Origin of the sequence: Afipia sp. DC4300-2b1, from assembly GCF_049895725.1 — a bacterium.
GTDB classification, from domain to species: domain Bacteria; phylum Pseudomonadota; class Alphaproteobacteria; order Rhizobiales; family Xanthobacteraceae; genus Afipia; species Afipia broomeae.
Map to the genome: position 1 here is coordinate 224,895 of NZ_JAFCSX010000001.1, position 449,397 is coordinate 674,291.

440 protein-coding genes, 3 tRNA genes, 1 other RNA gene and 11 pseudogenes (2 of these 455 running past the window's edge) are annotated in these 449,397 nt (G+C 62.3%); 183 read left to right on the forward strand and 272 right to left on the reverse strand.

Annotation, left to right across the window (positions count from 1 at the left end; all coding sequences use genetic code 11):
- Positions 1 to 213 carry the 3' portion of a hypothetical protein gene (locus ACP7AL_RS01105; protein WP_006022064.1) on the forward strand. Its footprint begins 180 nt before the window's first position, so only the last 213 of its 393 coding nucleotides appear in the window; its start codon lies beyond the left edge, outside the window; it ends in the stop codon at positions 211 to 213.
- 332 nt (positions 214 to 545) lie between these two features.
- The gene (locus ACP7AL_RS01110; protein WP_024919947.1) at positions 546 to 839 is read left to right on the forward strand and encodes a hypothetical protein; all 294 of its coding nucleotides are present in this window, start codon (positions 546 to 548) and stop codon (positions 837 to 839) included.
- A 111-nt stretch (positions 840 to 950) separates the two neighbouring features.
- Here the strand turns inward: ACP7AL_RS01110 and ACP7AL_RS01115 are convergent, their stop codons facing one another.
- From ACP7AL_RS01115 to ACP7AL_RS01155, 9 genes and pseudogenes are all read right to left on the reverse strand, one after another.
- Entirely contained in the window at positions 951 to 1,484 is a 534-nt protein-coding gene (locus ACP7AL_RS01115; protein WP_425987972.1) for a DUF4112 domain-containing protein, read from the reverse strand.
- Positions 1,485 to 1,639: 155 nt separating this feature from the next.
- Positions 1,640 to 1,843, reverse strand: a complete 204-nt coding sequence (locus ACP7AL_RS01120) for a hypothetical protein (protein WP_425987974.1) — start codon at positions 1,841 to 1,843, stop codon at positions 1,640 to 1,642.
- Between the two features lie 93 nt (positions 1,844 to 1,936).
- Positions 1,937 to 2,716, reverse strand: a complete 780-nt coding sequence (gene mddA, locus ACP7AL_RS01125) for a methanethiol S-methyltransferase (protein ID WP_425987976.1) — start codon at positions 2,714 to 2,716, stop codon at positions 1,937 to 1,939.
- 189 nt (positions 2,717 to 2,905) lie between these two features.
- Positions 2,906 to 3,238 (reverse strand): hypothetical protein, encoded by a 333-nt coding sequence (locus tag ACP7AL_RS01130; protein WP_425987978.1) that lies wholly within the window; start codon positions 3,236 to 3,238, stop codon positions 2,906 to 2,908.
- Positions 3,239 to 3,884: 646 nt separating this feature from the next.
- Positions 3,885 to 4,508 (reverse strand): hypothetical protein, encoded by a 624-nt coding sequence (locus tag ACP7AL_RS01135; protein WP_425987980.1) that lies wholly within the window; start codon positions 4,506 to 4,508, stop codon positions 3,885 to 3,887.
- A 110-nt stretch (positions 4,509 to 4,618) separates the two neighbouring features.
- Positions 4,619 to 5,254 carry an NYN domain-containing protein gene (locus tag ACP7AL_RS01140; RefSeq protein WP_425987982.1) on the reverse strand — a complete coding sequence of 212 codons (636 nt, stop codon included), beginning with the start codon at positions 5,252 to 5,254 and terminating at the stop codon, positions 4,619 to 4,621.
- Positions 5,255 to 5,425: 171 nt separating this feature from the next.
- Positions 5,426 to 5,677: pseudogene (locus ACP7AL_RS01145) on the reverse strand (transposase); the annotation flags it as partial.
- An 85-nt stretch (positions 5,678 to 5,762) separates the two neighbouring features.
- A complete protein-coding gene (locus tag ACP7AL_RS01150; RefSeq protein WP_425987984.1) occupies positions 5,763 to 6,446 on the reverse strand; it encodes a hypothetical protein in 684 nt (227 codons plus the stop codon).
- Positions 6,447 to 6,560: 114 nt separating this feature from the next.
- A complete protein-coding gene (locus tag ACP7AL_RS01155) occupies positions 6,561 to 6,818 on the reverse strand; it encodes a hypothetical protein (protein ID WP_425987986.1) in 258 nt (85 codons plus the stop codon).
- A gap of 339 nt (positions 6,819 to 7,157) precedes the next feature.
- On the opposite strand from ACP7AL_RS01155, the gene ACP7AL_RS01160 reads away from it, so the two are divergent.
- The gene (locus ACP7AL_RS01160; protein ID WP_425987988.1) at positions 7,158 to 7,466 is read left to right on the forward strand and encodes a hypothetical protein; all 309 of its coding nucleotides are present in this window, start codon (positions 7,158 to 7,160) and stop codon (positions 7,464 to 7,466) included.
- A gap of 37 nt (positions 7,467 to 7,503) precedes the next feature.
- Here the strand turns inward: ACP7AL_RS01160 and ACP7AL_RS01165 are convergent, their stop codons facing one another.
- Positions 7,504 to 7,719 (reverse strand): DUF6894 family protein, encoded by a 216-nt coding sequence (locus tag ACP7AL_RS01165; protein ID WP_425987990.1) that lies wholly within the window; start codon positions 7,717 to 7,719, stop codon positions 7,504 to 7,506.
- Between the two features lie 253 nt (positions 7,720 to 7,972).
- Between ACP7AL_RS01165 and ACP7AL_RS01170 the strand changes: the two genes are divergently transcribed.
- Positions 7,973 to 8,311 carry a hypothetical protein gene (locus ACP7AL_RS01170; RefSeq protein ID WP_006022076.1) on the forward strand — a complete coding sequence of 113 codons (339 nt, stop codon included), beginning with the start codon at positions 7,973 to 7,975 and terminating at the stop codon, positions 8,309 to 8,311.
- A 199-nt stretch (positions 8,312 to 8,510) separates the two neighbouring features.
- Complete coding sequence (locus ACP7AL_RS01175; RefSeq protein ID WP_006022077.1) at positions 8,511 to 8,729, forward strand: hypothetical protein; 219 nt, start codon at positions 8,511 to 8,513, stop codon at positions 8,727 to 8,729.
- A gap of 338 nt (positions 8,730 to 9,067) precedes the next feature.
- Here ACP7AL_RS01175 and ACP7AL_RS01180 read toward each other — a convergent pair whose 3' ends face one another.
- On the reverse strand, positions 9,068 to 10,282 hold the full coding sequence (locus ACP7AL_RS01180) for a GGDEF domain-containing protein (protein WP_425987992.1): 1,215 nt from the start codon (positions 10,280 to 10,282) through the stop codon (positions 9,068 to 9,070).
- An 893-nt stretch (positions 10,283 to 11,175) separates the two neighbouring features.
- Between ACP7AL_RS01180 and ACP7AL_RS01185 the strand changes: the two genes are divergently transcribed.
- From ACP7AL_RS01185 to ACP7AL_RS01200, 4 genes are all read left to right on the forward strand, one after another.
- The gene (locus ACP7AL_RS01185; RefSeq protein ID WP_425987994.1) at positions 11,176 to 11,445 is read left to right on the forward strand and encodes a DUF2798 domain-containing protein; all 270 of its coding nucleotides are present in this window, start codon (positions 11,176 to 11,178) and stop codon (positions 11,443 to 11,445) included.
- 141 nt (positions 11,446 to 11,586) lie between these two features.
- Positions 11,587 to 11,931: an ArsR/SmtB family transcription factor gene (locus tag ACP7AL_RS01190; protein ID WP_425987996.1), complete on the forward strand. Its 345-nt coding sequence runs from the start codon at positions 11,587 to 11,589 to the stop codon at positions 11,929 to 11,931.
- A complete protein-coding gene (locus ACP7AL_RS01195) occupies positions 11,928 to 12,401 on the forward strand; it encodes an SRPBCC family protein (RefSeq protein WP_425987998.1) in 474 nt (157 codons plus the stop codon). The genes ACP7AL_RS01190 and ACP7AL_RS01195 overlap by 4 nt, the downstream gene beginning before the upstream one ends.
- Before the next feature lie 187 nt (positions 12,402 to 12,588).
- Positions 12,589 to 13,044 (forward strand): DUF6647 family protein, encoded by a 456-nt coding sequence (locus ACP7AL_RS01200; protein WP_425988000.1) that lies wholly within the window; start codon positions 12,589 to 12,591, stop codon positions 13,042 to 13,044.
- 4 nt (positions 13,045 to 13,048) lie between these two features.
- On the opposite strand, the gene ACP7AL_RS01205 is transcribed toward ACP7AL_RS01200, so the two are convergent.
- A complete protein-coding gene (locus ACP7AL_RS01205; protein ID WP_425988002.1) occupies positions 13,049 to 13,855 on the reverse strand; it encodes a lytic murein transglycosylase in 807 nt (268 codons plus the stop codon).
- Between the two features lie 117 nt (positions 13,856 to 13,972).
- Entirely contained in the window at positions 13,973 to 14,884 is a 912-nt protein-coding gene (locus ACP7AL_RS01210) for a 5'-methylthioadenosine/S-adenosylhomocysteine nucleosidase (protein WP_425988004.1), read from the reverse strand.
- Between the two features lie 181 nt (positions 14,885 to 15,065).
- On the opposite strand from ACP7AL_RS01210, the gene ACP7AL_RS01215 reads away from it, so the two are divergent.
- Complete coding sequence (locus tag ACP7AL_RS01215) at positions 15,066 to 15,920, forward strand: SDR family NAD(P)-dependent oxidoreductase (RefSeq protein ID WP_425988006.1); 855 nt, start codon at positions 15,066 to 15,068, stop codon at positions 15,918 to 15,920.
- A 193-nt stretch (positions 15,921 to 16,113) separates the two neighbouring features.
- On the opposite strand, the gene mbfA is transcribed toward ACP7AL_RS01215, so the two are convergent.
- Complete coding sequence (gene mbfA, locus ACP7AL_RS01220) at positions 16,114 to 17,091, reverse strand: iron exporter MbfA (protein WP_425988008.1); 978 nt, start codon at positions 17,089 to 17,091, stop codon at positions 16,114 to 16,116.
- Between the two features lie 205 nt (positions 17,092 to 17,296).
- On the opposite strand from mbfA, the gene ACP7AL_RS01225 reads away from it, so the two are divergent.
- Entirely contained in the window at positions 17,297 to 17,617 is a 321-nt protein-coding gene (locus tag ACP7AL_RS01225) for a DUF6968 family protein (protein WP_425989985.1), read from the forward strand.
- Positions 17,618 to 17,675: 58 nt separating this feature from the next.
- Here ACP7AL_RS01225 and ACP7AL_RS01230 read toward each other — a convergent pair whose 3' ends face one another.
- The 3 genes from ACP7AL_RS01230 to dnaG form a co-directional block, all read right to left on the reverse strand.
- A complete protein-coding gene (locus ACP7AL_RS01230) occupies positions 17,676 to 18,212 on the reverse strand; it encodes a very short patch repair endonuclease (RefSeq protein WP_425988010.1) in 537 nt (178 codons plus the stop codon).
- Positions 18,209 to 20,356: an RNA polymerase sigma factor RpoD gene (rpoD, locus tag ACP7AL_RS01235; RefSeq protein ID WP_006022092.1), complete on the reverse strand. Its 2,148-nt coding sequence runs from the start codon at positions 20,354 to 20,356 to the stop codon at positions 18,209 to 18,211. Before rpoD ends, ACP7AL_RS01230 begins: the two co-directional genes overlap by 4 nt.
- Before the next feature lie 242 nt (positions 20,357 to 20,598).
- On the reverse strand, positions 20,599 to 22,632 hold the full coding sequence (dnaG, locus tag ACP7AL_RS01240; protein ID WP_425988012.1) for a DNA primase: 2,034 nt from the start codon (positions 22,630 to 22,632) through the stop codon (positions 20,599 to 20,601).
- A gap of 139 nt (positions 22,633 to 22,771) precedes the next feature.
- Between dnaG and ACP7AL_RS01245 the strand changes: the two genes are divergently transcribed.
- From ACP7AL_RS01245 to ACP7AL_RS01255, 3 genes are all read left to right on the forward strand, one after another.
- Positions 22,772 to 23,392 carry a cysteine hydrolase family protein gene (locus ACP7AL_RS01245; RefSeq protein WP_425988014.1) on the forward strand — a complete coding sequence of 207 codons (621 nt, stop codon included), beginning with the start codon at positions 22,772 to 22,774 and terminating at the stop codon, positions 23,390 to 23,392.
- A gap of 139 nt (positions 23,393 to 23,531) precedes the next feature.
- A complete protein-coding gene (locus ACP7AL_RS01250; protein WP_006022096.1) occupies positions 23,532 to 23,834 on the forward strand; it encodes a BrnT family toxin in 303 nt (100 codons plus the stop codon).
- Positions 23,776 to 24,093: a BrnA antitoxin family protein gene (locus tag ACP7AL_RS01255; protein ID WP_006022097.1), complete on the forward strand. Its 318-nt coding sequence runs from the start codon at positions 23,776 to 23,778 to the stop codon at positions 24,091 to 24,093. Before ACP7AL_RS01250 ends, ACP7AL_RS01255 begins: the two co-directional genes overlap by 59 nt.
- Before the next feature lie 37 nt (positions 24,094 to 24,130).
- On the opposite strand, the gene ACP7AL_RS01260 is transcribed toward ACP7AL_RS01255, so the two are convergent.
- Genes ACP7AL_RS01260 through ACP7AL_RS01270 form a run of 3 tightly spaced genes read right to left on the reverse strand, consistent with a single transcriptional unit; the run spans position 24,131 to position 26,309 of the window.
- A complete protein-coding gene (locus ACP7AL_RS01260) occupies positions 24,131 to 24,529 on the reverse strand; it encodes a gamma-glutamylcyclotransferase family protein (protein WP_006022098.1) in 399 nt (132 codons plus the stop codon).
- A 20-nt stretch (positions 24,530 to 24,549) separates the two neighbouring features.
- Positions 24,550 to 25,371 carry a transglutaminase-like domain-containing protein gene (locus ACP7AL_RS01265; RefSeq protein WP_425988017.1) on the reverse strand — a complete coding sequence of 274 codons (822 nt, stop codon included), beginning with the start codon at positions 25,369 to 25,371 and terminating at the stop codon, positions 24,550 to 24,552.
- On the reverse strand, positions 25,365 to 26,309 hold the full coding sequence (locus tag ACP7AL_RS01270) for a transglutaminase family protein (protein WP_425988019.1): 945 nt from the start codon (positions 26,307 to 26,309) through the stop codon (positions 25,365 to 25,367). Before ACP7AL_RS01270 ends, ACP7AL_RS01265 begins: the two co-directional genes overlap by 7 nt.
- A 68-nt stretch (positions 26,310 to 26,377) precedes the next feature.
- On the opposite strand from ACP7AL_RS01270, the gene ACP7AL_RS01275 reads away from it, so the two are divergent.
- The gene (locus ACP7AL_RS01275) at positions 26,378 to 27,190 is read left to right on the forward strand and encodes an N-formylglutamate amidohydrolase (protein WP_425988021.1); all 813 of its coding nucleotides are present in this window, start codon (positions 26,378 to 26,380) and stop codon (positions 27,188 to 27,190) included.
- Positions 27,191 to 27,198: 8 nt separating this feature from the next.
- Here the strand turns inward: ACP7AL_RS01275 and ACP7AL_RS01280 are convergent, their stop codons facing one another.
- Positions 27,199 to 27,813 (reverse strand): LysE family translocator, encoded by a 615-nt coding sequence (locus ACP7AL_RS01280; RefSeq protein ID WP_425988023.1) that lies wholly within the window; start codon positions 27,811 to 27,813, stop codon positions 27,199 to 27,201.
- 129 nt (positions 27,814 to 27,942) lie between these two features.
- Here ACP7AL_RS01280 and ACP7AL_RS01285 point away from each other — a divergent pair, with 129 nt between their 5' ends.
- From ACP7AL_RS01285 to ACP7AL_RS01295, 3 genes are read left to right on the forward strand one after another with little or no spacing between them, the layout of a single operon-like run.
- A complete protein-coding gene (locus tag ACP7AL_RS01285; RefSeq protein WP_006022104.1) occupies positions 27,943 to 28,257 on the forward strand; it encodes an ArsR/SmtB family transcription factor in 315 nt (104 codons plus the stop codon).
- On the forward strand, positions 28,250 to 28,711 hold the full coding sequence (locus tag ACP7AL_RS01290) for an SRPBCC family protein (protein WP_425988025.1): 462 nt from the start codon (positions 28,250 to 28,252) through the stop codon (positions 28,709 to 28,711). Before ACP7AL_RS01285 ends, ACP7AL_RS01290 begins: the two co-directional genes overlap by 8 nt.
- Entirely contained in the window at positions 28,711 to 29,229 is a 519-nt protein-coding gene (locus tag ACP7AL_RS01295) for an SRPBCC family protein (protein WP_425988027.1), read from the forward strand. The genes ACP7AL_RS01290 and ACP7AL_RS01295 overlap by 1 nt, the downstream gene beginning before the upstream one ends.
- Before the next feature lie 135 nt (positions 29,230 to 29,364).
- Here the strand turns inward: ACP7AL_RS01295 and ACP7AL_RS01300 are convergent, their stop codons facing one another.
- From ACP7AL_RS01300 to ACP7AL_RS01315, 4 genes are all read right to left on the reverse strand, one after another.
- Positions 29,365 to 30,975: an acyl-CoA synthetase gene (locus tag ACP7AL_RS01300; protein WP_425988030.1), complete on the reverse strand. Its 1,611-nt coding sequence runs from the start codon at positions 30,973 to 30,975 to the stop codon at positions 29,365 to 29,367.
- Between the two features lie 169 nt (positions 30,976 to 31,144).
- Positions 31,145 to 31,600 carry a GatB/YqeY domain-containing protein gene (locus ACP7AL_RS01305; protein WP_425988032.1) on the reverse strand — a complete coding sequence of 152 codons (456 nt, stop codon included), beginning with the start codon at positions 31,598 to 31,600 and terminating at the stop codon, positions 31,145 to 31,147.
- 72 nt (positions 31,601 to 31,672) lie between these two features.
- Positions 31,673 to 32,374 (reverse strand): alpha/beta fold hydrolase, encoded by a 702-nt coding sequence (locus tag ACP7AL_RS01310; protein ID WP_425988034.1) that lies wholly within the window; start codon positions 32,372 to 32,374, stop codon positions 31,673 to 31,675.
- A gap of 78 nt (positions 32,375 to 32,452) precedes the next feature.
- Entirely contained in the window at positions 32,453 to 34,045 is a 1,593-nt protein-coding gene (locus ACP7AL_RS01315; RefSeq protein WP_425988035.1) for an AMP-binding protein, read from the reverse strand.
- 174 nt (positions 34,046 to 34,219) lie between these two features.
- Here ACP7AL_RS01315 and carA point away from each other — a divergent pair, with 174 nt between their 5' ends.
- A complete protein-coding gene (gene carA / locus ACP7AL_RS01320; protein ID WP_425988036.1) occupies positions 34,220 to 35,410 on the forward strand; it encodes a glutamine-hydrolyzing carbamoyl-phosphate synthase small subunit in 1,191 nt (396 codons plus the stop codon).
- 19 nt (positions 35,411 to 35,429) lie between these two features.
- On the opposite strand, the gene ACP7AL_RS01325 is transcribed toward carA, so the two are convergent.
- Positions 35,430 to 36,977: a cation:proton antiporter gene (locus ACP7AL_RS01325; protein ID WP_425988038.1), complete on the reverse strand. Its 1,548-nt coding sequence runs from the start codon at positions 36,975 to 36,977 to the stop codon at positions 35,430 to 35,432.
- A 125-nt stretch (positions 36,978 to 37,102) separates the two neighbouring features.
- On the reverse strand, positions 37,103 to 37,627 hold the full coding sequence (locus ACP7AL_RS01330) for a Dps family protein (RefSeq protein WP_425988040.1): 525 nt from the start codon (positions 37,625 to 37,627) through the stop codon (positions 37,103 to 37,105).
- A gap of 171 nt (positions 37,628 to 37,798) precedes the next feature.
- Between ACP7AL_RS01330 and ACP7AL_RS01335 the strand changes: the two genes are divergently transcribed.
- A complete protein-coding gene (locus tag ACP7AL_RS01335; RefSeq protein ID WP_425988042.1) occupies positions 37,799 to 38,521 on the forward strand; it encodes a class I SAM-dependent methyltransferase in 723 nt (240 codons plus the stop codon).
- Between the two features lie 194 nt (positions 38,522 to 38,715).
- Here the strand turns inward: ACP7AL_RS01335 and ACP7AL_RS01340 are convergent, their stop codons facing one another.
- Complete coding sequence (locus tag ACP7AL_RS01340; protein WP_425988044.1) at positions 38,716 to 39,015, reverse strand: endonuclease domain-containing protein; 300 nt, start codon at positions 39,013 to 39,015, stop codon at positions 38,716 to 38,718.
- Positions 39,016 to 39,153: 138 nt separating this feature from the next.
- Here ACP7AL_RS01340 and carB point away from each other — a divergent pair, with 138 nt between their 5' ends.
- The 4 genes from carB (at position 39,154) to ACP7AL_RS01360 (ending at position 44,224) form a co-directional block, all read left to right on the forward strand.
- Complete coding sequence (carB, locus tag ACP7AL_RS01345; RefSeq protein ID WP_425988046.1) at positions 39,154 to 42,618, forward strand: carbamoyl-phosphate synthase large subunit; 3,465 nt, start codon at positions 39,154 to 39,156, stop codon at positions 42,616 to 42,618.
- Between the two features lie 171 nt (positions 42,619 to 42,789).
- A complete protein-coding gene (greA, locus tag ACP7AL_RS01350) occupies positions 42,790 to 43,266 on the forward strand; it encodes a transcription elongation factor GreA (protein WP_006022116.1) in 477 nt (158 codons plus the stop codon).
- A gap of 106 nt (positions 43,267 to 43,372) precedes the next feature.
- Entirely contained in the window at positions 43,373 to 43,654 is a 282-nt protein-coding gene (locus ACP7AL_RS01355; RefSeq protein WP_425988048.1) for a hypothetical protein, read from the forward strand.
- A 159-nt stretch (positions 43,655 to 43,813) separates the two neighbouring features.
- Complete coding sequence (locus ACP7AL_RS01360) at positions 43,814 to 44,224, forward strand: DoxX family protein (protein WP_425988051.1); 411 nt, start codon at positions 43,814 to 43,816, stop codon at positions 44,222 to 44,224.
- Between the two features lie 3 nt (positions 44,225 to 44,227).
- Here ACP7AL_RS01360 and ACP7AL_RS01365 read toward each other — a convergent pair whose 3' ends face one another.
- Together ACP7AL_RS01365 and ACP7AL_RS01370 are read right to left on the reverse strand one after the other, a co-directional pair.
- The gene (locus ACP7AL_RS01365; RefSeq protein WP_425988053.1) at positions 44,228 to 44,983 is read right to left on the reverse strand and encodes a sulfite exporter TauE/SafE family protein; all 756 of its coding nucleotides are present in this window, start codon (positions 44,981 to 44,983) and stop codon (positions 44,228 to 44,230) included.
- Between the two features lie 126 nt (positions 44,984 to 45,109).
- Positions 45,110 to 45,592, reverse strand: coding sequence for an Lrp/AsnC family transcriptional regulator (locus ACP7AL_RS01370; RefSeq protein ID WP_024919922.1), 483 nt, complete (start codon positions 45,590 to 45,592; stop codon positions 45,110 to 45,112).
- A 269-nt stretch (positions 45,593 to 45,861) separates the two neighbouring features.
- Between ACP7AL_RS01370 and trxB the strand changes: the two genes are divergently transcribed.
- A complete protein-coding gene (gene trxB, locus ACP7AL_RS01375) occupies positions 45,862 to 46,827 on the forward strand; it encodes a thioredoxin-disulfide reductase (RefSeq protein ID WP_024574329.1) in 966 nt (321 codons plus the stop codon).
- Positions 46,828 to 46,829: 2 nt separating this feature from the next.
- Positions 46,830 to 47,753: a LysR family transcriptional regulator gene (locus ACP7AL_RS01380; protein WP_006022122.1), complete on the forward strand. Its 924-nt coding sequence runs from the start codon at positions 46,830 to 46,832 to the stop codon at positions 47,751 to 47,753.
- 301 nt (positions 47,754 to 48,054) lie between these two features.
- Here the strand turns inward: ACP7AL_RS01380 and ACP7AL_RS01385 are convergent, their stop codons facing one another.
- A complete protein-coding gene (locus ACP7AL_RS01385; protein ID WP_425988056.1) occupies positions 48,055 to 50,499 on the reverse strand; it encodes a heavy metal translocating P-type ATPase in 2,445 nt (814 codons plus the stop codon).
- Positions 50,500 to 50,551: 52 nt separating this feature from the next.
- Between ACP7AL_RS01385 and ACP7AL_RS01390 the strand changes: the two genes are divergently transcribed.
- Positions 50,552 to 50,827 carry a metal-sensitive transcriptional regulator gene (locus ACP7AL_RS01390; RefSeq protein ID WP_425988058.1) on the forward strand — a complete coding sequence of 92 codons (276 nt, stop codon included), beginning with the start codon at positions 50,552 to 50,554 and terminating at the stop codon, positions 50,825 to 50,827.
- Positions 50,828 to 51,093: 266 nt separating this feature from the next.
- On the forward strand, positions 51,094 to 53,505 hold the full coding sequence (locus ACP7AL_RS01395) for an EAL domain-containing protein (RefSeq protein ID WP_425988060.1): 2,412 nt from the start codon (positions 51,094 to 51,096) through the stop codon (positions 53,503 to 53,505).
- Positions 53,506 to 53,532: 27 nt separating this feature from the next.
- Here ACP7AL_RS01395 and ACP7AL_RS01400 read toward each other — a convergent pair.
- The 3 genes from ACP7AL_RS01400 to ACP7AL_RS01410 all read right to left on the reverse strand — a co-directional run bounded on the left by ACP7AL_RS01400 (position 53,533) and on the right by ACP7AL_RS01410 (position 54,811).
- A tRNA-His gene (locus ACP7AL_RS01400) sits at positions 53,533 to 53,609 on the reverse strand.
- A gap of 196 nt (positions 53,610 to 53,805) precedes the next feature.
- Entirely contained in the window at positions 53,806 to 54,231 is a 426-nt protein-coding gene (locus ACP7AL_RS01405; RefSeq protein WP_006022126.1) for a phasin family protein, read from the reverse strand.
- 205 nt (positions 54,232 to 54,436) lie between these two features.
- The gene (locus ACP7AL_RS01410) at positions 54,437 to 54,811 is read right to left on the reverse strand and encodes a phasin family protein (RefSeq protein ID WP_006022127.1); all 375 of its coding nucleotides are present in this window, start codon (positions 54,809 to 54,811) and stop codon (positions 54,437 to 54,439) included.
- Positions 54,812 to 55,132: 321 nt separating this feature from the next.
- Between ACP7AL_RS01410 and ACP7AL_RS01415 the strand changes: the two genes are divergently transcribed.
- From ACP7AL_RS01415 to ACP7AL_RS01425, 3 genes are all read left to right on the forward strand, one after another.
- Positions 55,133 to 58,600, forward strand: coding sequence for a histidine kinase dimerization/phospho-acceptor domain-containing protein (locus ACP7AL_RS01415; RefSeq protein ID WP_425988062.1), 3,468 nt, complete (start codon positions 55,133 to 55,135; stop codon positions 58,598 to 58,600).
- Positions 58,601 to 58,742: 142 nt separating this feature from the next.
- Complete coding sequence (locus ACP7AL_RS01420; RefSeq protein ID WP_425988065.1) at positions 58,743 to 59,768, forward strand: Fe(3+) ABC transporter substrate-binding protein; 1,026 nt, start codon at positions 58,743 to 58,745, stop codon at positions 59,766 to 59,768.
- A 28-nt stretch (positions 59,769 to 59,796) separates the two neighbouring features.
- The gene (locus ACP7AL_RS01425; protein ID WP_425988067.1) at positions 59,797 to 61,440 is read left to right on the forward strand and encodes an ABC transporter permease; all 1,644 of its coding nucleotides are present in this window, start codon (positions 59,797 to 59,799) and stop codon (positions 61,438 to 61,440) included.
- On the opposite strand, the gene ACP7AL_RS01430 is transcribed toward ACP7AL_RS01425, so the two are convergent.
- Positions 61,437 to 62,510 carry an AI-2E family transporter gene (locus ACP7AL_RS01430; protein ID WP_425989987.1) on the reverse strand — a complete coding sequence of 358 codons (1,074 nt, stop codon included), beginning with the start codon at positions 62,508 to 62,510 and terminating at the stop codon, positions 61,437 to 61,439. The two genes, ACP7AL_RS01425 and ACP7AL_RS01430, sit on opposite strands and share 4 nt — an antisense overlap.
- A gap of 292 nt (positions 62,511 to 62,802) precedes the next feature.
- Between ACP7AL_RS01430 and ACP7AL_RS01435 the strand changes: the two genes are divergently transcribed.
- Positions 62,803 to 63,375 (forward strand): hypothetical protein, encoded by a 573-nt coding sequence (locus ACP7AL_RS01435; RefSeq protein WP_425988069.1) that lies wholly within the window; start codon positions 62,803 to 62,805, stop codon positions 63,373 to 63,375.
- 55 nt (positions 63,376 to 63,430) lie between these two features.
- Here ACP7AL_RS01435 and ACP7AL_RS01440 read toward each other — a convergent pair whose 3' ends face one another.
- Together ACP7AL_RS01440 and ACP7AL_RS01445 are read right to left on the reverse strand one after the other, a co-directional pair.
- Positions 63,431 to 64,081 carry a 3-oxoacid CoA-transferase subunit B gene (locus tag ACP7AL_RS01440; protein WP_006022133.1) on the reverse strand — a complete coding sequence of 217 codons (651 nt, stop codon included), beginning with the start codon at positions 64,079 to 64,081 and terminating at the stop codon, positions 63,431 to 63,433.
- Between the two features lie 23 nt (positions 64,082 to 64,104).
- Positions 64,105 to 64,806 (reverse strand): CoA transferase subunit A, encoded by a 702-nt coding sequence (locus tag ACP7AL_RS01445; protein WP_006022134.1) that lies wholly within the window; start codon positions 64,804 to 64,806, stop codon positions 64,105 to 64,107.
- Between the two features lie 294 nt (positions 64,807 to 65,100).
- Between ACP7AL_RS01445 and ACP7AL_RS01450 the strand changes: the two genes are divergently transcribed.
- Positions 65,101 to 67,194 carry an AsmA family protein gene (locus tag ACP7AL_RS01450; RefSeq protein WP_425988072.1) on the forward strand — a complete coding sequence of 698 codons (2,094 nt, stop codon included), beginning with the start codon at positions 65,101 to 65,103 and terminating at the stop codon, positions 67,192 to 67,194.
- Here the strand turns inward: ACP7AL_RS01450 and ACP7AL_RS01455 are convergent.
- The gene (locus ACP7AL_RS01455; RefSeq protein WP_425988073.1) at positions 67,191 to 68,126 is read right to left on the reverse strand and encodes a DMT family transporter; all 936 of its coding nucleotides are present in this window, start codon (positions 68,124 to 68,126) and stop codon (positions 67,191 to 67,193) included. The two genes, ACP7AL_RS01450 and ACP7AL_RS01455, sit on opposite strands and share 4 nt — an antisense overlap.
- Before the next feature lie 167 nt (positions 68,127 to 68,293).
- On the opposite strand from ACP7AL_RS01455, the gene ACP7AL_RS01460 reads away from it, so the two are divergent.
- Entirely contained in the window at positions 68,294 to 68,746 is a 453-nt protein-coding gene (locus tag ACP7AL_RS01460; RefSeq protein WP_425988075.1) for a MarR family winged helix-turn-helix transcriptional regulator, read from the forward strand.
- A 2-nt stretch (positions 68,747 to 68,748) separates the two neighbouring features.
- Here ACP7AL_RS01460 and ACP7AL_RS01465 read toward each other — a convergent pair whose 3' ends face one another.
- From ACP7AL_RS01465 to ACP7AL_RS01485, 5 genes are all read right to left on the reverse strand, one after another.
- Complete coding sequence (locus ACP7AL_RS01465; protein WP_425988077.1) at positions 68,749 to 69,564, reverse strand: ABC transporter permease; 816 nt, start codon at positions 69,562 to 69,564, stop codon at positions 68,749 to 68,751.
- The gene (locus ACP7AL_RS01470) at positions 69,564 to 70,475 is read right to left on the reverse strand and encodes an ABC transporter permease (RefSeq protein WP_425988080.1); all 912 of its coding nucleotides are present in this window, start codon (positions 70,473 to 70,475) and stop codon (positions 69,564 to 69,566) included. Before ACP7AL_RS01470 ends, ACP7AL_RS01465 begins: the two co-directional genes overlap by 1 nt.
- On the reverse strand, positions 70,472 to 71,575 hold the full coding sequence (locus tag ACP7AL_RS01475; RefSeq protein WP_425988082.1) for an ABC transporter ATP-binding protein: 1,104 nt from the start codon (positions 71,573 to 71,575) through the stop codon (positions 70,472 to 70,474). Before ACP7AL_RS01475 ends, ACP7AL_RS01470 begins: the two co-directional genes overlap by 4 nt.
- A complete protein-coding gene (locus tag ACP7AL_RS01480; protein ID WP_425988084.1) occupies positions 71,572 to 73,017 on the reverse strand; it encodes a glycerol-3-phosphate dehydrogenase in 1,446 nt (481 codons plus the stop codon). The genes ACP7AL_RS01475 and ACP7AL_RS01480 overlap by 4 nt, the downstream gene beginning before the upstream one ends.
- A 63-nt stretch (positions 73,018 to 73,080) precedes the next feature.
- Complete coding sequence (locus tag ACP7AL_RS01485; protein ID WP_425988086.1) at positions 73,081 to 75,789, reverse strand: EAL domain-containing protein; 2,709 nt, start codon at positions 75,787 to 75,789, stop codon at positions 73,081 to 73,083.
- 210 nt (positions 75,790 to 75,999) lie between these two features.
- Between ACP7AL_RS01485 and ACP7AL_RS01490 the strand changes: the two genes are divergently transcribed.
- Positions 76,000 to 77,106, forward strand: coding sequence for an NAD(P)/FAD-dependent oxidoreductase (locus tag ACP7AL_RS01490; protein WP_425988087.1), 1,107 nt, complete (start codon positions 76,000 to 76,002; stop codon positions 77,104 to 77,106).
- A 94-nt stretch (positions 77,107 to 77,200) separates the two neighbouring features.
- Here the strand turns inward: ACP7AL_RS01490 and ACP7AL_RS01495 are convergent, their stop codons facing one another.
- Positions 77,201 to 77,377 carry a YdcH family protein gene (locus ACP7AL_RS01495; RefSeq protein WP_006022144.1) on the reverse strand — a complete coding sequence of 59 codons (177 nt, stop codon included), beginning with the start codon at positions 77,375 to 77,377 and terminating at the stop codon, positions 77,201 to 77,203.
- A 262-nt stretch (positions 77,378 to 77,639) separates the two neighbouring features.
- Here ACP7AL_RS01495 and ACP7AL_RS01500 point away from each other — a divergent pair, with 262 nt between their 5' ends.
- A complete protein-coding gene (locus tag ACP7AL_RS01500) occupies positions 77,640 to 77,846 on the forward strand; it encodes a YdcH family protein (protein WP_024574308.1) in 207 nt (68 codons plus the stop codon).
- Between the two features lie 28 nt (positions 77,847 to 77,874).
- On the opposite strand, the gene ACP7AL_RS01505 is transcribed toward ACP7AL_RS01500, so the two are convergent.
- Entirely contained in the window at positions 77,875 to 78,549 is a 675-nt protein-coding gene (locus ACP7AL_RS01505) for a GGDEF domain-containing protein (protein WP_425988090.1), read from the reverse strand.
- Between the two features lie 153 nt (positions 78,550 to 78,702).
- On the opposite strand from ACP7AL_RS01505, the gene purE reads away from it, so the two are divergent.
- A complete protein-coding gene (gene purE, locus ACP7AL_RS01510; protein ID WP_425988093.1) occupies positions 78,703 to 79,194 on the forward strand; it encodes a 5-(carboxyamino)imidazole ribonucleotide mutase in 492 nt (163 codons plus the stop codon).
- Positions 79,191 to 80,297 carry a 5-(carboxyamino)imidazole ribonucleotide synthase gene (locus ACP7AL_RS01515; RefSeq protein WP_425988095.1) on the forward strand — a complete coding sequence of 369 codons (1,107 nt, stop codon included), beginning with the start codon at positions 79,191 to 79,193 and terminating at the stop codon, positions 80,295 to 80,297. The genes purE and ACP7AL_RS01515 overlap by 4 nt, the downstream gene beginning before the upstream one ends.
- Positions 80,298 to 80,351: 54 nt before the next feature.
- Here ACP7AL_RS01515 and aqpZ read toward each other — a convergent pair whose 3' ends face one another.
- On the reverse strand, positions 80,352 to 81,065 hold the full coding sequence (gene aqpZ, locus ACP7AL_RS01520) for an aquaporin Z (protein WP_425988097.1): 714 nt from the start codon (positions 81,063 to 81,065) through the stop codon (positions 80,352 to 80,354).
- A gap of 279 nt (positions 81,066 to 81,344) precedes the next feature.
- Between aqpZ and rpsU the strand changes: the two genes are divergently transcribed.
- Positions 81,345 to 81,650, forward strand: a complete 306-nt coding sequence (rpsU, locus tag ACP7AL_RS01525) for a 30S ribosomal protein S21 (RefSeq protein ID WP_006022150.1) — start codon at positions 81,345 to 81,347, stop codon at positions 81,648 to 81,650.
- A gap of 185 nt (positions 81,651 to 81,835) precedes the next feature.
- Here the strand turns inward: rpsU and ACP7AL_RS01530 are convergent, their stop codons facing one another.
- Complete coding sequence (locus ACP7AL_RS01530) at positions 81,836 to 83,323, reverse strand: aldehyde dehydrogenase family protein (RefSeq protein ID WP_425988099.1); 1,488 nt, start codon at positions 83,321 to 83,323, stop codon at positions 81,836 to 81,838.
- A 115-nt stretch (positions 83,324 to 83,438) separates the two neighbouring features.
- On the opposite strand from ACP7AL_RS01530, the gene ACP7AL_RS01535 reads away from it, so the two are divergent.
- Together ACP7AL_RS01535 and ACP7AL_RS01540 are read left to right on the forward strand one after the other, a co-directional pair.
- The gene (locus ACP7AL_RS01535) at positions 83,439 to 84,548 is read left to right on the forward strand and encodes a substrate-binding domain-containing protein (protein WP_425988102.1); all 1,110 of its coding nucleotides are present in this window, start codon (positions 83,439 to 83,441) and stop codon (positions 84,546 to 84,548) included.
- Between the two features lie 85 nt (positions 84,549 to 84,633).
- A complete protein-coding gene (locus tag ACP7AL_RS01540) occupies positions 84,634 to 85,080 on the forward strand; it encodes a hypothetical protein (RefSeq protein WP_425988104.1) in 447 nt (148 codons plus the stop codon).
- A 97-nt stretch (positions 85,081 to 85,177) separates the two neighbouring features.
- Here ACP7AL_RS01540 and ACP7AL_RS01545 read toward each other — a convergent pair whose 3' ends face one another.
- Together ACP7AL_RS01545 and ACP7AL_RS01550 are read right to left on the reverse strand one after the other, a co-directional pair.
- A complete protein-coding gene (locus tag ACP7AL_RS01545) occupies positions 85,178 to 86,104 on the reverse strand; it encodes a cell envelope biogenesis protein TolA (protein ID WP_425988107.1) in 927 nt (308 codons plus the stop codon).
- Between the two features lie 157 nt (positions 86,105 to 86,261).
- Positions 86,262 to 87,359 (reverse strand): calcium:proton antiporter, encoded by a 1,098-nt coding sequence (locus ACP7AL_RS01550; protein ID WP_425988109.1) that lies wholly within the window; start codon positions 87,357 to 87,359, stop codon positions 86,262 to 86,264.
- 113 nt (positions 87,360 to 87,472) lie between these two features.
- On the opposite strand from ACP7AL_RS01550, the gene ACP7AL_RS01555 reads away from it, so the two are divergent.
- Positions 87,473 to 87,856, forward strand: a complete 384-nt coding sequence (locus tag ACP7AL_RS01555) for a VOC family protein (RefSeq protein ID WP_024919896.1) — start codon at positions 87,473 to 87,475, stop codon at positions 87,854 to 87,856.
- Positions 87,857 to 87,919: 63 nt separating this feature from the next.
- Here the strand turns inward: ACP7AL_RS01555 and ACP7AL_RS01560 are convergent, their stop codons facing one another.
- The 5 genes from ACP7AL_RS01560 to ACP7AL_RS01580 form a co-directional block, all read right to left on the reverse strand.
- The gene (locus ACP7AL_RS01560) at positions 87,920 to 89,320 is read right to left on the reverse strand and encodes an NAD(P)(+) transhydrogenase (Re/Si-specific) subunit beta (protein ID WP_006022157.1); all 1,401 of its coding nucleotides are present in this window, start codon (positions 89,318 to 89,320) and stop codon (positions 87,920 to 87,922) included.
- Positions 89,321 to 89,333: 13 nt separating this feature from the next.
- Positions 89,334 to 89,654 (reverse strand): proton-translocating transhydrogenase family protein, encoded by a 321-nt coding sequence (locus ACP7AL_RS01565; RefSeq protein WP_006022158.1) that lies wholly within the window; start codon positions 89,652 to 89,654, stop codon positions 89,334 to 89,336.
- An 11-nt stretch (positions 89,655 to 89,665) separates the two neighbouring features.
- Positions 89,666 to 90,793 (reverse strand): Re/Si-specific NAD(P)(+) transhydrogenase subunit alpha, encoded by a 1,128-nt coding sequence (locus ACP7AL_RS01570; RefSeq protein ID WP_425988112.1) that lies wholly within the window; start codon positions 90,791 to 90,793, stop codon positions 89,666 to 89,668.
- A gap of 70 nt (positions 90,794 to 90,863) precedes the next feature.
- On the reverse strand, positions 90,864 to 91,016 hold the full coding sequence (locus ACP7AL_RS01575) for an aa3-type cytochrome c oxidase subunit IV (RefSeq protein WP_006022160.1): 153 nt from the start codon (positions 91,014 to 91,016) through the stop codon (positions 90,864 to 90,866).
- Positions 91,017 to 91,207: 191 nt separating this feature from the next.
- Positions 91,208 to 93,097, reverse strand: coding sequence for a M3 family oligoendopeptidase (locus ACP7AL_RS01580; protein WP_425988115.1), 1,890 nt, complete (start codon positions 93,095 to 93,097; stop codon positions 91,208 to 91,210).
- Positions 93,098 to 93,250: 153 nt separating this feature from the next.
- On the opposite strand from ACP7AL_RS01580, the gene ACP7AL_RS01585 reads away from it, so the two are divergent.
- The 3 genes from ACP7AL_RS01585 to ACP7AL_RS01595 all read left to right on the forward strand — a co-directional run bounded on the left by ACP7AL_RS01585 (position 93,251) and on the right by ACP7AL_RS01595 (position 99,247).
- A complete protein-coding gene (locus ACP7AL_RS01585; protein ID WP_425988117.1) occupies positions 93,251 to 94,762 on the forward strand; it encodes a sigma-54-dependent transcriptional regulator in 1,512 nt (503 codons plus the stop codon).
- A gap of 332 nt (positions 94,763 to 95,094) precedes the next feature.
- Positions 95,095 to 97,194: a L,D-transpeptidase family protein gene (locus ACP7AL_RS01590; RefSeq protein ID WP_425988119.1), complete on the forward strand. Its 2,100-nt coding sequence runs from the start codon at positions 95,095 to 95,097 to the stop codon at positions 97,192 to 97,194.
- A gap of 406 nt (positions 97,195 to 97,600) precedes the next feature.
- The gene (locus ACP7AL_RS01595) at positions 97,601 to 99,247 is read left to right on the forward strand and encodes a DUF882 domain-containing protein (protein ID WP_425988121.1); all 1,647 of its coding nucleotides are present in this window, start codon (positions 97,601 to 97,603) and stop codon (positions 99,245 to 99,247) included.
- Between the two features lie 139 nt (positions 99,248 to 99,386).
- Here ACP7AL_RS01595 and ACP7AL_RS01600 read toward each other — a convergent pair whose 3' ends face one another.
- Positions 99,387 to 99,659 (reverse strand): DUF2312 domain-containing protein, encoded by a 273-nt coding sequence (locus ACP7AL_RS01600; protein WP_006022165.1) that lies wholly within the window; start codon positions 99,657 to 99,659, stop codon positions 99,387 to 99,389.
- A gap of 175 nt (positions 99,660 to 99,834) precedes the next feature.
- Positions 99,835 to 100,137: a DUF1244 domain-containing protein gene (locus ACP7AL_RS01605; protein WP_425988123.1), complete on the reverse strand. Its 303-nt coding sequence runs from the start codon at positions 100,135 to 100,137 to the stop codon at positions 99,835 to 99,837.
- A 271-nt stretch (positions 100,138 to 100,408) separates the two neighbouring features.
- Here ACP7AL_RS01605 and ACP7AL_RS01610 point away from each other — a divergent pair, with 271 nt between their 5' ends.
- Both ACP7AL_RS01610 and pyk read left to right on the forward strand, forming a co-directional pair.
- The gene (locus tag ACP7AL_RS01610) at positions 100,409 to 100,960 is read left to right on the forward strand and encodes a DUF1036 domain-containing protein (RefSeq protein WP_041712611.1); all 552 of its coding nucleotides are present in this window, start codon (positions 100,409 to 100,411) and stop codon (positions 100,958 to 100,960) included.
- Positions 100,957 to 102,393 carry a pyruvate kinase gene (gene pyk / locus ACP7AL_RS01615; protein ID WP_425988125.1) on the forward strand — a complete coding sequence of 479 codons (1,437 nt, stop codon included), beginning with the start codon at positions 100,957 to 100,959 and terminating at the stop codon, positions 102,391 to 102,393. Before ACP7AL_RS01610 ends, pyk begins: the two co-directional genes overlap by 4 nt.
- 243 nt (positions 102,394 to 102,636) lie before the next feature.
- Here the strand turns inward: pyk and ACP7AL_RS01620 are convergent, their stop codons facing one another.
- The 5 genes from ACP7AL_RS01620 to ykgO all read right to left on the reverse strand — a co-directional run bounded on the left by ACP7AL_RS01620 (position 102,637) and on the right by ykgO (position 105,764).
- The gene (locus tag ACP7AL_RS01620) at positions 102,637 to 103,038 is read right to left on the reverse strand and encodes a phasin family protein (protein ID WP_006022169.1); all 402 of its coding nucleotides are present in this window, start codon (positions 103,036 to 103,038) and stop codon (positions 102,637 to 102,639) included.
- 160 nt (positions 103,039 to 103,198) lie between these two features.
- Complete coding sequence (locus tag ACP7AL_RS01625; RefSeq protein WP_006022170.1) at positions 103,199 to 103,588, reverse strand: hypothetical protein; 390 nt, start codon at positions 103,586 to 103,588, stop codon at positions 103,199 to 103,201.
- 176 nt (positions 103,589 to 103,764) lie between these two features.
- On the reverse strand, positions 103,765 to 104,733 hold the full coding sequence (locus tag ACP7AL_RS01630; protein ID WP_425988128.1) for an alpha/beta fold hydrolase: 969 nt from the start codon (positions 104,731 to 104,733) through the stop codon (positions 103,765 to 103,767).
- Positions 104,734 to 104,845: 112 nt separating this feature from the next.
- On the reverse strand, positions 104,846 to 105,502 hold the full coding sequence (locus ACP7AL_RS01635) for a tetratricopeptide repeat protein (protein WP_425988130.1): 657 nt from the start codon (positions 105,500 to 105,502) through the stop codon (positions 104,846 to 104,848).
- Positions 105,503 to 105,638: 136 nt separating this feature from the next.
- The gene (gene ykgO, locus ACP7AL_RS01640; RefSeq protein ID WP_002713372.1) at positions 105,639 to 105,764 is read right to left on the reverse strand and encodes a type B 50S ribosomal protein L36; all 126 of its coding nucleotides are present in this window, start codon (positions 105,762 to 105,764) and stop codon (positions 105,639 to 105,641) included.
- 329 nt (positions 105,765 to 106,093) lie between these two features.
- On the opposite strand from ykgO, the gene ACP7AL_RS01645 reads away from it, so the two are divergent.
- Entirely contained in the window at positions 106,094 to 107,122 is a 1,029-nt protein-coding gene (locus ACP7AL_RS01645; RefSeq protein WP_425988132.1) for an acyl-CoA desaturase, read from the forward strand.
- An 86-nt stretch (positions 107,123 to 107,208) separates the two neighbouring features.
- Here ACP7AL_RS01645 and ACP7AL_RS01650 read toward each other — a convergent pair whose 3' ends face one another.
- The 5 genes from ACP7AL_RS01650 to ACP7AL_RS01670 form a co-directional block, all read right to left on the reverse strand.
- Positions 107,209 to 108,174 (reverse strand): tripartite tricarboxylate transporter substrate binding protein, encoded by a 966-nt coding sequence (locus tag ACP7AL_RS01650; RefSeq protein ID WP_425988134.1) that lies wholly within the window; start codon positions 108,172 to 108,174, stop codon positions 107,209 to 107,211.
- Between the two features lie 65 nt (positions 108,175 to 108,239).
- On the reverse strand, positions 108,240 to 109,220 hold the full coding sequence (locus ACP7AL_RS01655; RefSeq protein WP_425988136.1) for a tripartite tricarboxylate transporter substrate binding protein: 981 nt from the start codon (positions 109,218 to 109,220) through the stop codon (positions 108,240 to 108,242).
- Positions 109,221 to 109,267: 47 nt separating this feature from the next.
- The gene (locus ACP7AL_RS01660; protein ID WP_425988139.1) at positions 109,268 to 110,506 is read right to left on the reverse strand and encodes an FAD-dependent monooxygenase; all 1,239 of its coding nucleotides are present in this window, start codon (positions 110,504 to 110,506) and stop codon (positions 109,268 to 109,270) included.
- 17 nt (positions 110,507 to 110,523) lie between these two features.
- Entirely contained in the window at positions 110,524 to 110,973 is a 450-nt protein-coding gene (locus tag ACP7AL_RS01665) for a MaoC family dehydratase (RefSeq protein WP_006022178.1), read from the reverse strand.
- A 16-nt stretch (positions 110,974 to 110,989) separates the two neighbouring features.
- On the reverse strand, positions 110,990 to 111,466 hold the full coding sequence (locus tag ACP7AL_RS01670; protein WP_006022179.1) for a MaoC family dehydratase: 477 nt from the start codon (positions 111,464 to 111,466) through the stop codon (positions 110,990 to 110,992).
- A 105-nt stretch (positions 111,467 to 111,571) separates the two neighbouring features.
- On the opposite strand from ACP7AL_RS01670, the gene ACP7AL_RS01675 reads away from it, so the two are divergent.
- Positions 111,572 to 112,342: an IclR family transcriptional regulator domain-containing protein gene (locus ACP7AL_RS01675; protein WP_425988141.1), complete on the forward strand. Its 771-nt coding sequence runs from the start codon at positions 111,572 to 111,574 to the stop codon at positions 112,340 to 112,342.
- Between the two features lie 7 nt (positions 112,343 to 112,349).
- Here the strand turns inward: ACP7AL_RS01675 and ACP7AL_RS01680 are convergent, their stop codons facing one another.
- Positions 112,350 to 112,649: a DUF3175 domain-containing protein gene (locus ACP7AL_RS01680; RefSeq protein WP_425988143.1), complete on the reverse strand. Its 300-nt coding sequence runs from the start codon at positions 112,647 to 112,649 to the stop codon at positions 112,350 to 112,352.
- 131 nt (positions 112,650 to 112,780) lie between these two features.
- Here ACP7AL_RS01680 and ACP7AL_RS01685 point away from each other — a divergent pair, with 131 nt between their 5' ends.
- The gene (locus ACP7AL_RS01685; RefSeq protein ID WP_024919882.1) at positions 112,781 to 113,263 is read left to right on the forward strand and encodes a YbaK/EbsC family protein; all 483 of its coding nucleotides are present in this window, start codon (positions 112,781 to 112,783) and stop codon (positions 113,261 to 113,263) included.
- Between the two features lie 15 nt (positions 113,264 to 113,278).
- On the opposite strand, the gene ACP7AL_RS01690 is transcribed toward ACP7AL_RS01685, so the two are convergent.
- Positions 113,279 to 114,277 carry a tripartite tricarboxylate transporter substrate binding protein gene (locus ACP7AL_RS01690; protein WP_006022185.1) on the reverse strand — a complete coding sequence of 333 codons (999 nt, stop codon included), beginning with the start codon at positions 114,275 to 114,277 and terminating at the stop codon, positions 113,279 to 113,281.
- Positions 114,278 to 114,335: 58 nt separating this feature from the next.
- Here ACP7AL_RS01690 and ACP7AL_RS01695 point away from each other — a divergent pair, with 58 nt between their 5' ends.
- A complete protein-coding gene (locus ACP7AL_RS01695; protein ID WP_425988146.1) occupies positions 114,336 to 115,079 on the forward strand; it encodes a haloacid dehalogenase type II in 744 nt (247 codons plus the stop codon).
- Between the two features lie 134 nt (positions 115,080 to 115,213).
- Positions 115,214 to 115,537: a hypothetical protein gene (locus ACP7AL_RS01700; RefSeq protein ID WP_006022187.1), complete on the forward strand. Its 324-nt coding sequence runs from the start codon at positions 115,214 to 115,216 to the stop codon at positions 115,535 to 115,537.
- 78 nt (positions 115,538 to 115,615) lie between these two features.
- Here ACP7AL_RS01700 and ACP7AL_RS01705 read toward each other — a convergent pair whose 3' ends face one another.
- Both ACP7AL_RS01705 and ACP7AL_RS01710 read right to left on the reverse strand, forming a co-directional pair.
- On the reverse strand, positions 115,616 to 117,193 hold the full coding sequence (locus ACP7AL_RS01705; protein WP_425988149.1) for a gamma-glutamyltransferase family protein: 1,578 nt from the start codon (positions 117,191 to 117,193) through the stop codon (positions 115,616 to 115,618).
- Positions 117,194 to 117,275: 82 nt separating this feature from the next.
- Positions 117,276 to 118,190, reverse strand: coding sequence for a LysR substrate-binding domain-containing protein (locus ACP7AL_RS01710; protein WP_425988151.1), 915 nt, complete (start codon positions 118,188 to 118,190; stop codon positions 117,276 to 117,278).
- Between the two features lie 164 nt (positions 118,191 to 118,354).
- Between ACP7AL_RS01710 and ACP7AL_RS01715 the strand changes: the two genes are divergently transcribed.
- The 3 genes from ACP7AL_RS01715 (at position 118,355) to ACP7AL_RS01725 (ending at position 120,835) form a co-directional block, all read left to right on the forward strand.
- Positions 118,355 to 119,053, forward strand: a complete 699-nt coding sequence (locus tag ACP7AL_RS01715; protein ID WP_425988153.1) for a pirin family protein — start codon at positions 118,355 to 118,357, stop codon at positions 119,051 to 119,053.
- A 59-nt stretch (positions 119,054 to 119,112) separates the two neighbouring features.
- A complete protein-coding gene (gene wrbA / locus ACP7AL_RS01720) occupies positions 119,113 to 119,712 on the forward strand; it encodes an NAD(P)H:quinone oxidoreductase (protein ID WP_006022191.1) in 600 nt (199 codons plus the stop codon).
- Between the two features lie 298 nt (positions 119,713 to 120,010).
- The gene (locus ACP7AL_RS01725; RefSeq protein ID WP_425988155.1) at positions 120,011 to 120,835 is read left to right on the forward strand and encodes an alpha/beta fold hydrolase; all 825 of its coding nucleotides are present in this window, start codon (positions 120,011 to 120,013) and stop codon (positions 120,833 to 120,835) included.
- Positions 120,836 to 120,897: 62 nt separating this feature from the next.
- Here ACP7AL_RS01725 and ACP7AL_RS01730 read toward each other — a convergent pair whose 3' ends face one another.
- On the reverse strand, positions 120,898 to 121,128 hold the full coding sequence (locus tag ACP7AL_RS01730; protein ID WP_425988157.1) for a DUF2171 domain-containing protein: 231 nt from the start codon (positions 121,126 to 121,128) through the stop codon (positions 120,898 to 120,900).
- A gap of 133 nt (positions 121,129 to 121,261) precedes the next feature.
- Here ACP7AL_RS01730 and ACP7AL_RS01735 point away from each other — a divergent pair, with 133 nt between their 5' ends.
- Together ACP7AL_RS01735 and ACP7AL_RS01740 are read left to right on the forward strand one after the other, a co-directional pair.
- Positions 121,262 to 121,630 (forward strand): CsbD family protein, encoded by a 369-nt coding sequence (locus ACP7AL_RS01735; RefSeq protein ID WP_425988159.1) that lies wholly within the window; start codon positions 121,262 to 121,264, stop codon positions 121,628 to 121,630.
- A 213-nt stretch (positions 121,631 to 121,843) separates the two neighbouring features.
- Complete coding sequence (locus ACP7AL_RS01740; protein WP_425988161.1) at positions 121,844 to 122,326, forward strand: tetratricopeptide repeat protein; 483 nt, start codon at positions 121,844 to 121,846, stop codon at positions 122,324 to 122,326.
- A 78-nt stretch (positions 122,327 to 122,404) separates the two neighbouring features.
- On the opposite strand, the gene ACP7AL_RS01745 is transcribed toward ACP7AL_RS01740, so the two are convergent.
- Positions 122,405 to 122,602 (reverse strand): DUF3606 domain-containing protein, encoded by a 198-nt coding sequence (locus tag ACP7AL_RS01745; RefSeq protein WP_425988163.1) that lies wholly within the window; start codon positions 122,600 to 122,602, stop codon positions 122,405 to 122,407.
- Positions 122,603 to 122,738: 136 nt separating this feature from the next.
- Here ACP7AL_RS01745 and ACP7AL_RS01750 point away from each other — a divergent pair, with 136 nt between their 5' ends.
- Positions 122,739 to 123,062, forward strand: a complete 324-nt coding sequence (locus ACP7AL_RS01750; RefSeq protein WP_425988166.1) for a polyhydroxyalkanoic acid system family protein — start codon at positions 122,739 to 122,741, stop codon at positions 123,060 to 123,062.
- 69 nt (positions 123,063 to 123,131) lie between these two features.
- Here the strand turns inward: ACP7AL_RS01750 and ACP7AL_RS01755 are convergent, their stop codons facing one another.
- The 4 genes from ACP7AL_RS01755 to cpdR all read right to left on the reverse strand — a co-directional run bounded on the left by ACP7AL_RS01755 (position 123,132) and on the right by cpdR (position 125,944).
- Positions 123,132 to 123,344 (reverse strand): hypothetical protein, encoded by a 213-nt coding sequence (locus tag ACP7AL_RS01755; protein ID WP_425988168.1) that lies wholly within the window; start codon positions 123,342 to 123,344, stop codon positions 123,132 to 123,134.
- 106 nt (positions 123,345 to 123,450) lie between these two features.
- Entirely contained in the window at positions 123,451 to 125,271 is a 1,821-nt protein-coding gene (locus ACP7AL_RS01760) for an outer membrane protein (protein ID WP_425988171.1), read from the reverse strand.
- Positions 125,272 to 125,399: 128 nt separating this feature from the next.
- A tRNA-Val gene (locus tag ACP7AL_RS01765) sits at positions 125,400 to 125,474 on the reverse strand.
- A 107-nt stretch (positions 125,475 to 125,581) separates the two neighbouring features.
- A complete protein-coding gene (gene cpdR, locus ACP7AL_RS01770; RefSeq protein WP_002713397.1) occupies positions 125,582 to 125,944 on the reverse strand; it encodes a cell cycle two-component system response regulator CpdR in 363 nt (120 codons plus the stop codon).
- A 231-nt stretch (positions 125,945 to 126,175) separates the two neighbouring features.
- Between cpdR and ACP7AL_RS01775 the strand changes: the two genes are divergently transcribed.
- Entirely contained in the window at positions 126,176 to 127,063 is an 888-nt protein-coding gene (locus ACP7AL_RS01775) for an N-formylglutamate amidohydrolase (protein WP_425988175.1), read from the forward strand.
- Between the two features lie 536 nt (positions 127,064 to 127,599).
- Complete coding sequence (gene hisN, locus ACP7AL_RS01780; protein ID WP_425988178.1) at positions 127,600 to 128,382, forward strand: histidinol-phosphatase; 783 nt, start codon at positions 127,600 to 127,602, stop codon at positions 128,380 to 128,382.
- A gap of 19 nt (positions 128,383 to 128,401) precedes the next feature.
- Here the strand turns inward: hisN and ACP7AL_RS01785 are convergent, their stop codons facing one another.
- The gene (locus ACP7AL_RS01785; protein WP_425988180.1) at positions 128,402 to 129,295 is read right to left on the reverse strand and encodes a LysR substrate-binding domain-containing protein; all 894 of its coding nucleotides are present in this window, start codon (positions 129,293 to 129,295) and stop codon (positions 128,402 to 128,404) included.
- A gap of 95 nt (positions 129,296 to 129,390) precedes the next feature.
- Here ACP7AL_RS01785 and ACP7AL_RS01790 point away from each other — a divergent pair, with 95 nt between their 5' ends.
- The 3 genes from ACP7AL_RS01790 (at position 129,391) to mutL (ending at position 132,558) form a co-directional block, all read left to right on the forward strand.
- On the forward strand, positions 129,391 to 130,182 hold the full coding sequence (locus ACP7AL_RS01790; RefSeq protein WP_425988183.1) for a sulfite exporter TauE/SafE family protein: 792 nt from the start codon (positions 129,391 to 129,393) through the stop codon (positions 130,180 to 130,182).
- A gap of 46 nt (positions 130,183 to 130,228) precedes the next feature.
- Complete coding sequence (gene arfB / locus ACP7AL_RS01795) at positions 130,229 to 130,648, forward strand: alternative ribosome rescue aminoacyl-tRNA hydrolase ArfB (RefSeq protein WP_425988185.1); 420 nt, start codon at positions 130,229 to 130,231, stop codon at positions 130,646 to 130,648.
- Positions 130,649 to 130,740: 92 nt separating this feature from the next.
- Positions 130,741 to 132,558, forward strand: coding sequence for a DNA mismatch repair endonuclease MutL (gene mutL, locus ACP7AL_RS01800; RefSeq protein ID WP_425988188.1), 1,818 nt, complete (start codon positions 130,741 to 130,743; stop codon positions 132,556 to 132,558).
- Positions 132,559 to 132,708: 150 nt separating this feature from the next.
- Here the strand turns inward: mutL and rsmD are convergent, their stop codons facing one another.
- Complete coding sequence (rsmD, locus tag ACP7AL_RS01805) at positions 132,709 to 133,272, reverse strand: 16S rRNA (guanine(966)-N(2))-methyltransferase RsmD (RefSeq protein ID WP_425988190.1); 564 nt, start codon at positions 133,270 to 133,272, stop codon at positions 132,709 to 132,711.
- Positions 133,273 to 133,330: 58 nt separating this feature from the next.
- The gene (locus ACP7AL_RS01810) at positions 133,331 to 135,460 is read right to left on the reverse strand and encodes a pseudouridine synthase (protein WP_425988192.1); all 2,130 of its coding nucleotides are present in this window, start codon (positions 135,458 to 135,460) and stop codon (positions 133,331 to 133,333) included.
- A 162-nt stretch (positions 135,461 to 135,622) separates the two neighbouring features.
- Between ACP7AL_RS01810 and ACP7AL_RS01815 the strand changes: the two genes are divergently transcribed.
- On the forward strand, positions 135,623 to 136,069 hold the full coding sequence (locus ACP7AL_RS01815; protein WP_006022210.1) for a nucleoside deaminase: 447 nt from the start codon (positions 135,623 to 135,625) through the stop codon (positions 136,067 to 136,069).
- Positions 136,070 to 136,189: 120 nt separating this feature from the next.
- Here ACP7AL_RS01815 and ACP7AL_RS01820 read toward each other — a convergent pair whose 3' ends face one another.
- The 3 genes from ACP7AL_RS01820 to purD form a co-directional block, all read right to left on the reverse strand.
- Positions 136,190 to 136,639 (reverse strand): GNAT family N-acetyltransferase, encoded by a 450-nt coding sequence (locus ACP7AL_RS01820; protein ID WP_425988194.1) that lies wholly within the window; start codon positions 136,637 to 136,639, stop codon positions 136,190 to 136,192.
- Positions 136,639 to 137,547, reverse strand: a complete 909-nt coding sequence (locus ACP7AL_RS01825; RefSeq protein WP_425988196.1) for an alpha/beta fold hydrolase — start codon at positions 137,545 to 137,547, stop codon at positions 136,639 to 136,641. Before ACP7AL_RS01825 ends, ACP7AL_RS01820 begins: the two co-directional genes overlap by 1 nt.
- A 161-nt stretch (positions 137,548 to 137,708) precedes the next feature.
- Complete coding sequence (gene purD / locus ACP7AL_RS01830) at positions 137,709 to 138,977, reverse strand: phosphoribosylamine--glycine ligase (RefSeq protein ID WP_425988198.1); 1,269 nt, start codon at positions 138,975 to 138,977, stop codon at positions 137,709 to 137,711.
- An 81-nt stretch (positions 138,978 to 139,058) separates the two neighbouring features.
- Here purD and xseA point away from each other — a divergent pair, with 81 nt between their 5' ends.
- On the forward strand, positions 139,059 to 140,519 hold the full coding sequence (gene xseA, locus ACP7AL_RS01835; RefSeq protein ID WP_425988201.1) for an exodeoxyribonuclease VII large subunit: 1,461 nt from the start codon (positions 139,059 to 139,061) through the stop codon (positions 140,517 to 140,519).
- Between the two features lie 144 nt (positions 140,520 to 140,663).
- Complete coding sequence (locus ACP7AL_RS01840; protein WP_002713413.1) at positions 140,664 to 140,888, forward strand: DUF2093 domain-containing protein; 225 nt, start codon at positions 140,664 to 140,666, stop codon at positions 140,886 to 140,888.
- Here ACP7AL_RS01840 and lpxK read toward each other — a convergent pair.
- The 6 genes from lpxK to ACP7AL_RS01870 all read right to left on the reverse strand — a co-directional run bounded on the left by lpxK (position 140,885) and on the right by ACP7AL_RS01870 (position 146,416).
- Positions 140,885 to 141,901 (reverse strand): tetraacyldisaccharide 4'-kinase, encoded by a 1,017-nt coding sequence (lpxK, locus tag ACP7AL_RS01845; RefSeq protein WP_425988204.1) that lies wholly within the window; start codon positions 141,899 to 141,901, stop codon positions 140,885 to 140,887. The genes ACP7AL_RS01840 and lpxK overlap by 4 nt on opposite strands.
- On the reverse strand, positions 141,894 to 143,198 hold the full coding sequence (locus ACP7AL_RS01850) for a 3-deoxy-D-manno-octulosonic acid transferase (RefSeq protein ID WP_425988206.1): 1,305 nt from the start codon (positions 143,196 to 143,198) through the stop codon (positions 141,894 to 141,896). Before ACP7AL_RS01850 ends, lpxK begins: the two co-directional genes overlap by 8 nt.
- Entirely contained in the window at positions 143,191 to 143,904 is a 714-nt protein-coding gene (locus ACP7AL_RS01855) for a lysophospholipid acyltransferase family protein (protein WP_006022218.1), read from the reverse strand. Before ACP7AL_RS01855 ends, ACP7AL_RS01850 begins: the two co-directional genes overlap by 8 nt.
- Entirely contained in the window at positions 143,901 to 144,149 is a 249-nt protein-coding gene (locus ACP7AL_RS01860) for a DUF4170 domain-containing protein (RefSeq protein ID WP_006022219.1), read from the reverse strand. Before ACP7AL_RS01860 ends, ACP7AL_RS01855 begins: the two co-directional genes overlap by 4 nt.
- A gap of 61 nt (positions 144,150 to 144,210) precedes the next feature.
- Positions 144,211 to 145,032 (reverse strand): 3'(2'),5'-bisphosphate nucleotidase CysQ, encoded by an 822-nt coding sequence (locus ACP7AL_RS01865; protein WP_006022220.1) that lies wholly within the window; start codon positions 145,030 to 145,032, stop codon positions 144,211 to 144,213.
- Positions 145,019 to 146,416: a TldD/PmbA family protein gene (locus tag ACP7AL_RS01870; RefSeq protein ID WP_425988210.1), complete on the reverse strand. Its 1,398-nt coding sequence runs from the start codon at positions 146,414 to 146,416 to the stop codon at positions 145,019 to 145,021. Before ACP7AL_RS01870 ends, ACP7AL_RS01865 begins: the two co-directional genes overlap by 14 nt.
- A 295-nt stretch (positions 146,417 to 146,711) precedes the next feature.
- Here ACP7AL_RS01870 and ACP7AL_RS01875 point away from each other — a divergent pair, with 295 nt between their 5' ends.
- On the forward strand, positions 146,712 to 147,242 hold the full coding sequence (locus ACP7AL_RS01875) for a DUF6101 family protein (RefSeq protein ID WP_006022222.1): 531 nt from the start codon (positions 146,712 to 146,714) through the stop codon (positions 147,240 to 147,242).
- A gap of 3 nt (positions 147,243 to 147,245) precedes the next feature.
- Here the strand turns inward: ACP7AL_RS01875 and ubiA are convergent, their stop codons facing one another.
- Both ubiA and ACP7AL_RS01885 read right to left on the reverse strand, forming a co-directional pair.
- On the reverse strand, positions 147,246 to 148,178 hold the full coding sequence (ubiA, locus tag ACP7AL_RS01880; protein ID WP_425988214.1) for a 4-hydroxybenzoate octaprenyltransferase: 933 nt from the start codon (positions 148,176 to 148,178) through the stop codon (positions 147,246 to 147,248).
- A 16-nt stretch (positions 148,179 to 148,194) separates the two neighbouring features.
- Positions 148,195 to 148,905, reverse strand: a complete 711-nt coding sequence (locus ACP7AL_RS01885; RefSeq protein WP_006022225.1) for a hypothetical protein — start codon at positions 148,903 to 148,905, stop codon at positions 148,195 to 148,197.
- Between the two features lie 179 nt (positions 148,906 to 149,084).
- Here ACP7AL_RS01885 and ACP7AL_RS01890 point away from each other — a divergent pair, with 179 nt between their 5' ends.
- The 6 genes from ACP7AL_RS01890 to ACP7AL_RS01915 all read left to right on the forward strand — a co-directional run bounded on the left by ACP7AL_RS01890 (position 149,085) and on the right by ACP7AL_RS01915 (position 155,152).
- Positions 149,085 to 149,831, forward strand: a complete 747-nt coding sequence (locus tag ACP7AL_RS01890) for a 16S rRNA (uracil(1498)-N(3))-methyltransferase (protein ID WP_425988217.1) — start codon at positions 149,085 to 149,087, stop codon at positions 149,829 to 149,831.
- A gap of 133 nt (positions 149,832 to 149,964) precedes the next feature.
- Complete coding sequence (locus ACP7AL_RS01895; protein WP_425988220.1) at positions 149,965 to 151,107, forward strand: ATP phosphoribosyltransferase regulatory subunit; 1,143 nt, start codon at positions 149,965 to 149,967, stop codon at positions 151,105 to 151,107.
- Positions 151,104 to 152,081, forward strand: a complete 978-nt coding sequence (gene hisG, locus ACP7AL_RS01900) for an ATP phosphoribosyltransferase (protein ID WP_425988222.1) — start codon at positions 151,104 to 151,106, stop codon at positions 152,079 to 152,081. Before ACP7AL_RS01895 ends, hisG begins: the two co-directional genes overlap by 4 nt.
- Before the next feature lie 133 nt (positions 152,082 to 152,214).
- Positions 152,215 to 153,261, forward strand: coding sequence for a glycosyltransferase family 2 protein (locus tag ACP7AL_RS01905; protein ID WP_041712864.1), 1,047 nt, complete (start codon positions 152,215 to 152,217; stop codon positions 153,259 to 153,261).
- A complete protein-coding gene (locus ACP7AL_RS01910; RefSeq protein ID WP_425988225.1) occupies positions 153,258 to 154,115 on the forward strand; it encodes a ChbG/HpnK family deacetylase in 858 nt (285 codons plus the stop codon). The genes ACP7AL_RS01905 and ACP7AL_RS01910 overlap by 4 nt, the downstream gene beginning before the upstream one ends.
- A gap of 242 nt (positions 154,116 to 154,357) precedes the next feature.
- On the forward strand, positions 154,358 to 155,152 hold the full coding sequence (locus ACP7AL_RS01915) for a DUF2076 domain-containing protein (protein WP_425988227.1): 795 nt from the start codon (positions 154,358 to 154,360) through the stop codon (positions 155,150 to 155,152).
- Positions 155,153 to 155,223: 71 nt separating this feature from the next.
- On the opposite strand, the gene ACP7AL_RS01920 is transcribed toward ACP7AL_RS01915, so the two are convergent.
- Entirely contained in the window at positions 155,224 to 156,039 is an 816-nt protein-coding gene (locus ACP7AL_RS01920) for a L,D-transpeptidase (protein WP_425988229.1), read from the reverse strand.
- Positions 156,040 to 156,326: 287 nt separating this feature from the next.
- Between ACP7AL_RS01920 and ACP7AL_RS01925 the strand changes: the two genes are divergently transcribed.
- Positions 156,327 to 157,097 (forward strand): protein phosphatase CheZ, encoded by a 771-nt coding sequence (locus ACP7AL_RS01925; RefSeq protein ID WP_425988232.1) that lies wholly within the window; start codon positions 156,327 to 156,329, stop codon positions 157,095 to 157,097.
- A gap of 54 nt (positions 157,098 to 157,151) precedes the next feature.
- On the opposite strand, the gene ACP7AL_RS01930 is transcribed toward ACP7AL_RS01925, so the two are convergent.
- Together ACP7AL_RS01930 and ACP7AL_RS01935 are read right to left on the reverse strand one after the other, a co-directional pair.
- Complete coding sequence (locus ACP7AL_RS01930; protein ID WP_425988234.1) at positions 157,152 to 158,348, reverse strand: MFS transporter; 1,197 nt, start codon at positions 158,346 to 158,348, stop codon at positions 157,152 to 157,154.
- A gap of 59 nt (positions 158,349 to 158,407) precedes the next feature.
- On the reverse strand, positions 158,408 to 158,944 hold the full coding sequence (locus ACP7AL_RS01935; RefSeq protein WP_425988237.1) for a hypothetical protein: 537 nt from the start codon (positions 158,942 to 158,944) through the stop codon (positions 158,408 to 158,410).
- A gap of 320 nt (positions 158,945 to 159,264) precedes the next feature.
- On the opposite strand from ACP7AL_RS01935, the gene groES reads away from it, so the two are divergent.
- The 4 genes from groES (at position 159,265) to ACP7AL_RS01955 (ending at position 164,320) form a co-directional block, all read left to right on the forward strand.
- Complete coding sequence (groES, locus tag ACP7AL_RS01940; protein WP_006022237.1) at positions 159,265 to 159,561, forward strand: co-chaperone GroES; 297 nt, start codon at positions 159,265 to 159,267, stop codon at positions 159,559 to 159,561.
- 171 nt (positions 159,562 to 159,732) lie between these two features.
- A complete protein-coding gene (gene groL, locus ACP7AL_RS01945; RefSeq protein ID WP_024919853.1) occupies positions 159,733 to 161,385 on the forward strand; it encodes a chaperonin GroEL in 1,653 nt (550 codons plus the stop codon).
- A 152-nt stretch (positions 161,386 to 161,537) separates the two neighbouring features.
- Positions 161,538 to 162,740, forward strand: a complete 1,203-nt coding sequence (locus tag ACP7AL_RS01950; RefSeq protein ID WP_425988240.1) for a hypothetical protein — start codon at positions 161,538 to 161,540, stop codon at positions 162,738 to 162,740.
- Between the two features lie 35 nt (positions 162,741 to 162,775).
- Positions 162,776 to 164,320: a phytoene desaturase family protein gene (locus ACP7AL_RS01955; RefSeq protein ID WP_425988243.1), complete on the forward strand. Its 1,545-nt coding sequence runs from the start codon at positions 162,776 to 162,778 to the stop codon at positions 164,318 to 164,320.
- A gap of 7 nt (positions 164,321 to 164,327) precedes the next feature.
- Here the strand turns inward: ACP7AL_RS01955 and ACP7AL_RS01960 are convergent, their stop codons facing one another.
- Together ACP7AL_RS01960 and ACP7AL_RS01965 are read right to left on the reverse strand one after the other, a co-directional pair.
- Positions 164,328 to 164,726: an META domain-containing protein gene (locus tag ACP7AL_RS01960; protein WP_006022241.1), complete on the reverse strand. Its 399-nt coding sequence runs from the start codon at positions 164,724 to 164,726 to the stop codon at positions 164,328 to 164,330.
- A gap of 167 nt (positions 164,727 to 164,893) precedes the next feature.
- Positions 164,894 to 166,558: an L-lactate permease gene (locus ACP7AL_RS01965; protein ID WP_425988246.1), complete on the reverse strand. Its 1,665-nt coding sequence runs from the start codon at positions 166,556 to 166,558 to the stop codon at positions 164,894 to 164,896.
- A gap of 301 nt (positions 166,559 to 166,859) precedes the next feature.
- On the opposite strand from ACP7AL_RS01965, the gene ACP7AL_RS01970 reads away from it, so the two are divergent.
- Complete coding sequence (locus tag ACP7AL_RS01970) at positions 166,860 to 168,605, forward strand: ABC transporter ATP-binding protein/permease (RefSeq protein WP_425988248.1); 1,746 nt, start codon at positions 166,860 to 166,862, stop codon at positions 168,603 to 168,605.
- Here ACP7AL_RS01970 and ACP7AL_RS01975 read toward each other — a convergent pair.
- From ACP7AL_RS01975 to ACP7AL_RS02070, 20 genes are all read right to left on the reverse strand, one after another.
- Positions 168,602 to 169,114 (reverse strand): HPP family protein, encoded by a 513-nt coding sequence (locus ACP7AL_RS01975; RefSeq protein ID WP_425988250.1) that lies wholly within the window; start codon positions 169,112 to 169,114, stop codon positions 168,602 to 168,604. The two genes, ACP7AL_RS01970 and ACP7AL_RS01975, sit on opposite strands and share 4 nt — an antisense overlap.
- A gap of 97 nt (positions 169,115 to 169,211) precedes the next feature.
- On the reverse strand, positions 169,212 to 170,228 hold the full coding sequence (locus ACP7AL_RS01980; protein WP_425988252.1) for a TorF family putative porin: 1,017 nt from the start codon (positions 170,226 to 170,228) through the stop codon (positions 169,212 to 169,214).
- 397 nt (positions 170,229 to 170,625) lie between these two features.
- A complete protein-coding gene (locus tag ACP7AL_RS01985) occupies positions 170,626 to 171,009 on the reverse strand; it encodes a histone (RefSeq protein WP_425988254.1) in 384 nt (127 codons plus the stop codon).
- A 41-nt stretch (positions 171,010 to 171,050) separates the two neighbouring features.
- Positions 171,051 to 172,418, reverse strand: a complete 1,368-nt coding sequence (gene glcF / locus ACP7AL_RS01990; protein WP_006022249.1) for a glycolate oxidase subunit GlcF — start codon at positions 172,416 to 172,418, stop codon at positions 171,051 to 171,053.
- A gap of 16 nt (positions 172,419 to 172,434) precedes the next feature.
- Positions 172,435 to 173,667, reverse strand: coding sequence for an FAD-binding protein (locus ACP7AL_RS01995; protein ID WP_425988256.1), 1,233 nt, complete (start codon positions 173,665 to 173,667; stop codon positions 172,435 to 172,437).
- 69 nt (positions 173,668 to 173,736) lie between these two features.
- On the reverse strand, positions 173,737 to 175,230 hold the full coding sequence (locus ACP7AL_RS02000; RefSeq protein WP_006022251.1) for an FAD-linked oxidase C-terminal domain-containing protein: 1,494 nt from the start codon (positions 175,228 to 175,230) through the stop codon (positions 173,737 to 173,739).
- Positions 175,231 to 175,402: 172 nt separating this feature from the next.
- The gene (locus ACP7AL_RS02005) at positions 175,403 to 176,095 is read right to left on the reverse strand and encodes a TetR/AcrR family transcriptional regulator (RefSeq protein WP_006022252.1); all 693 of its coding nucleotides are present in this window, start codon (positions 176,093 to 176,095) and stop codon (positions 175,403 to 175,405) included.
- Between the two features lie 152 nt (positions 176,096 to 176,247).
- Complete coding sequence (locus ACP7AL_RS02010) at positions 176,248 to 176,565, reverse strand: AzlD family protein (protein ID WP_006022253.1); 318 nt, start codon at positions 176,563 to 176,565, stop codon at positions 176,248 to 176,250.
- A complete protein-coding gene (locus ACP7AL_RS02015) occupies positions 176,562 to 177,329 on the reverse strand; it encodes an AzlC family ABC transporter permease (protein ID WP_425988259.1) in 768 nt (255 codons plus the stop codon). The genes ACP7AL_RS02010 and ACP7AL_RS02015 overlap by 4 nt, the downstream gene beginning before the upstream one ends.
- Positions 177,330 to 177,486: 157 nt before the next feature.
- Positions 177,487 to 179,403: an ATP-dependent zinc metalloprotease FtsH gene (gene ftsH / locus ACP7AL_RS02020; protein WP_006022255.1), complete on the reverse strand. Its 1,917-nt coding sequence runs from the start codon at positions 179,401 to 179,403 to the stop codon at positions 177,487 to 177,489.
- A 192-nt stretch (positions 179,404 to 179,595) separates the two neighbouring features.
- A complete protein-coding gene (gene tilS / locus ACP7AL_RS02025) occupies positions 179,596 to 180,639 on the reverse strand; it encodes a tRNA lysidine(34) synthetase TilS (protein WP_425989990.1) in 1,044 nt (347 codons plus the stop codon).
- Between the two features lie 148 nt (positions 180,640 to 180,787).
- Complete coding sequence (gene ybgF, locus ACP7AL_RS02030) at positions 180,788 to 181,795, reverse strand: tol-pal system protein YbgF (RefSeq protein ID WP_425988262.1); 1,008 nt, start codon at positions 181,793 to 181,795, stop codon at positions 180,788 to 180,790.
- 191 nt (positions 181,796 to 181,986) lie between these two features.
- Positions 181,987 to 182,478 (reverse strand): peptidoglycan-associated lipoprotein Pal, encoded by a 492-nt coding sequence (gene pal / locus ACP7AL_RS02035; RefSeq protein ID WP_006022258.1) that lies wholly within the window; start codon positions 182,476 to 182,478, stop codon positions 181,987 to 181,989.
- A 253-nt stretch (positions 182,479 to 182,731) separates the two neighbouring features.
- On the reverse strand, positions 182,732 to 183,481 hold the full coding sequence (locus ACP7AL_RS02040; RefSeq protein WP_425988264.1) for an N-acyl amino acid synthase FeeM domain-containing protein: 750 nt from the start codon (positions 183,479 to 183,481) through the stop codon (positions 182,732 to 182,734).
- A gap of 178 nt (positions 183,482 to 183,659) precedes the next feature.
- Positions 183,660 to 185,978 carry a putative bifunctional diguanylate cyclase/phosphodiesterase gene (locus ACP7AL_RS02045; protein ID WP_425988267.1) on the reverse strand — a complete coding sequence of 773 codons (2,319 nt, stop codon included), beginning with the start codon at positions 185,976 to 185,978 and terminating at the stop codon, positions 183,660 to 183,662.
- 187 nt (positions 185,979 to 186,165) lie between these two features.
- Entirely contained in the window at positions 186,166 to 187,464 is a 1,299-nt protein-coding gene (gene tolB / locus ACP7AL_RS02050) for a Tol-Pal system beta propeller repeat protein TolB (protein ID WP_051055025.1), read from the reverse strand.
- 177 nt (positions 187,465 to 187,641) lie between these two features.
- On the reverse strand, positions 187,642 to 188,577 hold the full coding sequence (locus ACP7AL_RS02055) for a cell envelope integrity protein TolA (RefSeq protein WP_425988269.1): 936 nt from the start codon (positions 188,575 to 188,577) through the stop codon (positions 187,642 to 187,644).
- 1 nt (position 188,578) lies between these two features.
- Complete coding sequence (gene tolR / locus ACP7AL_RS02060) at positions 188,579 to 189,031, reverse strand: protein TolR (RefSeq protein ID WP_006022264.1); 453 nt, start codon at positions 189,029 to 189,031, stop codon at positions 188,579 to 188,581.
- Positions 189,032 to 189,068: 37 nt separating this feature from the next.
- On the reverse strand, positions 189,069 to 189,782 hold the full coding sequence (tolQ, locus tag ACP7AL_RS02065; protein ID WP_006022265.1) for a protein TolQ: 714 nt from the start codon (positions 189,780 to 189,782) through the stop codon (positions 189,069 to 189,071).
- Between the two features lie 316 nt (positions 189,783 to 190,098).
- Entirely contained in the window at positions 190,099 to 191,082 is a 984-nt protein-coding gene (locus tag ACP7AL_RS02070; protein ID WP_425988273.1) for a Na+-dependent transporter, read from the reverse strand.
- 304 nt (positions 191,083 to 191,386) lie between these two features.
- Here ACP7AL_RS02070 and ACP7AL_RS02075 point away from each other — a divergent pair, with 304 nt between their 5' ends.
- Together ACP7AL_RS02075 and ACP7AL_RS02080 are read left to right on the forward strand one after the other, a co-directional pair.
- Positions 191,387 to 192,091: a DUF6498-containing protein gene (locus ACP7AL_RS02075; protein WP_425988275.1), complete on the forward strand. Its 705-nt coding sequence runs from the start codon at positions 191,387 to 191,389 to the stop codon at positions 192,089 to 192,091.
- A gap of 225 nt (positions 192,092 to 192,316) precedes the next feature.
- A complete protein-coding gene (locus ACP7AL_RS02080; RefSeq protein WP_425989993.1) occupies positions 192,317 to 193,087 on the forward strand; it encodes a phytanoyl-CoA dioxygenase family protein in 771 nt (256 codons plus the stop codon).
- 75 nt (positions 193,088 to 193,162) lie between these two features.
- On the opposite strand, the gene ACP7AL_RS02085 is transcribed toward ACP7AL_RS02080, so the two are convergent.
- From ACP7AL_RS02085 to ACP7AL_RS02095, 3 genes are all read right to left on the reverse strand, one after another.
- On the reverse strand, positions 193,163 to 193,672 hold the full coding sequence (locus ACP7AL_RS02085; RefSeq protein ID WP_425988278.1) for a DUF2852 domain-containing protein: 510 nt from the start codon (positions 193,670 to 193,672) through the stop codon (positions 193,163 to 193,165).
- A gap of 102 nt (positions 193,673 to 193,774) precedes the next feature.
- Entirely contained in the window at positions 193,775 to 194,434 is a 660-nt protein-coding gene (locus ACP7AL_RS02090) for a TetR/AcrR family transcriptional regulator (protein ID WP_006022271.1), read from the reverse strand.
- A gap of 53 nt (positions 194,435 to 194,487) precedes the next feature.
- Positions 194,488 to 195,153, reverse strand: coding sequence for a TetR/AcrR family transcriptional regulator (locus ACP7AL_RS02095; RefSeq protein WP_425988281.1), 666 nt, complete (start codon positions 195,151 to 195,153; stop codon positions 194,488 to 194,490).
- Between the two features lie 87 nt (positions 195,154 to 195,240).
- Between ACP7AL_RS02095 and ACP7AL_RS02100 the strand changes: the two genes are divergently transcribed.
- A complete protein-coding gene (locus tag ACP7AL_RS02100) occupies positions 195,241 to 195,885 on the forward strand; it encodes a glutathione S-transferase C-terminal domain-containing protein (protein WP_425988284.1) in 645 nt (214 codons plus the stop codon).
- Between the two features lie 94 nt (positions 195,886 to 195,979).
- Here ACP7AL_RS02100 and ACP7AL_RS02105 read toward each other — a convergent pair whose 3' ends face one another.
- The 9 genes from ACP7AL_RS02105 to ACP7AL_RS02145 form a co-directional block, all read right to left on the reverse strand.
- Positions 195,980 to 196,537: a TetR/AcrR family transcriptional regulator gene (locus ACP7AL_RS02105; RefSeq protein WP_425988286.1), complete on the reverse strand. Its 558-nt coding sequence runs from the start codon at positions 196,535 to 196,537 to the stop codon at positions 195,980 to 195,982.
- Between the two features lie 22 nt (positions 196,538 to 196,559).
- Positions 196,560 to 197,027, reverse strand: a complete 468-nt coding sequence (locus ACP7AL_RS02110) for a DUF1348 family protein (protein WP_425988289.1) — start codon at positions 197,025 to 197,027, stop codon at positions 196,560 to 196,562.
- 96 nt (positions 197,028 to 197,123) lie between these two features.
- Positions 197,124 to 197,513, reverse strand: a complete 390-nt coding sequence (locus ACP7AL_RS02115) for a YbgC/FadM family acyl-CoA thioesterase (RefSeq protein WP_051472496.1) — start codon at positions 197,511 to 197,513, stop codon at positions 197,124 to 197,126.
- Positions 197,514 to 197,584: 71 nt separating this feature from the next.
- On the reverse strand, positions 197,585 to 198,028 hold the full coding sequence (gene ybgC / locus ACP7AL_RS02120; RefSeq protein ID WP_425988291.1) for a tol-pal system-associated acyl-CoA thioesterase: 444 nt from the start codon (positions 198,026 to 198,028) through the stop codon (positions 197,585 to 197,587).
- A gap of 418 nt (positions 198,029 to 198,446) precedes the next feature.
- Positions 198,447 to 200,900, reverse strand: coding sequence for an AAA family ATPase (locus ACP7AL_RS02125; RefSeq protein ID WP_425988292.1), 2,454 nt, complete (start codon positions 200,898 to 200,900; stop codon positions 198,447 to 198,449).
- The gene (locus ACP7AL_RS02130; protein WP_425988295.1) at positions 200,897 to 201,073 is read right to left on the reverse strand and encodes a hypothetical protein; all 177 of its coding nucleotides are present in this window, start codon (positions 201,071 to 201,073) and stop codon (positions 200,897 to 200,899) included. The genes ACP7AL_RS02125 and ACP7AL_RS02130 overlap by 4 nt, the downstream gene beginning before the upstream one ends.
- Positions 201,074 to 201,669: 596 nt before the next feature.
- Positions 201,670 to 202,299 (reverse strand): DsbA family protein, encoded by a 630-nt coding sequence (locus ACP7AL_RS02135; RefSeq protein WP_425988297.1) that lies wholly within the window; start codon positions 202,297 to 202,299, stop codon positions 201,670 to 201,672.
- A 10-nt stretch (positions 202,300 to 202,309) separates the two neighbouring features.
- Positions 202,310 to 204,394, reverse strand: a complete 2,085-nt coding sequence (locus ACP7AL_RS02140; protein ID WP_425988300.1) for a protein-disulfide reductase DsbD family protein — start codon at positions 204,392 to 204,394, stop codon at positions 202,310 to 202,312.
- Positions 204,394 to 205,125 (reverse strand): L,D-transpeptidase, encoded by a 732-nt coding sequence (locus tag ACP7AL_RS02145; protein WP_425988303.1) that lies wholly within the window; start codon positions 205,123 to 205,125, stop codon positions 204,394 to 204,396. Before ACP7AL_RS02145 ends, ACP7AL_RS02140 begins: the two co-directional genes overlap by 1 nt.
- A gap of 568 nt (positions 205,126 to 205,693) precedes the next feature.
- Here ACP7AL_RS02145 and ACP7AL_RS02150 point away from each other — a divergent pair.
- Genes ACP7AL_RS02150 through ACP7AL_RS02175 form a run of 6 tightly spaced genes read left to right on the forward strand, consistent with a single transcriptional unit; the run spans position 205,694 to position 209,060 of the window.
- The gene (locus tag ACP7AL_RS02150) at positions 205,694 to 206,044 is read left to right on the forward strand and encodes an ArsR/SmtB family transcription factor (protein ID WP_425988306.1); all 351 of its coding nucleotides are present in this window, start codon (positions 205,694 to 205,696) and stop codon (positions 206,042 to 206,044) included.
- On the forward strand, positions 206,041 to 206,466 hold the full coding sequence (locus ACP7AL_RS02155; protein ID WP_425988309.1) for a YeeE/YedE family protein: 426 nt from the start codon (positions 206,041 to 206,043) through the stop codon (positions 206,464 to 206,466). Before ACP7AL_RS02150 ends, ACP7AL_RS02155 begins: the two co-directional genes overlap by 4 nt.
- Before the next feature lie 2 nt (positions 206,467 to 206,468).
- The gene (locus ACP7AL_RS02160; RefSeq protein WP_425988312.1) at positions 206,469 to 206,912 is read left to right on the forward strand and encodes a DUF6691 family protein; all 444 of its coding nucleotides are present in this window, start codon (positions 206,469 to 206,471) and stop codon (positions 206,910 to 206,912) included.
- On the forward strand, positions 206,912 to 207,715 hold the full coding sequence (locus tag ACP7AL_RS02165) for a sulfite exporter TauE/SafE family protein (RefSeq protein WP_425988315.1): 804 nt from the start codon (positions 206,912 to 206,914) through the stop codon (positions 207,713 to 207,715). The genes ACP7AL_RS02160 and ACP7AL_RS02165 overlap by 1 nt, the downstream gene beginning before the upstream one ends.
- Before the next feature lie 14 nt (positions 207,716 to 207,729).
- A complete protein-coding gene (locus tag ACP7AL_RS02170) occupies positions 207,730 to 208,644 on the forward strand; it encodes an MBL fold metallo-hydrolase (RefSeq protein ID WP_425988317.1) in 915 nt (304 codons plus the stop codon).
- A 38-nt stretch (positions 208,645 to 208,682) separates the two neighbouring features.
- Positions 208,683 to 209,060: a rhodanese-like domain-containing protein gene (locus ACP7AL_RS02175; protein ID WP_425988319.1), complete on the forward strand. Its 378-nt coding sequence runs from the start codon at positions 208,683 to 208,685 to the stop codon at positions 209,058 to 209,060.
- Between the two features lie 22 nt (positions 209,061 to 209,082).
- Here ACP7AL_RS02175 and ACP7AL_RS02180 read toward each other — a convergent pair.
- Positions 209,083 to 209,692 (reverse strand): annotated as a pseudogene (locus ACP7AL_RS02180) (class I SAM-dependent methyltransferase).
- An 89-nt stretch (positions 209,693 to 209,781) separates the two neighbouring features.
- Between ACP7AL_RS02180 and ACP7AL_RS02185 the strand changes: the two are divergent.
- The gene (locus ACP7AL_RS02185; protein ID WP_425988321.1) at positions 209,782 to 210,501 is read left to right on the forward strand and encodes a nucleoside phosphorylase; all 720 of its coding nucleotides are present in this window, start codon (positions 209,782 to 209,784) and stop codon (positions 210,499 to 210,501) included.
- 767 nt (positions 210,502 to 211,268) lie between these two features.
- Here ACP7AL_RS02185 and ACP7AL_RS02190 read toward each other — a convergent pair.
- The 5 genes and pseudogenes from ACP7AL_RS02190 to ACP7AL_RS02210 all read right to left on the reverse strand — a co-directional run bounded on the left by ACP7AL_RS02190 (position 211,269) and on the right by ACP7AL_RS02210 (position 214,091).
- Complete coding sequence (locus ACP7AL_RS02190; protein ID WP_425988323.1) at positions 211,269 to 211,529, reverse strand: hypothetical protein; 261 nt, start codon at positions 211,527 to 211,529, stop codon at positions 211,269 to 211,271.
- Positions 211,530 to 211,636: 107 nt separating this feature from the next.
- Positions 211,637 to 212,278, reverse strand: coding sequence for an NrsF family protein (locus ACP7AL_RS02195; RefSeq protein WP_425988325.1), 642 nt, complete (start codon positions 212,276 to 212,278; stop codon positions 211,637 to 211,639).
- Entirely contained in the window at positions 212,275 to 212,832 is a 558-nt protein-coding gene (locus ACP7AL_RS02200; RefSeq protein WP_425988327.1) for a sigma-70 family RNA polymerase sigma factor, read from the reverse strand. The genes ACP7AL_RS02195 and ACP7AL_RS02200 overlap by 4 nt, the downstream gene beginning before the upstream one ends.
- A 257-nt stretch (positions 212,833 to 213,089) precedes the next feature.
- A pseudogene (locus ACP7AL_RS02205) lies at positions 213,090 to 213,428 on the reverse strand (YkvA family protein); the annotation flags it as partial.
- A gap of 384 nt (positions 213,429 to 213,812) precedes the next feature.
- Positions 213,813 to 214,091 carry a metal/formaldehyde-sensitive transcriptional repressor gene (locus tag ACP7AL_RS02210; RefSeq protein WP_425988329.1) on the reverse strand — a complete coding sequence of 93 codons (279 nt, stop codon included), beginning with the start codon at positions 214,089 to 214,091 and terminating at the stop codon, positions 213,813 to 213,815.
- Positions 214,092 to 214,167: 76 nt separating this feature from the next.
- On the opposite strand from ACP7AL_RS02210, the gene ACP7AL_RS02215 reads away from it, so the two are divergent.
- Genes ACP7AL_RS02215 through ACP7AL_RS02230 form a run of 4 tightly spaced genes read left to right on the forward strand, consistent with a single transcriptional unit; the run spans position 214,168 to position 220,323 of the window.
- Entirely contained in the window at positions 214,168 to 214,449 is a 282-nt protein-coding gene (locus tag ACP7AL_RS02215) for a metal-sensing transcriptional repressor (RefSeq protein WP_425988331.1), read from the forward strand.
- 44 nt (positions 214,450 to 214,493) lie between these two features.
- Complete coding sequence (locus ACP7AL_RS02220; RefSeq protein WP_425988334.1) at positions 214,494 to 215,699, forward strand: efflux RND transporter periplasmic adaptor subunit; 1,206 nt, start codon at positions 214,494 to 214,496, stop codon at positions 215,697 to 215,699.
- A gap of 3 nt (positions 215,700 to 215,702) precedes the next feature.
- A complete protein-coding gene (locus tag ACP7AL_RS02225; RefSeq protein WP_425988337.1) occupies positions 215,703 to 218,942 on the forward strand; it encodes an efflux RND transporter permease subunit in 3,240 nt (1,079 codons plus the stop codon).
- Positions 218,943 to 218,958: 16 nt separating this feature from the next.
- Positions 218,959 to 220,323 carry a cation diffusion facilitator family transporter gene (locus ACP7AL_RS02230; protein ID WP_425988340.1) on the forward strand — a complete coding sequence of 455 codons (1,365 nt, stop codon included), beginning with the start codon at positions 218,959 to 218,961 and terminating at the stop codon, positions 220,321 to 220,323.
- A gap of 618 nt (positions 220,324 to 220,941) precedes the next feature.
- Here ACP7AL_RS02230 and ACP7AL_RS02235 read toward each other — a convergent pair.
- The 5 genes from ACP7AL_RS02235 to ACP7AL_RS02255 form a co-directional block, all read right to left on the reverse strand.
- A complete protein-coding gene (locus tag ACP7AL_RS02235) occupies positions 220,942 to 221,415 on the reverse strand; it encodes a hypothetical protein (RefSeq protein WP_425988343.1) in 474 nt (157 codons plus the stop codon).
- A gap of 163 nt (positions 221,416 to 221,578) precedes the next feature.
- Entirely contained in the window at positions 221,579 to 222,154 is a 576-nt protein-coding gene (locus tag ACP7AL_RS02240) for an NYN domain-containing protein (RefSeq protein WP_425988346.1), read from the reverse strand.
- 247 nt (positions 222,155 to 222,401) lie between these two features.
- Positions 222,402 to 222,752, reverse strand: a complete 351-nt coding sequence (locus ACP7AL_RS02245; protein ID WP_425988349.1) for a DUF3240 family protein — start codon at positions 222,750 to 222,752, stop codon at positions 222,402 to 222,404.
- Positions 222,677 to 225,847 carry an efflux RND transporter permease subunit gene (locus tag ACP7AL_RS02250; RefSeq protein WP_425988352.1) on the reverse strand — a complete coding sequence of 1,057 codons (3,171 nt, stop codon included), beginning with the start codon at positions 225,845 to 225,847 and terminating at the stop codon, positions 222,677 to 222,679. The genes ACP7AL_RS02245 and ACP7AL_RS02250 overlap by 76 nt, the downstream gene beginning before the upstream one ends.
- Positions 225,848 to 225,849: 2 nt before the next feature.
- Entirely contained in the window at positions 225,850 to 227,016 is a 1,167-nt protein-coding gene (locus tag ACP7AL_RS02255; protein WP_425988355.1) for an efflux RND transporter periplasmic adaptor subunit, read from the reverse strand.
- Between the two features lie 49 nt (positions 227,017 to 227,065).
- Here ACP7AL_RS02255 and ACP7AL_RS02260 point away from each other — a divergent pair, with 49 nt between their 5' ends.
- Together ACP7AL_RS02260 and ACP7AL_RS02265 are read left to right on the forward strand one after the other, a co-directional pair.
- Positions 227,066 to 227,719 (forward strand): response regulator transcription factor, encoded by a 654-nt coding sequence (locus tag ACP7AL_RS02260; protein WP_425989995.1) that lies wholly within the window; start codon positions 227,066 to 227,068, stop codon positions 227,717 to 227,719.
- Between the two features lie 9 nt (positions 227,720 to 227,728).
- Complete coding sequence (locus ACP7AL_RS02265; RefSeq protein ID WP_425988358.1) at positions 227,729 to 229,099, forward strand: ATP-binding protein; 1,371 nt, start codon at positions 227,729 to 227,731, stop codon at positions 229,097 to 229,099.
- Positions 229,100 to 230,012: 913 nt separating this feature from the next.
- Here the strand turns inward: ACP7AL_RS02265 and ACP7AL_RS02270 are convergent.
- From ACP7AL_RS02270 to ACP7AL_RS02305, 8 genes are all read right to left on the reverse strand, one after another.
- On the reverse strand, positions 230,013 to 231,251 hold the full coding sequence (locus ACP7AL_RS02270; protein ID WP_425988361.1) for an OpgC domain-containing protein: 1,239 nt from the start codon (positions 231,249 to 231,251) through the stop codon (positions 230,013 to 230,015).
- Between the two features lie 1,228 nt (positions 231,252 to 232,479).
- On the reverse strand, positions 232,480 to 232,785 hold the full coding sequence (locus ACP7AL_RS02275) for a copper-binding protein (RefSeq protein WP_425988364.1): 306 nt from the start codon (positions 232,783 to 232,785) through the stop codon (positions 232,480 to 232,482).
- Between the two features lie 90 nt (positions 232,786 to 232,875).
- Complete coding sequence (locus ACP7AL_RS02280) at positions 232,876 to 233,166, reverse strand: copper-binding protein (RefSeq protein WP_425988367.1); 291 nt, start codon at positions 233,164 to 233,166, stop codon at positions 232,876 to 232,878.
- 37 nt (positions 233,167 to 233,203) lie between these two features.
- Entirely contained in the window at positions 233,204 to 233,689 is a 486-nt protein-coding gene (locus ACP7AL_RS02285; protein ID WP_425988370.1) for a cupredoxin domain-containing protein, read from the reverse strand.
- A gap of 47 nt (positions 233,690 to 233,736) precedes the next feature.
- Positions 233,737 to 235,110, reverse strand: coding sequence for a multicopper oxidase family protein (locus ACP7AL_RS02290; protein WP_425988373.1), 1,374 nt, complete (start codon positions 235,108 to 235,110; stop codon positions 233,737 to 233,739).
- 19 nt (positions 235,111 to 235,129) lie between these two features.
- Positions 235,130 to 236,578 (reverse strand): TolC family protein, encoded by a 1,449-nt coding sequence (locus tag ACP7AL_RS02295; protein WP_425988376.1) that lies wholly within the window; start codon positions 236,576 to 236,578, stop codon positions 235,130 to 235,132.
- 9 nt (positions 236,579 to 236,587) lie between these two features.
- Positions 236,588 to 236,881: a hypothetical protein gene (locus ACP7AL_RS02300; RefSeq protein ID WP_425988379.1), complete on the reverse strand. Its 294-nt coding sequence runs from the start codon at positions 236,879 to 236,881 to the stop codon at positions 236,588 to 236,590.
- 629 nt (positions 236,882 to 237,510) lie between these two features.
- Positions 237,511 to 237,786 (reverse strand): metal-sensitive transcriptional regulator, encoded by a 276-nt coding sequence (locus tag ACP7AL_RS02305; protein WP_425988382.1) that lies wholly within the window; start codon positions 237,784 to 237,786, stop codon positions 237,511 to 237,513.
- Positions 237,787 to 237,839: 53 nt separating this feature from the next.
- Here ACP7AL_RS02305 and ACP7AL_RS02310 point away from each other — a divergent pair, with 53 nt between their 5' ends.
- Entirely contained in the window at positions 237,840 to 240,272 is a 2,433-nt protein-coding gene (locus ACP7AL_RS02310; RefSeq protein ID WP_425988385.1) for a heavy metal translocating P-type ATPase, read from the forward strand.
- Between the two features lie 74 nt (positions 240,273 to 240,346).
- Here the strand turns inward: ACP7AL_RS02310 and ACP7AL_RS02315 are convergent, their stop codons facing one another.
- From ACP7AL_RS02315 to ACP7AL_RS02335, 5 genes are all read right to left on the reverse strand, one after another.
- Positions 240,347 to 240,880, reverse strand: a complete 534-nt coding sequence (locus tag ACP7AL_RS02315) for a cytochrome b (RefSeq protein ID WP_425988388.1) — start codon at positions 240,878 to 240,880, stop codon at positions 240,347 to 240,349.
- Positions 240,881 to 240,920: 40 nt separating this feature from the next.
- Complete coding sequence (locus tag ACP7AL_RS02320) at positions 240,921 to 241,235, reverse strand: hypothetical protein (RefSeq protein WP_425988391.1); 315 nt, start codon at positions 241,233 to 241,235, stop codon at positions 240,921 to 240,923.
- Positions 241,236 to 241,304: 69 nt separating this feature from the next.
- Positions 241,305 to 242,063, reverse strand: a complete 759-nt coding sequence (locus ACP7AL_RS02325) for a hypothetical protein (protein ID WP_425988394.1) — start codon at positions 242,061 to 242,063, stop codon at positions 241,305 to 241,307.
- Positions 242,064 to 242,113: 50 nt separating this feature from the next.
- Entirely contained in the window at positions 242,114 to 242,530 is a 417-nt protein-coding gene (locus ACP7AL_RS02330) for a histidine kinase (RefSeq protein WP_425988397.1), read from the reverse strand.
- A 39-nt stretch (positions 242,531 to 242,569) separates the two neighbouring features.
- Entirely contained in the window at positions 242,570 to 243,346 is a 777-nt protein-coding gene (locus ACP7AL_RS02335) for a hypothetical protein (protein ID WP_425988400.1), read from the reverse strand.
- A 184-nt stretch (positions 243,347 to 243,530) separates the two neighbouring features.
- Here ACP7AL_RS02335 and ACP7AL_RS02340 point away from each other — a divergent pair, with 184 nt between their 5' ends.
- From ACP7AL_RS02340 to ACP7AL_RS02350, 3 genes are all read left to right on the forward strand, one after another.
- Positions 243,531 to 243,866 (forward strand): PepSY domain-containing protein, encoded by a 336-nt coding sequence (locus ACP7AL_RS02340; protein ID WP_425988403.1) that lies wholly within the window; start codon positions 243,531 to 243,533, stop codon positions 243,864 to 243,866.
- A 64-nt stretch (positions 243,867 to 243,930) separates the two neighbouring features.
- On the forward strand, positions 243,931 to 244,593 hold the full coding sequence (locus ACP7AL_RS02345) for a response regulator transcription factor (protein WP_425988406.1): 663 nt from the start codon (positions 243,931 to 243,933) through the stop codon (positions 244,591 to 244,593).
- Complete coding sequence (locus ACP7AL_RS02350) at positions 244,587 to 245,921, forward strand: ATP-binding protein (RefSeq protein ID WP_425988409.1); 1,335 nt, start codon at positions 244,587 to 244,589, stop codon at positions 245,919 to 245,921. Before ACP7AL_RS02345 ends, ACP7AL_RS02350 begins: the two co-directional genes overlap by 7 nt.
- A gap of 136 nt (positions 245,922 to 246,057) precedes the next feature.
- On the opposite strand, the gene ACP7AL_RS02355 is transcribed toward ACP7AL_RS02350, so the two are convergent.
- The 5 genes and pseudogenes from ACP7AL_RS02355 to ACP7AL_RS02375 form a co-directional block, all read right to left on the reverse strand.
- Entirely contained in the window at positions 246,058 to 246,759 is a 702-nt protein-coding gene (locus ACP7AL_RS02355) for a VIT1/CCC1 transporter family protein (protein ID WP_425988412.1), read from the reverse strand.
- Positions 246,760 to 246,974: 215 nt separating this feature from the next.
- Positions 246,975 to 247,225, reverse strand: a pseudogene (locus ACP7AL_RS02360) (PilZ domain-containing protein).
- Between the two features lie 108 nt (positions 247,226 to 247,333).
- Positions 247,334 to 247,870: a phosphatase PAP2 family protein gene (locus ACP7AL_RS02365; protein WP_425988415.1), complete on the reverse strand. Its 537-nt coding sequence runs from the start codon at positions 247,868 to 247,870 to the stop codon at positions 247,334 to 247,336.
- Positions 247,871 to 248,024: 154 nt separating this feature from the next.
- A complete protein-coding gene (locus tag ACP7AL_RS02370; RefSeq protein ID WP_425988417.1) occupies positions 248,025 to 248,246 on the reverse strand; it encodes an HlyD family efflux transporter periplasmic adaptor subunit in 222 nt (73 codons plus the stop codon).
- 11 nt (positions 248,247 to 248,257) lie between these two features.
- Positions 248,258 to 248,521 (reverse strand): hypothetical protein, encoded by a 264-nt coding sequence (locus tag ACP7AL_RS02375; protein WP_425988420.1) that lies wholly within the window; start codon positions 248,519 to 248,521, stop codon positions 248,258 to 248,260.
- A gap of 241 nt (positions 248,522 to 248,762) precedes the next feature.
- Between ACP7AL_RS02375 and ACP7AL_RS02380 the strand changes: the two genes are divergently transcribed.
- Positions 248,763 to 249,566 carry an alpha/beta hydrolase gene (locus ACP7AL_RS02380; protein WP_425988423.1) on the forward strand — a complete coding sequence of 268 codons (804 nt, stop codon included), beginning with the start codon at positions 248,763 to 248,765 and terminating at the stop codon, positions 249,564 to 249,566.
- Between the two features lie 546 nt (positions 249,567 to 250,112).
- On the opposite strand, the pseudogene feoB reads toward ACP7AL_RS02380, so the two are convergent.
- Together feoB and ACP7AL_RS02390 are read right to left on the reverse strand one after the other, a co-directional pair.
- Positions 250,113 to 251,988 (reverse strand): annotated as a pseudogene (feoB, locus tag ACP7AL_RS02385) (ferrous iron transporter B).
- Positions 251,989 to 252,005: 17 nt separating this feature from the next.
- Positions 252,006 to 252,290, reverse strand: coding sequence for a FeoA family protein (locus ACP7AL_RS02390; RefSeq protein ID WP_425988426.1), 285 nt, complete (start codon positions 252,288 to 252,290; stop codon positions 252,006 to 252,008).
- Positions 252,291 to 252,611: 321 nt separating this feature from the next.
- On the opposite strand from ACP7AL_RS02390, the gene ACP7AL_RS02395 reads away from it, so the two are divergent.
- Complete coding sequence (locus ACP7AL_RS02395) at positions 252,612 to 252,896, forward strand: hypothetical protein (protein WP_425988429.1); 285 nt, start codon at positions 252,612 to 252,614, stop codon at positions 252,894 to 252,896.
- Between the two features lie 1,311 nt (positions 252,897 to 254,207).
- Here ACP7AL_RS02395 and ACP7AL_RS02400 read toward each other — a convergent pair.
- From ACP7AL_RS02400 to ACP7AL_RS02410, 3 genes are all read right to left on the reverse strand, one after another.
- Entirely contained in the window at positions 254,208 to 255,005 is a 798-nt protein-coding gene (locus tag ACP7AL_RS02400; protein ID WP_425988432.1) for a hypothetical protein, read from the reverse strand.
- Between the two features lie 395 nt (positions 255,006 to 255,400).
- Positions 255,401 to 255,661: a hypothetical protein gene (locus ACP7AL_RS02405; protein ID WP_425988435.1), complete on the reverse strand. Its 261-nt coding sequence runs from the start codon at positions 255,659 to 255,661 to the stop codon at positions 255,401 to 255,403.
- Positions 255,662 to 255,757: 96 nt separating this feature from the next.
- Positions 255,758 to 256,543: a hypothetical protein gene (locus ACP7AL_RS02410; RefSeq protein ID WP_425988438.1), complete on the reverse strand. Its 786-nt coding sequence runs from the start codon at positions 256,541 to 256,543 to the stop codon at positions 255,758 to 255,760.
- A 490-nt stretch (positions 256,544 to 257,033) separates the two neighbouring features.
- Between ACP7AL_RS02410 and ACP7AL_RS02415 the strand changes: the two genes are divergently transcribed.
- Positions 257,034 to 257,216 (forward strand): hypothetical protein, encoded by a 183-nt coding sequence (locus tag ACP7AL_RS02415; protein ID WP_425988440.1) that lies wholly within the window; start codon positions 257,034 to 257,036, stop codon positions 257,214 to 257,216.
- Positions 257,217 to 257,380: 164 nt separating this feature from the next.
- Here the strand turns inward: ACP7AL_RS02415 and ACP7AL_RS02420 are convergent, their stop codons facing one another.
- The gene (locus ACP7AL_RS02420; RefSeq protein ID WP_425988443.1) at positions 257,381 to 258,700 is read right to left on the reverse strand and encodes an ATP-binding protein; all 1,320 of its coding nucleotides are present in this window, start codon (positions 258,698 to 258,700) and stop codon (positions 257,381 to 257,383) included.
- A complete protein-coding gene (locus ACP7AL_RS02425) occupies positions 258,697 to 259,362 on the reverse strand; it encodes a response regulator (protein WP_425988446.1) in 666 nt (221 codons plus the stop codon). The genes ACP7AL_RS02420 and ACP7AL_RS02425 overlap by 4 nt, the downstream gene beginning before the upstream one ends.
- A 780-nt stretch (positions 259,363 to 260,142) precedes the next feature.
- On the opposite strand from ACP7AL_RS02425, the gene ACP7AL_RS02430 reads away from it, so the two are divergent.
- From ACP7AL_RS02430 to ACP7AL_RS02470, 9 genes are all read left to right on the forward strand, one after another.
- Positions 260,143 to 260,433: a hypothetical protein gene (locus ACP7AL_RS02430; protein ID WP_425988449.1), complete on the forward strand. Its 291-nt coding sequence runs from the start codon at positions 260,143 to 260,145 to the stop codon at positions 260,431 to 260,433.
- A 19-nt stretch (positions 260,434 to 260,452) separates the two neighbouring features.
- A complete protein-coding gene (locus ACP7AL_RS02435) occupies positions 260,453 to 262,048 on the forward strand; it encodes a glycosyltransferase family 39 protein (RefSeq protein ID WP_425988452.1) in 1,596 nt (531 codons plus the stop codon).
- A gap of 244 nt (positions 262,049 to 262,292) precedes the next feature.
- A complete protein-coding gene (locus tag ACP7AL_RS02440) occupies positions 262,293 to 262,874 on the forward strand; it encodes an undecaprenyl-diphosphatase (RefSeq protein WP_425988455.1) in 582 nt (193 codons plus the stop codon).
- 85 nt (positions 262,875 to 262,959) lie between these two features.
- The gene (locus tag ACP7AL_RS02445; RefSeq protein WP_425988458.1) at positions 262,960 to 263,205 is read left to right on the forward strand and encodes a PilZ domain-containing protein; all 246 of its coding nucleotides are present in this window, start codon (positions 262,960 to 262,962) and stop codon (positions 263,203 to 263,205) included.
- Between the two features lie 148 nt (positions 263,206 to 263,353).
- Complete coding sequence (locus tag ACP7AL_RS02450; RefSeq protein WP_425988461.1) at positions 263,354 to 263,665, forward strand: PepSY domain-containing protein; 312 nt, start codon at positions 263,354 to 263,356, stop codon at positions 263,663 to 263,665.
- A 32-nt stretch (positions 263,666 to 263,697) separates the two neighbouring features.
- On the forward strand, positions 263,698 to 264,297 hold the full coding sequence (locus ACP7AL_RS02455; RefSeq protein WP_425988464.1) for a hypothetical protein: 600 nt from the start codon (positions 263,698 to 263,700) through the stop codon (positions 264,295 to 264,297).
- A 1-nt stretch (position 264,298) separates the two neighbouring features.
- Complete coding sequence (locus ACP7AL_RS02460; protein ID WP_425988467.1) at positions 264,299 to 265,717, forward strand: ABC transporter ATP-binding protein; 1,419 nt, start codon at positions 264,299 to 264,301, stop codon at positions 265,715 to 265,717.
- Positions 265,714 to 268,344 (forward strand): ABC transporter permease, encoded by a 2,631-nt coding sequence (locus tag ACP7AL_RS02465; RefSeq protein WP_425988470.1) that lies wholly within the window; start codon positions 265,714 to 265,716, stop codon positions 268,342 to 268,344. Before ACP7AL_RS02460 ends, ACP7AL_RS02465 begins: the two co-directional genes overlap by 4 nt.
- A 112-nt stretch (positions 268,345 to 268,456) precedes the next feature.
- Positions 268,457 to 269,017, forward strand: coding sequence for an NYN domain-containing protein (locus ACP7AL_RS02470; RefSeq protein WP_425988473.1), 561 nt, complete (start codon positions 268,457 to 268,459; stop codon positions 269,015 to 269,017).
- A 673-nt stretch (positions 269,018 to 269,690) separates the two neighbouring features.
- On the opposite strand, the pseudogene ACP7AL_RS02475 reads toward ACP7AL_RS02470, so the two are convergent.
- Positions 269,691 to 270,149: pseudogene (locus tag ACP7AL_RS02475) on the reverse strand (DUF2147 domain-containing protein).
- 29 nt (positions 270,150 to 270,178) lie between these two features.
- Positions 270,179 to 270,508 (reverse strand): hypothetical protein, encoded by a 330-nt coding sequence (locus ACP7AL_RS02480; protein WP_425990046.1) that lies wholly within the window; start codon positions 270,506 to 270,508, stop codon positions 270,179 to 270,181.
- On the opposite strand from ACP7AL_RS02480, the pseudogene ACP7AL_RS02485 reads away from it, so the two are divergent.
- Positions 270,500 to 270,661 (forward strand): annotated as a pseudogene (locus tag ACP7AL_RS02485) (transposase); the annotation flags it as partial. The gene ACP7AL_RS02480 and the pseudogene ACP7AL_RS02485 overlap by 9 nt on opposite strands.
- 103 nt (positions 270,662 to 270,764) lie before the next feature.
- A complete protein-coding gene (locus ACP7AL_RS02490; protein WP_425988476.1) occupies positions 270,765 to 271,148 on the forward strand; it encodes a hypothetical protein in 384 nt (127 codons plus the stop codon).
- Here the strand turns inward: ACP7AL_RS02490 and ACP7AL_RS02495 are convergent.
- From ACP7AL_RS02495 to trbB (ACP7AL_RS02550), 12 genes and pseudogenes are all read right to left on the reverse strand, one after another.
- On the reverse strand, positions 271,140 to 271,436 hold the full coding sequence (locus tag ACP7AL_RS02495) for a DUF2274 domain-containing protein (protein ID WP_425988479.1): 297 nt from the start codon (positions 271,434 to 271,436) through the stop codon (positions 271,140 to 271,142). The two genes, ACP7AL_RS02490 and ACP7AL_RS02495, sit on opposite strands and share 9 nt — an antisense overlap.
- Before the next feature lie 35 nt (positions 271,437 to 271,471).
- Positions 271,472 to 271,588 (reverse strand): annotated as a pseudogene (locus tag ACP7AL_RS02500) (DUF2274 domain-containing protein); the annotation flags it as partial.
- Between the two features lie 5 nt (positions 271,589 to 271,593).
- The gene (locus tag ACP7AL_RS02505; protein WP_425988482.1) at positions 271,594 to 272,793 is read right to left on the reverse strand and encodes a TrbI/VirB10 family protein; all 1,200 of its coding nucleotides are present in this window, start codon (positions 272,791 to 272,793) and stop codon (positions 271,594 to 271,596) included.
- The gene (gene trbG, locus ACP7AL_RS02510) at positions 272,790 to 273,728 is read right to left on the reverse strand and encodes a P-type conjugative transfer protein TrbG (protein WP_425988485.1); all 939 of its coding nucleotides are present in this window, start codon (positions 273,726 to 273,728) and stop codon (positions 272,790 to 272,792) included. Before trbG (ACP7AL_RS02510) ends, ACP7AL_RS02505 begins: the two co-directional genes overlap by 4 nt.
- A 44-nt stretch (positions 273,729 to 273,772) precedes the next feature.
- Positions 273,773 to 274,453: a conjugal transfer protein TrbF gene (gene trbF, locus ACP7AL_RS02515; RefSeq protein WP_425988488.1), complete on the reverse strand. Its 681-nt coding sequence runs from the start codon at positions 274,451 to 274,453 to the stop codon at positions 273,773 to 273,775.
- The gene (trbL, locus tag ACP7AL_RS02520) at positions 274,453 to 275,658 is read right to left on the reverse strand and encodes a P-type conjugative transfer protein TrbL (RefSeq protein ID WP_425988491.1); all 1,206 of its coding nucleotides are present in this window, start codon (positions 275,656 to 275,658) and stop codon (positions 274,453 to 274,455) included. Before trbL (ACP7AL_RS02520) ends, trbF (ACP7AL_RS02515) begins: the two co-directional genes overlap by 1 nt.
- A 4-nt stretch (positions 275,659 to 275,662) precedes the next feature.
- Positions 275,663 to 276,040, reverse strand: a complete 378-nt coding sequence (gene trbK-alt, locus ACP7AL_RS02525; RefSeq protein WP_425988494.1) for a putative entry exclusion protein TrbK-alt — start codon at positions 276,038 to 276,040, stop codon at positions 275,663 to 275,665.
- Entirely contained in the window at positions 276,040 to 276,783 is a 744-nt protein-coding gene (trbJ, locus tag ACP7AL_RS02530) for a P-type conjugative transfer protein TrbJ (protein ID WP_425988497.1), read from the reverse strand. Before trbJ (ACP7AL_RS02530) ends, trbK-alt (ACP7AL_RS02525) begins: the two co-directional genes overlap by 1 nt.
- On the reverse strand, positions 276,780 to 279,221 hold the full coding sequence (gene trbE, locus ACP7AL_RS02535) for a conjugal transfer protein TrbE (RefSeq protein ID WP_425988500.1): 2,442 nt from the start codon (positions 279,219 to 279,221) through the stop codon (positions 276,780 to 276,782). Before trbE (ACP7AL_RS02535) ends, trbJ (ACP7AL_RS02530) begins: the two co-directional genes overlap by 4 nt.
- A gap of 8 nt (positions 279,222 to 279,229) precedes the next feature.
- A complete protein-coding gene (locus ACP7AL_RS02540) occupies positions 279,230 to 279,493 on the reverse strand; it encodes a VirB3 family type IV secretion system protein (protein WP_425988503.1) in 264 nt (87 codons plus the stop codon).
- Positions 279,493 to 279,813 carry a TrbC/VirB2 family protein gene (locus ACP7AL_RS02545; RefSeq protein ID WP_425989997.1) on the reverse strand — a complete coding sequence of 107 codons (321 nt, stop codon included), beginning with the start codon at positions 279,811 to 279,813 and terminating at the stop codon, positions 279,493 to 279,495. Before ACP7AL_RS02545 ends, ACP7AL_RS02540 begins: the two co-directional genes overlap by 1 nt.
- Before the next feature lie 2 nt (positions 279,814 to 279,815).
- Complete coding sequence (gene trbB, locus ACP7AL_RS02550) at positions 279,816 to 280,784, reverse strand: P-type conjugative transfer ATPase TrbB (RefSeq protein WP_425988506.1); 969 nt, start codon at positions 280,782 to 280,784, stop codon at positions 279,816 to 279,818.
- Positions 280,785 to 281,117: 333 nt separating this feature from the next.
- Here trbB (ACP7AL_RS02550) and ACP7AL_RS02555 point away from each other — a divergent pair, with 333 nt between their 5' ends.
- Entirely contained in the window at positions 281,118 to 281,735 is a 618-nt protein-coding gene (locus tag ACP7AL_RS02555; protein ID WP_425988509.1) for an HD domain-containing protein, read from the forward strand.
- Positions 281,736 to 281,986: 251 nt separating this feature from the next.
- Here the strand turns inward: ACP7AL_RS02555 and ACP7AL_RS02560 are convergent, their stop codons facing one another.
- The 5 genes from ACP7AL_RS02560 to ACP7AL_RS02580 form a co-directional block, all read right to left on the reverse strand.
- Complete coding sequence (locus tag ACP7AL_RS02560) at positions 281,987 to 283,354, reverse strand: MFS transporter (RefSeq protein ID WP_425988512.1); 1,368 nt, start codon at positions 283,352 to 283,354, stop codon at positions 281,987 to 281,989.
- A 58-nt stretch (positions 283,355 to 283,412) separates the two neighbouring features.
- Positions 283,413 to 284,060, reverse strand: a complete 648-nt coding sequence (locus ACP7AL_RS02565; RefSeq protein ID WP_425988515.1) for a hypothetical protein — start codon at positions 284,058 to 284,060, stop codon at positions 283,413 to 283,415.
- 175 nt (positions 284,061 to 284,235) lie between these two features.
- Entirely contained in the window at positions 284,236 to 284,673 is a 438-nt protein-coding gene (locus tag ACP7AL_RS02570) for a CopG family transcriptional regulator (RefSeq protein ID WP_425988518.1), read from the reverse strand.
- A gap of 8 nt (positions 284,674 to 284,681) precedes the next feature.
- A complete protein-coding gene (locus tag ACP7AL_RS02575) occupies positions 284,682 to 286,688 on the reverse strand; it encodes a conjugal transfer protein TraG (protein ID WP_425988521.1) in 2,007 nt (668 codons plus the stop codon).
- Positions 286,689 to 286,932: 244 nt separating this feature from the next.
- Complete coding sequence (locus ACP7AL_RS02580) at positions 286,933 to 287,361, reverse strand: response regulator (RefSeq protein ID WP_425988524.1); 429 nt, start codon at positions 287,359 to 287,361, stop codon at positions 286,933 to 286,935.
- 139 nt (positions 287,362 to 287,500) lie between these two features.
- On the opposite strand from ACP7AL_RS02580, the gene ACP7AL_RS02585 reads away from it, so the two are divergent.
- Both ACP7AL_RS02585 and ACP7AL_RS02590 read left to right on the forward strand, forming a co-directional pair.
- Entirely contained in the window at positions 287,501 to 288,265 is a 765-nt protein-coding gene (locus ACP7AL_RS02585; protein WP_425988527.1) for a Crp/Fnr family transcriptional regulator, read from the forward strand.
- Between the two features lie 3 nt (positions 288,266 to 288,268).
- Positions 288,269 to 288,830 (forward strand): annotated as a pseudogene (locus ACP7AL_RS02590) (IS5 family transposase); the annotation flags it as partial.
- Between the two features lie 138 nt (positions 288,831 to 288,968).
- Here ACP7AL_RS02590 and ACP7AL_RS02595 read toward each other — a convergent pair.
- The 7 genes from ACP7AL_RS02595 to ACP7AL_RS02625 all read right to left on the reverse strand — a co-directional run bounded on the left by ACP7AL_RS02595 (position 288,969) and on the right by ACP7AL_RS02625 (position 294,650).
- Positions 288,969 to 291,107, reverse strand: coding sequence for a DUF3363 domain-containing protein (locus tag ACP7AL_RS02595; protein ID WP_425988530.1), 2,139 nt, complete (start codon positions 291,105 to 291,107; stop codon positions 288,969 to 288,971).
- 805 nt (positions 291,108 to 291,912) lie between these two features.
- The gene (locus ACP7AL_RS02600) at positions 291,913 to 292,422 is read right to left on the reverse strand and encodes a S26 family signal peptidase (protein WP_425988533.1); all 510 of its coding nucleotides are present in this window, start codon (positions 292,420 to 292,422) and stop codon (positions 291,913 to 291,915) included.
- Positions 292,419 to 292,883, reverse strand: a complete 465-nt coding sequence (locus tag ACP7AL_RS02605) for a DUF2840 domain-containing protein (protein WP_425988536.1) — start codon at positions 292,881 to 292,883, stop codon at positions 292,419 to 292,421. Before ACP7AL_RS02605 ends, ACP7AL_RS02600 begins: the two co-directional genes overlap by 4 nt.
- 152 nt (positions 292,884 to 293,035) lie before the next feature.
- Positions 293,036 to 293,314: a helix-turn-helix transcriptional regulator gene (locus ACP7AL_RS02610; RefSeq protein ID WP_425988539.1), complete on the reverse strand. Its 279-nt coding sequence runs from the start codon at positions 293,312 to 293,314 to the stop codon at positions 293,036 to 293,038.
- 133 nt (positions 293,315 to 293,447) lie between these two features.
- Complete coding sequence (locus tag ACP7AL_RS02615; protein ID WP_425988542.1) at positions 293,448 to 294,080, reverse strand: DUF2285 domain-containing protein; 633 nt, start codon at positions 294,078 to 294,080, stop codon at positions 293,448 to 293,450.
- Positions 294,028 to 294,222 (reverse strand): transcriptional regulator domain-containing protein, encoded by a 195-nt coding sequence (locus ACP7AL_RS02620; RefSeq protein ID WP_425988545.1) that lies wholly within the window; start codon positions 294,220 to 294,222, stop codon positions 294,028 to 294,030. The genes ACP7AL_RS02615 and ACP7AL_RS02620 overlap by 53 nt, the downstream gene beginning before the upstream one ends.
- Before the next feature lie 149 nt (positions 294,223 to 294,371).
- A complete protein-coding gene (locus ACP7AL_RS02625) occupies positions 294,372 to 294,650 on the reverse strand; it encodes a DNA -binding domain-containing protein (protein ID WP_425988548.1) in 279 nt (92 codons plus the stop codon).
- A 215-nt stretch (positions 294,651 to 294,865) separates the two neighbouring features.
- Between ACP7AL_RS02625 and ACP7AL_RS02630 the strand changes: the two genes are divergently transcribed.
- Positions 294,866 to 295,123 carry a helix-turn-helix domain-containing protein gene (locus tag ACP7AL_RS02630; protein WP_057902094.1) on the forward strand — a complete coding sequence of 86 codons (258 nt, stop codon included), beginning with the start codon at positions 294,866 to 294,868 and terminating at the stop codon, positions 295,121 to 295,123.
- A gap of 250 nt (positions 295,124 to 295,373) precedes the next feature.
- On the opposite strand, the gene ACP7AL_RS02635 is transcribed toward ACP7AL_RS02630, so the two are convergent.
- The 9 genes from ACP7AL_RS02635 to ACP7AL_RS02675 form a co-directional block, all read right to left on the reverse strand.
- Positions 295,374 to 295,694 (reverse strand): DUF736 domain-containing protein, encoded by a 321-nt coding sequence (locus ACP7AL_RS02635; protein ID WP_425988552.1) that lies wholly within the window; start codon positions 295,692 to 295,694, stop codon positions 295,374 to 295,376.
- Positions 295,695 to 296,236: 542 nt separating this feature from the next.
- Positions 296,237 to 296,719, reverse strand: coding sequence for a hypothetical protein (locus ACP7AL_RS02640; protein ID WP_425988555.1), 483 nt, complete (start codon positions 296,717 to 296,719; stop codon positions 296,237 to 296,239).
- A 140-nt stretch (positions 296,720 to 296,859) separates the two neighbouring features.
- On the reverse strand, positions 296,860 to 297,783 hold the full coding sequence (locus ACP7AL_RS02645; RefSeq protein WP_425988558.1) for a DUF2493 domain-containing protein: 924 nt from the start codon (positions 297,781 to 297,783) through the stop codon (positions 296,860 to 296,862).
- Positions 297,784 to 298,124: 341 nt separating this feature from the next.
- Positions 298,125 to 299,186 (reverse strand): DUF7146 domain-containing protein, encoded by a 1,062-nt coding sequence (locus ACP7AL_RS02650; protein ID WP_425988561.1) that lies wholly within the window; start codon positions 299,184 to 299,186, stop codon positions 298,125 to 298,127.
- Entirely contained in the window at positions 299,186 to 303,517 is a 4,332-nt protein-coding gene (locus ACP7AL_RS02655) for a strawberry notch-like NTP hydrolase domain-containing protein (RefSeq protein ID WP_425988564.1), read from the reverse strand. The genes ACP7AL_RS02650 and ACP7AL_RS02655 overlap by 1 nt, the downstream gene beginning before the upstream one ends.
- 175 nt (positions 303,518 to 303,692) lie before the next feature.
- Positions 303,693 to 305,819 (reverse strand): ParB/RepB/Spo0J family partition protein, encoded by a 2,127-nt coding sequence (locus ACP7AL_RS02660; protein ID WP_425988567.1) that lies wholly within the window; start codon positions 305,817 to 305,819, stop codon positions 303,693 to 303,695.
- Between the two features lie 162 nt (positions 305,820 to 305,981).
- Positions 305,982 to 307,175 (reverse strand): DUF932 domain-containing protein, encoded by a 1,194-nt coding sequence (locus ACP7AL_RS02665; RefSeq protein ID WP_425988570.1) that lies wholly within the window; start codon positions 307,173 to 307,175, stop codon positions 305,982 to 305,984.
- A 277-nt stretch (positions 307,176 to 307,452) separates the two neighbouring features.
- Positions 307,453 to 307,644, reverse strand: coding sequence for a hypothetical protein (locus ACP7AL_RS02670; RefSeq protein ID WP_425988572.1), 192 nt, complete (start codon positions 307,642 to 307,644; stop codon positions 307,453 to 307,455).
- Position 307,645: 1 nt separating this feature from the next.
- Positions 307,646 to 307,954, reverse strand: coding sequence for a hypothetical protein (locus ACP7AL_RS02675; protein WP_425988574.1), 309 nt, complete (start codon positions 307,952 to 307,954; stop codon positions 307,646 to 307,648).
- Between the two features lie 143 nt (positions 307,955 to 308,097).
- Here ACP7AL_RS02675 and ACP7AL_RS02680 point away from each other — a divergent pair.
- Positions 308,098 to 308,379: pseudogene (locus ACP7AL_RS02680) on the forward strand (DUF3750 domain-containing protein); the annotation flags it as partial.
- 101 nt (positions 308,380 to 308,480) lie between these two features.
- Positions 308,481 to 308,948, forward strand: a complete 468-nt coding sequence (locus ACP7AL_RS02685; RefSeq protein WP_425988577.1) for a very short patch repair endonuclease — start codon at positions 308,481 to 308,483, stop codon at positions 308,946 to 308,948.
- On the opposite strand, the gene ACP7AL_RS02690 is transcribed toward ACP7AL_RS02685, so the two are convergent.
- The 6 genes from ACP7AL_RS02690 to ACP7AL_RS02715 all read right to left on the reverse strand — a co-directional run bounded on the left by ACP7AL_RS02690 (position 308,945) and on the right by ACP7AL_RS02715 (position 322,705).
- Entirely contained in the window at positions 308,945 to 314,806 is a 5,862-nt protein-coding gene (locus ACP7AL_RS02690; RefSeq protein WP_425988579.1) for a DEAD/DEAH box helicase, read from the reverse strand. The two genes, ACP7AL_RS02685 and ACP7AL_RS02690, sit on opposite strands and share 4 nt — an antisense overlap.
- Positions 314,799 to 316,895: a hypothetical protein gene (locus tag ACP7AL_RS02695; RefSeq protein WP_425988581.1), complete on the reverse strand. Its 2,097-nt coding sequence runs from the start codon at positions 316,893 to 316,895 to the stop codon at positions 314,799 to 314,801. Before ACP7AL_RS02695 ends, ACP7AL_RS02690 begins: the two co-directional genes overlap by 8 nt.
- On the reverse strand, positions 316,892 to 319,456 hold the full coding sequence (locus ACP7AL_RS02700; protein WP_425988583.1) for a hypothetical protein: 2,565 nt from the start codon (positions 319,454 to 319,456) through the stop codon (positions 316,892 to 316,894). Before ACP7AL_RS02700 ends, ACP7AL_RS02695 begins: the two co-directional genes overlap by 4 nt.
- Position 319,457: 1 nt before the next feature.
- Positions 319,458 to 320,687 (reverse strand): DNA cytosine methyltransferase, encoded by a 1,230-nt coding sequence (locus ACP7AL_RS02705; protein WP_425988585.1) that lies wholly within the window; start codon positions 320,685 to 320,687, stop codon positions 319,458 to 319,460.
- 457 nt (positions 320,688 to 321,144) lie between these two features.
- Positions 321,145 to 321,666 (reverse strand): hypothetical protein, encoded by a 522-nt coding sequence (locus tag ACP7AL_RS02710; RefSeq protein ID WP_425988587.1) that lies wholly within the window; start codon positions 321,664 to 321,666, stop codon positions 321,145 to 321,147.
- Positions 321,632 to 322,705, reverse strand: coding sequence for a helix-turn-helix domain-containing protein (locus tag ACP7AL_RS02715; protein WP_425988589.1), 1,074 nt, complete (start codon positions 322,703 to 322,705; stop codon positions 321,632 to 321,634). The genes ACP7AL_RS02710 and ACP7AL_RS02715 overlap by 35 nt, the downstream gene beginning before the upstream one ends.
- 246 nt (positions 322,706 to 322,951) lie before the next feature.
- On the opposite strand from ACP7AL_RS02715, the gene ACP7AL_RS02720 reads away from it, so the two are divergent.
- From ACP7AL_RS02720 to ACP7AL_RS02750, 7 genes and pseudogenes are all read left to right on the forward strand, one after another.
- Complete coding sequence (locus ACP7AL_RS02720) at positions 322,952 to 323,734, forward strand: multiubiquitin domain-containing protein (protein ID WP_425988591.1); 783 nt, start codon at positions 322,952 to 322,954, stop codon at positions 323,732 to 323,734.
- Positions 323,731 to 325,110 (forward strand): ThiF family adenylyltransferase, encoded by a 1,380-nt coding sequence (locus ACP7AL_RS02725; protein WP_425988594.1) that lies wholly within the window; start codon positions 323,731 to 323,733, stop codon positions 325,108 to 325,110. Before ACP7AL_RS02720 ends, ACP7AL_RS02725 begins: the two co-directional genes overlap by 4 nt.
- Positions 325,107 to 325,451, forward strand: coding sequence for a DUF6527 family protein (locus tag ACP7AL_RS02730; RefSeq protein ID WP_425988597.1), 345 nt, complete (start codon positions 325,107 to 325,109; stop codon positions 325,449 to 325,451). Before ACP7AL_RS02725 ends, ACP7AL_RS02730 begins: the two co-directional genes overlap by 4 nt.
- A gap of 258 nt (positions 325,452 to 325,709) precedes the next feature.
- Positions 325,710 to 325,811: pseudogene (locus ACP7AL_RS02735) on the forward strand (hypothetical protein); the annotation flags it as partial.
- A 54-nt stretch (positions 325,812 to 325,865) separates the two neighbouring features.
- Positions 325,866 to 326,351: a hypothetical protein gene (locus tag ACP7AL_RS02740; protein WP_425988599.1), complete on the forward strand. Its 486-nt coding sequence runs from the start codon at positions 325,866 to 325,868 to the stop codon at positions 326,349 to 326,351.
- Between the two features lie 121 nt (positions 326,352 to 326,472).
- On the forward strand, positions 326,473 to 326,892 hold the full coding sequence (locus tag ACP7AL_RS02745) for a hypothetical protein (RefSeq protein ID WP_425988602.1): 420 nt from the start codon (positions 326,473 to 326,475) through the stop codon (positions 326,890 to 326,892).
- A gap of 227 nt (positions 326,893 to 327,119) precedes the next feature.
- Complete coding sequence (locus ACP7AL_RS02750) at positions 327,120 to 328,724, forward strand: Fic family protein (protein WP_425988605.1); 1,605 nt, start codon at positions 327,120 to 327,122, stop codon at positions 328,722 to 328,724.
- 25 nt (positions 328,725 to 328,749) lie between these two features.
- Here the strand turns inward: ACP7AL_RS02750 and ACP7AL_RS02755 are convergent, their stop codons facing one another.
- The gene (locus tag ACP7AL_RS02755) at positions 328,750 to 328,989 is read right to left on the reverse strand and encodes a hypothetical protein (protein WP_425988607.1); all 240 of its coding nucleotides are present in this window, start codon (positions 328,987 to 328,989) and stop codon (positions 328,750 to 328,752) included.
- An 89-nt stretch (positions 328,990 to 329,078) separates the two neighbouring features.
- Positions 329,079 to 329,468 (reverse strand): DUF5677 domain-containing protein, encoded by a 390-nt coding sequence (locus tag ACP7AL_RS02760; RefSeq protein ID WP_425988610.1) that lies wholly within the window; start codon positions 329,466 to 329,468, stop codon positions 329,079 to 329,081.
- A gap of 812 nt (positions 329,469 to 330,280) precedes the next feature.
- On the opposite strand from ACP7AL_RS02760, the gene ACP7AL_RS02765 reads away from it, so the two are divergent.
- Positions 330,281 to 331,981 carry a recombinase family protein gene (locus ACP7AL_RS02765; RefSeq protein WP_425988613.1) on the forward strand — a complete coding sequence of 567 codons (1,701 nt, stop codon included), beginning with the start codon at positions 330,281 to 330,283 and terminating at the stop codon, positions 331,979 to 331,981.
- Positions 331,982 to 332,091: 110 nt separating this feature from the next.
- Here ACP7AL_RS02765 and ACP7AL_RS02770 read toward each other — a convergent pair whose 3' ends face one another.
- The 6 genes from ACP7AL_RS02770 to ACP7AL_RS02795 form a co-directional block, all read right to left on the reverse strand.
- The gene (locus ACP7AL_RS02770) at positions 332,092 to 332,235 is read right to left on the reverse strand and encodes a hypothetical protein (RefSeq protein WP_425988615.1); all 144 of its coding nucleotides are present in this window, start codon (positions 332,233 to 332,235) and stop codon (positions 332,092 to 332,094) included.
- 50 nt (positions 332,236 to 332,285) lie between these two features.
- Positions 332,286 to 333,338, reverse strand: coding sequence for a Holliday junction branch migration DNA helicase RuvB (ruvB, locus tag ACP7AL_RS02775; protein ID WP_425988618.1), 1,053 nt, complete (start codon positions 333,336 to 333,338; stop codon positions 332,286 to 332,288).
- A gap of 7 nt (positions 333,339 to 333,345) precedes the next feature.
- Entirely contained in the window at positions 333,346 to 333,963 is a 618-nt protein-coding gene (ruvA, locus tag ACP7AL_RS02780; protein WP_006022278.1) for a Holliday junction branch migration protein RuvA, read from the reverse strand.
- A complete protein-coding gene (ruvC, locus tag ACP7AL_RS02785) occupies positions 333,960 to 334,475 on the reverse strand; it encodes a crossover junction endodeoxyribonuclease RuvC (RefSeq protein ID WP_006022279.1) in 516 nt (171 codons plus the stop codon). The genes ruvA and ruvC overlap by 4 nt, the downstream gene beginning before the upstream one ends.
- A gap of 39 nt (positions 334,476 to 334,514) precedes the next feature.
- Positions 334,515 to 335,888, reverse strand: coding sequence for a magnesium transporter (gene mgtE / locus ACP7AL_RS02790; protein WP_425988621.1), 1,374 nt, complete (start codon positions 335,886 to 335,888; stop codon positions 334,515 to 334,517).
- A 216-nt stretch (positions 335,889 to 336,104) separates the two neighbouring features.
- Positions 336,105 to 336,851, reverse strand: a complete 747-nt coding sequence (locus tag ACP7AL_RS02795) for a YebC/PmpR family DNA-binding transcriptional regulator (RefSeq protein WP_006022281.1) — start codon at positions 336,849 to 336,851, stop codon at positions 336,105 to 336,107.
- 216 nt (positions 336,852 to 337,067) lie between these two features.
- Here ACP7AL_RS02795 and ACP7AL_RS02800 point away from each other — a divergent pair, with 216 nt between their 5' ends.
- The gene (locus ACP7AL_RS02800; protein WP_425988624.1) at positions 337,068 to 338,819 is read left to right on the forward strand and encodes a methyl-accepting chemotaxis protein; all 1,752 of its coding nucleotides are present in this window, start codon (positions 337,068 to 337,070) and stop codon (positions 338,817 to 338,819) included.
- Between the two features lie 111 nt (positions 338,820 to 338,930).
- Here ACP7AL_RS02800 and ACP7AL_RS02805 read toward each other — a convergent pair whose 3' ends face one another.
- The 5 genes from ACP7AL_RS02805 to ACP7AL_RS02825 all read right to left on the reverse strand — a co-directional run bounded on the left by ACP7AL_RS02805 (position 338,931) and on the right by ACP7AL_RS02825 (position 341,333).
- A complete protein-coding gene (locus ACP7AL_RS02805; RefSeq protein ID WP_425988627.1) occupies positions 338,931 to 339,749 on the reverse strand; it encodes a TIGR00282 family metallophosphoesterase in 819 nt (272 codons plus the stop codon).
- A 2-nt stretch (positions 339,750 to 339,751) separates the two neighbouring features.
- Positions 339,752 to 340,342, reverse strand: coding sequence for a 5-formyltetrahydrofolate cyclo-ligase (locus ACP7AL_RS02810; RefSeq protein ID WP_425988629.1), 591 nt, complete (start codon positions 340,340 to 340,342; stop codon positions 339,752 to 339,754).
- A 57-nt stretch (positions 340,343 to 340,399) separates the two neighbouring features.
- Positions 340,400 to 340,560: non-coding RNA, 6S RNA (gene ssrS / locus ACP7AL_RS02815), on the reverse strand.
- 63 nt (positions 340,561 to 340,623) lie between these two features.
- On the reverse strand, positions 340,624 to 341,007 hold the full coding sequence (locus ACP7AL_RS02820; RefSeq protein ID WP_425988632.1) for a cell division protein ZapA: 384 nt from the start codon (positions 341,005 to 341,007) through the stop codon (positions 340,624 to 340,626).
- Positions 341,004 to 341,333 (reverse strand): DUF4164 domain-containing protein, encoded by a 330-nt coding sequence (locus ACP7AL_RS02825; protein WP_024920455.1) that lies wholly within the window; start codon positions 341,331 to 341,333, stop codon positions 341,004 to 341,006. The genes ACP7AL_RS02820 and ACP7AL_RS02825 overlap by 4 nt, the downstream gene beginning before the upstream one ends.
- A 268-nt stretch (positions 341,334 to 341,601) precedes the next feature.
- On the opposite strand from ACP7AL_RS02825, the gene tkt reads away from it, so the two are divergent.
- From tkt to ACP7AL_RS02875, 10 genes are all read left to right on the forward strand, one after another.
- Positions 341,602 to 343,587 carry a transketolase gene (tkt, locus tag ACP7AL_RS02830; protein ID WP_425988635.1) on the forward strand — a complete coding sequence of 662 codons (1,986 nt, stop codon included), beginning with the start codon at positions 341,602 to 341,604 and terminating at the stop codon, positions 343,585 to 343,587.
- 191 nt (positions 343,588 to 343,778) lie between these two features.
- Positions 343,779 to 344,786 carry a type I glyceraldehyde-3-phosphate dehydrogenase gene (gene gap / locus ACP7AL_RS02835; RefSeq protein WP_006022288.1) on the forward strand — a complete coding sequence of 336 codons (1,008 nt, stop codon included), beginning with the start codon at positions 343,779 to 343,781 and terminating at the stop codon, positions 344,784 to 344,786.
- 41 nt (positions 344,787 to 344,827) lie between these two features.
- Positions 344,828 to 346,024, forward strand: coding sequence for a phosphoglycerate kinase (locus tag ACP7AL_RS02840; RefSeq protein ID WP_425989999.1), 1,197 nt, complete (start codon positions 344,828 to 344,830; stop codon positions 346,022 to 346,024).
- Between the two features lie 59 nt (positions 346,025 to 346,083).
- Complete coding sequence (fba, locus tag ACP7AL_RS02845; RefSeq protein ID WP_006022290.1) at positions 346,084 to 347,151, forward strand: class II fructose-bisphosphate aldolase; 1,068 nt, start codon at positions 346,084 to 346,086, stop codon at positions 347,149 to 347,151.
- Between the two features lie 92 nt (positions 347,152 to 347,243).
- Positions 347,244 to 347,924: a thiamine phosphate synthase gene (locus ACP7AL_RS02850; RefSeq protein WP_425988640.1), complete on the forward strand. Its 681-nt coding sequence runs from the start codon at positions 347,244 to 347,246 to the stop codon at positions 347,922 to 347,924.
- A 6-nt stretch (positions 347,925 to 347,930) separates the two neighbouring features.
- Entirely contained in the window at positions 347,931 to 349,055 is a 1,125-nt protein-coding gene (locus ACP7AL_RS02855; protein WP_425988643.1) for a tetratricopeptide repeat protein, read from the forward strand.
- 82 nt (positions 349,056 to 349,137) lie between these two features.
- Positions 349,138 to 349,926 carry an inositol monophosphatase family protein gene (locus ACP7AL_RS02860; RefSeq protein ID WP_425988646.1) on the forward strand — a complete coding sequence of 263 codons (789 nt, stop codon included), beginning with the start codon at positions 349,138 to 349,140 and terminating at the stop codon, positions 349,924 to 349,926.
- A 334-nt stretch (positions 349,927 to 350,260) separates the two neighbouring features.
- Entirely contained in the window at positions 350,261 to 351,256 is a 996-nt protein-coding gene (locus ACP7AL_RS02865) for a flagellar motor protein MotA (protein WP_425988649.1), read from the forward strand.
- 13 nt (positions 351,257 to 351,269) lie between these two features.
- A complete protein-coding gene (locus ACP7AL_RS02870) occupies positions 351,270 to 352,298 on the forward strand; it encodes a peptidoglycan -binding protein (RefSeq protein ID WP_425988652.1) in 1,029 nt (342 codons plus the stop codon).
- 16 nt (positions 352,299 to 352,314) lie between these two features.
- Positions 352,315 to 352,764 carry a GNAT family N-acetyltransferase gene (locus ACP7AL_RS02875; RefSeq protein ID WP_425988654.1) on the forward strand — a complete coding sequence of 150 codons (450 nt, stop codon included), beginning with the start codon at positions 352,315 to 352,317 and terminating at the stop codon, positions 352,762 to 352,764.
- A gap of 3 nt (positions 352,765 to 352,767) precedes the next feature.
- Here the strand turns inward: ACP7AL_RS02875 and ACP7AL_RS02880 are convergent, their stop codons facing one another.
- The 3 genes from ACP7AL_RS02880 to ACP7AL_RS02890 form a co-directional block, all read right to left on the reverse strand.
- Positions 352,768 to 354,051: an acetyl-CoA C-acyltransferase gene (locus ACP7AL_RS02880; protein WP_425988657.1), complete on the reverse strand. Its 1,284-nt coding sequence runs from the start codon at positions 354,049 to 354,051 to the stop codon at positions 352,768 to 352,770.
- Positions 354,052 to 354,165: 114 nt separating this feature from the next.
- Positions 354,166 to 354,807: a GNAT family N-acetyltransferase gene (locus tag ACP7AL_RS02885; RefSeq protein WP_425988660.1), complete on the reverse strand. Its 642-nt coding sequence runs from the start codon at positions 354,805 to 354,807 to the stop codon at positions 354,166 to 354,168.
- An 87-nt stretch (positions 354,808 to 354,894) separates the two neighbouring features.
- Positions 354,895 to 355,107, reverse strand: coding sequence for a DUF1127 domain-containing protein (locus ACP7AL_RS02890; protein WP_425988663.1), 213 nt, complete (start codon positions 355,105 to 355,107; stop codon positions 354,895 to 354,897).
- Positions 355,108 to 355,219: 112 nt separating this feature from the next.
- Here ACP7AL_RS02890 and ACP7AL_RS02895 point away from each other — a divergent pair, with 112 nt between their 5' ends.
- The 3 genes from ACP7AL_RS02895 to ACP7AL_RS02905 all read left to right on the forward strand — a co-directional run bounded on the left by ACP7AL_RS02895 (position 355,220) and on the right by ACP7AL_RS02905 (position 358,497).
- Positions 355,220 to 356,107: a transcriptional regulator GcvA gene (locus ACP7AL_RS02895; protein ID WP_006022300.1), complete on the forward strand. Its 888-nt coding sequence runs from the start codon at positions 355,220 to 355,222 to the stop codon at positions 356,105 to 356,107.
- A gap of 238 nt (positions 356,108 to 356,345) precedes the next feature.
- On the forward strand, positions 356,346 to 357,665 hold the full coding sequence (locus ACP7AL_RS02900) for an alpha-hydroxy acid oxidase (protein ID WP_425988666.1): 1,320 nt from the start codon (positions 356,346 to 356,348) through the stop codon (positions 357,663 to 357,665).
- A 313-nt stretch (positions 357,666 to 357,978) separates the two neighbouring features.
- Positions 357,979 to 358,497: a helix-turn-helix domain-containing protein gene (locus tag ACP7AL_RS02905; protein ID WP_425988667.1), complete on the forward strand. Its 519-nt coding sequence runs from the start codon at positions 357,979 to 357,981 to the stop codon at positions 358,495 to 358,497.
- A 170-nt stretch (positions 358,498 to 358,667) separates the two neighbouring features.
- Here the strand turns inward: ACP7AL_RS02905 and ACP7AL_RS02910 are convergent, their stop codons facing one another.
- From ACP7AL_RS02910 to ACP7AL_RS02920, 3 genes are all read right to left on the reverse strand, one after another.
- On the reverse strand, positions 358,668 to 359,051 hold the full coding sequence (locus ACP7AL_RS02910; RefSeq protein ID WP_425988669.1) for a response regulator transcription factor: 384 nt from the start codon (positions 359,049 to 359,051) through the stop codon (positions 358,668 to 358,670).
- A gap of 103 nt (positions 359,052 to 359,154) precedes the next feature.
- A complete protein-coding gene (locus ACP7AL_RS02915; protein ID WP_425988672.1) occupies positions 359,155 to 359,829 on the reverse strand; it encodes a response regulator transcription factor in 675 nt (224 codons plus the stop codon).
- The gene (locus ACP7AL_RS02920) at positions 359,829 to 361,706 is read right to left on the reverse strand and encodes a PAS domain-containing sensor histidine kinase (protein WP_425988675.1); all 1,878 of its coding nucleotides are present in this window, start codon (positions 361,704 to 361,706) and stop codon (positions 359,829 to 359,831) included. The genes ACP7AL_RS02915 and ACP7AL_RS02920 overlap by 1 nt, the downstream gene beginning before the upstream one ends.
- Before the next feature lie 243 nt (positions 361,707 to 361,949).
- On the opposite strand from ACP7AL_RS02920, the gene ACP7AL_RS02925 reads away from it, so the two are divergent.
- Entirely contained in the window at positions 361,950 to 362,687 is a 738-nt protein-coding gene (locus tag ACP7AL_RS02925) for a helix-turn-helix domain-containing protein (protein ID WP_425988678.1), read from the forward strand.
- A gap of 282 nt (positions 362,688 to 362,969) precedes the next feature.
- Here ACP7AL_RS02925 and ACP7AL_RS02930 read toward each other — a convergent pair whose 3' ends face one another.
- Together ACP7AL_RS02930 and ACP7AL_RS02935 are read right to left on the reverse strand one after the other, a co-directional pair.
- Complete coding sequence (locus ACP7AL_RS02930; protein WP_425988681.1) at positions 362,970 to 364,157, reverse strand: cupin domain-containing protein; 1,188 nt, start codon at positions 364,155 to 364,157, stop codon at positions 362,970 to 362,972.
- A gap of 300 nt (positions 364,158 to 364,457) precedes the next feature.
- Positions 364,458 to 364,760, reverse strand: coding sequence for a hypothetical protein (locus ACP7AL_RS02935; RefSeq protein ID WP_425988684.1), 303 nt, complete (start codon positions 364,758 to 364,760; stop codon positions 364,458 to 364,460).
- Between ACP7AL_RS02935 and ACP7AL_RS02940 the strand changes: the two genes are divergently transcribed.
- The 5 genes from ACP7AL_RS02940 to poxB all read left to right on the forward strand — a co-directional run bounded on the left by ACP7AL_RS02940 (position 364,759) and on the right by poxB (position 371,212).
- Positions 364,759 to 366,090, forward strand: coding sequence for an epoxide hydrolase family protein (locus ACP7AL_RS02940; RefSeq protein WP_425988687.1), 1,332 nt, complete (start codon positions 364,759 to 364,761; stop codon positions 366,088 to 366,090). The two genes, ACP7AL_RS02935 and ACP7AL_RS02940, sit on opposite strands and share 2 nt — an antisense overlap.
- Positions 366,091 to 366,143: 53 nt before the next feature.
- Positions 366,144 to 368,198, forward strand: coding sequence for an FUSC family protein (locus ACP7AL_RS02945; RefSeq protein ID WP_425988689.1), 2,055 nt, complete (start codon positions 366,144 to 366,146; stop codon positions 368,196 to 368,198).
- Entirely contained in the window at positions 368,195 to 368,404 is a 210-nt protein-coding gene (locus tag ACP7AL_RS02950) for a DUF1656 domain-containing protein (protein WP_425988692.1), read from the forward strand. The genes ACP7AL_RS02945 and ACP7AL_RS02950 overlap by 4 nt, the downstream gene beginning before the upstream one ends.
- Complete coding sequence (locus tag ACP7AL_RS02955; protein WP_425988695.1) at positions 368,401 to 369,387, forward strand: efflux RND transporter periplasmic adaptor subunit; 987 nt, start codon at positions 368,401 to 368,403, stop codon at positions 369,385 to 369,387. Before ACP7AL_RS02950 ends, ACP7AL_RS02955 begins: the two co-directional genes overlap by 4 nt.
- Positions 369,388 to 369,475: 88 nt before the next feature.
- Positions 369,476 to 371,212 (forward strand): ubiquinone-dependent pyruvate dehydrogenase, encoded by a 1,737-nt coding sequence (poxB, locus tag ACP7AL_RS02960; RefSeq protein ID WP_425988698.1) that lies wholly within the window; start codon positions 369,476 to 369,478, stop codon positions 371,210 to 371,212.
- 354 nt (positions 371,213 to 371,566) lie between these two features.
- Here poxB and ACP7AL_RS02965 read toward each other — a convergent pair whose 3' ends face one another.
- Positions 371,567 to 372,904 (reverse strand): PLP-dependent aminotransferase family protein, encoded by a 1,338-nt coding sequence (locus ACP7AL_RS02965; RefSeq protein WP_425988700.1) that lies wholly within the window; start codon positions 372,902 to 372,904, stop codon positions 371,567 to 371,569.
- Between the two features lie 189 nt (positions 372,905 to 373,093).
- Here ACP7AL_RS02965 and ACP7AL_RS02970 point away from each other — a divergent pair, with 189 nt between their 5' ends.
- Complete coding sequence (locus tag ACP7AL_RS02970; protein ID WP_425988703.1) at positions 373,094 to 373,852, forward strand: sulfite exporter TauE/SafE family protein; 759 nt, start codon at positions 373,094 to 373,096, stop codon at positions 373,850 to 373,852.
- A gap of 238 nt (positions 373,853 to 374,090) precedes the next feature.
- On the opposite strand, the gene ACP7AL_RS02975 is transcribed toward ACP7AL_RS02970, so the two are convergent.
- The 6 genes from ACP7AL_RS02975 to ACP7AL_RS03000 are packed head-to-tail and all read right to left on the reverse strand — an operon-like array spanning position 374,091 to position 381,296.
- Positions 374,091 to 374,597, reverse strand: coding sequence for a hypothetical protein (locus ACP7AL_RS02975; RefSeq protein WP_425988706.1), 507 nt, complete (start codon positions 374,595 to 374,597; stop codon positions 374,091 to 374,093).
- A complete protein-coding gene (locus ACP7AL_RS02980; RefSeq protein ID WP_425988709.1) occupies positions 374,540 to 375,121 on the reverse strand; it encodes a hypothetical protein in 582 nt (193 codons plus the stop codon). The genes ACP7AL_RS02975 and ACP7AL_RS02980 overlap by 58 nt, the downstream gene beginning before the upstream one ends.
- Positions 375,118 to 376,308: a GIY-YIG nuclease family protein gene (locus ACP7AL_RS02985; protein WP_425990001.1), complete on the reverse strand. Its 1,191-nt coding sequence runs from the start codon at positions 376,306 to 376,308 to the stop codon at positions 375,118 to 375,120. Before ACP7AL_RS02985 ends, ACP7AL_RS02980 begins: the two co-directional genes overlap by 4 nt.
- Positions 376,301 to 378,346: a DEAD/DEAH box helicase gene (locus ACP7AL_RS02990; RefSeq protein ID WP_425988711.1), complete on the reverse strand. Its 2,046-nt coding sequence runs from the start codon at positions 378,344 to 378,346 to the stop codon at positions 376,301 to 376,303. The genes ACP7AL_RS02985 and ACP7AL_RS02990 overlap by 8 nt, the downstream gene beginning before the upstream one ends.
- Complete coding sequence (locus ACP7AL_RS02995) at positions 378,343 to 381,123, reverse strand: class I SAM-dependent DNA methyltransferase (protein WP_425988714.1); 2,781 nt, start codon at positions 381,121 to 381,123, stop codon at positions 378,343 to 378,345. The genes ACP7AL_RS02990 and ACP7AL_RS02995 overlap by 4 nt, the downstream gene beginning before the upstream one ends.
- Positions 381,120 to 381,296 (reverse strand): hypothetical protein, encoded by a 177-nt coding sequence (locus ACP7AL_RS03000; RefSeq protein WP_203310733.1) that lies wholly within the window; start codon positions 381,294 to 381,296, stop codon positions 381,120 to 381,122. The genes ACP7AL_RS02995 and ACP7AL_RS03000 overlap by 4 nt, the downstream gene beginning before the upstream one ends.
- A gap of 27 nt (positions 381,297 to 381,323) precedes the next feature.
- Here ACP7AL_RS03000 and ACP7AL_RS03005 point away from each other — a divergent pair, with 27 nt between their 5' ends.
- The 6 genes from ACP7AL_RS03005 (at position 381,324) to ACP7AL_RS03030 (ending at position 388,459) form a co-directional block, all read left to right on the forward strand.
- Positions 381,324 to 382,091, forward strand: a complete 768-nt coding sequence (locus ACP7AL_RS03005) for a hypothetical protein (RefSeq protein WP_425988717.1) — start codon at positions 381,324 to 381,326, stop codon at positions 382,089 to 382,091.
- Between the two features lie 38 nt (positions 382,092 to 382,129).
- The gene (locus ACP7AL_RS03010) at positions 382,130 to 383,479 is read left to right on the forward strand and encodes a 7-cyano-7-deazaguanine synthase (protein WP_425988719.1); all 1,350 of its coding nucleotides are present in this window, start codon (positions 382,130 to 382,132) and stop codon (positions 383,477 to 383,479) included.
- Complete coding sequence (locus tag ACP7AL_RS03015; RefSeq protein WP_425988721.1) at positions 383,476 to 384,648, forward strand: helix-turn-helix domain-containing protein; 1,173 nt, start codon at positions 383,476 to 383,478, stop codon at positions 384,646 to 384,648. The genes ACP7AL_RS03010 and ACP7AL_RS03015 overlap by 4 nt, the downstream gene beginning before the upstream one ends.
- Positions 384,599 to 385,255 carry a hypothetical protein gene (locus tag ACP7AL_RS03020; protein WP_425988723.1) on the forward strand — a complete coding sequence of 219 codons (657 nt, stop codon included), beginning with the start codon at positions 384,599 to 384,601 and terminating at the stop codon, positions 385,253 to 385,255. The genes ACP7AL_RS03015 and ACP7AL_RS03020 overlap by 50 nt, the downstream gene beginning before the upstream one ends.
- Before the next feature lie 136 nt (positions 385,256 to 385,391).
- On the forward strand, positions 385,392 to 387,047 hold the full coding sequence (locus tag ACP7AL_RS03025; protein WP_425988726.1) for an SIR2 family protein: 1,656 nt from the start codon (positions 385,392 to 385,394) through the stop codon (positions 387,045 to 387,047).
- The gene (locus ACP7AL_RS03030; RefSeq protein WP_425988728.1) at positions 387,044 to 388,459 is read left to right on the forward strand and encodes an argonaute/piwi family protein; all 1,416 of its coding nucleotides are present in this window, start codon (positions 387,044 to 387,046) and stop codon (positions 388,457 to 388,459) included. The genes ACP7AL_RS03025 and ACP7AL_RS03030 overlap by 4 nt, the downstream gene beginning before the upstream one ends.
- A gap of 7 nt (positions 388,460 to 388,466) precedes the next feature.
- On the opposite strand, the gene ACP7AL_RS03035 is transcribed toward ACP7AL_RS03030, so the two are convergent.
- On the reverse strand, positions 388,467 to 388,727 hold the full coding sequence (locus ACP7AL_RS03035) for a hypothetical protein (protein WP_425988731.1): 261 nt from the start codon (positions 388,725 to 388,727) through the stop codon (positions 388,467 to 388,469).
- A 65-nt stretch (positions 388,728 to 388,792) separates the two neighbouring features.
- On the opposite strand from ACP7AL_RS03035, the gene ACP7AL_RS03040 reads away from it, so the two are divergent.
- The 6 genes from ACP7AL_RS03040 to ACP7AL_RS03065 all read left to right on the forward strand — a co-directional run bounded on the left by ACP7AL_RS03040 (position 388,793) and on the right by ACP7AL_RS03065 (position 394,657).
- Entirely contained in the window at positions 388,793 to 389,068 is a 276-nt protein-coding gene (locus tag ACP7AL_RS03040) for a metal/formaldehyde-sensitive transcriptional repressor (RefSeq protein WP_425988733.1), read from the forward strand.
- A gap of 8 nt (positions 389,069 to 389,076) precedes the next feature.
- Positions 389,077 to 390,066 carry a CDF family Co(II)/Ni(II) efflux transporter DmeF gene (gene dmeF / locus ACP7AL_RS03045; RefSeq protein WP_425988735.1) on the forward strand — a complete coding sequence of 330 codons (990 nt, stop codon included), beginning with the start codon at positions 389,077 to 389,079 and terminating at the stop codon, positions 390,064 to 390,066.
- A 396-nt stretch (positions 390,067 to 390,462) separates the two neighbouring features.
- Entirely contained in the window at positions 390,463 to 391,416 is a 954-nt protein-coding gene (locus ACP7AL_RS03050; protein ID WP_425988737.1) for a chromate resistance protein ChrB domain-containing protein, read from the forward strand.
- A 125-nt stretch (positions 391,417 to 391,541) separates the two neighbouring features.
- A complete protein-coding gene (chrA, locus tag ACP7AL_RS03055) occupies positions 391,542 to 392,735 on the forward strand; it encodes a chromate efflux transporter (RefSeq protein WP_425988739.1) in 1,194 nt (397 codons plus the stop codon).
- Positions 392,736 to 392,855: 120 nt separating this feature from the next.
- Positions 392,856 to 393,527: a superoxide dismutase gene (locus tag ACP7AL_RS03060; RefSeq protein ID WP_425988742.1), complete on the forward strand. Its 672-nt coding sequence runs from the start codon at positions 392,856 to 392,858 to the stop codon at positions 393,525 to 393,527.
- A gap of 14 nt (positions 393,528 to 393,541) precedes the next feature.
- Complete coding sequence (locus tag ACP7AL_RS03065; RefSeq protein WP_425988745.1) at positions 393,542 to 394,657, forward strand: Cj0069 family protein; 1,116 nt, start codon at positions 393,542 to 393,544, stop codon at positions 394,655 to 394,657.
- Between the two features lie 63 nt (positions 394,658 to 394,720).
- Here ACP7AL_RS03065 and ACP7AL_RS03070 read toward each other — a convergent pair whose 3' ends face one another.
- Both ACP7AL_RS03070 and ACP7AL_RS03075 read right to left on the reverse strand, forming a co-directional pair.
- Complete coding sequence (locus ACP7AL_RS03070; protein ID WP_425988747.1) at positions 394,721 to 396,121, reverse strand: ATP-binding protein; 1,401 nt, start codon at positions 396,119 to 396,121, stop codon at positions 394,721 to 394,723.
- Complete coding sequence (locus tag ACP7AL_RS03075; RefSeq protein ID WP_425988750.1) at positions 396,102 to 396,770, reverse strand: response regulator transcription factor; 669 nt, start codon at positions 396,768 to 396,770, stop codon at positions 396,102 to 396,104. The genes ACP7AL_RS03070 and ACP7AL_RS03075 overlap by 20 nt, the downstream gene beginning before the upstream one ends.
- Before the next feature lie 260 nt (positions 396,771 to 397,030).
- Here ACP7AL_RS03075 and ACP7AL_RS03080 point away from each other — a divergent pair, with 260 nt between their 5' ends.
- From ACP7AL_RS03080 to ACP7AL_RS03100, 5 genes are all read left to right on the forward strand, one after another.
- Positions 397,031 to 397,912 carry a DUF1259 domain-containing protein gene (locus tag ACP7AL_RS03080; RefSeq protein WP_425988753.1) on the forward strand — a complete coding sequence of 294 codons (882 nt, stop codon included), beginning with the start codon at positions 397,031 to 397,033 and terminating at the stop codon, positions 397,910 to 397,912.
- Positions 397,913 to 397,986: 74 nt separating this feature from the next.
- The gene (locus ACP7AL_RS03085) at positions 397,987 to 398,334 is read left to right on the forward strand and encodes a hypothetical protein (protein WP_072598068.1); all 348 of its coding nucleotides are present in this window, start codon (positions 397,987 to 397,989) and stop codon (positions 398,332 to 398,334) included.
- A 73-nt stretch (positions 398,335 to 398,407) separates the two neighbouring features.
- Positions 398,408 to 398,749, forward strand: coding sequence for a Rap1a/Tai family immunity protein (locus ACP7AL_RS03090; protein ID WP_224199557.1), 342 nt, complete (start codon positions 398,408 to 398,410; stop codon positions 398,747 to 398,749).
- A gap of 98 nt (positions 398,750 to 398,847) precedes the next feature.
- Complete coding sequence (locus ACP7AL_RS03095) at positions 398,848 to 399,771, forward strand: LysR family transcriptional regulator (protein ID WP_072598069.1); 924 nt, start codon at positions 398,848 to 398,850, stop codon at positions 399,769 to 399,771.
- Positions 399,772 to 399,803: 32 nt separating this feature from the next.
- Positions 399,804 to 400,112 carry a hypothetical protein gene (locus ACP7AL_RS03100; protein WP_425988757.1) on the forward strand — a complete coding sequence of 103 codons (309 nt, stop codon included), beginning with the start codon at positions 399,804 to 399,806 and terminating at the stop codon, positions 400,110 to 400,112.
- Between the two features lie 15 nt (positions 400,113 to 400,127).
- On the opposite strand, the gene ACP7AL_RS03105 is transcribed toward ACP7AL_RS03100, so the two are convergent.
- From ACP7AL_RS03105 to ACP7AL_RS03215, 23 genes are all read right to left on the reverse strand, one after another.
- Positions 400,128 to 400,349, reverse strand: a complete 222-nt coding sequence (locus ACP7AL_RS03105) for a DUF2274 domain-containing protein (RefSeq protein WP_066961341.1) — start codon at positions 400,347 to 400,349, stop codon at positions 400,128 to 400,130.
- A complete protein-coding gene (locus ACP7AL_RS03110; protein ID WP_425988759.1) occupies positions 400,346 to 401,578 on the reverse strand; it encodes a TrbI/VirB10 family protein in 1,233 nt (410 codons plus the stop codon). The genes ACP7AL_RS03105 and ACP7AL_RS03110 overlap by 4 nt, the downstream gene beginning before the upstream one ends.
- On the reverse strand, positions 401,575 to 402,591 hold the full coding sequence (trbG, locus tag ACP7AL_RS03115) for a P-type conjugative transfer protein TrbG (RefSeq protein WP_425988762.1): 1,017 nt from the start codon (positions 402,589 to 402,591) through the stop codon (positions 401,575 to 401,577). Before trbG (ACP7AL_RS03115) ends, ACP7AL_RS03110 begins: the two co-directional genes overlap by 4 nt.
- On the reverse strand, positions 402,588 to 403,271 hold the full coding sequence (gene trbF, locus ACP7AL_RS03120; protein ID WP_054725827.1) for a conjugal transfer protein TrbF: 684 nt from the start codon (positions 403,269 to 403,271) through the stop codon (positions 402,588 to 402,590). Before trbF (ACP7AL_RS03120) ends, trbG (ACP7AL_RS03115) begins: the two co-directional genes overlap by 4 nt.
- A gap of 5 nt (positions 403,272 to 403,276) precedes the next feature.
- A complete protein-coding gene (trbL, locus tag ACP7AL_RS03125) occupies positions 403,277 to 404,581 on the reverse strand; it encodes a P-type conjugative transfer protein TrbL (RefSeq protein WP_425988766.1) in 1,305 nt (434 codons plus the stop codon).
- Positions 404,578 to 404,829, reverse strand: a complete 252-nt coding sequence (gene trbK-alt / locus ACP7AL_RS03130) for a putative entry exclusion protein TrbK-alt (RefSeq protein WP_425988768.1) — start codon at positions 404,827 to 404,829, stop codon at positions 404,578 to 404,580. Before trbK-alt (ACP7AL_RS03130) ends, trbL (ACP7AL_RS03125) begins: the two co-directional genes overlap by 4 nt.
- 4 nt (positions 404,830 to 404,833) lie before the next feature.
- The gene (gene trbJ, locus ACP7AL_RS03135; protein ID WP_328275002.1) at positions 404,834 to 405,550 is read right to left on the reverse strand and encodes a P-type conjugative transfer protein TrbJ; all 717 of its coding nucleotides are present in this window, start codon (positions 405,548 to 405,550) and stop codon (positions 404,834 to 404,836) included.
- On the reverse strand, positions 405,547 to 407,982 hold the full coding sequence (trbE, locus tag ACP7AL_RS03140; RefSeq protein WP_425988772.1) for a conjugal transfer protein TrbE: 2,436 nt from the start codon (positions 407,980 to 407,982) through the stop codon (positions 405,547 to 405,549). The genes trbJ (ACP7AL_RS03135) and trbE (ACP7AL_RS03140) overlap by 4 nt, the downstream gene beginning before the upstream one ends.
- Positions 407,979 to 408,251, reverse strand: a complete 273-nt coding sequence (locus tag ACP7AL_RS03145) for a VirB3 family type IV secretion system protein (protein WP_054725812.1) — start codon at positions 408,249 to 408,251, stop codon at positions 407,979 to 407,981. Before ACP7AL_RS03145 ends, trbE (ACP7AL_RS03140) begins: the two co-directional genes overlap by 4 nt.
- Entirely contained in the window at positions 408,251 to 408,583 is a 333-nt protein-coding gene (locus ACP7AL_RS03150; protein WP_054725809.1) for a TrbC/VirB2 family protein, read from the reverse strand. The genes ACP7AL_RS03145 and ACP7AL_RS03150 overlap by 1 nt, the downstream gene beginning before the upstream one ends.
- Complete coding sequence (gene trbB / locus ACP7AL_RS03155; RefSeq protein WP_425990003.1) at positions 408,580 to 409,518, reverse strand: P-type conjugative transfer ATPase TrbB; 939 nt, start codon at positions 409,516 to 409,518, stop codon at positions 408,580 to 408,582. The genes ACP7AL_RS03150 and trbB (ACP7AL_RS03155) overlap by 4 nt, the downstream gene beginning before the upstream one ends.
- A 221-nt stretch (positions 409,519 to 409,739) precedes the next feature.
- The gene (locus tag ACP7AL_RS03160) at positions 409,740 to 410,168 is read right to left on the reverse strand and encodes a CopG family transcriptional regulator (protein ID WP_425988776.1); all 429 of its coding nucleotides are present in this window, start codon (positions 410,166 to 410,168) and stop codon (positions 409,740 to 409,742) included.
- Between the two features lie 8 nt (positions 410,169 to 410,176).
- On the reverse strand, positions 410,177 to 412,150 hold the full coding sequence (locus tag ACP7AL_RS03165) for a conjugal transfer protein TraG (protein ID WP_425988778.1): 1,974 nt from the start codon (positions 412,148 to 412,150) through the stop codon (positions 410,177 to 410,179).
- A 13-nt stretch (positions 412,151 to 412,163) separates the two neighbouring features.
- On the reverse strand, positions 412,164 to 413,921 hold the full coding sequence (locus ACP7AL_RS03170; RefSeq protein WP_425988780.1) for a relaxase/mobilization nuclease domain-containing protein: 1,758 nt from the start codon (positions 413,919 to 413,921) through the stop codon (positions 412,164 to 412,166).
- Positions 413,922 to 414,159: 238 nt separating this feature from the next.
- Positions 414,160 to 414,942, reverse strand: coding sequence for a lytic transglycosylase domain-containing protein (locus ACP7AL_RS03175; RefSeq protein WP_425988783.1), 783 nt, complete (start codon positions 414,940 to 414,942; stop codon positions 414,160 to 414,162).
- A gap of 133 nt (positions 414,943 to 415,075) precedes the next feature.
- A complete protein-coding gene (locus ACP7AL_RS03180; protein WP_425988786.1) occupies positions 415,076 to 415,411 on the reverse strand; it encodes a DUF736 domain-containing protein in 336 nt (111 codons plus the stop codon).
- 35 nt (positions 415,412 to 415,446) lie between these two features.
- Positions 415,447 to 415,992, reverse strand: a complete 546-nt coding sequence (locus tag ACP7AL_RS03185) for a S26 family signal peptidase (RefSeq protein WP_088712616.1) — start codon at positions 415,990 to 415,992, stop codon at positions 415,447 to 415,449.
- Positions 415,989 to 416,495 (reverse strand): DUF2840 domain-containing protein, encoded by a 507-nt coding sequence (locus ACP7AL_RS03190; protein WP_425988788.1) that lies wholly within the window; start codon positions 416,493 to 416,495, stop codon positions 415,989 to 415,991. Before ACP7AL_RS03190 ends, ACP7AL_RS03185 begins: the two co-directional genes overlap by 4 nt.
- Complete coding sequence (locus ACP7AL_RS03195) at positions 416,492 to 416,758, reverse strand: helix-turn-helix transcriptional regulator (RefSeq protein ID WP_015459426.1); 267 nt, start codon at positions 416,756 to 416,758, stop codon at positions 416,492 to 416,494. The genes ACP7AL_RS03190 and ACP7AL_RS03195 overlap by 4 nt, the downstream gene beginning before the upstream one ends.
- Before the next feature lie 130 nt (positions 416,759 to 416,888).
- Positions 416,889 to 417,512, reverse strand: a complete 624-nt coding sequence (locus tag ACP7AL_RS03200) for a DUF2285 domain-containing protein (RefSeq protein WP_210308524.1) — start codon at positions 417,510 to 417,512, stop codon at positions 416,889 to 416,891.
- The gene (locus ACP7AL_RS03205) at positions 417,451 to 417,672 is read right to left on the reverse strand and encodes a transcriptional regulator domain-containing protein (RefSeq protein ID WP_088712614.1); all 222 of its coding nucleotides are present in this window, start codon (positions 417,670 to 417,672) and stop codon (positions 417,451 to 417,453) included. Before ACP7AL_RS03205 ends, ACP7AL_RS03200 begins: the two co-directional genes overlap by 62 nt.
- 133 nt (positions 417,673 to 417,805) lie before the next feature.
- A complete protein-coding gene (locus ACP7AL_RS03210) occupies positions 417,806 to 418,078 on the reverse strand; it encodes a DNA -binding domain-containing protein (protein WP_088713447.1) in 273 nt (90 codons plus the stop codon).
- A gap of 521 nt (positions 418,079 to 418,599) precedes the next feature.
- Complete coding sequence (locus ACP7AL_RS03215) at positions 418,600 to 419,442, reverse strand: DUF932 domain-containing protein (protein ID WP_425988791.1); 843 nt, start codon at positions 419,440 to 419,442, stop codon at positions 418,600 to 418,602.
- Between the two features lie 257 nt (positions 419,443 to 419,699).
- Between ACP7AL_RS03215 and ACP7AL_RS03220 the strand changes: the two genes are divergently transcribed.
- Positions 419,700 to 420,029, forward strand: coding sequence for a hypothetical protein (locus ACP7AL_RS03220; RefSeq protein ID WP_425988794.1), 330 nt, complete (start codon positions 419,700 to 419,702; stop codon positions 420,027 to 420,029).
- A 55-nt stretch (positions 420,030 to 420,084) separates the two neighbouring features.
- Here the strand turns inward: ACP7AL_RS03220 and ACP7AL_RS03225 are convergent, their stop codons facing one another.
- From ACP7AL_RS03225 to ACP7AL_RS03240, 4 genes are all read right to left on the reverse strand, one after another.
- Positions 420,085 to 420,384, reverse strand: a complete 300-nt coding sequence (locus ACP7AL_RS03225) for a DUF736 domain-containing protein (RefSeq protein WP_088713446.1) — start codon at positions 420,382 to 420,384, stop codon at positions 420,085 to 420,087.
- Positions 420,385 to 420,733: 349 nt separating this feature from the next.
- Positions 420,734 to 423,031, reverse strand: a complete 2,298-nt coding sequence (locus ACP7AL_RS03230; RefSeq protein ID WP_425988797.1) for an AAA family ATPase — start codon at positions 423,029 to 423,031, stop codon at positions 420,734 to 420,736.
- A 79-nt stretch (positions 423,032 to 423,110) separates the two neighbouring features.
- Complete coding sequence (locus ACP7AL_RS03235; RefSeq protein WP_425988799.1) at positions 423,111 to 423,854, reverse strand: DCL family protein; 744 nt, start codon at positions 423,852 to 423,854, stop codon at positions 423,111 to 423,113.
- A gap of 162 nt (positions 423,855 to 424,016) precedes the next feature.
- Entirely contained in the window at positions 424,017 to 426,077 is a 2,061-nt protein-coding gene (locus ACP7AL_RS03240; protein WP_425988802.1) for a ParB/RepB/Spo0J family partition protein, read from the reverse strand.
- A 456-nt stretch (positions 426,078 to 426,533) separates the two neighbouring features.
- Between ACP7AL_RS03240 and ACP7AL_RS03245 the strand changes: the two genes are divergently transcribed.
- The 4 genes from ACP7AL_RS03245 to ACP7AL_RS03260 all read left to right on the forward strand — a co-directional run bounded on the left by ACP7AL_RS03245 (position 426,534) and on the right by ACP7AL_RS03260 (position 429,230).
- Positions 426,534 to 426,779: a FitA-like ribbon-helix-helix domain-containing protein gene (locus ACP7AL_RS03245; RefSeq protein ID WP_088712608.1), complete on the forward strand. Its 246-nt coding sequence runs from the start codon at positions 426,534 to 426,536 to the stop codon at positions 426,777 to 426,779.
- Entirely contained in the window at positions 426,776 to 427,198 is a 423-nt protein-coding gene (locus tag ACP7AL_RS03250; protein ID WP_425988804.1) for a type II toxin-antitoxin system VapC family toxin, read from the forward strand. Before ACP7AL_RS03245 ends, ACP7AL_RS03250 begins: the two co-directional genes overlap by 4 nt.
- A gap of 193 nt (positions 427,199 to 427,391) precedes the next feature.
- On the forward strand, positions 427,392 to 427,526 hold the full coding sequence (locus tag ACP7AL_RS03255; protein ID WP_281380167.1) for a hypothetical protein: 135 nt from the start codon (positions 427,392 to 427,394) through the stop codon (positions 427,524 to 427,526).
- Positions 427,527 to 427,544: 18 nt separating this feature from the next.
- Positions 427,545 to 429,230 carry a recombinase family protein gene (locus ACP7AL_RS03260; RefSeq protein ID WP_183857038.1) on the forward strand — a complete coding sequence of 562 codons (1,686 nt, stop codon included), beginning with the start codon at positions 427,545 to 427,547 and terminating at the stop codon, positions 429,228 to 429,230.
- Here the strand turns inward: ACP7AL_RS03260 and ACP7AL_RS03265 are convergent.
- A tRNA-Arg gene (locus tag ACP7AL_RS03265) sits at positions 429,201 to 429,277 on the reverse strand. The two genes, ACP7AL_RS03260 and ACP7AL_RS03265, sit on opposite strands and share 30 nt — an antisense overlap.
- Positions 429,278 to 429,397: 120 nt before the next feature.
- Complete coding sequence (locus tag ACP7AL_RS03270) at positions 429,398 to 430,876, reverse strand: sensor histidine kinase (RefSeq protein WP_425988808.1); 1,479 nt, start codon at positions 430,874 to 430,876, stop codon at positions 429,398 to 429,400.
- Between the two features lie 326 nt (positions 430,877 to 431,202).
- On the opposite strand from ACP7AL_RS03270, the gene rpmH reads away from it, so the two are divergent.
- The 11 genes from rpmH (at position 431,203) to ACP7AL_RS03325 (ending at position 440,358) form a co-directional block, all read left to right on the forward strand.
- The gene (rpmH, locus tag ACP7AL_RS03275) at positions 431,203 to 431,337 is read left to right on the forward strand and encodes a 50S ribosomal protein L34 (RefSeq protein ID WP_008542748.1); all 135 of its coding nucleotides are present in this window, start codon (positions 431,203 to 431,205) and stop codon (positions 431,335 to 431,337) included.
- 42 nt (positions 431,338 to 431,379) lie between these two features.
- Positions 431,380 to 431,727: a ribonuclease P protein component gene (gene rnpA / locus ACP7AL_RS03280; RefSeq protein WP_006022316.1), complete on the forward strand. Its 348-nt coding sequence runs from the start codon at positions 431,380 to 431,382 to the stop codon at positions 431,725 to 431,727.
- Between the two features lie 53 nt (positions 431,728 to 431,780).
- Positions 431,781 to 433,613, forward strand: coding sequence for a membrane protein insertase YidC (yidC, locus tag ACP7AL_RS03285; protein WP_006022317.1), 1,833 nt, complete (start codon positions 431,781 to 431,783; stop codon positions 433,611 to 433,613).
- Between the two features lie 64 nt (positions 433,614 to 433,677).
- A complete protein-coding gene (yihA, locus tag ACP7AL_RS03290; RefSeq protein WP_024920484.1) occupies positions 433,678 to 434,343 on the forward strand; it encodes a ribosome biogenesis GTP-binding protein YihA/YsxC in 666 nt (221 codons plus the stop codon).
- On the forward strand, positions 434,343 to 434,723 hold the full coding sequence (locus ACP7AL_RS03295) for a DUF423 domain-containing protein (RefSeq protein ID WP_425988823.1): 381 nt from the start codon (positions 434,343 to 434,345) through the stop codon (positions 434,721 to 434,723). Before yihA ends, ACP7AL_RS03295 begins: the two co-directional genes overlap by 1 nt.
- 78 nt (positions 434,724 to 434,801) lie before the next feature.
- Positions 434,802 to 435,701, forward strand: coding sequence for an acetylglutamate kinase (gene argB / locus ACP7AL_RS03300; RefSeq protein ID WP_006022320.1), 900 nt, complete (start codon positions 434,802 to 434,804; stop codon positions 435,699 to 435,701).
- A 53-nt stretch (positions 435,702 to 435,754) separates the two neighbouring features.
- Entirely contained in the window at positions 435,755 to 436,750 is a 996-nt protein-coding gene (locus tag ACP7AL_RS03305; protein ID WP_425988826.1) for a DUF1036 domain-containing protein, read from the forward strand.
- An 84-nt stretch (positions 436,751 to 436,834) separates the two neighbouring features.
- A complete protein-coding gene (locus ACP7AL_RS03310; protein WP_425988829.1) occupies positions 436,835 to 437,548 on the forward strand; it encodes a pyrimidine 5'-nucleotidase in 714 nt (237 codons plus the stop codon).
- 77 nt (positions 437,549 to 437,625) lie between these two features.
- Positions 437,626 to 438,471 (forward strand): 2,3,4,5-tetrahydropyridine-2,6-dicarboxylate N-succinyltransferase, encoded by an 846-nt coding sequence (gene dapD / locus ACP7AL_RS03315; protein ID WP_425988832.1) that lies wholly within the window; start codon positions 437,626 to 437,628, stop codon positions 438,469 to 438,471.
- Positions 438,472 to 438,628: 157 nt separating this feature from the next.
- Positions 438,629 to 439,786, forward strand: coding sequence for a succinyl-diaminopimelate desuccinylase (gene dapE, locus ACP7AL_RS03320; protein ID WP_425988835.1), 1,158 nt, complete (start codon positions 438,629 to 438,631; stop codon positions 439,784 to 439,786).
- Positions 439,783 to 440,358, forward strand: coding sequence for a 5'-methylthioadenosine nucleosidase (locus tag ACP7AL_RS03325; protein WP_425988838.1), 576 nt, complete (start codon positions 439,783 to 439,785; stop codon positions 440,356 to 440,358). Before dapE ends, ACP7AL_RS03325 begins: the two co-directional genes overlap by 4 nt.
- Positions 440,359 to 440,468: 110 nt before the next feature.
- Here ACP7AL_RS03325 and truA read toward each other — a convergent pair whose 3' ends face one another.
- Genes truA through def form a run of 3 tightly spaced genes read right to left on the reverse strand, consistent with a single transcriptional unit; the run spans position 440,469 to position 442,667 of the window.
- The gene (gene truA, locus ACP7AL_RS03330) at positions 440,469 to 441,206 is read right to left on the reverse strand and encodes a tRNA pseudouridine(38-40) synthase TruA (RefSeq protein WP_425988840.1); all 738 of its coding nucleotides are present in this window, start codon (positions 441,204 to 441,206) and stop codon (positions 440,469 to 440,471) included.
- Positions 441,206 to 442,138, reverse strand: coding sequence for a methionyl-tRNA formyltransferase (fmt, locus tag ACP7AL_RS03335; protein WP_425988842.1), 933 nt, complete (start codon positions 442,136 to 442,138; stop codon positions 441,206 to 441,208). Before fmt ends, truA begins: the two co-directional genes overlap by 1 nt.
- A gap of 13 nt (positions 442,139 to 442,151) precedes the next feature.
- Positions 442,152 to 442,667: a peptide deformylase gene (def, locus tag ACP7AL_RS03340; RefSeq protein WP_024920492.1), complete on the reverse strand. Its 516-nt coding sequence runs from the start codon at positions 442,665 to 442,667 to the stop codon at positions 442,152 to 442,154.
- A gap of 172 nt (positions 442,668 to 442,839) precedes the next feature.
- Between def and ACP7AL_RS03345 the strand changes: the two genes are divergently transcribed.
- Together ACP7AL_RS03345 and ACP7AL_RS03350 are read left to right on the forward strand one after the other, a co-directional pair.
- On the forward strand, positions 442,840 to 444,048 hold the full coding sequence (locus ACP7AL_RS03345) for a DNA recombination protein RmuC (RefSeq protein WP_024920493.1): 1,209 nt from the start codon (positions 442,840 to 442,842) through the stop codon (positions 444,046 to 444,048).
- Between the two features lie 175 nt (positions 444,049 to 444,223).
- Positions 444,224 to 445,591, forward strand: a complete 1,368-nt coding sequence (locus ACP7AL_RS03350) for an AmpG family muropeptide MFS transporter (RefSeq protein WP_425988846.1) — start codon at positions 444,224 to 444,226, stop codon at positions 445,589 to 445,591.
- 18 nt (positions 445,592 to 445,609) lie between these two features.
- Here the strand turns inward: ACP7AL_RS03350 and ACP7AL_RS03355 are convergent, their stop codons facing one another.
- From ACP7AL_RS03355 to ACP7AL_RS03375, 5 genes are all read right to left on the reverse strand, one after another.
- Positions 445,610 to 446,179, reverse strand: a complete 570-nt coding sequence (locus ACP7AL_RS03355) for a GDSL-type esterase/lipase family protein (protein WP_425988849.1) — start codon at positions 446,177 to 446,179, stop codon at positions 445,610 to 445,612.
- Between the two features lie 69 nt (positions 446,180 to 446,248).
- Positions 446,249 to 446,671 carry a hypothetical protein gene (locus ACP7AL_RS03360; RefSeq protein WP_425988852.1) on the reverse strand — a complete coding sequence of 141 codons (423 nt, stop codon included), beginning with the start codon at positions 446,669 to 446,671 and terminating at the stop codon, positions 446,249 to 446,251.
- A gap of 18 nt (positions 446,672 to 446,689) precedes the next feature.
- Positions 446,690 to 447,295, reverse strand: coding sequence for a recombination mediator RecR (gene recR / locus ACP7AL_RS03365; protein WP_006022333.1), 606 nt, complete (start codon positions 447,293 to 447,295; stop codon positions 446,690 to 446,692).
- A 36-nt stretch (positions 447,296 to 447,331) separates the two neighbouring features.
- Positions 447,332 to 447,652 carry a YbaB/EbfC family nucleoid-associated protein gene (locus ACP7AL_RS03370; RefSeq protein WP_006022334.1) on the reverse strand — a complete coding sequence of 107 codons (321 nt, stop codon included), beginning with the start codon at positions 447,650 to 447,652 and terminating at the stop codon, positions 447,332 to 447,334.
- A gap of 25 nt (positions 447,653 to 447,677) precedes the next feature.
- Positions 447,678 to 449,397: the 3' portion of a DNA polymerase III subunit gamma/tau gene (locus ACP7AL_RS03375; RefSeq protein WP_425988856.1), read on the reverse strand. It continues 146 nt past the right edge of the window; 1,720 of the gene's 1,866 nt are visible here — the last part of the coding sequence; its start codon lies beyond the right edge, outside the window; it ends in the stop codon at positions 447,678 to 447,680.

The following is a 449,397-nucleotide window of genomic DNA, read 5'->3' on the forward strand; positions in this document are numbered from 1 at the left end:
ACGCCTGAGGTCGTTGAAACAGCGCTGCGCGGCGCGGGCACGCTTCAGGTCTGGCAATATGGCGTCCGCCGCGGCGTCAGCGGCGTGCCGGAGCACGCGCCGGTTCGCAAGATCGAGATTTCCGCCGACCCCGCCACCCACATCGAGCACTACACCTCGTCGCTCAAGGTTGTGTCGATCACCGATGAAATCATGACGGAAGCGATCCAGTAGCGCCGTCTGCCGGCCCTGATGATCCGGCTTTTGCGGTTGAAAATCCGGCAAAAGCGCGCTCTGCAAAATGTTCAAGCCGCCATGCGAACCCGCGCCCCCTGCGGCGCGGATTTCATCGTCCAGTAATTCATTGAAATTCAAGAGATTATTCGGCCCCGCCCGCGGGCCCGCCATGCCATTCATCATAGGCCGCATGACGGGTCGCAATTGGCGAAAAAAGGCCTATATTGGAGTTTCTTCTGGAATGAATGACTCTAGGCCGCGCGGCTCTCCCGATGGACCCGCCTCCGGCCGTCCGTTTCCATCGAATCCCAATCGAGAAGGCCGAGATCATGGCTGCGTTCAATTACAACACCGAAGCCGAACTCTTTCCTGCGGCGATCCGCAAGAAAAAGCGCGCCGGCTTTGCTTACCGCCGGTTTCCGACCGCAGCCGAGGCCGTGCAGTTCGCGATCGAACAGCTTCCCGCAGACAGCCTGAACGGGGCGTACCTCCAGGTGGACGAGGCCCGCTTCGACCAGAGCGGCATCCGCACGCTGTACGAGAGCGAATTGTTTCCGCTGGAGCGCAACCGGCCGGAGCCGGTGGCCGCGCCTGAGGACGAGAAGCAGACCGCGACGGGCTGATCCCGCGCCGCCGCTTTAACGCTCCATCGTTACAACGTGACGACATCGGCGCATTCAGGCTTACCTTTGCGCGCATGATCCGATCCGAAAACCGGTTCCCGCTTTTCGGGGTCATGCGCCTCTCGGCTGCCTGTCCATCCAGCGCTTGAGGATTCGCATGTTGCGCATATTGGCGCGGAACATAACGTCGAACGCGTCGCCGGCGAACGGGACCAGGCCCACCACACCGTCCAGCGCGACATTGCCGAGCATCCGCGCCACCACATGCTTCGGCGCGCCGAGCGCCCTCGCCTCGCGCACGATCCACAATGAGATCGCCGTGGTGAGAAGATCGCCGACCACCGGCACCAGACCAATCAGGCCGTCGATGCCGTAGCGGATGTTGGTGCCCGGCAGCACGAAGGCGACATCGAGCAGCTTCGACAATGCATCGATCCGCGCGAAACGCTGCTCGCGCGTGAGCGGGCCGAACGAGATGCCGCCGAGCGCGCCGCCCAGATTCTGGAAATCGACGCCGGGGCCGAACGGCCCCGCCGCGCCGGAGCCGCCGGGATGAACTTCATTGCCATCCTGATCGATGATCGGCGGACGCGTCCGGGGGCCACTGCGGCGGGAGGCCGTGCGGTCGAAGATGTCGTCGGTCATTCTGGCGCTCGTCATTGTTGGTGGCACCCCGTTTGGCACAGGCCTGCGCGGCGTTCGCACAGGCAGCAGCCCTACATAGGAACGCGCGATTGCGGCGCAAGTTGCGGCAAGATAGCGCGGCCTGAAAGGAACTGTGCGCCGGAGCGCGCCACCAACTATGAATCGCCGGGCGCGCGGGGGCTTTTCGCCTGACCGGACGGGCCGGGCTGCCGACGATCGCCACTGCCGGCGCGGCCGTTCGCGGCGCGATAAATTTCAAGGCTTAAATGCGCCTGAGCGCGCCGCCGTTGTGCGTCCTGTCCGGCGCGCAGGGTGTTGGCCAGTCCCTGCGGCAGGGCGTCGGGATCTTTGGATGACATTGTATCCTCCGGATGGTGTTTGCGCAGGCATCAGAAGCGGATCGTACGGCACGTCACGCGACGGTATTGCGACCTCCTCGTAAACAAGGGTCATTATCTGATGCCGGGAATCAGCATCGCCACGCGCGCGCGATAGCGGCGGTATTCGTCGCCGAACAGGGCGACCAGATCGCGCTCTTCGAGATAGATGCCGACGAAGATGTAGGCCGTGGTGACGGCTGCGAACAGCAGATGTCCCGCGGTCATGGTCGGCGTCGACCAGAACGCAATGATGAAGCCGAGATAGATCGGATGCCGGATCAGGCGGTAGAGTCCCGGCGTCTTGAACTTCATCGGCGCGACCACGCGTCCGGCGAAGTGGCTGACCACCTGCGTCAGGCCGAACAGCTCGAAATGGCTGATCAGGAACGAGCTGTAGAGAACGATCAGCCAGCCGAGCATCATGCCGCCGATGGCGAGGTTGGCCAGCAGCGGGGTCTCGATGTCCCAGACGACGGCCGGCATCGGCCGCCACTGCCAGAACAGCAGCGCCAGCGCGAGACTCGCCAGCAGCACATAGGTGCTGCGCTCGATCACCGGCGAGGCGAACCGCGCGAACAGCCGCTTGAAGCCCTGCCGCGCCATGCCGCTGTGCTGAACGGCGAACAGCGTCAGCAATGCGAGATTGATGACCACCGCGCTCAGCACCGAAGTCTCGGCGCCGGTGTCGATCGTCTTCGGCACCATGAGGCCCGAGACGAAACCGATGGCATAGAGAAACGTGCCGAAGAAAATCATGTAGGACAGGCCGCCGTAACACAGCGCCAGTGTCCTTCCGACGAAAGTGGCGAATGCCTTGTGGGAGCCCTGCTCCCGTTCGATGGCCGTCGACATGGTGTTGCTCCTCCTGAAAATGTCCGGTCCTGAAATCGGCCCCTGTCTCGCTCAGCCCGCACCTCGCATTTACCCATGGCCGCCCGTGAGCGTGTGTGAGGTAGCTCACAGTTCCCGGCCCGGCCTTCATCACTGCGCCGTGAGCGTTTCGCGCGCGTGGTGCGAGCCGCGCGCATCGTGCCGCCGCGTTCACCAGACACCGATCCGCTCCAGCCGCTGCAAAACGATCTGCCGCATCCGGGCGTTGACGCGATCAAGCTCCTCGCGCGGCGCAGCGCGGCTCAACTCCTTGAGCTGGCACACCATGTCGGGGCCCTGGCAGCGCCGCGCGCGGCGGCAACGCTTCACGGGACAGTCGAGCCAGTTCTGGCAAGCATCCGACAGCTTGCGCATCATGTTCTCGATGCCTGCGTCGGACAGAAGATAGGCGCGCGTCTCGTCGGAGAATTCGGGAAACGCCTCCTGCGCATCGCCGCCCTCCTTCGTCGTCCTTCTCGCCGTATGGTGTCTCGTCTTTTGCATGGGAGTCCCTTTCCTGTGAGCAGATGTGCTTGCGGGCACGCGTGAGCGTTTTCCCGCGCGAAAACGCGGATGTCCGATCAGCGATGTCGTCAGACCGTGCGCCTCTCCTGGAAAGAGAGGGAGGAGGAGCGCCGAAAGACGCGCCTTCAATTCAAGTACGCGGCCGGCATCGTGTCGCCACGAGAGGCTGACCGCGAAACGCCTTTCGACGCTCCGCCGCGGCGATTTCTGTCCTCGGGACCGCACTTCCGGGTGAGGATGGGGGAGAAACTCGACCCCTGATCCGGCCGGCTTTCGCCGCCTTCGTCCTCACCGCGTCCAGCCGGCGAACGGCAGAGCCCCATAGTGAGCCCGGACGGTGACCCGAGGCCTCCCGGGAGCGGAGAAGGACGTCCCTTCTCGCGCGCGCAGGCGCCACATCCCGCCCCGCGCTATCAAGCGTCCCTGGCAACGCCCCTCAAGTGAGGCGGGATGGATAGGAATATGGATCAAACACAAAAAGGTGTCAAGGAATATATTCTCATTTATATACTTGGGTCATTAGCTTCGGCTGATTGGCGCGCCCGTATTTGCTGAGTGTGTGAATGCACTGTGAGGAACAGTGCAACAGGAAGAAGAGTCATTTCTAAGGGAAGTCGAAGAGCTTCTAGCTCTTTGGGAGGCCAATGGTGGGAAAACCTACCGTGAGTTGGCCTGTCACATTCTCGAACTTGCCAGAGCGAAGGATTTCCAAAAGAAATTCGACTAGGTCGCCGGTGAGGTCCGCTATTTCCTCCACCTTCACGGTCATCTGATCGAGGGTGTAGTTTTTCGGCATTTGTATAAGGCTTTTGCCTTTGTAATCATGCCTGATGAATTGGCGGATGCCCTTGGTTACCTCCTTGACGGCAACGCCGTGGATAATGTCGTGACGGGTTTCCTTTAGGTTGTTTATTCGTTCGACTAATTTCAGGGCGCGTTCGCGGTACTCTTCTAGTTCTGGTATTTCTTTGAAGTGTTTTTTGAAGAAGGCGATTTTTGGCTTGAGAGAAATTGGAAGCTGAGTTTCGCTAGTATCGAACGCAGTAATAATGAAGAGGTTGGAGTAATCGAGGACGACTTCAATCTGCGCCCAGCAGATGCTGAGTAGCGCAATCGTCTTGTAGAAAAAGTTCTGCTCTTCCTTGGCTAGCTTCTTCTCCTCGTGAGCGATAAATTCGTCTAGCGTTAGGTAGCGCTTCGCCTCCATGGTGGCGCGCCAGACTTTGCCCATTAGGCGGAAATAATTCATGACTAAAACCAGGTCCGAGTTGGATGAAACCAAGCGTCTTATGGGTGCGCTCGTGCGCATGAAGCCTAAGCCGCACGAGGAGTTGAAAAAGAAGACTCGTGCCAAGAAGGCTATGCAGTCGCGTAAGTCTCCGGCATCGAAATAGATGCGCCGTTATCAAGAAAAATCGTCTGGGGCAGAAGGCACGCCTTAATTCGTCCGGGGGTTATTTCAGTAGGGCTGAAATTGAAAAGTTCGCCAAGATCGCGGGCTTCATTTTTTCTACCTGGTGGGATCGCAAGGGTCAGTTCGATATTCGGAAAGTCGGCTATGAGATACTTCACCGCCGGGATTTGATCCGTGTCGGCAGTGACAAGAACAATGCGCTTTGTTCGCTTCGCGAAAGCATCTGCCAACATCGTCACGGTAATCGCTACGTCGTTTTCCTTTTCTTCCCAGAACTTGCACCGCCTGTTTTCGGTGCGGCAATGGCGTCTGTTCTTCTTAAATTTAGCTTCCTTCACTTGGACCCCCATCGCCTTTTGAGCGGCGATGAACGTCTGGTGCCGGGCGCGCTTCCCCGAATCCCATGGGGTTAGGGAAGTGAAGAGATGGACCGCTTGGAGGAACTCACTAGCCCTGAGGAAGCTCTCGCTGAGCTTCCAGTAATTAATCCACTTGATGCTGGAATCTCCAATCTTATCAAGGGCATGATACATATTGAATCCGTCGATATAGACGGAAACTGGCACTTTTTTACTTGACATTAAGCCCCCTCAGGACAATCTGTCTCGTATCCATCGGGCGTACAGCGGTTGCTGTACGCGCCGAAAAAGGGGTCTAGCCGGGAAACCGGGTGGACCCTTTACTTTTTGAGGGGGAATCGGCGGCTTCGCCAAGCGCTAAATCGCTTAGCAAGCTGCTTCTTGCTCACAATTCTAGTTAGGCGGACGATACGTCAGGCGCTTACCCTCAATACCTTGGAGAGCAAGTGCCGTCCGTTCCCCATCGGTTACGCCGAGGCCAGCGCGGTTTGAATAGCGGAATGAGAACTCCGCGAGATAGCGCTTCAAGTGCTACTCGCTGCAAAACACGTAAGTGCCGCGCATGGCGAGCTTGAATACGCCAAAGAAGTTTTCGGCATTGTTGGTTGTCTGACCATCCTTGCCGACGTACTCACCGCGACCGTTCCAGCAGTGGTTGCCTTCGACCTTGGCGAGTTTAAATGCGAATATGATTTCGTTCTTTGAGCACACGGTCCCATTTTCAAGTGCCTCACATCGCCACCTTGATCTCTATCCCCTCACCCACGCCACTCGCTGCGCCTTCGACGCCGTCGGGCTTCTGCCAGTCGCCCTCGAATGAATATCTTTTCGGGCGCGCGGGCGCTTTCAGCTTGAACACATAGGTCGGGCCGTCGCCGATGGTCACCGCCAGCGTGCGGTTGTCCGTCGCGCGATAGATCTCGACGCTGGACGTGGCCTGCATGCGGCCGTTCGTGAGCGTCCAGTCCGGCACATCGTAGGGCGACGACCTGCGCGTTTCCTTGTCGCTGCGCAGCTCCATCACGATTGTCTTGTCCTTGCCGGGTGCGGCGACGCCCGGCGGCAGGCGAATCTGCGCGCTGAGCGACATCGCGCTCTGATTGCTGGTGTCGATATAGTCGCTGGTGCGGATCATCTCGAAGATGACGCCGCCCGCGATCAGCGCCGCGATGCCGCCGAGCGTGATGAGAAAGAAGCGTTTGCGCTTCGCGATGTCCTCGCCGTAGCCCTTCGACATCCGATAGCCGAAGAACCCGCCGCAGAGCAGCCCGAGCGGCGCGCCCACAAAGGCGCCGAAGATGGCGGACGAGCCTTCCATGTTGCGGAAGCCGAACAGCGGACCAAGCTCGCCGAAGATCACCGATCCGGCGGCCATGCCGATGATGCACCAAAGCGCGACAATCAAAAACGTCATGCGTCCCCGGGACTTTCAAACCGGAGCAGACTACACCACGCGCGGGACTTTTCGCCACGCGGCGATCCTCGCGTCAGATGGCGATATGCGGAATTTGTGCGGATAACTGGCGCGTCACGCCACGCGTTTCGGCTTTTCCAGCCCCGGCAGCGGCTTGGCTTCTTCCGGCTCGGCCTGATCCGGGTCGGCGTGATCCGGGTCAGCCTGGCGGATGCTGTAGCCCTGCTCGAGCACGCGCTCGGGCTTTCCGGTCTCGTCCTCAATCAGCGCATCGACCACGAGCCCGGCATCGTCGGCATAGTGCCAGACATCGTTCTGCGTCGGCAGCGCGCGGCTGACCTGAACGTCATCCACAAACAGCGCATAGGACATGGGTTGCTCCTTCGGCGCGCCGCTCTGAGAACCGGGTCCACAACGGCCGTCACGTCACAGGACCATCAACGCGGAAGCCGCGCGCAGGGTTCCTGCATCCGAAGTGTGCCTGTTCAGTTCAGAACCATCGCGAACATGAACAGGATCGCCAGCCCGGCGAAGGCATAGCGAAGCGGACGGTCTTCCGCGATCTTCTCGATCAATTTCATGTTTCAGGCCCCGTCGGAAAAAAAGACAAAACCGAGGCAGCGGATTTGTTCCCGCACTCGTGACACGATTTGAGCAACCATCCGGCTATGGTCGCGTTATCGTTCCTGTCGAAGACAAGGAGTCGGTATCATGAGGAAAGCAGTATTGATCGCGGCTGCGGTCGCCACGCTCGGCGTTACCCTGGCGGCTGCTCCCGCCGAGGCCCGCTACTATCATCGCGGCGGCTGGGGCTGGGGTCCGGGCATTGGCCTCGGCCTCGCTGCCGGCGTACTTGCGGCCGGAGCCTATGGCGCCTACGGACCGTATGGCTACGGACCGGGCTATGGCTATTACGGCCCGCGTTATGTCTACGGGCCGGGGCCATATGCGTATTATGGACCGCGCTACTATTACGGCGGGCCGCGCTACTACCGGTCCCGCTATTATCGTTACTACTGATGCAAAAGCCCGGAGCGAACCTCCGGGCTTTTCGCTGTCAGGCGCGCCCGGATAACTTGGCGCGATAGACCTCTGCGCCCTCCTCGTCGTTCACGACGATGGCATAGCCTTTTTGCGCCAGCGACGGCCGCTCGCGCAGCAGCTGGCCCGCCATCTCTTCGGCGACCTCGCTGGCCTGCACCGCGTCGTCCAGATCCTGGTTGCCCTTGTCGGCAACGCTCTTGCCATCCGCCAGATTGAAATGAAATCGCATCAACTGTCCCGCTGCTGTGAGTTGTCCGCCTTGGCGCCGAACGAAAAAGCCCCGCCATCGGCCAACGCCTTTGACGGGGCTCTTCGTGCCTGCATCCCTTTCGAGGTGCCTGCACTTGCTGGGATAAACGCGCGGGCGCGAGTCCGTTCCGTTCCCGTTCATTTTATTTGCGGCAACGTGGCTTCCGCCGCACGGCCCGGGAACTATCTCAAGGCTGGCCGGTTGGTGATGCGGTCAGATAAGGATTGAGATCATGAAAAAGATTGCAGTTGCACTGGCGGCGGTCGCGACCGTTGCCGTGATGTCGGCTCCCGCTGCCGAAGCCCGCGGCGGACGTAACGCTGCCGCGATCGGATTCGGCCTTGCCGCCGGCGCGCTCGTTGCCGGCGCCGCAGCCGCCAATTCCGGTTACTACGGCGGTGGTTATGGCTACTACGGCGGCGGACCGGCCTATTACGACTCGTATGCTTACGGCGGTCCGGTTTATGTCGAGCCGGTCTACGGCCCGGCCTATTATCGCCAGCGCGCCTATCAGCGAAACAACAGCAACAACCCGAATCCGGTGGATATGAATCCCTACAATCCCTGGTAACGGCGCGTTGCGTTGAAACGAAAAGCCCGGAGCATGCTCCGGGCTTTTTGTTGTGCGGGTTTCTCTCATACCGCCGCGCCGTTATGCGCACGACGCATTAAGTGTGTTGGACGCAAGCATTGGACCCGCGAATTGTTCTCTTGACTGCACAAGAACAAAAAGAGAACATGCGCGCCACTCATCAATACGGAACATCGCTATGTTGGATCGCCTCGCCTCCGGCCCGCCGCCGGAATCCGAGCGGCTGGATGCTGCCGCCGATCAAGCTATCGCAGCCTGCGGCGGCGACATGCGCTCGACGATCCGCGCGCTGATCCTGGCCAACGAGTTTCTGGAGTACGAGCTCTGCGAGATGTTCAAGGCGGTGACCAACGGACCCGGGAAGTTTTCCGGCGACCGCGCCGACTGGTTCGATTGACGGCGCCGCTACGAGCGCCGGACCCTCCGGCCCGGCGCGATCAATGCTGCCCGCTTGTCTCAACAGTCATGCGCGCAGGCATGCGCTACTTCTTGCCGCCCTTGCTCTGCTGATAGCTCGAGCCGCCGCCCTTCGGCGTGTTCTTGTCCGCCTTCGGCTTTTTCTTTTCCTTGTTGCCCTTGTCCTTGCCTTTGGCCATCGCATCCTCCTGTTGCCGTCCGCCGCAAAGTGGCGATCCACTTCGCGTGCGACGCGATCAGCCTAGCAGGTTGTTGATGAGGCGCACCGGAAAAGATGCCGCGTGAGGCATCAACGATGCTTGAGAGGGCGGAAGCGGATCAGGCCGACTTGCGCAGCGCAGGCTCGGCCTCGAGCGGCGTCGCGTCGAACACCGCGTAGCCGTTCTTGCCGTCCTTCTTGGCGGTGTAGAGCGCCCGGTCGGCCGCGGCCAGCAGACGCTCGGCCTGCAATCCGATCTCGGGCCGCCACTGCGCGACGCCGATCGACGCCGACAGCGCCAGCGGCGCGCCGTTCCACTGCACCGTCTCGCCCTGGCAGGCTTCCAGCACATGGCGGGCGACCATCGCCCCCTCGCGCAGCGTGGTCGCAGGCAGCACCACGCAGAATTCGTCGCCGCCCATCCGGGCCAGCAGATCGCCGGTGCGCAGCCGGCTGCATGCCGCGCGGGTGAACAGCCGCAGGCATTCGTCGCCGGCGGCATGGCCATGGCCGTCGTTGATATCCTTGAAGCCGTCGAGATCGATCATCAGCAGTGCGAACACCTCGCCGCTGCGGCCGGAGCGCACGCATTCCTCGTCGAGCCGCGCCAGCAACTGGCGGCGGTTCGCCGCGCCGGTGAGATCGTCGAACAGCGCGAGATCCGCGACCTCGGCGCGCAGATGGTCGATGGTCATCAGCAGGAAGCCGAAATTCCACATCATCGACAGGAACACCAGCCCCAGGATCAGCACCGCCTGAAACTGGTTGAAATCGATCAGCGACACCGGGCCGCCGACATGCAGCAGCGCCGCGATGGAGCGCACGATGTACGCCCCGAGCATCAGGATCGCGATATAGCCCGACATCCGCGCACCGGGATGGGCGGTGCCGTTCTTGCGGGAAAACAGCAGCGGCAGCGTCATCACGATCGGCACGGCCTGGCTGACCGAGTAGATCAGGATACGCATCACCATGTTGTCCTGCCAGACGAAGTACGCCAAGCCGAAGAAATTGAACGCGACGATCGCAAACGTGAAGCGCCACGACACCGGTACGCCATAGAAGCGCCGGATGCCCATCGAGGCGAGGCAGACCGCCAGAACCAGAATGGAGCCGCCGATCAGCAGCGGAATCAGCAGCAGCATCTTGGCTTGCGGATCGATAAAACCGCGCGTCATCGCCACCGCGGCGCCGAGTGCGGCGACCAGCGCGCCCGCGGTCCAGAACCGCGCGGCATCGTGATTGGGATAGCTGCGGACGACGTAGACCCACACCGTCCCGATCGCGACGAAGTTGACGACGAAAACGATCCAGAGGGTCGGGACACTCAGCATGAACGGTTCCAGGGTGCGCGGTGACCCGCGTCTTGTGCCCTGTCCCTCTGATCGATCACTGCCCGATGCATGAACCCGCTCCTCAATCCCGCAAATGCAGGATCCGCCTCCCCCGAAGCCGGATGCATCCTTGCAGGGGCGGCCTTAACGGAGTCTGACCTGTGCCGGATAAACCGCGCCGTGGTTGTGAATTGATGAACAATGCGGCCGCGCGCCCAAATGAAAGCCAATCCCGCACGCGCGCAGCCGCTCGCGAAAGCAAAACGAAAGACCTTTGCTTGCTGTTAACCCTGCGCATGCGGCCGTCATCCACAGGAAAAAAGCGGACGCGATGTCACCAAGTCGGCACAATGCTGAAAAACAGGCGACAAATTTCAGCGAATCGGTTCGGATTGGAATCGAGGCTGCGCACTGGCCTATCGCCGAGCATGCCTCGTGACGTTGACGTCAACTCGAACCCATGAGGATGCCATGGCGAAGAAAGCCAAGAAGGCGAAGAAGGCGGCGAAGAAGACAGTTAAGAAGGCCAAGAAGGCCAAGAAGAAGTAGTTTTATTTATTTGAAGTGGCTCGGGCGGAGTCGCTTCGCCCGAGCTTCTGATGTCCGGGCGGCTCGCAAATCATCCGTCCAACTGAAGTTGCGCGATCAGCGCCCGGCACCTCCCCATGTTCCAGATCTCTCTCTTTCCAGAGATGCCCCGCTTCTCCGGCGGCGCTTGAATCCCCCACCCGATCCCGATAAGACAGCCTCATCGCGCCGTAAGCGTCTCACGTCAGGCAACGCATTCAACTGAGGCCGACCGGTCCGGAGGAATGCCATGACCCGCAGGACGCCTGCATCACCGTCATCGCCCGACTTTCGCGATCGGCCGGCTGTTTCCAAAGAGTGATCTGATGAAAACGCTTTCCCAACCGCCAAGTCGCGGCAAATTGCCCGCGCGGTATGCATCGATTGTCATGCCGCTGGTGCTGTCGGTGCTGATGACCTTCGTGGTCTCGGCGATTTCGACGCTGAAAAGCCTTGGTCCGACGCCCGCCTTCCTCGACACATGGCCCGCCGCCTGGGCGATCTCGTGGGTGGTCGCGTTCCCGACCCTGCTCGTGGTGCTGCCGCTGGTGCGGCGGAACGTGGCACTGGTGGTGGCACCGCCGCCATCGAACTAACCGGCCAACAAAAGGCGGCCCTCGCGCCGCCTTTTTCCTTCATTCAAACCGTTTCCTCAAGCGAGGCCGCCATGCGGCCGCGGTCATGCGCCGCAACACTTAGGCATTGACCTAACTTTTTACATCGCTATAGTTAGCCACATGACTAACCAACAGAACCGCCTCAACGATACGTTTCACGCGCTCGCCGATCCGACCCGGCGTGCGGTGCTGGCCAAGCTGACATCCGGCCCCGCCACTGTCAGCGATCTCGCGCAGCCGTTCAGCATGGCACTGCCGACATTCCTCCAGCATCTCAAGGTGCTGGAGGAATGCGGCCTGGTCCGGTCGAAAAAGGTCGGACGGGTACGGACCTGCCAGCTCAAACCAAGGCCGCTCGAAGAGGCGCAGGACTGGCTCGGTACGCAGCGCACGCTCTGGACCAGACGGCTCGACCAGCTCGACGACTACCTGAGACACCTCAACGCCACGGAGAACCGAAAGTGACCGCGTACAAAATCGACCCGAAACTCGATCTCGTCCTCGAACGGGTGATCGACGTGCCGCCCGAACTGGTCTGGAAGGCCTGGACCGAGCCCAAGCATTTGATGCCATGGTTCACCCCCAAGCCGTGGCAAACCGTGGACTGCGAAATCGACCTGCGCCCGGGCGGCATCTTCCGCACCGTGATGCGTTCGCCCGAAGGCAAGGACATGGACAACGCCGGCTGCTATCTCGAGGTCGTCCAGAACCGCAAGCTGGTGTTCACCGATGCCCTGTTGCCCGGCTACCGCCCGCGCGACGGCGGATTCTTCACCGCCTTCGTGACCATGGAGCCGGTGAAGGGCGGCACGAAATACACCGCCATCGCCGTGCACAAGGACGAAGCCGGCCGCAAGACCCACGAGGACATGGGCTTCCACAGCGGCTGGAACACCGCGCTCGATCAGCTTGTCGCTTACGCCAAGACGATTTGAACACCGCGCAGGAACGCCGCGCGTCAAGAAAGGGCAGCATGCGTGCTGCCCTTTCTCTTTCCAGCTCTTGCATCCAGGACTGCAAGTCCCTCGTAAGGATGACGCGCGCGCGTGAACCGCGTCACATTCAAGAACCGAAACAGGACGTAGTCTCCGCCCGTCGCCACACCTGACAGGAGCGCCGGATATGACAGCCCTGTTGACCGCAATCGCGCTTTGGCTTTCCGCCAACTTCAGCCTTCCGCCTCTGAGCGAGCCGCCGAAAGTCGAACTCGTCTCCCAGGCGAAAATCATGGCCATCCGCTACCAGGCTTTCAGCGTGGAGCGGCGTTATGACATCAATGCCATGCCGCCTGTGTCAGACCCGCGCGACACCGTCGCCATCTACGACGACAGCAGCCGCACCATCTATCTTCCCCTGTCATGGACCGGCGGCACGGCGGCCGACCTGTCGGTGCTGGTGCACGAGATGGTGCATCACCTTCAGAACATCGGCGGCATCAAGTACGAATGCCCGGCGGCGCGGGAGCAGCTTGCCTACCGCGCGCAGGACAAATGGCTCGGCATGTTCGGGCAGGATCTCGAGCATACGTTCGAGATCGACCAGTTCACGCTGAAGGTCAGCACGTCCTGCGGGTTCTAGATCGTCATCGCTCCGCGAGGCGATCGGCGAAATAGCCGATGGTCTTGCGATAGATCGTTGCCCTGTTCCACTCGCGCATGGCTTCGAAATTCGCGGTGCCTTCGCTGTAGGGCTGACCGCCGCGGAAGCCCGCGGTCTTGAGCAGGTTCGCCGTTGAAGCCAGCACGTCCGGAATGCTGTGACGCAGATCGACATGGCCATTGCCGTCGAAATCGACGCCGTACTTGATGTAGGACGACGGCAGGAACTGGGTCTGGCCGAGTTCGCCGGCATAGGCGCCGATCAGATCGCGCAGCGGCAGATCGCCGCGCTGGACGATCTTCAGCGCCGCCAGAAGTTCGCCCTGAAACAGTTCGGTGCGGCGGCAGTCATGCGCCAAGGTGGTCAGTGTGCGGATCACCGGCATCTTGCCGATGTCGCCCTTGCCGAAATCGGATTCCAGTCCCCAGATCGCGACCACGATTTCCGGCGGCACGCCGAACCGCTGCTGGATGCGTGACAGCAGCGCGGCATGACGCTGCAGCATCGCCTTGCCGGTGTTGATGCGCCCCGGTCCGACGCGGGTCGAGACATATTGCTCGAAGGTCTTGTTGAAGGTGCCGCGCTGGCGGCGATCGAACGACAGCACCGCCGGGTCCTGCGTCACGCCCGCGAACGCCTGGGAGATGACGCTCTGCGAAATCCCCGCCGCCGCTGCCTCCTGGGACATCGCGGAGACAAAAGTATTGAAGTCGCCGCCACAGCGGGCGGCATTTGCGGGGGCTGCGAGGGAGAGTGCGGCGGCAATCACGGCGAGGCGAAGTCTGAGCATCATGAACTCCGTTTCAGTATGACCGCGAGTCTACACATCAGGGCCGGACTTGTCCCGGCCCTCCACGCCTTAACTTTCATTGCTTTTGAACGACACGCGGGACGCGGACGCCCGCGCCTACATCGGCACCGCCTTCAAAAACGCCCGCAGCACCGCGACGGAATTCTCCGCCGCCAGCTTCTCGAAGGTCTGCATCTCGTTCTCGCCTGCGCCGCCGCCGGCGAGGTCCGACAGCGAGCGGAACGCCAGAAACGGCACGGCATTGGTCGCCGCCACATGGGCGACGGCGGCGCTTTCCATGTCCAGCACCTGCGCCTTGAAGGTGTCGAACGCCCAGGTGCGAAACGCGGCATTGTCGACAAAGGCGGTGCCCGAGACGCCATTGCCGCCGACCACCACTTTCGGCGGATGAACGAGACAGGCGGCCTCGATGCAGCGCTTGAGTTCGACGTGAGAGGTGGCCGTGCGCGCGATCTCGAACAGCTTGGCGTCCACCGGAATCCAGAACTGCCGCTCGGGTTTGTCCACGCCGTCGCGCGGCACCTTGACCCCGCGTGAGAAGATCATCCCGTAATTGGGAAACTCCTGCTTCGACCACGACGGCAGTTGAAAGCCCTGCGGTGTCTCGCGCGCCAGAATGGTTTCGAGATACTGGCCCCACTGCTGCGACACCACGACGTCGCCGATGTTGAGCGAGGGATCGACGCCTCCGGCGATGCCGGAAAACAGGATGGCGCGCAGATTGAACCGGTCGATCGCCATCTGCGCCGTCATCGCGGCATTCACCATCGAGACGCCCGACAGCACCAGCACGACATCGTGCCCCTCGACGCGGCCGGTGACGAAATCGACGCCCTTTTCCTTGTGCGAGACCGGCTGCTCCACCACGGCAAGCAGCGCCTGCCATTCCGGCTCGAAGGCCGAGAACAGCGCGATGCGCGGCGCGGTGTCGATCGGCTGGCTGGCCGCGCGGGCAGCAACAGGCATGAGGGCGAGAAGCGAGATCAGAAGCAGGCGCAGGACAGGCATCGGGCTACCGCATTGATGAAGCTGATGCGACATTATCCAAGATGCGCGCGCTCTGCTACGCTTCACACAGATTTGCTGCGCCGATATGCGGCGCGCGACACAATCGCGCTCACAAACGAATCTAAATCAAAAGCCGCGCTGTTTCATCTCGCCCGTGCCCGAAAAATCCCGGAGAAGCCACGTGTCCCATGCCGCCCTCGTTCCGAATGCTGTCGCGGTCATCACCGGCGGCGCCTCCGGCATCGGCCTTGCCGCCGCCAGCCATTTCGCAAAACTTGGCCTGAAGGTCTGCATCGCCGATCACGACGACGAGAAGCTGGCGCGCGCAGCCGAGCTGCTGACCTATGTCGCGCCCGGCGGCAGCGACAGCATTATGTCGCTTGCGGTCGACGTCAGCCATCGCGCGGACATCGAGAAGCTGGAAGCCGCCGTGCTCGGGCGGTTCGGCGGCACCGACGTGCTGATGAACAATGCCGGCATCCAGCCGGGCAGCGCGATGTTCGGACCGCTCGATGCGTGGCAGCGCGTGCTCGGCGTGAACCTGTGGGGCATCGTCAACGGCACGCAGGTGTTCGCGCCCGGCATGATCGCGCGCAGGCGGCCGGGGCTGATCATCAACACCGGATCGAAACAGGGCATCACCACGCCGCCGGGCGATCCGGCCTACAATGTCGCGAAAGCCGGCGTGAAGGCGTTCACCGAGGCGTTGCAGCACGAACTGCGCAACACGCCCGATTGCCGGATCAGCGCGCATCTGTTGATCCCCGGCTTCGTATTCACCGGGCTGACCGCGCGCGGGCGCACCGAAAAGCCCGCAGGCGCGTGGACCGCGGAGCAAACGGTGGACTTCATGATCGAGAGTCTCGCGCGCGGCGATTTCTACATTCTCTGCCCGGACAACGACGTGCCGCGCGCGCTCGACGAGAAACGGATTCTCTGGGCCGCCGGGGACATCACCGAGAACCGGCCGCCATTGTCGCGCTGGCATCCGGATTATGCGGAGGCGTTCAAGCATTTCGTGGACGGCGTGACGTAACAAACGCATGCGCTCAGCATGCGGCTACCCGTCATCCAGAGGTGCGAGCACCGCAGGCAAATTTATGCAGCCTGCTTAAACTTGGCTGCGCGAGCCTCGAAGGATGACCGATCATGACATGCCGTCGCCCTTCGAGGCCTCCGCTCCGCTTCGGCACCTCAGGGTGACGGCGCGTTGTGCTCCGGGTCAGCGCTTAAGCGTTGCCGATGAAAATGCCGGCGGCGAGGACCAGCGCGCCGCCGAGCACCACCTGAAACGCCGCGCGCAGGAACGGCGTTTCCATGTAGCGATTCTGGATCCACGCGATCGCCCACAACTCGCAGAACACGACGATTCCGGCGATCGCCGTCGCGGTCCAGAACTGCGGGATCAGATAAGGCAGGGCGTGGCCGAGACCGCCGACCGTGGTCATCAGCCCCGATGCGAGGCCCCGTTTCAGCGGCGATCCGCGCCCGGAGATGACGCCGTCATCATGGGCGGCTTCGGTGAATCCCATCGAGATGCCGGCGCCCACCGACGCCGCAAGGCCGACGGTGAATGTCGTCGATGTCGATTGCGTCGCGAACGCTGTGGCGAAGATCGGCGCCAGCGTCGACACCGAACCGTCCATCAGGCCCGCGAGGCCCGGCTGCACCCATGTCAGCACGAACTGACGCCGCGCCTTGGCGTCTTCCTCGCCGCGCGCGCCGCCCGTCAGCGTGGTGGCCTGAAGCTCTTCTGCGCGATGCTCGTGCTGACGTTCGGCGGCGGCGAGATCGCCGAGCAGCTTGCGCGTGTCGGGATCGGTCGAGGCCTGCGCCGCGCGGACATAGAAGTTCGCGGCGTCGTCCTCCATCCGCTCGGCCTCGGCGCGGATGCGCTCAAGGCCGAGATTTTCAACGAGCCAGGTCGGCCGGCGCGAATAGTAACCGGCCACATGCTCGCGCCGGATCAGCGGGATCACCTTGCCGAAACGCTTCTTGAAACGGTCGATCAGCAACTGGCGATGGCCGTCTTCCTCCGCCGCCATCTCGTCGAACATCGCCGCCGTCGCCGGATACTGCGCACGCAACTGTTCGGCATAGGTCGCGTAGATGCGCGCATCGTCCTCTTCCGACGAGATGGCGAGCGCCAGCACTTCGGCCTCGGAGAGATCGCTGAACTGCCGCCGCGCGGCAAAGCCCTGAAACATGGGGGTAAACTCACTTTAGAATGATTCTAAAATGAGATTTAGCGGGGTTTGGGGAGGGAGGCAATGGTCGTGGCGATTGGCTGCCAAGCAAAATTCGCGCGTCTGTACGCGCAGTCTGACATTCTCACGCGATGGAGCGCTATGCTGAGTGCCGAACCGACCGTGCCGTTCCTCCCTCAGCTTTTGAAGGTTTTCCGTGCTGACGATGACTCGAACACTACGGCTCTCGGACGAAGCCGCAATCGCCATTCCGGTGAGCGTTTTCATGCCGGTGCAGGAAGATGGCGATTGGTCATGCGCCTTCTCGATCGGCTGGCCCGAGCAAACATTAAAGCGCAAAATATTCGGCATCGACGCCATCCAGTCTCTGGAACTGGCGCTGCGCATGATCGGCACCGAGTTGTATGCGAGCGAGTATCACAAGGCCGGACGGCTGATATGGCTCAAGCCCGGCGCGGGCTATGGCTTTCCCTTACCCAACATCATACGTGACACGTTGATTGGGGAAGATCGGGAGTTTTTGTAATGGAATGGATACCCGCGCCAATAGCTGAAGGTGATCGACCGCCGCAATACCTAGCATTTCAATCTAGAAACTTGCGTATTCTTCTTTCCAGCCCTCTCAAGCCGCTCGTTTCGCACTCCCAAACGACCAGACATTTCCACCCAAGTTTTCGTAGTTCAGCTAGGCGTCTTTTGTCTCTAGCCTTATTGCCAGAAATTTTCGGACCCCAATAATCGCGATTACTCTTGGCTCCCGTCCCGCCAACTTTGCATCCATGCCCATGCCAGTAGCAGCCGTGAACGAAAATCACTTTGCGTCGCGTGCCGAAAACCAAATCCGGCTTTCCAGGGAGGTCTTTGCGATGAAGCCGGTAGCGGTAACCCAAGGAATATACCAGGCGTCGCACAGTTAGTTCCGGAGTGGTATTTTTACTTCGTATCGCGCGCATATTGGCGCTGCGGCGCGCGGCGCGCGAATGGTTTCGCGGAACGACAAAAACGGCGGACCTTTCGGCCCGCCGTTTTGTTTCGATGGATTGCCTGAGAAGAAGCCCCTCACCCGGATCGCTGCGCGATCCGACCTCTCCCCGCGAGAGCGGGGCGAGGTAAAAGATCAATTATCCAAGAAACTCCGCAGCTTCCTGCTTCGGCTCGGATGCTTCAGCTTGCGCAGCGCCTTCGCCTCGATCTGACGGATGCGTTCGCGGGTCACCGAGAACTGCTGGCCGACTTCTTCCAGCGTGTGGTCGGTGTTCATGCCGATGCCGAAGCGCATGCGCAGCACGCGTTCCTCGCGCGGGGTGAGCGAGGCGAGCACGCGCGTGGTGGTCTCGCGAAGATTGCTCTGGATCGCCGCGTCGATCGGCAGCACCGCGTTCTTGTCCTCGATGAAATCGCCGAGATGTGAATCCTCCTCGTCGCCCACCGGGGTTTCCAGCGAGAGCGGCTCTTTCGCGATCTTGAGAACCTTGCGCACCTTCTCCAGCGGCATGCCGAGCTTTTCGGCGAGCTCTTCCGGGGTCGGCTCGCGGCCGATCTCGTTCAGCATCTGGCGCGAGGTGCGCACGATCTTGTTGATCGTCTCGATCATGTGCACCGGAATGCGGATGGTGCGCGCCTGGTCGGCGATCGAGCGGGTGATGGCCTGACGGATCCACCACGTCGCGTAGGTCGAGAACTTGTAGCCGCGGCGGTATTCGAACTTATCAACGGCCTTCATCAGGCCGATGTTGCCTTCCTGAATGAGATCGAGGAACTGCAGGCCGCGGTTTGTGTATTTCTTGGCGATGGAAATCACGAGACGCAGGTTCGCCTCGACCATTTCCTTCTTGGCCTGACGGGCTTCGCGCTCGCCCTTCTGCACGCCGTGCACGATCTTGCGGAATTCGCCGATCTCGAGACCGGTGAGGCCCGCAAGCTGCTGGATCTCGTGGCGCAGTTCCTTGATGCGGTCCTTCTCTACCGCGACGAAATTCTTCCAGCCCTTGGCGGCCAGTTTCGAGACGCGGTTGAGCCAGCGCGGATCGAGCTCCGAGCCCTGATAGTTGCGCAGGAAGTCTTCGCGGCCGACGCCATGGCTGTCGCCGAGGCGGAACAGGCGGCCCTCGAACGACACCAGCTTCTTGTTGATGTCGTAAAGCTGCTCGACCAGCGAATCGATGCGCGCCTGGTTGAGCCGCAGCGACTTCACCTCGACGACGATCTCGTCCTTCAGCTTCTTGTACTTGCGCTCCTGCGCCGGCGAGAGCGTCTCGTTCTGAAGCTGGTTCTGGATGTCCTGCTCCTGAAGACGGCGCAGCTTCTTGTACTCGGAGGCGATCTTGTCGAAGGTCTCGACCACCTTCGGCTTCAGCTCGGCCTCGATGGCCGCGAGCGACATCTGGTTCTCGAACTCGTCGTCCTCGTCCATGTCCGCTTCGGCCGCGGCTTCGCTGGGGTCCTTCGCGGCGGCGTCGCCAGCGGGCGCGGGACGGAACGGCGTCGGCGACGGCGGCGCGGCCGGCGCGGCGGCAGCCTGCGCGGCGGCGATCACCTGCACGGTGCCGTCGGCATTGATGATGGCGTTGGTCGGCTGACCGTCAGGACCCGTGGGGCCCGCGATCATCGCCGGGTTCATGTTGTTCTTGGCGTCGGGACCGGCGTAGGTCGCTTCGAGATCGATGATGTCGCGAAGGAAGATCTTTCCTTCGTTGAGTTCGTCGCGCCAGATGATGATGGCCTGGAAGGTCAGCGGGCTTTCGCACAGGCCCGCGATCATCGCCTCGCGGCCGGCCTCGATGCGCTTGGCGATGGCGATTTCGCCCTCGCGCGACAGCAGCTCGACGGTGCCCATTTCGCGCAGGTACATGCGCACGGGATCGTCGGTGCGCTCGCCCGGCTCGGACTTCTTGGTTTCGGTGACGGCCTTGGAGGTGACCTCGACGAGTTCGTTATCGGTCTCGTCGTCGGCCTCTTCCTGCTTCTCCTCGTCCTCGTCGGCGGCGTCGTCGGACTCGGATACGTTGATGCCCATGTCGGAGAGCATCGCCATGATGTCTTCGATCTGTTCGGGCGAGGTGGTGTCGGACGGGAGCACTTCGTTGAGCTGATCGAAGGTCACGAAGCCGCGCTTCTTGGCCTGCTTGATCATCTTCTTGACGGCGGCGTCGGACAGATCGAGCAACGGCGACGGGGCGTCCGCGCCATCTTTCTCAGGAGTGTCAGCGGCCTTCTGATCCTTGTCTTTGTCCTTGATCGCTGCTGTCTTTGCCTTGATGGCCATTCACTGCTCCTGAAACGCGCTCACGACGTAGGCCCACGGCCTGCGTTGAATTTCACACCGCATTGATGCGGAAAGGGCGGCGCTTTTGAGGGCACCACCCGGGCCGAAGATGTAGGTATGGCCGAAGGCCGTTAAGCTACGATTAACCCTGTTTTTGCGGGTAAAAACCCGGTTTGGCGAGTCTTTTTAAGGCCTTGGCGCCGACATAAAACCCCGGCGGAGGCCTTGCCGCATCATTTTCCTCACACGCTGCGCTGGAACCGGCCGGAAGATTCGCCGAAACCCTCAATCAGCGCGTCAAGGCCGTCCACGTCAGCAAGCCGGGCTTTCACATCGCGCAGCCAAGCCTCATTGGACTCGCTGCTGTCCTGCCCCAGTGCCTGCTCGGCATCCTTGAGTTCTCTAAGTAAGGAGTGGGATTGGCGATGCAAGACAACAAGTTGATGCCAGGTCGAAAGAACGTCCTCTGCCGCAGCGCCGGCCTGCGTCCCCCAGACGCTCTTGGTGGTCAGCGCCCGCTCAACCCTTTGAATCTGCTCATCATATCCGTTCACCGTGAGCCAGGTCCGGATCCGGGTCCGTTCGGTCTCCAGATCGTTGGTCGGCCCATAATTCGCAAAGGCCGTCACGATCCCGGCGCGCAGCTTGTGGGCCTCGGGATGGGCCAGCTCCAGGGCGGTGATTTCCTCCAGATGGTCGTGCAGCAGCCAGGGGTGGTTGAGCAGCGATTGCAGGATCAGGGCCTCCCGCCGGGAGATGGAACTGCGCTGGCCGCGCATGATCGAGGAACCCGCCAGTTGGGGGCTCGCGACCTGATAGGGCGACCGGTTGATGGTGCGCGGGCCTGTGGATAGCCCGCCCCGCGCGTCGCTCCGTCCGGCCCCGCCGGGCGCAAACGGAGGGCGCTGCTGAAAACGCCGCCCTGATTCGCCGCCGAAGCCGCCCTGGCTGGGGCCCCGGAAACCGCCACGCGCGCCGCCTTGATATCCGCCCTGATAGTTTCCTTGCGGGGAGAAAGCGTTGCGCAGCCGCTCGGAAAAATCCTGTTTGTAATAGCGCCGCACCACCTCGTCGCGGATGCCGTTGGTCAGTTCGTTGATACGCGCTTCCAGCGCCGCGCGGCGCTCTGGCGTGGCGAAGCTGCCGCCTTCGATCTCGCGCGACCACACGATGCCCGCCAGCGGCTTGGCCTGCGCGATCACTTCCTCGATCGCGCCCCGCCCGCCGGAGCGCGCGAGATCATCAGGGTCCTGTCCTTCCGGCAGCAGCGCGACACGCAGGCTTTTTCCCGGCTTGAGATGCGGCAGCGCCAGATCCGCCGCGCGGAATGCCGCGCGCTGTCCGGCGCCGTCGCCGTCGAAACACAGGATCGGTTCATCCGCCATCTTCCAGAGCAGCGCGAGCTGGTTCTCGGTCAGCGCGGTGCCGAGCGGGGCGACCGCTCCGGGAAAGCCGGTGGTGACCAGCGCGATCACATCGACATAGCCTTCGGCGACGATGAGCTGCGCCCCATCATGGGCGGCCTGCCGCGCGGTGGCGAGGTTGTAGAGATTGTCGCCCTTGTGAAACAGCGGCGTCTCCGGAGAGTTCAGATACTTCGCGGGCACATCCTTTTCGAGCGCGCGGCCGCCGAAGGCGATGACGCGGCCCCGCGCGTCGGTGATCGGAAACATCACGCGATCGCGGAAACGATCGTACGGCACCGGGATGTCGTCGCCTGCGATCAGAAGCCCCGCCTCGACCATGTCGTCGACCGGAATGCCGAGCCCTCCGAGATGCTCCTTCAGCGCAAAACGTTCGCCCGGCGCGTAGCCAAGACGAAACTGCAATTGCGTCGCGGGCGAGATCGCGCGGTCGCCGAGATAGCCGCGGGCTTTCGCACCATTGCGCGAGGCCAGCGTGTCGGCGAAGAATTTCGCGGCGAGGTCCATCACATCGTACAGCGTCTTGCGACGCTGCTCGTGACGCGCGGCGTCAGGCGTCACCGCCGGAAGCGGCATGCCGGCCTGCGAGGCCGCGACCTCCACCGCCTCGATGAAGCCGAGGCCTTCGGTCTCCATGATGAAGTCGAAGATGTTGCCGTGCTTGCCGGAGGCGAAGCAGTGGTAGAATCCCTTCTGGTCATTCACCGTGAACGAGGGGGTCTTCTCCTGCTTGAAGGGCGAGAGTCCCTTGTACTCCTTGCCCGCCCGCTTCAGCTTCACGCGCTTGCCCACGACTTCCGAAACCGGAAGCCGGGCGCGCAGTTCTTCGAGAAATTGGGGCGTGAATCGCATGGAATCGGGCAGCCTCTGCAACCGACCATCAATATAGGCTTCCTGGGTCCATCCCCCAATGAAAGCCGGATTGTCCCGGCTATTCACAGCCCTTATGGTCCGGCCTCGGTTCCGGATTACTCAACGAAAGCAAGAAAATATGGCTCCCGCCCCGAAATCCCTGCTCCAGATCGCCGGTGCGCCGCTGCATCCGAGCGCGCTCGACACATCCGCCCTCGTCATCATCGACGCCCAGCTTGAATACACGAGCAAGGGCAACCTGCCGCTGGACGGCGTCGATGCCGCCATTGTCGAAGCCGCCAAACTGCTGAAGCTGGCACGCGAGCGCGGCGTGCCAGTGTTCCATATCGTGCAGCACGCGCCGTCGGGCCGCCCGCTGTTCGCAGAGGACGGGCCCACCGCCGCTATCGTGCCGCTGCTCACACCGGCAGCGGGAGAAGTCGTGGTGCGCAAGACGCTGCCGAATTCGTTCGCGGGCACTGATCTCGACGCACTGGTGAAGAGCACCGGCCGCACCGAACTGATCCTCGCGGGCTTCATGACCCATATGTGCGTCAGCGCGACCGCCCGCGCCGCGCTCGACCTGAAATATCGCACCACCGTTGTCGCCAACGCCGCCGCGACGCGCGACCTGCCCGATCCGCTCGGCGGCACGATTCCCGCCAGCGTCGTCCACCGCGTGGCGCTGACCGAACTGGCGGATCGTTTTGCGATTGTCGTGAAGGACACCGCGGCACTGACGGCGGCGCCGAAGGCGTGAACCCAAAAGAATTGACATCCCGCAGAGGAATGTATATACATATCATATATACATTACCTCAAGCTTTATCCAAAGGACCGTTTCATGATCATCAATGAACTCACCGCTTTGCGGCAGAATGATACTGGAGTGCTCGTCTATGGAATCGCCGAAGGGATTCGAATGGGATGGCGATAAAAACCGTCGGAACATAGAAAAGCATGGCATCGACTTTGAAGATGCGGTCGACATCTTCGATGGTCCCTTGCTCCTATATCGATCGGACCGCAACAACGAGGAGCGCTGGATCGCGATTGGGAAGTCCAACAATCATGTCATTGCCGTGATCTTCACATGGCGAAATGACATCATCCGGATCATCTCAGCGCGCTCCGCGAGAAAGAATGAAAAAGAATCATATCGTCACGCGTCAATCGGGCGACCGGCGAAAGGGAAAGACTGACTGGTCCCGCGTTGGCAAACTCACCGATCGTCAGATCGACGCCGCTATGGCGAACGATCCCGACTGGGCTGAATTCAAGAATATCGACTGGTCAAAGGCCGAACTTGTCATTCCAGCGAAGAAAAAAGCTATTTCCATCCGGATCGATGAAGACGTGCTTGATTATTTCAAGGGCCAGGGTGACGGCTATCAGGGCCGCATGAATGCCGTTCTGCGCTCTTACATGCAGCAGAAGGCCAAATCCAAAAAACGAGCTTGAAGCAGCAGTCGGGTAGGAACACTCCGACTCGCGAAGCTTACGACTCCACCTCGTCGAACCGGCCGGACTTGATCCGCTCCCGGTTCTCGAGGGACCAGTTGTAGACATACATCCACGCCTCGACGACGGTGCCATCGGCCAGCGTCATTTTCTGAAGCTTGCGCAGATACTGGGTCGGCTCGGCATCGTCCGGGCCGCAACCCTCGTAAGCGTCGAGCGCCGTCAGAATCTCCGGATCGCGCAGTTCGAAGACATCTCCATACGCCCACTCATCCGGCTGGGTGGACGGAACGACGCCCGGATAGTGCGTGATGCGATAAAGGCGGCCGTTGTAGCGCGCCTCGCCGAGACATGTGGCACTGGCCGCCAGCTTCGCCGCCCATGGATGCCGCGAACCACGCCTCAGGGTGCCGTAGACAAACAAACGCTCGGTCATTGCAACTGGTGTCCGGCTTCTTAGCCGGCCTTGGATTCGAGAACCTCGTCACTCACGATGACGAACTTGTTCAGCACCATCTGCCCGAAGGTCGTCGAGATTGCAACGTCTGCCGCATCGCGGCCGGTGGCCATCAGGATGCGGCCGATCCGCGGCTTGTTGTGCCGCGCATCGAAGGTGTACCACTTGCCGGAAAGATAGACCTCGTACCAGCCGGAGAGATCCATCGGCGCAGGATCGGGCGGAATGCCGATGTCGCCCATGTAGCCGGTGACATAACGCGCCGGGATATTCATGCAGCGGCACAGCGTCAGCGCCAGATGCGCGAAATCCCGGCAGACGCCCTGCTGTTCTTCAAAGACATCGAAGGCAGACTTGGTCGGCCGCGCCTGCTGGTAGTCAAACCGCACATGGTTGTGCACCCATGTATTGATAGCCTGCACGCGCTCCCACCCGGGCGGCGTGTTGCCGAACTGCGACCACGCGAAATCGGTGAGGCGGTCCGTCTCGCAGTAACGGCTCGCCATCAGATAAAGCAGCACTTCGTCGGGCAGTTGCTCGACCGGCATCTGCTGCGCTTCGGGAACGACCGCATCCGGCAGGCCGGTGTCGCGCACCAGCGCGTCGCCGCGAAACGTAATGCCGCCCGGCGGGGCCGTGAGCCGTCCGCAGATGTTGCCGAAGCTGTCATGATAATAGCGAATCCGCACGTTCGGCTCGGTGATGATCGTCTCCTCGCCGACAATGTCCCTGGCGCGCGAGGGATGAATCCGCATCATGATCACCATCGGCGTTTCGGCGACGGCGCCGTACGAAATCTCGAATCCAACTCTGATCAGCATGCAGCGGCTTCCTCCAGATCTTCCCCGACCGAGAGGACGTGAATGGTGACGTCCATGCCAAGGTGGGCGTCGGCAGGCCCCATATAGGTACCGTGCAATGGGATGGCCTGTTGCGGATCGCGCGCCACCGCCACGCGAATGAGATCGCGGTTGCCGACAATGCCGTTCGTCGGATCAAACTCAACCCAGCCCGCGCCCGGCAGATAGGCCCGCACCCAGGCATGGGTGTTGCCGCCGCCGACATAGCCATGGGCCTCGTCGCCCGGAATGAAGATATAACCGCTGACGAAACGCGAGGCGATGCCGAGCCGCCGCAGCGCCTCGATCATAAACAGCGCGAAATCGCGGCAGGTGCCTGAACCGATACTCAGGGTGTCGAGCGGATGCTGCGTGCCGTGCTCGTGGCGCTTGCGATAGCTGAACGACTCCCGCACGCCATGGGTCATGCCGACCAGCAGATCGAGCGTTTTGGTGCGGCTGCCGTCGCTGAGAAACTGCAGCGCCCACGCCGCCAGCGCGCCGTCGGGATCGCTGTATTGCGGGGTCATCGACGGTGTGAGGTCCGTCAGTTCGTCATGATCGTAGAAGAACGGATAGTAATAGGCTTGGTCAGCGGGGGTCAGGACGATGTTCTCGAGCGGATAGTGTTCAACGGTGACGGTCGAGTCGAACACCAGCCGGTCCGAATAGGTGTCGAAATCGGCGATCGCGACACTGTTGCCGAAGACATCGTGAATGCGGCGCAGCGAACAAGGCGCTGGCGAGATGTCGAGCCGCTCCGACAGCACACGAACATCGTGGCCGCTGCGCGGACGCAACATGATCCGGTGTTCGCCGAACGCCACCGGGCGGTCGTAGCGATACTCGGTCTTGTGGTGAATCGTCAGCAGGGGCATCGTCTTGTTCTGGCCGATTGAATTCGTCTGCGAATCATACATGCTGTTTTTGCTGCATTTCCGGCTAATTGTTGGGCTTGAATGCCGCTGTGATAGGCAACGAAAGCAAAATGGCCCTGCCCGCTCCAGCCAACACTTTACGACTCCTTGAGGACGACGAAGTTCCGCCTGTGCTTGAGGAAAATCCCGGCAGCCGCTCGCCGTTCCTTTTCACCTGTGATCACTACGGCCGCCTGATTCCGCGGGCGCTCGGCGATCTCGGCGTCCACGCCAGCGAACTTGAGCGGCACATCGCATGGGACATCGGCATTGCCGAGGTCGCGACCTGGCTTGCGAAGGAAATGGACGTGCACCTGATCGCGCAGCGCTATTCGCGCCTCGTGATCGACTGCAACCGGCCGTTCGACAGCCCGGGCTCGATCCCGCTGATCAGCGAAGCGACGGAAATTCCCGGCAATGGCGGGCTCACCCGCGAGCAGGTCGCGGAACGGCAGCGCGCCGTTTTCGCGCCCTATCACTCACGCATCGCGCAGGCGCTCGACGCGCGCAAGGCCAGCGGCCTGCCGACCATCCTGGTGTCGCTGCATTCGTTTACGCCGGTCTATGCCGGCATCGCCCGGCCCTGGCACATCGGCACGCTGTACAACCGCGACGACCGGCTGCCGCATCTGTTGCGCGACAAGCTGCGCCTTGAGGGCGATCTCGTGGTCGGTGACAACGAGCCTTATGCGGTGAGCGATGCGACCGACTACACCATTCCTGTGCATGCCGAAAAGCGCGGGCTGATGCATACCGGCATCGAGATCCGGCAGGATCTGATCAGCGACCAGTCCGGCCAGCATCAATGGGCGGAGCGGCTGTCGCGTCTCCTGCGCGAGATCGAGGAAGGCCTGCACGCCAGGAAACTGATGCCCGCCGAGTGAGGCGCAGATCAGCGACTCCGCGTCAGGGCAAGCCAGATGCCGCCGCCGATCATGAAACCGCCGGAGATACGCGACACCAGCCGCACGCGCCGCGCCGACAGCAGCTTGCCCGCACGGCCCGCCAGCAGGGCGTATGCGCCGTCGGACAAGGCGGCGATCACCGTGAAAGTGACGCCGAGCAACGCCACCTGCGGCAGGTGATCCTGATTCATATCGACGAACTGCGGAATGAACGCGCCGAAGAACACCAGCACCTTCGGATTGCTGAGCAGCACCAAAAATCCCTGAAGGAAGAATCCGCCGCGCGGCGGCGGCGGCGCGTCGGTCGCCGACAGCGCGCCGGTCGAGCGGAACAGCTTGATGCCGAGCCAGACGAGATAGGCAGCACCTGCGAACCGCACCCATTCGAACCAGTAGCCCATTGTCGCCATCAGCGATGTCAGGCCCACGGCGATGATGCCGATGATGATCACAAGCCCCACCTGCGCCCCGGCAATGTTGGTGAGTGCCGCGCGCGTGCCGTAGCGAAGACCGTTGGCGATGACGAGGGTGACGATCGGACCCGGCAGGATCGCGAGCGCGACACAGGCAGCGACATAGGCGAGATAGAACTGAAGCGACATGAAATTCCCCGATGCGAGAGACCGCATCAAAGGATCAGACACTGCGCAAATGCAAGCGGTTCAAGTCCACCGCAAATGATTTCGGGCGACGCTTGACAGGCAACCATTTGGTTGCCTATTATTCTGACCATGGACGAGGTCTTCAAGGCACTGGCGGATGCATCGCGGCGCTCATTGCTGGACCGGCTTCACGCCCGCAACGGGCAGACATTGCTGGAGCTTTGCGATGGTCTCGCCATGACTCGGCAGGCCGTCACCAAGCATCTCGGAATTCTCGAAGACGCCAATCTCGTGACCACGCTCAAGCACGGCCGCGAGAAACTGCACTACCTCAATCCCGTTCCGATCCACGAGATCGGAGAACGATGGATCAGGAAATTCGAGCGCAGCAAACTCGCCGCGCTCAGCGAACTCAAACGTCAACTGGAGAAGCGTGATGCGTAAACCCGAATTCGTCTATGTGACCTTCATCAAGACCACGCCGGAGAAACTCTGGCATGCCCTGACCAACACGGCATTCACCGAGAGCTACTGGTTCGGCTGCAGCCTGCATTCCGACTGGAAGGTCGGCTCCCGCATGCACATGGACAGGTTCGGCAAGGTGGTGAACGAAGGATTCGTGCTCGAATCCGATCCGCCGCGCCGGCTGTCCTATAGCTGGCTGTCGGTTTTCGACGCGGAGATGATCAAGGAGCACCCTTCCCGCGTGACGTTCGTGCTTGAGCCGAGCAACGGCGCGGTCAAGCTCACCGTGATCCACGAGGATTTCGCCGAGGACAGCAAGACATTGCCCAGCATTTCCGAAGGCTGGCCGCTGGTCCTCTCCAGCCTCAAGAGCATTCTTGAGACCGGCAAGCCGCTTGATTTCGAAATGCCGCGCAGCGCGGAGAGCGCGTGATGGACATCGGCAAATTCAAACCCTCGCTTGTCTACACGATCTACATCGCCTCGACGCCCGAGAAGGTGTGGGACGCGCTGACATCCGCCGAATACAGCCGGGACTATTTCTCGGGCTTCGGCGTCGAGGTCGAGGATAGAGTGGGCGGCGCGTTCGTGCTTCGCGCGCCGGACGGATCGGTCCACATCAGCGGCGAAGTCGTCGCCTACGACCCGCCGCGCAAGCTGGTCATCACCTTCAACGTCAACTGGCCCGGCCTGATCGAGGCGCTCGGCGAGACACTGGTGACCTACGAGATCGAACAATCGGGAGAGTCGGTGCGGTTGACCATGACCGAGGCGAACGAGCGCGAGATCGACGAGGACATTCTGTCCGGCGGACGCGCGGGCTGGCCTGCTATTCTCTCCAGCCTCAAGAGCGTGCTGGAGACCGGCAAGCCGCTGTCGATCAAGATGGAGCCGCCGAAGCGAATGCTGGAGGCGCTGAAGCGGCTCGGCGTGAAAGTGCCGGGGATGTAACTCCCTCGCCCCGCTCTTGCGGGGAGAGGGTTGGGGTGAGGGGCAAATCCCGCACCAAACAAATAAAAAGCCCCTCACCCGGATTGCTCCGCAATCCGACCTCTCCCCGTAGAACGGGGAGAGGTGAAAAAGCGTCTACCCCAGCGTCCGCAATTCCCGCCGCAGCACCTTGCCGGTGGCCGTCATCGGCAAGGTGTCCGTGAACTGGATGTGGCGCGGATATTCGTGGGCGGCGAGTTGCACCTTGACGAAATCCTGAATGTCCTTCGCCAGCGCGTCGCTCGCGGTGAATCCCGGACGCAGCACGATCCACGCCTTGATCGCTTCGGTGCGGATCGGATCGGGAATCCCGACCACCGCGGACATCGCGACCGCCGGATGCTTCATCAAGGTATGCTCGATCTCCGCAGGACCGATGCGATAGCCCGCGCTGGTGATGACATCGTCCTCGCGGCTGACGTACCAGAAGTAACCGTCGTCATCCTGTACCGCGAGATCGCCGGTGAGGAGGAAGCCGCCGGCATATTTCTTCGCAGTGGCCTCCGGGTTCTTCCAGTATTCGATCATGGTCACCGGATTGGGGACGCGGACGCCGACAATGCCGCGTTCATTGCGCGGCAATTCCTCGCCATGCTCATTGACAATGCGCACATCGAATCCCGGCGTCGGTTTTCCCATCGAGCCCGGCTTGATCGGAAACAGATGGGAATTGTTGGCAAGGACCAGATTGCATTCGGTCTGGCCGTAAATCTCGTGCACATCGACGCCGAAGGTGGCGCGCACCCACTCGATCAGTTCGGCGCCGAGCGACTCGCCGCCGGAAAAAATGCTCCGCAGCTTGACGCCGGGATGTTTGACGTCCGCCTGACGCATCAGCTTCAGCGCGGTGGGCGGCAGGAACACATTGCGCACGCCTTGATCGGCCATCAGTCGCATCGCCGCCTGCGGCTCGAATTTTTTCGCGCGATAGCCGAGCATCGGCACGCCGTGATACCAGGCCGGGAATAGCGCATCGAACAATCCGCCAATCCAGGCCCAGTCCGCCGGCGTCCACATCAGGTCGCCGGGCTTGGGAAAGAAGTCGTGCGCCATCTCGACATTCGGCAGATGGCCGAGCAGCACGCGATGGGCGTGCAGCGCGCCCTTCGGATTCCCTGTCGTGCCTGACGTATAAATGATGATCGCCGGATCGTCGGGGCTGGTATCAACGGTCTGGAAATCCTCGGACGCATCCTCGATCGACTGCCAGAACGATTTCGCGCCGGCATGGACCGCGCCGCTGGTGACATAGATGTCCTGCAGGTGAGGCAGGCGGTCGCGGATCTTCGACAGCTTGTCCCAGCCGCCCTCGTCGGTGATGACCGCCCGCGCCCCGCTGTTGGACAGGCGATATTCCAGTGCGTCCTCGCCGAACAGGGTGAACAGCGGAACGGAGATCATGCCGGAGCGGAACGCGGCGAGATGGGCGATGGGCAATTCCACCGACTGCGACAGGAACATCGCGACGCGGTCGCCGCGCTTGAGCCCGTCGGCCTTCAGCACATTGGCGAAACTCTTCGACAGCGCGCTGATCTCGTCGAACGACAGCTTCTGCGTGCCGCCGTCTTCATCCACATAGATCAGCGCGAGCCTGCCGGAGCCATCCGCATAGCGGTCGCAGCACGCGGCCGCAATGTTGAACGTCGCGGGAATGTCCCAGCGGAAGTTCTTGTAGAGATCGTCGTAGGTGTCAGCTTGAGGGAGCATGGCGACCATCTCGAAAAAGCGCAATCCTAACACCCCCACCCTGGCGCTTCGCGCCTTCCCTCCAAGGGGGAGGGAGAAGAAAGGGGACGACATCACCGCATCTCTTAATCCCTCCCCTCGATGGGGAGGGCGGCTGACCGTAGGTCAGCCGGGTGGGGTGTCTTCCGAACTAACCCGCCAGCGCGGCCTTCACAAGGCCGCTGGCCTTGCCGAAATCCATCTGGCCGGCGTACTTCGCCTTGAGCGCGGCGATCACCTTGCCCATGTCCTTCATGCTGGCGGCGCCGGTCTCGGTCACGATGGCGGCAATCGCAGCCTTCACCTCGTCGTCCGACATCTGCTTCGGCAGATAGGCGGAGATCACCGCGATCTCCTCGCGCTCCTGCGCGGCGAGTTCGGCGCGGCCGCCCTTGTCGTAAAGCTCGACCGATTCCTGACGCTGCTTGATCATCTTTTGCAGCACGCCGAGAATGTCCTCGTCGCTGAGCGGCGGCTTGCCCTGCCCGCGCGCCTCGATGTCCGAGTTCTTCAGCGTCGAGTTGACCATGCGCAGCGTCGAGAGCTTGCGCTCGTCCTTCGCCTTCATGGCGTCCTTGACGGCGTTGTTGATGGCATCGCGCAGCATCGGTCTCTCCCTCGCGGCAAATCGGATTGCCGTTCATTTAGGGCGTTTTGCCAGCCCGCACAACCAACGCCGTCACATCTCCAGCCAGTCGAGCAGCGCATCCGTCACCGCCTGCGGCTTCTCGAGTTGTGTCAGATGACCGCAATCCTGGATGGTGACCAGCTTCGCACCCGGAATGCCGTTCGCGATCTCGCTCGACGCATCGGGCGGCATCATGTTGTCGGTGTCGCTGGTGAGGACCAGCGTCGGGCACTTGATCGTGGCCAGGGTCGGACGGGAGTCGATGCGCCCCGAGATCGCCTCGAGCTGCCAGACGAAGGCATCGGGACCGACATCGTCCGCCATGTCGAGGACGATGCGGTGCAGGTGCTCGTCGCGCGCCAGCGCGGGATGCACGAAGTTCGCAAACAGGCGATCCATCACGGCACGATAGCCGCCCTGCTTCACTTCGTTGATCATCGCCCGCCGCTTCTCGGTGAGCTCCGGCATTTCGGGCCGCGCCGATGTGTTCAGGAAGGCGAGCCGTGAAATGCGCTCCGGGGCCTGCCGGAACATTTCAAAGATGATGTAGCCGCCCATCGAATGGCCAGCGAGCGAAAAGCGCAGCGGCGCCTCGGCAAGGATGCGCCGCGCGATTGTCGCCATGTCGCCGCCGCGGGCATGGTTGGCGATGACCACCGGACCTTGCCGCCACAGCGACGGGATCTGCGGCTCGTAAATCCGCGGCGAGCACGCAAGACCAGGCACCAGTACGACGGGAAGCGAATTGAGCATGCGAACCTTCCTGTTCTGTCATTGCCGGGCTTGACAGCCTGAGTATGTCTCACATATCGCGAGGCCGAATCCTTTCCACTACGCCACGCCGCGCTTGCGGCCTTCCCAGTACGGCGCGCGCAGCGCCTTGCGGTCGATCTTGCCGAGCCCGGTCACGGGAATGACCTCGACGAAATCGATGGTCTTCGGCGACCATGGCGCGCCGCGCTTGTCTTTCACATGGGCCTGCAACTCGGCGACGCCGCTGTTGGCGCCGGCTTTCAGCACCACGAAGCCCTTCACTGCCTCGCCCCACTTGTCGTCGGGAATGCCGATCACGGCGGCGGACGCCACCGAGGGATGCGACATCAGCGCATCCTCGACCTCGCGCGGATAGATGTTGAAGCCCCCGGAGATGATCATGTCCTTGGTGCGGTCGACGATATAGAAGTAGCCCTCCTCGTCCTTCACCGCGACGTCGCCGGTGTGCAGCCAGCCGCCTTTCAGGGTTTCGGCATTCGCATCGGGACGTTTCCAGTAACCGTCCATCACCAGCGGACCGCGCACGCAGATTTCGCCCGGCTCGTTGATCCCGACCTCGCGCATCTCCGCATCGAACAGCTTCACATCCACGAACGGGCTGGCGCGGCCGCAGGAGCCGAGCCGCTGCGGCCTGGTCTCGTCATGGTCGATCTTGCGCATCGAGGTGATGCATTGCGGCGCTTCGGTCTGGCCGTAAAGCTGCACGAACACCTTGCCGAAAATCTTCATGCCCTCCAGCAGGCGATCCGGCGACATCGGCGCGGCGCCATAGACGATCATTTCCAGCGACGACATATCGTGACGCTTGCGCAGGTCTTCGTTGTCGATCAGCGCATAGATCAGCGTCGGCACCAGGAAGGTCGAGTTGATCTTCTCCGCCGCGACGACGCCCGCATAGATTTCGGGCTCGAAGCCCTGCACGAGGCGCATCAGGCCGCCGCGCATCATCACCGGAAACAGCGTGACACCGGCGGCGTGGCTGATCGGGGTCGCGGCGAGGAAGCGAATCTTCTCGGGCCAGTCCCAGTCCGAATAGAGCAGCAGCGTCATGGTCACCAGCGCGCGGTGCGGCAGCATCACGCCCTTGGAGCGGCCGGTGGTGCCGCCGGTGTAGGCCAGAAACGCGATCTCGTGAGACGAGCTTTCATCGACCAGCGGCGCGGCTTTCACAGTGGCGAGGTCCGGCATGATGTCGCGCACGCCGTCCATCGGCCCGATCGAGTAGAGATTCTTGAGCGACGGCACCCGGCTCTTGATCGCCATGCCGCGCGGGCCGAACTTGGCACCCTCCACGATCAGAAGATCGATTTCGGCATCCTCGATGATGAAGGCGTGGTCGTCCTCCGCCGCCATCGGGTGCAGCGGCGTGTAGCGCACGCCCATCACCAGCGCGGCGCAGATCGCGGCCCAGGATTCGGCGCGGTTGCTGGCCAGAATGGAGAGCGCGCTGCCCTTCCTGAGGCCGAGCGAGCGAAACAGGCTGATGAACCGGCCGATGGTGTCGCCGAGTTCGCGGTAGGTCCACCGCACCTTGCCGTCGGCAATGGCAGGCTGGTCGGCATACCGGCCCACCGCATTGACGATCAGATTTCCGATCGTTCCGCCCGAATGAAGGTGATGCAATTCCGGCGCGGTGCCCGTTGAACTCATAAAGTATGTCTCCTGCCTTACCGCGGTACATCGTGTCGCCGGGTGACCGCGTGGAGGCGCAGATTAGGGTTCTCTTGACACCTGTCAATTTTTCCAGAAAACGCCAAAAAACCTGATGAAAGATACCTGTTCCGCCTTTGACGCGCCGCGGCACAGGGGTTATGTGATGGGCTTATGACCACATCAGATAACTCCTCAGCCTGGCCGGACCTCAAACCGACCGCGCTCCTCGTGCTCGCCGACGGCACCGTGCTGGAAGGCTTCGGCCTCGGTGCGGAAGGCCAGGCCGTTGGCGAAGTCTGCTTCAATACGGCGATGACCGGTTATGAGGAAATCCTCACCGATCCATCCTATGCCGGGCAGCTCATCACCTTCACATTTCCGCATATCGGGAATGTCGGCACCAACGATGAAGATATCGAAACGGTGAACATGGCGGCAACGCCGGGCGCACGCGGCGTGATCCTGCGCGCGGGCATCACCGATCCGTCGAACTATCGCGCCGCCAGGCATCTCGATGCATGGCTGAAGGCGCGCGGTATCATCGGCCTGTCGGGCATCGACACGCGCGCGCTGACCGCGCTGATCCGCAGCAAGGGCATGCCCAACGCCGTGATCGCCCATAACAAGGACGGCAAGTTCGATCTGCACGGCCTCAAGGAAGAAGCGCGCGAATGGCCCGGCCTCGAGGGCATGGACCTCGTGCCGATGGTGACCAGCACCCAGCGCTTCAACTGGGACGAAACGCCGTGGGAGTGGGACAAGGGTTTCGGCAAGCAGGACAAGCCGGAATTCAATGTCGTCGCCATCGACTACGGCATCAAGCGCAACATCCTGCGCCTGCTGGCGGGCGAAGGCTGCAAGGTCACGGTTGTCACCGCGAAGACATCAGCCGAAGACATTCTGGCGATGAAGCCGGACGGGGTGTTCCTGTCGAACGGCCCCGGCGATCCGGCGGCGACCGGCGAATACGCCGTGCCTGTCATCAAGAAGGTGATCGAGTCCGGAACGCCCACGTTCGGCATTTGCCTCGGCCACCAGATGCTCGGCCTCGCCGTCGGCGGCAAGACCATGAAGATGCATCAGGGCCATCACGGAGCCAATCATCCGGTGAAAGACCTCACCACCGGCAAGGTCGAGATCACGTCGATGAACCATGGCTTCGCGGTGGACAAGACCACGCTGCCAACGAACGTCACGCAGACGCATATCTCGCTGTTCGACGACTCGAACTGCGGCATCGCGCTGGACGACAAGCCGGTGTTCTCGGTGCAGTACCACCCCGAGGCCTCACCCGGCCCGCGCGACTCGCATTACCTGTTCCGGCGGTTCGCCGACCTGATGCGCGAGAAGAAGCGGGCTTAGTTCGCAAACCCGCTTCGCCTTACGACTTCGCCGCGCTGAGTTCGGCCCAGTCGAACTCCTCCTCCAGCCGGTGAAACGCGTCATCGCCGATTTCACCGGAGTCGCGCATCTCGAACAGCACACGGCGCGCGGCATCGATCGCCTGCAACCGCACAGGATCGGCAGGCAGTTCGCTCGACATTAGACCATCCGGATTGCTTTCGGCCTGATCGAGCAACTGCCGGTATTCAAGCCGTAGCAATTCCGCCTCGGGCGAGGTGTTGCCGTCGATCGCTTCCAGCGCCGCATGCAAGGCCGCGCGGCGCGCCCAGCCGATCTCCTGACCGACCGGATCGCCATCATCCAGCGCAAACCAGTCGATCAGCGGCCGCAGCGTCAGCCCCTGAATGACGAGCGTGCCCAGCACCACCCCGAAGGAGGTGAGCAGGATCAGATCGCGATAGGGAAAGCCCACCGGCAGCGCGAACGCAGCCGCGAGCGTGACGATGCCGCGCATCCCGCACCACGAGATCAACAGGCTGCTCTTGACCGATGGAACGTCGGATTTCCGCTCCGGGTTGTAGCCGTAGCGCAGGAGCTTCGCGCGCACGACGGTGATGTAACACATCATCCAGACAATCCGCACCACGATCACGGTCACCAGCACGATGCCGGCGACGATGCAGTACTGCTGGCGGACCGACCCGTCGCCCAGTCCGCTCCAGATCGGCCGCAACTGCATTCCGATCAGCACGAACGCCATCACATTGAGAAGAAAGACGACCGTTTCCCACACCGCATAGGACGGCACGCGCATTCGCGCCGAGGTGAGCATCGGCACGCTGCGTGAGATGACGATGGCATAGACCACGATGGTCAGGATGGCCGACAGTTGCAGCTTCTCGGCGATGATCCAGACAACAAACGTTGTCGCGAACTGCATGATGATCGCGGTCGGCACGTCGGAGATCCGCGTCAGCAGCGGCATCACCACCCGCGCCAGCACATAGCCGGCGACGACACTGCCGATCAGCGACAGCGTGAGCGCCGGAGCGATGCTCTCCAGACTTAATGATGACGCCATCGCTGCGCCGACGGCGATACGATAGATCAGCAGCGCGCTGGCATCGTTGAGCAGGCTTTCGCCCTCCAGAATCTTCTGAATGCGGTAAGGCAGCCGGACGCTGCGCAGGATCGCGGTCGCGGCGGCGGCGTCCGGCGGCGCAACGATGGCGCCGAGCGCGACCGCCGCGGCCCACGGCATCTCCGGCACGAGCCAGCGCACCACGACGGCGACAGCCACGGTGGTGACACCGACCGCAGCCACCACCAGCATGGCGACCGGAAGCCAGTTGTCCCGCAGATCGCGGGTGGACGTGTCGAACGCCGCATCGAGCAGCACCGGCGCGACAAACAGCGCCAGCGCCAGATCCGGCTCAAGCGTCCAGTTGGGTGAATTGGGCAGGAACGCAATCGCGATCCCGCCAAGCGCCAGAAAGGTCGGGTAAGGCACGCCAAGACGCCGCGCCAGGCCCGACAGCAGCATGGCGCCCATCAACAGGCCGATCAGCCATTCGAATGCGTGCAAGAAATGTCTCCACCCCGCCCCGCGAAAGCGGGACACCTTATTAGCATGGGCCGAAGACAGATCGGAATGAAACAAAACGCCCGCTGCGAGGCGGGCGTTTTTCCGGAGCGCGACGTTCTTGGAGATCAGGCTTCGTTGCCGCCTTCCTGACGGCTGGCCTCGAACAGGAACCAGGTCCGCCGCTCGGTTTCGTCGATGAAGTTCTCAAGGATGCTGGCGGAGGCCACATCCTCGGCGTCGTCGCAGATCTTGTGAGCCTTGCGCATCGCGGCGGCGACCTTCTTGTTGTCGTTCATGAGTTCGCGCAGCATCTCGCGCGGCGGCACGAACTTCTCGTCATTGTCCTTGATGGTCTGCAGCTTGGCGATGTTGCCGATGGAGCGGATGGTACTGCCGCCGATCTTGCGGACACGCTCCGCCAGCACATCGGTAGTCGCGAAAATCTGATCGGATTGTTCGTCCAGCAGCAGGTGATAGTCGCGGAAATGCCGCCCGCTGATGTGCCAGTGGAAGTTCTTGGTCTTCAGATAAAGCGCGAAGGCATCGGCCAGAAGCGCGTTGAGGGCGGCAGACACCTTGGCCACGTCTGCGGTGTCGAGGTCGGTGGGCGTATCGAGGTCGGGGGAAACGCTGGTCCTGGTTTTGCTCACGGCGGGGCCTTCCTGCTAGGAGATACAGATCGGGCGATGGACAGGGATCGCCAGACCTTCTAACGCCTCCCTGTACCCGCCAGTTCCCGCATGGGAACATCTCATTTTGATGCATGATTTCCTGAAAACGAGCTTCCCGCTTTCAGGATAAATGCCAATCCGGACAGGCCGATGGACGACTGGATCGACTATTACGATTCAACGCATACGATTTATGTCAGCAAGCTGCATCGCGACGTGCATTTTCGCGTCATCGCCAGTGACATTCTCGCGTATGTGGCCTCGCCCGACGCCGTCGTGCTCGATTATTCCTGCGGCGAGGCGCTGTCCGCCGCCCAGGTCGCCGCCGCCTGTCAGAAACTCATTCTTGCCGAGCCCGCTCCCGGTGTGCGCGGACGGCTCACCGCCCGCTTCGGCCCGAACCCGAAAATCGAGGTCCGCTCCCTCGACGACCTCCCGCAATTGCCGAACGGTTCTGTCGATCTCGCGGTAATGATTTCGGTCGCGCAGTACATGACGCCGGCCGAACTCGACCGCGCCTTCGGCCTGATGCGCCGCATCCTGAAGCCGGGCGGCAAGCTCGTGCTCGGCGACATCCTGCGGCCGGAGGTTGGCGCCGCCACCGACGTGATCGCGCTGCTCAAACTTGCGGCCAAAAACGGCTTCCTGACCGACGCGCTGTGGGGCCTCGCGCGCACCGCGCTTTCGGATTACTGGCAGTTGCGCCAGAGCATCGGGCTGCAACGCTACAGCGAAACGGAGATGATGGCGAAGCTGAAGGCCGCGGGTTTTTCGCCTTCGCGGGCCAAAACCAATGTCGGCTACAACCCGGCCCGCATGACCTTCGTGGCGACGGCGCCGGACATGGCGAGCAAAAAGCCCGAAACTGCATAAAAATGCCGGTTAATTGCGGCCTTAAAAGCCTTTCACCGCTCGGGAATCTGGTCTAAAGACACCCCGCGCGCATGGCCCCCCAAGCGCCGGGTTCAAAGGACGCGCGAACGCGCGCCCTTTTTTTGTGCCCAGTTTTTGACCTAGCCGCGACCTGCCCCCTCTCCCCGGCGGGGAGAGGGTTGGGGTGAGGGGGCTCATCGGGAGATGTTCAGCTCTTGAATAACGGTCTGAAGAACGCCGTCGATATTGCCCAGAACGTCATGATTCCAGAAGCGGATGACGTGATATCCGGATTCTTCAATCATTCTGCTACGTTTGGCATCCTGATCGTTCTGTTCGGCATGCTGCCCACCGTCAATCTCAATCACCAGCTTCCGGTCCGGAGCGACAAAATCAACGATGTAACCGAAAAGCGGCTGTTGTCGCTTGAACTTGACGCCAGCCAACCGGCGGCTACGGAGCCTGCTCCACATCAGCTTTTCCGCGTCGGTCATCCTTTGGCGCAGGACACGAGCCCGTCCGTCCACCATAGAACCCCCTCACCCTACCCTCTCCCCCACGGGGAGAGGGTTTCAGCGCGGCGCCCCGTCTTTGCTGTCGCAAACTTCAATTCGATCCACTATTGAGCGACAATGCCTAAACGTACAGACATCTCGACGATCCTCATCATCGGCGCTGGCCCCATCGTGATCGGCCAGGCCTGCGAATTCGATTATTCCGGCACCCAGGCGGTCAAGACGCTCCGCGAAGAGGGCTACCGGATCGTCCTGGTCAATTCCAATCCGGCCACCATCATGACGGACCCGGAACTGGCGGATGCGACCTATATCGAGCCGATCACGCCGGAAATCGTCGCCAAGATCATCGAGAAGGAACGCCATGTCCTTCCCGGCGGCTTCGCGCTGCTGCCGACCATGGGCGGCCAGACCGCGCTGAACTGCGCGCTGTCGCTGCGCCGTCAGGGCACGCTGGAGAAATTCGACGTCGAGATGATCGGCGCCACCGCCGACGCGATCGACAAGGCCGAAGACCGCCAGCTGTTCCGCGAGGCGATGACCAAGATCGGCCTCGAGACGCCGAAGTCGCGGCTCGCCAATGCTTCCGCGCTGAAGAAGCAGTATCGCGACGAGTATCTCGCCCAGAAAGAAAAGCTCTCCGGCGAGGCGCTGGCCGAACATGAGCGCCAGTGGGTGCTGCATGAAGGCGACCGCCGCAAGCGCTATCAGGAATACGCGCTCGGCCAGGCCATGATGGCGCTGTCCGAAATCGGCCTGCCCGCGATCATCCGTCCATCCTTCACCATGGGCGGCACCGGCGGCGGCATCGCCTACAACCGCGAGGAATTTCTCGACATCATCGAGCGCGGCCTCGATGCCTCGCCGACAAACGAAGTGCTGATCGAGGAGTCGGTGCTCGGCTGGAAAGAGTACGAGATGGAAGTTGTCCGCGACAAGAAGGACAACTGCATCATCGTCTGCTCGATCGAGAATCTTGATCCGATGGGCGTGCACACCGGCGACTCGATCACCGTCGCCCCTGCCCTGACGCTGACCGACAAGGAATACCAGATCATGCGCGACGCCTCGCTGGCGGTGCTGCGCGAGATCGGTGTCGAGACCGGCGGATCGAACGTGCAGTTCGGCGTCAATCCGGCGGACGGCCGCATGGTCGTCATTGAAATGAATCCGCGCGTGTCGCGCTCCTCCGCGCTGGCCTCGAAGGCCACCGGCTTTCCGATTGCGAAAGTCGCGGCCAAGCTCGCAGTCGGCTACACGCTGGACGAAATCGCCAACGACATCACCGGCGGCGCGACGCCGGCGTCGTTCGAGCCGACCATCGATTACGTGGTCACCAAGATTCCGCGCTTCGCGTTTGAGAAATTCCCCGGCGCCTCCACAACCCTGACCACCTCGATGAAGTCGGTCGGCGAAGTGATGGCGATCGGCCGCACCTTCCAGGAGAGCTTGCAGAAGGCGCTGCGCGGACTGGAGACCGGTCTCACCGGCCTCGACGAAATCGAAATCGAAGGCCTCGGCCAGAGCGACGACAAGAATGCCGTGCGCGCAGCGCTCGGCACGCCGACGCCCGACCGGCTGTTGCAGGTCGCGCAGGCGATGCGGCTCGGCTGGACCAATGAAGAGATCTTCGCCTCGTGCAAGATCGACCCGTGGTTCCTCGCCGAAATGCGCGGCATCGTGGAGATGGAAGACAAGGTCAAGAAGCACGGCCTGCCCGGCAACGCCCATGGCATGCGCACGCTGAAGGCGATGGGCTTCTCCGACGCGCGCCTGGCGGTGCTGGCCGGCAAGACCGAGGCCGAAGTGAAGTCACTGCGGCGGAGCATGAACGTGCGTCCGGTGTTCAAGCGCATCGACACCTGCGCCGCCGAGTTCGCCTCGCCGACCGCCTACATGTATTCGACTTATGAAGCCCCGTTCGCCGGCAAGGCCGCGGACGAAAGCGCACCGTCGGACAAGAACAAGGTCATCATCCTCGGCGGCGGTCCGAACCGGATCGGCCAGGGCATCGAGTTCGACTATTGCTGCTGCCACGCCTGCTTCGCGCTGCATGACGCCGGCTATGAGACCATCATGGTCAACTGCAATCCGGAAACCGTGTCGACCGACTATGACACCGCGGACCGGCTCTACTTCGAGCCGCTGACCGCCGAGGACGTGCTGGAGATCATCGACACCGAGCGCAGCAACGGCAAGCTCCACGGCGTCATCGTGCAGTTCGGCGGCCAGACCCCGCTGAAGCTCGCGCATGCGCTGCAAGCCGCCGAGGTGCCGATCCTCGGCACCTCGCCCGACGCCATCGACCTTGCCGAAGACCGCGACCGTTTCAAGCGCGTGCTCGACAAGCTGCGCCTGAAGCAGCCCAAGAACGGCATCGCCTATTCGGTCGAGCAGGCGCGCCTTGTGGCCGCTGATCTCGGTCTGCCGCTGGTCGTGCGTCCGTCCTATGTGCTCGGCGGCCGCGCAATGCAGATCATCCGCGAAGAGTTCCAGCTCGGCGATTACCTGCTCGGCACACTGCCGGAGCTCGTGCCCGCCGACGTCAAGGCGCGGTATCCCAACGACAAGACCGGCCAGATCAACACCGTGCTCGGCAAGAACCCGCTGCTGTTCGACCGCTATCTGTCCGACGCGACCGAAGTCGATGTCGACTGCCTGTGCGACGGCAAGGACACCTTCGTCGTCGGCATCATGGAGCACATCGAGGAAGCCGGCATTCACTCCGGCGACTCGGCCTGCTCGCTGCCGCCGCATTCGCTCGAGCCTGCGGTGATTGCCGAACTCGAACGCCAGACCCGCGAACTCGCGCTCGGCCTCGATGTCGTCGGCCTGATGAACGTGCAGTACGCCATCAAGGACGGCGAGATCTACGTGTTAGAGGTCAATCCGCGCGCATCGCGCACCGTTCCGTTCGTCGCCAAGGTGGTCGGCATTCCGGTCGCCAAGATCGCCGCCCGCATCATGGCCGGCGAGAAGCTCGCCAATTTCAAGCTGAAGCCGCGCAAGCTCGACCATGTCGGCGTCAAGGAATCCGTGTTCCCGTTTGCGCGCTTCCCCGGCGTCGATACCGTGCTCGGACCGGAAATGAAATCGACCGGCGAGGTCATGGGCATCGATCGCTCCTTCGCCGTCGCGTTCGCCAAGAGCCAGCTCGGGGGCGGCACACGCGTGCCGCGCAAGGGAACCGTGTTCGTGTCGGTGCGCGAAACCGACAAGGCGCGCATCCTCGACGCGGTGAAACTGCTGAGTTCGCTCGGCTTCAAGGTGATCGCCACCTCGGGCACCCAGCGTTTCCTGGTGGAGAACGGGGTACCGGCGGAAAAGATCAACAAGGTGCTGGAAGGCCGCCCGCACATTGTTGACGCAATTACCAACGGCGAGGTGCAACTCGTTTTCAATACCACCGAGGGGCCACAGGCGCTCGCTGACAGCCGCTCGTTGCGACGCGCTGCCCTCTTGCATAAAGTGCCATATTACACCACTCTTTCAGGTGCACTGGCGGCCGCGCAGGGCATCCGCGCCTATCTGGGCGGGGACCTCGAGGTCCGTACCCTGCAAGGTTACTTTCCCGATCTCTGAATTGTTAGCCGGTTCGCTTGGCCGGCATAGTATAAAGTGGGACTTGCGGCGGGAACCGCCCGCCGCGGCGATGTTCCTTTTGTCCCCCAGCGGCCGATTGCCAACGGGATCACATCGAAACGTTTCGCGGCCACGGCAGCGCCGCCCGCGAAACTGAAGGACGACGACGAAATGGTTGAAAAGGTACCGATGACCCAGAGCGGCTACGCCGCACTGGAAGTTGAACTGAAGCAGCGCCAGTCGGTGGATCGCCCGCGCATCGTCGAGCAGATCGCCGAAGCGCGTTCGCACGGCGACCTGTCGGAAAACGCCGAGTATCACGCCGCGAAGGAAGCGCAATCGCATAACGAGGGCCGCATCGCGGAGATCGAGGACAAGCTCGCGCGCGCCGACATCATCGACGTCTCGAAGCTCTCCGGCGACACCATCAAGTTCGGCGCGACCGTCACCTTGATCGACGAGGACACCGAGAAGAAGGCGGTCTGGCAGATCGTCGGCGAGCCCGAAGCGGACGCCAAGAAGGGCCGCATCTCGATCACCTCGCCGCTCGCGCGCGCGCTGATCGGCAAGAAGAAGGGCGCGTCCGTCGAAGTCGTCGCACCCGGCGGCGCCAAGGCTTACGAGATCACCAAGGTGGACTGGAAGTAATCCGCCTGTTTGCAGCAACGCAATTCAACGAAAATGGCCGGGACACCCCGGCCATTTGCTTTTGTTTTGCTGTAAGGTTGAGGTGTTGGCAGCAATGAGACACGCGATGCAGCGCTTCCGCCCGACAATGCTGATACTGGCCGTTGCGCTGACTGCCGCCAGCGCGCATGCCGCCGAAATCGAAATCCCGCCGCCCGGCAAACCGAAAGAACTGTCGGTCTACGTCAACCAGCCGAACTGCATGCGCTGGACCGACGACTGCGTGAACTGCTCGCGCGGCGCCGACGGCAAAGGGCCGACCTGCTCGAACATCGGGTTTGCCTGTCAGCCCAAGGCCATCCGCTGCGTTGGCACGGACATTCCGCAGAGCGAGCCGGAGAAGAAGTAGCGGTTTCCAGCCGGAAACCAGGGCACACGCGTAACACTGTCACCTTGGACTTATTCCGGACCGCCCCACGAAATCGTCATCGGATTTCCAGGCAGCAGCGCTATTGCTTCCGCGTCGGTCACGATATCAAATCGCGTGGATTCAATTGGGGGAAACCAAATGCAGTATGAGAATTTTCTGGCTCCGTACCGGCCTCAGCTTCTGAGCGTGTTTCGTATCTTCACCGGCCTGCTGCTGTTTCAGTACGGCGTCGCGAAAATCTTCAAATTTCCGGTGTTGCCGTACTTCGCCAACATTCCGCCGCTGATCGTGGTCGCGGGAACGATAGAACTGGTCTTCGGCGCACTGCTGCTGCTCGGATTGTTCACGCGGTTCGCAGCTTTCATTCTGGCTGGCCAGATGGCCTTCGCCTACTTCCTCGGACACATGTTCAAGACCGGCAGCGCGGTTTTCCTGCCGCTGATCAATGGCGGCACTGCAGCGGCCCTGTTCTGCTTCGCCTGCCTTTATATCGCAGCCGCAGGTCCTGGTCCGTGGAGCCTCGACGCGTCTCTGCGCAACAAGGCGTAAGCGTCACTTCACAAAGAACACGACAGTCAAAACCGCGCCGACGGCCACCACCGCGGCGCGGATTATTTTTTCCGGCACCCGGCGCGCGAGCGTGACCCCGTAATATCCGCCGACGGCGGACGCGGCGATCGTCACCAGCGCCTGCGGCCAGTGCACAAGACCGCCGGCGATCAGCAGCGTTGCCGACACGATCTGAATCAGAAACGCGACAAGGATCTTGGTCGCATTTGCCTTGTGAAAATTGCCGCTTTCGAGAATGGCCAGTGCCGCGAGCATCATGATGCCGGTGCCGGCTCCGAAGAATCCGCCATAGATCGCGACCACCATCATGAGCCCGTAGGCTGCGATCCGTGCGCCCGCACGCTGTCCGCGCGACCAGGGTTCGACGAAGGCGCGGATCTGGTTGCTGAATGCGAACAGCAACGTCGCCACCAGCAGCAGCCACGGCACCAGCGGGCGAAAGCCGCTGTCGCCCAGCCCGATCAGCAACAGGGCGCCGGCTGCTCCGCCGATCAATCCGATGATCGCGAACGGGATCATCTCGCGGTAGTAGGTGCGAACCTCGGAGCGATAGGCCGCGACACTCGCGAGATTGGCAGGCGTGAGAGCGACCGCGCTGGTGGCGTTGGCATCGAGCGTCGGCAGGCCGCTGACGACCAGCGCTGCGAACGTAATGAACGTGCCGCCACCGGCGACAGCATTGACGGTGCCGGCGGCGAAACCTGCCACCGCCAGAACGACGATCTGAAATAAAGTCACGTCAGCCCCATTACGCAATTGGCCGGGGAAGCGCCCGGCCCTCAGCTTTTAGAGGCTCGCGCTGCGCGGGAGAATGCCTCCGCGCTGATGAGGCACCATGCCGAAACGCGCACTCTGCCAGGCACTTCAGTTGTGCGGGACTTTCAGTTCGAGCGGGACATCCGGCGCATTCTTGGAGTTGTGCAGCACCAGCGAGGTTCGCACGTTGCGCACGTGGGGCGCGGCGGTGAGGTGCGAGACGAAGTTCTGGAAGGTCGCCATGTCCGGCGCGACGCATTTGAGGATGAAATCGATCTCGCCCGACAGCATCCAGCATTCGCGCACCAGCGGCTCGTGGCGGACGAATTCCTCGAACGCGCGCAGGTCCGCGTCGGCCTGGCTGGACAGATGCACCGAGGCGAACACCGTGACGTCGAAACCGAGGGACGGCGGGTCCAGCAGCCCGCGGTAGCCACGGATATAGCCCTCCTCCTCCAGGGTGCGGACCCGGCGCAGACAGGGCGGCGGCGAAATGCCCACCCGCTTGGCCAGTTCGACATTGGTGATTCGGCCATCAGCCTGAATCTCATTGAGTATTTTCAGGTCGATTTCGTCGAGGCTCTTTGACACGGACACCTAATCCCTTGGCGACCGGATATTTCCGGCCTTTTGCAAAACTGTTCTAGCCAGCGGCACGGCTTCGCGCAATTTTATTTCGCGCGATACGCTATCTCATGGCTAGCTGGGGAAAATTTCATGATAGGGGTTGCATATCTTGCATAGCTCGCAAGATGGCCTACATTCGGAACTGATACTTTTAACGCCCCAGCGATGCCTTTGCGGGCATTTCCCGCCTCTTCGCTGATCAATCCATGCAACAAACTCCTAAGGGTCGGGCTATGGCCGCTCCTATTCATGCCAAGGTTGTCATCATCGGTTCTGGACCGGCGGGTTACACCGCCGCGATTTACGCCGCACGCGCCATGCTCGAGCCCGTGCTGATCCAGGGCATTCAGCCCGGCGGCCAGCTCACCATCACCACCGACGTCGAGAACTATCCGGGATTTGCCGACGTCATCCAGGGCCCCTGGCTGATGGAGCAGATGGAGAAGCAGGCGGCGCATGTCGGCACCAAGATCGTCACCGACCACGTCAACAAGCTCGAACTGGGCCAGCGTCCGTTCCGCATCTCCACCGACAGCGGCGACGTCTATCTGGCTGACACGGTGATCCTCGCCACCGGCGCGCAGGCGCGCTGGCTCGGACTGCCTTTCGAGGAGAAGTTCAAGGGCTTCGGCGTCTCAGCCTGCGCCACCTGCGACGGCTTCTTCTACCGCAACAAGGAAGTGTTCGTGGTCGGCGGGGGCAACACCGCCGTCGAGGAAGCGCTGTTCCTGACCAACTTCGCCTCGCAGGTCACGCTGGTTCACCGCCGTAACAGCCTGCGCGCGGAGCGCATTTTGCAGGACCGCCTGTTCAAGCACCCGAAGATCAAGGTGATCTGGGACAGCGAAGTCGCGGATATCCGCGGCCAGGACAATCCCTCCAAGGTGACCCACGTCGTCCTGAAAAACATCAAGAGCGGCGCGGTGACCGAACACGCCGCCGACGGCGTCTTCGTCGCCATCGGCCATGCTCCGGCGACCGAACTCGTCGCCGGCCAGCTCAAACTGAAGCCCTCCGGCTATATCGAGATCGCACCGCATTCCACGGCGACCTCGGTGCCCGGCGTCTTTGCCGCGGGCGACGTCGCGGATGAAACCTATCGCCAGGCCGTGACGGCTGCGGGCCTCGGCTGTATGGCGGCGCTGGAAGCGGAACGCTTCCTGGCGCACAGCGCCACCGAACGCGCAGCGGCGGAGTGACCATGCCTCGAACACGCGATGGATTAAGCGATATGGACTGGGACAAGCTGAAGGTCTTTCACGCGGCTGCGGAAGCGGGAAGCTTCACCCATGCAGGCGAACAACTCGGGCTGTCGCAGTCGGCCGTCTCGCGCCAGGTCAGCGCGCTGGAGCAGGAACTGGCGGTGTCATTGTTTCACCGCCATGCCCGCGGACTGATCCTCACCGAGCAGGGCGATCTGCTGTTCCGCACCGCGCATGACGTGTTCATGCAGTTGCAGGCGGCGCGCGCCAAGCTCACCGACAGCCGCGAGCGGCCGAGCGGCGACCTCAAAGTCACCACCACGCCGGGCGTCGGCATCAACTGGCTGATCCCGCGGCTCGGCGAATTCACCGCGCTGTATCCGGACATCCGCATTTCGCTGATCGTGACCGACGAAGAACTCGACCTGTCGATGCGCGAAGCCGACGTGGCGATCCGCACCCGCAAGCCGACCCAGCCGGATCTCATTCAGCGCAAGCTGTTCTCGATGGGCTTCCATGCCTATTGCTCGCCGGAATACGTCAAGCGGCACGGCACCCCGCGCACGCTCGATGAACTGGACGCGCACCGGATCATCGTGCTCAGCGACCAGAACGTGCCGCAGCACCTGCAAAACCGGAACTGGCTGATCGAGGCCAACACCAATGGTTCCGGCCCGCGCGAGCCGGTGTTCAAGGTCAACAACATCCTCGGGCTGGTGCGTGCCTGCCAGCAGGGCCTCGGCATCGCTGCGCTGCCGGACTACCTGGTGGAGGACAACAACCGGCTGGTGCAGCTCTTCAGCGAGGCCGACTCGATTCAATTGGATACGTATTTTGTTTATCCCGAAGAATTGAAGTCCGTGGCGCGCGTGCAGGTTTTCCGTGATTTTATCGTGAGTAAGGCGCAGCGCTGGCCGTCCTGACGGTGTCTGGAACGGGTTCAAACGAACGTTTGAGCCCGCATCCTGAGCATGACTGACATACCGGGATCGGAGTTGTCCGCATGGGAAATCGCGGACCATACTCTCCCCACACTGAATGAGCGTTCTGCGCACTGTCCCCCTCCTCCAGCGGAACGCGCGCTCAGTTATCCCTCTTGGAAGGTGATTGTGTCGGCCTCACGTGGCCAAAAACTAAACAGGCCGGGCTCTTTAGCCCGGCCTTTTTTCATGCGCATGTTCCCTTGCTATCGCGCATCACCCGAACAACTTCGAATGAAGCCTCTTATGATTGAAGCTTCGTGCGCGCCAGCCGCAGCGCATTGCCGATCACGCTGACCGACGACAGCGCCATGGCCGCAGCACCGATCATCGGCGACAGCAGAATCCCGAACACCGGATAAAGCACACCCGCCGCGACCGGAATGCCGGCTGCGTTGTACAGGAAGGCAAACGCCAGGTTCTGGCGGATATTGTGCATCGTCGCCCGCGACAGTTGCTGGGCTTCCACCAGCCCCATCAGATCGCCGCGCAGCAGCGTGATGCCCGCGCTTTCGATCGCCACATCGGTGCCGCTGCCCATGGCGATGCCGACATCGGCCGCAGCAAGCGCCGGAGCGTCATTGATGCCGTCACCGGCCATCGCCACCACGCGGCCCTCGCCGCGCAGCCTTGTGACCACGTCGCCCTTGCGCTCGGGCAGAACGTCGGCCTCGACGTCGGTGATGCCGAGCGTCCTCGCCACCGCCTGCGCCGTCGTCACATTGTCACCGGTCAGCATGACAATGCGCAGTCCGTTTGCACGCAACTGCTTCAGCGCTTCCGGCGCACTCGGCTTGACCGGATCGGCAATCGCAATGACGCCGGCGGCGCGGCCATCGACCGCGACATAGATCGCGGTGGCCCCGCGCTCGCGCTGGGTGCGTGCATCGGCTTCCAGTGTCTGAATGCCGACGTTCGACAGTTGCATGATCGCGGCATTGCCGAGCACGACCTTGCGGCCACCGACGGTGCCGCTGGCGCCCTTGCCCGCGGGGGAGTCGAAGTTCTGCACATCGCGAAGTTCGATGCTCTCTTCCTTCGCGGCATTCAGGATCGCGAAGGCCAGCGGATGCTCGCTGGCGCGCTCGACGCTTGCGGCCAGCCGCAGCAGTTCACCCCGATCAAAGCCATCGGCCGCGATCACAGCGACCACCTTCGGCTTGCCTTCGGTCAGCGTGCCGGTCTTGTCGATCACCAGGGTGTCGACCTTCTCCATCCGCTCCAGCGCCTCGGCGTCGCGAATGAGAATGCCCGAGCGCGCGCCGCGGCCGACGCCGACCATGATCGACATCGGAGTCGCAAGACCGAGCGCGCAGGGACACGCGATGATGAGGACAGTCACCGCGGCAACCAGCGCATAGGTGAATCGGGGCTCGGGACCAAACACCGCCCATGCCGCAAACGCCGCGAGCGCCACCGCGATAACCACCGGCACGAACCAGCCTGCGACCTGATCGGCGAGCCGCTGCACCGGCGCACGCGAGCGCTGCGCCCGCGCCACGAGATCGACAATGCGCGCCAGCATGGTGTTACGGCCGATCTTGTCGGCGCGGACCACAAGGCCGCCGCTCTGGTTGACAGTGCCGCCGATCACCTGTGCGCCGATCGCCTTCTTCACCGGCATCGACTCGCCGGTGACGAGGGACTCATCGACCAGCGACGATCCCTCGGTGACGGTGCCATCGACCGGGACCTTTTCGCCCGGCCGCACCCGGAGCAGATCATCCACCGCGATGGCGTCGATATCGATGTCCTCGTCGCCGGTCTGCGAGACGCGCCGCGCCGTCTTCGGCGCAAGGCCGAGCAATGCCCGGATCGCGCCTGACGTGCGCGCCCGGGCGCGCAGTTCGAGCACCTGACCCAGCAGGACGAGAACGGTGATAACGGCGGCAGCTTCGAAATACACCGCGACCGCGCCGTGATGATCGCGGAATGCGTCCGGAAACACCTGCGGCGCCAGCGTCGCGACCACGCTGTAAATGTAAGCGACGCCTGTGCCCATCGCGATCAGCGTGAACATGTTGAGATTGCGCGTTTTGATCGAGTGCCAGCCGCGCTCGAAGAACGGCCATCCGGCCCACAGGACCACCGGCGTCGCCAGCGCGAACGACAGCCAGTTCGAGGTTTGCAGCGGCAGCAGGTGGATGCCGCCGAGATGCGCGGCCATGTCGATGACGAACACCGGCAGCGTCAGCGCGAGACCAATCCAGAAGCGGCGCGTCATGTCGATCAGTTCGGGATCGGGCTTATCGTCGAGCGAAACGGTCTCGGGCTCGAGCGCCATGCCGCAGATCGGACAGCTACCCGGCCCGACCTGACGCACCTCGGGATGCATCGGACAGGTGTAGATTGTGCCTTCCGGCGGCTTCTCATCCGGCTGTGACGACTTGGGCGCGAGATACTTTTCCGGGTTGCCTTCGAACTTTGTGCGGCAGCCTGCCGAGCAAAAGAAATAATCCTCCCCCTTGTAGGCAAAGCGATGCTTGGCCGTCGCGACGGTGACGGTCATCCCGCAGACGGGATCGAGGACGCCTGCGCCTGCCTGATCCGCTGCGTGCGAATGACCATGCGCGCCGTGATGAGCGTGTCCGTACTCGGGCTTGCCGTGGCTGTGACCGCCGGAACCTTGATTGCCATGTCCGCCGCAACAACCGGCCTTGCCGTTTTCCCGATGATCCGATGACGCCACGATTCCAATTCTCCACTTGCAACTTATACCCTATAGGGGTATATAGTACAACATGCGACAGGAAATCAAGTCATCGTGCCTGAAGAGGCTGAAACGGATCGAAGGCCAGGTTCGCGGTCTCGCAGGCATGGTCGAAGACGATCGCTATTGCATCGACATCGTCACGCAGATCGCCGCCGCACGTGCAGCGCTGCGGCGGGTCGAGGAAGAGGTCCTGCGCGATCACGTCGCGCATTGCGTCGAGCACGCGATCTTGTCGGGTGACAAGGCGGACCAGCGGCGCAAGATCGCCGAACTGATGGATGTGGTGAGCCGGGCTGACCGCTAGGGAAACGACAGCCATCGTGACGTATTCAGAACATGGTTGATCGCGTGTTAGCTGTTCAGCATCGGCTATTGACGATCTGTTCACGACAGTAACGCCTGCGCCGCAGCCATTTTTTGATTTGTTCGCCTCGCGTACACACATCATCCGATCCTAGCCGATCGCGCGCGCCTCTATCGATCAAACGCCAGATCAGGAATTTACGCGTTCTTACGCAATTCCACTTACCTGCCGAGGTAACCGTTTGTTTCTCGCGTGCAGGCTGTTCGATGTTCAAGGTCTACAATTGTATCGCCACCGCCCATGATCTCTGGCTCGTGGGGCTCGCGGCTGTGATCTGCACGCTGGCTTCGCTTGCCGCCATCGGCCTGCTGCGCCATGCCCGTCACGCGACGCGCCAGATGCGTCCGGTCTGGCTCGCGATCTCAGCGATCTCGACGGGCTTCGGCATCTGGTCGACGCATTTCATCGCGATGCTCGCCTATTCGCCCGGCATTCCGAGCGCCTACAACATCGCACTCACCGGTTTGTCCCTTGCCGCTGCGATCCTGCTCACCGCAGCCGGTCTTGCCATGTCGATGCAGCCCAAATGGCGGCTCGGCCCGTGGCTCGGCGGCGCTGTCGTCGGCGGCGGTATCGCCACCATGCATTATCTCGGCATGGCGGCTTTCCAGATCGGCGGCGTCATCCTGTGGGATTCAACACTCGTTGCCGCATCCATTCTGCTCGGCACGCTGATCGGCGCAGCGGCGCTGCCGGCTGGTTTGCGGGGCGATTCACAGCGATGGCGGATTGCGGGTGCAGTACTTTTGACGCTGGCAATTTGCAGTCATCATTTCACGGCGATGGGCGCAGTCGCGATCATTCCCGATCCGACCGTCACGATCCCGCAATCCGCGATCCCCACCACCTGGCTCGCCATTGGCGTAGCCGTCTCGAGCTTCACAATTATTCTGCTGGCGATCGGCGCCGCAGCCCTCGACATTCATGACCAGCGCCGCTCGATGCTCGAAGCCGAGCGCATGCGCGGTCTCGCCAATGCCGCGGTCGAAGGCCTTCTGGTCTGCGACGGCGACGTCGCTGTGACCGTCAACACCAGTTTCGCGCAGCTCGTCGGCTCAACATCGGACAAGCTGATCGGTACGAACCTGCAATCGTACATTCCGGACGCCGGCGCGCGCGCGAAACTGTTCGCCGCCCCGAACCAGCCGGTGGAGGCCGATCTTCGTCACGCCGATGGGTCGATGATTCCGGTCGAACTGATCCTGCGTCCGATCGATTTCGCCGGGCAGGCGCATCACGTCATCGCCGTGCGCAACCTGCAGGCGCGCAAGAAGGCCGAGCAGCACATCCGCTATCTCGCTCATCACGATGCGCTGACCTCGCTGCCGAACCGCGGCACGTTCCATGCGCGGCTCGATCACGAGATCGCCGCCACCATGGCAGGCGGGCAGAAGTGCGCCGTGCTCTGCTTCGACCTCGACAGGTTCAAGGAGGTCAACGATCTGTTCGGACACGCGGCCGGCGACAAGGTCCTTCAGACCGTCGCCTCACGCGTCACCGCGATCCTCGACAAGACGTGCATGGTCGCGCGCCTCGGCGGCGACGAATTCGCGGTCCTTGTCCCCGGACTGTCGAACCCGGCCACGGCCGGACGGCTGGCCGAGCGCATTATCGAGGCGCTGCGTTCCGACGGTGATAAATCCGAAAGCGAGAACATGACGTCGTGCAGCATCGGCATCGCGATCTGCCCCGACGATGCGGACAATCGCGAGACATTGCTGACCCACGCCGACACGGCGCTCTACCGCGCCAAGATGGAAGGCCGCGCCACCTACCGCTTCTTCGAAGCGAAGATGGGCGCGGAAGTTCACGACCGCCGCGTGCTGGAGCACGATCTGCGGCAGGCAGTGTCCCGCGGCGAGTTCAATCTGGTCTATCAGCCGCAGCAAGACATTCAGAGCAGGACCGTGGTCGGCTTCGAGGCCCTGCTGCGCTGGAATCACAGGACCCGCGGCTCGATCTCTCCGGCCATTTTCATCCCGATCGCGGAAGAAACCGGCGCCATTCTCGGTATCGGCGAGTGGGTTCTGCGCGAGGCCTGCAAGCAGGCCGCGAGCTGGCCGCAGCCGCTGACCATCGCCGTCAACGTGTCGGCGGTCCAGATCTACAACGAGAATTTCGTGCAGCTCGTGCATGAGGTGCTGCTGGAAACCGGCCTCGCACCCGGCCGGCTCGAACTCGAAATCACCGAGACCGCGCTGGTGCGCGATCTCAACCGCGCGCTCACCACACTCCGGCGCATCAAGGCGCTCGGCGTGCATATCGCGATGGACGATTTCGGCACCGGCTACTCGTCGCTCTCCAACCTGCGCGCATTCCCGTTCGACAAGATCAAGATCGACGGTTCGTTCATCAAATCGGTCAACACCAACGAGCAGGCCGCGACCATTGTGCGCGCCGTGCTGGGTCTCGGCCGCGGTCTCGGTCTGCCGGTGCTGGCGGAAGGCGTCGAGACACCGGCGGAGCTGGCGTTCCTGCAATCCGAACTGTGCAACGAGGTTCAGGGCTATCTGGTCGGGCGGCCCGCCGCGATCGGAACCTTCGCGACGCTCACCCACCCCGAAAGCAGACCTGCAACAGGTGAGGAAATCCGCGTCCTGCTGGCGCAGTCGGCCTGAGACTTCGGATTTTTGGGGCTTTGGAAGTGGTACAGTTGGGTGGGATCGAACCACCGACCTCCGGATCCACAATCCGGCGCTCTAACCAGCTGAGCTACAACTGCATTTTTCAATCTATGGCAGCCGGCCGGCTGCCCCGCCGAGGGCGGCGATTTCGCGGGAAACTAGGTGCAACGCCGCGCTTTGGCAAGACGCTTTGACCTGCCGAAATCGCGTCGCCAACAGCCCGTTATGGGTGACCGTGGCGACAGAAACGGTTCAGTGGCACGGCCGCGCCTTTGCCAGGACCAGACGCCTCAATCAGACGCCGGGCTTGAAGGCCTTTGCCGCGCCGGCGGCGATCGGCTCGACGGCGGCAGCCGCAGCTTTCTGGGTCATGGCCGCAAGGTCTTGGGACTGCGCGGTCAAAACCTCGAACTGCTTGCGGGCATGGGTGTTCATAAGTTCGAAGGCCTCCGGCAGCGATTTCACACCCATCAGGCTCTGGGTGAAGGCAAACGCGGCTTCGGTGTTGGTCTGGGCCATGCCGATCATCTTCGAGGTGAAATCGCCGGCGCCCTTGGTGGCCTGCTCGACCAGCGCCTCGAGAGCCCCGTTGTTGGAAACGGCTGCGTCCTTGAACTTCTGATAGCCGTCACGAGCCTGGACCATGCCCATCTCGGTGAACGCGCGAAGCTGCTCAGGAACCTTGAAGGGGACGACAGCAAATGGATCGTTCGCGCTCATAGGGCAGTCCTCGTGTCTGGAATTGAAATCGCCGGAACGGCGCAACCGGCCGCGTGAGGCCTACAGGCCGGACGCCGGTCCGTATCTATTTGGCACTATATGGGAGATTTTGTGCGATGCAACAAAATACCACGGGGCCGTCCGCATGCCTGATCCGGCGCAAGCGCCGGATCTATCCTCCAAAATGACCGGGGCTAGCCACGGACTATTTGGGCTTGGCGGCATCCATGGCGGCACGGGTCACAACCTGACCCATTTCGCTGGCCTGCTCGGCCAGAGCCCGCATCTGGCCCTGAACGTATTCAGTGTGGAGACGCATCACCTCGGTGAGGTCCTTGGCGTGAATCAACTGCTGCGCATAGGCCAGCGAGGTCTGCACGTTCTTTTCCGCGAACGCGATGGCCTTCGCGCTGATTTCCTTGGCCGCATCGCCGGAGCCGCCGAGTGACGCCCCGCCGAACGCCGCCGCCGTCTGCTGCGCACTGCTGATGAAGGTATCGAATGCCTTGCGTGCCTGTTCGAGGCTCGCTTCCGCCATCGACCGCATTTCCTTCGGAATCTCGAACTGATTGCCTGACATGTCGCACCCTCTCCTGTTGGGTCTCTGAGCGGACCCCGTTGCTCCGCAATTTACCGCCGGGCGACATCTCACCTATGACGCAGCGCAACGACAGTTCCTGCCCGTCCATCGTGAACGTTTGAGCATCTTTTGCAACACCCAACGTCCGAGCGGCGCTGGGGTTCAGTGCGCCGGCGAGTTAACGTTATCGCCGGTTTGGATGGGTAGTGTCACACCCACCGGTGGACCTTGTGGCAGCCGCGCCATACTAATCATTTGTTAAGGCTGTCCGATCCACCTCCCGCGCCACGATCGGCGCTACGAAAGCGAGACACAGACCCGTTGTCCAAGACGAGCGAAGCCGACTTCCAGCTCCATGGCATCCGCGATCCGCGCCTTGCGGTTCACGCGACAAGCAGCTTGCCTGCGTGGGTCTGGTCGCTCAACGGCGCTCGCATTCTCTGGACCAACACCATCGGAGCGCGGCTGTTCGGCGAACGCAGTGCCGCCGCCCTTGCCGAGAAAACCATCGGCCCCGCCGATCCGCGGCGCCGCCAGGCCGCACAGCTTGCAGCGCGGTTGTCACCGTCAGGCGCACCACGGCTTGAACGGCTGCGCGGATTCGGCGCGCCGCTCGGCCGCCTGCTGACATGCTCCTGCGCGCGGCTCACCTTCGCGGACGGCACCGTTGGGATTCTCATTGCCGCCGCCGATCCTGTCGGCCGTCCGATGCCGCTCACCGAGCGGCTCGCGCATCTGGTCGACAGCATCACCATGCCGGCGATGACCTTCACGCCGAACGGCGCACTCGCCGGCGCAAATGAAGCCGCCAAAAACTTTCCGGGGTTGTTCAACGATCTGACCGGGCCCGGTTTCGATGACGCACGCAACGGCGCGCTGCGTAACGGACAATCGGTCCTGCAAATGGACTCCAGCCGCGTGACGGTGCATCGCGTCGGCAGCGGAGACGGCACCGCGCTGGTCGCATTGATCGAAGCTGTGATCGTGCCGAAGCCAATGCCTAAGCCGACGCCTGTGGTGCTCGCTCCCGAAGAGCCAGAGCGCGAGAGTGGTGTCGAACGGCCTGCGCCTGCCGCGTCGGTCGCTTCCGCTCCGGCTGAAGCGGCGGCGGAAACCGTCGCAGAGACGCCCGGTCAAGCCGCCGCGCTGGCCGAAGTGACACCGGTCGATCTTTTCGAATCGGTGTTCGATGAATCGTCTGAACCGGCGACACCGGTCCAGACCGTTGCGAACACTGAAACTCCGCCTCAACACATCGCAAGTGAAGAACCCGCGCCTGCCGCGCACGCCGACGCGCCGCGCGATGAACCTGCACATCATGACGCGCCCGCAGAAAACGTCACCCGGATCTATATCGACGACGAACGCTATAAAACGGCTTCTCCGCTCGGCGCCGGCGATGGGTCCGCAACGCTGCTTGAGATGGACCGCCCATTGACGCCGCGGCGGCATCCGCTGCGCTTCATGTGGCACATGGATGAAGACAGCCGCTTCTCGCTCGGCTTCGATGAGTTCACCCGCCTGATCGGCGCGCGCACCGCCGCCGCGTTCGGCCGGCCCTGGGGCGAGATCGCCGATGCGCTCGGCCTCGATCCCGAAGGCCATGTCGGGGCTGCGGTCGCAAACCGCGACACCTGGAGCGGCATTGTCGTGAACTGGCCCGCCGATGGCGCAGGCGCGCGGCTGCCGGTGGAACTGTCGGGATTCCCGATCTATGACCGCGCCGGGACTTTCCTGGGGTATCGCGGCTTCGGCATCTGCCGCGACGTTGAAGGCATGGCACGGCTGGCCGTGCAGCGCCGTGATGATATTCTGTATTCGTCTAAGCCGCCCGCAGCGGCGCAGCCGAGCGAACCGCCGCCGCGTGAGGTCACGAGACCGGAGCCGGTCGCCGAGGACGTTGTGAACGAGCCGCCATCAACTCCGTCAGAGACGGTGGTGCATGCCGCTGACAGCGTGCAAGATAACTTCCCGAGGGACAGTTTCCCGAGAACCGAGCAGAAGCCTGTGGTGGACACTCCGCAAAACGTCGTGCCATTTCCAGTCGCCGAGCCGAAATCGCCGGCGCTGACGGCGGTCGAGAGCAACGCCTTCGACGAACTGGCGCGGCGGTTGTCCGCGCGCCTCGAGAATGGAGCAGAGAACGAAACGCTGACCGACGCCTCGGTGGCCGAACTGTTCGCCGCTGACGATACGCCGCAGCACGAGCCGGTGTCCGAACCGCCTGCGCTTGAACATCCCCCTGCCTTCCTCCAGCCCGGGCCGGTGCTGCCGCGTGCCAATGCCGCGCAGGATTCGCAGTTGCTCGATCGCCTGCCGGTCGGCGTGCTGGTCTACCGGCTCGACCGGCTGATCTACGCCAACAAGGCGTTTCTCGCCTCCACCGGATATGACGACCTTCATGCGCTGAGCGAAGCCGGCGGCCTCGATGCGCTGATTGTCGAAGCCGGTGCGGGATCCGCCAGCAGCACGTCCGAGACCGGCACGCCGGTCGTCATCGCGGCCACCAGCAAGAGCGGCCCCGACAGGGGCGAGCCTGCCGACGCGCGGCTGTTCGCCATCACATGGGACAACGAGCCGGCGCATGCGCTGGTGTTCTCAGGCCCGCGCACCGAGCCCCGGATCGAACCTGCACCCGTCTTGACGGTCGCGCCGGTCGCCGTCGCCAGCGACGACACCACGCAGGCGGAAGAACTCGGCACCATTCTCGATAACACCGCCGAGGGCGTCATTGTTTTCGACGGCCAGGGCCGCGTCCTCTCCTGCAATCGCAGCGCCGAGATTCTGTTCGGCCGCGACGACAACGAGATGGCGACGCTCCATCTCACCGATCTGTTCGCGGCCGACAGCCAGCGCGCGGTGCAGGATTACGCGAACGAGGTCAGGGCCGCTGCCGTGACGGGTCTGCTTCGCCACGGCCGCGACATGCTGGGACGTGCGCGCGACGGCAGCGCGATCCCGCTGTCGGTGACGATGGGCCGGACACGGCCGGACGGCGCGCGCTTTTTCGCGATCTTCAACAGCCAGTCGCAAACCAGGAAAAGCGAAGGCGAACTGACTCAGGCGAAGCGGCAGGTCGAGCGCGCTGTGAACGCGCGAGCGGACATCCTCGCACGGATCAGCCATGAGGTCCGTATGCCGCTGAACGCCATCATCGGCTTCGCCGACGTGATGATCGACGAGCGCTTCGGCCCGCTCGGCAACGAACGCTATGTCGAATACATGAAGGACATCCGCGCCTCCGGGCAGCGCGTGATGGCGATCATCGACGATCTGCTCGATCTGTCGCGTATCGAAACCGGCAGGATGGAACTGTCGTTCGCGAGCCAGGACCTCAACAGCATGGTCGAGCAATGCGTCGCGGTGATGCAGCCGCAGGCCAATCGCGAACGCATCATCATCCGCACATCGCTCGCCCACGCGCTGCCGACCGTAAAGGCCGACGCCCGCGCGCTGCGCCAGATCGCGCTGAACCTGATCGGCAACTCAATCCATCTGGCCAATGCCGGCGGACAGGTCATTGTATCGACCGCAACCACCGACTTCGGCGATATCGTGCTGCGCGTCCGCGACACCGGCCCTGGCCTCAACGACAACGAGATCGCCGCCGCCATGGCGCCGTTCCGCACAACGGGCGCGTCCGATCAAACCGCCGACGGCTCCGTGGTGAACCTGTCGCTGACCAAGGCGCTGGTCGAAGCCAACCGCGCACAATTCCACATCAAGACCGCGCCGCATTCGGGCACGCTGATCGAGGTCGTGTTCTCGCACGCCAGCGCGATCGCCTGATCGCCACTCTGGAATCTCTCTAAATCAGCGATCTCGCGACATCGCGTCGCGTGAATGTGCACGCCCTCTGCGCTACAGAACCGGCACCGCGCGCTGCAACGCTCAGCGCCGCGATGCTCATCAAAGCTGCCGGAGCCGCATCATGTCACGATCTCGTATTCTCGCCGCCGCAACCGTCGTCGCTTCCGCGATGACCCTGAATGCGGCCGCATTCGCCCAATCCGGCGAGGTGAACGTCTACACCTATCGCGAGACCAAGCTGGTGCAGCCGCTGTTCGACGCGTTCACCAAAGATACCGGCATCAAGGTCAATGTCGTTTCGGCATCCTCCGGTCTTGAGCAGCGAATGAAGGCGGAAGGCGCCAACAGCCCCGCCGACGTCCTGCTGACGGTGGACGTCGGCCGCATGGCGGAAGCCGTCGAGGCCGGTGTAACGCAGCCGATCAAGTCCGAGGCGCTCGACAGGATCGTGCCGGCGCAATACCGCGATCCCGACGGTCACTGGGCCGGCATCTCGATGCGCGCGCGCGTGATCTACGCCTCGAAGGACCGCGTCAAGCAAGATGCCATCACCTACGAAGAACTCGCCGACCCGAAGTGGAAGGGCAAGATCTGCATCCGCTCCGGCCAGCACATCTACAACAACGCGCTGTTCGCGGCCTATGTCGCCCACCACGGCGAAGCCAAAGCCGAAGAGTGGTTGCGGGGCGTGAAGGCCAACCTCGCGCAGAAGCCCTCCGGCGGCGACCGCGAAACCGCGCGCGATGTCGCGGCTGGCAAGTGCGACATCGGCATCGGCAACACCTATTACTGGGCGCTGATGATGAACAACGATCCGGACAAGAAGCCATGGGCGGAAGCGACCAAGGTGATCCTGCCGACCTTCGCCGGCGGCGGCACCCATGTGAATCTCTCCGGCGTGCTGCTGGCGAAGCACGCGCCGAACCGCGCCAACGCCGTCAAACTGATCGAATGGCTGGCCGGCGAACACGCGCAGCATCTCTATGCCGACGCCAACTATGAGTATCCGGTCCGCGCCGGGGTCGCCGTCAACCCGACCATTGCCGGTTACGGCAAGTTGAATCCCGACGCGCTGCCGATCTCGAAGATCGCCGCCAGCCGCAAGGCCGCCTCGACGTTGGCCGACAAGGTCGGTTTCGACAATTGAGGCCTAAGCCGCACCTGTCGTTCTCAACGTGACAAGCGCGCGCATCGCGGAGCCCGCCGTCTCGGCGCTGGCGGTCTTAACCGCCGCGCTTGTCGTGTTGCCGGTGCTCGCGATCATCGTGATCGCGGCGCAACCCACCCCCGGTCTCTGGTCGCATCTGATCGACTACGTGCTGCCGCTGGCGCTGCGCGACACAGCGGCGCTGCTGGTCGGCGTCGGAGCGGTCGCGCTGCTCACGGGAGCCGGCACCGCATGGCTGGTGTCGTCGCATGATTTTCCCGGGCGCGGATTGTTGCTTTGGCTGCTGCCGCTGCCGCTGGCAATCCCGACCTACATCGCAGCTTACGTCTATGTCGATCTGTTTGAGCCACTCGGCCTCGTCCATCGCACGCTGACACTGTGGCTTCCGCCGCGCGATGCGCTCACGCTGCTGCCCGGCCTTCGTTCGCTGCCAGGCGCAATTCTCATCATCGGCATTGTGCTCTACCCGTATGTCTATCTCTCCGCGCGCGCGACCTTCCAGTTGCAGAGCGCGGAATTTGCCGAAGCCGCACGCACGCTCGGCGCCGGACGCTGGGATGTGTTTCGCCGCATCTCGCTGCCGATGGGCCGTCCGGCGCTGGCGGTCGGCCTCGCTCTCGTCGCGCTGGAAACGCTAAACGACATCGGCGCCAGCGAATACCTCGGGGTGCGGACACTCACCGTCTCGATCTTCACCACATGGCTCAATCGCGGCAGCCTTGCGGGCGCAGCGCAACTGTCATGCCTGGTGCTGGTGATCGTCGGCGGACTGATCGCGCTGGAGCGCTATGGCCGCCGCAACGCCATCACGGAATTTTCGTCCGAGAGCCCGCGGCTGACGCCGCGCACGCCCTTCACCGGGATCAGGGGCTGGCTTGCTTTCGCCGCATGCGCCCTGCCGGCGTTGCTCGGCTTCGTCGTGCCGCTGCTGTTTCTGCTGTACCAGAGCATCCACCGGTCCTCGGTGACGATGGATACCGCGATCTGGCGCGACGCATTCAGTTCGATAAGTTTCGCGGCGCTCGCCACCCTCGTTGCGCTGGGTCTCGGGCTGGCGACAATCCTCGCCACGCGCTGGCGTCCCGGTTCATGGCGCGCGTTCTCGGCCAACATCGCGCAGACCGGGTACGCATTGCCGGGACTGGTGCTGGCGCTCGGCCTGCTCTCGCCGGTGCTGACGATCGACAACGCGCTCAACACGTTTGCCGCGTGGCTCGGGCTATCGCTGCCCGGCCTGGTGCTGATGGGCTCGGGCGCGGCCGTGGTCACGGCCTATGTGATCCGCTTTCTCGCAGTGCCGACCGGATTTCTGCGCGCCGGCTTCGAGCGCATCCCGTTCGACTATGACGACAGCGCGCGCAGCGCAGGGGCCGGGCAGATCACCGCCATGCGGCGGATTCACCTGCCGCTGCTGCGACCCGCGCTACTCGGTGCCGCGATCGTGGTGTTCGTCGATTGCCTGAAGGAATTGCCGGCGACACTGTTGCTGCGTCCCCTCAATGTCGAGACGCTGGCGACCTCGATCTATCAGTATGCCAGCCGCGGCAGTTTCGAGGACGGCGCCCTCGCCGCGCTTCTGATCGTGGCGGCGAGCATCGGCCCGGTGGCGTGGCTGACGCGGTTCTCGGATATTCCGCAGGGACCAGCCTAAATATTGGCTGAAACAGGCCCGGCCTGATTCTTCCGCGATATCGAAAAGATATCCCACACCGCGATGAACATGGCCGCGATGACCGGGCCGATGACAAAGCCGTTGAGCCCGAAGGCTTCGATGCCGCCCAATGTCGAGATCAGCACCACATAGTCCGGCAGCTTGGTGTCCTTGCCCACCAGTATCGGGCGCAGCAGATTGTCGACGAGGCCGATGACCAGAAAGCCGTAGGCGATCAGGATCACACCATGAAGAAACGATCCGGTGGCTAGAAGATAAAGCGCGACCGGCATCCAGACCAGTCCCGCGCCGACGGCCGGCAGCAGCGACAGGAATGCCATCAGCACCGCCCACAGCAACGCTGCATGAATGCCAAGCACCCAGAAGATAAGTCCGCCGAGCGCACCCTGCGCCATGGCAACCAGAAGACTGCCTTTCACGGTGGCGCGGATGACGACGGTGAATTTTTCCAGCAGCGCATCGCGCAGCTCGACACGCAACGGAATGGCGTCCTTGATGCGCCGCGACAGCGCATTGCCGTCACGGAACAGAAAGAACAGCAGATAAAGCATGATGGCGACATTGACGACGAATTCGAGTGTGCTCTGGCCGATGTTCAGTGCCTGGGAAGCGATCTGCTGGCTGCCCTTGATGAGTCCCGCGGAGATTTTCTCCTGCATCCCGCCAAGGCTGGCGATGCCGAAGCGATCGAGCACGATGGTCACCCATTGCGGCAGGGCATCGAGGATCTGCTGAAACAACCTGACGAAGTTGAGTTCGCCGGACTGCACCTTTCCGAACACGACCGTGGCCTGCTGCGTCAGCGACGCGGCGATCATGATCAGCGGCAGGATGACGATCATGACGACCAGCACGATCATCACCACCGCGGCCAAGGTGGGCCGTTGCGGAATCCGCAGCAGCAACCGCCGGTATAGCGGCGCGAACATGATGGCGATCACCACACCCCAGAGAATCGCCCCGTAGAACGAGGTGAGTATCCAGCCGAAGGCCAGCGACACCACGACGATCAGGATCAGGAAGGCCTTGTCTTCAATACTGCCGCGCATCTGGTTGTCCTCGTTCGCTCCGATACCGACCACGTTCGGGGCAAAATGCAAGGGGTTCGATATGGACTGCGCCAGTTCCGGAAAGCGGATAGTCTTCGGAACCATTCCTTCCGCCCGGTTTGAGCGTCAAAGGATCAACACCTGTTCGCAGGACAACTCGCACTCATTGTTGCCGCGCTCTCGCCGGTGCCGCGTTTATAGATAACGCGGTTTTCGGACATACCGTTGGGCCCGGCATAATTTGTACTGAACCGGCTGTGCTTGGGCCCGCCGCAGCGGTATAGTGTGCGCGATGATGGATGCTCTGAAATATCGGGTCGCAGCCCTCGCCGCTGTGCTTTGTCTGGCGGCGTCTGCCGCTCAGGCCCAGGTGGCGCCAATCCGCTACTGGATTCCGGGTGGACCTTTCGGATTGGGCGGCGACACCACGACGCAATATTGGGGAAGCGCGCCGGATGAGGACGGCTTCCGCAAGGGCTTTTCTTTCAGCAGCTACAGCATGCCGGTGAATTCATTCACCGGCGGCTTCGGCGCGGGCGCATTTACCGCCGGCAGCGGATTGTCGTCCGAGGGCGCGCAATACGCCTACAGCTTCAAGGGCCTCGGCGACACGCCGGTCACATTTTTCGGAGGCGTCAGCTCGCTTCGAACGACGCCGGACGTATTTACGTCGCTCGTCACGCCGGGCTTCGAGCGGAGCAGCACGCTTGCCACCAGCATCAATGCCGGAGTCGAGTTCAAACCGACCTCGAATATCAGTCTGTCGCTTTCAGCCGGGTTCGTGCAGCCGTCCGCGACGCTCGACACCGACATCCGTTCGCAATTGCTGTCGGCGCAAAGTCCCGGCTTTCTTGGCCGGCGATAGCGTCAGATCGCGCGGCCAATAAGGCCGCGCTGCGCCGTCATGATGGTTCAGGCGCTCAGGCGTTCTTCAGCGCGACGCGGAAGGTCGCCTCGGTCTTCGCCTTCACCTCATCGAGCGTGACACCGTCGGCCAGCTCGATCAGCGCCATGCCGTCCTTGCCGTGCTTGTCGATGGTGAACACTGCGAGATCGGTGACGACCATGTCGACGACACGCTCGCCGGTGAGCGGCAGGTTGCAGCGATGCAGCAGCTTCGGACCATCCTTTGCGGAATGCTCCATCACGACGACGACGCGCTTGACGCCGGCGACGAGATCCATCGCGCCGCCCATGCCCTTCACCATCTTGCCGGGGATCATCCAGTTTGCGAGATCGCCGTTCTCGGCCACCTGCATCGCGCCCAGGATCGACAGATCGATATGGCCGCCGCGCACCATCGCGAACGAATCCGCACTTGAGAAGTAGCTGGTGTCGGGCAGTTCGGTCACGGTCTGCTTGCCGGCGTTGATGAGGTCGGGATCTTCCTCGCCCTCATACGGGAACGGGCCCATGCCGAGCATGCCGTTCTCGCTCTGCAGCGACACATCGACGCCGTCGGGAATGTAGTTGGACACCAGCGTCGGAATGCCGATGCCGAGGTTGACGTAATAGCCGTCGCGCAGTTCTTTCGCGGCGCGCGCTGCCATCTGTTCGCGGGTCCAGGCCATGGGGCTCTCCTTAAGGAAATCTGTTATGCGCGCTTGCGCGTGGTGCGCTGCTCGATCCGCTTCAGCGCTGGATCGACTGCGATGATGCGCTGAACGAAGATGCCCGGCGTGTGGATGTGATCGGGATCGATCTCGCCCGCAGGCACCAGATGCTCGACTTCCGCGATGGTGACCTTGGCGGCGGTCGCCATCATCGGATTAAAGTTGCGCGCGGTCTTGCGGTACACGAGGTTGCCCGCGGTGTCGCCCTTCCAGGCGTGCACGATGGCGAGATCGGCAACGAGGCCCGTCTCAAGGATGTACTTCTCGCCGTTGAACTCCTTCACTTCCTTGCCTTCGGCAATCAGCGTGCCGACGCCGGTCTTGGTGTAGAAGCCCGGGATGCCCGCGCCGCCGGCGCGGATGCGTTCCGCCAGCGTGCCCTGCGGATTGAATTCGAGTTCGAGTTCGCCCGCGAGATACTGCTGCGCGAACAGCTTGTTCTCGCCGACATAGGACGAGATCATCTTCTTGATCTGGCGGGTTTCCAGCAGGCGGCTGAGGCCTATGCCATCGACACCGGCATTGTTCGAGACAACCGTCAGGTTCTTGACGCCGGTTTCGCGCAACGCGTCGGACAACGTCTCGGCGATACCGCAGAGGCCGAAACCGCCGGACATGACCATCATGCCGTCTTTGACAACGCCATCGAGCGCGGACTTCGCGTCGGGGTAAACTTTGTTCATGGGGGTGCAACCTGATGGAGGAAAATAGGCGGACAAGCCGACTATTAGGCGGAATCTTCGAGGCGCGTCAATCGCGGCGCGGCGCCCCGTTTTGCCCGCTTTTCGGCAGCCCCGCTCGGAGCGCTGCCTTGTCCGAACACCTTCGAATACCTTTGGTTTTGGGGCGCGATTGCAGGGGTCAGGGCTTGGGATGGCCTTGAAAGCGTCAAGAAAAACAATCAAGTTGCAGTGGCTCGGCGCAGGGAAGCCCGCCGATGCCGCACACCGCAACCATACCGGATGAACTCATTGACGATGGCCCAAGGGATAAAGCGCCTCGGGATGCCGGTTGCGGCATTTCTCGCTGCCGCGCTGATCGGCCTGATCGCCATTTCCTGGATGATCGACCAGAACGCCGTGCGGCTTTCGGTCGAAAAACAGATTCGTGCGGCGACCGGTCTCGACCTGATGGTCAACGGCGACGTCCGCGTCTCGGTTTTCCCCGGCAGTTCCATCACCCTGCGGCAGGTTGGATTGAAGGGCGCGGGTTCGCGCGGCAGCGGCATTGCCGATGAACCGCTGACCGTCGATGAACTGACTGCCAACCTGCGCCTGCTGCCACTGCTGATGCGGCGCTATGAAATCGCCGACGTAACGCTGCAGACTCCGCGGATCAACGTGAAGCGCACCGCCGATGGCCGCAGCAACTGGGCCGGCATTATTGAAACACTGGCGCGCACCGTGAAGCCTGGCGTCGACAGTCCGGTGTCGTTCTCCGAAATCCTCATCAAGGACGGCGTCCTCGCCTATCAGAACGACGCACGCGACATCGCCGAGACCGTCAACGGGATCGACCTGTCGCTGGCGTGGCCGTCGATCTCGCGCTCCTTCGCCGCCACCGGCCAGTTCAACTGGCGGGGCGAACTGGTCGATGGCAGCCTCAGCATCAACGACTTCATCGCCGCGCTCTCCGGTGACCGTTCCGGCATCAAGGTCCGGGTCGCAAGCGCGCCGCTCAAATTCGCTTTCGACGGCGCCATCGCCAACCGCACCAGCCTGCTGATGGAAGGTACGCTGAGCGCCGACAGCCCGTCGCTGCGCAACGCCGTGCGCTGGGCGGGACAGGCTCCTCCCGGCACCGGTGGACTGGGACGCTTTTCGCTCAAGGCCCGCACCAATGTGGTGGGGGAATCCATAGCGCTGACCAACGTCAATCTGGAACTCGACGGCAACACCGCCGAAGGCGTCATCACCTACAGCAACAACGATCGCCAGACCGTGCAGGCGACTCTCGCCGCCGAAGCGCTCGACTTTTCGCCTTACATCGAAACCATCCGCCTGCTCGCCAGCGGCGCCCGCGACTGGAACCGGCAACTGTTCGATCTGCGCGGCCTCTCCGCCACCGATCTCGACATGCGCCTGTCGGCCGCGAAGGTCACCATCGGCACCTCCAAACTCGGCCGCACCGCGCTCGGCGCCAATCTGCGCAACGGCACTCTGGCGCTGAGCATCGGCGAAGCGCAGATCTACGGCGGCATCCTCAAGGGCTCGTTCGGCATCACCCGGACCGATCCCGATGCGGATGTCAAAGCCCAGTTCCAGTTCACAGATGTCGATCTGGCAAGCTGCATTCAGGAACTGTTCGGCGTCAACAAGCTGACGGGGCGCGGCAATCTCAACTTCGCGCTGGAAGCCAAGGGCGCCAGCCCGTTTGCGCTCGCGCAGTCGCTCGACGGCACCGCGACGCTGACGGCGCATGACGGCGCGATCAGCGGACTCAATGTCGAACAATTGCTGAAGCGTCTCGAGCGCCGCCCGTTGTCGGGCGCCGGCAATTTCCGCAGCGGCTCGACGCCGTTCGAGACGCTGAATATCGCGATCCGCTTCAATGACGGCGTCGCCACCGCCGAGGATGCGCGGATCGAAGGCCCGACCACCCGCGTGCTGCTCACCGGCACGGCGTCGGTGCCGTCGCGTGAATACGATCTGAAGGGCGTCGCCAGCCTTTTGGTCGCGAGCGATATGCCGCCGGCGTTCCAACTGCCGTTCGTGGTGCAGGGCCCGTGGGACGATCCGCTGGTTTTCCCGGATTCGGATTCGCTGATCCGCCGCTCGCCGGCCTCGGCGCCGCTGCTGGATTCACTCAAAGACCGCAAGACGCGCGACGCGGTGAAGTCTGTGATCGATCGCTTCACCGGCGGCAAGAAAGCCCCTGCCGAGGCTGTGGCGCAGCCTCAGGCCGCAGCCCCTTCGCAAACCAGCGCGCCCGCCGTTGTGTTGCCGACGCCGGTTCTGCCTGCGCCGATCGCGCCTGCTGCGGAAGCACCTGCTCCGGCAGCGTCCACCGAGACGCCCGAGAACCCCACACCACCGGCCGCCTCGGAATCAAAATCCGACAAGGCAGATTAAGCCAGCGCCAGTTTCAGAGCGCCAGCGCCTGCAAGGATCAGCACCACACCGGCGAGTCGCATTGCAGAGACAGGCCGTTGCGGCAGCCTGAACCAACCGTATCGATCGACCAGAATTGACGCCAGTTGCTGACCCGCGATGGTCAAGCCAATTGTCGTCGCCGCGCCTATCACCGGAATGGACGTAAAGACGGTCGTTACATATGTCGCGCCGGCGAAGCCGCCGAGCCAACCCCACCATGGCATGGCTGAAACCCCACCAAGTTGCGGGCGCGGCGTTTGCGGCCAGACCAGTGTCGCCAGAAGCACGGCAGCCATCGCAAACGTCGCCACGAGGAACGAAATGACACCGACCGGGAAAGCCGCGCCGCCGAGATCGCTGCGCAACAGTGCGTTGACCGCTCCCTGCACCGGCAAAACCGCACCGGCTGCTACGGCCAGAAGCAACCAGCCAAACCTGGATGCCGACATGGATTTCGTCGCATCCCTTTGACCGAAGACCACAAGACCGGCGCCTGCGAGTACCAGCAGGATCGCTGCGACTGCCATCGGCCGCAGCCCTGTCGCCGGGACTCCCAGCAGTCCGAAGGCATCGAGCGCTAGCGACGCGATCATCTGTCCGGCAATAAACAAGCCGACGGATACGACCGCGCCGAGCCGGGGAAAGAGCAAGATGGTCGAGACCACATAGAACGCAGACGCGGTCCCGCCGAGAACATGCCACCAGGTCACATGGGGCAGATTCTCCAAAGCCACCAATGAGCCGGTGGCGATGGCGACCGCGAGCAGCAGCAGCGTCCCCACCGAAAGCTGCAATGTCGTTGCCGCGAAGGGCGATGCGGTGGCTTTGGCGAGTTGCGCATTGGCGCCGGCCTGAACCGCGAGAAGGGTGCCGGCGAAGAACGCCAGCGGCAGAAACAGTACGTCGATCATTTCTCTCTCCCGATGCCGGTTGGATCGATGGCCCGCGCAAACTCATGTCGCGCGTTCAAATGCGCATCGAGCGGGCGAGACATTCGTGTCATCGCCCATCTAGATGTATGCACATGCATCTATATGGGAGACTTGCGTCCGGCGTCAAGATAGATGTAATTGCATCTATGTCACGTTCACCGAAAATCCCGGAACCACCGGTCTCGCCCGCGGTCGAGCAGGCTTGGATCGCCCTGATGCGCAGCCAGCGGCGCGTCTTCGACGCAATCGAGCGGGATTTGAAGCAGGCCGGGCTGCCGCCGCTGACCGTTTACGACGTGCTGCTGGAGTTGGACCGGGCCGAGGCCGGCCGTCTCCGCCCCTTCGAACTCGCCAGCCGTACGCTGTTCCCGCAGCCCAATCTGTCGCGCTTGATCGACCGACTGGAAAATGACGGTTTGGTGAGCCGCGAGGCTTTCAACAAGGACGGCCGCGGCCAGTGGGTCGTGATCACCAAACAGGGCCGCGCCCGACGAGCCGCCATGTGGAATGTCTACGGTGCGGCGCTTCATAAACATCTCGGCGCCAAGCTGAGCGACGAGGACGCCCGGAAAATCACCGGGATGCTTGGGGGCCTTTAGGACTAAAGCGGCGCGGCGCTCTTGCCCTGCTCGTTCGACAGTTTCGACGCCAGCGATGCCGCCACGATCACCACCGCCACTGCCGCGACAATCAGCGTGCAGATCGCGTTGATCTCCGGCTTCACGCCGAGCCGCACTTCCGAATAGATCCGGATCGGCAGCGTCGCCGACCCCGGCCCGGTGGTGAAGCTGGCGATCACCAGGTCGTCCAGCGACAGCGTGAACGCCAGCATCCAGCCCGCCGCGATCGACGGCAGCATCAGAGGCAGCGTCACCGCGATGAAGGCCTGCACCGGCGAGCAGCCAAGGTCCATCGCAGCTTCCTCGAGACTGCGATCCAGCGTGCTTAGCCGAGACTGCACCACCACCGCCACGAAGCACATGGTCAGCGTGGTATGCGCAATGGTGACGGTCCAGAATCCGCGCCCAGCATCGATCGCCACGAACAGCAGCAGCAGCGACAGCCCGGTGATGACTTCGGGCATCACCAACGGCGCGTAGAGCATGCCTGAGAACAGCGTGCGCCCCTTGAACCGCTCGCCGCGCGCCAGCCCCAGCGCCGCCAGCGTGCCGAGCAGCGTTGCCGCAGTGGCGGAGCAGAACGCCACGCGCAGGCTCATCCAGGCCGCAGACAGCATCGCCTCATCATTGAAGAATTCAGTGTACCAGCGCAGCGACCAGCCGCCCCACACCGTGACAAGGCGCGAGGCATTGAACGAATAGATCACAAGGATCGCAATCGGCAGATACAGGAACGCCAGCCCCAGCGCGATCGAGGCGAGGTTGAAGTTCGAGAAACGAGTTTGCCGGGCCGCCATCAGCGCTGCTCCAGATGGCGGCGTTGCAGCTTCTCGTAGACCAGCAGCGGCACCAGCAACACGACAAGCAAGACCACGGCGATCGCCGATGCCACCGGCCAGTCCTTGTTGGTGAAAAACTCCAGCCACAACGTCTGACCGATCATCATGCGGTCGGAGCCCGCCAGCAGATCGGGAATCACGAACTCGCCGACGATAGGGATGAAACACAGCAGCACGCCCGCGCCGATGCCCGGCAGCGACAGCGGAAATGTCACCAGCCAGAAAGCCTTCAGCTTTGAGGCGCCGAGATCGGCGGCGGCCTCCAGCAGTGCATCGTCCATTTTCGACAGCGTTGCGTAGAGCGGCAGGATCATGAACGGAAAATATGAGTAGACGATGCCGAGATACATCGCCGCATCGGTCGAGAGCCAGACCAGCGGCTTGTCGATGATACCGAGCGCGAGCAGCACCTTGTTGAGCAGGCCGTCATGCTGGAGCACGTTGATCCAGGCATAGATGCGGATCAGGAACGAGGTCCAGAACGGCACGATCACGAGCATCATTGCGATCGGCTGCCAGCGCTGCGGCAGCCGCGACATGCCGTACGCCACCGGATAGCCGATCAGCAGCAGAATCGCGGTGGATGTGATCGCGACCACGAGGCTGCGGACATAAGAGAAGATATAGAGATCGTCCGACGCCAGCAGCTTGAAGTTGTCGAACGACAGCGCGCTCATTGCCGATTTTAACGCGTCCCAACCTGCGGCCAGATCGAACACCGGGACATAGGGCGGCTGCGCGATGGCGGTCTGCGACAGCGCGATCTTCAGCACGAAGCCGAACGGCACCAGAAAGAACAGCGCCATCCAGAGATACGGCGCAATGGCTGCGAGCCGCGCCGGCCGGGTGAAGATGCGCCGGCCGCTCATCGGTCCAGCACCACGACATCGTCGGGCGCGAATGAAACGCTCACCCGCTGTCCGGTTACAAAGCCGTCCGCTGCCGCTCGCGTCGCGTTCGCCGCGGCCACGCGCAGCACCGCGCCGCCATCGAGTTTGACCGTGTAGACCGACACACCGCCGAGGAAGCCGGTGGATGTCAGTTCGCCGTTGAATGTGTTGACGGCGGATTCGCCCGACGCCTCCTTGGATATCCGGATTTTTTCCGGGCGGATCGCAACGCAGACGCTGCTCGTTCCCGATAACGGCGCATGCGACGCGACGATCGCACCCGCACTCTGCGTCGCGATCGTGAAGTGCCCGGCCTGACGCGCGGCCACCTGCCCCTCGATCAGATTAATGTCTCCGACGAAACCGGCGATCCATCGCGAATTCGGTGCTTCGTACAACTCGCGGGGCGGCGCGACCTGCACCAGCTTGCCTCTATCCATTACACCGATCCGGTCGGCGACCGTCATCGCCTCTTCCTGATCATGAGTGACAATGATGAAAGTCATCCCAAGACGGCGCTGCACCTCTTTCAGCTCGGCCTGCGTGCTTTCGCGCAGTTTCTTGTCGAGCGCCGCCAGCGGCTCGTCGAGCAGCAGCACCTGCGGCCGGCGGGCCAGCGACCGCGCCAGCGCCACACGCTGGCGCTGACCGCCCGACAGTTGATCGGGGCGGCGCTTCTCAAGACCCTCGAGCCGGACCAGCGCCACCATCTCGGCGACGCGGGCGGCGATCTCGTCTTTCGGCAGTCCCGCGCGTTTGAGACCGAACGCGATATTGCCTTCGACGGTCAGGTGCGGAAAGAGCGCGTAGTTCTGGAACATCATGTTCACGGGCCGCTCATGCGGCAGCACATGCGCGATGTCCGCGCCGTCGAGATAGATCGCACCCGCGTCCGGCGCTTCGAAACCCGCCAGCATGCGGAGCAGCGTGGTCTTGCCGCAGCCTGATGGCCCCAGCAGCGCGAAGAATTCTCCGGCGGCGATAGCGAGCGACAGATCGTTCACCGCCGTGAAGCCGCCGAAGCGCTTCACCACCGACGCGATCTGGAGCAATGGGTTTTTAGCAACGCTCCCCGTCATGCCGCCGCCATGAATGTTTCGAGCGCCTCGCGATCCTGCCGCGGCATCGTCAGGCCGAGTTTGGAACGCCGCCAGAGAATGTCGTCGGCGAAACGGGCAAATTCTTCTTTCATCAAGTACTCGACCTCCGCGGCGGTGAGGTCATCGCCGAACCTCGGGCCGAGGTCATCCATGCTTTTTGCCGCACCCAGAATCCGCTCGGTCAGCGTGCCGTATGAGGCGATCAGCCGCCGGGCATGATGTTCGCTTAAAAATGGCCAGCGCCTGCGCGCACTGTCCACCTGATCGCCGAACGCGTCCCACGAGAAATCGCCGCCGGGCAACGGTTCGTCTGCCGTCCAGGACGGCGGCATCTTGAGAAACGACGCAAGCCGCGCCAGCGCGATCTCCGCGCGTCGCCGTGCACTTGTCGTTGCACCGCCGATCATCGTCAACAGAGGTGCTTTGCGGGATTTCCGGCCCAGTTTCACGATGCCGTCGCGATGCCCTGTGGCATTGCAGCCGGCCATCGCATGCACGACATCCGCCGCCTCGATCCGCACACGGAAATAGCGGCTCACGGCCGCGCACAGATAGGCGATGTCGTCCGCACCGGCCGAGGTCATCGCCGGATCGCCGGTGAAGCTCCGCTCGGACGTGCCGATCAGCGTGAAGTCGCGGTGAAAGGGAATGGCATGGACCATGCGGCGGTCGTCGTTCTGGAGCACGTAGACATCGTCGCCATCGAACATCCGCCTCACGACGATCTGGCTGACTTTCACGAAGCTCGCTTGAACGGCTGGCAAATGCAAGACGGTTTCGGCGACCGGCCGCGTCCACGCCCCGCTCGCATTCACCAGCGCCCGCGCTGTGACGGTTTCGCGCTGGCCGCGGTTGACCACCGCGAGCCGCCAGACCTCTGAGCGTTCGGCCCACACGCAGCGGGCGCCGGTGCGGATCGCAGCGCCGCGCGCGGCCGCATCGACGGCGTTCAGAACGACAAGCCGCGATTCATCGACGGTGCAGTCGGAATAGGCCAGCGCCAGCCCGAGCGACCGGTTGAGCGGATGACCGGCCTCATGGATGGTCAGGTCTAGCACTTCGGACCGCGGTAAAGGGCTCCTCGCGGCAAGGCGGCTATAAACAAACAGCCCGCCGCGCAGCATGGCCGGAGGCCGTTCATCGGAATGAACCGGAAGCACGAAACGGGCCGGCCGCACCAGATGCGGCATGTTGCGCAGCCCAATGTCCCGCTCCGCCAGCGCCGCACGCACGCGCAGCGCATTCCCCCGTTCAAGATCGATGAAATTGCCATGCATCAGATGAGGGGCGGCGGCCGCGGCGCCATTGCCGAGGTCGGTCTGCTCGAACAAGGCCACCCGCAGACCGCGCCCGGCAGCATCGCGCGCGACGCTCGTGCCGTTGAGGCCACCCCCGATGATCGCAATGTCGACATCAGCCATGCCGCGATGATCTCCGATGGCGATCATCGCAAGTCAAGCCCGAGGATTAGTGACGGATGTTCGTCAGCCTACCCTGCGCGGGAGGTTCGAGACGTTGGAAACGCTCTTGGTGCGGCCGATCCACTCTGCATAGGTCTCGATCGGCGCCGGCTTGCCAAGGAGATAGCCCTGCACCTGATCGCAGGCCTCATCGGCGAGGAAGGACAGCTGTTCCTGGGTTTCCACGCCTTCGGCGACAATGGAAATGTTCAACCCGTGGCCAAGACCGATCATCGCGCGGATGATGGCGGCCGATTGCGGATTGCGTCCGAGATTCATGACAAAGGCGCGGTCGATCTTGATCTTGTCGAACGGGAACGCCTGCAAATAGGTCAGCGAGGAATAGCCACTGCCGAAATCGTCCATCGCGATCCGCACGCCGAGCGCCTTCAGCCGCCGCAGCAACGAGAGCCCGCGGTCGAAATCCTCGATCAGCACGCCCTCGGTGATCTCGAGCTCAAGCCGGCCCGGCGCGAGACCGGTTTCGATCAGGATGGAATGGACCAGCCCGACGAGATCGCCGTGCATGAACTGCGCCGGCGACAGATTGACCGAAATTTGCAGATCCTTCGGCCACGACGCCGCCTCGCGGCAGGCTTCGCGCAGAATCCACTCGCCCATCTCGACGATCAGGCCGCTTTCTTCCGCCAGCGGAATGAAGTCGCCGGGCGGAACGAAACCGCGCACCGGATGGGTCCACCGCGCCAGCGCCTCGAAACCGAGAACGTGATCGGACTTCATCTTGTGGCGCGCACGGGCCTGCGGCTGATAGTGCAGCGACAGTTCGCCGTTCCTGATCGCAGTCGACAGATCCTGATGCAGTGCGCGGCGGTCGCGGAGCTGCTGGTCGAGCTCCATATCGAAGAAGTTGATCGAGCCGCGCGCCTTCGTCTTGGCCCGGAACAGGGCGGCGTCGGCGTTGGTGAGCAATGTTTCGGCGTCGCGGCCATTGCGCGGATACACCGAGATTCCGATGGTGAGACCGATGCGGACTGCGCGCCCATCGAACATGAATTCGGTCTGCATCGACTGCATCAGGCGTGTGGCGAGCGCCTTGGCGGAATCGGGCTGAAGACCGTCGATGATGAGACCAAACTCGTCGCCGCTGAGACGCGCGACGACGCCGCCGGAAATGACCGATTCAAGACGCCGCGAGAATTCGATCAGCAACTTGTCGCCGACCTCGTGGCCGAACACATCGTTGATTTCCTTCAGCCGGTCGAGATCGAGCGAGAGCACCGCGAATTCCTCGTCGGTGTCCTCGCAAGCATCGATCATCTGCTCCAGGGCCTGCAGGAAAGCCGCGCGGTTCGGCAATTCCGTCAGCGCATCGTGATAGGCCATGTGGGCCATGCGCGACTCGGTCTCGCGCCGGTCGGTGATGTCTTCGTTGGTCTTGATGAGATATTGCGGCTCACCGGCCTCGTCGAGAACGGTCACGCGGCGGGTCAGGAACAGACGCAGCCCGTTTTCGGTCTGGATCGGATGTTCCTCGGTGACGACGCCCTTCTTGCGGACGGCATCCTCGTCACGCTTGAGAATAAACTGCACATCGGCCGGATTGTAGATGTCCTCGAGCGTGGAGCCGATCACATCCTCGCGCCGGCGAGTCAGCATGGCTTCGGCGGCGCGGTTGGCGAGCACGTACTGGCCATCGCTGAGCCGCTTGACGACGAGCGAAACCGGGATGTTGTCGACCACCTGTTCCAGGAATTTCTTCGCGCTCTGGACTTCCCGCGACAGGGACCGGCGATCGGTCACGTCCTCGAACAGGGAAACCAGGAATTCCGGCTTGCCTTTCTCGTCGCGCGCGATCATGCGGTTGCAGGCGATCAGGCGTCTGCCGCCATTGTGTTCGATGGACAATTCGGTGCGCGTCTGCCCGGTCGGAGAAGCGATCGCGTCGCGGTCCGCCTCCGTGACCATCTGCGCCGCTTCCGGCACGTAAACCTTCTCCGCGGTCTGGCCGATGATCTGATCGCGGCTCAGTCCGGAGAATTGCTCGAACGCGCGGTTGGCGAGGATGTACCTGCCGTCCTCGATGCTTTTCGCCGCGACACAGACCGGAATGTTGTCGATGACCGATTCAAGGAAGTGCGTGGTGGTCGCAAGCTGCCGGGACATCTTGCGCCGCGCGGTGCAATCCTCATGGGTCGATACAATTCCGCCGTTCGACAGTTCGCGATGCTTGACCAGGATCGAGCGTCCGTCCAGCAACTCGCAGACGTGCCCCTCCGGGCTTTTGACGTTGCGATAGTACTCGTCGATGTCGTCGCACAGCATGCCTCGCGTCGCACGCAGCGCGGTGAGATCGCGGCCGGTCATTCCGGCCACGAGGTCCGAACGGGAGAACCCATACATTTCCAGATAGCGGTCGTTGCAGAAGACAATGCGTTTGCGCGCATCGACCATGACGATGCCGGTCGTCAGGCTGTTGAGCGCGCTGGAAACGAAAGCCGCGCGCCTGATATTGGAGTGACGCGCGCGCCGCAGCGCGCTCGAAACCCAGAGGATGATGGCGGCAAGAAACGCGGCGACCACGAGGCCGCCCATTGCCACCTGCCAGACGAGCGCGGTGTTCGAGATTTCCAGAGCCGTTGCAGAGAACGAGCCATCGGGATTGGCGACGATCTGCGCGGCGGCGCTGCCCGGCGCCAAAACGGCGCAGAGACATACAGCGACCCACACCGGGCTCGCTGTGGTCGCTCGTGCTTGCTTCTGCCAGCCGGTCATTACCATTCCGCGGAATTCTTCATCCCGCAGTGTCTGGCTGTACCTCTTTGGATCGGGTAAACGCGTAATCGCGGTCCGTCACATTGTGACTTAAATGCGGGCAATTGGCCGCTTATGCTTAACCAAGCCCTAACGCGGACAGCATCGCAAAGCGGCGCGCTGAACATAGAATGAGCAAGAAACGAATCGTTCCGGCAAGGCGAAGCATCCATGGACAGAATTGAGTGTGTTGTGGTCGGCGCCGGTGTCGTCGGGCTCGCCGTTGCACGCAAACTGGCGCGCGCGGGTCTTGAGGTCGTGGTGGTCGAGGCCGCCGGGGACATCGGCACCGGCACATCCTCGCGCAACAGCGAGGTGATCCACGCCGGGATTTACTATCCGGCGGGCAGCCGGATGGCCCGGATGTGCGTTGCCGGCAAACAGGCACTCTATGCCTATTGCGATGCCCATGGCGTACCGTACCGGCGCTGCGGCAAGCTGATCGTGGCGACCGCGGCCAATGAGGACGAGAAGCTGGTCTCGATCAAGTCGCATGCGGAGGCCAACGGCGTTGACGATATGCGGGTGTTGTCGGCTGCCGAGGCGCGCGCGCTGGAGCCCGCCCTGCATTGCACCGGCGCGTTGCTGTCGCCATCCACCGGCATCGTCGACAGCCATGCCTATATGCTGGCGCTGCGCGGCGAGATCGAGGACGCCGGCGGCGCACTCGCATTTCACGCACCGTTCAAGCGCGCGAAAGCCGTGGCTGACGGTTTTGAAGTCGAGATCGGCGGCGATACGCCGATGACACTTGCGTGCCGCATCCTGATCAACTCGGCCGGGCTCAATGCGCCTGCCATCGCCCGCGCCATCGACGGCATGCCCGCCGACCGCATTCCGGTGAGCTATTACGCCAAGGGCAACTATTTCAGTTGCAGCACGCGCGCGCCGTTCTCGCACCTGATCTATCCGGTGCCGGAGCCAGGCGGCCTCGGCGTGCATCTCACCATCGATCTCGGCGGTCAGGCCAAATTCGGCCCCGACGTCGAATGGGTCGACACGCTCGATTACGCTGTCGATCCGGCACGGGCCGAGCGGTTCTATCCGGCGATCCGCCGGTACTGGCCGACGCTTCCCGATGGCGCGCTTAGCCCGAGCTATTCCGGGATCCGGCCCAAGATCGTGCCGCCCGCCGTGGCGCGGCAGGATTTCGTGATCCAGGGCCCGCAGGACCATGGTCTTGCGGGGCTGGTCAACCTGTTCGGGATCGAGTCGCCCGGCCTGACCTCATCCCTCGCCATTTCAGACGACGTGGCTCAACGCGCCGGAGCGGTGTAGCCTCTCAGCCACATGCACCGCCGTACCTCGCAACGGCAAGTTTTGCCGTTACGAGCATCGCGTTGCATTGCAGTGGGGTTCGGGTGTGGAAAAGTCAGTGGACCGTTGCGAGCTTGATACGCTCGATCTGGTCCTTGAGCACCAGCTTACGGCGCTTGAGTTCGATAATCTGGAGGTCGTCGGTGGAAAGATGCTGGAGAGCATCGTGCAATTCGTTTTCCAGAACTTCGTGTTTACGTTCCAGTTCAACGAGATGCGCCTGAATCGCCATAGAAGTCTCCTTTGTGAGTGGACCTCAGATCGGATCTGGACGGCCAAGTCTACATGACCGGGGGCGTCTGTCGACAGCGGAGTCAAAACAAGCGTTCAAAATTTTCGTGCACAGAGGAAACGAATTGTGACGGAACCCGCCCCACGATACCGTCGCTGGTACGCCACTAGAGTTGGTAACGATTTTCTGCAATGACGGGTCATGCGGAAGCGTTCTGAGACACTTACCTGAAAGTCTGGGCGAATTCAGTCAAATGACGGTTATGGTAGATCAGGACAACAACGAATACGCGCTCGAACTGGCGCAGTTGCAGCAGGAGCATCGCGACCTGGACGCCGCCATCGAGGCGCTGCATCAGTCGCCCGCACCGGACCTGCTCAGACTGCAGCGTTTGAAAAAACGCAAGCTTCAGTTACGCGACCGGATTTCATTCATCGAAGACCAGATCACGCCTGACATCATCGCCTGATTTCGCGTCATGACGCCGCGGCATGATTTCAGAGCGCGGCCTGCTCGCGGCCTCCGCGCCGCAATGCCTTTCGCGCATACATCGCGCGGTCCGCGGCCTCCATCACATCTGCAGCGCTGTCCGCGGTACCTATCAGCGCAATGCCCGCGGATGCGCCGGCGACCACAGGCCGGCCCTTGAAAACGAATGTGAGCTGATCGATGGCCTGCTCCAGAGCAGCGGCCTTCGCCAGCGCATCGGCCTCGGTGAGATTCCACAGCAGCAATCCGAACTCGTCGCCGCCGAGCCGGCCCACCACATCCGACGAGCGCACGTGACGCATCAGGACTGCGACCACGCCCTTGAGCACGATATCGCCGGCGGCGTGACCAAAGGTGTCGTTGATCGGCTTGAGGCGGTCGACGTCGAGCACGATCAGCGCGCCGCTCGCCCTGTAGCGCCGGATGTAGGCGATCGAGCGGTCAAGCTCACGCTCAAAGCCGCGGCGGTTGTAGATGTTCAGCAGGAAGTCAGTATCGGCCCAGGCCTGAAGTTCGTCGATCCGGGCCTCGGCAGCGGCGAGTTCCGCCTTCAGGGCCGCGACCTGCCGTCTGGCCTTGGCCAGCGGCTCGGCCGGCGGCTTGCGCGCGGGCTTCGGCGGGGCGGATTTTGCGGTTTTGCCCCGGCCTGCCGGTTTCTTCGCCGCCTGCCTCCGGGACGCCATTTTGCCGCGCGCCTTCTTCAAATTTCCACCTCTAATCCGCTTGACCGGCATGGCAATTGACCATGAAAGGATAACGGATTCGCGCAAGCTTGCCACGCAGGGGCGCAACCCTATAATCCGCCCTCTTTTTCCGGCCCTTTTTGAAGATTCCAGATGACCACCCCCGTTGCCATTATCATGGGAAGCCAGTCCGACTGGGAAACCATGCGCCATGCCGCAGAGACCCTGACCGCGCTCGGCGTCGCCCACGAGGCGCGCATCGTCTCGGCACACCGCACTCCCGAGCGGCTCTACGGCTTCGCCAAGGGGGCCAAGGCGGCCGGGTTCCAGGTCATCATCGCCGGTGCCGGGGGAGCTGCGCATCTGCCCGGCATGGCAGCCGCCTTGACGGAACTTCCGGTGTTCGGCGTGCCGGTGGAGTCCAAGGCGCTGTCGGGCGTGGATTCGCTGTACTCCATTGTGCAAATGCCCGCCGGAATCCCGGTCGGCACCTTGGCGATCGGAAAGCCCGGCGCTATCAATGCCGCCCTGCTCGCCGCAAGTGTGCTGGCGCTCAACGATGCCGGCCTTGCAACCCGGCTTGCGACGTGGCGCAAGCAACAGACCGAGGCCGTGAGCGAGCGCCCAAAGGAAGAAACTAAGTGACATCTTCAGGTCGGGTGACGCTGAAACCAGGCGACACCATCGGAATTCTCGGCGGCGGACAATTGGGCCGGATGCTCGCGCTCGCCGCAGCACGTCTCGGCCTCAAGGCGCAGGTGTTTTCGCCGGATCCGGATTCGCCGGCCTTCGATGTGGTGCAGAACGCGACCTGCGCGGAATACGCCGATGTCGAGGCGCTTGAACTGTTCGCATCCGACGTCGCCGTCATCACCTACGAATTCGAGAACATTCCCTCCTCGACCGCGATGATCCTGTCAGCCCGCCGCCCGGTGCTGCCGGATCCGAAGGTGCTGGAAACCGTGCAGGACCGGTTCGCGGAAAAGAATTTCGTGAGCAAGCTCGGCATCGCCACCGCCCGCTATGCCGATGTCTCCTCCGCACAGGAATTGAAAACCGCCATCGGCCAGATCGGGCTGCCCGCCGTGCTCAAGACCCGGCGCTTCGGTTACGACGGCAAGGGTCAGGTCGTGGTCCGCGAAGGCGACGATCCGGAAACGGTGTGGGCCGATCTCGAGACGCGATCCGCGATCCTCGAGGCCTTCGTGCCGTTCGAGCGCGAGATTTCCGTGGTCGCAGCGCGCAGCGCGAGCGGCGAGGTGGTTTGCTACGACGTCACCGAGAACGAGCATCGCGACCACATCCTGAAGTATTCCTACGCCCCGGCGCGTATTTCCGATGAGCTCGCGGCACAGGCCCGCGTGATCGCCGAGAAGATCGCAACCGCGCTAAATTATGTCGGCGTGCTGGCGGTGGAACTGTTCGTAGTGCCCGGCAAGGATGGCCCGAGCCTGCTGGTCAACGAGATCGCGCCGCGCGTGCATAATTCCGGCCACTGGACGCTGGACGGCGCGTCGGTGTCGCAGTTCGAGCAGCACATCCGCGCCATCGCCGGCTGGCCGCTGGCGCATCCGGTGCGGCATGGCGACGTCACCATGACCAACCTGATCGGCGACGACATTCTCGATTACGGCAAGTGGCTGGGCGTCCCCGGCGCCACTGTGCATCTTTATGGCAAGGGCGCGCCGCGCCCCGGCCGCAAGATGGGCCATGTGACCGAGGTCAAGGCTCCCCAAAAGCAGAAATAAAAAGGCTGCCGCGATCACTCGCGACAGCCTTGGTCTTTATCTGAAGATCAGGCGTTACCTGCCCGCGACGATCCCTTCCGGCTCGTCACTCAGCCAGCGATAGACAACGCCGCCGATGACGCCGCCGATCAGCGGCGCGACCCAGAACAGCCAGAGTTGCTGAACGGCCCAGCCGCCGACGAACAGGGCGGGGCCGGTGCTGCGCGCCGGGTTCACCGAGGTGTTGGTGACGGGAATGCTGACCAGATGGATCATCACCAGCGCAAGGCCGATGGCGAGCGGCGCGAAGCCGGCCGGCGCCTTGCCATGGGTGGCGCCCATGATGATGAACAGGAACATCGCCGTCATCGCCACTTCGGAGACGAAACAGGCCAGCAGGCTGTATTTGCCCGGCGAATGGTCGGCATAGCCGTTGGACGCGAAGCCGCCCGCGAGATCGAAACCGGCCTTGCCGCTGGCGATCACGTACAATAGGGCCGCGCCCAGAATCGCGCCGATAACCTGAGCGATGATGTAGGGAATCACCTGTCCGCCGGGAAAGCGGCCACCGGCGGCGAGCCCGACCGTGACGGCCGGATTGAGATGGCAGCCCGAAACATGGCCGATGGCGAACGCCATGGTGACGACACTCAGACCGAAGGCAAACGAGACCCCGAGCAGGCCGATGCCGACCTGCGGAAAAGCCGCCGCAAGGACCGCGCTGCCGCAGCCTGCAAATGTCAGCCAGAACGTGCCGATGGCCTCGGCGGCGTATTTCTTCGCATTCATGTTCACGTCTCCCCTCAATCGTGGTGTTGGCTCACCTCAATGGCGGGAACCGTAGAAATGGGAGTCTTAAGCCTTCCTTCTGAATTCCCCCGAATCGCGGGCCCGGCCCGTCTAATTTGCTCCGGAATCATGGCTTTCAGGCCCGTGAAAAAGGCCATCCACAGGTGGACATTCCCGGTTTGATCTGGTACATCCGCGCCTTCGATGAGAAGGGCGTGGCCTTTAGCCGGTCCTTCGTCGTCTCCAGAATTTCATGATTGAAACCAAAGAGGATGCCGCGTGCAGGTTCTCGTCCGCGATAACAATGTCGACCAGGCTCTCAAGGCGCTGAAGAAAAAGATGCAGCGCGAGGGTATTTTCCGCGAGATGAAGCTCCGCGGTCATTACGAAAAGCCCTCCGAGAAGAAGGCCCGCGAAAAGGCTGAAGCCGTTCGCCGCGCCCGCAAGCTCGCGCGCAAGAAGCTGCAGCGCGAAGGTCTGCTCCCGATGAAGCCGAAGCCGGTGTTCGGCGCAGGTCCGGGCGGCGACCGTGGTGCAGCCGGTGGCCGTGGCGGCGCAGGTGCCGGTCCGCGCGGGCCGCGCTAGGCGATCTCAACAGTTTTGAATATGAAAACGCGGGCCTTGCGGCCCGCGTTTTTGTTTTGAGCGGTGCGTCTCTTCACCTCTCCCCGTTCACGGGGAGAGGTCGGAGATTGGGCGAAGCGAAAACTCCGGGTGAGGGACTTTTGCCCTCGCCCCAACCCTCTCCCCCAAGCGGGGAGAGGGAGATTTCAAACGTTCAGATTCATCCAGACCGCTTTCGGCTCGGTGAAATTCGCCAGCGCTTCGGTGCCGTGTTCGCGGCCGAAGCCCGAGTCACCCGCACCACCCCACGGCAACCGCACATCGGTATAGCCATAGGTGTTGATCCAGACCGTGCCGGCCTTCGCCTTCTTCGCGAACCGCTGCACCCGGCCGATGTCGCGGCTCCAGACACCCGCCGCGAGACTGAACGCCGTGCCGTTGGCGATCCACAGCGCATCGGCTTCATCTTTGAACTTGATGACACTGACCACCGGGCCGAAGATTTCTTCCTGCGAGATCCGCATCTCGTGCTTCACGTTGGCGAACACCGCCGGGCTGATGTAGTAGCCGCGGTCGCCGACATGCCGGCCGCCGGTGACGAGCGTCGCGCCTTCCTTCTGGCCGATGTCGACATAGTCGAGGATCGACTTCATCTGCTTCTCGGAAATCACAGGACCCAGCACCGTGGTCTTGTCGGCGGTGTCGCCCATGCGCAGCGCTTCGGCGCGGGCTGTGAGGCGCGCGACCACTTCGTCATAGACTTTCTCATGCGCCAGAACGCGCGAACCCGCCGAACACACCTGCCCGGCGTTGAAGAAGATACCCGCCGCTGCAGCTTTGGTCGCCGCGTCGAGATCGGCGTCGTCATAGATCACGTTGGCCGACTTGCCTCCGAGTTCGAGCGACACGCGCTTGAAGTTGCCCGCCGCACCCTTGAGGATTCCGCGGCCGACTCCGGGCGAGCCTGTGAACGTCACCTTGTCCACGCCGGGATGATTGACCAGCGCATCGCCGACCACGCGGCCGGGACCGGGCACGATATTGAGCACGCCCGGCGGCAGACCCGCCTCAAGCGCCAGCTCGCCGATCCGCAGCGCCGACAGCGAGGTCAGCTCGGCGGGCTTCATCACGATGGTGCAGCCGCAGGCCAGCGCGGGCGCCAGCTTCCACATGCCGATCATCAGCGGGAAATTCCACGGCACGATCGCGGCCACGACGCCGACCGGCTCGCGCACGGTGTAGGTGAGCGCATCGCTGCGGGTCGGCACGGTGTCGCCGTGAATCTTGTCGGCCCAGCCTGCGTAGTACGTCAGCGTGTCGATGGCGGCGGGAAGATCCTGCCGCAGCACCGCCGCGATCGGCTTGCCGGCATCGCTGCTTTCCAGTTCGGCAAGTTCGTCGCCGTGCTGCTTCATCAGTTCGGCGAACCGGAACAGGATGTGGCCGCGCTCGGCAGGCCGCATGGTGCTCCAGACGCCTTCAAAGGCGCGGCGCGCCGCAGCGACAGCGCGATCGACATCGGCTTCGTTGCCTTCGGAGATGGTCGCGATCACCTGTCCTGTGGCGGGATTGAGGGTGTTGAAGGTCTTGCCGGAGACGGCCTCGACGTGCCGGCCATCGATCAGCAGTTGCTTGCGGAGAACCACGGCAGCGTCGCGGGACGTCTCGTGGGAATAGTCATATGCAATTGACATCATATTTCTCCTGTTGTTTCCCCAAGCATGCTTGCCAAGAATGCCTCAGTAAATATGATATAATGTGCAAATGGCTCACGAGCATATGAAGCAAATTTCATAAGAGGACGGAACGATGCTGCAAATCGAGATCGAACCCGTCTGGCGCTTTCACAAGGAAGGCAGCCCGCAGACCGCCGTCGTGATGCTCGGTGTGCTCAACGAAATCCGCACCACCGGCAAGCTTACCAGTGCGGCACACCACGCCGGCCTGTCCTATCGGCATGTGTGGAATCTGGTCGAGCAATGGTCCGAGTTCTTCGGCGTGCCGCTGGTCGAAACCCATCGCGGCAAGGGCACGACGCTGACGGCTTTCGGCGAGAAGCTGGTATGGGCCGGGCAACGGATGCAGGCGCGGCTCGGACCGCAGCTTGAAAACCTGGCGCAGGAACTCGCCACCGAGATCAAGCCGTTCCTGCATCAGCGCCCGTCAGTCATTCGCGTGCACGCCAGCCACGGCTTCGCGGTCTCAAGGCTGCGCGAGCTGCTCGACAAGGAACCCGGCATCGGTGTCGATCTGCGCTATGTGAGCAACCAGAACTCGCTGGTATCGCTGGCGCAGGGTGCCTGCGATCTCTCCGGCGTGCACATCCCCCGTGGCGAACTGCGCGCGCAGGCGATCAAGGCCTGCCGGGAGTGGCTCGACCCGCGGGAGGATCGCGTCATCAGCTTCGTGACCCGCGAGATGGGCCTGATGGTGAAGTCCGGCAATCCGCTCAGGATCGGATCGCTGAACGACCTCGTCGAGACCAGGGCGCGCTTCGTCAACCGCGACCACGATTCCGGCACGCGCACGCTGTTCGATCGTTTGCTGGCCCAGCACAAGATCGACGAAGCGAAGATCAATGGCGCGCAGCAGATGGAGTTCACGCATGCCGCTGTCGCCGCCTACGTGGCGAGCGGCATGGCGGACGCAGCCTTCGGCGTCGAGGCGGCCGCGAAGCAGTTCGGACTGGATTTCGTCCGCCTGCTGACGGAGGACTATTTCTTCGTTTGCCGCCGGGCGTTTCTCGATACCGAGCCGATGCAGCGCGTGCTCGATGTCATGAAGGGACAGGCGTTTCACGACGCCGTCACGCTACTCCCCGGCTACGTCGCGGTCAGCCCCGGAGCGGTCAGCACGGTCAAAGAGTTTCTGGACATCGTCGGCCCTGCCACCAGCCCGCCCGTTAAGATTAAGCCTTAACCAATTATTAATTCTGCGTTTGCGGGCCACAAAGGCCAGACCTAGCGTGCCTTGGAAAGCTGTTCGCCAACCCAGAGTGCGTGCCATGACCAACAGATCTTATGGAGCGCTTGTCGCCTCTCTCGGCGTGGCAGCGCTTATTCTTGTTTCGAACGAGGCATTTGCCGATCCGGGCGCTGCGCCTGGCGGAGCATCTGTTTCGGCGCATCCAGCTTTCCGTCCGTCAGCCGGCCGGCCAATGCAGCGGCACCGGGGACACTACGCCAGAACTTTCTGGCCCGGCGTTGGCGGCTATTTCTATGAACCACCCTATGCCGAACCCGGCATCGATGTCGCGCCGCCGCCGGCATCAGGTGATGTCCGTTACACCTACTCCTACGATGTCCCGTGGGACTGGACACACCGATTCCCACCGGCTGTCGCACCGTCCGACAGACCTTATGTACAGGAATGCACCAGGCAGACCGTCCAGGTCCCCCGGCGCGAAGGCGCCGAGGAAACCGTCAGCGTGAATATCACGCGGTGCTATTAGGCGGACCCTAACGGGCTTTGGCGCGCCGCTCATTTCAAGGTGTCGGCAAGACGCCCGCGTCTGGCATGTGGCGGACATGCCATCCGTTGTTACACGCCTAGTTCGACTGCTCAGGCACCACCGCGTGAAACACCGACTTCGCGGCCGAGACCACATCGTCCGTCACGGACGAGAGACGGCCCTGTTTGGCGCGCAGATCCATCGGACGCGGCGGAATGTCGGCTGGCGGCGTCAGCCGCAAGCCATCGTCGGCCCGGATCTCGGACGGTCCTGATATCGGCTCTGGAAATGGCTTCGGCGGCGCGACCGCGGCTTCGCTGGGTCCCGGTGCGACAGTCACCGCAGGCGGCAGCGGCTGCACGGCTGGCTGCTGTGGGGCAGGCGCGTAGACCACGCTGTTCACCTTCGCACGCTCCTGGCCTTGCGCGCCCTCGGGTGCGCGCGCCTGTTCGGCGGGCTGCTGCGGACCCGACCTGCGCAAGCGCTCGATGGCAGCCCGTGCGAGGTCATTGGCATCGCGCTTGTCGTCAGGCGCGGCATTGGCTTCGGCTGGCAGCGATGCGGCCGCAGGCTTTGCAGCGGCCCTCTCGCGCTTCTCGGCAGCAGCCTTGTCGGCAGCAAGCTTTTCACCAGCAGCCTTTTCGCTGGCGAGTTTCTCTGCGGCGGCTTTCTCGGTGGCAGCCTTCTCAGCCGCAAGCTTCTCGGCGGCCTTTCGTGCGTTCTCGGCCCGGTCAGCCGCTGATCGCTCGGCGGCAGCTTTTTCGAGGGCAAGCTTTTCCGCCTTGAGTCTGGCGGCCTCGGCCTTCGCGCTCTCTTTCGAGACCTTGTCGCCGGAGTCGTCTGCTTTCAGCGTTTGCGGGGCTGCATCCTTCGAGGTGCCGGCGGGGGCCGAGATCGAAGCTTTCGGCTTGTCCGTTTCCGACTTGGCGTTGATGTAGTGGGTGACGATATACGCACCGACCACCGTCGCCACGATCGACGGAATGACCTCTAAAAAATACTTGGTGAACAGTTTCTTGATCATGGCAACTCCCCGCGCGACGTTGCATGCGGGAACTTTTGGGCCGATTGAGGGATCAACTGCGACGGATCGGTGGCAAATGCCGGGAAACCGCCGGGAAACGGCTTTGTCAGGAATTTTTAGACGTTCCCGGTAAGCCCCGGGCGGGGGCTGGATGCCGCTACGGGACCAGCACCAGGAAGATAAACATCGCGAACACCAGCATGTGAACCAGCCCGAACAGGATGTTGGTCCGCCCCGTTCCGAACGTCATCATGCTGACCAGCATGGTCATCGCCAGCAGCACCATATCACGTGCGTCGAGGCCGAGCACCAGCGGCTTGTCCAGCACATAGGCCGCGATGGCGACCGCGGGAACGGTCAGACCGATGGTCGCGATCGACGATCCGAGCGCCAGATTGATGCTCTTCTGCAAGTCGTTCTTCCGTGCGGCGGCGAGCGCAGCGATGCTTTCCGGCAGCAGAACGAGCAGCGCCACCACAACACCCGCGAAGGCCGGCGGCGCGCCGATGGCGGCAGCACCCGCATCGACCACCAGAGAAAATTTCTTGGCGAGCAGCACGACAGCCACCAGCGACACCAGCAGAAGGGCGATACTCAGTATCAACTCGCCGCCGGATGCAGAGGCATGATCGGCGGCTTGTTCTTCGCTCTCGACGATGAAGTAGTCGCGATGACGGATAGTCTGGGTGTAGAGGAAGACACCGTACAGCACGACGGTGACAACGCTGACAAAGCCAAGCTGCGTTGCCGAATAGACCGGTCCGGGCGTGGACAGCGTGTAGTTCGGCAGGATCAGCGTGATGGTGGCGATGACGATCAGAACACAAAGATAGACGTTGACGCCCGTGACCTGGAAATCCTGCTCGCGATAGCGAAGCCCGCCGGCGAGAATGCAAACGCCCACGAGGCCGTTGCACACGATCATCACCACTGCGAACACCGTATCGCGTGCCAGCGTCGGCACGGACTTGTCGCCGAGCATGATGGTGGCGATCAGCGCGACCTCGATGATGGTCACCGCCAGCGTCAGCAGCAGCGTGCCGTAGGGCTCGCCGATCCTGTGGGCGATCACCTCGGCATGATGGACAGCCGCGAATACCGTGCCGAACAGGATCACCAGCAACACCGCCGCGAAGGCAAACCCTGCCGCTGTATGACTGAAACCGATCCCCGGAATCATCGTGCTTGCGAACAGCAAAACGGCCAGCGCGGGATAAACCCAGGCTGACCGCGGCATGTGTGTATGGGCACTCATTGGTTCACTCTACCGGCGTGATTGCAAAAGGCATAGCTGGCGCAGAGGAAATTTGCGCCCGGAAGCGGGATACCGTAACCAAAGAGGACTATTTCTCGGAAGGAAACGCAAAAATGTTCTCTCATGTGATGATCGGGACGAACGATCTCGACAAGGCCAAGTCATTTTATGACAAGCTGCTGGGGACGCTCGGCGTGCCGCCCGCGATCGTCGACCGGCATCGTATCTTCTATCGCACCAAAACCGGGACTTTCTCGGTGTCGAAGCCGATCGACGGCAAGCCGGCCACCCCGGCCAATGGCGGGACGATCGGATTTGCTGCCGCCTCGACCGCGGAAGCCGACGCCTGGCATGCGGCCGGGATCGCGAACGGCGGCACGACATGCGAAGATCCGCCGGGCATTCGCGAAGGCGGCGGTGTGAAGCTGTACATCGCCTATCTGCGCGATCTGGACGGCAACAAGCTCTGCGCAATCCACCGGCTGCCAAGGGAATAATAAAAAGAGGCCGTGCGCAGCGCACGGCCTCGATTGTTTCGGCGAATGGAAGGCGGCGTCGCCCTACATCGCCTTGACGATGTTTTCGGTCATCTTCTTGGCGTCGCCCAGCAGCATCATCGTGTTGTCACGATAGAACAGCGGGTTGTCGACACCGGCGTAACCGGACGCCAGCGAGCGCTTGATGAACATCACAGTACCGGCCTTCCAGACCTGCAACACCGGCATGCCATAGATCGGCGACTTCGGATCTTCTTCCGCCGCCGGGTTGGTCACGTCGTTGGCGCCGATCACGAAGGCGACGTCGGCCTGCGCGAATTCCGAGTTGATGTCCTCGAGCTCGAACACCTCGTCGTACGGCACGTTGGCTTCGGCGAGCAGCACGTTCATGTGGCCGGGCATGCGGCCCGCCACCGGATGAATCGCGTACTTCACCTCGACGCCTTCCTTCTTCAGCGTATCGGCCATTTCGCGAAGGGCGTGCTGCGCCTGCGCCACCGCCATGCCGTAGCCCGGCACGATGATGACCTTCTGCGCGTTCTTCATGATGAAGGCCGCGTCGTCCGCCGAACCGAGCTTGACCGGCTTCACTTCGCCGGTTCCGGCGGCGCCGGCCGCGGCCGTCTCGCCGCCGAAGCCGCCGAGGATCACCGAGATGAAGGAACGGTTCATCGCGTGGCACATGATGTAGGACAGGATCGCACCCGAAGAGCCGACCAGCGCGCCAGTGATGATCAGCGCCGAGTTGCCGAGGGTGAAACCGATGCCCGCCGCCGCCCAGCCCGAATACGAGTTGAGCATCGAGATCACGACCGGCATGTCCGCGCCGCCGATCGGAATGATCAGCAGGGCGCCGAGCACCAGCGCGATGATGGTGATCATCCAGAAGTCGAACGAGCTCTGCGAGACCACGAGGCCGTAGATGAAGAACACCAGCGCCAACGCAAGCACGATGTTGATGATATGGCGTGCCGGCAGGATGATCGGCGCGCCGCTCATGCGGCCCGACAGTTTCAGGAACGCGATCACCGAGCCGGTGAAGGTCAGCGCGCCGATGGCGACGCCGAGCGACATTTCAACGAGGCTCGATGCATGGATGTTGCCGCGGGTGCCGATGTCGAACGCGGCGGGCGCGTAGAAGGCACCGGCTGCGACCAGCACCGCCGCCATACCGACCAGCGAGTGGAAGGCTGCGACCAGTTCCGGCATCGAGGTCATCGGCACGCGGCGGGCAATCACCGCGCCGATGCCGCCGCCGATGGCGATGCCGAGGATCACGAGGATCCAGCCGGTCGCGCTCGTCGGCGGATGCGCCGCCAGCGTGGTGGCGATGGCGATGGCCATGCCGATCATGCCGAAGAAATTGCCCTGGCGCGACGACGCCGGGCTCGACAGACCGCGCAAGGACAGGATGAAGAGGACGCCAGCGACGAGATAGAGCAGCGCTGCGAGATTCGCGTTCATGTTCCCTGCCCCGTCACTTCTGCTTTTTCTTGTACATCGCCAGCATACGCTGGGTCACAAGGAAGCCGCCAAATATGTTGATGCATGCAAAAACCAGCGCGACGAAACCGAACGCGCGCGCCCAGAGCGGACCGTCGTCGTTGCCGACCAGCGCGACGCCGGTCGCCAGCAGCGCACCGACCACGATGACCGACGAAATCGCGTTGGTCACCGACATCAGCGGCGTATGAAGCGCAGGCGTCACCGACCACACCACGAAATAACCCACGAAAACCGCGAGAACGAAAATCGACAACCGGAACACAAACGGGTCGACAGCCTCAATTCCATGCATGTCGGCTCTCCTTATGCTTTCGGCTGGAAATTCGGATGGATGACAGCGCCGTCCCTGGTCAGCGCGGTGGCTTTCACCAGTTCGTCGTCCCACTTCACGGCGAGCGACTTGGCGGCCTTGTCGTAAAGCGTCTCGATGAACGACAGCAGGTTGCGGGCATAAAGGCTCGACGCCGATGCCGCGACCTTGCCGGCGAGATTGGTATAGCCGACGATTTTCACGCCGCCGACATCAGCCACTTCGTTGGCCTTCGCGCCCTCGACGTTGCCGCCGCGCTCGACCGCAAGATCGACCAGCACGGAGCCCGGCTTCATCGACGCCACCATCTCGGCGGTGATGAGCTTCGGCGCCGGACGGCCCGGGATCAGCGCCGTGGTGATGACGATGTCCTGCTTCTTGATGTGTTCGGCGGTGAGCGCGGCCTGCTTGGCCTGATACTCTTTCGACATTTCCTTGGCGTAACCGCCGGCGGTCTGCGCGTTCTTGAATTCCTCGTCCTCGACGGCGAGGAACTTGGCGCCGAGACTTTCGACCTGCTCCTTGGTCGCCGGACGCACGTCGGTCGCGGTGACCACGGCGCCGAGGCGGCGGGCGGTGGCGATCGCCTGCAATCCGGCAACGCCGACGCCCATCACGAAAACCTTCGCAGCGGGCACGGTGCCGGCCGCAGTCATCATCATCGGGAAGGCGCGGCCGAAGGCTTCGGCCGCTTCGACCACGGCGCGGTAGCCGGCGAGGTTCGCCTGCGAGGACAGCACGTCCATCACCTGGGCGCGGGTGATGCGCGGCATCAGTTCCATCGCGAAGGCAGAGACGCCGGCATCGGCCAGCGCCTTCAGCGCGGCTTCGTTGCCGTAGGGGTCCATGATCGCGATGACCAGGGCGCCCTTCTTGTATTTGGTAACTTCGGAGGCTTCCGGGCGCTTCACCTTGATGACGATGTCGGCGTCCTTGACCGCGTCGGCGCTGACGACAGCGCCTGCCACTTCATAATCCGCATCCAGCAGGCCGGACTTGATGCCCGCGCCCGGCTCGATCGCGACATCAATCCCCAATGCCTTGAATTTCTTGACCGTGTCGGGCGTCGCCGCAACACGCGGCTCCGTCGCATCGACTTCCTTGGCTATCGCAATTTTCATGACGCCTCCCGCAGCCGTTCGGCCGCGCATGACTTAATCACCGGCTACGCTGCCGGTACAACGAATTCAATCAGGTGAGAAATATCGCCATCAGGGCGACGATGGCGATGACGGCAATCGTGCCGTACTTCGTCATCATGAGAAAACCTTCGTAGGTCTGCTCGTGCGCGGGATAGTCCATGCCATCCGCCGTGGTGTACGCAACTTCGTTATGGTCAGACATCAATCCCCTCCAGCGCCATTCCCAATTGTGACGCGAATTAGCCCAATTGCGAGACAAGGGCAACTTTCGTCGTAGGCCGATTCCAAGGATTAAACACGTCCGCATGCAAGCCATGCAATGGCCCCGGCGGAAATTTCCGCGATGCGGAACGGGAAGTCCGGCCCGCCCGGCCGTTGCCTCGATAAGAGAGGCTATCCCATCTCCTCCAGCTCGGCGATCAGGTTTTCGATCACCGACAGCCCGCCGTCCCAGAATTTGGGATCCTTGGCATCCAGCCCAAACGGTTGAAGCAGTTCGGAATAATGCTTGGTGCCGCCGGCCGACAGCATCGCGAGATAGCGGTCGGCAAACCCCTCCGAGGCGTTCTCATAGACTGCATACAGCGAATTCACGAGACAGTCGCCGAAGGCATAGGCGTAAACGTAGAACGGCGAATGGATGAAATGCGGGATATACATCCAGTACGTCTCGTAGCCCGGCTTGATCTCGATCGCCGGCCCGAGGCTTTCGCCCTGCACGCTGAGCCAGATTTCGCCAATGCGCTCGGCGGTGAGTTCGCCGTTGCGGCGCTCGGTGTGGATCGCGCGCTCGAACGAATAGAACGCGATCTGGCGCACAACCGTGTTGATCATGTCCTCGACCTTGCCGGCGAGCAGCGCCTGGCGCTCCTTCGCGTTTTTGGTCTGGGCCAGCAGCCGCTTGAAGGTCAGCATCTCACCGAACACGCTGGCGGTTTCCGCCAGCGTCAGCGGCGTCGGCGCCATCAGCGCGCCCTGCTTGGCAGCGAGCACCTGGTGCACACCATGGCCCAGCTCGTGCGCGAGCGTCATCACGTCGCGCGGCTTGCCCTGATAATTCATCAGCACATAGGGGTGCGCCGACGGCGTGGTCGGATGCGAGAATGCGCCAGGCGCCTTCCCCGGCCGCACCGGCGCATCGATCCAGCGGTCATCGAAGAAGCGCTCTGCGATGCCCGCCATCTGCGGCGAGAAATCGCCATAGGCTTTCAGGATCGTGCTCTTGGCGTCATTCCATCCGATCTGACTTTTTGCCGCGAACGGCAGCGGCGCGTTGCGGTCCCAGTACGGCAGCGTCTTCTTTTTGAACCAGCGCGCCTTCATCTTGTAATATCTGTGAGAGAGCCGCGGATACGCCGCGCGCACCGAGGCGACCAGCGCATCGACGACCTCGCGCTCGACCCGGTTCGCAAGATGGCGCGAATCCGCGATGTCCTGAAAACCGCGCCAGCGGTCGGAGATTTCCTTGTCCTTGGCGAGCGTGTTGGTGATCAGCGCAAAGGTGCGCTCATTGGCCTTGAAGGTTTTCGCCAGCGCCTGCGCCGCAGCCTTGCGCTTTTCCGGGGCGCGATCCTGCAACAGCGTCAGCGTCGGCTCGATCGCGAGTTCCTTACCGCCGACCTTGAAGCGAAGCGCCGAAATGGACTGATCGAACTGCCTGTTCCAGGCGCCGTAAGCCGTCTGCGACTTCTCATGGAACAGTTGCTCGACGCGGTCCTCAAGCTGATACGGCTTGTCCTTGCGCAGATCCTCGATCCAGGGCCGGTAGTGATTGAGCGACGGCACCGCCATCGCGCGCTCGATCACCTCGTCATCGACACGGTTGAGTTCAAGCGCGAAAAACAAAAGATGAGTCGAGGCCGCGGTGATGCGCTCGGACACGTCGCCGTAGAACTTCGAGATCGCCGCATCGACCGTATTGCCCGCGTGCGCGAGGCCCGCATAGGACGCCAGCCGTCCGGCAAGATCATCGATCGCCTCGTAGCTCCTGATCGCCTCGGCCAGCCACTCACCGCCGTTCGGCGCCGCGACCTGCTCCGCGATCTTGCCCTTGTAGGCGCTCTCGAACGCCACACAGTCGGCATCGAGCTTATCGAGATCGCGTGCCACCTCCGGCGCATCGATCGCCGGGTAGAGGTCGGTCAAATTCCACTCCGGCAGCTCGGCTGCCTTGCCTGACGCGCCAGCCGCCTTTTTAGCGGAGGTTTTCGCCTTGGAAGCGGTTTTGGTCGCAGGTTTGGATTTTGCCGGAGATTTGCGGAGAGCAGATGTGCGCGAAGCCATATTTCAATCCGTGATGTTCAAGAGCTTACAGAACGCGTGACGATTGCAGCGGTTGTGGACAAAACCAACTCTTAAGAGGTCGTTAATCGGCATCGGCCAGAGTGCCCCGATTCGAGACATGTTGTGAGATAGTCCAGAGTTGCGGGGAATACCATGGTTGCCACCATCCTGATCGCCGACGACGATGCCGTACAGCGGCGCCTCGTCGAGAATATGGTGCAGCGCTGCGGTTACGACGCCGTGACAGTGGACAGCGGAGATGCCGCCCTCGCCCATCTGATCGATCCCGACACCAAACCCGTCGACGCCCTGGTGCTGGATCTCGTCATGCCCGGCCTCGACGGCATGGGCGTGCTGGCCAAGATTCGCGATATCGGCCTCGATCTGCCGGTGATCGTGCAGACCGCGCACGGCGGCATCGACAACGTGGTGTCGGCGATGCGCGCCGGTGCGCACGATTTCGTGGTGAAACCGGTCGGCATCGAACGTCTGCAGGTGTCGCTGCGCAATGCGCTCAACGCCAGCGCGCTGAAAGGCGAACTTCAGCGCATCCGGCATCGCCGCGAAGGCAAGCTCACTTTCGCTGACATCGTCACCCGATCCGAAACGATGAATCACGTCATCGCGATGGGCAAGAAGGCCGCCGGGTCCACGATTCCGGTACTGATTGAAGGCGAATCCGGCGTCGGCAAGGAACTGATCGCCCGCGCCATCCACGGCTCCTCCGAGCGAAGCGCCAAGCCGTTCATCACCGTGAACTGCGGCGCGATCCCGGACAATCTGGTGGAGTCGCTGCTGTTCGGCCACGAGAAGGGCGCGTTCACCGGCGCCACCGAGCGCCATGCCGGCAAATTCGTTGAAGCCAATGGCGGCACACTGTTCCTCGACGAGATCAGCGAGCTGCCGCTGGCGGCGCAGGTGAAACTGCTGCGCGCCTTGCAGCAGGGCGAGGTCGAAGCCGTCGGCGGGCGCAAGCCGGTGAAGGTCGATGTACGGATCGTATCGGCGACCAACCGCAATCTGCTCAATCAGGTGAAGGCCGGCGCATTCCGCGAAGACCTGTTTTACCGGCTGCACGTGCTGCCGCTGACAATTCCGCCGTTGCGGACGCGCCGCGAGGACATCCCGCATCTGGTCCGTCACTTCATGGCGCGCATCGCCGCCGAAGAGAACCGGCAAGTCACCGGCGTCAGCGGCGAAGCCATGGCGCTGCTCGGACAGATGCCGTGGCCGGGCAATGTCCGTCAGCTCGAAAACGCGGTGTACCGAGCGATCGTGATGAGCGACGGCGGCCAGCTCGGACCGGATGACTTTCCCCAGACCGGCGGAATGTTCCCGGTTTCGCCCGACGCCGAACCGGTGATGTTGGACAGCCCGCCCTCCTCGCCGACGGATATGGTTTCCGGTGCCGAGATACCAATCGCCCCTGCCCCTGCGTCCCACAAATTTGCGCCGGCCTATGGCACCCTGGCCATGCTCGGTGAAGACGGCGAGGTCCGGCCGCTTGACGATATGGAGGCTGAGACCATCCGCTTCGCCATCGCCCATTATCGCGGACAAATGTCCGAGGTTGCGCGGCGGCTGAAGATGGGCCGTTCGACGCTGTACCGGAAAATCGATGAGGCTGCGGCCTCCGGCAGGGAACCTGTCGACCCTACGGGCTGACGCGCGAATCACTGTCCCATGGAACGAAACCACGGCTTTTTCGCTTCTCTCATTGAACCGTTGCGGTCCGGTGACAGACGGAGGAAAAGCGCGCGGCAATGCGCGCAAATCGTTGCAAGACATGCCGAATTGAAGTCATTTCTCTGGAGTTGACTTCGAGTTGATCCGGCGGCGACTGGCCGCGTCAAGCTGGCGCGTGTACCGTTTCGCAATGTTTTCAATGCGGGATTGCGTAGCAAAGTCCGATCAAGCCGGCGCTTTTGCAACAGGTACTGACGGAAACCAACATGAGCTGTTCCATGCCGGGGCAGTGTCGTCCAAGGGGTGCGAGAATGCATGACTTTTCGACCGGCCACCGCAAGGGCCCGACAGGCTTCGACCGGGTCCTGATGGCTGTTGCAGCCACCTTCCTCACCATGGCGGCGACCAGCGCCATGGCTCAGTCGGGTCCGGCAAAGAGCCCCGCAGATCTCGCCATCGACGCTGCCGTTCCGCTTCCCGAACCTGCCAACTTACCCCCGCCAACCGCGAGCGACTTCAAGCCCGACGCCGCAGCAGCCGCGCCTGCCGCAACGGCTCCGAAGAAGGACGAAGCTGCAGCACCGGCTGCGGCTCCTGTCACCACCGCAACCGTTCCTCCCGCTGCGACAGCGCCGACCGCAACGCCGCCAGCCACCACGCCGCCGGCAGCCGCAGCAGCAGCGCCGGCCGTTGAGCCCGCCAAAGCCGCTCCCGCTGTTGCCGCCGCCGATCAGCCGGTCGCCGAGAAGCTGCGCGACCTGATCGCCACCAAGGGCGCGCGCTATTTCGACCGCAAGAACGAGCGCACCGCCGTCGAGAATTTCTACAAGGACCGCAACTACGCTCCGCTCTGGAGCGAGTCCGGCGCCGTCACTGCGCGCGCGAAGAGCGTGATCACGCGTCTCAAGGACGCGGGCAGCGAGGGCCTCAATCCTGCCGATTATCCGACACCGGATTTCGCTGCCGCGACCACGCCCGATGCACAGGCCGAAGCCGAACTGCGTCTGACCGAAAGCATGCTCGATTACGCGCGCCACGCCCAGAGCGGCCGCATGCACTTCTCGCGCGTCAGCGCGGATATCTCCTATCCCGAACATCCGGTTGATCCCATCGAGGTTCTGATCAACGTCTCGACCGCAAAGGACGCCTCTGCAGCGCTCGAGGGCTATAATCCGCCGCACAACGGCTACAAGGGCCTGAAGGCGAAGCTCGCCGAACTGCGCGGCATCACCGAAGACACCTCCAAGCACATCGCCGAAGGCGACACGCTGAAGTTCGTCAAGCCGACGAAGAAGAACGCAAACCCCGTCGTGATGGAAGACGAGCGCGTGCCGGCGCTGCGCGCGAAGCTTCACGTCACCGAAAACGCCGACGACAAGCGCTACGATGCGTCGGTTGCGGACGCGGTTCGCAAGTTCCAGTCGAACAACGATCTGAAGGCGACCGGCGTGCTCGATAACGCCACCGTCCGCGCCATGAACGGCCCGAAGAACGACCGCAAGATCGACATCGTGCGCGCCAACATGGAACGCTGGCGCTGGCTGCCGCGTGAGCTCGGCGCGAAGCAGCTCGGCGATGCCTACGTGATCCTCAATATTCCTGATTACACGCTTAAGCTGATGCACAACGGCAAGCAGGTCTGGACCACGCGCGTTGTCGTCGGCAAGCCGGGCAAGCACGCCACCCCTGAACTGACGGAGACGATGAAGTTCATCACCGTCAACCCGACGTGGAACGTGCCGCCGTCGATCATCTACAACGAGTACCTGCCCGCGCTGGCGCAGGACCCGACCGTGCTCGACCGCATGGGTCTCAAGCTCGCGCGCGCCGCCGACGGCAGCGTCCGCATCTCGCAGCCGCCGGGCGAGGCCAACGCGCTCGGCCGCATCCGCTTCAACTTCCCGAACAAGTTCCTCGTCTATCAGCACGACACGCCGGACAAGCACCTGTTCGCCAAGGAAGAGCGCGCCTTCAGCCACGGCTGCATGCGCGTGCAGAATCCGGATCAGTACGCGGCGAATCTGCTGAGCATCGCGCTGCCGAAGGAAGGCTACACGCCGGAAAAGATCAAAGCCCTGTACGGCCGCAGCGAACTCAACATCAACTTCCCGACGCCAATCCCGGTCAATATCACCTATCAGACGGCGTTCGTTGACGACGCAGGCAAGCTCGAGTTCCGCAAGGACATCTACGGCCGCGACGCCCGGGTAATTTCGCTGCTCAAGGGCAGCGAAGGCAAGGAGATGGAAATGGCCGTCTCCCACGCCCAGCCGAACTATGTCCGCCCGACCAACGTCCGGGTTCCCGGCGACAGCTTCGCCAGCAACAGCGGCATGGGCTTCTTCGAACGCCTGTTTGGAGCGCCGACCCCGCCGGCGCCGGTCCGCGGCCAGCGCCGCGTGGTTCGCTAAGCGACGGATTCGGCCGAAAACGGGTCCATTTTACCCGGTTTTACAAGTTCCAGGGCTCCGCCAACCGCGGGGCCCCTTTTGTTAACCATCGCCCACAAAGCATTCCGCCCCGGATCGGCCTACCGGCCCTTTTTTGCCATACTCGCAGCGGCATACTGGCCTTCACGGGCCTGTGACAGACTTGGGCAAGACTGATTAAGACTTGGGATCGCTAAAGACTTGGGCAACTAAAGACTTTGTGAAACGAAGACTTGGGCAGACGAGACTTGGGAAGCTGACTGAGAGGCCTCAGGCAGGGATTGGTAAATATCGATTAACCCTCCTGCCTTAGGACTATGTTCATCCTCTCCCGTTGCGTGGGGTAGCGGGGGATCACCTAACAGACTGACGGCTGACGGGATTCTGAGTGGCGGGCGGTTTTCCACGCAGCATTGGCTTTGAATGGCTTTCGCGCACCTCGGTGCGCGTCGGCCTCGCCTCGCTGCTGCTGGTGGCGACCAACGCCCGCTCCGTCCACAACGCCACCGCCGACGGCGACACCCGCACCCTCTCCTTCCACCACACCCATTCCGGCGAAGACCTCACGGTCACCTTCAAGCGCAGCGGCCGCTACGACGAAGCCGCGCTGAAGAAACTGAACTACTTCCTCCGCGACTGGCGCAGCCAGGACCAGACCACTATGGACCGCCGGCTATTCGACATCGTCTGGGAAGTCTACCGCGACGTCGACGGCAAGCAGCCGATCCAGATCATCTCCGCCTATCGCTCGCCCGCCACCAACGCCATGCTCCGCCGCCGCTCCTCGGGAGTCGCGCGTCACAGCCAGCACATGCAGGGCCACGCGATGGATTTCTTCATCCCCGGCGTGCCCCTCGAACAAATCCGCTACGCCGGACTTCGCCTGCAACGCGGCGGCGTCGGTTTCTACCCCACCTCCGGATCGCCGTTCGTGCATCTCGATGTCGGCAGCATCCGCCACTGGCCGCGCATGACCCACGACCAGCTCGCGCGCGTCTTCCCCGATGGCCGCACCGTGCATGTGCCGACCGACGGCAAGCCGCTGAAGGGCTATGAGCTTGCACTGGCCGACATTCAGCGCCGCGGCAATGGCGAGGATGTCGCCGCGCCGTCGAAGTCGAAGACTTTCCTGGCCTCGCTGTTCGGCCGCAAGACCGCGGATGACGAGGAAGAAGCCGGCAACGACGCTGTGACACAGGGCAAGGTCACGCAGGTGGCGATGGCCGCAGCCGACAAGGCCAAGGACGCCGCACAAGCCACCGTCACCGCCGCCGAGAAGGTTCTCGAACGCGTGCCGCTGCCGCGCGCGAAACCCGCAGGCGCAGCGTCCTATCAGGTCGCTTCGGCCGAACCCAAGGCCGTCGCCCTCGCGAAAGCCCAACCTGCGCTTAAACCAGTTCCTGCCGACGAATACGCCCCGCAATCTCCCATCGACATCATCAACGCCCGCGGTTTCTGGGATAACGAGCCGGCGCCGAAGCCTGCAGCAGCGCAGGCGCAGATCGCAGCCCTCAAGGCCCGCGGCGCTGTCGTCGCCGCCGATCCGCAGTTCACTGCAAGCCTGCCGCAGAACGTCTCGCAGGCGCTGGCCTATGCGCCCGCCAATGCTCCGCTCGACCGCGCCCAGATCGTCGCCGCCAGCGCGCCCGTTCCGCGCAGCAACTCGCGCGTCGCGGCGCTCGCTCCCAATCCGATGTCCGGCGCGGAGATCAAGGCCAACGATGCGGCGATCGGGAAAACCCGCCAGGGCCCGATCGCAACCTCCGCGCGGATCAAGCAGGCCTCCCAGACCAACGACATCTGGATGCGCGCGATGATCCTCGCGCCAAGCGCCAGCACGTCGCTGTCGGTCTCGTCGCTCGGCGATCAGGACATGACCGTGATGCGCGTCCACTTCGTCAAACCGAACACCGCGGTAGCGATGACGTTCTCGGAAGATCCGCAGATGGGCATCGTCTGCGAGAAGTTCACCGGTCCGGCGACGGCGACGCTGTCGACGACGTCGTTTGCGATGCGCACCGCCTCGCTGCGGTAAACCGTCATTGCCGGGCAATAGCCGTTCGAAGAACGGCGTCGCTTCGCTCGCCTATGACCCGGCAATCCCTCTTCTTCTCTCAAATCCCTGGATGGATGCGCGGGTCAAGCCCGCGCATGACAGACAGTGTGTGAATGCCTCACAGCATCCCCAGCGCCTGCATATACGTCTCCAGGATCGTTTCCTGTTCCTGACGCTCGTCGGCATCCTGCTTGCGCATGCGGATGATGGTGCGCAGCGCCTTGACGTCGAAACCGTTGCCCTTGGCCTCGCCATAGACGTCCTTGATGTCGTCGCTGATGGTCTTCTTCTCTTCCTCGAGACGCTCGATGCGCTCGATGATCGCCTTGAGCTGCCCCTTCGCGAAGCTGTGCGCGGTGTCGTCGTTGTCTTTCTCGGCAGGCATGGCCATCGGAGATACTCCTGAACTCGATATGGGGCTTTAGGGAAGCGTGCGCGGAGGCACGTCATTGGCGGGTCACACTCAAGAGTGGGGGCTGCCCCGTCAAGGCGGAGTCGCGGTCATCCACAGTGACCCACAGAAGAAAGAAAAGCCGGCGCTGGCGCGCCGATTTCGCTTGCGTGTTTCAGTGACCGGCGTGGCTCTTCTTCAGCGCCGCCTGCTGCTCCGGCGTCGCGTCGCTCTGATAGGTCGCCTTCCAGGTCTCGTACGGCATGCCATAGACCGCCTCGCGGCTGTCGTCCTTGCTCAGCGCCACGCCCTTCGCGTCGGCGGCCTCCTTCAGCCAGTTCGACAGGCAATTGCGGCAGAAGCCCGCAAGGTTCATCAGGTCGATATTCTGCACGTCGGTCCGTCCGCGCAGATGCTCGACCAGCCGGCGGAAAACCGCTGCTTCCAACTCCGTCCGGGTCTTGTCATCCATCGCCATGGTCATTTTTCCGCCATTTCATCCGTCGTATGAGCCGCCCCATAAGGGCTTCTAACATGGGACCGTATCCGGTGATTTTCCATATGGCGGAAAAAACCAAACCAGCCCACATCGCAACGCGGCAAGTGGCCTATTAATGCTTGCGCACGGTTTGGCGAAACCGCCAAGCCCCCTTATAGTGACGGGACCTGACCGGACATGAAATCTCAGCTTTTTGCCGATCATGGTCAATGTGTTACGCGAAATCAACGAACGGTTGATAGTACCTGGTATGACCGCCACAATCTCCCGCCGCATGACGCTTTCCCGCACGATCACCGCCGCCCTCACTGGGCTTGTCGCGCTGATCGGGCTGTGTGCGTGGAGCGCGCCCGCAGCCGCGGATTTCCGGCTCTGCAACAACACGTCGAGCCGGGTCGGCATCGCACTTGGCTACAAGGACAACGAAGGCTGGGTCACCGAGGGCTGGTGGAACGTGTCGTCCCGGGCCTGCGAAACCCTCCTGCGTGGAACGCTTGTCGCACGTTACTATTATATCTACGCCATCGACTATGACCGCGGCGGAGAGTGGTCGGGGCAAGCCTTCATGTGTTCGCGCGACAAGGAATTCACCATCAAAGGCACGGAAGACTGCCTGGCGCGCGGTTTCGACCGCACCGGCTACTTCGAGGTCGATACCGGCGACCAGCGCGCATGGACCGTGCAACTGACCGAATCCAACGAACAGAACCCGCGCTCGCCAGGCCTTCCCGGCATGCCGAATGCGCCGGGGGCTGCACAACCCGGCGCACTTCCCGGTGCAGCTCCTGGAAATCCTAAATGAGACGTCTGCGACGCATTAAAATTCTCGCCACGCTTGGACCGGCATCGTCGGACAGCGCCTCCATCCGCAAGCTGTTCGAGGCCGGCGCGGACGTGTTCCGCATCAACATGAGCCACACCCCGCACGACAAGATGCGTGAGCTTGTGGCGACGATCCGCAGCGTGGAAGGCAGTTACGGCCGCCCGATCGGCATTCTGGTCGATCTTCAGGGGCCGAAGCTGCGGCTCGGCAATTTCGAGAACGGCTTTGTCGAACTCAACAACGGCGCGATGTTCACTCTCGATGCCGATCCGGCGCCGGGCAACAAGACCCGCGTCCATCTTCCCCATCCTGAAATTCTGAAAGCATTGCGGCCCGGCCACGCGCTGCTGATCGACGACGGCAAACTTCGCCTGATCGCGGAGGAGACCTCGCCTGACCACGCCCTCGTGCGCGTGGTGACCGGCGGAAAAATGTCCGACCGCAAGGGCGTCAGCCTGCCCGACACCGATCTGCCGGTGTCGGCGATGACACCGAAGGACCGCGCCGACCTCGAGGCTGCGCTGGAAACCGGCATCGACTGGGTCGCACTGTCGTTCGTGCAGCGCGCCGATGACGTGATCGAGGCCAAGAAGCTGGTGCGCGGCCGCGCCTCGATCATGTCGAAGATCGAGAAGCCGCAGGCGATCGACCGTCTCGCCGAAATCATGGAGGCCTCCGACGCGCTGATGGTTGCGCGCGGCGACCTTGGCGTCGAATTGCCGGCCGAACGCGTGCCCGGACTCCAGAAGCAGATGACGCGCATGGCGCGGCGCGCCGGCAAGCCGGTGGTGATCGCGACACAGATGCTCGAATCGATGATCACGTCGCCGGTGCCGACGCGTGCCGAAGTCTCGGACGTCGCCAACGCCGTGTTCGAAGGCGCGGATGCGATCATGCTGTCGGCAGAATCCGCCGCAGGCAAATTCCCGGTCGAGGCGGTGCTGACCATGAACCGCATCGGCGAGGAATGCGAACGCGACCCGACCTATCGCGGCGTCATCGCTGCACAGCGGCCCGATCCTGAAGCGACCGCAGGCGACGCCATCGCCGATGCCGCGCGCCAGATCGCCGAGACGCTCGATCTCTCCGCCATCATCTGCTGGACCAGTTCAGGCTCCACCGCGCTGCGCGTTGCGCGCGAGCGGCCAAGGCCGCCAGTGGTCGCCATCACGCCGAGCGTCAACACCGGGCGCAAACTGTCGCTGGTGTGGGGCGTGCATTGCGTGATCGCGGAAGACGCGCACGATCAGGACGACATGATCGACCGCGCGGGAAGCATCGCGTTCCGTGACGGGTTTGCGAAAGCAGGCCAGCGCGTGATCATCGTTGCGGGCGTACCGCTCGGCACGCCGGGCACGACCAACATGGTGCGTATCGCTTATGTCGGCCCCGACCGCGAAGCCGACATCTGACGCCAACTCGGCTCTACTTCGCTGACTGGGCCGCCGTCTCCTGAACCCGTGTCACGGGGGCGGATTCCACTTTCCAGTCAGCGCGTCCGACTGAGGACCGTAGAGACGCATTGTCAGGTTGAATGACCATTCGAGACCACAACAATTCCGTTGTGAGCAAAGCACGATTGGCGACGAGCAAAAATTCTGTTGCGCCGGCATGCGGCCGGGCACCACCTCCGTGGCACCCGGCGAATGCCGGAGTCAGGCAGCCTTGTCGGTATGAATGACCGTATCGCGGAGTTCCCGCGCGTTGCGGGTCGCATCCTCGACAGTCCCCTGCGTCAGTTTCATCATACGCTGGGCTTCTTCACCGTACTGGGTGAATGCGGTTTGCCAGAACTGCGCGTACACCTGCTGCAGATCCTGCAACGAGCGGCAATCGTGGATCGAGCGGAATAACTGGGCATCCTCGCGGAGCCTCATCCCGACAAACTCGGACCATTCCTTGCCGACCGACTGCATGTTGGTGCTGACCTGCGCGTTGAACTTCGCGATTTCGTTCAGCATGGTTCCGTTCATCTCGCTGACGCGCGCGAGATCGGGAAACGGAATCGTTTCCGCGACTTTGCTGAAAGCATTGTCATTGTTCGATGAGGTTGTCATGTCCGACCTTCATTCTGCTGGAGCGAGAAAAGGACGCGTATAACGACGACACTCGATCATCGATCGATGGCAGCAGTATGATGTTCAGCGCATCGTGATCAAAAGAGAAACTTCTCCTCCGATGCACGTGCATGTTGCGCGTGCGAGCCGAGCGAACGATCTATCGCGGCGTGGCGGCCGTGCGGAGTTCGTTCCGAACCACCAGCCAGCCGAACAGCAGCATATCGCCGAGCAGGACAAGCGATCCGATGCCTGCATAAGGCTCACCGGCCTTGTTGCCCGCGTGCAGCATGGCAACACCCACGGTCAAGGCGATCGTGCCGACGATCCAGATCCAGACCTGCGCCAGCGCGATACGCGAAACTTCCAGCGCCGGATGAAGGCGATAGAAAATCCCGAACAGAAACAACGACACCCAGCCCAGCAGGTTGAGGTGAGCGTGCGCGGGCATGGAGGAATGGTCCTGCGACATCGCCATGACGATGCCCCAGGACATGCCGATGAGAACCGCGATGACAGCGGCGAAAAAACTCAATGACGAAGCTTTCACGGAAATCTCCAATCAAAATCAAAACTGAGAAATGCGGCACGCGCCGCTGCGAAAGACGCCGAACTAGCAATGGCGGGATCAAAAATCAACGTGCGCGGGTCCGTCGCCACCAAAATTGCTTGCAGTTGCGTGGCAATCTGCCCCGTGGGCGTGTCAGTGACGGCAGTCCGAGCGAATCAATCAGACCTGCGCGCGGTGACCGAGAACGCCTGCGCTTTTGCGGATATCGCCTCGATCTCCGCCACGATCAGGTCTGTTGCATAAACCTGCGGCATGTGGCCGCCATTCGGCAACACCACGAGTTTCGTCTGCGGCACAGCCTCCGCAAATGGGCGGGAATGAATATCGGTCGAAACCGTCTTGTCGGCGTCGCCAGCGATGATCGTCACCGGAACCCGGATCGACGGATAATTCGGTGACTGCTTCGCCACTTCCGCCTTCAGCGTCGTGAGATCCCGAGCATTGTCGAGAAAGACCTGCGGCCGCAACACCATGCGCACCGCGGTCGCATCGATATAGCCGTCGGGCATCGTCTGCGGCGCGAAGACATAACGCGTTCCGCCATCAACGAGAAACATGCCCAGCGGCAGCGTGATCGTATAGGCGAGCAGCGGGCCGATCACCGGAATGGTCGCGATCCTGTTGAACCGTCCGACCCCACCCGGCCAGGGATACGCCACCGGCGACAGCATCATGATGGCCGCGACCCGCTTGGAATATTGCATCGCCAGCGCCGGCATCATCGCGCCGGCCCACGAATGACCGACGATAATGGCCTGATCGACACCGAGCTTGCCCAGCGCCTCGTCGATCATCCGGGCCTGAATCGCGAGTGTCGAATCCTCGGTGCGGTCGCGCGTGCTCCAGCCGTGGCCCGGCCGGTCGATCAGGAGGACGCGATGATCTTTCGCCAGCCGCTCGCCGAGCGGCTGGCGCATGGTTTGCAGGCTCGAACTCGCGCCGTGAATGAGGACGATCGGCAGACCGGGCGCGTAAGTCGGGCCCAGTTCGACGACATGAAGCCGCGCTCCCTTGACGTCCACAAACTTTCCCTGCGGCGGATAGGCGCGTTCGAGCGCAAAAACGCCGGCCTGCGTGATCAGCGCCAGCGCCGCCAGCGTGACCACAGCCGCCAGAACAATCATGGAAAGAATCCGGGGAATTTTCTTCACGGCGGGAAATACGAACGACCGATGAATAAGTTTCACGTCAAAACAAACCGGCCGTTATGCCAGTCAGAATACAATAAATGACTGGTTAAATATCGCGGCCTTCAACCTTCTCGGACAGGGTCTTCACGAGATCGGGGACACGTTCGAGGTACGGGTTGATGGCGAGCGCCCTGCGGAAAGCGTCCAGCGCGTGCTTTTCGTCGCCGGTCTCCTGCATGATCATGCCGAGACCCGCCAGGGCGCCAAAGTGGCGCGGCTCTCGGATCAGCACCTGCCGGATGTCTTCCATCGAGCGGCTGTAGTCGTTCTGAAGGTAATAGATCGTCGCACGCCGGTTCCAGGCCTCGATGTAATCGGGACGCAGCTTGATGACCGCATCGAGCAGCTTCAGCGCGACATCGGTGTCCTTGCTGTCCAGCGCGAGCTTGGCCCGCGCCATCAAGAGCGCCGCCGTGTCGCTCGGCGTCGCGGTCCATACCGCCCAGATTCGGGCTTCAACGGCCTTGGCGCTCTCCTGATCCGGCGCGGCCTTCAGCGCGCCGAACAGAAAATCGAGATTCTTGGCCTTGTCGCCGATCACGCGCGGGAGCTTGGCGGGCGGCTGCGGCAGTTTCTTCTGCTTGCCTGGCGGGGTGATTTGCGGAGCCTGTGCCGCTGCGGGGGTCGCAGCGAACGCCACGAGCGTCAGAGCGACGATCGCGAGTTTCAGGACAGCCGTGGTCCATTCCGTCTTGGATGCCATGACGGAAAGTCTAAACGCGGAAAGCACCGCGTGCAAAGCACCAGCGGCGTCAAACGGCTGTGATATGGGGGAAGTTCTGGGCTAGACCTGCCAGCCGCTGGCGGCTGGCGACATCATCGAACAATCGGGCGGCGAATCAGCCCTGGCGCGCCTTGAAGCGGCGCTGAACCTTGTTGATGACATAAACCCGGCCCTTGCGGCGGACCAGACGGTTGTTGCGGTTACGGCCGCGCAGGGACTTCAGCGAATTACGGACCTTCATGGGACAATGCTCTCTGGAAGGCCGCGTTGCAGGCCGAGTATGAAACCGTTGGTTGATGGGCATATCCCGCAGGCCAAGCCGCGCGGGGCAGGGCGGTTTCTATGCCATCGGTGGCACAAATGTCAATCCGATCAGGCAAATTCAGCCCCTGCAACCGGGTCAAATTGCCCCGAACGGAACCCGGTTTCGGACTTTTCCCGGCCCAAATGTCTCTCTAATCAAACATCTAGAGCCGCTCGCGTCCCCCGTCCTTCATCTTCGGCGGCGTATGCGTTAAACACGGCCTTGGCCCCACCCGGAAGGCAGTTTTGGACCCTTTGACCGCTGAAATGACTAACAATCGTCCGGCGGCCGCGAAAGCCGTCCCCCTCCCCGGCACCGCGGAGCCCGGATTGTCCGGCCGTCTGCCGCTGCCCGCAGGGGTCAATCTCAACCGCATTGAATGGGGGGCCGCCCTCCCCATCCTGTTTTACCATCTGGTCGCGCTGCTCGCCTTCATCCCCTGGTATTTCAGTTGGACCGGGGTGATCGTGGCCGTCATTGCTGCCCGCCTGAGCGGATTGCTCGGCATCAATATCGGCTATCACCGTCTGCTCACCCATCGCGGCTTCCGCTGTCCGAAATGGTTCGAGCATGTGCTCGTGGTCATCGCCATTTGCTGTGTGGAGGATACGCCGGCCCGCTGGGTCGCCGTGCATCGCCGGCATCATCAGCACGCCGACGAACAGCCGGATCCGCACAGCCCGCTGGTGAACTTCCTGTGGGGGCACATCGGCTGGCTGATCGTCAAGAATCCCGAGCTCAACCGCCTCGGAATTTACGAGCGCTACGCCAAGGACATCCTGCGCGATCCGTTCTATGTCGCGCTCGAGCGCAACTGGCTTCAGCTCAAGATCATCCTCATTCAATGGCTGGTGTTTTTCGGCCTCGGCTTCCTCGCTGAGCTGGCGATGGGCGGGACTGCGATGCAGGCGTTGCAGTTCGGGCTGAGCATCCTGATCTGGGGTGTGTTCGTGCGCACGGTGTTCGTCTGGCACCAGACCTGGGCGGTGAACTCCATCACCCATCTGTGGGGCTACCGGAATTACCGCACCGACGAAGACAGCCGGAACAACGTGTTCATCGGTCTCCTTGCTCACGGCGAAGGCTGGCACAACAATCACCACGCCGATCCGCGTTCGGCGCGTCACGGCCACAAGTGGTGGGAGTTCGACACCACCTGGCTGACCATTCGCCTGTTCGAGAAGCTCGGACTTGCGACCGACGTTGTCGGACCAAGTCCGTATGTGATGAAGGCCGCGGCCACCGCGGGCCAGACCATCACGACGCACGGTTCTGACGGCACCCCGACCCACTAGGCGCGGCGCGCGTCTCCGGTCCAGCCAGTCAAAAGCCCGCCCCGGACAATCCGGAGCGGGCTTTCTGCAATCCTTGAGACCGGCTGCTATTGCTGCGGCACGTTCGCGGTCTTCACGACGTTCGCCCACTTGTCCATCTCGGCATCCACAAACTTCGTGAAATCCGGGCCGGAAAGCTTTCCGGGCTCGACGCCTTGTCCGGCAAACTTCTCGCGCGTTGCGGGCGAGGCGAGGATCTCCTTCATGGCCGCGACCAGCTTGGTGTAGGCGGGGTTGCCATTCGCGGCCGGCATATAAAGGCCGAACCACGCGGTCGCCTCGAAACCCTTCACACCGGCCTCATCGAGGGTCGGCACGTCGGGCAGCGATGCGGCGCGCTCCTTGCTGGTTACTGCAAGCACGCGGATGGTGCCGCCGGACGCTGCTGGCAGCACCGTCGGCAGCGTGTCGAACATGATCGGAATGTGTCCACCAATCAGGTCGTTCATCGCAGGCGCCGCGCCCTTGTAGGGAACGTGCACGATGTCGACGCCGGCCATCTGCTTGAACAGTTCGCCCGACAGATGATTGGCGCCGCCGATGCCGGCGGAGCCGAACGAATACTTGCCGGGCTCCTTCTTGGCCATCGCGATCAGTTCGGCGACGTTCTTGGCGGGGAAGTTCGCCGTCACAACGAGTGCGTTCGGCGCGCTCGCCACCAGAGCGACTGGAGAAAACTCCTTGCGCGGATCGAACGGCAGTTGCTTGTAGAGACTCGGGTTGATGACGTGATGCGTCGCGGTCAGCAGCAACACGCTGCCATCGTTCGGCGACTTCGCCACCACTTCGGAGCCGATGATGCCCGAAGCGCCGGCGCGATTCTCCACAATGGTCGTGACGCCGAGCTTCTCGCCGAGATACTGGGCGACAAAGCGCGCCAGAATGTCGGTGGTGCCGCCGGCCGGGAACGGCACGATGATCTTCACATTGTTGACGGGAAACTGCTCATTGGCGCTGCCGGGCGTGGTGACCAGCAGGAACACGGAGCAGATCGCGGCAAATAGTGACTTCATGATTTCAACCTGACTTGAGTTTGTATGGCGAGCATGCTCCTCGCCAGCGGGATCGATCCAACCGTTCAGGGCTGACGCAGCAACTTGGCGCGTTCAACCAGCGAGCGTTCGGAGAGATAAAATTCGCCGGCCCACTGCTGATATTCACCGGGCGGCTTCTGCCACTCCGTCTGCCCGAGTTGCACCAGCAGCTTCTTGTACTCGTCGCTGTCGGCCGCGGCCTTGAAGGCCTTGTACAGCCTGTCGACGACGGCGGGCGGCATTCCCTTCGGCCCGACCAGTCCATACGGCGCAGGGTAAACCAGATCGTAGCCGAGGCTCTTGGCTGTCGGCACGCCGGGCAGTGACGCCACCGGCTGCGGATCGAACGACAGCAGCACGCGCATCTTGCCCGATTCGACATAAGGCAGAATGGTGCCGATGGCATCGACCGTCGACATGGTGTGACCGCCGAGAACCGCGGTCACGGCTTCGCTGCTGCCCTTGTATCCGACATGGGTGATCTTCACGTCCGCCATTCCGGCGAGCGCTTCCGCGAGCAGATGCATGGTGGTGCCGGCGCCCGCGGTCGCGACCGTCAGAACATCGGGATTCTTCTTTGCGTAAGCGAAAAAATCGGCAGGTGTCTTGAGCGGCGAGTCGGTGTTGACCGCGAGCACAAAGGTGTAGCCGCCGAGACCCGTGATCCAGGTGAAATCCTTGATCGGATCCCAGTCGACTTTCTGCATGTAAGGGTAACGCAGCAATCCCGCAGTCGCCGCCGCGATGGTGTAACCGTCGGGCGCTTCTGTTTTGGCCATTGTCGACGGGGCCAGCGTTGCACCTGCGCCCGGCCGGTTTTCAACGATGATCGGCTGCCCGAGATCCTTGGCAGCAAGTTCGGCAAGCTTGCGGAACGTGGTATCCGTCGCCCCGCCCGCCGCGAAGCCGACCAGCAGTCTGATCGGCCGGGTCGGATAGGCATCCTGAGCTATGGCGATCTGCGATGTCGCAGCCATCACGCCAACTGCAACCAATGCAGAGCGCATCACATCCAAATATCGCATTTACGTCTCCCTCCTGTTCCGGATTGTTTCCGGTTCTTGATCTGTCGTTATCGCGAAACGTCAGAAACGCTCCACGATTTCCGGGTGTTCAGGGCATCGACATCGAAACCCGCAAGCTGCTTGTAGCGGCGTTCGACATCCTGCAACTCGGCTTTCGCATCGCCATGCGCGCCGCTGCGCGCCAGCGCGCTCACGCGCGCCATCACATCGCCTGCCTGCCGCCGATTTGCGAGCTGTACTTCGCTCGCAACCGGCCGGCGCTGCGCGTCATATGCGCGCAATGCGTCATCGATGGTCGCAGCGGTCGCCAGCTCATAAGCCAGCACCCGCGCATCAAGGATCGCCTGCGACGCACCGTTGGAGCCGAACGGATACATCGCATGCGCGGCATCCCCGAGCAGCGCGCATCGCCCGAAAATCCAGCGCGGCAACGGATCGATGTCCGCCATGGGATACTCGTAGGATTCCGATGACGACGACACCAGATGATGCACGTCCAGCCAATCGAAGCGGTAGTCTTTTACGAACTCCGCAATGACACTGGTCGGCACCGGCAGATTCCAGTTGCCGAGTTCGGTTTCGGCGCGCGTCGTATCCTTCGGTCGAACCAGCAGCCAGTTGATGACGCCATCCGCGATCGGATAGACCACCACGCGCTGGGTCTCATCGCCGATAATCACCATCGAGCGTCCGGAAAGAAACGGCCCGGCCTTGGTGACGCCGCGGTACATGACCCAGCCGTTCGATGCGAGCGGCGTGACCGCGCCATAAAGACTGTCGCGCGACGGCGAGCGGATGCCGTCAGCGCAGATCGCGACATCGGCCGTATAGGACACCGGACGATCCTCAATCAGATCGGTCGCGGCGATGACGGCCTTGTTGCCCGTGGCGCTGATGCCCGTCACCCGCTGCGCGACGCGGATCGTGGACGCACCCAGCCGTTCGTGCACGGCATCGACGAGCAGCCGTTGCAGCGTGCCCCGATGAATGGAGTATTGCGGCCATTTGTAACCGGCGTCTAACCCGCGCGGCTCGGCCCAGATCAACTGGCCTCTGGGATCGTAGTAAGCCAGCTCCTTGGTCGGCACGCCCACTTTCGCGAGCGCATCCCCAAGGCCCAGTTCGCTCAATTCACGGACGGCGTGCGGCGGCAGGTTGATGCCGACGCCCACGTCGCGAATTTCACGCGCTGCTTCCAGCAGGAGAATGTCGCCCTGGCCGGCGGCGTGCAAAGACAACGCCGCCGTCAGTCCGCCAACTCCCGCGCCTATGATCGCGATCGACATCGCGCTTCAACTCCCGGTCAGGCTGCTGCGGCTGCGCGCGGGAATTCGACCATCGCCTCGCCGACAGCGACCTTGTCGCCGTTCTGGTTCTTCACCAGCACGTCGATCAGCACGAAGCGCGAGTTCTTGGTGGTCTGCTTCGCCTTGATGATGCCTTCCGGCTGGATGGTATCGCCCGGCTTCACCGGCTTGACCCAGCGCGTTTCCAGACGGCGATGAATGGCGCCCGCGGGATAGGCCCAGTCGGTCAGCATCCGGGTGATCAGCCCGAAGTTGTTCATGCCGTGCATAATGATGCCGCCGAAATTGGTCTTGCCGAAATCGCCCTTCATGTAGTTGTCGTCGAGATGCAGCGGGTTGTAGTCGAGCGATGCATCGCAGAACAGGCGGATGGATTCGCGCGAGACCGAGAACTTCGGGCCGTCGATGCTGTCGCCAACCGAGAGGGTTTCGAATGTGGTCGTCATGTTTGAACTCCTCGCGTTACATCGGCCGGATGGTCTGGCCGCGGCCGGAACAGATCACGTCGCCGTGCTGGTTGAAGAAGACGTTGTCGTGGACCACGAACAGCCGCTCGCGCTTGATGAACTTGTCGAGCGCGCGAGCCTGCAGCGTAATCGTGTCGCCGGGCCGTGCGGGCTTGTTGTAGCTCCAGGACTGGCCCGCATTCACGGTGCCGGGTGAGCGCATCCAGTCGTCCGCCTCGGTGCAGGCGAACATCAGAAGGATGTGGATGGACGGCGGCGCGATGATCCCGCCCCAGGGCGTGGTCTTGGCATAGGCCTCATCGAGATAAAGCGGGTTGGTTTCACCGACGGCCTTGCACAGGAGCGCGATGGCTTCCTTGGTCAGCAGGTAGGGAATCGTCTTGCGCGGTTCACCCGGAACGATCTCGTCCCAGACCTTTCGCAAATTTTCGTCCTTCCAGAAGTCGGTCTCGAAAGCTTGTGCTTGCGCCATGGCAATCTCTCATCTATGTTCATCAGGCGAACTTTATAGTCACTGTACGAACACTATGATCCGGCTTTTCGATCCTGACAAGTCCGGTTTTGAGAGGATGTCTGAATGCCCAAGGAGAGTGACGGTTTCGTCCGCGCCATCGCGAGAGGATTTTCCGTGGTCGAGGCGCTCGGACAGCCGCCGGGACGGCATACGCTGTCGGAGACGGCAGCGTCCGCCGGACTGACGCGGGCAACCACTCGGCGCATGCTCGCAACACTGGTGGCGCTGAAATATTGCGAAGCCGACGGCCGCTACTTCAGCCTGCGTCCGCGCGCGCTTGGCCTCGGATTGTCCTATCTCAACGCGCTGCCCTACTGGGGTTATGCCCAGCGCGCGCTCGAAGACCTGCGTAACGAGATCGGAGAATCCTGCGCGCTGGCGGTGCTGGATGAAACCGAGATCGTCTATGCGCTGCGCCTGCCGGCGCGGCGCATTCTGTCCGCCAATCTCGGCATTGGCAGCCGCCTGCCCGCGCATCTGATCTCGCTGGGACGTGTGCTGCTCGCCGCGCTGCCGCCCGACCAGCGTGCGCGATATATCTCCGAGATCGAATTCAAGCAGGTGACTCCCCGCACCCTCACCTGCCCGATCAAACTTGGTGAAGAACTGACGCGGGTGGAGCAGCAGGGCTATGCCTGGATCGACGGCGAACTCGATCCTGCGATCTGCGGCATCGCGGTGCCGGTCCGTGACCAGGCCGGCCATGTCGTGGCCGCTGTCAGCATCAACACCATTTCGGGCACTGTGACCGAGGCCGAAGCCAAGAAGAAATTTCTGGTCGCGCTCAAGCGCACCGCGCAGGATATCCGGACCCAGACCACCGCCAATGGCTGACCCGACGTCAGGCTGCCTTTTTCCCGAACGCCTTCCGCACCTCGGACTTGGCCGCTTCGAGCTTGCGCTTGCGAACTGCGGACAGATTCTTGCCGCCCCGGTTGATGTAAAAATTCAGCATCGACATCGCCGACTGGTACGGGCTGGCCTTGCGGCGATGGTTGCGCTCCGCCGAGCGCTTCAACGAACGCGCGATGGCGGCAGGACTCCGCTGCTTGAACAGATGATGCTTGAGATCGAGCGCATCACTGGTGGCTGTGACACGGCCCGACCATTTACGGACGGAACGCTTGGCCGACGTGCGCATCTTGCCTGCCTTCCTTGAGGATGCTTTCCCTGCAGATAATGTCTTTCGCGTCCGTCTTGCGGACGATTTGCGCGCGGCTTTGGCCATGGTAGGTCCTCGGTCGGAATACAGGTTTGCCGACAGGACAAAGCATGAGCATCGAAACAGTTCGCGCGTTTTTCGCGAAAAATGCGCCCGATATTACCGTCATTGAATCGGACAAAAGTTCCGCCACGGTGGCGCTGGCCGCCGAAGCCTTTGGCGTGACACCTGCGGAGATCGCCAAAACATTATCATTGCGCGTGGGTGACCGCGTGCTGCTGGTGGTCACCTGCGGCACCGCCCGGCTCGACAACAAGAAGGCGCGCGCGGTGTTCGGCGGCAAGCCGCGCATGCTCAGCGCCGAGGAAGCGCTCGAGGCCACCGGCCATCCGGTTGGCGGCATCTGTCCGTTCGGATTGAAAACGCCGCTGCCGGTCTATTGCGACATTTCACTGAAGGCCTTCAGTGAAGTCGTGCCGGCTGCCGGCTCGATCAACAGCGCCGTTCGCATCTCGCCCGCACGCATGGCCGAACTGACCAGCGCCGAGTGGATCGACGTCAGCGAAATCCGGGAGCAGAGCGAAGTGGCATGATGGCGTGAGCGCGCGCTACTCCACCCTGCCGATCTTCTTCACTGCCGCGATCAGCCGCGCGCTGTCGGCTTCGACGAATTTCGTAAACTCCGGCGCATCGAGGTAGGCGACGGGGCTGCCTGCGGTCTCGAATGTTTTCACTACCTCCGGCGCGCGCACGGCCTCGCCCATGGCTTCGCGCAGCTTTGTCATGATCGGCGCGGGCAATGCCGTCTGCGCGAACAAACCCGCCCAGATGTAGAACTCGACGTCTTTGTAACCGAGCTCCTGAAACGTCGGCACGTCGGGGAAACTTGCGACGCGCTTTGCGCCCCATCCGGCCAGCACGCGCATCTTGCCGTCATCGACCTGCGCACGCAGGGTGCCCGGCGCCGAGGCCACCGCCTGCACCGTGCCGGTCAGCAATCCCGTCAGTGCCGGGCCTGCGCCGCGGAACGGCACATGCAGCAGCTTGATCCCGGCGCTGGCCGCAAACATTTCCATCGCGATGTGCAGCGTGCCGTAGGGACCGGACGAGCCATAAGGTATCTGGCCCGGCCGCGCCTTCGCGTCCTCGACGAACTCCTTGACCGTTTTCCATGGCGCGGATGCGGGTACCGCCAGCATGGTCGGATCGGCGAGCACCCGTGCCACCGGCGCAAACTGCGACATCTCATAAGCCACCGGGCGGTCGAACAGCCGGTCGGCTTCCGGCAATACCGCCAGCGACGAGAGTGTCATCAGCAGCGTGTAGCCGTCGGGCTCAGCGCGCGCAGCCGCAGCATTGCCAACCGAACCGCCGCCGCCGCCGGCGCGGTTATCGACGATCACGGGTTTTCCCAGAATGCGCTCCAGCGCCAGCGCCACCGGCCGCGCCGCGAGATCGGCCTGCCCGCCAGCGGGAAACGGTACGATCATGGTGATGTTGCGCGACGGCCATGCGGCCTGCGCATTGGCGTTGCCGGACAGCGTGTGCAATGCAACCTGTGACAGCGGCACAACTGCAGCCGCTTTCAGAAGCTCGCGCCGATTCATGATGCCTCCCTGAGAATTTGTTTTTATTCTTTGTCGCCATACCCTGAAGGAAGCGCAGATGACGATCAAGGCCGTTGTATTCGATGCTTACGGCACGCTCTATGACGTGCAGTCGGTCGCCGCTGTCACCGACGAGGCGTTTCCCGGCTATGGCGAGCTGATCACCCAGATCTGGCGCATGAAGCAGCTCGAATACACCTGGCTTCGCTCACTGATGGGGCGCTACGAGGATTTCTCGGTCATCACGCGGCAATCGCTGACGTTCACGCTCAAGGCGCTCGGCCTGACGTTCGATGAGAAGGCCTCCGAGCGCATCATGGAGAAGTACGTCCACCTCGATCTTTACCCCGATGCGAAGGAAGCTCTCGCGGCGATGAAAGACCGCAAGCTCGCGATCCTGTCGAACGGCAGCACCGATATGCTGAATGCACTGGTGCGCAACACCGGCCTCGACACCATTCTCGACGCCACCATCAGCATCGACACGACCAAGATCTTCAAACCGTCGCCGCGCACTTATGACCTGATCGAATCAAATCTCAGTGTGAAGCCGCATGAGGTGCTGTTCGTCTCCTCCAATCCGTTCGATGCCTGCGGCGCCAAGGCGTTCGGCCTGAACGTGGCCTGGATCGAACGCGTCACACCACGGGCGATGGCTACCGAATTTGTGAAAGCCGACCTCGTGCGGCCGTTGTCGATGTTCAAGGCGATCCGCATGCAGATGGATGAATTCGGCTGGGAACCGGACTATCGCATTGGCGCGCTGGCGGATTTGCCGAAACTGCTCGCCGCACACCCCTAAATCGCGGGCAAGCCGCAGGTGTTGCCGAATTGATTCGCCGGCACTGTCTTCGCAGTTCAGGCATGCCGCCGGAGATCGATAAGCCTTCCATCTGGCACGATTGATGCTTCGCATTTCCTCAAGGAGGTGATGTGATGCGATCAGTCATTTTCTTGTTCCTGACAGTGGGACTCCTGATAACCCGCGTCTGCTTCGCGCATGATGCGGATGGACGTCCGAACTGGATCGCCGAAGGGGCCTATAGAGGTTCCGATGGCGTTCACTGTTGCGGCCCGAGCGATTGCGAACAGTTGAGTTCCGACGAGGTTCAGGTCCGGCCCGACGGAATCTGGCTGACGCGATTCAAGGAACTGGTTCCGTTCGAGCAGGCGACGCCAAGCGAGGACGGCAAGACATGGCGATGCCACAACCTCTCGGGTGAGAGGCGGTGCTTTTTCATGAAGTACGGCAATACGTGACAATGCCAATCGTGCGCGGATGATAGCCGCGCCGGTTGATGTGCCGACGGACGCACAACGTGCGTCCGGAACGAGTGCTCAAATGCCGAGCGCCACGCCATCCTTGCGATGGTCGGTGGCGCCGAGCAGAACTCCGCGTTCGTGATCGATCCAGATCGCCTGACAGCCGCCGAGGGCGACATCGGCCCATTTGACCTCGTGCCCGCGCGCCGCGAGTTCCGTGCCGATCTCTTTTCCAAATGTCGGCTCCAGCGACAGCACGCCCTCGAACGCGAACGAGCGCGGCGCTTCGGATGCGGCCTGAATGTCCATGCCGAGGTCGAACACGTTGGAGAGAAAGTTGCCGTGGCCGGTCGCCTGATAGTGGCCGCCCATCACGCCGAACGGCATCATGCAGCGTCCGTTCTTCATCACCATGCCCGGAATGATGGTGTGCATCGGCCGCTTGTTCGGGCCGAGCGCATTGGGATGACCGGGCTGAAGCCGGAAGCCCCAGCCGCGGTTGTGCAGCAGCACGCCGGACTTCGGCGCATAGATGCCGCTACCGAACGGCTGGAACAGCGAATTGATGAACGACACGGCGTTGAGATCACGATCCACCACGGTGACATAGACCGTATCCTTGTGCTCGATGTCGTCCCAGTCGACAGCAGCGCTGGCCCGCGTCATGTCGATCTTGCTGCGGATCGCGCCGATATACTGGTCCGAAAGAAAATGCGCGGCATCGACCTTGCCGTGTGCGGGGTCGCAGAAGAACGCATCGCGCGCGCGATACGCCGCCTTGGTCGCTTCCGCCAAGAGGTGCACGCGGTCAACTTCCGCGAGCGCCTTGATGTCGTAGCCCGCCAGCGTGCGCAGGATCATCAGCGCCGCCAGGCCCTGCCCGTTCGGCGGGCATTCGAGAATGTCATGGCCGCCGTAGCTCGTAGAGATCGGCGTCACGTCTTCGGGCGTGTTCACGGCGAAGTCTTGCACGGTGTGCACACCGCCGAGGCCTTGCAGCACGCTTGCAAGCTCTTCCGCGACCTCGCCCTCATAGAATGCCGCGCGGCCTTCGCGCGCGATGCGGCGCAGCGTCTTTCCGAGTGCCGGCTGGCTGCGCCGGTCACCAATCGCAGGCGCGACACCGCCGGGGAGATAATGCGCTGTCGCCGCCGGATTGCTTTCGAGTTTCGCACGGTTGCGCGACCAGTCCGACGCCACGCGCGGCGTGATGCGGAAACCGTTTTCGGCGGCATCGATGGCCGGTTTGAAGATCTCGTCCAGCGATTTGCTGCCGTGCTTCGCAGCAAGCCTGCACCATGCATCGATCGCGCCCGGAACGGTGACGCCTTCGATCGAGGTCGGTGTGAGCGCCTTCGCGCCCTTTGCCATCGTTGCAGCGAGATCGGTCTTCTCGGGTGTACGGCCCGAACCGTTCAACGCAACCGGCGTGCCCGCCTTCGGCGAATAGATCACAAAGCAGTCGCCGCCGATGCCGGTCATCTGCGGCTCGACCACGCCCTGCAAGGCGACCGCCGCAATGGCAGCGTCCATCGCATTGCCGCCGGCTTTCAGAATGTCGAGTGCGGCGAGAGTCGCCTGCGGGTGCGAGGTCGCGGCCATGCCGCGTTCCCCCACTGCGATGGAGCGGGACGGCGAGATGAAATTGCGCATTCAGGGAAACCTTCGAGGATGGAAGCCCATGTTACGCAGACTTGGCCCGCCAATCCAGTGCGGAACAGGAACGTGATCGGACTTAGCGGGCCCCGCGTCTGGTGCGGCCAAGTTTGTCGGCGAGAAAATCCGCCAGCACTTCGACACGCGCGGGGCGCGGCCCGCCCGGCGGCATCACCAGATGAACGGCGCCCTCGGGCTGTTTCCAGTCCTTGAGGATGACTTCGAGTTGTCCCGACGCAATGGCGTCGCCGACAATGAAATCCGGCAGATCGGCGATGCCGAGCCCGGCCAGCAGCGCCGGCATGGTGGCTTCGCCGTTGTTGACACGCAGTTGCCCCGACGGCCGCACCGTCGCCTGCTCGCCCGCCGCATTGACGTAGTGCCACACGCCCGGCGTCGAGAGATATGCGTAGCCGAAGCATTTGTGCTGAGCGAGATGCATGGGATGCGTCGGCCGGCCGTACTTCTTCAGGTAGGACGGCGCCGCCACCGTGTAGCGCCGCATGTCGCTCAACCGGCGCGCAACGAGCGATGAATCCGGCAGGCGCGCGATGCGGATGCCGGCGTCGAAGCCGTCCCCGATCAGATCGACCATGGCATCGCTCAGATGCAGGTCGATGGACACTTCGGGGTAGGCGCTCAGAAACTCCGGCAGCAGCGGCGCAATGACCCGGACGCCATAGGTCATCGGCACAGCAAAGCGCACCAGACCGCGCGGCGCGGACGATTGCGCCAGCGCTTCGTTCTCCGCCGCCTCGCCGTCCATCAGAAGTCGTGCCGCGCGCTCGGACAGTCTCTGGCCGGCATCGGTCAGCGCCAGTTGCCGCGAGGTGCGGTTGAACAGCCGTGCGCCGAGCCGGTCCTCAAGACGGCTGACGGCCTTGGACACAGTCGCCTTCGATAGCGCCAGTTCGGTCGCAGCCCCTGCAAACGACCGCATTTCCACGACTTTGGCGAAGATCGCCAGCGCTTCGAAGTCCGGAAGCCTGGGCATGCGAGCCATCCCTTATGTGCCAAATATGGAAACAATGAGTTTCCATAGTTTCTATTTATGCACCATTCGGGAGCGCTTATCCATAACCCATCGAATTCGAGGTCACCCACCGTGCATCACGCACCCGGCGGTCACCTCAAGCACATTCAACGAAGGAATATCCCATGATCGAACTTCGGCCATTCAACAAACTCGGCAGCGCCAATCACGGCTGGCTCAAGGCAAAGCACCACTTTTCGTTCGGCAGCCACTACGACCCGAACAATATGAATCACGGCAGCCTGCGCGTCTGGAACGACGACGAGATTGCGCCGAACACCGGCTTCCCTGCGCATCCTCATGCCAACATGGAAATCATCACCTTCGTTCGCGAAGGCGCGATCACGCATCAGGACTCGCTCGGCAACAAGGGCCGCACCGAGGCGGGCGATGTGCAGGTGATGAGCGCAGGCTCGGGCATCCGCCACTCCGAGTACAATCTTGAACCGGTGACGACCAAGATCTTCCAGATCTGGATCGAGCCGACGCAGGAAGGCGGACAGCCGTGCTGGGGCGCCAAGCCGTTCCCGAAGGCCGACCGCTCCGGCAAGTTCGTTACCATCGCCAGCGGCTTCAGGGCCGACAACGATGCCCTGCCGATCCGCGCCGACGCCCGCGTGCTGGCGACAACGCTGAAGGCCGGCGAGACCGCGGAGTATGCGCTCGGCGAGACGCGCTACGGCTATCTCGTTCCGGCGGCCGGCCGCATTGAGGTCAACGGCGTACGCGCCAATGCCCGCGACGGCGTCGCCGTCCAGAAAGAAGCGTCGGTGAAGGTCACCGCGCTCGAAGACACCGAACTCGTTCTCGTGGATGCGGCTTAAGCCGCATCCATTCTCTCTCGCCAATTCACATTCAACCCTGAAAACTGAAGGAGGCCATCATGGCCAAGGTTCTTGTTCTTTACTATTCGGCTTACGGACACATCGAAGCGATGGCGAACGCTGTCGCCGAGGGCGCACGCGAAGCCGGCGCGACTGTCGACATCAAGCGCGTTCCCGAACTCGTCCCGCCCGACGTCGCCAAGGCGTCGTACTACAAGGTCGATCAGGCGGCGCCCGTTGCCAAGATCGAGGATCTTGCGAACTACGATGCGATCATCGTCGGCACCGGCACCCGCTTTGGCCGCATCTCGTCGCAGATGGCGAACTTCCTCGATCAGGCCGGCGGCCTGTGGGCGAAGGGCGCATTGCACGGCAAGGTCGGCGGCGCGTTCAGTTCATCCGCCACGCAGCACGGCGGCCAGGAGACCACGCTGTTCTCGATCATCACCAACCTGCTGCACTTCGGCATGGTCGTGGTCGGCCTGAACTACGGCTTCGCCGGACAGATGGGTGTCAAGGAAGTAACCGGCGGCTCGCCCTACGGCGCGACCACCATCACCGATGGTGACGGCAGCCGTCAGCCGAGCGCGAACGAACTTGCCGGCGCCCGCTATCAGGGCAAGACCATCGCGGAAACCGCGAAGAAGCTGCACGGCTGATCGAAGCGGCATAGACATGCAACAAAAGGCGGCACTGGCAACAGCGCCGCCTTTTTTTATGCTCCCGCATCGAAAAAACCGAAAGAGCAAAAAAGGAAAAGACACGATAGGTTTGCCGAAAGCCCGCGTCTCAAAAAGAGGCCAGTATGACATTTTCAGGCGTAACATAGAGACTGCCTGGATTTTCTGCGCAAATAACGGCACCCGCCCATGTCATCGAAACAGTGGACGAGCTATCGTATCAGGGGTGTCACCCGACTATCCGGCACGTTCTCGGGAAGATGAAAGGACAAACGATATGCCTATGGTCAAAACCAAAGACGGCGTTGACATTTTCTACAAGGACTGGGGCTCGGGGCAGCCGATCGTGTTCAGCCATGGCTGGCCTCTCTCGGCGGACGACTGGGACCCTCAGATGCTTTTCTTTCTCTCCAAGGGTTTTCGCGTCGTTGCACACGACCGGCGCGGCCACGGCCGCTCCACCCAGGTGGGCGACGGTCATGACATGGACCATTACGCCGACGATCTGGCCGCCGTCGTCACTCATCTCGATCTGAAAGATGCAATTCATGTCGGCCACTCGACCGGCGGCGGTGAGGTCGTGCATTACCTCGCACGTCACGGCACAAGCCGGGCTTCGAAAGCAGCTATTATCTCTGCGGTGCCGCCGCTGATGGTCAAGACCGACGCAAATCCGCTCGGTCTGCCCAAGTCCGTCTTTGACGATCTGCAGGCGCAACTCGCTGCCAACCGCGCCAAGTTCTATCGCGATCTGCCGGAAGGGCCCTTTTACGGCTTCAATCGGCCTGGCGCGAAGCCCAACGAAGGCAATATCGGCAACTGGTGGCGTCAGGGCATGATCGGCGGCGCCAAGGCGCATTATGACGGCATCGTCGTTTTCTCGCAGACCGATTTCACCGAAGACCTGAAGAAGATCGATATTCCCGTGCTGGTGATGCACAGCGAGGACGACCAGATCGTGCCGTACGTCGCATCCGGCCCGCTCAGCGCCAAGCTGCTAAAGAAAGGCACGCTGAAAACCTACAAGGACTATCCGCACGGCATGATCACCACGCATGCGGACGTCATCAACAACGATCTGCTGGCCTTCATCAAGGGCTGACGGCCCATCAGCCGCAACGCGAAAGGCCCGCTCAATGAGCGGGCCTTTTCTGTTTGAGAATACTATGACGCCTTTTGCAACTCGCTGACGTCGTTGACCGGCTTCTTCAGATGAACATGCGTGTCGACATGATCGATCCACGCGACCGGAACGAAATGGTGTACCCCATCGGGCGAGCTTGTCTTGGTGAGCTTGATCTTGTCGTTGCCTTCGAGGTGATCGACCTGACCAATGTTTTTACCGGTGGAATCAATCACGTCCATATGTTCCTTGATCTTCGATACGTCTGCCATGTGCAACTCCCTTGCTGTGCCCTATCAACGAGACAAATCGAAAAATGTTCGGCTGCTGCGGCATTTTCGGCATCCGACGGAACCCATGGCAGGTCAGACTGTTGTTGGTCCATCACCCCCGGAGAACATGACGATGGACAAGGATCGGATCACAGGCGCAGCAAAAGACGCCGCAGGAAAAGTTGAAGGTGCATTCGGCCGCGCAACGGGCGATGCATCGACCGAGGCGTCGGGACGTGCGCGCGAGGCGGCGGGAACCGTGCAGAACCTGTACGGCCAGGCGAAGGACGCGGCACGCGATATCGGCGATGCGGCAAGCGGATACGCCAAGGAGGCACTCGATACGGGCAGCGATTTTTATCGCGACGGTAACAAGGCGGTGGCCTCTGCCGTTCGCGAGCAACCGCTCGGCGCCCTGCTGATCGCAGGGGCGGTCGGTTTCGCGCTGGCCTTGATGCTGAACAGGCAGCCCCGCAGGCGGCCACTGCGCGGCTACTACTGATACGGAATCGGACTCAGCGAAAGGCGTGCGTTTCGACGCGCGCCTTTCGCGCGTGCGCAGATTGAGAATGTTTTGCATTGCACTTTGAGCCATCCGACGCTCGCTCCAACGAATGGACGAGCGTGGTCGCGTTGTGCCAACTCGGCGTCCGGGATATAGAGGCCCTATAGTTTATGAGGGAGTGGGGCTTTGCAAATGTGGAGATCTACTGGATTGGCTGCGGCTCTCCTTGCCGCTGGATTGACGATGGACGTCCCTGCCGCGCACGCAGGCACATGGGAAGACGGGCTGAAAGCTTTTGCGAAGAAGGAATACGCCGCCGCCGCGAAGCTGTTTCGACCGCTGGCGGAAAAGGGGAACGCCGTCGCGCAGTATCGTATCGCCCTGATGCATAAAATGGGTCTCGGAGTTTCCAAGGACCGCAAGCAGGCCCAGAAGTGGGGCCGCCTCGCGGCAAAGCAGGGCAATGCGGACGCTCAGGTGTTGCTCGGAAGCCTGTACTACACAGGCGAAGGCAAGGAATCCGAAGATATCGAGAAGGCATACATGTGGTACGACGTCGCCGCGATGCAGGGGAACGACGAGGCCAAGAAAGAACTCGCGGCCGTGTCCAGCCAGCTCAGCTCCCAGCAGATCGCAAACGCACGGGCAAGGGCGCAGAAGTGCTCATCGTCCGGCTACCAGCAATGTGATTGATCTGACCGCTTGGCCGTCATTCTGTTTGCGAATACAGCCCGGCCTCGTGCCAGGCTTTTGCTTGGCCCGGCTCAACGCTTATTTGCCAAGATGCCGGCGCACCGCGGCGACAGAGGGGCCGACCTCATCGATTGCGGCGGCAATATCCTGCGGCGATACACTGAGACGGTAAGCCCAGTAGCCGGTGGAGGCGTCATCCGTCGTATCGATCACAGGTGCGGGACGCGCACCGAGATTCGACGACAGCACGGACGCGACTGTCACAAGGCGGAGCATGCCTCAAAATATCACGGAACCGCCCTTGCCGCATGCGGCCGCGCCTATCAGTGTTAATGAACCTTGAAATTCCTTGAGCCCGCATCGGCTTCGGTTGCTATAGTCGGCCTCCGAACCTATCGCTCGAGGCACGACATTGGCTCAACCGTTCATCGTCTCCATTCCCCACAAGCTGGGGAAGGAAGAAGCGACTCGCCGCCTGAAGGCCGGACTCGGCAGCGTGCGATCAGAATACGGAAAGATTCTTCAGATCAATGAGGAAATCTGGAGCGGCGATCGCCTCGCATTCCAGTTGACGGCGTTGAAGCAACAGGTCGGCGGAACGATCGAGGTGGCGGAAGATCACGTCAAGCTCGAGGTGATGCTGCCCTGGCTGCTTGCAGGTCTTGCGCATGGCATCCAGGCGACGATCCGCTCCCGCGCCACGCGCATGCTCGAGAAGAAAACAACGGACGTGTGATCCTCCCGCGAACAACGGCCCGGCATTGCTGCCGGGCCTTGCTCACTTGAATCATCCGCGATCAAACTATCAGCCACTGCTGGCTTTCAGCTTCAGCCAGGTGGTGCGGACGTTTTCCTTGACCTGTCCCCACTCACTGGCGGCAACATCCCAGTTCACGATCTGGCGCGATGTGCCGGCGGATGAACCGCTGGCCACTGTCGATGTCGCCATTGAGTCGTGAATGTAGACCACGCCAATGGTCAGCAGGCAGCCCAGCACCATTCCGAGAAAAGTTCGCATGTGATCGTCCTCCGGCACAGGCAACGCAGCAGCGCCTTCAGAGTTCCAGACACGAAAACGCCCGCCGATCCAATGACCGGCAGGCGCGATTACCTGTAGAGGAAGATCACCAGCAGAAAGAACAGAAGCTGTCGCCCTGCGGATTCAGCAAGCGATACACCAGCGAGACGCGGTAGGCCTCATTCACGATCTGGTGGACATTGGATGCGGCGGCGAACGAATTGGTCGTGAGGTTGCCGATGCTTCCGCCGAAGCCTGCGCCGCCGATCGGGAGGTGACTCCACGTGTAGGTGTCCCGCAGATATTCGCCGCGGATGGACAGATCGTCGGTCGCCTTGAATTCAAACCCGCCGCCGATGGAGGTACCGATCAGGTTCTCGGGGGCAAAGGTCCGGGTGACCGTCGCCGCACCGAGGAGCGGGAAACTTGGTGGCGAAATCGTGAAACCGCCGGCGCTCGATCCGATGCTGCCCGAAACCGTGCCGTAGGATTTTCCGTAACTGAAGAACCCCGAGAGTTGAGGCGTGATGACAAAGCCGCCCATCAGACGAAGATGGTTCTTGCTCTCGACGGAAAGGTTGCCCGCCATCGCCAGACCAACGCAGGAGGTTGCCGGTGGAAACATGTAGCAGGTCATGTTGGCACCCGAGGGACCTCCGAATTGGCCGGGGCTCTTTCCGTTCGCAAGGCTGGACAGGGAGTTGAACTCAAAGTCGCCTTCGATACCCAGCCAGAACCTGTTCCACTGCGCGCGATAACCGATCAGAAGATGATCGCCGGTGCGATCCATTTTTCGCGAGAAGCCCTCTTGCCTTGAAAAATCCGTGCCAGCCGTGGTGTTGTCATCGAGGCTGATCGACATGCCGCCTTCCTGCTTGACCTCGTAGTTGTTCTGAGTGATGCCGCCGCCCACATAGAAGCCCGCCCATGTATTGGCGTAGAGCCCCGGATCGGTCGTGAACGACTTCCAGTTGAGAGCCGCAGCCGCCGACGGCGAGACATTGGGATCGAAACGATAGATCAGCGACGCACGAATGGTTTCGTTGGTCACTTTCACCTTCTCGCTTGGAGACGTCATCGTCACGATATTGCCGTTGACGTTCGCCTGAACAGTCGCGCCGCTCGTCATTACGTCGTTGTATGTATCCTTCAGATATTCGAGCCTTGCGATGAGGTTCTCGCTGGCTTTCACCTGAATGCCGCCGCCGATGGACGTGCCGGTCAGGTTCTTGTCCGGAGCGAACGAGTTGCCGGACACGATGACAGGTGCAGCCGGGCTGCTCGCCAGCGCGAAGCCGACATGAGAACCGACGGTGTCGCTTCGGCCAAACGCCGCGCCGCCGCTGATAAACGCCATCAGTTCCGGGGTAATGGCAAAGCCGGCGACGCCGCGCAGATGCCCCTTGGTTTCGACCGAACCGAACGAGGTCGGGCTTCCACAGATATAGTTGCCGGTCGTTCCGACGCCGCAATAACCGGGCTCAGGCCCGAACGGAATTGATGCCGTGACACGGTCGCCGAAGGAATAATCGCCCTCCGCGCCGATCAGAAACCGCTCGTACTGCCAGAGATAACCGCCGAGGACGTGACCGCGATTGAGATAGTTCGTGGAATCCAGCCGAACCGGTTCGTTCGACGGTTGGCCGGGCCCGCCAGGGACAAGCGTTTGATACGCCGTTCCCTGGTCGAGCGATTTCTTTTCGCGGCCCCAGCCCACACCAAAGTAGAAGCCGCCCCACGACCACGGATTGGCAGCCGTCGGACCTACAGGGACCACCGGCTGGGCGGCCATTGCGTCGCGCGCGGGCGAATTCTGGATCGCCGCGGCACGCTGCGCGGACGACTGACGGTCGGCTGTTTGAGCGGATGCGGGCAGCGCCGAAAAGGCAGGCACCGCAATCGCCGAAAATACGGCTGTGTTGGTCATGAAATCCCCCAGTTCCCCGGGAAATCCTATTGCGATGTCTGGAAAATACGATCTGCGGCAGGGCCATCGGCGGATTCGGATATCCGCTGTCTCCCCCATGCCAAGAGGCTGCTTGTATTGAGAGGCGATGGTGGGCGCGACAGGGATCGAACCTGTGACCCCCTCGATGTCAACGAGGTGCTCTCCCGCTGAGCTACGCGCCCTTAAAAACCATTGGTGCCGGGATGCGTCCCTATATCGGCTTGGATCGCCGCAGGCAAGGACGGGAAGACGTGTTTTGGGGTCAAATTACCCCCCGAATCGATGGCCCTCAGGCCGCCAGCATCTTGTTCACTTCGCTGACCAGTTCGCGCAGATGGACCGGCTTGGACAGGACCTTGGCGTTTTTCGGCGCCTCGGAGTCCGAATTCAGCGCCACGGCGGCAAAGCCGGTGATGAACATGATCTTGATATCGGGATCCAGTTCAGACGCGCGGCGCGCCAGCTCGATGCCGTCCATTTCCGGCATCACGATGTCGGTTAGAAGCATTTCAAAAGGCTCTTCGCGAAGCCTCTGATAGGCTGACAGCCCGTTGTCGTAGGACGAGACCTGAAAACCGGCATTCTCCAGCGCCTTGACCAGAAAGCGGCGCATGTCGTTGTCGTCTTCGGCGAGGAGAATTTTGTGCTGCATGGCCTGTCACTGGTCGTCTGATCGTGAATGGAGAAGTCCCCGCCGCCTATTTGGCCGATGGAGAGTAAATTTCGGGTGAAGGCGAAGTTCCTATTGGCAGATCAGTTAGGTTTGCGGACAATGATGTCGAACAAAACACCTGCTTTTCCGGCGAAATGTGTTGCCCGGGCAGGCATTTCAGCAGCGGTGAGCATAACACCGCAGATGAAAATGGCGAGGAAAGAGGTGGCAATGACCCAGTTCGAGGACGAGTTGTCGCCTCCGTTCGAGATCATCGAGCCGGCCGTCTGGCGCGCGCCGATCATCTTCAACTCACCGCATTCAGGATCGGTCTATCCGCGCGAATTTCTGGCCGCTTCCCGCATCGATCAGGCGGCGTTGCGCCGTTCGGAAGATTCGTTCATGGACGAGATCATCGCGGATCTCACCGGCCGAGGATTTCCGATCGTGCGGGTGAATTTTCCGCGCTCTTATGTCGACGTTAATCGCGAGCCCTATGAGCTTGATCCGCGCATGTTCGCCGGACGGCTGCCGAGCTTCGCAAACACCCGCTCGATGCGGGTCGCGGGTGGCCTCGGGACGATTCCGCGCGTGGTCGGCGACGGTCAGGAAATCTATTTCGAACGCCTCGACGTCGAGGACGCTCTGAACCGCATCGAGTCGCTGTATAAGCCTTATCATCGCGCATTGCGCCGCCTCATCAACAAGACACATCAGGCCTTCGGCACGGTCATTCTGGTCGATTGCCATTCGATGCCATCGGTCGGTGTCACGCGCGATGAGCCCCGACGCCCCGACGTCGTGATCGGCGATCGCTACGGCACCAGTTGCGCGAGCCTGCTGCCAGATGTGGTCGAGGAAACGCTCACCAGTCTGGGATACTCGGCGGGCCGCAACAAACCTTACGCCGGCGGCTTCATCACCGAGCACTATGGCAACCCGGCCAGCGGACTGCATACAATCCAGCTCGAACTCAATCGCGCAATCTACATGGATGAGCGGCGGCGCGAGCGTGGCCCGCAATTCCGCAAGGTCGCCGATGATTTCATGGTTCTCGCAGAGGCGCTGGCCGCGATCCCGCTCGACAGCCTCGGACCGTTCCAGGCGGCGGCAGAATAAATTTCCTCATGCGAATCTCCTCGCACAGGACGCCTCGGCGTTGCCGATTCCCCCGCCCAAGAAAAAAGGGCCACTCGCGAAAGCAAGTGGCCCAAGTCTAGGGAGGAAACGCCCAAGGAGGGCAGCAATAACGCGAGGCGTTATCGCACCGCAACAATATGCAGCCGCAGCGCACTCAGAGCAAGTATTTTTAAAGAATTAGTCATGCCCTCAGCGCATAACAGACTTGCGACCTTCCACTCAACTAAAAACTACATTCTTCTGATATAACAACAACTTATCGAGAAGTTTGACAAGCGGACGGTGCCAAAAAAGCATGAAAGCGTGCCCAAGAAATGAATGATTATTCTATTCATGGGCGATCAGGCTTTCATTTGCACCTTCGCTTTGGAATCGGAAAGTAAGGAATGAACACTCCGGTTAGTGGCGCGCTGTCAGAACTTCAGGCGATTGCTCCCCTGTCCGGACTCTTATAGGGCCGTAACAGGTTCGCACTTACACTCCATCGGCTTCGTGGTCGCTCTAAAGGAATCCCCGTGACGGTCATCGACTTCACCGCTTTTATCGGACGACTGGCGACCGCCTCGGGCGACACCATCCTTCCCTTCTTCCGCACCTCGCTCAGTGTCGAGAACAAGAATACTGGACGCGATCTCGATCCGGTCACCGAAGCCGACCGCGCCGCCGAAGCGGTGATGCGCCGGATGATCAAGGACAGCTTTCCACTTCATGGCATTGTCGGCGAGGAGTTCGGATCCGAACGCGCCGACGCGGAATATGTCTGGGTGCTTGATCCGATCGACGGCACCAAGTCTTTCATCGCCGGCCTGCCGATCTGGGGCACACTGATCGCGCTGATGCACAACGGCACGCCGGTGTTCGGCATGATGCATCAGCCCTATATCGCCGAACGCTTCAGCGGCGACGGCGGCTCCGCGCGCTATGACGGCCCCTCCGGCAAACGCAAATTGTCGGTGCGCCGCTGCGCATCGCTCGCAGAGGCGACGCTGTTCACCACCAGTCCGCGGTTGATGAAGGCGCCGGACCGCGCGCAGTTCGAGCGCGTCGAAGCCGGCGTGCGGCTGTCCCGCTACGGCGGCGATTGCTATGCCTATTGCATGCTTGCCGCCGGACATCTCGATCTCATCATCGAGACCGAGCTGAAATCCTACGACGTCGCCGCCCTGATTCCGATCGTCACCGGTGCAGGCGGCATTATCACCACGTGGGAGGGCAAGCCCGCGCAGTCAGGGGGCCGCCTCGTCGCAGCGGGTGACAAGCGCATCCATGACGAAGCACTGAAGATCCTGAATACCTAAGACGCCGCAGCTTTCGGCATCACACCTTCGCAAACATCTTCAGGTGATCCGCAAGTTGCTGCACCGGGCGGGGCAATGACTGCCTGCCGCGCGTGCAGATCGCCAGCCTGCGGCTGGTCCATGGATCGGTCATCCTGATTGTCTTGATCTTGATTGAGCGGCTGTAGCGGCGCGCGGCAGCCTCCGGAATGATCGCCACGCCGACGCCGGCTTCCACCATCTGGCAGATCGCATCGAAGCTTCGCAGCCGCGCCCGCACCCGCAAACGGACTCCGAGTTGCGCAGCATGAGTGGCGATATGGCTTTGCAAGGCGCTGACCTCGGTCAGGCCGACGAAATCGCGGGCTGCGACGTCGCGGAAATTCGTCTGGCGGCGCTGCGCGATCTCGTCGTCCGGCCGCACGATCAACACCAGGCGGTCGTCGCAGAACGGAAAGCGATCGAGCCCCTCGGGCAGCATCGCATCGACCGCGAGACCGATATCGGCCGCGCCCGACGCCAGTGCCGTGGCGATCTCCACGCTCTCGCGCTCCTCGACGTCCACGCTGATCGTGGGATGTTTCGCCAGGAACGACGCGAGCGCCTTCGGCAGATGCTCGCTCGCGCCGGAGGTATTGGCGAGCATATGGATGCGCGCCTTCAGGCCCCGCGCATAGGCGCTGAGTTCGCCCTGCATCGCCGCCATCTGATGCAGCACGATCCGGGCATGGTCGAGCAGGCTTTCGCCCGCTGCCGTCAGCCTGACGCCCCGCCGCTGCCGCTGCAGCAGCGGCACGCCCAGCGCCGCTTCCATGCCCTTGATGCGCGCGCTGGCCGATGCCAGGGCCAGCGCCGACCGCTCGGCGCCATGAGTGATGCTGCGGGCTTCGGCGACCGCCACGAACAGCCGCATATCCACCAGATCGAAATGCATGGCCAGGGCCCTTTACACTGCCTTCGCCAGAGCCGAAGGCTTGCTACGTAACCTCCAGATTGTGCAGTTTGCCGCCCTCGGTCAATGTACGCGCCATGTCCAGCTCCCTCTCCGATCCGATTCTCCTGATCGTCATTGCCGCGGTCTTCCTGCTAGCGGGCTTCGTCAAAGGCACCATTGGCATGGGCCTGCCCACCGTGGCGATGGGTCTCCTTGCCACGCGGATGCCGCCCGCGCATGCGCTCGCCATCGTGATCGTGCCCGCCATCGTCACCAACATCTGGCAGACCTTCGTCGGCCCCTATCTGCGCGACATCGTGCGCCGGCTGTGGCCGCTGATGGTCGGCACGGTGCTCGGCATCCTGTCGGGCGGAGGCCTGATGACGGGCCCCTACGCGCGCTACGGCACCATCGTGCTCGGCGTGCTGCTCGTGATCTACGCCATCATCGGACTGTCCAGGGTCCGCTTCAGCGTCGCGCGCCGGAACGAGAAATGGCTCGGCGGCATTGTCGGGCTGGTCACCGGCGTGATCTCGGCTGCGACCGGGGTGCAGGTCATTCCCTCGATGCCGTTCATGCAGGCCATCGGGATGGAGAAGGACGAACTGGTCCAGGCGCTCGGTGTGTTCTTCACCACCGCGACCGTGGCGCTGGCGTTCAACCTCACCGGCGCGGGGCTGCTGAACGCGACTGTCGCCATTCCCGGCCTTGTTGCAATGGTGACCGCCTTCGCCGGCATGTACCTCGGCCAGCTGCTCCGCTCGCGCATGGATGCGGATACGTTCCGGCGCTGGTTTCTGATCGCGATGCTGCTGCTCGGGATCTATCTCGCGGGAGAGATGGTGGCGCGAATCCACAGCGAGACGGCGGTCCCGGCAACGCACTGACGCGAAAACCGGTGCCGGTTGGCTCCGACCGTGCTAGGCGTGCTGCATGATCCGGGTCACACGCGACATCACCATTGACGAGAAGGACCTCGACATTGCGTTCGTTCGCGCCTCAGGCCCGGGCGGACAGAATGTCAACAAGCTCTCGACCGCGGCGCAATTGCGCTTCGATGTCGGGCGCATCACGCTTGAACCGGACGTGCTGACGCGGCTGACAACGCTTGCAGGCCAGCGCATGACCAAGGACGGCGTGATCGTCATTCACGCCCAGCGCTTCCGCACCCAGGAGCGCAACCGCGCCGACGCCATCGACCGGCTGCTGGAGCTGTTGCGCGAAGCCGCCGTTCGCCCGAAACCGCGCCGCGCCACGCGGCCGACCCTCGGCTCAAAGATGCGCCGTCTCGACGGCAAGAAGCGCCGCAGCGACGTCAAGGCAAAGCGCAATACGCGCAGTTTCGACGATTGAGAATTAGCGGGTAAAACATACCTGTTCGGCCGTACAATCGAGCCGATCCCCGGGTAAAATACGCCGGATCAGCGAATCGCCCCGGAATTCCCATGCCCGTCCGCCAGCTCCCCATTCAAATCGTCAACCGCATCGCCGCCGGCGAGGTGGTTGAGCGGCCCGCGAGCGCGGTGAAGGAACTGGTGGAGAATGCCATCGATGCCGGCGCGTCGCGCATCGATATTTTCACCGAAGGTGGCGGACGCCGCCGCATCGCCGTCACCGACGACGGCGCAGGCATGACGCATAACGATCTCGCGCTGTCAGTCGACCGTCACGCGACATCGAAGCTCGACGACGAGGACCTGCTGCGCATCCGCACGCTGGGCTTTCGCGGCGAAGCGCTGCCCTCGATCGGCGCGGTGTCAAAACTCAACATCGCCACCCGGCACGCCACCGAGCCTCATGCATGGACGCTCAGTGTCGACGCCGGAGCAAAGTCCGATATCGTCCCCGCCGCCCTGACTGCCGGAACGCGGGTCGAGGTCAGCGATCTGTTCTACGCGACGCCAGCGCGATTGAAATTTCTCAAGACTGACCGCACCGAGGCGGAAGCCGTTCGCGAAGTCGTGCGCCGTCTGGCGATGGCGCGGCCGGATATTGCGTTTTCATTGTCCGGCGAGGAGCGCGCGCCGGTCACATGGGCGGCGGCGCTGCCCGGCGCTCCCGGCCGTCTGACACGGCTCGGCGATATTCTGGGGGCGGATTTTCGCGCCAGCGCTATCGAGGTGCGCGCCGAACGCGATGGTGTAAGCGTCGAAGGCTTTGCGGCCGCTCCATCGCTCACACGCGCCAACGCGCTCGGACAATATCTGTTCGTCAACGGACGGCCGGTGCGTGACAAGCTGATTCTCGGGGCAGTGCGTGCGGCCTATGCCGATTATCTACCGCGCGACCGGCATCCCGTGGTGGCGCTGTTCGTCACCCTCGACACCCAGGAGGTCGATGCCAACGTTCATCCGGCGAAAACCGAAGTACGTTTCCGCAATGCCGGGCTTGTCCGCGCGCTGATCGTGCATGCGTTGAAAGACGGCCTCGCACGCGAAGGCAGGCGCACCGCTGCGAATTCCGACGGCGCCGCGATCATGGCTTTTCGTCCGGGAAGCATTCCGTCCAGCCGCGGCTGGGACTGGCGGCGCTCGCCGAGTTTCCCGACGGCTCCCGCTGCACCCGCCTATACCAACGTATTTGCCTCGAACGCTTTCGCGGAAGCCGCACAAGCCGCGTTCGATACCGGCGCACCGACAGCCGACGTTCGCCATGAGCCGACATCTGCGACTAGCCTGATCGACAGCCCGCTCGGCGCAGCGCGCACCCAGATCCACGAAAACTACATCGTCGCCCAGACCCGCGACGGCCTCGTGATCGTGGATCAGCACGCCGCCCATGAGCGCATTGTCTATGAACGACTGAAGGCGTCGCTCGAACGCAACGGCGTGCAGCGGCAGATCCTGCTGATCCCCGAAATCGTCGAGATGGACGAAGCCACAGTCGAAAGGCTTGTGGCGCGCGCTGGCGAACTGGAGAAATTCGGGCTGAGTATCGAGTCGTTCGGACCCGGTGCGATTGCCGTGCGCGAGACGCCGTCACTGCTGGGAAAGACCGATGCCGCCTCATTGCTGCGCGATCTCGCCGAGCACATGGCCGAATGGGACGAAGCGCTGCCGCTCGAACGGCGGCTGATGCATGTCGCGGCGACGATGGCCTGTCACGGCTCGGTGCGCGCGGGGCGCATTCTCAAGCCCGAGGAAATGAACGCCCTGCTGCGCGAGATGGAGGTGACGCCGAATTCCGGCCAGTGCAATCACGGTCGCCCGACTTACGTCGAACTGAAACTCGCCGACATCGAGAAGCTGTTCGGGCGGCGATAAGCCGCCAAAATCGTAACGGCAAAACGGTGACGATCTTCGCTGCAAAAGGCAAAGTGGTGGACGAATTGCGATGTCCCGGCGAATTCAGATTCAGCGTCGAAAAATGCTGCTGAGTTAACTTGACACGTTACATCTGAATGAAAATTCAAGTTATGGCAGCGCCGTCGCCCGCAGAAATACAAATTCTGTATCGTCATAGGAGCGGCGCTCGAGTTCCTCGAAGCCCTCGGGCGCTTTGAACGCCGCCGCCTTCGATTCCTCGACCACGACCAGCGCCTCCGGCGTCAGCCATTTGCCGTCGCGCAAGGAGGCCAGCGCCTTGTCGGCCAGTCCGCGCCCATACGGCGGATCGAGAAACACCAGCGCGAACGGCTCGACCGGATAGGCCGGGCCGAGATTGGTGGCATCGCGGCGATAGACCTTGGTGACGCCGCCGAGCCCGAGCGCTTCGACATTGTTGCGCAGCAGCGCCCGCGCCTCCGCGCCGTTGTCCACGAACAGCGTGAACGCCGCGCCGCGCGACACCGCCTCGATACCAAGCGCACCGGTGCCCGCGAACAGATCGAGCACCCGCGCGCCGTCGATCGGGTTCTCATACGCATGCATCAGGATGTTGAACAGCGACTCGCGCAGACGATCCTGCGTCGGACGGATGTCATTCGACGAGGGCGAGGCAATGTTCCGGCCTCTCAGACGGCCACCGACGACACGCATGCTAGACTCCGGGCATGATCTTATCGGAAAACCGGTTCCCACTTTTCCGGATCATGCATCAGTCTTCCGTGACGCCGTCTTTTGGCTTCAGATCGCGCTTGCCCTTGTAGCCGCGTTGCGGACGCCGCGGCGGGCCGTAGCCGCCGGCTGCTTCCTCGTTGCGCGCACGGGCTTCGTCGCTGCCTGCACGGGTCACAAGAATCCTGCGGCCCTTGCGGTCCGCGATCAGTCCGCTCTTCTTTCCCGCAGGCTTGATGCGGCCCTTGATGCGCGGCGCGTCTTCGTCCTCCGCGGCCTGCTTCACCGGCTTGTCGAACTGCGCGCCGGACATCGCGACGATCTTCTCGCCGAGCTGGTCGCGCAGCACCCGCGACTTGATCTCCTCGACCTGGCCTTCCTCGATCTCGCCGAGCTGGAACGGCCCGTAGGAAATGCGGATCAGCCGGTTCACTTCGAGGCCGAGATGCGCCATGACGTTGCGCACTTCGCGGTTCTTGCCTTCGCGGATCGCAAACACGATCCAGACGTTGGCCGCCTTGTCGCGCTCCAGCGTCGCATCGATCGAACCATACTTCACGCCGTCGACCTCGACGCCCTTTTTCAGTTCGTCGAGCTGGGCCTGCGTAACTTCGCCGTGGGCGCGGACGCGATAACGCCGCAGCCAGCCGGTGTCCGGCAGTTCCAGCGCGCGGGCGAGCCCGCCGTCATTGGTCAGCAGCAGCAGGCCTTCGGTGTTGAAGTCGAGCCGGCCGACACTGATGAGGCGCGGAAGCCCCTCAGGCAGATTGTCGAACACCGTCGGACGGCCCTCGGGATCGTCGTGGGTCGTCATCAGGCCGCGCGGCTTGTGATAGAGAAACAGCCGCGTGCGCTCGCGCTCCGGCAACGGCTTGCCGTCGATGGTGACGACATCGTTGTCGGTGATGTCGAGCGCCGGCGAATTGATCACGCGGCCGTTCACCGCAACGCGGCCCTGCACGATCCAGTCCTCGGCGTCGCGGCGCGAACATAGCCCCGCGCGCGCGACGATCTTGGCGATGCGCTCGCCGGTCTTTTTCTTTTCCGGTGCCGCACGCGGCGCGCGCCGGTCGAAATCGGGTTTGCGCTCGCGGTATTCGCCGCGGCCGCCGAACGCGGGCCGCTTGGCGAAGACCTTGCTGTCGTCCTCGTTGTCGCGGCGAGGGCGTTCACCGGCTTCACTGCGTGGATGCTCCTGCCAGTCACTGCGGCCACGCGGTGCGCGGTCGTCGCGCGGCTTGTCAAAGCGGGGGCGCGAAAAACGCGGACGCTCGCTGGAATCGCGATCGCCACGGTCGAAACGGGGCTTGTCGAAACCACCAGCACCTTCACGGCGCGGCGGACGGCTGTCACCATCGCGCGAGGGTCCGCGCTTCTGCCAGGGCTTGTCGGCACCGCGGTCTTCACCTCGGCTGAAATCCTTGCGCGGTCCGCGATCCGGCGCACCACGCGCGGGCCGGTCGTCACGGTTGAAGCGCGGGCGCTCATCGCGCTGCGGACGGTCGTCCCGGTTAAAGCGGGCGGGACGGTCATCTCTGCCTTCGCCGCGCGGCGTGTAGGGCCGCTTCTCGCCGAACTTCCTGTCTCCGAATTTTTTATCCTGGAAACGTCCGGCACCTGCGCTGCGTGGTGCGCGGTCGTCGCGATCGCGCGGCTTGAAGGAACGGCCTTCACCACGATCCTCACGCGGCTTGAACGGGCGCCCTTCGCTGCGATCACCACGCGGTTTGAAGGAACGGCCCTCTCCGCGATCCTCACGCGGCTTGAACGAACGCCCTTCGGGACGATCGCCACGTGGCTTGAACGGACGGCCTTCGCCACGATCCTCGCGCGGTTTGAATGACCGCGCTTCGCCCCGATCCCGCGAGCCGAAGTCCTTGCGCGGGCCGCGATCCGGTCCGTCCTTGCGGAAATCGTCGCGCTTGCCGGCATAGGGCTTCGGCGCATAGGGCCGCTTGTCGCCGGACGGACGCTTGTCACCAAACTTGCGGTCGCCGAATTTCTTGTCGCCGCGCGGGCCGCCGGATCGTGCCGGCCGCTCGTCGCGCGAACTTCCTCCGCCGCGCGCGCCTCCACCGGGGCGGTCTCTGCCGCCGGCCTTGTAGCCTCCACCCGCTCCGCCTTCACGGCGCGGCGGACGGCCGTTGTTTTTATCGTTGTCGCGGGGCATGAATGATCTCTCAGGACGTTGGGCAGAATATCGGACTGTCGCACAACGTGAAATTGGCTGGCGGCACGCGCCCTTGTAAATCAGGGCGCATTTTCGCGCAAAACCGGTTCTCGCGTTTGCTGAAGGCGTCGTACTAACAGAGTTTATTGCCGGAAACGAGGCATGACGGCACGATCTTTCATGGATTTGGCGCTGAAACAGGCCGAAATCGCCGAAACCGCCGGGGAAGTGCCGATCGGTTGCGTCGTCGTGCGGGGCGGCACGGTGATCGCGCAGGCCGGTAACCGCACCCTCACCGACCGCGATCCGACCGCGCATGCCGAGATTCTGGCAATCCGCGAGGCTGCCCGCGTCACCGGCAGCGAACGTCTGACCGATTGCGATCTCTATGTCACGCTGGAACCCTGCACCATGTGCGCGGGGGCGATCTCTTTCGCCCGCATCCGGCGGCTTTACTACGGCGCGGCCGATCCGAAGGGCGGCGCGGTGGACAGCGGCGTGCGATTCTTCGCCTCGCCGACCTGTCATCATGCGCCGGAGATTTATCCCTCAGTCGGCGAAAGCGAAGCCGCCGCGCTGCTGACGAATTTCTTCAAGGCGCGGCGGTAAGCCAAACCGTCATTGCGAGCGAAGCGAAGCAATCCATTCTCAAGTCAAGGATGGATTGCTTCGTCGCTACCGCTCCTCGCAATGACAACGCTAGTGGCCGTGGCACGAAACCGCAATATTTCAAATCAGATTGATCTTCATGCCCTCATGCGAGGCGTCGAAGCCAAGCCGCGCATAGAAGCGCTGCGCATCGACGCGCCGCTTGTCGGTGGTGAGCTGCAATTGCTTGCAGCCGCGCGCACGCGACCTGGCGATCATCGCCTCCATCATCTGTTCGCCGATGCCGAGCCCCCGCAGGGAACGGTCGACCCGCACACCTTCGACCTTCGCAATCCAGCTGCCGTGATAGGACATGCCGGGAATGAAGGTCAGTTGCAGGCACCCCATCGCCGTGCCCTCGTGATCCCACACATAAAGCGTGTTGTTGGGGTCCGCCGCGATGGCGTCGAACGCGGCGCAATACGCCGCCATGTTACTGGAGAAATCCTCGCGCCCGCGCGCGATCTCATCATCCGCCAGCATTTCAACAATCCGCCGGATATCTTCTCGCCTTGCCTCCCGTAATGCCATCAATCCTGCCCCTGAAAGAATTCAAGTAATGCGTTGGCCGTTGCCTGCGGGTTTTCCTCGGGAAGGAAATGGCCCGCATCAATGGCGTGTCCACTGACGTTCGTCGCCCAGTTACGCCAGGTGTCGAGCGGGCTCGAAGCCGAGGACGCAATGCCCGCCCCGCCCCACAGCGCCAAAAGCGGCACCGTGATCTTGTTGCCGGCTTCAACGTCGGCCTTGTCCTGCTCGAAATCGGCATAGGCCCCGGCGCGATAATCCTCGCACGCCGCATGAATGCGCAGCGGATCGCGAAACGCCGTCAGGTAATGTTCGACCGCACGCGGATCGAACGGATTGGGCGCATCCTTCTTGGCCCAGCTCTTGAAGGTGCGGCCGAAATAATCGTCGGGATTCGACGCGATCAGGTTCTCCGGCAACGGATGCGGCTGCGCCAGAAAGGCCCAGTGATAGATCCGGAGCGCGAAACCGCGATCCATCTTCGCCCAGTAATCGTAGGTCGGCAGAATATCGAGCGTCGCGAAACGCGACAGCCGCCCCGGATGATCGAGCGCCAGCCGGTAAGCGACGCGGCCGCCCCGGTCATGACCCGCGAGGCCGAAATGCACATGGCCGAGCTTTTCCATCGCCTCGACCATCACCTGCGCCATCGCCCGCTTGGTGAACGGCGTATGGTTCTCGTCGGTCTTCGGAACGTCCGACCAGCCGTAGCCGGGCAAATCCGGGATCACGAGCGTGAACCTCGAAGCCAGCATCGGCGCGACGCGATGCCACATCACATGGGTCTGCGGATAGCCGTGCAATAGCAACAACGGCGGTCCATTGCCGCCGACGCGGGCGAAAATGCGCCCGCCGCGTGTACTGATCCATTCGGATTTGAAGCCAGGAAAAAGATCGGCGAGATCGGACATGGGATTTCTGGACCCTTGTTATTATCCCGGCTATTGCGGGGACCCATACTCACTGAATTCAATGATCTAAAGTCAGTCCTGCAACAACACCGCACCGCGGCGAAAATTTCAGCTCGATAACGTGGTTATGGGTCCTATGCGTGCACGAAACAGCACCCGGTTTAGGACTTCTGCTCCCGCGCCACCGCCTGCCAGCCGATATCGCGGCGGCAGAAGCCTTCCGGCCACCGGATTCGATCGATGGCCTCATAGGCCCTGCGTTGCGCCTCGCTGACGGTCCCGGCTGTTGCAGTGACATTCAGCACCCGTCCGCCATTGGCGAGAATTTTATCTCCGGCGGCCTTGGTGCCGGCATGGAAGATCTCGACGCCTTCGATCTTCGCAGCGTCATCGAGACCTTCGATGACCGTGCCTTTGGCATAGTCGCCGGGATAGCCCTTCGCGGCCATCACAACGGTGAGCGCGGGCTCGGGATACCAGCGCAGGTCGAAATGCTTCAATTCACCTTCGACCGAGGCGAGCAGCGCCGGCACGAGGTCCGACATCAGGCGGATCATCAGCACCTGCGTCTCGGGATCGCCGAAGCGCGCATTGTATTCGATCAGCTTCGGGCCATCCCTGGTGATCATCAGACCTGCGAACAGCACGCCCTTGTAAGGCATGCCCATCGCCTTCATCGCGCGCAGCGTCGGCAGGATGATCTCGGTCATCGTCCGCTCGCGCACCGCGTCGGTGAACACCGGCGCCGGCGAATAGGCGCCCATGCCGCCGGTATTCGGTCCCTTGTCGCCGTCGAAGGCGCGCTTGTGATCCTGCGCGGCGGCCAGCGGCAACGCGCTGTCACCATCGCACAGCACGAAGAACGAGGCTTCCTCGCCCTCCATGAATTCCTCAACGACCGCTTCCGCTCCCGCGGCAGTGAACAGCGCATCGACGGCGGCTTCAGCCTCGGCCAGCGTCATCGCCACCACGACGCCCTTGCCCGCGGCGAGACCGTCAGCCTTCACGACAATCGGCGCACCCTGCTTGCGGATATAGGCTTTCGCGGCGTCCGCATCGCGAAACCGCTCATAGGCCGCGGTCGGAATGTTGTTCGCCTTGCAGATGTCCTTGGTGAAGCCCTTGGAGCTTTCGAGTTGTGACGCAGCCTTGCTGGGCCCGAACGCCTTGATGCCGGCTGCGGCAAGATCATCAACGATGCCGGCTGCCAGCGGCGCTTCAGGACCGACCACCACGAGGTCGACCTTGTTCATCTTGCAGAAATCGATCACCGCCGCATGATTCGCGACATCAAGGGCGACGCACTCCGCGTCCTGCGCGATGCCGGCATTGCCCGGCGCGCACCACAGTTTCGTCAGCAGTGGCGAGGCCGCCATTTTCCACGCCAGCGCGTGTTCGCGCCCGCCGGAACCGATCAAAAGGATATTCATGGATAAGGGTCGAACCGGCGTTTCTGGGATGATAGAAGGGTTTAACATGGTGTTTGATCACCGCAATAGATTCGAGTCGCGATGAAAGCCACTGCCGCCGAACCGCTGCCCAATTCACCGGAATTTACCGTTTCGGAGCTGTCCTCGGCTCTGAAGCGGACGGTTGAGGACGCCTACGGCCATGTGCGGGTGCGCGGCGAAATCTCGGGCTTTCGCGGACCCCATTCGTCGGGCCACTGCTATTTCGCCCTGAAAGACGACAGCGCCAAGATCGAGGCGGTGATCTGGAAGGGCGTTCATGGCCGGATGCGGTTCAAGCCGCAGGAAGGCCTGGAAGTCATCGCCACCGGCAAGCTCACCACCTTTCCGGGCTCGTCGAAATACCAGATCGTGATCGAGGCGATCGAGCCGGCCGGTGTCGGCGCGCTGATGGCGCTGATGGAAGAGCGCAAGAAGAAGCTCGCCGCCGAGGGCCTGTTCGACGAAGCGCGCAAGCAGCTTCTGCCGTGGCTGCCCGAAGTGATCGGTGTGGTGACCTCGCCCACCGGCGCCGTGATCCGCGACATCCTGCACCGGCTGGAAGACCGTTTCCCGCGCCGCGTGCTGGTGTGGCCGGTGCGTGTTCAGGGCGAGGGCTCCGCCGAGCAGATCGCCGCCGCCATTCGCGGCTTCAACGCACTTGAAGAGGGCGGCCGGATTCCCCGGCCTGACTTGCTGATCGTCGCACGCGGCGGCGGCTCGCTGGAAGACCTGTGGTCGTTCAACGAAGAGAGCGTGGTGCGTGCCGCGGCGGAGAGCATGATCCCGCTGATTTCAGCGGTGGGCCACGAGACCGACGTCACCCTGATCGATTTCGCCGCCGACAAACGCGCACCGACGCCGACCGCGGCGGCCGAGATGGCAGTCCCCGTGCGCGCCGAATTGTTCGTCGAGGTCTCGTCACTGGAACGTCGCGCCATGCTGTGCTGGCAGCGCGGACAGGAACATCGCCGCAGCGAATTGCGCGCGGCGGCGCGCGCGTTGCCGAAGGCGACCGACCTGCTCAACATTCCACGCCAGCGTCTCGACCGCGCCAGCGCGCAACTACCCCGCGCCTTGCGCGCCAACGCTCATGTGTACGAGCGACGGCTGTCCGCGATCGGCGGACGGCTGACGGTGACGGCACTTCGCGCGCAGATCGATCGCGGCAAGGAGAAGGTCGCGCGGCTCGCCACGAGCGCGCGGCGCTGCGCCGATCTGCATATCCAGCAGCGCGAGACGCGGCTGAAGTATGTCGCGCAGCTTTTGAATGCACTGTCCTACAAGGGCGTGCTGGATCGCGGCTTCGCACTGGTGCGCGACGAACACGGCCAGCCGCTGCATGCGGCGGCCCATGTCGGCTCCGGCCAGCATCTCACCATCGAGTTCGCCGACGGACGCATCGGCGCAACCGCAGATGGCGAGGGAACAGCCGCGGCGAAGCCGAAAGCCGCGCCGGCAAAGCCTGCATCGAGGCGGACCACCGATTTTGGCGTCAAAAAGGTTCAGGGCGACCTTTTTTGAGCTGCCAAAGCGGGTTCAACGCCTCTGCTGCCGGCTTTGCTGGCATGATCTCTCCGAAAACCGGTTTCCACTCTTCTGGATCATGCCTATATTTGAGCTATCTCTCCGGACGACAATCTGCCGGATTCCACAAGGACAGTTATCGTGCTCAATAAATTCGGGCCTTCCGGCCAGGGCGAAGCGCAGGTCGAATATCTCGACGGCGATTTTCGCGTGACCTCTCCCGGCTCCTACGTCCGCTGCGCCATCACCGGCGAACACATCCCGCTGGACGAACTGAAGTACTGGAGCGTCGACCGGCAGGAAGCCTATGCGACGCCGGAAGCCGTGTTGCAGCGGCACTATCCCGCGCAGTTGAAGAAGGCCTAAAGATTTATCGCGCGCGCTTTTGCCAGCCGCGCCGTCACGAAATCCCGCAACGCAGTTTCATCGTCGAACCTGAGCGTGACCGCGAAGGTCGCGATGCGATCTGCATCGGCCTTGAGGCGTGCATCGCTGCGGATGCGTGCCATATCCTTTTCGGTGGTCACCAGCTTAAGTGTTTTTGCTGTGGCGTCCGACACCAGCCGCCCGATCTCGTCCGGCGTGAATGGATGGTGGTCGGCGAAGGCCCTTTGTTCGATCACGTCCGCGCCGCTGGCACGCAACGTCGCAAAGAACCGCGCCGGATCGCCGATCCCTGCAAACGCCAGCACGCGCTGACCGCGCAAGGCATCGACCGAGGCTTGACCCGGCACGAGCCGCGCGCGCAACACGGGTGCGCCGCGCTTCGCCAGCACTGCGGCGATTTGATCGGCCGCATCGCCTGCGCCGATCACAATCAGCGCGTCGGTGCGTGCGACCTGGGGCTCGACAGGCGCGCGCAGCGGACCAGCCGGAAATACACCGCCGTTGCCGATACCGCGCGCAGCATCGATCACGATCAACGACGCATCCTTCGCAAGCGCCGGATTCTGAAAGCCGTCATCCAGCAGCACAACACTCGCACCGGACGTTCGCGCCAGTGACGCGCCGGCGACACGGTCGCGTGATACGATGACGGACACATTTGAGGCCAGCATCAAGGGCTCATCGCCCACATCGGCAGCGGAATGCGACGCCGGATCGACGCGCAGGGGTCCCTGCTGCGTTCCGCCGTAACCACGGCTGACCACGAACGGCTGCTCGCCCAGTTCGCGCAGGATTTTCACAAGCGCGAGCGTCGTCGGCGTCTTGCCTGCACCGCCGAGATGATAGTTGCCGACGCAAAGAACCGGAATTCCTGCAGACGCTCCGGCGCGCGACATCCGCCGCGCGGTGATCGCTCCGTAAATCGCGCCAAGCGGCGCAAGCAATCGCGATAGCAATGATGGCGGCCGATACCAGAAGGCCGGCTCACGCATCGGAGCCCCCGCTCTCCAGCCGCAGTTGCAGAAGATATGGCTCCAGCGCTGCGAGCGTCTTGTCGAGCGCGCCGCCAAGCCGGCTGACGACGGTTTCCGCCGCACCGACGGAACGCTGCCGCGCAATCGGATTCACAAGAAGATGCCCGAGCGACTTCACGAATTCCTCGCCGGTCTCGGCGCGAATAGCCCCCCCGGCCTGATTGAGCGCGTCGTAGATGTCGCCGAAGTTGAACACGTGCGGTCCGTGCAGGATCGCAGCACCCAGCTTGATGCCTTCGATCGGGTTTTGCCCGCCGTGCGCCACCAGCGAACCGCCCATGAACACCACCGGCGCCAGCCGGTAGAACAACCCGAGTTCACCCATGGTATCGGCGACATAGATGTCCGTCCCGGCGCCGGGCAGTTCGTCCTGCGAGCGCAGGGCCACCTGCATGCCGCCATCCGTCAGCATCCGCGCGATGGCCGCGCCGCGATTGGGATGACGCGGCACGATCACGCTCAGCAATTGCGGCATCCGCGCCGCCAGACGCCGATGCGCATCGAGAATGATTTCGTCCTCGCCGGGATGCGTGGAGGCTGCGAGGAACACCAGCCGGCGCTGCGTCGCCTCCCTGAGGCGCTCCAGCTTCTTCACGTCTGCGGGCGGCCCCTCGACATCGAGCTTCAGATTTCCGGATGTCACGACGTTCGGACAGCCCAGCGCCGCGAAGCGTTCGCCGTCGCGGTCGGATTGCGCGAGGCAAAGATCGAAGCACTCCAGCAGTGTGGAGATGGTGCCGCGCAGTTTCTGCCAGCGCGGGAACGAGCGCGGCGACATGCGGCCGTTGATGATGACCATCGGGATGCGCCGCTCGGCGCTCGACAGGATCAGATTGGGCCAGATGTCCGACTCAATGAAGAGCGCCAGGCCGGGCTTCCAGTGATCGAGAAAGGCTGACACAAAGCGCGGCGAATCGAACGGGATGTATTGATGAATGACGTCGGGCGGAAACCGCCGCGCCACAATAGCGGCCGAGGTGACCGTGCCCGAGGTCAGCAGGATGCGGACATTCAGCGCCCGCAGCCGCTCGATCAGTCCCGCCGCCGCAAGCACCTCGCCGACACTCGCGCCATGAATCCAGATCAGCGGTCCGGGCGGGCGCTCCACGCTGGCAACGCCGCGGCGTTCGCCGAGCCGCTCGGGATCTTCCTTGCCCTGCTTCAGCCGGCGCGCGATGAGCGGCGCTGCGAGCGGCGCGGCAAGAGCCGACAGCCGCCGGTACGCCGCAAGCGTCGCTGGGAGCGCGCTAGGCATGAAGACCCTCGTTCGGGAGTCCGACCAGGTCGTAGGCGCGGCGCGTCACGTCGTTCAACCGCTCTTCGAGTTGCAGGCGCAGCTTCTGCATCGTCTCGGTGTCCGCATCGCGCGGCACCCAGAGAATCTCGCCCGCGGCAATGACGCCACGCCCGAATGGCAAATGAATGACCGAGCGGTCCCAGTTGTTGAGGCGTTTGAACCGGCTGGTGGCGATCGCCACCGGCAGGATCGGCCGTCCGGACTCGCGCGCCAGCATGATAATGCCGAGGCCCGCCTTCCGCGCAACCTTCGGCACATCCGCGGTCAGCGCCATGTTGATGTTATCTTCCAGCGTCCGCAGCATCATCTTGAACGCGCCGACACCGCCCTTGCGGTGAAATTCCGTTCCGTGATCGCCCGAGCCGCGCACCGTCCCGACGTTGAGGCGTTCCGCTGCGATCGCATTGATCTCGCCGTCGCGATGACGGGAGATCAGGACCTTGGCGGAATACTGCTTCAGTTTCAGGAACGGCATCATGAAGTGCTGGCCATGCCAGAACGCGATGATGACCGGCATATCCGGTTCGATGCACTTGTAGACGTTCGGCGGGTCGAGCGTGAAACGGTTCGTCCACCACACAAAACGCAAAAATTCCGCCGCGGTCGTACCCGCAGCACGCTGCACCCATCTCGAGCGGCCGAGATCTCGAAGAAATCGTTTCAATGGGCCGACTTTGAATCTTGACCGGGATCGAGCAGCCGGTGGAGATGAACGATGAAGTAACGCATGTGGGCGTTGTCGACGGTTTGCTGGGCCTTGCTCTTCCAGGCCGCATAGGCGGTGGCGTAGTTCGGGAACAGGCCGACGACCTCGACCTTGTCGAGATCCTTGAAAGTCACGTGATCGAGGTCGAGAAGCTCGCCGCCGATCACGAGGTGAAGCAACTGCGGTTGCACAGTTTCGGACATGAGGTGCTTTCCCAAAAAGCAAGGACCGGCCGATGAATTCAAGCAAAAACCATGCTCGCAATCACCACGGAATCGGGTTTTCCCGAAAATGTTTCACGATATGCGCGTGCCGCGCATGCCCCGCCGCCACCAGCAACCCGTGACGAACGTCGGTCTGATTGTAAACCAGACGTTCTCCGGCCAGTGAGGTCATTTCCCCGCCCGCTTCGTGCACGATTAAATCGGCCGCGGCAAGGTCCCAGTCACGGCTATGCCCGGCGGCAAATGCGGCATCAAGCCGCCCATCTGCCACCCGCACCAGCCGCAAGGCGAGAGATCCGATTCTCGGATGAAGAGTTTCGCCCTCGCGCATGCCGCCGAGACGCTCAACCAGGGGTTTGGGCCCCGCAATCTTCGGAAAATCGATCGCGGCGCCGGGCGCGGCTGTTATCCGCGCTCCGTTCAGCACGGCGCCCCGCCCGCGCGTTGCGAAAAAGAACTCATTACTCGCGGGTGCGAAGACCGCGCCGAGCAGCGGCGATCCGTCTGCAACCAGCGCGATAGAGACCGACCAGTCGTCCTGCTTCGCGAGATAGGCGCGGGTGCCATCGATGGGATCGACGATCCATGTCAGCGATTTGCCGAGCCGCGACGGATCGTCGGCGCTTTCCTCAGAGAGCCATCCGTAATCCGGCGTCGCGGAACGCAACCGCGTCTCGATCAGGTCGTTGACCGCGATGTCGGCCTCGGACACCGGCGACGACTTGCCCTTGATCCAGGTTTTCAACTCGGTGCGAAACAGATCGAGCGCCAGCGCACCGGCTTCGCGAACCACGCCAGCGAGGAGTTCAGCGTCGCGCGTCAGGGCGGTATCGCTGATCATATCGGAATCAGCGACCGGCAATCGTCAGTTCCCCCACGCGCACGGTCGGTGCGTTGACGCCGTACTTGAACGCAAGGTCGTTGGCGGGAACCATCGATTTGAAAATATCCAGCAGGTGACCCGCGATGGTCACTTCGCTCACCGCATATGTCAGTTGGCCGTTCTCGATCCAGAAACCGGCAGCGCCACGGCTGTAGTCGCCGGTCACGCCGTTGACGCCGGATCCGATCAGGTCGGTGACATAGAAACCTTCCTTGATATCGGCGATCAGCTCAGCGGGCGAAAGCTGACCGGCCTCAAGGTGAAGATTGTACGGTCCGGGCGAGGGCGACGACGAGACACCGCGATGGGCGTGCCCCGTGGTCGCCAGGCCCAGTTCGCGCGCGGTCGCGGAATCCAGCAGCCATGTCGTCAACACACCGTCGTCGATAATGGCCTGTTTCCTGGTCGCTACGCCTTCGGAGTCGAAGGCCTGCGACCGCATCCCGCGCACGCGCAGCGGATCGTCGATAATGCGAATTCCTTTGTCGAACAACTGCTGACCGAGACGATCCTTCAGAAAACTCGTCTTGCGGGTGATCGATGTCCCGTTCACCGCGCCGACCAGATGACCCACCAGCGAATTCGAGACACGCGGGTCGAACACCACCGGCGCCTTGCAGGTGGCGACCTTGCGCGGATTGAGCCGCGCCACGGTGCGCTCGCCCGCACGCTGCCCGACGCTTGCCGGCGATTCGAGATCGGAGCCGTGGATCGCCGACGTGAAATCGTAGTCGCGCTCCATGCCGGTGCCTTCACCCGCAATCGCCACCGTCGAGATGCTTTGGCTCGAACGCAGATAGGATCCGTGAAACCCGGTCGAGGTCACAAGTACCATGCCGCCGATTCCCGCGGAAGCAGAGGCGCCGCCGGACTTCGACACGCCCTTGACTCCAAGTGCCGCCGCTTCCGCTTCCAGCGCACGCCGCTCCAATTCGTCCACAGAGGGCACCTGCGGATCGAGCAGATCGAGATCGGGAAACTGCTTCGCCAGCAGCGACGGATCGGCGAGACCGACGTACTCGTCGTCGGGCGCGACCCGCGCCATCGCAACCGCGCGCTCGGCCAGCCTTGCAACATCGCCGCCGATGTCGCTGGTTGAAACCACTGCCTGCCGCTTGCCGACAAACACGCGCAAGCCGACGTCGTCGCCTTCCGACCGTTCCGATTCCTCGACCTTGCCGTCACGAACCTCAATGCTCTGCGCTACGCCGCGCACTGCGATGGCATCCGCCGAGTCAGCGCCCGCACGCTTCGCCGCTTCCACGAGACGCTGTGCCAGATCGCTCAACGCGGTCTGATCGAGCAATCCGGATGTCGTTGATTTCGGTGATGGCGACAATGATGCGTTTGGTGAAGAGTTCACAAACAATTTCCCGAGGCTTGGATACGAATGCAACACATCATGAGATGTGCCTGTTTTACGCGGACTTCAAGCGTTTTCGAGGCCCGTAAGGCAGATATTTCACGTGAGGCGAACATCGGATTCGGGGCACTGGCAAGGTCTCGTCAATCATCCGCGCCAACGTCTCGTCAATCATGAGAACTGAAGCAAACACAGTGAGAGACGATTAACCAGCCTTCTTAAGCGGATTCGGACGCGGCTCTGGCATGCTCCTCCCATCGACCGGGAACATAATTCCGGCGTGGGAGATAAAGCCGTGAGGCGTCAATTCGGAGTCGGCGGGGTGCAACCCGTCGGGTCGAGCTGCATGTTGCAGCTCGACCCCCATTCTTTGCCGGTCAGCTTTGAAGCGCGCGATGGCCGCGCCGATGGCGGCGTCAGGCATATCGAAATCAATCGCGAACGCGTCACCGTGCGCCGTGCCGTCGGCGGCATCCGCATGGCGATCAATGTCCGCGTCAGCGAATTTCTCGGCATCGCCTGCCGCGAAACCAACGACGGACGCGCGCTGGTTCTGGTTCACAGCGATCCATCCTTGTCGGTGCCGCTGCTGGTCACCGCGGACGATCTGCATCTGGATATGGCCTGGCAGATGTGGGGCGATCTGTTTGCCTTGCCGCAGATCGAAGACGAAACGGGCGACACCCGGGAGCCCGCGCCGCGTCGCCGCCGCCGCAACATCATCAAGGATCGCCGTCCGAAGTTTCTCGTGCGCCGCAAGGCGGGCCGCCCTGCGATGGAGCAATCCATTCATCGCGGCGAACGCGAGATCATCGCACGTCACTGAAATCTACAAACTTCGCAGTACGGCGTCGGCGAGCAATCCGGCGAACAGCAGCAATCCCGCGTTCCGGTTCGATTTGAACAGCCGCAGGCATAGCGCCGAGTCATCGATCCGGATGGTCCGCACCTGCCAGACCAGATGCGCGGCGAACGCCGCCAGTCCGATCCACGCGAGCCATTGCGAGCCGCCGCGCCACAGCGCGACGCCGATCAGCACGACAGCAATGCTGTAGAAAATCGTCAGCGCGAGCTGCGTCCGTTCCCCAAACAGCAGCGCCGTCGACTTGATGCCGATCAGCACATCGTCCTCGGTGTCCTGATGCGCATAGATCGTGTCGTAGGCGATCACCCACGCGATCGAGCCTGCGTAGAGAAAAAGCGCCGTGGCATCGATCCGCGCCAGGATGACCGCAAATCCCATCAGCGCGCCCCATGAGAACGCGAGACCCAGAAACACCTGCGGCCAGTAGGTGACCCGCTTCATGAAGGGATAGATCGCAACCACCACGAGCGAGCCGATGCCGGTGAGGATCGCAAAGCCGTTGAACTGCAGCAGCACCGCGAGCCCGGTCAGCGCCTGCAGCACGAGAAAGGCTGCGGCCTGCCGGACCGTCACCTGTCCGGCCGGAATCGGCCGCGACCGGGTGCGCTCAACCTGTGCGTCGAGCTTGCGATCGGTGATGTCGTTCCAGGTGCATCCCGCGCCGCGCATGACCACCGCGCCGATGAAGAACAGCACGATAACCAGCGGCAGCCCGCGCACGTCATGCGCGATGCCCGCGGCCAGCGCGGCCGACCACCAGCAAGGCATCAGCAGCAGCCACCAGCCGATCGGACGGTCGAAGCGCGAGAGCCGGAGATAAGGCCGCGCCCAGAGCGGCGCATGGGTATCGACCCAGTTGGCGGTCGAGTCGGCGACGGGGGCTGCGGCGTTGCTCATCGCAACCCTTCTCGGATCAGCGGGTCAGGACGTTGCCGTTCAGCGTATCGAAAGTGCTGCCGCCACGCTTGGACGGCTTGGCCTCGGGCAACGTTGCGGAGCCGAGCGCTTCGCTCAGGCTCGGGCCCGCAGGTCCTGCCTGCTGCTGCTGCGCCGCTGAACAAACCCGCTGCTGAAGCTGGGTGTAATTGGCATGCCCCTTCTTCATCTGCTCACCGACCTGAGGAGGGATGCCGCATTTCTGCGCGTTGGCATCGACGAACTTGATCATCTTCGCATCGGCCTGCACGAAATTCCCGATCAGCTTGCAGGCTTCCTGCGGCGTTGCCTTACGCTTGCCGGCGGCCTGAACAAGCTTGCCCTTGGCTTCCACATCCGCGCGCAGCGGCAGGAAGCCCTTTTGACACTCTTCCGCGCCCGGCGGCGGACCGGCCTGTTGCTGGGGTGGCCCGCCGAAACCGCCGCCGCCAACGGGCGGAGCACCGGTACTAAAAGCGCTCGGCGACGGCTGCGGTCCGACCGGCGCAGCGGTTGCACCGTTGACGGGCGGAAATGGCGATGTGGCGGGTGCGCTGTTCACCGGAGGAAACGGCGATGCATTGCTCGCTGGAGCCGGTGCGGCCTGTCCTGGCAGCGGTGCCGGAAAGGCGCCCTGTGCGCGGACATCCGCAGCATGCAGGACGAAGGTGGCGGCAGCCAGCAATGCGATAGAACGGTAGGCGGTCACGGATTTTCCTCCGGCGGGTTCCAATGCGGATTTGCCACCACAGCGAAGGTGGCTTTTACGATTCTCGCCGCCCCTTAACAACCCGCTGAATCTGGCAGCAGCGCGGCGGCTCGTCATGCAAACGGCTGCCAATCCTGAATCATTCGGCTAGAAGTCTGAAAAATGAATGGATTGGCGTAATGCCCAAACTCGATTTCCGCAGCCCGCGGCTTTTTGTCGATGCACCGCTTGCGGCCGGTACCGGTCTCGCGCTCGACCGCGATCAAACCAACTATCTCGGCAATGTGCTGCGGCTCGCCGCAGGCGATACCGTCCTGATGTTCAACGGCCGCGACGGCGAGTGGCAGGCTACTCTCGCAGGCCGCAAACGGCCGGACCGCGCGGAGATCGTCAGCCAGACCCGGCCACAGGACGGCCTGCCCGATCTGCATTACGTGTTCGCCCCGCTGAAGCACGCGCGGCTCGACTACATGGTGCAAAAAGCCATTGAAATGGGGGTTTCGGCGCTGCGGCCGGTGACAACCCGGTTTACCCAGGCAAGCCGCGTCAACGTCGAGCGGATGCGCGCCAATGTCATCGAGGCCGCCGAGCAGTGCGGCATTCTCAGCCTCGCCGAGGTGCACGACCCCGAACCGCTCGAGCGCTGGCTCGGCGCGCGTAATGAAGCGCGGCTGCTGGTGTTCTGCGATGAAGACGCTCCGACGGCCAACCCCGCCGCCGCCCTCGCACAGGCGGGCAACGGCGGCGCCAGCGGTATCGATGTGCTGATCGGACCCGAAGGCGGGTTCGCGGAAGAGGAACGCGCGCTTCTCCTCAAGCAGCCCCGCCTGGTGCAACTGTCGCTGGGTCCCCGGATTCTGCGCGCCGATACCGCTGCGGTCGCGGCGCTCGCCGTGGTACAGACCGCGCTCGGCGACTGGGGCTAACCAGATGCACGCTGAGGTTGCATTCCGGAAGACCTCTCATTAAGCCCTTTTCCGGATCGTCGTCGAAACCCGGGTATTCCCGTGTTAAGGGACTGCCGATTCAAGCCTTTTACATCTCGTTGGATACCGAAGAATGAGCCAGACCAGTGCCGCAACCGCGACCGGGTCCGCCGCACGGGCGGAGGCCTTGCTGCAGACATTTGCGCGGGCTGGCTACACCCATGCGCGCCCGCCGATCCTGCAACCGGCGGAGCCGTTTCTCGATCTGTCCGGCGAAGACATCCGAAAGAGCCTCTATCTGACCACCGACGCCAGCGGCGAGGAACTGTGCCTGCGGCCGGACCTCACCATTCCGGTGGCGCGAGACTACCTCGCCTCATCGCGCGCGGGCTCGCCGGCGGGGTTTTACTATCTCGGTCCGGTGTTCCGGTATCGCGGCGGAGCGGCCAGCGAATTCAACCAGGCCGGCGTGGAATCCTTCGGCCGTCAGGATCGCGCGTCTGCCGACGCCGAAATGCTGGCGCTCGGTCTTGAAGCCGCCGCAGCGTTCGGCGTGACCGGCGTAGATATCCGCACCGGCGACGTCGCCTTGTTCGCCGCACTGATCGACGCGCTCGACCTGTATCCGGTGTGGAAGCGGCGGCTGATCAAGGATTTCAACCGCAAGATTTCGCTCGCGCAGGATCTCCAGCGCCTGACGCTGGAAACCGGCAAGACCCGCAATGAATATGAAGGCGTTCTGGCCGCGCTCGCCGGCTCCGACCGCAAGGCGGCGCTGGCGCTGGTCACCGACCTGATGTCGATCGCAGGTACCAGCAATGTCGGCGGCCGCACGGTGTCGGAAATCGCCGACCGCTTTCTCGAGCAGTCCACACTGAAGGGCGGCGCATTGCCGCTTCATGCGCTGCAACTGATCGAGCGTTTTCTCGGCATCGCCGGCGAGCCGGATGACGCGGCGGCTCAACTGCGCACGCTCGCGGCAGACGCGAAGCTCGATCTGGGCGCCGCCATCGACCAGTTTGAAAGCCGCACCGGCTTCATGGCTGCGCGCGGCATCGATACCAAGGCGATCCGCTTCTCCACGGCATTCGGCCGCGGCCTCGACTACTACACCGGCTTTGAATTCGAGCTGCACGCCAAAGGCGGCGGCTCGGAGCCGCTGGTCGGGGGCGGACGCTATGACGGGCTGCTGACCCGGCTCGGTGCGCGCGAGCCGATCCCGGCCGTGGGATTCTCGATCTGGATTGAAGCGCTTTCGCAGGGGAGCGCCGCATGAGCACGCCATTCGTTGTCGCCGTCCCGTCCAAGGGACGTCTCCAGGAAAACGCCGAAGCCTTCTTTGCGCAGGCGAACCTGACGCTCTCGAAACCGCGCGGCTCGCGCGAGTATCGCGGCACCATGTCCTGCCTCGCCAATGTCGAGATCGCCTATCTCTCGGCGAGCGAGATTGCGGCACAGCTCGCGCGCGGCGCGGTGCACATGGGAATTACCGGCGAGGATCTGATCCGCGAGAACATTCACAACGCCGACAAGCGCGTCATGCTGATCGAGAGTCTCGGCTTCGGCAGTGCCAATGTCGTTGTGGCCGTGCCGCAGGCGTGGATCGACGTTCGCACCATGGCGGACCTCGACGATGTCGCGACCTCGTTCCGCGCCCAGCACAATCACCGCATGCGGGTGGCGACCAAATACATCAATCTGACGCGCAATTTCTTCGCCAGCCACGGCGTGGTCGATTACCGCATTGTGGAAAGCGCCGGTGCCACCGAAGGCGCGCCCGCGGCGGGAACGGCTGAGCTGATCGTCGATATCACCACGACCGGCGCAACGCTCGCCGCCAACGGGCTGAAGGTGCTCGACGACGGTGTCATGCTGCGCAGCCACGCCAACCTCGTCGCCTCGCGCGATGCCGACTGGTCGGACAGCGCGCGGGAAACCGCGCGGGTTATCCTCGATCACATCGCGGCCAGCGCCCGCGCCCGTAAATACAAGGAAGTCCGCACCCGCTTCGCGGCCTGCAACGACGCCCTGCTCGCCGAGGCCCACAGCCGGTTCGGCGTGGTGTCGCCGTTCGGCGGCCCGACCTCATCGGGCATGGTGACGCTGCACTGTCCGCCGACGCAGCTCTATGCGCTCAGCAGCTTCCTGCGCGACCATGGCGCCGAGACGGTGTCGATCGCATCGCTGGAATATGTGTTCGACCGCGACAATCCGCTTTTCGCCAAACTCCAGACATTCCTGGGACAATAAGGTTCGGAGATTGCGGCGGCGCACGCTGCCGACACACCGTGGCGACAGCACCCGGCAACTACCATATGATACTTGAAGGCGCGTGATGCCGGATGACATCATGCTCCCGAGGGATGCTGAGGAAACCAACCCGATGACGCCGAGCGCCGATGTCTCGAACCTGTCAGGCAGCAGCCGAACTACGGCTGCGCAAGGCCTTTCGATCGTGGTGCCCGCCTTCAACGAAGCGGCAGGTCTGGCGCGGCTGCACGAGCGTCTCTGCGCCCTCGCCGCCGCGCTCAAGCAGAAGTACGGACTTGCCTGCGAAGTCGTCTATGTCGACGACGGCTCGACCGACACGACGTTGAGCATCGCGCGCGGGCTGCCGCCGACCGCTCTCGACGTGCAGGTGGTGTCGCTGTCGCGCAATTTCGGCAAGGAAGCGGCGCTGATGGCCGGGCTCGATCATGCCCGGCGCGGCGCGGTGCTGTTCATGGACGGCGACGGCCAGCACGCGCCGGAACTGGTGGAGCGGCTGGTCAGCCACTGGATCGATGACGGCTATGACGTTGTCTATACTGCGAAGGCGCATCGCGACAATGAATCGGTCCTGCGGCGGATGGGCGTGCGCACCTTCTACGCGCTGATCAACTGGGGCTCGCGGCAGAAAATTCCCGAGGACGCCGGCGACTTCCGCCTGCTGTCGCCGCGAGCGGCGGCCGCGCTGCGACAGCTTCCCGAGCGCAATCGCTTCTTCAAGGGCCTCGCAACATGGATCGGCTTCAAGCAGATTCGCGTCGACTATGAACCCGAAGCGCGCGCGCATGGCGTCACCAGCTTCAGTCCCGGCCGCCTGCTCGGTCTGTCCATCGAGGGACTGACATCGTTCTCGGTTGCGCCGCTGCGCGTGGCGAGCCTGCTCGGGCTGCTGCTCGCGTTCGTCGCGTTCCTGTTCGGCCTGTCGATACTTTGGGAAACGATTATCGACGGCAAGTCGGTCCCCGGCTATCCCTCGCTGGTGGTCGGCCTGATGACCATCGGCGGCGTGCAGCTCATCATGATCGGCGTGGTCGGCGAATACATCGGCAAGATCCTGTCCGAGATCAAGGCGCGGCCGATCTATTTCGTCGCGGAGCACAGCGTGAAGAGCGCCGACACGTCTGCTGCCGCCGACAAGACACCGCAGACCGCGGCTGAATGAGCGTGAGTTCGCCGCCGCGCCACATCTGGTTGTGCGCCGACGACTACGGCATGAGTCCCGGCGTCAATCGTGCAATCCGTGATCTGATCGTTCAGAAACGGATCAACGCCACCTCCGTCATGGTGGTCGGCGCCGCCGTGGATCGCACCGAGATCGAAGCCCTGACGCAGGCGGTTGCGGCCAATCCCGACTGCGCGATCGGATTGCACGCGACGCTGACTGCGCCGTTTCATCCGCTGACCATGCACTTCAACCCTGTCAATGGCGGACAGTTTCTGCCCCTCGGCAGGCTGCTGCGCGCGAGCCTGCTACGGCGGCTCGACCCGGAAATCATTCAGGCCGAACTGCTGGCTCAGATCGCCGCCTTCAGACAAATGTTCGGCCGCGCGCCGGATTACGTCGACGGACACCAGCACGTGCAACTGTTTCCGCAAATTCGCGATGCGTTTCTCGTCGCGGTAAAAGAGGCTGCGCCCGGCGCATGGGTCCGCCAATGCGGCCGCTCATTGCCGCTGGCGCAGCGGCTCGACAGCCCAAAGGCGCTGCTGCTCGATGTGCTGAGCGAAACGTTTCGCAAGAAGAGCGCGCGCGCTGGCATCGCCTTCAATCCGGGATTTTCCGGCGCGTATGACATGGTCCGTGGCCGCGAATTCGCCGACGCGATGAAAGGCTTTCTCGACGGTCTTCCCGACCGCGGCCTGGTGATGTGCCATCCCGGCTTCGTCGACGAAACGCTTGTCAGCCTCGATGACGTCACGCATCAGCGCGAACGCGAATTCGCGTTTCTGAGCAGCGACGATTTCCCCCGCCTGCTGGCGGCAAACAACGTGACGCTGGAACCGCCGTCATCCTGAGGAGCGGCGCAACGCGCCGCGTCTCGAAGGGCGACAGCGACATTCGGACAATCATCCTTCGAGGCTGGCCGCGGACGCGGCTCGCACCTCAGGATGACGAGGTTCAATGTGGTCCTTACGGCTTTTTGTCGCACCGCAAGCGCCAACTTTCCTAAATTTAATTCACGCCGGGACTTACCCCGACACAATGCAACGTTACATCTTTCCGCGCATTCGCATGCCGGATGCTTGAGGAGGGAATCATGACACCGCAGGAACGCCAACTGGTTGACGATCTGTTCGACCGCCTCGCCAAGGTCGAGAATTCACCGCGCGAGCCGGACGCGGAGGCCGCAATCATGCAGGGTTTGCGCCGCGCGCCGAATGCTGTCTACGCCCTCGTGCAAACCGTGCTGGTGCAGGACGAAGCGCTCAAACGCGCCGAGGCCCGCATCCAGGAACTCGAGGGCGGCGCGCAGCAACCGCAGCCCTCCGGCGGATTTCTCGATTCGATGCGCGATGCGATTCTCGGCCCCGGCCAGGGACGCGGTTCCGTACCGAGCGTTCGTCCCGGTGACGGCACGCAGCGCGGTCCAGTCTGGAACAGCGGTCAGGCGCTCAATCAGGCCGACGCCCGCATGGGCGGCGACCCGCGCATGAACGATCCGCGGATGAATGATCCAAGGGCCGGCAATCCCGGCGGCGGGATGTTCGGCGGAGGCGGCGGCTCGTTTCTCGGAACGGCGGCGGCAACCGCGGCCGGCGTGATCGGCGGATCGATGCTGATGAACAGCATGCGCGGCATGATGGGCGGCGGCAGCCAGCAGAGCTTCGGCAGCAGCGCTGACTCCGGCGGCAGCAAGATGCCATGGAGCAACGATCAGTCCTCGGGCAGCCTCGCACGCGACGCCGGACTCAACGACGTCGGCAAGAGCGGCAACGACAGCCAGCGCCAGAGTTCCTACGATCAGGCGCAGGCGGACGCCGATCAGGACCAGGATCAGGACGACGACGAGGATTACGACGACTTCGATGACGGCGACAGCGATTACGCCTGATTGAACTCGCAGCCAGACAAACGAAAACGGCCGCTGAAACAGCGGCCGTTTTTTTGCGGGTCCGGTTTTGCTCAGATCACGATGACCTTGGTGCCGACATTCACCCGGCCGTAAAGGTCGATCACGTCTTCATTGCGCATCCGGATGCAGCCCGACGACACCGCGGTGCCGATGGTCCATGGTTCGTTCGAGCCGTGAATGCGGTACAGCGTCGAGCCGAGATACATTGCGCGGGCGCCGAGCGGATTTTCCGGACCGCCTTCCATGTGGCGCGGCAGATCAGGACGGCGCTTGAGCATTTCCGGCGGCGGCGTCCATGCCGGCCACTCCTTCTTTGCCGAGATCGTCTTCACGCCCGACCACTCGAAGCCGGGCTTGCCGACACCGATGCCATAGCGCAGCGCCTTGCCGCCGCCCTGCACCAGATAGAGAAACTTGTTCGGCGTATCGATCACCAGCGTTCCCGGCGCATGCCGGCCATCGTACGCGACGACCTGCTTTTCGAATTTCGGGTCCATGCCTGGACGGCCCGGTTCGATGCCGACGTCGCCCTGCCGCATCTCATAACGATATTGCGGGTCCATCGGCGGCAAGCCGCCGCGCGAGGGCATCTGCTCATAGCGCTGTTCGTAGCGCGGCGCCTGATAGTTCGGATCGCCCGACTGTCCGCCGCTGAAAAGAAACTCGATCAATCCGCCGCCCATGTTGGAACTGGATCGTTCGTTATAGGCGACGCGGATCGGCATCGGAGGCGTTGAGGTCGGCTGCGCGTAAATCACGCGCGGCTCGGGGACAGGCATATCGTCATCGTATGCGAAAGCCTGCATTGGACTGGCGCCGAAACACACCGCGCCGGCGACAAGCGCGAGGGAAGTTTTTCTGAACATCGACGTACTCTGCACTGTTTCGTCGTTGACGCGCGGACGGCGCGCCTGAACACGAACATTTAAGGTTAAAAGCGCGTCGGTTTGGTAAACAAAACCGGCTTTTGGATTCACCACGTCAGCACCGGCAGCGTGTTCTTCGCGACAGCGTTTATTTTCGATAAACGCGCGCCCGCATGGTTAACCGTTGGTATGCGCCATCGGATACTTCGTTGAAGCAACAGTTCCATGCGAAACCTCGCGTTAAATTACGCCGGGTTACAAACGCCTCATCAGGGATGGGGAAACCAATGGCCGTTCAGCGTAAACGATTCCGTATTGAAACGATTCAGTCCGGCAGCATGCCGATAATCGATCACCATGAGAGCGAGATTATTCCGCATCATCATCAGATCATGAGCGAGCTGCGCGCCATTCGCGCGCAAATGGCATCGCATCACCGCGGCCCGGTCGCGGAGCAGGATGAAAATCCGTCAACTCACGAACTGACCGAAGCCCAGCAACTGCTCGGAAGCTACCGCGCGCAGATCGAACAGTGCGAGAAGCTGAAGGTCGAACTCGATCTCATTCACGATGCCATCAACCGCACCAAGCAGGAAATCGCCGTGCTTCACGGCAAGAGCTTCAGCGGCGACGAAATGGCGAAGGTCACCGGCGAACTGGGCGCCGTCGTCGGCGGCACCGAGGAAGCCACCCAGCAGATCCTTGAAGCCGCCGAGGCGATCGATCAGGCCGCAAGCGCGCTTGGCAAGACAATGTCGCCGGATCAGCAGATCCAGCTCAGCGAGGAAATCCAGGATCGCGTCGTCGGCATTTTCGAGGCGTGCAACTTCCAGGACCTCACCGGCCAGCGTATCAGCAAGGTGATGAACACGATGAAATTCATCGAGCATCACATCAACGTCATGATGGAGATCTGGGGCGGCGTCGACGCCATCAAGCAGCACGCGCCCGCCATCATCGACACCCGCGTCGGCGATGCCCGTCTGCTGAACGGCCCGAAGAGCGCGGATGAAGAAGGCCACGTTTCGCAGGACGACATCGACGCGCTGTTCAACTAACGCGGTCGATATCTCGGATTCGAAACCCGGAGGCCTGCCTCCGGGTTTTTTCGTTCAGGATGGCCGCCGAAGCAGCACGAAACACGCCAGTGCGAGCAACGCCACGCCGATCAGCAGCTCCAGCGCCACCTGCCCCGACCAGCGATCGATCACATAGGCCAGCGCGAACGGCGACAGCGCCTGACAGATTTGCGCCGGGCGCGCGATCCGGCCCACCACGCGACCATAACCGACCGCTCCGAACAATGTCAGCGGCAACGCCCCGCGCGCGATGGTCACGACGCCGTTGGCGGCGCCGAACATCAGCGCAAACACCGTTGCAACGACAGGCGAAATCCCGGCCGCGACAAGCAGAATGAACGCACACGCCATCAGCGCCATCGCGATCCGCACCAGCCAGAGTGGATGCAGCCTGCCGCCTGACATGAAGTCCGCGATGCGCGTCAGGACTTGCGCAGGCCCGAACAGCGCCCCGATCGTCACCGCGGTGCCTGCATCGATACCGCCCCGCTGCAGGATCGTCAGCAAATGCGCAAGCGTTCCCGATTGCATGATGGCATGGGCCGCGAACCCCGCAGCGACCAGAAGGAACGGCATGCCGATCGATGGGATGATGGCCGCGGTTTTGACGGGGGCAGCGCCCTCCGCCACCGGCGGCGGCGCATAGATGGCATTGCGCGGCAGCGCGAACGCATAGAGCGGCGCGACAATGAAGGCCATCACGCCGGCGAATACGAAATAAACGCTGCGCCAGCCGCCATGGGCGATCAGCATCTGGGTTGCCGGCCATGAAAACGTCGAGGCAAGACCGCCGACGAATGTCACCAGCGTGATCGCTCGCCGCGACGACGCGCCGAAAATACGCGTCAGGGCGGTGAACGCAGGATCGTAAAGGGTGCAGGCCATCGCGATGCCAAGCAGCACCCAGCCTGCGAGATAGAGCCAATATTGATCGGCGAGCGGCAGGATCAGGAGGCCGAGCGCGCCGATCAGCGCTCCAGCCGCCATCACGTAGTGGCCGCCGTGCCGCTCCACCAGATGACAACTGAAAGGCGAGGTCAGCCCCGAGACGCCAAGCCCGATTGAAAATCCAAGAAGCGCCTGCGCCAGCGACCAGCCATGGGCCGCCGCGATGTGGGGCATCGTCAGCCCGGGCGGGTAGAACAGCGCGCCCCAGCCCAGGACCTGTGTGATGCAAAGAACGATGACGGCGCGGCTGGGCCCGGAGCTAAATACCTTGGGCCCGGCCATTGCGCTTGCACTTCCCTGACGTCGCGAATTATCCGTCCGCCGGCGTCAGGCCTCTTGTCTCAGGCCCGCGGTGCGCAGCGAACATACACCATGGTTCCATAACGGCTGGAGGCATCCTTGTCGATGAAACGCGTCATCAGCACCCGTCCGTCGAACGAGACGATCTCGCGGTCCTTCTCGCCGCCGACCGGACCGGCCGGACCGATATAGTTCTTGCCGCTCTGGCTGCCTTTCAGGCGCAATTCCTGCGGCGTGGCTTCGTCCGGCAGATGCATGATGACACCGCCGGTGGCGCCTTGACCGATCACGTAGGGATTCTTGCACTGGCCCCGCGCCGCGGCTTCGGTTCGGGCACGATCTTCCGGCTTGTGGAACGAGGCGAGACCCCAGCGGCCGACAATTTCATCGGCCCGGATGGTGGCCGGCACATCGGGAGCGACGCCCGGTTCCTGCACGGTCGGCTGCGATCCGCCGCCGAAGCCGCTGAACCCACCGAAACCACCGCCACCGCAGGCACCGAGAAAGCCCGACAATAACGAAATGGCTGTCAACGTAACGATTCTGGAGCCTTTGGTACGCTCACTCACTGTGGTCATGGTGTCTCCCGGCAAGAACACTTGGCTGCCTGCCAGACCGACAGACCCGCCGTCACACTGCGTGAGCTGACCCCCGTCAATACGCAGCGTTCCCCTTTATGGTTTCCAGATCATCCTATATTGGCCTCACCAAGGCCTTAAGAGCCTTGCTTGACAGGATCGATACCAACCCATATTCCCGACCCCGTCATTAGCACTCTTGGAGCGCGATTGCTAAGGGCAAGGCTTCGTCCCCTCAAGGGGTTAGCCGAGCCCATTATCCACGGCCCGCGCCCCGCCGCACGTCAAATCTTACCTAACCAACGCCCAAAGGACATCCGATGGCCAAGACAACTTTTCGCCCGCTGCATGATCGTGTCGTCGTCAAGCGTATCGACGCCGAAGAGAAGACCAAAGGTGGCATCATCATTCCTGACAGCGCCAAGGAAAAGCCTTCGCAGGGTCAGGTCGTCGCCGTCGGCCCCGGTGGCCGCGACGAAGCCGGCAAATTGATCCCGATCGATCTGAAGGCCGGCGATACGGTGCTGTTCGGCAAGTGGTCCGGCACCGAAGTGAAGCTCGACGGTGAGGAACTCCTCATCATGAAAGAGTCCGACATCATGGGCGTGCTGAAGTAACGCACGTTTGCACGCTGTCATGGCCGGGCGTAGCCGTTCGAAGAACGGCGTTCTGGAAAACGCCTATGTCCCGGCCATCCCGACAAGATGAGCACCGCGCCTGATTGACCGGGATCACCCGGACAACCCCGGTGATGACATCATTCGACATCTCAATTTGGAGGAATCCCCATGGCTGCCAAGGACGTAAAATTTTCCGGAGACGCGCGCGACCGCATGCTGCGCGGCGTCGATACCCTCGCCAACGCCGTCAAGGTGACGCTGGGCCCGAAGGGCCGCAACGTCGTGATCGACAAGAGCTTCGGCGCACCGCGCATCACCAAGGACGGCGTCACCGTCGCCAAGGAAATCGAGCTTGAGGACAAGTTCGAGAACATGGGCGCGCAGATGCTGCGCGAAGTCGCCAGCAAGACCAACGACACCGCAGGCGACGGCACCACCACCGCCACCGTGCTCGCCCAGGCGATCGTCCGTGAAGGCGCCAAGTCGGTTGCCGCCGGCATGAACCCAATGGATCTGAAGCGCGGCATCGACATCGCCGTGACTGCAGTCGTGAAGGACATCGAGAAGCGCGCCAAGCCGGTCGCCTCCTCCGCCGAGATCGCGCAGGTCGGCACCATTTCGGCCAACGGCGACTCCACCATCGGCTCGATGATCGCCAAGGCGATGCAGAAGGTCGGCAACGAGGGCGTCATCACGGTTGAAGAAGCCAAGTCGCTCGACACCGAAGTCGACATCGTCGAGGGCATGCAGTTCGACCGCGGCTATCTCTCGCCGTACTTCGTGACCAACCCCGAGAAGATGACCGCCGAACTGGAAGACGCTTACGTGCTGCTGCACGAGAAGAAGCTGTCCGGCCTCCAGGCCATGCTGCCCGTGCTCGAAGCCGTGGTGCAGACCGGCAAGCCGCTGCTGATCGTCGCCGAAGACATCGAAGGCGAAGCTCTCGCAACACTGGTGGTCAACCGTCTGCGCGGCGGCCTCAAGGTCGCAGCCGTCAAGGCGCCGGGCTTCGGCGATCGCCGCAAGGCGATGCTGGAAGACATCGCGATCCTGACCGGCGGCCAGCTGATCTCGGACGATCTCGGCATGAAGCTCGAAAGCGTGACCCTGAAGATGCTCGGCCGCGCCAAGAAGGTCGTGATCGACAAGGAAAACACCACCATCGTCAACGGCGCCGGCAAGAAGGCCGACATCGAGGCGCGCGTGAACCAGATCAAGGCGCAGGTCGAGGAAACCACCTCGGACTACGACCGCGAGAAGCTTCAGGAGCGTCTGGCCAAGCTCGCCGGCGGCGTCGCGATCATTCGAGTCGGCGGCGCGACCGAGATCGAAGTGAAGGAAAAGAAGGACCGCGTCGAGGACGCGCTCAACGCAACCCGCGCGGCCGTTCAGGAAGGTATCGTTCCGGGCGGCGGCACCGCGCTGCTGCGCGCCAAGAAGGCCGTCGGCCGGATCAACAATGACAACTCCGACGTGCAGGCCGGCATCAACATCGTGCTGAAGGCGCTGGAAGCTCCGATCCGCCAGATCGCCGAGAACGCCGGGGTCGAAGGTTCCATCGTTGTCGGCAAGATCCTCGACAACAAGACCGAGACCTTCGGCTTCGACGCGCAGAACGAAGAGTATGTCGACATGGTCGCCAAGGGCATCATCGATCCGGCCAAGGTGGTTCGCACCGCCCTGCAGGACGCGGCCTCGGTCGCCGGTCTCCTCGTCACCACCGAAGCGATGGTCGCCGACGTGCCGAAGGAAGCAGCACCGGCAATGCCGGGCGGCGGCGGAATGGGTGGCATGGGCGGAATGGGCGGCATGGGCTTCTAAGCCGGGCCGTACGCCTCGACGACATCATCAAAGGCCGCCTGCGGGCGGCCTTTTTTATTGGCTCATATTCAAGAATCACCGCGACAATCCGTCCGGGTTTTGAGATTGTCCGCCGTCTCCACACTCGCCATCCCGATTCAGGATCGAAACTCATGCGCGCATTGATGATTGGCTGCACCCTCGCCCTGGTGGGAGCAGGACCATGGCCGGCAGCCCAGGCTCAGACCGCCAAGGATGCGAAAGCCGCGCCGGCCGCGAGCGAGGTCCGCTATTTCAATGCACTCGGTGATCTGCTTGGCGACCTGCCGGTCGATGCGTTCATCAAGGAGACGCGTCAGGGCGGCAAGCTCGTCGCATCGACACTCGACGTTTGCTACTCCGTCTCCACGGCCTCGGACCGGAAGGACCGCTTTGTCATCGACCTGAAGGTGGAAGGCGAGAAGCTCTCCGGCAGCGGACAGAGCATCGAAAGCAAAACCCCGGTCACCGTCAGCCTGACCCGCAAGGGCAGCAAATCCGTTTCGTTCGACGGCAAGATCACGGTGGGCAGCCATCTCACCTCGGTATCGTCACCGGACAACGCCGATGTCGACGAAAAGGAATTCCAGCAGTCGCAGGTGGTCGACGACGATCTCAGCGAGACGCCGAAGGACTTCACGCAGGTCTCGCCGCAATCGGTGGCCGTCCGGGTGAAGCGTGAAAATTTCGCGCCGCTCGTCAAGAGTCTGAAAGGCCAGAACGTCCAGATCGCACTCGACAGCATCGCCACCGACTGCAACGCGCTGCGCTCGGGCCATCAGGTGTTGCGCCTGTTCGTCGATCCCGCCCGTGCACCGGCTCTGATCGCGAACCTGAAGGCAGTTCCCGGCGTGGTCGCTGCGGGCTGGACTTCCGGTACTTACGATATGGAGCGCGCGGTCCGTTTCCCCGCCGGCGACTGGAGCGAGGGCGGCAAACTGAACCGCGACAAATTCACGGCGGCTCTCACCGCCCTGGCCGCGAAAGTCATGTCCGCAAAACCTGCGACGTCGACATGGAACGAGGCCACCGGCGAACTCACCTTCACGCTGAAGCGTCCGAGCCAGCTGGCTCCCGCGCTGGAACTGACCGAGACGCTGGAAATCACCGCGCTGGTCAGCCCGGACAAGCCGGGCGGCTCGGATCGTCTGATCGTCTGGCTCGGCGTTCCCTCCAGCAAAACCACCGACGAGACGGCAGCGCCTCAGTTGCAGTTCTCCGAGGATTCCGGCGGCGAGGAAGAAAGCACATTCAACGACGACGATGGAATGATCAAAGCCATCGCGGCCGAACTGAAGGGCCAGCGCTGGGACACCGACAAGGCATCATGGAAATAGCCCGCAGTCCCGTCGGTCACAGGATTCGATAGCGCATGGCGCGCTACGACGCCGTCATCATTGGCGCAGGCCTCGGCGGCCTGACCACCGGCGCGATCCTTGCGCGCGCGGGCCGCAAGGTGCTCGTGATCGAGCGCAGCAATTCCGTCGGCGGCGCTGCCTCCAGCTACAAGGTCGGCGACCTGTTTGTCGAAGGCTCATTGCACGAGACCAGCGATCCGCACGATCCGCGCGACCCCAAGCACGATCCACTGACGCGCGCAGGCGTGCTCGACGCCGTGACATGGATTCCATCAGGTACATTCTATGAGGCGCGCGGCGGACCGGTCGGTGCGCCGCTGACCCTGCCCGACAATTTCGATGCCGCCCGGCGTGCACTGGTCGAGCGGTTTCCCGAGGCCCAGGGCGGCATCGACCGCCTGCTCGGCGAAATGGAGCAGATCGCATCCGCAGCGAGCATGCTGTCGCGCGGTGCCGGCGCATTCAAATCCCCATCGCAGACATTCGGCGCATTGCGAAACCTGCTGCCCTCGATCCGGGACTGGAATCTGTCACTGTCGCAGAAACTTGACCGCGTCTTCGGAGCCAACGAAGCGGTCAAGGCGGCGGTCGCCGCCAACCTGTCCTACTACCACGACGATCCGGCCACGACCTGGTGGTTGTTCTTCGCCGCCGCACAGGGCAGCTACCTGCTCAGCGGCGGGCGCTATGTGCAGGGTGGATCGCAGCGCCTCTCCAGCGCGCTGGCGCGCGCCATCAAGGCGGCGGGGAGTGATGCGATCCTGCGGCGGACCGCCAGCAGCATCGGTGCCGATCCCGATGGCCGTATCGTGAGCGTCACCCACACAGCCAGGGACGGCAGCGATCCGCAGACCGTGGAGACCACACGTGTCGTCGGCAACGCTGCGCCCGAAACGCTGGCCGAATTGCTGCCCCAAGCCAGTGGCGCGAAGCTCACCGCAGCCTATGGCGATCGCCAGCGCTCGATCTCGCTGTTCATGCTCACGCTCGGCCTGTCAAAGCCGCCGCGCGAGGTCGGTGTCAGCAGCTATTCGACCCAGTTGCTGCCCGGCTGGATGACCAGCCTGAACGATTATGCGCAGGCGACCGCGCTGATGGCTGACGAGCCTCTTGAGCGGATGCCGCCGCTCGCCATCGTCGACTACGCCGCGATCGAGTCAGGCGTGCCAGCGCCGCCCTACGTTCTGTCCATCGTCGGCCCCGACCGGCTGTCGAACTGGACCGGCGGCGATCAGGACAGCTACCGCGCCAAGCGCGCGCGCTGGCAGGATGCGATCGTGGCCTATCTGGAGGAGCACTATCCCGGACTGACGCAAGCCACCATCGCGTCGACGTTCAACACTGCACTGTCGGTGCAGCAGTATCTCGGCGCGCCGCAGGGCGCTGTTTATGGATTCGCCCCGGTGACGCCGCGCTCGCTGTCCAGCGCCTTGCGGCAAACACCCGCCACGCCAGTGCCGGGACTGTATCTGGCCTCGGCCTATGCTGGGTTTGGCGGTTATACCGGCGTGATCCAGTCGGCCGGCGCCTGCGCCGACATGATCCTGCGCGAGCGCTAGAGCGCGCTCAGTTCGTGCTGATGCGGAATCGCAGTGTCGCGGCTCCGATGAACGAGACGAAATCGCCCTGCCGTTTCCATGTGGCGGCGGCACCCAGCGCATTCAGCAACGCGTCATCAAGCTGCGCACGCTCCGGCGTGCAGCCGCGGTCTTCCATCGTCCCCGGCACGAAGATGACGGTGTCGTTCGCCACCGAGAACTGCCCCTTGCCGGATTTGCACCACAGATCGAGCTGCGCCTCGCCGTTGTCGCCAATCTCAAGCGTCGGAATTTTCTTCGATCCCGGCTGCGGACGCGCCTCGAGAGTCATTTCCGCTCCGAACGGAAACTCGCTCGCCGCATGAGCCTGACCGATGACGCCGATGGCAAAAGCAAGACCGGCGAGAGCGTGTCGCAGAACCGTCATGGATGACCTCACGAGTTTCAAACCGCGCGCGGTTCTAGACGTTCAGGACTGCTTTTTCCAGTGTGCGCGCTGCTCAAATTGACGCGCAGAACGCGGACGGAAAGGCCAAAAAAAATCCCCGCGGCTTGCGCCGCGGGGATGCTTTCGCGCGTTACGGCAGCGATGGTTTACTTCAATACCATCTCCGTGAACGGATAGACGTAGGCCTGCAAGGTCACAAGGACACCAACGAGACACGCCAGCACGATCGAGTGCCAGAACACGTAACGCAGGATCGATCCTTCGTGGCCGTACCAGTTGGTCGCGGTGGAAGCCACCACGATGGACTGGGCGTCGATCATCTTGCCCATCACGCCGCCGGACGAGTTCGCCGCAGCCATCAGGATCGGCGACAGGCCGAGCTGTTCCGATGTGATCTTCTGCAGGTTGCCGAACAGCACGTTCGAGGCGGTGTCGGAACCGGTCAGTGCCACACCCAGCCAGCCCAGCAATGTACCGAAGAACGGATACAGCACGCCGGTCGCAGCGAAAGCCAGACCGAGCGTCGCATCAACGCCAGACAGGCGCGTCAACGTGCCGATCGCCAGCATCGCCGAGATCGTGATCAGCGAGATCGCGCAGACCTTGATGGTACGGCCATATTCGCCGATCAGCTTGGCGGGTGAGAAGCCCATCAGGATGCCGGAGATGATCGCCGCAATCAGCATGCCCGTTCCGGTGAACGACAGATAGGTGAACGAGAACACGGCACCTTCCGGCGTCGGCTTCGCGGCCACCGGCGGCACCTTGTTGATCATGTTGTGCAGATCGGGAACGGGATAGTTCCAGGTGAAGATCGAGTTCGCCCAGGTTTTGAACGCCCCGTTGCCCCAGATCAGCATCACGATGCAGACGATGATCCACGGCAGCATCGCACTCCAGAGCTGGGACTGCGTCAGCGGCGTGGTATCCAGCGGCTTGGTCGGCGCCATGGTCGCGGCCGAATCGTCGTTGCCGCGAAGTGCCGGCGACGTCCACAGCACCTTCGGCTGCCAGACCTTCAGGAACAGGATGAGAGCGCCCATCGAGATCAGTGACGCGCCGATATCGACGATCCATGGATTGATGTAGTTCGAGATCACGAACTGCGGGATCGCGAACGAGACCGCGGTGACCAGAATGGCCGGCCACACCTGCATCATGCCGCGCCATCCGGCGAAGGCCCAGATCACCCAGAACGGCACCAGCAGCGAGAAGAACGGCAACTGCCGTCCGACCATCGCACCGAGGACATAGGGATCGAAGCCAGTCACCGACGCGAGGCCCTGGATCGGTGTGCCGAGCGCGCCGTAAGCGACCGGCGCGGTGTTGGCGATCAGGGACAGACCCGAAGCGGCCAGCGGCGAGAAGCCGAGCCCGATCAGGACCGCGCCGGTGATCGCCACCGGTGTGCCGAAGCCGGATGCGCCTTCAAAGAAGGCGCCGAACGAGAAAGCGATCAGCAGCAACTGAATGCGCCGGTCGGTGGTGACGCCGCCAATTGCCCGCTGCAACAGTTCGAAACGACCGGTCTCGACCGTGATCCGGTAGAGGAAGATGACGTTGAGTACGATCCAGCCGATCGGGAAGAATCCGACGACGACGCCGAGCAATGACGCACGGATCGACATCCCGGCCGGCATGGTGAAAATGACAATCGTGATGATGTTGGCGACGATCAGCGCGATGATCGCAGCGATATGCGCCTTGACCTTGCCGCTGGCGATCAGCACCAGAAGCGTGACAACGGGGATCGCGGCCGCGATCGTCGACAGCGCGGCATTCCCCAGCGGATTATAGATTTGATTCCACATTACAGTTTCCTCCCCACGTTATTGTTGGCGACGCCTGACCAGAGCGTGGTTGGTCAACGCGTCTGCATGCCGGAGAGCACAACCATGTGATGAAAACCGTGAGCGCGGGCCGAGGCCCCAAAACGCTCACAATGCCAAATGAAACGGGCTCCCCAGCCCTTTCGCCGTCCGCGGCATGCTAGAGTGATTGCCGCACAATGGACAAGATGTCGCAGGAAGGGGATTTTGCGACTTTCGTCTAGTGCTTGAAAATTCCCAATACTTTTCAGGGCCTTGCCGCCCACCTCAGGAGAAAAAATCTGTGAATGGGATCGGCTCGACCCTCAAGACGGTGTGGCGGATTGCAGCACCCTACTTCCGCTCCGACGACAAATGGGCGGGCATTGCCCTGCTGACCGCGGTGATCGTGATCGAACTCGCGACCGTCGGCATCAACGTCCTGCTGAACTCGTGGAACAACCGTTTCTACAACGCGCTCCAGGAGCGCAACTGGGACAGCTTCGTCTCCGAGATCATCTACTTCACGGTGATCGTCACGATCTTCATCATCATCGCGGTGTACCAGCTCTACCTCAATCAGTGGCTGCAGATCCGCTGGCGCAAATGGATGACCGAACGCTACCTGGGCGAATGGCTCAGCGACGCCAACCATTACCGAATGCAGCTCCAGGGCGACGCCGCCGACAACCCCGACCAGCGCCTTACCGATGACGTCAAGCTGTTCGTCGACCGCACTTTGAACATCGGCATCGGGCTGTTGAACTCGGTCGTCACGCTGGCGTCGTTCGTGGTGATCCTCTGGACCTTGTCGAGCGCAGCGCCGCTGCACCTGTTCGGCAGGGACATCGACATTCCGGGCTACATGGTCTGGGGCGCACTGATCTACGCTGCCCTCGGCACGTGGCTGACCCACCTGATCGGCTGGCCGCTGGTCGGACTGGATTTCAGGCAGCAGAAATACGAGGCGGATTTCCGCTTCAACCTCGTGCGCGTCCGCGAGAATTCCGAACAGATCGCCCTGCTCGATGGCGATGCCGCCGAACGCCAGCGCCTGCTGACGCGGTTCGGTGCGGTGGTCGAGAACTGGCTCGGGATCATGAGCCGCACCAAGAAGGTGACGGCATTCACCGCGAGCTATTCTCAGGCCTCGGTGATCTTTCCTTACATCCTGGTCGCGCCGGCATACTTTGCGGGCAAGATGCAGCTCGGCGGCATGATGCAGACCGCATCCGCCTTCGGCAGTGTGCAGGGCGCGTTGTCGTTCTTCATTTCGACCTATCGTTCGCTGGCTGAGTGGCAGGCCGTGGTCGCCCGTCTCAATGGCTTCGAGGCCGGGATCGACGCAGCGAAGGCGCTCGCGGTGAGCCCCAACTCGATTCAGCCTGTCGCAGCACAGGGCGCGGACGTCATTGCCCTCGACCACCTGCTGCTCACTTTGCCGAACGGCAAGCCGCTGGTGCAGGCCTCCGGCTTCAGGCTGACAAGCGGTGAGCGCACGCTGGTCACCGGCCCCTCCGGCTCGGGAAAATCGACGCTGTTCCGCGCCATCGCGGGGATCTGGCCGTTCGGCAAGGGCGCGATCTCGATCCCGAAGGGCGCGTCACTGATGATGCTGCCGCAGCGGCCTTATTTCCCGGTCGGCTCGCTGGCGTCGGCGATCACCTATCCCTCCCGGGATAATACCTACAGCACGGCACAACTGGCCGATGTTCTGAAACTCGTCGGGCTTCCTGATCTCGCCACGCGGCTTGACGAGGAAGGACACTGGAACAGGACGCTGTCGCTCGGCGAACAGCAGCGGCTCGGCATCGCACGCGCGCTTTTGCACACGCCGCAATATCTGTTCCTCGATGAAGCCACGGCGTCGCTGGATGAGCCGTCCGAAGAACAGCTCTATCGGCTGATCGTGGAAAAGCTGCCGCAAACCACGATCATATCGATCGGGCATCGCAAGACCCTCGAGGCTTTCCACCAGCGCGAAGTGTCACTGGTCCGTTCCGGGGAGCAGTTCACGCTCGGCGAAGGCGAGCGGGTCGCGACTGTTTAGAACCAATGCTCCGGCCACTGCTGGCGCCGGACCCAGCGATGCCAGACGCATGCGAACGCCGCGAGCAGCAATGCTCCGGCGAGAACCGGGGCAACGATGAATGTCCACGGCAAATTGAGCGACACCACAAGCAGCGGATTGATCCCGGCCGGCGGATGAAACGTGCCGGTGAGGAACATCGCCAGGACCGCGAGACCGACCGCAAGGGCTGCCGCCCATGGCTGGGGCCCCGTCGCATGCACCACCATCAGCCCGACCAGGGTCGCCACCAGATGACCTCCGATCAATGCGCGGGGCTGCGCCGGCACAGCATCCGGTGAACCGATCACAAGCACGATCGATGTCGCGAACGGAATGACGGCCAGCGGATAACTCAGCCTGGCCGCCAGGAATTCCATGACGCCGATCGCCAGCGCGGAGCCGAGGCCCGCGATAACTCCAGCCCTCAGTCTGCGCTGTCCCGCTTCATCGAGAAATCCGGACGATCTGTCTCGCCAACTCCTGCTCACGACCCACCTGCTCATCACTGAACAAAAAGAAAAGGGCGGCAGATTTCTCTGCCGCCCTTAGATCCTTCAGATGAAGGAGATTACTTCAGAGCGCCAATTACTTCAGGGCGCCAAGGGTCACGTCAGCCGAGAGCTTGGCGATGAACTGATCGCCGCACCACTTGGAGCCGAAACCACCCGGGTTGATCGCGCTGAACGAACCGGTCTGCTGGGCGGTGTAGTCGCTGGTGAAAGCGTTACAGCCAGCCTTCGACAGGTCGGTGCCCGAGTAGCGGAGGTCGAGGGTGAACACCTTGTAGGTGAAGCCCACGCCGACGTTCCAGGTGTTGTAGTCGTCGTACTTGATGCCGTTCGGGAACGGACCAGCGAAGCCGGGAGCCGCGAAGGTGGTTCCGTAGAAGGCGTCAGACGTTCCGAGCCACTGGCGGCCGAATTCACCCGACACATAGGCGCCGATGCCCGAGGTGCCGAACAGGGTGCTCGGCGCGGTGAGCTTGGCGGTGATCGAGGCGTAGGTGCCGTCAGCACCGGTGTTCAGGAAGTTCGGCGAGTAGAACACGTTGCCGCCCATCGCGAAGTAGTCGTTAAAGGTGTAGTTCACCTTGCCGTAGACTTCGTAGAAGCTGACGTCCTTCTTCATCACGTTGAAGGCCGGGCCCGCGAGATTAGCGTTTGCGTCTGGACAAACAGTCGTTCCAGGAGCGCCGCCGTTATCGAAGCACTGTCCGCCTGGATAGAGGTAGCCCCAGACACCGAAGTCGAACGCGAAAGCGCCGAAGGTCGGGCGGATACCGGCGTAGACGTCGATTTCAGCAGCGGCGCGATTGGTGAAGGAAATGCTCTCACCGGCGACACCGGCGTAGAGCTGCAGGTTCGGGTTGATGTTGTAGCGCGGCTCGAAGTAGGCGGCGACCGAAGCGTTCTTGTTCGACTGGGTGATACCGCGGAACACGTAGTTGCTCATGATCGACGCGCCGAAGGCGACGTCCCAGGGCGACACGACCTCAACCGGCGGCGCCTTCTTGTAGACCTTGCCCAGATCGGCAGCCGACGCCGAACCCAGACCCATCGCAGCGACCGTAACTGCTGCGATCGACAAACTTACTTTCTTCATGACGATCCCCATCATCGTTTACAATTCAGTCCGATTGCCGAAGGTCCGAGAGACAAGCGTTAATCGACTGCGCGAATTCGTTTCGTGTCATCAATGTGATGGGCAATGCCTTTTGCGTGAAGCAAAAAACCCAAGCAACTGCCGACTTTTTAGGCGTTTCAGGGCTTCAGGATGATGTTCTGCCGCAGTGTTGCATTCCGACAACAAATTTCAGCCCGAATTTGCCCATCCAGCCGAGAGTTCCCGGCATTTCCGCCCGGTTCTCCCTCGATATCCCCACAGGGCCCTTCTGGACCCGGCTCCGATTCGCGCCCCTGAGCGCACGAATAAAGCCGCAGCGAAACCGCTGCGGCTTTTCCGAAAGGCACCAGCAAACCCGCCGAAGCAGGCCCTGATCTCAGTTGTTGCTGTCGTCGCTGCCGGAGCCGAAGCCCGATGACCAGCTGGGGGTCGACGCCGGAGCCGGGCTGGACCAGCTCGATTCGGACGCCGGAGCCGGCTCGGCGGCCGGAGCAGCAGCGGGCTTCGGAGCGCGCTTCTTCGCAGCCTTCTTAGGAGCGGCCTTCTTCGGCGCAGCGGCCTTTTTGGCAGAGGATTTTTTCGCCGACTTCTTGGCGGATTTCTTTGCGGATTTTTTGGCCGCCCTCTTGGCGGACTTCTTCACGGCCTTCTTCGCGGACTTCTTTGCCGATTTCTTTGCAGCCTTCTTGGCGGTCTTCTTGGCCGCCATCAGCTTCTTTGCTTTTTTAGCCTTCGATTTCTTCTTCTTAGCTTTAGCCATTGTGGTCCTCCTGTTTCCGCCGGCCGCATCTCAGCCGGCGTTCAGGCACTCCCAACGCGGGGGCCCTTCATTGATCTCGTCAATAAATCCGGTCGAGGACCGCCTGTCGCCCAGTCGAGCAGCTCAATCGTATGCACCACAGGGACTGACGTTCCATCGGTACTTTCCACAGAGCCGATCTGCACCATGCAGCCGATGTTGCCGGCAGAGACAACGTCCGGCTTCGTCGATGCGATGTTGGCGATCTTTCGTTCGCGTAGTCGCTTCGCAATGTCGGGCTGGAGGATGTTGTACGTTCCCGCCGAACCGCAACACAGATGACTCTCCGGCACATCTTTCACCACGAATCCGCTCTTGGAAAGCAATTCTTTCGGAAGCTGTGTGATTTTCTGTCCGTGCTGCAACGAACATGCGGAGTGATACGCGACGACGAGATCGTTTTTGCCTTGCGGCCACGCGATGTCGAGACCTGCAAGGTACTCGGTGATGTCCTTCGCAAGGGCTGAAATACGTGCGGCTTTTGCTGCAAACACGCGGTCTTCTCGCAGCATGTAGCCATAGTCCTTGATGGTCGTGCCGCATCCCGACGTGGTCACGAGGATGGCGTCGAGACCGTTCCTGTCGATCTCATTTGTCCACACCTCGATGTTCGCGCGTGCGCGTTTCAGCGCATCGCCATCGTGGCCCATGTGATGAGTGAGAGAGCCGCAGCACTGCTCATCGGCCACCAGCACCACCTCGATGCCCTGGCGGGTCAGCATCCGGATCGCCGCCTGGTTGATGCCGGGAGACAGAACCTGCTGGGCACAGCCCTGCAGCAGCGCAACGCGGCCGCGCCTTTGACCCTCGGCGGGGAAGACCGTGCCACCGGATGGCCCGGCCGCAGGCAGGCGTGCCGGTGCAAGCGCGAGCATGGCGCGAAGACGGCCGAAGAACGTCGGCGTGGTCCGGCCTGCGGGCGAGGCCGGCAGCAAGGCTGCGAACGGCCGTGCGATGCGCGCCGCAATCATGCTGACCCGGAACAGGCCGGGGCGAGGAAGAACATAAGCGAGGACGCCGCGCAGAAACCGCTCCGGCAGCGGCCGCGCATACTCTTCCTCGACCTTGACCCGCGCCTGATCGACGAGGTGCATGTAGTTCACCCCCGAGGGGCAGGTGGTCATGCAGGCGAGGCACGACAGGCAGCGATCGATGTGCTTGACCACCTCCTGCGTCGGCTTGCGGTCGTTCTCCAGCATGTCCTTGATCAGGTAGATCCGGCCGCGCGGGCTATCGAGTTCGTCGCCCAGCAGGACGTAGGTCGGACAGGTCGCGGTGCAGAATCCGCAATGGACGCAGGCACGCAGGATCTTGTCTGCTTCCCGGATGTCGGGATCGGCGAGTTGGGCGAGGGAAAATTCGGTCTTCATGGGTTGCCGTTCCGGATCATGTGCGCACCATCCGGCCGCGATTGAGAATGTTTTTCGGATCGAAGCTCGTCTTGACGCGGCGGCCGAGCGCAGCGACGCCGGCGTCCTGCGGATGAAAGACGTCGACCGTATTGCGGACCTCGTCGGTGGCGCGAATGAGCGTGGCGTGGCCGCCGACCGGCTTCAGCCGCTGCCGAAGCAGCGCCGCGTGGGCATCGGCCACAGGCGGCAGCGCCGCCCAGATCAGCCCTCCGCCCCAGTCGTAGATCACGTCGCCGCCGGTCTCGCGCGCCAGCGCCTGGCCGAATGCGCCGCCGGAAGCCGGCGGACAGACGATGCGCCAGACCGGCCACGCGCCCAGCGATCCCGATGCCGCGAAAGGCGCGACGTCGCGGAGCGATGCCCAGACCGCCGCGGAAGCGTCGTCCTCGATCATCTCGGCGGTCCCGAACGACGCGAGCGCCTTGCTCACCGAGCCCGCGCGATGAGGCACTGACGCCCCGATGCCTTCGAGACGGATCAGCGTCACCGCCTGCTGTGATGATCCAAGACCGGCGAGCCCGCCTCCCGTATCCCGGAAGACAGACAACGGAAGGTGCGCCACACCGGACACGTCATAGGGCGATCCGAGCGCTGCGGTCATGGCCCGGTTCGCTACGGCGTCGTCGAGGCCGCGCAGCACCAGCGTCCGCTCGGTTTCTGCTTTCGGCATCACCTTGAGCGTCACCTCGGTCATCACCGAGAGGGTGCCCCACGATCCCGCGAGCAGCTTGCAGAGATCATAGCCGGTGACGTTCTTCACCACCTTGCCGCCGGTCTTGAACGAATCCCCGAAGCCCGAGACCGCGTTTGCGCCGAGCAGATGGTCGCGCACGCCGCCGGCCTTGATGCGGCGGGGGCCCGCAAGTCCGGCCGCGATCATGCCGCTGACCGTCCCTGCCCCGCGCGGCGTACCCAGCAGCACCGAGGTATCCATCGGGTCGAATGCGAATTGCTGGTTCTTGGAATCGATCAGCGACAGCAGATCGGCCATCGGTGCCCCGGCCTGCACGGTGACGATCAGCTCATTCGGCTCGTATGACGTCACCGCATTCAGTGCGGACAGATCGAGCACCGCATTGGTGGCCATCGGCAGTCCAATGGCACGCTTGCTGCCGTGCCCGACGATCTCAAGCGGCTGTTCGGCGGCGAGCGCATCGCGCACCGCCTGCTCCACATCACCGGCATCGCGTACCTTCAACGTATCCACGCCCTGTCCTGTCTCGTTTGCATGCGAAGCTGACCCGGCGAGCGGTTCTCTCGATCCTGGGTCATCGGTTTAAAATCGCGGAATATCGGGGAAGGCGAGCTTTCCGCCATGGACGTGAACACGCCCGAGTTCGGCGCAGCGGTGCAGGGTCGGAAACACCTTGCCGGGGTTGAGCAGCCCCTGGGTATCGAACGCACATTTCAGCCGCTGCTGCTGCGCCAGATCGATATCGCTGAACATCTCGGGCATCAGGTCGCGCTTCTCGACACCGACACCGTGCTCGCCAGTCAGCACGCCGCCGAGCTTGACGCAAAGCCGCAGGATGTCGGCGCCGAAGGCTTCCGCCTTGTCCATCTCCTCGGCGATATTGGCATCGTAGAGAATGAGCGGATGCAGGTTGCCGTCGCCGGCATGGAACACGTTGGCAACGCGCAGTCCGTATTTTTCGGACAGGTCGCGAATCCCGGCCAGTGCTTCCGGCAGCTTGCCGCGCGGAATGGTGCCGTCCATGCACAGATAATCCGGCGACAACCGCCCGACCGCCGGAAACGCCGCCTTGCGCCCGGACCAGAACAGCAGCCGTTCCTGCTCGGAATTCGATATCTGCAGGGTGGTCGACCCGCATCCGCGCGCGATCTTCTCCACACGCTCGATCAGTTCATCCACCTCAGCTTTCGGCCCGTCGAGTTCGATGATCAGGAGCGCCTCGACATCGAGGGGATAGCCCGCGTGCACGAAGGCTTCCGCGGCGACGATGGCGTTCTTGTCCATCATTTCCATGCCGCCCGGTATGATTCCCGCGCCGATGATGTTGGCGACACATTGCCCGGCGGCCTCGATCTCCGCGAAGCCGACCATCAGCGCCCGCGCGGTCTCCGGCTTTTGCAGGATGCGCACCGTGACTTCGGTGACGACGCCGAGCAGGCCTTCAGAGCCCGTGATAACTCCCATCACGTCGTAGCCGTCGGTTTCCGGCGCCTTGCCGCCAATCCGCAGGATTTCGCCGGTGATCAGGACGAATTCGCAGCCCAGCACGTTGTTGGTGGTCATGCCGTATTTCAGGCTGTGAACGCCGCCGGAATTTTCCGCGATGTTGCCGCCGATCGAGCAGGCGATCTGCGACGACGGGTCGGGCGCATAGTAAAATCCCTCGTGCGCGACAGCCTGGCTGATGGCGAGATTGGTCACGCCCGGCTCGACCACCGCCACGCGGTTCTCGAAATCGATCTCGCGCACCCGCTTGAACTTGCCGAGCCCGAGCAGCACGCCGTCCGCCAGCGGCAGCGAGCCGCCGGACAGCGACGTCCCCGAACCGCGCGGCACGACCTTGATGCCGTTGTCATGGCAGTATTTCAGGACCTGCGAGACCTGCTCGGTGGTATCTGGCAGCACCACGACCATCGGCGGCTGGCGATAGGCCGTCAGCGCATCGGACTCATAAGGCTGCATTTCCCGTGCGCTCGAAATCACGCCTTCACCCGGCACGATCTTTTGCAGGGCCGCGACGATCTCGTCACGGCGGGCGAGCACTGCCTGATCGGCTTCAGGCATCATGATGGACATACGCGCACTCCAAAAAACGGCGCGTCGTATCACGCCTTGCTGTTCTGATATATCAGCATGTCTTGCACTATTTGAACAGTTCCAAACCGGAATAGCGAATCTGAGTTCGCCGCATTTCACATGCCTGGAGACATTCGGGTTCGAAAGAACATGAGGATGGACCGGGCGGCGTCTATCCGACCAGAGCACCCAGCTCCCGCCGCACAGGCATCACCGGCATCACCGCCTGCACCACGAGGCCGCGGGCGCGGGCATCGAGCACACCGACAGCCCGCAGCGCGAACAGCGTGATCGCCTGCACCGAGTCGCGCAGCTTCACCGGATCGTCGATATCGTCAGGCGCCAGCGGGCCCACCAGCGATTCGTGGAGCGCCCCGATCAGGGCCGTCGCGGCCAGCGAAATGTCCTGCGCCGGAAGGTGCCCTGCCCGGACCGCAGCCTCGATGCGCGTTTCCAATTCGGCGGCGATCTCGCGGCGGCTGGCGATGCGGGATTCGGTGACATCGACATCGACCGGCTCGGCGAGAATGCCCCAGGCGAGCTTGCGATTCGACACGACATGCACGGCGATGGTGGTGACAGCCGCGGCAAGCGCCGACGACGGCCCGGGTGCGGCATCGGCGGCACGCCGAATCGCGGTGAGCTCCGCCCGCGAAACATCCGCGATCAGTTCGGAGATCAGGTCGGCTTTCGAGGGAAAGTAGCGATAGACCGTGCCCGCGGCGACATTGGCCCGAGTAGCGACCGGCGCGATCTGAACCGCAGCCATTCCGCCTTCAGCAGCCGCATCGCGGGCTGCCGCAAGGATGGCGTTGCGGCGTGCCGCAAGGCGTTTAACGACCTGATGAGTTCGCCTGTAAACCATTGATGGCGTTCGTCTCCCAAAAAGAAGTGAACACCAGTTCAAAAGCGGAGACAAGCATTTCGATGAGTCGCGATTCAAATTCGCAGTGCAGCAAAAAGATACTTCGGTTTCGGTGCGATTGCCTGCGAAATCCGGCCCGGCTTTTTCCGAAATCAGCCGCTGAATCCGAGCGCGCGCGCCAGTGCCGCCACGGCCATGCCGGTGATGACGGCGACGAACTCATTGCGCCGGATAATGGTGATCGCGATCGCCGCACCGATGGCGAACAGCACGACTGCGCCGCCATTGACGGCAACCGGAAGGGACGCGGCAACGATGATTGAACCCGGCAGCGCATCCAGCATCCGCCGCACGCGCGGGGTGATGGTGACGTAGCCCATCAGCCAGTAGCCACCGAGACGCGAAGCGACCGTCACCGCCGTCATCACCGCGAAGGCGATCATCACATCGGAGCGCATGAACTCGCTCATGCCGCACCTGTGGGCCCTGCGGCCTCAACTGGCGGATCCTCCATCAACCCGGCGCTGATCGCACCGGACAGCGCGCCGGCAATGATGAACCACCAGCCCGGCACCAGCCAGTGAACGGTGAGCGCCACAGCACCCGCAACGGCCCACGGGATCGCCCGTCGCGGGCCTTTCCAGGCCGGCACCAGCATCGCCGCATAGAACGCCGGCACCACAAGATCGACGCCGTACTTCTTCGGATCGCTCAATTGCCCCGCGAGCAGATAGCCCGGCAGCGACGACACGAACCACAGGACGTACAGCACGATGCCCCCGCCGACGAAGAACGATGCATCGGCGCCGCCATGATTGCGGTAGCGCGTGGCGGCTAGCCAGCCGCCGTCGGTCACCAGCAACATCGACGGATACGACTGCCACCACGGCAGCGTGCCGAACCATGGGCGCAGGCTGGCGCTCATCAGCGAGAACCGGATATTCACGGTCGCCGTCAGCAACGCCAGCGTCGCGATCGAAGACACCGTCAGCGTATCGGGCCAGGATGAGACCGCGACGAACTGCGACAGCCCGCCGTAAACGAAAGCCATCATCACCTGCACTTCGGTGAGGGTGAAATTCTTCTGCGCACAGAGCGCGCCGAACGCCATGCCGAAGGCCAGCGTGCCGGGCAGCATCGGCGAAATGGCATAGATTCCCGGCGCGATGCCTTTGCGCGACCAGTAGGCCGGCGCGTGGAAATGATCCGGGTGGGATGTAGCAGGCGTAGTCATCTTTGCATCTGCGTGAACGCGCTCTTGCGTGCGGCGGATGTGAATACGGGTCAAGCCATGCGCGTGCGGGCCTGCCCCTCGTTTCCAACAGATCATCTGCGTGCAAACAAAAAGGCCGGTCCAAAGACCGGCCTTTTCAATTCGATATGGAGGGCGCTTACGCCTGCGGCTGCGGCTCGAGACCGGCATCCGGACGCGGACGCGGCTTGCCGGCGGGCGGCACCGCCGAAGTGCGCGGCCCGGTCGGCTCCAGCACCGATTCGCGGTTCGGCTTCTTGCCGGCCAACAGATCGGTGATTTCGTCGCCCGACAGAGTCTCGAACTCGAGCAGGCCCTTCGCCAGGGTTTCGAGGTCGGCGCGCTTCTCGGTGAGAATGCGCGTCGCTTCCTTGTAGCCCTCTTCGACGAAGCGGCGGATTTCCTTGTCGATCTTCTGCACGGTTGCCTCGGAGGCGTTCTGCGTGCGTGACACCGACATGCCGAGGAATACCTCGTCCTGGTTCTCGCCGTAGGACACCGTGCCGAGTTCTTCCGACAGACCCCAGCGCGTGACCATCATGCGGGCAAGCCGTGTGGCCTGCTCAATGTCGGACGATGCACCGGAGGTGACCTTCTCCTTGCCGAAGATCAGTTCTTCCGCCACGCGTCCACCCATCATGATGGCAAGACGCGAGGTCATCTGCTCGAGCGACATTGACAGCTTGTCGCGCTCAGGCAGTTGCATGACCATGCCCAGCGCACGGCCGCGCGGAATGATGGTCGCCTTGTGGATCGGATCGGTCGCGACGACGTTGAGGCCGACGATGGCGTGACCGCCCTCGTGATAGGCCGTCAGCAGCTTCTCTTCCTCGGTCATGACCAGCGACTTGCGCTCCGCGCCCATCATCACCTTGTCCTTGGCCTCTTCGAACTCGGCCTGGGTCACCATGCGCTTGTTACGGCGTGCGGCGGTCAGTGCGGCCTCGTTGACGAGGTTCATCAGGTCAGCGCCGGAGAAGCCCGGGGTGCCGCGTGCGATGGTCTTGAGGTTGATGTCCGGCGCCAGCGGCACCTTGCGGACATGGACCTTGAGGATCTGCTCGCGGCCGACAACGTCCGGATTCGGCACCACGACCTGACGGTCGAAACGGCCGGGACGCAGCAGCGCGGGATCAAGCACGTCCGGACGGTTGGTCGCGGCAATGAGGATCACGCCCTCGTTGGCCTCGAAGCCATCCATCTCGACCAGCAACTGGTTCAGGGTCTGCTCGCGCTCGTCATTGCCGCCTCCAAGGCCGGCGCCGCGATGACGGCCGACCGCGTCGATTTCGTCGATGAAGATGATGCACGGCGCGTTCTTCTTGGCCTGCTCGAACATGTCGCGCACGCGGCTTGCGCCGACGCCGACGAACATTTCGACGAAGTCAGAACCCGAGATCGTGAAGAACGGCACATTGGCTTCGCCGGCGACCGCACGCGCGATCAGCGTTTTACCGGTACCCGGAGGGCCGACCAGCAGCACGCCGCGTGGAATACGTCCGCCGAGGCGCTGGAACTTGCCCGGATCGCGCAGAAACTCGACGATCTCCTGCAGATCCTGCTTGGCTTCATCGACGCCCGCGACGTCCTCAAACGTCACGCGGCCATGAGCCTCGGTCAGCATCTTCGCGCGCGACTTGCCAAAGCCCATGGCCTTGCCAGCGCCGCCCTGCATCTGCCGCGACAGGAAGATCCACACGCCGATCAGCGCGATGAACGGCAGCCATGACACCAGCAGCGACACGAACCACGGCACGTTGTCGCCCGGCGGCTTGGCGGTGATCGAGACCTTGCCGTCGTAGAGGCGCTTGATCAGCGTCGGGTCGTTCGGCGCGTAGGTATGGAAGGTCGAACCGTTGGTGAAGGTGCCGTTGATGTCCGGCCCCTGGATGACCACGTCGCGGACGCGGCTCTGGTCAACCTCGGTCAGAAGCTGGGAGAACGAAATGTCCTGCGAGGCGGCCCGCTGCCCCGGATTCTGGAACAACGTGAATAATGCCAACAGCAGCAAGACGATGATGACCCAGAGGGCGAAATTGCGCAGATTGGCGTTCATTGGGCTTCCTTCGTGACCGCATGGATCGCGGCCTGATGTCCTTGGGTTTTCAACACGTTTTCGGTGCGGGTTGCATTACAATCTAGGTGTGGTGCCCCCGGATGCCAAGGGAACCTCTCGGGACTATTTAACGCATCTTAACGCCATTCCGGGTGAAATAAGGGCGGTTTGGCGGGGCTGTTTCAACCGTGGTTAAGGCAAACCAGCCATCCGCCGGCCGCGCCGCGGCGCGGGGCCGATGTGGATACGCTGGTTCTGGATGCTGATGAGGGCTCCGGCCAGCGTCTGCTTCAGTTGAACGCCCCGACCCGGCTTCTTCGCAGCCGTCGCCCTGTCCATCGCCTGCAACAACGCCTCGACCTTGCCGAGTTCCGCCGGCCCCTCATGACCGGCGCGGTCAATCGCGCGCATCAGCAGCCTCACCCGGATTTCATCGGACAGGGCCGCGAAGGCCGCGAGGTCGAAACTGCCGGAGGCCGCGCCGTTGATGCTGGCCAGATAACGCTCGGCGCCATCGGTCATGACTTCGAGCGCGGTGTTGGCGCGGGCGAGACGTGACGCAAGCCGCGCCAGCCCCCGCGCATCGGCACCCTCCGCCGCCAGCACCGGCATCAATGCGCGCAGCCGCGGGCGGGTAAAGCGCGGATCGTGATTGGTCGGGTCGTCGGCGAATGCGATTCCGGCTTTCGCAAGCGTCGTAATCAGGCGGGATTTCGGAACATCCAGAAACGGACGCGCCAGAACAACGCCGCCACGGTCCGACTGCCGCGCCATCGCCGCCAGCCCCGCGATACCGCTGCCCCGCGACAGCCGCATGATCACGGTCTCGGCCTGATCGTCCCGGGTGTGCGCGGTGAAAACGTGAGATGCGCCATAACTCGACGCAGCGCGCAGCAGCAATCGATAACGAGCATCGCGCGCGGCCGAGGGCAATCCGGTTTTGGGTTTCTCGCCGCGCCAACGAAGGGTGCGATGTTCGATGCCGAGCGCCCTCGCAAGCTGCTTGACATCGCGCGCCTCGCGCGCGGCCTCCTTGCGCAGGCCGTGATCGACCGTGATCGCGAGAAGACGCGGGCCTTTTTTCAGCGCACGCCGCCAGCGCGCGGCCAGCCACATCAGGGCCATGGAGTCCGGGCCGCCGGAGACGGCAAGCACCACCGCCGGCGCGGCCTTCCAGTCGGCGAACAGGCGTTTCGCGTCCAGAACTGAAACAGGCGACGTTTCGGCGGAGGGCATAGTGTTCAGAAGCCCGGTTTTGCCCTGACGGGGAAGAACTGCAGGCATCAGAATAGACGTTCCACCCCGTCATTGCGAGCGAAGCGAAGCAATCCACCTTTAAGGAGAATGGATTGTTGCGAGCGCTCCTCGCAATGACGGATTGATACTAGCAGCCGACCCGCTTCTGCTCGCGGGCCACACCCTGCTTCACTCCGTTCGAGGCACGGGGATACTTGCGGGTGACTTCGCCGAACGCGGCGCAGGCGGCTTCCTTTTCCTTCAGCGCTGCGAGGGACTGACCGAGACGCAGCAGCGAGTCCGGCGCTTTCGCCGAGGTGTCGAACTTCGTCGTCACACCAAGAAAAGCTTCGGCAGCGTCGCGGTACTTTTGCCGCTGGTACAGGCTCTCGCCGAGCCAATACTGCGAATCCGGCAGCAGCGCGTCGGTCGGATACTTCTGGGCGAAGTTGCGCATCGTCTCTTCGGCAAGCGCGTAGTCCTTGCGCTGGATGTAGCCGATGCCGAGATCGAACTCGTCACGCGGTGTCGCCGACGGCGGCAAGGTGGTCAGCGATGCGGTGGTGTTCGGAGCCTGCTGCGGCACGGGACGCTGCGCCGGCGCGCCATAAGGATCGCGCGGACCGCCGACATTCGACAGATCAAGCGGCTCGCCTGCATCTCGTCCGCCCGGCGCACCGACCTGACCGCCGGACAGCGGCGCCTGCCCGCCGCCCAGCGCACGGGGCACACCCGGCGCATTCGGATTCTGGCTTGGATCGAAGGCATCGCCGCGGCGGCCGCTGCTGGCGACAGGTGCTGCGATCACCGCCGGGCCCGGACCGGCGGGCGGCTGCTGATAACCAGGATTGGGCTGGTAGCCGGGATTGGGCTGAGGCTGCGGCGCGGCAACGACGTTCGGTGCGACGGGGCGAGGCGCTGCGGCCTGACCGGGCTGCGCCGGCTGGGCGCCCTGCAACGCCCGCAACTGCTCTTCGAGCTGGCGGTTGCGATACTGCAATTCCTCATTCTGCCCGGTCAGCGTGCGAAGCTGATTTTCCAGCCGCTCGATGCGCATTTCGGGATCGAGATCCTGCTGCGCGACCGCGCCGACAGGCAGCCACGCGGGCGCGAATGCGAGCACCGCACAGACGAGAATTTGAAATCTGGATGACATTTTGACCCGAAAAACAGTAAGGGCATCGCTTTTCAAAGCGACCAAGATTGAACGGTTCAGTACGCCAAAAATATGGCTTCCGACAGCGGCGCGTTGCCTCAGCACGATCGCTTTCGAGGTCATACCTGCACCCGCTCCAAAACAAAACGGCGCCCGCAGGCGCCGCTTTTAGAAGCTATCGACCAACGCTCTTACGAGCTGGCGTTGAGCACGGTCACAGCGCGGCGGTTCTGCGACCAGCACGAGATGTCGTTACAGACCGCCACCGGGCGCTCCTTGCCGTAGGAGATCGTCCGCATGCGGCCGGGATCGATGCCGCGCGAGGCGAGGAAGCTGCGAACCGACTGTGCACGTTTCGCGCCGAGCGCGATGTTGTACTCGCGGGTGCCGCGCTCGTCCGCATGACCTTCGATCGTGAAGGAATAGCGGTTGTACTGCTGCAGCCACTGCGCCTGCTTGTCCAGGGTCGCGATCGCCTGCGGCGACAGTTCGGTCTGGTCGCTCTCGAAGAACACGCGGTCGCCGACGTTGACCACGAAATCCTGCTGGCTGCCCGGCACTGCCGCGCTCGCCATGGCATCGCCGCCGACTCCGGTCTTGTTGGCGCAGGCGCCCATCGACAGCGCCACGGCCAAAACGGCGGCAAGCTTCAATCCCTGGAGGATACGCATCTGATGTTTCATTCCGGAGCCTCCACGCTCTGGTTCTGATGACTAGGGGTCCGGTCTACAGCGGCTTGGTTAAGCGAACGTTCCGTCAACCTTGATGAGGCGTTGCCGGAGACACTCAAATGCCCCACATCCGGCAAAACCGGTCCCGATGGTTAATGCGGTATGAATATGGCGCGACGGTGAATGCGCCAAGTAAAAAGGGCCCCCGCCTGCGGCTGGGACCCTTTATTCGTGGGAAGTTTGGCTGTTACGCGATGACGGCGGCTCAGGACCGCGGAGCGATGGTCGCCTTGGCAAACGGAAACTGCGGCAGGGTCAGAACCGGCGCCGACTCGACAAGCAGCTGGCTGCGCTCGAACAGCTTGCGGCGTTCAAAGAAGCTTGAGCGGAAATAAGGGTAACGGGCAAAGACCCGCTCGCGCATGGCCGCATAGTCGACCGCCATGAGGCAGATCGGCTTGGTGAGGCTCGGATAATCCCGCGGCTCGCTGATCGACCTGTGCAGGAACACCCGGCGGTAGAAAGCCTGATGTTCGGCGCGCACGCTGGCCAGCCCGATGTCCGCATCGAAGTACTCGCAGGCCATGTAGGCAAGGCGCAGCGTAACATACGGCAGTTCGGGGGAGCGGGCTTCGCGATCGGGATCCGCAACAAACCGTGTCGGATCGATCAGCACCCGGCCCTTGGCGATTTCGGGTTCGAGCAGATCGGGGAAAACCCCCAGCGACGGACAGGCCGGCGTCTCCGGTGACGATACCGTGATGCGCAGCGAACTCATCAGTACGCCATCGCGATACACGCCAAAATTCCAGGAGTTAGGAAGATCGTCGTACTGGTCCTGAACCATCTGCTGCGCATTGGGTACGATGGCCCCTTCGCGCAGATAGGCGCGATAGCGCAAACGATAGATCTGTTCTTTTTCGGCCTGCGTTTCCGCAAGCCTGTAGTCCACAGCTTCCAGCGGATAGCTGATCCGTTCCGACGGACGGCCGGTCGTTCGGACAGCAGAGACCATTTTCGATGCTCCGACGAGCGATACGACGGTACCGCGCCACATGAAAAGAGGTTAATACCTTCTTAACGAAATCGCAAAGCGTTGCATGAGTTAACCTTAACCCGTTCAACTGTGCGCGCGATGAATTGGCATTGCAGTCATGTCGGTTGCGGAGATGACGTTCGAGTGCCGTGCGCTGTCAGCGCAGAGTCTGCCGGATCGGGATAACGTCCTTGCTGACAGTGCCATGCGAGGCCTTCAGCAGTTCGCGCACCCGCGCCGCCGGCACTGGACGGCTGAACAGGAAGCCTTGCGCTTCGGTGACGGTGCCCTCGGCGCTGATGAGCTCGAGCTGCTCGTTGGTCTCGATGCCCTCGACCACAACCGACATGCCGAGATCGGCGCTGAGGCGTGCGACGCCGCGCAACAGCGTCAGCGGCCGCTGGCTGCCGATATCCTCAAGGAACGAGCGATCGATCTTCACCTTCTGAAGCGGGAAATTGTGCAGATAGCTCAGGCTTGAATAGCCGGTGCCGAAATCGTCGAGCGAGATGCGAACGCCGGCCTCGCGCAACTGCGTCAGCACATCGAGAGTCCACTGCGTGTTGCGCAGCAGCGACGACTCGGTGATTTCAATTTCAAGCCGGTGCGCCGGCAGCCCGGAGACCTCGAGCGCATAACGGACTTCTGTCATCACATCGCGCTGATGGAATTGCTGCGGCGAGAAATTGACCGCAACGCTGACCGGATCCGGCCACTTCATGCACTCCATGCACGCCTTGCGCAGAATCCAGCGGCCCAGATCGACGACGAGACCCATGTCCTCCACGACCGGAATGATCTCGGCCGGAGAAACGGCGCCGCGCGTCGGATGATTCCAGCGCAGCAGCGCTTCGCAGGTCGAGATGCGGCCCGACTTGAGATTGACCAGCGGCTGATAATAAAGCTCGAACTCTTCATGCGCGAGCGCGTGACGCAGATCCAGTTCGAGCACGCGCCGCGTTTCGACCGTGTGCGCCATCTCCTCGCGGAAGAAGCAGAAGGTGCCGCGGCCGTCGGCCTTGGCGCGATAGAGCGCCATGTCGGCGTTCTTGAGCAGGATATCGACGCTGGTCTCGGCCGACGTCATCGCGATGCCGATGCTCGCGCCGATCTCGACCAGATGATGGTCGATCTCGTAACGCTCGCTGAGGCGATCGACGATTCTGCGCGCAAGCGACGCTGCGTCCTCAGTGGACTGGATTCCACGCTGAAACACCACAAATTCGTCGCCGCCGAAACGCGCGACGAAATCCTCCGGCCGCAGCAAGCGGCGCAGCCGCGCCGTCACCGCGCAAAGCAGCTTGTCGCCGCTCGGATGGCCGAGAGTATCGTTGACCTGCTTGAACTGATCGAGATCGATGAACAGCAGGGCGGAGAGAGGCGCACGGCTCGAGTTCAGCATCTGGCCAATCTCGTCGCGGAAGTGCACGCGGTTGGGCAGCCCCGTCAATTCGTCGAACCGCGCCATATGGCCGATCTTGGCCTCGGCATTCCGGCGCGCGGTAATGTCTTCGACCAGGACGACCGTGCCGCCATCCGCCATCGGCTCGAAGGTCCATGCCAGCGCCCGCTCTTCGGTACCGGTGGAATAGAGTGTGACGATCTCGGCCTGCTGCTGTCTCGCGGTCTGGGCGATGATGGTATCGGCGTTGGCCGCCGTCAGCGTGCCGGCCTTGAGGCAGGCGGCAACGACTTCGGCCGCGGACGCGCCAGATCCGATCAGATCGGTCTTCAGTCCCATCATGTAATGGAAGCGATAGTTCATGACGGCGAGGCAGCCGTTTGCATCGAACATGCAAAGACCGTGCGGCATGTTGTTAAGCGCGGTGTCGAACTGCGCGGCGATCGACGCCTCGCGCTCGTTGGCCAGCAGCGCCTTCACGAAAATCGAATGCAGGCTCAGGTTGATGTCCTTCAACCCGAGGAAAAACAGCACCAGCAGACCCGCCAGCCCGATGTGGTAAAGATCGCCATGAACCGCGAGCGCGAGGGACATCGGCCCGCAGGAGAGCAGGATGTGGAGCTGGACGATACGCGGGCGGCCGTAGTTGCGCGCAGCACCTCCGCCGGTATAGGCGATGGTCACCGTCGTACAGAGCATATGGGCGATCGGATCGTCGGTGCCGAGCAGCACGATCGCGCACCAAAGTCCGAGCACTCCGGCGTAGAGCATCGCGCCAAGCATGTAGCGCGGCTCGAAATCGGCGGCCTGTTCAGGGGAAAGAACCGTCGTGCGCTTCTCGTATTTGCGCATCTGGATCGCGCGCGCGATACCGATGGTGATGATCAGCACCGCGCACGGCCAGATCGGAGCGTAGCCGGTCTTGAGCGCCGTCATCAAAGCCGCAGCGGCGGCACAGATAGCCCCGAACAACATCGGCCAGGAATTCTGGCACATGGAATCGACCAGCGCCGCGTAGATCGACGGCGACAGGGTCTCTTCGTCCGGGCTCTTCTTTCGATGAAGCAGTTGCATTTGGGCGCGCGCACGTCCTTTTGAACGGCTCAAGCTTTACCCACCGCAGATGAAGTCTTTCTGAGGGAACATCGTTACTTATGTCTTGCCGCGATCAGCCACGGACAAAATCTGCCAATAAATTCAGCAGAATAACAAACCCTGGCGGCCGGGCTGAAAAAACCCGGCCAGGATTTTAAGACTTCGTTTACGAAAGCAGCGGCGACCACGCCGGGTCGGAAGCAAAGCCCGGTGTCGGCACCTTCTGCTCGTTGCGTCCGGAAATATCCACTGTGTAAAGCGACGGCCCGCCCCCCGCTTCGCGGAAGAACATCACGACACGGCCGTTCGGCGCAAAGGTCGGTCCTTCGTTGTGAAACCCGGAGGTGAGGATGCGTTCGCCCGAACCGTCCGGCTTCATGATGCCGATCGAGAACTGGCCGCCGCCCTGCTTGGTGAAGGCGATATAGTCGCCGCGCGGCGACCAGACCGGCGTCGAATAGCTGCCCTCGCCAAACGAGATGCGCTGGGCCGCGCCGCCGTTTGCACCCATCACATAGATCTGCGGCTTGCCGCCACGATCGGACTCGAAACAGATCCGCCCGCCATCCGGCGCATAGGACGGCGATGTGTCGATCGCCGGCGTGTCGGTCAATCGCGTCATCGACTTGGAGCGCAGATCCATCACGAACAGGTTGGAGTTGCCGCCCTGCTGCATGCTCATCACGATGCGCTGGCCATCGGGAGAGAACCGCGGCGAGAACGACATGCCGGGGAAGTTGCCGACGATCTCGCGCTGGCCGGTCTCAACGTTGAAGAGATAGACGCGCGGATCGCCCTGGCCGAATTCCATGTAGGTGATTTCCTGCGTGGACGGCGAGAAACGCGGCGTCAGCACGAGGTCGGCGCCGCGGGTCAGATAGCGCACGTTGGCGCCGTCCTGATCCATCATCGCCAGGCGCTTGACGCGGCGATCTTTCGGGCCGGTCTCGTCAACGAACACCACGCGGCTGTCGAAATAGCCTTTTTCGCCGGTGAGGCGTTCATAGATCTGGTCGGAGATGATGTGCGCGATGCGGCGCCATGATTCCGGTGATGTGAAATACTGCTGGCCGGTGAGCTGTTGCGCCTGCGGCACATCCCACAGGCGGAATTCGGCCTTGAGGCGGCCATCGCCCTGCCGCGTGGCGCGGCCCGTCACCAGCGCCTGGGCGTTGATCTGACGCCAGTTCGCGAACTGCGGCGGCACGTCGATATTGGAGATGCGCTCGATGAAGGCGGCCTGATCGATCGGCGCGAACAATCCGCTGCGCTTCAGGTTGTTGGTGATGACCTGCGCGATGCCGGCTGCGACCTCGTTGTCGCCCTGCGTCCCGGGCACGAAATTGGGAATCGCAATCGGGATCGGCTGAAAGTTGCCTTCGGTGACCGTGACGCGCGCCTGCGCGAGTGCACGGCGCATCGGCGTCGCGAGCAGTAATCCCGCAGACGCGGCTCCCGTCATCATATGCCGCCGCGTGAGCTTCAATTCGGGCGCCGCGATCAGCGTCTTTGATGTGGCTCGCAAAGTCTTCGCCTGCAAAGTCTTGGCCTGCAACTCGTCCGGACCTTCGTTGTTCAAATCTCGCATCCTATCCAAATTTCATTCCGGCACCGTTGCCGTTCACGCCATCCAATTTTCGTGTCACGAAAATTTCTCGGTAAATGCCGGCTCGAAGAATTTCCACTCGTCGAAATAGGCCGCAGGCAGATTGTACGGCTGGCACTCGATGATCGCGCGCTGGGCGCTCTCCTGATAGACGCGGAAATACGGGCTCGATCCGCCCGGCAGCGGCACCGGCATGGTCTCCAGTGTGCCGTCACGTTTCAACTTGATCGTGAAGACCGCCTCGACCTTCTGCGCTTCGACGCCGCCATAAGGCTTCTTCCAGCACCGCTCCACCTGCTGGCGGAACATGGCGCCCCAGGTTGCTGAGTTGTCGGCAGCCCTGCCTCGCGCCGTGCCAAGCGCGGCCTGCGAGTTCAGCGCGGCGCCCGTGATGGACTCACGTGAGGGATCGCGCTTGTCGAGCAGGGCGGCGATCTTCGTCTGGTCGAACGTGCGTTCGGTCGGCTGCTTTTGCGGCTGAGGCGGCGCAGCCTTGACCTGCTGCGGCTTCGGAGGCTTCTTGGCCTCTTCCTTCTTCAACGCTTCGGCGATCGGATCGACTTTCGCCTGATCCGGCTTCTTCTCCGCCTGCTTCTGCTCTTCCTTCGGCTTGCTCTCGACCGGCTTCGGCGGATCGGGCTTTTTCTCGACCGGCTTTTCCTCGGGCTTCGGTGTCGGCGGCGGAGCGGCCTCGGTCACGACCGGGGGCTTTTTATCGTCGATCTTGCCGACGGCATCGTCCACCGGAGGCTTGGGCTCGGCGACCTTCTCAACCATCGGCTTCGGATTTTCCTTCTTGCCGGTTTTCATTCCCTGCATCGCCTTGGCGAACTGATCGGCGGAAATGATATCGACCGGAACGGAATCCTCCGGCATCGACTCGAAGGCTTTGGTCGAGAACGAGACCATGCCCCAGCCAATCACCAGGGCATGCAGTGCGACAGACGCTGCGACGGTCTTGTCGATCTTCACGTCAGTTTCCCTGCTCGACCTCGGTCACCAGAGCCACGCGCTTGAACCCTGCGGCGGACAGGCGTCCCATCACGCGCATCACGGTACCGTAATCCACCTTTGTGTCGCCGCGAACAAAGATGCGCTCATCCATGCCGCCGCGCGCCTGGGTAATTGCCGTCAATTTCGGCACCAGTTCGTTCATCGGGATCTCGGTGTTGTTGAGAAACACCTTGCCGGTGAGCTGGACCGAAACCGTCAGCGGCTCCTTGTCCTGATCGAGGCTCTTGGCCGCGGTCTGCGGCAGATCGAGCGGCACCCCGACCGTCAGCAATGGCGCGGACACCATGAAGATGATGAGCAGCACCAGCATCACGTCCACCATGGGCGTGACGTTGATCTCGGCCATGACGTTGGCGCGGCGATAGCCGCGGCGTCCGCCGCCGCCCGATCCGCCCCCGAGGCTCATGCCCATGACGAATATCCCAAGCCGTGGTTCAACCCGTTCTCCTTCACGCGCGCTCGTCGATCTGGCGCGACAGGATCGCCGAGAACTCGTCGGCGAACCCTTCAAGCCGCTGGGCCTGCCGGTTCACCTCCGAGGTGAACTTATTGTAGAAAATTGTCGCCGGAATTGCGGCGATAAGGCCGATGGCGGTGGCAAATAGCGCCTCGGCGATGCCCGGGGCGACCACCGCCAGGGAGGTGTTTTTCGACGCCGCGATGGACTGGAAGCTGGACATGATGCCCCAGACCGTGCCGAACAGGCCGACGAACGGGCTGGCGGAGCCGACCGTCGCCAGCACCAGCAACCGGCGGTCCAGCCGCTCGACCTCGCGGGCGATGGACACGCTCATCACCTTGTCGATCCGCATCTGGAGACCGGCAAAGGAGCGCGAATTGCTCTCGAACGAGCGCTTCCACTCGCGCATCGCGGCCACGAACAAGGCGGCCATCGATTGCGTCGGCTTGGCAGCCAGCGCGCGGTACAATTCGTCGATCGATTGGCCCGACCAGAACGCCTGCTCGAAACGGTCCATGGCCTTCTTGGTGCGCGCATAAAGCAGCATTTTATCGATGGCGATGGCCCAGACCCACACCGAGCACGCCAGCAAACCGAGCATGATCGTTTTCACGACAAAGTGCGCATGCCAGAACAGCGAGATCAGCGACACGTCAGCGGAGGCCAGCGGAAGGGCCGACTGCGCTACGTCTGCTGGATTCATGATCGGTATCCTCTCAAGGCGATTGTCACCTAAATTCACGCGCTAACGCGCTGGTCGCGGTCGCCGCAAGGCAATGACCGCCGCAGCGAAAGCGCCAACGCTGCCGATCGCCCCGTTCCGGTCTCGTGTCGCGTGGGATGGCCTGTCCCGAGGCCGGGCTCTGAATCCCCTGCTAACGTGTCAAAACGAGGGCTGTCAGCCCATATAACCAAACGCTAATCAGGGTTAAGGCGGGGTTACCGCAGGGCATTCAGGGCCCGAAAATGCCCTCAAAACCAACCCTGTGGCGCAGCGCGACCGCCGGTTCCAGCCCCGATCACGGCGGAAGCGCGGCAGCGCCCCGCAGCCGTCGTACCAGCGGGGTGAGTAACTGCGGTGACAGGTAAATCGGGAACTGGGCCAGCGCGAAATAGAGCCAGGTCAGTCCCGGCAACGCCCCGTCCACAGCGGCCAGCATCAGGCCCATGTTGCGCTGGGAGGCCATCAGCCCCAGCGCAAGCGCGCGCGCGAGGCCGGCCCTGCGGAACACCAGCGTGGTCACAGCCAGCAGCGCCGCAAACAGGGCGAAGGCCAGCACGAGGAGACCAAAGACGAGCAGCGGCGCCGCCCGCACGCTCGCGGCGACCGGCTCCATCACCGCGCTGACAAACACCAGCAACACCAGAATGTTGAAACCATCGATCGGCAGCTTGTGGCGGGCGATGGCCTCTACGCCGGCAAAACGGCGGATCACCGCGGCGACAAGAACCGAGCCAAAGAGGATCGCAAACAGTTTCAGCCCGAGCGCCAACGGCGAGAGCGTGAGCCCGCCTCCGAAGAACAGCCAGGCGAACAGCGGCGCGCTGAGCGGCACCAGCGCGGTCCCGGTGACGAGCGTGATCAGGACCAACGTCGAATCGAGGCCCATCAGCGCAACCAGCGCAGGCGAAGCCATCATCGGCGAGGCCACCGCCTGAAGCATCAGGCCGAGAAACAGATCCGGCGCGGACTTGTCCAGGCCGCCGATCATGCCGGCGAGGCCGAACAGCAGCGGCACCGCGAAACTGCTCCACAGCGTCGCAGCGATCACCAGCGCCGGCCGCGCGAGATAGCCGCGCATCGCCGCGACATCCACCCGCATGAACGACATACAGAGCAGAACGAATATCGCCTCGGTGACATAAGGCTTCAGCAAAACGCCGAGCGGCGGAACGGCGATGCCGATGAAAACCAGCGCCGCGATGGCCCGCGCGCCCTGACGGCCAAGCCAGGCGAGGGCCGCCACGGGAACCGCAAATGAATGCCGCATGATGCCGGACATGATGACTCCCGGAGGCCCCGTAAATCGAAGCCATGAAATCGATGAGACAGATCGATAAGAGAGATGATTTCAGTGAGTCCGAGGAAGCGGTCGAGCATGCCGTGAGTGCAAACAGGCGCTGGCACGCGACCGCGGGGATCAGCCTACCAAATGCCGCTGCATGAGACGGCTCGCCACCAGCGGCGGCGCGGTGAGATCACGTTCCTGATCATGCTGTATTCAAACCCATCCGGGCTGCGATGGCAATTGGCCCGGCCACGCGTGGCTGCTTTGTTTGTGGCGCAGGATCGGATTTAATCGGCGGATGACATCCACCGTCCCCACCACAACAACATCAGGCGCGTCCCGGCGCGGCGCGTTCACCTCGTCGATTCTGATTCTTTCGAATCTCGTACCGCTGGCGGGCATCCTGTTCTGGGGCTGGGACACCTTCGTCCTTTTGTGCCTCTACTGCCTGGAAACGGCGGTGATCGGCTTCTGGACCATCGCGCGGGCTGCAACCATGTCCCGCGATCCGGGATCGGCGACAGGCCGCAGCATCGCCGGTACGCTGGCGATGGCGGGATTCTTCACCGTGCATGCCGGACTGTTCATGTCGGTGCACATGCTGTTCATCTACACACTGTTCGCGGGGCCGTGGATGGGGCGCATTCACGACGCGCGGGACTTCATCCGCCTGATCGTGATCGGCAAGGATTTATGGATCCCGCTGGTCGCTCTGTTCGTGGGACAAGGCGCGATCTTCATCAACGACGCGGTCAATCGCTTCGTGTTTGGGAAGGCGTCGCTGACCAACGCCGACACCGGCGAGATCATGGGCGAGTTCTACAAGCGCATCGTCATCATGCACGTCGCAATCATGGGCGGCGCGTTCATCGCGCAGGCGATCGGAACGGCCGCACCGCTGATTATTCTGGTACTGCTCAAGATCGCGATTGAAATCAGGTTTCAGATGAAAGCCCGGAGTAAGGATGCCACTGCACCATTTCCGTCGCCTGCGGCCGAGTGACACGTTCGCATTTCATGCGTGCGTCCGGCGATTGAAACAAACGGCATCACCGAATAGAATTGACCCACTATGAAGTTCATCACTCTCCGCATCGGTTCGGTTTTCTTTCAACACTGACCTGGCTCCGCCCGCTTCGCGGGCAAACCCGTCAGTTGAAAAACCGAAATCCAATGACCAGCCTCGTTCCGAACAACGGAGCGGGCGACTGGCCGATCTGCACATGCGCTGAACGACGCGCAGATCGAGCAATTTGTCCGTGACGGATTCGTCAGAATCGATAACGCCTTTCCGCGTGCACTAGCCGACGAGTGCCGCGCGATCCTCTGGCGCGACACCGGTTGCGATCCGGACGATCCGAAGACCTGGACCAGGCCAGTCATTCGGCTGGGTCAGTATGGACAACAACCATTCACAATGGCGGCAAATACCCCGGTTCTCTGCGATATGTTCGACCAGCTTGTCGGCAAGGGCCGCTGGCAGCCTCGGATGAGTCTCGGCACTTTCCCGGTGCGGTTTCCCTCGCCGTATGATCCGGGCGATGCGGGGTGGCATATCGACGTCAGTTTCGGCACCGACAATCCCGACTTCATGGAGTGGCGCGCGAACGTCACCTCGAAGAACCGGGCGTTGCTGATGCTGTTCCTTTTCTCGGATGTCGGCCAAGAGGATGCGCCGACCCGGATTCGCGTCGGATCGCACCTCGACATCGCGAGGATGCTCGCGCCGGCGGGCGAGAACGGTCTGACGCTACGGGAGCTTGCCGCTAACGGCTTTGCCGAAACAGCGGCATTGCCAGAAATGCTGGCGACGGGCGATGCCGGAACGGTCTATCTCTGTCATCCGTTTCTGGTTCATGCCGCTCAGTCGCATCGCGGCACTCGCCCACGGTTCATCGCTCAGCCGCCACTTGCTCCTGCCGCGCCACTCTCGCTTAACCGGGAGGACGGCGATTATTCGCCGGTCGAACGCGCTATCAGGAATGCATTGTCAAACTGAGGCGCAAAACAAAACCGCCCACCTGATCGACAGGTGGGCGGCTTCGTGAGCCAGTCAGGGAGACGGGGGCTTGTCTTATCCCTGCGAAGGCTGATCGTTCGGCGGCGTCGGGCGCTGCTTGTGCTGCGCCATGAAGGCGTCGAATTCTTCCTTGTCCTTGGCGTGCCGCAGGCGATCGAGGAAGTCCTTGAACTCGGTCTGCTCTTCCTCGAGACGACGCAGCGTCTCCATGCGGTAGTCGTCGAAGGCACGGTTGCCGCTCGAAGGCGCGTAGTAACCGCGGCCTTCCATCCGGCTGCGCATCCGCTCCATCTTGTACTGCATGCGCTCCATCTTGTCGGCCCAGCGGCCGTGACGATCGTGAGACCAGCAACCCATGTTTCTGCTCCAGAGTGAGTAAGCGAGGGCGGCCAGACCCAGTGGCCACCAGATGATGAAACCGGCAACGATCAGGATGATCCGCCCGGGGTGAAACCGCGGCTGCCAGTCGTGCCGCGAGTCGGAGTTGTCGTGATGCGGTCCGGCCCAGTCCGGGCGGCCCCATCGGTCGAGACGTGCAGTGTTGGCGTTTGCGGTGTTCGCCATAGGCGTCCTCCCAGTTTTCACGTTCCCGTGAATGTAAATAACATTTACATAGATAAAACATCCCGGGATTTTGTCAAGCGGGCCCCATCAGGGTCGCGCAAATTATTTGGATGGCCGGTGATGCTGGTCGGTCGGGAACCCGAGGCCCTTGAGGTAAATCAGCACGCCCGCTTCCAGCAGGTCCTCCGCCGACATCGGCAGCTTGCGGCGCGCCGCATCGCCGCGTCCGAACAGCGACGCGATGCCGTGCGACATCGACCAGATGTGGAGCGCCATCATCATCGCGGGCGGGCGCGGCACGCCCGGAGGCGCCATTGCCACCAGCCGTTCAGACGCTGCACGGATGATGGCGAACGCGCGTTCGGACGCCACCAGCAGCGCCGGATTGGCCTCGAGCGGCACGCCGGATTCGAACATTGCCGAGTAATATGCGGGGTTTTCGCGCGCGAACGCGAGATAGGCCTTGCCGACGCGCTGGAACGCGGTCGGCGTATCGGGGCGGCCATCGTCCCAGGCCGCAGTGAGTTGCGATTCGAATTGTTCGAAGCCCTGCTGCGCGACACTGGCCAGCAACTCGTCGCGATCACGGAAATGGCGATACGGCGCCGCCGGGCTCACACCGGCCGAGCGCGCGGCCTCGGCGAAGGTGAACCCCGCCGGGCCCTTGTTCGCAATCAGATCGAGCGCGGCCTGCACCAGCGCCTCTTTCAGATTGCCGTGATGGTAGCCGCCTTCGCGGCGGCCGCGGTTCTTCCAGCTCATCTTGCGTATCTACTCATGTAAACTCCTTTTACATGAGTAGGGCCCCGGCGTCACTAAACCTTTGTCGCCGCTTGCGAAGGCCCGCAGATCAAATCGACGGTTCCTTTGGCGATGGCTTCCAGCTCTGTGCGCGGCACGCGGGCACGGGACCGGATCGCCAGCGCCTCGACGGTCGATGCGGCGATCTGGGACAGGATCTGCACATTCGCCGTCGGCGGCAGTTCGCCGGTTTCGATCGCCGCCTGAAACCGTTTCGCAAGCGTCCGCTGCGTCGAGCCCAGTGCCCGCTGCACAAGGGGGCGAATCTCCGGGTCGGCCATCGCCTCAGACGTCGCCGTCATCACGGTGAAGCAGCCGCGCGGACCGTTTTCGCCGGCGAGATAGACGTCGAGCGCCGTCGCGTAGATCTTTTCCAGCATCTGCCGCAGCGTCAGCCCGGGCGCGAAAGCAGGCGCGAACTTTGTCGCCATCTCGGCGCGATAGCGTTCATAGGCCTTGAGAAACAGCTCGCGCTTGTCGCCGAACGTTCCGTACAGGCTCGGCCGATTGATCCCCATCGCTTCACTGAGATCGTCCAGCGAGGTCGCAGCGAAACCGCCATCCCTGAAGGTGTCCATGGCTTTGCCGAGCGCCACATCCGGCTCGAAGGCGCGCGGACGGCCGCGCTTTTTCGGTGAGCTGGAGGCGGCTTTCGCCGGCTGAGGCTTTTTTTGTACCATATCGCAAATAATTCTCTTGACCGCATTTAATTTATGCGGAACGGTATAAAAATCAAGGACGGCCCGGTTTCAACAAGGAGACGCACCATGAAGCTCTATTTCTCGCCCCTCGCCTGTTCGATGGCAACTCGCATCGCGCTCTACGAAGCCGGCGCCGACGCCCGCTATCTGGAAGTCGATCCGAAATCCAAGAAGGTGCTTCAGGACGAATCCGATTTCTTCTCGGTGAACCCGCTCGGCCTAGTGCCGACCATCAGCACCGACGACGGTCTCGTTCTCACCGAGAACGCGGCGATCCTCCAGTATGTCGCCGATCACTTTTCCGATGCAGGCATCGGATCAGGCGCGGGCATCGAGCGCAGCCGGTTGCATCAATGGCTATGTTTCATCGGCACCGAACTGCACAAGGGGCTGTTCCTGCCGCTGCTCGACCGGAATGCTCCGGCGGAGATGAAGGGCTATGTGCTGGAGAAGTATCTCTCGCGGCTCGATGTCCTGAACAAACATCTCGAAGGCCGTGAATTCCTGCTCGATCATTTCAGCGTCGCCGATGCCTATCTTGGCACCATCCTGAACTGGACCATGGCGACGCCGCAGATCGACCTGACGAAGTGGCCCGCGATCAACGATTACCTGGCCCGGTTCAAGACGCGCCCGAGCGTGATGAAGGCTCTTGCCGAGGAGTTCGAACTCTACAAGGCGGAGATCGCGCGTCACAAGGCTGCGGCGTAACGGAAGACGTCTCGTCATTGCGAGGAGCACTTGCGACGAAGCAATCCATTTTTGCAAGAGTGGATTGCTTCGGTTCGCTCGCAATGACGGACAATCAATCCAGCAAACGCCGCTCCGATTCCTTCAGCGCACGCGAAAACACTTTCGCATCATTGAAGGCGCGCGCCAGCACCAACGCACCCTGGATTTCCAGCACCGCATGCTCTGCCTTGCGGCGGGCGGCGCTCTTGTCATCGCCGTGACGGCGCAGTGCGGCGGCCAGTGCATCGACCCACCCGGCAAAATAGACCTTCACCTTCTCGCTGAACAGATCGCGGGACGCCCCGAGCGCGACCACGCCGACGAGACAGACCCGCTGCCCCGAACGGAAATAGTCATCCGCCGCGGCATACATATCCGCAATACCCTTCACCGGATCGGACGCGGTGCGGAGCGGCGCATAGATATTGTCGGCAAACCAGCGATCGATCGAGGCGAGCACTTCGTCCGCCATCTGCTCCTTTCCGCCGGGAAAGAAATTGTAGAGGCTGCCCTTGCCGAGGCCAGTCGCATCCGAGATCAGCGCGAGCGTCGCACCCTCATAGCCGTGCGCGCGGAACACCTCGGCCAGCGAGGCCAAGATGTTTCCGCGTGCAGCTTCGGTCTTTGCCATTGCCAGTCCGCGCCGGCCGGGCTCAATTCGGCACCGGCGCAAGGCCGGGAACGTCCGCAGGCCGCGGCCCCGGCGCGGGCCAGTGAAAGCGGCGGTCGCTGTCCTTGATCGCGACATCGTTGATGCTGGCTTCACGGCGCTTCATCAAGCCGTGTTCGTCGAATTCCCAGTTTTCGTTGCCATAGGACCGGAACCAGTGTCCGGCATCGTCATGCCACTCGTACTGGAAACGCACAGAGATAAAATTTTGATCGAACGCCCACAGATCCTTGATCAGGCGGTACTCGTGTTCCTTCGCCCACTTGCGCGTGAGGAATTCGACGATCGCGGCGCGGCCCTGAAAGAACTCCGAACGGTTGCGCCAGATGCTGTCTTCGGTGTAGGCGAGCGAGACCTTGACCGGGTCGCGCGAATTCCAGGCATCTTCCGCCATGCGCGCCTTTTGCGCGGCGGTTTCTCTTGTAAACGGTGGCAGGGGCGGACGCGACATGGGAGAACTCCTGTTTGTACCGATAGGTACAACCTGTACCAGTCAGCACAATCCGTCAAGCGCCAAGCCAAAAGATCGCAGTAAAGTGAGGGAAACTCAGGCCGCGTCCTGGTCGGCCTTCATGGCGATGCGCAGCGCCTTCGGAATCGGCCGGGCACGGCCGCCGGACACAAACGCGACCTTGACCCGCGCCTCGACCAGCACATCGTCGCCGCGCCTGACTTCCTGCGCCAGCGTGATCGACGCGCCCCGGATGTCGGCGGGCACCGTCACGACATCGAGCACGTCGTCCATTCGCGCGGGCTTGAGATATTCGATCTGCATCGAGCGGACCACGAAGGCGAAACCCGGCGCTTCGTTCTGTGCTTCCGCGAACAGCGCATGCTGGTCGGCGCCGAGCAGCCGCAGGTAGTTGGTGCGGCCGCGCTCCATGAAGCGCAGGTAATTGGCGTGATAGACGATGCCGGTGAACACTGGTTTGACGATGTCGCAACAGAAGCCTAACGGGTTGCTTTCATTGGGTCGCTGGACGGCTAAGGCGCGAATGGCGAGCAGGTTTACCTATGGTCTTCCATAGCAAGCCGCAGCGCCTTCGGGATGCGCTGTGCTTTTCCGCCTGAGATAAAGGCTACGCGTACACGCGCCGTGACTAAGAGATCGTCTGCGCGCCTGCATTCCTGCAGCAAGGTAATGGACGCGCCTCTCACCTCTTGCGGTAGCGTGACGACGTCAAGCACGTCGTCCAAGACCGCCGGCTTTAGAAAATCAACTGTCATCGAACGGACAACAAAGGTAAAGCCGGGCGCACCGTTCCGCGCTTCTTGGAGCAGCGCGTGCTGATTGGTTCCAAGCAGGCGCAAGTAATTCGTTCTGCCGCGTTCCATGAAGCGCAAAAAATTCGCGTGATAAACAATTTGGCCGGAGTCTGTATCTTCAAAATAGACGCGGACCTGCATCTGATGGCGTCCGTCGCGAATTTCGCCGTCAAGAGAGGCTGTCACATTGCGATTCCCATTATTGCGGTTCCGAGAACCAATTGTCTTGCACAGAGGCGCTTTTCTGAGCAAGCGCCAAAACTCTTGGGCTTGGCTCCTGCAGTCGGAAGCTCCAGCGCCCTGCCGTGTGAATGCGGCATGCACTTTGCCGGGGATCAATAGCGGCCAGCCAGACAAAGTGTCGCGAAGCGTTGGTGCCCAGGGAGGGAATCATACGCAACCACCGACACGACGGCCCGCCGGAAAGCATGTCGCCGTTCAGGGCATTCGCCCGCATCGCCTGCGTGAATGCGGCGATCTTCTCTTCCGTGACCCTACAGATCGGTCACTCATATCAAAAGTATACATTGCCGGAACCTGACGAAGAGACACTCACGCCGAAAGAAGTACTTTTCCGGATCATTAACTAAGTGGCGGAGAGGCGTCATCCCTTCGGCTTCACCTTGAGGTTCATGTTCGTCCCGCTGCACGGACAGCGCAGCGATTCTGGAATTCCTTTGGGCGCCACATAGAGCCACGATTGGCAATCGTTGCACCGAAAGCAGTCAAGAAGTTCGCGGAACGCAGAGACCACCGGCTCGAAGTCCCTCTTTCCAAAATTAGCCCACTCATTGTAGTGGACCGCCTTGTTCACCGCCCATTGTTCGACATTCATCGCCCCAGACGAGCTGGAGAGCGTCGTCTTGCGGGTGCCTGCTATTTCCTTGGCCGCAGCATTGCTCCATGACTGAGCCGACTCGGCTGCTTTGCCATAAAGATCCTTCATGCGGGACAGAACGCTTGGCAGCAATTCTCCCAGCTCATAATTCCCGTCAGCGCGGAATGCCGGTCTCGCTCCGAGTTGGTCCGCCATGTGGCGCGATGCGTATTCAAGATGGTGACGAAGGCTCGCCGCTGCGGTGTCAACTTTACCTTTGGCCAGGGACCCGGCGATCTCGTCCCAGATTTCGGTGTTCGACTCGACAAGCGGACCGGTGTCGACCGTCCAGCTATGGAAAGCCAGGGAGGTCTTGGCAGTGACAAGGCCCGCCGATTTCATTTGCTCGGCCCAGAGCCGATCATGGGTCGTGATCACGAACTGCGTGTTGGGGAATTGAGACTTAAGGAGCTTGCAGAATTGATAGCGATGCGCTGAATCCACCGACATTACCACGTCGTCAAGCAGCGCGATGGTGAAGCGGTCCGCAAAGAGCCTCTTCATTAGCGCGAGGTAGAGGCAAACCCCCATCCCGTCCTGGTGGCCTTCGCTATGATAGGCTCCGGGCGGAAAAAGACCCCGCTCATAGAAGTTTACGTTGAAGTCGAGCTTGCCCTCACTCGGCGTCAGCTTCGCCGTGAACCTAACTTCATCGTCTTCGTTGATGGCCTTGTAAAACTCGCTGAAATCTTCCTGCACGGCTTCATACAGGGCATTCAATTCATCTTCCATCGCACGGCAATAAGCGTCATATGCCTCTTGTGCCGAGGCGCTCGCGATCTTCGCCGCTTCGTTTTTCCGCATCGCCTCGCGATAGTCATTAAGACGGAGCTGAGCCGTCGTCAAGAATGTCTGCGCTTCGACCGTGGCGCTTTGATCGGGTTTTGCCTCAATCTTGCCGGCGAGGGCTTTCAAAGCGGCGGGAAGGGCCTTCGGCGTGGCGGACCAGCCGCTGGCCAGACGGTCTTTCAGGCCCATGAGGCCGTCCATCGAGATGAGCTGAGCTTTCAGCTCTTCAAGGTTCGTAGTCCAGGCCGTGATCAGATTCGCGCAAGCAGCATCGCCTTCGCCGGATGCGACTTTCAGGGGTGGTCCGAGAAGGGCGAGCAGTCGGACAACGTACCGCGCAAGGTCGCTTCCGCTCTTTAGCAGTTCCCCCTGTAGCTTGCCCGCCTCCTCCGATTTCGCGAGTTTCGCTTTCAGGTGATCGCGAAGGTGCTCTTCATCGTCCCAAGGGCGGTCGCACAGGGGACAGTCGGGGCCGTCGATGAGGTCGAGACCCTTTTCGATCAGGGCGCGCCGCTGTAAGGCGTCGAGCAATGCCGGATCGCTTTCAAGGCGTGCCATGCTTGAAAGAATGGACGCCACTTCCTCCTTGCCAGCATTGGGCAATAAGCCGAGCGCCTCGGTCAGAGCCTTCAAATCGCGCAGTACCGAAGCCTTGTTAAACTCTGGCGCTTTGCCCGTCTCGGACAGGCCCGCATCGAGCTTAGTAACGGCAGTGAGTTTTTCGATTGGCGTAAGGCCGAGCGCGACGCGCCTTTCATTTACGGCAGCAAGGAGTTCAGCTGCTTGAAATGTCGCGATCCGAAGGTGACGCTGCAGCGTGTCGCGGCTCGCCTGCACCTGTCCTGCAGCAATTTTGTGAGCTGTCTGTAGCCTGCTCTGCGCCGTGTTCAGCGCCCCGCGCGTCTGGCCGATCTCCTCAAGCTTCAGGATCGTCTGAATTTCTTCGGACCGCTTGGCCGGTTCGACGAGGATGAAGCGGAGAATCTCGCGGCGGGAAAGCGTGATTTCAGGATGATCGGCGGTCTCATCAAGCACAGCTTTGATATCCGCGTCGGCGGGAACGATCTTGGGTTTCCGCGGCGCTGAGACCTTTCGCGTTATCTTCGCTGATTTCCCCAAGGACGGAATGAACACCTTGAGCTCGACGAACGCGGCGTCCGGAAACTTGGTCTTGTCGACGTGGGGACCGTGTTCGGCAACAGACAGGCCTTTTGTGCCTCGGCCCGTTAGGCGGCCTATCTGCCCGGTCAGCCCGAATTCGATGGCATCGATCACGCCGCTCTTGCCAGAGCCGTTCGGCCCGGAAATCGCGAATGTGCCCTTACCGAAATTGATATCTAGCTTTCGGATTCCCCGGACCTCTTCGATGTGAGCCGATTCGAGCTTGATCACTTCACGTCACCGTCTTCGGCAGCCGTAAAAATCTTCACCAAGTCCTCGGGTTTCACCTTTTTGCCGTCCGCAAGGAGCTTGCGCAGCTGCTCGATTCGGCTGGCATTCACGGCATCGCTGCCCGAAAGATTGTCGAGAAACTTCTTCGCAATTGTCTGCTGAAGCGTAGCCACACAAACCTCGATCGTCGTGAAGGGCGCTCACGCCAACTGGCCCAGCCGACGGAACGGCGGCCGGTGTGGCATCCGAATTCTATCCTATTCTGCACTCGCCAGGAACGGGAGACGGGCGCCCCGAAATGGCCTTGGACGCCGGAAATTGAGCCCGGATGTCGGTTGGTTACGGAGACGCAACCACCGATACCGACATTCGCTGATGGTGGCTATTTGACGGTCGAAGCCGACTGTTAGGCCTCAGGCTGGCGGAGAGGGAGGGATTGCCACGCTGTTCACAGAAACCCAATAAAATCAGGCATTTCTTGCAAGCCCGATGACGCTGTGTGTACCAGTCTTGTGTCCCGAAGTCGACGGATTCCGCTCCACCGACCGCAACAAAATGCCAGCGGTTTCAGTCGATGATCTAACACCTCCGCGCTAAATCAGTTAAGAGCAGCTTCCCCTCCGTCCGACCATCAGTCAATCGCTCTACCTACCCACCGACCCCCTCCCCACCGCCCTTAGAATTCACTTCCCCTACGGACGCGCCAGACCGCACCCTCCATGATCGCGTCGTAGAGGTCGGCCCGCCGGCGTGGGCCCCCTAACCGCGTCTACTTCTTCTTGCGTGCCGCGGCCCGCGCGTCCGCAATGGCCTGTTTGAAACCAGCCGCATCGAGCACGCCAGGAACACGGAACGTCCCCACGATGAAGGCCGGAGTCCCCTGAAAACCAAACGCTTCAGCCTGTTCATTGTTGCGGGCCAACAGCGCTTCGATGGCAGGTTGGTACGTCGCCATATCCTTGACGACTTGGTCGACGTCGATGCCGGCCTTCGAGAGTAGGTCCTGGACGATTTGCTCGCTCAGCTTCGTGGTGGCCCCGATGAGAGCGGCATGCGCTTCATGGTACTTGTTTTGATATTTGGCCGCGAGGACCATCTTCGCCGCATATTGCGAGGCTGGGCCGAAGATCGGCCAATCCTTCATCACAATACGCAGCTTTCCATCTTCTTTGGCGATCTTGACCAATTCCGGAGCGACTTTCTTGCAGTACGGGCATTGATAGTCGAAATACTCGACAATGGTGATGTCTCCCTGCGGATTGCCCATTGACGGAACGTCGGGGTCGCGCAAGACGCTTTCCCGGAAGGCATCGGCGCTCTCCCCCGAAGCAAAGGTTGAAAGGCCGACGAAGCTTCCGATGGTGACGCTAATTGCGATGGCGACAATTATTCTCTTCATGGTGTGACCTCTATTTGGAACGTGCCGCCGCGTCATTGAACGCAGCCGACACAGACGATGTGGAAAGGAATTCGGAAAGCACGATGCCGTCAGGAGCCGCAGGGCCGAAGACGATGTTGAAGGGAATTCCGTAGCGACCGTACTTGTTGAGAAACCGCGCGATCTCCGGATCCGGTTTGGTCCAGTCGGCGCGCAGGGGCACCACGTCCGAGGAGAGCCGCCCCGCGACCTCCTGCCCGTCGATCACAAGAGCCTTGTTGATCTTGCAGGTTATGCACCAGTCCGCGGTGACATCCACGAACACCGTGCGACCTGCAGCGACAAGCAACTGCACTTCGTGGGCCGAAAACGTGCGCCAAGGAATCTGCTGGGCGGGCGATCGATGCTCCGGTGTGAAAGCGGCAAGAGCTGCAATGACGACCGCGATCGCCGCACCCGCCCCCGCGACCATCCTGAGTGGCGCCCCTTTCGCCAGGCCGAGGACGGCGAGTGCCGAGGCTAACGATGCGCCGATCGAAATAGCCAGTGTCGTTCCGGCGACCTCGCCGAGAACCATCAGGAGCCACCCGGCCGTCGCCAGCAGCGCGATTCCGAAAACCCGTTTGACACCAGCCAGCCATGGCCCCGGTCTTGGGATGAACTTCGCTATCCCAGGAAACGCGGCAACGATCAGATATGGCGACGCCATGCCGATGCCGAGGGATGCGAAGATGATCAGAATCTCGCCAGTCCCCTGCGACAACGCGAAACCTACGGCCGTTCCGACAAGAGGAGCCGAGCACGGCGTTGCGAGGAGGGTCGCCACGAAACCGCTGAAAAAATGCGACGTCGTGGACGTCCCGCCCGCGATCCCGCTCACTTTCGTCAGCAGCGCGGATGGCGCAGCGAGATGAAGGAGTTCGAACTGGCTGGCGGCGAACAGCGACAGGACGATCGACATTCCCGCCAGGAACATCGGCTGTTGGAATTGAATGCCCCAGCCGACGCTTGCGCCTGCTGCCTTCATGCCCGCCAGCACGCCCGCAAGAGCTAGGAACGACAGGAGGATGCCGGCCGCCGTCGCTGTGAACCCCCTGCGCACCTGTCTCTTGTCGGCCGTGCTGCCGTGAACGAAGGATAGAAGCTTCAGCGAGAGCACCGGAAATACGCACGGCATCAGGTTCAGGATGAAACCGCCGGCGAGCGCGATGCCGATGAGTGCGAGCAAAGTTGACGGGGTGGACCCCGGCCGGGGATCAACGGACTCCGCCGAGCCTGCTTCCCCACCGGCCTGCAACGCGGGCGATACCGCCAGAACGGACCCGCCGTCGGATACCACCGTGGCGGTCACCGGCCGATTGCGGATGCTGTCAGCCGTCTCGCCTGGCAGATCGACGGTGAGCGTCGCGCGGTTGCCATGATCGAACGTCACGACCGGCTTGTCTCCGCTCAGCGGAGGATCGCTCTCGATAAAGGCGTCGGGTGCGAGAAGAGGCTTGCTTGAGGCGACCTCGATCCGCAACGACGCGGGGCCCGTAGAGGAACGTTCGATGGAGAGAACAGACAGCACGTCGGACGTGGCCCCCGGAACCTTCAAACGCCATGCGTCGATGGCGGCCTGGGATGGACCGCCCGCTCCCGGCTGGATCGTGGCGTCGAGTACTCGCTCGTCGCGGACGCAGATGGTGCTACAGGCGTAAACAGCCAGCTTGAGGCGGATGTGCGTCGCGACGTTTGGGTCGCGAACCTTGATCCTAACCGGAAAGAGTACCTCATGCGTGTACCCGACCGTTTCGAACCCGAGAATGGAGAGCCGGGACGGCGCAGGCCACTGCACCTCCGCCTCGACCAGGTTCGACGAACCGGACCAGTCGAACTCGGTCGGCAGGCCCGCGTCGCCCGGCGATTTCCAGTAAGTTTTCCAACCCGGCCCGAGATTGAGATGGACCCCCAACCATGTCTCGTCTGGGGCCGCCGCCGTCGAACCGCCCACCGTGAGGTCGGCCCTGATATCCGGCTTTTGCGCTGCCGGAGGCGTGAAGGTCTGGCCAAATGCGGCGGATGCGAAGAAGACGAAGACGGCGACGACGGTGAACAATCGGATGTTCGTCCTCATCAGCGCACCTCCGCTGTGATCGACGTCCCGGCTGCGACCGACGAGGTCGAACGCGATTCAGCCTCGGAGAGAACGACGACCTTGGATCCGACGGGCACGCGGTTGAAAAGATCGATCACATCCTGATTCAACAGCCGGATGCATCCGCTCGACACGTTCTTGCCGATGCTTTCCGGCTCGTTGGTGCCGTGGATACGGTAGAGCGTGTCCTTGCCGCCCTGGTAAAGATAGAGAGCCCGCGCTCCCAGCGGGTTCGCGATTCCCGCGGCCATGCCCTGACGGTATTGCTTGAGCTCGGGTTGCCGGGTGACCATGGCAGAAGGCGGGGTCCAGGTCGGCCACTGCGCCTTGCGGCGGATGTCAGCCGTTCCGGTCCATCCGAAGCCCTCGCGTCCCACGCCCACGCCGTAGCGGAGAGCGAAGCCGCCTTCCTGCACCAGATACAGAAATTTGGCATGGGGATCGACGACGACGGTGCCGGCAGGATACCTCGCGGCATAGCGCACGCGCTGCTTGACGAATTTCGGATCGATGGACTCAGCTTCGATCGCGGGGATGCGAACGGCGCCGTCGGTAAGGCCCGCATACTGCGGTTGAGGCGGTGTCGCAAAGGACGCCTGCTGCAACGTCGCCTGGTTGCAGGCAGCCAACAGAACGGTCAATCCGGCCGAGCAAAAGACGCGCATCAACGGATGCGCCGCCGCACGGAATGCGGCTAACGGCGATGTCATGAGATTTCTCCAGGGATCTATGGACGCAATAAGAGCGTCAGCGCGAAGCTGCCGACGTTACGCGCCGATCCGGGGAGGCCTGAACTGAGGAACGCCGATCCATTGCACATGGAGCGTCATGTCGGTGAAGGACGCTAATCCTGCATCGGTATGCAGGGGAGCAAATACTACCGAACTCATTGCTTCGAGTCCGACCATGGCGCCTGCGCTGCACGACGTGACGGCACCCGGGACCATCCGCTGGCAGGGTTTTCCGCCTTTGACGGCGTGATTCTTCAAGAACGCCGTCTGGACAGCGATCTCCGCCTTTGAGACGCCCCGTGCTGACGCGGGCTGCAGGAGGGATGCACACAGGCCCACCATGCAGAGCACGGCCAGCAGCAAACGAGACAAGCTCGTCCGCCGAGGCGCGGTTCCGATGGCATGGGCAGGATTCGGGTGCATTGTTGCTTTCTTCTCTAGCTGGAGCGCGACTGGCAAATCACCAGTCCGTGATGCCTTCGTGTTCCACGCTTGCCAATCACATAAGCATTACCTAATTTAGAAATTACTAATGAGGACAAAGACGATGGTTCCCGATGCCAAGAATCTCGCGGACTTCCAGAAGAACGCGACGGAGGTCGCGGGGATACTGAGCGCGCTCGCCAACGAGCGGCGCCTCATGATCCTCTGCAAGCTGGTAGAATACGGCGAAGCGACGGTGGGCTCTCTTGTCGACGCCGTCGACATAAGCCAGTCGGCATTGTCCCAACACCTTTCGAAGATGCGCGACGAGGGCATCGTCACGTTCCGCAAGGAAAGCCAGACGGTTTGGTACCGCATCGCCGACCCTCGCATCGAAAAGCTGTTCGCGACGCTTCACGACCTGTTCTGCCGCACCGCGCGCAAAGCCCGTAAGCCACGGGGAGCGCTCCGATGACCGAATTCACTCCAGGATCGGCCCTCGCGGGCGGATTGATGATTGGTGCTTCCGCGTCGCTCCTATTGATCCTCAACGGAAGAATCGCAGGCATCAGCGGAATCGTGGCGGGCCTGTTTCAGCGCGACCTCCGAGAGGTCTCATGGCGGGGGGCCTTCGTGGTCGGCGTATTGCTGACGCCCCTCCTCTATGGCGTCATCTTCGGTCCGCTGCCTCCTGTCACGTTCGATGCCTCCGCGGGCGTGATCGTGGTCGCAGGGTTACTCGTCGGCTTCGGCACGCGGCTGGGATCAGGGTGCACCAGCGGCCACGGCGTATGCGGCCTTTCACGCAGATCTCCGAGATCGTTGGTCGCGACCGGCGTCTTCATGATCACCGCCGTCGTTACGGTGCTCGTCACCCGTCACCTGATCGGACAATAGCGATGTTGGCCCTCTCCGCATTCGCCGCCGGACTCCTCTTCGGCCTCGGGCTCAACGTCGCGCAGATGGTGAATCCTGCGAAGGTGCTGGCATTTCTGGACGTCACCGGGTCATGGGATCCGAGCCTCGCTTTGGTGATGGTCGGCGCCATCGCCGCATCCGCTATCGGATACGCCGTGGCGAAACGCCGGGGTATTCCTGTCCTCGGCGACAAATTGGAGATACCGAGTCGCCGGGATTTCGACGCCCGTTTGATAGGAGGCGCCGCCATTTTCGGAGTCGGTTGGGGCCTGGTGGGCCTGTGCCCGGGCCCTGCGGTGGCCACGCTGCCGCTCGGTCTCTGGCAAGTATTGGCGTTCGTCGTCGCCATGCTCGCGGGCATGGGTCTTTGCGCCGCTCTTCCGTCCGGCAAGGCAGGATCTTCTTCGCGCGCGGTCGATGCGTGATGCCGGATGTCGTCACCAGCATGCTCACCCTCGTTTCGGGAGGTGTCGTCGGCATCGTGCTTGGCCTGGTGGGCGGCGGCGGCTCGATCCTCGCAGTGCCTCTGCTGGTCTACGTAGTCGGCGTTAGGTCCCCGCATGTGGCCATCGGCACCAGCGCGGTCGCCGTCGCGGCGAGTGCGGCGGGAAACCTGCTCTCGCACTGGAAAAACGGAAACGTCAAATGGGGTTGCGCCGCCGTCTTCGCGGCGGCGGGCGTCGTTGGCGCCTTCGGCGGTTCGACGGCGGCCAAGGCGGTCGACGGTCAAAGGCTTCTGGCATTGTTCGGACTGGTGATGGTCGTCGTCGGTCTGCTCATGCTGCGGCCCCGGTCCTCGGAAGGCGATCCCGACGTCAGATTGACGACGGAGTCCGCCGGCAAGCTCGCTCCGCTTCTCATCGGCGTAGGATTCACCGTCGGATTGTTCTCGGGGTTCTTCGGGATCGGCGGCGGCTTTCTGATCGTGCCGGGCCTGATGCTGGCGACCGGAATGCCGTTATCGAACGCCATCGGGACGTCGCTGTTCGCCGTGAGCGCTTTCGGCGCGGCAACGGCCGCGAGCTACTCGGTCTCGGGCCTCATCGATTGGCCCATGGCCGGCCTGTTCGTTCTCGGTGGTCTCGCCGGGGGCGTGGTCGGTGTCCGGATCGGGAAGATTCTAGGCGCCCGGAAGCGGGCGCTTACCCTTGTCTTCGCGAGCCTGGTCATCCTGGTTGGAGTCTACGTCGTGGCCAAAGGCTTCGGGCAACCATCGACTGTGGCATGAAAAGAGAAAATGAAATGACGAACGAGAAATCCACCTGCCGCCACGGCTGTCCCGTCGTGACCGGCTTCTTCGAGAAGCGCACGTCGAGCGTCCAGTACGTCGTTGCCGATCCGGAGACGCTGGAATGCGCGATCATCGATCCCGTCCTCGATTTCGATCCGAATTCCGGCGCGACGGCGACGACTTCGGCGGACGCCCTGCTGGCCCACATCGAACGTGAGGGTTACAGGTTGGTCTGGCTCCTGGACACACATCCGCACGCCGATCACTTCTCCGCTGCGGGTTATCTCAGATCGAAAACCGGCGTGCCGACTGCGATCGGTGAAAAGGTCGTCGACGTGCAGAAGCTGTGGAAGCGTATCTACAATTATGCCGACACGTTCGCGACCGACGGTTCGCAATGGGACAAGCTCTTCGGCGACGGCGAACGCTTCAGGATCGGCAACCTGGACGTGGAGGTCCTGCTGACGCCGGGCCACACGTTAGCTTCTATCGCCTATCTCGTCGGCGACGCGGGGTTCATCCACGATACGATCTTCATGCCGGACGGCGGTACCGCCCGCGCGGACTTCCCGGGCGGCAGCGCGCGCGCGCTGTGGTCCAGCATTCAGAGGATCATGGCTCTTCCCGACGACACCCGGTTGTTCACGGGCCACGACTACTGTCCCGGCGGACGCAAGAAGCCCCTTTGGGAAAGCACCGTCAAACAGCAACGCGTTGAGAACACCCATTTAACGAAGGCGAAGACCGAGGAAGAGTTCGTCGCGCTGCGCGACGCCCGGGACCGCGAACTTCCGATGCCGAAGCTCATCCTTCACTCTCTTCAGGTAAACATCCAGGGCGGGCGATTGCCGGAACAGGAAGAAAACGGCAAGCGTTACCTGAAGATTCCGCTCGACGCGCTTGAGCCCGCCCCTTGGGACGATTGATCGCACCTCCAAACCTCACAGAATGAAAGGACTCCGTCATGAAAACCGCTAACCAACTTGTGGTTGACGCCAACGGACAGATCGAGACGCTTGCCGCCGAGGAGGCGATCAAGCTCAAGGACGACGGAAACGTCGTCTTCGTCGATCTGCGGGAGCCTGGTGAGGTGGAGAAAGGTTCGCTCACGGGAGCGGTGCACGTCCCACGCGGACTTCTAGAGTTCCAGATCGACCCGGAGAGCCCCTCGCATAATCCAAAGCTTGCCGGAAAAAAGAAGCTGGTGCTGTACTGCGGCTCGGGCGGCCGTTCGGCATTGGCTGCCAGAACTTTGAAGGATATGGGCGTAACGAACGTGGCTCACGTCGCCGGCGGTTTTCCTGCACTACAGAAGGCTCTAGGCGGGAACAAGCCGTCCTGAAGCGAAGCGGCCCGAAGCTTGGTTACCTTCGCAGAAACCGGCTGAACTGAAAACGCTGCGTGTTGCCGCCGGGAGTCGTATGATCGTGCCGTCGGGAATCTGCCAGTTCGAAGGCTGGTCCAAGCGTCGAGGCAAGCTCATCCGGATCGTAGCGCACGATCGGCAATCCGCTGCACCTTTCGGGGCCGTCCGGAGCAAAAGTCGCGATGATTACGCGACCACCGGGACGTACTGCCTTCTTCAGGCTACTGACGTACGCATCGCGGTCGGTCGGCTCCGTCAAAAAGTGAAAAGCGGCACGATCGTGCCAGAGGTCATACGTACTCGAAGGCTTCCAACTGGTGACATCCGCGACGATCCAGTCGACTGCTTCTCCGGGCCGGTTTCGCTGCCTCAAGAGCTTTTGCGGAGAGGTCGAGTATCGTTACCCGGCGGAAACCCTGCTCGAGCAGGCTATCAACCAGCCGTGAAGCACCGCCCTTGACGTCAATGATGGCTGCGTCGGTCGAGATGCCGGTGGCGGCGATGAGATCGAGCGACGGGGCTGGATTCTCCTGAAACCAGCTCACTTCCTTCTCGGCCTTCGTCGCGTATACGTTCTGCCAATGAGCTTGGCGGTCGGCGTCGTTCACAACTGCTCCCCTTCCTTCTAATTACGGTGCAACGTAGATGGTCCTACCTGAACCCTTCAGCGCCTTCGGCCTTCGTGCCTGCGGCGCTGATGCGCGAGGCACGACGCCAGAAGAACATCAAGGAGGCTGACGTTCCCTCCGTTTGCCTGCTGGATCCGGACGGCGATCTGGTCCGCCATCTTCGCCGGACCGGGCGCGCCAAGCCGTTCGAAGGATGGCCATGCTATCACACCGAACTCGATGTTTTCTGCCTCGCCGGAAGGGATGTCGGCATCGTCGGACGGGCAGTCGGCGCGTCTTTCGCCGTTCTGGTGGCTGAAGAGCTTTTCGCCAGCGGTTGTCGCCTGCTGATCAGCTTAACGTCGTCCGGGCAGATCGTCGCCTCCGGCCCTCCTCCGTACTTCATCATCATCGACCGAGCGCTGCGCGACGAAGGCACAAGCTATCACTATGCTCCACCCTCGGAATATGCGAGCGCATGTCCGCAGTTGCTCGCCGCCGCGGTCGAGGCTGCAAAGCGAGACGGTCCCAGAACCATCAGCGGTTCGACCTGGACCACCGACGCTCCTTTCCGCGAAACCAGCGAAGCCATTCAGGCCGCAGCCGACAAGGGGATCCTCGCGGTCGAAATGGAAGCGGCCGCTCTATACGCCTTCGCCATGGCGACTGGCTGCAAGGTCCTCTGCCTGGCCCATGTGACTAACACGATGGCCCAAAGCGGCGCGGACTTCGAAAAAGGCGAGGACGACGGCACGGTGGATGCACTGGCGGTCCTGGGCAGCATCGTGGGTGCTTTGGCCGAAGGATAGGCGGACATGCCCGGGCGCGCGCCTGCGCGGCCGACGATCTGGGTACTTCCCCGCGGTGCAGCGCCATCGATGACCCATCCTTCGAAACCGGGCAGACGTCGGGAAGATCGCCGAGCCTTCATGGACCTGCCGAACGGCATCGACGATCCGGCTGCGGCTGGAAGCACCTGAACGCCCTGATATCTGGAAGCGCAGATCCGCCTCCGACCGCATCATCTGGCAACCGGGCACTCCAAAGGACGAAGGACTGGTTCCCTCAGATGACATTAGCTGGAGCCAAGGCTCACTCGTTACCTACGCCGACTCCGATCTGAAGCGTCGCGTGAGCAATCCGCTGCGCGGAGGCGACGGTACCATGCCTCTGTTCGTCTTACATGGCACGCGATCGGAGCAGGCGCAGGGAGCCGGTGGGCGCGGGCGACTGCCGACGCCCCGGAACGATGCTGCTCCCGTCGGCAGAGAGCTCGCCAGCGTATGGGAGGCGTCCCAAAGTGGGGGATTGCTGCCCCAGCCTCCATGCCTGCCTAGCCAGGCTGCTGGACGACCTCTGCCAGTATCGCCATTCTCCGCCGTGCAGATGCTCAGCCGCCGCGGTCCATGACCTCACCATCTGGCCCATCGGCTGCCGCAGTAGGCCGATAGCCGTGCACGCCGATGAGGCCTTCCCGTGCAAGTCCAGCGCGCTCCGAACGAGCAAAATCCCGAAAGGAAGCGCCTCCCGCCCGACGATGGGCTGCGCGGAGCGGGCGCCGCTCCGCGGGAGCTACTTACCTGCCCTTCGGGCCGCCCTGATAACGGCCGACATTGCCGCCGACCGATGATGTCGTCGGCAGAGGTGCGGCCGGCGCATAGGCGTCGGATGCGAAGGCCGCACTCGGGTTGGATTGCGCAGGGGCACCGGCTCGGGACATCCTCGCCTCATTCGGCCAATAGCTCTTATCGGTGATGGTCGAGCCGGCGTGCGCCGTCGCCGCTCCGGCAACAAGCGGCAGCACAAGCGAAGTCACAGCGATAAATTTCCTAAACATGGTCCGGCTCCATTCTTTGGAAACGCACCCGACGTGCGCTTCAAGAAGGAGTTCGGTTGATCCGCGCAACGGGTTACAGGATCACGCCGACGTGAAGACCCCTCTCCTCACCACCGCAACAGCCGCGGTCCCAACATTGCCCCCGCGAGGGTGCATAGCGCGATCGTGCCGCCGTACCATACAGCCACGAAAGGCAGCGAATCGTCGGTGCAGTGAAGGGCATAGGCCATCGCGCTGATGCTCCCCGCGACCAGGCCGGCGAACGCGCCTGCCCTGACGAGGTCGGTGGGCGCCGCTCTCCGCGCGGCCCAGATTACCGCGGCGAAGGGAGCGACGGCGATAATCGGTATCGAGACAAGGCATTCGAGCCACTGGTCTCCCATCACCATGCGGTCCCAGTGCGAAGTCGGCGCCATGATCATAACCGCGCCTGCAAGCCCAACGACCGCGACAAACGGCGCCGCCATCAGGGCGGGGGAAACTCTGTATTCGCCCCCCGGCCGCGCAAGCCGCAACAGATAGAGAGCCGACAACGCGAAGACAGTGGTGCTGAACGCAAGCTTTACGGCGACGAAGACCGCCGTCCGGGCCGTCGCCAGGTCGGGCCTCGTCCCGAGCAAGACGATTGCGGCGCAGAGAGCCAATGCTATGCCAACTACCAAAGCGATGCCGAAGCTGCGAACTACAATGCCGCGATCGACGGGGCGGTTGCTTCGGCCCAGCCCGGCTACAAGGTCCTCGGTTTTCATACGTTCGTCTCTCTGCCGATGAGGGTGGCCAATGCCTTCAAACCCCGGTGGATGCTGATCTTCACGTTGGATTCCGACATGCCGTAGCGTGCGGCGGTTTCGGAAACGCTCCGCTCCTCGAGTTTCACGGCTTCGATTGCCTGTCGCGTCCTTTCAGGCAACAAGCTCAGCAGCCGGCCGACGTCGTGCGCGCTCTCGACGGAAACCCGATCATCCGCCGCGATGAGGTCATAATGATCGTCGATCGGGACTTCAGCACGCGAAAAGCGGCTTCGCCGGAGATGGTCGATGAGCTTGTATCGCGCGATCGCATGCACCCAAGGCGTGAGCAGGGTCTCGACGTCATACGTATGACGCTTGAGGTGGATCGCGAGCACGGTTTCCTGCACCAGGTCTTCCGCCTCTTCGGCGCCGCCCCCGCTGCGGGCAAGATGCCGCTTGTAGTAGCCGCGCAGGTGTCGGCTCAGCCTGTCGAGCAAGGCACCGTGCGCGCCCCGGTCGCCGTCCAGGCTGGCCAGCATCAGCGTCTTTAACTCCAGTTCCAAGCTGCTCAAATCCCCTCCACCTTACTTAGTTCGGCTGCGGACGCGATCTGGTTACATTCCCCCGTCGGGCTCGTTGAAATCTTTCGGTACTGCAGGGGCTCTTCCTGCCTTTTCACTGCGCGGGTTCGTCGACAAGTGCGTGATGGCGATGGCGCCGCGATGATGGTCGAGCCCGGTGGACGGCCATCTGCATCGGCACCATTCGGCAGGCCGATAGTGGGCTCTTTTGAATGTGGCGGCTCGAACTCAGTCCAAATGTACCAGCCGATAGCGGCGGTACACAAAATCCAAATCGAGACAATAGCAACGGCTGCCCCCTTGCTCACGGGACGATCCGCAGCAGCTCTGGCAATGCTGCGATACTCGGCCATCACCTCTGGAGGGATCAAGGACACGACGAGCCAAATTCCGATCGGAACAATAACTAAATCGTCCAGGTATCCGATGACCGGGATGAAGTCCGGAATCAAATCGATTGGAGAAAGCGTATAACTCGCAACAGCCAACGCCAGCGCTTTCGCATACCACGGCACTCGCGGATCACGGGCCGCAAGATAAATCGCATGAACGTCCCGTTTGAGGGACCGCGCCCAGGTTTTCAATCGATCTAACATCGTTGGCTCAAGCTGCCTTAGTTTCAAAAGCCTCTAGTACATCAACGATGGCGTTTCCCAAGCCGCTCGGTGACAGTGGCTGCCATCGCGGCGTTTACGCGAAGCGTCTTATGAACGCGAACGAAATATAGTACACCGCGAACAACGTAACCGTCGATCATCGGCACTGCGATGCGCCCGGCCAGGTCGCGCGCGACGCGGAGGCGCTAATGGACTGGTTGTAGGTCAGCGGACTCCATCTACCGCCACGGTAAATCCAGCCTCCGTGAGGTGTTGCGAAGATGTTGTGGGATGGTCGAAAAGTTGCTCAAGCGACCAGGAAAGACGTGGTTGTGGGAAGCGGCATGATTGATCGTGTGCGGGATCGTGGCAACTCTATTTCAAGTACGCATGAACGACTTCGATGAGCTCGTCCGCCGCATCCGCATTGAGCGCGCCCGGATTCTTCTTTGGATCGACCAAATGGGTCCGAATGTGGTCCTCGACCACTTCAGCCATCAAGCCGGCGACGGAACCCCGTATGCCCGCGATCATATGCATGATGCGTTCGCATTCGGCTTCCTCTCCCAGCGCGCGCTCGATCGCCTCGACTTGGCCCTTGATCCGACGGACGCGGGCAAGCAGTTTTTTCTTTTCCCTTATGGTATGGCTCATTGCGACAACATAGCCTACCCCCCTATTCTACGCAATCGCCCTTGTATTATCCCCCCCGGGGGGATACATGCTTGCCATGGCCAACGATCATGTTCACGTAACGCACGCCGGAATCCTCAAGCGTCTGAAGCGCGCAGAAGGTCACCTTCACAAGGTGATCGAGATGTTCTCGGACGGCCGCCCCTGCCTCGACCTGGCGCAGCAGCTTCATGCCGTCGAGAAAGCCATCAGCGAGGCGAAGAAGACGCTGATCCACGATCACGTCGATCATTGCCTGGACACCGCCGCCAACGGCGGGAAGGCAAAATCGACTGAACGCGTGCTCGCCGAGTTCAAGGCGATCTCGCGCTACCTATGACGGCGACGTAGCCGTTCCTCACCAGCAACCGTCAGTAGTCTCGCATGGCCATCCGACCGATCACCGTCACAGCCTTTGTCCTGGGTGCCGCACTGGCGCTCGGCGCTCCGGCGTTGCAGCGGGTATCCGGTTTCGGGGTTCCGGCGGCCGTCGCGCAGCGGGACGCCAAGCCCGCCGGATCGTCGAACAAGTCCACAGTCGTGGCGATGGACGATGAGCGCATACGCCTTGCTGAGATCGAGCAGCGCAGCGTCGGACCCGCTACGATCGCGAGGCGCCTGGCCGTGCCCGGCACCGTCGTCCCCGATGCCGGCCGCGTAGCACATGTCGCCGTCAAACTGTCGGGCACGGTCGCCGAACTAAGCAAGAATATCGGCGACGACGTCGTCAAGGACGAGATTCTGGCCGTCCTCGAGAGCCGCGAGATTGCCGATGCCAAGAGCGAATATCTGGCGGCCCGGCTGTCGAACGATTTGCAGCAAGATCTGACCGCTCGCGACAAATCGCTTTGGGAGGGACGCGCCGTTCCGGAACAGCAGTACATCCGCTCGCGCAATGCGGCGGCTCAAGTTTCGATGCGTCTCAACATTGCGCGCCAGAAGCTGCTGGCCCTGGGCGTGCGGGCGGATGAAATCGAAGCACTTCCGCAAGCCCCCGACGCCCTGCTGCGCAGCCAGAACGTCCGTGCTCCAATCTCCGGACGGGTCGCGGAACGCCGGGTCGAACTTGGCACGGCCGTCGGTCGCGATAGTCTCGAAACCGAACTCTTCGTCATCGTCGACCTCGGCCGCGTCTGGATCGACCTATCAGTCTCCTCGGCCGATCTGCCTGCGGTCAGGGAGGGACAAGCGGTCAACGTCGCGACGCGTGGTCAACCGGAGGCAGGCACCGCGAAGATCGTCTTCGTGAGCCCACTGCTCGACAAGGATACCCGTACCGCGCGCGTCGTTGCGGCCATCGATAACGCCGACGGCCGCTGGAGACCAGGGTCGTTCGTCACGGCCGCTATCGCCATCGAGGAGCACACCGCTCCCGTGGTCGCGCCGTTCGGCGCCGTCCAAAACGTCGGAGGCCGCAAGGCCGTCTTCGTCCGCACCAGGGAGGGGTTTGAAAAGCGCGACGTCGTCTTGGGCCAGCGCGATGGCCAATCCGTCGAGATCGTCTCGGGCCTTGCGGCCGGCGAGATCATCGCGGTGTCGAACACGTTCTCGCTGAAGGCGGAACTGTCGAAGCCCGGCGAAGAGGACTGAGCGATGATCGAGTGGATCGTTGATTTTTCGGTAAAGCGCCGGTGGCTGGTCCTGCTCGTCACGCTCGCCGCCGCCGCGTCCGGTCTCTGGTCGCTGACTAAGCTGCCGATCGACGCCGTTCCGGACGTGACCAACGTCCAGGTGCAGGTTAATGCCGTCGCGCCGTCGCTTACGCCGGTAGAGATCGAAAAGCAGGTCACCGTCGCGTTGGAGACCGCGCTCGCGGGAATACCGGGACTGGAGTCTACTCGGTCGTTCTCTCGCAACGGCTTTGCGCAGATCACGGCGGTGTTCGCCGACCGCACCAATATCTACTTCGCGCGGCAACTGGTGTCGGAGCGGATCAACGACGCCAAGCCCAGCCTACCGCCGGGCGTCGACGTCAGGATGGGCCCGGTTTCCACGGGGCTCGGCGAGATCTACTGGTGGGCCGTCGAATACGAAAAGCCCGGCACGACCGCCCCCGTCCACGACGGCCAGCCGGGATGGCAGACCGACGGAAGCTACCTGACGCCGGAAGGCGAGCGTCTCACAGGTGAGTTCCAACGGACGGTGTACCTGCGCACGGTGCAGGATTGGATAATACGTCCGCAGATGAAGTCGGTGCCGGGTGTCGCCGGCGCCGATGCCATCGGTGGCTTCGTAAAGCAGTTCCAGGTCCAGCCGGATCCGGCGAAGTTGGTCGGTTACGGCTTGACGTTCGGCCAGGTGATCGCCGCCATCGAGGCCAACAACGTCAGCCGCGGGGCGAACTACATCGAGCAGAACGGAGAAGGTTACGTCGTGCGCGCCGCCGGGCGGGTCGAGAACATGGACGACATCTCCAACATCGTAGTCACCACCCGCGGCGGCATTCCCGTGAGGGTGCGGGACGTTGCCGACGTCGCGATCGGGCGCGAACTGCGCACCGGCAGCGCCAGCGTCGACGGTCGCGAGGTCGTGTTGGGAACAGCGCTGATGCTGATCGGCGGCAACAGCCGGACGGTCGCCGCGGCGGCCGACGTCCGGATCAAGGAAGTCAGCCGTACCCTGCCGCCGGGCATCTATGCGCATACCGTCTTGAATCGGACGCAACTGGTCGACGCGACGATCCATACGGTGGCGAGCAATCTGGCCGAAGGCGCGCTCCTTGTCATAGCCGTCCTCTTTCTGCTGCTGGGCAACATGCGCGCGGCCCTCATCACCGCCTGCGTGATTCCCGTGACGATGCTCATCACCGCTACCGGCATGCTGCAAGGGCGGATCAGCGCCAACCTCATGAGCCTGGGCGCGCTGGACTTCGGCCTGATCGTCGACGGCGCCGTCATCATTGCCGAGAACAGCCTGCGCCATCTCGCCGAACGGCAGCGCGAACTGGGCCGAACCCTATCGCTCGAAGAGCGCCTGTCCACAGTGACGGCTTCGACCTCGGAGATGATCCGTCCGACGGTGTACGGCCAGATCATCATCATCCTGGTGTACGTTCCCCTGCTCGCCTTTACGGGCGTCGAGGGCAAGACGTTCGAGCCGATGGCGCTGACGGTCATGATCGCGCTCGCGACCGCGTTCGTCGTTTCGCTCACCTTCGTGCCGGCCGCCATTGCGATCGCGGTGTCGAAGCCGGTGCGCGAGGACGAGAATTATTTTATCCGCCGGCTGAAGTCCGGATACGCACCCTTGTTGAGCCGCACGATCGCTAGGCCGCTGCCGGTGATGGTGGCGGCCGCGCTGATGTTCGTCGGCGCCGTTCTGTTGTTCGGTCGCCTCGGGCAGGAATTCACGCCAACCCTCGACGAGAAGAACATCGTCATGGAGGTAAAGCGCGTGCCGAGCACTGCGCTGGCGCAATCGCAACGGATGCAGCTTCTGATCGAACGCCAGATCAGCAAATTTCCCGAGGTGGCCTTCGTCTTCTCCCGCACCGGAACGCCGGATCTAGCTGCCGATCCGATGCCTCCGAGTTCGTCCGATACCTACATCATCGTCAGGCCGCAGAACGAGTGGCCTGATCCCGACACCACGAAGGACGACCTGATCAAGCGCATCGAGGCCGAAGCCACCAAGCTTCCGGGCAACAAGGTCGGCTTTTCGCAGCCGATCGAGATGCGGTTCAACGAATTGATCGCAGGGGTGCGCGAGGACCTTGCCGTGAAGGTGTTCGGAGACGACTTCGCGGAGATGCAGCGCACGGCAGCCCGGATCGCCGACGTGCTGCGCAAGGTTGACGGCGCCGAGAGCGTCAAGGTAGAGGAGACGGCGGGCCTCCCCTTCCTTGAGATCAAGATAGACAAGTCCGAGATAGCCCGGCGCGGTCTCAGCCTCGCGTCGGTCCAGGACCTGATCGAGACGGCCGTGGGCGGCCGCGCCGCGGGCCTAGTCTTCGAGGGTGACCGCCGATTCCAGATCATCGTGCGCCTCAACGATGCGCTGCGCAACGATATCTCGGCGCTTGAGGATCTTCCGGTCCCGCTTCCGAACGCCAATCCGAACGTTCCTTCTTCCTCCGTCCCGCTACGAGCGGTGGCCGCGTTCGAGCAGACCGAGGGCGCCAACCAGATCAGCCGCGAAAACGGCAAGCGGCGTGTCGTCGCGACCGCCGAAGTGCGCGGACGCGACATCGGGTCCTTGGTCACGGAGGCGCAAGCCAAGGTCGACGAGCAGGTCAAGCTCCCACCGGGGAGCTTCCTGACCTGGGGCGGACAGTTCGAAAATTTCTCCGTCGCGCGTCAGCGTCTGATGATCGTCGTGCCGGGCTGTTTTCTGCTGATCTATCTTCTCCTGTTCGGTGCGTTGGGCTCGCCGCGTGACGCCCTCATCGTCTTCAGCGCCGTGCCGTTGGCGCTGACCGGCGGCATCGCCGCGCTCTGGCTTCGCGGCATGCCGTTTTCGATTTCCGCGGCGGTCGGATTCATCGCCCTGTCGGGTGTCGCCGTCCTCAACGGCTTGGTGATGCTCACCCAGATCCGGAAATTGATTTTGGAAGGTATCGATACGCGCCTGGCCATCAGCCAAGGCGCCCTCACCCGCTTTCGCCCGGTTATCATGACGGCGCTGGTCGCCTCGCTGGGTTTCGTGCCCATGGCCATCGCGACGGGTACGGGGGCCGAAGTGCAGAAGCCATTGGCGACCGTCGTCATCGGCGGCCTGCTGAGCGCGACGCTACTGACGCTGCTGGTCCTGCCGGCACTCTACTCCTACTTCGCACCTGCCCAAGCACAGACGAAGCCCGACAGTGCATTCATCCCCAGCCGCGCGGCCGAATAGAAACCGAAGGTATGACATGTTGAAGCAAATCCAGGGCTGGTTCGGGATGTCGCCCCAAGGGCAATCGCTGGGACTCGGCCACGGGCCGGGCGATGGCAAGGGTCATGGCCACACGCACGGGTCGATAGATCCCACCATCGCGGCGACGACACGCGGCATCTGGGCGATCAAATGGTCGTTCGTCGTGCTGGCGCTTACCTCGGCCCTGCAGCTGGTGGTCGTGGTGATCTCGGGCAGCGTCGCGCTCCTCGCCGATACTATCCACAACGTCGGGGATGCCGTTACCGCGATTCCACTCTGGATTGCGTTCGTGCTGGCGCGCCGCAAGCCGAGCAAAACCTTCACGTATGGTCTCGGACGCGCCGAAGACCTGGCCGGGGTGGCCATCGTGGCGATCATCCTGTTCAGTGCCGTCTTCGCGGGCTACGAAGCCGTGGACCGTCTTATCCATCCCCAAAGCATCGATTTTATTCCCTGGGTGGTGGCCGCTGGCGTAATCGGATTTCTCGGGAACGAAGCCGTCGCGGTCTTCCGGATCCGGGTCGGACGGGAGATCAACAGCGCGGCGCTCATCGCCGACGGTTATCACGCGCGCACTGATGGCTTCACAAGTCTCGCTGTTGTCGTGGGTGCGGTCGGCGTGTGGCTGGGATTTCCGCTGGCGGACCCGATCGTCGGACTTCTTATCACCATCGCCATCTTCGGCATCGTCTGGCAGTCGTCCAAGGCGGTGTTCGTCCGGATGCTCGACGGCGTCGACCCCGAGGTCACCGACGAAATCAGACACGCTGCCGAGCACGTCGAAGGCGTCCGCGAGGTCCTTGACGTCAAGGCACGCTGGCTGGGACATCGCTTGCACGCGGACATCGGTGTCCGCGTCCATGCCGAAATGCCCGTCGCGGACGCCGACCGTTTGGCGGAAAACCTCCGGCACGAGATGCTTAAGCATATCCCCGCTCTTTCCGTTGCGAATGTCCGAGTATCGTCGAAAACCGTAGGCGCAGCCGAGATGTCCGCTGACCGTAGAGCGCCGGAGACGTTCCAATTTCGCAGCGAACTGGCAGAGGGCGAACTCTCGATCGCGAACACGCCGGCAGGGGAGCGGATGCGACTGACCCTGAGTCGGTCCGCAGCCGGGTTGAACGCGGTGGTGGTGATCGAGCGGGACGGACGGTCCGAGACGCTTGCGCTCTCACCGTTGTCGGGAAATCCCTTGAACTTCGAAAGCGCTTCCGCCCCATCTGAGCCCCATGCGTTCGACGGACAGCTGATCCTGTCGGCGGACGGCAAAAAAGACATTCGGGAGTTTCACACGACGAAGCCGGCAGCCACGGGCATTGGCTCTACTGCGCGCCGCAAGCATGGCCTTCAAGGCCGGTAGAGGCGCGCGCGGCATCCCTCTCTCGCCATACTCGGCGTGCATGTCTGTAGTCCTCGAAGCAGTCGATGCTGCCGCCAAGGTACCCCTTTAGTCTGCCCTGTTGCGGCGCGGGAACAAAATGTCCCGGCGATCGGTCGGGATGCTGCCGGTTGGTGTACAATCTTTGATTGGGCCCGAAGAAGCTTTGAGCGAGAACGCGGCGCATGGTGCAAGCATTCCTTCCGCTCTCCTGAAGCCTGCAGACCAAGACCATGAAAGATGGGCAGAGATGATCATGCACGGGACCAGCCCAGGCACGATTTGATCGACATGCTCTCCCTCGGCGGCGACGGAAGCGTCTCGATCGAGGTCGAGCGTGGAGTCGACGACAATCCGGTGACTGCGGCTCACCCTAAGGCTGCAGCAGCATGGCGCGGAGGACGCCGGTCGAGTTGAGCTTAGATGCTTTGCCGCCGCCGGTGTCGCAGCGACGCAGCTGACGATCATGACGGCTGCAAGCAAACGGTTCGACGAGTACCACGCACGACGGGCAACACATTCCCGACCGCCGCAATCGCCTGTTCAAATGCAATGGATGATATCGGAATTCTCTCCCTCGCATCGGAGCGAATCTTGCCCTTAACGAAACCGCCTGCCATTCCATTGCATTCGGTGGCGGCAAACCGAACCTCTTTGACTGCAATCTATGTCGATCGACGGGATACCGGACTCATTAGACATGTCGATTTCCAAGACGTCCCCTCGCCAAACCTCGCGAAGATTGCCTCTTTTGGAAACAAAAATGCGATGAAGGCAGCCGTTCGGCGAACAAAGTGCATCTCGGTTGAAACACTCTACTTGGTCGAAGTGGATTGCGATAAACTCCACGCCTTCCTTTCCTTTCAGGTATCGCAGGAAGCCCGTTCGAACATTTATTGCGTCGCCTCTGCACAGTAGCTGCGCTGCTTTGAACGCCTTGTGGATAGCCGGTTGAAGTCGTTGCAGCCGCTCGTATGATAACGTGGAGAATTTGCCCTGCGCGATTCCCGACGCGCGCGCGATAGCACCAGTAGAGATCACACACATCATCAGTGCTATGAACAGGCGCAGCATGCAACATTCCTTTGGTCAGACAATTCGGCGGCGCGTGGTCCAGATGGTTTGAAGATGACGCCGAACTCCTTTTCGATGATCCTCGGAAAGCTCTCCGAAACTTGTCGTACGCCGCCGCCAACCCGCGCTGGGCGGCCACCCGGCCGCCGGAGCCGCTCCGAGCCTACCTGCGCAGGGAGCCCGGCAAACTTTCAACCGGCTCGCGCGGGGCAGGACGTTCGGACGAATCGCGGCCGATCTTGGACTGCAGTTCCATCAGATCGATGAAGACGTCGGCCTGGCGCCGCAACTCGTCGGCGATCATCGGCGGCTGGCTGGAGATCGTCGAGACGACGGTGACGCAAACGCCGCGGCCTTGCACCGCCTCAACCAGCGAGCGGAAATCCCCATCGCCGGAAAACAGCACCATTTGATCGACATGCTCGGCGATCTCCATCGCATCGACCGCTAATTCGATGTGCATATTGCTCTTGACCTTGCGGCGGCCGCTGGCGTCGATGAATTCCTTGGTTGCCTTGGTCACGACGGTATAGCCGTTGTAATCTAGCCAATCGATCAACGCGCGGACCGACGAATGTTCCTGATCTTCGATGATGGCAGTGTAGTAGAATGCGCGCAGCAACGCTGCGCAGCCCTGGAATTCCTTGAGAAGGCGTTTGTAGTCGACATCAAAGCCAAGTGTCTTGGCGGTGGCATAGAGGTTGGGTCCATCGATAAAGAGCGCGATCCTGTTTTCCAATGCTATTGCTCCTAGATCGTCCGGGCGGGCATTTCAATCGGCCACCCGATTGGTTTTGTCGTATGCGTCTTCCTCATTGAGTCGAGATCCGGAGAACGTAATGTGGGACCCAAGACCGTGCTTGCGTCTTTCCCGCTGGCGACGTTTCAACATGCAGAGATTCCTAAGGGCTCGTTGTTTCTGTATTCTGGACCGCGATGAGCGTCACACCCTAGTGAAGCGTCTGGCACATGTAGGGAGACCGTGGCTACTCCTCTATCGGATTGACAGCCACATCAGCCGCCATCGCGGTTAGCCTCCCGAAGACATCGACGGGCTCGACCCAATACGTGAGGCTGTCAATCCGAGCATTCTTACGCAGGTCGTCGAGCAATTTCGTCACCCACTGCCGCGGCAGCACTGCGACCAGCACGCTAAGCTTCACTCGCCCCCGCACCCGCTCGTTGACGCTTGCTTCCTTGAAGTCGAGGCCGTGGCCATCGCTGACCCATGTCGTGAACCCGCTAATGGGTGGTTCAGCCCTCAGCAAATACTCGACGACAATGTCCTCTCCGCTTGGAGGGAAGGCGAGTGTGAGCTTGCATAAGGACTTGTCCATTCGAGACTCCGGGTGTGCAGTGTGGTTTGGGCCGCCGGGACGCCGAAGCGTCGAAACAGGATAGGCAGGAGAACCAGCGTTAAGGCCGTTGAGGTGACGAGGCCGCCGATGACTACGATCGCGAGCGGCTTTTGGATTTCCGAGCCAGGTCCGTCTGCGAACAGCAGCGGCACCAGCCCGAAGGCGGCGATGCTGGCCGTCATGAGAACCGGCCGAAGCCGCCGGACCGAGCCTTCATAGATGGCCCGATCTAACGGAAGCCCGCTGTCCAGCAACTGATTGAAATAACTGACCAGAACCAGCCCGTTGAGCACGGCGATGCCGAGCAGCGCGATAAAGCCGACGGAAGCCGGCACCGACAGATATGCGCCGGAGACCCACAGGGCCAGCATGCCTCCCACTAATGCAAAGGGCACGTTGGCAAGAATGAGCAGTGACTGGCGCATGGAGCGCAGCGTTGCGAAAAGCACAACGAGGATGAGACCCAGCGCGATCGGGATGACGATCGCAAGCCGGGTTGCCGCGCGGCGCTGGTTCTCGAACTGGCCGCCCCAGACCAGCCGGTATCCTGACGGAAGCTGGACCTTCTCAGCAACCGCCTTCTGTGCATCCTGGACGAAACCGACAAGGTCGCGGCCCGACACGTAGCCCTGCACGATGGCAAAGCGGGACGCGTTTTCACGGTCGATCTTGACGGCGCCAGCCTTACGTCCGATGCGCGCAACATCCCCGATCCGCACCAGGCCGCCGTCGCCGGCCGCGAGTTGCATCCGGCTGAACAGCTCGGGCGTGTCGCGAACCGCCTCCGGCCCGCGGACCACGATGTTGGTCCGCCGCCGCGGTTCTGCGACAATCCCGGCAGTGCCACCTTCAAGCAGCGTGCGCAGTTCATCCTGAATGCCGGTGACCGACAAACCGACCCTGCCTGCCGCCATGCGGTCAACGTCGATCTGCAAATAATCGACCTTGTCGTTCGAGACCGTCGATACCTCGGTTGCGCCAGGGACGCTTCGAAGAGTCGATTGGATTTGACCTGCCAACTCGGACAACACCTTGAGATCAGGTCCGAAAATTTTGATCGCAAGATCGCCACGGGCGCCGGTCAGCATTTCCGATGTGCGCATCTCAATGGGCTGCGTAAACGCGAATTCCATCCCCGGCAGATCGGCCACCGCTTCCCGAATACGCGCGACCAGCCGGTCCTTGTCGGGCTCGCGCCACTGGGCTTTCGGCTTCAGGACGAGAAAGGCGTCGGTCTCATTAGGACCCATCGGGTCGAGGCCCAACTCGTCAGAGCCGACACGCGAGATCACGCGATCGATCTCAGGCACCTTTGCGAGCAGGGTGCGCTGGATCAGGAGATCGGCGTCGATGCTGGCCTTGAGATTGATCGACGGTAGCTTGATGGTTTGCACAATGACGGAGCCCTCGTCCATGCTGGGCATAAATGTCTTGCCGACGGCTCCATACGCCACCACGGCAAGGCCAATCCCGCCGAGAGCAATGAGGTAGACCGGCAGCGGATGAGCGAGGCAGCTTCTGAGCAGCGGACCATAGCCACGGGTCAGCAGCCGCATCAGCAACGGCTCGCCATGGTTGCCGCCGCGCAGCAGAAAGGACGAGAGCACCGGGATCAGCGTCAGCGACAGAACCAGGGAGCCGCTGAGGGCGAAGATGATCGTCAATGCGACCGGAGCGAACAGTTTGCCTTCCAGGCCCTGCAGCGACAGCAGCGGTAGAAACACGAGACAAATGATGAAGATGCCCGACGCGACCGGAATCGCGACTTCGCTGGCCGCCTGGTAAATCTGATGCAGCAACGGCACTTTTCCGTCGCCCGGATCATGATTGAGACGCTCGACCGCGTTTTCAACGACAACGACCGCGGCATCCACGATGAGGCCGAGCGCGATGGCGAGGCCGCCGAGGCTCATTAGGTTGGCGGACATCCCGAACGCCTGCATCATGATGAAGGTGACGAGCGCCGCAAACGGCAGCGTTACGGCGACAACGAGCGCCGCTCTGAGATTTCCCAGAAAGGCGAGCAGCAGCAGAACGACGAGGACGGTTGCCTCAATGAGAGCCTTCTTGACCGTTCCAACGGCGCTCTGGACAAGATCCGAACGGTCATAGAACGGTTCGAGCCGAACGCCTTCAGGCAAACTTGGCTTTAACTCGTCGAGCCGCTGGCGGACAGCCTTGACGAGCGCATTGGCGTCAGCCCCTCTGAGTGACAACACGAGTCCTTCGACCGCCTCGCCTGTCCCGTCTTTCGTAACCGCGCCATAGCGCGTGAGGCTGCCGATATGGACGCTGGCCACATCATGCACCCTGAGGATTTTCCCGCGTTCGGATTTGAGCACGATCTGCTCGAGGTCGTGCGGGGTCTGGATTGCGCCTTCAGCGCGCACCACCAGCGCTTTTTCACCCTCGCCTAGGCGGCCCGCGCCGTCATTGCGATTGTTGGCCTGAATCGTCGCGATCAGCTTTGAGACGTCGAGTCCGGCGGCGGCCAACGCCGCGCTATCCGGCGTCACCTCGAAGGTCTTTACCAGACCGCCCAACGCGTTGACGTCGGCGACGCCCGGAATTGTTCTCAGCGCCGGCCGTATGGTCCAATCCAGCAGGGTGCGGCGCTCTTCAAACGAAAGGCCGCCTCCTTCGATCGTGAACATGAACACGTCGGACAGCGGCGTCGAGATCGGCGCGAGGCCCCCGGAGACGTTGGCCGGCAAATCACCGCGCACGCCGGCCAGCCGTTCAGCGACCTGTTGGCGCGCCCAATAAATGTCGGTCCCGTCGACAAAATCGATAGTGATATCCGCGATGGCATATTTAGCGGACGCACGCAGAATGGTCTGGCGCGGAATGCCGAGCAGTTCCATTTCCAGCGGGGTGATGACCCGGGTCTCCACCTCTTCGGGCGTCATGCCCGGCGCCTTTAGGATGATCTTCGCTTGAACCGGCGCGATGTTGGGGAAGGCGTCGATCGGGATGTTTTGAAACGCGTAGCCGCCGGCGCCGGCGATGAGCACCGCGACCAACAGGACGAAAACGCGCTGGGTCAGGGCGAACTCGATTAAGCGGCGCAGCATGCTCACTCCCTGGGAATGAGGTTTTCAAGCAGCGAAAGGCCGCTTGCCGCAACCATCTGTCCCGGCGTCAGATCGCCTTCGACCGTGGCAGCCGACGTCGTTTTTCCCCTAAGCTTAACGGGCACCACGTTAAACCCGGTTTCATTGCGCACGAAGACGGCATTGCTCTCGCCTATCCAGACGACCGACGTCGCCGGCACGTCGAGACCGCCCGAAGCAGAGGGACGAATGATGCTCACCGCGATCATCTGTCCGGCAACGAGGCCGGATCGCGGCGGTACCTCGGCAAGCATTGTCGCCGACCGCGTCATGCGGTCGAGCGCCCGCCCGATCGAGATCACCTTGCCGATCGGTCCGTCCGCGACCTGCACGCGGTCACCCGGATGGATGCGGCCAATGAGGTCGGCCGGCACTTGCGCTTCAAGCCAGAGTTGCTCGCTGGTGTCGATCACGACCGCCGCCCCCATAGCATCGAGCTTTTCCCCTGGCAGCACCCGCGTTTCCACCACCCGGCCGTCGGCGGGGGCTGGCAATGTGTAGTTCCCGAAGGCTCCCTGCGAGATGCCTCCGATTGCGACGAGTCGTTTTTGGTCGTCGGTCAGCGCACGAATTTTGGCGGCTTGGGCCTCCGCCTCCTCGGCCTTAACCGGAGCCGCGACGTCCTTGTCGACCAGCCTGCGGAAGCGCGTCGCGACCGTTTCCGCCATTTGCAGCTCGGCCTCCGACTGATTGAGCCTGCTCATGGCTTCGAGGAATTCGCGGCTGGCAACGGTAACGAGTGGCTCTCCTTTCTTGACGGCCTGGCCCGGCAGAACGTGCATCTGCGTGACCGTTCCAGCGAAAGGCGCCGCGGCGACAAGGCGCGCGTTGGTTGCCGGAACGACCGTGGCCGGAAGCAGGGCGACCGCTTCGGTTTGGGCGGGCTGAACTTTCTGAAGCTGAATTTCGAGGCGATCCACCTGCGCCTGGGTGACGGCAAGCTCTTTGGCGCCGGCGCGCGTCCCCAGAGGCATAAGCGACAGAAGGACCACCAGATATTTCAGCCGCGAGCAGCGCATGCAACCGTCTCCATCGTCGGAACCTGATCTATTGGCCCAGTCTCTGGCATGCGTATCTGAAAGGAAGCTGAAGGCGCTCCGGGCTGGCCGGCATGGCATGTTCAGGTTCATGTCAGCTTGTCTGTGATAGGATAGGGGCCGGAATTCAAGGAGGCACTCAATCCGTATTCTTCTGATCGAAGACGATGACGAGATCGCCCGGCGTCTGGTCGCCGGCTTGACGGCGGGCGGCTTCGTGGTTGAGCGCGCGGCCGATGGCCCTGACGGGCATGCATTGGGGGCAACCGAGCCCTACGACGCCGCCGTACTGGACCTCGGCCTCCCCGGAATGCAGGGCCTGGATGTCTTGCGACGATGGCGCGCGGCCAACCGCAAACTTCCCGTCCTCATTCTTACCGCGCGCGGGACGTGGGCTGAGAAGGTAGACGGCCTCAACGCCGGCGCCGACGACTACATCACCAAGCCGTTCCATATTCCCGAAGTGGCGGCGCGGCTTCGAGCACTCATCCGGCGCACGTCCGGGCTTGCGAACCCGTTGCTCGAGCATCGCGGCATTTCGCTCGACCCGGTCTCGAGTCGCGTCACGCGCGACGGCGAACCGGTCGAGCTGACCGCGAGCGAATTCCGCATGCTAAACTGTTTTCTGCACCGGATCGGCCGGGTGATCTCGCAGCAAGAGCTCATCGATCACCTCTACGCACTCGAAGATAGCCGCGAGTCCAATACCATTGAGGTGTACGTCAGCCGGCTGCGGCGCAAGCTCGGACCCAATCTCATCAAGACTGTCCGCGGTCTCGGATATCGAATGGAGTAATGGGAACGCATGACGAGCCTTAAAGGCCGCTTGATCGGCGTTGCTGTCGTCTGGATTCTCGTTGGGGTCCTCGTATCCGGGGTCGCACTGTCGACAGTCTTCAAGACGCATGTCACCCAACAGTTTTACGAGGAGCTCTATGTCCATTTGGACGAACTGCAGGGTCTTGTAACCGTCACGTCGTCGGGTCCGCACCTGCAGCGTCCGTTGAGCGATCCGCGCTATGACGTGCCTCTCTCCGGCTATTATTGGGAGGTCCAGAAGCCGGGACGCATTGTTGCCAGCTCCACTTCGTTGCAAGGCGGCGTGCTGCTGGGCATCCCCCCTGACGACCCGCCGGATGGTACCGTTCATACCCACATGATCGACGGCCCGACCGGGAAGGTTCTCGTCGCCGAGCGTGTGCACCGGTACAACCCTTCGGACCCGCCACTGCGCTTCATCATAGGGACCGACCGCCGCCATCTGGAAAGCGTTCTTCAAGGCTTCAACAGCACGCTGGCCTGGTCGATGGGCGCCTTCGCCGGTTCGATGATCATTGCCGCGAGCGGACTCATTCTGTTCGCATTGCGGCCCTTGAACTATCTTCGTACTGCCCTGAACAGGGTACGGTCCGGAAGCGAAAAGAAATTGCAAGGCAACTTCCCGCAGGAGGTGCAGCCCTTGGTCGACGAGTTGAATGCCATGCTGAGGTCGATGACCGAGCTAATGATCCGGGCGCGGGCGCAGGCGGGAAACTTGGCTCACGGTCTCAAGACGCCCCTCGCGATCCTCACTGACGAGGCCTACCGCATCGAGGACAAAGGCTTGCCGCAGTCCTCGGTGATCATCCTCGATCAGTGCAGGCGAATGCAGACACAGATCGACTACCAGATCGCCCGCGCCCGGGCAGTTGCGATGCACTCGGTTCCCGGAACGCTCACGTCTGTCGGCAAGGCCGGCGCGGAAGTGACCAGCGCCCTTTCGCGGCTCTACCAACCCAAAGGGATCGTGATCGAGAACGACATTCCGTCGACCGTGACGGCGGCATGCGACGCCCAAGACCTCAACGAGATGTTGGCAAACCTGGTCGACAATGCGTGCAAGCACGCAAAGGGACGCGTGCTGCTGTCTTGTGCCGAGGAATCGCCACAGCACACCGTTCGTGTTGTGGTCGAGGATGATGGACCCGGACTACCGCCGGAAGCCTTCGAGGTGGTCTTCAATGTCGGTGAGCGCTGGGACAGTCAGGCTCCTGGTTCTGGACTTGGCCTTTCGATCGTGCGCGATCTCGTGCGACTTTACGGCGGCGATATCGCTCTCGATACCTCGTCGCTCGGCGGGCTCAAAGTTGTTCTTGATCTCCCTCGCTTCCGAACTCTTGATGATCGAGTCAGCTGACCTTTCCGAAGCATACTATTGGCCAACCGGCTGATCCCGCTCAATGATCTTGTATCTTCAAGTCTCGGTCGATGCCTCGAACGACGTCGTTCAGTTTAGATCGGACCGATGGGTTTCTGATCCTGATCGGCAAGGAGCGAGGGGTCGATTCATGCCGGCGACGAACGAGCGCACGTCGACGATGCTACGGGACGCAACAACTCGTGCACAAAAGCGTCGTCTTCGGGAGTACAGATACTCGCTGCCGCTGCGTCCGAAAGCGATGTCCATCTTGGCGTCAGAACCATCGGATCGGTCCGAGCGGCCGTTGCCTACGAACAGCGCGTAGTCGCCGAAGCTCTTAAGAGTGGTGCCGCCTTTGCCGGTATCCCCTCCACGGTGACGGCCTGACTTATTCCTCCTGCGTATCTCCATTCAGTTGAGCGCCCCAGTGTAAGTCGACCCGAAGTCCGGACCGAACTTTTACTGGGTTGCAAACACCACCTCGCGAACGACGTTCCTGCGAATCGGAGTTGCTCCTTGTTTTTGTCGCGTTAGAGTGGCACCTAGCCTTCCAAATACAGCCCCCAACTACCGCGGCATGCGCCGCGACGCCGGCCCGCTGAGGAGCCTACTGATCGTAGCGGAATTGGTCGTTTTCTTCGGTCATTTTGGACAGTTGCCCGGCCCCAACAGCCGCAGCTGGGGTTCCTATGCACCAACATCGACCGGGAAGAAGAACCCGCGTTGAGCGCGAATGGCGATGCGGCCAGCCGACGACACCGCAAACTGCTCTTCACGTGTCGAGACGTTGGACACCAATTTGACACCGTGCCTTCTCCTCACCGGCGTTATACCAGCCGACATCCTTGATGCTCATCCTTGGCTCGTTACATCACCGTTATGTGGGAACGCTTTCATACTTCAGAATGGCTTACGGCTCAGCCCGAGCCTCTCCTTTCGGCAACTTGAGCCCCGAAGGTAGACCCTTGTCGACCTCCTTCGACCAAGCCCGATAGTAGGCGACCATCGTCATGATCCAAAGACCCGCGGCACCGACCAGGAGCTGGGCCACTACTCCCACTGACCCGAAATCCAGCACGAAGTGCGCGATGAAGGACAGGAACAGGCCAACGCAAAAGACAGGCAGCGACTGCTGACCGCATCTAATCATCGGCTTGAAGATTGGCCATTTCAGCCCCGGCCAATCGACCGGAATGAGCGAGACGACGATGAACATCAGGCTCACCAAATGGATCACCCGGTAAGGCGCGAGATTCGTCTTGTCGTTCGGAATAAATGTCTCTGCGATCGCGTCAGGAACGAACTGCCGCAATTCGGGAATCCGCTCAGCCAGCGTAATGGCGAGAGCAAACAGGACGAAGCCGATACTCAGGACGTAAAGGCTGCGAAACTGCAGAAGCCCTCGATTTGCCGCAGCTCCTCCGAGTGCCAGCCAGGCTCCGAAAACAAAGAGCAGCTGCCAGGTAATCGGATTGAAGTACCACACGCCCGCAGGATAGGAGGCAAAATTCCAGCCGTAATGGCGAGCAGCCAGATACAGGCCGATAGATCCGATCATCACCGCATTGCGCCATCGCAACATGAACCAAAGGAAGATCGGGAACGCGGCCATCAGCACGATGTAGAGCGGCAGAACATCGAGATTAAGCGGCTTGAACTTGAGCAGGAGACCTTGCAAGAGAGTCTCGACGGGCACGTTCATCAGGGGCGTGACGTTGAATTGATCCATCAGATGCGGATCGTCGAACTTATGCGAAAGATAGTGAACCGCAGTGAGGTAAAAAATGAAGATCAGCAAATGGGCAACGTAGAGTTGCCAGACCCGGCGCAACACTCTGGTAGCACCGATGACGAAGCCCCGCTCCATCATCATCTTGCCGAAAACAAGCGTCGCCGTGTAGCCGGAAATCAGCACGAAGAGATCGGCTCCATCGCTAAAGCCGTAGTTTCGCGTCGTGAACCATGCGAGTACGCTGTCAGGAATGTGCCCTAGGAAGATCAGCCAATTTGCCAGACCTCGAAATAGGTCCAGACGGACGTCGCGCTGGGACCTGGGCAGCACGGATCGGACGGCGATTACGTCTCGAATCCGGCGCCATACAGGCCTTAGGGCCCAACCGGCCGTACCGCCAAAGGTCTCGTCAGCCAACGTCTCTTTCTCCATTTCTTAATGATGAGTTTCCGCGCCTTCGAATGGAACGATTAGATTGCGCTTATCCACTACGCCGGTCCGCTCAACGAGACCCTGTGGGCGATGAGGCAGCTGAGAGCCATGGTCAATACAGCGGTGAGGTTAGTGTGGGCCGACCCTTCGATCTAGCAACAATCGCTGACCTCCGGTACGGCGGACGATAAATTCCCGCTGCGGTGAGCATTAGCAGCTTGGATTCGAAGTCTTAGTGCTTGGCGATCTTGACGAAACAATCAAGGTCGAGGCTTCGCTGAACTAACGTCGCAAAGGCACCTTAAGGAATTGCGATACTGAGAAGAGGCGATCCCGCCGCGTGCAGAATCGCCTCAGTCCAGTCACTGTTACTTTGGACCGATGTGGTGGGGTTCACGCGGGCCGCCGCTGTAATGATGGCTCCCGCGCGGACCGGATTTCTTCGAGCCCGTCTTCTGCTTCTTGGAGCCAATGTGATGCGGAACCTCGGACTTGGGTCCACCAGAGTAGTGGTGGCTGCCGCCCTTTCCTTCTCCAGAACTCGTCTGCGCCATTGCAGGGAACGCAACGAAGGACATGGCACTCGCGGCAACTAACAGTTTACAGATATTCATTTCTCTTCCTCCTAATTGACCGAATAGGTCCAGAAAAATCAAACCACGCATGTGATCCGATAGCAATCAACCCGATGCTGGCATCCGGATTCATGCCCCTCTTCATGTCCGCGTTGATCTTTTCCATCGACTTCATCTAGGCCTGACTGGCATCGTCGGCGAAAGATGGCATCGACAGCGAAAACGCGATCAGGGCGTACGCCGTGGACGTCTTCGGAAGATTTCGCATCACACATTCTCCGTTGGTCGAAAGCACGCTGGTTGATTGAAAGCACGCTCACAAACGACCGTTGAAAACGATTGTTCCGCGACTTCGAAGACAACGGAACGCATGACTCAACTGGTGTTCATGCGCGCACCAGCACGCGCTGTCGACCGGACCTCGCCAGGTTTTCACGGTGTTTGGGTGCTCAAGACATCTGCGCTACGAAGGAACTCCTGCATTAACATTGAATGTAACCACCGCAGCGTCGCGGTAGCGAACGGCAATCCGGGCTGCCGCAGACGGGACGATCCTCGCGCCGCTCGCTTCTCCAATCTCGACCCGAACTCCAGCGCCATGCGAAAAGGCGGCGTCACGACGCCGGACGCTTCGGCCCCTATTTTCCTTTCTGCATCTTCGTGATCGTGATGCCGGCGGTGGCCCGCTCGGCTTCGAACTGGACCTTGTCGCCCACCTTCACGTGCTTGAGCATCGAAGGATCCTGGACGCGGAACACCATCGTCATTCCGTCCTCGTTCATATCGAGGTTCTTGATGGGACCATGCTTGAGGGTGATTTTCCCGGTGGCTTCGTCGATCTTCTTGACTTCGCCGTTAACCATCGCTGTTTGCGCTAATGCGCCAGCGGACGGCCACGCGAGCGACAGCGCGAGAGCGGTAATTACGAACTTATTTGCCTTCATCTTGAACTTCCTTTGTTCGGTTTGATCTGTGCTAACCCCATTGATGCCCCACCCTTCTTGTTTCGCACCTCGTTAGCGAGCGACCTCCGGTCACTTGGACTTTTGCATCTTAGTGATAGTCACTCCTTCCGAGGCGCGCTCGGCTTCGAATTTGACTTTGTCGCCTACCTTCAAGTTCTTAAGCATGTCTGGATCGTTGACACGCAGGACCATTGTCATTGCGTCCATCTCGAGGTTTTTGATCGGTCCGTGCTTGAGCGTGATTTTTGCGGCGGCAGCATCGATCTTTTTGACCTCGCCCTGGACCATGGCGTTCAGCGCGAATGCAGCCGCGGAGGTCAGCATCGAGGCAAGGACGACGGCAATCTTCAGATTTCTCATATGAATCCTTGTTCCTATGGAGGTTAGGTCACGTGGGCTACTTCACGGTCACAGTGCCGATCATGCCGGACTTCCGATGCCCCGGAATCAGACACGCATACTCGAACTGGCCGGTTTTGGAGAACTTCCAGACGATCTCATCCGCCTTCTTCGGCTCGAGCCGCTTTGCGTTCGGATCGTCGTGCTCCATGTCGGGATTCTTTTTCATGGCTTCGGCGTGCTTGAGATTCTCGCCGGTCGTGGCAAGGACGAATTCGTGCTCGAGTTCACCGTTGTTGCGCAGGACAAACTTGATCTGTTCGCCCTTCTTCACATCGATCTTCATAGGCATGAACATCATCTTTCCGTCGGTTTCGCCCATCGTGACCTGCACGATGCGCGCCGGCTCCTTCGGATCGCCGGGTTCGCCAGCCGAAAAAGATTCGTCGTGGCTGTGGCCCTTAGGACCCTCGCCTGCCCACGCGATGGCGGAGATGGACGTCACGGCAGCGAGCGTGATCAAAGAGATCGTGGCTTGTTTCATTGTCTTGTTCCTCTGTTGTTGGGTGAAGCGGCGTTAGCTCCGAAAAACTACATGCCTTTCATTCCCTTCATGCCTTTCATTGCCTTCATGTCGCCGTCCTTCGGCGTGCCCGCCGGTTTGTCCTTGCGCATGGGTTGCTCCCAAGGAGCGTCGACTTCAAAAGCGACGGTCCCGGCAGGATATTTGTAGGGACCAGGATCTTTGTAGTCGTCCCGCGCCAGCCCTTCTCGGATCTTCATGACCGTGAACATGCCGCCCATCTCGATCGGGCCGAATTGGCCGGAGCCCGTCATCATGGGCAACGTGTTATCCGGTGCGGGCATTTCCATCTCGCCCATGGCCATCCCGGTCGATCCCATCACCATGGCGTCCGGAGCAAGCCTGCCGACGGCCCTGGCAAGGTCCTTCTTCGAAACTCCGATCAAGTTCCTGATGTTGTGGCCCATCGCATTCATGGTGTGATGCGACTTGTGGCAGTGAAACGCCCAGTCGCCTGGATTGTCCGCGAGAACATCGAATGCGCGGATGGCACCGACAGGAACATCGATCGTGGTTTCCGGCCATTGCGCGCTTTCTGGAACCCACCCGCCGTCGGTGCAGCTAACCGCGAAGTTGTGGCCGTGAAGATGAATCGGATGATTGGTCATGGTGAGATTGCCGATGCGCACGCGCACGCGATCGCCGAGCCGCACGGCCATGGGATCGATGCCGGGAAACACACGGCTGTTCCAGGTCCACATGTTGAAATTCGTCATTTCCGACACCTTCGGCAGATAGGTGCCGGGATCGATGTCGTAGGTGCTCATGATGAACACGAAGTCGCGGTCGACCGGCCGGAATGCCGGATCGCGCGGATGCACGACGATCATGCCCATCATACCCATCGCCATCTGGACCATTTCGTCCGAGTGCGGATGATACATAAACGTTCCGCTGTGCTTCATCTGGAATTCGTAGACGAAAGTCTTGCCCGGTGGAATGTGGGGTTGGTTGAGTCCACCGACGCCATCCATGCCGTTAGGCAAAAGCACACCGTGCCAATGGACCGTCGTCTGTTCGGGCAGTTTGTTCGTGACGAAAATGCGCAGCTTGTCGCCTTCGACAGCCTCGATCGTCGGGCCCGGCGATTGACCGTTATATCCCCATAGGTGCACCTTCATCCCTGGGGAAAATTCACGTACGACCGGCTCTGCGACGAGATGGAATTCCTTCCACTCGCCGTTCATCCGCCACGGCAGCGTCCAACCGTTCAACGTGACGACCGGACGATAGTCGGGTCCGCTCGACGGCCGCAGCGGCGGCTGCATCGTCGCCTTCTCCATGATCGGCGCTTCGGGAATATTGGCTGCCTGCACGCGACCGCTCACTGCGGTCGCGCTCACCAGCGCGGCAGTACCTAGAAAGCCTCTACGGGACAACATGGCTCTTCTCCTTAAGTTGTCAGCCGCCCGCCCTGGCGGTCTTCGAGGAACGGTTTTGCGGTTGAGTGTCGGGGCGACCACCACCGTTGACGACGGTCTGCAGTTCGGCTTGGGCCAGCCAGAAGTCACGCTTCGCTTCGATCGCCGCGCGCAGTGCGGCGATCCGCTGCCTTGCTTCCGTCAGCAGCGCAAACACGTCGTCCTGCATGCTCGAGAAACGAAGCTGCATCTCGTCCGAGATGATCTGTCGAAGCGGCAAGACTTCGCGCTGGTAGTGCCCGGCGATGTCGTAGGTGGAACGGTATACTTTGTAGGCATCGCGCGCCTCGGACCGAACGTTCACGGCTTTTTCGGTCAAAAGGTTGAAGGCCAGATTGTAGGTTTCGACCGCCTGCCGGACGCGGACCTCTCCGCCGTCGAATATTGGAATCTGAAACTGCAGATCGAGTCCGCGCTCGGTGACCGCACCGCCTGCATCGGTCGTTCTCTTGTGGATTCCCGCTAGATCGAGCAGCGTAACGAAGCGGCTCGCTTCGGTGAGTTGAAGAGATTTGGCGAGAGCGTCGAGTTCGAGGCGCGCGATCTGAAGATCGACACGGCGTTCAACCGCATCGACCTCGATGCGCGGCAGAGGTTGCGGGCGGCGGGGCATTGCCGGAAGCCGCGCCGGAACGCGGAAGCCGAGATCGCCGTCCCACAATCCCAGCAGGCGGATCAGGCGCTCTCGCGAACTGGCGGCCTCCTGACGCAGCAGTGCAAGCTCCGCGGTGACTTCGGCATAGAACACCTGTTCCCGCGCCTGGTCGAGTTTGTTTAGCGCGCCTGTCTGCCCCAACTTCAGCGCGAGCTGGGCGGTGGACTCCGCGGTCGATTTGGCATCGGTCAACAGCCCGACCAATTCGTTGGCGGCGACTGCGCGGAAGTAGGCAAGCCGTACTTCGGCCGCGAGTCGAAGCGTTTCCTCCGCCGCTCGGAGTTGCGCCTGGCGAAAACGTTGCCGGGCGATTTCCGAGCGGAACGGCAATGTCGCCAACGCAAGAATGTCACCGGCGATCCGACGCTCGATCTCGACCACGCCAGAACCGGCGATGCGCGAGATCGAGAAGACCGGATTGGGCGGCAGGCTCTCCTGGACGAGATCTGTCTCCGCCAGCGCGAGTTCGTTGTACGATGCTTGCAGGCCGCGGTTGTTAAGCAGTGCTATCTGAACCGCAGTGTCCACCGTCAGGCCGCGGCGGAGCAGGCCCTGAACGGCATTCTGCGCCCATGCCGCGTCGTCCGCCGTGCGGATGGAAACTACCTCCTTGTGAATGGTCTCGCCGGCGAGGTTGGCGACAACCGTCATGCCCCCGTCCGGGGAAAATGTCGCGCATCCTGAAAGAAGCAAGGCGGAAAGAAGCACGGCCGCTGCTGAACCGATCTTCGATCGGCTTGCCGCGTCGTTTGAAATCTCGGGATTCTTGTGCATCGGTCGCTCCTACCGGCCGGACTTCGGCGCCGGGGCGACGCGGTCGTTCTGTTCGCGCCACGACGACGGCGCAGTGGGACGAAGGCTGGTGTAGGGAGCGACGGTGGAGCGGTAACCCACGGCCGCGACCCTCGCGTTCGGATCCGTGGGATCGGCGCCCGCCAACGGCACCGCCGTCTGCACGCACCCGCCCAACGCGAGCGCCGTGGCGGCCGTTCCTGCTATCGTTCGAAATCTATTGCCAAATAACTTCTCCACCACCGACCGAACGGCGGCGAGAATCGCCCCAAGCTGCGCAAGCATGTTGTTTTCCTGAACTGACGATTGACCACAGGCGCGCGGCCCCTTGACGGGGTCGGCACCGCGTAGCTTCGATCAGGTCAGGTAATGGGGGGACGATAGAGCCGAGGGGGAGCGTTGTCGGCGACGTTCCGGTAGCCTTCGACCTCGCAAAGCGCGGTCGGAGCGGAAGGCTTGACGATGTCGGCGACCGTCGCCGGAATAGCGGTAACGCACATCAGCCCGCAGCACTGCCCGCCGGATGAATGCGGAGCTTTTCCGGGAGCAGACTCCGAATTCGATGCCACGGACATCGAATGGTCATGCCCCGTTGACTTACCATGCGCCGCGGCGTGATCATGGGCATGACCGTCGGCATGCACGTGCTGCGGCTCGGAATGAACATGAACCATTCCTGGACCGTGATTCGGGTCCGTCAGGCAGCGGGCCGGAGCGTGAACGCCGGGCACCGCGTAGGAGATCGTCGGCGCCAATACGCAAAGCAGATAGGCAAGGGCTATCAGCCACCCTGCCCTCAATCGCTTCGCTCTGGTCAACCGGACGAGCATGCAGACATCAATACCTTTTCGTACCAAGATTCGGGACCATAGCGGTGAAGCCTCGATCCGCCAAGATGGAACTTGTAGTACCGCTCATCGGTCCGCCCGGCCAATGACGGCCATCAATTCGGTGATCTTCTTTCGCTGGTCTACTTTATCGCCGCTTGCGATGGCGTGTTCGACGCAGTGGGAGACGTGGTCCTTCAGGACTTCCTCCTCGACACGCCGCAGCGCGGCACGGACCGCCGAAATCTGCGTGACGATGTCGATGCAGTAGCGCTCCTCCTCCACCATCCTGGAGAGACCGCGCACCTGGCCTTCGATCCGGCTTAGGCGTTTGTGACAGGAAGCCTTGATGTCCTTTCGCATGGCCCCTATATACCCCTACACGGTATAGGTTGCAAGTAGCCACGGAGCTCGAAATGGCCAAGGAACAGAAAGCTCTATCGCCAGGCGCATGCGGATGCTACTCCAAGGCCGCTGCCGGACCTGAACCCGCCGGATGCTGCGGCGGCGCCGGCGGCCACGATCACCATCAACATGACCACGCTGCGGCTGGAGCTGCTGTTGTCGACCCTGTCTGCGGCATGACGGTCGATCCCGAAACCAGCAAGCATCGCTCCGACTACCGGGGCGTCCCCTACCATTTCTGCTCGGCCGGCTGCCGGACCAAGTTCGCCGCCGCTCCGGAGCAATACCTCGACAAGGTGAACGCAAAGCCGCACCACGCCGACGTCCCAGAGGACACCGTCTACACCTGCCCCATGCATCCACAGATCCGCCAAATCGGCCCCGGAAGCTGCCCGATCTGCGGGATGGCGCTAGAACCGGACCTGGTCAGCCTGGACGACCCACCCAACCCCGAACTGGCCGACATGACCCGCCGCTTCTGGATGGGGCTCGCGCTGGCTCTGCCGGTCGTTGTCCTGGAGATGGGCGGCCATCTGGTCGGCAGCCACGGCTGGATCGATCAGAACCTCTCGAACTGGATCCAACTCGCTTTCGCCGCCCCGGTCGTGCTCTGGGCCGGATGGCCGTTCTTCGTGCGAGGCTGGCAGTCGCTGGTCACCCGCAATCTGAACATGTTCACCCTCATTGCGATGGGCGTCGGCGTCGCCTTCGCCTACAGCGTCGTCGCAACGGTTGCGCCGGGCATTTTCCCGCCCGCATTCCGGAGCCACGACGGCGCCGTGGCGGTCTACTTCGAGGCCGCGGCGGTCATTACCGTCCTGGTCCTGCTCGGTCAGGTACTGGAGCTTCGGGCCCGGGAGGCCACCTCCGGAGCGATCAAGGCCCTGCTCGATCTGGCGCCCAAGACCGCGCGCGTCGTCGACGAGAATGGCGCGGACCACGAGGTTCAGCTCGACAGCCTGAACGTGGGCGACAAGCTGCGGGTCCGGCCGGGCGAGAAGGTGCCGGTGGACGGCGTCATCATCGAAGGACGCTCGTCCCTCGACGAGTCGCTGGTGACCGGAGAGTCCATGCCGGTCACCAAGGAGCCCGGCGCCAAGGTGATCGCCGGCACGCTCAATCAGTCGGGTGGCTTCGTGATGCGGGCCGAGAAGGTCGGCCGCGACACCCTGCTTTCCCAAATCGTGCAGATGGTGGCGCAGGCGCAGCGGTCGCGCGCTCCCATCCAGCGTCTCGCCGACCAAGTGGCCGGTTGGTTCGTGCCGACCGTGATCGTCGTCGCCCTTGTCGCCTTCGGCGCATGGGCGCTCTTCGGTCCGGAGCCGCGGCTCGCGTTCGGCCTGGTTGCGGCCGTCAGCGTCCTGATCATCGCCTGCCCGTGCGCCCTCGGACTCGCGACACCGATGTCGATCATGGTCGGCGTCGGACGCGGTGCTCAGGCCGGCGTCCTGATCAAGAATGCCGAAGCTCTCGAACGCATGGAAAAGGTCGACACGCTGGTCGTCGACAAGACCGGAACGCTGACCGAAGGCAAGCCGAAGGTGGTCTCAATCGTACCCGGAGAGGGATTCGACGAAGCTGAAATTCTGAAGCTTGCAGCGAGTGTCGAACGGTCCAGCGAACACCCGCTCGCCGATGCGATCGTCCGGGCGGCGAAAGAACGGAATTTGGCGCTGGCCGATGTCGCGGATTTCGATTCTCCGACCGGCAAGGGGGTCACGGGTAAGGTCGACGGCAAATCGGTACTGCTCGGCAACGCCAATTATCTCAAATCCGCGAGCATCGAAACACATCTGTTGGAAACGCAGGCGGAAAAGCTGCGAGGCGACGGCGCGACGGTTATCAACGTCGCGGTCGATGGTAAACTTGCCGGCATTCTAGCCATCGCCGATCCGGTCAAGGCCTCGACGCCGGAAGCATTGAAAGCGCTGGCGGCCGAAGGCATCAGGGTAATCATGCTGACCGGCGACAACCGAACGACGGCAACCGCGGTCGCAAAGCGCCTCGGCATTTCCGAAGTCGAGGCCGAGGTGCTGCCGGATCAGAAGAGTGCCGTCGTCAGTAAGCTGCAGAAGCAGGGTCGTGTCGTCGCCATGGCGGGAGACGGCGTCAACGACGCGCCCGCCCTCGCAGCGGCCGATGTCGGAATCGCCATGGGAACGGGAACGGACGTGGCGATGGAAAGTGCAGGCGTGACGCTGCTGAAAGGCGATCTTGGCGGCATCGTCCGCGCCCGTCGTCTCTCTCAGGCGACGATGCGCAACATCCGACAAAACCTCTTCTTTGCGTTCATCTACAACGCGGCCGGAATTCCGATAGCCGCCGGCATTCTTTATCCGACGTTCGGACTGCTGCTTTCACCAGTAATCGCCGCCGCTGCCATGGCGCTGTCATCGGTAAGCGTCGTCGGCAATGCACTGCGACTTCGGGCGGTGAACATCTAGCGTTGCAGGAACAGCGTCCGCATGCGGCCTACCATCTATTCGTCGTCGGACCGATGCAAAGCGCAAGTCCGTGCTCATGCTCGGGGAAGCATCCGCTGCATGATCCGGTCGCGGAAGACGAAAGCATGAATGAAGGCTGCGGCAACGTGGATGCCGATGGCGATGAGCAGTCCAAATCCTGCTGCTTGATGCCAGCCGCCGACCAGGCGACCGGCGATGGAATCGGGTGCAGTCAGCATCGGCAGCGGCACTCCGACTAGGGGCGACAAGTGCCAGCCCCGGAACGACGCAAAGAACCAGCCCGTCATAGCCGTTGCAACGACCAGTCCATAGAGAAGCCAATGAACGCTCTCCGACAAGAGGCGCTGCCAACGAGGCAGCGTATTTGCAGGCGCGACGGGGTGGAAGAGCCGCCAAGCAAAGCGCAGGATGATCAACATCAGGATGATAAGCCCGATGGCGATATGCAATGTCATCGCGCTCCCTGGAGGTGCGCCCGGTTGAATGTCGGGCATCAGCCAGCCGATAGCGAACTGTGCTGCGAGCAGTAACACGATCATCCAATGAAGGACCTTGGCAGTGTTTCCGTAGGCGGGTTGTTGTGTCATGGGGGATACGATTCTCGGTGCAGAAGAAATTGGATCGCGGTCAGTTTGCTTTCTTCTCGGCCTTCTCCGCGGCCTCGACGATATCGCCATCGGTGAACAGAATGCCCCTGAGGATCTCCCGCCACTCCTTCTTGCGCCGAAGCAAGAACTCCAGATCCATGCCGAAATGCTTGAACTCCTCTTTTTGGGCGTTTTCCATGATCGCGCGGGCTTCCCCGTCCTTCTCAAGTGAATTGCGCTGCTGATACCAGCCGATCGCCTCGGCTTCTTCGACGAGGCCGATGATCATCCGCGCAAACGTACGCGTCTCCGAGGAGAGTTCTGCAGCAGGTTCATGGTACTGTTCAGTTGCCATATTCTGTTCCTAAGTCTGATTTGTGAAAGTGAATGTTGGCCTTCGCACGCTTCCGACGGCGCAAACGGTTCAGGCCGGATGCCGTCCTGCCCGCTGAGGCAGCAACGCGATGCATCCGACGATGAATACCGCGAGTACGGCGGACGCCGCGTATCGACTCAGTGCCATCCCTCCGTTGGAGAGCGGCTTGTCCAGGAAGTCGCCGACCGTTGCACCGAGCGGGCGCGTGAGGATGAAGGCGGCCCAGAACAAAAACGTGCGCGACATGTTCGTCCAAAAGTACGCCGCTGCGACCATCGCCAGCGCGGCTCCGAACACGACGGCGCCGCCGCTGTAGCCAAGTCCCGTAGAGTCCGCCATCCAATCGCCGAGAGCGGTTCCGAGGGTTTGGGAGAACATGATGGTCGCCCAATAAAACACTTCTGCCTTGGGCGTGGTGACGCTTTCGACCGATACGGTCCCCAGCGAGCGGTACCAGACCGCAAGCGACAGCAGCAAAAGAGCGAGGAGGATCGAGCTGCCACCGAGATATCCGATGCCAAGGGACCGGTCCACGAAGTCGGCAAGCGTCGTTCCCGCCGTCGTCGTTGCGACGATGACCGTCCAGTAGAGAAATGGATGGAATTTCTTGGCGCTTATCTGCGCGGCAACGGCGGCGACGAAGATGGCTGCAAAGATCGTCGTGCCGACCAGATAACCCAGATGCATCGACATCGTCACCGCGTCGCCGCCGGTTTCTCCGAGCGTCGTCGCGGCGATCTTTATGATCCAGAACCCGAGCGTGACTGCGGGCACCTTGCTCAGGCTTTCGCCAAGTTGGTCTTTCATGAGAAGTTGCTTTCGATTGAGGCGCGTTTGTTCTTGGCGGAGCCTTCGGCCTATGACCTGCCGACAAGGCGGTCCATCGTGGCGACGACTTCGTCGATCGCGGACTTGCAGGCTGCGAGATCCGGCGAAGCGGCCCGCACAGCGGTGAGCGCGCGGTCGATGGCCTTGTCGACGGTGTGCCAGTCCGCAGCCGCCCGCGGCTTCAATCCGGCTTCCGCCTCGTCCCAGGACGTTTCGAGATCCTTCAGGCGCGCCTTCGCCCCGGCCAGGTCGCCTTTGTCCAACAGCGCCTTGCTGTCGGCGACGACGTTCCGAAAGGAAGTGAGATCCCCCAAATTGGACGAAGCGGCATGCGTCTGGGTAATGCAGGCGACGATAAAAGGTGCCGACAGAATTGCGCTTGACAGCGGACCAGCGCCAAGCAGCGCCGACAGGACGATCCTATGAAGGGTATTTTGGGCAGACATGTTCGATCTCCATTTTTCGAAAGATTTATATTGAATGGCTCACGCCCGTTCGTCCGCGGCCGCCGGCCGGTCGTGCAGGGTGAGGAACGCGACAAGCGCAACGATGACGGTGAGGAAGCCGAGGCTGGTGTAGACGGAACCGAAACCGAGCCCGCCATATTCACGCGATTGCGAAAGCAGGTCGCCGAGCGAAGCTCCGAGAGGCCGCGTCAGGATGTAGCCTATCCAGAAGCAGAGCACCGCATTCGCGCCGAGATAGTACGCCGTCGTGACGGTGGCGATCATTGCGCCGAAGACGACGACGCCGAGCCTGAAGCCAAGCCCCACGGCCTCGGTTGCGAGATCGCCGGCCGCCGTGCCCAAAGCGAACGTCAGAAGGATGGCGGTCCAATAAAAGAGTTCGCGCCGTGCGGTGACGATCGTGTGAATCGAGAGCGTGCGCTCCACGGCATACCAGGCCGCGAAGGTCGCGGCTAAGGCTGCCGCGAATATCGGCGTACTGATGTAGAGGCTTACGCCCATGCCGTCGGTGAGCGCGTCGGTGATCTGGGTCCCGACGACGCTGACGAGCACGACGGTCAGCCAGTAGATCCAGGGAACGTAGCGCGACATCCGCATCTGAAGCGTCAGCGCCACCAATAACAAGATCAGCGTAATCCCGTTCGTGACCGTTTTGCCAAGACCGGCGTGCACGGCGAGGTAGTCGGCCCCGGTCTCGCCGACCGTCGTGGACATGATCTTGATCGCCCAGAAGGCGAGCGTCACTTGCGGAACCTTGTTGAGAGCTTCCGCCACGAGGTTTTTGCTGAAATCCATGTCGTTTCCCTTCGCAGGGCCGTCGGTATTCGTGCGCCCTCCCTCATCGTTAGAGTTGCCGACTTAGCGACGACTTAGAAGGTCCGCCGCTGGGCCGCCCGTGCCGCCGCCAGGCTGAATCGGCTAAGCTGCCGCTAAGTGGCCTGAGTCAGACGTGACGAGGGGCATTTCTGGAGAAGACAAAATGAACAAGCTGAAAACGATCGTTTGCGCCGTCGCTGTGATGACATCGGCGGTGGCTCTCGCGGACAATGCCAAGACGGCGTCCAACGATGCGGGTCCCATTGCGCAAGCCAAGATATCGATGGGAGCCGCCGTCGCCGCTGCCGAAAAACACACCAACGGCAAGGCGGTCCGTGCCGAGTACGAAAAGGGCAAGGACGGCCGGTGGGCCTACGACGTCGAAGTCGCCAGCGGCAGCGACGTGTTCGACGTCAAGGTCGATCCGGACGCCGGCACGATCATCGCATCGACCAAGGATGCGGCGGATGCCGATGACGAGGGTGACAAGGCCGATTGATCGCCGGTACGCTGTAAACGAGGCCGGCGGCGGCATCCGCCGCCGGCCTCCACGGGAACCGAACATGCGCATTCTTCTGATAGAGGACGACCGGATGATCGGAGCGGCCGTGACCCAGGCGCTCAAGGACGCCTCATACGCGGTCGACTGGGTCACGGACGGGGAAACCGCTATCGAGGCAGCCCGGGCCGAGGCCTACGATCTCGCCTTGTTGGACCTGGGCCTCCCTCCTCCGGACGGGACCGAGGTGCTGAGGCAGTTCCGCAAGACCGGACGTCAGTTGCCCGTGATCATTGTGACGGCGCGCGACGCCATCGACGACCGGATCCATGGACTCGACCTCGGGGCGGATGACTACATCGTCAAGCCGTTCGAGATCCGTGAACTTCTCGCGCGCATGCGCGCGATCCTGCGGCGGCAGGGAAGTGGCAGCTCTGCCGTCCTGAGCAACGGCGCAATCAGCCTGGATCCGGCGACCCACGAAGTGGCCCACGCCGGCGAGACGTCGCGTTTGACCGCACGCGAATTCGCACTGCTGCAAGCCCTTCTGCTGCGTCCCGGCACCATCCTGTCGCGCGTCGACCTCGAACGGCATATCTACGGCTGGAACGAGGAGGTCGAAAGCAATGCCGTCGAATTCCTGATCCACGCGATACGCAAGAAGCTCGGCGCCGCGGCCATCCGCAACGTAAGGGGCGTCGGATGGATGGTGGACCGCCCATGTTGATCTCCTCGCTGCGCGGGCGTCTCTTCGTGGGGCTTACCGTCTTCATCGTCGGGGCAGGGCTCGCGGCGGGTTACCTGGCCTTCAGATGGGCATTCGAGGAGGCGATCGAGCTGCAAGATGCCATTCTGCTGCAGGTCGGGTCGCTGGCGGCAAAAAATCGTCTGACCGATCTTACCTCCGAGGGAAACATCGACGGTGAAGCGCGAGTCGCCATCGAGGAACTGACGCCGCCCCCCGGGGATCCCGCCCCCACAAGTTCCCTTCCCCGCCTACCCCAGGATCTTCGCGACGGCCTCCAGACCGTTAAGCGCGGCCAGGAGCAGTGGCGGATCCTGGTCCGTACGCGAAAGGACGGAAGCCGCGTCGCGGTCGGCCAACCGACGGCCCATCGCGACGAAATTGCCCGGGAGAGCGCGCTGCGGACCATCGTGCCGCTGGGCTTGCTCGTTCCGGGTCTCATGCTGCTGATCGGCATCGTCGTCGATCGAAGCCTGCGCCCTCTTTCCAAACTGGCGGCGCGCCTCGACGCGAAGCAATCGGACCATCTGGAAAAACTGCCGACGGACGGCATTCCGAAGGAGTTGCTTCCTTTCGTCGCCTCCATCAACCGTCTTCTCGACCGTATCGGGACGATGTTCGACAAACAGAGACGGTTCGTCGCCGATGCCGCGCACGAACTCCGCAGTCCTATCACCGCGCTTTCGGTCCAAGCCGAAAATCTGGAGCATGCCGGACTTTCGCAGGACGGACGGGTGCGGCTGGATTCCCTCAGAACCGGAATCCGGCGAACCGCTCATTTGCTTGAGCAGCTTCTTGCGCTGGCGAGATACGATTCGGACGCATCCAGAGAAATGCCGCTAAGCGCGTTCGACCGCATCGTCAAGGAAGTGGTCGCCGATCTGCTGCCGGCCGCCCAGGACCGATCGATCGACTTGGGTTTCGCACGGATCGAGACGGCCTCGGTACGTGGCGAACCCGCTGCCTTGGCGATACTCGTCCGAAACCTGATCGACAACGCACTTCGGCATACGCCGGCAGGCGGTCGGGTGGACCTGAGCCTGTTCCGTCAAAGCGATGCTGTCATCCTCCAGGTCGCCGATACCGGACCGGGCATCCTTGCTTCGGAAATCGACCGGATCTTCGAACCGTTCTTCCGTGGAAGTCGCTCGCGCGGCGATGGGACCGGCCTCGGTCTTTCGATCGTGCGACGCATCGCCGAACGGTGTCACGGTTCGATCCGACTCGAAAACGTCGGGCCACCGGGCGGACACGGGCTAATTGCCAGCGTCAGCTTTCCGGCAGCCCCAGAGACCACTTCCCAAGCCTGATTGGCAAACGTATCGTGTCTACAGGCGACCTGCCTTCGACCTTTTCATCGATAGACAATCCCGGCCGTCCCTATAGTAAGGCACCTTTCAATTGCGGTGACAGTCGACGAAGCAAGGTCGGTCGTATGTGCTTCAATCAGACCACCGTACCGAACAATTTGCCTATTACCGCGGTCGTCGCGAGGGCGAGCGCTCCCCAGAACGTCACGCGTATCGTTGCATGCAGCATGTTCGCGCCTCCTGCCTTCGCTCCGACCGCACCCAAGAGCGCGAGGAAACCTAAAGACGCGGCCGAAACGACCGGAACCAAGGCACTTGCGGGCGCAATAACCACCATGAGCAAGGGCATGGCTGCGCCGATCGAAAACATGGCCGCCGATGCAAGCGCAGCCTGAACCGGCCTGGCCGCCGTCAGCTCGGAAATTCCGAGCTCGTCGTGGGCATGCGCCTTCAATGCGTCCTTGGCCATAAGCTGCTGCGCGACCTGTCGTGCCAGCTCGCGTTCGAGACCCCGCTTGAAGTATATTTCGGTCAACTCCTCGAGTTCAGCTTCCGGGTTCTCACCAAGCTCCCGGCGTTCGCGCGCCAAATCGGCGAGTTCGGTGTCAGACTGGGAACTGACGGAAACATACTCTCCGGCCGCCATCGACATGGCGCCCGCAACAAGCCCCGCAATTCCTGCAAGGAGCACTTCGTTCCGGGTCGCGGCAGCCGCCGCCACACCGACAATGAGGCTGGCTGTCGAGATAATCCCATCGTTGGCTCCCAGAACTGCCGCCCTCAGCCACCCGATGCGCTCGATAAGATGGTACTCTGTATGTTGACGAAGACGGATCATTCAATTGTTTCCTTTCGGCTCCGAAGTCGAACACAGTCAAAAGAGATCCGAGATCCGCCGTAAAGCGACCACGGACAAGCAAACCGATTGCGGCTTGCAGACGGCGCTCTTCCGGTCTTCCCGATCCGCGTCGGTTCTTGGCAGGGCCCGCATCGTCATCGCGCGCTCATCCTGGCGTGTTAGATCCCACTTAAGTCCTTTCGACCGAGGTGGTGTCAGCTCTCGCCGTCGTCAAATCTTACCCCTATACGCCGAACCTTCCGCCAAATGACGCTGCAAGGGCGCTTGACACGATCCGACTCGATCAACAGGGTGAACTTAAGTGGTATGCCGACTGGGCTTTCGACCTCCAATGCCGCGCCCATTTGAAATATTACGGTACGGTGCAGTCGACCACTGCGCCGTCGAAGAGTATCTTACCGGCTTTTAGAACGCGATGTCGCGATGCTATCCGCTTGTCGTTCATTTCGAATACCAAAGTGCTTTCATTAGAGTCCGCACGTCGCACGCCTTTACCGGGGTCGGCGCAGGTTGGTTGCAATCGACCAGCCAAACAGATCCTCGCCACAAATCGTTAGGCGCGTGCTGATTGTCCGCCCCATGGGCGACAAGACGGCCCACGATGACGCCGCAGCGACACCTGCGGCGCCGACAATGTCCAAAGGGAATGGGCGGCGAGGTAGACCCGGGCCCAGCCTACCGAGAGCCCGAGGGCGGCGGCTAGCGCCCCGGCACGACGTGCAGGCGTTGAGGCGGACGCCCAGAGGGCCAAACCCATCGCAAAGAGTACGGTGCTGTGATCGCTTGGGAAAGAACTATCCGGAGCGTGATTGAGGAAGTTTCGGTTCTGCAGGACGGCGAAAGGCCGGGGATGCATCCAGAACGATGAAATAGCCACGGCCAACGCCAGCGCCAGAAGAGTGGAGAGACCGCCATCTACGGCAGCCCGCCGTTCCGCATGCGCCCCGAAAATCCAGAGGAGGACGAGCATGAAAGGGCCGAGGTAGATGGCCGACTGAGCCAGCACCATCGCAACGGTGAGTGACGCACCTTTAAGCGTTGGCGCCGCCGCAATTGCTTCGAAAACGCGATGGTTGAGAGTTTCGAACATTAGGATCCGGATGGCGTGCATGGGCCATGGTTTGCGCCTCAGAACACGTTCAGACTTAGGACAGAATTAGGAGCTGCCGCACTTGAGATAATCGAACAAGTGCAGGCCCCCTCACGCATTTGACAAGATTAGAATCGCCTATTCATCAACTCGTTCATGCTGTTGATTTTTGGTGATTTGCACGCGAGTTGGTTCTTACGATGTCTGCCGGCGATATTTTGATTTCGAACTTAAGTTCGGCATTTTGCGGAACGATCGTAGCGATCTTCGCCGCAGGCGTTATTACGCCGCCAACGCTATGGACAGACAGTTCGTTCACATAACCCGACACGGGATAACGAATTTCAGTACGTGAAAGACGATCCTCGATCGCCAATTTGCGCTCGCTCAGTTCAGAACGCGCGCGTCCGCAGTCCGCAAGTCACGCTGCGCCTCGGTGCTGGCGTTCTGGTCGACAGCGATGATCTGTACCCTGATTTCGGTGGCGCGGACCTTGGCGCGGGCAATGCCGGCCGATATTTCGCCCCGCTCCCCCAGTATCCGCGCCCAATCGCGGTGCGCGGAGTAGACGCGCGTATACTCCACAACTTTCTTTTCGAAGAGGAAATCCAGCTTGTCGCGCTCTGCTCCAACTAGTTTAATCTCCGTCACCAGCGCTTCCCGTCAACCTCCAAATCCCGTTGATACTTGCGCGGGTTTGCGGGCTGTTCGCTTCGCCAGGCCGTAAATGGCGCCGGAAGTCCGGCACCATTTGTATTTTACGAGGTCGCCTCGCGTAGCTTACATGCACCTGAGATTCCTTTCCAAAATTTAATTCACTCGCCTCCTCTTCGTTTCATTCCATGCGCGTTTAACCGCTAAATTACGAATCCAATGCGATCGGATTGAAAAGATGAAGAGAGGAATTGCGGTCTTGGCTTGCCTCAGCGCCCTCACCTTGGTCGTGTATCTTGTTATAAGCGAATGGGGGATTCGGCACGAGACGCTCAATTTGTACGACGCAGCGCGACAACGGCCCATAGCGGTCGATCTGGCAGTGCGGCGAGACTACGAGATAGAGGCAAATGCCGGTTACTGGAAGCTGCCGCCGGCAATCATCAGCAACGGAAATACCGTCAAGAACACCGAATATTCATTTTTGGCTAACGTTCTTGCGGCGAGAGGCTACCTGGTCGCAAGCATTCAGCAGGATCTCCGTACCGATCCGCCATTGATGACCAAAGTCGGGCTGCCATATGTCGGTCGGCGGGAGGTTTATGAACGCGGAGAAGCAAACATCCTCTTTGTACTGAATCAATTGAAGAAGTTGCAGCCGAACGCCGAGTACCGGCATCTCACCTTGGTCGGACACTCCAACGGCGGAGATGTCTCCATGTTCTGCGCCAAGCATCATCCGGAGCTGGTATCGAAAGTTATCACGCTCGATAATTTGCGGGTTCCCTTCGTGCTCCGCACGAAACTGCAGATTCTTTCATTTCGTTCAAAAGACCCCAACTTCAAGACTGATCCAGACGTTTTGCCGACAGCCCAACAGGCGAAGGCGGACGGGATCGAGATTATCCGTACCAAATTTCAGCACACCGACATGAGCGATCGCGGGCCCGACCCCGTAAAGAAGCAAATTCAGGCGACGCTGGATCGCTTTCTTGGCGAAAGAGCCGCCAGCGCGCTCACGCCGGCGATACCGACAAGCTGATCGTTAGTCCCGAGCCGCCAAACGCATACTGCGGCCACGCCAGTACCATGACAAAAATTGTCGGATCATGACACACGGGTTGCTTCATGACCTCTGAATTAGAGAGAGCGCTCAACGCTCACCCCGGTCCGCCGAAACGCGCTGAGCGCCCGGTCAAGCGACGCCACGATCCGGCGGGTCTGCTGGCGTCGATGTCGGGGGCGCGCCCTGCCACGAACACTGCATCTTGATTGACGATTTGAGCCGCCAGATCCAAGTATGTGAAAAAATCTCGACATAGCGATTCAACGTCGGTCCAGTTCTGGCCAGCCAGCGCCGAAGCATCTCGAGCTGGCGTCCGAATGCGTCGTCGCCGGGCGGGTCAATAGCGGTCATCGCGTTGCGGCGTTACGGGGACGAATGACCTAGCGCGGTATCGACGGGGATAGTCAAAGAAATCAAGTTGCCTCCCCTATATCGAGGTTATCGCAACATTTCCCGAAGGGGCATCTTTTTAGATCGATGAAATACGTGGGGCCAATGGATCGGCATATCTTCGACGGCAGGTTAGCCAGCGCCCAGCGCGCGAGCGATGTTGTAGGCGAAGAAGCTCGCGGTATAAGCGAGCGCGAACATGTAAGCGAAAGTGATCGCCATCCACTTCCAACTGCCGGTTTCGCGGCGGATGACTGCCAGGGTCGAGGCACATTGCGGCGCGAAAATATACCAGACCAGCAGCGACAACGCCGTCGCGAGACTCCATTTGGCGGCGAGCACCTGTCCGATCTGGTCGGCGGCTTCCTTGCCGCCCTCGATCGCATAGACGGTGCCGAGTGCTGCGACCGCGACTTCACGCGCTGCCATGCCCGGGATCAACGCGACGACGATCTGCCAGTTGAAGCCCAGGGGCGCGAACAATGGTTCCAGGGCTTTGCCGATCATGGCGGCGAAGCTGTAGTTGATAGCGGGATCCTGTGCGCCAACCGGAGCCAACGGAAACGACGCCAGAGCCCAGATCAGCACCATCATCGAAAAGATCGTGGTGCCGGCTCGCTGCAAAAACATCTTCGTCCGCATATAGAAGCCGATAGCAATGCTACGAGCGCGCGGCAGCTTGTAGTCCGGCAGTTCCAGCATGAAGGGCGCCGGCGCGTAGTCGCGCCACATAAAGAACTTGATCAGGAATGAAACGCCCAATGCGCTGGCGATGCCCGCCGTATAGAGACCGAACATCACCAGCCCGCGCAGATTGACCCAGCCCCAGACCAGCTGGTCGGGGATGAAAGCGGAAAAGATCAGCGTATAAACCGGAATGCGTGCCGAACAAGTCATCAGCGGCGCGATCAGGATGGTGGTTAGCCAGTCGCGCCGATTGTCGATCACCCGCGTTGCCATGATACCGCGGATCGCGCAGTCGAAACTTGAAAGCAGCGGAATGAAAGCGCGGCCGTGCAGGCCGGCGCCGCCCATGATGCGATCCATCAAGAACGCCGCGCGCGCCATGTAGCCGAAATCCTCGAGCAGCAAAATGAACAGGAAGATGATGATAATCTGCGGCAGGAACACGATGAGGCTGCCTACGCCGGAAATTGCTCCGTTCTGCAGGAAGCTTTGCAGCAAGCCTCCGGGCAACGTGTCGTGTACCATACGGCCCAACAGGGTAAAGGCGGACGACAAAAGCTCCATTAGCGGCTGCGCCCATGCGCACACCGCCTGGAACATCACGAACAGAATCGATGCGAGTATAGCAAGACCCGTCACCGGATCCAGCACCACGGCGTCGATCCGCGTGGTCCAGGTGTCGGGCTTTGTCGGCAGGCCGATGGTGGCCGCGATAATGCGGTCCGCCTCGCGTTGGGTGGCTCGCAGTTCGGCGACAGCGAGCGGCTGCCAGAAATTTTGCTGCGACGCCACTGGCGCCTGCGATTCGAATGAGTTCGTCGATACGACGCAAGAGATCGGTGGCGCCACCCTTGCGCACCGCGATCGAGGTCACAACTGGGATATCCAAGGCCTCGGACAAGCGCGCGACATCGACGGTGACGCCACGTCGGGTGGCGATGTCGAACATATTGAGCACCAGCATTAGTGGTCGCCCGGCGCGTTTGTGTTCGAGCGCCAGACGAATGGTCAGCCGCAGATTGGTGGAATCGGCCACGCAGAGAACCAGATCGGGCAGCGCTTCGCCTGCCGTACGACCAAGCACGATGTCGCGGGTGATTTCTTCATCAGGACTGCGACCGCGCAGAGAATAGGTGCCAGGCAGATCGACCATCGATACCGGACGTCCGAGCGGAGTGACGAAAGAGCCTTCCTTGCGCTCTACCGTAACGCCTGGATAGTTCGCGACTTTTTGGCGGCTTCCGGTCAGCGCATTGAACAGCGAAGTCTTGCCGCTGTTTGGCGTGCCGACCAAAGCGAGATGCATCAACGGGGCTTCCATGGCGGTATACCATTTTATCAGGCGACGATAATGGCCATCGCCTCGCGCCGCCGCACCGCGATCGTCACGTTCTCGACCTGGACAGCGATCGGGTCGCGCCCGACGATGCCCTCGTGCAGCAGCTCGACTTTGGCGCCTTCGACAAAGCCGTGTTCGATCAAGCGGCTTTCGAGTTCGTCGCCAGACAACGCGGAATCCACATTCTTGGCCTGGATTGCATGAATGAGACCCGAAAATCCGCGGGGTGCAGTTCCGAGCGGCAGCACGGGCCGACGTTGTTGATACTGACCGTTAGACATCATCCTTATTTGCAATCGCTGACGGTAAGGTCAAGCGAGCGACGGTCATCATGATGGCACCTTAGAAGGACTGTAATCGGGAGCGTGGAAACAGAACCGCAGCGAAAAATGGCGATACCCTGTGGCCAATGGAATAGCGCTGGTCTATCGGAAACCACGATGGAAAGCTGCCAGAAACGAGTCGCGCACGGATTCGCATCCCTTCACCCACCCAAATAATTTTCCAGCCTGCGGGCAGACTTAAGAAAGCTTTAATCGGGGAATGTATGATAGCTTGGTACGGCGATCCCCGTGCAATTCGTGGTCGCGACCTGGAGAGGCATTATGGGCAAATTCGCTTTGGTTGTAGTGGCTGTTACATTGGCTGCGGGTCCACTTTTATTGCCGGCGCCTGCAACAGCGGAGAACGGTCAAATCGCCGCTGGCGTAGTGGGCGGACTCATCGGCGGGGCGCTGCTCGGCGGCGCCCTGGCGCGTCCTGCTCCTCCACCGCCGGTCTATTACGCGCCAGAGCCGGTCTACGTCGACGAACCAGTTTGCCGATTGGTTCGCGAGCGCTACTGGGATGGGTATGGCTGGCAAATTCGGCGAGTCGAGATCTGCAATTGATCGCGCATTCTCTGCGGACCTGCTTGGACGAACCAAAGTCAAGACAGCCGCAATGAGGCACGTGGCAACCTCGCGGCCAGCAGCCGCTTCGGAGTTCCACCCGCCGCCGGTTAAGACCGCCCTTATCGGACAATTCTACCCGCAAAACTATCCTATCATAGCGGGACCTTGTTCGGCCACAGGCTCCACGCCCGCCTCGGGTTGGGAAATATTCACTACCAGCAATGCCTTCGCTCATCGCGCGATAGCGGACGTCCCACACCGGCCTGCGATTCTGCGCAATGGAAGCGCAAGATAAACATTTTCCAATCCATGGCTGCGTCTTGTCGCGTGCTTGCTGCCCACCTCTCGGGTGGCAGGTCGACTTTTGCCGGTCGAGGAAGTCACCCGGACGTCGCTGGTGTTAGTTAGCGTCACTGCCACTTGTCGGAGCAATCCTGGCGATGCGATTTCGGCGTTTCGGCGGGCTAACAAGACAGACGTGATCCAACATCCGCCTGCCGGCTATCGCCGGATCACCCGCAACTCAAAGGCACAACCGACCGGTGATGCTCACTCGTTCGTTATCGACGACTTGCACCGTTGGCAATGAACGCATTCGTCGTCGTCGGTGAACCGCATTGGCAGCTACAGCGTCAGGATCTACATTGATAGACAAGTAACGTATGAACCTTCTTCCATGCTTGGTCCATTTTGCAATTCGTATTACTTGAGTATTTTTCCCATACGTCAAGCGGCCCGTGGCGGGAAAACTAAGATCAATACTCCCGATAAATCCGATACCGAGGCTGTGAATAATAGTAGTTGTACCGCGGGGCCGGTCGATACTCATGGGAGTATTCGTGCGAATCACGAAGTTCTTGATGATAGCCGCGATGGTCACGGCGGCTTTCGAAACCTTCCTCATGCGCCCGTTCGTGTCTGTCAGACAATCGGTCGTGAAGCTGTTCATGGCCAGCGCTATGACGACCATAGTCGTCGTACGCAAACGCGGGAAAGGCAGGAAGGCTAAACAGCAGAATGAGTGACGTTGTCAGAGCCTTATTTGGGATCACGGTTTGTCTCCATCATGAAAAGCGCAACGGGATCGAGGCAGAAGGTTGATCTAGCTGAGATTCTAATGTCGTAATTATGAACTTGCCCGGAACAGTCCATTTACGAGCCATTAATCTTCAGGCTGGGCCGAAAGAGCAAGCTGCTCGTTCGTATTGCGCAGGAACGATCACCAGGCGAGGTGAAAATCGCATGCGCGTCTCTCAGATGCGCATGCCGCGAATGTCATCGGAAAAATAGTTCCTTCCATTCAGGCACCTATCTCGCCTCGTCTGGATGCTTTCCTGCCCTTTGCGGCAATATCAGAATGCAGGCGACGATAAACGCCGCTAGAATGGCCGAAGCATAGAAGCGGCCGAATGCGAACCCGCCGGCGGAAAGCGGCTTGTCGAGGAGATCGCCTACCGTGGCGCCCAAAGGCCGCGTTAGGATGAATGCGGCCCAGAACAGCAAGGTGTGCGAGATATTCGTGTAGAAATAGGCCGCCACGATCACCGCAAGGCCGGCCGCGAAAATCAAGGCTCCGTATTCGTAGCCGAGGCCGAGCCCATACCGGTCGCTGCCAGCCATCCAATCGCCGAGCGCCGTTCCCAAGGTTTGGGAAAACAGGATCGTGGTCCAGTAGAACATCTCGACCTTGGGCGACGTGATGGTATCCACCGATACAGACCCAACCGACCAGTACCATACGCCAAGGGAAGCCATGAGAAGCACGAACAGAAGCGAAGTCCCCCCTGGATAACCAATGCCAAGGGAGCGGTCGGCAAAATCGGCCATCGTCGTGCCCGCTGTCGTGGTCGCAACGATCACGGCCCAATAAAGGAAGGGATGGAATTTTTTCACAGATACCTGGGCGGCGATGGCTGCAACAAAGATGCCGATAAAGATCGCGCTGCCGATCGCGTAGCCAAGATGCATCGACATCGAGACGGCATCACCGGCGGTCTCGCCGAGCGTCGTTGCGGCGATCTTGATGACCCAAAAACCCAAAGTGACTGCTGGAACTTTGCTTGAACGAAGATCTATGACACCGGCTGTCTTGCGAAGAGCTTCCATATTGATCAACCTATTGGGGGGGTCGAGAATCGTCGGCCACATTTTGTTGTGCTTAGTCCGTTGCGTAATGTCACGAACTGAATCGCGGACGTCTGGATGGATCTGTCCGGCGGGTGGTTAGCCTGACAGACTTAGGCGCGAATTAGCCCGCTGATACGACAAAAAAAGGTCCGAAGTGACCATGGTCCGGGACACATTCGCTGCATGATCCAGCCGCGGGAGACGAAGATATGCACGACGGCCGCAACAACGTGGATGGCGGTGGCAATCCATCGGATGAAAACAACGACCTGGTTGCAAGATGTCTCTTTGTCTCTCAGAGATCAATTGCAGGGTCTTCCCCGCCCTGCAATTTTTCCTTCACGTGCAAGCGGCGTATCTTAGGATGCTGTGGATTATTTCAACTTCAAGCCAGCCTTCGTCATCCCTTCCGCGATCGCGCTGTGACAGGTCTTGTCATCGTCCTTTTTTAATGCCGTTACGGCTTTCGTCTTTGCGTCGTCTAACGCGGTTTTTGCGACAGCGGTGAGATTCGGGGCCTTGAAGGCTTGTTCCAGTTGGAGCAGATCGCTCTCGCAGTCCGCCCGTGCGGCGCCGGTCAATGCAACGCCGATCGTGGCTGAGAGCAATGCGATTTTTAGAGGATTGTGCTTCATCGGGGTATCCTTTTTAAAGTGAAGGTGGGCCAGATTGCAACAAGCGTTGCCGGTGCTTGAGGCCGAAGTGGCGCCGGACTTCGGCCGGTTTCGTCATCAGGCTTCTGCTGACGCCTGCTCGATGCGGTCGAATCGACTGATCGTCAGGAAGATGACCAGCGCGAGAATGGCGGCGAGGAAGATGAGACTCGTGGTGACCGTGCCCCAGCCCAATCCGCCTGCGATCACGGGCTTGGCGAGAAAGTCGCCGATCGAGGCGCCGAGCGGACGGGTCATGATGTAAGCAAGCCAAAACGAGAGGATCGCGTCCATCTTCACTGCCCGATAAAGTAGCACAATGATGCCGATCAACGCGGCGAAGACGATCGCAGTGGGCCCATATCCCAGATTGAGTTTCTCCGCGATCAGATCGCCTGCCGACGTGCCCATGGCGAACGTGAACAGGATCGCCGCCCAATAGAACAGCTCGCGCCGCGTCGTAAAGATCGTGTGAATCGACAGCGTCTTTTCACTGCGGTACCAGAGTGCGAACACGACTGCGAGGGTCGATCCGAACGCGATGGAAGTGGTAGTCAGGCTAATTCCCATGCCGTCAACCAGATTGTCCGAGATCAGCGTGCCAACGACGCTGATCAGAACGACCGTGACCCAATACAACGGCGGCATGTAACGTTTCGCCCGAACCTGAAAGATCAGCGCCAGGATGAAGACCGCGCTCATCACATAGGATGTGATCGTCAGGCCAAGATTGAGCCTGGTCGATAGAAGATCTGCGGCCGTTTCGCCAACTGTCGTCGCCAGCACTTTGATGATCCAGAAATAGATCGTGACTTCTGGCACTTTGTTCAGCAGCGCCGGCTCACTCGCTTCGGTTCGGTTCATACAATCACTCCGAGTTTTCTTTCAAGAGCCGGCGGGCACGCTGCGGTGCTGACGCATATATGCCAGTGCGTTATGTTGGAAAGTGTAAGGTGCAAGACTTAGTAGCGAATGAGGACGTCGACGATGGCCAGAACCCAATAAGGCATCCGTATGCGCGGAAACAGTCTGTCCAGATCACGCCGGCGTCGGCGCCACGGATAGCGGCGACAGCTCTAGTGCTGAATTCGATTTCCGGCGACCAAGAGCATCGATCCCGTGCTGGAGTGCGGGGTGCGGACAGACCCGTTCAATGTACCGTCGTTGGGGGCGACAGCGCGATACGCAAGCTCAGATCCGCCCGCAGTGAACGAGTACATCAGGAGAATTAGGAGCGAATGAGGGTGGACGCACAACAGCCCGGGGGAGAGACACGAATTTAACGCAGGACATTGACAAAGAAGCGGTCGCGCCTTTTGATCACAATAGCACCACCGTTTAGAGTGCGACCGTCATGAGCGGCAAACGACCTGAAACACCAGAAAGTAAGAAAATGCGCGAACGGGCCAGAATGTGTCACCGTCTCGCCGTGGGCGCCGACGATCCGGCGTTTACCCTTAAGCTAAATGCGCTCGCAGAAGAATACGAGGCGATGGCAGTCCAAGCGGAGGCAACAGCGGCTTCTGACAAAAAGTGAGTTTTCAAGCTGGCCGTTACGCCGCGCAACACGAACGGTGTTCGTGCAGTAACATCGTGACCGTTCTTGCGCGACCTTTAAGTTAGCATCCACGCCCTGCTGCGGCAAACAACCAGGGCTTTGTTTACCCCAAACGGTCGCGGGACGAGAAGCTAACTACATCATTAGCGCTGATTGAGAGATCCTTCGTCCAGTAAAGCTGATACGCGTACCCGAAGACCAGCGCGGTCGGCCCGATTCTCGATCTGGATCGCGAAACCATGGCGCGTTGCCACAGCATCGGCGATCGACAACCCAAGTCCACTGCCTTCGACATCAAGCGGTGCCGCGCGGAAGAAACGGTCAAACAGGCGCGGAATATCGGCCTTCGCGACCCCGCAGCCGGTATCCAGAATCTCGACCGCGACCGAATTCCCGTTTTGTCGTACCGAAACGTCAACCGATCCACCGGCCGGCGTGTAGCGAATCGCATTGTCAACAAGGTTGCCAAACAACATTTTCAGATCGGCGGGCCAGCCCTGAACAACGACAGTGTCGCGCGCAGCGATGCCGAGATCGACCCCCTTTGCGTCGGCGAGGGGAACAAAGTCTGCGACGCATTGCGTGACGAGTTCAGAGAGGTCGACTGTCTCTCGTCGCGCTTCGCCGTTCGCGTTCTCCGAACGGGCCAAACGGAGTAATTGCTCCACCAGTACGGCGGCGCGGCTGACGCCGGCGAGCAGTTCCGAGATCAACGAAGATTGATCGTTGCCCGCGTTCGCGCGCAGATTGTCGATCTGGATGTGTAGCGCCGCCAAAGGCGTCCGCAATTCATGAGCGGCATCCGAGACGAAACGTTTTTGCTGTTCGAGCGCATGTTGGAGACGGTTGGTCAGGACGTTCATGGCCTCGACGATCGGCCGAACCTCAGACGGCACGCCGGTGACCGGAATTTGTTCGCGGCTATCGACGCCACGCTCCGCGATCTCGGCGGCAACCTCCCTCAGCCGCCCAAGTACCTGGCCGAGCGCCCATCCGACGACGAGCCAGGCCAAGGGAATAAGAATAAGGATTGGCGCCCCCGCCTGAATCGCGGCAGCTTCCGCCATTTCCTGACGCACGCTCATGCGTTGCGCCACCTGAACCGAACGGCGGGCGTCGCTAGCCAGGTAGACGCGCCAGTCTTCGCCATTCGCTTGGATTGTGGCGTAGCCTGGTTTTGAAAGGCGCGGTAGGTCGATGCCGCTCGGCGAATTTCGCATCGCTTCGCCAGCTGGATTCCAGATCGCGATGACGAATTCATCCTCCGGATCGTGCTTCGCGCCAGGCGCTTCGGCATTGGCGAGGCCGATGCCTGCGTTGAGCGCGATCTGACGTAACTGACCGTCGAGAAAGTCGGCTGCTTCGCGCCGCGCCAGGTCGTAAGAAACGAAGAAGGCCAATACACCGACAACCGTGAGCAGTGCGGTCATCCATATCAGGGCGGTGCGCCGCAGCGACGTCATGACGCTCCCTTGAGAACTATCCAGCCCGCGCCGCGCACATTGCGAATGATATCCTTGTCGAACTTCTTGCGAATGGAGTGGATCAGAACGTCGATCGCATTGCTTTCCACCTCATCGCCCCAACCGTAAATCCGTTCCTCGATTTCGCTACGCGACAGGATGACGCCGGGACGTTCGACGAGTACGCGCATCAGCGCGAATTCGCGCGCCGGCAGAATAACTGCCGTATTTCGATAGATCAGTTCATGGGTTGCGAGGTCGAGTGCGATCTCCCCAGCCTGCAAAACGGATTGGGCTGCGCCCCCATGGCGTCGCAAGACGGCCCGCATGCGGGAGACCAATTCGCGCATCTCGAAGGGCTTGATGACATAGTCATCGGCGCCGAGGTCGAGACCCGCAACGCGGTCGTCGAGACCGTCGCGCGCCGTGACCACGAGAACAGGAACGCGATTACCGGCGCGCCGCGCCGCGCGCAAAAGATCGAGTCCGAATTGATCCGGTAGCCCGAGGTCCAGGAGGACAAGCGCATGGCCGCCCATGGCCAAAGCCTCCGCCCCGTCGGCGCCGTTGCGCACCCAATCAACCGCCATGCCCTCGCGGCTCAAAGCCACCGACAGGCTGCTGCCGATCATACGATCATCCTCGATCAGTAAGACGCGCATCAACATTCTTTCGTATCAGATGACAGGCGCTCCGGCGGAACCAAGCGAAGATTCATGAGCATTTTCAGCAGCTTGGGAGCCAAGATTTGAAACGCTTTGCCCATTCTCTGGGTCGCCGCACAGCGCCCCGCCCAGCCTTCGTACGAGGAAGCGAGGACATTTCCAAGGCTTGTCAATCCGCACCTTTTTGTAAGCGCCTCGACTTAGCCCTGAATTAGCAATGAGCTCAAATGAACCCGGCATCATGTTATGGCCACACCGGACTTACGCTAACTAATCCGGCCTTCTGCTCGAACGCCATAGGCCTAAGATATCCGATTTTCGAGCATCGACGCTTTAGATTTGGAAGCGGTCAATGCAATCGAGCACGTTGGGTTTACCTAGTGTGTCATTCATTCGGTCTCGAAGACTCTCACCATTTCGACGCCACAAACTTTGCGGCGATCGGTCATCCGTCGCTCGAGCCGCTCAGTCGCAAATTGGCTACCCTGCCGGATTAATGCAGCTGCGCGGCAGACGAACGATGCAATTATCGCGAGCCCACCATCTTTTCCCGGTAACCCACTGAACCTAACCGATCGCGCCCACTTCTGTCGTCTGACTCCGATCTGAGGCTTTCGATCGGTTGATCGATCGCGCAGGCTTTTCGTCAACTTTTGGTGCACCAAGTCCATTTTAGTCGAATCGGTCATTCTCTGTGAGCTGCGGCTGCGATAAATTGGCCGCTCGTCCAAACGCCAAACTGCACCCTTGCCCGCTAATGACAAAGAGGGCAGTTAAATGAATTCTATCCGATTTCTCCGTGCTGGAGCCGTGATTTTCACAATCGCAAGTTTAGCTTGGTTGATCGAAACAGTAGCCGAGCATAATGGCACAACGGTAGAAATCTCTGTTGGCGCGCTGCTCGTGACGCTAGGAGCGGGATGGCTGCTTTGGGAATTTCTCGGCGCCCCCCTAACCGATGACGTGCGCTGGTATCGCCGCGACACGACGCAGTGGGGGAGGAAAAATTTGGGAGACCGAACTGGCTGGCCGATGCTCACGCCCGTCAGCGCACTAATTCTCCCCTAATTGTCTCCCGCTAGAATTTTTGCTGCACGGCGCTGGTCGCTGCATCAACCGTAGCCTGGGCTGTCTCCTCGTGAATTTGACTCTTTTCGCGGCGATGGCGGCACGTTCGGACGCCGCGCCGGCCAGATGGCGCCGGCCGTTTCTGGCATGGCTCGACGGGATCGAGAAGGGATGGGCGATCCCGCTCCTCATCGTTGGGTTCGCCGCGATCTGGCTGCTGTTTCTGGTGATCGCTTATCTCAGCGGCGATTTGCATCCGGACGTGTTGGAAACCTGGTCGGTCGGCCGAAGCTTCGCATGGGGTAATGCCAAGCATCCGCCATTGATGGGGTGGGTAGCCCACGTCTGGACGCTGGTATTCCCGCTAACCGACTGGTCGTTCCAGTTAATGGCGATGACCAACGCCGCGGTCGCGCTATGGGCGGTCGATCTGATCGCACGCCGATTCGTGCGAGGCGACAAACGGGCGGTGGTGCTGCTGCTCCTGATGCTGCTGCCGGCCTATCAATTCCACGCCCAGCGATTTAACGCCAACGCCGTATTATTGGCGATCTGGCCGCTGGCGACCTATTGCTTTCTGCGCTCGTTCGAGACCCGTCAGATCAAATGGGCCGCTGCCGCCGGAGCACTGGCTGCGATTGCGATGCTGGGGAAATATTACTCGGTATTTCTGGTCGGCAGCTTCGTTTTTGCAGCCGTTTGTCATTCGCAACGGCGACTCTTTTTTGGATCATGGGCACCCTGGGTTTCCGCGCTTGTCGGCTTGGTCGTCCTTGCGCCTCATATCTATTGGCTGGCGACAACGGGAGCCACCCCGTTCGAATATGCCATGGCGGCCCATGGCGGGAGGTGGTTCTGGCTGTCGATTCAGGAGGCCAGCATGTTCCTCCTTGGGATAGCCGCAATTTGGAGCCTTCCAGCGCTGTCCTGGGTATTAATCGCCGAGTCCAGGCTGAAGAGATTTTCGGCTGATTTCAGGGCGATGAATTCGGGCTTGTGGCTTCTGTTTCTCGTTTGCGCTGGGACCATTGGTTTTCCCCCAATCGTCGCCGTTGTTTTCGGTACGGATATGGCCTCGCTCTGGGCGATGCAGGGGCTGTTCCTGATCGGGATTCTCATCGTCTGCGGCGCCAGCTATCCGCTTGAGCGATTTTACACGGTCAATCTGGCCGTACTCGTGATCGGCATGGCTTTAGTCGCGGTGACCGTCGCAGCGCCAGTGCACGCTATCTACCGAAATGCCCACGGCTACGAAGAGCGCCGCAACTTTTACCGGCTGGTTGCGCTGGAATTGACGCGACGGTGGCACCAGGTGTCGACCTCCCCGCTTCCGGCCGTTAGCGGCGATGACTCGCTGGCATTTGCGACAGCATTCTACAGTCCGGATCATCCGCGTTACCGGCGGCCGTTTGCTTTGCAATACCAATGGGGATGGGCCGCAATGTGCTTCAGCGATGAGGAGGTTTGCAGTGCGTGGATCCGGAATGTACGCGCAACCGCACCCAATGCCATCCGCTTTGATTTCGACGTGGCTGGGAGCCTGTGGGGTCAGCCCGGCGTGTCCGCGAAGATTGCTGCGGTGATGGTTCCCCCCGGCGATGGGAAGGCCCATTGACCGAACTATCCGCCAGATGGGCAAGCCCGAGAGAGCTAATTCGCTGCTAATAGTGCGTCGCTAAAGTCCTCCATGGCGACACTGGCACCCGAGGCTTGTTCTGCGTGGCGGCGCAATCCGGTCAGGTCAATCAATTCAATCGAAAAGAAGAACCAGCATCAACAAAACCGTTGACGCAAATCCAGTGTCAATTTGCTGAATTTTCTTGCAGAAAGCTGGAATGCTAGAAACTTTGAACCATCGTATGTTCGACGCGCTCGCCGCACCGCACGGACTTGCCGGAGCGTCACTCCTCGCCATCCTTCTGCTCGCGCAAGGGGCGATCTATGCTGGTCCAAGCGTTCTGGTATTTCTCTGGATTTTCGGCGAAGCCGACGACCGCCGAGCCGCCGTCGGTGCCTGTCTTTCCTCGCTGCTTGCGCTGGCGATAGCTCACGTGATCTCTTCCGCCTACATGCACCCTCGCCCATTCATGGACGGTCCGGTTCGCAATTATCTCGGCCACAGTCCCGATAGCTCGTTCCCGTCCGATCATAGCACCCTGCTTTTTGCTCTCGGATTTGCATTGTGGATCTGTCCGCCTCGCCAAGGCCGCTGGTTCGGGAGTTTGCTTTTGGCCATTGGCATCGCCGTCGGCTGGGCGCGAATTTGTCTCGGAGCGCATTATCCGCTGGACATCGTAGGAGCGGCGCTCGTCGCGGCGGTCTCGGCCTGGACATTCGCGTTGCCGGCGGGGCGAGCTTTAAGCGCGCATATAACAACATTTTGTGAATGGCTCTTCGGTTGGTCAATCGCCGGAACGAAGAAGAATATCCGACGAAACTAATGCCGACGGATCTTTGCTGTTTTGGATGATGCTGCCCCCATGCGAAGACCACCTAAAAGCCAAACCAAAATTACCTGGATTTCCAATGAACGAGAAGCGAATAGCATCACGACATCGCGTCTTGAAGGCCGGTAAAATCTCGTTCGACGGTGGCACCATCGACTGCACTGTCCGCAACATATCAAGAACCGGCGCGGCGTTAGAGGTCGTAAGCCCCATGGGAATCCCTCGAACCTTTATCCTGGTCATCGAAGCCGATCACGTCCAGCAGCCCTGTCACGTCGTTTGGCGCACAGAAAAGCGGATGGGCGTCGCATTCGATCAGAACTGACGTAAGATTTCGCGTCGAGACCGGTTCCGAATGCAAATCGACCGTGCGTGCCGCGAGATTGGCCGCGAATAGCGCACACCTCATTCGCTGCTCACTTTGGAAGCCTATTGTCGTCTGACGGGCGACCTGTCACTTCCAAGGAAAATACATGACGAAAGTTTCGATCTCTCTAGCCCACGCGCTTCTGGGAGGAACCCTCATCCTCACGACTGCAACTGCCTCTTATGCCCTTGAAGGCGGCAGGCTGTCGAAGGAAGCAACAATCACCCTCGATCGAGCCCGGGACGCCGCCATGAAGGCGCAGCCCGGCACGATTCTTGACCAGGAACTGGAGCATCGGAAAGGCGGTTCCGGTTTGCGTTATTCCTTTGACATCAGGGTTGGGAGGGTCACCCACGAAGTCGGCATCGACGCCAAGACGGGGTCCGTTCTGCAGAACTCCGCAGAGGGTAACAAGTGATGTCCCGTGGAAGGCAGCAAGAGTTGACAGCCATGAAAGCAACCTACTTTGTCAGATCGATCCCGCAAGCGATTGCTCTCGTCGTCGCTTTGTACGCCAGTGTCGCGCCCGGACCGCTCTTCGCCGGGCCTACCGCCCCGCCGGAGACCGCGATAGCGCCGGAGAAAAATCCGCCAGGCGACATTCCCGACGATCAGGTCTTCATCACCTACAAGTCGCCGAACGGATTCTCTCTTAAGGTTCCGGAAGGCTGGTCGCGCAAGGATGCGCCCGAAGGCGTTTCATTCGCCGACAAATACGGCACGATTGATGTCGCTGTAACAGCGTCTTCGACGACCCCGACAGTTGCAAGTGTTCGCGCAGGCGAGGCAGCGGAGCTGGAAAAGACGGGGCACGCGGTGAAGATATCCTCGATCAAGGAAGTCAGGCTGGCGTCGGGTCCGGCGATCGAAATTATCTATAGTTCAAATTCAGATTCGAACCCGGTCACCAACAAGCGTATCCGCCTCGAAAACCAACGATACCTAATGGCGCATGCGGGAAAGCTAGGCGCTGTTACCTTTTCGGCTCCCATGGGAGCGGATAACGCCGACCAATGGAAGCTGATGAGTAACTCCTTTCGCTGGAATTGAAATGCCTCTCATCGAAGCCGACGATCTCTTCAAATTCTACCATCCGGGCGACGCAGAGGTGCGCGCGCTTCGGGGCGTCAGCCTGACCGTCGAGCGCGGCGAGGTCGTTGCGCTCATTGGGCCGTCAGGCAGCGGAAAATCCACGTTGCTTGCGTGTCTGGCGGGCCTCGACGAGCCGGACGGCGGCATCGTCACCATCGACGGTCGCCGGATGACGCGACGGCCGGAGGCGGAACGTGCAGCGCTGCGCGCCAATTCGATCGGCTTCCTCGCTCAATCAGGCAATCTCTTCGATCATCTGTCGGTTGCTGAAAACATCAAGCTGCAGATGAACCTGAGCGGGAAGTTCGATTCTTGCCGTGTCATCGAGCTCCTCAGCCTTCTCGGGCTCGCTGATCGGGGACATGCCATGCCCGCGACGCTCTCGGGTGGTGAACTTGCGCGTGCCGGATTGGCTGTCGCCCTCGCCTCCGATCCGCCGCTTCTTCTCGCAGACGAGCCGACGGCAGAAGTCGATGCCGAAACCGAGAGCCGTATTCTCGAACTTTTGGAGGCACGCCGCGCGAAAGGTGGCGCCGCGCTGATTGCGACCCATAGCAGCGCACTTGGCCTGAAGGCCTCGCGCGTCCTCGAAATCACCGATGGCCGTATCGCAGAGGTCAGGGAGCGGCGGCCTCCGGCGTTATCGGTAAGGCATCTCGAAAGGCCGTGGTCGCCAGTCACTGCCAGCCGTACAGGAGGCGCCAGCGAAACCCCTTTGGTTGAGTTGCGCAAGGCGTCCAAGCTATTCTCATCGGCCCACCAGACGATCAGTGCCGTCAAAAAAGCATTCTGCCGGATTTTTCCGTCGGACCGCATTGCCGTCATGGGGCCGTCCGGAAGTGGCAAGTCAACACTCCTCAGTCTTCTGGCCGGACTGGAGCAGCCGAGCGCCGGCACCGTGTCCTGGCCGGGACTACGCCAGGGCGAAGCATTGCGGCCACGGCAGATCGGCTTTGTATTCCAGGCGCCGTCGCTGCTGCCCGAGCTCACCGTGATCGAAAACGTCAGGCTGCCGATTCAAATCGCAGCGATCGATCCCGCTGAAGCCATGAACCCTGCGGACGCCCTTGAACGCCTCTCGCTCGGTGAGCTTGCCGACAAGCTTCCGGATCAACTTTCCGGCGGCCAGATGCAGAGGGTTGCGCTCGCAAGAGCGCTCGTGACACGGCCTGCAGCTCTTCTGGCGGACGAGCCAACCGGTCAACTCGACCGCAAAACAGGGCAAGAACTGATGGATGCGTTGCTTGCAGCGCTTGACGGAACAACGACGGCGCTCATCGTCGCCACGCACGACACTTCCGTCGCTGATCGCCTTGAGCGACGTTGGACAATGAATGCAGGCCGCTTGATGATTTATGCGTCGGAGGAAGCTGCGTGATTGTATCGTGGATCAAGGGCATCGCCCTGCATAGGTCGCGACAGCTGTTCCTCAGCGCAGCCGGCATCGCAATCGCTACGGCGTTGATCGGCGTAATTGGGGTCTTCGCCACGTCAAGCTCGCAGACCATGACGCGCAGAGCGGTGGCGAGCGTACCGGTCGATTGGCAGATCGCGCTTGGCAATGCAGCCGATCCTGCGACTTTGAAACAGATACTTTCGAAATCCGCGACGGTCACGGCCGTCGAGACAGTTGGTTATGCGGATGTCGCGGGATTCGAAGCCAGGACGGACGCAACGACCCAGACAACAGGGGCCGGCCAGGTGCTGGGAATTGGCGCTGACTATGTAAAAGCCTTTTCTGGGCAAATTCGATTGCTTGCGGGAGCAGTGGACGGAGCATTGATCGCTCAGCAGACCGCCGCCAACCTGCATATCTCGATCGGCGATACAGTTGCGATCCTGCGCGATGGCAAAACCCCCGCAAGCGTAACAATCGCCGGCGTCATCGACCTGCCGAATGCGAACGCGATGTTCCAGACGATAGGCCCGCAAAAGGGTCCCGCGCCCACGGCGCCGCCGGACAATATCTTACTGCTGCCGATGGACACCTGGACTTCCCTGTTCTCGGCGGCGATGCCGGGGGGCGGTGCAAGATTGCAAATCCACGCCTCCCTTGACCATTCGAAGCTGCCGGCGGCGCCGGAGGCGGCCTATCTGGATATAGCGGGGCGCGCCAGAAATTTCGAGGTTCGAGCTGCAGGGGTCGCACAGGTCGGCGACAACCTCTCCGCCCGGCTCGGGGCCGTGCGCCAGGATGCCCTGTTCGCTCAGATTCTACTGCTATTTCTCGGACTGCCCGGTGTTGTGCTGGCCATGTTGTTGACCATCGCGATCGTGCGCGCGGACGCCGCTCGTCGGCGACGCGAACAGGCGCTATTGAGCTTACGCGGTGCAAGCCTTGTACAAATCGCCCGGCTTGTTGTCGTGGATGGAGGCCTTGTCGCCATCGCCGGTGGCGTCAGCGGTACACTTTTAGCTGCGCTGCTTTCAACTCTAGTTCTCTCGGTGGATCTACAATCGGCAGCTGTTGTCCAGTGGTTGGCGATAACGCTTGGAGTCGGCGTCGTGCTCGCCCTCACGTCGATCTTGATGCCCACCCTGATCGATCTTCGCGAGCACACGGTCGTGTCGCGCCGCGCTGCTTTGGCGCTTGTATCAAAGCCTCTTTGGCAGAGAGCCTACGTTGACCTCCTCCTGCTCGCGCTAGCCGGGATTGTGTTCTGGCGCGTCGCCAATACGGGTTATCAGGTCGTTCTCGCGCCGGAGGGCGTCGCTGCGACGTCAGTTGATTATACCGCCTTCTTGGCACCGCTTTGCCTCTGGATCGGAGCGGGTCTGCTCGTCCTGAGGATCGGCGGCAGCGCGCTTGCGGCTGGCCGCAACGTCCTGACCAGGTTGCTTCGACCGATTAGCCGACATCTTGCAGATCCCGTGGCGGCTTCGCTCAGCCGCCAGAGTGGCCGGATTGCCGGCGGAATTGCGCTTGCTACCCTCGCCTTCTCTTTTGCGACGGCCGTCGCTGTCTTTGACACGACCTACAACGCTCAGCTGCTGGTGGATGCTCAACTCACCAATGGCGCCGATGTCACCGTTACGGGGACGAGCGCGTCCCCGGCCGGAGATCGCCTGCAAGACATACGACAAGTGCCCGGCGTTGTAGCCGCCGAGCCGATGCAGCACCGCTTCGGCTACGTCGGCAATGACCTCCAGGATCTTTATGGCATCGATCCCGGCACGATTGGTCATGCCACCACCATTGCCGATGCCTATTTCGGCAATCGCGACGCGCGCGCTACGCTGGATCGGCTGGCAAAGACGCCTGATGGCCTTCTTGTGTCGCAGGAAACCGTCAGCGATTTTCAGCTGACGGTCGGCGACCTCATCAACCTCAGGCTTCAGAACGCCGCCGACAACCAGTATCGAACAGTCACGTTTCATTTTATCGGCGTCGTGGCGGAATTTCCGACCGCGCCGCACGACAGTTTCCTCGTCGCCAATGCATCCTATGTTGCCGCACAGACAGGGAATTCCCATTCCGAGGTCGTTCTGGTTCGTAGCCGCGGCGATCCAGGCGCTGTCGCCCTGGCAATTGGAAAGGTCCTTGGTACGGAAAGCCCCCTGAAGGTGACCGAGCTTTCCCAGGCTGCGCGGCTCATCGGCTCAACTTTGACTGCGGTCGACCTGCGCAAATTGACTGCGATCGAGCTTTCGTTCGCGGTTCTCCTCGTCGCCGGCGCGACTGGCCTGGTTCTGTCGCTCGGGTTTGCTGAACGAAGCCGGGCGGCCGCGATCCTGTCTGCGCTAGGAGCAACCTCATCCGATATTCGGAAATTTGCGCAGGCGGAGGCGGCAATCATTCTCATTGCAGGCGCGGTCTGCGGATTTATTCTCGGAGAATCCGTCGCCTTTTTACTGGTTAAGGTGTTGACCGGTGTATTCGACCCGCCACCGGACGAACTTTTTCAGCCCTGGATCTATCTTGTAATTGTTGCCGCCGGAGCCGCGTTGACCACGATCATCGCCGTATGGCGCTCCAGCATCCGACTGATTAATGCGAGATTGTGAGCAATAGAACGCGGCCACGTATCTTAAGAGGAGGAACGACGCGTGAACGGTCCTGTCGGCGGCCCGCCGCAGGACCCACCAACAAGCGCCCATCGGGCCTGGAGGAATAGTCTTGGAAAATAGAATCGCTCTTTTTATCGACGGCGCCAACCTTTATGCGACCGGCAAGGCACTCGGTTTCGACATCGACTACAAGCGCTTGCTCAACGAATTCCAGAACCAAGGAACTCTGCTTCGTGCCTTCTACTACACGGCAATCATCGAAGATCAGGAATATTCGTCAATTCGCCCCCTGATCGACTGGCTCGACTACAACGGCTACACCGTCGTTACCAAGGCGACCAAGGAATTCATCGACGCCTCCGGCCGCCGCAAGGTGAAGGGCAACATGGACATCGAACTTGCTGTCGATGCCATGGAACTCGCCGAACATGTCGACCAGATCGTCCTGTTCTCGGGCGACGGCGATTTCCGCTCGCTGGTGGAAGCGGTGCAGCGGCACGGCGTTCGCGTCACCGTGGTCTCGACGATTTCGAGCCAGCCGCCCATGATCGCCGATGAGCTGCGGCGCCAGGCCGACGTCTTCACCGACCTCGTAGAGTTGCAGTCCAAGCTCGGCCGCGATCCAATCCAACGTCCAGCCCAACGCGAGGCTAGCTTTATTCGCAAGTAGCGGCAATATTCTTTCGTTTCCGTTCCGGTTTCAACGATTGGTTCTCACCAGTGCTGAGAGCACGTCGCGCAATATGCTGTCTTTGAACTTAATAATGGCCCATTCGCGATCACAGCGAACGCCTTGGTCTGGGCTTAGTATCTCGGCAACGAACGAATTTGTGTCTGTGTTCGAAATGGGCGGAGTCCAAAGGTGAAGACGGCAAGAGCGGCGCAGGTCCGACCTGGAGTGAGCCAAAAAATTGAGCCCGCCTATTTGGCGGTGTCACCATGAGGACCATGAACGTGTTGTCACCAAAAACCATCGGCGAAGCGCGGTTGTCAAATAAGCGGTTGGTCGATCGGCGCGGCCAAACCAGCGCGCCCGACCTAATAGCGTGACGGAATTTTCCGATCGTACTGCCGCCAGATTTGGCGATCGCCAATCATGCCATTCGATCAACTCAAAATTTCACTCGCAATTCTCCTCGACATTGGCGCAGCGCGCAATTTATGCTGCATGCGGTAGGCAAGGAATCAGCCTCCAACGCCACGACGTATTTTGCGGATGCGAATGATTGTTTTTCAAACCTTAGCTGTGCAGATATGACCCGGACCGACCGTGAGGGGACGTAACGAGTTTCGACCTGATATTCGTGAATCGTAAGTCGAGCCCATGTTGCTTGCCGAATTTTTCAACGCCCACTCGCCTTTGTCCAGGTTTCGCCACCACACAAACCTCCAACGCACCCTTCGACTTTGAGCGCCGTCGCACCCTCCAAACTCACGTTGCTCCGATAGGTCTTCCCGTCGTCCGCATTGTAGATCGCACCAGACCATTTGTTCGCGACAACCGGCTTCTTCCCAACGAACAACTGCAGGCCGATGATCGGGCGCGCCGGGCGAGAAGGATTTTGTTATCGACCTGCGGCTTTCCTGTTGCCCTATCGATCGGCTCTCTGAGCCATACGACTTCTGCGCAGATGGCCCTCCGCAACGCGTGATCTGAACTTTGGCGTCGCCAGCCTGGGTGAGCCAGACGCCAGTGGATCGGCGGACGTTTCTGCCCGCGCAGCCAGACCAGGATTTATCAGAGCCAACGACAGGAAAACGAGCAAACGCGTGGAGAGTATGGAGGATGCATTTCCGAACATCAAACTGGACCTGTCGTCAATGGAACAAGTTATTGATAAGTGATCGAAGCCAGTTCGACGTTAAAATAGGAATTGCAAGGGCTGAATAATCCATGCTCAATTTTCTTGCTAACCTTATCCATCTCAGTCAACAAATTTTCCAGAGCCTCTGAGCAGCCCTGAGCGATCGGTGTATCGGCCCGCAATTCTACGAGTGCATTATCGATTGATTTATCGATGCGCTTCCAGACGACCTGATTTGAAGGTCGCAATGTCGGCTCGGCATCGTCCCAACTTTTCTCAAGGTCCCGGATCTTTGAGCTGCTGCCGATTTGATGGACACCGAGATTGGGTGTTTCACGAAGCCGGAGGTGGGTCATGCGGAGACGGAGATTCAGTCGAGAGTTGAGGCGGTGAAGCTCGTCAGGGAGCGCGGGGTTTCGGCGGCACAAGCTGCACGGGACCTGGACGCTCATGAGAACGTGCAGCGCAAATGGGTTAAGGAGTTCGGCTCCGATCCTGTTCAAGTCTTCACCCGGCCAAGGGCGGAGGCCCTAGTTTCAGCAGGACTGTCTTGACAGAAGACAACGGGCGCAAGCGGCGGCTCATCGCGCCGCTCCTCGAAGGACCACCAGAATGACCAAGCCGATCAGCGCCGCCGCCTCATCCATTGAGGCCGCCATATCGCGGCTGATGGGCAGCGGCGACGTCCAGGCGACATTCACAATCGCTCGGTTGGCATCAGAGGCCGGACTCTCCCGCGCGACACTTTACAGGGCGCCCGAACTGCTCGAGAGATTCCGGATCGCCATCGCGTTGCATCAACGAGAGGTGAAGAGTCTACCGTCCCCCACAGATCGCGTGCACCAGCTCGAAGCCGAGATTGCCGCCCTAAGCGGTCGCGAGACCGACGAGCTTCGCGCGCCCTGCGGTCACCCAACCGGAACATGGCGCAACATATCCAGGCTCTCAGCCTCCCCGTGCGCCAGCAAAAGCAACGGACTGCTCGGCTCAAGCTGAACCGTCGGAGTCGAGACGCGTTGCAACGCTTTTGGCACTCGCCGAGACGCCGCCACGTTGACGAGTTTTTCCTTGTTCGGATAGTATGCGTCGGCGCCGGTAGCCGCGGTCAGACCGGATGAAGGCTTCGAGCATATGCGGGATCAATGTTGCTGCGTCGACCGGCTCGTAAAGCCGGCTGTGCTCGGCGGCATAGCGGTCGAGTTCTTCTTTCAGAGGCTCAGGGATACCGACCGTCATGCGGACGAGACCGACCTTCGGCAAGCGGCCAAGTTTCAGATCCGCCATGCGTCGCCTCCCTCCCTAAATGCGACAGAGACATGTTGACTGTTCAGATAATCGGCGTAAGTCACCAGATCGCGATGTATGCTCGCCGGCAGTTCGAACGTGACCTTGACTGGCTTGGCATCCTCGAATGCTCCGAGCTTAAGCTTAGGCATCGTCCTTATCCCTTGTAAGTCTCAAGCACCAGGTCGCGATTGACAATCACTCGGACCGGATATCCCGGACGGATCGTCAACGTTGGCTGGATGTTGAGATTGCGGCGAACCACCTGTTGGCCGGTCTGGTTGAGAGAGTCACCTGCCCCACGCTGCAGCGCCTGAAGGATGGCACCGTTGGTGCTGTTCGCATCCGTTCCCGAATTCACCTGGGTGCCGACCGCAAGCAACGTCGAGAGCGCAGCTGCTCCGAGCAACTCCTTCCAATGGTAGTCGACCTCATCCTCAAGGCCGGAGTATCCCGCGGCATCCGCGCCGGGCTGTCGTTCCAGCACGATCGAGCGCCCATTCGGCATGATGAGCCGGGTCCAGACCAAGAGCACGCGAGACTGCCCGAACGCGACTTGGCTATCGTAAATCCCTATCAGGCGCGCTCCCTGTGGAATTAGTTTCGCGCGGCCAGTTGGAGAATCAAAAACCGCCTCTGTTACCTGCGCGGTGATTTGGCCGGGAAGATCGGAGCGAATTCCTGTCATGAGAGCTGCGGGAATGATCGTTCCCGCCTGCACGACGAACGGAGACGTAGGACGTGAAAGCCTGTCAGGCGCCGTAGTCCGCCGATCGACGGGAGCATTGACGAACAGCAGTTTGCGATCCTGCCCGTTCTGCACGAAGGTTTCGTCAGAAGATGACGCGGTGTTGGTGACCGTTTCCTGGGATGGGGCACGTGGCGGCGTGACGGGCGCGGTGGTTGGCACAAATACTTTGCTGGTCCGAGCCGCCTCGGTGTCCTGGTTGACGCGCTGTTGTTCGGCATCAATCCCGATCGGCGCTGATTGTCCTTCCGCCGAAACGATGGGACGCCCCAGGCCTCCCGGTAAGGGCGGTCCGAGCCGGGGAACATCGTGAGGAACGCCGGCATAGTCTTTCGGCAACGTCGCGAGCCCATCTGCGATGTTGTGATGATCCGTGCGGTAGAGTTCGTCCGGCGCCGGATTGTGCGGATGATTGCCCCTCAGCGCCCACAGAACCGCGCCAGAAATGAGCAGCAAAGCCATCGCGGTGCCGCCGGCAAGGACCTTCCGGGAAAGCCGCGTGATCCTGGGGCGCTCTGCACGCAGACGCAAGGCCTGCGCGGGATCGTCAGGTGATAGCCCTGGTCCAGATACAGGACCTCGGCTCTCGCTTGGGCCATTGTCCGTCACGATCGTCCCCCGTCGTTTCTGACAATTCGGACTTTCTGCTGCTTGTCTCCGCCAAGGCGAAGCTCGGCCGCGGCGAACAAACGATCGGCAATCACGACATTCCTGTAGACGCGATAGTTGACGAGTTCGGGTTTGCCGTCCTGGCCAATCACGAACAATGGCGGCATTTCGCCCTGGCCGATCCCGGGCGAGAATTCGATATAGACCTTGCGACCGTCGTCATAGGCATTCACTGGCCGCCAGGGCGGATTGTCGCCTTCGATGACGTAGCGGTACCGGCGCTGATCCAACTCCGGGATGAGCGGCGTTAGCGGCACCGTCCGGGAGCGGCTCGACCGGTCTTCCGGATAGAACCAGGCGACCGACGGCATGTAGAGCTTCTCGCGAGAGCGAAGTTCGATGAGGTAGGTTCGTCGATCGGTGTTGACGACAAGGTTGGTCTCGATAGTGGGGCGCGTTGGCTTGACCATGATGTGAACGCGCCTGGTATCACCGCTGCCGCTCTCAGTATCGGCGACGATCCAGCGTACTGTATCGCCGGCCGCGAGCGGCCCCGAACCGGTCAATTGTTCGCCCGGTTCGAGCGCGATATCCGTAATCTGCCCGGGCGAGGCATAGATTTGATAGAGCGCGCCAGGACTATAGGGAAAGACCTGGACGGCGTTGAAATACCCTGCCCGCCGCGGCTGGACACGCGCCACATCGTTGGCAATCTCGACGCGACCGGTCGGGTCCTTCGACTCTGCTTCACCCTTGTTGCCGCCACGAGTTGGAGTCCAAGCCGGAGGGACATGCAGGGGACGCGCGTGGTCATCCGCCGGCATCGGGAGATCGGGAGATGGCGGCACCTCATCATCATAGCTGATCTGTGGCGGCTTGAAGGTCGTGCAGCCGGAGAGCGCGACCGAGAGAAGAAAAGCGAGATGTAAGGGCACCCGATTCCATTCGAGGTACGCGGATCGCGGTACGGGTTTTGTCACTAGCCGAGCTCCTTCGACCAATTGATGGCGTTGACGTAGACGCCGAGCGGATTCTTGCGGAGACGATCGGCATCGCGCGGGGTTTCGATGACGACGGAGAGGATCGCGGTCCAGCGCTCGGTTGTGGCGAGTTGGCCGCTGTCATAACGGCGTTCAGTCCATGCAATCCGAAAGCTCTCCGGCGAGGCGCGAATGACGCTGGAGATTTCGACCGCAACTTGTGTGTTGCCGAGCCTGGCAAAGGGGTTGTTGCTACGTGCGTAGTCGTTCAGCGCTGCAGCGCCACGATCGGTCGTAAAGTCGTAGGCGCGGAGCCAACCCTGCCGCAGCACAATGGCGTCCGATGGAAGGCCTCGCACATCTTCGATGAAGCGTGCGAGATGAAACGCGATTTGCGGATCGGTCGGCTGATAGAAAGGACTCGCCGGCGCGACCGCCTGGGCCTGACCGAGATGGTCAATCTCCACCACCCATGGCGTGACGGTGCCTTTGGTGGACTGCCAGACGAGGCCGGCGGCGAGCCCTCCCGACAACAACAGACATCCGAATGCCATCAACCGCCAGTTTCTGGCTTGAACGCGCGCTGACCCGATGCGCTCATCCCAGACCTGGGCCGCTTTCTGGTAAGGCGTCACCGGCTCTGGCGTGCGGCCGTAATGAACGGATGGTCGTTTGAACATCACTGCCCTCCCTCGGACAGGTCGACGGAGGATCCGCCGCCGGCACTATCGCCGCTACGGACGGCGTGGATGGCGGCGGACACGCCCTGGTTCACGGTCTGCGCGCGCTTCATGCGACGTGCCCAGGCCGGTGGCGCATCTGTCGTCGGCGAACCACTAGTCAGTCCGGCTGCCATACGGCGCAGCGGGCTGACGATTGCCGAGCCGCCTGCGCTGGCGACACCACTTAATCCTCCGGCTCGGTAGGCACTTGCCGTTCCTGTCGCTAGAGTGGCTGCCCCACGGGTGCCGGCCAGGAGCGCGCCACCTGCCAGTCCCGCACCGCCGGCTGCGAGGCCTGCACCAGCGACGATGGCGCCCCCTGCGGCGAGGCCAGTGCCTACTGCGGCGCCGGCACCGAGTTGCGGTCCGCCGGACACGATGCCGTTGGCAATGCCGGGCCCAAAGATGCCGAGGCCGAGAAGGGAAAGTGCCCCAAGCACGAGCGCCATGGCGTTGTCGATGGTCGGCTGGTTGCCGGCAAATCCTGCCGTGAATTGCGCAAATAGAGTCGAGCCGATGCCGACGATGACGGCCAGCACCAGGATCTTGATCCCGGAAGAAATCACGTTGCCGAGCACGCGCTCGGCGGCAAAAGCGGTCTTGCCGAACAGGCCGAACGGGATCAGCACGAAGCCAGCGAGCGTCGTCAGCTTGAACTCAATCAGGGTGATGAAGAGCTGGATGGCCAGAATGAAGAAAGCCAGCAGCACCACGATCCAGGCGAATAGCAGGACTGCGATCTGGATGAAGTTTTCAATGAAGCCGACATACCCCATCAACCCCCAGGCCGAGTCCAGGAGAGGCCGTCCGGCATCTAGCCCGACCTGAGCAATCTTTCCGGGCCTCAAAAAATCGGCGGAGGAAAGGCCGATGCCGGAGGCTTTCAGACCCAAACCAGCAAAACTTTCGAAGATGACGCGCGCAAGGCTGTTCCAATTGCCGATCAGAAAGGCGAAGACGCCGACAAAGAGGGTCTTCCTGACAAGGCGTGCCAGGATGTCCTCGTCTGCGCCCCATGCCCAAAACAGGCCTGCCAGCGTGACGTCGATTGCCGCCAGCGTCGTGGCGAGGTATCCGACTTCGCCTCCGAGCAGCCCGAAGCCGGAATCGATGTATCGGGTAAAGGTCTCCAGGAACTGGTCGATAACGCCGGTGCCGCCCATCCGCTTATTCCTTCCCAGACTGTGGAATTGAATTATGCGGCCCGAGCCTCGGCCCGCTGTCGCCCTCAGGGGGTATGAACAATGGCGACGCGCCGTGAGAAGTGGCGCTTTCCGATGATTTTGGAGATGGCTGCTCGAGGAATTGGCGACGCTTCTCGGCCCAGGCCTTGCGACATTCCGACAGAGCCTCTTTCTGCTCCGAGGTCACGGAGCGGCACTCCGCGAGTTTTTTCGCCAACGGATCGGACGCCTGGTCAAAGGACGTGGCGGGCGCGGTTTGGTTTTCCTCGTCACGCAGGCGAATCGCGCAGGCCGCGACTATGAGGACGACGAGCACCATGGCCACCATCATCGGCAGCTTATCGAGTATTGTCTTCTTCATCAGTGAAACATCCGAACGGCTGTGGGTTTATATCCCTGGCCCGGGGTCAGGAAGCGGCGCAGCTGCTCCCTGCTCTGGTCCTGCGCGGCGGCACGCTGAGCAGACTCCAGGTTCTGTGCGCGTCCATGGGCCGCGACGACCGCCGTGAGGTCGGCTAGCTGCTGGGCCTGCAGAGCCAAAAGCTGATTGCCGGCCTGGCTCGCCTGTAGAGCCCCGGTCGCGCCCTGGCTCGCGGTGACCAGCGCTGACATCTGGGTGCGGTTGGTATCGAGGTTGCCGACGACCGTGGCCTGCGTCCTCATGGCGTCCTGCAGGCCGACAAGCGCGTTCTGCCAACGTGTCTGCGCGTTTGCGATCAACGCCTGATCCGAGATACTGGATGTTGCCGGCGCATACGTCGTTGAAAACGCACGATCAATCTGCCCGACGTCGTAGGCGATGCGCTGGGCCTGAGCGAGAAGCCGCTGGGTCCGCTGGATCGATTGCTCCAGTTGCAACAACGACGAGAACGGCAACGTTGCCAGGTTCTTCGCCTGGTTAACGAGCATCTGCGCCTGATTCTGCAGAGACGCGATCTGGTTGTTGATCTGCTGCAGGCTGCGAGCGGCTGTCAGCACGTTTTGTGCATAGTTATTGGGATCAAAAACGACCAACTGCGCCGACGCGGGTCTCAAGCTGACGGCAACGGTGATCGCAATCATGCTGGCGGTGGCGAGGCGGTAGAGGCGGTAGAGGCGGTTCATTTGGAAGCCTCCAATTTGTCGAGATGCGGGATGAGGTCGGTCGCCCAGGAGATGTCGCGCGCCCTGAGCCAGCCGCGCACAAAGTCCTCACGGCCGTGTTCGGCAAGGACCTGTTCGATAAGGGCTTGGTCGGCTTTGGAGGAAGCGGCCGTGAAGGCCAGGGCAACCTCGCCGAGACCGAGCTCGAACAGGCGATTGCCTCGGCGCGACTGACAGTAGTAGTCGCGCTTCGGCGTTGCGCGCGCCAGGATCTCGATCTGCCGGTCGTTAAGCCCAAAGCGCCGGTAGATCGTCGCAATCTGAGGCTCGATGGCGCGGTCGTTCGGCAACAGAATGCGCGTCGGGCAGCTCTCGATGATGACAGGCGCGATCGCAGAGCCATCGATGTCAGCCAATGACTGGGTGGCGAAAATAACGGACGCATTCTTCTTGCGAAGCGTTTTCAGCCACTCACGCAGTTGACCCGAAAACCCTTCGTCATCGAGCGCGAGCCATCCTTCATCGATGATGAGCAGAGTTGGCCGGCCATCAAGCCGTGCTTCGATACGGTGGAACAGATAGGAAAGGACTGCTGGTGCGACTGCGGTGCCAATCAGCCCATCGGTCTCGAAGACCTGGATGGATGCATCGCCAAGGCGTTCGAATTCCGCATCGAGAAGCCGGCCATAAGGCCCCCCAAGGCAATAAGGCTGCAGAGCCTGCTTCAAGCCATTCGACTGAAGAAGAACGCAAAGACCCGTCAGGGTCCGCTCTTGGATTGGTGCTGAAGCAAGCGAGGTCAGTGCCGACCATAGATGATCCTTGGTTTCCGGCGTGACCTCGACTCTTTCACGACCGAGGATTGCGGTGATCCACTCTGCTGCCCAACCCCGCTCGGATGGTTCGTCAATTGCCGCAAGCGGCTGAAGCTCAACGAACTCCGCGGATTCGCCCGAGAGCACGCCGCCGATGTCATGCCAATTGCCGCCCATAGCCATGGTCGCAGCACGTACCGAACAGCCAAAATCGAACGCAAAAATCTGAGATTCGCCGTAGCGCCGGAATTGCAACGCCATCAACGCCAACAGCACCGATTTACCGGCGCCGGTCGGTCCCACCACCAGCGTATGTCCGACATCGCCGACATGAAGCGAAAAACGAAACGGTGTTGAACCTTCCGTCTTGGCCAGGAACAGCGGTGGCGCCTTGAAATGATGGTCCCTCGCCTCCCCGGCCCATACGGCCGACAGCGGGATCATGTGCGCCAAATTGAGGGTTGAGATCGGTGGCTGACGGACATTGGCATAGACGTGTCCGGGTAGGCTGCCGAGCCAGGCCTCGACTGCATTCACCGTCTCGATCATGCAGGTGAAATCCCGGCCCTGGATCACCTTTTCGACGAGGCGGAGCTTCTCGTCAGCGGTCGCGGGGTCGGTGTCCCAGACTGCGATCGTCGCTGTGACAAAGGCCTCTCCGATTTGGTCGGAACCCAACTCCTGGAGCGCCGCATCGGCATCCAGCGCCTTGTTATGCGCATCGGTATCGAGGAGCGCAGACGCCTCGTTGGTCATCACCTCCTTCAGGATTGCGGCCACTGACTTGCGTTTGGCGAACCATTGCCGTCTGATCCTGGTCAGAAGCTTTGTCGCATCCCCTTTGTCGAGCATGATCGCGCGGGTCGACCAGCGATAGGCGAAGGCAAGACGGTTCAGGTCGTCGAGAATCCCGGGCGTCGTCGCCGTCGGAAACCCGACGATGGTCAGGACGCGCAAATGCGCTGAACCGAGCATCGGCTCAAGCCCGCCGGTGAGCGGCCGATCGGCGAGCAGCGCATCGAGATACATGGGAACTTCGGGTACCCTGACCCGATGCCGTTTGGTCGAGACCGTCGAGTGCAGGTAAGTGAGGGTCTCCTCGTCATCGAGCCAGGCGCATTCCGGCATAAAACCTTCGACGAGTTGCAACACGCGGTTGGTACGGTCCATAAACCCGCGGAGGATCTCTCGTGCATCGGCGTCGACGGTGCGGTTGCTGCCTTCGTAAAGCAGCCGCTCTGCTCTCGCTGTGCCCTCGGCCGGCGGCAGATAAAGAAATGTCAGGAAGTAACTCGACTCGTAATGGGCGCCGGCTTCTTCGAACTGCGCTCTCCGCTCCGCATCGACCAAGGCGGAAGCTACATCCGGAAAGGTGTTGGGTGGATAAGCTCCCGCGGAATGGCGCTGGGCTTCGACAAAGATTGCCCACCCGGATTCAAGCCGGCGCAGCGCGTTGTTGAGGCGACCGGCAACACCAACAAGCTCTGCCGGCACGGCGCTATCGAGGTCCGGCCCCCGAAACTTCGCCGTGCGCTGGAACGATCCGTCCTTATTCAGAATGATTCCTTCATCGACAAGGGCAGCCCACGGCAGAAAATCGGCGAGCCGGGTATTGGAACGACGGTATTCGGCAAGATTCATCATGGGAGGCCTCACGTGTTGAGATGACCGGGGATGCGGAGGTGTCGGCGGACGACCTCGACAAAGTCAGGGTCGCGTTTCGCGGCCCAGACGGCGACCACGTGGGCGATGAACCAAAGCAGGAGGCCGGTGACCCAGAGGCGCAGACCGATGCCGAGCGCAGCGGCGAGCGTGCCGTTAATGATGGCGATGGACCGTGGCGCGCCACCCATCAGGATCGGCTCGGTCAGCGCGCGATGTACCGGCGTCACGAAGCCTGGGATCTGCTCATCCATCAGATCGTCACTCCGCCCCCAAACGAGAAAAACGACAGAAAGAAGCTCGAGGCGGCAAAGGCGATCGACAGGCCGAACACGATCTGGATGAGCCTGCGGAAGCCACCCGACGTGTCGCCGAACGCGAGCGATAGCCCGGTGACGATGATGATGATGACGGCGATGATCTTGGCGACCGGCCCTTCAACCGATTGCAGAATCTGGTTGAGCGGTTGCTCCCACGGCATGTTGGAGCCGGCGGCCTGGGCCGTACTGGCCCTCATGAGGACCGTTGCGAATATTGCAGCAGCGACGAAGCCTCGCCTGAGAGTCAGAGTCATACTCATGATTGGTCCCCTATTGCTGTCAGGCTGTAGTCGCCGGAGGTTCCGGGTCCTATGACGCTAGTGAGTTCGGCCAGACGGCGGTCGGCGCCGCGTCCGCAAAGGACGGCGATGACATTGATGGTTTCCGCGATCAGGGCGCGTGGCACCGTGACGACCGCTTCCTGGATCAGCTGCTCGAGCCGGCGCAACGCGCCAAGCGCCGTGCCGGCGTGAATTGTGCCGATTCCGCCGGGATGCCCGGTTCCCCAAGCCTTGAGCAGATCGAGCGCCTCGGCGCCGCGCACCTCCCCGATCGGGATGCGGTCGGGCCGCAGGCGAAGCGATGACCGCACAAGGTCCGATAGCGAGACCACGCCGTCCTTGGTACGAAGCGCGACAAGATTTGGCGCCTTGCACTGAAGCTCTCGCGTGTCCTCGATCAGAACGACCCGATCCGAGGTCTTGGCAACTTCCGCCAGGAGTGCGTTGGTCAGCGTCGTCTTGCCGCTGGAGGTGCCGCCTGCCACAAGGATATTCTTGCGTGCTTCGACCGCGCCTTTCAAAGCGTTGGCCTGACCCGAAGTCATGATTCCGGCGGCGACGTAGTCATCCAGCGTGAATACGGCGACGGCTGGTTTGCGGATGGCAAAGGCCGGTGCCGCAACCACCGGCGGCAATAATCCCTCGAAGCGCTCCCCCGTCTCGGGCAACTCGGCCGAGATACGCGGGCTGGCCGCGTAGACTTCGGCGCCCACATGGTGGGCGACCAATCGAATGATCCGCTCTCCGTCCGGGGCAGACATCTTTTCTCCGGTATCTGCCAAGCCACTCGACAGCCGGTCGATCCACAACCGCCCATCAGGGTTGAGCATGACCTCAACGACAACAGGATCTTCGAGGAAGCGTGCGATCGCGGGACCGAATGCTGTGCGCAGCATGCGCGCGCCGCGCGAAATTGCCTCCGATTGAATGGAATGGATTGCCACCGCCGTCCCCCAACGAATGAGGCCGTCCCGAGCGGCCTCAGATGGGGTTGAATAGAAAAGGCAGGAAATGGCTCAGCGCAACAAGGCAGTTACTGGGTTAGTAGCCTGGCGTAGGAAAAGAAAGATAAAGGAGTGTCCACACGGCGGCGTGAACAACGGCTTGTAAGGTCAGCCGCTCGATCGTTAAGACTGCGGTTTCGCTATTGTAGGTCGTGTATCTGAGCGCACGGTTTCTATCGTCACGATCTTGATAGGCACGAATTCGATCCTGCAGCGACCCATAGCCGAAGCGACGGGCTTCCAAGAATAACCGCCGCCTGATATGGTAGTCTCATGGAGCAAGCCTGTACAATTTTGCAATTCCTCGCGCTATCGGAGCGCTTGAAGCGTGAGTTGCGGCACAGCTGGTTATCAGATGGACGACGCGAGAGCGTCGCCGAGCATACCTGGCAAATGGCGCTCATGGCGCTGCTTGCTTATCGTCATCTTGAACTGCCAGTCGATATCGGGCGTGTGCTCAAGATGATCATTGTGCACGATTTGATTGAAGCCATAGCTGGCGACGTGCCGTATTTCGAAGAGGGAGAGAGAAAGGAACTCAAAGCAGAGCGCGAGCGCGCCGCAATCGAGGAAATCCGCTCAATGGTAGCGGGCGAAACCGGCCAAGAACTATTCGAACTGTGGCACGAGTTTGAGGCCCGAGCGACCGCAGAGGCAAGATGTGCTTCTGCGCTCGATCATCTTGAAGTGCAGATACAGCACAACCTTGCCAGCATCGACACTTGGGAACCAATTGAGTACGATCTCGTCTACACAAAAATGCTCGACCGATGTTCACATGATGCGTTTTTGACAAGCCTGTGTGGCGCTGTCCGAGATCAGGCAGAGAACAAGATGTTGGCATCTGGCATCGACGTTGCATCGATCAAGCACAGGCTCGGAATGGCCTGATTTCCGTCACGTCTGCCGTTGGCCCATTGCGCCGCTTCGTTGCACTGCGGAGTTGATCGCTATCAGAGAATAGCGGTCTCCCAATCACTCTGACCTGAGTTGGAGTGAGCGGTCTGCGGAACGACCGGGATAAGATCGAGCTTGGTACGTTCTCATTCCGAGTTCGATGAGAAGTGTCGCCCATCTCGATCCTTTAGTGGCCTGCTCAACATCGTGCGACCGCGCTTTGCGAGACTTCCCATGCGCCCTGCTTACCAATCCACTCCGTCACACGCCTCAAAAATGGGTCGCTCGAAGGCTGGCCTTCCGGATCCGGCCGAGATGCCGCGCGGTTTGGCAGGCCGGGCGAACAGACGGCAGAGGCCTTTGCCGAACGTGCTTATCCACGGCATCGCAAACCACACCAACGCGGCCGTTTGAAGGGCAACACTGAGACCGAATGCGGCCTGATAGGCGGCTACCGGATAATGCCCGTCCTGAGACGGCCATTGTCCGACCACGAGCCCAATGCCGTATTGAACCATGAACGCCCAGCCGAAGTGCAAGAGGTTGAGAGCGCCGTTGGCGCGCGCGGCAAATTGCTTGGGGAAATAATCGGCGATGGCCGCAAAGCTTAGCACGGTTGCGGCGCCTGCGATCGACACCATCGACCAAGGCAGAAGGGACGGCAAGGGAACGCGCAAAATCAGCGCAAGTTGGGCCACCACGAACAGTCCTCCCATGCCCGCCAACAGGATTTCCGTTCTTATGTTGTGTTTGCGTAGACGATCGGCCATGGCACCGACAAACAAGGCTCCAAAGCTAAGTACAACAGCCATAAGGAACATTTGATGGACGCGGCTCTGTTGGTCGAATCCTTCTACATCCGTAAGCCAGGCTGCGGCCCACAATGACTGCAACGCCCAAGACGAGCCGATGCAGGCCGCCGACAGCGGTGCAACTCTGAGGAATCGCGGATCTGAATAAACCGACCGCAAGGTAAGTGGCTTTTGAGCGGGCGTACCGATCTCCGAATCCGCGGCCCGTTCCGGAACGATCATATAGATGAGCCCAGCAACTACGACCGTCCCTATGGTCAGGACTTCAAACAGGCTTCGCCAGCCAATCCAATTCAGCAACCAATCGGTCGGCGCCGTCGCCGTGACTGCTCCCAGAGATCCCAACATGATCATCCAGCCGTTCATGAGCGCGACGCGCTCTCTCGGAAACCATGTGACGACGGCCTTGAGTCCGGCCATCAACGAGCCGGCAACGCCGAGTCCAATCATGGCGCGCGCCACAAGAAGCTCGGGGAAGCTTGATGCGGTACCGAACAGCGTGGCGCCGCCGGCCGCGATGACCAGCAGCACGCCCTGGACTCGACGCGGCCCAAGCCGATCCAGAAATACCCCTATTGGAATCTGGGCCAGCCCAAAGACCAGGAAATAGACCGACGCCAGCAGCCCGACCTCTGCGGCGTCGAGCCCAAAGTCGGAGGCCAATGCCGGCGAGATCGCGGCATTGATGGTTCGAAAGAGGTAGGCAAGATAGTAACCAGCGGCGAAGGGCAAGAAAACAGAGAGGATCAGGCGCCATTTTGAAGGCGAGGGCTTCTGCGAGATCTCCGCGTCCCTCGTCAATTCCGAATCGGAATCGATAGGTCTTGGCTGCGGGATCGGCTTTCCATGTTCAACGGCATCAAGCCGGCCGGCCGAGCGCGCTTGGACGTTGGCGAAAGTACATGTTGCCGCCGCCCTCCCCGGCGGCAGCGAACGATGCGGGCTTGATATCAAGCCCTTCCGTAGCAGGTCCTTGCTCTCTGTGTTGCTGATTGGGGCAGCGCGATATCTGGTTGGCTTCGCAGTCGCTAGAATTGAGACGATCAATCGTGTCCTGCATCAAGGGCCGGCCCTGCCGAACGCGGCGGTCGACCTGCTCGGCCAGAACCTTGAAGCGCTGGTCGCCGAGGCGAGTTGCTTCCTGCTGCCGCGCTTGCGGGAGCGGTGGCATCACTGCAAGGTGATACCGGGCGTGCAGCGCGACGGTTTCGGCCATGATCCGCATGTTTCGCTCAAGGCGGTCGAGCTTATCGTCCATGTCGTCAAACCGGTCCCTCACGGTATCTTCAATCGAGGGGGCTACGCTCAAAAAGCGTTCAAGAGCGGCTTCGACGACCATGCTCTTGCCGACACCAGGACGTTCAGTTGCAGCGGCAAATCGATTGTAGAGTTCCTCGGTAAGCCTGATCGTCACCTTGCGGCTTCGTTTAGGCCTACGCGTCGAAACCCGCGAAGCGTCCACTTCTGCGTGGCTAGCCTGCATATCGACTTCGCTCTGGATCTGCATGACCATCTTCCCATTCGCCAAGGACACACTGATCGTTTGCACCGTGCATTCCGGCACGAGATCAGGCGATCAATCCTGAACGAAATAAGAAAAGAACCTCATCGGCGTTGCTTTCAAGCGAACGAAGATGTCGATCGTAGTCTGGCGCAGCAAAAGAAAGGAATGGCGAGGTCAATCAAGCCGAACCAGGCTCGCTCGATTGCTTACCCTGCGGCTCGGCATCCACGGATATTTCTTGTGCCAGGCTCTGGCCCTTGGCCAGCCTTCGTGCCAACGCTTCGACAAACCGTTCGTAACGTTCGCGTCCCTTGGCTTGCGCAGCAGGAAGTGCTGCCTCAGGTACAGGCGACGTTGCGGTCAGCCAGAACCGCACGAACAGAGCGATCGCTTCATTGGAGATCGTGACATGACGTTCGAGCCGCTCGACCTGTCGCGTCAGTCGGTCCAGCCGTTTTCCAAGAGCGGCTTCCATTCTCTCGGAATTGTCCGGCGACAGAAACGAGGCCAGTGCCGTCTCGACGACGAACGCCTGATGCACGCGCTTTCGACCGGCATAGTCGGCGAGTTGCCTGGCAAGCTCGGGCGGCAGACGAAATGTGTGTTTGGTCCTCATCTCTCAGCTCATAGGCCGAGGCCGTCGCCGGGATCCATCGCCGCCTGGCGGGCGATATCCGCCCCCTGCTTTCTCAGGGTCGCCGCGCGCTGGACCTCATCATCCGCCTCTTCGTCAGCAAAATCGAATTCGGCCTTCGCCGGGCCAGGTTCTGCTGCGACTTCTTCATGTTTGGGAAGCTCCGGCTCCCGCCGAAGGCCGCTATTGGCTGGATCATTGCTTGTTTCGGCAGTCCGGGGCTGAACTATTGGTCTGGCTTCAGCGATATCCGCAATAGGCCGGTGCAGGCCGCTCCAGTCATCATTGCGCATCTCGCGACGCCCTGGATTTTCATCAGGCTTCGCGGGAGGAATGACGCGCTCGCGAAATCGCTCGTCTTCGAAATAGCGCGCTTTCTTGGCGCGGATCGGCGAGCATCCGGAAACCAGGACCAGTTCGTCGTCGGGCGGCAATTGCATCACCTCGCCCGGTGTCAGCAAGGGACGCGCGGTTTCCTGCCTTGATACCATCAGGTGTCCCAGCCATGGACTGAGCCGATGACCAGCATAGTTCTTCATGGCACGCAGCTCGGTTGCCATTCCCAGTGCATCCGAGATGCGCCGTGCGGTCCGCTCGTCGTTGCTTGCGAAGCAAACGCGGACATGACAGTTGTCGAGGATCGAGTTGTTTGGACCGTAGGCCTTCTCGATCTGATTGAGCGACTGGGCGATCAGGAAGCTCTTGAGCCCATAACCCGCCATGAACGCCAACGCCGATTCGAAGAAGTCGAGCCTGCCAAGGGCGGGAAACTCGTCCAGCATCAGCAGCAGCCGATGTCGACGCCTTTGAGCATCCAGATCCTCCGTCAAACGCCGACCGATTTGATTGAGGATCAGGCGTATCAGCGGCTTGGTCCGACTGATGTCGGACGGCGGTACGACCAGATATAACGAGGCCGGTCGCCTGGCTTCGACGAGATCGCTGATTCGCCAATCACTCCATCGCGTCACCTGCGCGATGACGGGGTCCCGGTAGAGACCAAGGAACGACATTGCCGTCGAAAGGACGCCAGAGCGCTCGTTCTCACTCTTGTTCAGGAGCTCGCGTGCGGCTGAGGCAATGACAGGATGTGGACCGGATCTGCCAAGATGCGCTGTCGTCATCATGGCATTTAATGTGACCTCGATTGGCCGCCGCGGATCGGACAGGAAATTGGCTACCCCAGCAAGTGTCTTGTCCTCCTCCGCGTAGAGCACATGGAGGATGGCGCCTACCAGCAGCGAATGGCTTGTCTTCTCCCAGTGATTGCGCTTCTCCAACGCTCCTTCGGGATCCACGAGCACATCCGCGATGTTCTGGACATCGCGCACCTCCCACTCTCCACGGCGGACCTCCAGAAGTGGATTATAGGCGGAAGATCTTCGGTTGGTCGGATCGAACAGCAGGACCCGGCCGTGCCGGGCGCGAAATCCCGAGGTCAGATTCCAGTTCTCTCCTTTGATATCGTGAACAATACAACTGCCCGGCCAGGTCAGCAGGGTCGGAATGACAAGGCCGATGCCTTTGCCTGATCGGGTCGGTGCGAAACACAGGACGTGCTCAGGTCCATTATGCCGAAGGTAGTTGCGGCCGAACCGGCCGAGCACGACGCCATCCTGGCCCATGAGCTGCGCGGACCGCAGTTCTGAAGCCGCCGCCCAACGCGCCGAGCCATACGTTGCCGCCGTCTTTGCCTCGCGCGCCCGCCAGATCGACATTGCAAAGGCAACGACTATCGAGATGATGCCGCCCGATGCCGCGATGCAGGCGCCTTGCAGAAATATTCTTGGCGCGTAGGCGTCATAAGCGTACCACCACCAGAAAAACGCCGGTGGATAATAGATGGGCAACCCACCAACTAGCTCAAACCATGGTCGGCCCAACCGCGGCTGAAAGCCCAGCTTCCAGGCAACCCATTGTGTCGCCCCCCACATCGTGAGGAGGACGATGCCAAGCACGACGCAGGTTTGGCCCCAAAGCACCTTGGTCGAAGACATAAGTGCAGGGTGCAAGGTGTTCGCAACCGTTCAAGATGAATTCGCCTTCAGGCGTACGCCTTCGGATCGGAGCGTAGAAATCGGACAGGAGCGCGCCGAACTGGGCCGTGAACCAATAAATCTTCCCAGACCGCTTGCCGGAGTCCGCTATTCTCCGACAGCGACGAAATTCCGCAGCGCAGCATACGACGCGATGGGCCGACAAGCGACATTTCGCACTCGGTTTGGAATGAAAGTGGCGGCCCTACGTTGGCGGCTGTGCGCTATTGAGAAGCTGGGAAATGGCAGTGACAAGCTGGGCGGGGGCAAACGGCTTGGTCAAAAGAATGCTGTTGGGAACGCCGTGCGAGGCCCACTGATCGGCCGCCGCGCCCGTCATGTAGATGACTGGAAACGCCGGGTCGATCTCTCTGGCCTGTTTGCCGCCCTCCCATCCGTCCATCTTGCCCTGCAGATTGATGTCGGTGACAAGCGCGCGGCATTTGGTGCTGCCGCCCTTTAGCAGGGTGACCGCTTCTTCACCCGAAGTGGCGATGACCAGCTCGAAACCTCCATCGGTGATTGTTCTTCCACGAGGGTCTGAATCAACGGGTCGTCCTCTACGACCAGGATCACAAGCAAATCTTCCGCCACTTCCCAACTCCGCGGCTGCCCAGCCAAAAACAGTACGCAAAAGCTAGGGATCCGTTCCATGAGAAATGTCCAAAAGTATACATAAGCGAAAAAGCGCGGCCCGGCATCTGTGCACTTGTGCACACAAAAGTCGGGTGTGGTCAGTTTATTATCGACACCAGGAGCAGGGGCACTTCGGGATGGCAGCGCGACGTCGAAACGATCCGAACGACATCGGACGGCCGTTCAACAACCTTTTGCGGCGGCTCAGCGCCGGCGACTTTGCTTTGATCGCGCCACATCTCGCGCATGAAGAGGCCAAGGCCAGCGACCTGCTTTATGATCCGGGCGACGATGTCGAGATCGTCCACTTCCCGTGCGGGCCGAGTCTTGTGTCATACATGGTCTCCAGCGAAGACGGCCGCGACGTCGAAACCATTCTGGTCGGCCGCGAAGGCGCTGTCGGCGGAATTGTCAGTCAGGGATATCTGCCGGCCTATACGCGCATCATAGTCAAGTTCGGCGGACCGTTCGTGCGGCTGCATGTCGGAAAGCTGAATGCTGCGAAAACAAAGTCGGCCACGCTGCGCAATGTGTTTGCGCGCTATGCTGACTGCATGCTGGCCCAGATCTTCCAGTCTACCGCCTGCAATGCGATCCATTCGATCGAGCAGCGCACGGCGAAGTGGATCATCGCAGCGATGGAGCGCACCAACGGCGAGGACGTGGTGCCGCTGACGCATGAGCAGCTTGCGACCATGCTCGGGGTCGGCCGCAGCTATGCCAGCCGCGTGATTCATACGTTTAAGGCGGAACGGGTTCTGGAGACCCGCCGCGGCTCGATCCTGGTGCTCAACCGCGAAGCCCTGCGGATCCGGGCCTGCCTTTGCGACGAATGCGTCAAAAACCACTTCGAAAAAGTGCTACAGGGCGTGTATCCCACCGAAGAGGCCCACCGCGGTTGAAGTCGGCGCAACCGCGCCGATACGTGGCTAGAATTATGCGAGCTGGCCGTCGGTCATGATGCGGCGGTGCAGATGATCGATACCTCCGTCGTGCGCGTGCGCCAGCACGGAGCATGCATCTCGGACAACAATCACCAAGCTATGGGTCGCTCGCGACGCCTCACGCAAGATTCACGCGGTCGTGGACACCAATGACCTACCGATCCATCTCGCGCTCACGCCCGGTGAGGCGCATGACAATCGGCCTCGTTCGGTCTCCTCAGTGCCTTGTTCCCACAAATGATGTTACTCGCGGATCGTGGGTACGACGCGGAATCGATCAGGGAGCTTGCCCGCCAGCAAGGAGCATGGGCGAACATTCCGCCGAAACGAAATCGCAAAGGCCCGATCTGCTTCAGCCCGTATCTGTATCGCGCGCGTAATTTAATTAAGCGGCTTCTCCAACAAGATCAAGCAATGTCGGCGCGTCGCAACCCGATATGACAAACTCGCGGCTAACTGTCTCGCGTTCGTCAAAATCGCATCAATCCGAATTTGGCTGCGTGCTAATGAGTCCGCGTCCTAATCAAGCACGCTCCTTTTGGCAGACGCTACCGCCGCGGCAACGATGGGAACGATGGGCAATCCAAAGCCATTCATCTTCGGACGCGGCATCTACTTCGTTGGCGACAGGCGAACGAGTGCGGGCGTGGCTCCAGAGCGGTTACAAACCCAACCCGCGTTTCCTCCCAAATTCCCATTCGATGCCCCCGGTCTCGCGTTGAATGCCGGCAATGAATTGACCGATGCGCTTTTCGAGAACCGGCTGCCAAGGCACCAGCCGAAAGCCGAGCCCATCCTCGATCATGGCGAAGCGTCCGCTTGCAAGAGAGGCAGCGCCAGTGAGCCGGCCGCTGATATATTCGCCCGCTTTGCTGGGTGTGAACGTCAGGCCGCGCTCGGCAGCCATTTGACGGCCGACGCGCTCCACCTCGCGCTGCTCAAGATTTGCGATAGCCTGCGCCGGGACCTGGATGGCACCTCGTCTTAAGGTGGCATGACCCATTTTGACGAGGTGCTCGGCGCGGCGATGGAGAGCGTCTCGGACATCGCGGCCAAAGCCGCCGTCAGCGGTGACCAGAGGCTCCCGAGCCGTTAGTTCCCGATCGAGCCAGGTGGCGGCGTCACTGGCAATCTGTCGCTCGAGATTTTGCGGCGAGAGGGTCGTGATCCTCGGACCCTCACCACCTCTGGTGCGATCGTAGGCCTGGCCGCGCTCGACGATATCGCCGGGGACCTTCCATTGATCTTCACCGAGGCGTTCGACATGCCCTTCCCGACGCAGAGCCTCCAGCCTTCGGACATGCGAGCGGACGAAGGATTCGGGATCCTTACCCTCTCGTTCGAATTGCTCGCGGATGCGCCGCAGATGCTGGCTTGGGCGGTAGATTTGATCCTTCTCGCCCGCGTTGAGAGCGATGTTGCGATCAGCGGCTCGCGGTCCGGAAATGGCCGGCGCCACCTCCACGATCATGTCGCGCTCGATGTCCTTCAGATGAGAAGCATCGGGGAATTCCATGTGGTGGACGCGGCCGTCTATCCCGTCGACGACCAGATAGATCCGCTCGTCCATCTCATCGCCAGCCAACCCTTTGGCCAGGACGCGACCTGTGACTCTCTCGCTCGGCCGGACACCGTGGCGGACGTATTGATCGACGCCGCGTTCTTCATCAAGCCCGTGAGTTGCGAGCGCTCGGTGCATGGTCTTGATGACATCATTGCGATCGGAAAGCTCCTTCAAGGTGACCTCGGCGCGGTCAGAGATAGCCCACTGCCCGGTCTCGATCTCATGCGTCAGTCCATAGTGCTCCAGGTGCTTGACCCGTGCGATCATGAGCCCGCGGTTCTCACGAAACGCATAGGTCGTTCCTCCTCCCGGCCTCAGGTCAACAATTCCCCTCTCGCGCTGCTCGGTAGCGAGCATCTTGTCGAGCCGAGTCCACCGCTCCGCCTCAACCTCCGTCTTCAATTTGGACTGAAGCTCGATCTCGCTCTGGTGTCCGAGTTCCAGCGTCACCAGCTCGGAAGCCCGATGACGGATGCCGTGGGCGATATAGTCTCCGGCGATATTGAGGATGCCCCCTCCCTCCAGGACACCGCGGACGATGATGTGGGTATGCGGATGGCCGGTGTTGTAATGATCGATCGCGATCCAATCGAGGCGCGTCTCGAGGTCGTTTTCCATCTGTCGCATGAGGTCGCGCGTGAAACTTCTGAGATCGGCCATTTCATTGGAGTCTTCCGGTGCCACAATGAAGCGGAACTGATGTCGATCCTCGCGTCCTCGCTCGACGAATGCCTTGCCACCAGCGTCGTCCTCAGAGGCCGAATAGGCCTTCCCTTTCTCGCCGTCGCGGTTGACTCCATCCCGCTCGAGGTAGCGGAGATGAGCATCGACAGCCTTGCTCGCCGCCTTGGCCCTTTCCGGACCATGCAATGCTCGCTTCCGTCCCTGGGCGTTAAGCTTGACGATCCTCGCCTTGACGGCGACGCGGCGCGAGCGGAAGCGCCCGCTCGAATCCCGTTGCCAACCACCGTTCTGACCATCGCGGAGAAATATGGGGACGACTTTCGCGCCCCGGCCTCGCGCATTGAACCGACCGGTTCTTGTCCCTCCGCGCCCTTCGCCGCCAGCCGGTCCGCGTCCAATCCTGTTAGGATCCCCCCCGGCCCTCCTGACGGCCACCTGAACCTGCTTCAGGAACGGCTGAGACCGCAGACCACCACGCGGCTTGATCCGGGTCCCCCGGCTGCCGACGCGTCCGGGTCGCACATGAAAATCGTCGCTTTGATCTGTCGCCATGAGCTGACGATCCTCGTCGGATCCGCCCCGCGCAAGAGCTGTGATATGTCGATCCTAGAAGATCGCAGTGACGCGCAAGAGATCGAATAAATGGCGGAGATCATTGAATTGAAGTCCGCGGGCGCCATCGCTCGGGCCGTTGAAATTCCTAGCCAAGCTCGAATTGCGCCATCCGCCCGCAGTGGAAGGTCGTTAACCGCCAGCCGTGACCATTCTAAAAACCAATGTGCAGACAAATATTTCTCGACCGCTGACCGGTCGGGGAGTTCGCGAACGCCAGTTCGCTTTATCTTGCCATAACCGATCGCCCTCACCGGTCTCAGATCGTCAGCACCAGCTTCCGAACTAAAAGCCTTAAATTAACAGGAGCAGTTTGCGATAGTATCCTACACCAATAGCTGTTCGTGAGTGGCTGGACCAAAGATTGTTGGACGCGATGCGAGCATTCACCACCAGGCGCTCAATTGGGCTTGGATTTGCACGATCGCTGCGGGTGAGATGCAGACAAGTCAACAAGCGGCGTGCCGCCCAATAGCAGAAATGCCGCCAAGAAAGAACTATCCCAACGCGCGGAACATCTCGTTGAATATTCCCCGGAGCGGAGCAATGGCATGATGAGCGAACGGCGCGATTGTTCAATGGGCGTATGGAGCGGGGCAATTGGTCGACAGCGGTAACGCGCTGAAATGACTCTGGGACTGCAGACTCACGTGTTGTCTTCGGTTTAAGAACGGACCGGGAAGGAAGGATCGGTGGCCGTCCGGAGGTGGCGAAGCGAACGAGCGGTCGCGAATATCGCGCGCGATTATTCCTCGTCGGTCCACACCGGAAGAGCCCGACCAATAACTGCGGATGCAGGCAGCGGTCCGAAATATCGGCTGTCGAGGGAGTCGGTGGACTGCCAGTTCATGACAAATATCTCGTCTTCGCCAATGATGCGGCACCCTTGCCAGGCCGGCAGCGGGCGGTTGCGACCGTCGCGCTCGCGTGCTTGTCCCATCTCAAGGTTATCAACGGTGATGGTGAGCCCGATTCGGCACACGACCTGTCCCGGCAGCGCCACGATCCGCTTAAGCATAGGAAGGCCATAGGGAAGGTAATCGTTCAGATCAAGGAAGGCTGCTAGCGGATCGGGCGGCTGAACGGCGACAAGCTCGGTGACGGTGAACTTGCCGGCCGGCGTGACGCGATAAAGGCCGATCGGAACGCTGTTCGATGCGTTCCAGATGTAGCGGGGCGTCGCTCCTCCGATCGTGGAGACGAGAGAAGCGACTGCCGCGAGCGCCGCAAAGATTGTGCTGCAGCGACCGTTCATGATGCAATTCGTCGGCGATTCAACCAGATTTGGTGGCGCGACCGGGTATAAGGTCGGGGCGTTTCGTTGACCGACAAGCGGTTGTGCACGTGGTGCCAATAATCGGGCGCCGCATCGGCTGGATTGATGCCGAGTGCTTCGACCGCATCGATCGTTTGCAGCACACGCTCGACTTTCGGCCAGCTTGATAGCCGCAGCAGGCTCTCGCCGCCGGGACTGATCCAGGGGACCGTCGAATAGGGTCGCCCGGGCGTTGCGGCTCGCAGGATGTCAACGCGGGACAGGACGGTACCGAAGTCATTGGACGTCCAGCGTACGAAAGCGAAGATGCTGCCGGGAGTGAAGGAGAGGACGCGGCGGTTTCCGTCCAGGATTCGTTCCGACACCGGATTGCCAAACCGAAGCCGGTTCTCTATGCGCTTTTCAAGCCATAAGAGCTCTACTGTCGTGAGATCGCTCATGATGAAGACTTCGTTGCTGTTGAATGGCTGCCCGATAGGAAGTGAAGACGGATCGCGATTTTCAAATCAGCTGGCCACGCTCGCGGAATTGCGCGTTGCCGGCGTCGCGGTCGACGACCCGCTGCACCGCAACTCTTGTCTTCGGGCATGCTTCAGCGACGCTCCTTGCCCGCATACGGGATGCGAGCGTGCCGCTTTGCCGCAAGGACCTTGGTTGCACCGGGATCGCTGGTTGACGTTCTGGTGCCGAGGTCGGCCCACGCGTTCAGATCGGCGACGGCGTAAACGACGCGTCCGCCGATCTTCCGGTAAGCGGGACCGGTGCCATAGATCCGGTGCTTTTCCAGAGTGCGGGGAGAAAGGCTGAGGAATCGCGCTGCTTCGGCAGTCCGCAAGTATCGGTGAGGCATTCCGGTGTTCGGATCCGACATATGAAGGGCTCCGTGATGATCTGGAACGCCGGCGAGGTTGCCGGCGCGTCAACGGACACAATGGCGGAATGGAGCCTCAAAGGGGGATGCCGAAGATAAGGGGGTGTGTTTTCGGCACCCCCAAAGGGCGGGGCTATTTCTTCCTGGATGTGGGGCGCAGCAACGCACGGTAGCCGCCGCGCATCAGAGCGATGCCGCTCTGGACCAGGCGGATGGTCAGGCTGCGAAGATCGTGATCCTTCCAGGAGCGGCCAAGAACGCGCTCCTTGCCGAACAAACCCTCTGCGATTTCACGATAGCTATGTCCCGCCAACCACGCATCGAGAGCCCGCATAATTAATATGAAGCGCCGGCGACGCTGGTATGCGAGCGCAAGAGGCGGCGTACCAAGACGCCGACCTTCGATGGCGGACCAAAATCGTTGTGCCGCCTGCAGACGTATGTCGAAATTGGCGTCGAGTGGCAATTCGACGGAAAGCGGTGAACCTCTGGCGGGCATTGCTGGCAGGTAGAGCCGGTGGATTGCACCTGCCAGCGGTACAATGGCATGCCATCCATCTAACCCATGGCGAAGTTCGCCACCGGCGAGTGTGGTCCAATCGAGATCATAGTGCCCGATATCGCTGCGCGCGCCCGCTTCCCGGAGCCACAGGACGGTCGAGAGAGCCTCGGGGGCCCAGAATATCGCTTGTCGGTCGAAAGCTTTTTCCGGATCAGCCGCGAAAAGACAACCCCCATTTATTTCGGAATTGGTGAGGTGTCCCACTAGATCGTGTGGCGGCTGTCAGACTTCTAAAATCTTGCTCGTATTCGCTATCACGGCGGAGCCATTCCCAGGCAATGTCGGCTGTTTCTGCCTCTCCGAAGTTTGCGTAATCTTGTTCTGATCTCCAATCAACAGCTGCCATGACCACTTCCCCACTGCACTAACGATAGGGAATTGCAGCACGACAAATGTGACCATTTCTGGTTGCGGCTAATTGGTTAATCGAATGAGAAGATTTGCCTTTTCAATCGCACGTCAACAAGACGTCACGTTTGCTTCAAACAACCTTCATTATTCACCCTTCGGCCATCCCCGCGCGAGGAGTTCACGATAACCATGGCGCGCAACCCATCTCGCTCGGGCTAGATGACTTTCGTAGACACGACGAGCACGATCGGGCTCCGAGATCGGATCGATGCTAAGAACAATCCGTGCGACTTCTTGCCAGTCGGCGTTGGCTTTTTCCGCATCGAGAAGACGCATATAGGTGACGGCGTGTTGCTGGTCATACGGCGTCAGCACCTGCTCATCAGGAGCTGTATCTGCAACTTTAGGATCAAGCGGCGGCACGCATGAAACTCCTGTCGTTCGAGAAGCTTCGATCTGGCGAACCCTAGCTGCACTTGAGCTATTGTCGTACCGACCAGCCCGAGTGGTCTACAGGATTTCGCGCGCTTCAGAGATTAAAGAATCGTTGGATTGCGGTTCCGTTAAGCGGGCTCAGACGTCGAATTGTAGAGGATACTCCGTGGTGAAATACTCTTCAAGGCGCTGCTCTCTCGATCATGGATATTCGAGAGATATTGGCGCAGAATTTGAGAAGGCTGCGGCGCGCGCGCCGCTTCTCGCAGGAGGAGCTGGCGCACCGCGCGAAGATCGACCGCACTTATGTCAGTTCGCTCGAACGACGGATTTACTCGGCTACGATCGACATCGTGGACAAGCTGGCCCGCGTCCTCGGTGTCGAAGCCGCGGATCTCCTGAAACGGCCGTCGACCGACAGTACCGAGCGAAAAAGAGCGCGCCCCTCGTCGAACAGTTGAAGTATCGGGGGGTTGTTTATCTCAGAATCCGACCATCCACGTCATCTGTCGAGCCGGCTAGCTCTATCTATCGCGAGGGTCCCTGATACCCCATATCGCCAAGAGCCAGATCGTCGCGCGTTGAACAGCGACGAGACAAACAAGATCAATGAGGGACCGTCACCACTGCGACGTCTTCGCGGTGGCCGATCTTTGAGCGGCAACAAGGACCCCGCCCGATTTCCTCGGGCGGGGTCTGGTGGCGCAAGGCTTACTCGCCATTCTTCCGCGGTCGCGACCACAGCAGGGTGTAGCCCTCGCCAGCCTCGTCGTCGAACAGGTTCGCGTAGATGGGCGCGTTGAAGGAGGGATCGTCGAGCTTAAGCGAGAGGTAGTCGCGGCCTTCCTCGGAACGCTTCGACCACGCGGCGCCAATCTCAGCCCGGCCGACAAACACGCGGTGGCTCGGAGCTTTGTCGTTGGAGGGATTGCTCTCGGCGACGATACGGACGCCTTTGGCCTGCAGACTGAGGGTGATGATCTCGCCCTGGAAATCGTTTCCGACCTTCTTGAACGAACCAATGGTAGCCATGTGACTTCTCCTGTTTGTGTTTCGAGCCCGCGACCACCGCGGCCTCGATGGCGATCTGCAGGCCGAGGACGATCGGCGACGCACCCGAAGGGCCGGAGCGCAGCGGAGGATGCTGTCGTAGCGACTTTCTTGCCTCGCGAGGAATGGGCGTAGCCCAGGGGAAGAAAGTCGCTTCGACAGCATTGCGGCTCAGACGATCGAGGCGTAGCCGGTCTTCGGCCAGATCAAGCCATCACAGAGGCCCGGTGCGTCCGTGCTCTGAACAACAAGTCCGGGAGAGGATGGTGGACTTCGGTTCGCTCCGTGCAAGAGGTCGAAACGGCTCGGCGTAGAAAAAGAAGCGAAGGGAAGTAAAAGCGGTATCGCCAGCGCGAAGCCAACCGCAAGAGAAGACTCAATCATCCGATTCTATGTGGACCGGCCGCAATCACGCTGTCGATCGAAGTTCGTCGAGGAAGGTCGCGACTACCTTTCGCTCAAGCTCGCTGACCGACCGAATGCGCCGCATTAGCCAACCAGCGAGAGAGGCAGATGGCGCAGGATCATTTCTGATGCGCTGCGGCTGTAAGAACTGGTTGAGGATCGTTCGCGACTGCCCTGCCCGAATCGAGCGGGCGGATTTCGGTGAAGATGGTCAACCGCGTCCACGCCGTGCCGCCAATAAAGATCGCGCCGAGACAGGCGAAGATCTCACGCCAGGCCAATGACGGCACGCCGATCTGCGACATTGCAAACACGACCTGATAGCCAGCAAGCGTCGCCGGGATGGCAAACAGCGCGGCGATGATGGCACGGACGCTGACAGAGCGCGTCATTGCGAACGCCATTTGACCGACCGCAAGAGTTATCCCGCCGGCGGCAATGCCGACAAGTGGCGCTGCGAGGATGCCGGCACCGCCATGCAATGCCAGCATGAAGACGTAGAGTCCGACAAAGAATGGCAAGGCGTATATTGCCAACGTGAAGATCAGCCAGCAGAACAAGCCAATGCCAGCAAAGTTCAGAAGAAGTCCAAGCGCGAGCATGGTGGTGGCTCCATATGCAAAGGGATATGGTTGCGCCTTCCACCACCACCACGGCGCAAGTTTGGATATGCAATCGAAACGAGGCGGAGTTGCGGCGATGCAACTCCACCTCGGTGGTGTGGAAGATGGCAGATCGGCGCTCACGAAGCGCCGAATTTCCAAACGGCGATGCCGAGGCGTCTGGCCTTGTCGGCGAGGTTGTCCTGGATGCCCGTGCCCGGAAAATGCATGACGCCGATCGGCAGCAGTTCGAGCATGGCGTCGTTGCGTCTGAACGGTGCCGCCTTGGCGTGCTTGGTCCAGTCCGGCTTGAAAGCGATCTGCGGTACCTTGCGGTTGGTGGCCCATTTGGAGGCGATCAGCTCGGCGCCTTTTGGCGAACCGCCATGGATGAGAACCATGTCGGGATGCTTGGCGTGGACCTTGTCGAGGCGATCCCAGATCAGGTGATGGTCATTGAAGTCGAGGCCACCGGTAAGAGCGACCTTTGGTCCCGCCGGCAACATGACTTCGGTCTCGGCGCGGCGCTTGGCTGCGATGAAGTCCCGGGAGTCGATCATGGCCGCGGTGAGCGTGCGATGGTTGACCAGCGATCCCGATCGCGGGCGCCAGGACGAGCCGGTGTGCATCTCGAAGCGTTCGATGGCCTGATCGCGGAAGAGTTCGAGAGAATTACGGCGTTCGATCAACGTGATGCCTTCGGCTGTCAAGCGCTCGAGTTCGACCGACTGCACCTCCGAGCCGTTCTGCTCGCGCTGGCTCTTGCGCTGGGCCTGTTCGTTGTCGTCGAGCTGGCGACCGATGCGGTCGGTAGCACGATGGAAGAGATTGACGGTCGACCAGAGCAGGTCCTCCAGGTCCGGCTCGAGCCGGGTGTCGTTCAGGGTGGCGACGAGGGCGTCGAAGATATCGGCCACGGCGCCAGCGATCATCTTACCTTCGGGCATCGGTCTGGGATCAGGCTGGTCGTCGAATGGACGGTAGCCAAAGAGCTGCAGTTCGCTGAGGACATGCTCGGTCGGAGACGCGGCGCGTGCTGGCTCGATGTCATCATGGTCGGTCATGAGGTAAGTCCTTTGCCGGTTCGGCCGCGATCATCGTGGCCTTCGTGGCGATCAGACGGCGGGCGGGACGGGCCAGAACCCGGAGCAAAGCGCAGGGCCGAAGCGCAAGCGGAGGATGGCAGAGGTGCGGCTATTTTGCTTCGCGATGCAAAGCGCGCCATCGAACCATATGTAATGAGTGCCTACTTTCGGCGGCGCGCGGCGGAAAATAGCCGCACCTCTGCCATTGCCGGCCCGGGTCGCCTGCCGTCCGATCGCCCTCTAGAAGGCCGTGGTCGCGGCCTCGCCGGCATTGGATTCGCCGTGACCGAACTAATGACGTTGATGGAAGGCAAACGTAGCTATCCGAGTGCCGTCGACGGCAAGAGGAAGCGGTCGACGTCCTCAGGTACGAGCTGTATCCGCAAGGCTGCGCGGAGGGCATCGAGACCGAAGACGTGCAGATCTTCGTTGAAGTCGCCTGACCGGGGCGACAACGGGATGGCCTCAATGCCGCAGGATTCCGCGCGCTGCGAGAGAAGAGCTTGCACCGCGTCTCCGGCGGCGTCCGCATCGCGAGCGATATAGAGGCGACGCAAGCCCGCCGACAGTGACATGGCGGCGAGGTGATTGGCTGAAAGTGCGGCTGCCATCGACAAGGTCGGAACGATACAGCGCAGCGACAGCATGGTCTCGATGCCTTCGCCGGCGACGAGTACGTCGTCGTCCGCCGGGCCGAAACGTACCGCGTTGCCGAGCAGATCTCCCATGGCGCGTCGCGGCGTATCGATTGGAGCTTTGCCGAGCCGAATCCGATCAAATCCAGCGGGATCGAGCCATGTCCGATGCACGCCGGTGATCCGGCCATCGAGGTCGGTGACGCAGGCAATCATCGCTGGCCAGGTCTCGGTCGGAAGGTGCTCGTCAGGTCGATAGTAGCAGCGCGGATGAAAGCGCAGGCTGCCGCCATGGTACACGTGAGCTATTCCCCGACGGTGCAGGTAAGTCTCAGCGATGGTGCCCTCAATCGGAACTGAGATTGCAAACAGCCGTCTCGCGGCCTCCTGCGATCCAGCCATTGCTGGCGGACGCACCGATTTCAAGACCGGTTGCGGTTCAGCACGGGGCAGGTTCAGAAATCGCCGCGCTTCCTCCGCGACCTCGCGGAAGTCGCGAAGCCCGAGGCTTTCTCGGATGATGTCGAGGAGATCGCCGTAGTCGCCGTTCGCTGCGTCGGTCCATTTTCCAGCGGGTCCTTTCGGCGAGTCGTGGAGCCGCACGAACAGCGAGCGGCCCGGCGTGTTGTGAACATCGCCAACCAGCCAGTACCGCCCCTCGCGCTTCCCATTCGAGAGATAATGGCGGCACACCGCCTCGGCCTCGCGCGCGAGACGGCGAGCCAGTTCGGAAGCGTCGCTCGGCATCACGCGGCCTCCCGTTCACCGACCCGTTCGATCGGGTAACGTTCGAGCACCCTGGCGAGAACGCCGACGCCACTGGCATCTGATGGCACGAACATGCGCAGCTTCCAGGAGATGATCTCCCCGAAGAGTCCATAGGCACGGAGACGATCCCGCATCGCGTCGGTGAAGCCGGACAGTTCGATGCGATGTGCACCCATGACGCGGACGCGCCGAAGCCTCACACCTTCGGCGAGCTCGAGAACCGTGCGACCTTCGAGCAGCGCGGCGAAGGCGGCATCCGGCGTCAGCGCCGGGACGTCGCCAGCCAGCGCGGTCGCCACCCAGGCCGGCGAGACCTTGCGGCCAATGATGCGCTCGCCGGCATCCGTCTGAAGCCGGTAGACGCGGGTCGACTCGTTCGGCAACCGCTTCCAGATCGGCAGGAGCAGACCCGCCACGACATGGATAGTGCTGTCGGTGAACTCGGGCACGTCGCCGAGCTCGGCCTGCCAGGCTGTGGCGAAGGATTCGCGGTCGGCTTCCGCCCAATGGCTTTCGGCCATCATCTTCAGCGGAAGGCTGTGATGCTCCATCGGCCGGATCAGCCGCACCCGCCGCTCGATCTCGCCGTCATCGAGCATGAGGCTCGGCGCCGGCACCTGAACGGCGGGGCGGCCCGAGCGCTCGTTGATCAGCAGGACCGCGTAGGAATCGGAGAGCCGATCGAGCGCCTCACCCAGCGTCACGGGACGGTTGCGCCGGCGTTCGGTGACGGTGAGCAGCCGTGTCTCCGCACCGGTCCCGGGATGGGTGTAGATGACGCGCCGGTCGGCGACGACAAAGCTCTCGGCCCGACGCGTCTCCAGGCCGGCATCATAGGTGCCGGATGCGATGGCGCCTTCGATCCGAGCGGTGAGCAACTGCTCGAACGCGGTGAACAGGACGTTCTGCAGGTCGATGGTGAGCGCCAACAGCCTGTTCAGGAAGGTGGTAATCGGCGGCAGCTCGTCCTTGATCCCGTTGGTATCGGTGAGTTTGAGGCCGGTCGCGTCCTCGAACCTCTCGAGCGAGCAGCCTTCGACCTTGCCGCGCACCAGCAGATGATAGAGCTGGCGCAGCGCGTCGCGGCCATAGTGGCTTTCGAGGTTGTCCTCGGGCCTGAACAGGCCCTGGCCGCCGGTCTGGCGCTGGCCGCGGGTGATCGCGCCCAGCGTGTCGAGCCGACGGGCAATGGTAGAGAGAAAGCGCTTTTCTGCCTTCACGTCCGTCGCAATGGGGCGGAACAGCGGCGGCTGCGCCTGGTTGGTGCGGTTGGTGCGGCCCAGGCCCTGGATGGCGGCATCCGCCTTCCATCCGGGTTCGAGCAGATAGTGAACCCTCAACCTGCGATTCCGAGCCGACAGTTCAGCATGGTACGACCGTCCGGTACCGCCGGCGTCGCTAAAGACGAGGATGCGCTTGGCGTCATCCATGAAGGCCGCCGTCTCGGCGAGATTGGCCGAGGCGGCGCGCTTCTCGACCATCAACCGATCGCGCTTACGGATGATGCGGCGGGAGCGGCCGGTAACCTCGGCGACCATGTCCGCGCCGAACCGCTGGACGATCTGGTCGAGCGCACCCGGCACGGGCGGCAGCGAGGCGAGCTTCTCGATCAGGCGATCGCGGCGCGCAACGGCTTCGCGGCTTTCGACTGGCTGGCCGTCACGATAGACGGGCCGGGAACAGAGGTTGCCCTCGGAATCCGTGAAGGGCTCGTAGAGCTGGACCGGGAAGGAATGGGCGAGGTAGTCCAGCACATACTCGCGCGGGGTGATGTCGACCTGGACGTCGCCCCAGTCCTCGGTCGGAATCTCGGCGAGCCGCCGCTCCATGAGGGCCTCGCCCGTCGAGACGATCTGGATCACGGCGGCGTGGCCGGCATCGAGATCGCGCTCGATCGAGCAGATCAGCGAAGGCGTCTTCATCGACGTCAGCAGATGGCCGAAGAAGCGCTGCTTGGCGCTCTCGAAGGTGGAGCGCGCGGCGGACTTGACCTGCGCGTTCAGTATGCCGGTCTCGTCCGTGATGTTCGCGGCCCGCATGGCGGCGTCGAGGTTGTTGTGGATGATCGAGAATGCACCGGCATAGGCGTCGTAGATGCGGATCTGTTCCGGTGTGAGCTGGTGTTCGACCAGCTCGTATTCGACGCCCTCGTAGGAGAGCGAGCGGGCCGCGTAGAGGCCGAGCGCCTTGAGATCGCGCGCCAGCACCTCCATCGCCGCGACGCCGCCCTCCTCGATCGCCTCCACGAACTCGGCGCGCGTCGCAAACGGGAAGTCCTCGCCGCCCCACAGGCCGAGGCGCTGGGCGTAGGCGAGGTTGTGCACTGTGGTAGCGCCCGTCGCCGAGACATAGACCACGCGAGCGTTCGGCAGGGCGTGCTGGAGCCGCAGCCCCGCGCGTCCCTGCTGCGAGGCTGCCTGGTCGCCACGCTCGCCTTTACCGCCGACCGCGTTCTGCATCGCATGCGACTCGTCGAAAACGATCACTCCATCGAAGTCAGAGCCCAACCATTCGACGATCTGCCGGACGCGCGAAAGCTTCTCGCCACGCCCATCGGTGCGCAGCGTAGCATAGGTCGCAAAAAGGATACCTTCCGCGAGCCGGATCGGCGTGCCCTGCCGGAAGCGCGACAGCGGCGTGACCAGGAGCCGCTCCATCCTGAGCGCAGACCAATCGCGTTGCGCGTCCTCGATCAGCTTGTCGGACTTGCTGATCCAGATCGCGCGCCTGCGGCCTTTGAGCCAGTTGTCGAGCAGGATGCCGGCGACCTGCCGCCCCTTGCCCGCGCCCGTGCCGTCGCCCAGAAACCAGCCACGACGAAACTGAACGACATTCTTCGCGTCGTCGGGTGCGGCGGCCACGACGTCAAAAGTCGCATCGACCGTCCAGGAGCCCGCGAGAAATGCCGAATGCGCCTCGCCAGCATAAATGATGCTCTCAAGCTGGGCGTCCGAGAGGATGCCATCCGCTACGACATTGGCTGGCAGATGCGGCCGGTAGGACGGCTTTGGCGGCGCGACGGAGGCCATGGCCGCCGACTGCACGAGCTTGGTCGGATGCGCCTGCGCTCTCGGGATTTGGACCGACTGCAGTGTGTAAGTCTCATAAAGTGCATCGGTGATTTTGCTGGCATCGGTGGGAATCCAGTCGGCTGGCTCGTAGGCGACTTCCGTCGCAACGAGATCGACGGCCGGCGCGACCGCCGCTGGCGAACGCTGGCTGACGTAAGCGCGGACCGTTCGAGGCGCTGAGATGCTGGCAATTGCTGGCAACGCTGTCGTCGGAGTGCCTACGATCGGGCCACGTTGCGGCACATGCTGCACCACCCAGCCGAGCAAAGTCGGCAGGTCGGGAGCGATGCCTGGGGAAGCCGGGAATGGCGCGACGTCGTTGGCTGGCACTCGATCAATCACGGTCAGGCGGGTGTCGATGTGGGTGCCGTGCTTGGCATAGACAGCGCCGTCGATTGCCGCCGAAAATACGACACGCCCCTGTTCCTGCAGCCGCATGAAGGCCTCCGTCCATGCGGGATTGTCCGGGGCGACGTTCGCGCCTGTGATGGTGACGAGCCGCCCGCCTTCGGGAAGGCGGGCCAGGGCGGATCCGACGTGCCGCAATGCCGCCTCTCGCATCTGGCGATCGACATGAACCGCGGCCGAGAACGGCGGGTTCATCAGCACGACACTCGGCACGATGCCAGCATCGAGGTGGTCGTTGATGTGCGCGGCGTCGAACCGGGTCGTGGAGATGCCGGGAAAAAGCTGCGTGAGGATGCCGGCACGGCTCTCGGCGAATTCGTTGAGGACGAGCGAACCGCCGGCGAGTTCGGCGAGGATAGCCAGAAGGCCGGTGCCGGCCGACGGTTCCAACACGACGTCAGCAGGCGTGATCGCGGCAGCCACGCTGGCGACAAACGCCAGCCCGATCGGTGTTGAGAACTGCTGAAGGGATTCGCTTTCCTCGGACCGCCGTGTCTGGGTCGGAAGCAGGCTGGTGATTCTCGTCAGCATCGGCAGCATGGCGGCCGGCGACGTCGCCTTGGTGCGCATCGCGGCGCCATACCGTCGTAGGAACAGGACGGTCGCTGCCTCGCAGGCGTCATAGGCCGTCTTCCAGTTCCAGGCACCGGTCGCATCGGAGGCGGCAAACGCTGCCTCCATGGCATTGCGAAGAACGGCGGCGTCGACACGTCGACCTCGTTCAAGATCGGTCAAAAGCTGTCGCGCAGCCTTAACGACGGCAGAAGCGACAACTGCGGTGGCACGGATCGGGAGCGACACGGCGGCGCCGTCGATGAGAGATTCGGTCATGGGAGGGATTTCTCGGAGAGCGGGACTGGGCCGAGCCGCCCGGCGCTCTCTTAAGACCGCGGCAGCTCAAACCCTTCCCGGCCCGGCTCTACCTCTCCCTGCCATTCTCCTCATGCGAGCAGAGAGGAGAGGACGTGAGGGCCGCGGAGCGGCGTCTGCCGCTCCGCGGCGGTGGTTATTCGGCAGCGACGCCCTGTGTCGGCTCGCTTTCGCCGACCTCGCTCGCCTGCCCCTCGTTGTCGGAGAGAAACTCCGGCAGTGCTTCTTTGACGTCCGACTGCGGCGCCACTTCGCAGAGCCGCAGTGGCTCGGGGAGCCAACGGGTGTCCTCGAGCAGACGCTCGGCTTCCTTGGCCATCTCGGTCTTCTTGAGATGGTCGATGAGCTGCGCGGCGGCTTCGCCCTTGGCCTCACGAACCGCATCGAGGATGCGGCTCTTGGTGACGCGGCCGAGATAGTTGTCGACCGTCGGCCGCCAGCCAACCTCCGCCATGTCGAGATTGACCGAACGCACCAGGCGATCCGCTTGATCGAGGCGACGCTGCAGGCCGTTGGCGGTCACGCCGGAACCGCCATAGCGGTCGACCTTCTCGAACAGCGCGTTGACGCCGAATGACGCACAATGGGCGAGCAGCGCCAGCCGGCTGGCATCGTCGAGCGTGGCTAGCCAGTCCCATAGCGCCTGTTCATCGGTCGGCAGATCGGCGTTCCAGGCCGCATGCCGATCCGCGATGGATTTGGCGGACGCACTCTCCTTCAGACCCGGCGTCTGACCGGGAAGCTGAACGTGGCGCACGCCAGCTTCAAGACATCCCGGCGTGTAGGTCTGGTAGAACGCGTCCACACAGAGCTTGTGCAGGAGCGCTGTCATCGCGACCTGCGGATGGCAAGCGACGGCGTCGCGCAGCGCCAGCGTGCGATGCGCGGTCAGCTCCGTCACGAGCCGGTCGGGTAACGGCCGGATGGCATCGTCGTCGTCCTCCTCATCCGCACTCGCCTGCCCCGCGACCGTGATCGTGGCGTGCTGGGCTAGTGGCACGCCCTGATCGTCACCATCGGCGTCGGACGTTGCTGCGTTTGCTTCGGGATCGGGCTCGGTCGTCGCCGCAACGAACGCGGTCTCGTCCTCGCGGCGGACATAACCCCGCTCAACCTGCAGGCCGCCTTCGGCATCGATACTGACAAAGGCGCCGGCGTGGACGATCTCGGCAGGCTTGAAAACATATGCCCGGTTCGCGAAAGCTTCGAGCGCTTGCTCGAGTTCGCCAAGACGGGCATCCACCTCGTCCGGCAGTTCGTCGGCGTCTTCATATTTTGCCTGGAGCGCGTCGCACTCCGCCTGGAGGGTATCGAAGCTCGCCTGCTCCTCGGAGGTCAGATCAGGCGGTATTCCTTCAAGCCGGCGGTGCCCGTGATCATGGCCGTAGGGAAAGCTGGCGGCGACATCCAGCCACTTCCAGCCTTCGGCGGCGATTATCTCGGCTTCCGCCCGCAGCTTGTCGGCGACAAGACGTTCGAGCAAGCCGACGTCCTCCAGCCAGCCGCCACCATCTTCTTCGAAGAGGTCGCGCAACACGCTGCCGCCGGCCGCCTCATAGGCCGCAAGGCCGACAAAGCGCGCGCGCTTGTCGGAAGCCCGCACCGCACGCTCGGTCAGAAGGCGCCTGATCTGATACGGCTCGTCGTAGCCTGATTTATTGACGCTTTCCCAAACCTGTTCCTGTCGAGTGTGCTCGGCGGTGACGGAGAACGCCATCAACTGTTCGAGCGACATGCCGTCGTCGGCATAGACGTCGAGCAGAGTCGGGGAGACGGCCGCGAGCCGGAGCCGCTGCTTCACAACATTAGGGGAGACGAAGAAGATGGCCGCGATATCCTCCTCGGAACGACCTTGCTCGCGCAGCGTCTGAAATGCCCGAAACTGGTCGAGTGGATGCAGCGCGACGCGATGCACGTTTTCTGCAAGCGAGTCCTCTTCAGCGGATGTCTCGGTGCTATCGCTGACGATGCACGGGACCGATGCGGTCTTCGCCAGGCGCTTCTGCTTCACCAGAAGTTCAAGTGCACGATAGCGCCTACCACCTGCAGGCACCTCGAACATGCCGGTCTCCTGGCCTTCGGCGTCGGAGATTGGCCGGACGTTGAGACTTTGCAGCAGAGACCGTCGCGCGATGTCCTCGGCGAGGTCCTCGATCGAGATGCCGGCCTTGGTGCGGCGGACGTTGGATTGAGCCAGCACGAGCTTGTTGAAGGGAACGTCGCGCGATGGCGATAGCTTGATCTTCTGAACGGCTTTTGCCATGTCAGTTTCTCCGGAACGGCCGGCCAAAAGCCTCTCTCTCGGCCTCCAAGCCGTTCACAGAGCGAAGCGCCGCCCTCTTGCTCCAAGAGGGCAGCGCCACGGAAAGGCGAAATGGAGAAGTGCCGCAGATAGGCGAAATCGGTTTCGGCGGCTTCGCCGGAGTCAGGCGACGCGGTCCAGGAGCTTCTTCGCCTTCGCCTCCATATCCAGCCGGGCATCCTGATGCGGCTTGTCGCGCGCGACGGCGGTGATGCCCTGCACGAAATCGAAGATGCTTTCAGGCGGGCGGCCTTCTTCTGCCAGCACCGCGTCGATCACCTTGCCGGTCTCGGCCTTGGAGAAGCCGCGGCGACGCAGAAACTCGGTGCGATCCTCGTCGCTGCATGCCACGATCTGCTCGCGGGCGGCCTTGATGCCGTTGACGAAGGGCGTGGCTGAGGAGTTGGCGAAGTTCAGGAGCGCCGGGGCCGCCTCGTGCGCAAAGCGGGAGGCTGCGTATTTGGAATGGCGGATGATGATCTCCTCGAAATCTTCCACGCCCCATAGATTACGATTTTGGCAGACGGCACGGAGATAGAAGCTCGCCATGCCGAGCGTCTTCGCTCCGACTTCCGAGTTCCAGCAATAGAAGCCTCGGAAATAGAGGTCGGGCGAGCCGTTCCGGAGACGGCCAGCCTCTATCGGGTTCAGGTCGTCGACCAGGAAAAGGAAAACGTCCCTGTCGGATGCATAGAGCGTCGTCGTGTCCTTGGAAATGTCGACACGCGGATTGTAGATTCCGGTCGACCAGTCAAGCACGCCCGGCACCTTCCAGCGCGTATCGCCCGTGCCATTGCCGGCGATGCGCTGCACGGCCTCAACCAGTTCGTGGTCAAAGATCCGGCCATAGTCTGGACTGGTTACGGCGCGAAGCTCAACGCGGCCATCGCCCGTCTCGAGCGTTTTGATCTGTTCCGCGCGATTGGCGGTCAGGCCATATTGCAGGTTGATGCCCGCAAGTGCCGCGGGGAGTTGCCGCAGGTAAGCAGCCGGAGCGCCGACTTGGCTTGCAAGCTGGCCGAAGCTCCAGTGGGTCGGCGCGACAGGCGTATCCGAGCCGGGAAGCATCAAGGCCAAGCGCTCGGGGTCCGCACGGTTTGCTTCCACGTGGATGAGCGCGCTTTCGACCACGCGCGTCCGGCTGCGGTCCGCGCGATCGCGCACCGACCGGGCGAGTTCGTTGAGCGACAGATAGCGCTCGTCCGCCGGACGGGAAAACCACTCGGAGGATACCCGACCGACGCGCTCGCCGCGACTGACATCCACCCTGTAACCGCCGCTGGCATCGCGGCGGGCATCAAGAACCTGCTTATTCATGGGAGCAATCTCCATGACGAGCGCCGGAAGACTCTCCTCCGGTCCTCAACCCGTCATGGCCAGCGCCGCCCCACTCTGCCTCTCCTGCACCGTCTATCGCGCGCGGCCCACGGTGTCGGGGAAGACCTCTGCTCGCCGCCCCTCCCGTCAGGGATGGAAGCCCGAAGGGTGAAAAACCGGCGCAAGCCGGGGTTTCAGCGCAAGCCGACAGCCCGGTCCCGAAGGGAGACGGCCCTAAGCTCTCGAAAAGGGTGTTATGACCATGCTTGTGCCGGACTTACAACAGCTCGACGTCCTCGCGAGTCTGTGTCTGCGCGTCATAGATTCTGATCTGGAGCATGGGAAAACGCTTCTTCAGCTCTTCCGCCCCCGTCTTGGCACCATCCCTCGTCGCAAATTCGGCCTTGAGGCGGCCGTCGACTTCGAGCGCATAACCTGAAGCCGGCAAATCACGGGCAGCAGCAACCATCCTATTCCCTTTGCGCAGTGAGGAGATGAGAGTGAATGCTTAGCGCGAGTCGCACAGATCGCGCCAGCTCACGCCACGATCCCGAAATGTGATTGAGCACCAGTTGTTTGACGCAGGCGCCGGCCGCGAGTTCGGCCGCCTTGGCCGCGGTCAGGTGACCATAATCGAGCGCGATGGCGGCGTCACGCTGCGGGAAGGTCGCTCGAGCACCAATAGGTCGGCGCCCGCCGACGTGCTGCAGCACGCCGTCGATGGTCTCGCTGGCGCCAATCACGACGAGCTTGGCGCCGACCTGGAGTGGGCTCAGCACACTCGTCCGGATCGATCGTACTGCCGTCCGCGAGCACGATCGGCCGCCCCTCCGCCAGGTCCCCGCGTACGGGGCCGTCCGGTACCCTGAGGGCCGCCAGACGCTCCGGCAGCAGATGCCTGCGAGCAGGACTTTCGAAAGTGAGCTACAGCCGCTACGACTACACGGCGTGGGGCGAACCGATCCAGACCAACGGCTTCGCGCCGGACGGCAGATGGTTCGGTGCCCTGCCCTAGACGATCGTCGCGGTCGACGGCGAGCGGGCCGAGGCGCTCATTCCGAAGATCCGCTACGTGATAGAGAACTATAAATTCCGGGCCTACGGCGACTACAGCGCCTGGCCTGGACCCAATTCGAATACCTTCGTTCAGGCCGCATTGGATTCCGTGCCCGAATTGCGTGCCGTCCTGCCGCCGACCGCGATCAGCACTCGTACTGAATCTTAGATCTGCGGAAGTGATCAGCGACTTTCGACAGGTCGTCGACGGCCTCGAAAGCGCCTTCGCCGAAAGCTATACTGGGAGCAATGGGAGTAAATCGCAAAGCACGTGCAAAACGGCCTGACGTGGCGGTCGGTGAGCGGGAGAGCTATTCTTCCCATCGCTCGTGGACGATGGCGCAGATCAGATCGAAGGATACCACGCCCGAACTCAACGTGAGGCGCGCCGCGCACGGACTAGGGCTCCGGTTTCGGCTTCATGGCGCCGATCTTCCCGGCAAGCCAGATCTCGTTTTCCGTCGCTGGCGCACCGCGTTATTCGTGAACGGCTGCTTTTGGCATTCGCACCGCTGCAAAAGAGCGCGACTTCCAAAAACCAACGTCGATTACTGGACGAAGAAGCTTCAGCGGAACGCGCTCCGGGATAAGGAGACTATCAGGCTCCTGAAAAAGTCCGGATGGCGATGCGCGGTCATCTGGGAGTGCCAGGCGAAGGATCCCGCAAAATTGGACAGGATCCTTCGCCGCCTGTTTGTTTCGGCGCCCCGTAGCTAGTCGCCGTTGGCCTGGAAGGCCGGTGCCGGCCCCCTCTCCTCGACCATTTCCAACGCGCGCAGAGGCCGTCGCTCGAGGTCGAAGGTGTCGATCGGAAGCGTGCGAACGCCGGGGGCCGCGACGCCCAGGCGGCTCAGGAGCGCTTGATCGGCGCGCCACAGCGGATGGATCACCACCAGCCTCCGGACCACACGCTGCTGTCCATCGGTCTCGACCAGGCACGGCAGACGCATGGCCCCAGTCCTCTCGGCCCGCCAGAACTTCGGGCGCATCGAAGCCACCGCCTCGGCCAACGCCTGCGCCTTTCCGAGCCACCCCTTCAGTTCCGGATAGGAATCGAAGTCGCCGTCGAGGCCGCACTGGAATGTGGGGTTCGTCATCGACCGCAGGTACGCGAGGCCGAGACGCCAATCCAGAAGCGGATGATAGCGACGGTTCTGATATTGCTGGATGCACATGTAGCAGGACGTCGAGCACTGCGCCTCATGTTCAGCGTCCATGAAGTCCGCGAGCGGCCATTTATCGCGCACCGTCAGGATCTCTTCGATCAATCGGGCGATGTCCGGACGTCCGTCTGCTGCCGTTTGGCAAAGCCGACGGCAGAGTCCTGAGCCGTTGATCAACGTGTCGGCGATCTGAAGCATCGGCCGGCCATGCCGAAGTCGCGGCTCGAGGGCCTCGAATTCGTCGGGCGCGACGTCCAATTTGAGTGCCGCCTTCTGCACCAGCAGGTGCGTGGCGCTGATCGCCGCCGCCCGGGCCGCGATGTGGGTGCGATCGCCGGCTTTCGCGACGAGATCGATATTGAGCCGCTGGTTGAAAAGTTTGGCCTCCACGAAAACGGCTTCGGTCGCCTTGCGCGCGAAGAGGCCGAACTGTCCGATGCCGTCGTCGGTCCTCTGAAATCGCCGGTTTTTGTCCTTGATGGAGACGCTGGTGTCGATCGCCTGCAGCGGAAGCTGGACGCCGCGCGGGAACGTGGCGACCTCCTGATCGGTCATGATCTCGACCTCGAAGAGCTGCTGCTCGCCGAGCTCGTTCGGGCGGCCGTCGTTCAGCTGCATGATGGTCGTGCCCGCTCCCGCGTGGATCCGGATGCTGCCGACGTCCTGCGGCTTGCCCTCCCGCGCGACCGTCGCCACAGTCCGGGTCGACATCACGCCGACCTCGTCGATGTCTCCGTCTTCGGGACGGAAATCCGTCCTGAAGGCGGACGGCGAGACGTAGTGACGAAACTCCCCGGGAAGTATGTCGCCCCGGCAATCGTCGCACTGAACTCCGATGCCGGGACGCTCGCGCTCATGCTTGGCGGCACCGCAAGCGACGCACCAGCCGACGAAGCCGTCTTCGCTGATCCAGTTCGTCATGGGGGGTTGAACATTGATGAACCGCCCTCGCCGCTCTGGATCCAATAAACTACCCGTGAAACCGATCGACTTGTGCTTCTCCTTGTCCTTCACAAGGAGGCTGCCAGGCGCGAACTCGAAGATCGCCATTTCGAGGTCGCGATCCATGGAAAGCCACGACAGCTCCTCGTTGGAGCCGGTGCCCTTCGTCAGCATCCCGAGATAGAGATTGCGCACGCGCGTGGGCATTCCGTACATGGGCAGGAGGCCCTGTTCGGCGAGAAACTGCGCCAGTCCGGCGTTGTCGCGGGGAGCCGCGTCCCTCCTCTTCATCATTTCGTCGAGCAGCGTCTCCGGCGTCGACGTCGCAAGCAGGCGCGCCCGCTGCGCCGGATCCAGGATGGCGGAATTCACGAAGCCGTCGCGGATGTGCTGCGTCTGGCGCAAGGCGGCGAGCAGTCGATCGGGCCAAGGTGATCCGGCGATGTAGAACGGTCCCGTCGGCACGTATTCTCCGTGCACATCCGGAGGCACTAGGTCGTCGCCGGGGAATGTGTCTCCGCGGCTGATGCAATCGTCGCGGACGACCGCGAACGCTGCCCGCAGCCAGACCTTTCTGAGGAGCCTGTGAGGTATCGGGTCATGGTCGACGGCGAGGAACGGCGGCGGCGGGGCATCGCCGGTGATCGACTCCGGATGACGGAAATAGAAGGCGTCATGGCTGCGGCCGCGGCAGAAGGTCGTCACGAACGAGAACGCTTGACCGCGGCGCCCAGCCCGGCCGACGCGCTGCTGATAGTTAAACCTTTGGGGCGGCATGTTGGCTTGGTAGACCGTCTGCAACGAGCCGATGTCGATGCCCACCTCCATGGTGGTCGTCACCGACAACATGTCGATCTCTTCCGCAAGACGGCCTACTTCGTTCGATTGTCCGACGAAGATGTCCTTGAACCGGCGCAGGCGATCCGAGAAGTCCTCTGTCTGTCCGCTCAACTCCTCGCATTTCAACCGGAAGCGCTTGATGCCCTGGTCGTGTCCGCGGACGATGCGCCTGCCGAGGAAATTCGAATTCCAGAGAGCGTCGACGGTTCCGGTCGGATTGTCCGGCAAGCGCGTGTAGCATCGGGTGCAGATCTGTTCGCCGCGATGCAAGTGGACACGCTCGCAGGACTCGCATCTCCAGTATGGATCTCCCGGCTGGGCGATGCGCAAATGCAGTTTCCCGACCTCGATCACGCCGCCGAGATGGCCGATCGCGGCGAGATCGTCGAGGATCTTCTGCAAGCCATTGTCCACGGTCGCGCCGAACACTCCATCTGCGAACCGCCGCACCCTGTTCTTCTTTGGCACGGCCTGCGGCTTGTCCCAAGTCATGAAATTGTGTCTGTCGAAGAACTTGCCCTCGCGGACGCGGGACGCGCTCGCGAACACGCGCAGCCAGGCGTCGAGCTTCCGCGTCTCCTCGGACGCATCGGGCGAGAGTGACGGGTAGGCCAGGCCCGTCTCCTCCAGCGCGAAGAATGTGTTGGCGAAGATCACGTCCTCCACCAGTTCGTACTGGTTGGTCATGATCTCCCTCTCCAGCGCCAGCCGCTGATCGGCCGCAAGCTGGGGGGAGAACTGGCTCACGCCCGCCGAGCGGACGAAGGCGTCCCACCACGGCTTGTTGTCGAACTTCTTTCTGCCGACTTCGTCGAAGGGGTGAATCCCGAGGCCGACGAACTCAGCGGTGATGCGCGACAGCGTGCGGTCCCTGCTCCCATACTGCAGGAGGTAGTCAAGGCGGATCTTCTTGGAGTCGAGGTTGATGTCCTTCAACTCGTCGTCCAATTTCGCCCACTCGGCCATGCGCGCCATCATGGCCTTCATGTCGCCCTTCAACTCTTCGTATACCCGCTCCCTCTCCTTCTGGCTGACGTACTTGTCCTGGGCCTCCGCGAGGCACTCGCGCGCGGCCGTGACCAGGATTTCGCGGCGCAGGTCACGTAGATGCAGCCGCTCGATTTCCAGCGATTGGTTCGCCGCATCCTGCCGGCTGTCCGAGAACACGATGCTTTTCGGCTCCGCGCGGATGGCGTGCAGCAGTTCGAAAAGCTCCGTTGCCACCATCTGTGACGCCTTTCCGACGCCCGTCCGGAAGGCCCTGATGGGAGAATTGGCGCGGCCCGATCGCGGCCGGAACGAGTAGTCCGTTCCGCACTTGGGACAGCAGAACGGTTGAGCCATCCGCAAGCGGACTTCCTGCCCTTTGGCGTTCTGAATCGCATCGTCCGTCTGGAAGTAGACGTGGCCGCCGATATGGCCCGCCGGCACGTCGTCTCGCTCGGTGACGGCGCCGGAGGTCGGATCGAGCGCCGCGGTGGTCCAATGATCGTAACCACGCTCCGATTCTCGCGGCGTCTCCGTCTTCGGCCAGAAGACGGCGAACTGCGCCCACGTCATCTTGTCGTAGTATTCCGAACCCGCCTTCTCGGGAATCGACTCGAGGTCGGCCGCCGACGGAAGCATCTCCACGACTTTGGTGTTGCCAGCGGACGATCCGCGTTGGCCGCCAAGCAAAAGTTCGCCGCAGGCTTCGCAATATAGGAGCTCGAAGAGCCTGCGGCCGCGCGCGGAATCGTCGGACGGCTTGCCGTGCGACACGCCGCGTTCGATCGTCAGGTCGCCGACCCTGATGCCTGCGTTTCCCTGATCCACCGAGCCGAATAGCCCTTCGATGTTCCGGATGAACCCATGAAAGCGGAATGACGGAAGGCCGACCGGAGTTTCCGCCTTATGCCCGATGCTCTCCGGAAGCGCGCGAGCCAGCATCAAGCCGCGCAGCGCCTTGGTCGCGCCCTTGTCTCCGAAGAGCGTGTCGGCAAGCCGATCGATGGACGTGGCTCTCACGTTGTCGCCGTCGATGCAGGCGCTCGTCAGTATCTCGGCCGAGCGGCGCGACAGATTCCGCACGAATTCCGCGTCGCCAGAGTTCAGGCCGAGGGCCGCGGCGATCTTCGCGAGGGCGGCCTCAACCTGCTGGGTCCGTGGAACATCCCTGATCAGGCCTTCGTTCTTCGCGTCAGATGCCGTGACCAGGGCCTCGAACGGGTCGCGCGGCAGCTTGACGAGCGGGACCAGGTCGAGATGCGGCTTGCCGGGCACGACACAGTCCCGCCAGAACGTCGGGTCCTGGGTGCCCGGATCGCCCGGCCCCTGGCTAGTGCCGTACGGGGCGAACAAATCACGCAGATATCTGAGGCTGTGGTCCTCGTTCTCTCCGTCCAGCGGGAGCGATGCGCTCGACGCGAGAATCCGGAGCTTGTGGATCTTTGCCGGATCGTCGAGACCCAAGCGCTGAAGAAGCGATTTGATCAGGAACGACACTTCCGTGCCGGCCGAACCGCGCACAAGATGCAATTCGTCGATGATGAGGAAAAGGTAGGAGTCCGGATCGCTCGCCAGCCAATCCCGTGTCGCCTCGAAGATCTTGTCTTCGACTTCGCGCGACAGCATCGTGCCCAGCATCGACGCATTGGTGACCAGGATGTCAGGCGGCGCCCGGTGCATGTCCCAACGGCTCACCATCTCGCCGCCATCGATCGAGCGGAAGATGAACCTGGTCGGATCGGGCGCCTTCTTGCCCGCCGCCGCAGCCTTTCGGCGCGCTTCGGCGTCGTGCTGCCGCGCCGCGTCCTGATCGCTTTCGAACCGGCGCATCTCCTCCCGAAGCTCGGCGCCTCGGCGCGCTCTCCGCGCTTTCTCGCCTTTGTCCTGCGATTTCCGCGGATGCTTTTCGTACCCCGTGACCGGCGTCGAACTGGTGTACTGTCCGAAGAAGATCCGGTTCCCGGCGAAGCGCTCGTCCATCACGGCGCGGGCCTCGTCGGAGTCCAGCGTCCGGCGCAGACGGACCATCTGGTCGTCGACCAGAGCGTTCATCGGATAAAGGACGATCGCGCGCAGCGCCTTGGCCCGTTGCTGGCTCTCATGGCGTCGCATGTGGACGAAAGGGTCGCCGCCCGCCCACCACTTCTCTTGAAGAAATCCCGCGTTCGGTGCCGGCCACTTCACGGCTTCGTTCGCGATGGCGGCCAAGACTGGCAGCATGAAGCTCTCGGTCTTTCCCGAGCCCGTGCCAGACGTGACGACGCCCGGCTTCCCCGGGTTCGAGCCGCGAAAGAGCATCTCGACCTGGTGGATGTACGGATTGAAGATCGACTTGCGCTTGACCGGTCCAGCGGCAGGCTCGCCGTCGAATAGGCCAGATAAGGCCAACTCGACGAACGCGTCGCGTCCCGCCTGCGACAGATGGCTCAACCGTCCGTCGGATATCACCTTCTCCAACGGGTCCTTGTATTGCTGATAGCGTGGAACAGGCTCGACGAAGGGCGCGGTGGCGAGCGCGCCGTCGGACTCGAGAAGGTTCCGGCGCTGATCGGCGGTCTGAACGCTTGAGATGCGAAACGCCGTCTCGACGTAGGAGATGAAGAAATCCTTGATGCGTTCGAAGCCGCCGATCGGGTCAAGCACGCGACGGTCCTCCGTTGTCGATCAGCTTCAGGGCCGGCTTCGCGTTCCCGGATTCCGCTTCCAGAATCTCCTTCAGGAACGGGGTTGCCTCGCCCTTGAGGATCGCTTTCGCCACCGGAGCGAACTGCGCCAGCCAACGGGCGTCGGAGATCGACAGCCGCAAGGGCGGAACGCCGATCGCGCTCAAGGCCGCTGGAGGATCGAACGGAAGGCTCGAGACGTCCACGACGCGCGGAAAGGCCTCGTCGACGACCGAGGCCAGAGCTTGGGCGCCGGCGTTTAGCTCGATCCAGCCTTCGGCGCGGAACGCGGACGGATCCTTCGAGGCTTCCTCCTCGCCATCGCCGGCTCGCGTGACGCAGAGAAGAAGCTCCTTCGGAACCGACCGTCGTCGGGCCGCCCGGCGCAACGTTTCGATCCAGAATCCGGATGGAGCGAGTTCGGCTCGGCGGATCGCGCAAAGCCGAATGGCGCCTGTCTTCTGCACGTCCGAAAGCGCGAGGCCAGCCTGCGTCGACGCGCCGGCGCCTGGACGGCGCCATAGATCGTCGTAGCTGATGACGGTGGGGTCGCAGTCGAACGACGTCATGGCGCCGCCGGCCAGCATCGACGACAGGATATCGAGCACGTCGTCGGCCTCGGGACCGTCGACGACCGGAACGCCGCCACCCAGCATCAGCGCCGCCAGTCTGGCCACACCGCGTCTGCCCGCGTCGGTGAGCAGCTGCGAGGCCGTGAGCCAGTCGGCGATCTCGCCTAGCGGCAGCGGCCGAGCGCTCGGCGAGACGATCGCGAGCGGAAACGATGGCCCGTCGTCGGCGGCCTTCGATCTTTCGCCCGAACTCCGCAGCAACTCCTCCATCCGCAGCAGGCGGTCTAGGTCCGCCTTGCGGTCGGCTACTTCCGAGGTCAGCCTGCCCACGTCGTTGGACAGCGCTTCGATCTCCTCGCCCTTCAGGCGGTGGCTTTCGTGCAGCGCGTCGCGCGTCTTCTCCAATTCCGCAACGGCCCGGTCCAGGCCCGCCTTCCTTACCTCGAGCGTCGAGAGCGCCGAGTTTGTCTGGCTGTCGATCTTCTGCTGCAGCTCCTGCAGACTCGAGGCTTCGAGATCCGACAACTCGGCCTCGAGCTTACTCGTCCGGTCCCGCCTGAGGCCAGCGAGTTCGGCCTCGAGAGACTCGCTCAACTGGGCGGTGAGCTCAGCCCTTTTCGCCTCGACGGTCTCCGCCGTAAGCCGCGCGATCTCCTGCTCGATGCGCGCCGCAATATTTGGGTCGCGCCTCAGCGCGTTCATGAATTCCGCGATAAGCGCGGGCCTCGACGCCAGAAGATCGCCCAGACGGCGCGACCTGAGGATTTCCTGGGCGACCTTCGGGTCGGGCTCGCCGCTGCCGGAAAGCTGGCCGGCGAGCCTGTCCGCGTGCGCCAGCAGCGTCGCAGCGACCGCAGCCGTGGCCTTTTGGTCCGCGTCTTCCACAGCGAGAGCGCCCCGCACGATCTGCTCGACATACTGGGCGTCGCCGATCCAGTTCGCGACGCCGGTTTCGGCGGATTGATGGTTCTTCTCCATCAACGAAACCGAACCGCCCGGGGTCGGAATCGTGAGAACCTTCGTGGGATCGAAATCGTAGACGGGCAGCCGTCGCATATCCGCCGAGGTGGCGCGGCATCTGCCGTCCTCCGATCGGACCATCGTGACCATGATCATCTTCTCGGCGCCGATCCGGAAGATCTTCTCGCCCGTGTAGCCGTCCTGCAGACCGGACTCGACCAGAAGCCTGCGCGCCGCCTCAGGACCGGCGAGGCCCGAAAGGTCTTCGAACGGCAGCAGCTTCCGCGCGGTCTGGGAGACCCAGCGCTGGCGGCGCGGCGGCCCGTCCAGCACCGGCCTCGCGATCGCCCAGTCGTCCTGCTTCAGGGTCGCGCGCGCGCCGCGCAGTTCGATCTCTCCATCGGGCGGGAACTCGTTTTGGGACGTATGCGTAAGATCGCGCATTGAGCCGTCGACCGACTGCGCGCGCGCTTTCATGAAGACGGTATCGCGCACCCGCGTGCACTGGCCGACCACGAAGCTATTGCTGGCGCTCATGCCCCACTCCACTCAGTCGAATTGAAAGGCGCCCGTCCCGAAACGAAGCGTCCGTCCGTAAACACCAGTCGTTCGGCGAAGCCGCTGCGCCTGGCGGAGGCAACGACGTCCCAGGAAGCGCGAACCGCAACGCCGGCGTCGACTGCGCCCCGCAGCAGGGCCGCGATCCCCGTCGCCTGACTCTGGTCGGCGCAGTATCCGTAGCCTCCGGACGGCATCGGCCCCGCGTTGTTCAAATTCACGTACCGGAGCCATTGCGAAATCCGGTCCGGCAGGAACCCGTCTCGCCCAAGCCGGACGAGCCGCGCCGCGTCGAAGCGGTACATCGCCCTTCCGGCCAACATGTGCGCGTGCACAATCGCGCAGCAGCGGGAAAGGAAAAGCCGCTCCTGCGTTCGTCCGGAGACCACGTAGACGTCGTGATCGCATTCACCCAGATGGACCCAACGCGCAAGCCGCACGGGCGAACGGGATCCGCCTGAAGTGAAGCGACCCAGGTCCCAGGACCATTCGTATTCCTGCCGGTAGGCGTCGAGCCGGCGATGCGGCGCGTCGTCGAAGGCCGCCGGGCGGCGGCCCGGCACCGTCGCCCGCTTCGCCGGCCAGTCCAGCCGCTCTTTCAGATTGTCGACGGGCACGCCTACGGCGCCGATCAACGGAACGCTCCACGGAGACGTCATTCGTCTGAACGGCCGCCCGCCTAGCGCCTTCACCGCCTGCTTGAAGTCGCGCAGCAGCAACGCGGGCAAGCATCCGTCGACCAAGACGAAATCTTCGTCGCGCGACCTCAGCGGCACCAGTGCGACGGGGTCGAGGGTCCACGATCGGCCGCGGAACCGCGCCCGCAGAAACGGGGTCAGCACGCTGGCGTCCTGAAGGCTTCGCAGAAAATCCCAAGGATTGATCTCCGCCGGAAGAACTCTCTCCAGCAATGGAATGAGATCGGCCTCGCTCCACCCTCCGCGGCCGCCCGCATAGATCGCCTCGAGAAGGTCGTCCAATGGTTCCGGGACCTCGTCCCAGCCTTGGGGAGGCTCGGCGACGCGCGACCGCAGCTCGACCGTGTCGTTCCACTCAGGCATGTCGACGATGTTGGACATCCGCCGCGCGTCGTGAACGAACGCGTCGGCGACGAACTGGAGCCGCGTCGCAGTCATCGCCGAACCCCTGAGTTCGTAGGCGCCGTTGAGCGGGCGTCGGGTCTTGATCGCGTAGAGATTTGGTTCGATCTCCTTGCACGCCAGCGGGGGCGCGTCCGGCTCGCCTTCGGCGCCGATCGTCGGTGCTCCAAGGTCTGTCTCGATCGTCGGCAGCACCGTGCGCCGTCCAAGCCAATGATGACCGATCCGTACGCCCCCCGCCACGGTCACGCCCGAGATGATCGCCGGCATCTCGCCCTTCGCAAGCAGCCGGTGCAGCGCGTCCTCCGCCTTGGCGATCGACACGGGTTCGACCGTTAGGCCCCAGTCGCCGCTGGCGGCTAGCCGGCCGAGCTTCGAACCGATCGCCGCGGTCAGGCGGCGGCAGAGCCCGACTTTAACCTCGCCGCGACAATCGGAAAATCTGGGCACCGCGGACCAGCGTGCCATCCCCACGCGCTTGAAGACGACGTAGCCGGCTGCCGTGACCTTCGCCAGATTCGACGCGCCGAGTTTGCCGGCGGTCTCCACCGCCGACTGGAGCGTCGAGTGGACGCTCTTGCCGTCGGACTTTCCGGCGACGTCGATCTTGAACTGAAGCAGCCCGTCTTCGTCGGGATAGATCTCCAGCGAAACGTCCGCCGGCAGATCGAGATTTCGAGCCGCGGCCACCGACAACACGAACTTCCAGAACCGGTGGTCCGCGAGCGTGCGCTGTCCGCCGAGATAGGCCTGGTGGAATTCGTCGAAGGCGTCATGCAATCCCGGCGACGCGCTTGATCGGTCGACCAGGTTGCGGAGCGTGCCGAGCATCGCGCGCTCGTCGGACGTGATCCCAGGATGCTGGTCGAAGAAGTTGCCGAGGAACGTGTGGTCTCGGCGGGACGGAAACGACAAGCGCAAGGAATAGCCGATCTGAACCCAGGCATCCTCGGTCGGAAGAACGAGCTTTCGGAACGGCCTGCCGGCTTTCGCTTGGCGGGCGAGCCAATCGCGCAGGAACCTCCACATGGACGCAACGCCGGACAGCTTCGAAAAGCCGCGGTCGCCACCCAGGAATGCGGCGAGCTTCGGCCTGAACTGCTCGGAGCCGTCCGCATCGTCGCCGTCGATGTGACTATCGACGAAGATCGTCAGCGCGAGATAAGCGAAGCAGCCAGGGCACTCGGCAGCAAGCTTCCGGTTGAAGGCTCCGTTCTCCAACGCCGCATACAGCGCGAATCTGTTCGCCAGCAGCGCCGTCTTGAACGCGGCAACCGCGTGGGTGCCGGCCGCAGGATCCGCGCCGACCGCGAGCGCCAACGTCTCGGGGCTGATGTCGAAGGACCTGATCGGACCGACGTCCTCGCCGACCGCCGTCAGGAAGCGCCGCGTTAGCGCCTCTTCCCAGTCGGACAGGCCGGTGGGCAGGTCGGCGCGCATCTTAAACCCGAATCTCAAATTGGCCGCGACGGCTCCGTCCCGGCGAAGCGCGTAAGCCGCGCTTCGTTTTGCGCGCGTTCGCCGGGCTCGATTTCTTGACGGAGCGCAACAGTGGATTCAGAAGCTTTTTGCGTAGGAAGGCGACGACGGGCACGGCTACGCCATCGCCGATCACCCTGAACGCGAATTCGTAGACTCCCGGGAGCTGGTAGCTCGCCTTCAATCCCATGAGCGAGGCTGCTTCCGCGGGCGCGAGAAGTCGCGTGCGCACGTCCGCACCCTTCACCACGATGATGCGCGGGCGCGAGCCGCCGCCTTTGGGCGTCCGCAGGCAGCCCGCCAGTCCGCGAAAACACACCTCCGTCCTCTGCACGGTCTTGCGGTTCGACGGCCGCATTCGCAGAGAAAGCGTGCCCACGATCCGCTTGCCAGACTTCTTGGCCTCGGAAAGCTTCTGCTTGTGTATCTCGGACATCATGCCGATCAGACGCTTGGTCTCCGCGGGCGTGTGCCACTCGACGCCGACCGGTTTGTCTTTCACGATCTTGTTCAGCGTCTTCTTCGGTTCCGGCGCGGCACCGAGATTGAACCACATCCACTGACCGCGGCACTGCGGCGACAATTTCTCGACGGCCTTCACTAGCGGATCCGGATGCCAGGTCGGATGGGGCTCCTCGCGAACGAGTTCGGCCGCGATCTTGGCCGCCTTCGAGACGGCGACGATGAAGACCCTTTGCCGGGACTGGGGAACGAAATGCCGCGCGTCGACCATGACAGCGCCGGCGCGCATCCCCAGCCGGTCGAGCGCCGCGATGACCGCCTTGAATTCCTCGCCGCCGTTGATGGTCAGAAGGCCGACGACGTTTTCGAGGACCACGATCCGCGGCAAGCGGCCGTTGGCCTTCAGGCTCTTCATGAGATCGATGAACGCCCAAAAGGTCCCCGATCGCGTGCGATTGGCTCCGCTGGCCTGGCCGATGCCGAGTCCGTTTCCCGCCATGGACAGATCCTGGCAAGGGAACGACGCCCAGGCCAAGTCGGCGCGACGCCCGAGATCTCCGGCCTCCACTTTGTGGATGTCGTCCTTGATGATTTCCTCTTCGCCCCAATTGTCGGCGTAGACTTGGACCTTCAGCGGATCGAAATCGTTGGCGAAATGGCACTTCCACCGGCTTCCCAAGCCGGCGCGTACCATTCCTCCGCCCGCGAAAAATTCGAGATAGCTCGGCACTTCAGACGGCCCTCCCGCTGACGGCGGCCATCATCATTCCGAACGCAGCAAGACGCCAGAAGAGCCCATGCGACTTCGGTCCGACGATCGCTTCAGACATCTCCATACCCCTACCCCAGCTTCCAATCGGCTTCCGCTCTCCGAACTTCGCCGCTGGATCTTGGGAAGCGGTGATGGCCTCCCCGCAGTCAGCCGGATGCGGATGACACCAGTCGGCTTTGTTCTAAGGCGAGACGCCGATTCGCGTTGATCGATCCCCTCGCTCCCGGCGGTCTCCAATCTAACCGAGTCGCGCCTACGGAAGCGGCAAAATCGTCGCACGGGTTGAATCCTGCCGCAAGCGCAATCAGATCGACTTTAGTCGGTCGGAACGCGCAACCATTCCCATTGGTAGTTGACAGGGCGGCGCCCTTCGACTTCTCCGCCCAATGTCGTTCGTCGGCGGCGCAATAGACTTTCACCCAGCCTTGAGCCATTCCCGGAGTGCGCGGGTCTCGGCCTCTGGCAGGTTCCTTAGCGGATCGCTTCCGAGCCGGTCGAGCGCTTCGGCGAGGACACTGCCGGTGCTGGTCTTGTTCTTGGCCATCATCTCGATGGCCCAAAGAATGCCGCGAACCTCGACGTTGACGGCGGCCGCAATGGTGCTCAGGTCGGCGTCGCCGGTCATCAGGATTCCCTTGTGGACCTCAGCGAGGCGCCAGGCAAAACAGTCGCTGAGGCTCAGCTGCCGGCGATGCTGCAGGAAATAGTCGCGGGCACATCGGGTCTGCGCCCCATCCAGCTCTCCCGCGACGAAGCCGAGCCGAAGCAGTCGCGCCGCCGTGTATGGGCCGAGATCGGCAACGTCGCGGGCGAGAATGACGTCGGGAATGACGAATTCGAACGGCAGCTTGAGGACGGGCTCGACAAGCCGGACCTTGGCGAGGTCCATCACAACAGATGAATCACTGACAACGATCTTCGGACGGCTCATCGCCATTCATCTTTCTTGCGATGGCCGCAACGGGCTGACGAAGCAAATCGGCTGCTTTCGAATTCGATATAACCCCTTCGGCTAGCGCGCGGTAGCAGAGCCGCTGAAAGCGCTGCGGGCATTCGGCGCTTGTCGTCGGAGGGAGCGGTTCCGGCTCGTTCCTGCGCCAGTGGCGGGCCGTCGTCTGGAACAACGACGTAAGTTGCTCCGGCGAAATAATCCCTAGGTCCCTGAAACGAACCAACAGAGCCGTGGCCGCGACCCGATAGACATGCTTCGTAGCGAGAAGCTCTGCTACGCCGAATCCCTGCCGATGCGCTCCGATGACCGCGCGCAGATGATCGGCCGGCATCAGAAAGGCGCTCGCAAAGCGATGGGCCGCCTTCTCCTCGTCGATTCCCTCGACCTTCATGAGCCGATGACCGAGTTCATGGAGCAACGTGAAGCGGATGCGTTCCAGATTGAAGGTCCGATTGACGACGATCACCGGCACCGCCGGCGCGTTCCCTCGCTCCACCAGGCACGTGAGGCCGGAAACCGAGTCGGGCAATTCGAGCAGCATCACCTTAATGCCATGCTCCTCGAGCAACTCGACCACATCGAGTATGGGCGCGTTGCCCAGATTCCACTTCGACCGCGCGTCCTGCGCAAGCTTTTCCACCTGATCGAAGCTGCTCACCGTGCGCGGGTTGAACGGTTTCTTCCACTCCGCGCTGTCCAGGCCGAGTATTTCTTCGATCAGAAGGTAGCGCTCGACGTGCTCCAGCACCGTCGCCTCGACCGACGCGCGATCCTTGGCGCTGGTCCCGGATTTCTTACGGAATTCGAGTTGACCGAGGCGCACGTCCAGCGGCGCCGCGAGGAACTCCATGGGCACGTCGAGCGCGCGCGAGAGCTCGATCAGGACCCCGGAGGTCGGCTCCATCTCGTCGCGTTCATACTTGGCGATGGCGTTGTGGGAGATGCGGCCGCCAAGGCGATCCGACAGGTCGCGCAGCGACAACCCCGCCTTTCGTCTTGCGATGCGAAGCCTCTCTCCGATCACCTTGACCTCCGTTGGTTTACAGAATATATAATTGATACGTTTTTGTAAACAAGGCGCTTACGAAGTCAAGCCTTTGTTTCTCAAACGAAAACGGCGGCCCGGTTGCACCCGGACCGCCGACAAGCCAGCCGTAATGCTCTGCCGGCTGGGCAGCTGTGAGGTGTGCCCCCACGTTCGCGACTCGGAGGATGGCACATTTTCGCCTCGCTGTGAATCCGGAGCGGATCGAAGCGAAGGAGCTTTGCCATGCCGGCGGAGACCAATGAAGAAGTTGTCGTCGTCGAACGTGACCTTGTCGTCGTCGAAAACGACGTTGTGGTCCTCGAGATCGTCGAGATCGAGGAATACGTGCGCGAGGGACGCCCTGTGCCGAAGGCGCGCACGTATCGGTATCGCGTGAACAAGCAGAAGTTCGACACCGACAAGGAGGAAATCACCGGCGCCGAGATCCTCGAGCGCGCCGGCCTCATCCCGGTGAAGGACTATCGCCTGCGCAAGAAGCGCCGGCACGGGCCGCCCGAAGAGGTGAAGCCCAACGACGTCGTGCACCTCCGCGACCATGGCGTCGAGCGCTTCGTTGCCCAGCACAAGCACGTCCAGGACGGCCGCGGCGGGCGCTTCGAGTTCGCCGTCGGCGAAGAAGATCGGGACTTTCTCGATGGCCTCTGCCTGAAGTGGGAGGCATTGAAGGTGCCGATGCCGAACGGCGCGGGGTCCCGCCTCTGGATCGTCATCTATCAGATGCCGATCCCGGCGGGCTTCAACGTCGCGGTGGCGGATGTCGCCATCGACATCGCGCCGGGCTACCCCAGCGCGCAGCTCGACATGGCGTACTTCAATCCGCCCCTCGCGCTGCCCACCGGGCGCCCGATCGCCTGCATCCAGGCTGTCGAGAAGATCGACGGCAACGACTGGCAACGCTGGTCGCGCCACCGCATCGGCTCGTCCGTCTGGAAGCCCGGCGTCGACAACCTGGAGAGTCATTTCGCCTACGTGCAGGACTGGCTCGTCCGGGAGCTCGGCCAATGAAAGCGATCACGCTGACGCTCACCGGCTCTCAGCGGGATCTTCTCAAGGGGCACCTCTTTCCCGGCGACGGGAAAGAGGCCGCCGCCCTGATCCTGTGCGGGCGCCATGACGGAGCCTCGCGCTACCGCCTGCTCGCACGCGAGATGCACCCGATTCCCTATACTACCTGCGTCCGGCGCGAGGACCACATCAGTTGGCCCGTCGAGTGGATGGACGACCTGGCCGACCGCGCTGCCGCCAGAGGGTTCGGCATCGTCAAGGTGCATTCCCACCCGGCAGGCTACGACCGCTTCTCCCGCGCCGACGATGTGAGCGACCGCAATCTGTTCCCCGGCATCCATGCCTTGGTCGAGGTGCCGGTGCATGCCAGCGTGGTGATGCTGCCCGACGGCGCCCTCTTCGGCCGCAGCGTCGGGCCGGAAGGCGAGTTCACGCCCATCGAGCGCATCACGGTCGTCGGCGACGACATCGAGATCTACCATGCCGACCCGCCGCGTCGGGACGGCGACAGCGTCGGGAGGGCAACGGCGGCCTTCGGCCGCCAGATGACGGCCGAGATGTCGCGCCTCACGGCAGCGATCGCTGGCGCCTCCGGCACCGGCAGCGTCATCAACGAAGAATTCGGGAGGCTAGGTCTGGGGAAGATCATCACGGTCGACCCACAGAACGTCGAACGCAAGAATCTCAACCGGGTCGCCAACGCCACGGCCAAGGACGCCGCGGACGAGACGCCCAAGGTCGCGGTCTGCAGCAGGGCCGTGTTGGCGATGGAGCTGGGAACCGAGACGGTCCCCATCCCCGAGAACCTGGTTTCTCGACGGGCGGTGATGGCGATCGCCGAGGCGGACATCCTGGTTGGCGGCGTCGACTCGGCGGAGGGGCGCGATGTCATGAACCGGATCTGTTCGGCCTACATGATTCCCTTCATCGACATGGGTGTGCGCATCCGAGCACTGGAGGACGGCATGATCGACTCCATTGAATGCGTCGTTCACTACCTCAAGCCCGGCGGCTCGAGCCTGCTCTCGCGCGAGGCCTATACCGTCGAGCAGGTCACGGCCGACGCGCTGCGGCGCCAGAATCCGACGCTCTATGCCGAACGCGTCCGCGAGAAGTATATCAGCGGCGCCGACGAGGAAATGCCGGCCGTCATCAGCGTGAACATGACGGTCGCGGCGATGGCTGCGAACGAGTTTCTTGCCCGCTTGTATCGGACGCGCAATCAGCCGAACCGCGCCTACGCGACCACGCGCATCAACCTCTCGGAGAACGAGATCGAGGTGTCTCCGGAGGGCGCCCCCTGCCCCGTCATGGGCAAGCTTCTGGGTTCGGGCGACGCCTCTCCGCTTCTCGGATTGCCTGAGCTCAGCGTATGACCGTATGGCAAACGATCTGGGGATTCTGGCTTTGGCTGCTCACGCGGCTGGGCCTTCGCAGGCAGACATTCCGAACCCTGCATGTCACCGACATTCCGGAAGCGCTTCAGGCCGAGAAGGTCTACGTCGCCGGCGAAGACGGCTATGCTTGGTCGGCCGCCATGCTATGCCCCGGCGGCTGCGGCGAGGTGCTGGAGATGAACCTGCTTCCGGACGCGCGTCCCTGCTGGAAGATCGCCGAGACAGGGGACGATCTAGCGACCCTTCACCCGTCCGTGTGGTTGAAGACAGGCTGTGGGTGCCATTTCATCCTGCGAAACGGTAAGGTTCGATGGGTTTAGTTCGCAACGGCGCGCGTCGTAAAAACCCGCCCAACTGCCGGCGACACCTGGAATAGCGCCGTTGAAGGGCATGTCAGATGGCGTTTACCGGCGCCACCGACCACAGATTGAACATGTTCGTCCCGAATATCGGATGACCGCCCCATCCGAGGTCATCATGAGCGACTATTTCTGGCGCCAACTGCGGCCGGTCTCCTGAAGAAGACGGCCAGAGGCTGGCTGCGCCTCGACGTCGATGTCAGAGAGCTCATTATCGAACTGGCCCGCGCGCAGAGCTTCAAATGCGCCTTTTGTGACGAGACTCAAGGTCTCGTCATCGAGCACGACCATCATCCAGAGCGCGGCAGTGGCGACAAACTCACTATCTACAACATCCGTGGACTCGTCTGCTCGGGATGCAATTGGCATCTAGGCATGTACGGAGCGGATGAGCGGGGCGACTACCGTGGCTTCGACGATGCCTATATCCGCATCTCTGAGAGCGATTTCGAGCCCTATGCTTACGCCTACGATTGCCGAGTGCTGGCGTTGATCGAGAAGGAGCTCGAACGAGAGCTCGGCCCGCGAATCTACTGGCGTCGGGTGCTAGCCTTGCAGAAGTTCGACGACTGGCAAGAACGGAGTCGCTGGCGTCATCCTCCGCTTTCGTATTTCTCCGAAATCAAGGAAAGGCGCCGTTCGATCATCCGGACGCCGGAGCAATTCTGGGAGGGATTCCTCGCGAGCGCTCGTTTCGTCGTCGAAGAAAAGCGGCGAAACCCTGACTTCGAAATTCCAGAGCAATTTCTGGCGGTATGGTTCAAGCTCAAGCCGATCCTGGACGAAGTCTGGCCGCAGATCGAGGAACGTTACCGCACGATCCAAGCGGAAAGGCAGTTGTCGGCACGCCCGACAGCATAGACGCTGGATCGCTGTCGATCGGGTTGCAAGTCGAACGAGTTCCGCTCTACGGTGGGCGTCTTTCAACCCAAAGTAGTTAGTAGAGCGTTCCCTGAAGCATTTTCCGATCGGCCCCGTCGGCGTGGCCGTCGTCTTCGCGGCCACGACTTTCCTCACCGACTGCACCCAGGTCCCCTCACTGGACGAGACGACAGGTTCGACGAATGGCCCGACGAGACGTTGGACCTGCGCCGATGTCGATCTCGCCGCCCTGCCCCAGTCGTCTCAAAACGCCCCACGCTTCCATCGGACTTCGGTTCGATGCCGTTTCTCTTCCTCGGCTTCGGTGTCGCAATCCGCATCGGCTCGCCCCGAACTGCAGCGACTGCGCGACGTAGCGAAGATCGCGATTGGCGGCGAGCTCTCGCGCCAGGACAATAAGCGTTGGAAACCCCATGTGACCATCCAGAACGAGGTCCCTGTGGAGACGGCCCCGCGGTTCCACCGAATCCTTGAGAATGGTTTCATTGAGCGCCGCCAGCGCGGCGACGGGATTAGCTGATTTGGGAGTATCTCGGCGGGCTGTGGAAGCTAGTCGAGAGCCTGGGTTCGGTCTTCCTAGATAACCAGCTGAAGTATCACCATTAACCTAGCAGGAATCACTAAACTAGTGTAATCATACAACATCAAGCTAGTGTTAATTAACGGCGTCAAACTAGTGTATATGAATAGCAGAAAACTAGCGTAATCAAACAGCGGCAAGCTAGTGTAACCGAACGCGAGGTTCCCATGGCCACCCTCAACGAAAAACTTGCCGACGCCCTCGGCAAATTGCGTGAACTGGGAAGCAACGGAACACGGCGCATATTCAAGTCCGACGAATTCACCCGTACCGAGCGAGAACGGCTAGTCGGGGCCGGCTTCGTCCAGGAAGTGATCCGAGGATGGGTGATGGTCACCCGCCCGGAAGACGGACCAGGAAGCACGGCCGCCTGGTACACGTCCTTTTGGCAGTTCTGCAGGGTCTATCTCGACGATCGGTTCGGAGCGGATTGGATGCTATCCGCCGAGAACTCGATTTCGCTGCTTGCGGGCAATCTTAACATCCCCAAACAAATTATCGTCTGCTCGCCGCGGGCGAACAATCAGCCTCTGTCTCTTCCGCACGACAACTCCATGTACATGCTGCGGATCCCCAAACTGACGCCGACTCCCATCGAGACGGCAGACATGCGGACGTTTCCGGCGGCGGAAGCGCTCTGCTCCGCCGCGCCAGCCTTCTGGCAGAACAACAGGAACGACGTCATAGCCCTTCTGGGGTCGCTACGCGCCACGCAGACGGTTCTTCGAGTGCTCCTCGAGGGCGGCCACACGCTCGCAGCCGGTCGGATCGCTGGAGCATACCGTCTGCTCGGAAACGCCCGCGTTGCGGACGAAATCGTGTCGACGATGAACCGCGCCGGTCACAAGGTACGCGAGCACGAAGATCCGTTCAAAGCGCCGGTGCCGATGCAACTCAGCGGGCCACGCCCCGTGTCACCCATCGTCACGCGGGTGCGATTGATGTGGGCCGAAATGCGGGAGCACGTCCTCGAGGCCTTCGACATAGAGCCTCGCCCCGTCAACGACAAGGAAGCTTACCTCGCTTCGATGGACGACCGGTACACGTCGGATGCGTATCACTCCCTGTCGATCGAAGGATATTCGGTCAGCGAAGCCCTCATCGAGAAGGTCCGCAGCGGTACGTGGAACCCGGACGGAGACGAAAGCGATCGCGAGACGAAGAACACGATGGCCGCGAAAGGCTATTGGGACGCCTTCCAGGAAGTAAGAAAATCAGTCGGCCGAATTTTGGACGGCGAAGACGCCGCGGATGTCGTCGAGCAGGAACACCTGAATTGGTACCGAGCCCTCTTCCAGCCATCGCTCGCAGCAGGCATCGTGAAGCCCGAGAATCTAGCGGGATACCGTCAGCACTTTGTCGGCATCAGTGGCTCGGTGCACGTGCCGGCAAGCTGGGAGGCGATCCCGGATGCGATGGACGCATTCTTCGAATGCCTCCGCGGCGAAAAAGACTCGAGGGTGCGCGCGATCCTCGGCCACTTCATTTTTACGTTCATCCATCCGTTGCCGGACGGAAACGGTCGAACCGGAAGGTTCATGATGAACGCCATGCTCGCTTCCGCAGGCATCCCCTGGACGATCATTCCGGTGGACAGGCGCGATGAATATATGAAGGTGCTGGACGACGCGAGCGTTCGCGGCAACATCAAACCGTTCGCCGCATTCGTGGCGGATTGCGCGAAACGCGAACCACCGCCGCCGCGCCGAAGGAAGCCGGGCGAAGTTCAGCCCGAGATCGACCTCGATGCGGCTCCCGGCCCGAAGCGGTAGCCGCAGCGGATCGTGCGCGCTCGTCCTAGCGGCGCGCACCCCTAGCGGCATCGGGAACGATGCCGAGCCCCGCCAAGGACGAATACTCCTCGGCAAATTCCGTCAGCCGCTTGGCTTCGCCTGCCGCCCAAATGTCGTTAGCGGCGAACATCGCCGACAACACGGCCTGACAGGCATGCTGGATCGTGAACTCGTCGCCTTCGCGACCAGACGGGACAGCGTCGAGGCACTTGAACACGTCGCCGTTCTCCTCCAGGCGCGACAAGTATCTTGCCAGCGAGTGAAGCGTAGGATGTGCATCGCGCGAGTATTCGGCGTAGAATAAGTAAGCGCTCTTGAATTGCCCCAGTTTGGCTAGGTCCTTCGGCGTCGGCCCGCTCGTCCCTTTCTTTCCTCGAACTTGCGCATAGCTTCGCGGAGAGCCTCGTTCACCTCGGCACCCTGCTCGCCGCGCAATTGCATCGCGAACTGGCCGATCTGATGGCGCGTGAAAAGCTCGGCGTCTCCCATCCGACGCAGAGCTTCGTCGCGCTCGTCAGATTCGGCGAGCGCCGCGAGCCAGAACGCGTTTTCGAAGCAATTGCGAACGATCGTTCGCGCCTCGACGATCAGACCTTCCTTCAACAGAATCGGGATGGTCTTGAAATGCGTGAGCGACCTGCAGAACAAGGTCGCAGCAATGATGCTGGGGTCCGCCGTGCCTTTGTCTGTCACCACCAGCCTCGGGTTCGCGGCCAGCAGCAAAGCGTAGCCGCTCTTCCTGAGTTTTTCGGCGAAGCGCGCCCAATCATCGCTCAACAATTCAACCGTCATCGCAATTACTCCTTGTTCGAAAGCGCTCAGTTTCGCTGGTGAGCAAGGCTATTGCGTGACCTTTAGAGTCTTCGTTCCGCCGTCGCGGCCGCTTGGTCTGCTGTCTTCAGGGCCGTTGCCGCGGCAGCATATGAACAGGATCCATCGCATTTTGACCCGCCTCACGCGTATTATTTTTTACTCCGCTTTGTTAAGCAGACCCCCTCCCGCCTACGATCATCTTCGCAGCAACACGCTAGCGCCCGACACTTGAAAAATCTCATTTTCATTCACGACGGCATCAGTCAACATGAATGGACTCGCCATTGCAGATCGTGACTTCCATGAGCGGTACAAAGGCAAAAGTCATCTGTAGTCTTGTCGTAATTCTTGTCGGGTCGCGGCGCTTGCCGACTGAAGCTGCCGCTCGAGCACGATCTAGATCTGGCGAAAACCGTAAAATAGCAGAGGAGCTTCGATCGAACCTCCGAATGGAGGATGCGAACGCCGCACGTGATCCCTGCTACCTGGCCGTAGCGCACGATGGAAGTTTGCGTTAGCTTGTGAAGGCTTTTCTGTAATGCGTACCCGAATCCGATCGCCTCGGGGGCAAAGGGCGATCATCCGACCGCTTGATCCTTCCCATCCTCAAAGTTGGGACAATCCCGGCAATGAGGAAATTTGGCTTGAGCTGGCGCGTGCCGTCGGACGGCAGCTTGCGCGGGATGAAAAAGACGGTTTGGGGCAGCCGATAGAGGAACGGGATGGCGACGCCGTTACCAAAAAAGAGGGCCGTGATATACGCCCGCTACTCGAGCGACATGCAAAAAGCGACGTCGATTGACGGTCAGCTATTACTCTGCCGGAAGGTCGCCGCACGAAACGACCTAGATGTCGTTGGTGAATTTGTTGACGCGGCAAAGTCTGGCCTCACCGAAGATGCGCGCGACGGCTATCAGCTATTGCTCAATGGTGTGCGAAAGCATGACTTTGATGTGATCATCGTCGAACATTTCGACCGCCTGTCGCGCGATCCCGCCACCATCCAGCGCCTCAAGCAGGTGCTTGAGTTCAACCGCGTTGAGCTGATGGATCAGAAAGGCGTTTATGCGACCGCAACTGACATCAGCATAGCAAGCCTCTACAATACGATCTACAAGCCGCAGCTCGCCGACAAGGTTCGGCGCGGGCATGATAACGCTGTCGCCAACGGAAGAGTTCCCGGCTCCTACGCCTATGGTTATCGGCCGAAGCCGGGCGCGCCTGGCGAGCGGATGATCGATGAGAGCGAAGCGAAAATCGTGCGCCGTATCTTCATCGAGTATACGTCGGGCCGTTCAACTCGAGATATCGCCGCCGATCTCACCCGCGAAGGCGTGCTCTCCCCTGGGGCCACGCGTCACAAGAACAAGGCTGGTCGTACCACCTGGAATCATCAGTGCATCACTGGCGGTCGCCATGGTCGCGGCATTATCGGCAACGAGCTGTATATCGGCGAGATACATTGGAATGTTCGCTCAACAATTCTCAATCCAGAAACGCAGAAGAAGCAGAAGCACCGCAATCCGGAAGAACGCCACATCATCGTCAAAAACGCCGAGCTGCGGATTATTCCGCAAGCGCTTTGGGATAGAGCGCAGAAGGTTCGCAGTGAACGCGCTATCCATATGTTCGGGCCGACCGGCAAGCCGCGGCGCCGGCCCGTGGTCCCGCGCAACAATGAGCACCCGCTTGCGGGAGTTCTTCGGTGCGGCGTCTGCAACGGCCGTATGCGAATCGCTCAATCCTCCCGGAATGGCGGCCCGCGTGCCGCATGCGCCAACGCGCATCAGCGAGGCACCTGCGAGCATACCCGCAGCTTTGATATGGACGTTCTACTGAACGATGTTGCCGAAAAAATGGAAGTAAGATTGCTTTCGCCGAAAGCCATTGAAGAGGCGATGCGTGCTTGGAAGGCGGAGCGGAAGAGCGATCAGCGAAAGAACAGCGAACGCTCTAACCTAGAGCGTCGACGCCGTGTGCTGAATACCGAGATCGAACGCTTGTCATATGCGATCGCAAACAGCCATCGCAAACCGGATGAGTTGGTCAAGCGGATAGATGAATGCGACGTGGAACGGGAAACTGTCGAGGAGCGCTTGCGGTTGTTGGGCAGTGGCGGCGAAAACGTGATCCCGTTCGATCACCCGAAGTTCGGTGACCGATACCGTTCGGAGGCTAAGAGACTGGTCACCGCGCTCAAGATAAATCCTAAGGCGATCGAAACCCGCATCGCTTTCCGTAACTTGGTCGACTGCATTATAGTGCATCCGGTGCGCAAGCGGATGCCTTACGAATACACACCGTACCTGAATGCCGCTGCCCTTTTCAGCATGAAGATTTTCTCAGAAGACCGCCACAAAACAGGAACGATCAGTACTGCCTACTACGACAACGTCCAGTCAGGGAAATCGGTGTCTTCGTAATAGACACGCACCTGCATCACGTGCTTGCCGTCGCGGATCGATCCGTCGAGATGAATGGTCATGTTGCAGCTTTTGCGCAAAATGCCCGCCTGCGCAAGCGGCGCGCGGCGCTATGAGATGGCCGCAGGCGCGCCCAGCGTCGCGACGCTGTAGCGCCTGACCTTCAGCCGGGCCGGTTCAACCCCGAACCCATAGGCTGTGGTCGAAGCGCCGAGACCGGCGATAAAACGGAGAAAATGTCGGCGTGAGATCATGAACGGTTCATCGTGATGCACCCCGTCCATGTTCATGAATTGGAGCGGAATTACGGCTCCCCGTCGCTCTCATCTCCATTGAATAGTCCGAACTGCGATGGATCGCGCGACGGCTCGGCGAGGCCGAGATGCCGGAAGGCGTGCGATGTCAGCAGCCGGCCGCGCGGCGTGCGTTGCAGATAGCCGCACTGAATCAGGAACGGCTCGATGATGTCCTCGATGGCGTCGCGCGGCTCCGACAGTGCGGCCGCCAGCGTTTCGACGCCCACCGGCCCGCCGCCGTAATGCATCGCGATGGTTGTGAGGTAACGGCGATCCATCGCATCGAGCCCGGCCTTGTCGACTTCAAGCGCGCCGAGCGCGTTGTCCGCAATCTTGCGGTCGATCGCGCTCGCATCCGCAGCCGAGGCGAAGTCGCGCACCCGGCGCAGCAACCGTCCCGCAATGCGCGGTGTGCCGCGGGCGCGCCGCGCGATCTCGTTGGCGCCGTCCGCCGTCATGCCGATGCCCAGCACGCGCGCACCACGGACGACGATCTTCTCCAGTTCTTCCTCGGTGTAGAAATTCAGCCGGATCGGAATGCCGAAGCGATCGCGCAGCGGATTGGTGAGCAGCCCCGCCCGCGTGGTCGCGCCGACCAGCGTGAACTTCGCCAGATCGATTTTCACCGAGCGCGCCGCGGGTCCTTCGCCGATGATGAGGTCGAGCTGGAAATCCTCCATCGCCGGATAGAGCACTTCCTCCACCTGCGGACTGAGCCGGTGGATCTCGTCGATGAACAGGACGTCGCGTTCTTCGAGATTGGTCAGCAGCGCGGCGAGATCGCCGGCCTTGGCGATCACCGGACCTGACGTCGCGCGGAAACCGACGCCGAGTTCGCGCGCCACAATTTGCGCCAGCGTGGTCTTGCCGAGACCCGGCGGGCCGACAAACAGCACGTGATCGAGCGCCTCGTTGCGCTTGCGCGCCGCGTCGATGAACACCTGAAGATTGGCGCGCGCCTGCTGCTGTCCGACGAACTCGGACAGGTTTTGCGGACGCAGTGAAGTGTCGCCGATGTCGTCGGCGCGGCGCTCGGGAGTGACGATGCGGGGCGAAGTCATGCGTCTCTCACTTTGACAATTCCTTCAGGCCCAGCCTGATGAGTTGCGCCGTCTCGGCCTTGTCGCCGGCGTTGCGCGAGGCCGCGGCTATGGCGGCGGCGGCCTGCGGCTGACCATAGCCGAGATTGACCAGTGCGGAGATCGCATCGGTCACAGGACGCGGGGCGCGATTCTCGTCGAGTGCGCCCGACAGATGCACCACTGCCGGATCGACCGTGCCGAATGCGGGAGTCTTGTCCTTGAGTTCGGTCACGATGCGCTCGGCCACTTTCGGGCCGACGCCCGGCGTGCGCGCCACCGCCGCCTTGTCGCGCAGCGCGATCGCGTTCGCGAGGTCCGAGGGCGGCAAGGTCGAGAGCACCGCGAGCGCCACCTTGGCGCCGACACCCTGCACGGTTTGCAGCAGCCGGAACCATTCGCGCTCCACATCGCTGCGGAAACCGAACAGCTTGATCTGGTCTTCGCGGACATAGGTTTCGATAGAGAGCACCGTGGCTTCGCCCGGAGGCGGAAGCGCCTGCAAGGTGCGCGCCGAGCAATGCACCTGATAGCCGACGCCCTGCACGTCGAGGATTACATAATCCTCGCCATAGGAATCGATCAGACCTTTAAGTTTTCCGATCATGCGCCGGCGACTCTCAGCTTCAGCATCACGCTCTGGCGGTGATGGGCGTGCGTGATGGCAATCGCCAGCGCGTCGGCGGCGTCCGGTGTTTCCGGATTCGCTTTCGGCAGCAATACGCCGAGCATGACGCGGATCTGGTTCTTGTCGGCGTGCCCTGCCCCGACCACGGTCTTCTTCACCTGATTGGGTGCATATTCCGCGACCGCAATCCCGAACATCGCCGGCGCCAGCATGGCGACGCCGCGCGCCTGGCCGAGCTTCAGGGTCGAGGCGCCATCCTTGTTGACAAAGGTCTGTTCCACTGCGGCCTCCAGCGGCCTGAAATCGCCGAGTACACGGGCAAGGCCTTCATGAATCGCCAGCAGGCGCTCTGCCAGCGGCAACGTCTCGCGGGATTCCACCGAGCCGCAACCGACATAGATCAGCCGGTTGCCGTCGATGTCGATCACACCCCAGCCCGTGCGGCGGAGGCCGGGGTCAATTCCAAGAATGCGAATCGCGCTCGTTGCCATGCGCCGATCATACGCGAATCCGCCCCCGGCGTCCGGGGGTCACAACAGGGTCCCGCGCAGGATCAGCAGCGCTGCGCTGAAATAAATCATCAGGCCGGTGACATCGACGAGGGTCGCGACGAAGGGAGCGGACGCGCTGGCGGGATCGAATCCAACCCTTTTTAATGCAAAGGGAAGCATCGAGCCTGACACCGAGCCGAAGGTCACCACGCCGACCAGCGCGGTGGCCACCGTTAGTCCCACCAGCACCCAGTGCTCACCATAGTCGTAGATGCCGAGCTTCTGCCACGCTACGACCCGCGCAAAGCCTATCGCCCCGAGCAGCGCGCCGAGAATGAGCCCCGTCGGCAGTTCACGCAGCATCACACGCCACCAGTCCGCCAGTTTCACATCATGCAGCGCCAGCGAGCGGATCAGCAGCGACGTCGCCTGTGACCCCGAATTGCCGCCCGAACTCATGATCAGCGGAATGAAAAGCGTCAGGACCAGCGCCTTCTCAAGCTCGCCCTCGAAATGCTGCATGACGCTGGCGGTCAGCATCTCGCTGACAAACAGCACCGCCAGCCAGCCGCCGCGTTTGCGGATCATGTCGAGAAGCCCGATCTGCATGTAGGGCTCTTCGGTCGCCGACATGCCGCCGAACTTCTGCACGTCCTCGGTGCTCTCCTCGATGATCGCGTCGATGATGTCGTCCACGGTCACGATGCCGAGCAGATGCCCGGCCTTGTCGATCACCGGCACCGCGAGCAGATCGTGCCGTGTGATCACACGCGCCACCTCCTCGCGATCGATCAGCGGGAATGTGGTGATAGGATCGTGGGTCGGGACGAGAGTGAGGATGTTCGCCGACGGTTCGCCCGAGATCAGCCGGCGCAACGTCACCGCGCCGACAAGACGCCGCGTGACGGGGTCGAGCACATAGATCGCATAAACGGTTTCGCGCGAGCGCTCGACCTGGCGGATATGCTGAAGCGTCTGCTCGACGGTCCAGTTGCCGGGAACGCTCACGAACTCCGTGGTCATCATCGCGCCGGCGGTGTTCTCCGGATAGGCAAGCAGTCCGACGATCGCACCGCGGGACACATCATCCAGCCCGGCCAGCAACTCTGTCTTCGCCGGCTCTTCCAGCTGCTGCACGATGTCTGCCGCCATGTCGGCAGACATGCCAGCAAGCAGGGGCGCGGCGACATGACGAGGCAAGGCCTCGATAATCTCGGCGCCGAAATCCAGTTCAGGCTTGTCGAGAATTTCGATCGCGAAGTCCCGCGGCAGCAGCCGCACGACATCGGCGGCATCGGACGGCGGGAGCTTGTTGAGAATTTCGACGGTGTCGGCGGCGTGCTCGCCGATCAGGGTCGCGGCCAGAACAGCCGCATTGAAAGCGCCTTCCCGCGCTGCGTGGGTATCAGTCATAGCTCACCTTCAGGTTCTGCCGGCAACGGCAGCGATCGGTGAGCTGGGCGCTCTAGACCACTGGGACCGTTGTCGGCGAAATACGTGGACTGTCGCTTGGCATAGTTGATTGGTTTCCAGTGGTGGGCGCCGAACGCGAACGAACGCACCCTCGCGGCTGACATGATCCCTCAGCAGGGCTGCGTCAAGAAAAAATCGTCAGGGTGCATGCGGCCCTTAAGCGCTCATCTTGGCGGCGAGCGCGTCCGAGACCTCGAAATTCGCATAGACGTTCTGGACGTCATCATGCTCGTTCAGAAGGTCGAGCAGCTTGAACAGCTTTTCGCCTGTTTCGTCATCGACCGCGATGGTGTTCTGCGGCTTCCAGATCAGCGCGGCCTTGCGCGCTTCACCGAACTTGGCCTCGAGGCCCTTGGCCACTTCGCGGAACGTTTCGGGTGAGGCATAGACCTCATGGCCGTCCTCGCTGGATGCCACGTCATCGGCGCCGGCTTCGATCGCCGCTTCCAGCATGGCGTCGTCGGACGCGACCTTGGCGTCGTATTCGATAACGCCGACGCGGTCGAACATGAAGGACACCGAGCCGGTTTCGCCGAGATTGCCGCCGGACTTGGTGAAGTAGGAGCGGATGTCGGAGGCGGCGCGGTTGCGGTTGTCGGTGAGCGCCTCGACGATCACAGCGACGCCGCCGGGGCCGTAGCCCTCGTAACGCATCTCATCGTAGTTCTCGCCATCATTGCCGATGGCCTTCTTGATCGCGCGCTCGATGTTGTCCTTCGGCACGTTTTCCGCGCGCGCTGCCGTGATCGCAAGCCGCAGACGCGGGTTCATCGCCGGGTCCGGGGTTCCCAGCTTGGCCGCCACAGTGATTTCGCGCGCGAGCTTGCCGAACATCTTGGACCGCATGGCGTCCTGTTTGCCCTTGCGATGCATGATGTTCTTGAATTGGGAATGTCCGGCCATAGGGGTCTCTCGAGAATCAGGGAACGCAGGCATCCTTAACGTAAGTGCCCGGCGGCGCGGCGTTATAGGCCCGGAACGGCGAAATTTAAAGGCAGATCGGCCGATTTTGGTACGGCGGTGTGGGATGCCAGCCCGCTTGGCAGGCAAGAGTTAACCATGAGTTCATGCCGGAGTGCGATACTGCCTAGGTACTGATCATATTTCAGAGATTCCCTTATGGCGTTCGGACTTTTTCGGAAGCGGCTGCCAGAACAGGCGCAGCCGGACATTACCCCTGACGCGCCGGTTGCGGCACCGGAACCCGCTGCCGCCTCCGATCACGATTCAGCCCGCGAAATCCTCGAACTGCTTGAGCTTGAACTGGTCGCGATGATTCGCCAGCTCGAGCGGGCCGCCAATTCCGTCGCCAGCGGCGCGCAATCCACCGCCGCCACCCTGTCCGCCATCCGCCATCGCGCCGACGCCCTGACCGACCGTACCAGCGATGCGCAGGCCACCGCCGAGACCTTCTCGCAGGCTGCCGAAAAGTTCACCCAGTCGGCTCACGGCATCGGCGCGCAGGTGCGTGACGCCAGCAAGCTTGCGGATGAAGCCAGCGAAGCCGCGCGCGAAGCCAGCCTCAATGTCGAGCGGCTGCGCGAGTCCTCCGCCGCCATCGGCAATGTGGTCAACCTGATCGCGACCATCGCCAAGCAGACCACTTTGCTCGCGTTGAACTCCACCATCGAAGCCGCACGCGCCGGCTCCGCTGGCAAGGGGTTTGCGGTCGTCGCGTCCGAGGTGAAGGCGCTGGCGGTCCAGACCCAGAGCGCCACCGAAGAGATCAAGCAGAAGATCGACGCCCTGCAACAGGACGCAGCGACATCATTCGACGCGGTCCATCGCATCTCCGCGGCCATCGCTGCGATCAAGCCGGTGTTCGCGCATGTCAACGGCGCAGTGGCCGAGCAGAACGAAACCACCGGCGAAATCACGCAGAACGCCGCATCGGCATCGCAGTTCATCGCCTCCGTGAGCAGCAGCAGCGCGGAAATCGACAGCGCAGCCAAGGAAGCCGAAACCCACGGCGAAAGCGTCGCGCAGGCCGGCAAGGCCGTGACGATGTTCGCCGAAAAGCTGAAAACCCGCTGCGCGGTCCTGCTGCGCCAGAACGAGAACGAAGAGCGCAAGGCCGAGCGCATGCCGTGCCGGCTTCAGATCGAGATCGCGACCCGGCCCACACCGATCAAGGCCGAGGTGTTCGAGTTGTCAGTGGACGGCGTCCTGATCAGCGGTGCGGGTGCGGCCGCGATCCCCACCCAAGAGATCCTGAAAGCGACGCTGGAAGAAATCGGCGCATGCAGCATTCGTATCAGCGGGCATACCGCCGCCGGCGCGCAGGCTGAATTCGTATCACCCGACGCCGTGCTCAAGGACAGGATCGAGGACAAGGTCTGGAGCATCCACGACGAGTACACCGAGTTCGTGACGCGGGCGATGGAAGCCGGCGATGCCATTACCAAGATTTTCGAGAACGCCGTCGCCAAAGGCGACATCAGCCTCGATGATCTGTTCGACGAGAATTATGTGAAGATCGAAGGCTCCGACCCGGTGCAGTACCGAACCCGCTTCCTCGACTGGGCCGACCGCGCCCTGCCGGAAATCCAGGAAGCAATGCTTGCGCGCGACGCCCGGGCCGCCTTTTGCGCCGCGATCGACCGTAACGGCTATCTGCCGGTCCACAACAAGATATACTCGCATCCGCAGCGCACAGGTGATGTCGCGTGGAACACCGCGAACTCACGCAACCGCCGCATCTTCAACGATCCGGCAGGTTTGGCCGCAGGCCGCAACACCCGCTCCTATCTGATCCAGAGCTACGCCCGCGACATGGGCAACGGCAAAACCGTCATGATGCGCGAGGTCGACGTGCCGATCCGCGTCCGCGGCCGTCACTGGGGCGGATTCAGAACGGCGTACAAGATCTAAACTTCAGGTGGCGCGAAAATCGCGCAACGTCATTGCGAGGAGCGCAGCGACGAAGCACTCCAGCTTTCTTCCTGGCACTCTGGATTGCTTCGCTTCGCTCGCAATGACGAGCTACCAGAAGTCCGGCACCGCGCGTTCCAGCAGCGGGCCGATCCGCACTGCGGCGACGCGCGTGGCAAGACCCGTCGCATCGTCGGTCTCCACTGCAAGGCCGCTCAGTGTCCCGACACCGTCCGCCGCCTCGAAACGTCCAGCCGGATAACCGCGCAGAAATCGTCCCAACGGTTCTTCCTTCTGCATGCCGATCACGGACTCATAATCGCCGGTCATACCGGCATCGGTCATGTAGGCGGTCCCGCCGGGCAGAATGCGATGATCGGATGTCGGCACATGGGTATGCGTGCCGACCACGATGCTGGCGCGGCCATCGCAGAAATAGCCGATTGACTGCTTCTCGCTGGTCGCCTCGCCATGAAAGTCAACCAGCACCGCATCGGCGGCTTCGCGCAGCGGGCATGCGCTCAGTTCGCGATCAAGGATGGCAAACGGATCGTCGAACGGCTGCATGAAGACGCGGCCGATGGCATTGATCACCAGCGCGCGCTTGCCGCTCCTTGTATCGATCAGCGCAGCGCCGCGGCCCGGCGTTCCCGGCGGAAAATTCGCCGGACGGATCAGGCGCGGCGCGCGATCGATGAACACCAGCGCCTCGCGCTGATCCCACGAATGATTGCCCAGCGTGATCGCATCCGCGCCGGCTTCCAGAAATTCGTGATAGATCGCCTCGGTGATGCCGAAGCCGCCCGCAGCGTTCTCGCCATTCACCACAACGAGATCGAGTTTCCAGTCGCGGATCAATCCCGGAAGAGTTTCGTTGAGGGCCACGCGGCCGCTGCGCCCCACCACATCGCCAACAAACAGAATTCGCAAAATTATAATCTCCGCAGATCGATCAGCTCGCGTTCCGTTAGCACACAATCGAGCTGCTCGTCGTGCGGAAGTCGCGGCACGGTCTCGATTTCCTGCACTGCAAAAGCGACACCGATGACGGTAACTTTCTTGATCGCGCGAAGATTTTCCAGCGTGCGATCATAGTAACCGCGGCCGTAGCCGATGCGGTGACCGGCACGATCAAATGCTGCCAACGGCACCAGCACGATATCGGGGTCGACTTCGTCCGCGTCCGACGACGGCTGAAAAATGCCGTAAGGTCCGCGCACCAGCCCTTCATCAGGCTGCCATTCACGAAAGATCAGCGCGTGATTGCGAGCGATGATCACCGGCAGCGCCAGCGTAGCGCCCTTGTCCGCAAGCGCGCGCATCAATGGAAACGGATCGAGTTCGCTGTTGATCGGCGAATAGCCCGCGACGATGACACCGGGCGGCAATTCAACCGGCAGGAGCGCGGCCGCGATAACCTTCGCGGCATCGGCACGCGCTTCCACGCTCAGTGCGTCGCGCTGCGCCAGCGCTCCGCGCCTGAAATCGTCTTTCAGATTGTCGAGAAACCGGTTTCCATCCACCGCGGAAAGTCCTTGTCACCTCTCTCGTGCGACAAGAGGGCGGAGGCGAAAAGAAAGTGCGAAGCCACGATGGCCGTTGAAGCACTCGATCCCGGAGCACCTACGAAAGTAGGTGGGCACCATGTGACCGGATCCACGGATCCGGTCAGGGACAGTTCCCTGAAGGATCGATAAGGCCCCGGGGATATTATGGCTTCTGACGCGCGACGCAGCCTCGCACGGACAATGTAACCACGATCAAGGCTCACCGCCAGCGGCACGCGGACGATTAAACGGGGGGATTAACCGATTGCGATTCCGTTGCGGGCCGGGCGATTCAGCGCCTGCGCCATCTTTTCGATCCGCTCGGACGCCGAATTCAGCGCATTGGCGACCGCCGATTGCGTCGCCCGGGCACGGTCCGCGGCCACGACGCGGACGTCGCGCAATGCGTTGAGTTCTTCTTCGAGCGCGCGGATTCGCTGCCCTGCGTCAACGAGTTCGTCGGCGACGGTGAGCGCCGCCATCACGGTCAGGCGACCGTCGCCGATCTCGCCGAACTTGCCGCGCAGGCTGGCGATGCGGGCCTCCAGGCTTTCCGCCAGCCGCAGCAGCCGGCTTTCCTGCCCGGCTTCGCAGGCCATCCGATACTGCCGCCCGTTGATGGTGACGTTGATATGGCTCATGGAGCTTCTCCGGAATCGATCACCGAGCGGATGGTGTCGATGGCGACATCGAGCCGTTCGGCGATCTCGCGGTTGGTTCGCTCCAGCGCGCGCGAGCGCACCAGCGTTCCGTCCAGTTCGTTGGCAAGCCGCGAGCGATCGGCCCCCAGCGCCTGAATCCGCGCGCCCAGTTCATCGTCCGCGCGGTCGAACTCCCGCCGCCGCTCCACGGCGCTTTCGAGCGCATCGAGCGCCGCTGCCAGCCTGCGGGTCGCAAGTTCGATGTCACTCACCCCGGATGGGGCAGGCTCAGGATTGGCAAGACCGTTGGTACTGCGATCAGTCATCACGGAACGGACGCCCTTCAAACTCTGGCCCGGCATGAAAAGCGGCGGACCGGCAAGCATTTAGGCGGATAAATTTACGACCCGGAAGAGCCGCGCGCAACGCTGGCCGCAAGCTATGCACACAAAGCGAAAACTCAGGGCAGAAAGGCTGCAATGCCCTTGGACTCAAGGGTTTCGCGATGCTATCCACCCCCTAGAACGCTTCCCCGGCCGTGGCATTTTTGAGACATGCGGCCACTTCCCACACCGAATTTCAGGCGGACATCTCATGACTGTGCGTGTCGACCCTTCCCGTATGGCCAATGCGATTCGCGCGCTCGCCATGGACGCCGTCGAAAAGGCGAAATCGGGCCATCCGGGCCTGCCCATGGGCGCTGCGGACGTGGCCACCGTGCTGTTCACGCAGTTCCTGAAATTCGACGCCAGCAACCCGGCATGGCCGGATCGCGACCGATTCGTGCTCTCCGCCGGTCACGGCTCGATGCTGCTGTACGCGCTGCTGTATCTGACCGGCAATTCGTCGATGACCATCGACCAGATCAAGAATTTCCGTCAGCTCGGATCGATTACGCCGGGGCACCCTGAAAATTTCGTCACGCCGGGCATCGAGACCACCACCGGTCCGCTCGGTCAGGGCATCGCCACCGCGGTCGGCATGGCGCTGGCGGAGCGCCGCATGGCGGCTGAATTCGGCGGCGACATCGTCGATCACCACACCTACGTGCTCGCCTCGGACGGCGACCTGATGGAAGGCATCAGCCAGGAAGCCATCGCCTTCGCCGGACATCTCAAGCTCAACAAGCTGATCGTGCTGTTCGACGACAACGGCATTTCCATCGACGGCGCGATCTCGCTGTCGGATTCGGTCGATCAGGTGAAGCGTTTCGAGTCGGCCGGCTGGGCTGCAGAACGCGTCGACGGCCACGATCAGAAGGCGATTGCCGATGCGCTGACCCGCGCGCAAAAGTCCGATCGCCCCACCCTGATTGCCTGCAAGACGACCATCGGCTTCGGCGCGCCGAACAAGGCTGGCTCGGAAAAGTCCCACGGCTCGCCGCTCGGCGCCGAGGAAATTGCCGGTGCACGCAAGAACCTGAAGTGGGATTCGGCTCCGTTCGAGATTCCGCAGGATATTCTCGACGCCTGGCGCGCAGCCGGATCGCGCGGCAAGGACGCGCGCACGGCATGGACCAGGACGATCGGCACCAAGGACGCTGGCGTTCGCTCCGAGTTCGAGCGCCGCATGAAGGGCGATCTTCCTGCCAAGGCCCTTTCCGATGCGGTGGCGGCGATGAAAGCCTCGCTCGCCGCGAGCCCGAAGGACATCGCCACCCGCACCGCCTCCGAACATGCGCTGGAAGTGCTCTGCGCCGCCGTGCCGGAGATGATCGGCGGTTCCGCCGACCTCACCGGATCCAACAATACCCGCGTGAAGGGCATGGCCGCGATCTCCGCCAACAATTACGGCGGCCGCTATGTCAACTACGGCATCCGCGAGCACGGCATGGCTGCTGCCATGAACGGTATGGCTCTGCACGGCGGCCTGATCCCGTATTCGGGCACGTTCCTGGTGTTCTCGGACTACCTGCGCCCGGCGCTCCGCCTCGCCGCATTGATGGGCGAGCGTGTGATCCACGTTCTCACCCACGATTCGATCGGCCTCGGCGAAGACGGTCCGACGCATCAGCCGGTCGAGCATCTGGCGGCGCTGCGCGCGATCCCGAACTGCAACGTGTTCCGGCCCTGCGATACCGTCGAGACGCTGGAATGCTGGCAGCTCGCCCTTGAAGCGAAGGAGCGCCCGAGCGTTCTGGCGCTGACCCGCCAGAATTTGCCGCAATTGCGTCTGGCGAACGACACTGAGAACAAGTGCGCCAATGGGGCCTATGAAATCTCCAAGGCAGACGGCGAGGCGAAAGTCGCGATCTTCGCGTCGGGCTCGGAGGTCTCGCTGGCGGTCGAGGCACAGAAGCTGCTCGCCGCACGCGGCATTCCGACGCGGGTGGTCTCCGTGCCCTGCATGGACCTGCTGCTGGAGCTTCCCGCCGACAAGCGCGCCGCCATCATCGGCAAGGCACCGGTGAAGGTCGCCGTCGAGGCCGCCATCCGTCAGGGCTGGGATGCGATCATCGGTTCGGACGGCATTTTCGTCGGCATGGACGGCTTCGGCGCCAGCGCCCCCTACAAGGACCTGTACCGGCATTTCGGGATCACCGCGGAAGCCGTGGCGGAGGCCGCGCAGGCCCGTCTTTAACCGCATTTCCGTGCGAGCCGGGACCGGTTCGCATGGCAAGAATGCGCGAAATGAGGGCTTGGGGCCGGATGGCTCCCGGCGCGATAACCTTGGCCCAAGTTTGGGGATTCAAGTGATTGCATCAAAACGTCATTCGGGGCAAAAACCGCCTCGAAAATCGTCATTTCCGAACCGTTGAGGAGAACTTGAGAATGGCAGTCCGTGTCGCGATCAATGGATTTGGCCGTATCGGCCGCAACATCCTGCGGGCCATTTATGAATCCAAGCGCACGGACATCGAGGTGGTCGCCATCAACGATCTCGGGCCGGTCGAAACCAACGCCCATCTGCTGCGCTATGACTCGGTGCACGGCCGGTTCCCGGGCACCGTGACCGTTGAGGGCGACTCGATCAGCCTCGGCAACGGCAAGATCAAGGTGACTGCGGTGCGCGATCCGTCGGCCCTGCCCTGGAAGGACCTCGGCATCGACATCGCCATGGAATGCACCGGCATCTTCAGCGCCAAGGCCAAGGCTTCGGCGCATCTGACCGCAGGCGCCAAGCGCGTGCTGGTCTCCGCCCCGTCCGACGGCGCGGACGCCACCATCGTCTACGGCGTCAACCACGACAAGCTCTCCAAGGATCATCTCGTCGTCTCCAACGGCTCGTGCACCACGAACTGTCTTGCGCCGGTCGCCAAGGTGCTGAACGACACCGTCGGCATCGAGACCGGTTTCATGACCACGATCCATGCCTATACCGGCGACCAGCCGACCCTCGACACCATGCACAGCGATCTCTATCGCGGCCGTGCGGCTGCGCTGTCGATGATCCCGACCTCGACCGGCGCTGCGAAGGCCATCGGTCTCGTGCTGCCGGAATTGCAGGGCAAGCTCGACGGCGTCGCGATCCGCGTGCCGACGCCGAATGTCTCGGTGATCGATCTCAAGATCGTCGCCAAGAAGGCGACCACCAAGGAAGAGATCAACGACGCGGTCAAGCGCGCGGCCCAGCAGGAGCTGAAAGGCATCCTCGGCACCACCAGCGATCCGAACGTCTCGATCGACTTCAATCACGACGCCCACTCCTCCACCTTCGCCTTCGACCAGACCAAGGTGCAAGGCGGAACGCTGGTGCGCGTGCTGTCGTGGTACGACAACGAGTGGGGCTTCTCGAACCGCATGGCGGACACCGCCGCTGCGATGAGCAAGCTGATCTGATCTCACCGGCCCTCGCCGCAACCCGTTAGTCGCAACGAGTCCTGATGTCCGGATTTCGCACCCTCGATGATGTCGACGTGAAGGGAAAGCGCGTGCTGCTGCGCGTCGACCTCAACGTGCCGATGGACAATGGACGCGTGTCTGACACCACGCGTCTGCAACGCATCGCCAAGACCATCATCGAACTGTCGGAAGCCGGCGGCAAAGTCATTATCCTTGCGCATTTCGGCCGGCCGAAGGGACCGGACCCGAAGGACTCGCTGAAGCCGGTCGCTACCGCACTGGGTTACGTTGTGAAGCACCATGTCGAGTTCGCGCCCGACTGCGTCGGCCCGATCGCCGAACAGGCCGTCGCCGGCCTGAAGAATGGTGAGATCCTCTGTCTCGAGAATACCCGCTTTCATCCCGGCGAAGAGAAGAACGATCCGGCCTTCGTCGCGCAGCTTGCGAAGCTCGGCGACATCTGGGTCAACGACGCGTTCTCCTGCGCCCATCGCGCCCACGCCTCAACCGAAGGTCTCGGCCGCGTGCTGCCGGGCTATGCCGGCCGGACCATGGAAGCCGAGCTCGACGCGCTCGGCAAAGCGCTGGAAGAGCCGGTGCATCCGGTGATCGCCATTGTTGGCGGGTCGAAGGTCTCGACCAAGATCGATCTTCTGGAAAACCTCGTCGGCAAGGTCGATGCGCTGGTGATCGGCGGCGGCATGGCCAACACCTTCCTGCACGCCCAGGGCGTCGATATCGGCAATTCGCTTTGCGAAAAGGATCTCGCCACCACGGCGCTGCGCATTCTCGTCAAGGCCAATTCCACCAACTGCGCGATCATCCTGCCGGTCGATGCGGTGGTTGCAGAAAAATTCGAGGCCAACGCGCCGTCCCATGCCTATGGCCTCGACGCGATTCCCGCCAACGGCATGATCCTCGACGTCGGGCCGCAGTCGATCAAGCGCATCGATGCCGCCATCGACGACGCCGCGACGCTGGTGTGGAACGGGCCGCTCGGCGCGTTCGAAATGTCGCCGTTTGACCGCGGTACGGTCCAAGCCGCCAAGTATGCAGCAGCACGCACCAAAGCCGGCAAGCTGGTGTCAGTCGCCGGCGGCGGCGACACCGTTGCGGCGTTGAACCACGCTGGCGTGGGCCGCGATTTCACCTACGTTTCGACCGCAGGCGGCGCCTTTCTGGAGTGGATGGAAGGGAAACCTTTGCCCGGCGTCGAAGTTTTGAGAGTACGCTAAATTTTCAACGGATCTGGCGCCCTTGGCGCTGCCTTCAAGACGACGGAGAATACGCACCCATGGCCCGCATCACGTTGCGTCAATTGCTGGATCATGCCGCCGAGAACGACTACGGCGTGCCGGCATTCAACATCAACAACATGGAACAGGCGCTGGCCATCATGGAAGCCGCCAATGCCGTGGATGCGCCGGTGATCATCCAGGCCTCGCGCGGCGCACGTTCCTACGCCAACGACGTGATGCTCAAGCACATGATGGACGCGGTGACGGAAATCTATCCGCACATTCCGGTCTGCGTGCATCTGGATCACGGCAACGAACCCGCCACCTGCATGACCGCGATCCAGGCCGGGTTCACCTCGGTGATGATGGATGGCTCGCTCAAGGCCGACGGCAAGACGCCGGGCGACTGGGACTACAATGTCGGCGTGACCAAGACCGTCACCGACATGGCCCATCTCGGCGGCATTTCGGTGGAAGGCGAACTCGGCGTGCTCGGCTCGCTCGAAAGCGGCGAAGGCGAGAAGGAAGACGGTCACGGTTTCGAGGGCAAGCTCTCCCACGACCAGCTTCTGACCAATCCGGATGAAGCCGTGAAGTTCGTCAAGGAAACCCAGGTCGACGCGCTGGCGATCGCGATGGGCACCTCGCACGGCGCCTACAAGTTCACCCGCAAGCCGGACGGCGACATCCTTGCGATGAACGTGATCGAGGAAATTCACCGCAAGCTGCCGAACACACATCTGGTGATGCACGGCTCGTCGTCGGTGCCGCAGGATCTGCAGGACATCATCAACAAGTTCGGCGGCCAGATGAAGCCGACCTGGGGTGTGCCGGTCGCCGAAATCCAGCGCGGCATCAAGAACGGCGTGCGCAAGATCAACATCGACACCGATAACCGCATGGCGATGACCGGCCAGATCCGCAAGGTTCTGCAGGAGAATCCGAGCGAGTTCGATCCACGCAAGTATCTGAAGCCTGCGATGGAAGCGATGACCAGGCTCTGCAAGCAGCGCTTGCAGGAGTTCAACACCGCAGGCCAGGCCAGCAAGATCAAAAAGGTTCTGACCACCGCCCAGATGGCGCAGCGTTACGCCAAGGGCGAACTCGACCCGAAGATCGCCTGACGTTCAGCATGAGGGCGGGACACGATCCCGCCCCTTTTTTGGCCGCAGTCCGGTGATCTGTTCCGACCTCACACGAGCATCACACCGCCATCATGGCCACCAAACCTCCCCCGCCGCGCCCCGCGCCTCGTCTCTATCTCGCAACACCCGTCGTTGCCGATCCCGCGCAGCTTGTGTCCGAACTACCGGCGCTGCTGGCTGCGGCGGATGTCGCCGCCGTTCTGCTGCGCCTTGCGCCTGGCGATGAGCGCAGCATCATCCAGCGCGCCAAGGCGCTTGCAAAGCCGGTTCAGACGGCCGGTGCGGCACTGCTGATCGATCAACATTTCGGACAGGTCGCGCGCTCCGGCGCGGATGGCGCGAACGTCAGCGGCATCGAGGCGATGCAGGAGGCGATGCCCTCGCTGAAGCCGGATCGCATTCTCGGTGTCGGAGGCCTTGTCACGCGGCACGATGCGATGGTGGCCGGTGAAGCGGGCGCGGATTACGTGCTGTTCGGCGAACCGGATGCCAATGGCGAGCGCCCTTCTGCGGACGCGATCTGCGAACGGCTGGACTGGTGGGCCGAACTGTTCGAACCTCCATGCGTGGGCTTTGCCACAACGCTGGATGAGGCGCAGATGTTCGCGGCGGCGGGCGCGGATTTTGTTCTGGTGGGCGATTTCATCTGGCAGGATTCGCGCGGCGCGCAGGCGGTCCTGATTGAGGCCGGCCAGGCAGTGGCGCGCGGCTTCGAGGCGTCTCTCGCGCACGCCACGGTCACGGGAGGATAAGCCGCGATGACCGCGCTTCGCCGTGCCACGCCCCTCGCAGCCGCTCGTGCAAGACTTCTTGCATCGGCCGTTGCCGGTGTTGTGGCGTTCTCGGCGAATGCCCTCGCGCAAGGCGCTCCCAATCCTTTCCCGGAGCCGATCAAGCCGGAAGCGCCCGCTCCGAAGTCCGCAGCGCCTAAGGCCGCGGCACCTAAGGCAGCGCCGCCGAAGGCGGCTGCGCCGAAACCCGATGCACCGAAACAGCAGAAGAAAGGCGCGCCCGAAAAGACTGCGGCGCCTGCTGCTCCGGACGATCCGAATGCCGATCTCGCTTACGGCGCCTACCAGATGGGCCTTTACCGTACGGCCTTCAACATCGCATTGAAGCGCGCCCAGGAAACCGGCGATCCGAAATCGATGACGCTGCTCGGCGAACTTTATTCCAACGCGCTCGGCATCAAGCGCGACGATGCCAAGGCAGCGGAATGGTACAAGCAGGCCGCCGACCGCGGCGACCGCGAAGCAATGTTCGCGCTCGGCATGATGAAGATCGCCGGACGCGGCGGTCCCGCCAATCGCGACGAAGGCGCGCGGCTGCTGGCATCGTCCGCCAAGCTCGGCAAGGCCGCGGCCGCCTACAATCTCGGGCTGCTCTACCTTGAAGGACAGGTCTTCCCGCAGGACATCAAGCGCGCCGCCGAACTGTTCCGTCAGGCGGCCAATGCCGGAAACCCGGAAGCGCAATATGCACTCGCGACTTTCTACAAGGAAGGGCGCGGCGTGGAGAAGGATCTCGCCGAAGCCGCGAAGCTGATGCGCGCCGCAGCGATGGTCGACAATCTCGATGCCGAGGTCGAGTACGCCATTGCGCTCTACAATGGCACCGGCACGCCCAAGGATGTGCCTACCGCCATCGCGCTGCTGAACCGGGCAGCCCGGCAGAACAGTCCGATCGCGCAAAATCGCCTGGCGCGCATTCTCGTCGACGGACTCGGTGTTCCGGTCGACAAGGTGCAGGGCTTCAAGTGGCATCTGATCGCGAAGACCGCCGGGAACGGCGATCCGGACCTCGACGCCAAATTTGCGCAGTTATCTCCGATAGAAAAAGCGAAATCCGAAGACCTCGCCAGGAAATGGTTCGGCGCGAAATGAGCAATAACCACCGCCATTACTCTTGACGCGCCAGCGCTTATCCGCAACACCAGCCCCACACTTCATCCAGCAAGCCGAGACAATGCTTCATTCAGCGCTCATCAACGTCATGGTCAAGGCCGCGCGCCGCGCCGGCCGCAGCCTCAAGCGCGATCTCGGCGAGATCGAAAACCTTCAGGTGTCCCTGAAGGGTCCGGCCAACTTCGTATCGCTCGCCGACAGGCGTGCGGAGCAGATGCTCTACGACGATCTGACCAAGGCCCGTCCGGGTTACGGCTTTCTTGGCGAGGAAGGCGGCACGCGCGAAGGTACCGACAAGGCGAACACCTGGATCGTCGATCCGCTCGACGGCACGACGAATTTCCTGCACGGCATTCCGCAGTTCGCGATCTCGATCGGATTGCAGCGCGAGGGCACCATCATCGCGGGCGTGATCTACAATCCCGCCAATGACGAACTCTACATCGCCGAACGCGGCAAGGGCGCGTTCCTGAACGACCAGCGCCTGCGCGTCGCCGGTCGCAAGCAACTCAGCGAGTGCGTAGTCGCCTGCGGCCTGCCGCATATCGGGCGTGGCGATCACGAACTCTCCCGCCGCGAAATGGCCGAGATGCAAAATCGCGTCGCGGGGCTGCGCCGCTTTGGCGCGGCATCGCTCGATCTTGCCTTCGTCGCCGCCGGACGCCTCGATGGGTACTGGGAGCGCAATCTCCAGCCGTGGGACATCGCAGCCGGTTTGATCATGGTGCGTGAAGCCGGCGGCGTCGTCAGCGGCATCGAGGGCGGCGACACCGCAATGGCCACCGGTCATGTCGTCTGCGGCAACGAGACAATCCAGCGTGAACTGGTGAAAATTCTCAAGCCGCTCTGATAGCGGTTGTCATAGCCTGCCGAAGACAGGCGTGAACGCCCTTTTGTCCCGGCCATCCCGATCACATGAACACCGTGCTGGGTTTATCTTCTCTCCTCGGATTGAGGAGAGAGAGCGTTCGATCCACCCTGAATTACCGGTGAGACGAATCCTTCCCGGAAAAACCGGATCATATCCTCGCCTCAGCAATTGACCGAGACCGCGATTGTTACCCGCGCCAGTTCGGGCGCGGTTCCGCAGTTGGGGTCAAATCGGCGATGGTGTCTTTTTTCCCGCCCCCGCTGTGCCATATTGATGCCCGACACGTTCCACGGACAAGGATTGAATATCCGCCATGGCAAAGACTCCCGCCTCCAGCACTGCAGCCGATATCGTTGTCACAAAACTGTCGACACCGCGCATCTTTCTGGTCCGGATGCTGGTGTTCCTCGTTCTGTGCGGCCTTCTTGTTGTCGTGCTCTACAAGCAGATCTGGGTGGCGTTTCTCGCCAATCCCGGACTCAACGCGCTGATCGCCGGCGTGCTGGCCATCGGTATCATCCTCGCCTTCCGGCAGGTGATCCGACTTTATCCTGAAATCTCGTGGGTCAACAGTTTCCGCATTTCCGATCCCGGCCTTGCGGTCGACCGCCGGCCCAAGCTGCTGGCGCCGATGGCGGCGATGCTCAGCCACCGCACCGGCGGGCGCATGAGCATTTCGCAGCAGACCATGCGCCATATGCTGGATTCGATTGCGACCCGCCTCGATGAAGCGCGCGACCTGTCGCGCTACATGACGGGACTTCTGGTGTTTCTCGGCCTGCTCGGCACATTCTGGGGCCTGATCGAGACCGTCGGGTCGGTCGGCAAGGTGATCGAGGGTCTGAAGGTCGGCGGCGACGCCGGCTCGGTGTTCGACACGCTGAAGGAAGGCCTCGCCGCCCCGCTCGGTGGCATGGGCATCTCGTTCTCGTCGTCGCTGTTCGGCCTCGCCGGCTCGCTGATCCTCGGCTTTCTTGATCTGCAATCGAGCCAGGCGCAGAACCGCTTCTACACCGACCTCGAAGACTGGATGGCGGAGACCGTGCAGGAATATTCCGCCGACGGCCACGCGGTGAACGGCGATCTCAATCCGGCGCTCGACCGGCTGCGATTGGCTGTCGAGGAAATGGGATCGAACCGCACCGCCACCACCGCGATGGCCAATCTCGCCGAAGCGATCCAGGGCCTCGTGCATCATATGCGCACCGAGCAGCAACTGATCCGCGAATGGGCCGACGGCCAGGGCGAGCAGAACAAGGAAATCAAGGCGCTGCTGGAACGTCTCGCGCGGCAGCCCGAGACCAACTGACCGGAGACAGCCTATGGCGCTTTCGCGTTCACGCCGCAGCGACAGCGGCTTCAATTACTGGCCGGGCTTCGTCGACGCGCTGTCGACGCTGGTTCTGGCCATCGTGTTTTTGCTGTCGGTGTTCCTTGTGGTGCAGTTCTTTCTGTCGCAGGAGGTCACCGGCAAGGACAAGGCGCTGGAGCGGCTGAACGCCCAGATCGCACAGCTCAACGAGCTCCTGTCGCTGGAAAAGCTCGGCAAGCTGAACCTCGACGATCAGCTTTCGCAGATGCGCGCGGGGCTTGCATCCGCCGAGGCTGAGCGCGACCGGGTCAAAGGGCTGTATGACGGCCTCGCCGGTGCAGGCGCGAGCGCGCAGGGCCGCGCCAACGAACTCGGCAAGGCGCTCGACTCCGAGAAGCAGGTCTCCGCGCGGGCACTGGCGCAGATCGAGGTGCTGAACCAGCAAATCAGTGCGCTCCGCCGCCAGTTGGCGGCGCTCGAGGAAGCGCTCGACGCATCGGAAAAACGCGACAAGGAGTCCCAGACCCGGATCGCGGATCTCGGCCAGCGGCTCAATGTGGCGCTGGCCCAGCGCGTGCAGGAACTGTCGCGCTATCGCTCCGAATTCTTCGGGCGGCTGCGCGCCATTCTCGGCAATCGCCCGGATGTCCGCATTGTCGGCGACCGTTTCGTGTTCCAGTCCGAAGTGTTCTTCGACACCGGACAGGCGCTGCTGCTGCCGGAAGGCCGTGCTGAACTCGACAAGCTCGCCACCGCGCTGATCGATCTCGACAAGCAGATTCCAGCGGAAATCGCCTGGGTGCTGCGCGTCGATGGTCATACCGACGTGCGGCCGATCAACAGCCCGCAGTTCAAATCGAACTGGGAGTTGTCATCGGCGCGCGCCATCTCGGTGGTGCAGTATCTGGTTTCGCTCGGCGTGCCGGCCCAGCGTCTGGTCGCGGCAGGCTTTGCGGAATTCCAGCCGCTCGATGCGGAGAAGACCGAGGAAGCCTACAAGCGCAACCGCCGTATCGAACTGAAGCTGACCGAGCGATGATCCGCTTGCTGCGATCATGAGTGCATCGTTCACGCTGCGGCCATACGTCGCCGAGGACGAGGACGCGGCGATCGGCCTGTGGCTTCGCACCTGGAGCCTGGCCTATCCATCGATCGATTTCGCGCAGCGGCTGCAAGGCTGGCGCGCGCGCTGGCGCGATGAACTGGTGCCGGTTGCGCAAATCGTCGTCGCCGAACAGAACGGCGCGATGACCGGCTTCGTTACCATCGATGCATCGGGTTATCTCGACCAGCTCGTGGTCGCGCCCGAAGCATGGGGATCGGATCTCGGCAACGTGCTGATGGACAAGGCCAAGGCGATGTCGCCGGGTGGCATCACGCTGCTGGTCAATACCGACAACACCCGCGCCATCCGCTTTTACGAGCGCAACGGCTTTGTCCACACCCATGACGACGTCAATCCGGTGTCGGGACGCAAAGTCTACGGCATGGCTTGGAAGCCCTGAACGTCAGGCCGCCTCCAGCAGTGCCACGGTGCCCTGCCCGCCGTCGGCGCAAATGCTGACGATGGCGCGGCTGCCCTTCGGCATCGCCGCCAGCTCTTTGACGGCCTGACTGAGGATGCGCGCGCCGGTCGCACCGAACGGATGGCCGAGTGCGGTCGAACCACCGTTCGGATTCATACGCTCGCGCGGAAATTTGCCGAAATCGGCTTTGACGCCGGCCTTGTCGCGGATGAACTCCGGGCTCTCCAGCGCCTTGATATGCGCAAGCACCTGCGCCGCGAACGCTTCATGGATTTCCCAGAGCTGAATGTCGGCATAGGTCAGCGAATGCCGCGCCAGCAGCCGCGGGATGGCATAGGGCGGCGCCATCAAGAGGCCTTCGGTGCGGAAATCCACCGACGCGATTTCCCAGTCGATCAGTTTCACGCGCGGCGTGCTGGAGGGAAGCTTCTCCAATCCCTTTTGCGAAGCCACCCAGATGCTCGATGCGCCGTCGGTGAGCGGCGACGAATTGCCGGCGGTCAGCGTGCCCTTCCCGCTGGTGCGATCGAATGAGGGCGACAGCCGCGCCAGCTTCTCGAGAGAAGTGTCCTTGCGCGGAATGGTGTCGCGCTTCACACCGTCGAACGGAATGACGAGGCCATCGAAGAACCCGCGATCCCATGCGGCGACTGCGCGCTGATGGCTCTCCAGCGCGATCTGGTCCTGCGCCTCGCGCGAGATGTTCCAGACCTTGGCGGTGATCTCCGTGTGCTCGCCCATGCTCATGCCGGTGGTGCGATTGCTGACCGCCGGAATGTAAAGACGCACGTCGCTCAGCTTGAGATCGATGGCGTGGGTGAGTTTTTGTCCCAGCGATCGCGCGGTCTGGAACTGGCGCACCCAGTTCGACAGCGACATGCCGAGACCGAGCTGAACCTGGCTGAGGCTGTCGACGCCGCCGACCAGTGCGAGATTGCGGACCTCGCCATCGATCATGCCGGCAGCCTCGAAGACGCCCATCATGCTGGTCGAGCATGCCATCACGGTGGAATAGGCCGGCACCGTCGGATCGACCCCAGCATCCATCAGAATCTCTCGCGCGATGTTGCTCCAGGTCAGGTTGGGCACCACGTTGCCCCACACCGCGAAATCCGGCTTGCCGCCGCCCAGCCGCTCGACCATATGCTTGACCACCGGGACCGACAGCGCGATGGCGTCCACGCCGCTCAGCGGGCCGTCGACTTTCGCGAACGGCGTACGCAGGCCTGCGGCCAGCCAGATATCGGTTTTTACGGATTGCGCCATCAGATACTCCCGGATCGAACGCCGGAACCGGCGCCTTTTGAACACTATTCGATCCGGCGGAGGGCATACAAGCCGACGGCGCGCGAAGCGCGCCGGGGCCATAACATCAGGACATCAGTGCACAGCCAGCAGCGCTTCGTTCGGCAGCCAGCCCGCCATCGCGGCCTGCTTCCAGCTCGCACAAGGTATCTCGGCGGCGCGATGCAACGGCTTCTCGAACCGCACCTGCCGCCAGTCGCTGGGGGCTGCCATGAAAGAGTAACCGGCCTTGCGCGCGAGCCCGATCATCTGCTCGTTGTTGCGGAAGGTTTCGCCGAACAGACGCGATGCACCGAGCGCCGCCGCACGGCATTCGAGATTCGACAGGATGGCGGAGCCGATGCCCTGGCCCTGCCAGGCGTCACCGATCGACAGTCCGAATTCAGTTTTCTGCGTTTCCGGGTCGTAGCTGTAGCGGGACTCGCCGACAATGGTCTCGACGCCGTCGACCTTCATCTCGGCGATGACCGCATAACGGCTGGCCTCGCCAATATGAAGCGCCTTGTCGAGTTCCGATGGCGGCAACTCGCTCGCGGCGCCCATCAGGCGATTGTAACGCGACTGGCGCGACAGCGAGCGGAAGTAGAACAGCAGCCCGTCAGCATCTTTTGGCTCGATAAAGCGAACCGTCAGCGGCTTGCCATCTTTCAGCCGGACAACATCGGTGTAACGGCCGAGGTTGCTCAGGACAAAGCGATGATCAGGTTCGGCCTGCATGACGCGCTCCATCGGCTTCATGTGAGAGGAAAAAGCGAGTCTGATCCGGGGAGGAGGACAAGGGCGGATCAGACTCGCGTCAGGCGCTTACTCGCGCCAGAAGGGCTTGCTGGCTTCGTAGGCGAAGTCGCTCCAGCTCGCGCCGACGTCGTGAAAGTCCCTGTCGCTCAGGCGGGCCAGTTCTGCCCGGCGCTTGGAGCGCTCGGCCCAGGTGTGGAACAGGTCGGAGATCGCAGCGGCGACCGGGTGCATCGTTGAGTGATGATGATTTGTCATCAAATTGGTGGTGTGAGCAGACATCGTAGCCTCCTGAAATAAATCTGATGGTGCGAATATCGGCGCGCGACCCCCCATTGACAAACGATAGCTTGTCCCCTGTAATATGAGATAATCTCATGCGTTAGAGGCGCCGATGACCGCCAGACTTCCTTCCCTGAACGGTTTGCGCGCTTTCGAGGCCGCCGCACGGCACCTCAGCTTTACCCAGGCTGCGCAGGAGTTGAACGTCACCCAGACCGCCATCAGCCACCAGATCCGGCGGCTGGAGGAAGAACTCGGCATCCGGCTGTTCATCCGGCAAAGCCGCGCGCTGGCGCTGACGCCGCAGGCCGCCGAATATCTGCCGGGCATCCGTGCCGCGTTTCAGGATTTGCGCACCGCCACCGACCGCCTGCTGCGTAAGGGCGACGATCGCGTGCTGACGATCAGCACCCTGACATCGCTCGCGGTGAAATGGCTGCTGCCCAGATTGTCGTCCTTTCAGGAACAGCATCCGGAGATCGACGTTCGCATCACCACCTCGACCGAACTGGTGGATTTCCGCACCAGCAATGTCGACGCGGCGATCCGGTACGGACAGGGACGATGGCCGGGGCTGGACGCCGAGTGGCTGATGGCCGAACATCTGTTTCCGGTTTGCAGCCCAAAACTCCTGACTGGCGAACGCGCGCTGCGGCGGCCGGAAGACCTGGAGCATGCCACGCTACTGCATACGTCCAGCACCATTGACGACTGGCGCCTTTGGCTCACCGCAGCAGGCCTGCCCGCGCACCTGTCGCAAAACCGCGGGCTGACATTCGATCTGGCCTTCATGACCATTCAGGCCGCCATCGACGGTCTCGGCGTCGCCATGGGTCACACCGCCTATGTCGCGGACGACGTTGCGAATGGACGCCTGGTGGTGCCGTTCAATGTCTCCATGCCGTCGGCGGGCTACTACTTCGTGACGCCGCAAGACAGGCCGGCGACCCCGAAACTCAACCTGTTTCGCGACTGGCTGAGAACGGCGGCGAAGCAGTAACAGCCATGCCGGTCAAAAAATCCCAAGATTTGCATGACACTGCGACGACATGCAGCCACGATCACGCCCGCGAGGCGGTGCAGCGACTGCGACGCAAAAAAAGCTCTATCCCGCACCGGGTAGTCGTTTTCACTTTGACATCAACTTGGCGACCGTGATCACTTCTCCTCTGCCGTGAAGTCGGGAAATCAAGCAGCCGTATCTCTGCTTTGAATTACATCGATCAGGGAGGATCGCCATGGAAAAGTCGATGCCGCTCACCTCGCTCGAAACTTCGGAACACACAATGATTGCGCGTCGCAAATTCCTGAATTTTCTGGCAGCGAGCCCGCTTGTCGCGACCCCGACGGTCACCTCCGCCATCGCATCGGTTTTTGCTTCCATGCCGGACCGGGCGCTTGCGCAGAGTTACGACGTCCTGCGCGGCTCGCGCCGCGCGCTTGGTCCGGACGGGATCATCACCGCCCCGGGGGACGCGTTGAATGTGTTCGAGTTCGAGCCTGCGGCGAAGAAAGCCGTGCTGGCTCAAGATGCGCCGGCACATTGGGGTTATCTGGAAAGCGGAGTGGACGGCGACGTCACACGCGATGCCAATCACACCGCTTACGCTCATTACAATATCCGCGCGAAACGGCTGATCGACGCCCGCAAGGTCGATACCAGCGTGAAAATTTTCGGTGAAACCTGGCGCAGCCCCATCTTCCTCTGCCCGGTCAGCAGTCTGGGCGCCTACGATCCGGAGGCGGGAGTCACAGCGGCTCGCGCCGCCGGCAAGCGCGGACATCAGATGATCCTCTCGACAGTCGACAACGCGAGCATCGCCGACGTGAGCAAGGCGCACGGCTCACCGGCCTGGTTTCAACTTTATCCGACAGATGACTGGACCGTGACGCAGGCACTGGTGAGCCGCGCCGAAGCGGCAGGTTGTCCCGCCATCGTCCTTACGGTCGATCGGCAAGGCGGACGCAATACCGAGGATCTGTTCCGTATGCGGCGTCAGGATCAGCGCGACTGTTCGGGCTGTCACACGCCCGGCTTTGCAAATGAAGTCAGCCGCAAGGCCAACTTCGCCGGCCTCGACGTTTCGAAGGTCAATAATCTTTACGGCACCGGCATGACGTGGGACTTCGTCGATCGGCTGCGCGGGATCGTGAAGGGCAAGCTTCTGCTGAAGGGCATTGTCACCGGCGAAGACGCCAAGGAAGCGTTGCGCCACGGCGTGGACGGTCTTCTCGTTTCCAATCACGGCGGACGCGCCGAGGAAAGCGGACAGGCCACGATCGGTGTTCTGGCTGAAATCGTGGACGCGATAAGCGGCCGTATTCCGGTTCTTATCGATGGCGGCGTGCGTCGCGGCACCGATGTCCTGAAGGCGCTTGCCGTCGGCGCGGCGGCCGTCGGCATTGGCCGCCCCTATGTGTGGGGTCTCGCCTCATTCGGCGAACCCGGCGTTGACCGCGTGCTCCAAATTCTGGACGACGAATTCATCACCATCATGCGCCAAACGGGCGCACTTAATGTCGGTCAGATCACGCGAGATACGGTTACGCGGGCCTAGCCGCAAAACTTCCGACGCGGGACGGTGGAAATGACGCCCGAAGAGATTCGAGCTCCTCCCCTCCAGATTCGTGGTTTGGGCTGAACCATTGAATCCATTGAGATCTGTTACCGTAACACCCCCTCGTTCCTGCGATAACTCTGGAAATTCGCCTGGCCAGGCTCGCGAGGCAGGTGATCGTCCACCATCAGATGTGCCACGATGGCTTTGAGCAACAGGGATCGTGCAAACACGAAATCAGACAGTCGAAGGCGGAAGAAAGGAGTTTGGTCTGCTCGCTAAGAAGGTGTCCTAGCCTTAGCAGGAGACCAACATGATCAAGGCGGAACTGACGAGCGAATTTAACAAGAGTGGGAACCTGGATATTCCCGCATCTCTTCGGGCCTTACTCGACGAAGCAACAAGGTTTGTTCAAACACAGTTTGATGCAAAAGCGCATCAAGCTGCCGTTTCCTTTTCAGGAAAGGGGCTCGATCGCCGCCGGCTGATCCGGGTGCTGGACTTCATCGAGACAAATCTTGAAAACGATCTTGATCTTGATCGTATGGCTTCGGTTGCGTGCCTTAGCCGGTTCCACTTCTCCCGAAAGTTCAAGCAGGCTGTCGGGTGTTCTCCCCTTCGCTATGTCAGCAAGCGGCGTTTCGAGCGGGCCAAGGCCTTGCTCAGTCAGGGCGATCGATCCTTGATCGATATTGCGCTTTCGTTCAGATTTTCCAGTCAGGCCAATTTCACGCGCGCGTTCAAGCGCGCGACGGGACTGGCTCCCGGCCAGTATCGTCAGCAATTTGGCTGGCGAAAGGGAGTTTCGATTGCCGAAGCTGTGGTGTGGTAACGACGTCAACCCTGTTCGCTGAATGCGGACGGAGAACATCGCAATGGCTGGTTAGTCGGAAATTTATCCGGCAGACCGAACGCGGCCTGACCTCCGAAATCATGTCGAAGACCACATCTGATTTCGAAAGTCAGAGCCGAGACCGCGGTAAATGATTGGACAGATCGAACTTACCGGGACCGCTGTGGATGTCCGTCCGCCAATGCGTCTTCCAGACACCGTATGATCTCATCGCCGCTCGCGGGCTTGCTGAGATAGCAACAGGCGCCCGCCTCCATGACACGCTGCCGCATGGATTCCGTCGGGAAAGCCGTCATGAAAACGATCGGAAATCGCCGACCCGTCGCGACGAGGAGCGCCTGCATCTCATCGCCTGTCATCACACGCATCTGGATATCGGCAATCATGCAATCCGGATCGAGCGAATCTTGCATAAAATCAATGCCGGATGGATACGTGCGCACGCTATACCCAAGCGAGCGCACCAGACTCGCCAGGGAGGTGCGAACCCCCTCGTCATCGTCCACAATCGCTATAGTCGGTGCTTTGGGCATGGGCTGGCATCCTGACCACCTACAGCACACGAGCGGCCGATGGGGATCGTGCGGCGGTAATCCATTCCTTTATGCACGCATGCCTGACGCGCCGAAACTATACTCAGGTTTGGTCCTCACCTCCGCCCTTGCGAGACAGCCCGAGCGCTTCCGCCTTCCTCACAAGATCCGCCAGCGATTTGACGTTCATCTTGCGCATCACATTGCCGCGATGGATTTTGACCGTAATCTCGCTGAGGCCCATAAGGCCGGCGACCTGCTTGTTCATCAACCCGGATGTCACGTGCCCCATGACCTCGCGTTCGCGGGCCGTCAGCGCAGCGTATTCGGCGAGGAGCTGACCCTTTGCCGTGGCGATGCTGCGGCGCTGAACATCGCGTTCCAGTGCCGCTGTGACGGCATCCAGAATGTCCTGATCTCGAAACGGCTTCGCAAGGAAGTCTATGGCGCCCGCCTTCATGGCTCGGACCGACATCGGGATGTCCCCGTGCCCTGTCATGAAGATGATCGGAAAATCGAGTCCCTGACGGGCCAGTTGGCCCTGAAGATCGAGCCCGCTCACGCCGGGAAGCCGGACGTCCAGAACAATGCAGCCCGGGCCGGCCGGCATTGCACCAGCCAGCAGTTCGGCCGGAGAGCCGAACAGGCGGGTCGAGAGGCCCACAGAGCGAAACAGGCTGTCGAGTGAGGCGCGAATGGCCGCGTCATCATCCACGATAATGACCGTGGCCGGTGACGACCCGGTCTCGGCACCCTTGCTGTCAATCGGTAGCTTCATTAGGGAGCTGGAAGTTGGACGGCCGGCAGCCTCAAACGAAAGGTCGCCCCAAGGCCGGATGGACTCTCGGCAGTCATCTGTCCCCCATGAGCTTCCATCGTCGTGCGACAGATCGCAAGCCCCATTCCCATGCCTCCGTGCTTCGTCGTGAAGAAAGGCTCAAATAGCCGCGTGAGATCGTTCGTTGCGATGCCAGGGCCGGTGTCCGTGATCGTAATGACGATGTCGCTGTCATCTGCCGTATCCGCGGCAACAGAGATATGGCGAGGCGTACTTTGTCCAGCCATCGCCTGGGCCGCATTGATAAACAGGTTCACAAAAACCTGCTGAAGCTGAACTCGATCGCCACGGATTTGAGGCAACTCCTGCGATGCAGTGAATGACAGGGCAACCTCGCTCTTCGCCAGCTCACGCTCAACCAGCAAGGCCGCGTCCGCGATGATGTCGCAGATCTTCAACATATCCTTCGGCGCCGGGACCTTCTCGACAAAACCACGGATACGGGTGACGATCGCTCCGGCGCGCCTGCCCTCATCCACGACTCTGCACATCGCAGCGGACACTTCTTCCAGATCGGGAGTATCCCGCTGAAGCCACCGCAAGCCGGCTTCGCCGCTGGTCACGATTGCCGCGAGCGGTTGATTGACCTCATGAGCGATGGATGCACTGAGTTCACCCAGTGTTGCGGCGCGTGCAGCGCGGGCAAGCTCCGATTGAGCCGCCTGAAGAGCGTCCTGAGCCCGCCTGCGCTCGGTCACATCGACGACGAAAACCAGCACGTTGCGGTCATCGTCGGGCGGGAACGTAATCGTAAAAATTGCCGGGATGCGATGGCCGTCCGCATGCATCACCTCGGTCTCCCCTTCATAGAAGGGGTCCTTCCGTGCGAAGGACAGCAAGGCATGGATGAAAGTCCTGTCGTTGTTTGGCAGGATATGATCAACGCATCCTACAGAATCTGAAGAACTTTCGGCTCCCACCATCGCTTGCAGCGCCGGATTGACCTCCCTGATCTTCGCCAGCAACCTGGCTTGCTTGACGAAGCCGGGGTGTCGCGCCAGATAATCGGCCAACTCCGCATCATCGACGTCCAAAGAATTCAGCGCCTGCCGAACCCCGGTCCAGTCTTCTTCCGCGACACCGATACGGCTGGCATCAAACATCCGCCGGTAACGCCGCTCGCTTTGCACCAGAGCGTCATGTGCCGCGATGCTCTCGGAGATGTCGGTATAACTCTCCAGCACGGCGATCGGATTGCCAAGGCGGTCGCGCTGCAAGACCCACCGCGCATCCACCGTCAGCGTGGTACCAGCCCTCGTGCGCTGCTTGACCTTGCCCTCCCACCGTCCGGCATAGAGGAGCGCGATCTCAATGGTATTCCTCTCGGTCGAATAGGTGGTCTGTAGCAGATCGTCCGCCACCCGGCCTATGGCGAGTCCGCCAGGCCAGCCGTAGGTCTCTTCCGCGGCTCTGTTCCAGAACGTGATGACCCCCGCCCGGTTTCTGACAAAAATCATGTCATGCGAAAGGTTGAGTAAGCGCGCTTGATCTGACAGCCGCTTTGTTGCCGCCTGGTTCTGCAATGCGAGCGCCATCGTAATGCCGATGGCGGCAAAGCTCATCAGCAAGCGTAGCGCGGCAGAATCAAGAGCAAGATGATGTGCCGACAGATAAGCTAAAATCGTGAGGACGACAGCGCCTGATGCCGCAACGAGAACATCCGCGCGTTGCATCGTTCGCGCCGCCAGGAGGATGACGACGACGTAACCGACAGCAACAGCGCCCTCAAGCGGCGTGAGAATATCGACAAGGAAAACCACGCCCGCAAGGACGGCTGCCGATATCCGATACGCCGCACGGCTCATCGAAAAATCCATCGCCTGCTCATAGGCGGCCCTCACCAAGATTCGTGCAATTCGACATCGAGATTGATGGCAATATAACAGCCGCCCCAGGCCGCATGAAGGTTCGCCCCCAGGATAGTTTCACCGCATACCAAGGTATGATGCGGCCAAACCTACAACCTAAATCCATCAACCGCGCGTAGAATGGTGGCTGGTGGGCGATGAAATACCTTGCCAGCACGGCTTTCGAACAGGCCTGAGGCAAGGAAATTCATTATGGTGCTGCAATCGCTTCCTGCGACGCAACAGGCAACCAGGGTTGACCCGCAGTCGATCGAGATCCTCCGGATCAATCACACGCCGGCGAAAAATTACACCAGTCGGGCAACGTCCGGCGACGTCATTCTTGCCCTTCAGAATCTGGATATTGCGCTGTCGATCAAGACGGACCAGCCGATCATGATGGAGACAGGCGAATCGACCCGGGATTCAGTCATCCGGCGCCTCACCGAAGCTCTCGTCGCAGCGGAATCCGCGCACGACACCTATTCCGGCATTTGCGCTGATGCGCTGCGTCTTGCAATCGTCACTTACCAGGCGATCCGGCAGGCAGAACAGCCGTCCAATCGGGGCCGCAACGCGCGATCCCTTCAGAAATGGCGCCTTAAGCGCGTGCTCGAATTCATCGACCACAATCTTGCGAAAAAGATCGGTCTGGAAGACCTGGCCGCCGTCGCCGGTCTGAGCAGGATGCACTTCGCTGCCCAGTTCCGGGTCGCAACCGGGCAGCGCCCCCACGAACTCCTGCTGAGACGCCGGATTGAGCGAGCCGAAGATCTGCTAAAGCAAGGTGACATGCCGCTGGCGGAGATCGCGCTGGAGGTCGGCTTCCAGACGCAGGCGCATTTTACGACAACGTTCAAACGTTTTACCGGCGACACGCCTCATCAATGGCGCTGCGCTCATCTCGCGATGTGCAGCCCCCTGCCTGCTAATCGCGAGGGACTCTCGTAACCGGCTTCAACAAATCCCGCAGAAAAGTCCGACGGACGTGGGCGCTTCGCGCGCCGCACGAAACTCCGCATCGTTGACTCGGATGCCGCTGACCAAGGTCAGAGCATCCGATTGGCACCAAGAAATTCATGGGCGGAGCGGCAACTCTCACACAAAGGAAAGGCTGTTGGCGGCACGCCCCGAGAATCTCGAAACACAGGGCGACTGCGCTAACCTTGGAGCCGGTCATTTTGCCGGCTCCACCCAGGTTCGGTATTTTCTGCCGGCCTCGGCAGGCGACCGCTATGCCTGCTTGAGCTTGGTCACCGTTGACTGCGGCACGCCGGCGAAGTTGTTGCTCAACAGGTAACGCGGGCTGGATTGCACCCACTTGTTGAGTTCAATTTCCTCGAACTTGCCGTTATCCCAGGTCTGGACGATTTCGAGATCCTCGTTACCGATGTTCCTGATGGCGTGCCCGTAGCCCTGCGGAATGTAGGCCACGTCACCCGGGTTGAACTCGGCGACCTTGCTGCGTCCGCCCGAGCCGAACATCACCACTTGCGCCTTACCGCGCAGATAGTAGTGCCATTCGTTGGCGTTCACGTTCCAGTGCAGCTTCTTGATGGCGCCGGGTTTGAGGGTCATCAAGCCGCCCGACATGGTCTTCGAGGCTGGCCACTCATCGACCGTCGCGAGCCGGAAAGTCCCGCCGTCGAAATCGCGCACAGCCCGGTTGTCGTGCAGCAGGCTGAACTTGTGCGTCGACTCCCGTGGCCAGGGCGCATCGAGCGCGTCGGAGACCGGCAGGACCGGCCCCGCCTGGATATAGGTTTCACCCTTGGGGAAAGCGTCAAACACATCCTTGGGCAAGCCGAAGTCGAGGGCAAGCAGATCCTTGGGCGTCACGTCAATCCAGTCGGTGATGGAGAATGTGCCGTGTTCGGAGAACGCGCCGTTGTCGAAAGACAGGATAAAGTGGCAGGGCTTGTCGCCAATCGTCTGGATCGAATGACCATGTCCCTTCGGGAAGTACCAGAGGTCACCCGGTCCATAGTTGTTGATCTCGCTTGCCCCCGACGGGTCGAGTACCACCGTCTGGCAGCGGCCGTCGATCACGAAGGCCCATTCCGCTGCGATCGCATGCCAGTGCAGTTCGCGCGATGCACCGGGATCGAGGAACATGTGGACGCCTGCGATCCCCTTGCTGATGGGGAACTGGTGGACGGTGGCTTCTTTCGCCCAGCCGCCCGAGGTCACTTTCGGAATGTTGCCGTCGAGCGGGAAGCGGAAATCGGGAAGCGCGGCCACATCCTTCGGATCGTGGTAGGTGACTTTGTCGCCAGGCGGCAGTTCGACCGCTTGCCGTGCGATGCCGCCGTCACCCGCCTTGAACTGGGATGACGCGGCTTGTGCATTTGTCAGTGCAGACGCCGTCAGAAGACCTCCGGCGCTGGCAGCAAGGATATGGCGGCGTGACATGGGGTTCATGACATTCTCCTGTGTTCAATCGTGGGGCCGCAACTGCGGCATTTCTTCCATCAGGAGACGATAGGCGGTTGAGCGATCAACGCCTTTGCTCGGCATGCTGTCGCTTTGTCATTCCTTGCCCCATGAATCCGCGGATGGAGCAAAGGCAAAAGCCGGGTTCGAGAGCGCATCACGATTTCCCGCCGGACTTCGAGACGATCTTCGACAGCAATGGGCGACAACAGCCCGGCAATTCGTGCAAAGCCGCGGCTGACAAGACCTCACATATACGAACGACCGAACCATTCGATCGCCGGCCAATCATGCCAGGAGATAGTCGTGTCGTTCTTCCGATCTCAACACGAGCACGCTGGCCGGATTCGCCTCTTCACGCGCTGCATGCAAAGCGAGCTGGTCTGTTCGATCAGCGCTGTCTTGGTTGCCATCCAAATGAGGGATGTCGCCAGCTTGCTCGTTCTCGCGGCCCGCGTGATGAGCCTTGCGACATCCTTGGCGATGCCGCGCCGGAATGCCACCGGGCAGGATCGCTCTGCGTCCATGCAGCCTGCTCTCGCTCATTCGCCAGTTTTGCTGACAGCCAGTTCCGGACCAGGAGATATCCATGACTACGAACTCGAACAATGAAGTCATCAATCACGATCGCCGCCGGCTTTTAGGGACCGCTGCAATCGGCATCGCATCCCTCAGCACCTCAAGTCTGCTTTCTTCCGGGCCGCCTGCCGTCGCGGCTGAAGCCAGTGAGGCCGTCCACCCGTTCCGCATTGACATTCCCGAAGAGCAGATTGCCGATCTTCGGCGGCGCATCGCAGCGACACGCTGGCCCGACAGGGAGACGGTCGCTGACGATTCCCAGGGCGTGCGGCTCAAGACTGTTCAACAGCTCGCAAAGTACTGGTACGCCCACCATGACTGGAGGAAGGTCGAGGCGCGGCTCAACAGCCTGCCGCAGTTTATCACTGAGATCGACGGACTCGATATTCACTTCATCCACGTTCGCTCGAAACATTCGAATGCGCTGCCGATGATCGTCACCCATGGCTGGCCGGGCTCGATCATCGAACAGATGAAGATTATCGAACCGCTGACCAACCCGACGGCCCATGGCGGGACCGCGGCGGATGCGTTCGACCTCGTCATCCCCTCGCTTCCCGGACACGGATTTTCCGGCAAGCCGACGGAGCCCGGATGGACTCCTGTTCGCATTGCGCGTGCATGGACGACCCTGATGCGGCGGCTCGGCTACAAGCAGTTCGTGGCGCAGGGCGGGGATTGGGGTAATGCCGTCTCGGAAACGATGGCATTGCAGGAGCCGGTCGGGCTGCTCGGCATTCACACCAACATGCCGGCGACAGTTCCGCCCGAGGTTTCGAGAGCCCTGTCGTTCAACCAGGCGCCGCCTGCCGGTCTTACCGGCGAGGAGAAACAGGCATGGGATCAACTCGACGTCTTCTACAAGAAGGGGCTGGGTTACGCCATCGAGATGTCGAATCGTCCGCAGACCCTCTACGGGCTGACCGATTCGCCTGTCGGGCTCGCAGCCTGGATGCTCGATCATGACGCCCGCAGCGAGGAGATGATTACCCGCGTCTTCAATGGACAGAAGGAAGGACTCTCGCGCGACGATGTTCTCGACAACATCACGCTCTACTGGCTCACCAACACCGCTGTCTCATCAGCCCGCCTCTACTGGGACACGCATCAGGTCTCGACCGCCGGCTTCTTCGATAGCAGAGGCGTCAAGATTCCCGTCGCAGTCAGCGCATTCCCCGACGAGATCTACACCGCGCCGCATAGCTGGGCCAGGGACGCCTATTCCAGGCTCATTCACTACAACAGGATGAGCACGGGCGGCCACTTCGCCGCGTGGGAGCAACCCGAACTCTTCGTCGACGAAATGCGTACGTCGTTCCGTTCGCTCCGAAACGCTTCGTAGTTCAACCGGCGGCGCGAGCGAATGCCGCGCCGCCATTTCACACATGTTCCATCATGAACCGGATTTCGGCATTCTGCGCCCGACATGCAGCGCTCGTTTTCGCGCTGAGGACATTTGCGGCTGCAATGCTGGCATTCTCCCTCGCGCTTCTGCTGGAAATGCCGCGTCCCTACTGGGCGATGACTTCCGTCTACATCACATCAAGCCAGCTCATCGGAGCGACGTGGTCCAAGGCCGTCTATCGCATGCTTGGAACACTGATCGGAGCTGCGGGGACGATCCTGCTGATTCCGAACCTCGTCAATGCCCCCGAACTGCTCAGCGTAGCTATCGCGCTCTGGGTCGGCGTATTCCTCTACCTGTCGCTGATCGACGGAACGCCGCGCAGCTACGTCTTCATGCTGGCGGGCTACACGGTCGCACTCCTTGGATTTCCGATCCTTTCCACACCGCAACTGACATTCGATATCGTGTCGGCCCGCGTGCAGGAAATCCTGCTTGGCATCGCCTGCGCCAGCGTTTTCTCGATCCTTGTGCTGCCGCGAACCGTCGCCGCCACGATTGCAGCGCAGGCGGACGCGTGGCTCGACGGCGCACGCCGGCTCGCCATCGATACGCTGACCCGCCGCGACAACAATCAGGAGCGCGACAGCCAGCGGATGCAGCTCGCGGCAGCCGCCTCGGAAATCGACCAGCTCAGCCGGCACCTCGGCTACGAGATTTCCACATCCGCAAACATCGCGCGCGGCTTGCAACGGCTTCAGCAACATATGCTGTGGCTTCTTCCTCTGCTGGCGGCCATCGAGGATCGTCAGACAGGAATTGCCTCACATGCGGAAGCCTGCGCGCGCATGGCTGCGCTCAGCGCGAGAGTCGCGGACTGGCTCGCCAAGAGCGGTCAGGCAGGACAGGAAGCAACGCAATTGCGCAGCTCGCTTGGCGAGGAGCTTTCGCAACTCGATGCGGACGCCACATGGGTCAACGCCATGACCGCCGCATATGCTTTGCGGCTGCGGAATCTCATTGACATCACGCTGGATTGCCGGCTCCTGCGCAACGCGATTGCCGACGGCAGCGATCCGGACTTCCTGCCGCTCGCCTTCATTCCCGACACATTGACCGCTTCCGTCCAGCACCGCGACTACCGGCTTGCGCTGTGGAGCGCGGCCACGGCCGCGTTTTCGATCCTCGCCTGTTGCACGTTCTGGATTGCCACGGGCTGGGTCGACGGCGAATCAGCCGCGATATTCGCGGCCGTCCTCGGCAGCCTGTTTGCCGGCGTGGACGATCCGCTTCCGACATACCGCAACTTCTACAAGATCATCCTGCTGGTCATTGCAGTCAACGGAATCTACATGTTCGGCATATTGCCGCGGATCACAACTCTCGAGATGCTGATCGCCGCGCTGATGCCGGCATTCGTGCTGTTCGGCTGGATGTCGGCACGCCCGGCCACTGCACGCGCCGGCACATTTCTTGCCATCTTCACCTCGGTACACCTGGCGCTGAATTCATCTTACACCGGCGATTTCGCGTCCTTTGCCAACGGCAGCGTATCGCTCTTTTTTGGCGTCGTACTCACCGCCATTGTCAGCGGAATTGTCCGTCTGTCCGTTTCGGAGTGGGTGGCGGAACGCCTGCTCTCCAGCAACTGGAAGACGCTGGCCACGGTCACCGAGGGCCGGACGTGGCAGCAAAGCGTGGCCATCGCCAGCCTTATGCAGCACCGCCTTGCCCTGCTGGCAACGCGGATCACGGTGGTTCCTGCCGAGGCAAGGAGCAACGCCGCCCATCTTCGTCAGCTTCGCACCGCCTTGAACATCATTGATCTGCGCCGAGCGAATCCCGAACTGTCATACCACGCAAGGCGAATGATCGATGCCCTCGTCGATCGCCTCGGATCGGCCTTCCGAACTCAAACAGCCGGGCGGCTTTCGAGTGAACTGGTTGGTCCGCTCGATAACGCGATTGCGATCACGTTGCAGGAAGTCGCGAGTCCGGCGCGCAATGAAGCGCTCATCGCTCTCACAGGCATGCGTTTCGGACTATTTCCCGAGACGCCGGAGTATGAGCCGCATGAACCTCAAGAGATGAGATTGATCGCATGAAGTACGAACTTGATCTCTTCGGCATCGTCATTCCCAGCCTGCTGCTCTGGGGTGTGGTTGCAGGCGTGCTCACACGCATCGCCAGCAAGTTGCTGATGCGCGCCGGAGTCTACCGAGCGGTCTGGCATCCGGCGCTGTTCGATTTCGCACTCTATGTCTGCATGGTCACCGGCCTTGTGTTCGTTTCCAAGGAGTTTCTGTCATGAGCATCTTTATGCATCTGCTGCGCCGCTTCACTCTGACCGGGGCGATGATGGCTCTCGCGCTCTGGTCCGGCTACAAACTGTGGGACTACTATTTCGACGCGCCCTGGACCCGCGACGGTCACGTGCGCGCCGATGTCGTGCCCATTGCTCCCGATGTCTCGGGCTTCGTCACTGATGTCCTTGTCAAGGACAACCAAAAGGTCCGGCGGGGCGATGTACTCTTCCGGATAGATCAGGCGCGCTATGCAATTGCGCAGGCCCAGGCGGTAGCCGTGCTGGAAGGCAGGCGCGCAATGCTCGAACAGGCCAATGCCGACCTGAAGCGCTACAGCGCCCTCACTCCCGACGTTGCCGTCACCAAGCAGAAGCTGGATCAGGTCGTTGCCACCCAGGGTTCGGCGAAGGCAGCCTACGACCAGGCCGTCGCGGACCTCAGCCTTGCCAAGCTGAACCTTGAGCGCAGCGAGGTGCGGGCCTCCGTCAATGGCGTCGTCACCAACATGGAGTTGAGACCCGGGACCTATCTCGCTTCCGGAAAAGGCGTGATGGCGCTGCTCGATTCGGACACGCTTCGCGTCGAGGGCTATTTTGAGGAAACCAAGCTGGCGCGTATCCGTGCAGGCGACGCTGCCAATGTGCGGCTGATGGGCAGTGACCATACGCTGCGCGGAAGCGTGGAAAGCGTTGCGGCGGGCATCGAAGATCGGGATCGGAGTGCGGGAAGCAGCCTCCTTGCCAATGTCAATCCGACATTCAACTGGGTGCGGCTGGCGCAACGAGTTCCGGTTCGGATCGCGCTCGACGATGCCGCGCGCAGCGAACTTGTTTCCGGAGCGACAGCGACAGTGGAAGTACTCGGATCGAACACCGGCAGCTTGAAATCCGTCAAGGTTCGCGACGAACGATGCGAACCTCATTCGGGTCACAGCCGGATCGTCCCCGTGCGGCTGGATCAGGTCATGAGCACCTACCAGGAGCGCTAACCCAACGGAACGCCGAACAGTTCATTTCGTCCTGCACACAGGACATGTGTACCGCCGCATCGCATCAGAGACGTAAAGGAAATCAACCATGACACGCACAGTTGCAGATCAGTTCGCCGAAACGCTTGCCGCAGCAGGGGTCAAGCGCATCTACGGCATTGTCGGTGACAGCCTGAACGGCCTCACCGATTCGATTCGCCGCCAGGGAAAGATCGAGTGGATTCACGTCCGGCATGAAGAGGTCGCGGCCTTTGCCGCCGGCGCGGAGGCCCATCTGACCGGAGAAATCGCTGTCTGCGCCGGAAGCTGCGGACCGGGCAACCTCCATCTCATCAACGGCCTGTTCGATTGCCATCGCTCGCGCATGCCGGTACTGGCGATCGCCGCGCACATTCCGTCCGCGGAGATCGGTTCATCCTATTTTCAGGAGACCCATCCCGAGTCCCTGTTCAAGGAATGCAGCCATTATTGCGAGCTGGTCTCCGGCGCCAATCAGATGCCGCGCACGCTCGAGGTCGCGATCCGCGAGGCGGTCGGCAAGCGCGGCGTTTCGGTTGTGGTGATTCCGGGCGACGTCGCGCTGCAGCCCGCCACCGACGTGCCGCTGTCCAAGGCCGCAGCACTTCTCCCGCCGCAGCCGTTGACGGTGCCGCCGGCCGCCGATCTCGATCGTCTGGCAACCATGCTGAATGACGGCGCGCGGGTGACAATTCTCGGCGGCTCCGGTTGCGCCGGGGCACATGACGAATTGCTGGCGGTTGCCGGAAGGCTGCAGGCGCCTGTCGTCCATGCCCTGCGCGGAAAGGAGCATATCGAATGGGATAATCCATACGATGTCGGCATGACCGGCCTGATCGGCTTTTCGTCGGGCTACTATGCCATCCGCGACTGCGACGTCCTTCTCATGCTCGGCACGGACTTTCCATACCGGCAGTTCTATCCGGAAGGAAACAACGTTCAGATCGCGCAGGTTGACATTCGCCCCGAGAATCTCGGCCGCCGCGCGGCGGTCGACCTTCCTGTGGCGGGCGACATTCGCACGACCCTGCAAGCCTTGCTGCCGCGTCTCGAGCAGAAATCGGACCAACACCATCTCAAACAGGCTCAAAAGCACTACGCCAAGTCGCGTCGGCAGCTTGATGAACTGGCCGACGTGAAATCGGGAAGACGACCGATCCATCCGCAGCAGATTGCAAAGGCCATAAGCGACCATGCAACGGAAGATGCAATTTTCACTTGCGATGTCGGACTGCCGACCGTATGGGCCGCTCGCTATCTGACAATGAATGGCAAGCGACGGCTGCTCGGCTCGTTCTGGCATGGTTCGATGGCCAACGCGATGGCGCAGGCCATCGGCGCGCAGGCTGCATTTTCCGGCCGACAGGTGATCTCGCTGTCCGGCGACGGCGGCTTCTCCATGCTGATGGGTGATTTCCTGACCCTCGCGCAGCTCGGATTGCCGGTGAAGGTTGTGGTCTTCAACAACAGCGCGCTCGGCTTTATTGAACTGGAGCAGAAGTCGACCGGCTTCCTGAATTTCGGAACTGATTTCAAGAATCCGAATTTCGCCGTCATGGCTGAAGCGGTCGGCATACGCGGCATTCGCCTCGAAGATCCATCGGAGGTCGAACAGGGTATCGCCGAAGCGCTCGCATATGATGGGCCCGTTCTGATCGACGCCGTGGTCAGCCGAACTGAACTCGCCATGCCGCCCTCCATTACGATCGAAATGGCAAAAGGCTTCTCGCTGTACATGGCCAAGGCAATCATCAGCGGCCGCGCCGACGAAGTCATCGACCTCGCCAAGACAAATCTGTGGCGCTGAGAATTTGATCTATGGGTCGCGAGGCCGCGAAGCGAAGCGCGGCGAATTTAAGTCGCCGCCAGCTACAGTGATGTGATGGACGCCGGCAGTTGCTCTCCTGCCGGCGTTTTCAATAGCTCGCTTCAAATAAAGAACCCGCCCAGCAGGAGCTGAGCGGGCCAAGTCTAGGGAGGGACGCCAGTTGGGGACTGGCGAGAGTTAAAATATCCGGTCTGTTGCTTCTGCCAAGTGCGGAGCGAGGTAGTGAGCAATTTGTGCAAACGAACCCGACACATGAGCAAGCAATGACAATGACCGTTATCGGCATCTCAATTTCCAGACAACTCGGCGCGCAGGTATCGCGTGCGACAACGATCATTCGGTCGAGTCGAAATCGCTCTCGCCGGCGTTCAGCATCGACGCCAATGTGCGAAGCCCTGCATTGAGTTGATCCATTGTCGGAGACGCCAGCGCGAGCCTGACCGCGTTGGGCGCATGGCCCGGCGTCGCCGCGAAAGTCGTCGATGGCGTCAGCGCGATGTCGCGCCTTGCTGCGGCGGTGACCAGTGTTTGCGAGCGCCAGTGCGACGGCAGCGTCAGCCAGAGGTGATAGCAATTCTCATTCGTCTGAACTTCAAAATCTGAAAGACGATCGGCCGCCAGCTTCTGGCGTGCGCGCGCATCGAGACGTTTCAGCCTTGTTAGTTCGGCGACGGTGCCGTCGCCCATTAGCCGCTGCGCGGCGGCAAACGCAAACCCCGAGGCGATCCACCCGCCTGAACGCACCGAAGCCATGATGCTTTCGCGCAGCCGCGGCGGCGAAACAATGAAGCCCAGGGTCAGGCCCGGCGCGACTTTCTTGGACAGACTGTCGATGACAATGCAGGTTTCGGGCGCCAGCACTGCGAGCGGCGGCTGTCTGTCGAGAAAGCCATATACATTGTCCTCGATCACCGGAAGATTGAGCTTCTGCACAACGCGCAAAAGCTCCGCGCGGCGGGCTTGCGGCATTGTGATGCCGAGCGGATTCTGAACCGCCGGCTGAACGTAAATGGCGGAGAGATTGTTTTCCCGGTGCGCCTTCTGCACCGCGTCCGGACGCACACCGCTTTCATCCATCGCCAGCGGCACCAGCGAAATGCCGAGCCGTGCGGCAATGCCCTTGATGAAAGGATAGGTCAGCGCCTCGACGCCGCAGCGGCTGCCGGTGGGCACAATCGCGGCAAGCGCAGCGGCAATGCTTTGCCGCCCGTTGCCGGTGAAGACGAGCTGATCGGGCGACGGCGACCATCCGCCTTGCGCCAGATGGGCAGCGGCGATGCGCCGGATCGCCGGTGATCCGCTGCTGGTGCCTTGTCCCAAAGCCGCGTCGAGCGCCACGGGCTTTTCCAGCCCGTCCAGGCTTTTCGCGATCATCGCCGTCTGGCCGGGAAGCAGCGGATAATTGAACTCGAGATCGATCCGGATGCCGCGCGGCTCGTTCTGGGTGGATGAGCCGCGCCTGGCCGAGATGAAGGTGCCCCTGCCCACCTCGCCCACCACAAGACCACGGCGCAACAGTTCGGTGTAAACGCGGCTCGCGGTCGATACGGCGATCTTGCGCTCATAGGCAAAGTTGCGCTGAGGGGGGAGACGGTCGCCCGGCTTGAGGACGCCCTCGGCAATTTCGTCTGCGATCGCATCAGCCAGCTTCAGATATTCCGACTTTGGCATTATTGCACCGAGATCAATTTTAATATTGCACCGATACATATATCAGAACATTGTATCTCCATCAATTCGATTGTCCTGATCCGCAAAGGCCGCAGCGGCACGCTTCCTAAGCGTTTCGCCGAGGGATTTGCTTTGCCTCGCAAACAAGAGAGCCGAGGCACCGTCCGATCGCTACCACGGAGCAATGCCATGGAACTGACAGTTGTCACGGTCTTGGTCGCCTTCGCCGGCGTGTTCCTGATCGCCTTCATGCGCGGCGCATTCGGCGGCGGCTTCGCCATCATCGGCATCCCGCTGCTGTCGCTGGTCATGGACCCGGTCACGGCCGGCGGCCTGCTCGCGCCGCTCTTTATCGCGATGGATCTCTATGCACTGCGCTACTGGAAGCCTTCGACCTGGTCGAAGCCGGATCTGGTGGTCCTCGTGCCGGCGCTCGTAATCGGGATCGGATGCGGCTATCTGCTGTTTCGCGTGCTCGACCATCGTGCCATCGCAATCATGATGGCCATCATTACGCTGGCCTTCGTCGCTCTCTGGCTACTGCGGGGCGCGGACGTGACAACGCAGCCGCGATCGACACCAAAGGCGATCGCGGCCGGCTTTACATCCGGAATCACAACCATGGTGGCCCATTCGGGCGGACCGCCGCTTGCGATGTATCTGCTGCCGCTCGGCCTCAGCAAGGCCATCTACGCAGGCACCACAAGCATGTTCTTCACTGTCGGCAACGCGATCAAGGCGGTGCCGTGGCTGCTGATCGTGAAGCCGACGGAAAACGTCTGGATCCTGATGGGAATCTGCCTGTTTGCGATTCCACCAGGCGTCTGGGTCGGTTGGCGGCTACATGGTGCGCTGGATCAGCAGCAGATCTATCGCGCCTGCTATGGATTACTGACCCTGACGGCGATGAAGCTGCTGTGGGACGGCGTGTCGGGTTATCTTGTGTGATGCTCCCGTGTCCTGCTCGCGCAAGCAGGAAGCTGGAAAGGTTTCACGCCAAATCTATTTGATTTTATTGATAAATGGCGCCCCACCCTGGATAAAGATAACGAATACGAATCGCCGTTTGCACTACCTTAGAGCCGTCTCGGACCGACAAGCCGCGCATAACGCCGCCGTCACCGCCTTTGACCACTACGGCAGGGGTTCAAGCGGGCTCCGTCAAGGGGGCGGCCATATTGATCTACTAAGCGGCGATTTGTCCGTACCGTCTCCCGCTTCCCATGGCCTTGACGTCATATAGTCTGCTACCGAAGGCCGTGACGAAATCGTCAGCTTCCAGCGCCCACATTTTAAAGCGATTTGCCGAGCGCTGGAAAACCAAAACCTTGCCGTCATAGAGATCGAGACCGTGGGTTTCGGGGATCGGTAGAGTGATCTTCTCCATCAGATTGTTGCCGAGTCTGAGGTCTCGCGAAACAAGACCGCCACTCGGCGGGTCAAAGGTGATGGTTCCAATCACTGAGTTTTTGGCCAGATCGTCAGGTGGATTGAAGCCGAAATACCGGCTCATGCCTCTCGGGAAATCAATCTGATTGCCAGGATGATCCGGCCCGCGATTTTGCGTGACGTAACCAGCCTCGACCCAGAAAATATCGGAAGCTGGCTGGTCGGCTTGCGCTTCTTCCTCCGCCGTTACTGCCGCAAAGTCTGCCTTCCAGCGTTCCTCGTAAACATCAAGAATATCGGCCAAAGGCGTCGCTTGCGCCAAAGGTCAGTTGCCATCGTCTCGATGTTGCGGATTTTGCTTTCGTATTCAGCCTGAACGTCGGTGCGAAGAGTGGCACCCGCCTCGATGCTCTTACGCAGGCCATTCGAGGAAAAGTTTCCGGAACCGACGATCATGCCAAACCGCCCGTTGGTCCGGTTCGCTAATATCGATGATTTCGCGTGAAAATCCCGGCGCGGTAGAAATCCGTTCTGCTCGACGATCCAAGCACCATCATAAACGCGAACCTCGGCATTCGGTTTTCCGCTAATGATCCTGAGAGCTTGAGGCTGGGTCCGTCCGTAATCTAGTCCGAACAGCCAGCGCGATTGCGTTCCGGCCCAAAAGGCAGGCGCCATGGCGATGCTGAATGAGGAAGCTCCGGATTGGGTGGCGTACGCGAATATCCCGAAAAATTCCTCAGAGGCGATCCAATCGTGCGCTCTTTGTATCTCCGACAAGGTCGTCGGCGAATTCTGATCGCTATGAAGGAAAGTGCGTAGCTTCATGCCCCGTCCCCCGATGGAACGAGCGCGGCTTTGCTCGGGTCGTAAACGAACCCCGTGATCGAGCCGTCTTTGATGCGCTCGACCGCTTCGTCGATTACGAACAGCGGCACGAGGAACCATTCTTGCGGCACGACAGGATTTCCAAAGCGATCGGTGATGGTGATGTCCAGCCGCGCGGGATTGAAAACGCGGTGGATGAGACGCTCCAGCTTCGCACGGTTGATGTTGAAGAGGTCGTAGGTGGCGACGATCTCCACGTCGGCCATGATGAATGTGGGTTGCAAACGCGCGCCCGCGATGCGCTGTTCGACGCTCATATTCGTCACGCCGATCTTGTGAACCAGATCGCGATTGGCGGCGACGGTGGGATGATCGGACTTGCTCCGGAGAACGTAGATGGTGCCGGAAGCCAGATCATCTCCGGCGTGCTCACCGGAAAACAGCGGCCCTGCAACAGGGTCGGTAATGCGCCTTCCGGCCTCGTCCTTATGGAGCGCCCGCTGGAGCGAGCGCATGAGCATGTTGCTCTCGGTGCCGTTGTCGAAAATTACACGGAGCCGCGCATCGGTCTTGCCCTGCGCGTTGATGAAGACCTCCTCCATATCCGCGACATAGGCCTTTTGCCCGCTGACGATGAACCATGCGCCAGGGCCGATCTCCGCTTTCATTTCGAACGGACGCGTTTCGCGCAGGCCGGAATCGATCTCAGCCTGAATGGCTTCGAACAACGGTCTGAACCGATCAAAATCCTCACACCGCTCGCGATTGGCGATTTCCTCTGCTGCACGCTTCTCGGCGGTCGTTCGCACATGACGAAGCTCGGTGATGTCCGCCGATCCTGCCGCGCCTTCCAACTCGGCGAACAGCTCGTCCTCGTTCATTTCCTCGACGGGCGAAGCGGAAGCGTTCTCCCCGCCGGTCAGCAATCCTTGATGGTCGAGCGGCCCTAGAAGGGCACGGCACTCCTCCAGACCACGAAGGCGATCAAGTCGGACGGCATATAGCCGCTCAAAGACATCCCCGTCTTCGCCGTGCTTCGGAGCGCGGCCATGCTCCTCAGTGAATCGCTGGATTTCCTCGAAACCCGCAATGATGCGCTCCTCGCGCGGGGTGCGCCCGCTCTTCTTTTCCGGCTGGGCAAACTCCCCCAGTTCCTCGCGCAGCTCATCAAGGTTGAGATCACTCATAGCGTCCCTCATCCTTGAAGCGGACAAAGGCGGCCGCGCCCTCGGCCATGCGCTTTTCCCACGCATCGGTGGAACTGATAGAGGGAAGCCGTCCGCGCTCATTCTTGAACTTCACGGCGCGCACGGCCAGTTCCTTGGCCTCTTCGGGCGTGAGGGTCGTGCGTTTGGCGGCGATGGCGGCGGCGACCTGCTTAAGACTTTCCTCGCTCATCGTTTTTGCAAGGATGGCGTAGGCCTCGCCGAACGGGTTGATCCGGTCGATAAGATCGATGTCGAGTTCTGTGACACTGAGCGCGAACTTACGCACGCCGTCGATCAGGGCGGTGTTGGCGCTCGGCTCGCCATCGGTTTGCTTCTTCGCTTGCTGCGTCAGGGTAAGCGCGGCGATGGCGTGCTGGCGCACGGCCTCCTGATCCTCGTCGCTCAGCTCGGGATACCTATCCTTGATGATCTTGCCGAGACGCACCTGCGTAAGTTCCTCGGGCACAAGTTCCTCGTCGAACAGGCCTCTCTCGATCGCGGTCTTGTCCTGCACGAAGGCCGCGATCACCTCGTTGAGGTCCTCCTGACATATGCGCGCGGCTTCCTTAGATTTGGGCTCGGCAAGCCCGTTGATCTCGATCTGGAAGTGGCCGGTCTGCTCGTTGAAGCCGACATTGCACTTGGCGGGATCGTACCCGCCTTCGCCATAGTCGAAGCCGGGCGTCGGGCCGCTTGCCGGATTCTTCGGCTTGAACTCGAAGCGCGGCGCAAGCACCTGCTCCATAAGAAGGCTGGCGGCGATGGCTTTGAGCGTGTCGTTGACGGCTTCGGTAACAGCCGTCTCCGAAGCGTCGGGTTCCGCGATCAGATTGGTAAAGCGCGCGCGGGTCTTATTCGGCGCGTCTCTCGTCGCACGACCGATGATCTGGACGATCTCGGTAAGGCTGGAGCGGTATCCGACTGTCAGCGCATGCTCGCACCAAATCCAGTCGAAGCCTTCCTTCGCCATCCCGAGCGCGATGATGATGTCCACGAAATCGCGGTTGTTCTTCTGCGCGGGATCCTTGAGCGCCAGCGACACGCGATCCCGCTTGGCCGGATCGTCATCGACGAGATCGGCAATGCGCAGGATGCGCCCCTCGGGCGTCTTGACGAGCTGGAAACCTGTGAGCGGATCGGCTCCCTGCCACTCGCCCAACTCGCCGATGATGTGTTCCACCTCCTTGATCTTATCCTTCGTGCTTTCACGCGAATTGACGTTCGGAATGTGGATGATCGTCTTCTCAGCAGGGTCGAGGACGCCGAGAATGTCGTCGGCATACGAGCCGGAGTAGAAGAAGTATCCGATGTCGAGCTGCTTGAGATACTCGTAGCCGTTGAGCTGCTCGTAATAGGTGTAGGTGACGCTTTCGAATTTGGTCTCGTCGTGGGGGGCGAGAACAGCTTCGGCATCTCCGCGAAAGTATGAGCCCGTCATGGCGACGATATGCACGCGGTCACGGGCCATGAACTGACCAAGGTGTTGACCGAGCTTGTTGTCGGGATTGGCGGAAACGTGGTGGAACTCGTCCACCGCGATCAGCCGGTCGTCGAATTTCTCGACGCCGTACTCGTCCACGGCGAAGCGGAACGTGGCGTGGGTACAGACCAGCACCTTCTCGTCGCTTTCTAGGAAGGCGGCGACGGATTTGACCTTCCCGCCGTTGTCCCCGCCTGGCGCGTTGCAGAGATTCCACCTCGGCTCGACGTGCCAGTCGGCCTCGAAGCCGTATCTGGTGAGGGGCTCGTCGTTGAAGCTTGAGCCGATCGATTTTTCCGGCACGACGATGATGGCTTGCTTCACGTCCTGATGCGCCAGCTTGTCGAGCGCGATGAACATGAGCGCGCGGCTTTTTCCCGATGCAGGCGGCGATTTGATAAGAAGGTATTGCTCGCCGCGCTTTTCGTACGCACGCTCCTGCATGGGCCGCATGCCGAGTGCATTGGCTTTGGTCGAAGCACCGTTGCGGGCATAGGAAACCGAAACGGAGGGTACGGATTTATTCTCGTTGGTCATGCGCTGGCCCCCGCCCTGCGTTTTCTGGTTCCGCCCTGCGCGGTGGTCATCTTGGTGTAAAGATCGAACAGCTTCTCCAGCCGCTCCGTATCGTTGCGAAATTTCCGCCCGATATAGATGCGCTCCAGAACCTCGTCGTTGTGCTCATGCGCCTCCCGCAGGTCGGTCGGCATGTGCTCAGGGTCGTAGAGATCGGCGATCGTTGCAGGAAAATGAGCCTCACGGGCGAGGAGAATATCTTCCGCGCATCGCGTCAGGTCGGCCTTGTTTTTGTCAGTGAGGATGGGAACCGGAAAGGTATTCCAGCCGATCGTGTTGGAGTATCGGAAGTCCGTTTTCAGCTTCCCGCAGACGGTGGCGACCCAGACCAGATGAAGCCGCGACGCCACGATAGACATATTCCACAATGGCGCATCGTAGAGGGCGAACAACAGATCGCTTACGATCGTCTCCCGATCGAAGAGATGCACCGGCAGGTAAGGCCGCCTTTCGGAAGACACTTTCGCCACGGCGAGTGTGTAGCGCTTGGCTGTGCCCGCGATCTGGACGAAACGATAGGGCTTGGAAGCGAAATCCCGCGTCGATGCGGCTGCACTGCTGGCACGGAAATCGCGGACGCGGCTTAACAAAGCCTGCAGATAAGGATGCTCTGCCGCAAACTCCGAATCTTTAGCCTCGATCCACACGCACCAGCGGGGCTTCCCCTGGATCATCTGCTCGGAGCCCAGATACGGCCGAACGAACCGAGCCAGCTCGGGATACTGGTCGAGGACCTGCCTCCGCTCATCTGCCGACAATATGAAATGGCCGCCATCTCGCGGCATGTTCCCGAAGAGCATCGGAGATAGGCCTCCGATCGGGCTCCGTGCCGCCTCGACCGAAGTGTTGGAGCCTGCCGCAAGGTAGGCGTTGATGTTGCTTACCTGCCGCTCGATCACCGCACCATCATCGGCAATGGAGAACAGCCGCTTGGAGGCTGGCGCATCCCGTGAGATGGCGACGATGGCCACAATCACACCGGCGTTGTGGCTTGCCAGATTGGCCCATTTGAACGAGGTATGGGCGAAGGAAATCTGGTGGCCCGTCTCAAAAATCAAGGGCCACAGGATCGGAACCTGTTGTCCTTGGCACACGGAATTGGTGGAGACGAATGCAGCAGAGGCATTCGATCTCAGACCGTAATCTGCCGCCTTCATGAACCAGCCGGCGACATAGTCGAGGGACTTCCACGCGGGCGTGCGGCTATCAAAAATCGCTTTCAGATCGTCCTTTTGATCGTCGTTCTGCCATTTGCTCCCGAGGTAAGGCGGGTTTCCGCAGATGTAGGTTTCGCCACCCTCATTCTCGAAGTCTATCTGAGCTTGATCCAGCGGCGTGCTGAACAGATCATCGCCTACCAGTTTCACGCCCGTGCCGGTCGGCGGGCAGATGCTCAGCCAATCTAGTCGCAGGGCATTGCCTCGGAAAATCCAGTTCTGGGCGTCAAGCGGCAGTAGGTCCGCAAGAGCCAGTTTCTGCCCGCGATAGAGCACGTCACATTGGTATTCCGCGATTATGAGCGCGAGCCTCGCGATTTCCGCTGGGAAGTCGCGCAGCTCGATCCCCCGAAAGTTCGTCACGGGAATTTCGGACGGTCGATCCACTTCGTCCCGTAGTTTGTTAATCTTCGCTTCAATCGCGCGCATCTCCTTGTAGGCGATCACAAGGAAGTTTCCGCTGCCGCAGGCAGGATCGAATACCCTGATTTTCGACAAACGCTTGCGAAGGTTGAGCAGCGTCCGCGGGTTGTCCCCCGCCTCTTCAAGGCGCTCGCGCAGATCGTCGAGAAATAGCGGGTTGAGCACCTTCAGGATGTTCGGGACGCTGGTGTAGTGCATCCCAAGCGCGCCGCGTTCTTCATCGTCCGCGACGGCCTGGATCATCGAGCCGAAAATGTCGGGGTTGATCTGCTTCCAGTCGAGCTTTCCGATATGGATCAGATACGAGCGCGCGATACGGCTGAAGCGCGGCACGTCCATATTCCCGGAGAACAGCCCACCGTTTACATAGGGAAAGGGCTCTGCCCAGCGAGGAAGCGATGCCGAACTCCGATCCTCGGCCTTGATGTTCATTGCGCGGAAGAGCGTGGCGATCACCTCATGGGTGTTCGACGAATCCTTCGCGCTCATCCGATCGATCGTGTCGGTGAACAGTCCCGTTTTGCTGAAAATGTCCGTGTCTTCGGCGAAGAAGCAGAAGATCAGGCGCGCCATGAAATGATTCATGTCGGGTCGGCGCTCTGCCGTGCCCCAGTCCGGATTATCCTTCAATAGCTCGACATAAAGGCGATTGAGGCGGCTAGTTGCCCTGATATCGAACGAGTTATCGCGGATTTGCTTGACGGTCGAAATTCCCGCCAAAGGCAGGAAGAAGCCGAAATGGTCAGGAAACTCCGTATAGGCGGCTACAACGGTTTCGCCGCTCTCTAGGTCTTCCGCCTCGAATGTGTCGCCATCGGTCGCGAGCACGAACTGAGCCTTGGCCCGCGACGTGGCGGGGCTCGCCTTGAGCGCAGAAAGGGTATGCGTGACCTCCCCGGCAGCGCAGGTGACGATATGGATGTTGTTGGTTTGAAGGACGCCGCCCATGTCGGATTTGTTCGACACGCCGCTTCGCAGGCGCCTGATGGTGGTTTCTTTGTTGCCGAAAGCTTCGAGGAACGCGAACGGAAACTCGGCTGGGTCGAACGGACGTTCGGCCAGTGCGCTGACAGCTTCCTCGATCTCGACCGCGTTCATTTCCTTTCAAGCCCGCCACTTGCCGCACCCGCATCACTACCGTGGGCGCTGATATAGCCCTTCATGAATTCGCGAATGACTTGCGCGGCGGGTCGGTCCTGATCGCGGCAGACTGCAAGGAATTTCTCCCTTAGATCGCGTTCGATGCGGATGCGAAGCCCCGTGTCCTTCATGGCGCCACGTGTACCCGATGGATACACATGGCGCCATCGCTTTCCAGCGTGGGGGTGGCAACTGGTTGCTCGCTCACGCGCAACATACTGAAGTTTAAGGCGTCCACGCCTCATCCGCTGCGATCACGCGTCACCTACCAAAACAGCGATATGTCAGGTTATCGATCAATCTATATTGACAATGTCAGACAGTCGTCTCATTTAAGGTGCGGGGAGCACGATTCGATGAGCGATGGCCCGTACAAATCTCTTCCGATGAAGCCTCGTTGGCGGCATGCAGCAAAGTGCGCTTACAAGGATGCGTTCTCTCAAGACGAGATCGTCGAAAGCGTGACGCGCGCGTCACACGCCGACTGGCGCGCCGAAGTCCGGCAGGCACTTGTTGGGTCAGTCACCTCCGTTGTTGCTCCTTTGGGGCAGCAGGCCCTCTTCGCGGACCAGGTTCTGGCAGATCTCGGTGCGCTCCGGCGCGGCTGCGCCTCGCCGCTGGAGGCGTCGTTCGTTCGCAACGCGATCGATGCCGTAGTAACCGGACGCACTGGCGCCGATGCCGTCCAGTTCGCCGCCGAGGAAGCACTCTCCGACCGCCTGCTCTGCAATTACCGTCAGGTCGAAGAGCATGTCCGCCGTGACGACAGCATCCGCAACGCGGAGTTTGTGCGGAACCGCTTCGAGGCGGCGCACGGCCAAATCGATCTGTCTGGTCTTGCGCGTGCCGCACTGCGGACGGGCGAGCCGCTGACGCGCCGCACCCGCGCCCAATTCACCGATCTCGACGCTGGAGTTCCGCTATGACCGCCCGCACCTATCATGCCTCACGCGAGACCGCATTCGTGGTCGATGCGGTTGAGCTTGACGCGGCCGTTCGCGACGGCGCGATCGCCGCCAACCTCGGGTCCGCGATCAATCTCTCAATCGCTGGGCTGGAGAGCTATTTCTATACCGGCTGGCGTCCAGAACTTGTCGACCTCCTCGTCATCGCGGCCGCTGTCGAATATTGCGATCTTAGCGTCAAACGCCCGGCGTGGGGCTGGGCGCGGTCCTTCGACCTGCGTGTTGCCGTCCATTCGCTCGATCGTTGGGAGGATTCCGCAGTCCACAATGCGCTCGAGGATGCTCTTTCGTTCCTAACGGGCGATCAGTGGATCGTCAGCTTCGTGCAACGCATGCGCGACATTGAGCGCGTGGGACAGGGCTCCCTCGGCTTCGACGTGCGCGACCGCGTGATCATGCCGTATAGCGACGGTGTGGATTCCCGCGCTGTTTCGGCGCTCGTCGATGAGGCCGAAAAGGGCGGGCTCGTGCGCGTCCGCCTTGGCACCAAGGGCGGCGATACTCACTCAAAGGATCCCCGCGAACGCCGCTTCATGTCGGTGCCCTATCAGGTGCGGTTCGATGTCGGCCAAAGGGTCGAATCGTCGGCGCGGTCGCGGGGTTTCAAGTTCGCAGTGATTACAGGCATCGCTGCGGCGCTCGCAAATGTAGAGCGGATCGTAGTGACCGAGAGCGGTCAGGGCGCCCTTGGTCCGATCCTCGTCACCTTGGGGCAAAGCCACCCCGACTATCGGGTCCATCCCGCCTTTACCCGTCGGATCGAAGCGCTGTTCGAAGCCTTGACCGGCAAGGCGCCGCACTACGAGTATCCCCGCATCTGGTCGACCAAGGGCGAGACCGTCACAGCGGCGCAGAACCTCGCGCAGCCGCCCAACTGGGCGAACACCCGCTCGTGCTGGCAGGGTGCTCGGCAGGTAAGCTTTGAGCACAAGCGCCGGCAATGCGGTATCTGCGCTGCCTGCATGTTGCGCCGCCTCAGCATGCATGCGGCCGGCGTTGAGGAGCCTGCCGCCAACTACATCTGGGAGGACCTGTCCGCCCCCAAGATCGAGAAGGGCGCGGTCGCGGGCTTCACCCTGATGACCCCGTCGCTCCGCGAACATGCCGTCGCCGGCGTACTCCACCTCGACCATCTGGCCTCGCTCTCCGGTTCTGCCATCCATAGTCGCGCGGTTGCCCGCGTCGCCCGTGAAACCGCCGATGCTCTCAGAATGTCGTCGTCCGAGGCGGAGTCGAACCTCTTGGCGTTGCTTGCGCGTCATCGCGCCGAATGGCTCGCGTTCCAAGAGAGTCTCGGGCCGAATTCCTTCGTCGCCAAGCTCGCGCAGGTCTCGCCGTGGCAGCGGTGACAGGCAGCCTGACCTCGGAAGCGCTTGGAGAGCTGCTACGCGACGCCAGGGAGAATGCGAAGCTGACCCAGGCTGCGGCGGCCCAGGCGCTGAATGTCGCGCGCACCACGCTAGTCGCCATCGAGCAAGGCCAGCGCCGTGCGCGCCTCGAAGAACTTCAGAAGCTCGCTGCCCTGTATCGCGTGTCACTCAACGTGCTGCTGCGCCAGGGCAGCGCGAAGGTCGATTTGCGCCCCCGCTTCCGGCGGGCCGGTGAAGGCGATGCAGAAGTCGAAGAGGCCGTCGCTTTGCTTAACAGCCTCGTCCAGGCGGAACTGGAACTGGAAAACCTGCTCGGTATCAAGCGTGCGCGCAACGACCCGCCGGAGCGCCCCCTGCTGCCCGGCAACGTCTCGCTCCAAGCCGAGCAGGACGCGAGCGAACTGCGCCAGTGGCTAGGGCTTGGCATGGCACCGGTCCACGATATGGTCAGCCTGCTGGAAGTCCAACTGGGCGCGCGCGTCTTCGTCCGGCAGTTGCCGGCCCGGATTTCGGGACTCTATGCGTTCGACGAAGTTGCCGGTGCCTGCATTCTGTTGAACGCGTTGCATCCTCGCGACCGGCGCACGCAGACCGGGGCCCATGAGACTGGCCACTTCATTTCCACCCGCCGCGCACCGGATGCGCTTTATGCGGATTCGCCTGAAGCTTCGCGGGAAGAGCGCTACGCTAACGCCTTCGCGCGCTGTTTTCTAACGCCCGCCCGAGCGGTTGCCGCCCGCTTTCAGGATGTCACCGCCGGTGCCGCGCGGCTCACTCGCCGCCATATCATTATTCTTGCCCACGCCTTCGGTGTGTCGCGCGAAGCAATGGTGCGGAGACTCGAGGAACTCGGCCTTACTAAATCCGGCACCTGGGACTGGTTTAAGGAGCACGGCGGCATCACGGACGAGCAAGCACACGAAGTGCTCGGCGACGCGATACCGCCCGATTCAGCTAAGACCGATGCCGCTCGGCAAGTGTCGATGCGCATGAGCCTCCTTGCGAGTGAGGCGTGGCGGCGTGGTCTTCTGAGCGAGGGGCAGTTGGCGCGCCTTCTTCATATCGACCGCGTCGAAGCACGCGAGATGATCGATGAATTTGAAGCTGAAGGAGCGGTCGACGATGAGTCGCCAATCCTCCTGGCTTGAGCGGGCGGCATCGCTCGTCGGCGATGCCAGCGTCTGGATCAACCTCGTCGCGACAGGCTGCGCCGAGGACATTCTCCGATCATCGCCGGCGGAACTCGTCATCACGACGACTGCGCTCGGCGAGCTTGAGAATGGGCGCGCGAAAGGTCGGCAAACTGCCGCCGAGGTTGCGAGGCTGATCGAGGTAGGTTTGATCCGCGAGGTTTCGCTCAGTTCTACCGACGAAGCTGTGTTTCTGGACCTCGTCGCTGGTCCGACGAGCCTCACACTTGATGATGGCGAGGCGGCAACAATCGCATATGCGCTCAGTTCGGGAGCGGGCGCGCTGATCGATGAGCGTAAAGCCACCGACTTGTGCGCCGACCGCTATCCCGCGCTTATCGTCATGAGCACGACGGATCTGCTTCTTGCCGATCCGATCGTGTCGTCCTTTCAGGCCGATGGTCTCAGCAAATGTTTGTTCCTGGCGCTGACGGTCGCACGTATGCGTGTCCCCGAGCGCCATCTTGCTGGCGTCTGTGAACTCCTAGGACCGGATCGTTGCCGAGAGTGCCGCAGCCTGCCCGGGGCATGGCGGCAATCGGCGGCTTCGCGCTTGACCGGCTAAGAACCATTAGAGAACAAAATCTGCTGGCGAAGGCTTGTGGATCAGTTAGGCAGGTCGAATGGAGAGCATAACGAGCCCGAGCGAGCTATCGAGCGATGATTTTGCGCGGCGCTTCGCGCTGCGCCCCGGCCAATTAATGTGGCTGCTTGGCGCGGGTGCCTCGGTTTCAGCCGGGATCCCCAGCGCCTGGGACATGATCTGGCAGTTCAAGCAGACGTTGTTCGTTGCTCAACGTAAGGCGTCGCCGCAGAGTGTCGCCGATCTCGGCAATCCTGCGATCCGCGCGCTGCTAGACTCGCATATTGCGAGTTCCGAGCGGTTACCGCCGTCGGGTTCGCCGGATGAATACGCGGCGCTGTTCGAGGCAACCTACCCGGTGGAGCGCGATCGCACGACTTTCATCCAAGGCATGATTAGCGGCGCGAAGCTGGCCTATGGCCATCTTGCCCTCGCGTCACTTCTAAAGGCGGGTCACACTCAACTCGTCTGGACGACCAATTTCGACCACTTGATCGAAGATGCTTGCGCGAGAACGTATGGCACAACGGGCACGTTGAGCGTCGTTGCACTCGACGCGCCCGAACTGGCGGGGCAATTGATCGGTGCGCAGAAATGGCCGATCGCAGTAAAGCTGCACGGCGATTTCCGCTCGCGTCGGCTTAAGAACACGACCGATGAGCTGCGCCAGCAGGATGCCGCGCTTCGTCAGCAACTCGTGGATGCCTGCCGGCGATCCGGCCTCGTAGTCGCCGGCTACAGCGGACGCGACGATTCAGTGATGGACGCGCTTGAGGCGGCGCTCGATCAGCCGGGCGGTTATCCTGGCGGACTGTTCTGGCTGCATCGCGGTAACGATCCACCGCTCGGACGGGTCATCCGACTTCTCCAGCGCGCCAACGACGCGGGCGTGGAATGCGGGCTGGTGCGGATTGAGAGCTTCGACGAGATATTACGTGATCTGGTGCGGCTGTTGCCCGCGCTCGACACATCCGCTCTCAACGCACTGGCAACAGGACGGTCGCGCGTGTCGGGCGCTCCCGAGCCTTCGGGCCAGCGGGGCTGGCCCCTCATTCGGCTCAACGGGCTTGCCGTCACCATCCCGGCCAATTGCCGCAAGCTGGTATGCACGATCGAGGGTGTCGCAGCGGCGCGCTCAGCGGTCGCCGAGGCGAACGCACGCCTGATCGTGACGCGCACGCAAGCGGGCGTGCTCGGTTTCGGCAGCGATGCCGAGTTCCGTCGAGTGTTCGACCCGTTCGGAATCACTGCGTTCGATCTGGCCACCTTCGAGAAGCGGCGCCTGCGCTACGAGTCCGGCGAGCGCGGCCTGCTACGCGACGCCTTAGTAGAGGCGCTGGGTGCCGCCAAGAATGTTCGTGCGATCCGCCGCCGCAGCGCTGATTTGCTCGTGCCAGTAGATGCCGCCGACAGGGCATGGGATGGGCTTCGCGCGATAACTCGTCAGACGACTGGCACCGTGCCCAAACACCCGGACCTGAAATGGCACGAGGGGGTCGGGGTCCGGCTTGACTGGGCGGACGACGGTCTTTGGCTGCTGCTTGATCCAAAGATCGTGTTTGAGGGTGTCACGGACGCGACCAAAGCGATCACCGCCGACTTCGCGCGCGAACGGACGGTGAAACGCTATAATCGTGACCTCGATCGGCTTATCGATTTTTGGGCAAAGCACCTTGCCAGCGAAGCGCTTCCGGCGCTGTCGATTGGCGACGGGATCGATGCTCGCTTCGCGGTCGGGAAGAACACGGCCTTCTCCAAGCTGGTGCAGCCATGACGAGCGAGATCGCCCCGACCATATGGTATCCAGAACCCGAGCTGGTGTTTCATCCCGAGCGAACAAGCGAGCGGGACATCCATCCGCTGCGCGGGCTCAAGCGGTTCGGCCCCCATTCGCGCGGTTTGGTGCAATCACCGATCCGGGTAGCGACGCTGGCCCCGAAGGGCGAATCCGAGCGCCTGTTCGCGTTCATGCGCGAGCTGAGCCAGAGCGTGCGCCCGGTCGAGCGAACCGACTATCTGCCGGACTGGCCGGGCTTCAACACCGTGTTCGACATGCGCGTGACAGCGGCAGCCAAGAAATGCCGTGTGGAGCTGGACGGATCGTTTGAGAGCGAGATGGCACAATCTGCGATGCCGCACGTGTTGCTCGCTGATCAGCTCGTCCGAGCAATCCAGCCGCTTGAGGCGTTCCGTAGTGAGTTCGACGTCTTGTTCATCTACCTGCCGCAGCGGTGGGAGCGCGGCTTCTACGGCGCGGGAGACGATTTCGACCTCCACGACCATCTCAAGGCTTACACGGCCGCGCGCGGGATGCCGATCCAGATCGTGCGCGAAGACAAGGCGCTCGCTTATCGCTGCCGCGCGAGCGTGATGTGGCGAGTCGGGCTGGCGCTGTATGCCAAGGCCGGCGGCGTTCCCTGGAAGCTAGCCGACGTCGATCCAGAAACAGCCTATATCGGCATTTCCTATGCGGTGCGGTCGAACGGTGCCGACAAGCCGCGATTTGTGACTTGTTGTAGCCAGGTGTTCGACGCGGAGGGCGCTGGCCTGGAATTTATCGCCTACGACACGGCCGATGTGCAGGTGCAACGCGATAATCCCTTTTTATCACAGGCCGAGATGTTCCGTGTCATCACGCGATCGATGACGTTGTATCGCCACCGGCATGGCGGACGCTCGCCGCGCCGGGTGATGGTCCACAAATCGACCGAGTTCAAAGATGCCGAAGTGCTCGGCTGTTTCGAGGCGCTACCGCTGTGCGAAGCGGTCGATTTGATCCAGGTGATCGAGGATGTGGGCTGGCGCGGCGCGCGTTGGGAACGCGACCAGGCCAATCCCGGAGGTAAGGCGGCGGCGTTTCCAGTCAAGCGTGGCTCACTGATCGGGCTTGGCGAGCGCGAGGCACTACTGTGGATGCACGGTGCCGTGGAGACTTTGGGACCGAAAACCTATTTTCAGGGTCAGCGCGGCACGCCGCGTCCGATCCGACTTGTCCGCCATGCCGGGCACGGCACGTGGGACGACAGCGCACGCGCGGCGCTCGCCTTGTCGAAGATGAACTGGAACAATGATGGGCTGTATGATCCGCTACCTGTAACGATGAGTTATGCGAAGGTGCTTGCGCGTGTCCTCAAGCGCATGACGAATCTTGGCAGCACACCCTACCAATTCCGATTCTTCATGTAGTGAAAGTTCATTGCACCTCACAGGATTCGAACTTTTTGCCGCCGATGACCGCCGTGCCTACGATCATGTAGGCACTGAGATTTCGCTGATCGTAGCCTGTGCAGCTTACGCGCATAAACGGCGCCCGGCGGCGGAATTTGGTGCCCCGTGCAGGATAAACATAACGAATACATCTCGTTGTTCCTACTACCCTAGCGCCGCCAAACACCGAAACGAGCCAGCGATCGTCGCCGTCGAACGTCGCCTGCGCTTCGCCCGCAATCCGCATGACATCTCCCCCCAAACTCGGAGCCCTCTGGCGTTCGCCATCTGTATAGGTTAGGGGGCTATGCTATGGCTCATACGCAAGAGAATAGCTCTGAGTTGATCGCGCGCGTCCGTCGCATCGCCGGGCAAGTTAGCGCGGTCGAGCGAGGGTTGGAGCGTGGCGCTTCATGTGGCGAGGTTCTTCACCTCGTCGCGGCGGTTCGGGGGGCAGTAAATGGCCTCCTCGACGAGATCATTGTGGAGCACCTCGACCAGCACGTTGCGAAGCCAGGGTTGAATGATGCCGACCGCCTTCACGCGGCGGAGGAATTGAAAACCGTCGTTCGCCGTTATTCGAAATAGGCTCGATAATGACCGTCGCCTCTCAAGCAGACCGCTTCACCCACGATCACGTCTTTCTAGGGGCGTCACACGACGCCAATGCGCGTCGCACGCTGTGGGTGGTGGCGCTCACGGCGACAATGATGGTCGGGGAAATTATCGCCGGCTATCTGACAGGCTCGATGGCGCTCCTCGCGGACGGCTTTCACATGGCGACACACGCCGGAGCATTGAGCGTCGCGGCTATCGCCTACTCCTATGCGAAGCGGCATGCCTCGGATCGCCGGTTCAGCTTCGGAACGGGCAAGGTCGGCGACCTGGCGGGGTTCGCCTCGGCATTAGTCCTCGCCGTCATTGCGATCGGCATTGGCGTCGAATCAGTAGTGCGGCTGTTCCAGCCAACCACGGTGGCGTTCACCGAGGCGACGATCGTGGCTGCTATCGGGCTCGCCGTGAATGTCGCCAGCGCCTTCCTGCTGGCGGGATCACATTCTCACGATCATGGGCACGGCCATTCTCACGGCCATCACGCTCATGACCACGGGCACCACGATCATGCGCATGACGATCATCATGACCATCCGGTGGCGGGGATGCGCAGCCAGGACAACAATCTTCGCGCCGCCTATGTCCACGTCCTCGCCGACGCGCTGACGTCGGTGCTGGCAATCATCGCGCTCCTATCGGGCCGTTTCTTGGGTTGGTTGTGGCTCGATCCGGTAATGGGAATCGTAGGTGCCCTCGTGATTGCTCGCTGGTCATGGTCGCTGATGCGCGAGACCGCTTGGGTGCTGCTTGATCGCACTGACGAGCATGTCGCTGAGGAAATCCGCGAGTTGGTTGAAGCACCCGGCGATGCAAGGATCGCCGACCTACATGTCTGGCGTGTCGGCCCTGATGCCCATGCTGGCATCGTGAGCGTAGTAGCGGAGCGCGCGGTGGATCGCGCTGAAATTCAAGAGCGGCTTATGCCAGTCAATGAGCTTCGCCATCTCACAATAGAGATGCAGTCGATGTGAACGTGCCCTGCATTGCATATGCAGTTTGACGGCCGCACGATAAATGTCGGGCTGCGGTCAACCACCGAAGAAACCCGGAGACGACCGCTATTCTCAAAATTGAACATCATGCTCGGCAAGCCGCCGTGCCTCCGTTCGTATAGACTCGGGGTTCTCGCTGATCGTAACCTCGACGACCCCTGCGTACTCGCCGGCCTGCGGCGAGCCACGCCGGCCCTCGGCGTTGCGCGAGGCTCGACACTGAGCCTCCTCCCGGACTTCTGATATTGGAAGGAGTGCATGGGGCCAGCTCCTCGCTGCCGTTGAGGCCGCATCGATATCGCCACCCTTCCTCAAACGTTGCAGGATGGAGATATACATGTTTCATTTCAATATTGGAAATGATACATATGCGTCATGGAACCTTCGCAAGACTCCGAGCATTGGCTAGCATTGCTGCACCAAATCCCTGCGAAGCCGCCCTATCTGCGTGTGAAAATCTGGCGCCGCTTGCAGGCGATTGGCGCAGTGCCGCTCAAGAACGCGGTTCATGTGCTCCCCCGTCGCGAGGAGAACGAAACCGCATTTCGCGACCTGCTGGCAGAGATCACGACCAGCGGCGGCGAGGCGGTGCTGATCGACGCGCAGATGATCGAAGGCCAGAGCGACGTTGAGCTGCGCCAGCTTTTCGACGCTGCGCGGGATGCCGATTATAACGAGCTGGCCCAAGCCGCACGGCAGTTGCTCGAGACTGGGCCGGCGTCGGGGACCGAGATCTCAAAACTCCAGCGACGGCTTTCTGAGATTGTCCGGCTCGACTTCTTTGGCGCGCACGGTCGTCAAGGTGCCGAGGCGGCGCTGCGGGATTTGGACGAGAAGCGTTACGCCCATCCCGACGTCGGCCGCACAGGCCAAGCGGCTGCGGTGTCGCCCGCTGACCTCAAGCATCGCGTCTGGGTGACGCGGCGCGGCGTCCACGTCGATCGCATCGCCTGCGCTTGGCTGATCCGACGATTCATCGACCCCCACGCGAGCTTCAAGTTCGTCGATGGCAGGAGCTACGCGTCCGATGCCGGCGAGCTTCGCTTCGATATGGCCGACGCCGAGTTCACCCATGAGGGCGATCGGTGCAGCTTCGAGACCCTGCTGCTACGCGCCGGGCTGGACGGCGATCCGGGATTAGCCGCGATCGGGGAGATCATCCACGATCTCGATATCGGCGACGACAAGTTTGAGCGGCCGGAAACACCGGGACTCAGCGCGATGCTGTCAGGCGTGTGCGCGACGTTCGATGACGATCTCCAGCGCATCGCCGGTGCCGGCGACGCGCTCGATGGCTTCTACGCCTACTTCACCCGGCAAAACCCGTGAAGTCGGGAGTCAGCCCAAGGCACTCTGCCGTCGACCGAGAGATGACTGTTATAGCTTGAGGAACGTGGTGAATGCAGACAAATGTACCGAGCGAGGCTGTAGGTTCTGCGGAAGGTCAAGGCATTTTGCCGCAGCTTTCGTATGCACAGATCTTCGCCAAGTTCTTGCGGTTCGGTTTCCTGGCATGGGGTGGCCCGATCGCCCAAATCGCCATGATCCGCCGCGAGTTGGTCGACGAGGAACACTGGGTCTCAAGTGCCAGGTTCAACCGCATCCTAGCCGTGTATCAGGTGCTCCCCGGTCCGGAGGCTCACGAGCTATGCGTCTTCTTCGGCACGCTTCCTAAAGGAAAGCTCGGCGGTCTTCTTGCAGGCCTGGGATTCATGATGCCGGGCTTTGTCCTAATGTTCGCGCTGTCCTGGCTGTATCTCTCCACCGGGATCATGCAGACTGCCGCCGCAACCGCAGCATTTCTCGGAGTGCAACCGGCCGTCATCGCCCTGATCGTGCGCGCCGTGCACCGGATTGGCGGTCACATCCTGCTCGACCGCTGGCTTTGGGGTATCGCGGGCGTTGCCGGCCTAGCGGCCCTCGTCGGCACGCCGTTCTGGCTCACCCTGCCGATCGCGGGCTTCGTCTATATGTTCGCGACGCGCCGTCAGCGGGTGACGGCCGGCCTGCTCATGGCCGTGCTCGTCGGGGTCGGGCTCTACTTCGCCTGGGTCACTTTCGCCGGTCCGGTCGGTGGAGATGCGGTCTCGGCGCAACCCATCGCAAACCAAGAACCGTCGCTGCTGGACCTTTTCATCTCGGGCCTCAAGGCCGGGCTCCTCACCTTTGGCGGGGCCTACACGGTCATCCCGTTCCTGCGTGCCGATGCGGTTGGCAATGGATGGATGACGGATGCGCAGTTCCTCGACGGGCTCGCCCTATCGGGGATTCTGCCGGCACCCCTGATCATCTTCTCGACTTTCATCGGATATTTCGGCGGCGGCCCACTCGGAGCGATCGTGATGACGATCGGCATCTTCCTGCCGGCATTCAGCTTTTCTCTGTTCTTTCATGACCAGCTTGAACGGCTGGTGGACAACGAAAAGATCAAGACCTTCCTAGAGGGAATATCCGCAGCGGTCGTCGGGCTGATCGCCGCCACGACGCTGGAACTAGGGCAAAAGACTCTCGTGAACGTGCCCGGCGTGGTGATCCCGCTCGCGATCTTCGCCGTCGCCCTCGCGCTCCTTTACGTGTTCAAGGCCAAAACGACGATCCTGTGGGTTGTTCTCGCCGCGGCGGGGGCGGGCCTCGTCCTGTTCGGATGATCGCGACGCACCGTCACTCTTACGCAGCCTAATCAATCATATTGGAAAGGACTGAATGTGACGATCGACAATCTCTCCCGACGCAGTGCAATCGCAACCCTAGGCATAGGAGCCGCCGCCATGACGATCAACGAAGCCTCCGCCCGGACGCCGGCCGCCGCGCCGCCGACTGTCCCCGCCTTTGCCGGCAACCATCAGATCAAGCCGCTCAAGTTCGATCCGGCCAGGCTTGAGGGCTTGTCCGAGCGATTGATCACGTCGCACCACGAAAACAACTATGCCGGCTCGGTCAAGACGCTGAACGCATTGCGGCCACGGCTGGCCGCCGCGCTCGCCGATACCGAAGCGCCGCCTGCCACCTACGGCGGCCTCAAACGCGAGGAACTGCACCGTACCGGCTCGGTGGTGCTGCATGAAATCTACTTCGACGGGTTGGGTGGCGACGGCCAGGCGGCCGGTTCGGTCCGCGACGCCATTGACGCCGCCTTCGGCTCGTTCGCGACATGGGAGGCGGAATTCCGCCGCACCGGCATGAGCCTTGCGGGCGGCTCTGGCTGGACAATCCTCGCTTACAACGTCCACACGCGCTCGCTCAACAATCATTGGGCTTGGGATCACATGCACGGCGCTGCGGCCGGCATACCGCTGCTCGCGCTCGATATGTATGAACACAGCTTTCACATGGATTACGGCACCCAAGCCGCCAGGTATATCGACGCGTGGTTCAAGAACCTCGACTGGGAAGCGACCGACCGCCGTTATGCGCAGGCGATCGCCACCGCCAGCGCCTGAGTTGGAGAGCGGCGATGAACGGGAAGCGAGTGAAGTCGGCCTCGACCACTTGCCCCAAGATCGGCCTGTTGTGGCGAACCGACCTCCCCACCAGCCCTGCGGATGTGCAAAGCGCGCGCCAGTGGCCGATCATGGCGGCGCTGCGTGAGCTGGGCGGGGAGGTCGAGGCAATTGGATATGCCGACGAGACGGCTGGTACAGCGCGCGACCGTCTGCTGACGTGCGACGGCGTGATGGTCTGGGCCGACCCGATCAGCGACGCCGGTGACCGCTCAAGGCTCGACCCGATTTTGGGCGAGGCGGCGGCGGCGGGCGTCTCGATCAGCGCGCATCCCGATGTCATCGCGAAGATGGGGGTGAAAAACGTGCTTCACTCCACGCGCGCGCTAGGCTGGGGCACGGACACCCACCGCTACGCCGATCTGGAGGAACTGCGCGCGCTGCTCCCTGAACGCCTCGCTTCTGGGGCGCGTGTGCTCAAGGAAAACCGGAGCAATGGCGGCCGGGGCGTGTGGCGGGTCGAGCTTGCTGACCGGGGGGGTTGCGCCCAACCGATCGTTTCGGTCCTTCACGCCGCGCGGGACAGCGTTCCGTTCAAGATTCCCCTCGATGCCCTGATCGCTCGGTTCGCACCCTATTTTGAGCGCGGCGAATGCCTCATCGACCAACCGTTCCAACCGCGGCTCGGGGACGGCATGATCCGCTGCTATGTGAGCGAGGGCACGGTCGTCGGTTTCGGCCACCAACTGATCCGCGCGCTATTGCCGCTACCCGCGGAAGGGGTCGATTCTCCGAAGGCGCAGCCAGGGCCGCGGGTCATGCAGCCTGCCGACGCGGGCGCTTTCCAGTCGCTCAGAGACGATATGGAACAGTCGTGGATTCCCGGGTTGCAGCACATCCTCGCCATCGAGCACGACGAGCTGCCGCTCCTGTGGGACGCGGACTTCCTCTACGGACCGAAAGACGATCGCGGCTCGGACAGCTATGTCTTGTGCGAGATCAACGTCAGTTCGGTCGCGCCGTTTCCGCCCAGCGCCGTGCGACAGGTGGCGGATGCCGCATACCGTCGCGCGGCCGCCGCGCACGAACGCCGTGTCGCCGGCCGAGGAACCACGGCTTCACCGGCATAAACGTTCGCACGTTCCGGGATACGTTAGTCGGTCGCTGGACCAGCGAAGCGCCTCTCATCGCGCTCAGTCAACTTGATCCAGTATTCGAGCCGCCGTCACCGCCGGTGCCCGCGGCAATCTGATTTCGACAGCCAGCCCTGGCTGGAGCCGCGCAAAGGCCAGCGCTCCACGGTGCAGTCGGGCGACGGCGTCGGCGATGGCGAGGCCGAGGCCGTTGCCGGATGCACGCCGCGCTCGGTCCAAGCGCCCGAACGGGCGCAGCATCTCGGAGACCTCGCAATCGGATACGCCGGGACCGTCGTCCGCGACCGCCATCGTCAACGTGTCGGCCTCCTCGGTGACCGAAACATCGATACGAGCGTGCTCACCGGAGTATTTGAGCGCGTTCTCAATCAGGTTGGCGAGCGCACGCGCCAGCAGGTCGGCGTCACCGGCGACCAGCGCTTCTCGCGCTAAGCTCACAGAGATGTTGCGGCCGGAAGCCTCGATCTCTGCACGATAGGCATCCACCACCCGGTCAACGATCTCCGCCAGGTCGATAGGCTGAAATCGCGCGCGCGCGTTACCGGCATCAATCTCCGCTAGATCCAGCACCGCACTGAACAGCCGAAGCGCCTCGTCCAGCCCGGCCAACGCCTCACCCAGCGCCGCAGACCTGAGCTCTTCATCGTGCTGTGCCAACGCCAATTCAACAGGGTGCCTCACCCGCGTGAGCGGCGTGCGCAGGTCGTGGGCGACCTCCGCCGACACGCGACGGATCGTGGCTACCAGCGTGTCAATCCGATCGAGCATACGGTCGATGGCCAACGCGAGTTGATCAAGGTCGGTGCGCGCATCGACCGGAGCGCCAGTCCGCGCCGAGAGATCGCCACGCTCGACTGCTCGGACGGTAACGTTGATCCGCTTCATCTGGCGCAGCGTCTGCCGCGTGGCGAAGAGGCCTGCGATGATGCCGAACACCAACGCGATTCCGCCAGCGATCAGAATGGCCCCGAAAACAGCGTCGCGGATTGCTTCGCTTCGCTCCATGTCCTCCCCAACGATGAGAAGGGATCCATCGGGAAGGCGTCGCGTCATTGCCAGCAGATGGACACCCTCGACGCCGGGTTGCGGCGGAGGCTGGTCGATAAAGTGCCAACCGACCTTTCGCGGTACAATTTGGATGTCGCCGATCAGCGTGCGTCCATCGGGCCCAACTAAATAATACTCGGGCGACCCCGGCCGCTCGGCCTTTGCTCGAATTATTCCCAGTGCGCGATCAAGGCCTCCCCGTTGCGCTTCGAGGGCGATCACGTGCGACTCCAGCTCGATGCGATTTCGAGCCTCGCGCTCAACCACCCCGCGCGTTGCGATCCAGCCGCCGAGCGCGCCGGCGACCATGCTGATGACGAGCAGCAGCGCGTTGAGCGCAACAAGACGGGACACCGTCGAGCGCAACAGCCGGCTAATCACTCCAAGCGGCATAGCCTTCCCCACGCACGGTATGGATCAGGGGGGGATCGTCACCGCGATCGATCTTTGCCCGCAGCCGACTGATGTGGCTTTCGACGAGATTCCTGCCAGGATCGAAACGGAACTTCCACACGGTCTCCAGCAGCATCAACCGCGTAAGCACGGCCGGCGAGTTCAGCATCAGTAGTTCGAGCAGCTGGAACTCGCGTGGGATTAGTTCGATGGGTGTGTCGCCTCTCCGCACCGTCCGAGCGAGACGGTCGAGTGTCAGATCGCCCAGCGAGAGGATGCTGGGCGGGCCGGCCGCCCGGCGCTGCAGCGCTTCAACGCGGGCGACCAGTTCGGCGATCGCGAACGGTTTGACAAGATAGTCGTCGGCTCCACCTTCAAGACCTTCGACTCGTTGGCCCACGGAGCCTAGCGCCGTGAGCATCAGCACGGGTGCTACGACTTGGCGACGGCGCAGCTCGGTGACAACCGATAGCCCATCCATCTCTGGCAGCATTCGGTCAACGATCAGCAACGCGTGAGCACCGCTCACAGCGCGATCAAGTCCGCTTTTTCCGTCGCCCTCCCAATCGACGGCGTGACCGCGAGCACGCAGCGCTTCAACAACGGCGCTCCCCGTGTCCTCGTCATCCTCGATCAGTAGTAGGCGCATAATGCCCGAGGCATCTCCTCTGTTGTTTGCGGCCGACCATAGCCGCGTGCGAGCAGCGCCGACAGTGCGCCAATGTCGTTTGCCGACGGCTGCGTTCGCACAAGAGTTCGATCGCCTTCTAGTGCAGAATGCCGCCAGCGGACCTTGTGAATCTACAAGGTGCCTTGCGGTCGGCGCCGATGCATGAGTGTCGCAGCTTTGGCGTGCCCGAGGAGGCATCGACCATGATCTCATTATGCATCAGGAGTTGAAGCAAAACTATGCGGACGGTGCTGTTATCGGGGTTGGCCACGCTGCTACTAGCCGCACCTGCTTGGGCGGCACCGGACTGGGCGAAGGTTGACGCCGCGCTGGGACGCCCCGGCGTCGAGCAGGCGGACGGAGTTCGTCGCTACGGATTTCCTCGCTCCGACCTGCGCGTTGTTCTGGATGGCGTATCGATAGAGCCTTCGCTGGCGCTCGGCTCCTGGGCCGCGTTTCAGCCTATGGGGGACGAAGTGATGGTAATGGGCGATCTTGTGCTCACGCACGAGGAAGTGAACCCTGTGATGACGCGCCTTTTGCAAGGTGGATACACCATCACCGCGCTCCACAATCACCTGCTGCGGTCCGCGCCCGGCACCATGTACATGCACATAGCTGCGCATGGCGATCCGGTAAGGCTGGCGGCGGCGCTGCGCCAAGCCATTTCCGCAAGCCGCACACCGATCTCTCCACCGTCTCCTGGAGCGGGAGCACCGTCTCGCCTCGATCTAAACTCCGATGCTCTGGACGAGCTGATGGGAGCCGAAGGCAGGGTCAATGGTGGCGTTCTGCAATACAGTATTCCCCGTGCGGAGCGGCTCATGGATGACGGCATGGTGACGCCTCAATCAATGGGAACCGCGACCGCAATCAATTTTCAGCCCACCGGCGGCGGCAAGGCGGCGATCACGGGCGATTTCGTCCTCATCGCGAGCGAAGTAGACCGCGTCCTTCGAGTGCTTCGAGCGAACGACATCGAAGTCACAGCGCTTCACAATCATATGTTGAACGACGAGCCGCGCCTGTTCTTCCTGCACTTCTGGGCCAATGACGATGCGGCAAAGCTGGCACGCGGTCTCCGCTCGGCACTCGACACAATGAACAATAGAAAAAAATAAGAATCGGACGACGGCCAGTCGGGCCGCGACCGCCGCCCGTTCATCCCCCGGCCCCGAAGGAAGTGGAACGGAACATGGCTAGCAAACGAACTCTCGTCATCGGAGCCAGCGCTGCTGTGTTGACGGTGGCAGGCGTGGCGCTCGCGGCGCAGCAGAACCATGAGGCGAACGAGAACCGCATTATCGGCGAGCATAGCGAGAAGGAAGTCGCACTCGACCAGGTGCCGGCGGCCGCGATGAACGCCGCACGCACACGACTCGCGTCTGTCCGCGAAGCCGAGCTGGTAACCAGAAAGGCGGACGGCAGCACGCTCTACGAGATCGAAGGCAAGGATCAGGCTGGCAAGAACGTGGAGCTGTTCGTAACGCCGACAGGCCAAATCCTCGGGAATGAAAACGACAGCGATGAGGATGGCGACTGAACTCTCAGTCGTCTGAATGGGCCTGAATGGGGGTAAGGCCCATTCTTTGAAAACACCATCCGAGGATCAAAAAATGTTTAGGACTGTCGGTTATTGCATCGGAGCGTGTGTATCATCCGTCGTGCTCGCTGCTTCGAGTTATGCGCAAGAACAACCGATTCACACAAACGGCTCTGAACTCGTTGCAAGCTGTCGCGCCAACAACCCAGCGTGCGGCGCATACCTTCAAGGCGTGCTGGACATGATGATAGTGGCGCGGGGTAGCGAGTGTGGGGCGCCGCGTTACGATCGGAATAGATTGCGTTCAGCCTATCTGCGCTGGGCAGAAGACAACAGCTACTTCATGGACGTTCACATGGTTGCTGGAGCCGAACAAGCATTGGCCGAAGCTTGGCCTTGCGCGCCGCGACGATAGGAAGAAGTTGCATCATCCCAATCGATCCACAGCGGCGCTCAGATAGGAATTGTCTCTGGCAGGTAGCTGATATCACCGAACGGAGTAAGGAGTTCTGCTTGCCCTTTGAAATCCGCCAGCTTCGTTATGCTATCGCCGCGGCGGACCATGGTAGTTTTTACAGAGCCGCCCGGGCACTTGATATTGAACAATCGACCCTCAGTCGCTCCATCTCGAAGTTGGAGCGCTCGATCGGAATGTCTATCTTCGAGCGGTCGCGGGCTGGGGTCAAAACAACGCTGGCCGGAGCCGCGTTCATTCGTGGCGCGCGACCAATGGTGGCAACGGCAGATAAGCTAGTCACGATGATGCTCGCAGCCGGCCAGGGCCGCGCTGGCGGTCTATTGCTCGGGTACAATAGCTCGGTCTCCGCCGGCAATCTCCGGGCGACCCTCATTAGCTGGCGCGAGGCGCATCCTGACGTCGAACTGGAATGCGTCGAGGCTGATCGCAGCGTTCTGCTCGCTGGGCTCGACACGGGCGAAATCGACGTAGCGATCCTGATGGGGACGCCCAGCCACAACGGATTTCGCTGTGAGCCGCTATGGAGCGAGCGTATGCTAGCCGCGTTGCCCGCCTCGCATCCGTTGGCTAGACGGGACATAATTCACTGGACGGATCTTCGGGGCGAGCACTTCCTTCTGCCCGCGGCCGATCCCGGCCCTGAAATCCGCGACATGTTGCTTGGCAGACTTCCAATCTCGGGCGGTAAGCCTGACATCCGAATGTCGCGGGCGAGCCGTGAGACCGTGCTGAGCATCCTCGGCGTCAACTCGGGTGTTACCATTGTCTGCGAGGGATCGACCGGAGCGACCTATCCTAGTGTCGTCTATCGGCCGATTCATGGCGAACAAGGACCGGCACTGACCGGATACTCGGGTTGCTGGCGAGACGACAATCGCAATCCAGCGCTGCGGCGCTTTCTTGGATTTATCAAGGCCCGCTATGCGCTCTCTTTTGATTTCTCGCCAAGATTCCAGTAAATTAGGCGGCCAGTCGGTGGAGTAAATTTTTGATGTCGCAAGGCAGGACCATCATCATCGTGCTTGTCACTTTGGCCATCGGCTTCGCAGGTGGCTTTGTCTTGCGGCCGGTCATCGCCCCCCTTAGCCAAACAGCCGTCGCCGTCAGTCCGGCCCCGGCCGCGCCGCAGCCGACCGCAGCGCGCGGGACGCAGTATTTTGCGGCCAATATCGACGAGGCTCGGCAGATCGTAGCAGCATGTCGAGACGGTTCGATGCGCGGTGATGAATGCGCCAACGCCGAGCAGGCAGTTATCGAGGCCGATAGCCGCGATCGCTTCAAGCGTTTCACCGGCAACTGAGAAGCCGGGAACCCCTTAACTGCCTTGCGCGCGGTGGCGACGAAAGCCGCGGTCGGTGTCCATGAAGCGCGCAAGCATAGGTGCCACCAGCTTTTCCGGCGGCATCGGCTGCTGGCCGGTTTCCGCCGCGAGCGCGGCGGCGTAGGCGACGAGATCGCGGTGGACTCCGGCGGGTAGTTCCACCGCCAGTTTGACAGGCCGGTCGTCCACCAATGGCCCCAGCTTCAATTTCGTCATCGTGTCGCTCCCAAAGGTTCGAGCACTAGGTCGCGGGTGATGACCACGCGCAGCGGATGGCCCGGCCGGATGGTAAGGGTCGGCCGCACGTTGAGCTGCCGCCGAACGATCTGCTGGCCGGTCTGATTGATCGTGTCTTGCGAGCCGCGCCGCAGCGCGCGGGTTAAGTCATCCTCGCTGTCCGCGCCCAGCTCGGCGCCGACGCCGAGCAGCGTCGAGACGGCCGCCGCCCTGAGCAGATTGCCCCAATGCTGATTCACGCGGTCCTGTAGGCCGGCGAAGCCGGCGCCGTCCGCGCCGGGTTGGCGCTCGAGGACGATCGAGCGCCCATCCGGCATGATGAGCCGATCCCAGGCGAGGAGCACACGGGTCTGCCCGGCGGTGATCTCGCTGTCGTATTCGCCGATCAACCGGGCACCTTGCGGGATGAGCAAGATGCGACCTGTCGGGCTGTCATATACGTTCTGCGTCACCTGAGCCGTGATCTGGCCGGGAAGATCGGACCTGATCCCGGTGATGAGCGCGGCCGGGATGATGCTGCCAGCCTGCACGATGTTGGGCGACACGGGTGCGGTCAGCCGCTCCGCGCTGACCGTGCGCGGGTTCGACGCCTGCGCCATGAAAGCGCGCCGTCCAGCTTGATCGCCCTGCGGTGCGCTCGCCTGCTGCGATGGCTGCGCGGCTTGGTCGGGTAAGATCAGCGATGGGTCCGGAGCCGCTCCGGCGTTGTTCGCGTCGCTCGCGTTGCCGCCGAGGAACACGCCACTCATCCGGGCAGCCTCGCGTTCCTGCTGGGCGCGCTGGCGCGCAGCCTCCTCGGCCTGCGCGCGCGGATCGGGCTGGACCGGCTGCGTGCCGACCGGCGGCACGGGCACGTTCTCGCCGCGCTGCTGGGCGGACACGATCGGGCCGCCGAGGTCGCCGGGAAGTGGCGGCCCAAGGCGCGGCGCCTGAGCATAGTCCCTCGGTCCCGAGGTGATGGCTTCGGCCGTGGCGCGGCTCTCGGTGTTGTAGAGTTCTTCCGCTTGTCGCTCGCCTGCCGGCTTTAGGGCGTAGATCAGCGAGCCGCCGATACCGAGACCGGCGGCCACGCCTACGACTGTCAGCGCCTTGCGGGACAGTCGCATGACGCGGGGCGGATCGCCTCGAAGCTGGAATGGCCTTGGATCGGCGGGAACAGGCTGCGGCGCGGCCAGCTCGGCGGAAGGATTGTCGGTGCGATCGTTCACGGCCGCCGCTCCCGTCCGTCGTCGCGCACGATGCGGACGCGCTGCTCGCTGCGGCGATCGCCCAAGCGCAACTCGGCGGCGGCGAACAACCTGTCCACCACCATGTAGCGGCCCTGCACGCGATAATTGACCAGCTCGGCGTCTCCGGCCGCGCCCGTCACAAACAGCGGCGGCATCTCGCCCTGCGAGATCCCCGCCGGAAACTCGATGAATACCTGCCCTGAGTCGTCAAACGCACGAACGGGCCGCCACGGCGCGCGGTCGCCCTCGATGCGATAGCGGAAGTTGAGCGAAGTCACATCCACGCCGGTCGCGGCCGGCGCTACCGCCGCAGCGGCGATGTTGCCGCCGCGTAGCGCGATGAGCTGATCTTGCGGGTAGGTCCACGACACTGAGGCCATGTAGGTCGCAGGTGTCGCGCGCAGCTCCAGATGATAGGTGCGCCGATCGGTGTTGATGACGAGGTTGGTGGCGAGGTCCGGCCGCGTCGGCTTGACGAGGATGTGGACGCGCGCGGTCGCGCCCGCGCCGCTGATTGTGTCGCCGATGATCCAACGAACGGTGTCACCGGCCGCGACTGGCCCCGGTCCAACGAGTTGCTCGCCCTCCTGCAAGGCGATGTCCGTCACTTGGCCGGGGGCAGTATAGACCTGATAGAGCGCACCATCCATCCAGGGATATTGCTGGATGGCATTGAGGAAGCCGTCACGCGCCGGCTGCACCCGCGCGGCGGCGTTTGCGTCGCCGACGCGCCTACGGGGATCGGCCGGCTCCGAGGCGCGAGGCGCATCCGGCAATGGCTTGAGCTGACCGGGAAGCGGCAGCGGTTCGGGAATAGTAACGATCTCCACCGGGCGCGGCGGCTCCGCGGCCGGCGTCGCGGCCACCTCGCGCGGCGGATCGTCGTAAGCGATGGCGGGCCGGCGGGCGGACGTAGTGGCGCAGCCGGCGAGTGAAGAGGCGGAAACGAGCAGCGCGGCGGTGACGGCGCGCCGGAAGGGAATGCCGGTCATTGCGACAGCTCCTTTGACCAGTTGAGGGCATTGACGAATACGCCGAGCGGATTCTTGCGAAGTGCGTCCGGCGTGCGAGGCGGCTGCACGACGATGGTGAGGATCGCCGACCAGCGCTCGGTGGCGGCGAGGCTGCCGTCCTGATAGCGGCGCTCCGTCCAGGCGACGCGGAAGCTGTCCGGTGATGCGCGGATGACGCTAGACACGTCCACCGCCACCTGAACCCGCCCCACGTTGGCGAACGGGTCGTTGGCGCGAGCGTAATCGTTGAGCGCGACAGCGCCCCGATCGGTGGTGAAGTCATACGCGCGAAGCCAGTTCTGACGAACGATGACCGGATCGGCCGGCACGCTCCTGACTTGCTCGATGAAGCGGGCGAGATGGAACGCGATCTGCGGATCGGTCGGGCGATAGCCGGCCTCGGCCGGTGCGACCGCCTGCGCCTCGCCGAGCCGATCGACTTGCACGACCCACGGAACGATGTGCCCGCGCGCCGATTGCCAGACGAGGCCGCCAGCCAGACCGCCCGAAAGGGCAAGCGTGCCGAAAAATGCGAGACGCCAGTTCTTCGCCTGCACGCGCGCCGAACCGATCCTGTCGTCCCAGGCTTGGGCGGCGCGCTGATAGGGCGTGGTCGGTTCGGGGGTCTGGCCGTAGCGGATGGTCGGTCGTCGGAACATAGCAGCTAGTCCTTCTGATGGAGATCGACGGACGAGCCGCTTCCACCGCCGTCGCCGGAACGCAGGGTGTGAGCGGCGATGGTCGCGCCGTGGGTCATGGTCTGGCGGCGCTTCATGGCCGACGCCCAAGCGGGCCTGTCGTCGGAGGCTTGTGCCGATGGCGAAGCGCCTCCTGAAATCGCGCCTCGCGTCGCGGTGACTGCTGCGCGACCGCCGGCGCGATAGCTGTCTTTCAGGGACGCGGCGGCTTTCCGTAGCGGGGAAATCGCCGCACCCGCCGCCGCTTGGCCGACACCGGCCGCGCCACCCGCGACCGCGGCTGCGCCGGTCTTGCCTGCCGAGCCGAGCGCATAGGCGCTGCTGGCGGCGCCGGAAGCAAAGGCGCTCCCTCGTGCCGCGCCGCCGATCGCGCTTGCAGCCGCGCCGACGCCGAGGCGTGCGGCGGCTGCACCGCCAACCAGCGCGCCGCCTGCGGCCAGCGCGGTCCCGGCGGCTGCGCCCGCGCCGAGGGCCGGCCCGCCTGAGACGATGCCGTTCGCTACGCCGGGGCCGAAGATCGCCAAGCCAAGCAGCGACAGCGCGCCGAGCGCGATCGACATCGCTTGCTCCAGCGTGGGCTCTGGGCCAGCGGCGGCGGTGAATTGACTGAACAACGTCGTGCCGATGCCGGTGATGACCGCGAGCACGAGAACTTTGATGCCGGTGGAGACGACATGGCCCAACACCTTCTCGGCCATGAAGGCGGTCTTGTTGAAGAAGGCGAAGGGCAGCAGCACGAAGCCGGCGAGCGTCACCAGCTTGAACTCGATCAGCGTCACAAAAATCTGGATCGCCAGGATGAAGAAGGCGATGACGACAAGCGCCCAAGCGAGCAGCAACACGACGATCTGCACGAAGTTCGTGAAGAACGAGATTGGACCGACCAGCTCTCCCGCCGCTTCGACCAGCGGCTCGCCAGCCTCCAAGCCGGTCGCGGCGATGAAACCAGGCCGCATGAAGTCGGCGATGCTCATGGCATCGCCCGTCGCCTTCAAGCCCAGCCCTGCGAAGGACTGGAACACGATCGTCGCCAGCGTCGAGAAATTACCGATAATGAAGGCAAAGACGCCGATGTAGAGCGTCTTTTTGATGAGGCGTTGAAGCACGTCCTCATCGGCGCCCCACGCCCAGAACAGGCCGGCAATCGTCAGGTCGATGGCGATCAGCGTGGTTGAGAGAAACGCGATCTCGCCGCCGAGCAGCCCAAACCCACTGTCGATATAGGTCGTGAAAACCTGTAGGAAGTTGTCGATGACGCCGGTGTCGTTCACGGCTGATTGCCTTCCCTGCCGAAGAACCGGCGTTGATGCGCCGCCCATGCCGCCTCGCAGCCGGAATCCGGCATGGTGAGCGCGCGGCAACGCGCGAGTTCCGCCGTAAAGGGATCGCGCTCGGCGCGTGCCGCCGCGGCGTTGGCCGCCTCCGGCGCGCGCGGCTCGGTGACGGCGGCGATCACCGCCACCGTCATCATGAGCCCGGCCAGCGTGGCGACGCCGGCGATCTTGACGGCTGCCGACATCGGCTCAGTTGCCGAGGAAGCGGCGGAGGCGTTCGCGCCCCTCGGCTTCGGCCGCTGCGTTTCGTGCCGCCTCCAGCGACTGTGCCCGGCCTTGGGCGGCCAGCAACGCCGCGATGTCGGCGAGCTGCTGCGATTGGAGCGCGAGAAGCTGGTTGCCGGCCTGTGCCGCCTGGAGCGCGCCTTGAGATGACTGGCTCGCCGACACGAGGCGGTCCATCGTCGCGCGCGAGCCGTCGATATTCCCGACGACGCCGGCTTGAACGCGGAGCGCGTCCTGAAACGCGCCTACGCTGGTCTCCCACCGCTCGCGCGCGTTTGCGACGAGCTGCCGTTGCGGGACCGACATGGCGCCGGCCGTGTATCGGCTGGTGAAAGCCTGGTCGATCTGGCCCACGTCATAGGCGATGCGCTGCGCCTGACCGAGCAACTGCTGGGTCTGGCGCACTTGGCCCTGCAACTCGGCGAGCGAGGATTGCGGGAGGCTCGCCAAATTGCGGGCCTCGTTGAGCAACGAAGTCGCCTGATTCTGTATCTGGCGAATCTGATTGTTGATCTGCTCCAGCGTGCGCGCGGCGGTCAGCACGTTCTGCGCATAGTTGGTCGGGTCATAGACGATCCCGCCGAGCTGCGCGTAGGCCGGCACGGGCGCCGCGATTGGAGCGATGGTCGCAGTGGCGAGGACGCCGGCCAGAATGGCGCGGCGCAGGGGAAGTCGGGTCATAGCGGTAACTCCTGCTGGCGGGGGGGAAGAAGCTCGATCGCCCAGGCGCAGCCGCGATGGCGCAGCCATTCGGCCGCGAATGCGGTTTGGCCGTGAGTCTCGATGATGTCGGCGATGCGGAGCTGATCGGCCTTGGCCGACGCGGCGGAAAAGGCCAGCGCGACCTCGCCCAGCCCCAGCTCGAACAGCCGGTTGCCGCGCCGTGACTGGCAATAATAGTCGCGCTTAGGTGTCGCCCGGCTGAGGATTTCGATCTGGCGGGCGTTAAGCCCGAACCGCTCGTAGATGGCGGCGATCTGCGGTTCGGCGGCGCGCTCGTTCGGCAGGAAGATGCGCGTCGGGCAGCTTTCGATGATGGCCGGGGCGATGCTCGACGTTTCGATGTCCGCAAGGCTCTGCGTGGCAAAGACGACGCTGGCGTTCTTCTTGCGAAGGGTCTTCAGCCACTCGCGGAGCTGCGCTGCGAAGTCCGGGCTGTCGAGAACCAGCCAGCCCTCGTCGATGATGATGAGTGTCGGTGAGCCGTCCAGCCGGCCGCCGATCCGGTGGAACAGGTAGGACAAAACGGCGGCGGCGGAGCCGGCGCCGACCAGTCCTTCGGTCTCGAACGCCTGCACGGCGGCTTCGCCCAGGTGCTCGTCCTCGGCGTCGAGAAGCCGGCCCCAAGGCCCGCCGATGCAATACGAGGCGAGCGCCTGTTTGAGCTGCTGGTTCTGCAACAGCACGGCAAGGCCGGTCAGCGTGCGTTCGCTGACCGGTGCCGACGCCAGGGAGTTGAGCGCCGACCAGACATGCTCCTTGGCCTGCGGATCAACCGCGACGCCTTCGGACGCGAGGATCGCCGCCAGCCATTCCGCCGCCCACGCTCGCTCGGCCGGATCGTCGATGCGGGCGAGCGGTTGGAGCTGCACCCCGTCTCCGGTTTCGTTGGCAAGCATTCCGCCGAGATCCTGCCAGTCGCCGCCCATGCCGATCGCGGCGGCGCGGATGCTGCCGCCGAAGTCGAAGGCAAAGACCTGGCTGTTCTCGTAACGGCGGAACTGCATCGCCATCAGCGCGAGCAGGACCGATTTGCCGGCGCCGGTCGGGCCGACGATCAGCGTGTGGCCGACATCGCCGACGTGAAGGGAAAACCGGAACGGGGTCGAGCCTTCGGTTCTTGCGTAGAGCAAGGGGGCTGCACCGAAATGCTCGTCCCGTTCCGGCCCCGCCCATACTGCTGACAGGGGGATCAGGTGGGCGAGATTGATGGTGGAGATCGGGGGCTGGCGGACGTTGGCGTAGGTGTGGCCGGGAAGGCTTCCCAGCCACGCTTCGATCGCGTTCATCCCCTCGGGGATGACGGTGAAATCGCGGCCCTGGATGACCTTCTCGACCAGCCGCAGCTTCTCGGCGGCGATGGCGGGATCGCGATCCCATACCGTCACCGTGGCGGTGACGTAGGCCATGCCGGCATAGTCGGCGCCCAGCTCCTGCAAGGCGGTGTCCGCGTCGGCGGCCTTGTTCGAGGCGTCGCTGTCGAGCAGCGTGCTCGCCTCGTTGGTCATCACCTCCTTCAAGATGGCGGCGACGGACTTACGCTTGGCGAACCACTGGCGACGGATGCGGGTAAGCAGCTTGGTCGCGTCGGTCTTGTCGAGCATGATCGCGCGCGTGGACCAGCGATAGCCGAACGCCAGCCGGTTCAGCTCGTCGAGCAGCCCCGGAAACGTCGAGCTGGGAAAGCCGGTAATGGTGAGCGTGCGGAGATGATGGTCGCCCAGGCAAGGCTCCAGCCCGCCGGTTAACGGTTCATCGGCGAGCAGCGCGTCCAGGTGCATCGGCGTCTCGGGCACGCGAACGCGCTGGCGGCGGGTCGAGATCGTCGAGTGGAGGTAGGTCAGCGTCTCGCCGTCATCGAGCCACCGGACCTCGGGTACGAAACCCTCGACCAAATTGAGCACGCGGTCGCTGCGATCGGTGAAGCCTTTGAGCAGCTCCCACGGATCGACGCCGGTGGTGGACCGGCCCTCGTAAAGCCAGCCTTCGGCCCGCGCGGCTTCCTCGGCCGGCGGCATCCACAGCAACGTCAGGAAATAGGCGCTCTCGAAATGCGCGCCTTCCTCACGGAACTGTTCGCGCCGCTCCATATCGACCAGCGCAGAAACGGGATCGGGAAACTCGGACTCGGGGTAGTCGAGCGCGGGACTGCGCTGCGCCTCCACAAAGATCGCCCAACCGGAGCCTAGGCGCCGGAGCGAACTGTTCAAGCGAGCCGTGGTGGCGACCAGCTCGGCCGGCGTCGCACTGTCGAGATCAGGGCCGCGGAAGCGTGCGGTGCGCTGGAACGACCCGTCCTTGTTGAGCACGACGCCTTCGCCGACCAACGCGGCCCAGGGCAGGAAGTCCGCAAGATGCGCGGCTTTGCTGCGATATTCGCGCAAGCTCATCATGGCTGCATCCATGTCGGGAAGCGGAGATGGCGCCGGGCCACGTCCACGAACTGCGGATCGCGTCGTGCAACCCATACGGAAAGCGCGTGGCCGATCGCCCAAATGACCAGGCCCGCGATCCAGAGACGCAGGCCGAGGCCGATCGCGCCGGCCAGCGTCCCGTTGACGATGGCGAGCGACCGCGGCGCGCCGCCGAGCAAAATCGGCTCGGTCAGCGCCCGGTGGACGGGGGCATAGAAACCCGCGATCGGCTCGGCTGCGTCCTGCATCAGACCAGCGCCCCGCCGCCGAACGAGAAGAACGACAGGAAGAAGCTCGACGCGGCGAAGGCGATGCTGAGACCGAACACGATCTGGATCAGCCGGCGGAAGCCGCCGGAAGTGTCGCCGAAAGCCAGCGTCAGGCCGGTCACGATGATGATGATGACCGCGACGATTTTCGCCACCGGCCCCTCGATGCTTTCGAGGATGCTTTGCAGCGGCGCTTCCCACGGCATCGACGATCCGCCCGCGTGGGCCGGAACGGCAAAGGTCAGCGCGACGACGCTGGCGGTGGTGGCGAGCATGGCGCGACGCGCGCCATGCCGAATGGCATGGATCATGGCAGGTCTCCGGGCTGGGGTTCGGGAAGCGGGGTAAGGCGGTAGTCGCCGGTCGCGGCGTCGAGTCCTTCGACGCGGGCCAGCTCGGCGAGACGCCGGCCGTGCGCGTCACGGAGCAGCACGGCGATCAGGTCGATGGTCTCGGCGATCAGCGCGCGAGGGACCGTCACGACAGCCTCTTGAACGAGCTGCTCCATGCGGCGGAGCGCGCCAAGTGCGGTGCCGGCGTGAATGGTGCCGATGCCGCCCGGATGGCCGGTGCCCCAGGCTTTGATGAGGTCGAGCGCCTCGGCGCCGCGCACCTCTCCGATCGGGATGCGATCCGGCCTAAGCCGTAGCGACGAACGGACCAGCTCGGACAGTGACACCACGCCGTCCTTCGTCCGCATGGCGACGAGGTTGGGCGCGGCGCATTGCAGCTCGCGCGTGTCTTCGATCAGAACGATGCGGTCGGTCGTCTTGGCGACTTCGGCTAAGAGCGCGTTGACCAGCGTGGTCTTGCCGCTGCCGGTGCCGCCGGCGACGAGAATGTTGGCGCGAGCCGATACGCCTTCGCGCAGCGCCGTCGCCGCGTCGGCCGACATGATCCCGGCGTTGGTGTAGTCGTCGAGTGTGAACACCGCGACGGCGGGCTTGCGGATAGCGAAGGCGGGAGCCGCTACGACAGGCGGCAGCAAGCCCTCGAATCGTTCGCCGCCCTCGGGCAGTTCCGCCGACACGCGGGGACTGCGCGCATGAACCTCGACGCCGACATGATGAGCGACCAGGCGCACAATGCGTTCGCCATCGGCGGCGGTCAGCGTCTCGCCGGTATCGCTAACGCCTTCGCCGAGCCGATCGAGCCACAACCGCCCGTCCGGGTTTAGCATCACCTCGATCACGGTCGGGTCGTCCAGCCATGCCGCTATCGACGGCCCGAGTGCGGTGCGCAGCATACGCGCGCCGCGCGTCTTGGCCTCGGATCGGATCGGATGAACTGTCAAGGAACTGGCCCCTGCGAAGGGCCGGGCGAACCGCCGCCCGGCTGTCGGGGCACAGCAAGAGACGCACAAATACTTTCGCTGCAACAGCTACTTGCAGGCGTAGTAGAGGGGACGGCAGATACGTTGCCGGCGGCGGAATTGCTTTTCGACTACACGGTCGTCGGCGCGTCTATTCAGTCCGACTCGGACGACGCGGAGCGCGGCCAGACATCTTCCGGTATCTCGTCCATCAAGCTCTTGCCGCTGGCGAAGCGCCGGCCGAGCGTCTCGACGAAACCTTCGTAGCGCTTGCGCCCCTTCACTTGCGCAGCCGCTTGATCCTCGTCGGGCAATGGCGGCGTCACCGTCAGCCAGAACCGCACGAACAATGTCAGTGCCTCAATCGTGAGTCCGGTGTCGCGCTCCAGCCGCTGGACCTGACGCGACAAGCGATCGAGCCGTCGAGCGAACGCCGCCTCCATGCGGTCGGCCCCGTCCGGCGAGAGGTAGGAGGCGACCGCTGCCTCCACGATCGCCGAGCGGGAGATGCGGCGACGTATCGCCAGCTCGTCAACCTGCTTGGCGAGTGCTGGCGGGAAATAGACATTGAGGCGGGTCCGCATGATCCCTCCTACAGCTCGATGCCGTCGCCAGGGTCGAGCGACGCCTGACGCGCAAGACCCTGCATCCGGCGCCGGACGGCAGCTTGCCGAGCCGCGTCATCCTGTTCGTCATCGACAATCGCAAACTCCTGCGCCGGGGGCGGCGATGTCTCCGACGCGATGGCAACATGCTCAGGCAATTCGGGCTCACGGCGCAGCCCGCCGTTGGCGGCATCTTCCTGTGCCCGGACGATCCGCGCCACGTCGGCCGGATCGGCGGCGGCCGAGCGCCCGGTCCAGTCGTCCGGCCGCGTCGCGCTTGCTCCCGGCTTGGGTGCATCCGTAATTCGCTCTGCGAGCCGATGGTCCTGAAAGTAGCGGGCCTTCTTCGCGCGGATTGGGTGAACGCCCGCCACCATGACGATCTCGTCGTCGGGCGGAAGTTGCATCACTTCGCCGGGTGTAAGGAGCTGCCGGGCCGTCTCCGACCGCGACACCATCAAGTGGCCCAGCCACGGCGACAGGCGATGGCCGGCATAGTTCTTCATCGCGCGCATCTCGGTCGCGGTGCCGAGCGCGTCCGATACGCGCTTGGCCGTCCGCTCATCGTTGGTGGCGAAGCTCACCCGGACATGGCAGTTGTCCAGGATCGCGTTGTTCGGCCCATAAGCCTTCTCGATCTGATTGAGGCTCTGCGCGATCAGAAATGCCTTGAGCCCGTAGCCGGCCATGAACGCCAAGGCAGACTCGAAGAAGTCGAGCCGGCCTAGTGCGGGAAACTCGTCGAGCATCAGGAGCACGCGATGGCGGTTGCCCTTCGGGGTCAGCTCCTCGGTCAAACGGCGCCCGATCTGGTTGAGGATGAGGCGGATGAGCGGCTTGGTGCGCGATATGTCGCTGGGCGGCACGACCAGATAGAGCGTCGCTGGCCGTTCGCCCTCCACCAGATCCGATATGCGCCACTGGCAGGCCCGCGTGACCTGTGCCACGACAGGATCGCGGTAGAGACCGAGGAATGACATGGCCGTGCTGAGCACGCCCGACCGCTCGTTATCCGACTTGTTCAGCAGCTCCCGAGCAGCGCTGGCGACGACAGGATGCACGCCGGCTTCGCCAAGGTGCGGCGTCGCCATCATCGCGGCCAGCGTTTGTTCGATCGTGCGCGACGGATCGGACAGGAACGACGCTACGCCGGCGAGCGTCTTGTCCGGCTCGGCGTAGAGGACGTGCAGGATAGCGCCGACCAGCAGCGAGTGCGACGTTTTTTCCCAATGGTTCCGGCGCTCCAGGCTTCCTTCGGGATCGACCAGCACGTCCGCCACATTCTGCACATCGCGCACCTCCCATTGGCCGCGCCGCACCTCCAGCAACGGGTTGTAGGCAGCCGATGCGGCATTGGTCGGATCGAACAGCAGAACGCGGCCGTGCCGCGCGCGAAAGCCCGAGGTCAGTGACCAGTTCTCGCCCTTTATGTCGTGGACGATCGCGGAGGCCGGCCAGGTGAGTAGCGACGGCACAACCAACCCAACGCCCTTGCCGCTCCGCGTCGGAGCGAAGCACAGCACATGCTCAGGGCCATCGTGGCGTAGATAGTCGCGGTCGAGTCTGCCGAGCACTACGCCGTTCGCCCCCAGCAGCCCGGCCGCCCGAACCTCCCGCGTCGTCGCCCAGCGTGCCGAGCCGTAGGTCTCGGCGTTCTTCAACTCGCGCGCACGCCACACAGACATTCCAATGGCGACGGCGATCGACACGAACCCGCCCGACGCGGCGATGAACGCGCCGGTCTTGAAGATGGCTGGTGCGTATGCGTCGAAAGAGAACCACCACCAAAAGAAGGCCGGTGGCGGATAGACACGCCAGCCTGCGACAACAAACCAAGGTGGCCCCAGCTCGGGTTGATACGCCAAGGCCGCGGCGGTCCATTGCGTCGCGCCCCACACACCAGCGAGCACGATCAGAAAGACGGTGATGATCTGGCCCCACAGGATTTTCGTCGCGGACATGGCTGTCTCCTTGTCAGAGGCCGAGGCCGCGCTTGCGGCCGAGTGCTAGGTCGATCCCGCCACCAGCGCGGATAACGCCGGACACTTGGCGACCGAGCTTCTGTTCGAGCGCGCTGGCCCAGGGCACGAGACGGAAGCCGAGCCCGTCGTCGATCATGGCGAAGCGACCGGAGGCGAGTGCGAGGCGCTGGCGGACGACGCCGGCGATCTTTTCGCCGGAGGTGGTCGAGCGATACGCAAGGCCCGTCTCGCCGGCGATCTTCGCGCCAACGGAGTCCAGCTCGCGCTTGCGCAGCGTGTCGAGCAAGCCGCGCTCGAACACCGTGCGTTGGCCATAGCGGCGCGCCAGCCCTTCGCGGACGAGATGATCGGTGCGGGCGTCCATGGCCCGGCGCACCTCGGCGCCGAACCCGCCGTCCGCGACGCCGGCGCCGCGCTCGATCAAGCGATGGTCGAGCCAGGTCGCACCGGGCGCCTTGACCTGCGCGGCAAGGTCTAGGTCCGAGCGCGTGGCGAGGATCAGCGTCGGCTTCGCTTCGCCGGGGCGGCCGACCCCGCGCAGCTCGACGATGCCGCCGAGCGCCGGGCTGTGCTCCAGCGCCTCGATGCCGGGAAGCCGGACGTGGTGGGTGCGCCCATCGGTGCCGTCGATCACGGCATAGGCCGTGCCGGTCAGCTCGTCGTGAAGTCCCTTGTCGATCAGCCGGCCGGCGATCGGCTTCTCGGGCGCGCCGCTGACAACGGCGTAGCTGTCGAGCGGCCGATCCTGGCCGCGCTCTTTCAACGCCGCGCCGATCGTGCGGATGATGTCGCCGCGCGCGGCCAGTTCGCGCAGCCTGGTTTGCGCGCCTTCCGCCACCGCCCACTGTCCGGACTCGCCCTCGGCGGCGAGCCCCATCGTCTCCAGATGCTGCAAGCGTCCGACCATCAGCCGGCGGAGCCGCGGATCGTCCGGGCCGGGCCGCTCGGGGCGAAGGTCGATCACGCCCAGCTCGTCAGCGGCCCGGCCGATCTCGGTATCGAGCCGCGTCCAGCGCTCGGCCGTCACCTCTCGGTCGAGCGCGCGCTGCACCTCATGCTCGGGCTTCGGTCCGAGCTCGGCGAAGGCCAGTTCCTCGGCGCGCGAGCGAAGATTGTGGCTGATGTAGTCGCGGGAGATGACAAGATCACCGCCTTCGTCGTTGACGCCGCGCACGAGCAGATGGACGTGCGGATTGTCGGTGTTCCAGTGATCGACTGCGACCCAATCGAGCCGCGTCCCCAGGTCCGCCTCCATCTGCCGCATGAGGTCGCGGGTATATTCGCGCAGGTCGGTCAGGTCGGCCGCATCCTCGGGCGACACGATGACCCTGAAATGGTGCCGGTCATCCTTGCAGCGCTCGGCGAAGCCGCGATCGTCGGCGCGGTCCCCCTCGGCGTCGAACATGCGCGTCGGCGAGCCGTCGCGGGTGACGCCTTCGCGCTTCAGATAAGCAATATGCGCGGACAGCGGCGCCATGCGCCGGCCGCCCCGGCTGCGCGTGGTGACGGGCAGCATCTTCACCACGACCCGCCGGCCCGAACCGAACAGCCGGCTACGCGCGAATGCCGTGCGGCCCCGGCCGAAACTGGATTGGCCGCCACGACGCGACGCTCCGCCGCTGTGCCGGCCGGCGCTGTGCAGCGCGGCGACGCGCAGCACCTCGGCCACCAGCCCGCGAGCATTGCGGCCCTGCGCCTTGCTGCGCTTGGCCTTGCCCGGCCGGACACGAAACTCGCTGTCCTCACTCATGGGCGGGCCGCTTTCGGCCGAAAATGGCTCATGGTGTCATTCGAGGTATTGATTTCGTTCGCTTTTCTCTTCCGCGCGGCACGCGCGCCGACCGACGCACCCGCGTGAAGCCACGGAAAAACCTCGGCTTTTCGGCGAAACGGGGTGCGGCTTATATCTTGCCCTCGTCTGTCCCTGCCGTTTTCTCCCTCCCCAGCCACTTTCCTGCTCGGGACGGATGATGGGGATGATGCGCAAATCATTGCGGTCGGCCCGCGCGGGCGCGGGGCACGAACAGCGTGTCCCCCGGCTCGCTCGAAGGCGAACCTGCGGAGCGAACGTCACCGGATGTCGGCCCATCGGCTGGCAGCTCCGACGCGGGCTCCTCGCCGTCTGACTGCACGGAAACGGTTTCGGGCGAGGCGCTTGCGGTGCGGATGAACAGCGCGGCACGCCGCCATGCGAAAGGGTCGGGCGGCGCAGACACCGCCACTTCAGGCGTGCCCGGCGTGCCTGCGATGGGCGCGAGCTGGGCGAGGTAGCCGACCGTCTCGGGCGGCAGCGGACGGCCGCGCGACAGATAATCGTCGTAGCGGCCCGGCCCGGCATTATAGGCCGCCAGCATCGCGCTCGCGTTGCCGTAGCGGTCGTGCATCGCGCGCAGATAGGCCGCGCCCGCCATAATGTTGTCGCGCACGTCGAAGGGGTCAGCGCCAAGGCCATGCCGAATGCGAAGATCGGCCCAGGTCGCGGGCATGATCTGCATCAATCCCATCGCACCCGCGCGCGAGACGGCGCGCGAGTTGCCGCCGCTCTCGACGCGCATCACCGCCCATATCCATGCCTCGGGGATGCCGAACCGCCGCGCGGCATCGGCGACGTGGCCGGCGTAGGGATGAACCGCCGCCGATCGCGCGGCCGGCAAATCCTGCGCCGTCGCCGCGACTGGCGCAGCCCCGCCGGACAGCAGCGCGACGGCCAATGCCAACGCCGATCCGACTCCACTCCGCCGCCAGCCTGCCAGCGTGCTCGCTACGCTCAAGGGTGCGCGCGCTGCGCCGGCCTGCGGCCGCCCTTGACCTTCGCTGCGCGCCCCGGCCGGCCTGCGACCGAGCGGGACGGAGGGATGAGACGGCTTTCCCGCGAACAAAGGGATGATGGACAAGCGCACCGGATCAGTCCTGCTCGCGCGACTTCGGCTGGCGGTTCCAGCGCAGCGACCAGGCCGACTTGTCGCCGGTGTTCTGGAACAGCGCGGCGCGGAGCGGCTGCGCGAAGGCGGGATCGTCGATGCGCAGCGAGACGTAGTCCCCGGCGCGTTCGCCGGTCTCGTTCCAGCCCGCGCCGATCTCTGGCCCTTCGCCGCCGTCGCCGCGATGAACGCGCCAGTCCGGCGCCTTTTCGGCGTCGCTCGCCTCGGCCGGGACGATCGAGATGCGGATGTCGAGCGTCGCCGTCTCGATGATGCCTTCGTAGCCGCTGGCGGTACGGAAAAAGCTGCCGATCTGCATGGGACTCTCCTTAGGGTTGGCAGGGACAAGCGGGTTCAGCGCCACGCGAGCGGCGCGTTCGGGGTGTCGCGGGTGAGCACGGGCATGGCGCGGCCGAGCACGGTCGAGGCCGGCAGCGGCCCGAAATAGCGGCCGTCCATGCTGTCGGCGTGATCGGGATTGAGCATCAGCAGCTCGCCGGCGCGCAGCGTGCGGCAGCCCTGCCAGACAGGCAGCGACCGGCCTCGTCCATCACGCGCCAAGGCGACGACGACCGGCCGTGCATCGACGCTCACCACGGCGCCGATCCGGCACACGCGCTGCCCGGCCTTAGCCGCGACATGCTTCAACAGCGGCACGCGCTCGCCGAGATAGCCGCGCTCGGCCAGCCACCGCGCCAGCGGCGCGGGCGGCGTCACGGCGACCAGCGCGCCGATAGCGGGATCGCGGTCGGGCTCGATGCGGTAGAGGCCGAGCGGCGCGCTCGCGCTGGCGTTCCAGATGACGCGCGGCAGCGGGTCGAATACCGCGACGGCGGTGAACGACACGGCGAACAGCGACGCGGCGGAAGCCGTCGCGATGGTCCATCCACGGCGCGTCATCCTTCGATCTCCCGGCGCTTGAGCCAGGCGCGATGACGCTCCAGCGTATAGGGGCGCGGCTGATGTCCGGCGGCGATGCGGTTGGCGACGTGTCGCCAATGATCGGGCGCGGCATCGCAGGGATCGACGCCCGCGGCCTCGGCCGCGTCGATTGCGGCGAGCACTTGGCTGACCTTCGGCCAGCCCTCGATCTTGAGCAGGATGTCGCCGCCGGGCCGCACGAACGGCAGCGTCGTGAACGGCTCGCCCACGCCGACCGCGCGCACGATGTCGATGCGCGAGCTGACCGTGCCGTAGTCGTTGGCGGCCCAGCGGACGAACGCGAAGATGGCGCCGGGACGGAAGCGGACGATGCGGCGGCGGCGGTCGACGATCTCGTCAACGGCGACGCGCCCGAACCTGATCCAGTGCTCGATCCGCTTCTCGATCCAGGTCAACTCGACGCGAGTCATACCGTCGTCGGACGGCTGGCGATGACGCATCGGGGACGGGGGGACGGTCATCGCCGGCTCCGGGCGATGGCCGAGTCCGCGCGCGGCATGAGGTCGTCCTGTCCCGGATCGGAGGTCGAATGCTTGATGCCGATGTCGGCCCAGGCGCGCAGGTCATCGACCGAATAAACCACCCGGCCGCCGATGCGGCGGTAGGCCGGCCCGGTCCCAAAATAGCGGTGCTTCTCAAGGGTGCGGCCGGAGAGGCCGAGAAAGCGCGCGGCTTCCGGCGTGCGCAGAAAGCGGGGCGGCAGGTTGGTGGGCGTATCGGACAAGTGACGGCTCCTGCGGGCGGTGGCGGCAGGAGGCGTAATTGTCAGAAGGGAGGCGGCCGGGTGGGGTATGAAGATGTGCGGCTGCACGGATGTGCCCCCCCCCCCGCGCGGGGTGGCAGCGGGGAGCGGATCAGCGGATGCGGAGCAGCTTGCGGTAGTCGCCGTTCATCATGGCGATGCCGTCGCGGACCAGCCGGACGACGAACGACCGCGCGGCGGACATCTTCCAATCGCTCGCGGACAGCCGCGCCGCCTCGTCGCGCCCGAGCGCCACCGCGATCTCGCGATAGGTCGCGCCGCCGTCGCGCAGGTCGAGCGCGCGGAGCATCAGGTCGAGCCGGGCGAGCCGATAGGCGGTCAGCGGCCAGCCGCGCGGCAGCGGCCCGGCGGCGCGGCCGAGCAGGCGGCGATGGAAGCGCAGCAAGCTGGCGATGCGGGTGACAAAATCCTTGTCGAGCGGGATGACGGCAGCGAGCGGCCGGCCGGGCTGCGGATCGCGCAGCCACAGCCGATGCTCACCCGCCGCGTCGGCGACGATGACATGGCGTCCGTCGATGCCGGCTAGGTCGGCGAGCAGCCCGCCGAGTGCGCGAGGATCGACCGGCGAAGCGCTGTCGAATCCTTCCGGCGCTGCGTCGAGGATGACCGTGACGGCGGTCAGTTCCGGGCGCCAGGGGACCGGCTCTGAGAGGTCATCCGGCGCCGTAGCGAAAGGACAACCCCCATCGCCGCGCGAAGGCCATCTCGGCGGCACTTTGCGCGACGGCGCCGCTTGCGATGCGCTGCTGCATCTGCTTGTGTTCGGCGCGATAGGTGCGGTTTCGGCGTAGAAACTCAGCGGCGAAATCGGCGCGCCCGAGGGCGCCGGACAGTCCGTCGGCGCGCCGCTGGCGACGCCTTGGCGGCGTCGGCATTGCATCCTCCCAACCGCGCTTAGCGCGCGTCAGGAGCGCAACATCTTCCGGTTGTCCTGGCTATTATAGCGCAAAGATAGCGATCAACCGTGCGGCGAAGGCGGCGCGAATACTTCCAATTTGGGGTTCAATCTTAACGATTTAGCGGCCGGTTGCAGCCGAGCAGATGCGCATATCCAATCTCTGTCATCCACCGCGCGCGGGCAAGATGACTCTCGTGCATCGCCTTGGCGCGATGGGGTTCCGCGCCCACGTCGATGCCGAAAATAGCGGCGGCAATCTCCCGCCAGTCGGTCCCTTCTGCGTCAGCATCGAGCAGGCGAAGATAAGCGGTCAAATGGCCTTCGTCGTACTCGGTGAGTTGCGGCGAATCAGGCGCTCGGTCATGAAAATGGTTGTTGCCCATCATGCCCTCACGTCTTGGCCCGCGTTAACCAATAGACCCTCGGCGAAGCATTTTCGATGCGCTTGCTCAGCATAACTAGGTGCGCAATCCGCATTGCTCGACAATCACTCACGGAGCTGCTGGTTTGCGGTGCGCCCCCGCAAACAGCTCCTGAACCCGTGATCGGGGAGTGGTAAACCGCGTTTAGTCGGCCCTACGACCTTTAGCACCGGAGCGCCTGGACATACGTCGCAGGCTCCCCGACCGCATGGTCAAGGATTCGCGGCGTCGTTTCGGCCGACACCAAACCGCTAAACGTGGGGCTACCAACCCCAGGCCGCCGCGTAGCGGCCCGCTGTCCTTTTAGGACAGCGGCAGGGATTTTACCACTACCCAGCGCGAGCCGGGCGCCAGCCCGGCGAGCGCGCCATTGCAGTCGCGCGGACCTATGGGGCGCGCGACTGCCGCCGATCCGGTGCAGCGGATCGGCGCGAAATCGCGGAAGCCGCAGGGCCGGAACTTCGACCCTGCGGCGGCGAACCTTAGGCTGCCTTGAGGCGCTGCATTCCCTCGGCGAGCGTCCAGAGCGCGCGGTTCAGCGTCACATTCTGGTCGATGCCGTTGATCGCGCGAGTCTGTGCGCGGCGGATACGGCCCTCGGCGTTGCGCTTGCGGCCCTGCAATCCGCCCCGAATGACATTCTCCTGAATGACATTGAATGTGGTCCACAAGCTGCGGTCCACATCCTCGCGCCGGCGCGGCTCGATGATCTGCTCGGGCCGCAGCGGGCTTTCATCCTCTCCGTAGCGAGCGACAAGGCTAACCTCGCCGAGCAACCGCCGCTCGTCCTCGGAAAGCTGGATGGACTTCATCGACTCGCTGGCGTCGATCAGCCGGGGGAAGTCCTCGGCGACGGCATAGACGCCCTCGATAATGTCGTGCTCGATGTCGCCCTTGTGCGGAACGCGGACCTCCTCGAACCGCTCGCCCGCGATCATGCTGTTGGTGCAAACGAACCGCAACATCCCGGCGAACATCTGATAGGCGCTGGTCCCGTCATGGCTGTTCACGATGATGACTTCGGCGGCCTCGGCCTTGCCGATGCCCTCGTCCCGGCGCAGGCGCAGCATATGCTTGGCGTGGCCGTGGCGGCTTCCATCACGCGGCACCGACTGGACAGCGAAGAAGGGGAACCATCCTTCACGGCGCAGTCCCTCCACAATGTCGATAGTGGGCACATAAACATACCGCTCCGAACGGCTGTCGTGCGCCTCACGGGCGAAGATGGACGGGACGTGCCGATAAAGCGCCTCGTTGTCGAGCGGCTCCCGACCGCTGATCTGATGGGCGTTGCGGCCAAACCGCGTGGCAAGTTGATGATACATGGCTGAACTCCTTGAGCTTGGGTTTCCGCGCAGCGGAGCGCCGCGCTGAAACCCTGCCCGTCGGCGAGACCGGGGGTGCAAACGGAAGGCGGCTTCGCGGGGAACCGGCTGCACTGAGCGAAGCGAGGGAAGCTGGGCGGAAGCCGCTTGCAGTGCGCCGGGGGCAGAGCCCCAAGCACCGCGCCGCTCTGCGGCGCCAGCAAACAGCCCTTGCCATTTGTTCCCGTTTTGATCCAAACCGGCGGCAAGGAGTCGGTATGAGCATCACGATCACGGGACAGCCCGGCCGGCGCATCGCGGTCGCGGGCGACATCACCAAGACGCTACGCGTGCCCTATGACGCGGTTGAGGAGCGTTTCCTGCTGGCGGCAAGCGACGGTTCGCTGATCGAAGGTCGCCTCGAAGCCGAGGAGGATCGCTTCGATTTCCGAGTCGTGGTGGACGGTGCCGGTTTCTCGCGCATCGGCCCCGGCAAGCTGACGCTGGAATGGGCTGTCGAATGGGTGGCGATTGCGCCCTACGATGCCGGCGCGCTGCCGGAGCGCGCACCGATGCCGCTTCCGCTGTTCGATTCGCTGCCCGGCTAGCCAACCTTTCCCGACAAGAGGCGCCCCGCTCCGTGGAGCGGGGCGCTGCGGCGGATCAGCGAGACCAGATCAGCGCGTACTCGCCGGCGGTATCGGTCTCTGAGAGGGTGGCGTAGATCGGTGCCGGGAAGGTCGGATCGTCGAGCTTGACCGAGAAGTAGGCGCGATCCTCGCGGCTGGTCTTCTTCCAGGCGGCCCCAATGTCGAGGTTGCCGACGGTGACGCGGAAGTCGGGAGACTTGTCGCCATTCCTCTCAATCGGGCGGAAGACGGCCTTGGTGTTGAGGGTGAGCGTCTTGATGACGCCGTTGAACTCGCCCTTGTCATTGGCGGTGAAGGTGCCGATCGTAGCCATGTCGTAATCTCCATTTGCTCGAGCCACGCCCATCGCGGCCTCGATGGCGATCGACGGATCGGTGGCGAGCGGCTGCGCACCGTGGGCGGCCGGAACGAAGTGCAGGACGGCGGCGGGCGGCTTTTTTGGATCGCGATGCAAAGCCGGAGGCGGCGGAAAAAAGCCGTGCGACGCCGTTGCGCCAAGACGATCGAGACGGAGGCGTCCTCCGATCAGATCAGGCCATTACGAGGCTGTGCGGGGTGGTCGGCAAATATCGGGGCGGAACATGGCATCGACGGCGCCATGCCTCACGCGGGCCAAGAGCATCAGCGGGCGTTAGCCGGTCCCCCGCTTGGCCGGGCGATCATCACTGCCGAGGACGTGAAGCGAAGGCGAGCGTTCGCCTCGTGAAGTCGGCCAGCTCGCGATCGTTAATCGCCTCGGTTTGGTAAGCCGGGTTCTCATCGTGGTGATAGCGGTTGCCGAAGTCGAGAAGCGCCCGTAGCTCGGCGGTGTCGTTTGGCCCCAGTATCTCGTCGGCCGTTCCGAGCCGTTGACGGCAAATATCTGCGAACTGACCGAGCTTACCGCCGGGCCTGAACTGCGCGGGGAAGGCGACGCGGACAAAGGTTTCGAGCATCGGGCGAAGCGACTCCGCGATCTTGCGCTCGACGGCCGGGTCCGCCGCTTGGAGATAGGCGAGCGCATCGGCGTGTCTCTTGTCGTGCAGCGTAATCATGTCGCCGGTGACGTCCCAGGCCACCAGCGTCGAGCCCTGCTGCGCGCGCACAACCTGGAGCGAGGCGCGCGGGAGCGCGCCGCACTTTTCCCAGACATTGAGGATGAACGGCTTCGAGTGCGAGAGGACGATGACCTGCCCCACGGCGCCCGCGAGACGGTGAATCTCTTGCACGGTGTGCAGGGTGCGGTGCTCATCAAGGCTGCTCATAGGATCGTCGATCACGACAATCTTCTGCGCGAGCGCCTGGTCACGTTCGAGCGTGGCGAAAAAGAAGGCGAGCGCCAAGGTGTTGCGGTCGCCAGCACTCAGCGCGGTCCGGAAACACGGTCCCTCGGCAGCGTTGAGCCCCACGGCGATATTGTTGATGAGCACATTGTAGTTGGCGGCCGATCCGCCGCGATTGTTCACGGGGGCGACGTTGCCCAAGCGAAAGCCGGCGTTGAAACGACGCAGATAGTCGTTCACCGCGTCTTGGTAGGCCGGGAAGACGTTCTGACGATATTGGTTCAGCGCCTCGCGGGCTTGGTCCCGCGCGGTCTCGGTCCGGCCCTTCTCATCGCGCTCGTCAACATAGGCGGTGCAGAGCGCGGCCATGTCCGGCTGATGTCGGGCCTCGACAGCGCGAAGCCGCGTCAGATCGGCGGCAAGCGCGGCGACGTTGGCCGCGCGCGCTTCTTCCTTGACGAGTGCCAGAGCCTCATTCGCCTGCACCAAGACCGCAGCAACCCGATCAAGGCCCACCCGCTGTTCCTCATAGGTCGCGACGGCGGCGCGCACGTCGTCGCCTAGCGCCAAGGGCTCCAGCGGGGCGGCCTGCTTGGCTTTCAAACGCTCCATGATGCCGTCGCGGGCGGCTTTCCAGGCGCGCGCAATTTCCGCGGTGTCGATCTGGATGGCGGGGACTTCCGTGAAAGCCTGCCAAAATTCGCGGCGCTCGATCGCTTCGCGCACGGTGCGCTCGAAGGCGGCCGGCACGTCGCCGGCATGGGTGGTCGTGAGGGCTTGGATCGCGTTGGCGATGTCGCGCTTCAAGTCGTTGTAGGCGTCACCGAAATAGGCGCGGTAGTGCCCGATCACGGAAGAGCCGGCGAGATCCTGGGCGCAGAACGGACAGATGGCCGGGCCTGCCGCCGCGGCATGGTCGGCGTGCGTCAGCCCTTCGCCAATCCAGCGCTCACCGCCACGGGCAAGCAGCGCGATATGGGCCTGCACCCGCTCGGCCGCCGCCTCTTCCAGACCCGGCAAATCTCGGCCGAGAAGCCCGTCCAAGGCGTCGAGGTCGAAGGCTGGCAGGGAGAGCGCTGGGAATATCGCTGCCGTCGCGACCACCTCCGACGACCGCGCTGCGGCCAGGCGCTTTTCTGCGTCGGCCAATTCCCGGTCGAGGTCGGGGATCGGTTGCAGCGCGCAGAATGCCTCGGCGTCGAGCCCGCCGCGCCGCGCGGCGGGAATCGCATCGGCCTTGGCGCGGAGCTCACGGTTGTGCTGCTCGATCCGATCGACATGCGTTTGCACGGCGGCGTTCAGCGCGACACCCTGGCTCCCGACGATCAACTCATGCAGGTTCTGGCGATTGCCGGGAATAACCTCAATGCCCGAGCACACGTTCTGCGCCACGAACTCATCGTCGAAAACCGCGACATTGGGCTCGGTTCGGGACCAGGCGCCGTTTTCGAAGACGGCGGGCGCTCCGGCGGCCAAGCCGATCACCACATGCGGGGGATTGGCGGCGCCGAGACGATGCCGATCGCTGATCGGCGTGGCGGCCCCCGTTGCGAGGGAGCGCAGGATGGCGGTGAGCGTCGTCTTCCCGCGCCCATTCTCGCCATAGACAACCGTGAGCTTCGCGAACGGAATCTGAGCGCCAGCGTTCACCGAATCGAACTGGCCAATATTCCGCAGTAGTTGAATTGCCTGGACCACGCCGAATCCCCCCCTTGGTCCGCCACTATACTATGGATGGCACAACCATAAGCTCTCCGTCGTGAGGGTCAGCGATGATTCAGGTCAAAACCACCGGCCTGCGAACCTTTGGCCTGCGCTGCCCGGCCGACATCGCCAGATTGCGGGTCCGGGCCACGATTCTCAGAATGGCGGCGCCATGATGGAATTGCCGGAACGCGGCGACAACGGCCGGATCGACGAATGTCGTCGTGGTTTGGCTGTCTGCCGGGACGGTGACGGTGCCGGGGGGCACTTCGTGCTGCCATCCCCGCGCGGCGCGAAAGCTCAGGACCAGTTGGCCGAATGTCGGATAGGCGTGGTCGATATGAGCCGCGTCGATGGTGATAAGCTCATCGGTCAGCTCGCAGGGAACGCGGCCGAGTTCGTCGCCGTAGGTCTTGAAGTGCCGGGCTTTGGCGGCTTTCAAATCTGCGGCCACCGCCGCCCGGCAGGCGTCATAGAACTCCTGGGCGTTTGATTTCGGGGCTCCCCGAACGGCCGCCAGATAGCTGAAATCCGTCTCACTCCCGTCAACGCGCCGCACCCAGAAACCGGGCGTCGAGTAGCCGTCGCCGGTGTTCCGGCGCCGGAAAAAGGAGTCCACCCCGTCGCCGATCTTCGAGGGGCCATCGACGATCACGGCATCATAGCGTTCGAGAAGGGCAATCAGGTCGTCATGGTCGGCACGGTCTTCGACCACGTCCTCATCGGAATAGCGGGCGAGCATATCCTTGAAATGAGCCAAGGCGGCGCTTTGGGTCTTCCATGCTCTACCGTTCGACAGATTGATCGCCTTTGCCACTGCTACCCCGTATCCCCGTTCCGCCTGCCAAGCTGGCTATCGGCGAGGATGGTTCGACGCAAGGCGACACGCAACAAGGTCGGCCGCGCGCCCGCGCGCGGCCGATTTTTTTTAGGGTGAGAGCAAGGCCGGGACCGCTCGCGCGGCCCCGGCCCGGTGCCGCTACTCGGCGGCGACGGCGTAGGACGCTTCGCCGTCCTCCGTTTCGGACGGCTGCTCCACGGCCTCGGTGTCGTCGACCTCGATGGTCGCGGGCTGCTCGGCCTCCGGCGTTGGCGTCCGCAGCACGGCAGGCAGCCAGCCGGTCCCGGCCAGAAGCTGCTCGGCGGCTTGCGCCATGTCCGGCTTCTTCATGTCCGCGATACGGCGGGCGGCATCCTCGGACACGCCTTCGGTCACGGCCTCGACGATGTGCGCCTTGGTAACGCGGCCAAGGTAGCTGTCCACGGTAGGCGTCCAGTCCTTCGCCATGTCCAGCGCCAGCGCGCTTGCCAGCCGGTCGGCGGTTTGTAGCGTCCGGGGCTTGCGGTCCCACGGCAGCCGCAGGGCGTTGACGGTGCGAGCCGCGCAATGCGCCAGCAACGCCAGCCGCTTCGCCTCGTCCAGTCCGACGATGAAGTCCCACAGGCCCGCGATGTCACGCGGCATCCGCTCGGCCCAAGCCTCGTGCTGCTCGCTCGACCGCGCCGCCAAGGGCGTATCCTCGATCCCGTCCGCGTGGCTCCCCAAGGGGGTCACGGTCGGACGGACCTCAAGGCAACCCGCCTCCGCATAGCTGTAGAACAGTTGCGCGGTGAGCGTGTGGGTCAGCGCGACCAACGCCGTGTCCGGCTGGTCGGCCAACGCCACGCGAAGCGCCAGCGTCCGATAGGCGGACAGGTCGCGGGTGAGGCTGTCGGAAATGGGCTTGCCCGGTTCCTCGTCCTCCTCCTCGATTTCCCGCACGTCCTCGTCGCCGTCCTCCGGCTGCTCGTCCTCCCCGGCCTGCGGTTCGGGCGCATCGCCTTTGGCTTCCGGTTCGGGCTGCGGGTCCGCCAGCGCCTCGTCCTCAAGACGGACGAAACCGCGCTCGACCCTGACACTGCCGTCATAGTGAAGCACCACGAACGCGCCGCCATACGCGACCACGTTGGCGTCGTAGGCGGAACGCTTCTCGGAAATGGTGTCGATCTCATCGGACACCGCCTCCAGCTTCGCCGCCACGTCCTCGGGCATTTCGTCATAGGACGAATAGCCTTCGGCAAGCTCGTCATGCTCGGTGGACAGCGCCTCCAGCCGCGTCTCGTCCTCGTCGGACAGCGGAACCGACTGCGGATAGAACCGGCGCAACCCGTGGGCGTGGGGGTAGTCGATATGGGCCTCGGCCCATTTCCAGCCCTCGGCCTGAACCTGCTCGGCAACCTCCCGCAACTTCTCGGCGGCAAGCATGTCGAGCAAGCCCGCATCCTCGAAAAACCCGCCCCGGTCCTCGCTGAACAGGTCGCGGATGATGTTGCCGCCCGCCTCTACATAGGCGTCGGCCCCGACGAAAATCGCGCGCCGGTCGGTCGCCGGAACATTGCTCGCGGTCATGTCGCGCCGGATGATCCACGGTTCGCGGTTGTGATGCAAATTGGCGAACACCTGCTCCTGCCGGTCATGGTCCTCGGTGATGGCAAAGGCCATAAGCTGATCCAGCGTAAGCCCGTCCTCCCGATAGACCTGCAACAGCTTGGGGCTGACCGCGCCAAGGCGAAGTCGCTGCTTCACCACCGCCGCCGTCTTGCCGAACCGCGCGCCGATTTCCTCCGCGCCCCAGCCCTTGCCGTCCGCAAGCTCGCGGAACCGCTCGAACTCGTCGGCGGGATGCATGTTGGTCCGGGTCACGTTCTCGTCCAGACTGATTTCGGACGGATCGTTGGCGGTATCGAGCCAACAGCGCACCGGCTCGGACTTCTTGATCTGCTTGCGCTTGGCGCGCAGAAGCATCGCCAGCCTGCGGCCTTCGCCAGCGGTGACGAGATAGTAGGCGGTCGGCGTCCCGTCCTCTCTGGTTTCAGGCTCCACGACAAGGTTTTGGATCAGCCCCTTGTGCTGGATCGAAGCGGCCAGCGCCTCGATAGCGGCTTCCCCGTGCGGCACCTTTCGGGCATTGCGCGGAGACTTCTTGAGCTTGGCGAGCGGCACGAAAATCTCGACGCCCGACGCAGGCTCGGCGGCCACGGTTTCGGTTACAGCGTTCATCACACACTTCCTTCTAAAACCACACTCACCCCGGAATGGGGTGGGCGGCGAAGAAGCGGATCGGCAGGCCCGCCGACGGAGCCGGGCGGCACCCTTTGGGCCGGAACATCGTGGAGGACGCGCTTGCGCGTTGCCGCCCGGCGCGGCGGGCCTAGAGAGAAGCGGCGCCCACCCCACCGACGGGGAGAGCTACAAACAACGCGATCGGGACGGCGCAGCCGTGGCCCGATCTCCGCAGCTCGAACGACCCCGCAATCCGCAGGGCGGATTGACCGACCGGCGCGCCAGCGCCGCTCCGCCATGCTGATCGTCACCCGGCAGGGACGAGACCCGTCAGGGGCTCGGTCGGAGCGAAGCGAAGATAGAGCGGCGGTCCCGTAGGGAGGCGCCAACCCTAACCTTGCAATTTCCCACTTCATCGACTAACATGCAGTCAATGAGTTATGGAGGTGCGTAATGGCGGTCATGACGATCCGAAACATCGACGACGCGATCAAAAATCGCCTGCGCCTGCGCGCGGCGATGCACGGCCGGTCGATGGAAGATGAGGCCCGTGACATCCTGCGTTCGGCGCTCTCGACCGAAATCCCGCGGCCTCGCAATCTGGGCCAGGCGATCCATGAACGCTTTGGCGCGCTGGGCGGCGTCGATCTGCCTGACCGGCCCCGCGAGCCGATCCGGGCGGTGGACTTCGGCGAATGATCGTTCTCGACACCAACGTCATTTCCGAGTTGATGCGGCGCGAGCCTGACCCGAGGGTCATGGCGTGGATCGCCGAGCAGCCGATGGCGGGCGTGTTCACGACGACGCTGACGCAGGCGGAAATCTTCTACGGTCTGGCGCTGCTTCCCGACGGACGCCGCCGCGATGACCTGCTGGCAGCGGCGCGCCCCATGTTCGATGTCGATCTTGCCGGGCGCGTGCTGCCGTTCGATACCGACGCGGCCGGCGCCTATCCAGAGATCGCCGCCGGGCGGAAACAGGGCGGCAAGCCGATCAGCCAGATTGATGCGCAAATCGCCGCCATCGTGCGCTCGCGCGGCGCACGATTGGCGACTCGCAATGTCCGCGATTTCACCGACTGCGGCATCACCGTTGTCGATCCTTGGGGGGAAGCATGACGTCCGCCGCAGCACGCCCCTATCTGCGCTACGACGCGACAGAAACTTTGTGCAAGGCGCGGGTGCGAGGCAGCCTGTTGGAATGGCCCTTCCTCGCAAGCTCCGCCGCCGCACGCCTCGTCGCTGGGCCGAGTGCCCGGATGACCTACACGACTACACAAGTCAGCTTGCACCCCGCCGCGCTTCGCGTCGGTTGCGCGAAGATGATGGGCCGGTCGTCGTCACCGATGACTGGCCGGAGCAAGTTCCGATCGGCGACGCCGAGTTGCGCGCGATTGAAGGCCACATGCGGCAAGCGCTGGACAAGCTGTTCGGACCGCTGCCGTGAAGTGAGGAGTGAAGCGTCATGACCAGCGCCGCCCTGCGACGAGATGAGGATGGGGCACCGGTTGTGGCGACCGCCCGCGCGGCGCTCTACCTGCGCGTTTCGACCGGCCGCCAAGCCGATAGCGATCTGTCGATCCCGGACCAGCGCCGCCAGATCGAGGGCTATTGCCTGTCTCGCGGCTGGGAGGTCACGGCCGAGTTCGTCGAGCCGGGCAACACGGCGACCGACGATCGTCGCCCCGCTTTCCAGGCGATGATCGACGCGGCGATGCAAAAGCCGTCGCCGTTCAACATCATCCTCGTCCACAGCTTCTCGCGGTTCTTCCGCGACCAGTTCCAGTTCGAGTTCTACGTTCGCAAGCTGGCAAAGAACGGGGTGAAGCTCATCTCGATCACGCAAGACCTGGGCGACGATCCCATGAGCGTGATGATGCGCCAGATCATGACGCTGTTCGACGAGTATCAGTCGAAGGAGAACGGCAAGCACACGTTGCGGGCGATGAAGGAGAACGCGCGGCAAGGCTTCTGGAACGGCGCGCGTGCGCCGATCGGCTATCGCGTGGTCGCGGCCGGAGAGCGCGGAGCGAAGATCAAGAAGAAGCTGGAGATCGACCCAATCCAGGCCGAGACGGTGCGGCGCATCTATCGCATGGCATTGAACGGCGTCGATAACAAAGGGCCGATGGGTCTCAAGTCGATCGCCACATGGCTCAATGAAAACAACATCCGCACCCGCGACGGCGGGCGCTGGGGCTTGGGTGCGGTGCATCAGGTGCTCACCCGGACGACCTATATCGGCCAGCACCGCTTCAATACCCGCGATCACAAGACGAAGACGCCGAAGCCGGAGAGCGAACATGCCGTCATGGAAGTGCCGGCGATTGTCTCGGAAGCGGAGTTCGAGGCTGTCCAGCGGTCGCTCAAGGCGCGCAGCCCGAAGATGATGCCGCCGATGGCGGTGGGCGGCCCGACGCTGCTCACCGGCATCTGCTTCTGCGCGTGCTGCGGCGGCGCGATGACGCTGCGCACCGGCACCAGCAGCGTCGGGCGGGAATACCGCTACTACACCTGTTCGACGAAGGCGCGGCAGGGAGCGACCGGCTGTCCCGGCATCACCGTGCCGATGGATCGGCTCAATGAGGCCGTGGTCGATCATCTCGAAGCCCGGTTGCTCGACCCGGCGCGGCTCGAAGCTCTGATGGATCAGATCCTCGAACGGCGCGACGAGTGGGTGAACCAGCGCCGCGAGCATGTCGCCGATCTTGAACGGCGCGCGACCGAGGCCGAAGCGAAGCTCAAGCGCCTCTATGACGCGATCGAGAATGGCGTGATCGACGTGAACGACCCGTCGCTCAAGGATCGCATCACCGAGCTGACCGCGACGCGCGACCAGGCTAAGGGCGATTCCGAACGCGCCTTGGCGCATATCGTAAAGATCGGCCCAGCGATCACGCCGGAAACCCTCCGGGCGTTTGCGGCGGCCCTGCGCAAGAAGCTGCGGAACGGCGATGGGACGTTCGCCCGCGATCAGATTCGCGCGGTCGCGCAGCGGGTTGAAGTGGTGAGCCGAAAGGAGGTCCGCATCCGTGGGCTGCGGAGCGAACTGCTCCGAACGCTAACCGCCGCCTCTGGCGTAGAGGCGGCGGTGCTAGGCGTTCGTGCCTTTGAACCGAAATGGCGCGCCCGAAGAGATTCGAACTCCTGACCCCCAGATTCGTAGTCTGGTGCTCTATCCAGCTGAGCTACGGGCGCGCATTTCGCGGACTTGAGAGAGGCCGGAGGCCGGGCCGCGAAAGAGCGCCATAGCTACCGGCTCCGGGAAAGCTTTGCAAGATCGATAAGGCATGGATTTCGAGCCAAAACGGCAGTTTTTCAGGCCCGGGCCCGTGCATCTCGCAGACTGCGCAACTCCACGGCCCGATCCGGAATCGTGATTCGGAACGTGGCGCCGATGGTGCCGTCCACCAGATTGAGCTCGCCGCCATGCGCCCGGATCAATTCGGCCGCGATCGCCAGCCCGAGCCCGGTGCCGCCGTCCCGCGACGAGCCCTGAAACGCCTCGAACAGATGCGCGCGGGCCTTTTCCGGGATGCCGGGACCGGTGTCCGAGATCTCGAGGATGGTGACCGCGCCCTCGCGGCGGCCGGTAAAGCGGATCTGCTTGGCGATGCCGTCGCCGGACTTGTCACTCTCCAGGGCCTGCGCGGCATTGCGGGCCAGATTGAGCAGCACCCGGAACAACTGATCGGGATCGGCATCGACGGTCAGCCCGCGCTCGATGGCGTTGATCCATTCGATCGACGTGTCGGACGCAAGTCCGGTCGATTCGCGCACTTCGTTGACCACCGGCTCGATCAGAACGCGGCGGCGGTCGGGCGGCGCCTCCTGCGCCTTGCCGTAGGACAGCGTCGACTGGCAGAACGCGATGGCGCGCTCCAGCGAGCGCATCAGCTTCGGCGCGAACCGCTGCACGCGCGGATCGGGCACGCTGGCGAGCTGGTCGGACAGGAGCTGCGACGAGGCCAGCAGGTTGCGCAGATCGTGATTGATCTTCGAGACCGCGAGCCCGAGCGCCGCAAGGTGATTCTTCTGATGCAGCATCGACACCAGATCGCGCTGCATGTCCGACAGTTCGCGCTCCGCGAGGCCGATCTCGTCGGTGCGCTTCGACGGTTCGATAATGCGCGCGGTGCTTTCCGGATTCTCGTGGAAGGCGACCAGATTGGCGGTAACCCGCCGCATCGGCCGCACGAACAGATGATGCAGGGCGTAGTAGATCAGGCCCGCGGTGATGCTGGTCATCACCAGCGACAGCAGCAACACGTTGCGTGAAAAGCGGAACATCGCGTCGCGCAGCGGCTTCTCGTCCACGACAACTTCGATGAACTGTCCGCTGCCGGGCGCGGGACCGATGATGCGCATCACCTCGTCGCCGCTGTCGAGCATGACCTGAAATGCATCGACGATCGCCGACCATGCACTTGTGTCACGCATGTCGATATCGTGGTCGATCTTGGCCGGCATATCGGCCGCCGCCAGCAGCCGCCGCTGCGATCCGCTTTTGATGGCGACTGCGCGCGCCCCGATGCTGGCGAGAATCTGCCGCGCCAGCGCGTCGGGAACCATGCCGCTCGGGGCGGCGTCCAGCACCAGCGCAGCGGTGCTTGCCGCAGCTAGCCGGTCGTTCAGGCGGTTCACCCGGAAATTGGCGATGGACGGCACATAGATCAGGATTTCAACGATCAGGATCAGCGGAATCGTCAGCAGCAACAGCTTTCCCGACAGCCCGAACCGCAGTCCGGGACGGAGCTTTGCCAACGTCCGATCAGGTTCCTGGCCGGATACCGCCATTGAGTGATCGCCTGCCCGTTTTTCATGATTTGCCGCCACAGGATGCGCCTGCCGACGGCCCGGGTCAAACCCCCGGAACTGTTATGGTTTAAGCCTCTGGCCGCGCTCCACAACCTGAGCGCGGTATAAAACCCCAAGATTGACGAAAACAGACCGCTCCCGTATAAGCCGCGCCAACTGTCCTCGATGGCCCGGCTTGACCGGGCCGGTTCATTTTGGACCGGAATTGGTCCACTTCAGGGCCGGCATCGCAGGATTTCATCTCATTATCGGCGAAGTGCCTCCGACAAGCTGTCGGACGAGCATTTCGGTAGCGGAGAACGACCGTGAAGCGGACTTATCAACCCAGCAAACTGGTGCGCAAGCGCCGTCACGGCTTCCGTGCCCGTCTCGCGACCGCCGGCGGCCGCAAGGTTCTCGCCGCCCGTCGTGCCCGCGGCCGCAAGCGTCTGAGCGCCTGACCGACCTTACCCCGGGACCTTTCCCATGCGCCGGTTGAAATCATGGACCGGTTGAAGCAGCGCGCGGATTTCATCGCCGCGGCCAGCGGACCGCGCATGGCCAGCCCGGCCTTTGTGGTGCAAACGCGCCGCCGCGACGATAACGGCCCGGTCCGTGTCGGATTTACCGTTACCAAAAAAGTCGGCACCGCCACGGAACGCAACCGCGTCCGCCGCAGACTTCGCGAACTGGTGAAGCGGCTGGATGTCATATCCATGCGACCCCACCATGATTATGTGATAGTGGGCCGTCGAGCCGCGCTGGACCGCGGCTTTGAAACCATGTTCAACGATCTGCGCTCGGCGCTCAGCCGCCTCGAGCGCCAGACGCCCAAGCCACCAGCGACCTAAGCCACACACAGTCCTTTCCCGAACACGCCCGAGCGCATGACGAGACCTGAACGATGATCGAAAATCGCAATACCATCCTCGCCGTGATCCTGTCGGGCCTTGTGCTGATCGCATGGCAATATTTCTACAACATTCCGACCATGGAAAAGCAGCGCGCCGCGCAGCAGGCCGAGCTCGCGCAGAAGCAGGCCGCCAATCCGGCGACGCCCGCAACGACCACACCGGGTGCGAACCAGCCCACGCCCGCCGCTCCCGGCCAGCAGGCCGGTGCGCCGGCGACAGCCGCGCCAGTCCAGAGCCGCACCACTGCGATCGCCGCCGGACCTCGCGTGAAGATCGACACGCCCAGCATCAGCGGCAGCATCGCGCTGACCGGCGGGCGCATCGACGACGTCGCTCTGGTGAAATATCGCGAGACCGTCGATCCGAAATCGCCAGCCATTGAACTGTTCTCGCCGTCGGGCACCAAGGAACCCTTCTACGCCGAGTTCGGTTTCGTGCCGGCCGCAGGCGCGACAACGAAGATGCCGGACAAGGACACCGTCTGGAAACAGGAAGGCGCAGGTTCGCTGACGCCGACCACTCCGGTCACGCTGACCTGGAACAACGGCCAGGGCCTGACCTTCAAGCGCACCATCTCGATCGACGACAAGTATCTGTTCACGATCAAGGACGACGTCTCCAACGTCGGCGACGCGCCGGTCACACTGTATCCGTTCGGCCTGATCTCGCGTCACGGCACGCCGCACGTCTCCGGCTACTACATCCTGCACGAAGGCCTGATCGGCGTTCTCGGCGATCAGGGCCTGCAGGAGTATGGCTACAAGAAAATGGACGACACCAAAGCGGTGGAGTTCAAGGTGACCAACGCCTGGATGGGCATCACCGACAAGTACTGGGCCGCGACGCTGCTGCCGAGCCCGAAGGCCAACGTGCAGGCGCGCTTCTCGTCCAACCTCGTCGGCACGCTGCGCACCTACCAGACCGACTACCTGCTCGATCCGATGACGATTGCGATCGGCGGCACCGCCAGCACGGCGACCAGCCTGTTCGCCGGTGCCAAGGAAAGCGCCACCGTCGACGCCTACGACAAGCAGCTCGGCCTCAACAAGTTCGACCGCCTGATCGACTGGGGCTGGTTCTACTTCATCACCAAGCCGATGTTCTGGGCCATCGACTGGTTCTTCCACATCTTCGGCAACTTCGGCGTCGCCATCCTCGCGGTGACGGTGCTGGTCAAGCTGATCTTCTTCCCGCTCGCCAACAAGTCCTATGCGTCGATGGCGAAGATGAAGGCCGTGCAGCCGCAGCTTGCCGCGCTGAAGGACAAGTATCCCGACGACAAGATGAAGCAGCAGCAGGAGATGATGGAGATCTACAAGAAGGAGAAGATCAACCCGATCGCGGGCTGTCTTCCGATTCTGATCCAGATCCCGGTGTTCTTCTCGCTCTACAAGGTTCTGTTCGTCACCATCGAAATGCGGCACGCGCCGTTCTTCGGATGGATCAAGGACCTTTCCGCGCCCGATCCGACCAACCTGTTCAACCTGTTCGGTCTGTTCGCGTTCGATCCGACCCAGCTTCCGGTTCTCGGCTATTACCTGCATCTCGGCATCTGGCCGATCATCATGGGCATCACGATGTGGTTCCAGATGAAGCTGAACCCGACGCCGCCCGATCCGACGCAGAAGATGATCTTCGACTGGATGCCGCTGATCTTCACCTTCATGCTTGCGGGCTTCCCGGCCGGTCTCGTGATCTACTGGGCCTGGAACAACCTGCTGTCGGTGCTGCAGCAGAGCTACATCATGAAGAAGAACGGCGCGAAGATCGAACTGTTCGACAACGTGAAGTCGACCTTCGCGGGCAGCAAGAAAACGACTTAAGACCGTCTGAAACGCAAAACGCCCGGCGCATTCGCCGGGCGTTTTCACATTCGAGAACCTTCGCATGACCGATCAAACCGATGCGGAGCTGATTGAAGCGGGACGAAAGATCTTCGCCGGCGACTGGCAATTCTTCTGGGCTTCGCCGTCGATCGAAGCGCTCCCGCCCATGAAAGGCGTCGAAGTCGCGTTCGCCGGCCGCTCCAATGTCGGCAAATCCAGCCTCATCAATGCACTGACCGGCCGTAACGGGCTGGCGCGTACTTCGCACACCCCCGGCCGTACCCAGGAACTGATTTTCTTCGAAGGTCCGACACCTGCGGACGGCAAGGACGCCGGCCTGCGGCTGGTGGACATGCCGGGCTACGGTTATGCCTCCGCGCCAAAGGCCCAGATCGCATCGTGGACCTCGCTGATCCACAAATTCCTGCAAGGCCGCGCCAATCTCGCCCGCGTCTATGTGCTGATCGACTCCCGCCACGGCTTCAAGGATGTCGACAACGACGTGCTCAAGACGCTCGACAAGTCCGCCGTCAGCTATCAGGTGGTGCTGACGAAGGCCGATCAGGTGAAGAAGGCCGCGCTTGAGGAAACCATCGCCGCCACCAAGGCGGCGCTGCTGAAACATCCCGCGGCGTTTCCGGAAGTTCTGGTAACATCGTCGCGCACCGGCGACGGCATGCCCGAACTGCGCGCCGCCATGATCCGTCTTTTGAGAGAGCGAATCTGATGACCCAGACCGGTGTGTTGCGCCTCGCAGTTGTGCTCGCGGGGCTGATGGGGGCCGCCGGTGTCGCGCTGGCAGCCGCATCCGCGCACCAGGCCGACGCCTCGCGGCTGGCTTCCGCCTCGTCGATGCTGCTGTTCCACGCCACTGCCGTGATCGGCGCCGCACTCCTGACCGGGCACGGCATCGCCCGGCGTGGTCTTGGGCTGACCGCGACCTTTGGTTTCATCGTGGGCGCAGCCCTGTTCGCCGGGGATCTGACTATGCGCCAGTATGCCGGTCATGGATTGTTCACAATGGCCGCACCGACCGGCGGCACACTCCTTATTCTGAGCTGGCTGGTGCTGGCGATTGCCGCAGCCTGGCCGCGTCGCGGGGCCTGACTTGCGCGGGCGGCACTTTGCACGCCTTGCGTCAATCGGCTAAACCCTCGTCCAAATCCTTGCCGAACGAGATTTCCCATGATCGATCTGCCGACAAACATCAGCGCACAGGATCAGGCCCGCATCCTGTCGGAGGCGCTGCCGCATATGCAGCAGTACGACGAGGAAACCATCGTCATTAAGTACGGCGGCCATGCCATGGGCGAGGAAAACCTTGCCCGTCAATTCGCCCGCGACATCGTCCTGCTCGAGCAGACCGCGATCAACCCGGTTGTGGTTCACGGCGGCGGCCCGCAGATCGCGAGCATGCTGGCGCGGCTCGGCATCAAATCGGAATTCGCGGCCGGGCTGCGCGTGACCGACGCGCCGACGATGGAAATCGTCGAGATGGTGCTGGCCGGTTCGATCAACAAATCGATCGTCAGCCACATCAATGAAGCCGGCGGCAAGGCCGTCGGCCTGTGCGGCAAGGACGGCAACATGGTCACCGCCGTCAAGGCGACACGAACCATGGTCGATCCCGGCTCCAACATCGAGAAGGTGGTGGATCTCGGTTTTGTCGGCGAGCCCGACAAGGTTGACCTCACACTGCTCAACCAGCTCATCGGCTACGAACTGATCCCGGTGCTGGCGCCGCTGGCTTCGTCAGGCGACGGCAAGACCTACAACGTCAACGCCGATACCTTCGCGGGTGCCGTAGCCGGTGCGCTGAAGGCCAAGCGCCTGTTGCTGCTGACCGACGTGCCCGGCGTGCTCGACAAGTCGAAGAAGCTGATTCCGGAACTTTCGATCAAGGATGCGCGCAAGCTGATCGCCGACGGCACGATTTCCGGCGGCATGATTCCCAAGGTCGAGACCTGCATCTATTCGCTGGAAGCCGGCGTCGAGGGCGTGGTCATCATCGACGGCAAGACGCCGCACGCGGTGCTGCTCGAACTGTTCACCAATCAGGGCACGGGAACGCTGATCCACAAGTGATGCCAGCTCAAATCGTCATTGCGAGCGCAGCGAAGCAATCCACACAGATAAAAATGGATTGCTTCGTCGCTGCGCTCCTCGCAATGACAGCCTTGCTTGTTTCCTCCCCCGCCCGCGCCGATCTTAAAATCTGCAATCGCATGAGTTATGTCGTCGAAGCCGCCATCGGCATCGAGGACAAGACCGCGACCGCGACGCGCGGCTGGTTCCGCATCGATCCGGCAACCTGCCGTGTGGTCGCGCAAGGGAACATCACCGCCGACCGCATCCTGCTCCATGCACGCTCGCTGCCGGTCTATGGCGCGTCGCCCGCGCCGCAGAACGGCACCGATAATCTTTGCGTTGCGTCGAAAGACTTCGTCATTGCCGGACGCCAGTGCCGCGGCGGCCAGACCGCAGCGGCGTTCACCGAAATCAAACCCAGCACCGGCGAAGACGGACATCAGATCGCATACCTCGCCGAAGGGGCCGAGTACGATGACGAGCAGGCGCGCCTCGCCGCGATCCAGCGGCTGCTGGTGATCGCAGGTTATGACGCGGCCCCCATCGACGGCGTCGACGGCCCGAAAACCCAGAACGCCCTCGCCGCATTCCTGAAAGCGCGCGGCCTCAATACCGATGCAGTCCAGGCGCCCAATTTCTTCGAGACGATGATTGCAGCGGTCGAAAAGCCCTCCGCCACCGGCCTCACCTGGTGCAACGACACGCAGTATCGGGTGATGGCATCCATCGCCACCGATGACGGAAAAACAGTCACCAGCCGCGGCTGGTATCGCATCGAACCTGGCAAGTGCCTGCATCCCGACGTGACGGGACAGCCCCGCAGGATCTACAGTTTCGCCGAAGCTGTCGACGCCGATGGCCGTACCATCAAGATCAACAGCCGCCCGGTGAACTGGGGCGGCACCACGATGCTCTGCACCCGCGAGACGCAGTTCGAATTCACCGAACAGGGCGACTGCGGCGGGCGCGGACTGAATGCCAGCGGCTATGAGCGCGTCGAGATCGGCGCCGGCGCCGGCAAGACATTACGCTTCGGGATGCCATGACCCTTAAGTATCAAGGTAACGACTCTAACGTTGCTCCAATCGCAATGCGCTCCCTCTCCCGTGGGGAGAGGTAAAGAAAAGAACATGACAGACGCTCCAAACGAAAAAATGCCCCGCAGCTTCACCCATATCGAGACATGGGTGTTCGATCTCGACAACACGCTCTACCCGCATCACGTCAATCTGTGGCAGCAGGTCGATGTCCGTATCCGCGATTTCGTTGCGCAGTATCTGAATGTGCCGAAGGACGAGGCATTCAAGATTCAGAAGGACTACTATCGCCGCTACGGCACCACCATGCGCGGCATGATGACCGAGCACGGCCTGCGCGCCGACGATTTCCTCGCCTATGTCCATGAGATCGATCACTCGCCGCTCGAACCCAATCCGGAAATGGGCGCGGCGATCGAAAAGCTCCCCGGCCGCAAGCTGATCCTCACCAACGGTTCGCGCGCCCATGCCGGCAAGGTGCTGGAACGGCTCGGCATCGGCAGTCACTTCGAGGACGTGTTCGACATCGTCGCGGCCGAACTGGAGCCGAAGCCCGCGCGGCAGACCTACCTTAAATTTCTCAAGCTGCACGGAGTCGATCCCTCGAAAGCCGCGATGTTCGAGGACCTCGCCCGCAATCTGGTGACGCCGCACGATCTTGGCATGACCACCGTCCTCGTAGTCCCGGACGGCACCAAGAACGTGGTCCGCGAGGACTGGGAGCTGGAGGGCCGCGACGCCGCCTATGTCGATCACATTACCGACGATCTGACCGGGTTTTTGGCGGCGATAAGAGCCTCAAACTGATCCGTTCAACTTGACTTGCCGCCGCCAAATCCCGACAAAAGCGGCATCCAAAACTGCTTTTCCCCCAAGGAACACCGATGTCTCTCTCCGCGCTTGAAAACACGCTCAATGCCGCCTTCGAGGCCCGCGATACCGTCAACGCCAATACCAAGGGCGAGGTGCGCGACGCCGTGGAGCTGGCGCTCAACCTGCTCGACAAGGGCGAGGCGCGCGTGGCCGAACGTCAGGCCGACGGCAAATGGCATGTCAACCAGTGGCTGAAGAAGGCGGTGCTGCTGTCCTTCCGTCTCAACGACATGGCGCCGATCACCGGTGGGCCCGGCGGCGCGCAGTGGTGGGACAAGGTACCCTCGAAGTTCGAGGACTGGGGCGAGAACCGTTTCCGCGATGCCGGCTTCCGCGCCGTGCCGGGCGCGATCGTCCGCCGTTCCGCCTTCATTGCCAAGAACGTCGTGCTGATGCCGTCGTTCGTCAATCTCGGCGCCTATGTCGATGAAGCGACCATGATCGACACCTGGTCCACGGTCGGCTCCTGCGCCCAGATCGGCAAGCGCGTGCACATCTCCGGCGGCGTCGGCATCGGCGGGGTGCTCGAGCCGTTGCAGGCCGGTCCTGTGATCATCGAGGACGACTGTTTCATCGGCGCGCGTTCGGAAGTCGCCGAAGGCGTTATCGTGCGCAAGGGCGCGGTGCTGGCGATGGGCGTATTCCTCGGCGCATCGACCAAGATCGTTGATCGCGAGACCGGCGAGACCTTCATCGGCGAAGTGCCGGAATATGCCGTGCTCGTTCCCGGAACGCTGCCGGGCAAGCCGCTGAAGAACGGACAGCCCGGCCCGAACACCGCCTGTGCCGTGATCGTCAAGCGCGTCGACGAGCGCACCCGCTCCAAGACCAGTATCAACGAACTGCTGCGGGACTAAAAGGTAGAGCGCGTCACGCCTTCAATGTCATTGCCGGACTTGTTCCGGCAATCCCGACAACGAAGGTGTGGCGCCCTCTTGATCGAGATCACCGCGAGCAGATTGGATTACGCAGTCTACGACTGCCATGCCCGGTGATGAAAAGTTTGGGAAACCAATGTCGACCGACGCCCTCTCCATCGCCCGTGATCTGCTGCGCTGTCCCTCGGTGACGCCGGCGGACGCGGGCGCGCTCGGTGTGCTGGAGAAGCTGCTCGGCGATGCAGGGTTCGAGGTACATCGCGTCACCTTCTCCGAACCTGGCGCGGCCGACATCGACAATCTCTATGCACGCATCGGCACGGAGGCGCCGCACATCACCTTCGCGGGCCACACCGACGTGGTGCCCGCCGGTGACGAAGCGGCGTGGAGCCACGGCGCATTCGCCGGCGACGTCAAGGACGGCATGCTCTATGGCCGCGGCGCGGTGGACATGAAGGGCGGCATCGCCTGCTCGGTTGCCGCCGTGCTGGAGTATCTCGCGGCCAATGGCGGCAAGGTGAAAGGCTCGATCTCGTTCCTGATTACCGGCGACGAGGAAGACATCGCCGTCAACGGCACGATCAAGCTTTTGCAGTGGGCGGCGGATCGCGGCGAAAAGTTCGATCACTGCGTCCTTGGCGAGCCGAGCAACGTCAACGAAATGGGCGACACCATCAAGATCGGACGGCGCGGCTCGCAATCCGGCACGATCATTGTCGATGGCGTGCAGGGTCATGTCGCCTATCCGCACCGCGCCTCCAACCCGGTGCCGGATATCGCGGCGCTGATCGTCGCATTGAGCAGCGATCCGCTCGACAAGGGTACCGATCACTTCCAGCCGTCGAATCTCGAATTCACCTCGGTCGATGTCGGCAATCCGGCCTGGAACGTGATTCCGGCGCAGGCGCGCGCGCGCTTCAACATCCGCTACAACGACTGCCACACCCGCGAATCCCTCCGCGCGCTGATCGAGGAGCGCGTCACCAAGGCGAGCGGCAACCGCATCAAGGCGCATGTGGTCTGGGAGCCGTCGAACGCCGACGTGTTCCGGACCAGGCCGGGGCCGTTCACCGATCTCGTCATCGCCGCCATCGAAGACGTGACCGGCCGCAAGCCCGAGCTGAACACCGGCGGCGGCACCTCGGATGCACGCTTCATCACGCATTATTGCCCGGTGCTGGAATTCGGCCTTGTCGGCCAGACCATGCACCAGATCGACGAACGCACGCCGGTGTCCGATCTCGAAAAGCTCACGAAGATCTATCGCGGCGTGCTGGATCGCTATTTCGCATGAATGACCCGGACATGAGCGGACATATCGTTGTTCTTACCGCCATCGATACCGAACTGAACAAGGCCCGCGCGCCGGAAGGTGTCGAGGTGATCTACACCGGTGTCGGCAAGGTCAATGCGGCGAGCATCGCGACGCTGGCGGTGATGGCGCTACAACCGAAGCTGATCATCAACTACGGCACCGCGGGCAAGATCGCGCACATCCACAACGGTCTCGTGGAGGTCGCGCACACGGTTCAGCGCGACATGGAAGCGATGCCGCTGGCGCCGCGCGGGCGCACGCCGTTCTCGCCGGAGATGGACCGGCTGTCGTCCGGTCACGGGACCGTTGTCTGCGGCACCGGCGACAGCTTCGTGACCTCCGTCGATCCGTGGCTGGTCGAGAACAACATCGACATCGTCGACATGGAACTGTTCGCAATTGCCCATGTCTGTCAGCGCCACAACGTGCCGTGGCGCGCGTTCAAGTTCATCACCGACGCCGCCGATGAGAACGCCGCGGATCACTGGAACGAGAATGTCGCGGGTGGCGAGGACCTGTTCTGGGAAGTGATGAAAGATATAGCGCGATAGTCGCTTCGTACCGTCATTGCGAGCGAAGCGAAGCAATCCAACTTCTCAGATGTGCCGACAAAGAGTGGAATGCTTCGTCGCTTCGCTCCTCGCAATGACGATGTACCGAACTAATACTCCACCCGCACCAGATAGAGGCCGTCCGGCGGCGCGACGGGACCGCAGGCCGTGCGGTCGCGCGCTTCGAGCGCACGGCGCATGTCGCCGGACGTCCAGCGTCCATGGCCGACCCAGACCAGCGAGCCGACCATCGAACGCACCTGGCTGTGCAGGAACGAGCGCGCCGAGGTCGTGATATTCACGTCATCGCCGTCACGCGTCACATCGAGTGCGTCCAGCGTCTTCTCCGGCGATTTCGCCTGGCATTCGGTGTCGCGGAAGGTGGTGAAGTCGTGCTTGCCGACCAGCACCTGCGCGGCTTCCTGCATCGCCGCGACATCAAGCGGCCGCGGCACGCGCCACGCGTGCCCCGCTTTCAGCGCGAGGTTCGCCCGGTGATTGACGATGCGGTAGATGTAGTGGCGCTTGGTCGCCGAAAACCGCGCATCGAAAGTTTCCGGCACGATCTCGGCGGACAGCACGCCGATGGGGTGCGGGCGCAGATGGGCGTTCAGCGCATCGCGCACGCGATCGGCCCTGTAGTCCTTTGCCAGATCGATATGCGCCACCTGCCCGAGCGCATGGACACCGGCATCGGTGCGGCCTGCGCCATTGACCCGCACATCCTGACCGGTCATCGCCTTCACGGCATCTTCCAGCGCGCCCTGCACGGACGGGCCCTTGTCCTGATACTGCCACCCCCAGAAGGGAGCGCCGTCATATTCGATGAGGAGCTTGTAGCGGGGCATCAGCTCACGCGCGCCGGAGGCTTGAGGGGCGTGCCGTTGAGAAACGCCTCGGCCTTCATCGGCGGCTTGCCGGCGCGCTGCAAGTCCAGGATGCGGATCGCGCCGTCGCCGCAGGCAATGGTCAGGCGATCGTCGAGCACGTCGCCCGGCGCACCGGAGCCTTTCGCCAGTTCACAGCGCAGCACCTTGATGCGCACCGGTTCGCCATCGATGGCGATTTCGAACCATGCGCCGGGAAACGGCGACAGGCCGTGGATATGCCGCAAAACCTCATGCGCGGATTTGGTCCAGTGGATCCGCGCCTCGGCCTTGTCGATCTTGGCCGCGTAGGTGACGCCCTGCTCGCTTTGTTTTGTGAGTTGCAGCCCGCCGCGCGACAGTCCGCCCATCGCACGCACCATCAGGTCCGCGCCCAGCGGCGCCAGCGCATCGTGCAGATCCTGCGCGGTCATGGCGTCAGTGATCGGCAGCCGTTCGGCCATCGCGACATCGCCGGTGTCGAGCCCGGCGTCCATCTTCATGACCATCACGCCGGACTCGGCATCGCCGGTCATGATCGCGCGCTGGATCGGCGCGGCGCCGCGCCAGCGCGGCAGCAACGACCCGTGCAGATTGAAACAGCCGAGCGGCACGGCATCCAGAATATTCTGCGGCAGGATCATGCCGTAAGCCACGACAACGGCGGCATCGGCATTGTGCGAACGGAATTCCGCCTCCTCTTCCGGCGTCCGCAACGTCTTCGGCGTCAGGACCGGAATGCCGAGTTGCCGCGCCGCCTGCTCCACCGGGGTCGCCTGCAACTTCATGCCGCGTCCGGCGGGCTTTGGCGCGCGCGTATAGACTGCCGCAATCTCATGGCCGTGGTCCGCCAGCGCCAGCAGGGTCGGCACCGCGAAATCCGGCGTGCCCATGAAGATCAGACGAAGCGGCATGAGAAGCTCCGGCTTATTTCGCCGCGAGCTTGGCGGCCTTGGTGAACTTCTTCATCACGCGATCGCGCTTGAGCTTTGAGAGATAATCCACGAACAGCACACCGTTGAGATGGTCGATCTCATGCTGGATGCAGGTGGCGTAAAGCCCGTCGGCTTCCTCCTCGTGCATCTTGCCGTCGAGATCCATAAAGCGCACGCGCACCCGCGCCGGCCGCTCGACCTCCTCATAGTATTCCGGGATCGAGAGACAGCCTTCCTCATAGACCGACATCTCTTCGGACGAGGACAGGATTTCCGGATTGATGAAGACGCGCGGCTCCTTCTCCCCTTCCTTCTTGGAGAGGTCCATGGTGATCAGCCGCAGCGGCACCGCGACCTGGATCGCGGCAAGGCCGATGCCCGGTGCGTCATACATGGTCTGGAACATGTCGTCGGCAAGCGCCCGGATTTCGGGCGTGATCTTTTCGACGGGCTTCGAGATCAGCCGGAGCTGCTTGTCGGGAAGAATGATGATGTCGCGATTGGCCATGGGCGCGATGTAATGGGAGCGCCCGCCGCGGTCAAACCCGGCGTGAGGTCAGGCGCTTGGCCGGGGACGAATGCTGTTAACCGGCGATTAACCATAAAAATCAGGGAGTTATTAACCATAAAATGTTCCCTATTCGTTCGCGTCGCGTGCCGAATCGGGTTACAAAGGGGGCATGAACGAGATCCTTTTCATGGCCGGCGATGTGCCGGTTCACGTTGGCGCCGCCCTGATTGCATTCGGCGTGCTCGCGCTGCTGTTGTTGCTAACCATCGCCATCGTGATCGCGCGCTCAGGCCGAAAGGGCGCGGAGGCTGCCATGGCGCAGGCGGTGCGCGCGGACGAGTTGGAAGAGCGGCTCGCAGAAGTGCTGCGCATGCAGAACGAATCCACCGGCCGGGTCCATGAAATGGGACAGGCGCTGGTGGGGCGTCAGGCGGAAATGGCCCGCGCCGTCAACGAACGGCTGGATTCGGTGACGCACCGCGTTGGCCAGTCCATGGAGCAGACCACGCGCAACACGATGGACTCTCTGCGCGTGCTGCACGAGCGCCTCGGCATTATCGACAACGCGCACAAGAATCTCACCGACCTCACATCGCAGGTGACGACCCTGCGCGACGTGCTCGCCAACAAGCAGTCGCGCGGTGCATTCGGCCAGGCGCGGATGGAAGCCATCGTTCAGGACGGCATGCCGAAGGACTCCTATGCCTTTCAGCACACGCTATCGAACCGGACTCGCCCCGACTGCGTGATTTTCCTGCCCGATCAGCGCCCGCTCTGCGTCGATGCAAAATTTCCGCTCGAAGCCTTCACCGCGCTCCGCGATGCGCGCAGCGACGAGGAAAAGAAAGTCGCCACCCAGCGGCTGCGGCAGGACGTGATGAAGCACGTCAACGACATCGCCGAGAAGTATCTCATTCCCGGCGAGACACAGGATACGGCGCTGATGTTCGTGCCCTCGGAATCGGTCTACGCCGAAATCCACGATGGCTTCGACGATGTGATCCAGAAGGCCTACCGGGCGCGGATCGTGCTGGTGTCGCCCTCGCTTTTGATGCTGGCGATCCAGGTGATGCAACAGATCCTGAAAGACGCGCGGATGCGCGATGCCGCCGACCAGATCCGCACCGAGGTCATGCATATGTCGGACGATCTCGGCCGGCTGCGCGACCGCGTGCTCAAGCTGCAGAAAGATTTCGGCAATGTGAATGAGGACGTGCGCCAGATCCTGATTTCGGCGGAGAAGATCGAAAAGCGCGCCGGGCGTATCGAGGAACTGGACTTCAGCAAGAGCAGCGAGCCTGCAGACGCGACGCGCGTGGTGTCCTCCAGCGACCTGTTTCCGCCACATCCCCTGCGCAAGCTGCAGGCGGGGGAGTAATCGTCGCAATCGGGATTTACCCCCAACCCCGGCGCTCCGCGCCGACCCTCCCCACACGGGGGGAGAAGAAAGACTTTGCTCGCCGCGCCTCTTATCCCTCCCCTGAATGGAGAGGGTGGCTGACCGGAGGTCAGCCGGGTGGGGTGACCGGCCAAGAATCTGCTAACACCGCTGCATGACAGTTCCTGACACAGCGAAAGCCGAAAGCCCTCCCCGCGCTTCGTGGCGCGAGGCATTTGCAGTCTATCTGCAGAAGCGCGTGCTGATCGTGCTGTTCCTCGGCTTCTCGTCGGGACTGCCGCTGGCACTGTCAGGCTCGACGCTTCTGGTGTGGATGCGGGAGTCCGGTGTCGATCTCGGCACCATCGGACTCTTTGCACTGGTCGGCACGCCCTACACCCTGAAATTCCTCTGGGCACCGCTGGTTGACGCGCTGCATGTGCCGCTGCTGACACGCCTGCTCGGACGGCGCCGCGGCTGGCTAGTGTTCGCGCAATTGCTGCTGATCGCCGCGATCCTGCTGCTGGCGCTGACCGATCCGGCACGCTCGCCGTTTTATGTCGCGCTCGGTGCGCTGCTGGTCGCGGCCGCGTCGGCAACGCAGGATATCGTGGTCGATGCCTTTCGCGTCGAAAGCCTGCCTGAGAGCGAGCAGGCCGCCGGCATGGCCTCGTATGTCGCTGCCTATCGCGTCGGCATGCTGATCTCCACCGCCGGTGCGCTGTTTCTGGTCAGCGGCTTCGAAGCCACCGGCCTCACCAAGCCGATCGCATGGATGTGGGGCTACATCGCGATGGCGGCGATGGTGCTGATTGGGATGATTGCCGCGCTGGTCGCCACCGAGCCTGAACAGTCGCGCCGCGCCGAGGAAGCGACCTCCGGCGAGAGCGCCATCACCCGCGTCATCACCGCCGCAGTGGGCGCCTTCACCGAATTCCTGACGCGGAAAGACGTCTGGGCGGTTCTGGCGTTTGTCATTCTCTACAAGTTCACGGACTCGTTCTCGGGCACCATGACCGCGCCGTTCGTGATCGATCTCGGCTTCACCCGCAACGACTATGCCGCCATCGTCAAGGGCGTCGGACTTGCCGCGACACTGATCGGCGGATTCGCCGGCGGCTTTCTCGCCCGCGCATGGTCGCTGGAAGCGTGCCTGTGGATTGGCGGCGTGTTGCAGGCGATCTCGAATCTCGCCTTCGCGTGGCTTGCTTACGTCGGGCTCAACCAGTGGGCGCTGGCGCTGGCGATCACGGTGGAGAATTTCACCGGCGCGATCGGGACCGTGATCTTCGTCGCCTATCTCTCTTCGCTGTGCCAGAGCCCGCTACACACCGCGACCCAGTATGCGCTGCTCACCGCGTTCGCAGCCATCGGCAGAACCTATCTCTCCGCAGGCGCGGGTTATGTCGCGCAGGCCACCGGCTGGCCGGCATTCTTCGTGCTCAGCGTGCTGGTCGCGGTGCCGAGCCTGATCCTGCTGGCGTGGCTGCAGCGGCGCGGCCACTTCAAGACGCTCGGGCAACGCAAGAACGTAGCGGCATAGCCGCAACGGACAGCCCAATCAGGCCGCTTTCTTCTTCGATGCCTTGCTAACCAGCGCCGCAACCGGCCCGATGGTCTTGCCGACCATCTTTCTGTAGCCCGCCGCATTGAAATGCTTATCGCCGCCGCCCACGGTGAGCGCTGGATTCTGATGATCCGCCACATTGTACACCGGCGGGCGGATCACATACGTGTCGATCCCCTTCGCCCGCAGGCGGCTGACGATGCCCGCGACATTCGCCTGAACTTCCGCCATGCTTACTCCACGGCGAATATCGTTGATCCCGATCCAGATCACCGCCACCCGCGTGCCGGAAGGAACAGCCGAATCCAGACGTCCAGCAAGGCCGGAGCTTGTATCGCCGTTGATGCCGCCATTGCTGACAGTCACGTTCAGACCTCGCGCGTTTAGCGCGGCCTGAAGCTGACTCGGATAGTTCTCAGAGGGAGAGATGCCCTTGCCGTAAACGTTGCTGTCGCCGATCACCGCGACCTGCACCTGCGCGCGTGCGGAATGCACGGCCACCGGAGATGCGAGGAAAAAACCCGCAACGATAAAGGAAACGAACAGATTGAGCCGCAATGACATAACCCGCCCCCCAAAACTGATTTCCAAAATCAGCAGACTAGGGCGGGCGTCCGAATATCGTCAAGCACGTCAGTGCTTGGTCACGACGCTCCACTTGGTGACGACGGCGTCGCTCAACTGCCCGGCGGCCTGCGCGCAGGCCATCTCATTGGCCTTCAGCGCGATGCTTTTCCCGATAAAGGGCTTCAGCGCCGCGGCTTCTGCGTCGCTGTTGGTCACGATCTGAAATGTTTCGGGACCGGTTTCCAGATTGCACATACCCGACGGTGGCGGCAAACGGCGCGGTTCGCTGGTGAGCTGATACGTAATGACCCGCTTCTTCTTCGGTCCAGAACGCATCGCGGTCAGTTCGCCGGACAAGACTTCGCCAGCGTTGATCGGCTTCGCCTTCTGCTGCGCCATCGCGCCGGATGATGAGAGCATTGCAAGGCATACGGCCAGGCAGCCAGCGGTCAGTTTTGCCGGGGCATTCACGAACAGTCGGGAGATCATGCGGTTTCCATTTGAGTTTCAGAACAGTGTCCGCTGCCGCATGGCGGCCGACAGCGTTCCTTCGTCGAGATAATCAAGTTCCCCGCCGACCGGCACACCGTGCGCCAACCGCGTGACCTTGACGTTGGCATCCTGCAACAGGTCGGTGATGTAGTGCGCGGTGGTCTGGCCATCGACGGTTGCATTCAGCGCAAGGATAATTTCCGTCACGCGCGGATCGAGCGCGCGCTGCACCAGTGCATCGATGGTCAGATCCTGCGGGCCGACGCCGTCGAGTGGCGACAGCGTGGCGCCGAGCACGTGGTAAAATCCATTTGTGGCATGAGCGCGTTCAAGCGCCCACAAATCCGCGACATCCGCCACCACCACGATGATCGAGGGATCGCGCCGTGCATCGGTGCAGACCGTGCAGGGATTCTGCGTATCGATATTTCCGCAGGTGTTGCACACCTGGATCTTCTCAATCGCCACTTGCAATGCCGCCGACAGCGGCGTCATCAGGGCTTCGCGCTTCTTGATCAGATGTAGCGCGGCACGCCGCGCCGAGCGCGGGCCAAGCCCTGGCAGCCGCGCCAGCAACTGGATCAGCCGTTCGATTTCCGGACCTGCGACCGAGGAGACCATCAGAGCATTTTCACGTTAAGAAGGCGCATCGCGGCTCTAGCCGAGACCCAGCCCCGGAGGCAGGCCGAGGCCGCCGGTCAGCGCCTGCATCTTTTCCTGCATGGCGGCTTCGGCCTTGCGGCGCGCATCGTTCTGCGCCGTCACCAGCAGGTCTTCGAGAATCTCGCGCTCGTCGGCTTTCATCAGCGACGGATCGATCTTCACGGCCTTCACTTCGCCCTTGGCGGTCATGCGCACATTGACGAGACCGCCACCGGACAGGCCTTCGACCTCGATGGTGTCGAGTTCATCCTGCAGCGCCTTCATCTTGGACTGAAGCTGCGCCGCCTGTTTCATCATGCCGAGAAAGTCAGCCATGAACGGGTCCCTTTATCGAATTGAGTTAGAGATCGTCGTCTTCTTCAGCCGCAGCAACAGGCCCGGATTCATCCACACCGGAGCCGGTATCCGGCACGATCCGCCGCACCTCCACCAGTTGCGTACCAGGAAAGCGTGACATCACGGCCTGCACGCGCGGATCGGCCTGTACGCCGTCGGTGAGTTTTTCCTTCGCGGCCTGTGCCTGTGCGCGCAGCGTCGGCTCGCCTGCCTCGTTGGAGACGATCACGGTCCAGCGCCGCCCGGTCCAGAATTCGAGCTTGCGGGACAGATCGTTGATCATCGAACGCGCGGCGCTGCGTTCCAGTGCGACCTCAAGCCGCCCGTCTTCCATCCGCACCAGCCGCACATCGGCTTCCAGCGCGGACTTGATTTGGACATCGCGTTTTTCGCTCGCGAGCGCCACGAGCTCCGCAAATGTGTTTAGCCGTCGCGCGGGCGCGGCTTCAGCCGGAGCGGGCGTAGGCGCAATCATCTGCGGACGCGGTGATGTATCGAGCGCCGGCCGTGTGCTCGATGCCACCGCCCGCAACTGCGACCCGTCATCGCCGCCTGAAGACAGCATGGCGGACGGCGCACGCGGCGCGGCGTTGCCAGCCCCATTGCCGCTCATCGCAGGCGACGAGCCGCCATTGGCGTCGATCATCCTGATCGCCTCGTCCGGCGTCGGGAGATCCGACACATAGGCGATGCGCACCAGCACCATTTCGGCGGCGGCTTGAGGACGCGTCGCGGATTGCACTTCCGCGATGCCCTTGAGCAGCATCTGCCACATCCGTGACAGCACGCGCATCGAGAGCTTGGCGGCGAAATCGCGCCCCCGCGTGCGCTCGGTTTCGCCGAGCGCCAGATTGTCCGCCGTGGCGGGAACGACCTTCACCCGCGTCACGAAGTTCACGAACTCCGCAAGGTCGCTGAGCACCACCACCGGATCGGCGCCGGTGTCATACTGGTCGCGGAATTCCTTGAAGGCGGCGGCGATGTCGCCGCTCGCCAGCGACTGGAACAGATCGATGACGCGGGTGCGGTCGGCCAGACCAAGCATCTGCCGCACGTCTTCGGCGCGCACCATGCCCGCCGCATGCGCAATCGCCTGATCGAACAACGACAGCGAATCGCGCACCGAGCCTTCTGCCGCGCGGGCGATCAGGCCCAGTGCTTCGGGCTCGGCCCCAACGCCTTCCTTGGCCGCGATGTTCGCCAGATGCGCCATCAGCACATCAGAATCGACGCGCCGCAGATCGAAGCGCTGGCAGCGCGACAGCACCGTCACCGGGACTTTGCGGATTTCAGTGGTGGCGAACACGAACTTGGCGTGCTCGGGCGGCTCTTCCAGAGTCTTCAGGAAGGCGTTGAACGCCTTCTCCGAGAGCATGTGGACTTCGTCGATGATGTAGACTTTGTATCTTGCGCTCGAAGGCGCATAGCGTACGCCGTCGGTAATCTGCCGCACGTCGTCGATGCCGGTATGCGACGCCGCGTCCATTTCGAGAATATCGATGTGCCGGCTTTCCATGATGGCCTGGCAATGCACGCCCATCTTCGGCATGTGGATGGTCGGCCCTTTGACCGAGCCATCCGGCAGTTCGTAATTCAGCGCGCGGGCGAGAATGCGCGCGGTCGTGGTCTTACCGACGCCGCGCACCCCGGTGAGAATCCAGGCCTGCGGAACGCGCCCCGCCTCGAACGAATTCGAGATGGTCCGCACCATCGCTTCCTGGCCG

Excerpts from the sequence above, each read along its gene's own strand:
- ACP7AL_RS01655 (WP_425988136.1), bottom strand. The coding sequence starts at position 109,220 with ATGCGATATTTGGATGTGATGCGCTCTGCATTGGTTGCAGTTGGCGTG.
- ACP7AL_RS02750 (WP_425988605.1), top strand. The coding sequence starts at position 327,120 with ATGGCCACCCTCAACGAAAAACTTGCCGACGCCCTCGGCAAATTGCGT.
- ACP7AL_RS01585 (WP_425988117.1), top strand. The coding sequence starts at position 93,251 with ATGGTTGCCACCATCCTGATCGCCGACGACGATGCCGTACAGCGGCGC.
- ACP7AL_RS01635 (WP_425988130.1), bottom strand. The coding sequence starts at position 105,502 with ATGGCATCCAAGACGGAATGGACCACGGCTGTCCTGAAACTCGCGATC.
- mgtE (WP_425988621.1), bottom strand. The coding sequence starts at position 335,888 with ATGACTGATACCCACGCAGCGCGGGAAGGCGCTTTCAATGCGGCTGTT.
- trbE (WP_425988772.1), bottom strand. The coding sequence starts at position 407,982 with ATGATGAGCTTGCGCGAATATCGCAGCAAAGCCGCGCATCTTGCGGAC.
- ACP7AL_RS03090 (WP_224199557.1), top strand. The coding sequence starts at position 398,408 with ATGTTTAGGACTGTCGGTTATTGCATCGGAGCGTGTGTATCATCCGTC.
- ACP7AL_RS01255 (WP_006022097.1), top strand. The coding sequence starts at position 23,776 with ATGAAAAAGAATCATATCGTCACGCGTCAATCGGGCGACCGGCGAAAG.
- ACP7AL_RS02150 (WP_425988306.1), top strand. The coding sequence starts at position 205,694 with ATGGTTCCCGATGCCAAGAATCTCGCGGACTTCCAGAAGAACGCGACG.
- ACP7AL_RS02105 (WP_425988286.1), bottom strand. The coding sequence starts at position 196,537 with ATGGCAAAGACCGAAGCTGCACGCGGAAACATCTTGGCCTCGCTGGCC.
- ACP7AL_RS01545 (WP_425988107.1), bottom strand. The coding sequence starts at position 86,104 with ATGATCAAGAAACTGTTCACCAAGTATTTTTTAGAGGTCATTCCGTCG.
- ACP7AL_RS02095 (WP_425988281.1), bottom strand. The coding sequence starts at position 195,153 with ATGGTACAAAAAAAGCCTCAGCCGGCGAAAGCCGCCTCCAGCTCACCG.
- ACP7AL_RS03035 (WP_425988731.1), bottom strand. The coding sequence starts at position 388,727 with ATGCGGATTGCGGGCGAAGCGCAGGCGACGTTCGACGGCGACGATCGC.
- ACP7AL_RS02555 (WP_425988509.1), top strand. The coding sequence starts at position 281,118 with ATGGAGCAAGCCTGTACAATTTTGCAATTCCTCGCGCTATCGGAGCGC.
- ACP7AL_RS01470 (WP_425988080.1), bottom strand. The coding sequence starts at position 70,475 with ATGAGCGGCCGGCGCATCTTCACCCGGCCGGCGCGGCTCGCAGCCATT.
- glcF (WP_006022249.1), bottom strand. The coding sequence starts at position 172,418 with ATGAAGACCGAATTTTCCCTCGCCCAACTCGCCGATCCCGACATCCGG.
- ACP7AL_RS02225 (WP_425988337.1), top strand. The coding sequence starts at position 215,703 with ATGATCGAGTGGATCGTTGATTTTTCGGTAAAGCGCCGGTGGCTGGTC.
- ACP7AL_RS02660 (WP_425988567.1), bottom strand. The coding sequence starts at position 305,819 with ATGGCAAAAGCCGTTCAGAAGATCAAGCTATCGCCATCGCGCGACGTT.
- groES (WP_006022237.1), top strand. The coding sequence starts at position 159,265 with ATGGCCAAGACAACTTTTCGCCCGCTGCATGATCGTGTCGTCGTCAAG.
- ACP7AL_RS02280 (WP_425988367.1), bottom strand. The coding sequence starts at position 233,166 with ATGAGAAATCTGAAGATTGCCGTCGTCCTTGCCTCGATGCTGACCTCC.
- ACP7AL_RS01430 (WP_425989987.1), bottom strand. The coding sequence starts at position 62,510 with ATGCGCGGCAGTATTGAAGACAAGGCCTTCCTGATCCTGATCGTCGTG.
- dapE (WP_425988835.1), top strand. The coding sequence starts at position 438,629 with ATGTCGACCGACGCCCTCTCCATCGCCCGTGATCTGCTGCGCTGTCCC.
- dmeF (WP_425988735.1), top strand. The coding sequence starts at position 389,077 with ATGACCGTCGCCTCTCAAGCAGACCGCTTCACCCACGATCACGTCTTT.
- ACP7AL_RS01460 (WP_425988075.1), top strand. The coding sequence starts at position 68,294 with ATGTCACGTTCACCGAAAATCCCGGAACCACCGGTCTCGCCCGCGGTC.
- ACP7AL_RS02110 (WP_425988289.1), bottom strand. The coding sequence starts at position 197,027 with ATGTCGCGTCCGCCCCTGCCACCGTTTACAAGAGAAACCGCCGCGCAA.
- ACP7AL_RS01790 (WP_425988183.1), top strand. The coding sequence starts at position 129,391 with ATGTCCAGCTCCCTCTCCGATCCGATTCTCCTGATCGTCATTGCCGCG.
- ACP7AL_RS01560 (WP_006022157.1), bottom strand. The coding sequence starts at position 89,320 with ATGAACGCGAATCTCGCAGCGCTGCTCTATCTCGTCGCTGGCGTCCTC.
- dnaG (WP_425988012.1), bottom strand. The coding sequence starts at position 22,632 with ATGCGATTCACGCCCCAATTTCTCGAAGAACTGCGCGCCCGGCTTCCG.
- ACP7AL_RS02925 (WP_425988678.1), top strand. The coding sequence starts at position 361,950 with ATGGTGCTGCAATCGCTTCCTGCGACGCAACAGGCAACCAGGGTTGAC.
- wrbA (WP_006022191.1), top strand. The coding sequence starts at position 119,113 with ATGGCCAAGGTTCTTGTTCTTTACTATTCGGCTTACGGACACATCGAA.
- ACP7AL_RS02295 (WP_425988376.1), bottom strand. The coding sequence starts at position 236,578 with ATGCACAAGAATCCCGAGATTTCAAACGACGCGGCAAGCCGATCGAAG.
- ACP7AL_RS03245 (WP_088712608.1), top strand. The coding sequence starts at position 426,534 with ATGGCGGTCATGACGATCCGAAACATCGACGACGCGATCAAAAATCGC.
- ACP7AL_RS02440 (WP_425988455.1), top strand. The coding sequence starts at position 262,293 with ATGTTCGACGCGCTCGCCGCACCGCACGGACTTGCCGGAGCGTCACTC.
- truA (WP_425988840.1), bottom strand. The coding sequence starts at position 441,206 with ATGCCCCGCTACAAGCTCCTCATCGAATATGACGGCGCTCCCTTCTGG.
- yihA (WP_024920484.1), top strand. The coding sequence starts at position 433,678 with ATGACCGATCAAACCGATGCGGAGCTGATTGAAGCGGGACGAAAGATC.
- ACP7AL_RS01485 (WP_425988086.1), bottom strand. The coding sequence starts at position 75,789 with ATGACCGGCTGGCAGAAGCAAGCACGAGCGACCACAGCGAGCCCGGTG.
- ACP7AL_RS01355 (WP_425988048.1), top strand. The coding sequence starts at position 43,373 with ATGCAGCGCTTCCGCCCGACAATGCTGATACTGGCCGTTGCGCTGACT.
- ACP7AL_RS03145 (WP_054725812.1), bottom strand. The coding sequence starts at position 408,251 with ATGCAGGACGCAGCCGAGCCGATCGCGGGTTTCTATGCCCCCGTCCAC.
- ACP7AL_RS01260 (WP_006022098.1), bottom strand. The coding sequence starts at position 24,529 with ATGACCGAGCGTTTGTTTGTCTACGGCACCCTGAGGCGTGGTTCGCGG.
- rpoD (WP_006022092.1), bottom strand. The coding sequence starts at position 20,356 with ATGGCCATCAAGGCAAAGACAGCAGCGATCAAGGACAAAGACAAGGAT.
- ACP7AL_RS03005 (WP_425988717.1), top strand. The coding sequence starts at position 381,324 with ATGGCGCCATCGCTTTCCAGCGTGGGGGTGGCAACTGGTTGCTCGCTC.
- mddA (WP_425987976.1), bottom strand. The coding sequence starts at position 2,716 with ATGTCGACGGCCATCGAACGGGAGCAGGGCTCCCACAAGGCATTCGCC.
- ACP7AL_RS02740 (WP_425988599.1), top strand. The coding sequence starts at position 325,866 with ATGTACGGAGCGGATGAGCGGGGCGACTACCGTGGCTTCGACGATGCC.
- trbB (WP_425990003.1), bottom strand. The coding sequence starts at position 409,518 with ATGCTGCGCACCGCACTCGGGCCGTCGATAGCGGCATGGCTGGACGAC.
- ruvB (WP_425988618.1), bottom strand. The coding sequence starts at position 333,338 with ATGACTTCGCCCCGCATCGTCACTCCCGAGCGCCGCGCCGACGACATC.
- ACP7AL_RS02640 (WP_425988555.1), bottom strand. The coding sequence starts at position 296,719 with ATGCTCGCGCTTGGACTTCTTCTGAACTTTGCTGGCATTGGCTTGTTC.
- ACP7AL_RS01225 (WP_425989985.1), top strand. The coding sequence starts at position 17,297 with ATGACTCGAACACTACGGCTCTCGGACGAAGCCGCAATCGCCATTCCG.
- ACP7AL_RS03180 (WP_425988786.1), bottom strand. The coding sequence starts at position 415,411 with ATGCAGATCGGCAGCTTTTTCCGTACCGCCAGCGGCTACGAAGGCATC.
- ACP7AL_RS01535 (WP_425988102.1), top strand. The coding sequence starts at position 83,439 with ATGCTGCAAATCGAGATCGAACCCGTCTGGCGCTTTCACAAGGAAGGC.
- ACP7AL_RS03355 (WP_425988849.1), bottom strand. The coding sequence starts at position 446,179 with ATGTCATTGCGGCTCAATCTGTTCGTTTCCTTTATCGTTGCGGGTTTT.
- ACP7AL_RS02450 (WP_425988461.1), top strand. The coding sequence starts at position 263,354 with ATGACGAAAGTTTCGATCTCTCTAGCCCACGCGCTTCTGGGAGGAACC.
- ACP7AL_RS02355 (WP_425988412.1), bottom strand. The coding sequence starts at position 246,759 with ATGATCCGTCTTCGTCAACATACAGAGTACCATCTTATCGAGCGCATC.
- ACP7AL_RS02365 (WP_425988415.1), bottom strand. The coding sequence starts at position 247,870 with ATGTTCGAAACTCTCAACCATCGCGTTTTCGAAGCAATTGCGGCGGCG.
- ACP7AL_RS02430 (WP_425988449.1), top strand. The coding sequence starts at position 260,143 with ATGAATTCTATCCGATTTCTCCGTGCTGGAGCCGTGATTTTCACAATC.
- ACP7AL_RS01270 (WP_425988019.1), bottom strand. The coding sequence starts at position 26,309 with ATGTATGATTCGCAGACGAATTCAATCGGCCAGAACAAGACGATGCCC.
- ACP7AL_RS01445 (WP_006022134.1), bottom strand. The coding sequence starts at position 64,806 with ATGAACAAAGTTTACCCCGACGCGAAGTCCGCGCTCGATGGCGTTGTC.
- ACP7AL_RS02220 (WP_425988334.1), top strand. The coding sequence starts at position 214,494 with ATGGCCATCCGACCGATCACCGTCACAGCCTTTGTCCTGGGTGCCGCA.
- ACP7AL_RS02910 (WP_425988669.1), bottom strand. The coding sequence starts at position 359,051 with ATGCCCAAAGCACCGACTATAGCGATTGTGGACGATGACGAGGGGGTT.
- ACP7AL_RS02285 (WP_425988370.1), bottom strand. The coding sequence starts at position 233,689 with ATGAAACAAGCCACGATCTCTTTGATCACGCTCGCTGCCGTGACGTCC.
- ACP7AL_RS01290 (WP_425988025.1), top strand. The coding sequence starts at position 28,250 with ATGCGTAAACCCGAATTCGTCTATGTGACCTTCATCAAGACCACGCCG.
- ACP7AL_RS01570 (WP_425988112.1), bottom strand. The coding sequence starts at position 90,793 with ATGAAAATTGCGATAGCCAAGGAAGTCGATGCGACGGAGCCGCGTGTT.
- ACP7AL_RS01165 (WP_425987990.1), bottom strand. The coding sequence starts at position 7,719 with ATGCGATTTCATTTCAATCTGGCGGATGGCAAGAGCGTTGCCGACAAG.
- arfB (WP_425988185.1), top strand. The coding sequence starts at position 130,229 with ATGATCCGGGTCACACGCGACATCACCATTGACGAGAAGGACCTCGAC.
- trbJ (WP_328275002.1), bottom strand. The coding sequence starts at position 405,550 with ATGACCCGACTTCCCCTGCGCCGCGCCATTCTGGCCGGCGTCCTCGCC.
- ACP7AL_RS02820 (WP_425988632.1), bottom strand. The coding sequence starts at position 341,007 with ATGAGCCATATCAACGTCACCATCAACGGGCGGCAGTATCGGATGGCC.
- argB (WP_006022320.1), top strand. The coding sequence starts at position 434,802 with ATGATCGATCTGCCGACAAACATCAGCGCACAGGATCAGGCCCGCATC.
- ACP7AL_RS01380 (WP_006022122.1), top strand. The coding sequence starts at position 46,830 with ATGCCTCGAACACGCGATGGATTAAGCGATATGGACTGGGACAAGCTG.
- ACP7AL_RS01495 (WP_006022144.1), bottom strand. The coding sequence starts at position 77,377 with ATGGCGATTCAGGCGCATCTCGTTGAACTGGAACGTAAACACGAAGTT.
- ACP7AL_RS02195 (WP_425988325.1), bottom strand. The coding sequence starts at position 212,278 with ATGAAAACCGAGGACCTTGTAGCCGGGCTGGGCCGAAGCAACCGCCCC.
- ACP7AL_RS02880 (WP_425988657.1), bottom strand. The coding sequence starts at position 354,051 with ATGGCGCAATCCGTAAAAACCGATATCTGGCTGGCCGCAGGCCTGCGT.
- ACP7AL_RS02210 (WP_425988329.1), bottom strand. The coding sequence starts at position 214,091 with ATGAGCCATACCATAAGGGAAAAGAAAAAACTGCTTGCCCGCGTCCGT.
- trxB (WP_024574329.1), top strand. The coding sequence starts at position 45,862 with ATGGCCGCTCCTATTCATGCCAAGGTTGTCATCATCGGTTCTGGACCG.
- ACP7AL_RS03270 (WP_425988808.1), bottom strand. The coding sequence starts at position 430,876 with ATGGCGGTATCCGGCCAGGAACCTGATCGGACGTTGGCAAAGCTCCGT.
- ACP7AL_RS03205 (WP_088712614.1), bottom strand. The coding sequence starts at position 417,672 with ATGCCGACGCCGCCAAGGCGTCGCCAGCGGCGCGCCGACGGACTGTCC.
- ACP7AL_RS01675 (WP_425988141.1), top strand. The coding sequence starts at position 111,572 with ATGCCCAAGGAGAGTGACGGTTTCGTCCGCGCCATCGCGAGAGGATTT.
- ACP7AL_RS02570 (WP_425988518.1), bottom strand. The coding sequence starts at position 284,673 with ATGAGGACCAAACACACATTTCGTCTGCCGCCCGAGCTTGCCAGGCAA.
- ACP7AL_RS01745 (WP_425988163.1), bottom strand. The coding sequence starts at position 122,602 with ATGCTCCGCCTTGTGACAGTCGCGTCCGTGCTGTCGTCGAATCTCGGT.
- ACP7AL_RS01390 (WP_425988058.1), top strand. The coding sequence starts at position 50,552 with ATGCGACAGGAAATCAAGTCATCGTGCCTGAAGAGGCTGAAACGGATC.
- ACP7AL_RS01440 (WP_006022133.1), bottom strand. The coding sequence starts at position 64,081 with ATGGCCTGGACCCGCGAACAGATGGCAGCGCGCGCCGCGAAAGAACTG.
- ACP7AL_RS01130 (WP_425987978.1), bottom strand. The coding sequence starts at position 3,238 with ATGCAAAAGACGAGACACCATACGGCGAGAAGGACGACGAAGGAGGGC.
- ACP7AL_RS02940 (WP_425988687.1), top strand. The coding sequence starts at position 364,759 with ATGACTACGAACTCGAACAATGAAGTCATCAATCACGATCGCCGCCGG.
- ACP7AL_RS01245 (WP_425988014.1), top strand. The coding sequence starts at position 22,772 with ATGGCTCCCGCCCCGAAATCCCTGCTCCAGATCGCCGGTGCGCCGCTG.
- carB (WP_425988046.1), top strand. The coding sequence starts at position 39,154 with ATGCCTAAACGTACAGACATCTCGACGATCCTCATCATCGGCGCTGGC.
- ACP7AL_RS02245 (WP_425988349.1), bottom strand. The coding sequence starts at position 222,752 with ATGGACAAGTCCTTATGCAAGCTCACACTCGCCTTCCCTCCAAGCGGA.
- ACP7AL_RS01115 (WP_425987972.1), bottom strand. The coding sequence starts at position 1,484 with ATGACCGACGACATCTTCGACCGCACGGCCTCCCGCCGCAGTGGCCCC.
- def (WP_024920492.1), bottom strand. The coding sequence starts at position 442,667 with ATGGCCAATCGCGACATCATCATTCTTCCCGACAAGCAGCTCCGGCTG.
- ACP7AL_RS03260 (WP_183857038.1), top strand. The coding sequence starts at position 427,545 with ATGACCAGCGCCGCCCTGCGACGAGATGAGGATGGGGCACCGGTTGTG.
- ACP7AL_RS03185 (WP_088712616.1), bottom strand. The coding sequence starts at position 415,992 with ATGACGCGCCGTGGATGGACCATCGCGACGGCTTCCGCCGCGTCGCTG.
- trbL (WP_425988491.1), bottom strand. The coding sequence starts at position 275,658 with ATGGGCGGCACCGGCGTTATCGACCAGTTCCTGGAGACCTTTACCCGA.
- ACP7AL_RS02405 (WP_425988435.1), bottom strand. The coding sequence starts at position 255,661 with ATGAAGCACAATCCTCTAAAAATCGCATTGCTCTCAGCCACGATCGGC.
- ACP7AL_RS01110 (WP_024919947.1), top strand. The coding sequence starts at position 546 with ATGGCTGCGTTCAATTACAACACCGAAGCCGAACTCTTTCCTGCGGCG.
- ACP7AL_RS02340 (WP_425988403.1), top strand. The coding sequence starts at position 243,531 with ATGAACAAGCTGAAAACGATCGTTTGCGCCGTCGCTGTGATGACATCG.
- ACP7AL_RS01700 (WP_006022187.1), top strand. The coding sequence starts at position 115,214 with ATGCGATCAGTCATTTTCTTGTTCCTGACAGTGGGACTCCTGATAACC.
- ACP7AL_RS03085 (WP_072598068.1), top strand. The coding sequence starts at position 397,987 with ATGGCTAGCAAACGAACTCTCGTCATCGGAGCCAGCGCTGCTGTGTTG.
- ACP7AL_RS02865 (WP_425988649.1), top strand. The coding sequence starts at position 350,261 with ATGGCAAAGACTCCCGCCTCCAGCACTGCAGCCGATATCGTTGTCACA.
- ACP7AL_RS01135 (WP_425987980.1), bottom strand. The coding sequence starts at position 4,508 with ATGAATTATTTCCGCCTAATGGGCAAAGTCTGGCGCGCCACCATGGAG.
- ACP7AL_RS01935 (WP_425988237.1), bottom strand. The coding sequence starts at position 158,944 with ATGACCACAGTGAGTGAGCGTACCAAAGGCTCCAGAATCGTTACGTTG.
- ACP7AL_RS01335 (WP_425988042.1), top strand. The coding sequence starts at position 37,799 with ATGGACGACTGGATCGACTATTACGATTCAACGCATACGATTTATGTC.
- ACP7AL_RS02645 (WP_425988558.1), bottom strand. The coding sequence starts at position 297,783 with ATGACCGACCATGATGACATCGAGCCAGCACGCGCCGCGTCTCCGACC.
- ACP7AL_RS01275 (WP_425988021.1), top strand. The coding sequence starts at position 26,378 with ATGGCCCTGCCCGCTCCAGCCAACACTTTACGACTCCTTGAGGACGAC.
- ACP7AL_RS03190 (WP_425988788.1), bottom strand. The coding sequence starts at position 416,495 with ATGACCGTCCCCCCGTCCCCGATGCGTCATCGCCAGCCGTCCGACGAC.
- ACP7AL_RS02895 (WP_006022300.1), top strand. The coding sequence starts at position 355,220 with ATGACCGCCAGACTTCCTTCCCTGAACGGTTTGCGCGCTTTCGAGGCC.
- ACP7AL_RS02605 (WP_425988536.1), bottom strand. The coding sequence starts at position 292,883 with ATGAGCGATCTCACGACAGTAGAGCTCTTATGGCTTGAAAAGCGCATA.
- poxB (WP_425988698.1), top strand. The coding sequence starts at position 369,476 with ATGACACGCACAGTTGCAGATCAGTTCGCCGAAACGCTTGCCGCAGCA.
- ACP7AL_RS02630 (WP_057902094.1), top strand. The coding sequence starts at position 294,866 with ATGGATATTCGAGAGATATTGGCGCAGAATTTGAGAAGGCTGCGGCGC.
- ACP7AL_RS01760 (WP_425988171.1), bottom strand. The coding sequence starts at position 125,271 with ATGACCAACACAGCCGTATTTTCGGCGATTGCGGTGCCTGCCTTTTCG.
- ACP7AL_RS02390 (WP_425988426.1), bottom strand. The coding sequence starts at position 252,290 with ATGATGTCTAACGGTCAGTATCAACAACGTCGGCCCGTGCTGCCGCTC.
- ACP7AL_RS02915 (WP_425988672.1), bottom strand. The coding sequence starts at position 359,829 with ATGAAGCTACCGATTGACAGCAAGGGTGCCGAGACCGGGTCGTCACCG.
- cpdR (WP_002713397.1), bottom strand. The coding sequence starts at position 125,944 with ATGCAGCACAAAATTCTCCTCGCCGAAGACGACAACGACATGCGCCGC.
- dapD (WP_425988832.1), top strand. The coding sequence starts at position 437,626 with ATGTCTCTCTCCGCGCTTGAAAACACGCTCAATGCCGCCTTCGAGGCC.
- trbE (WP_425988500.1), bottom strand. The coding sequence starts at position 279,221 with ATGATGAATCTTGCCGAATACCGTCGTTCCAATACCCGGCTCGCCGAT.
- ACP7AL_RS01950 (WP_425988240.1), top strand. The coding sequence starts at position 161,538 with ATGCGCGCATTGATGATTGGCTGCACCCTCGCCCTGGTGGGAGCAGGA.
- ACP7AL_RS02015 (WP_425988259.1), bottom strand. The coding sequence starts at position 177,329 with ATGACTACGCCTGCTACATCCCACCCGGATCATTTCCACGCGCCGGCC.
- ACP7AL_RS02985 (WP_425990001.1), bottom strand. The coding sequence starts at position 376,308 with ATGAGTGATCTCAACCTTGATGAGCTGCGCGAGGAACTGGGGGAGTTT.
- ACP7AL_RS02090 (WP_006022271.1), bottom strand. The coding sequence starts at position 194,434 with ATGAGCTGGAAGAACCGCGGCCGCCGCGAAGGCGGCTACCATCACGGC.
- ACP7AL_RS02875 (WP_425988654.1), top strand. The coding sequence starts at position 352,315 with ATGAGTGCATCGTTCACGCTGCGGCCATACGTCGCCGAGGACGAGGAC.
- ACP7AL_RS01205 (WP_425988002.1), bottom strand. The coding sequence starts at position 13,855 with ATGCTCAGACTTCGCCTCGCCGTGATTGCCGCCGCACTCTCCCTCGCA.
- ACP7AL_RS02255 (WP_425988355.1), bottom strand. The coding sequence starts at position 227,016 with ATGAACCTGAACATGCCATGCCGGCCAGCCCGGAGCGCCTTCAGCTTC.
- ACP7AL_RS02155 (WP_425988309.1), top strand. The coding sequence starts at position 206,041 with ATGACCGAATTCACTCCAGGATCGGCCCTCGCGGGCGGATTGATGATT.
- ACP7AL_RS02230 (WP_425988340.1), top strand. The coding sequence starts at position 218,959 with ATGTTGAAGCAAATCCAGGGCTGGTTCGGGATGTCGCCCCAAGGGCAA.
- ACP7AL_RS02490 (WP_425988476.1), top strand. The coding sequence starts at position 270,765 with ATGACCAAGCCGATCAGCGCCGCCGCCTCATCCATTGAGGCCGCCATA.
- mutL (WP_425988188.1), top strand. The coding sequence starts at position 130,741 with ATGCCCGTCCGCCAGCTCCCCATTCAAATCGTCAACCGCATCGCCGCC.
- ACP7AL_RS02395 (WP_425988429.1), top strand. The coding sequence starts at position 252,612 with ATGGGCAAATTCGCTTTGGTTGTAGTGGCTGTTACATTGGCTGCGGGT.
- ACP7AL_RS01450 (WP_425988072.1), top strand. The coding sequence starts at position 65,101 with ATGGCCCAAGGGATAAAGCGCCTCGGGATGCCGGTTGCGGCATTTCTC.
- ACP7AL_RS03370 (WP_006022334.1), bottom strand. The coding sequence starts at position 447,652 with ATGGCTGACTTTCTCGGCATGATGAAACAGGCGGCGCAGCTTCAGTCC.
- fmt (WP_425988842.1), bottom strand. The coding sequence starts at position 442,138 with ATGCCGCTTCGTCTGATCTTCATGGGCACGCCGGATTTCGCGGTGCCG.
- ACP7AL_RS01540 (WP_425988104.1), top strand. The coding sequence starts at position 84,634 with ATGACCAACAGATCTTATGGAGCGCTTGTCGCCTCTCTCGGCGTGGCA.
- ACP7AL_RS02345 (WP_425988406.1), top strand. The coding sequence starts at position 243,931 with ATGCGCATTCTTCTGATAGAGGACGACCGGATGATCGGAGCGGCCGTG.
- ACP7AL_RS01190 (WP_425987996.1), top strand. The coding sequence starts at position 11,587 with ATGACTAACCAACAGAACCGCCTCAACGATACGTTTCACGCGCTCGCC.
- ACP7AL_RS02215 (WP_425988331.1), top strand. The coding sequence starts at position 214,168 with ATGGCCAACGATCATGTTCACGTAACGCACGCCGGAATCCTCAAGCGT.
- ACP7AL_RS03360 (WP_425988852.1), bottom strand. The coding sequence starts at position 446,671 with ATGATCTCCCGACTGTTCGTGAATGCCCCGGCAAAACTGACCGCTGGC.
- ACP7AL_RS02380 (WP_425988423.1), top strand. The coding sequence starts at position 248,763 with ATGAAGAGAGGAATTGCGGTCTTGGCTTGCCTCAGCGCCCTCACCTTG.
- ACP7AL_RS02955 (WP_425988695.1), top strand. The coding sequence starts at position 368,401 with ATGAGCATCTTTATGCATCTGCTGCGCCGCTTCACTCTGACCGGGGCG.
- ACP7AL_RS01180 (WP_425987992.1), bottom strand. The coding sequence starts at position 10,282 with ATGCTGAGTGTCCCGACCCTCTGGATCGTTTTCGTCGTCAACTTCGTC.
- ybgF (WP_425988262.1), bottom strand. The coding sequence starts at position 181,795 with ATGTCATCCAGATTTCAAATTCTCGTCTGTGCGGTGCTCGCATTCGCG.
- tolB (WP_051055025.1), bottom strand. The coding sequence starts at position 187,464 with ATGATGACGGGAGCCGCGTCTGCGGGATTACTGCTCGCGACGCCGATG.
- ACP7AL_RS01725 (WP_425988155.1), top strand. The coding sequence starts at position 120,011 with ATGCCTATGGTCAAAACCAAAGACGGCGTTGACATTTTCTACAAGGAC.
- ACP7AL_RS01660 (WP_425988139.1), bottom strand. The coding sequence starts at position 110,506 with ATGTCGATCGCGATCATAGGCGCGGGAGTTGGCGGACTGACGGCGGCG.
- ACP7AL_RS02315 (WP_425988388.1), bottom strand. The coding sequence starts at position 240,880 with ATGACACAACAACCCGCCTACGGAAACACTGCCAAGGTCCTTCATTGG.
- ACP7AL_RS02070 (WP_425988273.1), bottom strand. The coding sequence starts at position 191,082 with ATGTCCGGCATCATGCGGCATTCATTTGCGGTTCCCGTGGCGGCCCTC.
- ACP7AL_RS01755 (WP_425988168.1), bottom strand. The coding sequence starts at position 123,344 with ATGCGAACTTTTCTCGGAATGGTGCTGGGCTGCCTGCTGACCATTGGC.
- ACP7AL_RS01405 (WP_006022126.1), bottom strand. The coding sequence starts at position 54,231 with ATGAGCGCGAACGATCCATTTGCTGTCGTCCCCTTCAAGGTTCCTGAG.
- ACP7AL_RS01630 (WP_425988128.1), bottom strand. The coding sequence starts at position 104,733 with ATGATTGTTCTGGCGGCTGTGGTCACGCTGGCGGCGCTGGCGCTGATC.
- ACP7AL_RS02250 (WP_425988352.1), bottom strand. The coding sequence starts at position 225,847 with ATGCTGCGCCGCTTAATCGAGTTCGCCCTGACCCAGCGCGTTTTCGTC.
- ACP7AL_RS03350 (WP_425988846.1), top strand. The coding sequence starts at position 444,224 with ATGACAGTTCCTGACACAGCGAAAGCCGAAAGCCCTCCCCGCGCTTCG.
- groL (WP_024919853.1), top strand. The coding sequence starts at position 159,733 with ATGGCTGCCAAGGACGTAAAATTTTCCGGAGACGCGCGCGACCGCATG.
- ACP7AL_RS01785 (WP_425988180.1), bottom strand. The coding sequence starts at position 129,295 with ATGCATTTCGATCTGGTGGATATGCGGCTGTTCGTGGCGGTCGCCGAA.
- ACP7AL_RS02610 (WP_425988539.1), bottom strand. The coding sequence starts at position 293,314 with ATGTCGGATCCGAACACCGGAATGCCTCACCGATACTTGCGGACTGCC.
- ACP7AL_RS02540 (WP_425988503.1), bottom strand. The coding sequence starts at position 279,493 with ATGGATGAGCAGATCCCAGGCTTCGTGACGCCGGTACATCGCGCGCTG.
- ACP7AL_RS02710 (WP_425988587.1), bottom strand. The coding sequence starts at position 321,666 with ATGGCGATGAGCCGTCCGAAGATCGTTGTCAGTGATTCATCTGTTGTG.
- gap (WP_006022288.1), top strand. The coding sequence starts at position 343,779 with ATGGCAGTCCGTGTCGCGATCAATGGATTTGGCCGTATCGGCCGCAAC.
- ACP7AL_RS03030 (WP_425988728.1), top strand. The coding sequence starts at position 387,044 with ATGACGAGCGAGATCGCCCCGACCATATGGTATCCAGAACCCGAGCTG.
- ACP7AL_RS01815 (WP_006022210.1), top strand. The coding sequence starts at position 135,623 with ATGACGGCACGATCTTTCATGGATTTGGCGCTGAAACAGGCCGAAATC.
- ACP7AL_RS01850 (WP_425988206.1), bottom strand. The coding sequence starts at position 143,198 with ATGCCTAGCGCGCTCCCAGCGACGCTTGCGGCGTACCGGCGGCTGTCG.
- ACP7AL_RS01500 (WP_024574308.1), top strand. The coding sequence starts at position 77,640 with ATGGTAGATCAGGACAACAACGAATACGCGCTCGAACTGGCGCAGTTG.
- yidC (WP_006022317.1), top strand. The coding sequence starts at position 431,781 with ATGATCGAAAATCGCAATACCATCCTCGCCGTGATCCTGTCGGGCCTT.
- ACP7AL_RS02575 (WP_425988521.1), bottom strand. The coding sequence starts at position 286,688 with ATGTCTTCGACCAAGGTGCTTTGGGGCCAAACCTGCGTCGTGCTTGGC.
- ACP7AL_RS02565 (WP_425988515.1), bottom strand. The coding sequence starts at position 284,060 with ATGCAGATCCAGAGCGAAGTCGATATGCAGGCTAGCCACGCAGAAGTG.
- ACP7AL_RS02995 (WP_425988714.1), bottom strand. The coding sequence starts at position 381,123 with ATGAACGCGGTCGAGATCGAGGAAGCTGTCAGCGCACTGGCCGAACGT.
- trbG (WP_425988762.1), bottom strand. The coding sequence starts at position 402,591 with ATGACCGGCATTCCCTTCCGGCGCGCCGTCACCGCCGCGCTGCTCGTT.
- ACP7AL_RS01200 (WP_425988000.1), top strand. The coding sequence starts at position 12,589 with ATGACAGCCCTGTTGACCGCAATCGCGCTTTGGCTTTCCGCCAACTTC.
- ACP7AL_RS01690 (WP_006022185.1), bottom strand. The coding sequence starts at position 114,277 with ATGAATCGGCGCGAGCTTCTGAAAGCGGCTGCAGTTGTGCCGCTGTCA.
- ACP7AL_RS03225 (WP_088713446.1), bottom strand. The coding sequence starts at position 420,384 with ATGGCTACGATCGGCACCTTCACCGCCAATGACAAGGGCGAGTTCAAC.
- ACP7AL_RS02085 (WP_425988278.1), bottom strand. The coding sequence starts at position 193,672 with ATGGCGAACACCGCAAACGCCAACACTGCACGTCTCGACCGATGGGGC.
- ACP7AL_RS01665 (WP_006022178.1), bottom strand. The coding sequence starts at position 110,973 with ATGACGACCACATTCGAAACCCTCTCGGTTGGCGACAGCATCGACGGC.
- ACP7AL_RS02860 (WP_425988646.1), top strand. The coding sequence starts at position 349,138 with ATGCTTCATTCAGCGCTCATCAACGTCATGGTCAAGGCCGCGCGCCGC.
- ACP7AL_RS01555 (WP_024919896.1), top strand. The coding sequence starts at position 87,473 with ATGTTCTCTCATGTGATGATCGGGACGAACGATCTCGACAAGGCCAAG.
- ACP7AL_RS02930 (WP_425988681.1), bottom strand. The coding sequence starts at position 364,157 with ATGAACCCCATGTCACGCCGCCATATCCTTGCTGCCAGCGCCGGAGGT.
- ACP7AL_RS02695 (WP_425988581.1), bottom strand. The coding sequence starts at position 316,895 with ATGAGCGCCAGCAATAGCTTCGTGGTCGGCCAGTGCACGCGGGTGCGC.
- ACP7AL_RS01600 (WP_006022165.1), bottom strand. The coding sequence starts at position 99,659 with ATGGCCATGCCTGCCGAGAAAGACAACGACGACACCGCGCACAGCTTC.
- ACP7AL_RS01160 (WP_425987988.1), top strand. The coding sequence starts at position 7,158 with ATGAGGAAAGCAGTATTGATCGCGGCTGCGGTCGCCACGCTCGGCGTT.
- ACP7AL_RS02980 (WP_425988709.1), bottom strand. The coding sequence starts at position 375,121 with ATGAAGCTACGCACTTTCCTTCATAGCGATCAGAATTCGCCGACGACC.
- ACP7AL_RS02145 (WP_425988303.1), bottom strand. The coding sequence starts at position 205,125 with ATGACATCGCCGTTAGCCGCATTCCGTGCGGCGGCGCATCCGTTGATG.
- ACP7AL_RS03105 (WP_066961341.1), bottom strand. The coding sequence starts at position 400,349 with ATGACGAAATTGAAGCTGGGGCCATTGGTGGACGACCGGCCTGTCAAA.
- ACP7AL_RS02045 (WP_425988267.1), bottom strand. The coding sequence starts at position 185,978 with ATGCAACTGCTTCATCGAAAGAAGAGCCCGGACGAAGAGACCCTGTCG.
- lpxK (WP_425988204.1), bottom strand. The coding sequence starts at position 141,901 with ATGCGTGAGCCGGCCTTCTGGTATCGGCCGCCATCATTGCTATCGCGA.
- ACP7AL_RS02175 (WP_425988319.1), top strand. The coding sequence starts at position 208,683 with ATGAAAACCGCTAACCAACTTGTGGTTGACGCCAACGGACAGATCGAG.
- ACP7AL_RS02275 (WP_425988364.1), bottom strand. The coding sequence starts at position 232,785 with ATGAAGGCAAATAAGTTCGTAATTACCGCTCTCGCGCTGTCGCTCGCG.
- ACP7AL_RS02410 (WP_425988438.1), bottom strand. The coding sequence starts at position 256,543 with ATGAACCGAACCGAAGCGAGTGAGCCGGCGCTGCTGAACAAAGTGCCA.
- ACP7AL_RS03170 (WP_425988780.1), bottom strand. The coding sequence starts at position 413,921 with ATGAGTGAGGACAGCGAGTTTCGTGTCCGGCCGGGCAAGGCCAAGCGC.
- ACP7AL_RS01305 (WP_425988032.1), bottom strand. The coding sequence starts at position 31,600 with ATGCTGCGCGATGCCATCAACAACGCCGTCAAGGACGCCATGAAGGCG.
- ACP7AL_RS02950 (WP_425988692.1), top strand. The coding sequence starts at position 368,195 with ATGAAGTACGAACTTGATCTCTTCGGCATCGTCATTCCCAGCCTGCTG.
- ACP7AL_RS03060 (WP_425988742.1), top strand. The coding sequence starts at position 392,856 with ATGACGATCAACGAAGCCTCCGCCCGGACGCCGGCCGCCGCGCCGCCG.
- ACP7AL_RS01505 (WP_425988090.1), bottom strand. The coding sequence starts at position 78,549 with ATGGCGTCCCGGAGGCAGGCGGCGAAGAAACCGGCAGGCCGGGGCAAA.
- ACP7AL_RS03100 (WP_425988757.1), top strand. The coding sequence starts at position 399,804 with ATGTCGCAAGGCAGGACCATCATCATCGTGCTTGTCACTTTGGCCATC.
- ACP7AL_RS02685 (WP_425988577.1), top strand. The coding sequence starts at position 308,481 with ATGGGAGTAAATCGCAAAGCACGTGCAAAACGGCCTGACGTGGCGGTC.
- ACP7AL_RS01705 (WP_425988149.1), bottom strand. The coding sequence starts at position 117,193 with ATGCGCAATTTCATCTCGCCGTCCCGCTCCATCGCAGTGGGGGAACGC.
- ACP7AL_RS01650 (WP_425988134.1), bottom strand. The coding sequence starts at position 108,174 with ATGAAGTCACTATTTGCCGCGATCTGCTCCGTGTTCCTGCTGGTCACC.
- ACP7AL_RS01550 (WP_425988109.1), bottom strand. The coding sequence starts at position 87,359 with ATGAGTGCCCATACACACATGCCGCGGTCAGCCTGGGTTTATCCCGCG.
- ACP7AL_RS02425 (WP_425988446.1), bottom strand. The coding sequence starts at position 259,362 with ATGCGCGTCTTACTGATCGAGGATGATCGTATGATCGGCAGCAGCCTG.
- trbF (WP_054725827.1), bottom strand. The coding sequence starts at position 403,271 with ATGTTCCGACGACCGACCATCCGCTACGGCCAGACCCCCGAACCGACC.
- ACP7AL_RS01465 (WP_425988077.1), bottom strand. The coding sequence starts at position 69,564 with ATGGCGGCCCGGCAAACTCGTTTCTCGAACTTCAACCTCGCCTCGATC.
- ACP7AL_RS02600 (WP_425988533.1), bottom strand. The coding sequence starts at position 292,422 with ATGAACGGTCGCTGCAGCACAATCTTTGCGGCGCTCGCGGCAGTCGCT.
- ACP7AL_RS01955 (WP_425988243.1), top strand. The coding sequence starts at position 162,776 with ATGGCGCGCTACGACGCCGTCATCATTGGCGCAGGCCTCGGCGGCCTG.
- trbK-alt (WP_425988768.1), bottom strand. The coding sequence starts at position 404,829 with ATGTCGGCAGCCGTCAAGATCGCCGGCGTCGCCACGCTGGCCGGGCTC.
- ACP7AL_RS02185 (WP_425988321.1), top strand. The coding sequence starts at position 209,782 with ATGCGCGAGGCACGACGCCAGAAGAACATCAAGGAGGCTGACGTTCCC.
- ruvA (WP_006022278.1), bottom strand. The coding sequence starts at position 333,963 with ATGATCGGAAAACTTAAAGGTCTGATCGATTCCTATGGCGAGGATTAT.
- ACP7AL_RS02730 (WP_425988597.1), top strand. The coding sequence starts at position 325,107 with ATGACCGTATGGCAAACGATCTGGGGATTCTGGCTTTGGCTGCTCACG.
- ACP7AL_RS02455 (WP_425988464.1), top strand. The coding sequence starts at position 263,698 with ATGAAAGCAACCTACTTTGTCAGATCGATCCCGCAAGCGATTGCTCTC.
- ACP7AL_RS01360 (WP_425988051.1), top strand. The coding sequence starts at position 43,814 with ATGCAGTATGAGAATTTTCTGGCTCCGTACCGGCCTCAGCTTCTGAGC.
- carA (WP_425988036.1), top strand. The coding sequence starts at position 34,220 with ATGACCACATCAGATAACTCCTCAGCCTGGCCGGACCTCAAACCGACC.
- ACP7AL_RS03305 (WP_425988826.1), top strand. The coding sequence starts at position 435,755 with ATGGATTGCTTCGTCGCTGCGCTCCTCGCAATGACAGCCTTGCTTGTT.
- ACP7AL_RS03065 (WP_425988745.1), top strand. The coding sequence starts at position 393,542 with ATGAACGGGAAGCGAGTGAAGTCGGCCTCGACCACTTGCCCCAAGATC.
- ACP7AL_RS02850 (WP_425988640.1), top strand. The coding sequence starts at position 347,244 with ATGGCCACCAAACCTCCCCCGCCGCGCCCCGCGCCTCGTCTCTATCTC.
- ACP7AL_RS02310 (WP_425988385.1), top strand. The coding sequence starts at position 237,840 with ATGGCCAAGGAACAGAAAGCTCTATCGCCAGGCGCATGCGGATGCTAC.
- ACP7AL_RS01825 (WP_425988196.1), bottom strand. The coding sequence starts at position 137,547 with ATGTCCGATCTCGCCGATCTTTTTCCTGGCTTCAAATCCGAATGGATC.
- ACP7AL_RS02725 (WP_425988594.1), top strand. The coding sequence starts at position 323,731 with ATGAAAGCGATCACGCTGACGCTCACCGGCTCTCAGCGGGATCTTCTC.
- ACP7AL_RS03240 (WP_425988802.1), bottom strand. The coding sequence starts at position 426,077 with ATGAACGCTGTAACCGAAACCGTGGCCGCCGAGCCTGCGTCGGGCGTC.
- ACP7AL_RS01810 (WP_425988192.1), bottom strand. The coding sequence starts at position 135,460 with ATGCCCCGCGACAACGATAAAAACAACGGCCGTCCGCCGCGCCGTGAA.
- ACP7AL_RS03025 (WP_425988726.1), top strand. The coding sequence starts at position 385,392 with ATGTGGCTGCTTGGCGCGGGTGCCTCGGTTTCAGCCGGGATCCCCAGC.
- hisG (WP_425988222.1), top strand. The coding sequence starts at position 151,104 with ATGAGCACGCCATTCGTTGTCGCCGTCCCGTCCAAGGGACGTCTCCAG.
- ACP7AL_RS03250 (WP_425988804.1), top strand. The coding sequence starts at position 426,776 with ATGATCGTTCTCGACACCAACGTCATTTCCGAGTTGATGCGGCGCGAG.
- ACP7AL_RS01155 (WP_425987986.1), bottom strand. The coding sequence starts at position 6,818 with ATGTCCTATGCGCTGTTTGTGGATGACGTTCAGGTCAGCCGCGCGCTG.
- ACP7AL_RS01925 (WP_425988232.1), top strand. The coding sequence starts at position 156,327 with ATGGCCGTTCAGCGTAAACGATTCCGTATTGAAACGATTCAGTCCGGC.
- ACP7AL_RS01930 (WP_425988234.1), bottom strand. The coding sequence starts at position 158,348 with ATGGCCGGGCCCAAGGTATTTAGCTCCGGGCCCAGCCGCGCCGTCATC.
- rnpA (WP_006022316.1), top strand. The coding sequence starts at position 431,380 with ATGGACCGGTTGAAGCAGCGCGCGGATTTCATCGCCGCGGCCAGCGGA.
- ACP7AL_RS01670 (WP_006022179.1), bottom strand. The coding sequence starts at position 111,466 with ATGGCGCAAGCACAAGCTTTCGAGACCGACTTCTGGAAGGACGAAAAT.
- ACP7AL_RS01250 (WP_006022096.1), top strand. The coding sequence starts at position 23,532 with ATGGAATCGCCGAAGGGATTCGAATGGGATGGCGATAAAAACCGTCGG.
- ACP7AL_RS02670 (WP_425988572.1), bottom strand. The coding sequence starts at position 307,644 with ATGGTTGCTGCTGCCCGTGATTTGCCGGCTTCAGGTTATGCGCTCGAA.
- ACP7AL_RS02495 (WP_425988479.1), bottom strand. The coding sequence starts at position 271,436 with ATGGCGGATCTGAAACTTGGCCGCTTGCCGAAGGTCGGTCTCGTCCGC.
- ACP7AL_RS02665 (WP_425988570.1), bottom strand. The coding sequence starts at position 307,175 with ATGAATAAGCAGGTTCTTGATGCCCGCCGCGATGCCAGCGGCGGTTAC.
- ACP7AL_RS01475 (WP_425988082.1), bottom strand. The coding sequence starts at position 71,575 with ATGACGGGGAGCGTTGCTAAAAACCCATTGCTCCAGATCGCGTCGGTG.
- ACP7AL_RS03210 (WP_088713447.1), bottom strand. The coding sequence starts at position 418,078 with ATGGGCAACAACCATTTTCATGACCGAGCGCCTGATTCGCCGCAACTC.
- ACP7AL_RS01715 (WP_425988153.1), top strand. The coding sequence starts at position 118,355 with ATGATCGAACTTCGGCCATTCAACAAACTCGGCAGCGCCAATCACGGC.
- ACP7AL_RS01565 (WP_006022158.1), bottom strand. The coding sequence starts at position 89,654 with ATGCATGGAATTGAGGCTGTCGACCCGTTTGTGTTCCGGTTGTCGATT.
- tkt (WP_425988635.1), top strand. The coding sequence starts at position 341,602 with ATGACTGTGCGTGTCGACCCTTCCCGTATGGCCAATGCGATTCGCGCG.
- ACP7AL_RS03070 (WP_425988747.1), bottom strand. The coding sequence starts at position 396,121 with ATGCCGCTTGGAGTGATTAGCCGGCTGTTGCGCTCGACGGTGTCCCGT.
- ACP7AL_RS03165 (WP_425988778.1), bottom strand. The coding sequence starts at position 412,150 with ATGTCCGCGACGAAAATCCTGTGGGGCCAGATCATCACCGTCTTTCTG.
- ACP7AL_RS02825 (WP_024920455.1), bottom strand. The coding sequence starts at position 341,333 with ATGACTGATCGCAGTACCAACGGTCTTGCCAATCCTGAGCCTGCCCCA.
- trbF (WP_425988488.1), bottom strand. The coding sequence starts at position 274,453 with ATGTTCAAACGACCATCCGTTCATTACGGCCGCACGCCAGAGCCGGTG.
- ACP7AL_RS01280 (WP_425988023.1), bottom strand. The coding sequence starts at position 27,813 with ATGTCGCTTCAGTTCTATCTCGCCTATGTCGCTGCCTGTGTCGCGCTC.
- ACP7AL_RS01315 (WP_425988035.1), bottom strand. The coding sequence starts at position 34,045 with ATGAGTTCAACGGGCACCGCGCCGGAATTGCATCACCTTCATTCGGGC.
- ACP7AL_RS01965 (WP_425988246.1), bottom strand. The coding sequence starts at position 166,558 with ATGTGGAATCAAATCTATAATCCGCTGGGGAATGCCGCGCTGTCGACG.
- ACP7AL_RS03000 (WP_203310733.1), bottom strand. The coding sequence starts at position 381,296 with ATGAAGGACACGGGGCTTCGCATCCGCATCGAACGCGATCTAAGGGAG.
- ACP7AL_RS01410 (WP_006022127.1), bottom strand. The coding sequence starts at position 54,811 with ATGTCAGGCAATCAGTTCGAGATTCCGAAGGAAATGCGGTCGATGGCG.
- ACP7AL_RS01695 (WP_425988146.1), top strand. The coding sequence starts at position 114,336 with ATGACGATCAAGGCCGTTGTATTCGATGCTTACGGCACGCTCTATGAC.
- purE (WP_425988093.1), top strand. The coding sequence starts at position 78,703 with ATGACCACCCCCGTTGCCATTATCATGGGAAGCCAGTCCGACTGGGAA.
- ACP7AL_RS03050 (WP_425988737.1), top strand. The coding sequence starts at position 390,463 with ATGGAACCTTCGCAAGACTCCGAGCATTGGCTAGCATTGCTGCACCAA.
- ACP7AL_RS02885 (WP_425988660.1), bottom strand. The coding sequence starts at position 354,807 with ATGCAGGCCGAACCTGATCATCGCTTTGTCCTGAGCAACCTCGGCCGT.
- ACP7AL_RS02855 (WP_425988643.1), top strand. The coding sequence starts at position 347,931 with ATGACCGCGCTTCGCCGTGCCACGCCCCTCGCAGCCGCTCGTGCAAGA.
- ACP7AL_RS01590 (WP_425988119.1), top strand. The coding sequence starts at position 95,095 with ATGCATGACTTTTCGACCGGCCACCGCAAGGGCCCGACAGGCTTCGAC.
- ACP7AL_RS02970 (WP_425988703.1), top strand. The coding sequence starts at position 373,094 with ATGGAACTGACAGTTGTCACGGTCTTGGTCGCCTTCGCCGGCGTGTTC.
- ACP7AL_RS01175 (WP_006022077.1), top strand. The coding sequence starts at position 8,511 with ATGTTGGATCGCCTCGCCTCCGGCCCGCCGCCGGAATCCGAGCGGCTG.
- ACP7AL_RS01340 (WP_425988044.1), bottom strand. The coding sequence starts at position 39,015 with ATGACCGACGCGGAAAAGCTGATGTGGAGCAGGCTCCGTAGCCGCCGG.
- ACP7AL_RS02100 (WP_425988284.1), top strand. The coding sequence starts at position 195,241 with ATGAAGCTCTATTTCTCGCCCCTCGCCTGTTCGATGGCAACTCGCATC.
- ACP7AL_RS03325 (WP_425988838.1), top strand. The coding sequence starts at position 439,783 with ATGAATGACCCGGACATGAGCGGACATATCGTTGTTCTTACCGCCATC.
- ACP7AL_RS01890 (WP_425988217.1), top strand. The coding sequence starts at position 149,085 with ATGCCCAAACTCGATTTCCGCAGCCCGCGGCTTTTTGTCGATGCACCG.
- ACP7AL_RS02595 (WP_425988530.1), bottom strand. The coding sequence starts at position 291,107 with ATGGCGACAGATCAAAGCGACGATTTTCATGTGCGACCCGGACGCGTC.
- tolR (WP_006022264.1), bottom strand. The coding sequence starts at position 189,031 with ATGGGCATGAGCCTCGGGGGCGGATCGGGCGGCGGCGGACGCCGCGGC.
- ACP7AL_RS01455 (WP_425988073.1), bottom strand. The coding sequence starts at position 68,126 with ATGATCGACGTACTGTTTCTGCCGCTGGCGTTCTTCGCCGGCACCCTT.
- ACP7AL_RS02770 (WP_425988615.1), bottom strand. The coding sequence starts at position 332,235 with ATGATCTCACGCCGACATTTTCTCCGTTTTATCGCCGGTCTCGGCGCT.
- ACP7AL_RS01150 (WP_425987984.1), bottom strand. The coding sequence starts at position 6,446 with ATGACGTTTTTGATTGTCGCGCTTTGGTGCATCATCGGCATGGCCGCC.
- ACP7AL_RS01295 (WP_425988027.1), top strand. The coding sequence starts at position 28,711 with ATGGACATCGGCAAATTCAAACCCTCGCTTGTCTACACGATCTACATC.
- ACP7AL_RS01185 (WP_425987994.1), top strand. The coding sequence starts at position 11,176 with ATGAAAACGCTTTCCCAACCGCCAAGTCGCGGCAAATTGCCCGCGCGG.
- ACP7AL_RS03160 (WP_425988776.1), bottom strand. The coding sequence starts at position 410,168 with ATGCGGACCCGCCTCAATGTCTATTTCCCGCCAGCACTCGCCAAGCAG.
- ACP7AL_RS01910 (WP_425988225.1), top strand. The coding sequence starts at position 153,258 with ATGAGCGTGAGTTCGCCGCCGCGCCACATCTGGTTGTGCGCCGACGAC.
- ftsH (WP_006022255.1), bottom strand. The coding sequence starts at position 179,403 with ATGAACGCCAATCTGCGCAATTTCGCCCTCTGGGTCATCATCGTCTTG.
- ACP7AL_RS03215 (WP_425988791.1), bottom strand. The coding sequence starts at position 419,442 with ATGTATCATCAACTTGCCACGCGGTTTGGCCGCAACGCCCATCAGATC.
- ACP7AL_RS02890 (WP_425988663.1), bottom strand. The coding sequence starts at position 355,107 with ATGTCTGCTCACACCACCAATTTGATGACAAATCATCATCACTCAACG.
- ACP7AL_RS01210 (WP_425988004.1), bottom strand. The coding sequence starts at position 14,884 with ATGCCTGTCCTGCGCCTGCTTCTGATCTCGCTTCTCGCCCTCATGCCT.
- ACP7AL_RS02330 (WP_425988397.1), bottom strand. The coding sequence starts at position 242,530 with ATGTCTGCCCAAAATACCCTTCATAGGATCGTCCTGTCGGCGCTGCTT.
- ACP7AL_RS01960 (WP_006022241.1), bottom strand. The coding sequence starts at position 164,726 with ATGACGGTTCTGCGACACGCTCTCGCCGGTCTTGCTTTTGCCATCGGC.
- rsmD (WP_425988190.1), bottom strand. The coding sequence starts at position 133,272 with ATGCGTGTCGTCGGTGGCCGTCTGAGAGGCCGGAACATTGCCTCGCCC.
- ACP7AL_RS02635 (WP_425988552.1), bottom strand. The coding sequence starts at position 295,694 with ATGGCTACCATTGGTTCGTTCAAGAAGGTCGGAAACGATTTCCAGGGC.
- ACP7AL_RS02905 (WP_425988667.1), top strand. The coding sequence starts at position 357,979 with ATGATCAAGGCGGAACTGACGAGCGAATTTAACAAGAGTGGGAACCTG.
- ACP7AL_RS02350 (WP_425988409.1), top strand. The coding sequence starts at position 244,587 with ATGTTGATCTCCTCGCTGCGCGGGCGTCTCTTCGTGGGGCTTACCGTC.
- ACP7AL_RS03345 (WP_024920493.1), top strand. The coding sequence starts at position 442,840 with ATGAACGAGATCCTTTTCATGGCCGGCGATGTGCCGGTTCACGTTGGC.
- ACP7AL_RS02005 (WP_006022252.1), bottom strand. The coding sequence starts at position 176,095 with ATGGTTTACAGGCGAACTCATCAGGTCGTTAAACGCCTTGCGGCACGC.
- mbfA (WP_425988008.1), bottom strand. The coding sequence starts at position 17,091 with ATGTTTCAGGGCTTTGCCGCGCGGCGGCAGTTCAGCGATCTCTCCGAG.
- ubiA (WP_425988214.1), bottom strand. The coding sequence starts at position 148,178 with ATGAGCAACGCCGCAGCCCCCGTCGCCGACTCGACCGCCAACTGGGTC.
- ACP7AL_RS02480 (WP_425990046.1), bottom strand. The coding sequence starts at position 270,508 with ATGACCCACCTCCGGCTTCGTGAAACACCCAATCTCGGTGTCCATCAA.
- ACP7AL_RS02870 (WP_425988652.1), top strand. The coding sequence starts at position 351,270 with ATGGCGCTTTCGCGTTCACGCCGCAGCGACAGCGGCTTCAATTACTGG.
- pal (WP_006022258.1), bottom strand. The coding sequence starts at position 182,478 with ATGAAACATCAGATGCGTATCCTCCAGGGATTGAAGCTTGCCGCCGTT.
- ACP7AL_RS02040 (WP_425988264.1), bottom strand. The coding sequence starts at position 183,481 with ATGGTCTCTGCTGTCCGAACGACCGGCCGTCCGTCGGAACGGATCAGC.
- ACP7AL_RS01580 (WP_425988115.1), bottom strand. The coding sequence starts at position 93,097 with ATGGCTTCGCGCACATCTGCTCTCCGCAAATCTCCGGCAAAATCCAAA.
- ACP7AL_RS01905 (WP_041712864.1), top strand. The coding sequence starts at position 152,215 with ATGACGCCGAGCGCCGATGTCTCGAACCTGTCAGGCAGCAGCCGAACT.
- ACP7AL_RS01575 (WP_006022160.1), bottom strand. The coding sequence starts at position 91,016 with ATGTCTGACCATAACGAAGTTGCGTACACCACGGCGGATGGCATGGAC.
- ACP7AL_RS02585 (WP_425988527.1), top strand. The coding sequence starts at position 287,501 with ATGGCAGCGCGACGTCGAAACGATCCGAACGACATCGGACGGCCGTTC.
- ACP7AL_RS02415 (WP_425988440.1), top strand. The coding sequence starts at position 257,034 with ATGAGCGGCAAACGACCTGAAACACCAGAAAGTAAGAAAATGCGCGAA.
- trbJ (WP_425988497.1), bottom strand. The coding sequence starts at position 276,783 with ATGAACCGCCTCTACCGCCTCTACCGCCTCGCCACCGCCAGCATGATT.
- pyk (WP_425988125.1), top strand. The coding sequence starts at position 100,957 with ATGAGACGTCTGCGACGCATTAAAATTCTCGCCACGCTTGGACCGGCA.
- ACP7AL_RS02190 (WP_425988323.1), bottom strand. The coding sequence starts at position 211,529 with ATGTTTAGGAAATTTATCGCTGTGACTTCGCTTGTGCTGCCGCTTGTT.
- ACP7AL_RS01645 (WP_425988132.1), top strand. The coding sequence starts at position 106,094 with ATGACTAACAATCGTCCGGCGGCCGCGAAAGCCGTCCCCCTCCCCGGC.
- ACP7AL_RS02170 (WP_425988317.1), top strand. The coding sequence starts at position 207,730 with ATGACGAACGAGAAATCCACCTGCCGCCACGGCTGTCCCGTCGTGACC.
- ACP7AL_RS02765 (WP_425988613.1), top strand. The coding sequence starts at position 330,281 with ATGGCGACGCCGTTACCAAAAAAGAGGGCCGTGATATACGCCCGCTAC.
- ACP7AL_RS02300 (WP_425988379.1), bottom strand. The coding sequence starts at position 236,881 with ATGCTTGCGCAGCTTGGGGCGATTCTCGCCGCCGTTCGGTCGGTGGTG.
- ACP7AL_RS02650 (WP_425988561.1), bottom strand. The coding sequence starts at position 299,186 with ATGCCGAGCGACGCTTCCGAACTGGCTCGCCGTCTCGCGCGCGAGGCC.
- ACP7AL_RS02920 (WP_425988675.1), bottom strand. The coding sequence starts at position 361,706 with ATGGATTTTTCGATGAGCCGTGCGGCGTATCGGATATCGGCAGCCGTC.
- ACP7AL_RS02720 (WP_425988591.1), top strand. The coding sequence starts at position 322,952 with ATGCCGGCGGAGACCAATGAAGAAGTTGTCGTCGTCGAACGTGACCTT.
- ACP7AL_RS01915 (WP_425988227.1), top strand. The coding sequence starts at position 154,358 with ATGACACCGCAGGAACGCCAACTGGTTGACGATCTGTTCGACCGCCTC.
- ACP7AL_RS02140 (WP_425988300.1), bottom strand. The coding sequence starts at position 204,394 with ATGAGGACGAACATCCGATTGTTCACCGTCGTCGCCGTCTTCGTCTTC.
- ACP7AL_RS02935 (WP_425988684.1), bottom strand. The coding sequence starts at position 364,760 with ATGGATATCTCCTGGTCCGGAACTGGCTGTCAGCAAAACTGGCGAATG.
- ACP7AL_RS02965 (WP_425988700.1), bottom strand. The coding sequence starts at position 372,904 with ATGCCAAAGTCGGAATATCTGAAGCTGGCTGATGCGATCGCAGACGAA.
- ACP7AL_RS01490 (WP_425988087.1), top strand. The coding sequence starts at position 76,000 with ATGGACAGAATTGAGTGTGTTGTGGTCGGCGCCGGTGTCGTCGGGCTC.
- ACP7AL_RS02235 (WP_425988343.1), bottom strand. The coding sequence starts at position 221,415 with ATGCTGCGCCTGTTCATAGCACTGATGATGTGTGTGATCTCTACTGGT.
- ACP7AL_RS01860 (WP_006022219.1), bottom strand. The coding sequence starts at position 144,149 with ATGTCCGAAACTGTGCAACCGCAGTTGCTTCACCTCGTGATCGGCGGC.
- ACP7AL_RS01895 (WP_425988220.1), top strand. The coding sequence starts at position 149,965 with ATGAGCCAGACCAGTGCCGCAACCGCGACCGGGTCCGCCGCACGGGCG.
- fba (WP_006022290.1), top strand. The coding sequence starts at position 346,084 with ATGGCCCGCATCACGTTGCGTCAATTGCTGGATCATGCCGCCGAGAAC.
- ACP7AL_RS03310 (WP_425988829.1), top strand. The coding sequence starts at position 436,835 with ATGACAGACGCTCCAAACGAAAAAATGCCCCGCAGCTTCACCCATATC.
- ACP7AL_RS01170 (WP_006022076.1), top strand. The coding sequence starts at position 7,973 with ATGAAAAAGATTGCAGTTGCACTGGCGGCGGTCGCGACCGTTGCCGTG.
- ACP7AL_RS02620 (WP_425988545.1), bottom strand. The coding sequence starts at position 294,222 with ATGGCAGCTGTTGATTGGAGATCAGAACAAGATTACGCAAACTTCGGA.
- ACP7AL_RS03040 (WP_425988733.1), top strand. The coding sequence starts at position 388,793 with ATGGCTCATACGCAAGAGAATAGCTCTGAGTTGATCGCGCGCGTCCGT.
- ruvC (WP_006022279.1), bottom strand. The coding sequence starts at position 334,475 with ATGGCAACGAGCGCGATTCGCATTCTTGGAATTGACCCCGGCCTCCGC.
- ACP7AL_RS01285 (WP_006022104.1), top strand. The coding sequence starts at position 27,943 with ATGGACGAGGTCTTCAAGGCACTGGCGGATGCATCGCGGCGCTCATTG.
- ACP7AL_RS02445 (WP_425988458.1), top strand. The coding sequence starts at position 262,960 with ATGAACGAGAAGCGAATAGCATCACGACATCGCGTCTTGAAGGCCGGT.
- ACP7AL_RS02545 (WP_425989997.1), bottom strand. The coding sequence starts at position 279,813 with ATGACTCTGACTCTCAGGCGAGGCTTCGTCGCTGCTGCAATATTCGCA.
- greA (WP_006022116.1), top strand. The coding sequence starts at position 42,790 with ATGGTTGAAAAGGTACCGATGACCCAGAGCGGCTACGCCGCACTGGAA.
- ACP7AL_RS01820 (WP_425988194.1), bottom strand. The coding sequence starts at position 136,639 with ATGGCATTACGGGAGGCAAGGCGAGAAGATATCCGGCGGATTGTTGAA.
- ACP7AL_RS01610 (WP_041712611.1), top strand. The coding sequence starts at position 100,409 with ATGACCGCCACAATCTCCCGCCGCATGACGCTTTCCCGCACGATCACC.
- ACP7AL_RS02990 (WP_425988711.1), bottom strand. The coding sequence starts at position 378,346 with ATGACCAACGAGAATAAATCCGTACCCTCCGTTTCGGTTTCCTATGCC.
- ACP7AL_RS03075 (WP_425988750.1), bottom strand. The coding sequence starts at position 396,770 with ATGCGCCTACTACTGATCGAGGATGACGAGGACACGGGGAGCGCCGTT.
- ACP7AL_RS02325 (WP_425988394.1), bottom strand. The coding sequence starts at position 242,063 with ATGAAAGACCAACTTGGCGAAAGCCTGAGCAAGGTGCCCGCAGTCACG.
- ACP7AL_RS03220 (WP_425988794.1), top strand. The coding sequence starts at position 419,700 with ATGAGCATCACGATCACGGGACAGCCCGGCCGGCGCATCGCGGTCGCG.
- ACP7AL_RS02290 (WP_425988373.1), bottom strand. The coding sequence starts at position 235,110 with ATGTTGTCCCGTAGAGGCTTTCTAGGTACTGCCGCGCTGGTGAGCGCG.
- tolQ (WP_006022265.1), bottom strand. The coding sequence starts at position 189,782 with ATGAATCCAGCAGACGTAGCGCAGTCGGCCCTTCCGCTGGCCTCCGCT.
- ACP7AL_RS02305 (WP_425988382.1), bottom strand. The coding sequence starts at position 237,786 with ATGCGAAAGGACATCAAGGCTTCCTGTCACAAACGCCTAAGCCGGATC.
- ACP7AL_RS01435 (WP_425988069.1), top strand. The coding sequence starts at position 62,803 with ATGATGGATGCTCTGAAATATCGGGTCGCAGCCCTCGCCGCTGTGCTT.
- ACP7AL_RS01120 (WP_425987974.1), bottom strand. The coding sequence starts at position 1,843 with ATGTCATCCAAAGATCCCGACGCCCTGCCGCAGGGACTGGCCAACACC.
- ACP7AL_RS02320 (WP_425988391.1), bottom strand. The coding sequence starts at position 241,235 with ATGGCAACTGAACAGTACCATGAACCTGCTGCAGAACTCTCCTCGGAG.
- ACP7AL_RS03295 (WP_425988823.1), top strand. The coding sequence starts at position 434,343 with ATGACCCAGACCGGTGTGTTGCGCCTCGCAGTTGTGCTCGCGGGGCTG.
- ACP7AL_RS01710 (WP_425988151.1), bottom strand. The coding sequence starts at position 118,190 with ATGCCCAGGCTTCCGGACTTCGAAGCGCTGGCGATCTTCGCCAAAGTC.
- ACP7AL_RS01685 (WP_024919882.1), top strand. The coding sequence starts at position 112,781 with ATGAGCATCGAAACAGTTCGCGCGTTTTTCGCGAAAAATGCGCCCGAT.
- ACP7AL_RS01420 (WP_425988065.1), top strand. The coding sequence starts at position 58,743 with ATGTCACGATCTCGTATTCTCGCCGCCGCAACCGTCGTCGCTTCCGCG.
- ACP7AL_RS01680 (WP_425988143.1), bottom strand. The coding sequence starts at position 112,649 with ATGCGCACGTCGGCCAAGCGTTCCGTCCGTAAATGGTCGGGCCGTGTC.
- ACP7AL_RS02075 (WP_425988275.1), top strand. The coding sequence starts at position 191,387 with ATGACATCCACCGTCCCCACCACAACAACATCAGGCGCGTCCCGGCGC.
- aqpZ (WP_425988097.1), bottom strand. The coding sequence starts at position 81,065 with ATGAATGCGAAGAAATACGCCGCCGAGGCCATCGGCACGTTCTGGCTG.
- ACP7AL_RS01980 (WP_425988252.1), bottom strand. The coding sequence starts at position 170,228 with ATGAAGAAAGTAAGTTTGTCGATCGCAGCAGTTACGGTCGCTGCGATG.
- ACP7AL_RS01605 (WP_425988123.1), bottom strand. The coding sequence starts at position 100,137 with ATGGCGATGGATGACAAGACCCGGACGGAGTTGGAAGCAGCGGTTTTC.
- ACP7AL_RS02655 (WP_425988564.1), bottom strand. The coding sequence starts at position 303,517 with ATGACCGAATCTCTCATCGACGGCGCCGCCGTGTCGCTCCCGATCCGT.
- ACP7AL_RS02165 (WP_425988315.1), top strand. The coding sequence starts at position 206,912 with ATGCCGGATGTCGTCACCAGCATGCTCACCCTCGTTTCGGGAGGTGTC.
- ACP7AL_RS02945 (WP_425988689.1), top strand. The coding sequence starts at position 366,144 with ATGAACCGGATTTCGGCATTCTGCGCCCGACATGCAGCGCTCGTTTTC.
- ACP7AL_RS02010 (WP_006022253.1), bottom strand. The coding sequence starts at position 176,565 with ATGAGCGAGTTCATGCGCTCCGATGTGATGATCGCCTTCGCGGTGATG.
- ACP7AL_RS01140 (WP_425987982.1), bottom strand. The coding sequence starts at position 5,254 with ATGTCAAGTAAAAAAGTGCCAGTTTCCGTCTATATCGACGGATTCAAT.
- ACP7AL_RS01310 (WP_425988034.1), bottom strand. The coding sequence starts at position 32,374 with ATGCTCAATTCGCTTCCCGTCGTACTGGTGCCTGGTCTTGCGTGCTCG.
- ACP7AL_RS01735 (WP_425988159.1), top strand. The coding sequence starts at position 121,262 with ATGGACAAGGATCGGATCACAGGCGCAGCAAAAGACGCCGCAGGAAAA.
- ACP7AL_RS02000 (WP_006022251.1), bottom strand. The coding sequence starts at position 175,230 with ATGTCCATCATGATGCCTGAAGCCGATCAGGCAGTGCTCGCCCGCCGT.
- ACP7AL_RS01985 (WP_425988254.1), bottom strand. The coding sequence starts at position 171,009 with ATGGCTAAAGCTAAGAAGAAGAAATCGAAGGCTAAAAAAGCAAAGAAG.
- ACP7AL_RS02160 (WP_425988312.1), top strand. The coding sequence starts at position 206,469 with ATGTTGGCCCTCTCCGCATTCGCCGCCGGACTCCTCTTCGGCCTCGGG.
- ACP7AL_RS01530 (WP_425988099.1), bottom strand. The coding sequence starts at position 83,323 with ATGTCAATTGCATATGACTATTCCCACGAGACGTCCCGCGACGCTGCC.
- ACP7AL_RS02400 (WP_425988432.1), bottom strand. The coding sequence starts at position 255,005 with ATGGAAGCTCTTCGCAAGACAGCCGGTGTCATAGATCTTCGTTCAAGC.
- ACP7AL_RS01300 (WP_425988030.1), bottom strand. The coding sequence starts at position 30,975 with ATGCTCCCTCAAGCTGACACCTACGACGATCTCTACAAGAACTTCCGC.
- ACP7AL_RS02420 (WP_425988443.1), bottom strand. The coding sequence starts at position 258,700 with ATGACGTCGCTGCGGCGCACCGCCCTGATATGGATGACCGCACTGCTC.
- ACP7AL_RS01775 (WP_425988175.1), top strand. The coding sequence starts at position 126,176 with ATGACCCAGTTCGAGGACGAGTTGTCGCCTCCGTTCGAGATCATCGAG.
- xseA (WP_425988201.1), top strand. The coding sequence starts at position 139,059 with ATGAAAGCCACTGCCGCCGAACCGCTGCCCAATTCACCGGAATTTACC.
- ACP7AL_RS01480 (WP_425988084.1), bottom strand. The coding sequence starts at position 73,017 with ATGGCTGATGTCGACATTGCGATCATCGGGGGTGGCCTCAACGGCACG.
- ACP7AL_RS01265 (WP_425988017.1), bottom strand. The coding sequence starts at position 25,371 with ATGCTGATCAGAGTTGGATTCGAGATTTCGTACGGCGCCGTCGCCGAA.
- ACP7AL_RS02460 (WP_425988467.1), top strand. The coding sequence starts at position 264,299 with ATGCCTCTCATCGAAGCCGACGATCTCTTCAAATTCTACCATCCGGGC.
- tilS (WP_425989990.1), bottom strand. The coding sequence starts at position 180,639 with ATGCCCTCCGCCGAAACGTCGCCTGTTTCAGTTCTGGACGCGAAACGC.
- ACP7AL_RS03080 (WP_425988753.1), top strand. The coding sequence starts at position 397,031 with ATGCGGACGGTGCTGTTATCGGGGTTGGCCACGCTGCTACTAGCCGCA.
- ACP7AL_RS02135 (WP_425988297.1), bottom strand. The coding sequence starts at position 202,299 with ATGAAGAGAATAATTGTCGCCATCGCAATTAGCGTCACCATCGGAAGC.
- ACP7AL_RS01730 (WP_425988157.1), bottom strand. The coding sequence starts at position 121,128 with ATGGCAGACGTATCGAAGATCAAGGAACATATGGACGTGATTGATTCC.
- ACP7AL_RS02700 (WP_425988583.1), bottom strand. The coding sequence starts at position 319,456 with ATGCGCGCCGACCTGCCCACCGGCCTGTCCGACTGGGAAGAGGCGCTA.
- ACP7AL_RS02335 (WP_425988400.1), bottom strand. The coding sequence starts at position 243,346 with ATGGATTTCAGCAAAAACCTCGTGGCGGAAGCTCTCAACAAGGTTCCG.
- trbK-alt (WP_425988494.1), bottom strand. The coding sequence starts at position 276,040 with ATGAAGAAGACAATACTCGATAAGCTGCCGATGATGGTGGCCATGGTG.
- ACP7AL_RS02900 (WP_425988666.1), top strand. The coding sequence starts at position 356,346 with ATGGAAAAGTCGATGCCGCTCACCTCGCTCGAAACTTCGGAACACACA.
- recR (WP_006022333.1), bottom strand. The coding sequence starts at position 447,295 with ATGGTCTCCTCGGTCGCAGGTCCGGAAATCGAACGGCTGATCCAGTTG.
- ACP7AL_RS02265 (WP_425988358.1), top strand. The coding sequence starts at position 227,729 with ATGACGAGCCTTAAAGGCCGCTTGATCGGCGTTGCTGTCGTCTGGATT.
- ACP7AL_RS02800 (WP_425988624.1), top strand. The coding sequence starts at position 337,068 with ATGGCGTTCGGACTTTTTCGGAAGCGGCTGCCAGAACAGGCGCAGCCG.
- purD (WP_425988198.1), bottom strand. The coding sequence starts at position 138,977 with ATGAATATCCTTTTGATCGGTTCCGGCGGGCGCGAACACGCGCTGGCG.
- ACP7AL_RS01620 (WP_006022169.1), bottom strand. The coding sequence starts at position 103,038 with ATGACAACCTCATCGAACAATGACAATGCTTTCAGCAAAGTCGCGGAA.
- ACP7AL_RS01920 (WP_425988229.1), bottom strand. The coding sequence starts at position 156,039 with ATGTTCAGAAAAACTTCCCTCGCGCTTGTCGCCGGCGCGGTGTGTTTC.
- ACP7AL_RS01395 (WP_425988060.1), top strand. The coding sequence starts at position 51,094 with ATGTTCAAGGTCTACAATTGTATCGCCACCGCCCATGATCTCTGGCTC.
- ACP7AL_RS02795 (WP_006022281.1), bottom strand. The coding sequence starts at position 336,851 with ATGGCCGGACATTCCCAATTCAAGAACATCATGCATCGCAAGGGCAAA.
- ACP7AL_RS03150 (WP_054725809.1), bottom strand. The coding sequence starts at position 408,583 with ATGATCCATGCCATTCGGCATGGCGCGCGTCGCGCCATGCTCGCCACC.
- ykgO (WP_002713372.1), bottom strand. The coding sequence starts at position 105,764 with ATGAAGGTCCGTAATTCGCTGAAGTCCCTGCGCGGCCGTAACCGCAAC.